Source organism: Enterobacter sp. E12 (assembly GCF_014596715.2).
Taxonomy (GTDB): domain Bacteria; phylum Pseudomonadota; class Gammaproteobacteria; order Enterobacterales; family Enterobacteriaceae; genus Enterobacter; species Enterobacter bugandensis.
On record NZ_CP115601.1, the window covers coordinates 572,795 to 1,034,167 of the forward strand.

At 56.0% G+C, this 461,373-nt stretch carries 415 protein-coding genes, 8 tRNA genes, 3 rRNA genes, 1 pseudogene, 1 riboswitch and 1 other annotated feature (2 of these 429 only partly in view); of the genes and pseudogenes, 235 read left to right on the top strand and 192 right to left on the bottom strand.

Features of this window, described 5'->3' with window-relative positions:
* The 4 genes in view from IB212_RS02765 to IB212_RS02780 are tightly spaced (at most 30 nt apart) and all read right to left on the bottom strand, a layout consistent with a single transcriptional unit that may run on beyond the window.
* Window positions 1-401 carry the 5' portion of an alpha/beta fold hydrolase gene (locus tag IB212_RS02765; protein ID WP_024909512.1) on the bottom strand. It extends 421 nt beyond the left edge of the window, so only the first 401 of its 822 coding nucleotides appear in the window; the start codon lies at window positions 399-401; its stop codon lies beyond the left edge, outside the window.
* Window positions 402-431: 30 nt separating this feature from the next.
* Window positions 432-2,051 carry an MFS transporter gene (locus IB212_RS02770; RefSeq protein WP_041911347.1) on the bottom strand — a complete coding sequence of 540 codons (1,620 nt, stop codon included), beginning with the start codon at window positions 2,049-2,051 and terminating at the stop codon, window positions 432-434.
* Entirely contained in the window at window positions 2,048-2,455 is a 408-nt protein-coding gene (locus IB212_RS02775; RefSeq protein WP_041911346.1) for a DoxX family protein, read from the bottom strand. Before IB212_RS02775 ends, IB212_RS02770 begins: the two co-directional genes overlap by 4 nt.
* Window positions 2,455-4,326 (bottom strand): amidohydrolase, encoded by a 1,872-nt coding sequence (locus tag IB212_RS02780; protein WP_041911345.1) that lies wholly within the window; start codon window positions 4,324-4,326, stop codon window positions 2,455-2,457. The genes IB212_RS02775 and IB212_RS02780 overlap by 1 nt, the downstream gene beginning before the upstream one ends.
* A 218-nt stretch (window positions 4,327-4,544) precedes the next feature.
* Between IB212_RS02780 and IB212_RS02785 the strand changes: the two genes are divergently transcribed.
* The 5 genes from IB212_RS02785 to IB212_RS02805 all read left to right on the top strand — a co-directional run bounded on the left by IB212_RS02785 (window position 4,545) and on the right by IB212_RS02805 (window position 11,767).
* Window positions 4,545-5,231: a hydrolase gene (locus IB212_RS02785; RefSeq protein WP_023331928.1), complete on the top strand. Its 687-nt coding sequence runs from the start codon at window positions 4,545-4,547 to the stop codon at window positions 5,229-5,231.
* A gap of 61 nt (window positions 5,232-5,292) precedes the next feature.
* Complete coding sequence (locus tag IB212_RS02790; protein WP_028015362.1) at window positions 5,293-5,514, top strand: DUF1427 family protein; 222 nt, start codon at window positions 5,293-5,295, stop codon at window positions 5,512-5,514.
* Complete coding sequence (locus tag IB212_RS02795) at window positions 5,511-5,774, top strand: XapX domain-containing protein (protein WP_041911344.1); 264 nt, start codon at window positions 5,511-5,513, stop codon at window positions 5,772-5,774. Before IB212_RS02790 ends, IB212_RS02795 begins: the two co-directional genes overlap by 4 nt.
* Before the next feature lie 20 nt (window positions 5,775-5,794).
* Window positions 5,795-6,175, top strand: coding sequence for a response regulator transcription factor (locus IB212_RS02800; protein ID WP_041911343.1), 381 nt, complete (start codon window positions 5,795-5,797; stop codon window positions 6,173-6,175).
* A 9-nt stretch (window positions 6,176-6,184) separates the two neighbouring features.
* Window positions 6,185-11,767: an AAA family ATPase gene (locus IB212_RS02805; RefSeq protein ID WP_041911342.1), complete on the top strand. Its 5,583-nt coding sequence runs from the start codon at window positions 6,185-6,187 to the stop codon at window positions 11,765-11,767.
* Between the two features lie 4 nt (window positions 11,768-11,771).
* Here IB212_RS02805 and IB212_RS02810 read toward each other — a convergent pair whose 3' ends face one another.
* Window positions 11,772-12,389 carry a response regulator transcription factor gene (locus tag IB212_RS02810; RefSeq protein ID WP_041911341.1) on the bottom strand — a complete coding sequence of 206 codons (618 nt, stop codon included), beginning with the start codon at window positions 12,387-12,389 and terminating at the stop codon, window positions 11,772-11,774.
* Between the two features lie 173 nt (window positions 12,390-12,562).
* Window positions 12,563-12,949: a VOC family protein gene (locus IB212_RS02815; protein WP_041911340.1), complete on the bottom strand. Its 387-nt coding sequence runs from the start codon at window positions 12,947-12,949 to the stop codon at window positions 12,563-12,565.
* 88 nt (window positions 12,950-13,037) lie between these two features.
* Between IB212_RS02815 and IB212_RS02820 the strand changes: the two genes are divergently transcribed.
* Window positions 13,038-13,640, top strand: coding sequence for an ATP-dependent Clp protease proteolytic subunit (locus IB212_RS02820; protein ID WP_041911339.1), 603 nt, complete (start codon window positions 13,038-13,040; stop codon window positions 13,638-13,640).
* A 135-nt stretch (window positions 13,641-13,775) separates the two neighbouring features.
* A complete protein-coding gene (locus IB212_RS02825) occupies window positions 13,776-14,897 on the top strand; it encodes a cupin domain-containing protein (protein WP_041911338.1) in 1,122 nt (373 codons plus the stop codon).
* A 38-nt stretch (window positions 14,898-14,935) separates the two neighbouring features.
* Here the strand turns inward: IB212_RS02825 and IB212_RS02830 are convergent, their stop codons facing one another.
* Window positions 14,936-15,124, bottom strand: coding sequence for a hypothetical protein (locus tag IB212_RS02830; RefSeq protein ID WP_028015370.1), 189 nt, complete (start codon window positions 15,122-15,124; stop codon window positions 14,936-14,938).
* Window positions 15,125-15,343: 219 nt separating this feature from the next.
* Between IB212_RS02830 and IB212_RS02835 the strand changes: the two genes are divergently transcribed.
* From IB212_RS02835 to foxA, 3 genes are all read left to right on the top strand, one after another.
* Complete coding sequence (locus IB212_RS02835; protein WP_003863067.1) at window positions 15,344-15,577, top strand: DUF2171 domain-containing protein; 234 nt, start codon at window positions 15,344-15,346, stop codon at window positions 15,575-15,577.
* Between the two features lie 135 nt (window positions 15,578-15,712).
* Window positions 15,713-16,669, top strand: a complete 957-nt coding sequence (locus tag IB212_RS02840; protein WP_041911337.1) for an AraC family transcriptional regulator — start codon at window positions 15,713-15,715, stop codon at window positions 16,667-16,669.
* 121 nt (window positions 16,670-16,790) lie between these two features.
* Complete coding sequence (gene foxA, locus IB212_RS02845) at window positions 16,791-18,899, top strand: ferrioxamine B receptor FoxA (RefSeq protein ID WP_155963362.1); 2,109 nt, start codon at window positions 16,791-16,793, stop codon at window positions 18,897-18,899.
* Window positions 18,900-18,977: 78 nt separating this feature from the next.
* Here the strand turns inward: foxA and IB212_RS02850 are convergent, their stop codons facing one another.
* Entirely contained in the window at window positions 18,978-20,393 is a 1,416-nt protein-coding gene (locus IB212_RS02850; protein ID WP_041911335.1) for a PLP-dependent aminotransferase family protein, read from the bottom strand.
* Between the two features lie 176 nt (window positions 20,394-20,569).
* Between IB212_RS02850 and IB212_RS02855 the strand changes: the two genes are divergently transcribed.
* The gene (locus tag IB212_RS02855) at window positions 20,570-20,731 is read left to right on the top strand and encodes a DUF1127 domain-containing protein (protein ID WP_048339171.1); all 162 of its coding nucleotides are present in this window, start codon (window positions 20,570-20,572) and stop codon (window positions 20,729-20,731) included.
* Between the two features lie 39 nt (window positions 20,732-20,770).
* Here the strand turns inward: IB212_RS02855 and IB212_RS02860 are convergent, their stop codons facing one another.
* Window positions 20,771-22,159: a PLP-dependent aminotransferase family protein gene (locus IB212_RS02860; RefSeq protein WP_041911334.1), complete on the bottom strand. Its 1,389-nt coding sequence runs from the start codon at window positions 22,157-22,159 to the stop codon at window positions 20,771-20,773.
* A 101-nt stretch (window positions 22,160-22,260) separates the two neighbouring features.
* Here IB212_RS02860 and IB212_RS02865 point away from each other — a divergent pair, with 101 nt between their 5' ends.
* Window positions 22,261-22,740, top strand: a complete 480-nt coding sequence (locus IB212_RS02865) for a carboxymuconolactone decarboxylase family protein (RefSeq protein WP_014882392.1) — start codon at window positions 22,261-22,263, stop codon at window positions 22,738-22,740.
* Here IB212_RS02865 and IB212_RS02870 read toward each other — a convergent pair.
* Window positions 22,727-23,629 carry a LysR family transcriptional regulator gene (locus IB212_RS02870; protein WP_041911333.1) on the bottom strand — a complete coding sequence of 301 codons (903 nt, stop codon included), beginning with the start codon at window positions 23,627-23,629 and terminating at the stop codon, window positions 22,727-22,729. The two genes, IB212_RS02865 and IB212_RS02870, sit on opposite strands and share 14 nt — an antisense overlap.
* A gap of 100 nt (window positions 23,630-23,729) precedes the next feature.
* Here IB212_RS02870 and IB212_RS02875 point away from each other — a divergent pair, with 100 nt between their 5' ends.
* The 7 genes from IB212_RS02875 (at window position 23,730) to IB212_RS02905 (ending at window position 29,349) form a co-directional block, all read left to right on the top strand.
* Window positions 23,730-25,142, top strand: a complete 1,413-nt coding sequence (locus IB212_RS02875) for an aldehyde dehydrogenase family protein (RefSeq protein ID WP_041911332.1) — start codon at window positions 23,730-23,732, stop codon at window positions 25,140-25,142.
* Window positions 25,143-25,217: 75 nt separating this feature from the next.
* Window positions 25,218-25,541, top strand: coding sequence for an antibiotic biosynthesis monooxygenase (locus tag IB212_RS02880; RefSeq protein ID WP_041911331.1), 324 nt, complete (start codon window positions 25,218-25,220; stop codon window positions 25,539-25,541).
* The gene (locus tag IB212_RS02885) at window positions 25,534-25,929 is read left to right on the top strand and encodes an amino acid-binding protein (protein WP_041911330.1); all 396 of its coding nucleotides are present in this window, start codon (window positions 25,534-25,536) and stop codon (window positions 25,927-25,929) included. The genes IB212_RS02880 and IB212_RS02885 overlap by 8 nt, the downstream gene beginning before the upstream one ends.
* Window positions 25,904-26,599 (top strand): helix-turn-helix transcriptional regulator, encoded by a 696-nt coding sequence (locus tag IB212_RS02890; RefSeq protein WP_041911329.1) that lies wholly within the window; start codon window positions 25,904-25,906, stop codon window positions 26,597-26,599. Before IB212_RS02885 ends, IB212_RS02890 begins: the two co-directional genes overlap by 26 nt.
* Before the next feature lie 149 nt (window positions 26,600-26,748).
* Window positions 26,749-27,219 carry a MarR family winged helix-turn-helix transcriptional regulator gene (locus IB212_RS02895; RefSeq protein WP_041911328.1) on the top strand — a complete coding sequence of 157 codons (471 nt, stop codon included), beginning with the start codon at window positions 26,749-26,751 and terminating at the stop codon, window positions 27,217-27,219.
* Window positions 27,216-28,283 (top strand): HlyD family secretion protein, encoded by a 1,068-nt coding sequence (locus IB212_RS02900; protein ID WP_155963361.1) that lies wholly within the window; start codon window positions 27,216-27,218, stop codon window positions 28,281-28,283. The genes IB212_RS02895 and IB212_RS02900 overlap by 4 nt, the downstream gene beginning before the upstream one ends.
* A complete protein-coding gene (locus IB212_RS02905) occupies window positions 28,273-29,349 on the top strand; it encodes a DUF2955 domain-containing protein (protein WP_041911326.1) in 1,077 nt (358 codons plus the stop codon). The genes IB212_RS02900 and IB212_RS02905 overlap by 11 nt, the downstream gene beginning before the upstream one ends.
* Here IB212_RS02905 and IB212_RS02910 read toward each other — a convergent pair.
* From IB212_RS02910 to IB212_RS02920, 3 genes are read right to left on the bottom strand one after another with little or no spacing between them, the layout of a single operon-like run.
* The gene (locus tag IB212_RS02910; protein WP_041911325.1) at window positions 29,346-30,617 is read right to left on the bottom strand and encodes a DUF445 domain-containing protein; all 1,272 of its coding nucleotides are present in this window, start codon (window positions 30,615-30,617) and stop codon (window positions 29,346-29,348) included. The two genes, IB212_RS02905 and IB212_RS02910, sit on opposite strands and share 4 nt — an antisense overlap.
* Window positions 30,618-30,620: 3 nt before the next feature.
* A complete protein-coding gene (locus tag IB212_RS02915) occupies window positions 30,621-31,274 on the bottom strand; it encodes a LysE family translocator (RefSeq protein WP_041911324.1) in 654 nt (217 codons plus the stop codon).
* Window positions 31,275-31,321: 47 nt separating this feature from the next.
* On the bottom strand, window positions 31,322-32,065 hold the full coding sequence (locus tag IB212_RS02920) for an AraC family transcriptional regulator (RefSeq protein WP_041911323.1): 744 nt from the start codon (window positions 32,063-32,065) through the stop codon (window positions 31,322-31,324).
* A gap of 151 nt (window positions 32,066-32,216) precedes the next feature.
* Here IB212_RS02920 and IB212_RS02925 point away from each other — a divergent pair, with 151 nt between their 5' ends.
* On the top strand, window positions 32,217-33,587 hold the full coding sequence (locus IB212_RS02925; protein ID WP_041911322.1) for an NAD-dependent succinate-semialdehyde dehydrogenase: 1,371 nt from the start codon (window positions 32,217-32,219) through the stop codon (window positions 33,585-33,587).
* Window positions 33,588-33,631: 44 nt separating this feature from the next.
* Here IB212_RS02925 and IB212_RS02930 read toward each other — a convergent pair whose 3' ends face one another.
* Both IB212_RS02930 and IB212_RS02935 read right to left on the bottom strand, forming a co-directional pair.
* On the bottom strand, window positions 33,632-33,952 hold the full coding sequence (locus tag IB212_RS02930; RefSeq protein ID WP_028015390.1) for a hypothetical protein: 321 nt from the start codon (window positions 33,950-33,952) through the stop codon (window positions 33,632-33,634).
* Window positions 33,952-34,497, bottom strand: coding sequence for a YfaZ family outer membrane protein (locus tag IB212_RS02935; RefSeq protein ID WP_028015391.1), 546 nt, complete (start codon window positions 34,495-34,497; stop codon window positions 33,952-33,954). The genes IB212_RS02930 and IB212_RS02935 overlap by 1 nt, the downstream gene beginning before the upstream one ends.
* Window positions 34,498-34,907: 410 nt before the next feature.
* Between IB212_RS02935 and IB212_RS02940 the strand changes: the two genes are divergently transcribed.
* A complete protein-coding gene (locus tag IB212_RS02940; protein ID WP_041911321.1) occupies window positions 34,908-36,266 on the top strand; it encodes an esterase-like activity of phytase family protein in 1,359 nt (452 codons plus the stop codon).
* Between the two features lie 53 nt (window positions 36,267-36,319).
* On the opposite strand, the gene yjiA is transcribed toward IB212_RS02940, so the two are convergent.
* From yjiA to hpaG, 14 genes are all read right to left on the bottom strand, one after another.
* Window positions 36,320-37,273: a GTPase gene (gene yjiA, locus IB212_RS02945; protein ID WP_041911320.1), complete on the bottom strand. Its 954-nt coding sequence runs from the start codon at window positions 37,271-37,273 to the stop codon at window positions 36,320-36,322.
* A gap of 10 nt (window positions 37,274-37,283) precedes the next feature.
* Window positions 37,284-37,487 carry a YbdD/YjiX family protein gene (locus IB212_RS02950; RefSeq protein WP_003856610.1) on the bottom strand — a complete coding sequence of 68 codons (204 nt, stop codon included), beginning with the start codon at window positions 37,485-37,487 and terminating at the stop codon, window positions 37,284-37,286.
* 54 nt (window positions 37,488-37,541) lie between these two features.
* The gene (locus tag IB212_RS02955; RefSeq protein ID WP_028015394.1) at window positions 37,542-39,695 is read right to left on the bottom strand and encodes a carbon starvation CstA family protein; all 2,154 of its coding nucleotides are present in this window, start codon (window positions 39,693-39,695) and stop codon (window positions 37,542-37,544) included.
* A 191-nt stretch (window positions 39,696-39,886) separates the two neighbouring features.
* The gene (locus tag IB212_RS02960; protein WP_041911319.1) at window positions 39,887-40,804 is read right to left on the bottom strand and encodes a YafY family protein; all 918 of its coding nucleotides are present in this window, start codon (window positions 40,802-40,804) and stop codon (window positions 39,887-39,889) included.
* Window positions 40,805-40,980: 176 nt separating this feature from the next.
* Window positions 40,981-41,493 (bottom strand): 4-hydroxyphenylacetate 3-monooxygenase reductase subunit, encoded by a 513-nt coding sequence (locus tag IB212_RS02965; protein WP_041911318.1) that lies wholly within the window; start codon window positions 41,491-41,493, stop codon window positions 40,981-40,983.
* A 17-nt stretch (window positions 41,494-41,510) separates the two neighbouring features.
* Window positions 41,511-43,073: a 4-hydroxyphenylacetate 3-monooxygenase, oxygenase component gene (gene hpaB, locus IB212_RS02970; RefSeq protein ID WP_028015397.1), complete on the bottom strand. Its 1,563-nt coding sequence runs from the start codon at window positions 43,071-43,073 to the stop codon at window positions 41,511-41,513.
* Window positions 43,074-43,268: 195 nt separating this feature from the next.
* A complete protein-coding gene (hpaA, locus tag IB212_RS02975; protein WP_041911317.1) occupies window positions 43,269-44,159 on the bottom strand; it encodes a 4-hydroxyphenylacetate catabolism regulatory protein HpaA in 891 nt (296 codons plus the stop codon).
* Window positions 44,131-45,474 carry a 4-hydroxyphenylacetate permease gene (gene hpaX / locus IB212_RS02980; protein ID WP_041911316.1) on the bottom strand — a complete coding sequence of 448 codons (1,344 nt, stop codon included), beginning with the start codon at window positions 45,472-45,474 and terminating at the stop codon, window positions 44,131-44,133. Before hpaX ends, hpaA begins: the two co-directional genes overlap by 29 nt.
* 21 nt (window positions 45,475-45,495) lie before the next feature.
* Window positions 45,496-46,290 carry a 4-hydroxy-2-oxoheptanedioate aldolase gene (hpaI, locus tag IB212_RS02985; RefSeq protein ID WP_041911315.1) on the bottom strand — a complete coding sequence of 265 codons (795 nt, stop codon included), beginning with the start codon at window positions 46,288-46,290 and terminating at the stop codon, window positions 45,496-45,498.
* A 10-nt stretch (window positions 46,291-46,300) separates the two neighbouring features.
* Window positions 46,301-47,104 carry a 2-oxo-hept-4-ene-1,7-dioate hydratase gene (gene hpaH / locus IB212_RS02990; RefSeq protein ID WP_041911314.1) on the bottom strand — a complete coding sequence of 268 codons (804 nt, stop codon included), beginning with the start codon at window positions 47,102-47,104 and terminating at the stop codon, window positions 46,301-46,303.
* Between the two features lie 8 nt (window positions 47,105-47,112).
* The gene (locus IB212_RS02995; RefSeq protein ID WP_041911313.1) at window positions 47,113-47,493 is read right to left on the bottom strand and encodes a 5-carboxymethyl-2-hydroxymuconate Delta-isomerase; all 381 of its coding nucleotides are present in this window, start codon (window positions 47,491-47,493) and stop codon (window positions 47,113-47,115) included.
* A 9-nt stretch (window positions 47,494-47,502) separates the two neighbouring features.
* Window positions 47,503-48,354: a 3,4-dihydroxyphenylacetate 2,3-dioxygenase gene (hpaD, locus tag IB212_RS03000; protein WP_041911312.1), complete on the bottom strand. Its 852-nt coding sequence runs from the start codon at window positions 48,352-48,354 to the stop codon at window positions 47,503-47,505.
* A gap of 2 nt (window positions 48,355-48,356) precedes the next feature.
* On the bottom strand, window positions 48,357-49,823 hold the full coding sequence (hpaE, locus tag IB212_RS03005; RefSeq protein WP_041911311.1) for a 5-carboxymethyl-2-hydroxymuconate semialdehyde dehydrogenase: 1,467 nt from the start codon (window positions 49,821-49,823) through the stop codon (window positions 48,357-48,359).
* On the bottom strand, window positions 49,820-51,097 hold the full coding sequence (gene hpaG / locus IB212_RS03010) for a 4-hydroxyphenylacetate degradation bifunctional isomerase/decarboxylase (RefSeq protein ID WP_041911310.1): 1,278 nt from the start codon (window positions 51,095-51,097) through the stop codon (window positions 49,820-49,822). The genes hpaE and hpaG overlap by 4 nt, the downstream gene beginning before the upstream one ends.
* A 271-nt stretch (window positions 51,098-51,368) precedes the next feature.
* On the opposite strand from hpaG, the gene hpaR reads away from it, so the two are divergent.
* Together hpaR and tsr are read left to right on the top strand one after the other, a co-directional pair.
* Window positions 51,369-51,809, top strand: coding sequence for a homoprotocatechuate degradation operon regulator HpaR (gene hpaR / locus IB212_RS03015; protein WP_023334396.1), 441 nt, complete (start codon window positions 51,369-51,371; stop codon window positions 51,807-51,809).
* Between the two features lie 83 nt (window positions 51,810-51,892).
* Window positions 51,893-53,557, top strand: a complete 1,665-nt coding sequence (tsr, locus tag IB212_RS03020) for a methyl-accepting chemotaxis protein (RefSeq protein ID WP_041912068.1) — start codon at window positions 51,893-51,895, stop codon at window positions 53,555-53,557.
* A gap of 92 nt (window positions 53,558-53,649) precedes the next feature.
* Here tsr and IB212_RS03025 read toward each other — a convergent pair whose 3' ends face one another.
* The 17 genes from IB212_RS03025 to IB212_RS03105 all read right to left on the bottom strand — a co-directional run bounded on the left by IB212_RS03025 (window position 53,650) and on the right by IB212_RS03105 (window position 68,462).
* Window positions 53,650-54,156: a GNAT family N-acetyltransferase gene (locus IB212_RS03025; RefSeq protein WP_041911309.1), complete on the bottom strand. Its 507-nt coding sequence runs from the start codon at window positions 54,154-54,156 to the stop codon at window positions 53,650-53,652.
* Between the two features lie 29 nt (window positions 54,157-54,185).
* Window positions 54,186-54,659 carry a hypothetical protein gene (locus tag IB212_RS03030; protein ID WP_041911308.1) on the bottom strand — a complete coding sequence of 158 codons (474 nt, stop codon included), beginning with the start codon at window positions 54,657-54,659 and terminating at the stop codon, window positions 54,186-54,188.
* A gap of 1 nt (window position 54,660) precedes the next feature.
* A complete protein-coding gene (locus IB212_RS03035) occupies window positions 54,661-55,401 on the bottom strand; it encodes a winged helix-turn-helix domain-containing protein (protein ID WP_041911307.1) in 741 nt (246 codons plus the stop codon).
* A gap of 123 nt (window positions 55,402-55,524) precedes the next feature.
* Complete coding sequence (locus IB212_RS03040; RefSeq protein ID WP_041911306.1) at window positions 55,525-56,481, bottom strand: spore coat U domain-containing protein; 957 nt, start codon at window positions 56,479-56,481, stop codon at window positions 55,525-55,527.
* Window positions 56,472-58,760 (bottom strand): fimbria/pilus outer membrane usher protein, encoded by a 2,289-nt coding sequence (locus tag IB212_RS03045; RefSeq protein WP_223239750.1) that lies wholly within the window; start codon window positions 58,758-58,760, stop codon window positions 56,472-56,474. Before IB212_RS03045 ends, IB212_RS03040 begins: the two co-directional genes overlap by 10 nt.
* Window positions 58,681-59,457, bottom strand: coding sequence for a molecular chaperone (locus IB212_RS03050; protein ID WP_041911304.1), 777 nt, complete (start codon window positions 59,455-59,457; stop codon window positions 58,681-58,683). Before IB212_RS03050 ends, IB212_RS03045 begins: the two co-directional genes overlap by 80 nt.
* A 2-nt stretch (window positions 59,458-59,459) precedes the next feature.
* Window positions 59,460-59,954: a spore coat protein U domain-containing protein gene (locus IB212_RS03055; RefSeq protein ID WP_028015413.1), complete on the bottom strand. Its 495-nt coding sequence runs from the start codon at window positions 59,952-59,954 to the stop codon at window positions 59,460-59,462.
* 178 nt (window positions 59,955-60,132) lie between these two features.
* Window positions 60,133-60,771 (bottom strand): EAL domain-containing protein, encoded by a 639-nt coding sequence (locus IB212_RS03060; protein ID WP_041911303.1) that lies wholly within the window; start codon window positions 60,769-60,771, stop codon window positions 60,133-60,135.
* 180 nt (window positions 60,772-60,951) lie between these two features.
* Window positions 60,952-63,243 (bottom strand): phosphatidylglycerol--membrane-oligosaccharide glycerophosphotransferase, encoded by a 2,292-nt coding sequence (gene opgB, locus IB212_RS03065; RefSeq protein ID WP_041912067.1) that lies wholly within the window; start codon window positions 63,241-63,243, stop codon window positions 60,952-60,954.
* A gap of 268 nt (window positions 63,244-63,511) precedes the next feature.
* On the bottom strand, window positions 63,512-63,994 hold the full coding sequence (locus IB212_RS03070) for a DUF2501 domain-containing protein (protein ID WP_041911302.1): 483 nt from the start codon (window positions 63,992-63,994) through the stop codon (window positions 63,512-63,514).
* A gap of 84 nt (window positions 63,995-64,078) precedes the next feature.
* Window positions 64,079-64,816, bottom strand: coding sequence for a DNA replication protein DnaC (gene dnaC, locus IB212_RS03075; protein ID WP_028015417.1), 738 nt, complete (start codon window positions 64,814-64,816; stop codon window positions 64,079-64,081).
* The gene (gene dnaT / locus IB212_RS03080; protein ID WP_028015418.1) at window positions 64,813-65,358 is read right to left on the bottom strand and encodes a primosomal protein DnaT; all 546 of its coding nucleotides are present in this window, start codon (window positions 65,356-65,358) and stop codon (window positions 64,813-64,815) included. Before dnaT ends, dnaC begins: the two co-directional genes overlap by 4 nt.
* Window positions 65,359-65,505: 147 nt before the next feature.
* A complete protein-coding gene (locus IB212_RS03085; protein WP_013095463.1) occupies window positions 65,506-65,934 on the bottom strand; it encodes an organic hydroperoxide resistance protein in 429 nt (142 codons plus the stop codon).
* A gap of 84 nt (window positions 65,935-66,018) precedes the next feature.
* Entirely contained in the window at window positions 66,019-66,471 is a 453-nt protein-coding gene (locus tag IB212_RS03090) for a MarR family winged helix-turn-helix transcriptional regulator (protein WP_041912066.1), read from the bottom strand.
* Window positions 66,472-66,512: 41 nt separating this feature from the next.
* A complete protein-coding gene (locus tag IB212_RS03095) occupies window positions 66,513-67,154 on the bottom strand; it encodes a TetR family transcriptional regulator (RefSeq protein WP_028015420.1) in 642 nt (213 codons plus the stop codon).
* A 67-nt stretch (window positions 67,155-67,221) separates the two neighbouring features.
* A complete protein-coding gene (locus IB212_RS03100) occupies window positions 67,222-67,695 on the bottom strand; it encodes a threonine/serine exporter (RefSeq protein WP_041911301.1) in 474 nt (157 codons plus the stop codon).
* Complete coding sequence (locus tag IB212_RS03105; protein ID WP_028015422.1) at window positions 67,686-68,462, bottom strand: threonine/serine exporter ThrE family protein; 777 nt, start codon at window positions 68,460-68,462, stop codon at window positions 67,686-67,688. Before IB212_RS03105 ends, IB212_RS03100 begins: the two co-directional genes overlap by 10 nt.
* 408 nt (window positions 68,463-68,870) lie before the next feature.
* On the opposite strand from IB212_RS03105, the gene IB212_RS03110 reads away from it, so the two are divergent.
* Complete coding sequence (locus tag IB212_RS03110; protein WP_188246123.1) at window positions 68,871-69,608, top strand: LuxR C-terminal-related transcriptional regulator; 738 nt, start codon at window positions 68,871-68,873, stop codon at window positions 69,606-69,608.
* On the top strand, window positions 69,605-70,240 hold the full coding sequence (gene bglJ / locus IB212_RS03115) for a DNA-binding transcriptional activator BglJ (RefSeq protein ID WP_041911299.1): 636 nt from the start codon (window positions 69,605-69,607) through the stop codon (window positions 70,238-70,240). The genes IB212_RS03110 and bglJ overlap by 4 nt, the downstream gene beginning before the upstream one ends.
* Window positions 70,241-70,280: 40 nt before the next feature.
* On the opposite strand, the gene IB212_RS03120 is transcribed toward bglJ, so the two are convergent.
* Window positions 70,281-70,739 (bottom strand): YbaK/EbsC family protein, encoded by a 459-nt coding sequence (locus IB212_RS03120; protein WP_023331967.1) that lies wholly within the window; start codon window positions 70,737-70,739, stop codon window positions 70,281-70,283.
* A 328-nt stretch (window positions 70,740-71,067) separates the two neighbouring features.
* Here IB212_RS03120 and IB212_RS03125 point away from each other — a divergent pair, with 328 nt between their 5' ends.
* Window positions 71,068-72,414 (top strand): PTS sugar transporter subunit IIC, encoded by a 1,347-nt coding sequence (locus IB212_RS03125; RefSeq protein ID WP_028015425.1) that lies wholly within the window; start codon window positions 71,068-71,070, stop codon window positions 72,412-72,414.
* A 96-nt stretch (window positions 72,415-72,510) separates the two neighbouring features.
* On the opposite strand, the gene fhuF is transcribed toward IB212_RS03125, so the two are convergent.
* Window positions 72,511-73,299 carry a siderophore-iron reductase FhuF gene (gene fhuF / locus IB212_RS03130; RefSeq protein WP_028015426.1) on the bottom strand — a complete coding sequence of 263 codons (789 nt, stop codon included), beginning with the start codon at window positions 73,297-73,299 and terminating at the stop codon, window positions 72,511-72,513.
* Between the two features lie 94 nt (window positions 73,300-73,393).
* The gene (locus IB212_RS03135) at window positions 73,394-74,458 is read right to left on the bottom strand and encodes a GGDEF domain-containing protein (protein ID WP_188246122.1); all 1,065 of its coding nucleotides are present in this window, start codon (window positions 74,456-74,458) and stop codon (window positions 73,394-73,396) included.
* A 216-nt stretch (window positions 74,459-74,674) separates the two neighbouring features.
* Between IB212_RS03135 and IB212_RS03140 the strand changes: the two genes are divergently transcribed.
* Entirely contained in the window at window positions 74,675-74,944 is a 270-nt protein-coding gene (locus IB212_RS03140; RefSeq protein ID WP_032644970.1) for a DUF1435 domain-containing protein, read from the top strand.
* A gap of 41 nt (window positions 74,945-74,985) precedes the next feature.
* On the opposite strand, the gene IB212_RS03145 is transcribed toward IB212_RS03140, so the two are convergent.
* The 4 genes from IB212_RS03145 to rsmC form a co-directional block, all read right to left on the bottom strand.
* Window positions 74,986-75,072, bottom strand: a tRNA-Leu gene (locus IB212_RS03145).
* Between the two features lie 33 nt (window positions 75,073-75,105).
* A tRNA-Leu gene (locus tag IB212_RS03150) sits at window positions 75,106-75,192 on the bottom strand.
* Between the two features lie 28 nt (window positions 75,193-75,220).
* A tRNA-Leu gene (locus IB212_RS03155) sits at window positions 75,221-75,307 on the bottom strand.
* Window positions 75,308-75,481: 174 nt separating this feature from the next.
* Window positions 75,482-76,510, bottom strand: a complete 1,029-nt coding sequence (rsmC, locus tag IB212_RS03160; protein ID WP_041911297.1) for a 16S rRNA (guanine(1207)-N(2))-methyltransferase RsmC — start codon at window positions 76,508-76,510, stop codon at window positions 75,482-75,484.
* Between the two features lie 102 nt (window positions 76,511-76,612).
* Here rsmC and IB212_RS03165 point away from each other — a divergent pair, with 102 nt between their 5' ends.
* The 8 genes from IB212_RS03165 (at window position 76,613) to IB212_RS03200 (ending at window position 82,975) form a co-directional block, all read left to right on the top strand.
* Complete coding sequence (locus tag IB212_RS03165) at window positions 76,613-77,026, top strand: DNA polymerase III subunit psi (RefSeq protein ID WP_041911296.1); 414 nt, start codon at window positions 76,613-76,615, stop codon at window positions 77,024-77,026.
* Complete coding sequence (gene rimI / locus IB212_RS03170) at window positions 76,995-77,438, top strand: ribosomal protein S18-alanine N-acetyltransferase (protein ID WP_028015431.1); 444 nt, start codon at window positions 76,995-76,997, stop codon at window positions 77,436-77,438. The genes IB212_RS03165 and rimI overlap by 32 nt, the downstream gene beginning before the upstream one ends.
* Window positions 77,439-77,457: 19 nt before the next feature.
* Entirely contained in the window at window positions 77,458-78,135 is a 678-nt protein-coding gene (gene yjjG, locus IB212_RS03175; RefSeq protein ID WP_041911295.1) for a pyrimidine 5'-nucleotidase, read from the top strand.
* A gap of 91 nt (window positions 78,136-78,226) precedes the next feature.
* On the top strand, window positions 78,227-79,816 hold the full coding sequence (prfC, locus tag IB212_RS03180; RefSeq protein ID WP_028015433.1) for a peptide chain release factor 3: 1,590 nt from the start codon (window positions 78,227-78,229) through the stop codon (window positions 79,814-79,816).
* Between the two features lie 300 nt (window positions 79,817-80,116).
* Window positions 80,117-80,734: a molecular chaperone OsmY gene (gene osmY / locus IB212_RS03185; protein WP_028015434.1), complete on the top strand. Its 618-nt coding sequence runs from the start codon at window positions 80,117-80,119 to the stop codon at window positions 80,732-80,734.
* Between the two features lie 127 nt (window positions 80,735-80,861).
* Window positions 80,862-81,023, top strand: a complete 162-nt coding sequence (locus IB212_RS03190) for a DUF1328 domain-containing protein (RefSeq protein ID WP_003856556.1) — start codon at window positions 80,862-80,864, stop codon at window positions 81,021-81,023.
* 120 nt (window positions 81,024-81,143) lie between these two features.
* Window positions 81,144-82,196, top strand: coding sequence for a patatin family protein (locus IB212_RS03195; protein WP_041911294.1), 1,053 nt, complete (start codon window positions 81,144-81,146; stop codon window positions 82,194-82,196).
* Window positions 82,193-82,975 carry a TatD family hydrolase gene (locus IB212_RS03200; protein ID WP_041911293.1) on the top strand — a complete coding sequence of 261 codons (783 nt, stop codon included), beginning with the start codon at window positions 82,193-82,195 and terminating at the stop codon, window positions 82,973-82,975. Before IB212_RS03195 ends, IB212_RS03200 begins: the two co-directional genes overlap by 4 nt.
* Here the strand turns inward: IB212_RS03200 and IB212_RS03205 are convergent.
* Both IB212_RS03205 and IB212_RS03210 read right to left on the bottom strand, forming a co-directional pair.
* The gene (locus IB212_RS03205) at window positions 82,970-83,830 is read right to left on the bottom strand and encodes a YjjW family glycine radical enzyme activase (protein ID WP_041911292.1); all 861 of its coding nucleotides are present in this window, start codon (window positions 83,828-83,830) and stop codon (window positions 82,970-82,972) included. The genes IB212_RS03200 and IB212_RS03205 overlap by 6 nt on opposite strands.
* Window positions 83,805-85,340, bottom strand: coding sequence for a YjjI family glycine radical enzyme (locus IB212_RS03210; RefSeq protein WP_188246121.1), 1,536 nt, complete (start codon window positions 85,338-85,340; stop codon window positions 83,805-83,807). Before IB212_RS03210 ends, IB212_RS03205 begins: the two co-directional genes overlap by 26 nt.
* Window positions 85,341-85,602: 262 nt before the next feature.
* On the opposite strand from IB212_RS03210, the gene deoC reads away from it, so the two are divergent.
* From deoC to IB212_RS03235, 5 genes are all read left to right on the top strand, one after another.
* Window positions 85,603-86,382 (top strand): deoxyribose-phosphate aldolase, encoded by a 780-nt coding sequence (gene deoC / locus IB212_RS03215; protein ID WP_032644972.1) that lies wholly within the window; start codon window positions 85,603-85,605, stop codon window positions 86,380-86,382.
* Window positions 86,383-86,485: 103 nt separating this feature from the next.
* Entirely contained in the window at window positions 86,486-87,808 is a 1,323-nt protein-coding gene (gene deoA, locus IB212_RS03220) for a thymidine phosphorylase (RefSeq protein ID WP_041911290.1), read from the top strand.
* A 53-nt stretch (window positions 87,809-87,861) separates the two neighbouring features.
* Entirely contained in the window at window positions 87,862-89,085 is a 1,224-nt protein-coding gene (gene deoB, locus IB212_RS03225) for a phosphopentomutase (RefSeq protein ID WP_188246120.1), read from the top strand.
* Window positions 89,086-89,173: 88 nt separating this feature from the next.
* Complete coding sequence (deoD, locus tag IB212_RS03230; RefSeq protein ID WP_003856538.1) at window positions 89,174-89,893, top strand: purine-nucleoside phosphorylase; 720 nt, start codon at window positions 89,174-89,176, stop codon at window positions 89,891-89,893.
* A gap of 107 nt (window positions 89,894-90,000) precedes the next feature.
* The gene (locus IB212_RS03235; protein ID WP_081753002.1) at window positions 90,001-91,155 is read left to right on the top strand and encodes an IS481 family transposase; all 1,155 of its coding nucleotides are present in this window, start codon (window positions 90,001-90,003) and stop codon (window positions 91,153-91,155) included.
* An 89-nt stretch (window positions 91,156-91,244) separates the two neighbouring features.
* Here IB212_RS03235 and lplA read toward each other — a convergent pair whose 3' ends face one another.
* Window positions 91,245-92,261: a lipoate--protein ligase LplA gene (lplA, locus tag IB212_RS03240; protein ID WP_188245750.1), complete on the bottom strand. Its 1,017-nt coding sequence runs from the start codon at window positions 92,259-92,261 to the stop codon at window positions 91,245-91,247.
* A 39-nt stretch (window positions 92,262-92,300) separates the two neighbouring features.
* A complete protein-coding gene (locus IB212_RS03245; RefSeq protein ID WP_188245749.1) occupies window positions 92,301-92,945 on the bottom strand; it encodes a YtjB family periplasmic protein in 645 nt (214 codons plus the stop codon).
* Window positions 92,946-93,062: 117 nt separating this feature from the next.
* On the opposite strand from IB212_RS03245, the gene serB reads away from it, so the two are divergent.
* Genes serB through nadR form a run of 3 tightly spaced genes read left to right on the top strand, consistent with a single transcriptional unit; the run spans window position 93,063 to window position 96,696 of the window.
* Window positions 93,063-94,031 (top strand): phosphoserine phosphatase, encoded by a 969-nt coding sequence (serB, locus tag IB212_RS03250; protein ID WP_028015444.1) that lies wholly within the window; start codon window positions 93,063-93,065, stop codon window positions 94,029-94,031.
* An 11-nt stretch (window positions 94,032-94,042) separates the two neighbouring features.
* Window positions 94,043-95,428 (top strand): DNA repair protein RadA, encoded by a 1,386-nt coding sequence (radA, locus tag IB212_RS03255; protein ID WP_003856523.1) that lies wholly within the window; start codon window positions 94,043-94,045, stop codon window positions 95,426-95,428.
* A 35-nt stretch (window positions 95,429-95,463) separates the two neighbouring features.
* Window positions 95,464-96,696, top strand: a complete 1,233-nt coding sequence (gene nadR, locus IB212_RS03260) for a multifunctional transcriptional regulator/nicotinamide-nucleotide adenylyltransferase/ribosylnicotinamide kinase NadR (protein ID WP_003856522.1) — start codon at window positions 95,464-95,466, stop codon at window positions 96,694-96,696.
* Between the two features lie 40 nt (window positions 96,697-96,736).
* Here nadR and IB212_RS03265 read toward each other — a convergent pair whose 3' ends face one another.
* A complete protein-coding gene (locus tag IB212_RS03265) occupies window positions 96,737-97,738 on the bottom strand; it encodes a zinc-binding alcohol dehydrogenase family protein (protein ID WP_041911285.1) in 1,002 nt (333 codons plus the stop codon).
* Between the two features lie 108 nt (window positions 97,739-97,846).
* Between IB212_RS03265 and IB212_RS03270 the strand changes: the two genes are divergently transcribed.
* Window positions 97,847-98,746 carry a LysR family transcriptional regulator gene (locus IB212_RS03270; RefSeq protein WP_041911284.1) on the top strand — a complete coding sequence of 300 codons (900 nt, stop codon included), beginning with the start codon at window positions 97,847-97,849 and terminating at the stop codon, window positions 98,744-98,746.
* A gap of 42 nt (window positions 98,747-98,788) precedes the next feature.
* Here IB212_RS03270 and ettA read toward each other — a convergent pair whose 3' ends face one another.
* The gene (gene ettA, locus IB212_RS03275) at window positions 98,789-100,456 is read right to left on the bottom strand and encodes an energy-dependent translational throttle protein EttA (protein WP_003856515.1); all 1,668 of its coding nucleotides are present in this window, start codon (window positions 100,454-100,456) and stop codon (window positions 98,789-98,791) included.
* Window positions 100,457-100,683: 227 nt separating this feature from the next.
* Between ettA and sltY the strand changes: the two genes are divergently transcribed.
* Entirely contained in the window at window positions 100,684-102,621 is a 1,938-nt protein-coding gene (gene sltY / locus IB212_RS03280) for a murein transglycosylase (protein ID WP_041911283.1), read from the top strand.
* 55 nt (window positions 102,622-102,676) lie between these two features.
* The gene (gene trpR / locus IB212_RS03285) at window positions 102,677-103,006 is read left to right on the top strand and encodes a trp operon repressor (protein ID WP_041911282.1); all 330 of its coding nucleotides are present in this window, start codon (window positions 102,677-102,679) and stop codon (window positions 103,004-103,006) included.
* Here the strand turns inward: trpR and yjjX are convergent.
* A complete protein-coding gene (gene yjjX, locus IB212_RS03290) occupies window positions 102,997-103,512 on the bottom strand; it encodes an inosine/xanthosine triphosphatase (protein ID WP_041911281.1) in 516 nt (171 codons plus the stop codon). The two genes, trpR and yjjX, sit on opposite strands and share 10 nt — an antisense overlap.
* Window positions 103,513-103,562: 50 nt before the next feature.
* Between yjjX and gpmB the strand changes: the two genes are divergently transcribed.
* Window positions 103,563-104,210 carry a 2,3-diphosphoglycerate-dependent phosphoglycerate mutase GpmB gene (gene gpmB, locus IB212_RS03295; protein WP_008502057.1) on the top strand — a complete coding sequence of 216 codons (648 nt, stop codon included), beginning with the start codon at window positions 103,563-103,565 and terminating at the stop codon, window positions 104,208-104,210.
* Here the strand turns inward: gpmB and robA are convergent.
* Window positions 104,207-105,076, bottom strand: a complete 870-nt coding sequence (robA, locus tag IB212_RS03300; RefSeq protein ID WP_028015450.1) for an MDR efflux pump AcrAB transcriptional activator RobA — start codon at window positions 105,074-105,076, stop codon at window positions 104,207-104,209. The genes gpmB and robA overlap by 4 nt on opposite strands.
* Before the next feature lie 211 nt (window positions 105,077-105,287).
* On the opposite strand from robA, the gene creA reads away from it, so the two are divergent.
* Genes creA through creD form a run of 4 tightly spaced genes read left to right on the top strand, consistent with a single transcriptional unit; the run spans window position 105,288 to window position 109,295 of the window.
* Window positions 105,288-105,758, top strand: a complete 471-nt coding sequence (creA, locus tag IB212_RS03305) for a protein CreA (RefSeq protein ID WP_014882476.1) — start codon at window positions 105,288-105,290, stop codon at window positions 105,756-105,758.
* A 14-nt stretch (window positions 105,759-105,772) separates the two neighbouring features.
* Window positions 105,773-106,462, top strand: a complete 690-nt coding sequence (creB, locus tag IB212_RS03310; RefSeq protein ID WP_041911280.1) for a two-component system response regulator CreB — start codon at window positions 105,773-105,775, stop codon at window positions 106,460-106,462.
* On the top strand, window positions 106,462-107,886 hold the full coding sequence (gene creC, locus IB212_RS03315; protein ID WP_041911279.1) for a two-component system sensor histidine kinase CreC: 1,425 nt from the start codon (window positions 106,462-106,464) through the stop codon (window positions 107,884-107,886). The genes creB and creC overlap by 1 nt, the downstream gene beginning before the upstream one ends.
* Window positions 107,887-107,942: 56 nt before the next feature.
* Complete coding sequence (gene creD / locus IB212_RS03320; protein ID WP_041911278.1) at window positions 107,943-109,295, top strand: cell envelope integrity protein CreD; 1,353 nt, start codon at window positions 107,943-107,945, stop codon at window positions 109,293-109,295.
* A 46-nt stretch (window positions 109,296-109,341) separates the two neighbouring features.
* On the opposite strand, the gene arcA is transcribed toward creD, so the two are convergent.
* Window positions 109,342-110,058 carry a two-component system response regulator ArcA gene (gene arcA, locus IB212_RS03325; protein ID WP_003856501.1) on the bottom strand — a complete coding sequence of 239 codons (717 nt, stop codon included), beginning with the start codon at window positions 110,056-110,058 and terminating at the stop codon, window positions 109,342-109,344.
* 95 nt (window positions 110,059-110,153) lie between these two features.
* On the opposite strand from arcA, the gene yjjY reads away from it, so the two are divergent.
* From yjjY to IB212_RS03360, 7 genes are all read left to right on the top strand, one after another.
* On the top strand, window positions 110,154-110,294 hold the full coding sequence (gene yjjY, locus IB212_RS03330; RefSeq protein WP_085928893.1) for a protein YjjY: 141 nt from the start codon (window positions 110,154-110,156) through the stop codon (window positions 110,292-110,294).
* A gap of 399 nt (window positions 110,295-110,693) precedes the next feature.
* Window positions 110,694-111,380: a tRNA/rRNA methyltransferase gene (locus IB212_RS03335; RefSeq protein ID WP_041911277.1), complete on the top strand. Its 687-nt coding sequence runs from the start codon at window positions 110,694-110,696 to the stop codon at window positions 111,378-111,380.
* Window positions 111,381-111,591: 211 nt separating this feature from the next.
* On the top strand, window positions 111,592-111,660 hold the full coding sequence (gene thrL / locus IB212_RS03340; RefSeq protein WP_015572623.1) for a thr operon leader peptide: 69 nt from the start codon (window positions 111,592-111,594) through the stop codon (window positions 111,658-111,660).
* Window positions 111,599-111,716: a sequence feature (Thr leader region), on the top strand. Its footprint overlaps the gene before it by 62 nt.
* A gap of 25 nt (window positions 111,717-111,741) precedes the next feature.
* Window positions 111,742-114,204 carry a bifunctional aspartate kinase/homoserine dehydrogenase I gene (gene thrA, locus IB212_RS03345; protein WP_041911276.1) on the top strand — a complete coding sequence of 821 codons (2,463 nt, stop codon included), beginning with the start codon at window positions 111,742-111,744 and terminating at the stop codon, window positions 114,202-114,204.
* Between the two features lies 1 nt (window position 114,205).
* Complete coding sequence (gene thrB / locus IB212_RS03350) at window positions 114,206-115,135, top strand: homoserine kinase (protein ID WP_041911275.1); 930 nt, start codon at window positions 114,206-114,208, stop codon at window positions 115,133-115,135.
* A 3-nt stretch (window positions 115,136-115,138) separates the two neighbouring features.
* Complete coding sequence (gene thrC, locus IB212_RS03355) at window positions 115,139-116,425, top strand: threonine synthase (RefSeq protein ID WP_041911274.1); 1,287 nt, start codon at window positions 115,139-115,141, stop codon at window positions 116,423-116,425.
* Between the two features lie 247 nt (window positions 116,426-116,672).
* Window positions 116,673-116,966: a DUF2502 domain-containing protein gene (locus IB212_RS03360; RefSeq protein ID WP_028015459.1), complete on the top strand. Its 294-nt coding sequence runs from the start codon at window positions 116,673-116,675 to the stop codon at window positions 116,964-116,966.
* A gap of 32 nt (window positions 116,967-116,998) precedes the next feature.
* On the opposite strand, the gene yaaA is transcribed toward IB212_RS03360, so the two are convergent.
* Together yaaA and IB212_RS03370 are read right to left on the bottom strand one after the other, a co-directional pair.
* Window positions 116,999-117,772, bottom strand: coding sequence for a peroxide stress protein YaaA (gene yaaA / locus IB212_RS03365; protein ID WP_028015460.1), 774 nt, complete (start codon window positions 117,770-117,772; stop codon window positions 116,999-117,001).
* 66 nt (window positions 117,773-117,838) lie between these two features.
* Window positions 117,839-119,269 carry a sodium:alanine symporter family protein gene (locus tag IB212_RS03370; RefSeq protein ID WP_041911272.1) on the bottom strand — a complete coding sequence of 477 codons (1,431 nt, stop codon included), beginning with the start codon at window positions 119,267-119,269 and terminating at the stop codon, window positions 117,839-117,841.
* A gap of 262 nt (window positions 119,270-119,531) precedes the next feature.
* On the opposite strand from IB212_RS03370, the gene tal reads away from it, so the two are divergent.
* From tal to IB212_RS03385, 3 genes are all read left to right on the top strand, one after another.
* Window positions 119,532-120,485 (top strand): transaldolase, encoded by a 954-nt coding sequence (tal, locus tag IB212_RS03375; protein ID WP_003856481.1) that lies wholly within the window; start codon window positions 119,532-119,534, stop codon window positions 120,483-120,485.
* A gap of 110 nt (window positions 120,486-120,595) precedes the next feature.
* Entirely contained in the window at window positions 120,596-121,183 is a 588-nt protein-coding gene (mog, locus tag IB212_RS03380) for a molybdopterin adenylyltransferase (RefSeq protein WP_041911271.1), read from the top strand.
* Window positions 121,184-121,305: 122 nt separating this feature from the next.
* Window positions 121,306-122,628 carry an MFS transporter gene (locus IB212_RS03385; RefSeq protein WP_041911270.1) on the top strand — a complete coding sequence of 441 codons (1,323 nt, stop codon included), beginning with the start codon at window positions 121,306-121,308 and terminating at the stop codon, window positions 122,626-122,628.
* Here IB212_RS03385 and satP read toward each other — a convergent pair.
* The gene (gene satP / locus IB212_RS03390) at window positions 122,605-123,171 is read right to left on the bottom strand and encodes an acetate uptake transporter (RefSeq protein WP_041911269.1); all 567 of its coding nucleotides are present in this window, start codon (window positions 123,169-123,171) and stop codon (window positions 122,605-122,607) included. The genes IB212_RS03385 and satP overlap by 24 nt on opposite strands.
* A 296-nt stretch (window positions 123,172-123,467) precedes the next feature.
* On the opposite strand from satP, the gene dnaK reads away from it, so the two are divergent.
* From dnaK to nhaR, 4 genes are all read left to right on the top strand, one after another.
* Window positions 123,468-125,381, top strand: a complete 1,914-nt coding sequence (gene dnaK / locus IB212_RS03395; RefSeq protein ID WP_028015465.1) for a molecular chaperone DnaK — start codon at window positions 123,468-123,470, stop codon at window positions 125,379-125,381.
* Between the two features lie 87 nt (window positions 125,382-125,468).
* A complete protein-coding gene (gene dnaJ / locus IB212_RS03400; protein ID WP_008502040.1) occupies window positions 125,469-126,614 on the top strand; it encodes a molecular chaperone DnaJ in 1,146 nt (381 codons plus the stop codon).
* Window positions 126,615-126,783: 169 nt separating this feature from the next.
* The gene (gene nhaA, locus IB212_RS03405; RefSeq protein ID WP_041911268.1) at window positions 126,784-127,959 is read left to right on the top strand and encodes a Na+/H+ antiporter NhaA; all 1,176 of its coding nucleotides are present in this window, start codon (window positions 126,784-126,786) and stop codon (window positions 127,957-127,959) included.
* A gap of 58 nt (window positions 127,960-128,017) precedes the next feature.
* Window positions 128,018-128,917, top strand: a complete 900-nt coding sequence (nhaR, locus tag IB212_RS03410; RefSeq protein WP_041911267.1) for a transcriptional activator NhaR — start codon at window positions 128,018-128,020, stop codon at window positions 128,915-128,917.
* A gap of 57 nt (window positions 128,918-128,974) precedes the next feature.
* Here the strand turns inward: nhaR and rpsT are convergent, their stop codons facing one another.
* Complete coding sequence (gene rpsT, locus IB212_RS03415; protein WP_003856458.1) at window positions 128,975-129,238, bottom strand: 30S ribosomal protein S20; 264 nt, start codon at window positions 129,236-129,238, stop codon at window positions 128,975-128,977.
* Between the two features lie 101 nt (window positions 129,239-129,339).
* Here rpsT and IB212_RS03420 point away from each other — a divergent pair.
* From IB212_RS03420 to IB212_RS03465, 10 genes and pseudogenes are all read left to right on the top strand, one after another.
* Window positions 129,340-129,558, top strand: a pseudogene (locus IB212_RS03420) (DUF2575 domain-containing protein).
* A 7-nt stretch (window positions 129,559-129,565) separates the two neighbouring features.
* Window positions 129,566-130,492, top strand: a complete 927-nt coding sequence (gene ribF / locus IB212_RS03425; RefSeq protein ID WP_028015468.1) for a bifunctional riboflavin kinase/FAD synthetase — start codon at window positions 129,566-129,568, stop codon at window positions 130,490-130,492.
* Window positions 130,493-130,537: 45 nt separating this feature from the next.
* Complete coding sequence (gene ileS / locus IB212_RS03430; protein WP_041911266.1) at window positions 130,538-133,354, top strand: isoleucine--tRNA ligase; 2,817 nt, start codon at window positions 130,538-130,540, stop codon at window positions 133,352-133,354.
* Window positions 133,354-133,854: a signal peptidase II gene (gene lspA / locus IB212_RS03435; protein WP_028015470.1), complete on the top strand. Its 501-nt coding sequence runs from the start codon at window positions 133,354-133,356 to the stop codon at window positions 133,852-133,854. Before ileS ends, lspA begins: the two co-directional genes overlap by 1 nt.
* 57 nt (window positions 133,855-133,911) lie before the next feature.
* Window positions 133,912-134,361: an FKBP-type peptidyl-prolyl cis-trans isomerase gene (gene fkpB / locus IB212_RS03440; protein ID WP_003856450.1), complete on the top strand. Its 450-nt coding sequence runs from the start codon at window positions 133,912-133,914 to the stop codon at window positions 134,359-134,361.
* Window position 134,362: 1 nt separating this feature from the next.
* Window positions 134,363-135,313 carry a 4-hydroxy-3-methylbut-2-enyl diphosphate reductase gene (gene ispH, locus IB212_RS03445; protein ID WP_028015471.1) on the top strand — a complete coding sequence of 317 codons (951 nt, stop codon included), beginning with the start codon at window positions 134,363-134,365 and terminating at the stop codon, window positions 135,311-135,313.
* Window positions 135,314-135,517: 204 nt separating this feature from the next.
* Entirely contained in the window at window positions 135,518-136,339 is an 822-nt protein-coding gene (gene dapB, locus IB212_RS03450) for a 4-hydroxy-tetrahydrodipicolinate reductase (RefSeq protein WP_041911265.1), read from the top strand.
* Window positions 136,340-136,793: 454 nt separating this feature from the next.
* Window positions 136,794-137,942: a glutamine-hydrolyzing carbamoyl-phosphate synthase small subunit gene (gene carA / locus IB212_RS03455; RefSeq protein ID WP_041911264.1), complete on the top strand. Its 1,149-nt coding sequence runs from the start codon at window positions 136,794-136,796 to the stop codon at window positions 137,940-137,942.
* Between the two features lie 18 nt (window positions 137,943-137,960).
* Window positions 137,961-141,185 carry a carbamoyl-phosphate synthase large subunit gene (gene carB / locus IB212_RS03460; protein ID WP_041911263.1) on the top strand — a complete coding sequence of 1,075 codons (3,225 nt, stop codon included), beginning with the start codon at window positions 137,961-137,963 and terminating at the stop codon, window positions 141,183-141,185.
* Window positions 141,186-141,365: 180 nt separating this feature from the next.
* Window positions 141,366-141,599 carry a YgdI/YgdR family lipoprotein gene (locus IB212_RS03465; protein WP_021240552.1) on the top strand — a complete coding sequence of 78 codons (234 nt, stop codon included), beginning with the start codon at window positions 141,366-141,368 and terminating at the stop codon, window positions 141,597-141,599.
* A 47-nt stretch (window positions 141,600-141,646) separates the two neighbouring features.
* Here IB212_RS03465 and IB212_RS03470 read toward each other — a convergent pair whose 3' ends face one another.
* Window positions 141,647-144,568 (bottom strand): autotransporter outer membrane beta-barrel domain-containing protein, encoded by a 2,922-nt coding sequence (locus IB212_RS03470; RefSeq protein ID WP_041911262.1) that lies wholly within the window; start codon window positions 144,566-144,568, stop codon window positions 141,647-141,649.
* A gap of 373 nt (window positions 144,569-144,941) precedes the next feature.
* On the opposite strand from IB212_RS03470, the gene kefF reads away from it, so the two are divergent.
* From kefF to folA, 3 genes are all read left to right on the top strand, one after another.
* Window positions 144,942-145,472 (top strand): glutathione-regulated potassium-efflux system oxidoreductase KefF, encoded by a 531-nt coding sequence (gene kefF / locus IB212_RS03475; RefSeq protein ID WP_041911261.1) that lies wholly within the window; start codon window positions 144,942-144,944, stop codon window positions 145,470-145,472.
* Window positions 145,465-147,330, top strand: a complete 1,866-nt coding sequence (gene kefC / locus IB212_RS03480) for a glutathione-regulated potassium-efflux system protein KefC (protein WP_048957864.1) — start codon at window positions 145,465-145,467, stop codon at window positions 147,328-147,330. The genes kefF and kefC overlap by 8 nt, the downstream gene beginning before the upstream one ends.
* 114 nt (window positions 147,331-147,444) lie before the next feature.
* Window positions 147,445-147,924, top strand: coding sequence for a type 3 dihydrofolate reductase (gene folA, locus IB212_RS03485; protein WP_006173915.1), 480 nt, complete (start codon window positions 147,445-147,447; stop codon window positions 147,922-147,924).
* Between the two features lie 35 nt (window positions 147,925-147,959).
* On the opposite strand, the gene apaH is transcribed toward folA, so the two are convergent.
* The 6 genes from apaH to lptD are packed head-to-tail and all read right to left on the bottom strand — an operon-like array spanning window position 147,960 to window position 154,689.
* On the bottom strand, window positions 147,960-148,808 hold the full coding sequence (gene apaH, locus IB212_RS03490) for a bis(5'-nucleosyl)-tetraphosphatase (symmetrical) ApaH (protein WP_028015478.1): 849 nt from the start codon (window positions 148,806-148,808) through the stop codon (window positions 147,960-147,962).
* A gap of 4 nt (window positions 148,809-148,812) precedes the next feature.
* Window positions 148,813-149,190 carry a Co2+/Mg2+ efflux protein ApaG gene (gene apaG / locus IB212_RS03495; RefSeq protein WP_014882505.1) on the bottom strand — a complete coding sequence of 126 codons (378 nt, stop codon included), beginning with the start codon at window positions 149,188-149,190 and terminating at the stop codon, window positions 148,813-148,815.
* A 3-nt stretch (window positions 149,191-149,193) separates the two neighbouring features.
* Window positions 149,194-150,015 (bottom strand): 16S rRNA (adenine(1518)-N(6)/adenine(1519)-N(6))-dimethyltransferase RsmA, encoded by an 822-nt coding sequence (gene rsmA, locus IB212_RS03500; RefSeq protein ID WP_028015479.1) that lies wholly within the window; start codon window positions 150,013-150,015, stop codon window positions 149,194-149,196.
* Window positions 150,012-150,998 (bottom strand): 4-hydroxythreonine-4-phosphate dehydrogenase PdxA, encoded by a 987-nt coding sequence (gene pdxA / locus IB212_RS03505; protein ID WP_188245748.1) that lies wholly within the window; start codon window positions 150,996-150,998, stop codon window positions 150,012-150,014. The genes rsmA and pdxA overlap by 4 nt, the downstream gene beginning before the upstream one ends.
* Complete coding sequence (surA, locus tag IB212_RS03510; RefSeq protein ID WP_028015481.1) at window positions 150,998-152,284, bottom strand: peptidylprolyl isomerase SurA; 1,287 nt, start codon at window positions 152,282-152,284, stop codon at window positions 150,998-151,000. The genes pdxA and surA overlap by 1 nt, the downstream gene beginning before the upstream one ends.
* 53 nt (window positions 152,285-152,337) lie before the next feature.
* Window positions 152,338-154,689, bottom strand: a complete 2,352-nt coding sequence (lptD, locus tag IB212_RS03515) for an LPS assembly protein LptD (protein ID WP_041911258.1) — start codon at window positions 154,687-154,689, stop codon at window positions 152,338-152,340.
* A gap of 239 nt (window positions 154,690-154,928) precedes the next feature.
* Between lptD and djlA the strand changes: the two genes are divergently transcribed.
* Entirely contained in the window at window positions 154,929-155,744 is an 816-nt protein-coding gene (gene djlA / locus IB212_RS03520; protein ID WP_028015483.1) for a co-chaperone DjlA, read from the top strand.
* 30 nt (window positions 155,745-155,774) lie between these two features.
* Here djlA and rluA read toward each other — a convergent pair whose 3' ends face one another.
* From rluA to araB, 6 genes are all read right to left on the bottom strand, one after another.
* On the bottom strand, window positions 155,775-156,434 hold the full coding sequence (rluA, locus tag IB212_RS03525; protein WP_041911257.1) for a bifunctional tRNA pseudouridine(32) synthase/23S rRNA pseudouridine(746) synthase RluA: 660 nt from the start codon (window positions 156,432-156,434) through the stop codon (window positions 155,775-155,777).
* Between the two features lie 12 nt (window positions 156,435-156,446).
* Complete coding sequence (rapA, locus tag IB212_RS03530; RefSeq protein ID WP_028015485.1) at window positions 156,447-159,353, bottom strand: RNA polymerase-associated protein RapA; 2,907 nt, start codon at window positions 159,351-159,353, stop codon at window positions 156,447-156,449.
* 128 nt (window positions 159,354-159,481) lie between these two features.
* Window positions 159,482-161,839 carry a DNA polymerase II gene (polB, locus tag IB212_RS03535; protein ID WP_041911256.1) on the bottom strand — a complete coding sequence of 786 codons (2,358 nt, stop codon included), beginning with the start codon at window positions 161,837-161,839 and terminating at the stop codon, window positions 159,482-159,484.
* 74 nt (window positions 161,840-161,913) lie between these two features.
* On the bottom strand, window positions 161,914-162,609 hold the full coding sequence (gene araD, locus IB212_RS03540; RefSeq protein ID WP_028015487.1) for an L-ribulose-5-phosphate 4-epimerase: 696 nt from the start codon (window positions 162,607-162,609) through the stop codon (window positions 161,914-161,916).
* Between the two features lie 47 nt (window positions 162,610-162,656).
* Entirely contained in the window at window positions 162,657-164,159 is a 1,503-nt protein-coding gene (gene araA / locus IB212_RS03545; RefSeq protein WP_041911255.1) for an L-arabinose isomerase, read from the bottom strand.
* A gap of 10 nt (window positions 164,160-164,169) precedes the next feature.
* Complete coding sequence (gene araB, locus IB212_RS03550; RefSeq protein ID WP_041911254.1) at window positions 164,170-165,879, bottom strand: ribulokinase; 1,710 nt, start codon at window positions 165,877-165,879, stop codon at window positions 164,170-164,172.
* 335 nt (window positions 165,880-166,214) lie between these two features.
* Here araB and araC point away from each other — a divergent pair, with 335 nt between their 5' ends.
* Complete coding sequence (araC, locus tag IB212_RS03555; protein ID WP_028015490.1) at window positions 166,215-167,060, top strand: arabinose operon transcriptional regulator AraC; 846 nt, start codon at window positions 166,215-166,217, stop codon at window positions 167,058-167,060.
* 118 nt (window positions 167,061-167,178) lie between these two features.
* Complete coding sequence (locus IB212_RS03560; RefSeq protein ID WP_028015491.1) at window positions 167,179-167,946, top strand: DedA family protein; 768 nt, start codon at window positions 167,179-167,181, stop codon at window positions 167,944-167,946.
* 43 nt (window positions 167,947-167,989) lie between these two features.
* Here the strand turns inward: IB212_RS03560 and thiQ are convergent, their stop codons facing one another.
* The 4 genes from thiQ to sgrR all read right to left on the bottom strand — a co-directional run bounded on the left by thiQ (window position 167,990) and on the right by sgrR (window position 173,068).
* The gene (gene thiQ, locus IB212_RS03565) at window positions 167,990-168,691 is read right to left on the bottom strand and encodes a thiamine ABC transporter ATP-binding protein ThiQ (RefSeq protein ID WP_041911253.1); all 702 of its coding nucleotides are present in this window, start codon (window positions 168,689-168,691) and stop codon (window positions 167,990-167,992) included.
* On the bottom strand, window positions 168,675-170,285 hold the full coding sequence (thiP, locus tag IB212_RS03570) for a thiamine/thiamine pyrophosphate ABC transporter permease ThiP (protein WP_041911252.1): 1,611 nt from the start codon (window positions 170,283-170,285) through the stop codon (window positions 168,675-168,677). The genes thiQ and thiP overlap by 17 nt, the downstream gene beginning before the upstream one ends.
* Window positions 170,261-171,244 carry a thiamine ABC transporter substrate binding subunit gene (thiB, locus tag IB212_RS03575; RefSeq protein WP_041911251.1) on the bottom strand — a complete coding sequence of 328 codons (984 nt, stop codon included), beginning with the start codon at window positions 171,242-171,244 and terminating at the stop codon, window positions 170,261-170,263. The genes thiP and thiB overlap by 25 nt, the downstream gene beginning before the upstream one ends.
* 31 nt (window positions 171,245-171,275) lie before the next feature.
* Window positions 171,276-171,376, bottom strand: a riboswitch (TPP riboswitch).
* A 36-nt stretch (window positions 171,377-171,412) separates the two neighbouring features.
* The gene (sgrR, locus tag IB212_RS03580; protein WP_041911250.1) at window positions 171,413-173,068 is read right to left on the bottom strand and encodes an HTH-type transcriptional regulator SgrR; all 1,656 of its coding nucleotides are present in this window, start codon (window positions 173,066-173,068) and stop codon (window positions 171,413-171,415) included.
* Window positions 173,069-173,156: 88 nt separating this feature from the next.
* Between sgrR and sgrT the strand changes: the two genes are divergently transcribed.
* The 3 genes from sgrT to IB212_RS03595 all read left to right on the top strand — a co-directional run bounded on the left by sgrT (window position 173,157) and on the right by IB212_RS03595 (window position 174,977).
* Window positions 173,157-173,309, top strand: a complete 153-nt coding sequence (sgrT, locus tag IB212_RS03585; RefSeq protein WP_045631150.1) for a glucose uptake inhibitor SgrT — start codon at window positions 173,157-173,159, stop codon at window positions 173,307-173,309.
* A gap of 120 nt (window positions 173,310-173,429) precedes the next feature.
* Window positions 173,430-174,608, top strand: coding sequence for a sugar efflux transporter (locus IB212_RS03590; RefSeq protein ID WP_028015496.1), 1,179 nt, complete (start codon window positions 173,430-173,432; stop codon window positions 174,606-174,608).
* 216 nt (window positions 174,609-174,824) lie between these two features.
* On the top strand, window positions 174,825-174,977 hold the full coding sequence (locus IB212_RS03595; protein WP_010427008.1) for a Hok/Gef family protein: 153 nt from the start codon (window positions 174,825-174,827) through the stop codon (window positions 174,975-174,977).
* 91 nt (window positions 174,978-175,068) lie between these two features.
* On the opposite strand, the gene leuD is transcribed toward IB212_RS03595, so the two are convergent.
* The 5 genes from leuD to leuL form a co-directional block, all read right to left on the bottom strand.
* Window positions 175,069-175,674, bottom strand: a complete 606-nt coding sequence (gene leuD, locus IB212_RS03600) for a 3-isopropylmalate dehydratase small subunit (RefSeq protein WP_028015497.1) — start codon at window positions 175,672-175,674, stop codon at window positions 175,069-175,071.
* A gap of 10 nt (window positions 175,675-175,684) precedes the next feature.
* Complete coding sequence (gene leuC, locus IB212_RS03605) at window positions 175,685-177,085, bottom strand: 3-isopropylmalate dehydratase large subunit (protein WP_028015498.1); 1,401 nt, start codon at window positions 177,083-177,085, stop codon at window positions 175,685-175,687.
* A gap of 2 nt (window positions 177,086-177,087) precedes the next feature.
* Window positions 177,088-178,179, bottom strand: coding sequence for a 3-isopropylmalate dehydrogenase (gene leuB / locus IB212_RS03610; RefSeq protein WP_014882533.1), 1,092 nt, complete (start codon window positions 178,177-178,179; stop codon window positions 177,088-177,090).
* Window positions 178,179-179,750 (bottom strand): 2-isopropylmalate synthase, encoded by a 1,572-nt coding sequence (gene leuA / locus IB212_RS03615; RefSeq protein ID WP_028015499.1) that lies wholly within the window; start codon window positions 179,748-179,750, stop codon window positions 178,179-178,181. Before leuA ends, leuB begins: the two co-directional genes overlap by 1 nt.
* Before the next feature lie 91 nt (window positions 179,751-179,841).
* The gene (leuL, locus tag IB212_RS03620) at window positions 179,842-179,928 is read right to left on the bottom strand and encodes a leu operon leader peptide (RefSeq protein WP_071993742.1); all 87 of its coding nucleotides are present in this window, start codon (window positions 179,926-179,928) and stop codon (window positions 179,842-179,844) included.
* A gap of 608 nt (window positions 179,929-180,536) precedes the next feature.
* On the opposite strand from leuL, the gene leuO reads away from it, so the two are divergent.
* The 23 genes from leuO to mutT all read left to right on the top strand — a co-directional run bounded on the left by leuO (window position 180,537) and on the right by mutT (window position 207,715).
* Window positions 180,537-181,481: a transcriptional regulator LeuO gene (gene leuO / locus IB212_RS03625; protein ID WP_041911249.1), complete on the top strand. Its 945-nt coding sequence runs from the start codon at window positions 180,537-180,539 to the stop codon at window positions 181,479-181,481.
* Window positions 181,482-181,861: 380 nt separating this feature from the next.
* A complete protein-coding gene (ilvI, locus tag IB212_RS03630; protein ID WP_041911248.1) occupies window positions 181,862-183,586 on the top strand; it encodes an acetolactate synthase 3 large subunit in 1,725 nt (574 codons plus the stop codon).
* Window position 183,587: 1 nt separating this feature from the next.
* On the top strand, window positions 183,588-184,079 hold the full coding sequence (gene ilvN, locus IB212_RS03635; protein ID WP_028015501.1) for an acetolactate synthase small subunit: 492 nt from the start codon (window positions 183,588-183,590) through the stop codon (window positions 184,077-184,079).
* Between the two features lie 179 nt (window positions 184,080-184,258).
* On the top strand, window positions 184,259-185,266 hold the full coding sequence (cra, locus tag IB212_RS03640) for a catabolite repressor/activator (protein WP_014168621.1): 1,008 nt from the start codon (window positions 184,259-184,261) through the stop codon (window positions 185,264-185,266).
* A gap of 599 nt (window positions 185,267-185,865) precedes the next feature.
* Complete coding sequence (mraZ, locus tag IB212_RS03645) at window positions 185,866-186,324, top strand: division/cell wall cluster transcriptional repressor MraZ (RefSeq protein ID WP_014882537.1); 459 nt, start codon at window positions 185,866-185,868, stop codon at window positions 186,322-186,324.
* 2 nt (window positions 186,325-186,326) lie between these two features.
* The gene (gene rsmH, locus IB212_RS03650) at window positions 186,327-187,268 is read left to right on the top strand and encodes a 16S rRNA (cytosine(1402)-N(4))-methyltransferase RsmH (RefSeq protein WP_028015503.1); all 942 of its coding nucleotides are present in this window, start codon (window positions 186,327-186,329) and stop codon (window positions 187,266-187,268) included.
* A complete protein-coding gene (gene ftsL / locus IB212_RS03655; RefSeq protein ID WP_006173860.1) occupies window positions 187,265-187,630 on the top strand; it encodes a cell division protein FtsL in 366 nt (121 codons plus the stop codon). The genes rsmH and ftsL overlap by 4 nt, the downstream gene beginning before the upstream one ends.
* Before the next feature lie 15 nt (window positions 187,631-187,645).
* Window positions 187,646-189,412: a peptidoglycan glycosyltransferase FtsI gene (locus IB212_RS03660; protein ID WP_028015504.1), complete on the top strand. Its 1,767-nt coding sequence runs from the start codon at window positions 187,646-187,648 to the stop codon at window positions 189,410-189,412.
* Window positions 189,399-190,886: a UDP-N-acetylmuramoyl-L-alanyl-D-glutamate--2,6-diaminopimelate ligase gene (gene murE / locus IB212_RS03665; RefSeq protein ID WP_051486152.1), complete on the top strand. Its 1,488-nt coding sequence runs from the start codon at window positions 189,399-189,401 to the stop codon at window positions 190,884-190,886. The genes IB212_RS03660 and murE overlap by 14 nt, the downstream gene beginning before the upstream one ends.
* On the top strand, window positions 190,883-192,241 hold the full coding sequence (gene murF / locus IB212_RS03670; protein WP_041911246.1) for a UDP-N-acetylmuramoyl-tripeptide--D-alanyl-D-alanine ligase: 1,359 nt from the start codon (window positions 190,883-190,885) through the stop codon (window positions 192,239-192,241). The genes murE and murF overlap by 4 nt, the downstream gene beginning before the upstream one ends.
* Complete coding sequence (gene mraY / locus IB212_RS03675) at window positions 192,235-193,317, top strand: phospho-N-acetylmuramoyl-pentapeptide-transferase (protein ID WP_008501985.1); 1,083 nt, start codon at window positions 192,235-192,237, stop codon at window positions 193,315-193,317. Before murF ends, mraY begins: the two co-directional genes overlap by 7 nt.
* Window positions 193,318-193,319: 2 nt before the next feature.
* Window positions 193,320-194,636, top strand: a complete 1,317-nt coding sequence (gene murD, locus IB212_RS03680) for a UDP-N-acetylmuramoyl-L-alanine--D-glutamate ligase (RefSeq protein ID WP_041911245.1) — start codon at window positions 193,320-193,322, stop codon at window positions 194,634-194,636.
* Window positions 194,636-195,880, top strand: coding sequence for a cell division protein FtsW (gene ftsW, locus IB212_RS03685; RefSeq protein WP_028015508.1), 1,245 nt, complete (start codon window positions 194,636-194,638; stop codon window positions 195,878-195,880). Before murD ends, ftsW begins: the two co-directional genes overlap by 1 nt.
* Complete coding sequence (murG, locus tag IB212_RS03690) at window positions 195,877-196,941, top strand: undecaprenyldiphospho-muramoylpentapeptide beta-N-acetylglucosaminyltransferase (RefSeq protein WP_028015509.1); 1,065 nt, start codon at window positions 195,877-195,879, stop codon at window positions 196,939-196,941. Before ftsW ends, murG begins: the two co-directional genes overlap by 4 nt.
* 56 nt (window positions 196,942-196,997) lie before the next feature.
* Window positions 196,998-198,473, top strand: a complete 1,476-nt coding sequence (gene murC, locus IB212_RS03695; RefSeq protein ID WP_028015510.1) for a UDP-N-acetylmuramate--L-alanine ligase — start codon at window positions 196,998-197,000, stop codon at window positions 198,471-198,473.
* Window positions 198,466-199,386, top strand: coding sequence for a D-alanine--D-alanine ligase (locus IB212_RS03700; RefSeq protein ID WP_041911244.1), 921 nt, complete (start codon window positions 198,466-198,468; stop codon window positions 199,384-199,386). Before murC ends, IB212_RS03700 begins: the two co-directional genes overlap by 8 nt.
* 1 nt (window position 199,387) lies before the next feature.
* Window positions 199,388-200,230, top strand: coding sequence for a cell division protein FtsQ (gene ftsQ / locus IB212_RS03705; protein WP_041911243.1), 843 nt, complete (start codon window positions 199,388-199,390; stop codon window positions 200,228-200,230).
* Window positions 200,227-201,483 (top strand): cell division protein FtsA, encoded by a 1,257-nt coding sequence (gene ftsA / locus IB212_RS03710; protein ID WP_006173845.1) that lies wholly within the window; start codon window positions 200,227-200,229, stop codon window positions 201,481-201,483. Before ftsQ ends, ftsA begins: the two co-directional genes overlap by 4 nt.
* Window positions 201,484-201,546: 63 nt before the next feature.
* Window positions 201,547-202,698 (top strand): cell division protein FtsZ, encoded by a 1,152-nt coding sequence (gene ftsZ, locus IB212_RS03715; RefSeq protein WP_008501978.1) that lies wholly within the window; start codon window positions 201,547-201,549, stop codon window positions 202,696-202,698.
* Between the two features lie 101 nt (window positions 202,699-202,799).
* The gene (gene lpxC, locus IB212_RS03720; RefSeq protein ID WP_006810110.1) at window positions 202,800-203,717 is read left to right on the top strand and encodes a UDP-3-O-acyl-N-acetylglucosamine deacetylase; all 918 of its coding nucleotides are present in this window, start codon (window positions 202,800-202,802) and stop codon (window positions 203,715-203,717) included.
* Window positions 203,718-203,997: 280 nt separating this feature from the next.
* Window positions 203,998-204,501 (top strand): secA translation cis-regulator SecM, encoded by a 504-nt coding sequence (secM, locus tag IB212_RS03725; RefSeq protein WP_041912065.1) that lies wholly within the window; start codon window positions 203,998-204,000, stop codon window positions 204,499-204,501.
* 58 nt (window positions 204,502-204,559) lie between these two features.
* Window positions 204,560-207,265: a preprotein translocase subunit SecA gene (secA, locus tag IB212_RS03730; protein ID WP_041911242.1), complete on the top strand. Its 2,706-nt coding sequence runs from the start codon at window positions 204,560-204,562 to the stop codon at window positions 207,263-207,265.
* A gap of 57 nt (window positions 207,266-207,322) precedes the next feature.
* The gene (gene mutT, locus IB212_RS03735; protein ID WP_028015515.1) at window positions 207,323-207,715 is read left to right on the top strand and encodes an 8-oxo-dGTP diphosphatase MutT; all 393 of its coding nucleotides are present in this window, start codon (window positions 207,323-207,325) and stop codon (window positions 207,713-207,715) included.
* Window positions 207,716-207,749: 34 nt separating this feature from the next.
* Here the strand turns inward: mutT and yacG are convergent, their stop codons facing one another.
* Genes yacG through coaE form a run of 3 tightly spaced genes read right to left on the bottom strand, consistent with a single transcriptional unit; the run spans window position 207,750 to window position 209,317 of the window.
* Window positions 207,750-207,944: a DNA gyrase inhibitor YacG gene (gene yacG / locus IB212_RS03740; protein WP_028015516.1), complete on the bottom strand. Its 195-nt coding sequence runs from the start codon at window positions 207,942-207,944 to the stop codon at window positions 207,750-207,752.
* Window positions 207,945-207,953: 9 nt separating this feature from the next.
* Window positions 207,954-208,697 carry a cell division protein ZapD gene (gene zapD, locus IB212_RS03745; RefSeq protein WP_028015517.1) on the bottom strand — a complete coding sequence of 248 codons (744 nt, stop codon included), beginning with the start codon at window positions 208,695-208,697 and terminating at the stop codon, window positions 207,954-207,956.
* Window positions 208,697-209,317: a dephospho-CoA kinase gene (gene coaE, locus IB212_RS03750; protein WP_041911241.1), complete on the bottom strand. Its 621-nt coding sequence runs from the start codon at window positions 209,315-209,317 to the stop codon at window positions 208,697-208,699. The genes zapD and coaE overlap by 1 nt, the downstream gene beginning before the upstream one ends.
* Before the next feature lie 228 nt (window positions 209,318-209,545).
* Here coaE and IB212_RS03755 point away from each other — a divergent pair, with 228 nt between their 5' ends.
* Window positions 209,546-210,589 (top strand): GMP reductase, encoded by a 1,044-nt coding sequence (locus IB212_RS03755; protein ID WP_028015519.1) that lies wholly within the window; start codon window positions 209,546-209,548, stop codon window positions 210,587-210,589.
* Between the two features lie 41 nt (window positions 210,590-210,630).
* Here the strand turns inward: IB212_RS03755 and hofC are convergent, their stop codons facing one another.
* The 4 genes from hofC to nadC all read right to left on the bottom strand — a co-directional run bounded on the left by hofC (window position 210,631) and on the right by nadC (window position 214,703).
* Complete coding sequence (gene hofC / locus IB212_RS03760) at window positions 210,631-211,815, bottom strand: protein transport protein HofC (protein ID WP_041911240.1); 1,185 nt, start codon at window positions 211,813-211,815, stop codon at window positions 210,631-210,633.
* Entirely contained in the window at window positions 211,805-213,187 is a 1,383-nt protein-coding gene (gspE, locus tag IB212_RS03765) for a type II secretion system protein GspE (RefSeq protein WP_041911239.1), read from the bottom strand. The genes hofC and gspE overlap by 11 nt, the downstream gene beginning before the upstream one ends.
* Before the next feature lie 10 nt (window positions 213,188-213,197).
* A complete protein-coding gene (gene ppdD / locus IB212_RS03770; RefSeq protein ID WP_041911238.1) occupies window positions 213,198-213,635 on the bottom strand; it encodes a prepilin peptidase-dependent pilin in 438 nt (145 codons plus the stop codon).
* Between the two features lie 174 nt (window positions 213,636-213,809).
* Entirely contained in the window at window positions 213,810-214,703 is an 894-nt protein-coding gene (gene nadC, locus IB212_RS03775; protein ID WP_041911237.1) for a carboxylating nicotinate-nucleotide diphosphorylase, read from the bottom strand.
* 87 nt (window positions 214,704-214,790) lie between these two features.
* Between nadC and ampD the strand changes: the two genes are divergently transcribed.
* Window positions 214,791-215,342 carry a 1,6-anhydro-N-acetylmuramyl-L-alanine amidase AmpD gene (gene ampD / locus IB212_RS03780; RefSeq protein WP_041911236.1) on the top strand — a complete coding sequence of 184 codons (552 nt, stop codon included), beginning with the start codon at window positions 214,791-214,793 and terminating at the stop codon, window positions 215,340-215,342.
* Window positions 215,343-215,351: 9 nt separating this feature from the next.
* A complete protein-coding gene (ampE, locus tag IB212_RS03785; RefSeq protein ID WP_041911235.1) occupies window positions 215,352-216,206 on the top strand; it encodes a beta-lactamase regulator AmpE in 855 nt (284 codons plus the stop codon).
* Window positions 216,207-216,224: 18 nt separating this feature from the next.
* Here the strand turns inward: ampE and IB212_RS03790 are convergent, their stop codons facing one another.
* The 4 genes from IB212_RS03790 to IB212_RS03805 all read right to left on the bottom strand — a co-directional run bounded on the left by IB212_RS03790 (window position 216,225) and on the right by IB212_RS03805 (window position 220,392).
* The gene (locus IB212_RS03790) at window positions 216,225-217,175 is read right to left on the bottom strand and encodes a family 43 glycosylhydrolase (RefSeq protein ID WP_041911234.1); all 951 of its coding nucleotides are present in this window, start codon (window positions 217,173-217,175) and stop codon (window positions 216,225-216,227) included.
* Window positions 217,176-217,185: 10 nt separating this feature from the next.
* Window positions 217,186-218,583: a glycoside-pentoside-hexuronide (GPH):cation symporter gene (locus tag IB212_RS03795; RefSeq protein WP_028015527.1), complete on the bottom strand. Its 1,398-nt coding sequence runs from the start codon at window positions 218,581-218,583 to the stop codon at window positions 217,186-217,188.
* A 164-nt stretch (window positions 218,584-218,747) separates the two neighbouring features.
* Complete coding sequence (gene aroP, locus IB212_RS03800; RefSeq protein WP_028015528.1) at window positions 218,748-220,118, bottom strand: aromatic amino acid transporter AroP; 1,371 nt, start codon at window positions 220,116-220,118, stop codon at window positions 218,748-218,750.
* A 46-nt stretch (window positions 220,119-220,164) separates the two neighbouring features.
* Complete coding sequence (locus IB212_RS03805) at window positions 220,165-220,392, bottom strand: hypothetical protein (protein WP_071993741.1); 228 nt, start codon at window positions 220,390-220,392, stop codon at window positions 220,165-220,167.
* Window positions 220,393-220,655: 263 nt separating this feature from the next.
* Between IB212_RS03805 and pdhR the strand changes: the two genes are divergently transcribed.
* The 4 genes from pdhR to lpdA all read left to right on the top strand — a co-directional run bounded on the left by pdhR (window position 220,656) and on the right by lpdA (window position 227,720).
* Window positions 220,656-221,420 carry a pyruvate dehydrogenase complex transcriptional repressor PdhR gene (gene pdhR, locus IB212_RS03810; protein WP_006173806.1) on the top strand — a complete coding sequence of 255 codons (765 nt, stop codon included), beginning with the start codon at window positions 220,656-220,658 and terminating at the stop codon, window positions 221,418-221,420.
* A 123-nt stretch (window positions 221,421-221,543) separates the two neighbouring features.
* Window positions 221,544-224,207 (top strand): pyruvate dehydrogenase (acetyl-transferring), homodimeric type, encoded by a 2,664-nt coding sequence (gene aceE, locus IB212_RS03815; protein ID WP_041911233.1) that lies wholly within the window; start codon window positions 221,544-221,546, stop codon window positions 224,205-224,207.
* Between the two features lie 14 nt (window positions 224,208-224,221).
* On the top strand, window positions 224,222-226,120 hold the full coding sequence (gene aceF, locus IB212_RS03820) for a pyruvate dehydrogenase complex dihydrolipoyllysine-residue acetyltransferase (protein ID WP_063438133.1): 1,899 nt from the start codon (window positions 224,222-224,224) through the stop codon (window positions 226,118-226,120).
* A 175-nt stretch (window positions 226,121-226,295) separates the two neighbouring features.
* On the top strand, window positions 226,296-227,720 hold the full coding sequence (gene lpdA, locus IB212_RS03825; protein WP_023332094.1) for a dihydrolipoyl dehydrogenase: 1,425 nt from the start codon (window positions 226,296-226,298) through the stop codon (window positions 227,718-227,720).
* Window positions 227,721-227,772: 52 nt separating this feature from the next.
* On the opposite strand, the gene IB212_RS03830 is transcribed toward lpdA, so the two are convergent.
* Window positions 227,773-228,564 (bottom strand): DUF2950 family protein, encoded by a 792-nt coding sequence (locus IB212_RS03830; protein ID WP_041911231.1) that lies wholly within the window; start codon window positions 228,562-228,564, stop codon window positions 227,773-227,775.
* A gap of 10 nt (window positions 228,565-228,574) precedes the next feature.
* Window positions 228,575-230,122 (bottom strand): DUF3300 domain-containing protein, encoded by a 1,548-nt coding sequence (locus tag IB212_RS03835; RefSeq protein ID WP_041911230.1) that lies wholly within the window; start codon window positions 230,120-230,122, stop codon window positions 228,575-228,577.
* Window positions 230,123-230,520: 398 nt separating this feature from the next.
* Here IB212_RS03835 and acnB point away from each other — a divergent pair, with 398 nt between their 5' ends.
* Both acnB and yacL read left to right on the top strand, forming a co-directional pair.
* Window positions 230,521-233,118: a bifunctional aconitate hydratase 2/2-methylisocitrate dehydratase gene (gene acnB, locus IB212_RS03840; RefSeq protein ID WP_051486150.1), complete on the top strand. Its 2,598-nt coding sequence runs from the start codon at window positions 230,521-230,523 to the stop codon at window positions 233,116-233,118.
* A 190-nt stretch (window positions 233,119-233,308) separates the two neighbouring features.
* Window positions 233,309-233,671, top strand: a complete 363-nt coding sequence (gene yacL, locus IB212_RS03845; protein ID WP_041911228.1) for a protein YacL — start codon at window positions 233,309-233,311, stop codon at window positions 233,669-233,671.
* 31 nt (window positions 233,672-233,702) lie between these two features.
* Here the strand turns inward: yacL and speD are convergent, their stop codons facing one another.
* The 3 genes from speD to IB212_RS03860 form a co-directional block, all read right to left on the bottom strand.
* Entirely contained in the window at window positions 233,703-234,497 is a 795-nt protein-coding gene (speD, locus tag IB212_RS03850) for an adenosylmethionine decarboxylase (protein ID WP_041911227.1), read from the bottom strand.
* Complete coding sequence (gene speE, locus IB212_RS03855) at window positions 234,498-235,367, bottom strand: polyamine aminopropyltransferase (RefSeq protein WP_028015536.1); 870 nt, start codon at window positions 235,365-235,367, stop codon at window positions 234,498-234,500.
* 115 nt (window positions 235,368-235,482) lie between these two features.
* Window positions 235,483-235,830: a YacC family pilotin-like protein gene (locus IB212_RS03860; protein ID WP_014882582.1), complete on the bottom strand. Its 348-nt coding sequence runs from the start codon at window positions 235,828-235,830 to the stop codon at window positions 235,483-235,485.
* Between the two features lie 145 nt (window positions 235,831-235,975).
* Here IB212_RS03860 and cueO point away from each other — a divergent pair, with 145 nt between their 5' ends.
* Window positions 235,976-237,535: a multicopper oxidase CueO gene (gene cueO, locus IB212_RS03865; RefSeq protein WP_041911226.1), complete on the top strand. Its 1,560-nt coding sequence runs from the start codon at window positions 235,976-235,978 to the stop codon at window positions 237,533-237,535.
* A gap of 74 nt (window positions 237,536-237,609) precedes the next feature.
* Here the strand turns inward: cueO and IB212_RS03870 are convergent, their stop codons facing one another.
* A complete protein-coding gene (locus IB212_RS03870; RefSeq protein WP_188245747.1) occupies window positions 237,610-240,000 on the bottom strand; it encodes a glucose/quinate/shikimate family membrane-bound PQQ-dependent dehydrogenase in 2,391 nt (796 codons plus the stop codon).
* 208 nt (window positions 240,001-240,208) lie between these two features.
* Between IB212_RS03870 and hpt the strand changes: the two genes are divergently transcribed.
* Complete coding sequence (gene hpt, locus IB212_RS03875; protein ID WP_008501948.1) at window positions 240,209-240,745, top strand: hypoxanthine phosphoribosyltransferase; 537 nt, start codon at window positions 240,209-240,211, stop codon at window positions 240,743-240,745.
* A gap of 91 nt (window positions 240,746-240,836) precedes the next feature.
* Here hpt and can read toward each other — a convergent pair whose 3' ends face one another.
* Window positions 240,837-241,499, bottom strand: a complete 663-nt coding sequence (can, locus tag IB212_RS03880) for a carbonate dehydratase (protein WP_008501947.1) — start codon at window positions 241,497-241,499, stop codon at window positions 240,837-240,839.
* A gap of 107 nt (window positions 241,500-241,606) precedes the next feature.
* Here can and IB212_RS03885 point away from each other — a divergent pair, with 107 nt between their 5' ends.
* From IB212_RS03885 to IB212_RS03900, 4 genes are all read left to right on the top strand, one after another.
* Window positions 241,607-242,533: an ABC transporter ATP-binding protein gene (locus tag IB212_RS03885; RefSeq protein WP_041911223.1), complete on the top strand. Its 927-nt coding sequence runs from the start codon at window positions 241,607-241,609 to the stop codon at window positions 242,531-242,533.
* On the top strand, window positions 242,530-243,300 hold the full coding sequence (locus tag IB212_RS03890; protein WP_008501945.1) for an ABC transporter permease: 771 nt from the start codon (window positions 242,530-242,532) through the stop codon (window positions 243,298-243,300). The genes IB212_RS03885 and IB212_RS03890 overlap by 4 nt, the downstream gene beginning before the upstream one ends.
* Window positions 243,301-243,405: 105 nt before the next feature.
* Window positions 243,406-243,846: a PTS sugar transporter subunit IIA gene (locus IB212_RS03895; protein WP_041911222.1), complete on the top strand. Its 441-nt coding sequence runs from the start codon at window positions 243,406-243,408 to the stop codon at window positions 243,844-243,846.
* Between the two features lie 63 nt (window positions 243,847-243,909).
* The gene (locus IB212_RS03900; RefSeq protein WP_047363486.1) at window positions 243,910-245,157 is read left to right on the top strand and encodes a polysaccharide deacetylase family protein; all 1,248 of its coding nucleotides are present in this window, start codon (window positions 243,910-243,912) and stop codon (window positions 245,155-245,157) included.
* Window position 245,158: 1 nt separating this feature from the next.
* Here the strand turns inward: IB212_RS03900 and IB212_RS03905 are convergent, their stop codons facing one another.
* The 16 genes from IB212_RS03905 to thpR form a co-directional block, all read right to left on the bottom strand.
* Window positions 245,159-246,277: a fimbrial protein gene (locus IB212_RS03905; protein WP_157844798.1), complete on the bottom strand. Its 1,119-nt coding sequence runs from the start codon at window positions 246,275-246,277 to the stop codon at window positions 245,159-245,161.
* Window positions 246,278-246,301: 24 nt separating this feature from the next.
* Window positions 246,302-246,802, bottom strand: a complete 501-nt coding sequence (locus IB212_RS03910) for a fimbrial-like protein (RefSeq protein ID WP_041911219.1) — start codon at window positions 246,800-246,802, stop codon at window positions 246,302-246,304.
* A 125-nt stretch (window positions 246,803-246,927) separates the two neighbouring features.
* Window positions 246,928-247,488, bottom strand: coding sequence for a fimbrial protein (locus IB212_RS03915; protein WP_045631169.1), 561 nt, complete (start codon window positions 247,486-247,488; stop codon window positions 246,928-246,930).
* 18 nt (window positions 247,489-247,506) lie between these two features.
* Complete coding sequence (locus tag IB212_RS03920) at window positions 247,507-248,070, bottom strand: fimbrial protein (RefSeq protein ID WP_041911218.1); 564 nt, start codon at window positions 248,068-248,070, stop codon at window positions 247,507-247,509.
* A 27-nt stretch (window positions 248,071-248,097) separates the two neighbouring features.
* The gene (locus IB212_RS03925; RefSeq protein WP_188245746.1) at window positions 248,098-250,704 is read right to left on the bottom strand and encodes an outer membrane usher protein; all 2,607 of its coding nucleotides are present in this window, start codon (window positions 250,702-250,704) and stop codon (window positions 248,098-248,100) included.
* A gap of 56 nt (window positions 250,705-250,760) precedes the next feature.
* Window positions 250,761-251,450 (bottom strand): fimbrial chaperone, encoded by a 690-nt coding sequence (locus tag IB212_RS03930; RefSeq protein WP_223239617.1) that lies wholly within the window; start codon window positions 251,448-251,450, stop codon window positions 250,761-250,763.
* 100 nt (window positions 251,451-251,550) lie between these two features.
* The gene (locus tag IB212_RS03935) at window positions 251,551-252,135 is read right to left on the bottom strand and encodes a fimbrial protein (protein ID WP_041911215.1); all 585 of its coding nucleotides are present in this window, start codon (window positions 252,133-252,135) and stop codon (window positions 251,551-251,553) included.
* A gap of 319 nt (window positions 252,136-252,454) precedes the next feature.
* On the bottom strand, window positions 252,455-252,835 hold the full coding sequence (gene panD, locus IB212_RS03940; RefSeq protein WP_003856284.1) for an aspartate 1-decarboxylase: 381 nt from the start codon (window positions 252,833-252,835) through the stop codon (window positions 252,455-252,457).
* A 33-nt stretch (window positions 252,836-252,868) separates the two neighbouring features.
* A complete protein-coding gene (gene panC, locus IB212_RS03945) occupies window positions 252,869-253,720 on the bottom strand; it encodes a pantoate--beta-alanine ligase (RefSeq protein WP_041911214.1) in 852 nt (283 codons plus the stop codon).
* An 11-nt stretch (window positions 253,721-253,731) separates the two neighbouring features.
* Window positions 253,732-254,523 carry a 3-methyl-2-oxobutanoate hydroxymethyltransferase gene (gene panB / locus IB212_RS03950; protein ID WP_041911213.1) on the bottom strand — a complete coding sequence of 264 codons (792 nt, stop codon included), beginning with the start codon at window positions 254,521-254,523 and terminating at the stop codon, window positions 253,732-253,734.
* Between the two features lie 123 nt (window positions 254,524-254,646).
* On the bottom strand, window positions 254,647-255,126 hold the full coding sequence (gene folK / locus IB212_RS03955) for a 2-amino-4-hydroxy-6-hydroxymethyldihydropteridine diphosphokinase (RefSeq protein WP_041911212.1): 480 nt from the start codon (window positions 255,124-255,126) through the stop codon (window positions 254,647-254,649).
* Window positions 255,123-256,520 (bottom strand): polynucleotide adenylyltransferase PcnB, encoded by a 1,398-nt coding sequence (gene pcnB, locus IB212_RS03960; protein ID WP_028015552.1) that lies wholly within the window; start codon window positions 256,518-256,520, stop codon window positions 255,123-255,125. The genes folK and pcnB overlap by 4 nt, the downstream gene beginning before the upstream one ends.
* 42 nt (window positions 256,521-256,562) lie before the next feature.
* Window positions 256,563-257,453, bottom strand: a complete 891-nt coding sequence (gene gluQRS / locus IB212_RS03965; RefSeq protein WP_041911211.1) for a tRNA glutamyl-Q(34) synthetase GluQRS — start codon at window positions 257,451-257,453, stop codon at window positions 256,563-256,565.
* A 59-nt stretch (window positions 257,454-257,512) separates the two neighbouring features.
* Window positions 257,513-257,968: an RNA polymerase-binding protein DksA gene (gene dksA / locus IB212_RS03970; protein ID WP_013095632.1), complete on the bottom strand. Its 456-nt coding sequence runs from the start codon at window positions 257,966-257,968 to the stop codon at window positions 257,513-257,515.
* A 176-nt stretch (window positions 257,969-258,144) separates the two neighbouring features.
* Window positions 258,145-258,849: a DNA/RNA nuclease SfsA gene (gene sfsA, locus IB212_RS03975; protein WP_041911210.1), complete on the bottom strand. Its 705-nt coding sequence runs from the start codon at window positions 258,847-258,849 to the stop codon at window positions 258,145-258,147.
* Window positions 258,839-259,393, bottom strand: coding sequence for an RNA 2',3'-cyclic phosphodiesterase (thpR, locus tag IB212_RS03980; RefSeq protein ID WP_041911209.1), 555 nt, complete (start codon window positions 259,391-259,393; stop codon window positions 258,839-258,841). Before thpR ends, sfsA begins: the two co-directional genes overlap by 11 nt.
* Window positions 259,394-259,466: 73 nt before the next feature.
* Between thpR and hrpB the strand changes: the two genes are divergently transcribed.
* From hrpB to fhuB, 10 genes are all read left to right on the top strand, one after another.
* Window positions 259,467-261,896, top strand: a complete 2,430-nt coding sequence (gene hrpB / locus IB212_RS03985; protein ID WP_041911208.1) for an ATP-dependent helicase HrpB — start codon at window positions 259,467-259,469, stop codon at window positions 261,894-261,896.
* 145 nt (window positions 261,897-262,041) lie between these two features.
* Window positions 262,042-264,567 (top strand): bifunctional glycosyl transferase/transpeptidase, encoded by a 2,526-nt coding sequence (gene mrcB, locus IB212_RS03990; protein ID WP_041911207.1) that lies wholly within the window; start codon window positions 262,042-262,044, stop codon window positions 264,565-264,567.
* Window positions 264,568-264,900: 333 nt separating this feature from the next.
* A complete protein-coding gene (locus IB212_RS03995) occupies window positions 264,901-265,473 on the top strand; it encodes a fimbrial protein (protein ID WP_041911206.1) in 573 nt (190 codons plus the stop codon).
* Window positions 265,474-265,516: 43 nt separating this feature from the next.
* Complete coding sequence (locus tag IB212_RS04000; RefSeq protein WP_041911205.1) at window positions 265,517-266,230, top strand: molecular chaperone; 714 nt, start codon at window positions 265,517-265,519, stop codon at window positions 266,228-266,230.
* Between the two features lie 19 nt (window positions 266,231-266,249).
* Window positions 266,250-268,727: a fimbria/pilus outer membrane usher protein gene (locus IB212_RS04005; RefSeq protein WP_188245745.1), complete on the top strand. Its 2,478-nt coding sequence runs from the start codon at window positions 266,250-266,252 to the stop codon at window positions 268,725-268,727.
* Window positions 268,728-268,862: 135 nt separating this feature from the next.
* Window positions 268,863-269,744, top strand: a complete 882-nt coding sequence (locus tag IB212_RS04010; RefSeq protein ID WP_045631192.1) for a fimbrial protein — start codon at window positions 268,863-268,865, stop codon at window positions 269,742-269,744.
* A 203-nt stretch (window positions 269,745-269,947) separates the two neighbouring features.
* Complete coding sequence (fhuA, locus tag IB212_RS04015) at window positions 269,948-272,203, top strand: ferrichrome porin FhuA (RefSeq protein WP_188245743.1); 2,256 nt, start codon at window positions 269,948-269,950, stop codon at window positions 272,201-272,203.
* Between the two features lie 50 nt (window positions 272,204-272,253).
* Window positions 272,254-273,051, top strand: a complete 798-nt coding sequence (fhuC, locus tag IB212_RS04020; protein ID WP_059354876.1) for a Fe3+-hydroxamate ABC transporter ATP-binding protein FhuC — start codon at window positions 272,254-272,256, stop codon at window positions 273,049-273,051.
* Window positions 273,051-273,941: a Fe(3+)-hydroxamate ABC transporter substrate-binding protein FhuD gene (gene fhuD / locus IB212_RS04025; protein ID WP_163332630.1), complete on the top strand. Its 891-nt coding sequence runs from the start codon at window positions 273,051-273,053 to the stop codon at window positions 273,939-273,941. The genes fhuC and fhuD overlap by 1 nt, the downstream gene beginning before the upstream one ends.
* Window positions 273,938-275,920, top strand: a complete 1,983-nt coding sequence (gene fhuB / locus IB212_RS04030; protein ID WP_163332629.1) for a Fe(3+)-hydroxamate ABC transporter permease FhuB — start codon at window positions 273,938-273,940, stop codon at window positions 275,918-275,920. The genes fhuD and fhuB overlap by 4 nt, the downstream gene beginning before the upstream one ends.
* Window positions 275,921-276,013: 93 nt before the next feature.
* Here the strand turns inward: fhuB and hemL are convergent, their stop codons facing one another.
* Window positions 276,014-277,294 (bottom strand): glutamate-1-semialdehyde 2,1-aminomutase, encoded by a 1,281-nt coding sequence (gene hemL, locus IB212_RS04035; RefSeq protein ID WP_041911201.1) that lies wholly within the window; start codon window positions 277,292-277,294, stop codon window positions 276,014-276,016.
* 177 nt (window positions 277,295-277,471) lie between these two features.
* Between hemL and clcA the strand changes: the two genes are divergently transcribed.
* On the top strand, window positions 277,472-278,872 hold the full coding sequence (clcA, locus tag IB212_RS04040; RefSeq protein ID WP_041911200.1) for a H(+)/Cl(-) exchange transporter ClcA: 1,401 nt from the start codon (window positions 277,472-277,474) through the stop codon (window positions 278,870-278,872).
* Between the two features lie 79 nt (window positions 278,873-278,951).
* Entirely contained in the window at window positions 278,952-279,296 is a 345-nt protein-coding gene (erpA, locus tag IB212_RS04045; RefSeq protein ID WP_008501923.1) for an iron-sulfur cluster insertion protein ErpA, read from the top strand.
* A 58-nt stretch (window positions 279,297-279,354) separates the two neighbouring features.
* On the opposite strand, the gene IB212_RS04050 is transcribed toward erpA, so the two are convergent.
* From IB212_RS04050 to mtnN, 3 genes are read right to left on the bottom strand one after another with little or no spacing between them, the layout of a single operon-like run.
* Window positions 279,355-279,978, bottom strand: coding sequence for a TRIC cation channel family protein (locus tag IB212_RS04050; protein WP_028015568.1), 624 nt, complete (start codon window positions 279,976-279,978; stop codon window positions 279,355-279,357).
* A 21-nt stretch (window positions 279,979-279,999) separates the two neighbouring features.
* Window positions 280,000-280,800, bottom strand: a complete 801-nt coding sequence (gene btuF, locus IB212_RS04055; protein ID WP_188245742.1) for a vitamin B12 ABC transporter substrate-binding protein BtuF — start codon at window positions 280,798-280,800, stop codon at window positions 280,000-280,002.
* Window positions 280,793-281,491 (bottom strand): 5'-methylthioadenosine/S-adenosylhomocysteine nucleosidase, encoded by a 699-nt coding sequence (mtnN, locus tag IB212_RS04060; RefSeq protein WP_028015570.1) that lies wholly within the window; start codon window positions 281,489-281,491, stop codon window positions 280,793-280,795. Before mtnN ends, btuF begins: the two co-directional genes overlap by 8 nt.
* Before the next feature lie 82 nt (window positions 281,492-281,573).
* Between mtnN and dgt the strand changes: the two genes are divergently transcribed.
* From dgt to cdaR, 3 genes are all read left to right on the top strand, one after another.
* Window positions 281,574-283,088, top strand: a complete 1,515-nt coding sequence (dgt, locus tag IB212_RS04065) for a dGTPase (protein ID WP_028015571.1) — start codon at window positions 281,574-281,576, stop codon at window positions 283,086-283,088.
* A gap of 131 nt (window positions 283,089-283,219) precedes the next feature.
* Window positions 283,220-284,656 (top strand): serine endoprotease DegP, encoded by a 1,437-nt coding sequence (degP, locus tag IB212_RS04070; RefSeq protein ID WP_028015572.1) that lies wholly within the window; start codon window positions 283,220-283,222, stop codon window positions 284,654-284,656.
* A 146-nt stretch (window positions 284,657-284,802) separates the two neighbouring features.
* Window positions 284,803-285,960 (top strand): DNA-binding transcriptional regulator CdaR, encoded by a 1,158-nt coding sequence (gene cdaR / locus IB212_RS04075; protein WP_032644978.1) that lies wholly within the window; start codon window positions 284,803-284,805, stop codon window positions 285,958-285,960.
* Window positions 285,961-286,052: 92 nt separating this feature from the next.
* Here cdaR and IB212_RS04080 read toward each other — a convergent pair whose 3' ends face one another.
* From IB212_RS04080 to IB212_RS04090, 3 genes are all read right to left on the bottom strand, one after another.
* Window positions 286,053-286,439, bottom strand: a complete 387-nt coding sequence (locus IB212_RS04080) for a DUF3461 family protein (RefSeq protein ID WP_014168696.1) — start codon at window positions 286,437-286,439, stop codon at window positions 286,053-286,055.
* 213 nt (window positions 286,440-286,652) lie between these two features.
* Window positions 286,653-288,335 carry a hypothetical protein gene (locus tag IB212_RS04085; RefSeq protein ID WP_188245741.1) on the bottom strand — a complete coding sequence of 561 codons (1,683 nt, stop codon included), beginning with the start codon at window positions 288,333-288,335 and terminating at the stop codon, window positions 286,653-286,655.
* Window positions 288,336-288,344: 9 nt separating this feature from the next.
* Window positions 288,345-288,881 (bottom strand): hypothetical protein, encoded by a 537-nt coding sequence (locus IB212_RS04090; RefSeq protein WP_047363662.1) that lies wholly within the window; start codon window positions 288,879-288,881, stop codon window positions 288,345-288,347.
* Between the two features lie 251 nt (window positions 288,882-289,132).
* Between IB212_RS04090 and IB212_RS04095 the strand changes: the two genes are divergently transcribed.
* Window positions 289,133-289,765: a DNA-binding protein gene (locus IB212_RS04095; protein WP_188245740.1), complete on the top strand. Its 633-nt coding sequence runs from the start codon at window positions 289,133-289,135 to the stop codon at window positions 289,763-289,765.
* Here the strand turns inward: IB212_RS04095 and dapD are convergent.
* The 3 genes from dapD to map all read right to left on the bottom strand — a co-directional run bounded on the left by dapD (window position 289,762) and on the right by map (window position 294,151).
* Entirely contained in the window at window positions 289,762-290,586 is an 825-nt protein-coding gene (dapD, locus tag IB212_RS04100; RefSeq protein WP_008501915.1) for a 2,3,4,5-tetrahydropyridine-2,6-dicarboxylate N-succinyltransferase, read from the bottom strand. The two genes, IB212_RS04095 and dapD, sit on opposite strands and share 4 nt — an antisense overlap.
* Before the next feature lie 32 nt (window positions 290,587-290,618).
* Window positions 290,619-293,294, bottom strand: coding sequence for a bifunctional uridylyltransferase/uridylyl-removing protein GlnD (gene glnD / locus IB212_RS04105; protein ID WP_051486222.1), 2,676 nt, complete (start codon window positions 293,292-293,294; stop codon window positions 290,619-290,621).
* 62 nt (window positions 293,295-293,356) lie between these two features.
* Window positions 293,357-294,151: a type I methionyl aminopeptidase gene (gene map / locus IB212_RS04110; protein ID WP_028015578.1), complete on the bottom strand. Its 795-nt coding sequence runs from the start codon at window positions 294,149-294,151 to the stop codon at window positions 293,357-293,359.
* A 322-nt stretch (window positions 294,152-294,473) separates the two neighbouring features.
* On the opposite strand from map, the gene rpsB reads away from it, so the two are divergent.
* From rpsB to tilS, 20 genes are all read left to right on the top strand, one after another.
* Window positions 294,474-295,199 (top strand): 30S ribosomal protein S2, encoded by a 726-nt coding sequence (gene rpsB, locus IB212_RS04115; RefSeq protein WP_003856207.1) that lies wholly within the window; start codon window positions 294,474-294,476, stop codon window positions 295,197-295,199.
* 117 nt (window positions 295,200-295,316) lie between these two features.
* Window positions 295,317-296,168 (top strand): translation elongation factor Ts, encoded by an 852-nt coding sequence (tsf, locus tag IB212_RS04120; RefSeq protein WP_028015579.1) that lies wholly within the window; start codon window positions 295,317-295,319, stop codon window positions 296,166-296,168.
* A 150-nt stretch (window positions 296,169-296,318) separates the two neighbouring features.
* A complete protein-coding gene (gene pyrH / locus IB212_RS04125) occupies window positions 296,319-297,044 on the top strand; it encodes a UMP kinase (protein WP_008501910.1) in 726 nt (241 codons plus the stop codon).
* Between the two features lie 167 nt (window positions 297,045-297,211).
* Window positions 297,212-297,769, top strand: coding sequence for a ribosome recycling factor (gene frr / locus IB212_RS04130; protein ID WP_003856180.1), 558 nt, complete (start codon window positions 297,212-297,214; stop codon window positions 297,767-297,769).
* A gap of 95 nt (window positions 297,770-297,864) precedes the next feature.
* Complete coding sequence (gene ispC / locus IB212_RS04135; RefSeq protein ID WP_041911195.1) at window positions 297,865-299,064, top strand: 1-deoxy-D-xylulose-5-phosphate reductoisomerase; 1,200 nt, start codon at window positions 297,865-297,867, stop codon at window positions 299,062-299,064.
* A gap of 185 nt (window positions 299,065-299,249) precedes the next feature.
* Window positions 299,250-300,008, top strand: a complete 759-nt coding sequence (ispU, locus tag IB212_RS04140) for a (2E,6E)-farnesyl-diphosphate-specific ditrans,polycis-undecaprenyl-diphosphate synthase (RefSeq protein ID WP_028015581.1) — start codon at window positions 299,250-299,252, stop codon at window positions 300,006-300,008.
* A 12-nt stretch (window positions 300,009-300,020) separates the two neighbouring features.
* Entirely contained in the window at window positions 300,021-300,878 is an 858-nt protein-coding gene (cdsA, locus tag IB212_RS04145; protein ID WP_041911193.1) for a phosphatidate cytidylyltransferase, read from the top strand.
* A gap of 11 nt (window positions 300,879-300,889) precedes the next feature.
* Window positions 300,890-302,242, top strand: coding sequence for a sigma E protease regulator RseP (gene rseP, locus IB212_RS04150; protein ID WP_041911192.1), 1,353 nt, complete (start codon window positions 300,890-300,892; stop codon window positions 302,240-302,242).
* Window positions 302,243-302,273: 31 nt separating this feature from the next.
* Complete coding sequence (gene bamA, locus IB212_RS04155; RefSeq protein WP_028015584.1) at window positions 302,274-304,691, top strand: outer membrane protein assembly factor BamA; 2,418 nt, start codon at window positions 302,274-302,276, stop codon at window positions 304,689-304,691.
* Between the two features lie 122 nt (window positions 304,692-304,813).
* The gene (skp, locus tag IB212_RS04160; protein WP_014882635.1) at window positions 304,814-305,308 is read left to right on the top strand and encodes a molecular chaperone Skp; all 495 of its coding nucleotides are present in this window, start codon (window positions 304,814-304,816) and stop codon (window positions 305,306-305,308) included.
* A gap of 3 nt (window positions 305,309-305,311) precedes the next feature.
* Window positions 305,312-306,337 carry a UDP-3-O-(3-hydroxymyristoyl)glucosamine N-acyltransferase gene (lpxD, locus tag IB212_RS04165; RefSeq protein ID WP_041911190.1) on the top strand — a complete coding sequence of 342 codons (1,026 nt, stop codon included), beginning with the start codon at window positions 305,312-305,314 and terminating at the stop codon, window positions 306,335-306,337.
* 102 nt (window positions 306,338-306,439) lie between these two features.
* Entirely contained in the window at window positions 306,440-306,895 is a 456-nt protein-coding gene (gene fabZ / locus IB212_RS04170) for a 3-hydroxyacyl-ACP dehydratase FabZ (RefSeq protein WP_010426706.1), read from the top strand.
* A 3-nt stretch (window positions 306,896-306,898) separates the two neighbouring features.
* Window positions 306,899-307,687: an acyl-ACP--UDP-N-acetylglucosamine O-acyltransferase gene (gene lpxA / locus IB212_RS04175; RefSeq protein ID WP_041911189.1), complete on the top strand. Its 789-nt coding sequence runs from the start codon at window positions 306,899-306,901 to the stop codon at window positions 307,685-307,687.
* Window positions 307,687-308,835, top strand: a complete 1,149-nt coding sequence (gene lpxB / locus IB212_RS04180; RefSeq protein WP_041911188.1) for a lipid-A-disaccharide synthase — start codon at window positions 307,687-307,689, stop codon at window positions 308,833-308,835. Before lpxA ends, lpxB begins: the two co-directional genes overlap by 1 nt.
* On the top strand, window positions 308,832-309,428 hold the full coding sequence (rnhB, locus tag IB212_RS04185) for a ribonuclease HII (protein ID WP_028015588.1): 597 nt from the start codon (window positions 308,832-308,834) through the stop codon (window positions 309,426-309,428). Before lpxB ends, rnhB begins: the two co-directional genes overlap by 4 nt.
* Window positions 309,429-309,466: 38 nt before the next feature.
* A complete protein-coding gene (dnaE, locus tag IB212_RS04190) occupies window positions 309,467-312,949 on the top strand; it encodes a DNA polymerase III subunit alpha (RefSeq protein ID WP_041911187.1) in 3,483 nt (1,160 codons plus the stop codon).
* Window positions 312,950-312,961: 12 nt separating this feature from the next.
* Entirely contained in the window at window positions 312,962-313,921 is a 960-nt protein-coding gene (gene accA, locus IB212_RS04195) for an acetyl-CoA carboxylase carboxyl transferase subunit alpha (protein ID WP_041911186.1), read from the top strand.
* Between the two features lie 100 nt (window positions 313,922-314,021).
* Window positions 314,022-316,154 carry a lysine decarboxylase LdcC gene (locus tag IB212_RS04200; protein ID WP_041911185.1) on the top strand — a complete coding sequence of 711 codons (2,133 nt, stop codon included), beginning with the start codon at window positions 314,022-314,024 and terminating at the stop codon, window positions 316,152-316,154.
* Between the two features lie 65 nt (window positions 316,155-316,219).
* Window positions 316,220-316,609, top strand: a complete 390-nt coding sequence (locus IB212_RS04205) for a VOC family protein (RefSeq protein ID WP_028015591.1) — start codon at window positions 316,220-316,222, stop codon at window positions 316,607-316,609.
* Window positions 316,610-316,667: 58 nt separating this feature from the next.
* The gene (gene tilS, locus IB212_RS04210; protein WP_188245739.1) at window positions 316,668-317,957 is read left to right on the top strand and encodes a tRNA lysidine(34) synthetase TilS; all 1,290 of its coding nucleotides are present in this window, start codon (window positions 316,668-316,670) and stop codon (window positions 317,955-317,957) included.
* A 28-nt stretch (window positions 317,958-317,985) separates the two neighbouring features.
* Here tilS and rof read toward each other — a convergent pair whose 3' ends face one another.
* Both rof and IB212_RS04220 read right to left on the bottom strand, forming a co-directional pair.
* Window positions 317,986-318,246 carry a Rho-binding antiterminator gene (rof, locus tag IB212_RS04215; protein ID WP_041911183.1) on the bottom strand — a complete coding sequence of 87 codons (261 nt, stop codon included), beginning with the start codon at window positions 318,244-318,246 and terminating at the stop codon, window positions 317,986-317,988.
* On the bottom strand, window positions 318,233-318,433 hold the full coding sequence (locus IB212_RS04220; RefSeq protein ID WP_008501889.1) for a YaeP family protein: 201 nt from the start codon (window positions 318,431-318,433) through the stop codon (window positions 318,233-318,235). Before IB212_RS04220 ends, rof begins: the two co-directional genes overlap by 14 nt.
* A 196-nt stretch (window positions 318,434-318,629) precedes the next feature.
* Here IB212_RS04220 and IB212_RS04225 point away from each other — a divergent pair, with 196 nt between their 5' ends.
* From IB212_RS04225 to nlpE, 3 genes are read left to right on the top strand one after another with little or no spacing between them, the layout of a single operon-like run.
* Complete coding sequence (locus IB212_RS04225) at window positions 318,630-319,175, top strand: YaeQ family protein (RefSeq protein ID WP_041911182.1); 546 nt, start codon at window positions 318,630-318,632, stop codon at window positions 319,173-319,175.
* Entirely contained in the window at window positions 319,172-319,594 is a 423-nt protein-coding gene (gene arfB / locus IB212_RS04230; protein WP_028015595.1) for an alternative ribosome rescue aminoacyl-tRNA hydrolase ArfB, read from the top strand. Before IB212_RS04225 ends, arfB begins: the two co-directional genes overlap by 4 nt.
* A 34-nt stretch (window positions 319,595-319,628) precedes the next feature.
* Window positions 319,629-320,327, top strand: coding sequence for an envelope stress response activation lipoprotein NlpE (nlpE, locus tag IB212_RS04235; protein WP_041911181.1), 699 nt, complete (start codon window positions 319,629-319,631; stop codon window positions 320,325-320,327).
* Window positions 320,328-320,374: 47 nt separating this feature from the next.
* Here the strand turns inward: nlpE and proS are convergent, their stop codons facing one another.
* The 6 genes from proS to metN all read right to left on the bottom strand — a co-directional run bounded on the left by proS (window position 320,375) and on the right by metN (window position 325,954).
* Window positions 320,375-322,093 carry a proline--tRNA ligase gene (gene proS, locus IB212_RS04240; RefSeq protein ID WP_041911180.1) on the bottom strand — a complete coding sequence of 573 codons (1,719 nt, stop codon included), beginning with the start codon at window positions 322,091-322,093 and terminating at the stop codon, window positions 320,375-320,377.
* Between the two features lie 112 nt (window positions 322,094-322,205).
* Window positions 322,206-322,913, bottom strand: coding sequence for a tRNA (N6-threonylcarbamoyladenosine(37)-N6)-methyltransferase TrmO (gene tsaA / locus IB212_RS04245; protein ID WP_041911179.1), 708 nt, complete (start codon window positions 322,911-322,913; stop codon window positions 322,206-322,208).
* On the bottom strand, window positions 322,910-323,314 hold the full coding sequence (gene rcsF / locus IB212_RS04250; RefSeq protein WP_008501883.1) for an Rcs stress response system protein RcsF: 405 nt from the start codon (window positions 323,312-323,314) through the stop codon (window positions 322,910-322,912). Before rcsF ends, tsaA begins: the two co-directional genes overlap by 4 nt.
* A gap of 106 nt (window positions 323,315-323,420) precedes the next feature.
* Complete coding sequence (gene metQ, locus IB212_RS04255) at window positions 323,421-324,236, bottom strand: methionine ABC transporter substrate-binding lipoprotein MetQ (RefSeq protein ID WP_014168729.1); 816 nt, start codon at window positions 324,234-324,236, stop codon at window positions 323,421-323,423.
* Window positions 324,237-324,276: 40 nt separating this feature from the next.
* Entirely contained in the window at window positions 324,277-324,930 is a 654-nt protein-coding gene (locus tag IB212_RS04260) for a methionine ABC transporter permease MetI (protein ID WP_003856130.1), read from the bottom strand.
* Complete coding sequence (metN, locus tag IB212_RS04265; RefSeq protein ID WP_028015600.1) at window positions 324,923-325,954, bottom strand: methionine ABC transporter ATP-binding protein MetN; 1,032 nt, start codon at window positions 325,952-325,954, stop codon at window positions 324,923-324,925. Before metN ends, IB212_RS04260 begins: the two co-directional genes overlap by 8 nt.
* Before the next feature lie 188 nt (window positions 325,955-326,142).
* On the opposite strand from metN, the gene gmhB reads away from it, so the two are divergent.
* From gmhB to dkgB, 8 genes are all read left to right on the top strand, one after another.
* The gene (gmhB, locus tag IB212_RS04270; RefSeq protein ID WP_028015601.1) at window positions 326,143-326,709 is read left to right on the top strand and encodes a D-glycero-beta-D-manno-heptose 1,7-bisphosphate 7-phosphatase; all 567 of its coding nucleotides are present in this window, start codon (window positions 326,143-326,145) and stop codon (window positions 326,707-326,709) included.
* A 368-nt stretch (window positions 326,710-327,077) separates the two neighbouring features.
* A 16S ribosomal RNA gene (locus IB212_RS04275) occupies window positions 327,078-328,617 on the top strand.
* Between the two features lie 70 nt (window positions 328,618-328,687).
* Window positions 328,688-328,764: transfer RNA gene (locus IB212_RS04280), tRNA-Ile, on the top strand.
* Window positions 328,765-328,802: 38 nt separating this feature from the next.
* Window positions 328,803-328,878, top strand: a tRNA-Ala gene (locus IB212_RS04285).
* Window positions 328,879-329,049: 171 nt separating this feature from the next.
* Window positions 329,050-331,953, top strand: a 23S ribosomal RNA gene (locus tag IB212_RS04290).
* A 66-nt stretch (window positions 331,954-332,019) separates the two neighbouring features.
* Window positions 332,020-332,135: ribosomal RNA gene (gene rrf / locus IB212_RS04295) — 5S ribosomal RNA — on the top strand.
* Together the 16S, 23S and 5S rRNA genes with 3 tRNA genes alongside form the textbook arrangement of a ribosomal RNA operon.
* A gap of 56 nt (window positions 332,136-332,191) precedes the next feature.
* Window positions 332,192-332,268: transfer RNA gene (locus tag IB212_RS04300), tRNA-Asp, on the top strand.
* A gap of 160 nt (window positions 332,269-332,428) precedes the next feature.
* Window positions 332,429-333,232, top strand: coding sequence for a 2,5-didehydrogluconate reductase DkgB (gene dkgB / locus IB212_RS04305; protein ID WP_188246079.1), 804 nt, complete (start codon window positions 332,429-332,431; stop codon window positions 333,230-333,232).
* Between the two features lie 28 nt (window positions 333,233-333,260).
* Here dkgB and yafC read toward each other — a convergent pair whose 3' ends face one another.
* The gene (yafC, locus tag IB212_RS04310; RefSeq protein WP_028015603.1) at window positions 333,261-334,166 is read right to left on the bottom strand and encodes a DNA-binding transcriptional regulator YafC; all 906 of its coding nucleotides are present in this window, start codon (window positions 334,164-334,166) and stop codon (window positions 333,261-333,263) included.
* 104 nt (window positions 334,167-334,270) lie between these two features.
* On the opposite strand from yafC, the gene IB212_RS04315 reads away from it, so the two are divergent.
* The 3 genes from IB212_RS04315 (at window position 334,271) to IB212_RS04325 (ending at window position 337,232) form a co-directional block, all read left to right on the top strand.
* Window positions 334,271-335,446 (top strand): MFS transporter, encoded by a 1,176-nt coding sequence (locus IB212_RS04315; protein WP_188246080.1) that lies wholly within the window; start codon window positions 334,271-334,273, stop codon window positions 335,444-335,446.
* A 136-nt stretch (window positions 335,447-335,582) separates the two neighbouring features.
* Window positions 335,583-336,383, top strand: coding sequence for an endonuclease/exonuclease/phosphatase family protein (locus IB212_RS04320; RefSeq protein WP_028015605.1), 801 nt, complete (start codon window positions 335,583-335,585; stop codon window positions 336,381-336,383).
* A 75-nt stretch (window positions 336,384-336,458) separates the two neighbouring features.
* Window positions 336,459-337,232 (top strand): class I SAM-dependent methyltransferase, encoded by a 774-nt coding sequence (locus IB212_RS04325; protein ID WP_188246081.1) that lies wholly within the window; start codon window positions 336,459-336,461, stop codon window positions 337,230-337,232.
* Window positions 337,233-337,284: 52 nt separating this feature from the next.
* On the opposite strand, the gene mltD is transcribed toward IB212_RS04325, so the two are convergent.
* A complete protein-coding gene (gene mltD, locus IB212_RS04330) occupies window positions 337,285-338,649 on the bottom strand; it encodes a murein transglycosylase D (RefSeq protein ID WP_041911175.1) in 1,365 nt (454 codons plus the stop codon).
* Window positions 338,650-338,717: 68 nt separating this feature from the next.
* On the bottom strand, window positions 338,718-339,476 hold the full coding sequence (gloB, locus tag IB212_RS04335) for a hydroxyacylglutathione hydrolase (protein WP_041911174.1): 759 nt from the start codon (window positions 339,474-339,476) through the stop codon (window positions 338,718-338,720).
* Between the two features lie 32 nt (window positions 339,477-339,508).
* Between gloB and IB212_RS04340 the strand changes: the two genes are divergently transcribed.
* Window positions 339,509-340,225: a class I SAM-dependent methyltransferase gene (locus tag IB212_RS04340; protein WP_188246082.1), complete on the top strand. Its 717-nt coding sequence runs from the start codon at window positions 339,509-339,511 to the stop codon at window positions 340,223-340,225.
* Here IB212_RS04340 and rnhA read toward each other — a convergent pair whose 3' ends face one another.
* On the bottom strand, window positions 340,226-340,693 hold the full coding sequence (gene rnhA, locus IB212_RS04345) for a ribonuclease HI (protein ID WP_028015610.1): 468 nt from the start codon (window positions 340,691-340,693) through the stop codon (window positions 340,226-340,228).
* A 64-nt stretch (window positions 340,694-340,757) separates the two neighbouring features.
* On the opposite strand from rnhA, the gene dnaQ reads away from it, so the two are divergent.
* Complete coding sequence (gene dnaQ / locus IB212_RS04350) at window positions 340,758-341,489, top strand: DNA polymerase III subunit epsilon (RefSeq protein ID WP_028015611.1); 732 nt, start codon at window positions 340,758-340,760, stop codon at window positions 341,487-341,489.
* Window positions 341,490-341,621: 132 nt separating this feature from the next.
* Window positions 341,622-341,698, top strand: a tRNA-Asp gene (locus IB212_RS04355).
* Window positions 341,699-341,735: 37 nt separating this feature from the next.
* On the opposite strand, the gene IB212_RS04360 is transcribed toward IB212_RS04355, so the two are convergent.
* Window positions 341,736-342,668 carry a DMT family transporter gene (locus IB212_RS04360; protein ID WP_041911172.1) on the bottom strand — a complete coding sequence of 311 codons (933 nt, stop codon included), beginning with the start codon at window positions 342,666-342,668 and terminating at the stop codon, window positions 341,736-341,738.
* A 101-nt stretch (window positions 342,669-342,769) separates the two neighbouring features.
* On the opposite strand from IB212_RS04360, the gene IB212_RS04365 reads away from it, so the two are divergent.
* Together IB212_RS04365 and IB212_RS04370 are read left to right on the top strand one after the other, a co-directional pair.
* Window positions 342,770-343,684 (top strand): LysR family transcriptional regulator, encoded by a 915-nt coding sequence (locus tag IB212_RS04365; RefSeq protein WP_041911171.1) that lies wholly within the window; start codon window positions 342,770-342,772, stop codon window positions 343,682-343,684.
* Between the two features lie 144 nt (window positions 343,685-343,828).
* Window positions 343,829-345,775: a TonB-dependent copper receptor gene (locus IB212_RS04370; RefSeq protein WP_188246083.1), complete on the top strand. Its 1,947-nt coding sequence runs from the start codon at window positions 343,829-343,831 to the stop codon at window positions 345,773-345,775.
* A gap of 78 nt (window positions 345,776-345,853) precedes the next feature.
* Here IB212_RS04370 and IB212_RS04375 read toward each other — a convergent pair whose 3' ends face one another.
* From IB212_RS04375 to IB212_RS04385, 3 genes are all read right to left on the bottom strand, one after another.
* Window positions 345,854-346,540 carry a response regulator transcription factor gene (locus tag IB212_RS04375; RefSeq protein WP_041911170.1) on the bottom strand — a complete coding sequence of 229 codons (687 nt, stop codon included), beginning with the start codon at window positions 346,538-346,540 and terminating at the stop codon, window positions 345,854-345,856.
* 84 nt (window positions 346,541-346,624) lie between these two features.
* Window positions 346,625-349,957: an ATP-binding protein gene (locus IB212_RS04380; protein ID WP_188246084.1), complete on the bottom strand. Its 3,333-nt coding sequence runs from the start codon at window positions 349,955-349,957 to the stop codon at window positions 346,625-346,627.
* A gap of 2 nt (window positions 349,958-349,959) precedes the next feature.
* Window positions 349,960-350,556 (bottom strand): response regulator transcription factor, encoded by a 597-nt coding sequence (locus IB212_RS04385; protein WP_041911168.1) that lies wholly within the window; start codon window positions 350,554-350,556, stop codon window positions 349,960-349,962.
* 536 nt (window positions 350,557-351,092) lie between these two features.
* Here IB212_RS04385 and IB212_RS04390 point away from each other — a divergent pair.
* The 4 genes from IB212_RS04390 (at window position 351,093) to IB212_RS04405 (ending at window position 354,623) form a co-directional block, all read left to right on the top strand.
* On the top strand, window positions 351,093-351,833 hold the full coding sequence (locus IB212_RS04390; RefSeq protein WP_188246085.1) for a helix-turn-helix domain-containing protein: 741 nt from the start codon (window positions 351,093-351,095) through the stop codon (window positions 351,831-351,833).
* Window positions 351,803-352,282 (top strand): hypothetical protein, encoded by a 480-nt coding sequence (locus IB212_RS04395; protein WP_126296587.1) that lies wholly within the window; start codon window positions 351,803-351,805, stop codon window positions 352,280-352,282. The genes IB212_RS04390 and IB212_RS04395 overlap by 31 nt, the downstream gene beginning before the upstream one ends.
* A gap of 148 nt (window positions 352,283-352,430) precedes the next feature.
* Window positions 352,431-354,032: a glycosyl hydrolase family 18 protein gene (locus tag IB212_RS04400; protein WP_051486145.1), complete on the top strand. Its 1,602-nt coding sequence runs from the start codon at window positions 352,431-352,433 to the stop codon at window positions 354,030-354,032.
* A 63-nt stretch (window positions 354,033-354,095) separates the two neighbouring features.
* Complete coding sequence (locus tag IB212_RS04405) at window positions 354,096-354,623, top strand: cytochrome b (RefSeq protein WP_041911166.1); 528 nt, start codon at window positions 354,096-354,098, stop codon at window positions 354,621-354,623.
* Here IB212_RS04405 and IB212_RS04410 read toward each other — a convergent pair.
* Complete coding sequence (locus IB212_RS04410) at window positions 354,586-355,782, bottom strand: hypothetical protein (protein WP_188246086.1); 1,197 nt, start codon at window positions 355,780-355,782, stop codon at window positions 354,586-354,588. The genes IB212_RS04405 and IB212_RS04410 overlap by 38 nt on opposite strands.
* A gap of 167 nt (window positions 355,783-355,949) precedes the next feature.
* Between IB212_RS04410 and IB212_RS04415 the strand changes: the two genes are divergently transcribed.
* Both IB212_RS04415 and IB212_RS04420 read left to right on the top strand, forming a co-directional pair.
* A complete protein-coding gene (locus IB212_RS04415) occupies window positions 355,950-356,168 on the top strand; it encodes an ANR family transcriptional regulator (protein WP_120247323.1) in 219 nt (72 codons plus the stop codon).
* 45 nt (window positions 356,169-356,213) lie between these two features.
* Window positions 356,214-356,963, top strand: a complete 750-nt coding sequence (locus IB212_RS04420) for an A24 family peptidase (protein ID WP_041911164.1) — start codon at window positions 356,214-356,216, stop codon at window positions 356,961-356,963.
* A 117-nt stretch (window positions 356,964-357,080) separates the two neighbouring features.
* On the opposite strand, the gene IB212_RS04425 is transcribed toward IB212_RS04420, so the two are convergent.
* The 3 genes from IB212_RS04425 to IB212_RS04435 form a co-directional block, all read right to left on the bottom strand.
* Window positions 357,081-358,847, bottom strand: a complete 1,767-nt coding sequence (locus IB212_RS04425) for a lytic polysaccharide monooxygenase (protein ID WP_126296588.1) — start codon at window positions 358,845-358,847, stop codon at window positions 357,081-357,083.
* 16 nt (window positions 358,848-358,863) lie between these two features.
* Window positions 358,864-359,301 (bottom strand): hypothetical protein, encoded by a 438-nt coding sequence (locus IB212_RS04430; protein ID WP_041911163.1) that lies wholly within the window; start codon window positions 359,299-359,301, stop codon window positions 358,864-358,866.
* Window positions 359,302-359,679: 378 nt separating this feature from the next.
* A complete protein-coding gene (locus IB212_RS04435) occupies window positions 359,680-361,638 on the bottom strand; it encodes a S8 family serine peptidase (protein ID WP_188246087.1) in 1,959 nt (652 codons plus the stop codon).
* Window positions 361,639-362,140: 502 nt separating this feature from the next.
* Here IB212_RS04435 and IB212_RS04440 point away from each other — a divergent pair.
* Complete coding sequence (locus IB212_RS04440) at window positions 362,141-369,154, top strand: inverse autotransporter beta domain-containing protein (protein ID WP_337282731.1); 7,014 nt, start codon at window positions 362,141-362,143, stop codon at window positions 369,152-369,154.
* A gap of 98 nt (window positions 369,155-369,252) precedes the next feature.
* Window positions 369,253-369,513 (top strand): hypothetical protein, encoded by a 261-nt coding sequence (locus IB212_RS04445; protein ID WP_041911160.1) that lies wholly within the window; start codon window positions 369,253-369,255, stop codon window positions 369,511-369,513.
* A 20-nt stretch (window positions 369,514-369,533) separates the two neighbouring features.
* On the opposite strand, the gene IB212_RS04450 is transcribed toward IB212_RS04445, so the two are convergent.
* Entirely contained in the window at window positions 369,534-369,719 is a 186-nt protein-coding gene (locus IB212_RS04450) for a hypothetical protein (RefSeq protein ID WP_045630703.1), read from the bottom strand.
* 69 nt (window positions 369,720-369,788) lie between these two features.
* Window positions 369,789-370,160 carry a hypothetical protein gene (locus IB212_RS04455; RefSeq protein WP_041911158.1) on the bottom strand — a complete coding sequence of 124 codons (372 nt, stop codon included), beginning with the start codon at window positions 370,158-370,160 and terminating at the stop codon, window positions 369,789-369,791.
* A gap of 270 nt (window positions 370,161-370,430) precedes the next feature.
* Here IB212_RS04455 and IB212_RS04460 point away from each other — a divergent pair, with 270 nt between their 5' ends.
* Complete coding sequence (locus IB212_RS04460; RefSeq protein ID WP_337282730.1) at window positions 370,431-371,345, top strand: hypothetical protein; 915 nt, start codon at window positions 370,431-370,433, stop codon at window positions 371,343-371,345.
* A gap of 80 nt (window positions 371,346-371,425) precedes the next feature.
* Here IB212_RS04460 and IB212_RS04465 read toward each other — a convergent pair whose 3' ends face one another.
* The 13 genes from IB212_RS04465 to gspG all read right to left on the bottom strand — a co-directional run bounded on the left by IB212_RS04465 (window position 371,426) and on the right by gspG (window position 382,171).
* Window positions 371,426-372,982, bottom strand: a complete 1,557-nt coding sequence (locus IB212_RS04465) for a hypothetical protein (RefSeq protein ID WP_041911156.1) — start codon at window positions 372,980-372,982, stop codon at window positions 371,426-371,428.
* A gap of 127 nt (window positions 372,983-373,109) precedes the next feature.
* A complete protein-coding gene (locus tag IB212_RS04470) occupies window positions 373,110-373,598 on the bottom strand; it encodes a type II secretion system protein (RefSeq protein ID WP_045259774.1) in 489 nt (162 codons plus the stop codon).
* On the bottom strand, window positions 373,585-373,947 hold the full coding sequence (locus IB212_RS04475) for a type II secretion system protein (protein WP_080339181.1): 363 nt from the start codon (window positions 373,945-373,947) through the stop codon (window positions 373,585-373,587). Before IB212_RS04475 ends, IB212_RS04470 begins: the two co-directional genes overlap by 14 nt.
* Window positions 373,934-374,410, bottom strand: a complete 477-nt coding sequence (locus IB212_RS04480) for a type II secretion system protein (RefSeq protein WP_028012053.1) — start codon at window positions 374,408-374,410, stop codon at window positions 373,934-373,936. The genes IB212_RS04475 and IB212_RS04480 overlap by 14 nt, the downstream gene beginning before the upstream one ends.
* The gene (locus IB212_RS04485; RefSeq protein WP_317616878.1) at window positions 374,410-376,203 is read right to left on the bottom strand and encodes a secretin N-terminal domain-containing protein; all 1,794 of its coding nucleotides are present in this window, start codon (window positions 376,201-376,203) and stop codon (window positions 374,410-374,412) included. The genes IB212_RS04480 and IB212_RS04485 overlap by 1 nt, the downstream gene beginning before the upstream one ends.
* Before the next feature lie 92 nt (window positions 376,204-376,295).
* The gene (locus tag IB212_RS04490) at window positions 376,296-376,808 is read right to left on the bottom strand and encodes a hypothetical protein (RefSeq protein ID WP_045630687.1); all 513 of its coding nucleotides are present in this window, start codon (window positions 376,806-376,808) and stop codon (window positions 376,296-376,298) included.
* Entirely contained in the window at window positions 376,805-377,323 is a 519-nt protein-coding gene (locus IB212_RS04495; RefSeq protein ID WP_060571896.1) for a hypothetical protein, read from the bottom strand. The genes IB212_RS04490 and IB212_RS04495 overlap by 4 nt, the downstream gene beginning before the upstream one ends.
* Window positions 377,307-377,822 (bottom strand): hypothetical protein, encoded by a 516-nt coding sequence (locus IB212_RS04500; RefSeq protein WP_047363890.1) that lies wholly within the window; start codon window positions 377,820-377,822, stop codon window positions 377,307-377,309. Before IB212_RS04500 ends, IB212_RS04495 begins: the two co-directional genes overlap by 17 nt.
* Window positions 377,800-378,516, bottom strand: coding sequence for a hypothetical protein (locus IB212_RS04505; RefSeq protein ID WP_045630684.1), 717 nt, complete (start codon window positions 378,514-378,516; stop codon window positions 377,800-377,802). The genes IB212_RS04500 and IB212_RS04505 overlap by 23 nt, the downstream gene beginning before the upstream one ends.
* Entirely contained in the window at window positions 378,500-380,119 is a 1,620-nt protein-coding gene (locus tag IB212_RS04510) for a GspE/PulE family protein (protein WP_188245846.1), read from the bottom strand. The genes IB212_RS04505 and IB212_RS04510 overlap by 17 nt, the downstream gene beginning before the upstream one ends.
* Entirely contained in the window at window positions 380,119-381,288 is a 1,170-nt protein-coding gene (locus tag IB212_RS04515) for a type II secretion system F family protein (RefSeq protein WP_045630683.1), read from the bottom strand. The genes IB212_RS04510 and IB212_RS04515 overlap by 1 nt, the downstream gene beginning before the upstream one ends.
* Complete coding sequence (locus tag IB212_RS04520) at window positions 381,285-381,749, bottom strand: lytic transglycosylase domain-containing protein (protein ID WP_188245847.1); 465 nt, start codon at window positions 381,747-381,749, stop codon at window positions 381,285-381,287. Before IB212_RS04520 ends, IB212_RS04515 begins: the two co-directional genes overlap by 4 nt.
* Window positions 381,750-381,751: 2 nt before the next feature.
* Window positions 381,752-382,171 (bottom strand): type II secretion system major pseudopilin GspG, encoded by a 420-nt coding sequence (gene gspG, locus IB212_RS04525; protein ID WP_045630682.1) that lies wholly within the window; start codon window positions 382,169-382,171, stop codon window positions 381,752-381,754.
* A gap of 316 nt (window positions 382,172-382,487) precedes the next feature.
* On the opposite strand from gspG, the gene IB212_RS04530 reads away from it, so the two are divergent.
* From IB212_RS04530 to IB212_RS04565, 8 genes are all read left to right on the top strand, one after another.
* Window positions 382,488-384,317 carry a glycosyl hydrolase family 18 protein gene (locus IB212_RS04530; protein WP_188245848.1) on the top strand — a complete coding sequence of 610 codons (1,830 nt, stop codon included), beginning with the start codon at window positions 382,488-382,490 and terminating at the stop codon, window positions 384,315-384,317.
* A 365-nt stretch (window positions 384,318-384,682) separates the two neighbouring features.
* Window positions 384,683-385,402 (top strand): FadR/GntR family transcriptional regulator, encoded by a 720-nt coding sequence (locus IB212_RS04535; protein ID WP_041911147.1) that lies wholly within the window; start codon window positions 384,683-384,685, stop codon window positions 385,400-385,402.
* Window positions 385,399-386,412 (top strand): ABC transporter ATP-binding protein, encoded by a 1,014-nt coding sequence (locus tag IB212_RS04540; protein ID WP_188245849.1) that lies wholly within the window; start codon window positions 385,399-385,401, stop codon window positions 386,410-386,412. Before IB212_RS04535 ends, IB212_RS04540 begins: the two co-directional genes overlap by 4 nt.
* The gene (locus tag IB212_RS04545; RefSeq protein WP_049137444.1) at window positions 386,409-387,491 is read left to right on the top strand and encodes an ABC transporter ATP-binding protein; all 1,083 of its coding nucleotides are present in this window, start codon (window positions 386,409-386,411) and stop codon (window positions 387,489-387,491) included. Before IB212_RS04540 ends, IB212_RS04545 begins: the two co-directional genes overlap by 4 nt.
* 2 nt (window positions 387,492-387,493) lie before the next feature.
* Window positions 387,494-389,008, top strand: a complete 1,515-nt coding sequence (locus IB212_RS04550; RefSeq protein WP_028012067.1) for an ABC transporter substrate-binding protein — start codon at window positions 387,494-387,496, stop codon at window positions 389,006-389,008.
* An 18-nt stretch (window positions 389,009-389,026) separates the two neighbouring features.
* Window positions 389,027-389,968, top strand: coding sequence for an ABC transporter permease (locus IB212_RS04555; protein ID WP_028012068.1), 942 nt, complete (start codon window positions 389,027-389,029; stop codon window positions 389,966-389,968).
* A 2-nt stretch (window positions 389,969-389,970) separates the two neighbouring features.
* Window positions 389,971-390,846 carry an ABC transporter permease gene (locus IB212_RS04560; protein ID WP_041911143.1) on the top strand — a complete coding sequence of 292 codons (876 nt, stop codon included), beginning with the start codon at window positions 389,971-389,973 and terminating at the stop codon, window positions 390,844-390,846.
* 9 nt (window positions 390,847-390,855) lie between these two features.
* Window positions 390,856-392,457, top strand: a complete 1,602-nt coding sequence (locus tag IB212_RS04565) for a gamma-glutamyltransferase family protein (RefSeq protein WP_188245856.1) — start codon at window positions 390,856-390,858, stop codon at window positions 392,455-392,457.
* Window positions 392,458-392,513: 56 nt separating this feature from the next.
* Here IB212_RS04565 and IB212_RS04570 read toward each other — a convergent pair whose 3' ends face one another.
* Window positions 392,514-393,284 (bottom strand): amidohydrolase, encoded by a 771-nt coding sequence (locus IB212_RS04570; protein WP_041911141.1) that lies wholly within the window; start codon window positions 393,282-393,284, stop codon window positions 392,514-392,516.
* A 108-nt stretch (window positions 393,285-393,392) separates the two neighbouring features.
* Window positions 393,393-395,837, bottom strand: a complete 2,445-nt coding sequence (gene fadE / locus IB212_RS04575) for an acyl-CoA dehydrogenase FadE (protein WP_028012072.1) — start codon at window positions 395,835-395,837, stop codon at window positions 393,393-393,395.
* A 239-nt stretch (window positions 395,838-396,076) separates the two neighbouring features.
* Between fadE and lpcA the strand changes: the two genes are divergently transcribed.
* Both lpcA and IB212_RS04585 read left to right on the top strand, forming a co-directional pair.
* Window positions 396,077-396,655: a D-sedoheptulose 7-phosphate isomerase gene (gene lpcA / locus IB212_RS04580; protein WP_003863232.1), complete on the top strand. Its 579-nt coding sequence runs from the start codon at window positions 396,077-396,079 to the stop codon at window positions 396,653-396,655.
* Window positions 396,656-396,703: 48 nt separating this feature from the next.
* The gene (locus IB212_RS04585; protein ID WP_028012073.1) at window positions 396,704-397,471 is read left to right on the top strand and encodes a class II glutamine amidotransferase; all 768 of its coding nucleotides are present in this window, start codon (window positions 396,704-396,706) and stop codon (window positions 397,469-397,471) included.
* Here the strand turns inward: IB212_RS04585 and dpaA are convergent.
* Window positions 397,442-398,182 carry a peptidoglycan meso-diaminopimelic acid protein amidase gene (dpaA, locus tag IB212_RS04590; RefSeq protein WP_041911140.1) on the bottom strand — a complete coding sequence of 247 codons (741 nt, stop codon included), beginning with the start codon at window positions 398,180-398,182 and terminating at the stop codon, window positions 397,442-397,444. The genes IB212_RS04585 and dpaA overlap by 30 nt on opposite strands.
* A 298-nt stretch (window positions 398,183-398,480) precedes the next feature.
* On the opposite strand from dpaA, the gene IB212_RS04595 reads away from it, so the two are divergent.
* The 7 genes from IB212_RS04595 to nqrM are packed head-to-tail and all read left to right on the top strand — an operon-like array spanning window position 398,481 to window position 404,520.
* Window positions 398,481-399,824 carry a Na(+)-translocating NADH-quinone reductase subunit A gene (locus IB212_RS04595; RefSeq protein ID WP_045630676.1) on the top strand — a complete coding sequence of 448 codons (1,344 nt, stop codon included), beginning with the start codon at window positions 398,481-398,483 and terminating at the stop codon, window positions 399,822-399,824.
* A 2-nt stretch (window positions 399,825-399,826) separates the two neighbouring features.
* Window positions 399,827-401,062 (top strand): NADH:ubiquinone reductase (Na(+)-transporting) subunit B, encoded by a 1,236-nt coding sequence (locus IB212_RS04600; protein ID WP_188245850.1) that lies wholly within the window; start codon window positions 399,827-399,829, stop codon window positions 401,060-401,062.
* Window positions 401,055-401,849: a Na(+)-translocating NADH-quinone reductase subunit C gene (locus IB212_RS04605; protein ID WP_041911137.1), complete on the top strand. Its 795-nt coding sequence runs from the start codon at window positions 401,055-401,057 to the stop codon at window positions 401,847-401,849. Before IB212_RS04600 ends, IB212_RS04605 begins: the two co-directional genes overlap by 8 nt.
* The gene (locus IB212_RS04610) at window positions 401,842-402,480 is read left to right on the top strand and encodes an NADH:ubiquinone reductase (Na(+)-transporting) subunit D (RefSeq protein ID WP_028012078.1); all 639 of its coding nucleotides are present in this window, start codon (window positions 401,842-401,844) and stop codon (window positions 402,478-402,480) included. The genes IB212_RS04605 and IB212_RS04610 overlap by 8 nt, the downstream gene beginning before the upstream one ends.
* A gap of 6 nt (window positions 402,481-402,486) precedes the next feature.
* A complete protein-coding gene (gene nqrE, locus IB212_RS04615) occupies window positions 402,487-403,083 on the top strand; it encodes an NADH:ubiquinone reductase (Na(+)-transporting) subunit E (protein ID WP_003863217.1) in 597 nt (198 codons plus the stop codon).
* A 10-nt stretch (window positions 403,084-403,093) separates the two neighbouring features.
* Window positions 403,094-404,317 (top strand): NADH:ubiquinone reductase (Na(+)-transporting) subunit F, encoded by a 1,224-nt coding sequence (nqrF, locus tag IB212_RS04620; protein ID WP_041911136.1) that lies wholly within the window; start codon window positions 403,094-403,096, stop codon window positions 404,315-404,317.
* A gap of 2 nt (window positions 404,318-404,319) precedes the next feature.
* Window positions 404,320-404,520, top strand: a complete 201-nt coding sequence (gene nqrM / locus IB212_RS04625) for a (Na+)-NQR maturation NqrM (RefSeq protein ID WP_041911135.1) — start codon at window positions 404,320-404,322, stop codon at window positions 404,518-404,520.
* 30 nt (window positions 404,521-404,550) lie between these two features.
* On the opposite strand, the gene IB212_RS04630 is transcribed toward nqrM, so the two are convergent.
* Entirely contained in the window at window positions 404,551-405,414 is an 864-nt protein-coding gene (locus IB212_RS04630) for a glycerophosphodiester phosphodiesterase family protein (RefSeq protein ID WP_188245851.1), read from the bottom strand.
* Between the two features lie 158 nt (window positions 405,415-405,572).
* On the opposite strand from IB212_RS04630, the gene dinB reads away from it, so the two are divergent.
* Window positions 405,573-406,631, top strand: a complete 1,059-nt coding sequence (gene dinB / locus IB212_RS04635; RefSeq protein ID WP_041911133.1) for a DNA polymerase IV — start codon at window positions 405,573-405,575, stop codon at window positions 406,629-406,631.
* 55 nt (window positions 406,632-406,686) lie between these two features.
* Here dinB and pepD read toward each other — a convergent pair whose 3' ends face one another.
* Window positions 406,687-408,144, bottom strand: coding sequence for a cytosol nonspecific dipeptidase (gene pepD, locus IB212_RS04640; RefSeq protein WP_041911132.1), 1,458 nt, complete (start codon window positions 408,142-408,144; stop codon window positions 406,687-406,689).
* Window positions 408,145-408,404: 260 nt separating this feature from the next.
* Here pepD and gpt point away from each other — a divergent pair, with 260 nt between their 5' ends.
* The 3 genes from gpt to crl all read left to right on the top strand — a co-directional run bounded on the left by gpt (window position 408,405) and on the right by crl (window position 410,671).
* Window positions 408,405-408,863: a xanthine phosphoribosyltransferase gene (gpt, locus tag IB212_RS04645; protein ID WP_003863205.1), complete on the top strand. Its 459-nt coding sequence runs from the start codon at window positions 408,405-408,407 to the stop codon at window positions 408,861-408,863.
* A gap of 104 nt (window positions 408,864-408,967) precedes the next feature.
* The gene (frsA, locus tag IB212_RS04650) at window positions 408,968-410,212 is read left to right on the top strand and encodes an esterase FrsA (protein WP_028012084.1); all 1,245 of its coding nucleotides are present in this window, start codon (window positions 408,968-408,970) and stop codon (window positions 410,210-410,212) included.
* A gap of 57 nt (window positions 410,213-410,269) precedes the next feature.
* Complete coding sequence (gene crl / locus IB212_RS04655; RefSeq protein WP_008500249.1) at window positions 410,270-410,671, top strand: sigma factor-binding protein Crl; 402 nt, start codon at window positions 410,270-410,272, stop codon at window positions 410,669-410,671.
* Window positions 410,672-410,782: 111 nt separating this feature from the next.
* Here the strand turns inward: crl and phoE are convergent, their stop codons facing one another.
* Window positions 410,783-411,835, bottom strand: coding sequence for a phosphoporin PhoE (phoE, locus tag IB212_RS04660; RefSeq protein ID WP_028012086.1), 1,053 nt, complete (start codon window positions 411,833-411,835; stop codon window positions 410,783-410,785).
* Window positions 411,836-412,140: 305 nt separating this feature from the next.
* Here phoE and proB point away from each other — a divergent pair, with 305 nt between their 5' ends.
* From proB to IB212_RS04680, 4 genes are all read left to right on the top strand, one after another.
* Entirely contained in the window at window positions 412,141-413,244 is a 1,104-nt protein-coding gene (gene proB / locus IB212_RS04665) for a glutamate 5-kinase (RefSeq protein WP_014882684.1), read from the top strand.
* An 11-nt stretch (window positions 413,245-413,255) separates the two neighbouring features.
* The gene (gene proA / locus IB212_RS04670; protein ID WP_041911131.1) at window positions 413,256-414,509 is read left to right on the top strand and encodes a glutamate-5-semialdehyde dehydrogenase; all 1,254 of its coding nucleotides are present in this window, start codon (window positions 413,256-413,258) and stop codon (window positions 414,507-414,509) included.
* A 111-nt stretch (window positions 414,510-414,620) separates the two neighbouring features.
* Window positions 414,621-414,693, top strand: a tRNA-Thr gene (locus tag IB212_RS04675).
* Window positions 414,694-415,333: 640 nt separating this feature from the next.
* Window positions 415,334-415,648 carry a hypothetical protein gene (locus tag IB212_RS04680; protein WP_041911130.1) on the top strand — a complete coding sequence of 105 codons (315 nt, stop codon included), beginning with the start codon at window positions 415,334-415,336 and terminating at the stop codon, window positions 415,646-415,648.
* Here the strand turns inward: IB212_RS04680 and IB212_RS04685 are convergent.
* The 10 genes from IB212_RS04685 to IB212_RS04730 form a co-directional block, all read right to left on the bottom strand.
* Window positions 415,645-416,451 (bottom strand): DUF4225 domain-containing protein, encoded by an 807-nt coding sequence (locus tag IB212_RS04685; RefSeq protein WP_041911129.1) that lies wholly within the window; start codon window positions 416,449-416,451, stop codon window positions 415,645-415,647. The genes IB212_RS04680 and IB212_RS04685 overlap by 4 nt on opposite strands.
* A gap of 896 nt (window positions 416,452-417,347) precedes the next feature.
* A complete protein-coding gene (locus IB212_RS04690; protein ID WP_041911128.1) occupies window positions 417,348-418,202 on the bottom strand; it encodes a GIY-YIG nuclease family protein in 855 nt (284 codons plus the stop codon).
* A 137-nt stretch (window positions 418,203-418,339) separates the two neighbouring features.
* Window positions 418,340-419,086: a cyclopropane-fatty-acyl-phospholipid synthase family protein gene (locus IB212_RS04695; RefSeq protein WP_041911127.1), complete on the bottom strand. Its 747-nt coding sequence runs from the start codon at window positions 419,084-419,086 to the stop codon at window positions 418,340-418,342.
* A gap of 10 nt (window positions 419,087-419,096) precedes the next feature.
* A complete protein-coding gene (locus tag IB212_RS04700) occupies window positions 419,097-419,354 on the bottom strand; it encodes a YjhX family toxin (RefSeq protein ID WP_188245852.1) in 258 nt (85 codons plus the stop codon).
* 239 nt (window positions 419,355-419,593) lie between these two features.
* On the bottom strand, window positions 419,594-421,531 hold the full coding sequence (locus IB212_RS04705; RefSeq protein ID WP_047367578.1) for a bifunctional diguanylate cyclase/phosphodiesterase: 1,938 nt from the start codon (window positions 421,529-421,531) through the stop codon (window positions 419,594-419,596).
* Window positions 421,532-421,548: 17 nt separating this feature from the next.
* Window positions 421,549-422,043, bottom strand: a complete 495-nt coding sequence (locus IB212_RS04710) for a molybdopterin-dependent oxidoreductase (protein WP_028012099.1) — start codon at window positions 422,041-422,043, stop codon at window positions 421,549-421,551.
* Between the two features lie 427 nt (window positions 422,044-422,470).
* Window positions 422,471-423,034 carry a cytochrome b gene (locus IB212_RS04715; RefSeq protein ID WP_041911125.1) on the bottom strand — a complete coding sequence of 188 codons (564 nt, stop codon included), beginning with the start codon at window positions 423,032-423,034 and terminating at the stop codon, window positions 422,471-422,473.
* Window positions 423,031-424,104 (bottom strand): catalase family peroxidase, encoded by a 1,074-nt coding sequence (locus IB212_RS04720; protein ID WP_041911124.1) that lies wholly within the window; start codon window positions 424,102-424,104, stop codon window positions 423,031-423,033. Before IB212_RS04720 ends, IB212_RS04715 begins: the two co-directional genes overlap by 4 nt.
* 309 nt (window positions 424,105-424,413) lie before the next feature.
* Window positions 424,414-426,198: a diguanylate cyclase gene (locus IB212_RS04725; protein ID WP_188245853.1), complete on the bottom strand. Its 1,785-nt coding sequence runs from the start codon at window positions 426,196-426,198 to the stop codon at window positions 424,414-424,416.
* Between the two features lie 119 nt (window positions 426,199-426,317).
* Complete coding sequence (locus IB212_RS04730; RefSeq protein WP_028012104.1) at window positions 426,318-427,427, bottom strand: AI-2E family transporter; 1,110 nt, start codon at window positions 427,425-427,427, stop codon at window positions 426,318-426,320.
* Between the two features lie 337 nt (window positions 427,428-427,764).
* On the opposite strand from IB212_RS04730, the gene mmuP reads away from it, so the two are divergent.
* The 6 genes from mmuP (at window position 427,765) to tauD (ending at window position 433,668) form a co-directional block, all read left to right on the top strand.
* Entirely contained in the window at window positions 427,765-429,165 is a 1,401-nt protein-coding gene (gene mmuP, locus IB212_RS04735) for an S-methylmethionine permease (protein WP_041911121.1), read from the top strand.
* A complete protein-coding gene (gene mmuM / locus IB212_RS04740) occupies window positions 429,152-430,084 on the top strand; it encodes a homocysteine S-methyltransferase (protein WP_041911120.1) in 933 nt (310 codons plus the stop codon). Before mmuP ends, mmuM begins: the two co-directional genes overlap by 14 nt.
* A 174-nt stretch (window positions 430,085-430,258) precedes the next feature.
* Window positions 430,259-431,221 (top strand): taurine ABC transporter substrate-binding protein, encoded by a 963-nt coding sequence (gene tauA, locus IB212_RS04745; RefSeq protein ID WP_041911119.1) that lies wholly within the window; start codon window positions 430,259-430,261, stop codon window positions 431,219-431,221.
* A 10-nt stretch (window positions 431,222-431,231) separates the two neighbouring features.
* Window positions 431,232-431,999, top strand: coding sequence for a taurine ABC transporter ATP-binding subunit (tauB, locus tag IB212_RS04750; protein ID WP_041911118.1), 768 nt, complete (start codon window positions 431,232-431,234; stop codon window positions 431,997-431,999).
* On the top strand, window positions 431,996-432,823 hold the full coding sequence (gene tauC / locus IB212_RS04755) for a taurine ABC transporter permease TauC (RefSeq protein WP_041911117.1): 828 nt from the start codon (window positions 431,996-431,998) through the stop codon (window positions 432,821-432,823). Before tauB ends, tauC begins: the two co-directional genes overlap by 4 nt.
* Complete coding sequence (tauD, locus tag IB212_RS04760) at window positions 432,820-433,668, top strand: taurine dioxygenase (protein ID WP_041911116.1); 849 nt, start codon at window positions 432,820-432,822, stop codon at window positions 433,666-433,668. Before tauC ends, tauD begins: the two co-directional genes overlap by 4 nt.
* Before the next feature lie 69 nt (window positions 433,669-433,737).
* On the opposite strand, the gene IB212_RS04765 is transcribed toward tauD, so the two are convergent.
* Window positions 433,738-435,438 carry a lysophospholipid acyltransferase family protein gene (locus IB212_RS04765; protein WP_041911115.1) on the bottom strand — a complete coding sequence of 567 codons (1,701 nt, stop codon included), beginning with the start codon at window positions 435,436-435,438 and terminating at the stop codon, window positions 433,738-433,740.
* Window positions 435,439-435,510: 72 nt separating this feature from the next.
* Window positions 435,511-436,485 carry a porphobilinogen synthase gene (gene hemB, locus IB212_RS04770; protein ID WP_041911114.1) on the bottom strand — a complete coding sequence of 325 codons (975 nt, stop codon included), beginning with the start codon at window positions 436,483-436,485 and terminating at the stop codon, window positions 435,511-435,513.
* Between the two features lie 453 nt (window positions 436,486-436,938).
* Here hemB and IB212_RS04775 point away from each other — a divergent pair, with 453 nt between their 5' ends.
* Together IB212_RS04775 and IB212_RS04780 are read left to right on the top strand one after the other, a co-directional pair.
* On the top strand, window positions 436,939-439,713 hold the full coding sequence (locus tag IB212_RS04775) for an autotransporter outer membrane beta-barrel domain-containing protein (RefSeq protein WP_041911113.1): 2,775 nt from the start codon (window positions 436,939-436,941) through the stop codon (window positions 439,711-439,713).
* A gap of 89 nt (window positions 439,714-439,802) precedes the next feature.
* Complete coding sequence (locus tag IB212_RS04780) at window positions 439,803-440,429, top strand: helix-turn-helix domain-containing protein (RefSeq protein WP_041911112.1); 627 nt, start codon at window positions 439,803-439,805, stop codon at window positions 440,427-440,429.
* A 2-nt stretch (window positions 440,430-440,431) separates the two neighbouring features.
* Here IB212_RS04780 and ampH read toward each other — a convergent pair whose 3' ends face one another.
* The gene (ampH, locus tag IB212_RS04785; RefSeq protein WP_041911111.1) at window positions 440,432-441,592 is read right to left on the bottom strand and encodes a D-alanyl-D-alanine-carboxypeptidase/endopeptidase AmpH; all 1,161 of its coding nucleotides are present in this window, start codon (window positions 441,590-441,592) and stop codon (window positions 440,432-440,434) included.
* A 204-nt stretch (window positions 441,593-441,796) separates the two neighbouring features.
* Between ampH and IB212_RS04790 the strand changes: the two genes are divergently transcribed.
* From IB212_RS04790 to IB212_RS04800, 3 genes are all read left to right on the top strand, one after another.
* A complete protein-coding gene (locus IB212_RS04790) occupies window positions 441,797-442,330 on the top strand; it encodes an isochorismatase family protein (protein ID WP_041911110.1) in 534 nt (177 codons plus the stop codon).
* A 114-nt stretch (window positions 442,331-442,444) separates the two neighbouring features.
* Window positions 442,445-443,665 carry a peptide antibiotic transporter SbmA gene (sbmA, locus tag IB212_RS04795; protein WP_028012117.1) on the top strand — a complete coding sequence of 407 codons (1,221 nt, stop codon included), beginning with the start codon at window positions 442,445-442,447 and terminating at the stop codon, window positions 443,663-443,665.
* Between the two features lie 14 nt (window positions 443,666-443,679).
* Entirely contained in the window at window positions 443,680-444,777 is a 1,098-nt protein-coding gene (locus IB212_RS04800; RefSeq protein WP_041911109.1) for a DUF1615 domain-containing protein, read from the top strand.
* On the opposite strand, the gene IB212_RS04805 is transcribed toward IB212_RS04800, so the two are convergent.
* Window positions 444,774-445,073: a DUF2755 family protein gene (locus IB212_RS04805; protein ID WP_014882725.1), complete on the bottom strand. Its 300-nt coding sequence runs from the start codon at window positions 445,071-445,073 to the stop codon at window positions 444,774-444,776. The two genes, IB212_RS04800 and IB212_RS04805, sit on opposite strands and share 4 nt — an antisense overlap.
* A gap of 249 nt (window positions 445,074-445,322) precedes the next feature.
* Here IB212_RS04805 and IB212_RS04810 point away from each other — a divergent pair, with 249 nt between their 5' ends.
* Window positions 445,323-445,553 (top strand): DUF2754 domain-containing protein, encoded by a 231-nt coding sequence (locus IB212_RS04810; RefSeq protein WP_028012119.1) that lies wholly within the window; start codon window positions 445,323-445,325, stop codon window positions 445,551-445,553.
* Here IB212_RS04810 and ddlA read toward each other — a convergent pair.
* Window positions 445,550-446,650, bottom strand: a complete 1,101-nt coding sequence (gene ddlA / locus IB212_RS04815; RefSeq protein ID WP_041911108.1) for a D-alanine--D-alanine ligase — start codon at window positions 446,648-446,650, stop codon at window positions 445,550-445,552. The two genes, IB212_RS04810 and ddlA, sit on opposite strands and share 4 nt — an antisense overlap.
* Window positions 446,651-446,753: 103 nt before the next feature.
* On the opposite strand from ddlA, the gene IB212_RS04820 reads away from it, so the two are divergent.
* From IB212_RS04820 to adrA, 5 genes are all read left to right on the top strand, one after another.
* Window positions 446,754-447,437: an extensin family protein gene (locus tag IB212_RS04820; protein ID WP_041911107.1), complete on the top strand. Its 684-nt coding sequence runs from the start codon at window positions 446,754-446,756 to the stop codon at window positions 447,435-447,437.
* 168 nt (window positions 447,438-447,605) lie between these two features.
* Window positions 447,606-448,820, top strand: a complete 1,215-nt coding sequence (locus IB212_RS04825) for a multidrug efflux MFS transporter (RefSeq protein ID WP_041911106.1) — start codon at window positions 447,606-447,608, stop codon at window positions 448,818-448,820.
* A gap of 210 nt (window positions 448,821-449,030) precedes the next feature.
* Window positions 449,031-449,291 carry an anti-adapter protein IraP gene (gene iraP / locus IB212_RS04830; RefSeq protein ID WP_028012123.1) on the top strand — a complete coding sequence of 87 codons (261 nt, stop codon included), beginning with the start codon at window positions 449,031-449,033 and terminating at the stop codon, window positions 449,289-449,291.
* Between the two features lie 275 nt (window positions 449,292-449,566).
* Window positions 449,567-449,887, top strand: a complete 321-nt coding sequence (gene psiF / locus IB212_RS04835) for a phosphate starvation-inducible protein PsiF (protein ID WP_041911105.1) — start codon at window positions 449,567-449,569, stop codon at window positions 449,885-449,887.
* A gap of 102 nt (window positions 449,888-449,989) precedes the next feature.
* Window positions 449,990-451,093: a diguanylate cyclase AdrA gene (gene adrA / locus IB212_RS04840; RefSeq protein WP_041911104.1), complete on the top strand. Its 1,104-nt coding sequence runs from the start codon at window positions 449,990-449,992 to the stop codon at window positions 451,091-451,093.
* Between the two features lie 14 nt (window positions 451,094-451,107).
* Here adrA and proC read toward each other — a convergent pair whose 3' ends face one another.
* Entirely contained in the window at window positions 451,108-451,917 is an 810-nt protein-coding gene (gene proC / locus IB212_RS04845; protein ID WP_041911103.1) for a pyrroline-5-carboxylate reductase, read from the bottom strand.
* A gap of 97 nt (window positions 451,918-452,014) precedes the next feature.
* Between proC and IB212_RS04850 the strand changes: the two genes are divergently transcribed.
* The 5 genes from IB212_RS04850 to ppnP all read left to right on the top strand — a co-directional run bounded on the left by IB212_RS04850 (window position 452,015) and on the right by ppnP (window position 454,652).
* Window positions 452,015-452,473, top strand: a complete 459-nt coding sequence (locus tag IB212_RS04850) for a YaiI/YqxD family protein (RefSeq protein WP_010428006.1) — start codon at window positions 452,015-452,017, stop codon at window positions 452,471-452,473.
* A gap of 144 nt (window positions 452,474-452,617) precedes the next feature.
* Entirely contained in the window at window positions 452,618-453,142 is a 525-nt protein-coding gene (gene aroL / locus IB212_RS04855; RefSeq protein WP_028012127.1) for a shikimate kinase AroL, read from the top strand.
* A 44-nt stretch (window positions 453,143-453,186) separates the two neighbouring features.
* On the top strand, window positions 453,187-453,378 hold the full coding sequence (gene yaiA, locus IB212_RS04860; RefSeq protein WP_003859135.1) for a protein YaiA: 192 nt from the start codon (window positions 453,187-453,189) through the stop codon (window positions 453,376-453,378).
* 237 nt (window positions 453,379-453,615) lie between these two features.
* Entirely contained in the window at window positions 453,616-454,293 is a 678-nt protein-coding gene (locus IB212_RS04865; protein ID WP_028012129.1) for an AroM family protein, read from the top strand.
* Window positions 454,294-454,364: 71 nt separating this feature from the next.
* Window positions 454,365-454,652: a pyrimidine/purine nucleoside phosphorylase gene (gene ppnP, locus IB212_RS04870; RefSeq protein ID WP_008503270.1), complete on the top strand. Its 288-nt coding sequence runs from the start codon at window positions 454,365-454,367 to the stop codon at window positions 454,650-454,652.
* Between the two features lie 46 nt (window positions 454,653-454,698).
* Here the strand turns inward: ppnP and rdgC are convergent, their stop codons facing one another.
* Window positions 454,699-455,613: a recombination-associated protein RdgC gene (gene rdgC / locus IB212_RS04875; RefSeq protein WP_014882739.1), complete on the bottom strand. Its 915-nt coding sequence runs from the start codon at window positions 455,611-455,613 to the stop codon at window positions 454,699-454,701.
* Between the two features lie 123 nt (window positions 455,614-455,736).
* Between rdgC and mak the strand changes: the two genes are divergently transcribed.
* Entirely contained in the window at window positions 455,737-456,642 is a 906-nt protein-coding gene (gene mak / locus IB212_RS04880; protein ID WP_041911102.1) for a fructokinase, read from the top strand.
* An 80-nt stretch (window positions 456,643-456,722) separates the two neighbouring features.
* On the opposite strand, the gene sbcC is transcribed toward mak, so the two are convergent.
* Both sbcC and sbcD read right to left on the bottom strand, forming a co-directional pair.
* On the bottom strand, window positions 456,723-459,854 hold the full coding sequence (sbcC, locus tag IB212_RS04885) for an exonuclease subunit SbcC (RefSeq protein ID WP_041911101.1): 3,132 nt from the start codon (window positions 459,852-459,854) through the stop codon (window positions 456,723-456,725).
* Entirely contained in the window at window positions 459,851-461,056 is a 1,206-nt protein-coding gene (sbcD, locus tag IB212_RS04890; RefSeq protein WP_041911100.1) for an exonuclease subunit SbcD, read from the bottom strand. Before sbcD ends, sbcC begins: the two co-directional genes overlap by 4 nt.
* A 187-nt stretch (window positions 461,057-461,243) precedes the next feature.
* Here sbcD and phoB point away from each other — a divergent pair, with 187 nt between their 5' ends.
* Window positions 461,244-461,373, top strand: the beginning of a protein-coding gene (gene phoB, locus IB212_RS04895; protein WP_008503265.1) for a phosphate response regulator transcription factor PhoB. It continues 560 nt past the right edge of the window; 130 of the gene's 690 nt are visible here — the first part of the coding sequence; it begins with the start codon at window positions 461,244-461,246; its stop codon lies beyond the right edge, outside the window.

The following is a 461,373-nucleotide window of genomic DNA, read 5'->3' on the forward strand; positions in this document are numbered from 1 at the left end:
TGCGGGAAGGTCTCAGATTTACCGAAGATCGGCGTGACCGCGCCCAGCAGCGCCAGACCGGCCACACGCGCGCTGCCGTAGTTGTTGATGTAGCGGGTCACGTCGCCGCCGCCCATGGAGAAGCCCACCAGCGTCACGTCCTGGAGGTCCAGGGTGGTGATCAGGTCGTTGATGTCGGACGCAAAGGTGTCGTAGTCGTAACCGTTCCACGGCTGATCCGAGCGGCCAAAGCCGCGACGGTCAAAGGCGATAGCGCGGAAGCCGCGCTCGGCCAGGTAGTTCAGCTGGCTGTCCCACATGTCGCCGTCCAGCGGCCAGCCGTGGCTGAAGAGAACCGGTTTGCCCGCGCCGCCTTCTTTGTAGTAAATCTGCGTGCCGTCTTTTGCCTTAAACGTTGCCATAGTGTGTTCCTGTGCAGGTGATGGTTAGGGTTATACCGGCGCGACCAGATAGCGAATTGCCGGTGATGTTGTGCCCTGATGAAAAGCCAGAACGCGGCTTTGCAGCAGGAGGTCATTCATGGTGTGGCGCTCCTGCTGGCGCAGATGCTCAATCCACGAGCCCATCAGGAAGGTCTCAATAAACAGACCGGGACGCTCAATATCCTCGTACACTGCCCAGCTCATCGCCCCGGCGCGGCGGCGCACCCGGCGCAGCTCGTGTACCGCCTCCAGGAAGGCCTTCGCGTTGTGCGGGTCGATGATGTACTCGTGCGAGACCAGCACCGGGCCGCGCTCGTTCGGCAGCTCGATCTCCACGCCGTCCAGCGGCTGGCCGCTCAGGTCGAGGTTTAAGTCAGGATCTTTCTCCAGCTTCCAGCGGAACACGGTGGCGTTCGCCAGCACCATCCCCAGCGTGGCGACCACCAGCGAGGTCGGCGTACCGAACTGGGAAGCGATCTGCCCCCAGATGGCGCTGCCCGTGGTCATCGAGCCAAAGAATACCGTCAGGTAGACCGCCAGCGCCCGGGCCTTCACCCAGCGGGCGGCGCTGCGCTGTGCGCCGAGGTTGAGGGTGGAGAGCACCGCAATCCACGCGAAGCCGGTGAAGAACTCAAACAGGTTCAGCAGCCAGACGTGGCGCACGAACGCCAGCGCCAGCATGGTGAGGGCAAAGACAAGGCTGGCGGCGACCATCAGGCGGTCGGCGTTCAGCCGCTGGCGCAGGCGCGGCAGCAGGATCGCCCCGGCAATGGCCCCCAGGCCAATGCACGCCAGCATTACGCCGTAGCCCGCCGGGCCTAAGCCCAGCTCGCGGCGCGCCACCAGCGGCAGTAACGCCCAGCCCGCGCTGCCGAAAACGAAGAAAGCCACCGTGCGCACCAGCACGTTGCGCAGCACCGGCGCGGCGTGCACGTAGCGAATCCCGGAGCGCACCGCAGAGAAGAAGTGCTCCGGCGGCAGACGCTGAATGGACGGGGCCGGACGCCAGCGCCACAGCACCCACGCCACGCCGACCACGGAAAGCGCGTTCAGGGCAAACACCATCCACGGCCCGGCGAGCGACAGCAGAAAACCGCCCAGCGCGGGGCCAATCGCCCGGCTAATGTTCACCCCGAGCGAGTTCAGCGCCACGGCGGCGCCCAGCTCCAGCTTGCTCACCAGATCGGGCACCACGGCCTGGAACGGCGGCGAGCTCATCGCCGCCCCCACGCTCAGCAGAAACGTCGCCACCAGCAGCACGGCGGGGGTGACGTGTCCGGTGAAGGAGAGCACCGTCAGCCCGGCGGCGGCGATGAACACCCATAATTGAGAGAAGAGCAGGTATTTACGTCGGTCAACGATGTCCGCCATCACCCCGGACGGCAGGGCGAAGAGGAACATCGGCAGGCTGCTGGCCGCCTGCACCAGCGCGATATCTAAAGGATCGGCGCTCAGGGTCAGCATGCTCCAGTTGATGCCGACGTCGCTCATCCATGAGCCGACGTTAGAGACCACCGTGGCGATCCACAGCATGCGGAACACCGGCTGGCTCAGTGGCTGCCAGGGCGAAACCGTCGGTGCGGGCGTCGTCTCGACGTGTGCGTCGCGAACGTCGTTAACCTGGGTCATGCGAACCTCTCCGTTGCCTTACGCTGCAGCCTCCACTGGCCCGGCCCGGTGAGGGCGAGAGTGGTGAAGATAATCAGCAGCAGCCAGCCAAACTGCCCTTCGGCAATCGACCAGTCCGGGTGCACCGCCAGCATCGCCACCAGCAGCACGGCGATAATCGGCAGGCACGCCAGGCGGGTGTACACGCCCGCAATGATAAAGAGCGGGCAAACCACCTCGGCGACAATCGCCGGGATCAGGCTCGCGTAAGGCCCGAAGCCGAACGGATCTTCAATGCGCGTCAGCTCTTCGCTGAAGTGCAGCACCTTCGGCAGGCCGTGCACGTAGAGCAACAGCAGGCTGCCGGTCAGGCGCAGGAAGAACAGCCCCAGGTCGATCCGGGGCGGCATAGTGGTGTTTTTCATCAGAATGCAAAGCAGCTGCAGCCCAGCGCCCCCCAGAAAGCGTTATCGTCGGACACCGGCATCGCTGACGTGCGGGCGAAATCATGCTGGTGGCTGTGAACCCCGCACGGGCCGCTGCAGTGGTGAGCCACACTCATACCCACGCGTGCGGCCTGCGGCGGCGCGCTGCGGTAGTGGCCCGGCACCTTCACCACCGGGGACCACTCGGGCAGAACCGGAATGGCAGGCGGAGCGAGCGGGCCAAAGGCGCCCGCGGCATAGACGATGTCGCCGTTCACCACCGTCAGGACGGACTCGATCCCCTTGATCTCCTCTTCCGGCACGCGGAAGTAGTCTTTGCTCAGCACGGCCAGATCCGCGAGCTGGCCGACCTTGATCTGCCCCTTCTGGTTCTGCTCGCTGGAGAACCACGCGCTGCCCTGGGTCCAGAGCATCAGGGCGGTGTCGCGATCCAGACGGGCGCCGTGGTCGTACATCTGCATCCCGCCGACGGTGCGGCCGGAGACCAGCCAGTAGAGCGCGGTCCACGGGTTGTAGCTCGCCACGCGGGTGGCGTCCGTACCTAAGCCCACCGGCACGCCGGTCTCGAGCATTTTCGCCACCGGCGGCGTGTGGCGGGTGGCTTCGATGCCATAGCGCTCGGCAAAGTACTCCCCCTGGAAGGCCATGCGGTGCTGGACGGCAATGCCGCCGCCGAGCGCTTTGATGCGGTCGATGTTGGCCTGGGTAACGGTTTCCGCATGGTCGAAGAACCAGTGCAGGCCGTTGAACGGAATGTCGCGGTTCACCTTCTCGAACACGTCCAGCATGCGGCTGATGGATTCGTTATAGGTGGCGTGCAGGCGGAACGGCCAGCGGTGCTCCACCAGATGGCGCACCACGCGCTCCAGCTCGTCCTCCATGCCCGGCGCGAGGTCCGGGCGCGGCTCGAGGAAGTCTTCAAAATCGGCGGCGGAGAAGACCAGCATCTCGCCCGCGCCGTTGTGGCGGAAGAAGTCGCTGCCCTGGCCCGGCGTGAGCATGTCGGTCCATTTTTCAAAGTCTTCCAGCTCGTGGCCCGGACGCTGGGTAAACAGGTTATAGGCGATGCGGATGGTCATCTGCTTTTTCTCGTGCAGCTCGGCAATCACCTCGTAATCTTCCGGGTAGTTCTGGAAGCCGCCGCCCGCGTCGATGGCGCTGGTCAGCCCAAGACGGTTCAGCTCGCGCATGAAATGACGCGTGGAGTTGACCTGCTGCTCCAGCGGCAGCTTCGGCCCTTTGGCCAGCGTGGCGTAGAGGATCATGGCGTTCGGACGGGCGATCAGCATCCCGGTCGGGTTGCCGTTGGCGTCGCGCTGGATCTCGCCGCCCGGCGGGTTCGGCGTCTCTTTGGTGTAGCCGACCACCTTCAGCGCGGCGCGGTTGAGCAGGGCGCGGTCGTACAGGTGCAGGATGAAGACCGGGGTGTCCGGCGCGGCGTCGTTAATCTCATCCAGCGTCGGCATGCGGCGCTCGGCAAACTGGAACTCGCTCCAGCCGCCCACCACGCGCACCCACTGGGGCGACGGCGTGCGCAGGGCCTGCTCTTTCAGCATCCGCAGGGCGTCGGCCAGGGACGGCACGCCTTCCCAGCGCAGCTCGAGGTTGTAGTTCAGCCCGCCGCGGATCAGGTGCAGGTGCGAGTCGTTCAGGCCGGGGATCGCGGTGTGGCCTTTCAAATCCACCACCTTAGTACCGTCGCAGTGGTGTTGCATCACCCCGGCGACGGTACCCACTTCCAGAAATTTCCCGTCGCGCACGGCAACGGCTTCCGCGACGGGGTTCTCGCGATCGACGGTGTGAAACTGGCCGTTAACCAGAATGAGATCGGCTTTACCGAGGGTATCCATAATAGCTCCAGACTGAGAGGGGAATGGTCAGGATTATGGGAACCGGTTTCGGCAAAGATCCAGTTATACAATAGGATAGGTATACCAAAGTATAACTATACCTAAGGTTAACTATACGAAGAGATAATTACGCCCAGGCGCGATAAACCGCAGGATGAGGGTGACTTTATCGCCGCGGCGCTCGCGGCGATTTCTACCCTTAACCACTGGAAAATGCTATGACCTCTTCAAAGCTCGAAGTGTTAACCCCTGCGAACTGTCAGATCATCTTTATCGATCACCAGCCACAGATGGCGTTTGGCGTGCAGTCAATTGACCGCCAGGTGCTGAAAAACAACACCGTGGCGCTGGCGAAAGCGGCCAAAGTGTTCAACATCCCGACCATCATCACCACCGTTGAGACCGAAAGCTTCTCCGGTAACACCTATCCGGAGCTGCTGGACGTCTTCCCGGGTCAGGACATTCTGGAGCGTACCTCCATGAACTCCTGGGACGACCAGAAGGTGCGCGACGCGCTGAAGGCTAACGGCAAGAAGAAGGTGGTGGTTGCCGGCCTGTGGACCGAAGTGTGCAACAACAGCTTTGCCCTGTGCGCGATGCTGGAAGGCGACTACGAAATTTATATGGTGGCGGACGCGTCCGGCGGCACCTCCAAGGAAGCCCACGACTTCGCGATGCAGCGCATGATCCAGGCAGGCGTGATCCCGGTGACCTGGCAGCAGGTGATGCTGGAGTGGCAGCGCGACTGGGCGCGTAAAGAGACCTACACCGCGGTGATGGATATCGTGCGCGAACACTCCGGCGCGTACGGCATGGGCGTGGATTACGCCTACACCATGGTGCACAAAGCACCGTCTCGCCAGAAGAGCGAGCACCGCACCTTAGCGCCGGTCCCGGCTCGCTAAGTTCCGCTGGCGGGCTGGTCCCTCATCCGGCTCGCCGCTGCCTTTTTCTCTGGAGTTCACAATGAGTACTGGGCTGATATCCCTTGCCGCAGGCGTGTTGATTGGCCTGATGTATGCCGTGCTGAAGGTGCGCTCCCCCGCGCCGCCCGCGCTGGCGCTGATTGGCCTGCTGGGGATGCTGGCGGGTGAACAGGCGACGCGCCATCTGTTATCCCGCGACGGCGCGCCGCCTCCTCAGGTAACGGTTCCGCAGGTGAAATCGCAGACGGGAGCGACGTCATGAGAGCATGGATAATTTCGCTGGTGTGCGGCGTGGTTGCTGGGGTAATTTACGCCCTGCTCGACGTTCATTCCCCGGCACCGCCGGTTGTCGCCCTGCTTGGCCTGTTTGGCATGCTGGTGGGTGAACAGCTCATCCCGGTGGGACGGCGTTTACTGAGTCGCGAACCGTTTACCCTCGCCTGGTTTCGTCACGAATGCGTACCGAAAATCAGCGGCACGGCGCCCCCTGCGCCCGCGAAGGACCCTCGCGACGTTAAATGACTGGTTAGAGGAAAAACAGCATGACGCTGCCGTGGCGCATTGCCATCATTGATGACGAACGTTCCGTCCGCAGCGGGTTGAGTAATCTCCTGGAGTCGGAAGGCTATTCAACCGACACCTTTGATTCGGCAGAGGTGTTTCTCAGCCATCCGCTTGCCCTGTCCGGCGCGGCGCTGGTGATCACCGATATCAAGCTCCGGGGCATGAGCGGCCTGGAGCTGTTTGACAAGCTGCGGCTGCTGGCCGTACCGCCTCCGCCCGTGCTCTTTATCTCCGGTCATGCTGATGAAAATATGCAGCGGTACGCTCTTAATCTGGGCGCCGCTGCTTTTTTGCGTAAGCCCATTAACATCGATATTCTGCTGGATCATATACAGCGGGAGCTGGCCCGCCGACAATAAGGATCGCGGATGAACGAACACGAGCAGCCTGCATTCTGGCCCGCCCAGGGAAATCTTCACCAGGGGCGGGTTTTTGTCCTTAAAGAGGATGTGATGTTTACCGTGCTGGCGCAGGAGGGCGGTATCGCCTGGATGCATGCGCGACATCCTCATTCAGGCGGCTCGTTCATCATTGCCACCGCGGTCAGCGACGAAGAGGAAGAGCGGGCCACCCGGCTGCTGAAAAACGAGTTTGCGCTGCGTGACGTGATGCAGGACAGCTGGGCCATTCGCGCCGTCGCGTCCACCCAGTACCGGGGACGCTTCGCGCTGGTGTACGCCCCGTTTGCCTTTGAGCTGCTGGCGCGGCGCGCGGGCAGGGCGATCTCGGGGATCGCGCGCTTTATCGAGCTGGCGATCCAGATCTGCGCGCCCCTGCGCCAGATGCATCTGCAAAACCTAATCCACGGCGATATCAAGCCCGGCAGCATTTTTATTCATCACGATGGCACCTGCCGTCTGGGCAGCTTTGGCCTCTCCTGCACGCTCTCCGATGCTTTCTCTCAGACCCGGCTTGCCGTTTCAGGCGGTACGCCCGCGTATATGTCGCCGGAGCACACCACCCGCACCCGGCGTCCCGTTGACGGCCGCAGCGATCTCTACAGCCTCGGCATGGTGCTGTATGAACTCCTGACCGGACGCCTGCCGTTTGAGCTGGGAGAGGACGATCAAACCAACTGGGCGCACTACCATATTGCCTCGGAGCCGCTGGCCCCGGACGAGATTCGCCCGGACGTGCCGGGGATGCTGTCGACCATCATCCTCAAGCTGCTGGAAAAGCACCCCGATAACCGCTACCAGACGGTCGACGGGCTGATTGCCGACCTCCGCCGCTGCCAGGCGACGCTGACCTGCGAGGGCGAGATCGTCGCCTTTACGCCCGGCCAGCAGGACCGCACTCCCGCGATCCATCTGGCGGACTCCCTGTTCGCGACGCATCCGCAGGCGAATGACGTCATTGCCGCGTTTGAGCGGGTGGGGCAGAACCGGGTGCCGGAGCTGGTAACGATCGCCGGGCCGTCAGGGATCGGCAAATCCTCAATTATCGCGACGGCGCTCAAAACGCTACAGCAGCGGACGGTGCTGCTGGCGGTGGGCAAAGTCGACCAGTTTTCGCCGTCGCTGCCCTACGGCGCATTAAGCTCCGCGTTCCGCACCCTGACGCTGCACCTGCTGGGGCTGCCGGCAGACGAGGTGGCGAAGTGGAAAATCCGCCTGTCTCGCGCCCTGGAGGGGTACGAGGCGCTGGCCGTCAGCCTGGTGCCCGAGCTGGGCCTGCTGCTCGAGAGCAAGCCGCGCTTCTCGGCGGATACGTTTTCCATTGATGCCCGGGCGCGCTTCAGCCATATGGTGCTGGCGCTGGTGAAAACCTTTGCCTCGCAGGGCTGCCCGCTGGTGCTGGTGCTCGACGATCTCCAGTGGAGCGACGCCGCCAGCCTGCAAACGCTCAACTACCTGCTGGTGAACTGCGGCGCGATCCCGCTGCTGGTGGTGGTCGCTCACCGCGATATCGATGCCTTGTCCGAACCCGCACTGCAACAGCTGCTGGCGAGCCTGCCGGAGGCGGCGCAGCACGCGAGCGCAATTGTCCCGCAGGCGCTTTCCGTGAAAGCGGTGGCGCGCTGGCTGGGGACGGTATTTCGCACCCGCAGCACGGCGACGACCGATCTCGCCACGCTGATCCATGAAAAGACCGGGGGCAACCCGCTCTTTGTACACGAGTTTTTCCGCCGCATCGTCGATGACGGGCTGGTGGTACACAACAAATATCAGGACAAGTGGCGCTACGATCTTCAGGCGATCCGCGCCCGGCATTACACCGAAAACGTCGTGACTCTGGTGCTGGAGCAGCTTGAAGAGCTGCCCGACGAGACGCGCCGCCTGCTGGGCAACCTTGCCTGTCTCGGCGGCACGGGTGAAATGGAGATGATCTGCCGCGTGGTTGGTATATCGATGGCGGAGATGCGCTACGCGCTGCATCCGGCGGTGATGGCCCAGCTCATCGTGCTGACGGAAAAGGCGTATTCCTTCACCCACGACCGGGTGCAGGAGGCGGCCTTTGCGCTGCTGGACCGGCATGAGAAAAGCCATATTCACCTGACGACCGCCAGCCTGCTGGCCGATGCCGCGCGTCAGGCGGCGGGGAACGAGCTGCTGTTCCGCGCCGTTCACCACGTCACGGCCGCGCTGGACAGCGTCCAGCCCGCGCCGCAGCGGCAGATGTTCCGCGAGCTGAGCCTGCTGGCCGCGCGACGCGCGAAGCGTTCGGGGGATTACCCATCGGCGCTCAGCTATATCCAGACCGCCCGAGCGCTGGGAAACGCCGGGACGGTGTCAGACTTTATGCTCGATATCGAAGAGGCGGGCTGCGAGTTTGCGCTCGGCCATCTGGAGCGGACCCGCGAGCTGTGCGATGCGATCCTTGGCTGCCCCGGCGGGCTGACCGAAAAAGCGCTGGCGGCCAACCTGCTGGTGGAAGTCTATATTCGCCAGTCAGATAGCCGTCTGGCGCTGGAGGCGGCGCTCTGCTGGCTGGGGATTTTTGGGATCCAGATCGGCCGCCACCCGGAAGACGCCGACTGCGACGAGGCCTGGGAACGCTTCTGCAACCGCGCGAATGATGCGCCGCAAAACCTGTTTGCCCCGCTCTCGCGGATGGATAACCCGGAAACCGAAGCGGTGATGAACCTGCTCTACAGCGCCAGCATTTGCGCCAGCTTCATCTGCCCGCGCCTGCACTTTTTACTGCTCTGCCGCATGATGCACCTGACCCTCGACCACGGCATTACCGGCGCCTCCACCACGGCGATGGCCTGGTTTGGCGTGCTGATGGGCCACCGCTACGCCGAGTATCGCCTCGGGTTCCAGTACGGCACCCTCGCCCGCGAGCTGGTGAGTCGCCACGGCTACGACGCGTTCGAAGCCAAAACCCTGCTGCCGCTCGACCAGCTCAGCGTCTGGACCCAGCCTTTGTCGTTTACCATCGAGTGCGCGAAGGCCTGCTTTACCTCGGCGGTGACCCACGGGGATATGACGATGGCCTGCTTTGCGGCCTGCCACCAGGTGATCAACTTCCTCTCGCGGGGCGATCACCTGGACGGGGTGCTGACCAGCATCGATCGCGGCCTGGCGTTTGTGCGAAAAACCCACTTCCAGGACGTGGAAACCATTTTGACGATCCAGCGCACCTTTGTTGCGTTTTTGCGCACGCCGGTCATCGGCACCTGGACCGCGTCGCAGGCGCTGCCCGAGGCGCTGCTGCCCGCGTCGCCGGAGCAGGCGCCGGAGCAGACCTCCACCATGCTTTTCTGGTACTGGCTCTACCGCGGCATGGCGCACTTTACCTGCGGCGAATATGCCGACGCGCAGGCGGATCTCGAGACGGCGGGGTGGTACGCGTGGTCTGCGCCGGGCCACATCCATCTGCTGGATTACCATCTTTACAGCGCGCTGGCGCTTTCCCGTCAGCTGACGCCGGAGACCTTCTCGGCGAATCATCGCCGCAGCATTCACGCCCACTACGACAAAATCGCCCTCTGGGCGCGCATCAATCCCGGCACGTTCGCGGATAAAGAGGCGCTGATCTACGCCGAAATCGTGCGTCTGGACGGGATGAACAGCATCGCGCTTGAGCAGTATGAGAAGGCGGTCCGGCTCTCCCGCGAGGGCGGCTTTAACCCCATTAACGCCCTGGCCCACGAGCTGGCTGGGCGCTTCGCGCTGGCCTGCGGCTACCCGACCGCCTCGGACGCGCACTTCCGCGGCGCAATTGCCGCCTGGGGGCGGGCGGGCGCGCAGGCCAAGGTGCGCCAGCTGGAGCAGGATTTCCCGCACCTGCTGGCCTCCGGGCAGGCCAGCGCCTATGACACGGTGGCGTTCGCCCAGAACGAGACGATCCGCGATCTGCAAAGCGTCATCAAAGCCTCCCGCGCGCTGTCGGAAGAGATCAATCTCGAGCGCTTGATCGAAAACCTGATGACCAGCCTGCTCGAACGCGCCGGGGCGCAGCGCGGCCTGCTGCTTCGCGTGAGCGATAGCCTCATCCCGGAGATCGAAGCCAGCGCCTGGACCAGCACCGAAGGCGTGCGGGTGCGGATCCTGAAAGACGTGCCGACGGCGACCGACATGCCCCTGTCGGTGCTCGCGGCGGTGATCCGCACCGGGCAGGAGATCCGCACCGGCAGGCCGGAGGAGTTTCACCCCTTCAGTCAGGACCCCTATCTGGTGACCTCGGGGGCGGCCGTCATGTGCGTCCCGATGTTCAAACAGGCGCGGCTGGTGGGCGTTCTGTACCTGGAAAACCGCCTGATGCCGGAAGTGTTTACCGCCGAGCACTCGCGCGTGGTCAGCCTGCTGGGCGCGCAGGCGGCGGTCTCCCTGGAGACAGCGCGGCTGTACGCCGAGCTGCTGGCGGAGAACATCCAGCGCCGCCGGGTGGAAAAAGAGCTGCGCGCCAGCCAGACCTCGCTGATGCTGGGCGAGCAGATCAGCCACACCGGCAGCTGGCGCTGGGAGCTGGAGCAGGATCTGATGTTTGTCTCGGAGGAGTATGCCCGCATCCTCGGCCTGCCCGAGCGGCAAAAGACGATCTCCATGGCGGAGTTTTTGACCTTCGTTCATGAGGACGATTACGCCCGCATCAGCGCCATCGTCACCCAGAGCGTGCGGGAAGGGCTCTCGATGCGCGCGGAGTTTCGGGTTAAGCGTACCGACGGCTCAACGCGCTATATCCTCGGGATTGGCGATCCGGTGGGCGTGGGCAGCGAGGTGAACGAGTATTACGGCATCATTACCGATATCACCAGCCAGCGCGCCGCGGAGGATGCCATGCGGGTGGCGCAGGCGGAACTGGCGCGGGTGTCGCGGGCCACCACCGTCGGACAGTTAACCTCCTCCATCGCCCACGAGATCAACCAGCCGCTGATGTCCATCGTCTCTAACGCCGGGGCGAGCCTGCGCTGGCTTAACCGCGAGCCTGCCCGGCTGGATAAAGTGCGGGAAGGGCTGGAGGAGATCGCGGCGGAAGGCGCGCGGGCGGGAGAGATCATTCGCAGCATTCAGTCCCTGACGCGCAAGCAGGAGCCCACCTTCGCGCGCATCGATCTGCACTATGTGATCCACCATATCATCACGCTTTCGCGCAGCGAGCTGGAGCAGCGACACATTAGCGTTGATTATCTGTTGAAGGCGCAGGACAGCTTTATCACTGGCGATAGCGTGCAGATCCAGCAGGTGCTGCTCAACCTGGTGATGAATGCGGTGGAGGCGATGGCCGAGGTGAAGGATCGCGCCTGTACCATCATCCTCAGCACCGCCAACGCGGAAGGGAAAGTGATCGTTGAGATCGCCGATACCGGGAGCGGCATTGAGCCCGGGCGGCTGGAGCAGATTTTTGACTCGTTCTACTCCACCAAGCCACAGGGGATGGGGATGGGGCTGACCATCAGCGCCAGCATCATCGAGCGCCACTGCGGGAAGCTGAGCGCGCGCCGCCGGGAGCCTTACGGCACGGTGTTCGCGTTTGCGCTGCCGCTGGCGGCGCAGGAAGGGTAAAAGGTTACTCCGCGGGCTGGCTTTTGGTCAGGCGCTCAACGGCCCTGACCAGCTCGGCAACCGAGCGCACCTGCATTTTCTCCATCACGCGGCGACGGTGCACTTTCACCGTGATCTCGCTGACGCCCAGCTCGGCGGCAATTTGCTTGTTCAGCATGCCGCTTATCGCCAGCGTGAGCACCTCGTGTTCGCGCGGCGTGAGGGAGAGATGGCGCTGCTTCAGGGCGTAGCGCTCTTTATTGCGCTCGGCATTGTTTTCCGCCAGCTGTAACGCGGACTCAATGGCGTCGATCAGCGCGTTTGATTCGACGGGCTTAGTGAGAAATTCGTACGCGCCGCCTTTAATGGCGCGCACCGACATCGGAATGGTGCCGTGGCCGGTGAGGAAAATAATCGGGATCTCTCGCCCGCTGTCCTTGAGGGCGTCCGCCACCTCAAAACCCGAAATGGCGGGCATTTGCATATCGAGGATCACGCACGACGGCAGGTCCTCAAAGCGGTATTGCAGAAACGCTTCTGCCGATGAAAAGCCGATAGCGTTCAGGCCTGCCGATTCCAGCAATCCGATCACGGACTGTCTGACTGCGTCATCGTCATCTACCACATATACAATGTGTTCCATTCACCGCCCCGGTGCTGATTTAAAAGAATGGAAACAGCCCAACGGTAACGTAAGAGACTGTTTATGCTGACTTTCATCTTAACACATTAAATATCATTATCATTTAACAATATGATAACCGTATGAAGTATAGCGAGCAGGGGCGGGGGCGGTGAAGGAATGAAACGCTGTTTTTATGCACCGACAAGCTCGATGCGGTTGCCGTCCGGGTCTGCGATCACCGCTTCATAAAAGCCGTCCCCGGTCATGCGCGGGGCGCTGAGCAGCGTGCCGTTGGCCTGCGCCCGCTCGGCCATGCTGTCCACTTTTGCCTTGCTGCCGACGTTAATGGCGATATGCGCCCAGCCGATAAACTCCGGGTGCGCCGGGGCGTCGGGCAGGTCCGGCAGCGTCATCAGCTCGAGGGTCGGCCCGTCATCCAGGGTAATAAAATGGGATTCAAACCCCGGACGGTTTTTGCTGACGTAGCGTTCGTTACTGCGGCCATTAAACACCGTTTCCCAGAACTGAACCTGGGCCTCAAGGCTGCGGGTCCAGAGTGCGACATGTGCAATATTCATAAGATCCCTCGTTATTTGTCTGTGAGGACTTTCACCGATAAAACAGGCTACACTCTGGTTTTGAGCGCGACAAGCTGAGGACATAACAATGCACTACACACTGAAAGAGAGCGACAAGGAAAAAGCGGAAGGGTCAAACGGCGCGGGCGCTCTACAGCAAAAACTGCTGGAGTCCCGTTCGATTGTCATCTCCGGTGAGATCAACCAGGAGCTGGCGCAGAAGGTCATTACCCAGATGATCCTGCTGCAAAGCGTCAGCAACGATCCGATCAAGCTGTACATCAACAGCCAGGGCGGCCACGTGGAAGCGGGTGACACCATTCACGACTTCATCAAGTTCATCCGTCCGGAAGTGCACGTCATCGGCACCGGCTGGGTGGCGAGCGCCGGGATCACCATCTTCCTGGCCGCGAAAAAAGAGCACCGCTACTCGCTGCCAAATACCCGCTTTATGATCCACCAGCCGCTGGGCGGCGTGCGCGGTCAGGCGACGGATATTGAGATCGAAGCGCGCGAGATCATCCGCATGCTGGATCGCGTGAACAAGCTGATCGCCGACGCCACCGGCCAGCCGCTGGAGAAAGTGAAAAAAGACACCGACCGCAACTTCTGGATGTCCCCGGCGGAAGCGCTGGACTACGGCATCGTGGGTAAACTGATTACCCATTATGACGAGCTGAACCTGGATTAAGTTTTACCGCCGTGTACGTGTCGGGTAGCGGCTTCGCCTTACCCGACCTACGCGCGCTCGTTTGACCCATGACAAGTTCCCCCTCTGCCTTCTTGCCTATAATCGCGCCTGTTTCCCCTCTCACTGGTGCTACCCATGGCGTATCAATTGAACCTGAACTGGCCGGAATTTCTTGAGAAATACTGGCAAAAACAACCCGTAGTGCTGAAAAATGCCTTCCCGAATTTTGTCGACCCGATTACCCCGGACGAGCTGGCAGGCCTGGCGATGGAGCCGGAAGTCGATAGCCGTCTGGTGAGCCACGCTAACGGCAAATGGCAGGCCAGCAATGGCCCGTTCGAGCACTTCGACGATCTGGGCGAAACCGGCTGGTCGCTGCTGGCGCAGGCGGTGAACCACTGGCATATGCCCGCCGCGGAGCTGGTGCGTCCGTTCCGCGTCCTGCCGGACTGGCGTCTGGACGATCTGATGATCTCCTTCTCCGTGCCGGGCGGCGGCGTGGGTCCACATATCGATCAGTACGACGTGTTTATCATTCAGGGGATGGGCAGCCGCCGCTGGCGCGTGGGCGACAAGCTGCCGATGCGTCAGTTCTGCCCGCACCCGGCGCTGCTGCATGTCGATCCGTTTGAGCCGATCATCGACGAAGATTTGGCCCCGGGCGATATCCTCTACATTCCGCCTGGATTCCCGCACGACGGCTTTACCCATGAAACGGCGCTCAACTACTCCGTTGGCTTCCGCGGGCCGAACGGTCGCGATCTGATCAGCAGCTTTGCCGACTATGCGCTGGAAAACGATCTGGTCGGCGAGCACTACAGCGATCCGGATCTGACCTGCCGCGAACACCCGGGCCGCGTGGAGCAGTACGAGCTCGATCGCATTCGTCAGATGATGATCGACATGATCAGCAAGCCGGATGATTTCACAAAATGGTTTGGCAGCTTCGTCTCCACGCCGCGCCACGAGCTGGATATCGCCGCCGCCGAGCCGCCGTATTCAGTGGAAGAGGTGCTCGACGCGCTGCAAGGGGGCGAAACGCTCTCTCGCCTGAGCGGGCTGCGCGTGCTGAACGTTAACGGCAGCTTCTTTATTAACAGCGAACAGCTGGAAACGGCGGATGTGAACGGGGCGGACGCGCTGTGCCGCTACACCGAGCTCGGCCAGGCCGAGCTGGGGGATGCGCTGAATAATCCGGCGTTTGTGGACGAGCTGACCGGTTTGATTAACCAGGGATACTGGTACTTCGACGAGTAATAGCCGGCGGCGTTTAGCCTGGCTAAACGCCGCTACGTTCAAACCAGCATATTACACGCCTTCCAGTAGTTCAAAAGCCGCTCGTCGTCGCGCTCTTTCTCCGCTTTGATTTTCATCGCCTGGGCGAGATTCTCTCGCGATAACTCATGGCCTTTTTGCACGATGTCCAGGACCGCTTCACCAAGAGCCAGCGAAATTTCTGCCCGATTATTATTGCGAATCGTCATAAATACCTCCTCGTTGGTTGCGATAATTTAATTATGAACGGGAAATAATCAGTCGGTAATAATTCATCTCATTCTTATTTTTTCCTTTCGGCGCTAAATAGACATAATATTCGATTCTGTCAATGATGTTTCAAAATGCTAATAAGCCTTTTAAGCCTGAATTTATGCGCTACAGTTAATTTCGTGCAACAGGCAAATAACCGAAACAGGAGAATAATTATGGTAGATAAAAGCGCAATTAAGGATCACACTCAGGTTGTCGCCAGCTGCGGAACGCACGTCGGGGTTGTGGACCATCTTGATGGTGAGCGCATCAAGCTTGCGAAGAGCGATCCGGAATCGGGCGGCAAACACCACTTTATTCCTCTCGGCTGGGTCGATAAGGTCGAAGATAATAAAGTTGTCCTGACCAAAAACCATAAAGAGGTTTTTGCTGAGTGGCAGGAAGCATAAATATATTTCTCGCAAGGAAATATATGACTTCGCTCCGGCTTCGTCCGGAGCGTAATAATGTCTGCGCCCGGTGATTGCTGCCATTGCAAAGGGATGGTACTGTTTTGCCTGCCCTTTCCCCGATGCAGGCCCCGAATGATGCTCCAGAGTGAAAATAGATCAGCGAAACGCATATTTTTTGTTGAAGATTTTCAGGTATTCGGCGAGCGCTACGGCATCGACTACCGTTTCCCCCAGCTAAAAGAGGCGCAGGTCAGCGGCAGCCCCGTGTTGCAGGGGAATGTTGAAGAGATGATGCTCTCGTCCGGCATTTCGCTGACCCATTCCGACGTACGTGTATTACAGCCCTATGAAACCACCTCCCGCCACAGCAGCCCGCTCTATATGCTGGTGGTGCTGGAAGGGTGCGTGACGCTCACGCTCAATGGTATCGATTATCCCGTCCACCCGGGCATGGCGTTCAGCTCTCGTCTGAGTGAAGATCAGGTAATGAGCGCGCGTCACGATGCCGACAGCACGCTGAAAACGCTCTCGTTTGGCGTGTATCCCCACGATGCCGGACGTGAAGCCCTGCTTGACTCATTGCTTCTGGAATGGCAAAGCCTGAATGCACCCGCGTTTGTCTGGCAGGTTCCCGAGTTTGTGATGTCAGGTATTCTGCATGCGCAGCGGCAGAGGGGACGCGTGCTCTCACGCAAGCTGGTGCTGGAGGGGCTGATGTACCAGCTGCTCGGCCACGGCCTCAGCCAGCGCCAGCAGCCTTGCCCAAGCCGCCCTGAGCATGCGCGTCTTGAACGCGTGCGGAGCCTGCTGGAACAGTCTCCTGAGCGGGATCATACTCTCGCGCAGCTGGCAGCCCTTGCCGCAATGAGCCCAAGCAGCCTGCGCAGCAAGTTCCGTCAGCGCTACGGCTGCACGCTCTTCGATTACCTCCGCGACTGTCGCCTTGCGCTGGCGCGTCGCTATCTGCTGGAAGGCCACAGCGTGCAGCAGGCGGCGTGGATGTGCGGGTATCAGCATGCCACCAACTTCGCCACCGCGTTTCGTCGTCATTACGGGATTTCACCGGGTGACGTGCGCAAACTCCGCTAACGTAATTTCGGCCATCGCGCGAACGTATCCCGTGCGGTTTAGCATTGCGCATACATAACCTGGCGGCGCGCATAGCTGTTTGCACCCTCAAAAAGGTAATAATTCTTATTAACAATAAGAAATATCTCTGGAGAGGGTTATGTTTGTTAAATCGCGTCTGGCACTGCTGGTGGGATGGGTTACCGGTAGCGTCGCTTTTCCTTTGCTGGCGCAGGATGCGCAAAAAACTGACACCGTGGTGGTGACCTCGCAGATGCAGTCTGCGGCCACCAAGCTTGAAACGCCGGATATTGAAACTCCGCAGTCGGTCTCTATCGTCACGCGCGAGCAGTTCGAAGAGCAGGGCGCAACCAGCGTGCGTCAGGCCGTGAGCTACACGCCGGGGGTCTACAGCAACCAGATTGGGGCGTCTAACCGCTTTGACTACATGGTGCTGCGCGGCTTCTCTGACGGCAGCCTGGACAACGTCTACCTGGACGGCCTGAAGATGATGGGCGACACCAACTCCCACAGCTCGCTGGTGGTTGACCCGTGGTTCCTGGACAGTATCGAAGTCGTGCGCGGTCCTGCCTCCGTGCTCTATGGCCGCTCATCGCCGGGCGGGATTGTGGCGCTTACCTCCCGTAAGCCGTCGTTCGATCCGGGCGGGGAGATCAAGCTCTTCGCCGGGAACAATAGCCAGCGTGGGGCGATGTTCGACGTCACCGGCCCGGTTGATGATAACGACCGCGTGGCGGTGCGCCTCAGCGGGATGACCCGCTATGCCGATTCCCAGTTCGATCCGCTGAAGGAAGAGCGTTACGCGCTGATGCCGAGCCTGACCTGGCGTATCACCGATAACACCCGTCTGGATCTGATGGCCTACCTGCACCGCGATCCGGAAGGTGGCAGCCACTCCGGCCTGCCGTATGAGGGCACGGTTGTGCCGCACAGCGGGAAGAAAATCTCCAACACGTTCTTTGAAGGTGAAGACGAATACGACAAGTACGATCGTCGGGAAAATATGGTCGGCTATAACCTTGAGCACCTGTTTGACAGCGGCTGGTCCGTGCGCCAGAAGCTGCGCTACCTGCACACCAAAGTGGAGCTGAACCAGGTGTATGCCGCAGGCTGGCTGAATGACACCGAGCTGAACCGCGGCTATTCCGGCTCTGACGAGAAGATGAACGCCATCACACTGGATAACCAGGTCGACGGCAGCTTCGACACCGGGGCGGTGAACCACCGCGTGCTGATCGGCATGGACTACCAGGACCGCACCAACAACGTGACCGGCTACTATGGCGGCTTCCCGCCGATTGACGCCTTCCACCCGGTTTACGGTGCGAAGCCGGACTACATCACCCAGTACAGCAGGGAAAAGCATAAGCTTCGCCAGACCGGTTACTACCTACAGGATCAGATGTCCATTGACCGCTGGCGCCTGACGCTCGGCGGGCGTTACGACCAGGTGAGCGTGTCGAACGTCGACAACTTTAACCACACCCGCAGCGATCTGGATAAAAACAACTTCAGCAGCCGCGCGGCGCTGCTGTATCTGTTTGATAACGGCGTTGCGCCGTACGTCAGCTACTCCACCGCCTTTACGCCGACCAGCTTTGCCGACGAGCAGGGCAATATCCTGGATCCGATGAAGGGCAAGCAGTGGGAAGCGGGCGTGAAGTATGAGCCAGAAGGGATGAACAGCCAGTTCAGCGCCTCGGTGTTCCGCATTAACCAGAAGAACATTGCCACTAAAGAGGAGCCGACCGATCCGTACCGTTCCATCGGTGAAATCGAATCCAAAGGCGTTGAGCTGGAGGCGATTGGTCAGCTGACCGACAGCCTGCGCATGCAGGCGGCGTATACCTACACGGATATTCGCTATAAGAAGAGCAGCCCGGAAGAGGAGGGCAAGCGCGCCGTCTATGCCCCGCGTAACATGGCCAGCGCCTGGCTGAGCTACGACGTCAAAACCGGCCCGCTGGACGGCCTGACCGTCGGCTCCGGCGTGCGCTATGTCAACGGGATCGCCAGCGATCGCCAGAACACCCATACGCTTCCATCGTACACGCTGGTGGACATGGTCGTGGGGTATGACCTGTCAAAAGTGGGGCTTACGGGCGTGAGTGCGCAGCTGAACGTCAATAACCTGACGGACAAAAGCTACGTTGCGGCGTGTAACTCGCTCTCTTACTGCTACTTCGGTGCAGAACGCAGCATTGTGGGCAGCGTTTCGTGGAAGTTCTGAGTCGTTGATTTTGCCGGGTGGCGGCTTCGCCTACCCGGCCTACTCTATTCCGTAGCGCCACCGGCGCTAAAAAACGTGCTACTCCTCCATCGCAATCACAATCGCCTCGCCCATCTTCTTCAACGCTTCGCGATGCTTATCCGTCGGCGGCAGCGCCACGTTGATCCGCAGGCAGTTGCGGTACTTCCCTGACGCGGAAAACAGCGACCCGGCCGCCGCCTGGATCTTCAGCCGACACAGCTGCTTGCTGACGCACACCATATCCACCTTCTCCGGCAGCTCAACCCACAGCAGGAAGCTTCCCTGCGGGCGCGTGACGCAAATCTCCGCTGGAAAATACTGCCGCACCCAGCAGGTGTAGGTTTCCATATTCTGCTGATAAATCTGGCGCATACGGCGCACGTGGCGATGGTAATGGCCGTCGCGAATAAACGCCGCCACCGCCATCTGGGTGCCCGGCACGTTAAACCCGCCCGCGGCGTATTTCATGTGCATCACCCGGTCGTAATAGCGTCCCGGCACAATCCAGCCGACGCGAAGGCCCGGCGCCACGGTTTTGGTAAACGAGCTGCAGAGGATCACGCGGCCATCAATGTCCATCGAGTGAATGGTGCGCGGGCGCGGGTACTCCGCCGCCAGCTCACCGTAGATATCATCCTCCACAATCACGATATCGTGCCGCTGGGCGAGGGCTAAAACCTGTTTTTTCCGCGCTTCCGGCATGATAAACCCGAGCGGGTTATTGCAGTTGGGCACCAGGATCACCGCCTTGATCGGCCACTGCTCCATTGCCAGCTCTAACGCCTCGATGCTGATCCCGGTTTCAGAGTCGGTGGGAATTTCAATCGCCTTGATGTCAAACCCGCGCAGCATCTGCATGGTGCCGTGAAAAGATGGCGATTCCACCGCCACGATGTCCCCCGGTTTGCACACCGACAGCAGGGCAATCGACAGCGCGCCGTGGCAGCCGTTGGTGATCACAATGTCGCTTGCCGAGACGGTCGAGCCGCCGTCCAGCATCAGGCGGGCGATCTGCTCGCGCAGCTCAAGGCGGCCGTCGAGCACGTCATAGCTCAGCATCTCGCTTGGGTTATGCTGCGCAAGGCGGCTCATCTCGCGCCACAGGGGCTTCAGGCTCGGCTGGTTAATGTCCGGCGAGCCGCCGCCAAAGGAGATCATCTCTTTGTCGGCGCGGGCGTCCAGCAGCATCATCACCTCATCCCACTGGGTGACGTCCACCGGGCGCTGTACCGGGCGCGTCATCGCCGGGACGGGCGGCTGGGCTTTTCGTTTCGAGACAAAATAGCCGGAGCGCGGCTGGGGGGTGATCAGCTGAAGGTTTTCGAGGATCTGGTAGGCCTGCTGTATGGTGCTGATGCTCACGCCGTGCTCCTGGCTCAGGGCGCGCACCGACGGCAGACGCTCGCCGCTGCGATACAGCCCTTGTTCAATGCGTTCTGCCAGAAGGTTGGCGAGGTGTTGATAGCGCGTCATGCTGTATCCTTTGTTTTCACCATACAGAGCATTAAACCAGTACAGATTGCCGCAAAAAACGGCATGCAGATACCGTTTTAGCGGATCTGTATGTTAAACAAAAGTTGTTTTTGCATCTGTATTGCGCAGGTCGATTTCCAGGATGATAACCCCACTGGCACAGTGAGGAGAGCATCATGGAATTCTACGAAAATCGTTCAAAACGTCCGTTTATTGTGTTTGTCTGGATCGCAAAAACGCTGGGTAACTGGTACCGCATCAACCGCACCCGCCGCATCCTGAGTCAGATGAGCGACGCGCAGCTGAAGGACGTAGGGTTATCCCGCAATGATATTTAAACCGTGGCCGGGTAAGGCGCAGCCGCCACCCGGCGTTTTTCACCTCAACAGCGCGAGCGTCTGCCGTTTCGGCCTTTCCAGCAGCTCCACCGCCTCCTGATACGACCGCACGTTGTTATAGCCCATTACCAGCCCGTAGCGTTTGCCCGACCCGCGATACCACTCCGAGAGCGCATTGACCTGCAGCCGCTGTTCCTGCCAGCAGCGCGCGACTTCCCGGTCACGGCTTCCTTTGGTGAGAAACGCCACGATATGCATCCCGCCGTCGTTTTGCTCGGTGAAAAACAGATCGCCATACACCTCGTGCAGGGCGGCAATCATCCAGTCGCGGCGGGTCTGGTACAGCGCGCGCATCTTTTTGAGATGGCGGAAAAAATGCCCTTCGTTGAGAAACGCGGTGAGGATCTTCTGCGTCAGCACCGGCTGGCCGCTGGTGGTGATATCCGCGCAGTCGGTAAAGGCCCCGACGGTGCTGGCGGGCATCACCACGTAGCCCATGCGCAGCGACGGCATGATGGTTTTACTGAAGGTGCCCATAAAGATCACCCGGTCGTGCTGGTCGAGGCTTTTCAGCGACGGCAGCACCTTGCGGGTGTAGTGAAACTCCCCGTCGTAATCGTCTTCGATAATCCACGCCTCGTTCTGGCTGGCCCAGTCGAGCAATTGCTGCTTGCGCGGCAGGGAGAGCGTCACCGCCAGCGGGCTCTGGTGCGAGGGGGTGACGATGGCAAAACGCGCATCACGATGGTGACGAAGCAGGTAGTCCGTATCAATGCCGCAGCGATCGACCGGCGCCGTATGCAGGCGCGGCACGATCCGCTTCAGCAACTGCTGACCCATAAAGTAGCCCGGATCTTCAAACACCACCTTGTCGCTGCGGCTGGCGAGGGTGTCAAGGATCAGCCGCAGGCTGCCGCTGTAGCCGCTGGTGATCAGCACCTGTTCGGCGGTGCAGGACAAGCCGCGTGAGATATTGAGATAGCTGGCGATGGCCTGCCGCAGCGGATACCAGCCCAGGACGGGCGGGTTGAGCATCTCCTCCTGACGCATGGCGCGCGTCGCCTGGCCCGCCAGCAGCAGCCATTTTTTATACGGGAAGCTGTCGAGGGCGGGGATGCCGGGGCGCAGAAAACCGGCCCGCTCGCGCTGGCTGATAAGCGAGGCCGGAAGCGTGCCGGTAGGCTGTTCTGCAGGGGCATTGTTATCCGGTAGCAGTAAATCCGGGTTGACCCGCGTGCCGCGCGCGCCCTGGCTCACCAGATACCCTTCACCCGTCAGAATGGCATACGCCGTTTCGACGGTTTTGCGCGCCACCTTCAGCTCTTCCGCCAGCACGCGGATGGCAGGCACCTTATCGCCCGGCTTCAGCACGCCGCGCGTGATGTTGTCGCGATAGCGGGTATAAATGTCGTGATAGCCCGGCTTCATGTCCTACCTCATTTCACGCTTTTTGTATCTTTTTACTATGTCATGAACGGCGTAGATTTGCCTCATCGCACGGCACATGCCGCACAAAAAGAGGAAAGACAATGAGCACTCGCGTTAACCACCATAAAGTTACACCTGCCCTCGCCAACGCGCTGTCTGCCCTGAGCATGGAGGTGGCAAAAACCTCCATCGACCCGGCGCTGAAGCACCTAATCGACATTCGCGTGTCGCAGCTGAACGGCTGTACGTTCTGTCTGGATATGCACTCTAAAGAGGCCAAAATCGCCGGGGAACGCGAGCTGCGCCTGTACCATCTGGCGGCCTGGCGCGAGTCCCCGCTGTTCAGCGCCCGCGAGAAAGCCGCGCTGGCCTTCACCGAAGCGCTGACCCAGATTGGCGTTCACGGGGTGAGCGACGCGCTGTACCGCAGCGTGGCGGAGCACTTCTCGGACGTGGAGATTTCAGAGCTGAACTTCGCCATCGTGGCGATCAACGCCTGGAACCGTCTTGGGATCACCTCCCGCATGGCGCCGGGCTCGCTGGACGCGGCTTACGGGCTGAATAAGGCTAACCTGGAATAATCCCGCGCTCGCGGATCATCGCCACCAGCGCCCGCAGTCCCGGCGGGACGTGGCGATGGCCGGGGTAATACAGGCGCAGCCCGGCAAAGGGCTGCGCCCAGTCGTTTAAAACGCTCACCAGCTCTCCATTCTCAAGCTCTTCCCGGATATACAGTTCCGGCAAAAATCCTACCCCTAATCCCGCCTTTACGGCGCGGATCGAGGCGAAAAGATCGGATGTCGCAAAGCGTGGCGGTACGGCAAGGGCGTACGTTTCCCCCCGACGCGCCAGCTCCCAGCGGTAGATCCCGCCGTGGGCCATGCGCATGCCGATCCCCTGATGTGAAAGCAGATCGTCCGGCGTCTGCGGAGTACCGTGACGGGCAAAATAGTCCGGCGTGGCGGTCACCAGCTGGCGGATCTCGCCGGTCAGCGGCACGGCGATCATGTCCTGCGGCACGGACTCCTCGAGGCGGATCCCCGCGTCGTAGCCTTCCGCGACGATGTCAATCATGCGCGCTTCGCTGACGGTTTCCACGCGCATCTTCGGGTAGCGGATCATAAAGTCGATCAGCAGCTGGTCCAGAAACAGGGTGCCGATATGGTTCGGCACGTTCAGACGCAGCGTGCCGGCGGGTTCCCCGGTGTCGCTGTGGATCTCCTCGCTGGCGAGGCGGATCTCCTGCAGCGCCGGGCCAACGCGCGCCACGTAGCGCTGTCCGGCGTCGGTGAGCGCCACGCTGCGGGTAGTGCGGTTAAAGAGGCGAGTATCCAGGCGGCTCTCCAGCCCGGCGATGGCGTTACTGACCGCCGTGGCGGACATGCCGAGCTCCTGCGCCGCGCCGCGAAAGCTGCCGCGCCGCACCACCGCCATAACCACTTCCAGCTCTGTCAGACCTGAACGATGCATAGATTATCCTGAAAATCGAAACAACCCTTGCAGCATAGCGTGGATTATCGCAACGGAGAAGCCGTGCCAGACTGTGCTCACACAGCCTGAGGAGGTTTATATGCACACTATCGAACAGATCTTTATTAACGGCGAATTTGTTACCCCGCACGGCACCGAACGGTTTGATTTATACAACCCGGCGACGGCGCAGGTCATCGGGCAGGTACGCCTGGCGGATGAGGTTGACGCAGCGCGCGCCGTTGCGGCGGCAAAAGCGGCGTTCCCCGCGTGGTCGCAGACGACAAAGCAGGAGCGCATTGCCGCGCTAAAACGTATGCACGCCGCCGTGGCCGCTCGTCACGACGAGCTGCTGGAAGCGGTCATCGAAGAGTACGGCGCGCCCGCCTCGCGCTCGGCGTGGATGGCCAGCTATCCGGCGGAGGTGATTGCTCAGGCGATTGAGGCGCTGGAGGCGTTTGAATTCGTCACCCACGCGGGCGCAGCCACGGTGCAGATGACGCCGCTTGGCGTGGCCGGACTGATTACGCCGTGGAACAGCGACGCAGGATTTATCTGCGGCAAGCTGGCGGCCGCGCTGGCCGCGGGCTGTACGGCGGTGATCAAGCCGAGCGAAATGAGCGCCCTGCAAACGCAGATTGTCACCGAAGCGCTGCGCGATGCGGCTCTGCCGCCGGGCGTGTTTAACATCGTCACCGGGCGGGGTGAGACGGTCGGTGACACAATCAGCCGCCATCCGGACGTGGCAAAAATCTCGTTTACCGGTTCGACGCATACCGGCAAGGCGATCCTGCGCAACGCGGCGGAAAGCTTTAAGCGCGTGACGCTGGAGTTAGGCGGGAAATCGCCGACGATCCTGCTGGATGACGTGGATCTGGCGCAGGCGATCCCGCTGGTGATTCAGGCCGGGTTTATGAACAGCGGGCAGGCGTGCGTGGCCGGAACGCGTATTCTGGTGCCTTACTCGCGTAAGGCGGAGATCGAAACCGCGCTGGCGCAGGCCGTGGCGACGGTGAACTCCGGCGACCCGCGCGATAAATCAACGGACGTCGGCCCGATGGTCAGCGCAAAGCAGTGGCAGCGGGTGCAGGGCTATATCCGCAAAGGTGTCGAAGAGGGGGCGCGCCTGCTGGCGGGCGGCGAGGGGCGGCCGGAAGGCACGCAGGACGGCTGGTTTGTGCGCCCGACGCTGTTTGCCGACGTGAACAACCAAATGACGATTGCCCGCGACGAGATTTTTGGCCCGGTGCTGTGCGTAATTCCCTATCGTGACGAGGCGGAGGCGATTGCCATTGCCAACGACACGGACTACGGCCTGAGCGCGGTGGTGCTGGGCGGTGCGGACCGCGCGCGCCGCGTGGCGCAGCAGATTGTTTCCGGTCGCGTACTGGTGAACACCCTGGCCCATGAACCGAAAGCGCCGTTCGGCGGGTTTAAGCACTCCGGCGTGGGGCGCGAGATGGGCGAGTGGGGGATCCGCGCGTTTATGGAGCCGAGGTCGGTTCTGGGCTAAAGCTTCGCTCTTTACCGAAGCATTGTGCTTTTCCATCCTGCATTCTCTCCTCAACATCACAGCGGAGAGACCATCATGATCGCAGTCCTTTTCGAAGCCAAAGCCGCGCCTGCCCATCAGGCGCGCTACCTCCAACTTGCCGCAGAGCTTAAGCCTTTGCTGGCCGACATCGACGGCTTTATCGATATCGAACGGTTCCAGAGCCTGACGACCGACGGCAAAATTCTTTCCCTTTCCTGGTGGCGGGATGAAGAGGCCGTCCGCCGCTGGAAGCAGAACGTCTTCCATCAGGCGGCGCAGGCCGAAGGGCGGGAGTCGATTTTCTCTTTCTACCGTATTCGCGTGGCGCAGCTGGTGCGGGAGTACAGTTCCGAAACGGGAGGGCGCGCGAATGTATGACGTTCACGTGATTTTCCGCGACGGGCCCGGCGAGCTGGCGCGCTTTGGACAGCTGTTGGGGCGCAACGGCGTAGGGCTTGAGGGGGGCGGCGTATTCGGTACCGATGCCCATTTCCTGGTGGAGGACGGGGAAAAAGCCCGCCGCGTGCTGGTGGAGGCCGGGTTTACCGTGCAGGCGGTGTGCAGGCCGGTTATCAGAAAACTCAGGCAGTCGCGTCCCGGCGAGCTGGGTGAAATTGCGGCGGCGCTGGCGGCACGCGGCGTGTCTGTTCTTACCCAGTACAGCGACCATGCGAATCACCTTATTCTGCTGACGGATGATGATAAGCTGGCCGCAGAGATCACCGAACCCTGGGCAGCACATGTTAAAGACAAGCTTACCGACTGATAACGGCGCGGCGCTGGAGCAGGCCATTGCGGCGGTGGCGGCGGCAATGGCCGATCCGTCGCGCGTGAAGATGCTGTGCGCGCTGATGGACGGGCGGGCGTGGACCGCCACCGAACTGAGCACCGCGGCAGACGTCGCCCCGTCGACCGCCAGCGGGCATCTCGCCCGGCTGGTGGAGGGAAAGTTGATTACCTGTCTGTCTCAGGGGCGGCACCGCTACTATCGTCTGGCGGGGCACGACGTGGCGGAGCTGATCGAACAGATGATGGGGCTCTCCTGGAGCCGCATTGCGCCGCCGGAAACCACCGCGCCGAAGGCCATGCGGGAGGCGCGCACCTGCTACGATCATCTGGCGGGCGCGGTGGCGGTAAAGATCTACGATTTCATGCAGGCGGAAGGCTGGCTGGAGGCAGACGGTTCAGCGCTCACGCTGTATGGCCGGGAGCAGTTTCTGAAGCTCGGCGTGTCGTTAAGCGCTCATCCGCGCCGCAAGGCCTGCTGCGCCTGTCTGGACTGGAGCGAGCGGCGGTTTCACCTCGGAGGCGAAGCTGGCGCGGCGCTGCTTATTCATCTGGAAAGCAAAGGGTGGATCCAGCGGGTGGCGGGGTACAGGGAGGTGGTGGTGACGGCTTCGGGAAAAAGTGCCGTCAGGAGGCATTTTAGCCGCTAAACTCCACTGCGGGCTGGTGCCCTCACCCCGACCCTCTCCCACAGGGAGAGGGAGACATCGTTTTCGCAATTCCTGCTCTTTCGTCTCGCGTTTCTTGATACTTACCCTGATAACTATTATCTTGACCGCGTGTGACGAGAGGTTTCCCCATGAGTGAAGAAGCGCTGTTTAGCCGCAGGCCGATGGGCATGCGGATGGCGATGATCGTGCGCCAGTGGCGTGCGGTGATCGATGATGCCATTCTCGATACCGGCTTAACCCAGTCGAGCTGGACGGTGATGATGCAGCTTCATCAGCTCGGGGATAACGTCTCAATGAGTGAGCTGGCGGAGGTGCAGGGTATTGAACTGCCGCCGCTGATGCGCACCCTGACACAGCTGGAAAAACAGGGTTACCTGCTGCGCACCACATCGCCTTATGACAAGCGCATCCGGCTTCTGACGCTGACGCCTGAGGGAAAAACCATTTTAAAAAGGCTCACTCAGGTGATTGAGACCTATCAGGCTCGCGTATCGCAACACATCGCGCCGGAGCATATCGAGATTTTCAGCGCCACGTTAAATCAAATCGCCTGCAATTTGCGGACAATCCGCGAAGAAGACAACAAGACCGAAAAATAATGACCCCTGAACAAAAGTTTGCCCGCTGGGTAAGGGTGAGTATTGCCTCTTTCCTGCTGATGTTTATCTATTTTGTCGTCGCGGATATCTGGATCCCGCTGACGCCGGACTCCACCGTCATGCGCGTGGTAACCCCGGTTTCTCCGCGCGTCTCCGGCTACGTGGCGGCGGTACATGTCCACAACAACAGCCAGGTGAAGAAAGGCGATCTGCTGTTTGAGCTCGACGACACGCCGTTTCGCAATAAAGTGGAAGCGGCGCAAATCGCGCTGGAGCAGGCGCGTCTCTCTAACGAACAGCTGGACGCGAAGATCGCCGCCGCGCAGGCCAGCCTGAAAACCGCGGTGCTGACCGCGCGTAACGACAAGGTGACCTTCGAACGCTATCAGAAGCTGAGCACGTTACAGAACGTCTCGCAGGCGGATCTGGATAAGGTCCGCACCGCCTGGCAGAGCAGCGAGCAGTCCGTCAGCACGATTCAGGCCAACATCCGGAACCTGCGCATCCAGCGCGGCGAGCGCGAAGAACACCGCAACGTGACGCTGCAAAAATACCGCAACGCGCTGGATGAAGCAGAGCTGAACCTCGGCTGGACAAAGGTCTACGCCCAGGCGGACGGCACGGTCAGTAACCTGCAGTTAAGCCCCGGTTTTTACGCCTCATCCGGCTCCGCCGCGCTGGCGCTGGTAAACAACCAGACCGATATCGTGGCCGATTTCCGTGAGAAGAGCCTGCGCCATACCCGTCAGGGCACCGATGCCGCAGTAGTGTTTGACGCCTTCCCGGGGCAGGTGTTCCGCGCCCACGTGGCCAGCAGCGACGCGGGGATCCTCGCAGGCCAGGAGGCGGTTAACGGCCAGCTCTCCCAGCCGGAGACCTCTAACCGCTGGGTACGAGACGCTCAGCGCATGCGCATTCACGTCACGCTGGATGAGCCGCTGCCGAAGCCGCTGCCAACCGGCGCGCGGGCGACCGTGCAGCTCTACAACAGCGAAGGGCCGTTTGCGCGCTTCTTCTCCGGAATGCAGATCCACCTGGTGAGCCTGCTTCACTATGTCTATTAATACGCTGGCGCGGGTCTTTACCCCGCACGGCAACATCGTCTACACGGCAAACGACTTTCGCCAGACCCTGCGCATCGTTTTTGCCGGGATGATTGCCCTGAGCATATCGAGCTTCTACAACACCAGCTACGGCGTGTTTTTCGTGGTCTATCCGATCATGCTCCTCTCGCTGGTGCCAGTGTTTAACCGCCACGTGGCGAAGCAGTTTATCTTCAGCGCATCGCTGAACTGCGTCGAAATGGTGATTATCATCGGCTATCTTTCCCAATGGCCGGTCATCATGACGCTGGTGGTATTTGCCCTTTACGTGATGCGTTTTCGCTTTATGAGCAAAGGGCCGCTGTTCCTGTTCGGCTCGATGGGCGTTGTGTGCCAGAGCGTGATGCTCAACTTTATGAGTTACCCCACCACCAACTGGCACACGCTGCTGTTTTCCAACATTGAAGCGAGCGTGATGGCGGTGTGCCTGAGCGCGCTGATGAACTACCTGCTGCCGGACGTGGAGCCCCGCAAGCCGCCGCCGCTGATTGAGAAAGACGACGCCCGCGTGCGCCACGAGTCGCTGCTCTCCGGCAGCGTCGCGACGATGATTTTCGTGGTGTTTCAGATTAGCGACTTAAGCGATTCGCTCTCGGCGCTAATGGCAGGGATTCTGATCCTGTTCCCTATGCACTATCGCGGCGCGGTGATGAGCTCCATCTGGCGCGTGGTCGGGGTAGTGCTGGGCTGCCTCTACATTCTGGTGGTGCAGCTTATCCTCTACGATCACAGCAGCCATATGCTGCTGATGATGCCGCTGATTGGCCTCGGCCTTGCGTTTGGCGCGCGGCTGCACGTGATGGAGAAAGTGGGCGCGGGCGTGGGGTTTTCCAGCATCACGACCATCGGCATTATGTTCGGGCAGAACATGCACCCGGACAGCGACCTGGTGTTCAGCGATCTCTATCGCATCACCTCCGTGACCTTTTCGCTGGTGGCGACGCTGACGATGGTCTTTCTGGTGCACCTGATCCTGAACCGCTTCGAGGCGACGCGCTACGTCATCGCGCCGCCTAAAGCGGATTAATGTCCCAGCACGGCAGGCAGCTGCGAGAGTAAAAACAGGATCAGGCCAATCGTCCCGCCCACCAGGGTGCCGTTGACGCGGATAAACTGCAGATCCTTGCCAATGTTCAGCTCAATCTGGCGGGACATGTCTTTGGCATCCCAGCTTTTCACCGTGTCGCTGATGTGGCGTGTCAGGAACGCGGCAAAATCCGGCGCGAGGCGGTGCGCGGCCTGCTCCAGATGCTCGTTCAGCGACGCCCGCAGGCTGGCGTCGTTTGTTAGCGTTTCGCCAAACCACAGCCCGGCGTTGGCGATGCGCTGCTTCACGCGCGAATCCTCGCTCTGCATATCCGCCTTCAGCCACTGGCGAAGGTCAGCCCACATCTCTCCCAGATAGCGGTTAAACGCCTCATCGTTTTTCAGGTAGTGCTTGATGTTATCGGCTTTGGCCGCCATGTCCGGATCGTTTTTCAGGTTGTCGATAAGCTTCAGCGTGGCGCGGTCAAACGCCTGGCGGATCTGGTGCGTACGGTCGTGGCTGATATCGTCCAGCAGCGTATTCACCGCGTTCGACACCATCTCCGCGCTTTGATCGCCCAGCCACTCCGTGGGGAGCACCATCGCCTTGCGGGGATGCTCGGTTTTGAGCCAGTGGACAATCTGATCGGCAATAAACTCCCGCGTGCTTTCCCGCTGAATCAGGGTAATCAGGCGGTTGATGATGGCGTCCAGCAGTACCTGATGGCGGTTGTTTTTGGTCATGCTCTCCAGCATGACGGCGCTGGTTTCGGTGAAATCGACCTTGTCGATAGCTTTATGCACCGCGCGTTTGAGCAGGCGCTGAATGCGCCCGTCATCGGTCAGCTCGAGAAAACCGCTCATCACCTGCATCAGATGCAGCCCGACGCGCTGGGCGTTGTCGAGCTTGCTGAACCAGGCGCCAATCATCTGCGCTGGCTCATAGCGGCGGATAAGCGCCACAAGTGACTGAGTATCAAGAAACTTCTCCTGCACGAACTGGCCGAGATTGTCGCCGATTCGGTCCTTATTGCGCGGGATAATCGCCGTATGGCGCGAAATAAACGGAATGGGAACCCGGCGGAACAGCGCGACGACGGCAAACCAGTCCGCCAGCGCGCCGACCATCGCCGCCTCGGCAATGGCTTTGACGCCGCGCACCCAAAAGGTCTGCGGCAGGAAGAGGGTGGTGACAAAGGCCGCGGCGGCAATCAGCAGCAGCGACAGCGCCAGCAGCTTGGCGCGTTTGAGTTCAGCGATTTTTTCCATGGGTTAAGGATAGAGGGAAGCGGGGGAAAAGTGCAAAAATCGCCACAGCACCCACCCGCCAAACCCCATCAGCACCACGCCCGCCGTGCGCTCAATCCACCACAGCGAACGGCTAAGCTTCTGTTGCACCGCCGATAGCCCCATCATCGACACCAGCGCCAGATCCCACGCCAGCACCACCATCACCATCCAGACGCCGCAGGTCGCCTGCTGAAGCAGCGTGACGTCCGGCCCGAGTAACGCCGTCATCAGCGCCAGGTAGAACAGCGCATTTTTTGGATTTAACAGCGCCGATCCCAGCCCCAGCAGGATCTGCTTGATCAGAGAAGGGCACCGCTGTCGGGTTTCTGCAAGCGTAAGCGCCTGCGGTTGGCTGCGCACCAGATGCGAGCCGATCCACAGCAGGTACAGCGCCCCGCATACCTCGATAAGCGTAAACAGCCACGTAAACTGGCGCAGCGCGCTCCAGCCGATAATCACCAGAACAATATAGAGCGCGTTACCCGCGGCGATGCCGACGCACAGCCCGGCGCTGCCGCGCAGTCGGTAGCGCGCCGCGTAGCCCACAAGCAGGAAAAAATCCGGACCCGGGCTCAACAGCGCAACAAAATGCGCCAGCACCAGAGCGAGAAAAGCGGAAGGGAATAACAGTTCCATAGCGACCTCAGTTAACCATCTGAGGACAGGCTACGGCGCTGCAGAACCTATTTATTGTCTGATATTGATCGGCCCGTGGCGTACTGGCGCGGCGTGGCGGCGGTATAGCTGACGAAGGTCTTATGAAAATGGCTCTGGTCGGCAAAGCCGCTCTGGTAGCCGACGTCGGCGATATCGTCCCCGGCACGTAGCCGCGCTTTGGCGAACTCCACGCGGGAGATGTTGAGGAAGCTGCCCGGCGTCAGGCCGGTGTCCTGCCGGAAGGTACGGATCAGCGTCTCCTTGCGCAGCGAGAAGCGTTGGGCAAGTTCGTCAAGCGAAGGCGGTGCGACCAGGTCGGCAAGAAACGCCTCCTGAACCTCCTGGCTGGTTGGCCGAAGCGCGTCTGCGTTATCCGCGCTGCGGGGCAGGGCAGAAAGCAGCGCCTCCACGGACGCTGGAGACATTGTCTTAACGACGTCCAGGTAATGGGCAAACAGGGCAGGGTTACGAATCACCTGTAGCGCCAGAGGAAGATCGGTGTCGATATAGAGCATATGGTAGCTGCGCGGCTGCCCGTCGACGGGGTTGCAGCTGTGCGGCACATAAGCCGGGATCGCAATGAGGTCCCCGGGATGAAGAATGTACTCTTGGTCATGGCACACGCAGCAGGTCTGGCCCTCAACAATCGCGCCGATGGAGAGCTGAGGGTGACTGTGGCGTTTGTACGCCTGCGTGCTTTGCCAAGTGCTGCGCAGCTCAAGGCCCCTGGCGCGGTGAAAAGTCTGGCGAACGTATCGGGTATCGGTCATGGAAACTCCTTCTGGACGTTTTTTATACCACGTCAGCGAACCGTCCGGCACTGCTTAACTCAGAACCTTCCGGATATACCCAACTTTACGTCCACAGCCAGTCATGTTGACTACCCTTAATACCCTAAGCGGTAAAACATGGAGATTCGATATGGCTTATCAGACAGTAAATCCTGCCACTAACCAGCTCATCAAAGAATACCCCTCACATACCGACGCGGATATCGAAGCGGCGCTGAAGGCGGCCGATGCGCTTTACCATTCGGAATGGGCGAAAGGCGACATCAGCCAGCGCCTGCCGGTGCTGCATAAGCTTGCCGACCTGATCGACGAGCGCGTGGAGGATCTGGCCAAAATCGCCAGCCAGGAGATGGGTAAGCTCATCGAACAGAGCCGCGGCGAGGTGAAGCTTTGCGCGCAGATCGCCCGCTACTACGCCGACAACGCGAAGCAGTTCCTCGCCCCGGTGAAGTACGACTCTGAACTTGGGGAAGCGTGGGTGGAGCATCACCCCATCGGCGTGCTGATGGCCGTCGAGCCGTGGAACTTCCCGTACTACCAGCTGATGCGCGTCCTGGCACCAAACCTGGCGGCGGGTAACCCCGTTATCGCCAAGCATGCCAGCATCGTGCCGCACTGCGCCGAGACCTTTGCGCATCTGGTGCGCGAGGCGGGCGCGCCGGAAGGGGCGTGGACGAACCTGTTTATCTCGTCCGAACAGGTGGCGAATATCATCGCAGACGATCGCGTGCAGGGCGCAGCGCTAACCGGCTCCGAAAAGGCGGGCAGCGTGGTGGCCGCGCAGGCGGCGAAGCACATTAAGAAATCGACCCTCGAACTGGGCGGTAACGACGTCTTCGTGGTGCTGGACGACGCGGACCTGGATAAAGCGGTTAAGATTGGCGTGAATGCGCGGCTCAACAACGCCGGGCAGGTCTGTACCGCGGCGAAGCGCTTTATCCTGCATGAAAAGATTGCGGATGCCTTCCTGAGCAAATTTACCGAGGCGTTTAAGCAGGTGAAGATTGGCGATCCGCTGGACGAGAGCACCACGCTGGGGCCGCTCTCTTCTAAAGATGCGCTGGAAACGCTGACCAAACAGGTTAACGAGGCGGTGAAAAACGGTGCCACGCTGCACTTTGGCGGCAAGCCGGTGCAGCGCGACGGGAGCTTCTTCGAACCGACGATCCTGACGAATATCTCCCGCGATAACCCGGCGTACTTCGAAGAGTTCTTCGGCCCGGTTGCGCAGATGTACGTGGTGAAAAACGACGACGAGGTGGTCGCGCTGGCGAACGACTCCCACTACGGCCTGGGCGGGGCGGTGTTCAGCCAGGACATCGAGCGCGCGAAGAAAATGGCGTCGCGGATCGAGACCGGGATGGTGTACATCAACTGGCTCACCGATACCGCGCCGGAGCTGCCGTTCGGCGGCGTGAAGCGTTCCGGCTACGGACGCGAGCTGTCGGATCTGGGGATCAAAGAGTTTGTGAACCAGAAGCTGGTGGTGGTGCGTAAGTAAGAGGTAATAAAAAAACCTGCCGGTTGGCAGGTTTTTTCAGTTGATTACTGTACTTCGATCTTGTCCCAGCCGCTTTTGAACATGCAGCTGTCGACTAACGTATCCCGGCGATATTCATTCGCGTCTTCAACCGTGTAGCTCGTGGAAATATCCTTTTTCTTGTTCTTTTTGTCCGTTTTTTCCGAGCTCGAACCGGTCACTACGTTATCCGGAGGCAGATCGATCAGGGCCTGCGCTTCGCATTCCGTGAGCTTTTTATTCATCTCAGCGTCGCTCACGCCCGGTTTTACCCATTTGTACTGGACGCAGCCGGTGAGCATCAGCGTGAGGCTCAGAACGCAAAGCGCGGTAATGCGGTGTTTCATCAGAAGCTAACTCCACCGCCGACATATGCGCCATCAATCAGGGTGTGGTTTGGACGACCATCTTTACCGTCAACGCTCACGTGGCGGTAGCCTACTTTCAGCGTAACCGGTTTGATTGGGGTCCAGCTTACGCCGCCGTTAGCTTCAACGTAGTTTTTCACGCTATTGTTCAGGCCTTCTGGTGCCGCATAGCCTTCGCCATAGACGTGGATGCTGTCGGTCAGCGCAACGTTTACGCCGCCGCCAATCGGGAAGGCCACGCCGTTATCGCCTTTTTTCGGGCCGATGTAGATGGCTTTTGCGCCCGCATTCAGCATCACCGGGCCCACTTCCAGGTTGTAGCCTGCACCCACGCCACCGGTCTGGGTACCGTCGTCGGTGTTTTTCAGCCAGTTACTTTCGAGATAAACACCGGATGAGGATTTGCCCATTTCCAGGTTGAGGTTGGTAAAGTTTTTACCTTGCTCAATGCTGCCGCCCATTGCCAGTGCGGAACCCGAGATGGCGGTCAGTGCAGAAAGAAGAAGAATGTTCAGTTTTTTCATGTTTCGTGCCTCATCATCAAATTAATCTGGGGGCACCTTAACAAGCGATGTTTATGACTGCAAATGTGATGCAAATCGACTTTTCATGCTGTAATTGTTAATTCTTTTATCTTTATTTGTAACGCTTAAGTTGGGTTGTCGGTGTGTCAACGCGCAAATTTGAGGTGTTGAGGAACAGTTTAATTTTTTGACTAAACGAAATCTGAACGAGGCAGGGATAGTGATTTGAGATGCATTAATTGCGCTTCTAATAATTTCCAATTCCATTTCTAAAATCACATAAAAAAACAAATTTTTACATTTTTATGGTCATTATTCGTTCAGATGTCCGGCCACGTTTCCTTTCCATGTCATTTTTCTGACACGTTTGTTCATTACGTTGTGGGCTTCACTTTCCGGATGCTAACAATATGAAAAGAAAAATCATTCCTGTGCTTATCGGCTGTACGCTCTCTTTCTCTGGCCTGGCGGCGCAGCCCACGGCTGAGCACTATGTTGTCAGCTTCCCTGACGGCTCACACGTGAAATACAGCGGCGCGTTTGCCGGTGCGTTTCCGAATGGACTCCCGGTAGGGATTGGCTCCGGCCTGCTGTTTACGGGCAAGCAGGGCGATGCTCTGACCTTCGCGACCGTGACCGATCGCGGTCCTAACGCCGATGCGCCCAAAATGGGTAAAAACGAAGCCAAAATTTTTGTCACGCCGGATTTCGCGCCGCTGCTGATGACCATCCGCGTTCAGAACGGCAAAGCGGAGGCAACGGATGCCCGCCCGCTGCATGATGATAAAGGCGAGATTAACGGCCTGCCGCTGCAAAGCGGCGTGATTGGAGCCACCAATGAGGTGGCGTTCAGCGATACCCTCAAAATTCTGAAGGGTGACAACCGCGGGCTGGACACGGAAGGCATCACCCCGGACGGCAAGGGCGGCTTCTGGCTGTGCGACGAGTATGGCCCGTTCCTGATTAACGTTGACAGCAAAGGGAAAATTCTGGCGATCTACGGGCCTCAGGCGGCGGAAGGGGAAAAATCCATCGCGGGCGGTCTGCCAAACGTTATCAAATGGCGCCAGCCGAACCGGGGCTTTGAAGGCCTGACCCGGATGCCGGACGGGCGGATTATCGCCGCCGTGCAAAGCACGCTGGATATCGACGGTAAGAGCAAAAAGCAGGCGCTGTTTACGCGTCTGGTCAGCTTCGACCCGGCGACCGGGAAAACGGCGATGTACGGCTACCCCATCGACAGCGCGGCCTACAGCAAAAACAGCGACGCCAAAATCGGCGACATCGTGGCGCTGGACGACCAGCACATCCTGCTGATTGAACAGGGTGAGGATAAAAATGACGCGATGCGTAACCTTATCTACAAGGTGGATCTCAGCAAGGCGAGCGACCTGACCGCTTTCGACAAGCCGGGCGAGTACCCGGAGTTTGATGATGAGAAAACCCTGGCACAGCGCGGCATTACCCTTGCTGCAAAAACGCAGGTCGTCGATCTGCGCGCGCTGGGCTGGAAGCAGGAGAAGGCCGAAGGGCTGGCGCTGATCGACGGCAAACGGCTTGCGGTGGCGAACGATAACGACTTTGGCGTGAAGGTGGCGATGCAGCATCCGGTCGAGGGCAAAAAGCTCAAGGACTATCGGGTTAACGAGGAAGGCAAGCTGACGCTGGATGATAAATCGGTGGAAACTACGCTCAGCGTGAAGCCGCTGAAGAAGCCGGAGTCAGAGAGCGAGCTGTGGATTGTGACGCTGCCGGAGGCGTTGAAATAAGTTTACCCCTCATCCTTCCCCTCTCCCCACAGGGAAGAGGGGAAGCAAGGTGGTTATTTCTTCAGACCCGCAAACGCTGCTCGGATTTCTTCTTCCGGCAGCTGTATACCAATAAACACCATCACGCTGTGCGGCGCTTCATCGCCCCACGGGCGGTCCCAGTCGGCGCTGTACAGGCGCTGTACGCCCTGAAACAGCAGGCGGTTCGGCTCGCCGTCGATCCACAGCATGCCTTTGTAGCGCAGCAGCTTGTCGGCAAACGACAGCAGCAGGTTCTCCATCACGCGGGAGACCTCGCTGATGTCCACCGGATAGTCCAGCTCCACCACAATCGACGCCACGTCGTTTTGCTTGTCTCCCATAAAGTGGAAGCGCGGTTTCGTGGTGACGTTCTCCTCCAGCATAAAGCCGTTGGTGTTAAACAGCTGGGATAGATCGATATCGCCATGCGTCACCGTATAAATCGGCGCGCGCGAGTTGATGCGCGTCAGGCGCTCGCGGAGTTTTTCGCTGTCGCCCGCCACGTCGGTTTTAGTGAGCAGAATGCGGTCGGCGTAGCCTACCTGAGACTGGGCAATGGTGAACTGGTTCATCTGCTCGTCGGCGTGGACCGCGTCTACCAGGGCAATCACCCCGTCCAGCAGGTAGCGCTGGCAAAGAATATCGTGCGAGAAAAAGGTCTGAATAATCGGGCCGGGGTCGGCCATGCCGGTGCACTCGATCACCAGGCGGTCGAAGTCAATTTCCCCGCGCTCGCGACTGTCGAGCAGGTCCAGCAGGGCGTCTTCCAGCTCGTTAGAGCGGGTGCAGCAGATGCAGCCGTTGGTCAGGGTTTTGATTTGCGTGGCGCGGTCTCCGATTAATTGATCGTCAACGGAGACTTCGCCAAATTCGTTTTCGATGACGGCGATTTTGAAGCCGTGCTGCTCGTTCAGGATGTGGCGCAGCAGGGTGGTTTTACCGGCGCCGAGGAAACCGGTCAGCAGGGTAACGGCAATCGGGGTCATGGTCTCTCCTTTAGCAGCAGCGAACGCCGCCTTCTCCACTTCCGCCGTAGCGCGCTTCCTGACGCTCGCGGAAGAATTCGGTGTAGGTCATATACGGCTTATCCGGATGGTTGGTCTTCATATGCTCAACGTAGTTGTCATAGTCCGGAATGCCAATCAGCATCTTCGCCGCCTGACCGAGGTATTTTTTTGCTTCGCCTAAGTTACCAAACATAGTCCATCCTGATAAGAACAAAGCCCCGCCGGAGCGGGGCTGAATACAACCAGATTAATGGTGTGAAGAGGTCTTCACGCCGCCTTCCGGCACCGGCACGTACGGGGTCTCTTTATCCGTACGGCCTTCGGTGTTGCGCACTTTCATCCAGGTTTTGATGCCGTAGAAGATAATGCTGTACACCACCACCAGGAACAGAATGCTCAGACCCGCGTTGGTGTAGTTGTTCACCACGATATGGTTCATGTTGGCAATCTGCTGTGCGGTCAGATCCGCGCCGCCTGCGGCAATCTTCTCTTTGTACTGGTTAGCCATGAAGAAGAAGCCTTCCAGCTGCGGGTTGGTGCTGAACAGCTTCAGGCCCAGCGCCCAGGTGGTGCAGAGCAGCAGCCACAGCGCAGGAACCACGGTCACCCAGATGTATTTGGTGCGCTTCATCTTCACGAGGACGACGGTACCGAGCACCAGGGCAACGGCTGCCAGCATCTGGTTAGAGATACCGAACAGTGGCCACAGGCTCTTCACGCCGCCCAGCGGGTCAACAACGCCCTGATATAGCAGGTAGCCCCACAGCCCTACGCACCCGGCAGTACCCAGAACACCCGCTACCAGAGAGTCGGTTTTCTTCAGGAACGGCACGAAGTTGCCCAGCAGATCCTGCAGCATGAAGCGGCCCGCACGGGTACCGGCATCCAGCGCGGTGAGGATGAACAGCGCTTCGAACAGAATACCGAAGTGGTACCAGAAGCCCATGTCCGCCCACGGCAGCACTTTGTGGAACACGTGTGCGATACCCACGGCCAGCGTCGGCGCGCCACCTGCGCGGTTCAGCACGGACGGTTCGCCAATGTCCTTCGCGGTCTGCATGATCTGCTCAGGCGAGATCACGAAGCCCCAGGAGCTGACGGTCGCCGCCGCGTGTGCGCTGGCCTCTTTCAGCTGTGCCATGATCAGCGCGGTATTTTCCCCGCCCATCTCATGCAGGTTTGGCATGGTGATGCCCAGACCCGCCGGTGGGGTGTTCATCGCGAAGTACAGGCCTGGCTCGATAATCGAGGCCGCAACCAGCGCCATGATCGCCACGAAGGACTCCATCAGCATCGCGCCGTAACCGATAAAGCGCGCGTCGGTTTCGTTAGCCATCAGCTTCGGCGTGGTGCCGGAGGCGATCAGCGCGTGGAAGCCAGACACGGCGCCGCAGGCGATGGTAATAAACAGGAACGGGAACAGGGCGCCTTTCCACAGCGGACCGGTGCCGTCAATGTACTGCGTCACCGCCGGCATTTTCAGCTCAGGGTTGATGATCACAATCCCGATCGCCAGCCCGACGATGACACCGATTTTCAGGAAGGTCGCCAGATAGTCGCGCGGAGCCAGAATCAGCCACACCGGCAGCAGGGCGGAAACGAACGCGTAACCGATCAGCGCGAAGGTGATGGTGGTGTCTTTAAAGGTCAGCGCCGGGCCCCAGTACGGGTCGTGCGCAATCACGCCGCCGAAGTAGATGGAGGCGACCAGAAGCACGATACCAATGACCGACACTTCACCCACGCGGCCAGGGCGCAGGAAGCGCATATAGATGCCCATGAACAGCGCAATCGGTACGGTAGAGCAGACGGTGAAGACGCCCCACGGACTTTCGGCCAGCGCCTTCACCACGATCAGCGCCAGCACCGCGAGGATGATGATCATGATCAGGAAGCAGCCGAAGAGGGCGATAGTGCCCGGCACGCGGCCCATCTCTTCTTTGATCATCTCACCCAGCGACGAGCCGTTACGACGCGAGGAGATAAACAGCACCATAAAGTCCTGCACCGCCCCCGCCAGCACCACGCCCGCCAGCAGCCAGAGCGTACCCGGCAGGTAGCCCATCTGGGCGGCCAGCACCGGGCCGACCAGCGGGCCAGCACCGGCGATAGCGGCAAAGTGGTGACCAAACAGCACGTAGCGGTTGGTTGGCACGTAGTTCAGACCGTCATTGTTAATGACCGCCGGGGTGGCGCGCGTCGGGTCGAGCTTCATGACCTTCTGCGCGATGTACAAGCTGTAGTAGCGATAGGCCACAAGGTAGACGGAGACCGACGCGACCACGATCCACAGGGCGCTGACGTGTTCGCCCCGGCGTAATGCGACAACCGCCAGACAGAAAGCACCGAGGATCCCGAGTAAGGCCCAGGGCACGTGCTTAAGTAGTTTTTTAGTATCCATAGTAAGACCTGGTTTTTTATGTAAAGAAAAAAGGGTCAGGGTTCGTTGTGAGGAGGTATTGATTAATGCTGGAGCGATCTTGCCAGATCCGCGCGCGCGTAAAGGACGATAAATGAGTGAGTGGTTGAAAGTGATGGGTGAGCGGTCAAAGGACGCGGCGAGTGGTTCAGGCTCGCCGCTGGTCGGGGAAATTATGTGATTGAGATCACGTGGTTTTCCGGGCTGCGCTCCATCGACAGGTAGCTTTCCAGCGTCTTGATGAGCTTCTCCTTCAGCCAGCTCGGCTCCAGGATCTGAATATTCGGCAGCCAGTAGAACAGCAGCGGCAGGATCTGGTTTTCGTGTGCCGCCTGGCAGCGCAGCGTGACGCCGCCGCGCCGCTCCTCCAGCAGCTCCTGTTCCGGCAGGAGATCGCGGCGCAGGAAGTAATGTGAAATATTATCCTTAATGAATATTTTCACGGTGAAAGTAGTTTCGGACACCCACGGGTCGAGGCTTTTTTCCAGCAGTTCCCGAACATTTTCATCAGGAGTAAAAAAGGTTTTTTGAACATCAAACCAGCTAATCTGGCTTAATGAAAAGGATTTCAACCGGCTATTTTCGGTAGCTTGTAAATACCATATATTTTTTTTGTTAATGAGTTTATAGGGATTAATCAGACGGGTTTTACCCTTATAAACGATCTGACAGACATTATGGTTCTTAATCGATTTCTCGATTTTCGCTAAATGGCGGCGGATATCACGCTGCACCGTGTGCTCTGCGTCATTACCGAGGATAAGAATATGGTTTTCGTCGACGCGCGCCTCCAGCTTTTGCCAGAAGTCCGTATTTCTTTCAGGGAAAAAGTTATCGGCATTCAGGAAGTTAGCCAGAGCATGATGTAATCCCTGCCCGCCGGGAGATTGGGCGGAATGGATCAGTCGATATAACCCGTTACCGGTATGTTCAACAATGGGCGAGAGCGCATTTAAATCCCGGTAGACGGTACGCTCGGTAATTTTAAATCTCTCCATTAGCGCACTGCGGTTTACCACCCCGTGTAAATGTAGCTCAAGGAGAATATCGACCAGACGTTCAGCCGAGCGGCTCCGCGTCGTTTTAGCCATAAGGTCTTCCTGTATATTGGGTATGCGCTGAACAATGCAAAAGCACTGACCGGAGATGTCAGTATTCAGGCACAGAAAATTTCTCTTATGGATATATAACGGCGTGATTTAGCGGAAACCTTAGGAATTTTTGTAGAAAGCGGCGCTGGCCCGAAAAAAGGCCAGCGCGAGGGGGATCACACGACGGCTTCCATCTCCATCATCACCGGGTGGAAACGGCGCTTAAAGTAGATCAGGCCGTGTCCCGCGTCACTCAGGATGATGTTTTTCACTTCGACAAGATAAACCAGATGCGTGCCGATGGTTTGCACCTGGGTAATCTCGCCTTCCAGGCTCGCCAGCGCGCCTTTCAGCACCGGCTGCCCCAGCGGGCCTTTCTGCCAGCAGGAGAGGGCAAAGCGCTCCTCCATTGCCATCCCGGTCATCCCGGCGAAGTGGCGGGCCATGATCTCCTGCTCGTGGTTCAGCACGTTGACGCACAGCCTGCCGTTGCCCTGAAAGACCGGGTTCATGGCGCTGTTGGCGTTAATGCAGACCATGACCGACGGCGGGGTATCCGTCACCGAGCAGACGGCGGTGGCGGTAATGCCGCAGCGTCCGGCATCGCCCTCGGTGGTGACCACATTGACCGCCGCCGACAGGCTGCTCATTGCGTCGCGAAAACGCAGGCGTTGTTCATCTGAATGCATTGTAACCTCCCGCTGCGCTATTTCAGCAGCTTGTCGAGCATGTTGATATCGCTGTTGTTGTGCAGGTGCGGCACGGTCCAGCCGTGCTGGTCGTACTCGGACATGCAGCGGTCGACCATTGCCATCATCTTGTCCATATTCCCGGAGCTTTGCGCCTGACGCAGGCATTGCAGGCGGATCTCATCCTGGCTTCCGGAGTAGTTGATTTCGTACAACTCGTGACGACCGCCAAATTCGCTGCCGATGGCGTCCCACATCAGTTTCAAAATCTTGATGCGTTCGACGTGATCCATTCCGTTGGAGCCGCGCACGTACTTCGCCAGATACTGGTCGATCTGCGGGTTGTTCAGGTCCCGCGCGCTGGACGGCAGATAAATCAGCCCGGAGGTCACGTTACGTTCGATGATGTTCTTGATCTTCGCGTAGGCCATCGGGGCCATCACGCGGTAGGTTTGCAGCGCCGCGTGGTCCGGCAGGTACGCGCCGTTCACCCACGGCGTGGCTTCGGAGCACATGGAGTCGCTCAGCGCCCAGAACATATTGCGCCAGGCCACTACTTCACCGAGATCCGCCTGCACGCCGCGGAACTCCAGGGTACCGGTGCACTCCAGGGATTTCTTCAGCAGGGCGGTGATGAAGTCGAGCTTCACCGCCAGACGTACGCAGGCCTGCAGCGGGTACATGCGGGCGAAGCCGCCCTCCATCGTCCAGCGACGGCAGCGGTCGAAATCGCGGTAGATCAGCACGTTTTCCCACGGGATCAGCACGTTATCCATCACCAGGATCGCGTCGTTCTCGTCGAAGCGGCTGGAGAGCGGGTAGTCGTACGGGGAGCCGGTTGCGCCTGCCACCATCTCATACGAGGCGCGGGAGATCAGCTTCACGCCTTCGGCATCCATCGGCGCGACGAACATCAGCGCGAAGTCCGGGTTTTCGCCCATCACCTGCGCGGAGCCAAAACCGATCATGTTGTAGTGGGTCAACGCCGAGTTGGTCGCCACCACCTTCGCGCCGCTGACGATAATCCCGGCGTCGGTCTCTTTCTCCAGCTTGATGTAGACGTCCTTCACCTCGTCCGCCGGCTTGTGGCGGTCGATCGGCGGGTTGACGATAGCGTGGTTAAAGTACAGGCCGGTTTCCTGAATGCGGGTGTACCAGTTGCGGGCGTTCTGCTCGAACTGACCGTAGAAGGCAGGGTTCGCTCCCAGCGCGCAGCCGAACGCCGCTTTGTAGTCCGGCGTGCGCCCCATCCAGCCGTAGCTCAGGCGCGACCACTCGGCGATGGCGTCGCGCTGCTGGCGCAGGTCGTCGGCGCTTTTCGCCACGCGGAAAAATTTGTGGGTGTAGCCGCCGCTGCCGGTGTCGGTGCCCCAGCACAGCGTGTCCTGCATGTCCGGCTTGTGCAGGGCGTCGTACATCTGGGCGATGGACGCCGCCGCATTGCGAAACGCCGGGTGGGTGGTGACGTCCTTAACGCGCTCGCCGTAGATATAAATCTCGCGTCCATCCTGCAGGCTTTTTAAATACTCTTCGCCGGTTAACGGACGTTTGGCATCAGCGCGGAAATCTTCAGGCTTCATAGGGACCTCGTATCGGAAGATGATTGTTAAATTTATGTTTTGTTTTTGTTGTTTAATTGAAGCGTGAGAGGGGCGGAACGTGAAGGGACGATTGGGACAACGGCGGGTACTTTTCGGGCGGGATTGGGATTTGTGATCTGTGCGGGTTTTTGGCGGGTGGCGCTGCGCTTACCCGCCCTACGAACCGCGATGCGCTCAGGAAACCGGTACTTTCTGCGCCCGATACGCGCTGGGCGAGCAGCCCGTCAGGCGATTGAAAAACCGGGCGAAATAGGCCGGATCTTTAAATCCCAGCTGCCAGGCAATCTCGCTGACCGCGCTGTCGGAAAAAAGCAACAGGCGCCTGGCCTCGCGCAGCTGACGGTCGAAGATCAGCCGTTTCGGCGAGCGGTTGGCGAAGCGGCGGCAGATGTCCGTCAGGCGGGATTCGGTCAGGTGCAGTTCGCTGGCGTATTCCGGCACCGTCCAGTGCTGGTGATAGTGGGTGTCGATCAGCTGGGTAAAGCGCTGGAACAGCTTCAGCTCGCCGCGCATCCCGCTGGCCGCGTGGTCGTCGAGCTTCGCGTTGCGCAGCAGCAGGGTAAATACCGCCTGCGCCAGCAGGACCAGCGTATGCTCACGGCCCGGCAGCTGCGCCGTGGATTCCCGGGCGATGAGCTGCCAGTAGTGCTTCAGCGCCGCCAGTTCGTCCGGCTTGTCGGCAAGCGACAGACAGATCCCCGGCAGGCCGAACGCTTCCCGCGTGCCGGGGTAGAGCACTTCTAACAGCGGCCAGATGAGATCCTCGCGCACCGTCAGAACGTGTCCGTCGCTGTCGGATTCGGTGATAAACGCGTGCGGCACCGACGGCGGCGTCAGCACAAACAGCGGCGCCTGCACCGAATAGCGGTGGTCGTCGAGCTGGAGCTCAATCTGCCCGGTGTCGAGAAAGTGCATCTGAAAGTAATGGTCGTGACGATGCGCCTGCATGTCGCGGCCAAAAAAGGCCGCCATGCGGGCGAACGACTGATAGTGCACGTCGTCGGTGCCCAGACTTTCGTCGTACTCCTTGCTGATATCAATGTTGGCGATAGGGCTCTGGCACATGATCGTTCCTCTGTTGAACCCGCTGCGTCATCGGGATGCGCGTCAGCACCAGCGCGCCGACCACCAGCAGACCCGCCACGAACCACAGCCCGGAGCTGAAGCTGCCGGTCGCGTCGCGCAGAATACCAATCAGCAATGGGCTGACGGCAGACCCGACGTTGCCGATGCCGTTGATCACCGCCAGCGCCACCGCGCGGGATTGCAGGCTAATAACCCGATCCGGGGTGGTCCAGAATATTGCCATGGCGGTAAACGATCCGGTTGAGGCCATGATGATGCCAAGCAGCTGGATCAGGCTGTGATCGGTCGCCGAGGCCAGCATCCATCCCGCCGCCGCAAACAGATACGGCAGGATGGTGTGCTTTTTTCGCTCTTTCAGCCTGTCGGAGCGGCGGCTCCACCAGATCATCCCGAGGATGGTGCAAAACTGCGGGATCGCCGCCAGCAGGCCAATCACGATATTGCTGCTGCCGGTGTTGAAGCTTTGCAGGATCTGCGGCGTCCAGATGTTGATCGCGCTCAGCGTATTGGTCAGACAGAAGTAGGCCAGCGTGTAGAGCAGCACGGCGGGCGTAAGCACCTCGCGCAGCGTCGAGCGCGGCGTGGCGGATTGGGCGATGGCGACCTCCTGCTCGCGGGCGATCATCGTTTTCAGCGCCTGCTTTTCGTCGTCGTCCAGCCAGGTGGCCTGGTCCGGCGTGTCGTTGAGGTAAAACCAGGTCACCACGCCGAGCACCACCGACGGCAACCCCTCCAGCAGAAACAGCCACTGCCAGCCCTTCAGGTTCCACAGCCCGTCCATCGCCAGAATGTACCCGGAGAGGATCGAGCCGAGCATCATGGTCACCGGCATGGCGATCATAAACAGCGCGTTGGCGCGGGCGCGGTGATAGGACGGGAACCACCAGGTGAGATAGACCAAAATCCCCGGCAGGAAACCGGCTTCCGCAATGCCCACCAGCATGCGCAGGACGTAAAGCGTTTCGGGGCTGGTGGCGAACATGGTGCAGGTGGAGGCGATGCCCCACACCACCATGATCCCGGCGATCCAGCGGCGTGCGCCGACCTTCGCCAGCATGATGTTGCTGGGGATCCCGCACAGCACGTAGGTGACGTAAAACAGCGTCGCGGCCAGGCCAAACATGGTCGACGTGAGGCCCAGATCTTTGCCCATCGTCAGCCCGGCAAAGCCGATGTTGATGCGATCGAGAAACGAGAAAACAAACAGGATAAAGAGAAACACGATCAAACGACGGAACAGCTTATTTATTGCGCGATGTTCTACAACTTTATTATGCAGGGTTGAGGTCGTCATGTTGCGCTCCACATCGTACGTTTAGTAGACGGATTTATTGTTATCAACTGCTGTGGTGACGTCGGTAAAGCGGGCCGCCAGCGCTTCGGCGCTGCGGGCGAGCAGGGTGGTATCCACACCGACCGCCACAAACAATGCGCCGAGGCCGAGATAGCGTTTCGCCAGCTGTTCATTCGCCATCAGGATGCCGGGCGCTTTGCCCGCGCTGAGGATCTGCGCGATCGCCTGCTCGATGGCGGCCTGCACCTCCGGGTGCTGCGGATTGCCGGCAAAGCCCATGTCGGCGCTCAGATCCGCCGGGCCGATAAACACGCCGTCGACGCCTTCCACGTCCAGGATCTGCGGCAGGTTTTTCAGCGCCTCGCGGGTTTCGATCTGCACCAGCACGCACATGGCGTCGTTAGCCTGATGCAGATAATCCGGGATGCGGTTCCAGCGCGACGCGCGCGCCAGGGCGCTGCCGACGCCGCGGATGCCCGCAGGCGGGTAGCGGGTGGCGCTTACCGCCAGCCGCGCCTCGTCAGCGTTTTGCACCATCGGCACCAGCAGGGTTTGCGCCCCCACGTCCAGCAGCTGCTTGATCTGCACCGGATCGTTCCACGACGGGCGCACCACCGGCTGGCTGGGATAGGGGGCGATAGCCTGGAGCTGGGTCAGGACGGTCTGCACGCTGTTCGGCGCGTGCTCGCCGTCGATCAGCAGCCAGTCAAAACCGGCCCCGGCCAGCAACTCAGCGCTGTAGCTGCTGGTCAGCCCCAGCCATAAACCGATTTGCGGGCGGCCCGCCTTCAGCGCCGCTTTGAATGCGTTTTGCATGGTCGCCTCCTTACACAAAGCGACAGCTGATGGAGCCCATGTTGCCGTAGTCAACATGGAAGGTGTCGCCTCTGCTGGCGGCAACCGGACGGGTAAACGAGCCGCCGAGGATGATTTGTCCGGGCTCAAGCTGCACGTCGTACGGCGCGAGCTTGTTCGCCAGCCACGCCACGCCGTTCGCCGGGTGGTTAAGCACGCCAGCGGCGACGCCGGTCTCTTCGATCACGCCGTTGCGGTAGAGCAGGGCGGAGATCCAACGCAGATCCAGCGCGTCGGGCTTAATCGGACGACCGCCGAGGATCACCCCGGCGTTGGCGGCGTTGTCGGAGATGGTGTCGAACACCTTGCGCGGGCGCTGGGTCTCCGGGTCAACGTTGTGGCAGCGGGCGTCGATCAGCTCCAGGGCGGGAATGACGTAATCCGTGGCGTTGTAGACGTCGAAGATCGTGCAGTTTGGGCCGCGCAGCGGTTTTGCCAGCACGAAGGCCAGCTCCACTTCGATACGCGGGACGATAAAGCGGTCGACGGGAATGTCGCTGCCGTCGTGGAAGAACATGTCGTCCAGCAGCGCGCCGTAGTCCGGCTCGCTAATCTGCGAGCTGGCCTGCATCGCCTTCGAGGTGAGGCCAATCTTGTGGCCTTTCAGCACGCGGCCTTCGGCAATTTTCAGGCTCACCCATTCGCGCTGTACGGCGTAGGCGTCTTCGATGGTGATCTCCGGGTAATCCAGCGAGATCGCGCGGATCTGCTCCCGGGACTGTTCCGCCTGATGCAGGCGGTGGGCGATCAGGGTATGGGTGTGTTTGTCCAGCATAAAAGACCTCAGCGAAAGAGCGCGTGCACGTTGTTTTGTTTGTAATTGAGCGTCGGATGCAGTTCGTCTATCTCCAACGACAGCGCCAGATATCGGCTTGCCATCAGCTCCGCGAAATGCGTTTTGATCAGCGCAAACAGCATCTCCCCCACGGCTTCCCGGCTCTCCAGGCTGCGCCCGGCGCCGATCTTCAGCGTCATATGCACAAAGGCGTAATCATGCTTACCGTCCGCCATCTGCCAGGTGTCCAGCCAGTGGGCGCGGCTGCGGATGCCGCCGAGCGGGAAGATCCCCGTGGCGGCCAGCGCCTCGTTCACTCTGGCGAACAGCCCCGGCAGGTCGGCCTGCGCGCGGATGTTGTCGGTACATTCAGCAATAAAGTGCGGCATAACGACTCCTTATGCGGGAAGCGGGAAAACGGCGTTGACCTGGCCGGTGCCGGAGCTGGCGAACAGCTCGGTGAGGAACTCAACCTTGCCGTCGTATTTATCCCAGCCCAGCATCCCCAGCAGCATCACCGTGTCGTGCATGTTGCCCTCGCCGTAGCAGTAGTCGGCGTACTCCGGCAGCATGCTGCAAAACTCTTTAAACTGGCCTTCGCGCCACAGCTTGACCACGCGCTCGTCCATCTGGCGATCAAACTCGCGGGTGTAGCTGTTCATCCCTTCCTCCGCGCGCTGGTCGTCGATAAAGCGGTGCGAGAGCGAGCCGCTGGCGAGCACCGCCACGGTGCCGTCGTACTTTTCGATGGCGCTGACGATGGCCTCGCCCAGCCTGCGGCTGTCGGCGAAGTCGTGAACCGTGCAGAACGCGGAGATTGAGATCACTTTGAAGTGCTTATCCGCGTTCATGTAGCGCATCGGCACCAGGGTGCCGTACTCCAGCTTGAGGCTCGGGATGTTGTGCGCCTTGGCACGCACGCCGAGCTTCACCGCTTCGTCGGCGATCAGCTGCCCGAGCTCCGGGTTGCCGTCGTAGTCGTAGGTCATGTCGCGGATAAAGTGCGGCAGCTCGTTGCTGGTGTAGACGCCCGAAAAATGATCCGCACAGTTGATGTGGTACGCGCTGTTCACCAGCCAGTGGGTGTCGAACACGATGATGGTGTCCACGCCCAGTTCACGGCAGCGCTTGCTGATCTCTTTATGCCCGTCGATGGCGGACTGGCGGCAGCCGTGGTTTTTCCCCGGCAGCTCGGAAAGGTACATCGACGGCACGTGGGTGATTTTTGCTGCTAACGCTAGCTTGCCCATTGTCAGATCCCCCATTTTGGAATCGGATGGTCGCCCATGGAGATGCAGACGTTCTTCATCTCCGCGAACACTTCAAAGCTGTACTCGCCGCCCTCGCGGCCGGTGCCGGAGGCCTTCACGCCGCCAAACGGCTGGCGCAGGTCGCGCACGTTCTGGGTGTTCACGAACACCATGCCCGCTTCAATGCTGCGCGCCAGGCGCAGCACCTTGCTGACGTCCTGGGTCCAGATGTATGACGCCAGGCCGTACTCCACGTCGTTCGCCAGGCGCAGGCCTTCCGCCTCGTCCTTAAACGGCAGCAGGCAGGCCACCGGCCCGAAGATCTCCTCCTGCGCCACGCGCATGCGGTTGTCGACGTCCGCCAGCACCGTCGGGCGCAGGAAGTTGCCGCCTTTCAGGTGTGCAGGCAGATCGACCGGTTTGTCCGGGCCGCCCGCCAGCAGGGTGGCGCCTTCCTCAATGCCGAGGCGGATATAGCCGGAGACTTTCTCCCAGTGCTGCTGGCTGATGAGCGCGCCAATCTGGGTGTTCGGATCGGTCGGATCGCCCACGCGCAGGCGATTGGCGCGTTCGGCGAAGCGCTTGACGAACTCCGGGTAAATGCTCTGCTGGATGAAGATGCGCGAGCCCGCTGTGCAGCGCTCGCCGTTGATGGAGAAGATGGTGAACAGCGCGGCGTCCAGCGCGCGCTCGATGTCCGCATCTTCAAAAATCAGCACCGGGGATTTGCCGCCCAGCTCCATGGAATATTTCTTCAGCCCGGCGTTTTTCATGATGTTGCGCCCGGTGGCGGTGCCGCCGGTGAAGGAGACGGCGCGCACGTCGTGGTGGCGCACCAGCGCGTCGCCTGCCGTCGCCCCGTAACCCTGCACCACGTTCAGCACGCCCGCCGGAATGCCCGCCTCCAGCGCCAGCTCGCCCAGTCGGTCGGCGGTCAGCGGCGAGAGTTCAGACATCTTCAGCACCGCGGTGTTGCCCAGCGCCAGGCACGGCGCGACCTTCCAGGTGGCGGTCATAAACGGCACGTTCCATGGAGACACCAGCGCGCAGACGCCCACCGGCTGCACCAGCGTGTAGTTGAGCATTTTGTCGTCGACCGGGTAGGTTTTGCCGTTCATCTGCTGGCACACCTCGGCGAAGAACTCGAAGTTGTGCGAGGCGCGCGGGATCAGCACATTTTTGGTCTGGTGGATCGGCAGGCCGGTGTCGGCGGTTTCCATGGCGGCGATCTCGGGCACGTTCTGGTCGATCAGATCCCCCAGGCGACGCATCAGGCGCGCGCGCTCCTTCATCGGCAGGTTGGCCCATTTCGGGAACGCCTCTTTAGCGGCGGCAACGGCCTGATGAATTTCCGCTTCACCGCCGGAGGCGACTTCCGCTAATACCTCGCCGGAGGCCGGATTAGTGGTATTGAAGTACTCGCTTCCGGCGACGTTTTTACCGTTGATCCAGTGGTTAATCTTTTTCATTTTGCAGTCTCCTCGCTGACAATCCGGTTCACCAGGCGGCCCACGCCTTCCACTTCCACCACCACTTCATCGCCCGGCACCACGTCGGACAGCCCCTTCGGCGTGCCGGTGGCGATCATGTCGCCCGGCTGTAGGGTCATAAAATCGCTCAGATACGCAATCAGGTAAGGAATGCTGAAAATGAGATCGGCGGTGGTGCCTTCCTGACGCAGTTCGCCGTTGACGAAGGTGCGCAGGGTTAAGTTATGCGGATCAGGAATGGCTTCTTTCGGCACGATGTTCGGGCTGATGGGGGTTAATCCGTCGCGGCTTTTGACCCGCAGGTTCGGGCGGTAGTAATTTTCCAGGTAGTCGCGAATGGCGTAGTCGTTGCAGACCGTGTAGCCCGCGACATACTCCATCGCCTCGGCTTCGCTCACCTTACGCGCGGTTTTACCGATGACCACCACCAGCTCCGCCTCGTAGTGCATGTATTCGATATTGTTCGGGCGCACCGAGGTCTGGTTGTCGCCATTGAAGGTGTTCGGCGCTTTGATAAACACCAGCGGCTCGGTGGGCGGCTTGAAGTCCAGCTCGCTGGCATGATCGGCGTAGTTAAGACCGAGGGCGAACAGCGTGGCGTGTTCAGGCGTGCGGTGGGAAAGGGCAACGTCGCGCTCGTTCACCACCGGGTTTTCCAGCGGTGGGAAACCTTCCGCCAGAATCCGCACGCGATCGCCCGGGCGGATCTCCACGCGGCTTTGCGGCGTACCGAGCAGGATCGCATCGCCGGGATTGAGGGTGGCGAATTCGCTCAGGGCGCTCAGCAGTTCGGCGGCGCTGCGCTGCAGATCGGCGGTGTTCCAGTGGTCCGCTTCGCGGCCGTTGATCTCGGTGATGATGGTCAGGTTGTCGACGTTATCAACGGCGGCCAGCTCGCCAAGCGGGCAAAAGCCGTCCCGGCATTTGGCCTTAATGGCCGGACGGTAGAAGCTCTCTTCCGGCAGGCTCACTTCGTTGGCCAGCGCGTATCCCGCGATGTAGGCCGCGGCGTCCTCTACGCGCACCCTGCTGGCGGTTTTACCCACAACCAGCGCCACCGTCGCGCCGCTTAACACCGTTTCCCCCTGCGGGAAAGGAATGGGCTCGCCCGCGCGAATCACCGTGTTGTGCGGTTTGATAAACCACACCGGCGTTTTTGGCGGCGTGTTGTAAGGGGCTTTTTCAAACGCCTCAGCCCAGGCTTCTTGCTGACTCTGGTGGTTCAGCGCGACGGCAAATACGGTACCTTTCATTCACCTACTCCTCACCCCGAAGGTCCGGGTTATGATTTCATTAATATGTTAATGATCTGGTTTTATGCTTTTGCTGTTTATTTCGCAATCAGAAGTGAAAAATTTGTGATATGAATAACAATAAATTTACATTATGGATTTTAATCCTATGTAAATCAGTTGATTAATAAAAACGAATGGTTTCTGTTAGACTTTCTGGCAGGAAACGTGTTGTTTATAAAAACATCTTTTATGAATCGTTTACTTGTTAATGATGTGAAGGGGAGAGGCTATGCATGATTCATTAACCATCGCGCTTTTGCAGGCGCGGGAAGCGGCGATGTCGTACTTCCGTCCGATTGTGAAGCGGCATAACCTCACCGAGCAGCAGTGGCGCATCGTGCGCGTGCTGGCTGAACATCCGTCGATGGATTTTCACGATCTGGCGTTTCGCACCTGTATTTTGCGCCCGAGCCTGACCGGCATTCTGACGCGCATGGAGCGCGACGGCCTGGTGCTGCGCTTAAAGCCGGTGAACGACCAGCGCAAGCTGTACGTGTCGCTGACCAAAGAGGGAAATGCGCTGTACGAGCACGCCCAGGCGCAGGTGGAAGAGGCGTATCAGCAGATTGAGGCGGAATACACGCCGGAGAAGATGAAGCAGCTGACGGCGCTGCTGGAAGAGTTTATTGAACTCGGAAACCGGCATAACGCAGCGCGGGAAGAAGAGTAAAAACCACAAATTCCAGGATGATTTTCGTAAAGTTTTCCCTTTCCAGGCCGAAAATTCTGTATCTGTCTGAGGAAAGAGAAAACATGTTAAACCGTATCAAGATTGTCACCAGCTTAATGCTGGTTTTAGCGATATTTGGCCTTTTACAACTCACATCCGGTGGTCTTTTCTTTAATGCTCTGAAGAATGACAAAGAGAATTTCACCGTCCTGCAAACCATTCGTCAGCAACAATCCACCCTTAACGGGAGCTGGGTTGCGCTGCTGCAAACCCGTAATACCCTGAACCGCGCGGGCATCCGCTACATGATGGATCAGAACAATATCGGCAGCGGCGCGACCGTTAACGATCTGATGCAGATTGCGTCTGCCTCGCTGAAACAGGCGGAAAAAAACTGGGCTGACTATGAAGCCCTGCCGCGCGACCCGCGTCAGAGCGACGCCGCTGCGCTGGAAATTAAACGTAACTACGATATCTACCACGGTGCGCTGGCTGAGCTGATTCAACTGCTGGGGGCGGGTAAAATCAACGCCTTCTTCGACCAGCCGACCCAGAGCTACCAGGATGGATTCGAGAAGCAGTACGTGAGCTACCTGCAGCAGAACGACAAGCTGTACCAGATGGCGGTTGAAGACAGCAACAGCTCTTACACTCAGGCTATCTGGGTGCTGATCAGCGTGCTGGTTGCCGTGCTGGTGGTGATTGTGGCCGTCTGGCTGGGTATCAAGCAGGCGCTGATCTCTCCGCTGACGCGTCTCATTGACAATATTCGCCACATCGCCAGCGGCGACCTGGTGAAGCGCATCGACGTGGAAGGCTCTAACGAGATGGGCGAACTGGCCGACTCGCTGCGTCATATGCAGGGCGAGCTGGTGCGTACCGTGGGCGACGTGCGTAACGGCGCGAACGCTATTTATAGCGGCGCGAGCGAAATCGCGATGGGCAATAACGACCTCTCTTCCCGTACTGAACAGCAGGCCGCTTCACTGGAAGAGACCGCTGCCAGCATGGAGCAGCTGACGGCGACCGTTAAGCAGAACGCCGAGAACGCCCGTCAGGCGAGCCACCTGGCGCTAAGCGCGTCTGAAACCGCGCAGAAGGGCGGCAAGGTGGTGGACAACGTGGTGCAAACCATGCGCGACATCGCGGGCAGTTCGCAGAAAATTGCCGATATCATCAGCGTGATCGACGGCATTGCCTTCCAGACCAACATCCTGGCGCTGAACGCGGCGGTAGAAGCGGCGCGTGCGGGCGAACAGGGCCGTGGATTTGCGGTGGTGGCAGGGGAAGTGCGTAACCTGGCCCAGCGCAGCGCTCAGGCAGCACGTGAGATCAAGAGCCTGATTGAAGACTCCGTGGGACGCGTGGAAGTGGGTTCAACGCTGGTGGAAAGCGCCGGTGAAACCATGGGTGAGATCGTGAACGCGGTGACCCGCGTGACCGATATCATGGGCGAGATTGCCTCTGCATCCGACGAGCAGAGCCGCGGTATCGACCAGGTGGGCCTGGCGGTGGCAGAGATGGACCGCGTGACCCAGCAGAACGCCTCGCTGGTAGAAGAGTCAGCCGCAGCGGCGGCGGCGCTGGAAGAGCAGGCGAGCCGTCTGACGCAGGCCGTGGCGGTGTTCCGCATTCAGCAGGAGCAGATGAAAGCGCGCGAGTTCGCTTCTGCGAAAACCGTTGCAGCACCGGCGATGGCGCGTAAAACGGTTACCGCTGATGCAGGTGATAACTGGGAAACCTTCTAACGCCGTGTGTTGTGCCGGGTGGCGGCTACGCCTTACCCGGCCCACTGTTCAGGGTTTTGTAGGCCCGGTAAGCGCAGCGCCACCGGGCGATATTACAGAGGCAGGCGCATGGCGCAGCGCGTTTCATACGCGAAACCGTGCGCTGTCTCTTCTTCCCTTTTCCGACGCAGTTCAGGCGTCAGCGTCGTCATTTTTTCAAACCCCAGCCGCGCATAGAACGGCGCATTCCACGGTACGCCCCTGAACGTCGTCAGCGTCAGCGCGGTCAGCCCCCTTTTACGGGCGCAATCTGCCACGCAGGCGATGAGCTGTCTGCCAATCCCTTTTCCCTGCCAGTCCAGATCAACCGAGAGTTCGACAATAAACAGTGATGACGGGTGGGCTTCGGCAAGGACAAACCCGACGGGCTGGTCGTTTGCCAGCGCCAGCCAGCTTAGCCCCCGTTCGGCATAGTCGAGATGCTGTTCAGCGGAAATGACCTCGCCATCGGCAAGCCAGGCGAGTTCCGGGATGTCGCGGAATCGCCCGGCCGCCGCGCGTTCAATGGCGGACAGGGCGGCAACGTCGCTGAGGGTGGTGGGGCGAATGCGAATAGTCATGGCGGCAAGTATAGCCTGACCCGTCGACATTATTCCGAGCAGATCAGCACCGGCGAATAAAAATTGCTGATCACCAGCGCGTCTTCCGGCGTGCGCTCTATCGTCAGAAGCCTTTTATTGCCCAGCGTCAGGCCGGCAACGTATTTTTCAAAGACCCCGGGCGGCATCGCGTCATGGCTAAAGCGCTCCACTTTTTGAATGACGATCTCATACAGTTCGTCCTCCACGTGACGCCATTTAAACATCTCCTGGCGAGAAACCTCCCAGCTGCGCGGGGCATTCACCACGTTGCCGTTAACCGTGATGTACCCCGTTTTGTCGGGGTGAAAGCGCATAATGACCTCACCGTCAAAGGTGAAATTGTGGCTGTCGCGCTCGTCGGTAAACGTCAGGTTTCCGTCGCAGGTTACCGACAGCGGAGGCGTGTGAAAATACCACGCCAGCGCGGTGCCCAGCAGCAGCAGGTTGAGGATCAGGATTAGCCAAACTTTTTTCTGTCTCATATCACCACTCGTAATAGTAAAGCGTACGACAGGCGCTGGCTTTACCCCGCGTGAGGGAGCATTGGGAGAGCACCAGCCGCCCTTCGTGGCCGTAGAAAAGCGTTCTCTGAATGTGCATGTAGAAAATCGAATTTTTCAGACACGGAAGGTGACCGTCCTTTTGAAGCGTTTGCGCGAGCGTAATCGCCTTCCCGTGAAACACGTCCGCCAGCGGCGTAAAGGTGTAAACCGGACAGGTGCCGATATGCGTCAGCAGATGGATCTCCCGCTGCGGGGCGTCTGGCTTGATGAGCACGATCCAGATGCTTAGCGCAACGACGACCAGCGTGAGCGCGCCGCAGAACAGCCATTCCGGGCGAACGCGCCATGCAGGTTTCACCGTTTTGGCGATCGGGGGGGCCTCCTCCAGCGGAGTGACGGTGACGTCTGCGCTGAGCATAAAGCCCGTTTTCGGTACGGTAACGATAAACAGCGCGTCGGGAAGCAGGGTCGCCAGCATCTTGCGCAGAATGCTGATGTACTGGTTTAAGGAGTTGTTAGACCCCTGGAGCCCTCGACGATCCCAGACTTCCTGGAGAAAGGTTTCCCGTTCGACCACGTTCCCATGATGCTGAACCAGCAGCCTCATGATGGTATTGGCCGTGCAGGTGAGGAGCTGCGCATCCTCATCCGGCGCATTGATAAGAGAAACAGAGCCGTCCTCGTCGTTATAGACGATGGCGTCAGCAAGCAGGTATTTCATAAATTGTTGTAATAAAAACAGAGATAATGAATGAAAAAAGGCTTACGCCCTCAAGGCTGCATTGCTGGCTATTTTAACGCCACTGTTACCGATAACATTGATCCAGACAGGTTTTTGGGTGATTTAATAAGTCAGCGTGATAATCACGTCATCAATAAACTCCCCGGTACCGGTTAGCGGCTGTGCCGGGACCTCGCCGTAAACGGTGTAGTTCTGGGTGCCGCCTGCAGGGTTGGTGACCTGCAGCGCATCGCCGCTGCTTTGATCTCCCCAGCGTTGCGTGGCCGCCTCATCCTGCCAGAGACCGTAGCGCAGGCAATGACCCTCGCTGTTGCAGAGCTGCCGCTGGTTACCGCTGGCATGGTTGCCTTTTCCCATGGCAAGGGTGAACGCGGTTCCGGCCGGACAGCGCGTGGTGAGGGTGGCGGAGGATCGCGTCGGGCTCAGGGTAGCGGTGCTGGTCAGCGTGCCGAAGTTAAGCGGCGTCACGCGCTCGATGTAGCACCCCTGGCTGATTTCGGCCTGCGCGCTGGTGCCGCCCTGCACCTGCTCCCCCTCTGCGGAACCGTCCGAGCAGTTTTGCAGCGCGTCCTGGCGCAGGGCGCTGTGCCAGGCGATGCGCAGATTCATGTTGTAGTTGTAATAGTGATAGGCCGGAAGCTGGCTTTGCCCTGGCGGAATGGTAGCGATAAGCGGAAAGGTACCGCTGACGTTGGCATTGCTTTCCGCGGCGAGGGTCTGCTGAATCAGGTTCCCGTTGCTGACAGGCCCCAACTCCTGAGAGCGCGCTGCGCCGTTAAGCAGGCGGAAGAGAAGGGTGTACTGTTTCCCCTCCTGATCTCCCTGGGAGATCATCTCAAAGGGCGGGGCGTCTACGCTGCTCAGGCAGACGTTAATATATTCCGTCCTGCCCTCATTGTCGGCCTGGCAGCTAAATTTGACCTCGGTGTTGACGGAGGTGGTATTGCCCGCCACGACGTTGCCAAAGTTAATGGCGGGCATGGAGGTTATCCAGCAGGCTGCCGCCATCGCCTTCACGGACAGGACGAGCAGCAATAATAACGGCGCTCTTAATGACACAGTTGTTCTCCGATATTCTGTATAGATGACGCGGTACGGGGCGCCGGAAGCGTGACCCGGCACTCTCCCTCACCGGTCTTCACCACCAGTTCGCCCGGCAGGGGCGGATCTTCAAGCCAGATAAAGCCGTCGCGTCCTACGATGGTGGCACCCTGCGGCGTTGACACGACGCTGCCCAGCGGGAGCGGCCTGCGGCGGCTGTCGACCAGCCGGGCCTGAACCGTGACGGCGTGATGGACGTTAAACTCGACTTTCACCGCGCTGCTGTTGCCCGGTCTGGCATGCATGTCGGTAACAGGGGCGATCACATCGGCGGGCAGATCGAGCGGGTTAATGCTGACTTTGCTGTTGTGGTAGCGCGGCAGGTCGGTCAGCAGGAGATAACCGTCTTCATCCGTTTCACCGGCCGGGCGGTTTTCCAGCATTACCGGTACGTGCCCAATGCCGTGCGTGGACACCAGCGCCATGCCCTGCTGGATGTAGCGCAGCGGGTACAGGCTGCCGTCCAGCAGCGTCAGGCTGCCTTCGGCGGAGGCGTACTGGTTGCCCTGGCTGGCACCTTGCTGCAGCCCAACGTGCCATTCGCCCGCTCGGCCCAGGTAGCCGACGTCCGCATATCTTTCACGTCGTTCGCCAAAGCCCTGGCCCAGCTCCCATGACCAGCCGCCGGCCTCATCGTCCGGCTGGTGGCGGTAATCCATGCGCGGCGTATCCCGGCTGACCTGAGCGGAGAGCGTGTCCTCGCGACCCAATGGGACGGAAAGCAGTAGCTGAACGTGGCTCGACGCGTCCGTAAACGAGCGGGTGTAGCTCAGCGTGGTGGAGATGTGTGCCGGCAGCGATACCGACCAGGAGGCGTTGAGGTAACGCTCTGTGCTGCCCTGAATGTTCTGCTGTACCCAGCCCGCGCCCACGGTACCGAAGTGGGGGATGGACTGGCTTACCCAAACGCTGTCGCTGCGTCTGACGGGCGCGGCACCGCTCATGCGGGCGTTGTCGGCGAAATCCGCCTCGGTACGGACGGTGCTGGCAGAAATGCTCGTTCCTCTGCCGTTCCACTGCCAGCCAAGGCCCCACTGAACGCCCTGCCCATAAGGGCTGTCGCTCACGGCAACGTGCTGGCTGACCACCCCCAAGGCGGGAGAGACCAGCCAGTCGGTGCCCATACCCACGTTGCGCAGCCTGCGCTGCTGTTCCGTATGCAGCGCCAGCGTCAGGCTATTATTCACCCCATAACGCCAGCCCGCGTCCAGCAGCGGCGAGGCGGCATAGTCGTCGGAGCGCAGGGCGTAGTTTTCGCGCATCCAGCCGATGTCCAGCGAACCGCTGCTGAACCCTTCCGCCAGCATGCCCGGCGCGCCGTAGAGATCGAGCTGTACGGTGCGACGCTGGCCGTTGATATCGGTAATGACTACCTCCGCCTGTCCGCTTCCGGTGAAGGAGGGCAGGGTATCCAGCAGAAAGTCTCCCGGCGTGACGCGCTGGCTGCTCTGCTTAAGGCCGTCGATATACAAATCGACCGTGGAAGGCAGCACGGCCGTGTCGCTGTAGCGGCTGCGCGGTTCGGTATTGAGCTGGGGATTGAGCTCAAAGTTACGTGCCCAGTGCAGCCCGCCAAAGCGCACCTGTCGGCTCCAGCCGGTGCCGGTGGTGACGCTGTCGCCCAGCGCCAGCGTGGTCAGCGAGTCGGTGTTGTCCCACTGCCAGCGGGTTTCGAGACGCGTATGGGTCGGTCGACCGGCGCTGTTTTCCTCCCCGATATGGCTTGAAAAACTGCTGCTGAACGTTCCGGGTAGCCCACCGGACGCGGTCAGCATGGTCTGGGCGTTAAGCTGGCGCTTCCCTTGCACGTCGCTGGCGTAGAGCGCATATCCGAGCGTATAGGCGTTAACGGGCTGCGCATCAGGATAGCGGTACATCGGCGTGGGCCTTGAGATGTTCAAATGCTGCTGGCCCTCGAGCGCGTCTGCCTCTGCGGTAATCGACACCTGCTGGGACAGCACGTCGAGATTGACGTTCAGGCCCGGCAGGGACGTCAGCTCAACCCACTCGGCGCGATCGTCCGGGGCGTGAAGCCCCAGCTTTTTCATGTCGCTGCGGCTTATCCATAGCGCATTATCCACCACCCGGCAGGCCCATAGCTCGCCTCGCGGGGCGTGGTTCACGGTAATGGCCAGCCATTGCACGGTGTCAGCGGGCTCAGTCCGGGCTGACAGCATGAGCGGTAGCCAAAACAGGAGCGCGAGAAGCGAGCGGGCGCAGGGGTATCTGGCTGGCATGATGGTCATCATTAAGATAGACGCGCAGCGAGCTGAGCGCGTGACGTGTGGGCTGCTTGAGCGATAAAAGGGCGGTTTGTCCCGGGAGCACATAGCCCGCCAGGCCTTTAATCGACCCGACAACCTTCCCATCGGCCGTCAGGGCCTCAAGGTGGCTCAGGCGGATGTGGCGGTTTCCGGCGTTAAAGCAGCGGAGAGTGGCCGGTATGTCTGCCTGCTCACAGCTCAGGGCATCGTGGCTGACGGGCGCGCTCTGGCTCCCGGCAATAAACACCGGAATCGAGTAGCGCAGCAGGAAGTGTACCGCGGAGGGGGGGGCGGCACGGGACGCGGCGTCCGGCAGTTCGTCAATAACCAGCCGGTAACTTTGCTCCTGCGCACGGATACCGGGCTGCATGACAATAATGCGCACCAGCTGCTGCTGGCCCGGCGCCAGTGAAGTCATCGCCGGGCTGGTGACCACCTCCCCGGTGGACACCAGCACATCTTTACCGTTTTTTTGCGTCCATTCGTATACCCGAATCTGCGCATTGATGGCCGCTTTCCCACTGTTTGTGAGATAGACCGCCGCTGCCCGCTGGTCGCTCTGCAGATCGAGCGTTACCGGGGCCACCTGAAGCGTGGCGGCCAGCGCGTAGCGCGACAGCAGCGCCAGCATCATGAGCCACAGAATGAAGCAGGGAAGGTAGCGACGCACGATCAGTACTCCAGTTTTAACGTGATATCGTCGCTGTAGTTCCCTGCCTGGGCGGTTGTCAGCGCCCCGGCGTCAATGACGCCATACAGCGTTTCTTCCTGTTCCGCACCGTTGCCGGTATCGTCCAGACCAGTCGTCTCGTTGATTTGCTTCTGTTTGCCTTCGTCAGCAAAGAGTTTCCACGCAATCTTCTGCGCCCCGGTTTCGCCGTTTTCCGGCTTCAGCCAGAAGGTGCCGCTTTCGCCGTCGGGGCTGGTGGCGGTGAGGGTGAACGGCGTGCCGTTGGTACAGACGATATCGACCTGCGTTTTGGCCAGGATTTCGCTCGACTCATCGGAGCCGTGACGCGAGAAGTTAAGGTCGTTGGCTTTGAGGGTGCAGGACTTTACGACCTCAAGTGATACATGCATCGTCGCGCTTGCGGTACTGTCTGCGGCGATCGCAGCAGCAGGAAGCAGGAGCGCGGAACAACATACAGCGGTGGGAATAATTTTCATGATCTTATTTCCTGACGTGAGTAACAGTGCAATTACAAAGCGAATGACTGAGCGTCCAGCAGGCAGCGTTTTTGATGGCATTCCGCCAGGGTATGGCAGCAAAAAGTGGGGCAAGGCCATAAGCAGGCGTTGCCGCGCAGAACGATGACCCGATCGCCAGCATTCAAAATGAAAGGGGTCATTTTCTCCCCCACAGATAGCCCTGGCCGTAATCGGCCGCGCTCGCGCAGGCCAGCGCGAAATCACCCGCGGTTTCGATGCCTTCGATCAGCACCTTGCTGGCGACGCGCTTGCACTCGCGGGTGAGATGCAGAAACTTCGCCTGCTCGGTCCGTCCGTTCCAGAAGGTATGTTTGTCAATTTTGATGCCGCAGAAGCGGATCTGGCTGGTCAGCAGGTCGGGAAGTAGGTCTTCGCAGACATCGTCTGCCCACACTTCTATCCCCCACTGATGAAGCGTCGCGATGCATTTCCTCAGCGCCTGGCTTTGCGTAACGTCGAGTTGGACCATCGTATGGAGATCGGTGATCTCGATAGCAAGTTTCTCCGGGCACGGGGTTTCTTCTTTTAGCCTGTCGAGGAAGTCCGTTTCCAGCAGTAAATCCGATGCTGCATTGAGGTAATACTTGTCGCCATCCTTGCAAAACATGGCGTGACGAAGCTGCGCAAAGAAGTGCGTTTTACGCTGCGTCGCCGACATCGAGCCAAAGTAATCTTCAAGATTGACGTTGGGCTTTGCCGTGGACAATACTTCCCAGGCAATCACATTTTCACTGCGCAGTGCCCGGATGGATTCGAACTTATAGCCGGTTAGCATGATAAACGTGCGTAACGCTCCGTGGTGATTTCAGGAGCTTGGAATTTTACGGATCTTGATTTTGGCGGGATATTTATAGATAAAAATGGCTGGTATAAAGTGTTTTAATCTAATTTATAAGGATATTATAGGATTATTTATTTTCATAAGCGCCCGGCAGAACGCCGGGCGAGACGCGTCTTAACCCGCTTTGCTGACGATTTTGATTTCGACCATGCCGATCCCGAGCTGGCGCGGTGAATGGCCGAGAATATTTCCTTCATTGGTGGACTGCGGGTCCGGCGGTACGATCACTAGGGTATTGCTGCGCGAAGGATTCTCAAAGTGCAGCGTGTGCGTGCTCACGTCGTTTCCAAGCGTTAACGTCTGCTCCCGATCTCCCACGCGAACGGGGACGGGCTTGTTGGCATTGGGTCCATAAGCCCTGGCCGTAATCACCAGATCAAATTGCTCCGGCAGCGGATGGGTGTACTCAATTTTCACCTCGTTGCCCAGCTGCGCGTTTGACCAGCGTCCCCACGACTCCGGACGGGAGATGCCGCTAAACTGCTTCACCTCTTCGGGCGCGCCGGCCACGTTAAAGATAAAGCTGTCCGCTTTATAGCGGATGTCGTTGTCGACGATTTTCAGCATGTCGATGTTGTGCTGATAGCGAGCCGTATCAATTACCGTATCTTTAAAGGCGGTTTTGCCTTTCCACTGGGCTTTGTCGACATGCTGCACGGTTTGCTCCCCGCCAAGCTGGCCCTGAGAGACGCACCAGTCCGTAGAGAGCGCCAGCGGCTGCGACCAGAGCTGACCCATTTTGTAACAACGGTCAATCCAGACGAAGTTATCGCGAGGGGCGAAATCGGCCAGCTGGAAGCGCAGCGGCGCGGAATACTCGCTTTCCGGCAGCGGTTCGACGCGACTATCCGACACGCGTACCAGCAGCGGCAGGCGGAAGTTGCTGCCCGAGAAGGCAATGGTGTTTTTATCCCGATCGACGGTGAAGTCTTTCATCTCTTTCGGGAAATTCCACAGGCGGATGATGTCGGGCTTCCAGGCGAGGATCTTTTCCTTCATGTTGAGGAACACTTCCGACAGGGATTGCCCCGACAGCGTGCTGCGCCCGAGGCCAATAAAGTTGTCGCCCCCCAGAATGTCCAGCACGGTTGCGCCGTTATCCATGGAGTTGCGTTTGGTGGCGATTAACTCCTGCTGCGGCTGGTCGCCGCGCAGCACGAAGAAAAGATTGCTGCGATCCTGCTTGCTGAGCTGGTCCCACGCGCTGTTTTTCATTGCCAGATGGTCAGACGATACGACGATGACGGTGTTTTTAAACCAGGGAGAGGCTTTGATTTTCTCGACCAGCGCGGCGATGTGCTCCTGGCTACAGGTCACGGCGCTGAAAGACTTGTTGTTTTTGCCGTCCACGTCATAGCTTTTTCGCTTACAGCTGCGCGAGACGAACCCGTCCGGATGGTGCGTATCTACCGTCAGCGCAAAGAGAGAAAAACGCTTCCCTGCACGGGAAAGTTCCTCGAATTTCTTCCAGGTTTCGTCCAGCACCGTATCGTCATAGAAGCCCCAGTCGTTGCGGTAGGTGGGATCGGCAACCGTCGTTTTTAACTCTTCTGAGCCATACAGGTGGTCAAAACCGTGGGATTTCAGGAACACATCTTTTCCGGCAAAGCGCAGGTTTGCTCCCTGCATAAAGTAGTTTTCATAGCCGGAGTTTTTCAGGATATCGCCCAGGCAAACATTCTGCGGGAAGAACGTCGACATCGAGGCGGAGGCGTTGCCTTCAAAAGGTGCGAACAGCGGGATACCGCACTGGGAGGCCACCATCCCGGCGATAGTGTAATCCGTGCCGGGTAACTGCATGGTGTGGCTGAAATCGAGACCTTCGTTTTTCAGCGCGCCCAGTTCCGGCGTGAGGTTCGGAAACGCATCGTTATCAAAGTAGGTGCGCTCCAGGCTTTCACCGTAGATGTAGACCAGATTGAGCTTCGGGTTGGCGATCGTTTTCGACGGCTCTTTATAGTAGGCCACGAAGTCCGGATCGCCGTCGCGCGACTGGGATTTTACAAGCTCGGTGATCTGATGAAACGCGGGGCTGGCGTCAACGGAGGCCAGCGCCAGGAAAAGCGCCAGCAGGCTGTAGCCATGATGGTGAGGAAGATGGCGACGGCGGCGCAGCACCCAGGCGAGCGCGCCGAAAATCGTCACCAGCGCCACGATCAGTCCCAGCCCCGGAAGGATGTATTTACCTACTCCCGCGCCCGTCAGGCTGTTCGTCAGGGTGTAGAGCACAGCATCGTTAATGCCGTCGCCGGTGAAGTAATCGCTGGCGTATAAGGTAATGTTTAAAACGATAAAAATGCCGAGCACCACCAGCGTGGCGATAAACCACCAGGTGTTACGGCCGGCTTTCCAGGCATAAACGCCGACGGAAGCCAGAAAAAGGATAAGAGAGATGAATTCTGACAACAGCATATCCTCATGACGCCAGGTGCTTCGCTGGCTAACTGTTTATTTTTGGTAAGACAATGTAATGGCGATGTCGTTTAGCTGCAATTTTAGTGTCACGAAAGTGTGCTGTTGTTAGGATTTGGTTTATAAAATCGTTTTTATGAGGATGGTCGCATCCTGACAAACGGACGCTGAGACGGTGGCAGGTAGGAAAAACGCTCGTTTAACGCCGCGATGCAAGCCTATCGCATTAAACGCGGCGTGTTGTGGCAGAAAATGGGGCGGATCAGGAGATGAAATTAACGCCTTGTTTCAGCACCAGATCGCAGGCTTTGGTTTTCACCTGTTTTGCCAGGGCGGAGTTGCCGAGGGTGCTCAGGTTAAGCTGTTGGCCGTTTTGCGCGTTAAGCAGGCCCTGAATGCCGTCCATATAGCTGGTATCCGCTTTTTGCTCCTGCGTGTCGAGACCCAGTTTACCCAGCACCTGGTTTTTCACGTTTTGCGCGTCGGTCACCGAGGCCAGCTTTTGCTTAGCGCAATATTCCAGAATCCCCGCCGCGTTGTTCATCGTGCCCGCGCTCAGGCTCTGGGAACTGTTGCTCAGCAGGCTGGAGAGAGAAGAGGCCGAGAGCCCGCCCTGGGCGCTGCTGCTCTCTTTGGTCAGCTCATTCGCTGCGCTTGACAGGGACTCCTGCCACGAAGCCGCTTGTGCTGCGCCGGTAATCAGCATCGCGCCTAAAAAGGTGCTGATAAGAATCTGTTTTTTCATAATGGCTTTCTCAAAAAGGTCCGTTTTGGGCCGGAAGGGGTTCCAGTATATACCTGCGCCCTGCTGGCGATTCCTGGAACTGTCTTAATACTCTTTGCCGGTGACGCGGCTGCGGTAACTGTCCCAGTCGAAAATGACATACAGACTGTTGCCCAGCTTCATGCGGTCCATGACGCGTTCACCCAGTAAGCGGGTCATCTCGTCAATGTTGTGGTTCGTCAGCATCCCGGTGGGACGTTTGGACGAAGAGCGGCGATCGACTATCTGGTTAATAATGACCTTTTCATAACGGGATTCGGTCTGAACGCCAATCTCGTCGATGACCAGTAGATCGACATTGCTCAGATCGTTAAGAAGCTGCTCTTCGCTGGTTTCACGGTTGCTGAAGGTGTCTTTCATGGCGGACATGATATCGGCCACGGTGATGATGAGGACCGATTTACCGCGCAGAAGCAGTTCGTTGCAGATGGCGGCCGCGAGGTGGTTTTTACCTGTGCCCGGCTTGCCGCTAAAAATGAAGCTGGCGATATTGCCGTCAAATTCATCCACGTACTGACGCGCGGCGGCGAGCGCGTTCATCTGCCCGCTGGTCTCAATTTTATAGTTATCAAACGAGCAGTTCTGATGCAGGGGACGAATACCGGAGCGGTTAAAGGTGCGCTGCATTTTCATCGCCCGGTTTTCGCGGGCGAGCGCGGCGGCACGAATTTTACCTTGCTCCTTTTGCCACGCCAGCAGCTCTTCACCCGTGGTGAAGGCGGGCTTCACGTTGGCTGGCATCATTTTTTGCAGACGTTTCATCAGGTCGCCGACGTTCTTCATTTCGCACCTCGGAATCCACTCGGGATCTGTTTATCCGGTTCTGAAAACGTGTTGATATCGCGCTTAGGCTGGCCATTGTTACTGGCGCGGGTAATTTGAAGATGACGCGCGAGCTTTTGCTGCCACTGAATGTGGGTGAACACTTTGCCTTCCGCCTGCCACCAGGCGATAAACGCGGCGAGTTCTTCCGCGGTGGCTGGCTGGGTTAACGCAATGCCCCACAATGCTGCTTGCCGCTGAAAATCTGCGTCAGGCTGCCAGCCCGCGTACAGGACAAATTTGCCCATCGGAACGGTTAGCGGGGTATTAACCGGTTCTTCAAAAAACTGGTTATCCAGCGTGACGTCGCTTGCCGGACGTGACATCTGCGCTTCGATCTCCAGAAGCTGCGCCAGACGTTCCGGCGTGATTGCGTAAAACGCCGGCGCGTTGTCGGCAAAAACCGCAACCGTGCCGCCTTCGGCGTGGGTCAACACACCGCGTGGGTCGCGCATAAAGGCATCAATGCCAGCAATGCTGGTGGTCAGGATTCTGGAGGACATAACGCTTACTCAACTGATTACTACGGGCGTGATATGGGCTTATGGTAGCACAGAGAGGGGAGGGGATGGAGGGGATTTCCCCGGTGGCGCTGCGCTTACCGGGGCTACAGTCGTAGGCCTGAAAAGCGCAGCGCCATCAGGCAGTTATCACGCGATGATATTCAGGGTCACGTCGATGTTGCCGCGGGTCGCGTTAGAGTACGGGCAAACGATATGCGCCGCATCGACCAGCTTTTTGGCTTCCGCAGGATCCATACCTTCAACGTGGATATTCAGTTTTGCTTCGATACCAAAACCGGTCGGCAGCGGGCCGATACCCACTTCGCCTTCAATAAACGCTTCTTTTGGCAGGGTAAATTTGTCGCGAGCCGCCACAAACTTCATCGCGCCCAGGAAGCAGGCAGAGTAACCCGCAGCAAACAGCTGCTCAGGGTTCGTGACTTCTCCACCCATACCGCCCATCTCTTTGGGCACGCCCAGTTTAACGTCCAGAACTCCATCGGAAGAGGTCGCGCGGCCGTCACGGCCCCCGGTTGCTTTTGCTTTGGCGGTATAAACAACTTTTTCTAAAGACATGGCAGGTTCCTCATCTTGCTTTAATGTGTGCTATTAAATAGCGTGCGATATATATGGGTAAATAATAACGCGTAAAGTATAGCCTTACGCGCGTTGAATCTGTTGTCGCAAAAGTTCCAACTGCTGCTTGAGCGCCAGCATGGTGTCGGTATCACACTGTGCGGCGCACCCCACCGCGTGTGGGATACCCAGTGCCTGCTGCTGAAGTTCACGTCCGGCTTTAGTCAGCGTGACGGCGACCTGACGTTCATCTTTACGCGAGCGGTGGCGGTTGATTAGCCCTGCGCTTTCCAGACGCTTCAGAAGCGGCGTCAGCGTTGCGGAGTCAAGGAACAGCCGTTCACCGATGTCCGACACCGTCACGTCATCCTGCTCCCACAGCACCAGCATCACCAGATATTGCGGGTAAGTCAGGTTTAGCGGCGCCAGCAGTTGCCGGTACAGCTTATTAAGCGCCAGATTTGCCGAATAGAGGGCAAAACAGAGCTGGTTATCCAGCAGGAGCGCAGCGGTCGTGTCGTTCGTTTTTGCGTTCATGAAATGAATATAGATTGTGCGCGATTTAATTGCAAGCAATTTTAGGGGCAGGTATAACGCAGCGCCACCTGAACGGCCATTTTACGGTAGTGCTGGCGCTGGGCCTGCTCGTCTGCACCCTCTTCAAACAGCAGGGTGAAGGTGTAGCTGTTGGCAACGTAGTGAAAGCTGAAGCTACTGATCAGACGATGAAGGTCGCGGGCGTCAACCGTCTGGCTGAAAAGCTGTTTTTCTTTGCCCCGGCGCAGGATGCCTTCCAGCAGGTCGAGCGCGCTGCGGTTGACCTGCCGCAGATAGTTTGACTGCTGCATAAAACGGCCGCGCTGCATGTTTTCCATGCAGATAATACGGATGTAATCCGGGTGGTCGGCATGATAGTCAAAGGTGGCTTCAACCAGATGGACCAGCGCTTCGACGGGAGGCATATCCGCCAGGCTAAGCGCCTTTTCACTGGCGCGAATTTGGGTGTAAACGTACTCCAGGACGAGCAGGTAGAGATTTTCTTTGTTTTTAAAATGGTAAACGACCATGCGTTTGGTAGTACCTGCTTTCTCCGCGATCTGCTCCATGCGGGCGCCGTTCAGTCCAAATTCGGCAAACAGCGCGATAGCGCTCTGAAAAATTTTCTCTTTCAGGCTCGATTCTTCACTGTGATCGGGGTGTTCGCTGCCAGAGTTAGCCACATCCTTTCCTTATTTTTACCAAACGGACCAGAAAGATTATCTCCACGGCAGCGAAATAACACAAATATCAAACGCGCGGGCGTTTGCGGTAGAGCCATAGCCCGGGTATCGACAGCCCGATAGAGAGCGCACCGACGATGGAGGACGCCTTAAGAAAGTTGCTAAGGAGAAGGATCATCTGCGGCTCGGTGTAGCCAAAATGGCTGATTTTCACCGCGGAAATCATCGCCGTATAGGCAGATATGCCGGGGAACATCGGGATAACGGCGGCGACGGTGAACACTTTCGGATGCGCCAGATACCAGCGCGACCACTGAATACCGATGCTGCCGACCAGCATAGAGGCGATAAACGTCGACCATTCGATGTTAAAGCCCGCCGTCATCATCACCATTCGCGAGCCGTGGCCAATTGCGCCCAGCAGCGCACACCACGGCAGAGCGCGTTGCGGAACGTTAAATACCATCGCAAAGCCGACGGCAGGAATGGCCGCCAGGGCCATGTCCTGTGCCAGCGCCAGCAGAAAATCTATCACGCCCATCCTCGTAACCCCCACAGCGTCATCGCCATCACCACGCCGATGCAGGTCGCCAGCGTCAGCAGGCTGGCGATAGCCCAGCGTGCCAGCCCGGTATTGATGTGCCCTTTAAACATGTCGGCAACGGCGTTAATCAGCGGGAAGCCCGGCACCAGCAGAAGCACGCTGGCGGCCATCGCAATCGTCGGGGTAGCGGCAAACTGCGGCAGGCGCAGCAGCAGGCCAGACACCGTAGTGGCAACAAACGCGGTAATGCAGAAGTTAATTTGCGGGTGCAACTGCCGGTGCGTCAGCAGCTGGCGCACGTACATGGCGATGCTGCTGGCGAAAAAGGTGACGATCGCGCCGTCCCAGCCGCCTTTATTGAGCTTACAAAAACAGGCGCATGACAGCCCCACCATGAGCACGACCAGCCAGCGTGGATAACGTAATGGCTTGATTTGGTTAAAACGTTTTTCAATCTCCTTGAGATCGAGAAGCTTATGCTCAGCCAGGATGACGATGTGCTGGACCTCGGTTACAACGTGCATATTAATGCCGCGGTCGTGATTTTTACGGGTGGACGTAAGACACTGCCCGTCTTTAATGGTGGTCAGCACAATGGCGTTGGACGAGATAGCGCTCTCAACGCTGTCCATCCCCAGCGCCAGCCCCAGCCGGGTTGAAAGCTCCTCGACCAGCGCGCTTTCCGCACCGTGCTGGAGCAGAAAAAGACCGCACTGAATACAGAGCCGCGTGATAGCACGCTGCGTTGACCGATCTGCCTGCATGTATTATCCCGAAGATAAGGTGAATAGTTGCCGGTTGGCCCGTAATGCCTACTTTTAGCACAAAGTGCAGTGGCTCTTGCTGTGGGTCAGATCAAGGTTTATGCAAACAGTTACCCCCCTCGTCACGACGACTTACAGGATTAATTTATTAATACGATGAATTATTAATTTGAAATAATAAAATATTTGTATTTAGAAATTCTAATTTTATTTTGTTGTTATTTTAATGTCTGCACAATTAAATTGATTTGCGCTTTGTGAGATATTAGCGCTGTTTTAGGCATTTCCTAAACTAAGAACATATCTCATCTTCTGCTTGTATTAATCTTTTTATACTCAGGGAAGAAAATATTTATACCCTGGTGCGTTTTACATGACGCACCGAAGGAAAATGGACACGGAGGGTCTATGTTGTCGTTGCTTGGTAAGCATGGCGTTGTCATTAGCCGGATACCCGTCATGCAGAATGGGTTAGGGGACGTGATGGCACGTCATTTCCCCGATTTTGAATTGACCTACTGCCGCTCACTGCAGGAGTTAACCCTGCTTCAGTTGCGCCGCGCAGATGTGATTATCGCCGACGTTTCAGGCGAATACAGGAACCCACGGGGTACGCTCGAAGAGTATTACCGCTTACTGAACCAGTACCGGGAAATCCACTGGATCTTTTTGGTCTCCCGGCCGTTTTACCCTATTGCCGTTGAGCTGCTTATGCGGCCGGAAAGCACGCTGCTTTCTGATATGGAACCTATCGAAGGTGTCGTTAACGCTATCCGGGCAGGGAGTGAACGCGCAGAACGGATAAGCCAGACGTTATTAACCCCAGAACCTGAGGAAAGTGAGGATGACGACGAACACTTTATTGCGCTCACGCACTCAGAACGTAAGGTGCTTCGCCTGTTAGGCAAAGGGTGGGGGATTAACCAAATCGCTACGTTGCTTAAAAAGAGCAATAAAACGATCAGTGCGCAGAAAAACAGTGCGATGCGAAGGCTGTCATTGCGGAGTAATGCCGATATGTACGCCTGGATCAACAGTACACAGGGAATGAGAGAGCTGAGTTTAATGTCAGCCTATGGAGAGTTCGAGGAATGGAAAAAACCGATTCAACAAGACATATCGCCATCATCGAAAATTGCTCGATGAGTGCGGTCGGGCTGCAGCATCTTTTTACGCAGCCTGAACTCAGCCAATATCAACTGCACCTGTTTAATGATTTTGATGGCTTTAAGAAAGCACTGCAACACGTGAATTTTTTCTCGCTGATCTATTCGCTTTCCGATGCGCGAGAAGAACGACGTAACTGCCTGGCGCATCTGCGGGATCTCGCGTTTACGCATAGCCATATTCAGCGCATTATCCTGGTCTCGGATGAGATGGAGGCGAGATTGATTAGCCATCTTTCGCCTTCACGTCTTCACGGTGTGGTCAGTAAATCGGTGACCCTTGAACACCTGCTGAAGGAGTTAGTGGTATTGTTGAGCGAAACGCTGCGCATTAATGACAATATGCTTAACCACTGGTACTGCAGTCAGAACCGGATGTTAAGCCCAACGGAAAGAGCAATTTTACGTTATATGTCATGCGGATATTCCATTCCCGAAATCGCGGCGCAGCTTGAACGCAATATCAAGACTATTCGCGCGCATAAGTTTAATGCGATGGTGAAGCTAGGGGTGAATTCTGACGTAGGATTGCTTGATGCAGCGGATATTCTTACCCATCTTCCGGTTAGAGAACCGCGAACTGTGGGGCTAAGCAAACCGACATTTTTGTAACCTGTACCTTTTGCGCGCCAGATATGCCCTGGCGCGTCATTCAGATGCACACATCAACCCACTTTGCTGAAGTCAGCTCTGCCATTCTGTCCGGAGAAATACGTACGGCACTATGGATAGCGCCAGCGGCGGGGAGCACTTCAGCGTATTGTTTTAAAGAGATATCGCAGTAAACCGCAAGTGGGTTTTCAAGCCCAAACGGGCAGACGCCACCAACGGGATGACCCGTCACGGTAACCACTTCATCACTGCTGAGCATGCGTGCTTTCGCGCCAAACGTGTCTTTCAGTTTTTTGTTATCCAGACGCGCATCACCCTTCGCCACCACCAGAATCACCTCATTTTTAACCTTCAACGATAGGGTTTTGGCGATTTGTCCCGGCTCTACACGGTGGGCGGCAGCAGCCAGCGCAACGGTAGCCGTACTCTGGCTAAGTTCTATTACCTCTATTTCCGGCGCGTTGTCGGCAAAAAACTGCTGTACGGACTGCAAACTCATTGTTTCCTCCTGACAAATATCCTGCGTAATCTGTCATAAGAATTTATGCTCTGTAAATATCTCTTAAGTAACAAATATCCAGGATGGCTGATTTCTGGATCCTCTTCACAATCACAGAAACCGGTTACAGTAACCGGTTGCAGAGCGTGATGCGTAGATTAATACTGAGTATGTAACGTCCCCTGTATCCAATAATAAGAGCCAATTATGAAACCATTTCGTCTGAGCAGTACCGCTGGTACGCAAGCCAGCAAGGTTGTGAAGCTGATTTATGGAACAACGTGCGGCGCGAGCGCGCCTGTAATAAACGTCTGACAGGAGATCAACCATGTCTGCCAACCATGCTGCGTTTAATCTGATATTCCGTTTCGTTGAAAATTACGTGAGCCCGATCGCCGGGCGGATCTCGTCCCAGCGTCATGTCATGGCTATCCGTGATGGGTTCATCTCCGCGATGCCGTTCATGATTGTGGGTTCATTTTTATTAGTGTTTGCTTACCCACCGTTTTCGCCTGATACCACCTGGGGTTTCGCACGCGCCTGGCTGGATATGGCGAAGCAGTTTGAAGGCCAGATCCTGACGCCGTTTGATATGACGATGGGCATTATGTCCATTTATATCTGCGCGGCCATCGCCTATAACCTTGGCAAACATTATGTCAAAACGCACCAGCTGGATCCGTTCATGTGCGCCATGCTGTCGCTGATGGCGTTTCTGCTGGTTGCCGCCCCGAAAACCAAAGGCACGCTTCCCGTCGACAGCCTGGGTGGAACGGGTATTTTTACCGCCATTCTGGTGGCAATTTACTGCGTTGAAATGATGCGTTTCCTGAAGGCGCATAACATCGGTATTCGCCTGCCGGACCAGGTGCCGCCGATGATCAAAAACTCCTTTGACCTGCTGATTCCGGTGCTGGTGGTGGTGTTAACGCTTTATCCGCTGAGCCTGGTGATTCAGTCTCAGTTTGACATGCTGATCCCGCAGGCAATTATGTCCATCTTCAAGCCTCTGGTTTCCGCGGCGGATTCGCTGCCCGCGATCCTGCTGGCGGTGTTGATTGGTCATCTGCTGTGGTTCGCCGGGATCCACGGAGCGGCTATTGTCTCCGGGATGCTGCAGATGTTCTGGCTGACTAACCTCGGAGCGAACCAGACCGCGCTGGCTGCCGGCCATCCTCTGCCACATATTTTTATGGAAGCCTTCTGGACGTTCTTCATCGTGATTGGCGGGTCGGGTGCGACGATGGGTCTGGTGATTTGCTATCTGCGCAGCCGTTCAGCGCATTTACGCTCTATTGGCCGATTGAGCGTGGTGCCCAGCTTCTTCAACATCAACGAACCCGTTATCTTCGGTACGCCGATCGTAATGAACCCGGTGTTCTTTATTCCGTTCCTGCTAGCCCCGATGGTTAACGCCGTGCTGGCCTGGGCGGCGATGACGTTTGATCTGATTGGTCGTGTTATTTCAGTGGTTCCCTGGACGGCACCGGCGCCGATAGGCGCAGCATGGGCCCTGGGCTGGGATTTCCGCGCGGCTATCCTGGTTGTGGTTCTGGCCTGCGTGTCGGCAATCATCTACTACCCGTTCTTCAAAGTGTACGAGAAGCAGCTGCTGGAGCAGGAAGCGGAAGAAGCACAGCGTAATGGGGAAGAGGACAATCAGCAGGTGGCTTAAAGACCTTGTGCCGGGTGGTGGCTGCGCCTTACCCGGCCTACGAGTCGAGGTTTTTGTAGGCCCGGTAAGCGAAGCGTCACCGGGCAATTCACTGCACTACTTCAGCGTGCAATCCCCGCACTGCTTAACGTCCGGCAGGCGATAGCGCTGGCAGCAGGTACGGCGTACCAGAAGCCCGTCACGGAGCACAACGGTACGGAATAACGGATTATCGCGACCATCGGAAAGCTGTTTGGCAAAGAAGCAGGACTGGCGCAGGGCCTCCACTTTCTCATCGCCAAGCAGCGGCTTCATTTCTGTTAAATACCAGTGAATTAAATACCCGGTATTACTCCAGATAAGCTTCCCGTTGATCTCGCCCGTTGCTTCAAGCGCCTCTACCACTGGGATCAGGGCCTGGATGACAAGCTGTTCCAGACGTTCCTGAGCAGAGAACTGCTCTGCGCCGCGATCTTCGTGCAGATCAATCCAGAAGCAGGCTGCTCGGCCAGTTTCGTGGAACTCGACGTGAAAATGATCCGGGGAGAGCGCCAGCATGCTCTTTTGGGTTAATACCGCCAGCATGAGTGGGGGAACCATCAGCCCGATATACCACTGTGCCCACAGGGAAAGCAGAGGTTTATTTTCCCGCGTTAGGGTCGGCTGATTGCGATAGATATGGTCGGAATAGGTTGCAAGCAGCGACTGCAGCGTAGAGGGCTGCTGCCACTCAGCGAGCGTCATGGCGTGGTGCGGGGGCGCTTCATCAAGCCTGATAAAGTCCAGCAGGTGGGCGCGCGTCTTAGCAATCTTGTCCCGTATGGCATCCGCAAGCGACGCATTCCCGCTGGTGAGGGGCGCTCGCCAGAGGAGTGGTTCAACGATGTGTGCGGTATGCGTAGCCATAGTTGAGATAGAAATCTAAATGATAATGATTGCCAATCCTAACTATTGCTCATACCAATGGCAAGACTTTTGTCCTGATTAACCGAAGACGCGCTTAAGCGGTTTGTAGTTCTTCACTCAGCAGAATGTTATTGCGACCTAAATGCTTTGCTTCATAGAGGGCTCTGTCCGCTCTCTCCAGAGCGCTTTCCACATCCTCGTTTTCGAAAATGGCAATACCGATGCTGATGGTGACATTGGTGGCGACGCTTTCGTTGAACAGATGGGGGATTTTCAAATCATAGACTTTCTGACGGATCCGCTCTGCCGTATGGCGGGCGTGTCCAAGTGAAATATTCGTCAGCAGCACCATGAACTCTTCCCCACCGAAACGCGCCACAATATCGCGCGAACGGACGGCATCACGAATTGCCGCAGAGACGCGCTTCAGCGCCTGGTCACCCATCATATGGCCATAATGGTCGTTATAGGCTTTGAAGTGGTCGATATCCATCAAAAGAACAAAATGTTCGCCGTTTTCTACCGCCGGCAGGTTCTCCAGACGGCTCTGCAGGCCGCGACGATTATAGAGCCCGGTTAGCGGGTCCATCATACTCAGATCGGTCAGAGTTTCCCGTTCTTCCAGCAGGCGAGAGAGCAGCTCCTGGGCGAAGCGATCGTTGCGCCGTTGCAAAATGTTATGAATAGCAATAGCCACCACAGGAAGTGCGAAAGAATAGGACATTCTTAGCCATATATCCTGGTCACTTAACCACAGGCAGACAATAAAGGCGGGGAGCGAGTGCAGCGTAAATGCTTTGATATTACTGGCGAAGGCCAGCGTTCCGATAAAAAGCACCGTGAGTAAAGCTATTATCAAATACATCGCCTGGTCATGGGTAATTAGCGAAAATTTCGAATCTATTTGCCAGGCCCACAAAATACCAAAGATTGCTGAAACGGCAGGAATATTTATCTTCCGCGCGCGCTTTTTCCAGTGCCAGACGAACAGGCCAGTACTGATCGCGAAAATAGCAATCAGAGGGGCAGAAAACACGCGTACAGAATAGAGCGGGTTTGTTACCGAGAACACGGCTGACGTTGCGTTCAGAAATAAAAATAAACGTAACGATAATTGATATTTTTTTTGAACCAAAGACCGCCAGGATTGTGATGTCATAGTCGTGCGTTTTTATTAAAACTTAATTAAAACAGATGAATAGGTGTGGTTTCGCACTTAATTATGCAAAAAACTCAAAGCGTAGTTATAAGAAAAACTTTATGTGTAGTTAACAGGTGAGCAATTTATCACCTTAGGAAATTTCTGTCATTCTACATAAGGGGAAAGGGCGATTTTTTTTGCTTCACTGCACTGACAAATGATAATTTTTATCATATGATATTGTTTATCATTATCGTTATGAAAGGGCGATGTATGTTGAACAGGGCGCTGGGAAGTGCATGGGGAGTATTGCTGCCGGGCGTAATCCTTGGCGGTTTGATGTTTGCCGATCTCTCCATCGAAAGCTGGAAGGCCATCATTGTGTCAGGGCTGCTGATGACGTCAGGCATGATCTGGCACAAGCACCTACGCCATTATGTGTTACTGCCATCATGCGTCGCATTAGTCAGCGCAATTCTGGTGATAATGATGAGTTTGAAATAACAGGGAAAATAAGAGGTATTACAGAAGGGAGATAAGATAATTGGTGCGAGGGGGGGGACTCGAACCCCCACATCCGTAAGGACACTAACACCTGAAGCTAGCGCGTCTACCAATTCCGCCACCTTCGCACAGTCATCTTACTATTTTTGATATCGCCTCGTTGGTGCGAGGGGGGGGACTCGAACCCCCACATCCGTAAGGACACTAACACCTGAAGCTAGCGCGTCTACCAATTCCGCCACCTTCGCCCAGTGCGAGCAATATCAACGTGATTTATGGTGCGAGGGGGGGGACTCGAACCCCCACATCCGTAAGGACACTAACACCTGAAGCTAGCGCGTCTACCAATTCCGCCACCTTCGCATACCATCGATACTGTAAAAGTATCGTAACCACGGAGGCGCATTCTAGATGTTTTCAGCTTTACGTCAACAGAAAAGTGCGCACCTTTTATTGATTGCTGCAAAAATGGACGGAATTGCGACGCCTGCTTGCCGGATGGCGCTGGCGCTTATCCGGCCTGCATTGTATGGCGAATTATTTCTTTGCCTGAAGCGTCATCACGGTGCGGTAGACCTTAAAGCGGCCCGTCTGGGCGATCACTTCGTGGAAGCCGAAGGTTTCGTCCAGCACTTTCGGGTACGCCAGGAAGGCGTTCGCCACGATGCGCAGCTCGCCGCCGCTGTTGAGGTGACGAGTCGCGCCACGGATCAGGGTTTGCGCAGCTTCGAGGCTGGTTTCCATCCCGTCGTGGAACGGCGGGTTAGAGATGATCATGTCAAAGCGGCCGGTGACGTCAGAGAAGACGTTGCTGGCAATCACGTCTCCTTCAATGCCGTTGGCCGCAAGCGTTGCGCGGCTTGCTTCAACCGCCGGGGCGCTCACGTCACACAGCGTTAAACGCACTTTTGGTGAATGGCTGGCAAGCACCGTTGAAAGCACGCCCGCGCCGCAGCCCACGTCCAGCACTTTGCCTTTGGTGTGCGGTGTCAGGGTGGAGAGCAGCAGCTTGCTGCCCGTATCCAGCGCGTCACGGCTGAAGACACCCGGCAGGGTTTTGATGGTCAGGCCGTCAAGCTGGTACTCGTCCCAGTATGCCTGCGCATCAAACGTTGTCTGTTTTTCCAGACGGCCATGATACAGACCGCAGCGGCGCGCGCTGTCGACTTTGGTCAGCGGCGCGTAGGCTTCCAGCATCTGCTCGGCGCTACGGACACCGCTGCGGTTTTCACCGACCACGAAAATATCGCAGCCAACCGGCAGCAGGGAGAGCAGGTTCATCAGCTGGAACTGGGCTTCCGGCTTGTTCTTCGGCCAGTAGTAGATCAGCGTATCGCAGTCGGCAATATCGCTCTGCTCCGCCACCAGGCTGAAGCGTGCGCGCTCGCCCATCTGGCGGCTCAGCACCTGCCAGTGGTGGTAGTATTGGGTGTGGGCACGGCTTTCAGCACAGTCAAAACGCGCGGGCAGGTCATCCTGCATATCTCCGGCAAACAGAATACGGCTTTCTTCGAAATCATCACTGTGACGCAGCAAGATTTCACTTGCCGGGGTAAATGCAGACATGAATTGTTCCTCAATAAACTCAGGCGGGGATTATAGTAGGTAGATGGCGCACTTTCGACACATTTGCTATATTTGCGCGCCTGAGAGACAGGAGTTATCCCTATGACATCCCGACGAGACTGGCAGTTGCAGCAGCTGGGCATCACCCAGTGGGCTTTGCGTCGCCCGACGGCGTTGCAGGGCGAAATCGCCATCTCCATCCCCGCGCACGTTCGGCTGGTGATGGTGGCGGAAGAACTGCCTGCCCTGAATGAGCCCCTGATCGGTGATGTCCTTCGCAGCCTGAAGCTGACGCCCGACCAGGTCTTACAGCTGACGCCGGAACGGGTTGCCATGCTTCCTCCTGATAGCCGCTGTAACAGCTGGCGCATCGGAGAGACAAACGACATCTCTCTTCAGGGGAGCCAAATCAGCTCACCAGCGCTGGACGAGCTGAAAGCCAATCCAAAGGCGCGCAGCGCGCTATGGCAACAAATCTGCGAATATGAACACGATTTCTTCCCTCACGACGCCTGACCTGACCGCAGCGTTCGCGATTGAAACACGCGCCCACGCCTTTCCGTGGAGCGAAAAAACGTTTGCCAGCAATCAGGGCGAGCGCTATCTGAACTACCGTCTGGACGTTGACGGCACCCTGGCCGCGTTTGCCATCACGCAGGTGGTTCTTGACGAGGCGACGCTGTTTAACATCGCCGTCGACCCGGCGTTTCAGCGCCGTGGGCTGGGCAGAGAACTGCTTGAGCATCTCATTCGTGAGCTCGAAACCCGCGACGTTTTCACCCTGTGGCTGGAGGTGCGCGCGTCGAATGTCGCCGCCATCGCGCTCTATGAAAGCTTAGGCTTTAACGAGGCGACAGTCCGACGTAACTACTACCCCACCGCAGAGGGACGTGAAGACGCCATTATCATGGCTCTGCCAATTGGATAACGAATATAAGGTTGTAACGATGAAATGGGACTGGATTTTCTTTGATGCCGACGAAACGCTGTTTACGTTTGACTCGTTCGGCGGCCTACAGCGGATGTTTCTCGACTATAGCGTGACCTTCACCGCCGAAGATTTTCAGGACTATCAGGCGGTCAACAAGCCGCTGTGGGTGGATTACCAGAACGGTGCCATCACTGCGTTACAACTTCAGCACCAGCGATTTGACGTCTGGGCGGAGCGCTTAAAGGTTAGTCCGGGCACGCTGAACGAGGCTTTCCTTAACGCCATGGCCGATATCTGTGCGCCCCTGCCGGGCGCGGTTTCCCTGCTGAATGCGTTGAAAGGCAAGGTGAAACTGGGGATCATCACCAACGGTTTTACCGCGCTGCAGCAAATCCGCCTTGAGCGCACCGGCCTGCGCGATCATTTTGACGCACTGGTGATCTCGGAAGAGGTCGGCGTGCCGAAACCGGATCCGCGAATTTTCGATTATGCGCTGGCGCAGGCCGGTAATCCCGACCGCGATCGCGTGCTGATGGTGGGTGATACCGCAGAGTCTGATATTCTTGGCGGTATGAAGTCAGGTTTGTCGACCGTCTGGCTGAATGCGCATGGCCGCGTGAAGCCTGAAGGCATCGAGCCAACCTGGACCGTCACGTCATTGACCGAACTGGAGCAACTCCTGTGTAAACAATGATTGCCTGCCCCCCGTTGATGGGTAAAATAGCCGCAATTTTGTATTCCATGATGCGTGGCGTGCTGCCGCGCTTATAAAAGAAGATTTAATTATGACGTTGTCTCCTTATCTGCAAGAGGTGGCCAAGCGCCGTACTTTTGCCATTATCTCGCACCCGGATGCCGGTAAAACGACCATCACCGAGAAGGTGTTGCTGTTCGGACAGGCGATCCAGACTGCGGGTACCGTTAAAGGCCGTGGCTCCAGCCAGCATGCAAAATCTGACTGGATGGAGATGGAAAAGCAGCGTGGTATTTCGATTACCACCTCCGTGATGCAGTTCCCGTATCACGACTGCCTGGTGAACCTGCTGGACACCCCGGGGCACGAAGACTTCTCCGAAGATACCTACCGTACCCTGACGGCGGTGGACTGCTGTCTGATGGTGATCGACGCCGCGAAGGGTGTAGAAGATCGTACCCGCAAGCTGATGGAAGTTACCCGTCTGCGCGATACGCCGATCCTCACCTTTATGAACAAACTCGACCGTGACATCCGTGACCCGATGGAGCTGATGGATGAAGTGGAAAACGAGCTGAAGATCGCCTGTGCGCCAATCACCTGGCCAATTGGCTGCGGTAAGCTGTTCAAAGGGGTTTATCACCTCTATAAAGACGAAACTTACCTGTATCAGACCGGTAAAGGCCACACCATTCAGGAAGTGCGCATTGTGAAAGGTCTGGACAACCCGGATCTCGATGCCGCCGTTGGCGAAGAGCTGGCCGCGCAGTTGCGCGACGAGCTGGAGCTGGTGAAGGGTGCGTCTCACGAGTTCGACAAAGAACTGTTCCTGAGCGGCGAAATTACCCCGGTCTTCTTCGGTACCGCGCTGGGTAACTTCGGCGTTGACCACATGCTTGACGGTCTGGTGGAGTGGGCACCTCAGCCGATGCCGCGTAAAACCGACACCCGCGAAGTGGAAGCGAAAGAAGAGAAGTTCACCGGCTTCGTCTTTAAAATTCAGGCCAACATGGACCCGAAACACCGCGACCGCGTGGCCTTCATGCGCGTGGTGTCCGGTAAGTATGAGAAGGGCATGAAGCTGCGCCAGGTGCGCATCGGTAAAGATGTCGTGATTTCCGACGCGCTGACCTTTATGGCGGGCGACCGTTCGCACGTTGAAGAGGCATATCCGGGCGACATCATCGGTCTGCACAACCACGGTACGATCCAGATCGGCGATACCTTCACCCAGGGCGAGATGATGAAGTTCACGGGTATTCCGAACTTCGCACCGGAGCTGTTCCGTCGCATTCGTCTGCGCGATCCGCTGAAGCAGAAACAGCTGCTGAAAGGCCTTGTTCAGCTCTCTGAAGAGGGTGCCGTCCAGGTGTTCCGTCCAATCGCCAACAACGATCTGATTGTCGGCGCGGTCGGTGTGCTGCAGTTCGACGTGGTGGTTGCGCGCCTGAAGAGCGAGTACAACGTGGAAGCGATTTACGAATCGGTCAACGTGGCGACAGCGCGCTGGGTTGAGTGTTCTGACGTGAAGAAATTCGAAGAATTTAAGCGTAAGAACGAAATTCAGCTGGCGCTCGATGGCGGCGACAACCTGACCTATATCGCGCCAACGATGGTCAACCTGAACCTGACGCAGGAACGTTATCCAGACGTTCAGTTCCGCAAAACGCGCGAACACTAATCCCCTCCCGGAGCACGGCAATCGCCGTGCTCTTCTTTTATTCCTGTCTTATTAGTCCCTTGCGGAATGTTCTTAATTCACCGCAAATTCACGCTATTCGCGCGTTTTTTACGCAATTCTGAAAGCGGCATTGTGAGAGTGATCTATATTTAACTCAGTGTTTAGCACCGGGCATGGATGAATTAACTGTTCAATGCATGTCGATTGGTTCTCCATTTCACCCGTGTGTTTATTCGCGATATATAAAACTACTAAGGAAGTATTTAGCCCGAATAACGGGTAAAACACAGGAATACATCGATGAATATGACAAGACTGAAGATTTCTAAAACTCTGCTGGCTGTAACACTGGGTAGCGTTCTGGTTAGCGGTTCCGCCCTGGCGGAAAGCAGCACCATGGATAAAGCACAGTCCACGGCCGACACCGCAGGGCAAAAAATCGATAGCTCTATGAATAAAGTCGGTAATTTCATGGACGACAGCTCTATCACAGCAAAAGTGAAAGCCGCACTGGTGGATGATGAAGCCATCAAGAGCACCGATATTTCCGTTAAGACCGACAAAAAGGTCGTTACCCTGAGTGGCTTTGTTGAAAGCCAGGCCCAGGCCGAACAGGCTGTGAAGGTGGCGAAGGGTGTCGAAGGTGTCGCATCCGTGAGCGATAAACTGCACGTTCGCGACGGTAAAAACGCCTCGGTGAAAGGTTATGCCGGTGATGCCGCTACTACCAGCGAAATCAAAGCTAAACTGTTAGCAGATGACATCGTGCCGTCTCGTAAGGTGAAAGTGGAAACCACCGATGGCGTGGTTCAGCTTTCCGGTACGGTTGATTCACAGGCGCAAAGTGAACGCGCCGAGTCAATTGCGAAAGCCATTGATGGTGTTAAAAGCGTTAAAAACGATCTGAAAACGAAGTAATTCTGGACCATTCGCCCGTAAGGTTTAACCCTGCGGGCGAAATAAGAACGACTCTGGAAAAACGCCGGTGAGTGACCTGAGCGCTCACGTTTAGCGGCCGACATTAACTATGGTAAAGGAGAAGCTTATGTTTCGTTGGGGCATTATATTTCTGGTTATCGCGTTAATTGCCGCCGCATTGGGCTTTGGTGGTCTGGCAGGTACAGCGGCATGGGCAGCTAAAATTGTCTTCGTCGTCGGTATTATTCTGTTCCTGGTCAGCCTGTTTACGGGTCGTAGACGTCCGTAGCAAACGCAATATTCCTTCAACAAAATAAAGCCAGTCACTGCGACTGGCTTTTTCTTATTTGCGTTACAGGTCGGGTGCGTTACTGTGGAGTGATAAAATAATCAAAAAAGGAAAGCAGAGGTGGGGCAACGAATTCCCGTTACGCTCGGCAATATTGCGCCGCTGACGTTAAAACCGTTTAGTGCGGGTCAACTCGCACTGGTCTGCGAGGGGGGAGGACAGCGCGGCATTTTCACCGCCGGCGTGCTGGATGAATTTATGCGCGCGCAGTTCAACCCGTTTGACCTCTACTTCGGCACGTCCGCCGGGGCGCAGAATCTCTCTGCCTATGTCTGTAACCAGCCCGGCTACGCGCGAAAAGTGATCATGCGCTTCACCACGGCGAAAGAATTTTTTAACCCGGTGCGCTTCGTGCGCGGCGGCAACCTGATCGATCTCGACTGGCTGCTGGAGTCGACCTCCAGCCAGATGCCGCTGGCCATGGATACCGCTGCCCGCCTGTTTGATAGCGGCAAAGAATTCTGGATGTGCGCCAGCCGGGGGGATGACTACTCGCCGGGCTATTTCTCACCGCAGAAGGAGAACTGGCTCGACATCATCCGCGCCTCCAGCGCTATTCCCGGTTTTTATCGTACCGGCGCGCTGCTGGATGGCATCAGCTATCTGGACGGCGGCATCAGCGACGCGGTGCCGGTGCAGGAAGCCGCGCGACGCGGGGCGAAAACTATCGTGGTGATCCGTACCGTTCCGTCGCAAATGTATTACACCCCCCAGTGGTTTAAGCGGATGGAGCGCTGGCTGGGCGACAGCAGCCTGCAGCCGCTGGTGAACATCGCGAAGCAGCATGAAACCACCTACGGCGCGATGCAGCGCTTTATTGAAAAACCCCCGGGCAAGCTGCGCATCTTTGAAATTTATCCGCCTAAGCCGCTGCTGAGCATGGCGTTGGGCAGCCGGTTGCCTGCGTTGCGTATGGATTACAAAACGGGGCGGCTGTGCGGGCGTTACTTCCTGGCGACCGTCGGGAAAATGCTGGCCGAGCAACCGCCTCTGCATCGGCATAAACGCATTATTACGCCACCTGCAATTGTCGCCAATGACGCCCTGACCATGCCGCTGTTGGACATTCCGCAGGCGAATGACGCTTTACTGGATAATGAGGATCTGGCGTGACGCACCGCTTTGTTGATACCCACTGCCACTTTGATTTCCCGCCGTTTACGGGGAATGAAGCGCTAAGCATTGCGAAAGCTGCCGAAGCCGGCGTGCAGGCCATCATTGTGCCGTCGGTTGAAGCGGCCTATTTTACCCGCGTGCTGGATCTTTCCGCGCGATACTCCGCGCTTTATGCCGCGCTCGGCCTGCATCCGATTGTGATTGAGCGCCATCGCGATGAGCATCTTGAAGAGCTGGATCGGGTGCTGCAACGTGCAGGAGAGAAACTTGTCGCCATCGGCGAGATCGGCCTCGATCTCTATCGCGAAGATCCGCAGTTTGAACGCCAGCAGACGATCCTCGACGCGCAGCTTCGGCTGGCAAAACGTCACGATCTGCCGGTGATCCTCCACTCCCGACGCACTCATGACAAACTGGCGATGCACCTGAAGCGCATCGACCTGCCGCGAAGAGGCGTAGTGCATGGTTTTTCCGGCAGCCTGCAGCAGGCGCAGCGTTTTATTGAACTGGGCTATAAAATTGGCGTCGGTGGCACCATCTCCTATCCGCGCGCCAGTAAAACCCGTGACGTAATGGCGCAGCTGCCTCTCTCTGCGCTGTTACTGGAAACGGATGCCCCCGATATGCCGCTGAATGGTTTTCAGGGGCAGCCGAATCGCCCGGAACAGGCGGCGCGGGTGTTTGACGCGCTGTGCGAACTGCGTCAGGAACCTGAAGAGGTCATTGCCAGCGCGCTGCTCGAAAATACCCGTTCGGTTTTTGGCATCACGCTATAGATAAAGCGCCGGACGAATCACCGTTATCTTCTGTTTTTCCAGCGCCCGCGCCAGCGGTTCAATATCCTCCTGCGTGGCGCTGCGCCATGACGCCGCCTCGCCGTAAACTCCGTGTGCATGAAACGCGTTAATACGCACCGGAACATTCCCCAGCCCGTGGATGAACGCGATCAACGGTTTGATATGTTCCAGATAATCACACTGTTCCGGGATGACCAGCAAGCGGAGCTCCGTCAAACGGTGACGGTCTGCCAGCCAGCGAATACTCTCCTTAATCTGCGGGTTCTCGCGTCCGGTCAGGAAGCGGTGATGTTCATTCCCCCACGCTTTGAGATCCAGCATTGCGCCATCCAGCACTGGCAGCAGTTTTTGCCAGCCGGTTTCGCTTAGCAGACCGTTGCTGTCTACCAGGCAGGTTAAATGATGTAGCTCAGGATCGGTTTTGATCGCGGTAAACAGGGCGATCAAAAACGGCAGTTGGGTTGTGGCTTCGCCGCCGCTCACGGTGATCCCTTCGATAAAGGGCGCGGATTTACGGACCTGAACGATGATCTCCTCGACGCTCAGGCGGTGCGCCATGGGCGTGGCCTGCTGCTGGCACAGGCGCAGGCAGGTGTCGCACTGCTGGCAGTGACTCTCCTGCCACCAGACGCGTCCGGCCTGAATGGTCAGCGCGTCGTGCGGGCAGTGGGGCACGCAGTCCCCGCAGTCGTTGCAGCGCCCGATGGTCCACGGGTTGTGGCAGGTTTTGCAGCGCAGGTTGCAGCCCTGCAGGAACAGCGCCAGGCGGCTGCCCGGCCCGTCCACGCAGGAGAAGGGGATGACCTGACTAACTAAAGCGCATCTGCTGTTCATGGCTTATCACGCGCGGCTGACGTTCCAGAATACGGGTATTGCGTGCGGCCTCTTCCCCCAGCCACGTGGTGTTCGTTCTTGAACCCGCTTCCCGGTATTTCTCCAGATCCGACAAGCGAACCATATAGCCGGTCACGCGTACCAGATCGTTACCGGCCACATTCGCGGTGAACTCACGCATACCGGCCCTGAACGCCCCCAGGCAAAGCTGAACCACCGCCTGCGGATTGCGTTTTACCGTCTCATCCAGCGTTAAAATATCGCTGATCCCGGAATGATAGTGTTTATGGTGCGGCGCTACGGCCAGCAGATGATTGACAGGATCCGGCTCGTCACCGTACGGCAGACGCGCCCCCGGCGTGGTGCCCGAATCGGAGCTGATGCCTGACTGGGCGTGCAGCATCGCGCGATGCTTCCAGCCGTGCTTCACCGGCGTATTTTCAACAAACGCCGCAAGCTGTTCGCTGATGCGATAACCCAGCGCGTTGGCCTGCTCGTCTTTCCCGTAACGCCCCGCCATGCCTGCTTTCTCACACAGTACGTTCACCGCTTCGGCAAGACCGTACATGCCAAACATCGGCACAAACCGATCGGCATCAATCAGCCCCTCTTTTACCAGGAAGCTATTCTCAAAGAAGCCGGATTGCCCGTACAGAAAATCGCAGCGCGCATCGATGATGGCGATTTGCCGCTGGCAGTAGTGCGGTAGCGTGCGGGTGAAGAAGTCGTCAATGGATGTGCTGTGTTCGGCGATTGCCTTGAGGTTAAGGCGCACCAGGGTGCTGCCACCGCCCGCCAGCGGCAGAGAGTTGTAACAGCTCACCACGCCAAAACGGCCTTTTGTGAAAATTTTATCATTCACCGGACCGTTTGAAATATGCGGTTTGCTGCATTCACAAATGTTTTTTGCCACCTCAAGCAGTAAATCGTCTGGGGTGAACTCAGGATCGTAGATAAAGGTCAGATTGGGCGCAACCTGCTTCAGTTCAGCATCTGCACGCAGAATGGCACGGGTGACAGGGCCGTCGGCGGGCCCGATGTTGACGTGCATAAACGCATCGGGCAGCGTTCTGTCGAGATAGCGCCAGAAACGTTTTATTCGGCTATCGATTTCTTCTTGTGTTAGAATTATAACATACGGATTCAGTAGCGCATCAAGCTGCCCCAGATAGACCGGCATTGATGTGACGGAAGGAACATGGTGATAGAGAATAGTTAAGAGAGAGAGGGCGTCATCAAGATCTCTCGCGCCTTCCAGCTCCAGCCATTCCGAACCGTTAGCCAGGAATTTTTCATAATCCGGCAGCACGTAACGCGGTTTGTAGGGGGCATGACCTTCGTACATGTCGCAGATAAACCCCTCGTCCAGCGCGGCGCGGGCGGCCGGAGATAGCGTCGGGTAGGGCAGGTAATTTTCCGCTTCCAGCGCCAGAAAATGACGTTTTTGCTCCGGGGTTAACAGCGGGCTTGTCACAATGTGCTGGCAACGTTGTTGCAGGGCGTCGGGCATGTTCACTTCCTTGAATGTTCTGCGGATGATGAACGGATTGTAGGAAGCCAGCCTGCCGGCGCTTTTGATCCAACAAGGGGTATCGCTGCTTTAGTCAGCAACTTGCACGCTAAAGTTTGAAGAAGATCTCATTACAGTAATGCAAATTTGTACGCAGTTTTCATTAACTGTGATGAATGTCGAAGTGTGGATGCGGGTGAATGTTAGAATACTCACAGACCCGCAAGGTAAAATTTATACGGCACTGCCGTTGGAGAATGTTATGACCGATTTAACTGCAAGCAGCCTGCGCGCGTTGAAGCTGATGGACCTGACCACCCTGAACGATGACGACACCAATGAAAAAGTCATCGCCCTGTGCCATCAGGCAAAAACGCCAGTGGGTAACACCGCCGCCGTCTGTATCTACCCGCGCTTTATCCCGATTGCCCGCAAAACACTGAAAGAGCAGGGCACGCCGGACGTGCGCATTGCAACCGTGACTAACTTCCCGCACGGCAATGACGACATTGAGATTGCGCTGGCGGAAACCCGCGCGGCAATTGCCTACGGCGCGGACGAAGTTGACGTGGTGTTCCCGTACCGCGCGCTGATTGCCGGCAACGAGCAGGTCGGTTTTGACCTGGTGAAAGCCTGTAAAGACGCGTGTGCGGCGGCAAACGTGCTGCTCAAAGTGATCATCGAAACCGGTGAGCTGAAAGAAGAGGCGCTGATTCGTAAGGCGTCAGAAATCTCCATCAAAGCCGGTGCGGATTTCATCAAAACCTCTACCGGTAAAGTGCCGGTCAATGCGACCCCGGAAAGCGCGCGCATCATGATGGAAGTTATCCGCGATATGGGCGTATCCAAAACCGTGGGCTTCAAACCTGCGGGCGGCGTACGTACCGCGGAAGACGCGCAGCAGTTCCTGGCGATTGCCGACGAACTGTTTGGCGCTGAGTGGGCTGACTCCCGCCACTACCGCTTCGGCGCGTCCAGCCTGCTGGCAAGCCTGCTGAAGGCGCTGGGTCACGGCGACGGTAAGAGCGCAAGCAGCTACTGATTGCCAGACAATGCCGGATGACGCTTCGCTTATCCGGCCTACAGGATCGCAGGGCGGGTAAGTGTACCCGCCGCCATTCACCCGATTCCGCATGGGGGTTACCGTGTTTCTCGCACAAGAAATTATTCGTAAAAAACGTGATGGTCTTGCTTTAAGCGACGAAGAAATTCGCTTCTTCATCAACGGCATTCGTGACAACACCGTCTCAGAAGGGCAGATTGCTGCCCTGGCGATGACCATTTTCTTCCACGATATGTCGATGCCTGAGCGCGTGTCGCTGACCATGGCGATGCGAGATTCAGGAACCGTTCTGGACTGGAAAAGCCTCAACCTCAACGGCCCGATTGTGGACAAACACTCCACCGGCGGCGTGGGTGATGTGACTTCGCTGATGCTCGGCCCTATGGTGGCAGCCTGCGGCGGTTATGTTCCCATGATCTCCGGGCGCGGCCTGGGCCACACCGGCGGTACGCTCGACAAACTGGAAGCCATTCCGGGCTTCGATATCTTCCCGGATGACAATCGCTTCCGCGATATTATTAAAGACGTTGGCGTGGCGATTATCGGCCAGACCAGCTCTCTTGCTCCGGCAGACAAGCGTTTTTACGCGACGCGTGATATTACCGCCACCGTAGACTCCATCCCGCTGATCACCGCCTCTATCCTCGCCAAAAAACTGGCGGAAGGGCTGGACGCGCTGGTGATGGACGTGAAGGTGGGCAGCGGCGCGTTTATGCCGACCTATGAACTCTCTGCTCAGCTTGCCGAAGCGATCGTTGGCGTCTCCAACGGCGCGGGCGTGCGCACCACCGCGCTGCTGACCGACATGAACCAGGTGCTGGCCTCCAGCGCCGGTAACGCGGTTGAAGTCCGCGAAGCCGTGCAGTTCCTCACAGGTGAATACCGTAACCCGCGCCTGTTCGATGTCACCATGGCGCTGTGCGTTGAGATGCTCATCTCCGGCAAGCTGGCCAAAGACGACGCGGAAGCCCGCGCGAAGCTTCAGGCGGTGCTGGACAACGGCAAAGCGGCGGAGATCTTTGGCCGCATGGTGGCGGCGCAGAAAGGCCCGACCGATTTCGTCGAAAACTACGCGAAATACCTGCCGACCGCGATGCTCAGCAAAGCTGTTTATGCGGATGGCGAAGGTTTTGTCTCCGCCATGGACACCCGCGCGCTTGGCATGGCTGTTGTATCTATGGGTGGCGGTCGTCGTCAGGCATCGGACACCATTGATTACAGCGTCGGCTTTACCGATATGGCCCGTCTGGGCGACAGCGTCGACGGCCAACGTCCGCTGGCGGTGATCCACGCGAAAGACGAAGCCAGCTGGCAGGACGCGGCGAAAGCGGTGAAAGCGGCAATATCTCTTGACGATAAAGCACCGGAAACCACACCGACGGTCTATCGTCGTATCACTGAATAGCGGTATACTGATCTGATCGCATTTTTATGAAGCACTAAGTACGGAGAACAATTATGAAACGTGCATTTATTATGGTGCTGGACTCATTCGGCATCGGCGCAACCGAAGATGCAGAACGTTTTGGTGACGTGGGTTCCGATACCATGGGTCACATCGCGGAAGCCTGTGCAAAAGGCGAAGCGGACAACGGTCGTAAAGGCCCTCTGACTCTACCTAACCTGACCCGCCTCGGGCTGGTAAAAGCACATGAAGGCTCTACCGGTAAAATCGCAGCCGGTATGGACGGCAGCGCGGAAGTGGTGGGCGCCTACGCCTGGGCGCACGAGCTCTCTTCCGGGAAAGATACCCCGTCCGGTCACTGGGAAATCGCCGGCGTGCCGGTGCTGTTTGACTGGGGCTACTTCTCCGATCACGAGAACAGCTTCCCGCAGGAGCTGCTCGATAAGCTGGTGAAGCGTGCCAACCTGCCGGGCTACCTCGGTAACTGCCACTCTTCCGGCACCGTGATTCTGGATCAGCTCGGCGAAGAGCACATGAAAACCGGCAAGCCGATTTTCTACACCTCTGCTGACTCCGTGTTCCAGATTGCCTGCCACGAAGAGACGTTTGGCCTGGATAAACTCTACGAACTGTGCGAAATCGCCCGTGAAGAGCTGACCGAAGGCGGCTACAACATTGGCCGCGTTATCGCACGTCCGTTTATCGGCGACAAAGCGGGTAACTTCCAGCGTACCGGTAACCGTCATGACCTGGCCGTTGAGCCACCGGCGCCAACCGTGCTGCAGAAGCTGGTTGACGAGAAGGGCGGTCACGTGGTGTCCGTGGGCAAAATAGCGGATATCTACGCCAACTGCGGTATCACCAAAAAAGTGAAAGCGACCGGTCTGGATGCGCTGTTCGATGCCACTATCAAAGAGATGAAAGAAGCAGGCGATAAGACCATTGTCTTCACCAACTTCGTGGACTTCGACTCCTCCTGGGGCCACCGTCGCGATGTAGCCGGTTATGCTGCGGGCCTGGAGCTGTTTGACCGCCGTCTGCCGGAGCTGATGGAGCTGGTGGGGGAAGATGACATTCTGATCCTGACCGCAGACCACGGCTGTGACCCAACCTGGACCGGTACCGACCACACCCGTGAGCATATTCCGGTACTGGTGTACGGCCCGAAAGTGAAGCCGGGCTCGCTCGGTCACCGTGAAACCTTCGCGGACATCGGCCAGACCATTGCGAAATACTTTGGTACGTCTGACATGGAATATGGCAAGGCCATGTTCTAAACGGATTGGGTGCGGCCTGATGCCCTCACCCCGGCCCTCTCCCACAGGGAGAGGGTGAAAAGAATAAACAATGTAAAAGGAACTGAAGATGGCAACTCCTCACATTAATGCAGAAATGGGTGATTTCGCTGACGTCGTATTGATGCCGGGCGACCCGCTGCGCGCGAAGCACATTGCTGAAACCTTCCTGGAAGACGTGCGTGAAGTGAACAACGTTCGCGGCATGCTGGGCTTCACCGGTACCTATAAAGGCCGCAAAATCTCCGTTATGGGCCACGGTATGGGTATCCCATCCTGCTCTATCTACACCAAAGAGCTGATCACCGATTTCGGCGTGAAAAAAATCATCCGCGTTGGCTCCTGCGGCGCGGTGCGTATGGACGTTAAGCTGCGTGACGTGGTGATCGGCATGGGCGCGTGCACCGACTCTAAAGTCAACCGCATCCGCTTTAAAGATCATGACTTTGCGGCAATCGCTGACTTTGACATGGTGCGTAACGCGGTTGACGCGGCAAAAGCGCTGGGCGTTGACGCACGCGTGGGCAACCTGTTCTCCGCCGATCTGTTCTACTCGCCAGAAGGCGACATGTTCGACGTGATGGAAAAATACGGCATCCTGGGCGTGGAAATGGAAGCGGCCGGTATCTACGGCGTAGCGGCTGAGTTTGGTGCGAAAGCGCTGACCATCTGCACCGTGTCTGACCATATCCGTACCCACGAGCAGACGACCGCTGCCGAGCGTCAGACGACCTTCAATGACATGATCAAAATCGCGCTGGAATCCGTTCTGCTGGGCGATAAAGAGTAATTCTGTCTCTTCCCTCCCTCTCCCTGTGGGTGTACAGTCCGGGGACATAGTGAACACTTGTTCGGGGACATGGTAGACACTTACAACTAAGGCATAAGAACCCGTCTATGGAGTCGCTTATGCCCTGGGATGCGAGAGATACCATGTCATTACGTACCGAGTTTGTTTTGTTCGCCTCGCAGGACGGGGCGAACATCCGTTCCCTCTGCCGTCGCTTCGGCATTTCACCTGCCACCGGCTACAAGTGGCTTCGTCGCTGGATGGAGGAAGGTGCCTCCGGCCTTCAGGACCGCCCGCGCATACCGCACCATTCCCCGAACCGCTCATCTGACGACATCACCGCCCTGCTGCGCATGGCCCATGAGCGCCATGAACGCTGGGGCGCACGCAAGATTAAGCGCTGGCTCGAAGACCAGGGGCACCGTATGCCCGCCTTCAGCACTGTCCATAGCCTGATGGCCCGTCACGGCCTGCTGCCGGGCGCAACACCGGGCATTCCCGCCACGGGACGGTTCGAACACGACGCGCCGAACCGGCTCTGGCAGATGGATTTTAAGGGCCACTTTCCCTTTGGCGGTGGCCGCTGCCATCCGCTCACCCTGCTGGACGACCACTCCCGTTTTTCCCTGTGCCTGGCGCACTGTACCGATGAACGGCGCGAGACCGTGCAGCAGCAGCTGGTCAGCGTGTTTGAACGCTACGGCCTGCCGGACCGGATGACGATGGACAACGGCTCACCGTGGGGAGACACCACCGGCACCTGGACGGCGCTGGAGCTGTGGCTGATGCGCCACGGTATCCGGGTGGGGCACTCCCGGCCTTATCATCCGCAGACGCAGGGCAAGCTGGAGCGTTTTCACCGCAGCCTGAAGTCGGAAGTGCTGCAGGGAAAATGGTTCGCGGACAGCGGTGAGCTGCAGCGCGCCTTCGACCACTGGCGCACGGTGTACAACCTTGAACGCCCGCACGAGGCGCTGGATATGGCGGTACCGGCCTCGCGGTATCAGCCGTCTGCCCGGCAGTACAGCGGCAGCGTAACGCCACCTGAATACGATGAAGGGGTGAAGGTCAGGAAAGTGGATGTCAGCGGAAAGCTGAGCATACAGGGTGTCAGTCTGAGCGCAGGCAAGGCGTTCAGGGGAGAACGGGTCGGGCTGAGGGAGACACAGGATGACGGCTGCTATGAAGTGTGGTGGTACAGCACGAAAGTGGGGGTGATCGACCTGAAGAAAAAGTCGATCACCATGGGTAAAGGATGTTAAAAAGTGTTCACCATGTCCCCGAACACCTGTCTACCATGTCCCCGGACTGTACAGTGGGAGAGGGCCGGGGTGAGGGCACCAAACCGCACTTAGCGCACGGCCTGTGCAATCCACGCCGACAGCTCCCGCAGCTCTTTTTCCTGCTCCGGAAAATCCCCTGTCAGCGCGTCGCACTCCTGCTGCAGCATATCCGCCCGATACAAACAGCCCTGCAAACGAGCCGCCAGCGCCTCTAACGGTGCCGGGTTCAGGCTATCGGTAAACACCTGCGTGCGGGTGATATGGCCTTTCTCCACGTCAAAATGCAGCTCCACGCCGCCCCAGGTAAAACGCTCATCCAGCAGATGGGAAAACGCAGGCGCCTGACCAAAGTTCCACTCCCAGCTGCTCTGGCGGGCGAAGGTTTCCGCGAAGTTGGGCAGGTCCGGAGTTTTGTCAGGCGAGATCACCTCCGCTTCCACGCGCTCGCCGTAATGTTCAAAGAACGCGTCACGGATCGCATCGCAAATCTGCCCGTGCGTAATCCCCGGCAGCAGTTCAACCAGATTCGCTACGCGCCCACGCACAGAGGTAATCCCTTTAGCCTGGAGCTTTTTCTTATCAGGATTCAGGTAGTTAGCCAGACGGCTCAGGTCAGCGTTCAGCAGCAAGGTGCCGTGGTGGAAGCCACGATCCATCGTTTCGCGGTAGGCGGAGCCGGAGACCTTCCGGTCGCCCTCGGGGGTTTTCACGACCAGATCGTTACGCCCGGACGCTTCAGCCGTCACGCCGAGTGAATTGAGCGCGTTGAGGACGATGGACGTTGAGATAGTTTTGTCGTATTCCGGTTTACCCGCCATAAAGGTAAAGCAGGTATTGCCCAGATCGTGAAACACCGCGCCGCCGCCGCTGCTGCGGCGCGCCAGGCGGACGTTGTCCTCTTCCATGCGTCGCGTGTTGCACTCTTTCCACGGGTTTTGCGCGCGGCCAATAACTACCGTGTCGGCATTGCGCCAGAGAAACAGCACGCGCTGGGTGGCGGGCATCTGGCGGAAGATGCACTCTTCCACCGCGAGATTAAACCAGGGATCGTAAGAGTCAGAGATAAGCAGGCGTAACGTCGTCATGGCAAAGTTCCTTTTCTGAGTCATTCGCCTACTTTATCACTATTCTTTCTTCTCGCTCTCTTCGTCTTCGGGAACCGACCTGCTGGCGGTCAGCAGGAACGGCGACTGCTGCCAGCGGGTACGCTTGCCCTGAAGCAACGTGCGCGCCAGCACGACGCCAATCGCCAGCGAGAGTAACAGCATCAGGCGCAGAATATTGGTGGTGTTATCGACCTGTTTGGCTTCGGTCGGCAGGGTGTGGGTGTCGAGCGTCAGGCGCAGATAGCCCAGCGGACCATTCTTGCCCTGAATGGGTTCGACGATCTGCTGGTTAAAGTAGCCCCCGGCTTTTTTGCCGTCCAGCGCCAGCCTGTCGCGCACATTAACGTGCTCACCCGCGCGGGCAATCAGGTCGCCTTTTTCATCGTACACGCCCGCATCCAGAATGCGGCTGTTTTCCGTGAGCTGACGCAAGACCTGGCCTATCCGCTTATCGTCCGGCGTTTCATTGCGCATCAGGGGCGCAACGTTGAGCGTCACCTGACGCGCCAGGGTACGGGCCAGCTCTTCAAACTGCGGGTTGCGCTGCCGCTGATGATTCTGGCTAAACCACGATGCCCCTTGCATCAATGCGACTAACAGTGCGAGACAGATCAGGACAATCACGGCGCGATGAAGCCGGAATTTCAGTTTTGCGCGAGCCATATTCCACCTGCTGAAAATTTAGGGCTTAATGTTGCCAGAAGTGATGGTTACAGGGTAGCCTCATGCGTTATTTTCCCTCTGGAACCTTCCGGCGCGAACAAAATTACAGGAGCTTTAATGCCGAACATTACCTGGTGTGACCTGCCAACGGATGTCTCTTTATGGCCAGGATTGCCGCTCTCGTTAAGTGGCGATGAGGTGATGCCTCTGGATTACCACGCTGGCCGTAGCGGCTGGCTCCTCTATGGACGCGGTCTGGATAAGCAACGCCTGACCCAGTATCAAACCAAACTGGGCGCGGCGATGGTCATTGTTGCCGCCTGGTGCGTGGAAGATTACCAGGTCATTCGCCTCGCGGGTTCCCTGACGCAGCGCGCCACGCGTCTGGCGCATGACGCCGGGCTGGACGTAGCGCCTCTCGGCAAAATTCCGCACCTGAAAACGCCGGGTCTGCTGGTGATGGACATGGACTCCACCGCTATTCAGATCGAATGTATTGACGAGATTGCTAAACTGGCAGGCAGCGGCGAGCTGGTGGCGGAAGTCACCGAGCGTGCGATGCGCGGCGAGCTGGACTTCACCGCCAGCCTGCGCCAGCGCGTGGCGACCCTGAAAGGGGCCGATGCTAACATCCTGCGCCAGGTGCGCGACGTGCTGCCGCTGATGCCGGGGCTGACGCAGCTGGTGCTGAAGCTCCAGTCCCTCGGCTGGAAAGTGGCGATCGCCTCCGGTGGCTTTACCTTCTTTGCGGATTATCTACGCGAGAAACTGCATCTGACCACGGTGGTCGCTAACGAGCTGGAAATCATGGACGGCAAGCTGACCGGCCAGGTGATCGGCGATATCGTGGATGCCCAGTACAAAGCCAATACCCTGACGCGCCTGGCAGAAAAGTATGAGATTCCGGTTGAGCAGACCGTCGGCATTGGTGACGGCGCGAACGATCTGCCAATGATCAAAGTAGCTGGCCTGGGCATTGCCTACCATGCCAAACCAAAAGTGAATGAAAAGACGGAAGTCACTATCCGTCACGCTGACCTGATGGGAGTGTTCTGCATTCTCTCCGGCAGCCTTAATCAGAAATAACGAGGTAAACCGTGGCGAAAGCTCCAAAACGCGCATTTGTCTGTAATGAATGTGGTGCGGATTATCCGCGCTGGCAGGGGCAATGCAGCGCCTGTCATGCCTGGAACACCATCACCGAAGTGCGTGGTGTGGCGGCTTCGCCGAGCGTGGCCCGCAATGAGCGCCTGAGCGGCTATGCGGGCAATGCAGGCGTGTCGAAGGTGCAAAAGCTTTCTGATATCAGCCTGGAAGCGCTGCCGCGCTTTTCCACCGGCTTCAAAGAGTTTGACCGCGTGCTCGGCGGCGGCGTGGTGCCGGGCAGCGCGATTCTGATCGGCGGTAACCCGGGGGCGGGGAAATCGACCCTGCTGCTGCAAACGCTCTGCAAGCTCGCAGAACAGATGAAAACCCTGTACGTGACGGGTGAAGAGTCACTCCAGCAGGTGGCGATGCGCGCGCACCGCCTGGGCCTGCCGACCGGCAATCTGAACATGCTGTCGGAAACCAGCATCGAGCAGATCTGCATGATCGCCGAAGAAGAGCAGCCGAAGCTGATGGTGATCGACTCCATCCAGGTGATGCACATGGCGGACATTCAGTCCTCGCCGGGCAGCGTCGCGCAGGTGCGTGAAACCGCGGCCTACCTGACGCGCTTTGCCAAAACGCGCGGCGTGGCGATCGTGATGGTCGGCCACGTTACCAAAGACGGCTCGCTGGCCGGGCCGAAGGTGCTTGAGCACTGTATCGACTGCTCGGTGATGCTCGACGGCGACGCGGACTCCCGCTTCCGCACCCTGCGCAGCCATAAAAACCGCTTTGGGGCGGTGAACGAACTGGGCGTGTTTGCCATGACCGAGCAGGGGCTGCGCGAAGTCAGCAACCCGTCGGCCATCTTCCTGAGCCGGGGAGATGAGATCACCTCCGGCAGTTCGGTAATGGTGCTGTGGGAAGGGACGCGCCCGCTGTTGGTTGAAATTCAGGCGCTGGTGGATCACTCGATGATGGGTAACCCGCGACGCGTGGCGGTCGGTCTGGAGCAGAACCGCCTGGCGATCCTGCTGGCGGTGCTGCACCGTCACGGCGGGCTGCAGATGGCGGATCAGGATGTGTTCGTCAACGTGGTTGGCGGGGTGAAAGTCACTGAGACCAGCGCAGACCTGGCGCTGCTGCTGGCGATGGTCTCCAGCCTGCGCGACAGACCGCTGCCGCAGGATCTGGTCGTCTTCGGTGAAGTAGGGCTGGCTGGGGAAATCCGTCCGGTGCCGAGCGGCCAGGAGCGTATCTCCGAGGCGGCAAAACACGGCTTCCGTCGGGCGATCGTTCCGGCCGCCAACGTACCGAAAAAAATCCCGGAAGGGATGCAGGTCTTTGGCGTTAAGAAACTCGCAGATGCGTTAAATGTCTTTGACGACTTATAATTACGTATTCGATTTTGCAGGAGGCACCGTAATTTATGTCATCATTTGACTACATCAAGACCGCGATCCGCCAGAAGGGCTGCACGCTGCAGCAGGTGGCGGACGCCAGCGGCATGACCAAAGGCTACCTGAGCCAGTTGCTGAACGCCAAAATCAAAAGCCCCAGCGCGCAGAAGCTTGAAGCGCTGCACCGCTTTCTGGGGCTGGAGTTCCCGCGAATGCAAAAGAACATCGGCGTGGTGTTCGGCAAGTTTTATCCGCTGCATACCGGGCATATCTATCTGATCCAGCGCGCCTGTAGCCAGGTGGACGAGCTGCACATCATCATGGGCTACGACGAAACGCGCGATCGCCAGCTCTTTGAAGACAGCGCCATGTCGCAGCAGCCCACCGTACCGGACCGCCTGCGCTGGCTGCTTCAGACCTTTAAGTACCAGAAAAACATTCGCATTCATGCCTTTAATGAAGAGGGCATGGAGCCGTATCCGCACGGCTGGGACGTGTGGAGCAACGGCATCAAAGCGTTTATGGAAGAGAAGGGCATTGCGCCTAACTGGATCTACACCTCTGAAGAGTCCGACGCGCCGCAGTTCCGCGAGCATCTGGGCATCGAGACGGTGCTGATCGACCCGAAACGCACCTTTATGAACATCAGCGGGGCGCAGATCCGCGAGAACCCGTTCCGCTACTGGGATTATATTCCGACCGAAGTGAAGCCGTTCTTCGTGCGTACGGTGGCTATTCTGGGCGGCGAGTCGAGCGGTAAATCAACGCTGGTCAACAAGCTGGCGAACATCTTCAACACCACCAGCGCGTGGGAGTATGGACGCGATTACGTCTTCTCGCACCTCGGCGGCGACGAGATGGCGTTGCAGTATTCCGACTACGATAAAATCGCGCTCGGGCACGCCCAGTACATTGATTTCGCGGTGAAATACGCTAACAAAGTGGCGTTTATTGATACCGATTTCGTCACCACGCAGGCGTTCTGTAAAAAGTACGAGGGGCGCGAGCACCCGTTCGTGCAGGCGCTGATTGACGAATACCGCTTTGACCTGGTGATCCTGCTGGAAAACAACACCCCGTGGGTGGCCGACGGCATGCGCAGCCTCGGCAGCTCGGTGGACAGGCGCGAGTTCCAGACCATGCTGGTTGAGATGCTTAACGAGAACAACGTTGAGTTTGTGCATGTGGAAGAGTCGGATTATGACACCCGCTTCCTGCGCTGCGTCGAGCTGGTGAAGGAGATGATGGGGGAGCAGGGGTAATAACTTCCCCCTCGCCCTTTTAGGGTGAGGGGGGAATACCTCAGAACTCAACCACCACCTTCCCGCGCATATGCCCCTCCAGCACCTTACGGTGCGCTTCGGTAATGCTTTCTACGCTCAGCCCGTGCAGCGTTTCGCTGAGCGAGCTTTCCACCACGCCGTTATCCACCAGCTTCGCCACCTCATTTAAGATCTCACCCTGACGCGCCATATCAGCGGTCTGGTACATGCTGCGGGTGTACATAAACTCCCAGTGCAGGGCGGCGGATTTGGACTTCAGCTTGTCCTGGTTCAGCGGATGTTCATTCTCAACGATGGAACAAATATGCCCCTGCGGCGCAATCAGTTCACTGACCGCATCCCAATGCCCGTCGGTGTCGTTGAGGATGAAAATATAATCCACGAAGGTAAGTCCCTGCTTCGCCAGCTCGCCTTTTAGATCGCGGTAGTTGACCACTACGTCAGCACCGCGATCGCGGCACCATTGGGCGGAATCTTCTCGTGAAGCGGTTGCGATAATCTTCACCTTGCTGTTGTGCTTCGCAAACGGGATCGCCAGCGATCCCACGCCGCCTGCGCCGCCGATGATCAGCAGGGTTTTGTCCGCTTCGGCGTCCTGAATATTCAGCCGTTCAAACAGACCTTCCCACGCGGTGAGCGCAGTTAAGGGTAGCGCAGCGGCTGCCGCCCAGCCGAGGCTGGCAGGCTTGTGGCCGACAATGCGCGCATCTATCAGCTGATGAGTGGTATTGCTGCCCGGGCGGGTGATGTCGCCCGCGTACCACACCTCATCACCTGGTTTGAAGCCGGTGACGCCAGCTCCAGCGGCGTTGACGACCCCGCTGGCATCCCACCCCAGAATTCGTGGCTCGTTCAGCCCATTTTTGGCGATGCCTGCATGCACTTTGGTATCAACCGGGTTAATAGATACGGCTTTCACCTCTACCAGCAGATCGTGTTCGCCAGGCGTCGGCATTGGCGGTGTGATTTCAATGAAGGTGGACGGATTTTCTGGGTTAACGGCAATGGCTTTCACTGACATGGTGTGCTCCTCAATGGAATGCGTTTTGTTGAGGCTAGTCTATTAAGTGGCCAGCCGCATGATAAGATGGACAATCATGAACTCAGCGTTCGTACAGGGTGAACAATCATGTTTAAACAGCTTCAGGATATGGCGCTGTTTGCGCTGGTGGCGGAGATGGGCAGTTTTACCGCGGCGGCGCAGAAAGCTGAGCTGCCGAAATCCAGCGTCAGCCAGCGAATCAGCCAGCTGGAGCAGCAGGTGGGGATCCGTCTGCTTAACCGCACCACGCGCAGGATCAGCCTGACGTTCGCTGGCGAGCACTATCTGGTGCACTGTCGCGAGATGCTGGCGGCCAGCGAGCGGGCGGAGTACGCCATTCAGCGCCTGCGTGAAAACCCCAGCGGCCGTCTGCGTATTACCTGCCCGGCGGGGATTGGCGCGACCCTGCTGGCGCATATGAATGCCGAGTTTCAGCTTCGCTATCCTGACGTGTCGCTCGATGTATCGATCTCTGACGACGTGGTGGACCTGGTCGAGTCCGGTTTTGACGTGGCGCTGCGCACCGGCAAGCCGCAGGACTCCTCTCTGATAGGCAGAATGATCGGGCACTGCCCGCGCTACATGCTGGCCTCGCCGGACTACCTGGCACGCCGCGAGCCGTTAATCCATCCCCGACAGCTGGTGGAGCACCGCTGTATTACGCACCGGGCGTGGTCGGAGTGGCTGCTGCGAAGCGAGAGCGAGGATTACCGCTACCTGCCGGACAACGGCCACATGACCGATAATCTGGTGTACGCCCGCGAATGCGCGATTGCCGGGGCGGGGATCACGCTGCTACCCGCATTTCTGCTGGAAGATAAGATCGAAAAGAGGACGTTGGTTCAGGTGCTGCCGGAATGGCGCGTTGAAGGTAACGATCTCTGGCTGGCCTATCCGAGCCGGAAGCTGAATTCGCCCGCGCTGATGAGCTATATCGAGTTTGCGATGCAGTTTGACGAGGTGAAGCGGTATTACGTGGATAAATAAAAAAGCCGGGTAAGGCGAAGCCGCCACCCGGCAGTCGGGCACTTATTTCGCAATACGCTTGTACTTAATACGCTTCGGCTCCAGCGCGTCTGCGCCCAGCGTGCGTTTTTTGTACTCTTCGTATTCGGTGAAGTTACCTTCGAAGAACTCCACTTTACCTTCGTCCTGGTAGTCCAGGATGTGGGTCGCGATACGGTCCAGGAACCAGCGGTCGTGCGAGATAACCATGGCGCAGCCCGGGAACTCCAGCAGGGCGTTTTCCAGTGCGCGCAGGGTTTCGATATCCAGGTCGTTGGTCGGTTCATCGAGCAACAGAACGTTACCGCCCACCTGCAGCAGCTTCGCCAGGTGCAGACGTCCGCGCTCACCGCCTGACAGCTCGCCCACGCGTTTGCCCTGGTCGGTGCCCTTAAAGTTAAAGCGGCCAACGTAGGCGCGGCTTGGCATCTCGGTGTTGCCGATACGCATGATATCCAGACCGCCGGAGACTTCTTCCCACACGGTTTTGCTGTTATCCATCGCGTCACGGAACTGGTCTACGGAGGCCAGCTTCACGGTTTCACCCAGGGTGATTGAGCCGCTGTCTGGCTGTTCCTGACCGGACATCATACGGAACAGGGTCGATTTACCCGCGCCGTTCGGACCGATGATGCCAACGATAGCGCCTTTCGGTACGGAGAAGGTCAGATCGTCGATCAGCACGCGGTCACCGTAGGACTTACGCAGGTTGGTCACTTCAACCACTTTATCCCCCAGACGTGCTCCAGGTGGAATAAACAGTTCGTTGGTTTCGTTACGTTTCTGGTATTCGGTGTTGTTAAGCTCTTCAAAGCGTGCCAGACGGGCTTTGCCCTTAGACTGACGGCCTTTCGCGCCCTGACGAACCCACTCCAGCTCTTTCTCGATAGACTTGCGACGGGCCGCTTCCTGAGACGCTTCCTGCGCCAGACGCTGATCTTTCTGCTCCAGCCAGGAAGAGTAGTTGCCTTCCCACGGAATACCTTCACCGCGGTCCAGCTCCAGGATCCAGCCGGCGACGTTGTCGAGGAAGTAACGGTCGTGGGTAATTGCTACAACGGTGCCTTCGAAGTCGTGCAGGAAGCGCTCCAGCCACGCCACGGATTCCGCATCCAGGTGGTTGGTCGGTTCGTCGAGCAGCAGCATGTCTGGTTTTTCCAGCAGCAGGCGGCACAGCGCCACGCGGCGGCGTTCACCACCGGATAGATTCGCGATTTTCGCATCCCAGTCCGGCAGACGCAGGGCATCGGCCGCGCGCTCCAGCTGCACGTTCAGGTTGTGACCGTCGTGCGCCTGGATGATCTCTTCATATTTGCCCTGCTGAGCGGCCAGCTTGTCGAAGTCCGCATCCGGCTCGGCGTATTTGGCATACACTTCATCCAGACCTTTCAGCGCGTTAACCACTTCGGATACCGCTTCTTCAACGGATTCACGTACGGTATGTTCCGGGTTCAGCTGAGGTTCCTGCGGCAGGTAGCCGATCTTGATGCCTGGCTGCGGACGGGCTTCACCTTCGATGTCTGTATCGATGCCGGCCATGATGCGCAGCAGGGTGGACTTACCGGCACCGTTGAGACCCAGCACACCAATTTTTGCGCCCGGGAAGAAGCTCAGCGAGATATTTTTAAGAATATGACGTTTCGGCGGGACAACTTTGCCGACACGATGCATGGTATAAACGAATTGAGCCACGTGGACTTCGCCTCTTTTATCGTAAATGAGAAGGAATTTCAGCCTCGAAGTGTAGCCTTTTTCACGCCCTAATCCCAGCCAGGAACGTCGGGAGTGTTAAAACGCGCAAGAAAGGTAAAAAAGTGTCCATGACGTGGCGCGTTGCTGGATGCCTGGTTAGCATAAGTTGTTGTGACTTTGACGTGGCAAGACGCTGCAATTGACGAAAAAACAATGAGGAAGAGCTTGTGGAAAAAGCCAAACGGGTGGTCTGGCGTCTGCTGGCTGCCAGCGTATGCGTAATGGCGGTAAGCCAGGCGGTGCATGCCGATTCACTGGATGAACAACGTAACCGCTATGCCCAGATTAAACAGGCGTGGGACAACAAGCAGATGGATACCGTGCAGGCGCTGATGCCGACGCTGAAGGATTATCCGCTGTATCCGTATCTGGAGTATCGCCAGATTACCGACGATCTGATGAACCAGCCGACCGTCACCGTGAATAATTTCATTCAGGCGAACCCGACCCTGCCGCCTGCCCGAAATCTCCAGTCTCGTTTTGTGAATGAGCTGGCGCGGCGTGAAGACTGGCGAGGCCTGCTGGCGTTTAGCCCTGACAAGCCGAATACCACCGAAGCGCAGTGTAATTACTACTATGCGAAATGGGCGACCGGGCAGCAGGAAGATGCCTGGGCCGGGGCGAAAGATCTGTGGCTGACCGGCAAAAGCCAGCCGAACGCCTGTGATTCCCTGTTCGGCGCATGGCGCGCTTCCGGCAAGCAGGATCCGCTGGCCTACCTTGAGCGCATCCGCCTGGCGATGAAAGCCGGCAACACGCGTCTGGTAACCGCGCTGGCAGGGCAGATGCCGTCCGATTACCAGACGATCTCCTCGGCGGTTATCGCGCTGGCAAACGATCCGAACAGCGTCCTGACCTTTGCCCGCAGCACGGGCTCGACCGATTTTACCCGCCAGATGGCGGCGGTGGCTTTTGCCAGCGTGGCGCGTGACGATGTCGAAAACGCGCGGCTGATGATCCCGCAGCTGGTACAGGCGCAGCAGCTGAATGAAGATCAAACCCAGGAGCTGCGCGACATCGTGGCCTGGCGACTGATGGGCACGGACGTGACCGACGAACAGGCGCGCTGGCGTGACGATGCGATCATGCGCTCAAACTCGACCTCGCTTGTCGAGCGCCGCGTGCGCATGGCGCTGGGCACCGGCGACCGCCGTGGCCTCAACACCTGGCTCGCGCGTTTGCCAATGGAAGCCAAAGAGAAAGACGAATGGCGCTACTGGCAGGCGGATCTGCTGATGGAGCGCGGTCGTGAAGACGAAGCCAAAGAGATTCTTCACTCGCTGATGCAGCAGCGCGGGTTCTACCCGATGGCGGCGGCGCAACGGCTGGGCGAGGAGTACACGCTCAGGATAGACAAAGCGCCCGCTAACGCGAACCCCGCTCTGACGCAGGGGCCAGAGATGGCGCGCGTGCGCGAGCTGATGTACTGGAACATGGATAACACCGCGCGCAGCGAGTGGGCCAACCTGGTGACCAGCCGCACCACGGATGAAAAAGCGCAGCTTGCCCGCTATGCGTTTGATAATCGCTGGTGGGATCTGAGCGTGCAGGCGACAATTTCAGGCAAGCTGTGGGACCATCTCGAAGAGCGTTTCCCGCTGGCGTATAAAGATCTGTTTGACCGCTACACCAGCGGCAAAGATATCCCGCAAAGCTACGCCATGGCGATTGCCCGTCAGGAGAGCGCATGGAACCCGAAAGTTCGTTCACCGGTGGGTGCCAGCGGGCTGATGCAAATTATGCCGGGGACGGCGACGCATACGGTGAAGATGTTCAACATTCCAGGTTACAGCAGCCCGTCACAGCTTCTCGATCCGGATACCAACATCAACATCGGCACCAGCTATTTGCAGTATGTCTATCAGCAGTTTGGCAATAACCGCATCTTCGCGTCGGCGGCGTATAACGCCGGTCCGGGCCGCGTGCGCACCTGGCTTGGCAACAGTGCAGGACGCATTGACGCAGTGGCGTTCGTGGAGAGCATTCCGTTCTCGGAAACGCGCGGCTACGTGAAGAACGTGCTGGCCTATGACGCCTACTATCGCTACTTCATGGGGCAGAAAGATACCCTGATGAGCGATGCCGAGTGGCAGAGACGTTACTGATCGGCATGGGTTGTGTTATGCTGTACTCGCTAAAGAGTACAAGAGGCAGCATAACATGACCCAGCATTCCCCGTATTCCTCGGCAATGGCCGAACAGCGTCACCAGGAGTGGCTTCGTTTTGTGGAGCTGCTTCGCCAGTCTTACGAGCAGGATTTGCACCTACCCCTCATGCAGCTGATGCTTACGCCGGACGAGCGTGAGGCGCTGGGCACGCGCGTGCGGATTATTGAAGAGCTATTGCGCGGTGAGATGAGCCAGCGCGAGCTGAAAAACGAGCTGGGCGCGGGCATCGCGACGATCACCCGTGGATCGAACAGCCTGAAGTCTGCGCCGGTTGAGCTGCGCCATTGGCTCGAGTCAGTCTTATTGAGCGATCAACGATAAATGGCGTTATGAAACGGGCTCAGCGCCAGGATCACCGCCTGATGGTAAACCCCTGAACGCGTGAGCTTACCCGCCGTAAAGACGCCAATCGCCCCTTCTTTACGCCCAATCTCATCAATGCCGGTGTACTGTGACATCACCGGCCCGAGCGCTTCACCTGCACGGACTTTTTCCAGAATGATCTCCGGCAGCGGCAGGGTGGCTGAGCGCGCTTCGCCGCGCTGCTCACGGCTTTCAATCACCACCCAGCTAAAGGTTGCGCCTTCGTCGATGCCTGCTTCAATGGCGACCCAGAAGTCAGCCTTCGGGGCCGCGGCTTTTGCATTTGCCACGCGATTTCGTGCGCCAGCGCGCGTTTCCTCGCTGCCAAACGGCTGTTCAGGTACGCCACTCTCGACGCCGATGGCCTCAATATGGCAGGATCCTTCGCCGAAAATCTCTTCAAAAGCCTTTAGAATTGCCTGAATTTTGGCAGGATTGGTGGTAGCAGAGACAACATGGTGCATAATTAAGCTCGATTCAAAAAAAACTCATCGCAGTATAACGGAAAAAAAGCATGTTACAGGTATACCTTGTTCGCCACGGTGAAACGCAGTGGAACGCCGAGCGACGTATTCAAGGCCAGTCAGACAGTCCGCTCACCGAGAAGGGTGTGCAGCAAGCGTGGCAGGTGGCGGAACGCGCCAGAACGCTGGGCATTACCCACGTTATTACCAGCGATTTAGGTCGCACACAGCAGACGGCGCGCATCATTGCCGACGCCTGCGGCTGCGATGTGATGCTTGAGCCGCGCCTGCGCGAGCTGGATATGGGCGTGCTGGAAAAGCGCCATATTGATACGCTGACGGAAACGGAAGAGGGCTGGCGCCGCACGCTGGTGAACGGTACCGAAGATGGTCGTATTCCTGAAGGGGAATCCATGCAGGAGCTGAGCGTGCGTATGCATGCCGCGCTGGCGGAATGCCTCAAGCTTCCGGCAGGCAGCCGTCCGCTGCTGGTGAGTCACGGTATCGCGCTCGGCTGCCTGGTGAGCACCATTCTGGGGTTACCGGCTTACGCTGAGCGTCGGTTACGCCTGCGTAACTGCTCCATTTCCCGGATTGATTATCAGGAAAGCGCGTGGCTGGCGTCGGGCTGGGTCGTGGAGATGGCAGGGGACATTTCGCATCTCGATGCCCCTGCGCTTGATGAACTGCAGCGTTAACGACGGACAGGAATCAAGAATTCCATACGCAGATTGATTGGGCCTTCTTCCGGTTTGGCATCCTGCGCCGGGTAGTAGCGCTCGATATCCTGACCTTTACGGCGATTCAGATTCAGCATTGGCATGCACGTTCCGTAAACGGTCAGGATAAACTCCTGGACGCCCGTACCCAGTCCTTCATACGAGAACATCACGTACTCGCCGCCTTCCAGCACGACCGGCTTCGAACCCTGAATGTAGCCATTCGCCAGCTCCGGCGTCAGCGCGGTGGTGTAAAACACCTCCTGCTCGTCGTCTTTTTCCTGGCTTGGGTGCGTTTCGTTGAGGCCATACAGGATCGGCGGAATGGCCGGCGCATGGCTCAGGAAATCGCGCCAGAACTGGACGCGCATCTGATGGCGGAACTCAGAAATCTGCTCCAGAGAGCACGAGTAGCTCTGGGTTGTACCGATCAGATGGGTTTCCGGCAGAGTGACCATTTCGTATTTCGGCATCGCGAACTCGCCCAGACGCAGCGGCGGACGCATACCAAACGAGCTCCAGTCAGGCGAGCGGCGATAGAGCGCTGGCGTCAACGAGAACTGTTTTTTAAAGGCGCGGGTGAAGGTCTGCTGCGAATCAAAACGGTACTGCAGGGCAATATCCAGAATTGGCCGCGCGGTCAGGCGCAAAGCCACCGCAGATTTCGATAAACGACGTGCGCGAATATAGGCACCGATAGCATGACCGGTGACATCCTTGAACATCCTTTGCAGATGCCACTTGGAATAGCCCGCTTTAGCCGCCACATTATCCAGTGACAAAGGCTGGTCGAGATGACCTTCCAGCCAGGTGAGCAGGTCGCGAATAATTCCAGCCTGATCCATATACTATCCTCATCCTTAAAACAGCAGGTGCCTGATAACAGGTTAGCGGATAATAGCATTTTTTGATGTTTTAGCATTCAGTGTTTTTTTTGCGCATTAATGCCTTTTCTCTCTCATTTTGGGTGAATATATTCTAATCCTGTGATCTTGCTACATTTTTGACTAACGTGTTGAATAATCGCTCAATGCAATTTTAAAGAATGGTAACAATATGAAATACAAGACTTTGCTTCTTACTGCCCTGTTGCTGGTAGCGGGCCGTGCGGCGCAGGCGGAACAGATTGGTTCTGTCGATACCGTGTTCAAAATGTTCGGTCCGGACCACAAAATTGTGGTGGAGGCGTTTGACGATCCGGACGTGAAAAACGTCACCTGCTACGTCAGCCGCGCGAAGACGGGCGGTATTAAAGGCGGCCTGGGGCTGGCGGAAGACACTTCCGATGCGGCAATCTCCTGTCAGCAGGTGGGACCGGTTGAGCTGAGCGATAAAATCAAAAACGGCAAAGCGCAGGGCGATGTGGTGTTCCAGAAACGGACCTCACTGGTGTTTAAAAAGCTGCAGGTGGTTCGTTTCTATGATGCAAAACGCAACACCCTGGCCTACCTGGCGTATTCCGATAAAGTGGTGGAAGGGTCACCGAAAAACGCCATTAGTGCGGTGCCGATTATGCCGTGGCATTAATTCAGGGATGAACCATGCAACGACCTGTAGTCTGGCTGGTTGAAGACGAAACCAGTATCGCCGATACGCTTATCTACATGCTTCAGCAGGAAGGATTTGCAGTAAAAGCGTTTGAGCGCGGTTTACCGGTGCTGGAGGCGGCGCGCCAGCAGGCTCCGGCGCTCGCCATTCTTGACGTCGGGCTGCCGGACATCAGCGGCTTTGAGCTCTGCCGCCAGCTTCTGGCGCAGCATCCGTCACTGCCCGTGCTGTTTCTGACGGCACGCAGTGACGAAGTGGATAAACTCCTCGGCCTGGAAATGGGCGCAGACGACTACGTCGCCAAGCCTTTCTCCCCGCGTGAGGTGTGCGCCCGGGTAAGGACCATTTTACGGCGGATGCAAAAATGCGTCGCGCCAGCGGAGACGGTGCGTATCGGACAGTTTGAGTTGAACGAAGCTGCCGCCCGAATTAGCTGGTGCGGTGAAGCATTACCGCTCACGCGCTATGAGTTTTTGCTGCTTAAAACGTTACTACAGGCTCCGGGACGGGTTTTCTCTCGGCAACAGTTAATGGACAAGGTGTGGGGCGAAGACGGCGACAGTTACGATCGTACCGTGGACACTCACATCAAGACCCTGCGCGCCAAGCTGCGGGCAGTGAATGAGGAACTGTCACCCATCAGCACCCATCGCGGTATGGGCTATAGCCTGGGGCTTTATTAATGCGCATCGGAATGCGTTTGCTGCTGGGGTACTTCCTGATCGTCGCCATCGCCGCATGGTTTGTGCTGTCGATCTTTGTTCAGGAAGTGAAGCCCGGCGTGCGCAGGGCAACCGAGGGCACGTTGATCGATACCGCGACCTTGCTCGCCGAAGTTGGGCGTGAGGATCTTCTTTCGGGCAATGCGCAGCAGGGCAGACTGGCGCAGGCCTTTTTACAGCTCCATCAGCGGCCTTTCCGCGCCAATATCGGCGGCATTCATAAGGTGCGCAACGAGTATCACGTCTACATGACCGATGCGCAGGGCCGCGTCGTGTTTGATTCTGCCGGCCTGGCCGTGGGGCAAGATTACTCTCGCTGGAACGATGTCTGGCTGACGCTTCGCGGCCAATACGGCGCGCGCAGTACCCAGAGCCATCCCGACGATCCGGAGAGCACGGTGATGTATGTTGCCGCACCGGTTGTGGAGCAGGGCAAGATTATCGGCGTGCTGTCGGTCGGGAAACCTAACAGTGCGATGGCGCCGGTTATCCAACGCAGCGAGAGGCGGATTCTGTGGGCTGGCGGGGCGCTGCTTGGCATTGCTTTACTGATCGGTTTTCTCGTCGCCTGGTGGATCAATCGTTCCATCAGTACGTTATCGCGCTATGCCGACTCGGTGACCACTGATACGCCTCTCCCGCTGCCTAATCCAGGCAGTAGCGAACTGCACAAGCTGGCTCAGGCGCTGGAAAATATGCGTATTCGCCTTGAGGGGAAAAACTACATTGAACATTATGTCCATGCGCTGACCCACGAGCTGAAAAGCCCAATAGCCGCCATACGCGGCGCGGCAGAAATTCTCACCGAGCAGCCGCCGCCGCAGGTGGCCGCGCGGTTTATCGATAATATTCTGGTGCAAAACGCGCGTATGCAGTCGCTGGTTGAAAAACTGCTGACTCAGGCGCGGCTTGAAAATCGGGTCGAGATTACGCCCCAGGCCGTCCGCGTCGACCTGCTGTTTACACGGCTTGCCGACGCGCGTTCGGCGCTATTGGCGGCAAAAAAGATTGCGCTGACCCTCCAGCCCGCTTCGCTTCTTGTTGAAGGCGATCCCGACCTGCTCGAACAGGCGCTCGGTAATTTACTGGATAATGCTATCGATTTTACCCCACAGGGCGGTGCCATTGAACTGGCGGCCCAGGAAGAGCAGGGGCAGATACGGCTGATCGTCACCGACAGCGGAAGCGGGATCCCGGATTATGCGCTGGAGCGTATTTTTGAGCGCTTTTATTCCCTGCCGCGCGAGAACGGGTTGAAAAGTAGCGGACTCGGGCTGGCGTTTGTTCAGGAGGTGGCGCGTCTGCACCACGGAGAGATTACATTGCGTAATCGTGATGAAGGTGGCGTGATAGCCACGCTGACACTTCACCGTCCCTTCACATAACTTCAAACTGGCCCCACACAGCCTGGTTACGCTCTCCACATCACAAAGGAGACGTAATGATGAAATCCCCCCTGTTCTGGAAAGTAAGCACCCTGCTGGGGTGCATCCTGCTGTTGTTAGTCCCACTGTTTATGGTGAGTAACCTCATTTCAGAGCGTGAAAGCTACCGCAACGATGTCGAAAATACGCTTCGCCAGAGCACCAGCGGGCCGCAAAAATTGGTCGGCCCGCTGATTGCGATCCCGGTAACCGAGGTTTTTTATAAGTTAGAGGATGAGAAAAAAGTCGAGTACAAGAAAAGCTATATGCATTTTATCCTGCCGGAGTCTCTGCGCGTTGAGGGTAACCAGCGCGTTGAGTCGCGAAATATTGGCATCTATGACGGACAGATCTGGAATACCGACCTCAACATAAAAGCCCGATTCAACACGGAAAAAATGACGCAGCTGAAAGGGGAGTCGATGACCCTGGGGCAGCCGTTTATCGTTGTTGGCGTGGGCGATGCTCGAGGCATTGGCACGGTGAAAGTCTCTAGTATCAACGGCGAGACGCTAAGTGTGGAGCCGGGTACAGGCGTGTATGGCGCGCTTTCCGGTATCCATATCCCGCTGACTGACAAAGCGCTGGAATTAAAAACGTTTGCTATGGATATTTCGCTGAATCTGACGGGAACAGGAAGTTTCGCCGTGGTACCTGTAGGACGTAGCAGTGAAATGGCGCTGAACAGCAACTGGCCGCATCCTGGCTTTATGGGTAATTATCTGCCGGTGAAGCATAAAATTGGTGACGCCGGTTTTCAGGCGAACTGGCAGAGCAGCTGGTTTGCGAACAATCTTGAGAGCTGGTTCAACGGAAGTGAGTCGCCGTCATGGGAGTCGATCCCCGCCTTCAGCGTTACGGTAGCCACGCCCGCCGATCAGTATCAGCTGACTGACCGGGCGATCAAGTACGCCATTTTGCTGATTGCGCTGACGTTTATGGCCTTCTTTGTTTTCGAGACCTTAACCGGGCTGCGCCTGCATCCGATGCAGTATCTGCTGGTGGGGCTGTCGCTGGTGTTGTTCTATCTGGTGCTGTTGGCGCTATCAGAACATGTCGGGTTTACCCCAGCCTGGGTAGTTGCAAGCTTGGTTGGTGCGGCGATGAACGGAATGTACCTGCAGGCCGTGCTGAAAAGCTGGAAGCGCAGCGGACTGTTTGTGCTGGCCTTGCTGGGGCTGGACGTGGTGATGTGGTTCCTGCTGCGCTCGGAGGATAGTGCACTGCTGTTGGGGTCTGCGGTTCTCGCGCTGGCGCTGTTCGCCGTCATGTACCTGACTCGTCATTTCGACTGGTATTCGCTTTCACAGCCGAAGCGACCTGCGCCGCCCGCAGAGCCTGATAACGACACAATGCGGATCTGGAAATAAAAAAAAACGGCGCAAATGCGCCGTTTTTCATGCGTTAACTCCGGGATTATTCCTGCAGATCACCGCAGAAACGGTACCCTTCGCCGTGGATGGTGGCGATGATTTCCGGCGTATCAGGCGTCGATTCGAAATGCTTACGAATACGACGGATGGTCACGTCTACGGTACGGTCATGAGGCTTCAGCTCACGACCGGTCATTTTCTTCAGCAGTTCTGCACGGGACTGAATTTTGCCCGGATTTTCGCAGAAGTGCAGCATCGCGCGGAATTCGCTGCGCGGCAGCTTATACTGCTCACCGTTCGGGCTGATCAGCGAACGGCTATTGATATCAAGTTCCCAGCCGTTGAATTTGTAGCTGTCGACGCTACGACGCTCTTCGCTGACCGTGCCCAGGTTCATGGTGCGGGACAGCAGGTTGCGTGCACGAATGGTTAACTCGCGAGGGTTGAACGGTTTGGTGATGTAGTCATCCGCACCGATCTCCAGGCCAAGAATTTTATCAACTTCGTTATCACGGCCCGTCAGGAACATTAACGCGACGTTCGCCTGTTCACGCAGTTCGCGCGCCAGCAGAAGACCGTTTTTGCCCGGCAGGTTGATATCCATGATCACCAGGTTGATATCATTTTCAGAAAGGATCTGATGCATCTCTGCGCCATCGGTCGCTTCAAAGACATCGTAGCCTTCTGCTTCGAAAATGCTCTTTAACGTGTTGCGTGTTACCAACTCGTCTTCAACGATAAGAATGTGCGGGGTCTGCATGTTTGCTACCTAAATTGCCAACTAAATCGAAACAGGAAGTACAAAAGTCCCTGACCTGCCTGATACATGTCGCAAATTAACATGATCGGCTTAACGTGACTAAAGTACGTAATTGCGTTCTTGATGCACTTTCCATCAACGTCAACAACATCATTAGCTTGGTCTTGGGTACTTTCCCTTTGGACCCGACAGTGTCAAAAACGGCTGTCATCCTAACCATTTTAACAGCAACATAACAGGCTAAGTGACACCAGACACCCAATAAAACTACGCTTCGTTGACATATATCAAGTTCAATTGTAGCACGTTAACAGTTTGATGAAATCATCGTAGCCGAATGCTAGCCTTTGTCACAATTTTTCAATAAACCAACTAGTTGCGGAGATTGATTTATAAACAAAGCGAATCCAATCAGAACAGGGTATTCACGTTGCCATTATCATTATAAAACATAGGGATAATAGGCTTCTGTTAACATTCTAACTGATTGTTCAGACACAAAATAGTTTAGCGTCTTTAATTTGTTATGAAACGCTATTTCGGTGATTTGTGTTGCAAATTTGTAAATTCGTGCTGCGTAATATGTTGAAGTGCATCACACTTTTCTCCGCTAACTGATTAAAAAGAGAGCATAAATGCATCTGTCGATTGTACTGGTCGCTCCAGCCAGAGCCGAAAATATAGGCGCTGCGGCGCGTGCCATGAAGACCATGGGTTTTACCGATTTACGAATTGTGGACAGCACTGCGCACCTGGAGCCTGCCGCCCGCTGGGTGGCGCACGGTTCGGGGGATATTCTCGATAATATAACGACTTACGCTACGCTTGCCGACGCGCTGCATGACATTTCATTTACCGTTGCCACCACAGCACGCAGCCGGACGAAGTTCCACTACTACGCCACGCCTGCTGAACTGGTGCCCATGCTGGAAGAGAAAAGCCAGTGGCTTGAGAAAGCCGCGCTGGTATTTGGTCGTGAAGATTCCGGGCTCACCAACGAAGAGCTTGAGCTGGCGGACGTTCTCACCGGTGCGCCGATGGTAGCCGATTATCCTTCCCTGAATTTAGGCCAGGCGGTAATGGTCTATTGCTATCAATTAGCTTCCCTAATGCAAATCCCTCAACCCCAGACAGAAGCCGCCAATGAAAATCAGCTGGCCGCGCTTCGTGCTCGCGTAGAGCGTCTTTTATCGAGCCTTGGCGTTGCGGACGATCAAAAAATGGCCGACTGGCTACAGCAGCGCCTTGGACGTCTTGAGCAGCGGGACACCGCCATGTTGCACCGTTTGCTGCACGATATTGAAAAAAAATTGGCCGAGTAAAATGCTGTCATAAGTTTTTACTATGGCGAAATAGTCTGTCGTGGAGGGTTGCGGCTGGGGGATTCGGATGAAAATAAAACGTCACGCAGCGTGACGTGAACGTCCGCGGAATTGTGATCAAATTAAAAATTCATTGACTTAAGGTGCCCGATCCTTTAACCCTAAAAGAATACAGCACAGACAGATAATAATGACAGAGTACACAACATCCATGAAACGCATCAGCATCACCACCATTACCACAACCATCATCATTACCACAGGTAACGATGCGGGCTGACGCGTACAGGAAAAACAGAAAAAAGCCCGCACCTGAACAGTGCGGGCTTTTTTTTTCGGCTAAAGGAAACGAGGTAGAACCATGCGAGTGTTGAAGTTCGGCGGTACATCAGTGGCAAATGCAGAACGTTTTCTGCGTGTTGCCGATATCCTGGAGAGCAACGCCAGGCAGGGGCAGGTTGCGACCGTGCTCTCTGCCCCGGCAAAAATCACAAACCATCTGGTGGCGATGATTGAAAAGACCATCGGTGGCCAGGATGCACTCCCGAACATCAGCGATGCTGAGCGTATCTTCGCCGAGCTGCTGCAGGGGCTGGCAGAGGCACAGCCTGGTTTCCCGCTCGCGCAGCTGAAGTCCTTCGTTGAGCAGGAGTTTGCTCAGATCAAACATGTGCTGCACGGCATCAGCCTGCTGGGCCAGTGCCCGGACAGCGTCAACGCGGCGCTGATCTGCCGGGGCGAAAAACTCTCCATCGCCATCATGGCGGGCGTGCTGGAAGCGCGCGGCCACAACGTTACCGTGATCAATCCGGTTGAGAAATTGCTGGCAGCGGGCCACTACCTCGAATCTACCGTTGATATTGCCGAATCAACCCGCCGTATTGCCGCGAGCAAAATCCCCTCTGACCATATGATCCTGATGGCGGGCTTTACCGCAGGAAATGAGAAGGGTGAACTGGTAGTGCTGGGCCGTAACGGCTCCGACTACTCTGCCGCCGTGCTGGCCGCCTGTTTACGCGCAGACTGCTGTGAGATCTGGACTGACGTCGACGGCGTCTATACCTGCGATCCACGCCAGGTGCCGGACGCCAGGCTGCTGAAGTCGATGTCCTACCAGGAAGCGATGGAGCTTTCCTACTTCGGCGCCAAAGTGCTTCACCCGCGTACCATCTCCCCCATTGCCCAGTTCCAGATCCCATGCCTGATTAAAAACACCGGTAACCCGCAGGCGCCAGGCACGTTGATTGGTGCCAGCAGCGATGAAGATGGTCTGCCGGTGAAAGGCATTTCCAACCTGAATAATATGGCAATGTTCAGCGTCTCCGGTCCGGGGATGAAGGGGATGGTCGGCATGGCGGCGCGCGTTTTTGCGGCCATGTCACGCAACGGTATCTCGGTGGTGCTGATCACCCAGTCCTCTTCCGAGTACAGCATCAGCTTCTGCGTGCCTCAGGTCGACTGTCTGCGCGCCCGCCGCGCGCTGGAAGAAGAGTTCTATCTGGAGTTGAAAGAGGAACTGCTGGAGCCGCTCTCCATTCAGGAGCGCCTGGCGGTGATTTCCGTGGTTGGCGACGGTATGCGCACGCTGCGCGGTATCTCCGCCAAATTCTTTGCCGCGCTGGCGCGAGCCAATATCAACATCGTGGCGATTGCCCAGGGCTCGTCCGAGCGTTCAATCTCCGTGGTGGTGGATAACGATGACGCCACTACCGGCGTGCGCGTGGTTCACCAGATGCTGTTCAACACCGATCAGGTTATCGAGCTATTCCTGATTGGCGTGGGCGGCGTCGGCGGTGCGCTGCTGGAGCAGGTGAAGCGCCAGCAGGAGTGGCTCAAGAAAAAGCACATCGATCTGCGCGTCTGCGGAATTGCGAACTCGAAAGCGCTGCTTACTAACGTTCACGGTCTGAACCTGGAGAACTGGCAGGCGGAGCTGGAAGAAGCGAAAGAGCCGTTCAACCTGGGGCGCCTGATCCGTCTGGTGAAAGAGTATCACCTGCTTAACCCGGTTATCGTTGACTGTACCTCGAACCAGGCGGTGGCCGACCAGCACGCCGACTTCCTGCGCGAAGGCTTCCACGTGGTGACGCCGAACAAAAAGGCCAACACCTCGTCGATGGATTACTATCACCAGCTGCGCCTGGCGGCGAGCAAGTCGCGCCGCAAGTTCCTGTACGACACCAATGTCGGTGCCGGCCTGCCGGTCATCGAGAACCTGCAGAACCTGCTTAACGCGGGCGACGAATTGCAGCGTTTCTCCGGCATCCTCTCCGGCTCCCTGTCGTTTATCTTCGGCAAGCTGGATGAAGGGATGAGCCTGTCGGAAGCCACCCGTGCCGCGCGCGAGCTGGGCTACACCGAGCCAGATCCGCGCGACGATCTCTCCGGGATGGACGTGGCGCGCAAGCTGCTGATCCTGGTGCGCGAAACGGGCCGCGAGCTGGAGCTTTCGGATATCGTGATTGAACCGGTGCTGCCAGCCGAGTTTGACACCAGCGGCGATGTCAGCACCTTTATGGCGAATTTACCTCAGCTTGACGATGCCTTTGCCTCACGCGTTGCGAAAGCCCGTGATGAAGGTAAGGTATTGCGCTATGTTGGCAACATTGAAGAGGACGGCGTATGCCGGGTGAAGATTGCCGAAGTGGATGGTAACGACCCGCTGTACAAAGTCAAAAACGGCGAAAACGCCCTCGCGTTTTACAGCCACTATTATCAGCCATTGCCGCTGGTGCTTCGCGGCTATGGCGCAGGGAATGATGTAACGGCGGCGGGCGTGTTTGCCGACCTGCTGCGTACCCTGTCATGGAAGTTAGGAGTTTAAGATGGTTAAAGTATATGCCCCGGCTTCCAGCGCCAATATGAGCGTCGGATTTGACGTGCTGGGTGCGGCGGTGACGCCGGTGGACGGTTCGCTGCTGGGCGATACGGTAACGGTTGAGGCGGCAGAAAGCTTCAGCCTGAATAACGTCGGCCGTTTCGCCAGTAAGCTGCCGCCTGAACCACGCGAGAATATCGTTTATCAGTGCTGGGAGCGCTTCTGTCAGGAGATCGGCAAAAACGTGCCGGTCGCCATGACGCTGGAAAAAAGCATGCCGATTGGCTCGGGCCTGGGCTCCAGCGCCTGCTCGGTTGTCGCCGCGCTGGTGGCGATGAACGAGCACTGCGGCAAGCCGCTGAACAATAGCCGTCTGCTGGCGCTGATGGGCGAGCTGGAAGGACGCATCTCCGGCAGTATTCATTACGATAACGTGGCGCCGTGCTTCCTCGGCGGCATGCAGCTGATGATTGAAGAAAATGGCATCATCAGCCAGCAGGTGCCAGGGTTTGATGAATGGCTGTGGGTGCTGGCGTATCCGGGCATCAAGGTCTCTACCGCGGAAGCGCGTGCCATCCTGCCGGCGCAGTATCGTCGCCAGGACTGTATCGCCCACGGGCGTCACCTGGCGGGCTTTATTCACGCCTGCTACACCCGCCAGCCGCAGCTGGCGGCGAAGCTGATGAAAGACGTCATTGCCGAGCCGTACCGTACGAAGCTGCTGCCCGGCTTTAACGAGGCGCGACAGGCTTCAATGGATATCGGCGCGCAGGCGTGCGGCATCTCCGGCTCCGGCCCGACGCTGTTCGCCCTGTGCGATAAGCCAGACACCGCGCAGCGCGTGGCGGACTGGCTCTCTAAACACTACCTGCAAAATCAGGAAGGCTTTGTTCATATTTGCCGTCTGGACACGGCTGGCGCACGAGTACTGGGATAACAAATGAAACTCTACAACCTTAAAGATCATAACGAGCAGGTCAGCTTCGCGCAGGCGGTGACTCAGGGGCTGGGCAAAAATCAGGGGCTGTTTTTCCCGCACGACCTGCCGGAATTTCAGCTGACCGAAATCGATGAGCTGCTGAAGCAGGACTTTGTCACCCGCAGCACCAAAATTCTGTCTGCGTTTATTGGCGATGAAATCCCGCAGGCGCTGCTGGAAGAGCGCGTGCGCGCGGCGTTTGCTTTCCCGGCTCCGGTTAAGCAGGTGGAGCCTGACGTCGGTTGTCTGGAGCTGTTCCACGGCCCGACCCTGGCGTTTAAAGACTTCGGCGGCCGCTTTATGGCGCAGATGCTGACCCACATCAGCGGCGACAAGCCGGTGACCATCCTGACCGCGACCTCCGGTGATACCGGTGCGGCGGTGGCTCACGCGTTCTACGGCCTGAAAAACGTCCGCGTGGTGATCCTCTATCCGAAAGGCAAGATCAGCCCGTTGCAGGAAAAACTGTTCTGCACCCTCGGCGGCAACATTGAAACCGTGGCGATCGACGGCGATTTCGATGCCTGCCAGGCGCTGGTCAAGCAGGCGTTCGATGATGAAGAGCTGAAGGCCGCGCTGGGGCTGAACTCGGCGAACTCCATCAACATCAGCCGCCTGCTGGCGCAGATCTGCTACTACTTCGAAGCGGTGGCTCAGCTGCCGCAGGAAGCGCGCAATCAGCTGGTAGTTTCGGTACCAAGCGGCAACTTCGGCGACCTGACGGCGGGGCTGCTGGCGAAATCTCTCGGTCTGCCGGTGAAACGCTTTATCGCTGCCACCAACGCCAACGATACCGTGCCGCGCTTCCTGAAAGACGGCAAATGGGCGCCTAACGCCACGCAGGCGACGCTCTCCAATGCCATGGACGTGTCGCAGCCGAACAACTGGCCGCGCGTGGAAGAGCTGTTCCGCCGCAAGGTGTGGCGTCTGGGTGACCTGGGCTACGCTGCGGTGACGGACGAAACTACCAAAGCCACCATGCGCGAGCTGAAGGCTGTGGGCTACACCTCTGAGCCGCACGCGGCAATTGCTTACCGCGCGCTGCGCGACCAGCTTAACCCGGGTGAATATGGTCTGTTCCTGGGCACCGCGCATCCGGCGAAGTTCAAAGAGAGCGTGGAAGATATTCTGGGCGAAACGCTGCCGCTGCCAAAAGAGCTGGCCGAGCGCGCCGACCTGCCGCTGCTGTCTCATGAGCTGCCGGCGGATTTCGCGGCACTGCGGAATCTGATGATGACGCGCGCGTGATTTTGTTGCCCGGTGGCGCTACGCCTTACCGGGCCTACAACGACGAGATGACCGTAGGCCGGGTAAGCGCAGCGCTCCCCGGCTTTTTTATGAAGAAATTAAGGAGAAAAATTGCAGGAAAAAAGCAGAAATTTCCAATAAATGCGGTCACTTAGCGTTTAGGATTGCAGAGAATAACATCCACCGTTCCCCTCGCGTACTCTCCTTACATCGGCCCACGTTGGGCAAGAAGAATAAGGAGTCACCTGTGTCTACACTAAAACCTGCACTCATCGCGCTTTCTCTGGTGCTGGTCGCCCCCATGGCGGTACAGGCATCTGAAATTACTCTCGTACCTGCGGTAAAACTGCAGATTGGCGATCGGGACAATAGCGGGCATTACTGGGATGGCGGCCGCTGGCGCGACCACGACTGGTGGAAGGCGCATTATGACTGGCGCGATAACCACTGGCGTCCGCATGACGAGCATCGCGATCGTGATGACCGACACGACCATCATCACGACGACCACCGTCCGGGCCCGGACTGGAAGCACCATTAACGCAAAACCCCGCCAGATGGCGGGGTTTAGTTTTACTGCTCGTGGCGCTTAAATACCAGCTCACCTTTCCCTGACGACGCTTCGTCAAAGAAATAGCCGTCGGTGTTGAATCCCGTTAACTGCTCCGGCTTCGTCAGGCGGTTTTGAATGATGTAGCGGCTCATCAGGCCACGCGCTTTTTTCGCATAGAAGCTGATGACCTTGAACTTGCCGTTCTTCTCATCAAGGAAGACCGGCTTAACGATCTCCGCGTTCAGCTTTTTCGGCTTCACCGACTTGTAGTACTCATCGGATGCCAGGTTAACCACCACGTTATCACCCTGAGCATGCAGCGCCGCGTTCAGCTTGTCGGTGATGATGTCGCCCCAGAAATGGTAAAGGTCTTTGCCTTTGGCGTTTTCCAGGCGAATCCCCATCTCCAGACGATATGGCTGCATCAGATCCAGCGGGCGCAGTACGCCATACAGGCCCGACAGCATGCGCAGATGCTGCTGGGCAAAATCAAAGTCGGCTTCGCTAAAATCTTCCGCCTGCAGGCCGGTGTAAACATCGCCCTTAAACGCCAGGATCGCCTGGCGCGCGTTGGCGGGGGTGAAATCCGGGTGCCACTCGTGGAACCGGGTCGCGTTCAGGTCTGCCAGCTTGTCGCTGATGCTCATCAGCGAGGCGATTTGCGGCGCAGAGAGCTTGCGCGCTTCGCGGATCAGCTGTTGCGAATAGTCCAGCAGTTCTGGCTGGGTATAACGCTCGGTGGCGAGCGGGCTCTGGTAGTCGAGCGTTTTTGCAGGTGAAATCAGAATCAGCATATCCAGTCCTTGCAGGAAATTTAGAGCGACTTTAACAAAAAATCGCCCTGAATTGATCGATAGCTGTTATCGCCGGGGCAAATCATCCCAGGTGCCGGGGGCAAGCTGTGACTGAATTTCGGGATAGCGTGCGGCATCAAATACCGGGGGAACGCCCAGCTTGCGCTGGCGAAGATAATCCCTGGCAATAAGGTTCACTACGGGCGAGAGCAGCAGGATCGCCGTCAGGTTAGTGATTGCCATTAGCGCCATAATGACATCCGCCAGCTGCCAGACCAGCGGCATATTCAGAAGGGAGCCCGCGATCACCATCAGTACTACGCCCAGGCGAAGCAGGAGGATGGCAGGACGAGAGTCATATTTCAGGAAGATAAGGTTATTTTCGGCGTACAGGTAATTCACCACAATCGAACTGAAGGCGAACAGCATCAGAATGAGCGAGACAAATCCCGAACCCCAGCCGCCGGTCAGGTTCACCAGCGCCTGCTGGAGAAGCTGTATTCCGTCGATATCCGAGTCATGCGCCACAGGACCGGCCAGCAGGAGGATCATGGCGCTGGCGGAACAGATAATAACGGTATCCATAAACACGCCTATCATCTGCACGATACCCTGCGCTGCCGGGTGCGGCGGCCAGGAAGAGGCGGCCGCGGCGGCGTTGGGAGTGGAGCCCATCCCGGCTTCATTGGAGAACATGCCTCGCTGAAAACCTGCCATCAGCGCCTGGCTCAGGGTGTAACCCAGCGCGCCTGACGCTACCTCACGCCAGCCAAAGGCGCTTTTAAAGATGGTCGCAATCACGCCCGGAACCTGGTCGGCATGCAGCGCAGCGACGACCAGGCTCGCGGCAACCCAGAGCAGCGCCATGATGGGAACCAGCCACTGCATCAGGCGGGCAACGCCTTTCAGGCCGGCAGAAATGGTGAGCAAAACAAAGAGGGCTAAACCGATGCCGGTGATCCACTCCGGGCAGGAGAAGGTATAGCGCAGGGCATGGGCGACGGAGTTTGACTGCACGGTATTAAAAATAAGACCGTACGCGAGCAGTAAAAAAAGCGAGAACAGAACGCCCATCCAGCGCATTCCTAAGCCACGCGCCATATACCAGGCCGGACCGCCGCGAAACTGCCCGTTTCTGTCTTTCTCTTTGTAGAGCTGCGCCAGCGAACTTTCGGCAAAAGAGGTAGCCATTCCGAGAAGCGCCGTGACCCACATCCAGAACACCGCGCCTGGCCCACCGGCGCTGATGGCCAGCGCAACGCCCGCCAGGTTTCCGCTACCGAGGCGGGCAGCCAGGCTGGTACACAGCGACTGAAACGACGTTAATCCGCCCGGCTGGGGCGTGACGCTGTTTTTCAGACTTCTGCCAAACTTGCGAATATAGCGAAACTGGATAAACCCACTGCGTAGCGTAAACCAGATACCTGCTCCCAGAAGCAGGTAGATCATTATCGAACCCCAGAGGACTTCGTTAATAAAGAAAAGGAAATCAGGCATTAACGTCCCTCTTGTTGATGCCAACGTGAATATGTAAGCGCTACCACTGATTGGGCATGCTGTTGCTTAGCAGCCTGTTAATATTTTGAGTTTATCATACTCTGCCTAAGCGCACTGTCTGCGGTTGCGCTACCCCTCCGTCGTGTTATCATCAGGGCAGACCGGTTACATCCCCCTAACAAGTAAACCTGTCATTTTTCCGCTGCAGGCATGCTGTCGGTAGCGTGAATTATCCAGGGCACGTTAAAAGAGAAACACTATCATGACGGATAAATTGACCTCCCTTCGTCAGTTCACCACTGTCGTAGCTGACACCGGAGATATCGCGGCAATGAAGCTGTACCAGCCGCAGGATGCCACAACTAACCCTTCTCTGATCCTTAACGCCGCACAGATCCCTGAGTATCGCAAACTGATTGACGAGGCTGTGACCTGGGCGAAAGCACAGAGCAATGACCGTGCGCAGCAGGTTGTGGATGCTACCGATAAACTGGCAGTGAACATCGGTCTGGAAATCCTGAAGCTGGTTCCGGGCCGTATCTCTACCGAAGTGGATGCACGTCTCTCCTACGACACCGAAGCGTCAATCGCGAAAGCAAAACGCCTGATCAAACTGTACAACGACGCGGGCATCAGCAACGACCGTATCCTGATCAAACTGGCGTCGACCTGGCAGGGCATTCGCGCTGCCGAGCAGCTGGAAAAAGAAGGCATCAACTGTAACCTGACCCTGCTGTTCTCCTTCGCGCAGGCGCGTGCATGTGCGGAAGCAGGCGTGTACCTGATTTCTCCGTTCGTGGGCCGTATTCTGGACTGGTACAAAGCCAACACCGACAAGAAAGAGTACGCGGCGTCTGAAGATCCAGGCGTGATTTCCGTGACTGAAATCTACGAATACTACAAACAGCATGGCTATGAGACCGTGGTTATGGGTGCAAGCTTCCGTAACGTGGGCGAAATCATTGAGCTGGCTGGCTGTGACCGTCTGACCATCGCCCCTGCGCTGCTGAAAGAGCTGGCAGAAAGCGAAGGTGCTATCGAGCGTAAGCTGTCTTACACCGGCGAAGTGAAGGCGCGCCCGGAGCGCATCACCGAATCCGAGTTCCTGTGGCAGCACAACCAGGATCCAATGGCTGTAGACAAACTGGCGGACGGTATCCGTAAGTTTGCTATCGACCAGGAAAAACTGGAAAAAATGATCGGCGACCTGCTGTAATCATTCTGCGTGACCGGGCTCCCGGTCACGCGTCTTCTTCTGTCCTCTGTCTGAATTTTCCCTCTGCGTGTATCATTCCCTTTAATCAGTACTTTTTGAATGGAATGGATATGAATACCTTACGCATCGGCTTAGTGTCGATTTCTGACCGCGCCTCCAGCGGCGTTTACCAGGATAAAGGCATCCCTGCTCTGGAAGAGTGGCTGGCAAGCGCGCTGACCACCCCGTTTGAGATCCAGACTCGCCTTATCCCCGACGAACAGCCGATCATTGAGCAGACCCTGTGTGAGCTGGTGGATGAGATGAGCTGTCACCTTGTGCTCACCACGGGTGGAACCGGCCCCGCGCGTCGTGATGTGACGCCGGACGCGACGCTGGCTATCGCCGACCGTGAAATGCCGGGCTTCGGCGAACAGATGCGCCAGATCAGTCTACACTTTGTCCCGACGGCAATCCTTTCCCGCCAGGTGGGGGTGATCCGCAAACAGGCGCTGATACTGAACCTGCCGGGGCAGCCAAAGTCGATCAAAGAGACGCTGGAAGGATTAAAAGCCGAGGACGGTAGCGTCATCGTGCACGGCATATTTGCAAGTGTACCGTATTGTATACAGCTGCTTGACGGGCCGTACGTGGAAACTGACGACAAAGTGGTAGCAGCATTTCGTCCTAAAAGCGCACGCCGCGAGACAATCTCCTGAAATTTACTAAAATGTGACATTAGCGCCAGCTGCAGTAGCGTGTAAATGGATTTACGATATAGTAATTTTTTCTTTACGATTGCTGTAAAAAATAATCCACAACACATGCACAATGGTTCGCTATGTCACATAACACCCGACCTCTGAATCGACAGGACTACAAAACGCTTACGCTCGCCGCCTTAGGTGGCGCGCTGGAGTTTTACGACTTCATCATCTTTGTCTTCTTCGCCGCCGTGGTGGGGGCGCTCTTCTTCCCGGCGGATATTCCGGAATGGCTGCGTCAGGTGCAAACCTTCGGCATCTTTGCTGCCGGGTATCTGGCACGTCCGCTGGGCGGCATCGTCATGGCCCACTTTGGCGATCTTGTCGGGCGTAAGAAGATGTTTACCCTGAGCATCCTGCTGATGGCGGTGCCGACGCTGGCGATCGGCCTGCTGCCCACCTATGCCTCCATGGGCATTCTCGCCCCGCTATTGCTGCTGCTGATGCGCATTCTTCAGGGCGCGGCCATCGGCGGGGAAGTGCCGGGGGCCTGGGTGTTTGTGGCGGAGCACGTTCCTGCCCGCCGCATCGGGATCGCCTGCGGAACGTTAACGGCGGGGCTGACAGTCGGGATCCTGTTGGGGTCGGTGGTGGCGACGATAGTCAACACCAGCATGACGCAGCAGGCCGTGCACGACTGGGGCTGGCGTATTCCGTTCCTGCTGGGCGGGGCGTTTGGCCTGGTGGCAATGTACCTGCGCCGCTGGCTGCAGGAGACGCCGATTTTCCTCGAAATGCAGCAGCGTAAAGCGCTGGCGCAGGAGTTGCCGGTCAAAGCCGTTGTGGTGCGCCATAAAAAAGCGGTGGTGGTGTCGATGCTGCTCACCTGGCTGCTGTCGGCGGGCATCGTGGTGGTGATTTTGATGTCGCCGGTGTGGCTGCAGAAACAGTACGGTTTCGCCCCAGCCGTGACCTTACAGGCAAACAGTATTGCGACAATTATGCTCTGCTTTGGCTGTCTGGCCGCCGGGCTGGCGGCGGATCGTTTCGGTGCCAGCCTGACCTTTATTGTCGGCAGCCTGCTGCTGGCCGCGTCGAGCTGGGGGTTTTACCATCTTGCGGGCAGCCATCCTGAACAGCTGTTCCTGCTGTACGGCGTGGTCGGACTGTGCGTGGGCGTCGTGGGGGCTGTGCCTTACGTCATGGTGCGCGCCTTCCCGCCGGAGGTTCGCTTCACCGGGATATCGTTCTCTTATAACGTCGCGTATGCCATTTTCGGCGGGCTGACGCCGATAGTGGTCACGGTGATGATGGGGGTGTCGCCGATGGCGCCTGCCTGGTATGTACTCGCGCTCTCGCTGATGGGGCTGGGATTAGGGGTTTGGCTTCGTCAGGCGGGGGAATATCGTGCCCGCGAGGCGGGCACGACAGAGGGATCAGTGTTTTTCACCAATAGGTAAAATGGTGCGGTCAAACTGTTCGTTCAGCACTTCACCCATTGCCAGGTAGATAGCGCTTGCGCCGCACACCAGGCCAATCCAGCCTGCTACGTGAACGATGCCTTCGTTATCCGCCAGGTGGCCAATCGCCAGCAGGGCGAACAGCACGGTGAGGCTCAGGAAGACGAACTGCAGCGCGCGGTTGCCTTTCAGGGTGCCGAAGAACATGAACAGGGTAAAGACGCCCCACAGGCCCAGATAGACGCCCAGGAAGTGGGCGTTTGCCGCATCTGCCAGGCCCATTTTAGGCATCAGCAGGATGGCGACCAGGGTCAGCCAGAACGAGCCGTAAGAGGTGAAGGCAGTTAAGCCGAAGGTGTTGCCTTTCTTATATTCCAGCAGGCCCGCGAAGATTTGCGCGATACCGCCGTAAAAAATGCCCATCGCCAGGATTACGCCGTCCATCGGGAACATCCCGATGTTGTGCAGGTTCAGCAGAATGGTGGTCATGCCAAAACCCATCAGGCCCAGCGGAGCCGGATTAGCCAACTTAGTGTTGCCCATAAGTCCTCAAAAAAATCATCATTAAAATGGTGAAATGGTTTAACCCGCGTCAATACTCCCTGACGGGGCGCGGCATCATAATGGGCGGCATCGACGCCGTCTATGATCTCATCAGGGTGAAATTAAAATTTTTTTTATGCTTGCCCCTTGATGGATGCCGTCGCGACCCCATCTTGTAGTCAACCGCAGTGTGTGGACCTGAAAAAAATCAAATCTGGGCAGTTGAAAAAGCACGTTCTGCCCTTATTACAGGTACACAACCACATGTTGACTGAATTTTTAGTGGAGACGTTTAGATGGGTAAAATTATTGGTATCGACCTGGGGACTACCAACTCTTGTGTAGCGATTATGGACGGCACTACTGCACGCGTGCTGGAGAACGCCGAGGGCGATCGCACCACGCCTTCTATCATTGCTTATACCCAGGATGGTGAAACTCTGGTTGGTCAGCCGGCTAAACGTCAGGCAGTGACAAACCCGCAAAACACCCTGTTTGCGATCAAACGCCTGATTGGCCGCCGCTTCCAGGACGAAGAAGTTCAGCGTGACGTTTCTATCATGCCTTACAAAATCATCGCAGCAGATAACGGCGATGCGTGGCTTGATGTGAAAGGCACCAAAACGGCACCACCGCAGATCTCTGCTGAAGTGCTGAAAAAAATGAAGAAAACCGCTGAAGATTACCTGGGTGAGCCGGTAACTGAAGCTGTTATCACCGTTCCTGCTTACTTCAACGATGCTCAGCGTCAGGCAACCAAAGATGCTGGCCGTATCGCAGGTCTGGAAGTAAAACGTATCATCAACGAACCAACCGCGGCTGCACTGGCTTACGGTCTGGATAAAGAAGTCGGCAACCGTACTATCGCGGTTTACGACCTGGGTGGTGGTACCTTCGATATCTCTATTATCGAAATCGACGAAGTTGACGGCGAAAAAACCTTCGAAGTTCTGGCAACCAACGGTGATACCCACCTGGGTGGTGAAGACTTCGATACCCGTCTGATCAACTACCTCGTTGACGAGTTCAAGAAAGATCAGGGCATTGACCTGCGTAACGACCCGCTGGCGATGCAGCGCCTGAAAGAAGCCGCTGAGAAAGCGAAGATCGAACTGTCTTCTGCTCAGCAGACCGACGTGAACCTGCCGTACATCACCGCAGACGCGACCGGTCCTAAACACATGAACATCAAAGTGACCCGTGCGAAACTGGAAAGCCTGGTAGAAGACCTGGTGAACCGTTCTATCGAGCCGCTGAAAGTTGCACTGCAGGATGCTGGCCTGTCCGTATCTGACATCCAGGACGTTATCCTGGTGGGTGGTCAGACCCGTATGCCAATGGTTCAGAAGAAAGTGGCTGAATTCTTTGGTAAAGAGCCACGTAAAGACGTGAACCCGGACGAAGCGGTAGCTATCGGTGCGGCGGTTCAGGGTGGTGTATTGACTGGTGAAGTGAAAGACGTACTGCTGCTGGACGTTACCCCGCTGTCTCTGGGTATCGAAACCATGGGCGGTGTGATGACTGCGCTCATCAACAAAAACACCACCATCCCAACCAAGCACAGCCAGGTGTTCTCTACCGCTGAAGACAACCAGTCTGCGGTAACCATCCATGTGCTGCAGGGTGAGCGTAAGCGTGCGTCTGATAACAAGTCTCTGGGTCAGTTTAACCTGGACGGCATCAACCCGGCACCGCGCGGCATGCCGCAAATCGAAGTTACCTTCGACATCGATGCTGACGGTATCCTGCACGTGTCTGCGAAAGACAAAAACAGCGGTAAAGAGCAGAAGATCACCATCAAGGCATCTTCTGGCCTGAATGAAGCGGAAATCGAAAAAATGGTTCGCGATGCCGAAGCTAACGCGGAATCCGACCGTAAGTTCGAAGAGCTGGTTCAGACCCGTAACCAGGGTGACCATCTGCTGCACAGCACCCGTAAGCAGGTTGAAGAAGCGGGCGATAAACTGCCAGCGGAAGACAAAACTGCTATCGAAGCTGCACTGACCGCGCTTGAAACGTCTCTGAAAGGCGAAGACAAAGCGGATATCGAAGCGAAGATGCAGGAGCTGGCACAGGCTTCCCAGAAGCTGATGGAAATCGCTCAGCAGCAGCATGCACAGCAGCAGGCAGGCGCTGACGCTTCTGCGAACAACGCGAAAGACGACGACGTTGTCGACGCTGAGTTCGAAGAAGTTAAAGACAAAAAATAATCGCCCTGATGCAGGGTAATTAATCGGCACGGGCGTAGGAGAACTCTCCACGCCCGTGCTCGCATGTTAAGGGGCTTAAAAAAACCAATGGCAAAGCAAGACTATTACGAGATTTTAGGCGTTCCGAAAACTGCGGAAGAGCGTGAAATCAAAAAGGCGTATAAGCGCCTGGCCATGAAATTCCACCCGGACCGTAACCAGGGTGACAAAGAGGCTGAAGCAAAATTTAAAGAGATCAAAGAAGCCTACGAAGTCCTGACCGATGCACAAAAACGTGCGGCCTATGACCAATACGGCCACGCGGCCTTTGAACAGGGCGGCATGGGCGGCGGTGGATTCGGTGGCGGCGGCTTTGGCGGCGGTGCGGATTTCAGCGACATCTTTGGCGACGTGTTCGGCGATATCTTCGGCGGCGGTCGTGGTCGTCAGCGCGCAGCGCGCGGCGCGGACCTGCGCTACAACATGGATCTCACTCTTGAAGAGGCCGTTCGTGGCGTCACGAAAGAGATCCGTATCCCGACGCTGGAAGAGTGTGACGTTTGCCACGGCAGCGGCGCGAAAGCGGGTACCCAGCCACAGACCTGTCCAACCTGTCATGGCTCCGGCCAGGTACAGATGCGCCAGGGCTTCTTCGCGGTACAGCAGGCCTGTCCGCACTGTCACGGTCGCGGTACGCTGATTAAAGATCCGTGCACCAAGTGTCACGGCCACGGTCGCGTTGAGAAAACCAAAACCCTGTCCGTTAAGATCCCGGCTGGCGTTGATACGGGCGACCGCATCCGTCTGGCGGGTGAGGGCGAAGCAGGCGAGCACGGCGCGCCGGCAGGCGATCTGTACGTTCAGGTTCAGGTGAAGCAGCACGCCATCTTCGAGCGTGAAGGCAATAACCTGTACTGTGAAGTGCCGATCAACTTTGCGATGGCGGCTCTCGGCGGTGAAATCGAAGTGCCGACGCTGGACGGTCGCGTCAATCTAAAAATCCCTGGTGAAACCCAGACCGGCAAGCTGTTCCGCATGCGCGGCAAAGGCGTGAAATCCGTTCGCGGTGGTGCGCAGGGCGACCTGCTGTGCCGCGTCGTCGTGGAAACGCCGGTTGGCCTGAACGACAAGCAGAAACAGCTGTTGAAAGAGCTTCAGGAGAGCTTTGGCGGCCCAACGGGTGAGAAAAACAGCCCGCGCTCCAAAAGCTTCTTTGATGGCGTCAAAAAATTCTTCGATGATTTGACCCGCTAATTCGTTAGCTGTGTCTAACTTCAAAAAGCCCGGAAGCGATTCCGGGCTTTTTTTTGCAGTTATAGATCGGTAAAACTGAGTCTATACCCAATATTAATCTGTTTTTGCCGAGCTATTTGGCTTGGTATTATGGTTTTATCGAGGTATCTTTGTAAAAGAGAGAATATAAATGAAATTACTACACCGTTTCTTTAGCAGTGAGGCGTCCGGTGGTGTGATCCTGATTATTGCCGCGGCCGCCGCGATGGTGCTGGCTAACCTGGGTATGACCCGCGATCTCTATCACGCATTTCTGGAAACGCCCGTCGAGCTGAAGGTCGGAGCGCTGGAAATTAACAAGAACATGCTGCTGTGGATCAACGATGCGCTAATGGCGGTGTTCTTCCTGCTCGTTGGTCTTGAGGTTAAGCGCGAGCTGGTGCTAGGTTCGCTAGCCAGCCGCCAGCGCGCGGCGTTCCCGGTTATTGCCGCGCTCGGTGGGATGGTCGTTCCAGCGCTGCTCTTTCTCGCATTTACCTGGCAGGATCCTGTCGCGCGTGACGGCTGGGCGATCCCGGCCGCAACGGATATCGCCTTTGCGCTCGGTGTCTTAGCTCTGCTCGGCAGCCGCGTGCCGGTTGCGCTGAAAATCTTTCTGATGGCGCTGGCGATCATTGATGACCTGGGCGCCATTGTGATTATCGCGCTGTTCTACACCAGCGATCTGTCGATCCTGTCCCTGAGCGTGGCCGCCGGGGCGATTGCGGTGTTGGCGGTGCTGAACATCTTCAACGTTCGCCGCATCGGTATCTATATCCTGGTGGGGATGGTGCTGTGGACGGCGGTGCTGAAATCCGGCGTGCACGCCACGCTGGCCGGCGTGATTGTGGGCTTCTTCGTGCCGCTTAAGCCGCAGGACGGTAAGTCACCCGCTAAACAGCTGGAACACGTGCTGCACCCGTGGGTCGCCTTTATGATCCTGCCGCTGTTTGCGTTTGCCAACGCGGGCGTTTCCCTGCAGGGGGTCACGCTGGACGGGCTGACGTCTGTCCTGCCGCTGGGGATTATTGCCGGGCTGTTTATCGGTAAGCCGCTGGGGATCAGCCTCTTCTGCTGGCTGGCGCTGAAGATGAAGCTGGCATCGTTGCCGAACGGTACAACCTTTAGTCAGATCATGGCCGTCGGCATACTGTGCGGTATTGGATTCACCATGTCGATCTTTATCTCGACGCTGGCGTTTGGTGCAAACGCGCCAGAGCTCATCGTCTGGGCGAAACTCGGCATTCTCATTGGGTCATTACTGGCGGCAGTGATTGGGTATACTTTGTTGAAGGTGAAGTTGTCCGGACAGGCCGTCCAGGCATAACGGAACACCGGGAGAAGGTCACTCTTCTCCCGATACACACTCAGGGAGCGAAGACGCGATGCCTCATTTGAATTACAACCATCTTTACTACTTCTGGCACGTTTACAAACAGGGCTCGGTCGTGGGGGCTGCAGAGGCGCTTTACCTGACGCCGCAAACCATCACCGGGCAAATCAAAGCCCTTGAAGAACGGCTGCAGGGTAAGCTCTTCAAGCGCAAGGGCCGTGGGATTGAGCCGAGCGAGCTGGGGGAACTGGTTTTCCGCTATGCGGACAAAATGTTCACCCTGAGCCAGGAGATGCTGGATATCGTCAACTACCGCAAAGAGTCGAACCTGCTCTTTGATGTGGGGGTGGCGGATGCACTGTCCAAACGGCTGGTAAGCGGCGTGCTGGATGCCGCCGTGGTAGAGGATGAACAAATCCATCTGCGCTGCTTTGAATCCACCCACGAGATGCTGCTGGAGCAGCTGAGCCAGCACAAGCTGGACATGATTATCTCGGATTGCCCCATCGACTCCACGCAGCAGGAGGGGCTGTTCTCTGTGAAAATTGGCGAATGCGGCGTGAGCTTCTGGTGCATCAATCCACCGCCGGAGAAACCTTTCCCGGCCTGTCTGGAAGAGCGTCGCCTGCTGGTGCCGGGCAGGCGTTCCATGCTCGGACGCAAGCTGCTGAACTGGTTTAATTCGCAGGGGTTGAACGTGGAGATCCTCGGCGAGTTCGACGATGCGGCGTTGATGAAAGCCTTTGGCGAAGCGTATAATGCGATCTTCGTGGCGCCAACGCTCTACGCGCACGATCTCTATTCAGACGATAAGATTACGGAGATTGGCAGAGTAGATAACGTGATGGAGGAGTACCACGCCATATTCGCCGAAAGGATGATTCAACACCCGGCGGTGCAGCGAATCTGCAACCGTGACTACTCGGCGCTGTTTACGCCACCGGCATTCTGAAGACATAAAAAAACCCGCGTTAAGCGGGTTCTTTAAACAAGCAACAACAAGTAGCGATTAAGCCAGTTTGTTGATCTGCGCGGTCAGGTTTGCTTTATGACGCGCTGCTTTGTTTTTGTGGATCAGACCTTTAGCAGCCTGACGATCCACGATTGGTTGCATTTCGTTAAATGCGTTCTGCGCTGCAGCTTTGTCGCCAGCTTCGATTGCTGCGTATACTTTCTTGATGAAAGTACGCATCATAGAGCGACGGCTTGCGTTGTGCTTACGAGCCTTTTCAGACTGAACGGCACGTTTCTTAGCTGATTTGATATTAGCCAAGTCCAACTCCCAAATATGTTCTATGTGGACAATTCAAAGGCCGAGGAATATGCCCTCTTTGCCTTCTTTTGTCAATGGATTTGTGCAAATAAGCGCCGTTAATTAGCGACGCTACGTTACGTAGTGATGGCGCAGGATTCTACCAGCTTGTCTTTCGTGAATACAGCCTTTCGGCGTAAAAATCGCAGTTCACGGGCAGATTTTTTCGCTGTGAAAGGTCAGCCTGATGAAATCATTACGGCTTTCTGTTTTGCGCGAACAATCGCCGGTTAACCTTAACCGCTGTACAAGGTATACTTTGGCGATTTTCACTGTTTTGAGCCAGACATGAAGCTGATACGCGGCATACATAATCTCAGCAGAGCGCCACACGGGTGCGTGCTGACCATTGGTAATTTCGACGGCGTGCATCGTGGTCATCAGGCGCTGTTGCAGGGATTGCGTAAAGAAGGGGAGGCCCGTGGCCTGCCGGTTGTGGTGATGATTTTCGAGCCACAGCCGCTGGAGCTGTTCGCGGGCGATAAATCTCCCGCTCGGCTAACTCGCCTGCGCGAAAAGTTGCGCTACCTGGCGGAGTCCGGCGTGGACTACGTATTGTGTGTGCGTTTCGATCGCCGCTTTGCCGCACTGACAGCACAAAATTTTGTCAGCGACCTGCTGGTTAAGCGTCTTGGCGTTCAGTTTCTCGCCGTAGGGGATGATTTCCGCTTTGGCGCTGGTCGTCAGGGCGATTTCTTGCTATTACAGAAGGCTGGTCTGGAGTACGGTTTTGACGTCACCAGCGCGATGACCTTCTGTGAAGGCGGCGTGCGCGTCAGCAGCACGGCGGTGCGGCAGGCGCTGGCTAATGATGAACTGGAGACGGCAGAAAATTTGCTGGGCCATCCGTTCACCATCTCTGGCCGCGTGGTTCATGGCGATGCGCTGGGCCGCACGATTGGTTTCCCGACGGCGAATATACCGCTGCGTCGTCAGGTTTCCCCGGTTAAAGGGGTCTATGCGGTGGAAGTGGCAGGACTGGGCGATAAGTCGTTTTACGGCGTTGCCAACATTGGCACGCGTCCTACCGTTGCCGGTGTGCGTCAACAGCTAGAAGTGCACCTGCTGGACGTTGTAATGGACCTTTATGGTCGCCATATAGATGTAATACTGCGTAAAAAAATACGCAACGAGCAGCGATTTGCTTCGCTGGATGAACTTAAGGCGCAAATCGCGCGAGATGAATTAACGGCCCGCGAGTTTTTTGGGCTTTAGAACCGGCTTAACTGCCTACGTGATAAATACGGAACCGAGAATCTGATGAGTGACTATAAATCAACCCTGAATTTGCCGGAAACAGGGTTCCCGATGCGCGGCGATCTCGCCAAGCGTGAACCGGGAATGCTGGCGCGTTGGACCGATGATGACCTGTACGGCATCATTCGTGCAGCCAAAAAAGGCAAAAAAACCTTCATTCTGCATGATGGCCCTCCATATGCGAATGGCAGCATTCATATTGGTCACTCAGTAAACAAGATTCTGAAAGATATTATCGTGAAGTCCAAAGGACTCGCGGGATTTGACTCGCCTTACGTGCCGGGCTGGGACTGCCACGGTTTGCCGATCGAGCTGAAAGTGGAGCAAGAGTTTGGCAAGCCAGGTGAGAAGTTCACCGCTGCAGAGTTCCGCGCGAAGTGCCGCGAATACGCGGCCACCCAGGTTGAAGGCCAGCGTGCTGACTTTATCCGTCTGGGCGTGCTGGGCGACTGGTCGCACCCGTACCTGACCATGGACTTCAGAACCGAAGCCAACATCATCCGTGCGCTGGGCAAAATCATCGGTAACGGCCACCTGCATAAAGGCGCAAAGCCTGTGCACTGGTGCGTGGACTGCCGTTCTGCGCTGGCAGAAGCGGAAGTGGAATATTACGACAAAACTTCACCTTCTATCGACGTGGCCTTCGAAGCGGTCGATCAGGATGCCATTAAAGGTAAATTCGGTCTGCCTGGCGTTAGCGGCCCGATCTCTCTGGTGATCTGGACCACTACCCCGTGGACGCTGCCAGCCAACCGTGCAATCTCTCTTTCCGGCGAGTTCGAATATGCGCTGGTGCAGATTGATGGCCGCGCGGTTATCCTGGCGAAAGATCTGGTTGAAAGCGTGCTGAAACGCGCGAATATCACCGACTACACCGTGCTGGGCACCGTAAAAGGCGACGCGCTGGAGCTGATGCGCTTCAAACACCCGTTCCTGGACTTCGACGTTCCGGCGATCCTGGGCGACCACGTCACGCTGGACGCGGGTACCGGTGCGGTACATACCGCCGGTGGCCACGGTCCTGACGACTACAACATCAGCCTGAAATACGGCCTGGAAATTGCCAACCCGGTAGGCCCGGACGGTTCTTACCTGCCTGGCACCTACCCGGCGCTGGATGGTATCAACGTCTTCAAAGCCAACGACATCATCGTTGACATGCTGCGCACCAGCGGCGCGCTGCTGCACGTTGAGAAAATGCAGCACAGCTATCCGTGCTGCTGGCGCCACAAGACGCCGATCATCTTCCGTGCGACCCCGCAGTGGTTCGTCAGCATGGATCAGAAAGGCCTGCGCGAGCAGTCTCTGAAAGAGATCAAAGGCGTGCAGTGGATCCCGGACTGGGGCCAGGCGCGTATCGAATCCATGGTGGCTAACCGTCCTGACTGGTGTATATCTCGTCAGCGTACCTGGGGCGTGCCGATGTCGCTGTTCGTGCATAAAGAGACGCATGAGCTGCACCCGAACACCCTGGAACTGATGGAAGAAGTGGCGAAGCGCGTCGAAGTTGACGGCATTCAGGCGTGGTGGGATCTCGACGCCCGTGACATCCTGGGCGCGGACGCGGACAACTATGAGAAAGTGCCAGACACCCTGGACGTGTGGTTCGACTCCGGGTCGACTCACGCCTCCGTAGTTGACGTGCGTCCGGAGTTTGCCGGTCACGCTGCCGACATGTATCTGGAAGGTTCCGACCAACACCGCGGCTGGTTCATGTCATCCCTGATGATCTCCACCGCGATGAAAGGTAAAGCGCCTTACCGTCAGGTACTGACCCACGGCTTCACCGTGGATGGTCAGGGCCGTAAGATGTCCAAGTCCATCGGCAACACCGTTTCGCCGCAGGACGTGATGAACAAGCTGGGCGCGGACATCCTGCGTCTGTGGGTGGCGTCGACCGACTACACCGGCGAAATGGCGGTGTCTGACGAGATCCTGAAGCGTGCTGCCGACAGCTATCGTCGTATCCGTAACACCGCGCGCTTCCTGCTGGCGAACCTGAACGGGTTCGATCCAGTGAAAGACATGGTGAAACCGGAAGAGATGGTCGTGCTGGACCGCTGGGCGGTAGGCTGCGCGAAAGCGGCGCAGGAAGATATCCTGAAAGCCTATGAGTCTTACGACTTCCACGAAGTGGTGCAGCGCCTGATGCGCTTCTGCTCCATCGAGATGGGCTCGTTCTACCTCGACATCATCAAAGATCGCCAGTACACCGCGAAGGCGGACAGCGTGGCTCGCCGTAGCTGCCAGTCCGCGCTGTTCCACATCGCAGAAGCGCTGGTGCGCTGGATGGCGCCGATCATGTCCTTCACCGCGGATGAAATCTGGGGTTATCTGCCGGGCGACCGTGAGAAGTATGTCTTCACCGGCGAGTGGTATGAAGGTCTGTTCGATCTCTCCAGCACCGAAGCAATGAACGATGCCTTCTGGGACGAGCTGCTGAAAGTGCGTGGCGAAGTGAACAAAGTGATCGAGCAGGCGCGTGCGGATAAAAAAGTCGGTGGCTCTCTGGAAGCGGCAGTGATCCTGTACGCCGAACCGGAGCTGGCGGCGAAGCTGACCGCGCTGGGCGATGAATTACGATTTGTCCTGTTGACCTCCGGTGCAAAAGTTGCGGATTATGCCGAGGCTTATGCTGATGCTCAGCAGAGCGAGTTGCTCAAAGGCCTGAAAGTCGCACTGAGCAAAGCCGAAGGTGAGAAGTGCCCGCGCTGCTGGCATTACACTACCGATATCGGCCAGGTGGCGGAACACGCAGACATCTGCGGACGCTGTGTAAGCAACGTCGCCGGTGACGGCGAAAAACGTAAGTTTGCCTGATGAGTAAAACTCTCTGTTCAACAGGACTGCGCTGGCTGTGGCTGGTTGTGGTGGTGCTGATTATCGATCTGGGCAGCAAGTTCCTGATCCTCCAGAATTTCGCTCTGGGGGAGACGGTTTCGCTGTTCCCGTCGCTTAACCTGCACTATGCGCGCAACTACGGCGCGGCGTTTAGCTTCCTTGCCGACAGCGGTGGCTGGCAGCGCTGGTTCTTCGCGGGTATCGCTCTCGGTATCTGCGTGGTACTGGCTGTGCTGATGTACCGCTCGAAGGCCACGCAAAAGCTGAATAACATCGCCTACGCGCTGATCATTGGCGGCGCGCTGGGCAACCTGTTTGACCGCCTGTGGCACGGCTTTGTGGTCGATATGATCGACTTCTACGTCGGCGACTGGCACTTCGCGACCTTTAACCTGGCCGACACCGCCATCTGCATCGGTGCGGCGTTAATCGTGCTGGAAGGCTTCTTGCCTAAACCCGCAGCGAAAGAGCAGGCGTAATTGTCAATGCCGGGTGATGCGCTGCGCCACCCGGCACAACATTAAAGAGCAATGTGTATGTCTAAATCCGTACAGAGCAACAGCGCGGTTCTCGTTCACTTCACGCTGAAGCTGGATGACGGCTCCACGGCTGAATCCACCCGCAATAACGGCAAACCTGCCCTGTTTCGTCTCGGCGATACCTCCCTGTCTGAAGGTCTTGAGCAGCAGCTCCTGGGCCTGAAAGAGGGTGAGAAAAAAGCGTTCTCGCTGGAGCCGGATGCCGCGTTTGGCGTGCCAAGCCCGGACCTGATTCAGTATTTCTCGCGCCGCGAGTTTATGGACGCGGGCGAACCGGAAATCGGGGCGATTATGCTCTTTACCGCTATGGACGGCAGCGAAATGCCTGGCGTGATCCGCGAGATTAACGGCGACTCTATCACCGTTGACTTCAACCATCCGCTTGCCGGGCGTACCGTTCATTTTGATGTTGAAGTGCTGGAGATTGATCCGGCACTGGAGGCCTGAAATGCAGATCCTGTTGGCTAACCCGCGCGGCTTCTGCGCCGGTGTAGACCGCGCTATCAGCATTGTTGAAAACGCGCTGGAGATTTACGGCGCGCCGATTTACGTGCGTCACGAAGTGGTGCATAACCGCTACGTGGTCGACAGCCTGCGCGAGCGCGGTGCTATTTTCATCGAGCAGATCAGCGAAGTGCCGGACGGTGCGATCCTGATCTTCTCTGCGCACGGCGTCTCTCAGGCGGTCCGTAACGAAGCGAAAAGCCGCGATCTGACCGTATTCGATGCCACCTGTCCATTAGTGACAAAAGTGCATATGGAAGTGGCGCGCGCCAGCCGTCGCGGTGAAGAGTCGATTCTGATTGGCCACGCCGGTCACCCGGAAGTTGAAGGCACCATGGGCCAGTACAGCAACCCGGAAGGGGGAATGTACCTGGTGGAGTCACCGGAAGATGTACTGACGCTGAACGTGAAAAACGAAGCGCGTCTGTCGTTTATGACCCAGACCACGCTCTCCGTAGACGACACCTCTGACGTGATTGACGCCCTGCGCCAGCGCTTCCCGAAAATCGTCGGGCCGCGTAAGGATGATATCTGCTACGCCACCACTAACCGTCAGGAAGCGGTGCGCGCGCTGGCTGAACAGGCGGACGTGGTGCTGGTTGTCGGCTCTAAAAACTCCTCTAACTCCAACCGTCTGGCCGAACTGGCGCAGCGTATGGGGAAAGCGGCGTTTTTAATCGACGACGCGACGGACATCCAGGAAGCGTGGGTGAAAAATGCGGCCTGCGTTGGCGTTACCGCAGGCGCTTCCGCGCCGGATATCCTGGTGCAGAACGTGATTGCTCGTCTGCAGGAGCTGGGCGGGGGCGAAGCGGTGCCGCTGGAAGGACGCGAAGAGAATATCGTCTTCGAAGTGCCGAAAGAGCTGCGTATCGACGCCCGCGAAGTGGAATAATTTCTTTTCTGATGAAAGGCCAGCACCTCCTGTGCTGGCCTTTTTTTGCTCCGGACTTTATCGTTACGACAAAATCATGTCTTTTACTGATATCTGAGTCGGTTTCACGTTAAATTCTAATTATTGGTGTTTTCAGTTGGCAGCCTTTACGAAGGCTGGTTAATCTGAAAACGGTTTACATCATTTTAACGTAAGAGAATAACTATGCATGATGCACAGATCCGTGTCGCCATTGCGGGCGCGGGTGGACGTATGGGTCGCCAGCTGATTCAGGCGGCAATACAAATGGATGGCGTGGCACTCGGCGCGGCGCTGGAGCGTGAAGGTTCATCCCTGCTGGGATCCGATGCGGGTGAACTGGCCGGCGCGGGCAAGACAGGTGTTACCGTTCAGAGCAGCCTTGATGCGGTCAAAGATGACTTTGACGTGTTCATCGACTTTACCCGTCCCGAAGGCACCCTGACTCACCTGGCGTTTTGCCGCCAGCACGGTAAAGGGATGGTGATTGGCACCACCGGCTTCGATGATGCGGGTAAACAGGCCATTCAGGATGCAGCCACCGACATTGCGATTGTCTTTGCCGCGAACTTTAGCGTAGGCGTTAACGTCATGCTGAAGCTGCTGGAAAAAGCGGCGAAGGTGATGGGCGACCACACCGACATTGAGATTATTGAAGCGCACCACCGCCATAAAGTTGATGCTCCATCAGGCACGGCGCTGGCGATGGGCGAAGCGATTGCTTATGCAATGGATAAAGATTTAAAAGACATCGCAGTCTATTCCCGTGAAGGGCATACCGGAGAACGCGTGCCGGGCACCATTGGTTTCGCAACCGTCCGGGCGGGCGATATCGTCGGCGAACACACGGCGATGTTCGCCGATATTGGCGAACGTGTTGAGATTACACACAAAGCGTCAAGCCGCATGACGTTCGCCAATGGCGCAGTACGCTCCGCATTGTGGCTGAAATCGAAAGAAAAGGGTCTTTTTGATATGCGAGATGTGCTGGATCTCAACAATTTGTAAGCTTTATTACCCATCGTGATGTGGTTATTGCAGTCGTAATGTATTGATTGCATAGGGCAATAATTTATTGCCCTCTTATTTTATTTGTTTTAGATGGATTTTGATTGTTAATCGTCATAAATCTGATTTTTATGCAATTATTATGTGAATTGAATGTAAATTTTGACCATTTGGTCCACTTTTTGTCGCTCTCGTCTCTTAATTTCCATAAAACCTACCGCGCAAGCGTTTTCCAGGATGATTTACCTGATCTTTTTGCCCGTTAAATCCCATTCAAGCTGCCAGTCCTGCAAAAGAATAAACAAAATATCCGTTTTAAGTTGACTTTTACCCACCAAATCTCCAGAATGCCGCCGTTTGCCAAAAATCCGCTGGCAACACATTTGCATTGATCTATGACATAGTCATGAATTAATATGCAAATAAAGTGAGTGAATATTCTCTGGAGGGTGTTTTGATTAAGTCAGCGCTATTGGTTCTGGAAGACGGAACCCAGTTTATCGGTCGGGCCATAGGGGCAACGGGTTCGGCGGTTGGGGAAGTCGTTTTCAATACTTCAATGACCGGTTATCAAGAAATCCTCACTGATCCTTCCTATTCTCGCCAAATCGTTACTCTTACTTATCCTCATATCGGCAATGTCGGCACCAATGCGGCTGACGAAGAATCCTCTCAGGTACATGCGCAAGGCCTGGTCATTCGCGACCTGCCGCTGATTGCCAGCAACTTCCGCAACACTGAAGACCTCTCTTCTTACCTGAAGCGCCATAACATCGTGGCGATTGCCGATATCGATACCCGTAAGTTAACGCGTCTGCTGCGCGAGAAGGGGGCACAAAACGGCTGCATCATCGCAGGGGATAACCTCGATGCGACGCTGGCGCTGGAAAAAGCGAAAGCCTTCCCGGGCCTGAACGGCATGGACCTGGCGAAAGAAGTGACTACCGCCGAAGCCTATAGCTGGACGCAGGGGAGCTGGACGCTGGAAGGCGACCTGCCGGAAGCGAAAAAAGAGAACGAACTGCCGTTCCACGTGGTGGCCTATGATTTTGGTGCCAAGCGCAACATCCTGCGCATGCTGGTTGACCGCGGCTGCCGCCTGACGGTGGTACCGGCGAAAACCTCCGCTGAAGAGGTGCTTAAGATGAACCCGGACGGCATCTTCCTCTCTAACGGCCCAGGCGACCCGGCACCGTGCGATTACGCTATCGACGCCATCAAGTCCTTCCTGGAAACCGACATCCCGGTATTCGGCATCTGCCTCGGCCATCAGCTGCTGGCGCTGGCGAGCGGTGCGAACACCGTCAAGATGAAGTTCGGCCACCACGGTGGTAACCACCCGGTGAAAGACATTGATAACAATACGGTGATGATTACCGCGCAGAACCACGGTTTCGCCGTCGATGAAGCCTCTATGCCGGCTAACCTGCGCGTGACGCACAAATCACTGTTCGATGGCACCCTGCAGGGTATCCACCGTACTGATAAGCCAGCGTTCAGCTTCCAGGGCCACCCGGAAGCCAGCCCGGGCCCGCACGACGCCGCGCCGCTGTTCGATCACTTCATCGAACTTATCGAGCAATACCGTAAGACCGCTAAATAATCAGGAGCCGAGAAGACCATGCCAAAACGTACAGACATAAAAAGCATCCTGATCCTTGGCGCTGGCCCGATCGTCATCGGCCAGGCCTGCGAATTCGACTACTCCGGCGCGCAGGCGTGTAAAGCGCTGCGCGAAGAGGGTTACCGCGTTATCCTGGTTAACTCTAACCCGGCGACCATCATGACCGACCCGGAAATGGCGGATGCCACCTACATCGAGCCGATTCACTGGGAAGTGGTGCGTAAAATCATCGAAAAAGAGCGCCCGGACGCGGTGCTGCCAACCATGGGCGGCCAGACGGCGCTGAACTGCGCGCTGGAGCTGGAGCGTCAGGGCGTGCTGGCTGAATTTGGCGTCACCATGATTGGTGCGACCGCCGATGCGATTGATAAAGCAGAAGACCGTCGCCGCTTTGACGTGGCGATGAAGAAAATCGGCCTCGACACCGCGCGCTCCGGTATTGCGCATAACATGGAAGAGGCGCTGGCCGTTGCGGCTGAAGTGGGCTATCCGTGCATCATCCGTCCATCGTTCACCATGGGCGGCACCGGTGGCGGTATCGCCTACAACCGCGAAGAGTTCGAAGAGATTTGCGAGCGCGGTCTGGATCTCTCCCCAACCAAAGAGCTGCTGATTGATGAATCGCTGATTGGCTGGAAAGAGTACGAGATGGAAGTGGTGCGTGATAAAAACGACAACTGCATCATCGTCTGCTCCATCGAAAACTTCGATGCGATGGGTATCCACACCGGCGACTCCATCACCGTTGCGCCAGCCCAGACGCTGACCGACAAAGAGTATCAAATCATGCGTAACGCCTCGATGGCGGTACTGCGTGAAATCGGCGTGGAAACCGGCGGCTCTAACGTGCAGTTCTCCGTTAACCCGAAAACCGGCCGTCTGATTGTTATCGAAATGAACCCGCGCGTGTCCCGCTCCTCCGCGCTGGCCTCCAAAGCCACCGGCTTCCCGATTGCGAAAGTGGCGGCGAAGCTGGCAGTGGGTTACACCCTCGACGAGCTGATGAACGACATCACCGGTGGCCGCACGCCTGCGTCCTTCGAGCCGTCCATCGACTACGTTGTGACTAAAATTCCTCGCTTTAACTTCGAGAAATTCGCGGGCGCAAACGACCGTCTGACGACCCAGATGAAATCTGTGGGTGAAGTGATGGCGATTGGCCGCACGCAGCAGGAATCCCTGCAAAAAGCGCTGCGCGGTCTGGAAGTGGGCGCCACCGGCTTTGACCCGAAAGTGAGCCTGGACGACCCGGAAGCGCTGACCAAAATCCGCCGCGAGCTGAAAGACGCGGGCGCAGAGCGTATCTGGTACATCGCCGATGCCTTCCGCGCGGGCCTGTCCGTCGACGGCGTATTTAACCTGACCAACATCGACCGCTGGTTCCTGGTGCAGATTGAAGAGCTGGTGCGTCTGGAAGAGAAAGTGGCGGAGTTGGGTATCAACGGCCTGGATGCAGACTTCCTGCGCATGCTGAAGCGTAAAGGCTTCGCCGATGCGCGTCTGGCTAAACTGGCGGGCGTGCGCGAAGCGGAAATCCGCAAGCTGCGCGACCAGTATGACCTGCACCCGGTTTACAAGCGCGTGGACACCTGTGCAGCAGAGTTCTCGACCGATACCGCGTACATGTACTCCACCTATGAAGACGAGTGCGAAGCGAACCCGTCCGTCGACCGCGACAAGATTATGGTGCTGGGCGGCGGTCCAAACCGTATCGGCCAGGGCATCGAGTTCGACTACTGCTGCGTACACGCCTCGCTGGCGCTGCGCGAAGACGGGTACGAGACCATCATGGTCAACTGTAACCCGGAAACCGTTTCTACCGACTACGACACCTCCGATCGCCTCTACTTCGAGCCGGTTACCCTGGAAGACGTGCTGGAAATCGTGCGCATCGAGAAGCCAAAAGGCGTTATCGTGCAGTACGGCGGTCAGACCCCGCTGAAGCTGGCGCGCGCGCTGGAAGCGGCAGGCGTACCGGTTATCGGTACCAGCCCGGACGCGATTGACCGCGCGGAAGATCGTGAGCGTTTCCAGCAGGCGGTTGACCGTCTGAAGCTGAAGCAGCCGGCGAACGCCACGGTGACCGCCATTGAAATGGCCGTTGAGAAGGCGAAAGAGATTGGTTACCCGCTGGTGGTGCGCCCTTCCTACGTCCTGGGCGGCCGCGCGATGGAAATCGTCTACGACGAAGCCGACCTGCGTCGCTACTTCCAGACGGCGGTGAGCGTTTCCAACGATGCGCCAGTGCTGCTTGACCGCTTCCTCGACGACGCGGTTGAGGTGGACGTGGATGCCATCTGCGATGGCGAAATGGTGCTGATTGGCGGCATCATGGAGCACATCGAGCAGGCTGGCGTGCACTCCGGCGACTCCGCCTGTTCTCTGCCGGCCTACACGCTGAGCCAGGAAATTCAGGACGTGATGCGCCAGCAGGTGCAGAAGCTGGCCTTTGAGCTGCAGGTTCGCGGCCTGATGAACGTCCAGTTCGCGGTGAAAGACAACGAAGTTTATCTGATTGAAGTCAACCCGCGTGCGGCGCGTACCGTACCGTTCGTCTCTAAAGCGACCGGTATTCCGCTGGCGAAAGTGGCGGCGCGCGTGATGGCTGGCCAGACGCTGGCTCAGCAGGGCGTAACCAAAGAGATCATCCCGCCGTATTACTCGGTGAAAGAGGTGGTGCTGCCGTTCAACAAATTCCCGGGCGTTGACCCGCTGTTAGGGCCAGAGATGCGCTCGACCGGGGAAGTAATGGGCGTGGGCCGCACCTTCGCAGAAGCGTTTGCCAAGGCGCAGCTGGGCAGCAGCTCTACCATGAGAAAATCGGGCCGTGCGCTGCTCTCCGTTCGCGAAGGCGATAAAGAGCGCGTGGTTGACCTGGCCGCCAAGCTGCTGAAACAGGGCTTCGAGCTGGACGCAACCCACGGTACGGCGATTGTGCTGGGTGAAGCGGGCATCAACCCGCGTCTGGTGAACAAGGTTCATGAAGGTCGTCCGCACATTCAGGATCGTATCAAGAATGGCGAATATACCTACATCATCAACACCACCGCAGGACGCCAGGCGATTGAAGACTCCAAGCTGATTCGCCGCAGCGCGCTGCAATACAAAGTGCACTACGACACCACCCTGAACGGCGGTTTCGCAACAGCCATGGCGCTGAACGCGGATGCCACCGAGAAGGTGATTTCGGTTCAGGAAATGCACGCGCAGATTAGCAAGTAATCTGCGTAGGCCCGGCGGCGGTAGCGCCGCCGGGCAAATGGCGGGTGGCGCTTCGCTTACCCGCCCTCCTTTTTTCTTTATCCATCTTCAGAACCTTCTGGTTTTTCATCCGCATTCAGTGAGTTAGCCTAAAATTATTAGGTCGATAACGAAATTCAACTGAGAGCAGGGGAAAACACCATGCAAAATAAATTACTGATCGCCACCCTTCTTGCCGCCACTGCAACGTTTACCGTCGCGGGCTGTTCCTCTAACCAGGCAGTGAAAACCACCGATGGCAAAACCATTGTCACCGACGGGAAACCACAGGTCGATGATGATACCGGTCTGGTGTCGTATAAAAATGCGGAAACGGGTCAGACCGAGCAGATCAACCGCGATCAGGTTAAATCAATGGGCGAACTGGATAACTAATAAAAAAGCCGTGGCGTTTGCCACGGCTTTTAGTCTTTCAGGAACGATTACCAGCGGTGGTTCAGCAGGATATGACCACCATAAGCAGCATAGCTGTTTTCACCCCACTCGGCGCTGGCGCGCAGGGAGAGCGTGGTGGTGTCGTTCAGGTTACCGGTGACGCCTAGCTCTAACTGACCGCGATCTTCCGGCGTATCGTTGCTGACGGTCTCGCCGTTAAATGCCAGATCGTTTTGACCCGCACCTTTCAGCCAGTTCACGGCAACGTACGGCTGCCAGGCTTTAACATCTTTCTGCTGGAAGTAGCTTGATTTGACGCCCAGACGACCAAACAGACCGTCGTTGTCCAGCGTTGTCACCCGCACGCCGTCGCGATCGGTATGGTTTTCCTGATCCAGATAGCTGTAGATAACCTGCGCCTGCGGTTCGATTTTCCAGGTGCGCTCATTTTCTGAATCAATCACCCATGCATGGCCCACTTCGACGGATGCCGCGAAGCCCTCACTGTCGTAGTCTTCATCATTACGGTTGCTGGTCACTTTATTGTTGTACCAGCTGTAGGCGGCCCAGGTATCAACGTAGCTGCCCAGGCGCAGCTTCTGATCTTCCTGCCAGGTTGCATACAGGCCGACGTTAAAGCCGTCCACTTTGCCTTGCGCATCACGCACGTTGTGTTTTGCATCAGAGTGAGTTTTCGCCTGACCGGCCCCGAACATGCCGCCCGCACGCAGAATACCGTTGTCCATAGGCTTGCTCATAAAGTCGCTGCCTACCTGAAGCACGGTGGTGGTGGTGTCATAGCTGACTTTGTCGCCGCCTGCATTGTTTTCATGGTAGCGACCTTTGACGTACATCCAGGTGTTGAGGTCTTCTTCATTACGGAAGGTGATCTGATCGCGATCGTCACGCTTGTGCAGGAACATGCTCTGCGCGGCAAGGTAGTTGCCTAAGTAAGCGCCAACCTCCGGAGCCATGACTTCAGGACCGCTGTTGCTGCCGTTGTCGGTGTTACCGCCGTTGTCGGTGTTACCGCCGTTGTCGGTGTTATCACCGTTGTCGGTGTTACCGCCGTTGTCAGTGTTACCGCCGTTGTCGGTGTTGCCGCCGTTGTCGGTGTTGCCGCCGTTGTCGGTGTTATCACCGTTGTCGGTGTTATCGCCATCATCGGTATTATCAGACGGTTCATCGGAAGGCGTGGCCTTTGACTCCAGGTACCAGTTGCCGTTGCTGTGCTGATAGAGATTATATTCCCACGCACCGGCAACCACCGGTTTGGCAAGGGTCAACTGGGCTTCGGAGCTGCCGCCGACACTGACAATTTCCATCCCGTTAATGGTTTGCGCGCCTGCGCCGCCAATGTTGGTAATGCTGACGCCGGACTGACCGAAGCTGCTACCCGTAATGGTGAGGTGGTCAGTGGGTGAGTTATCTTCACCCAGGGTGCTGTTCATCACAATCTGGCTACCGTAAGAGCCGGTGTAGTCGCCATCAATCGTAAAATTGTTGCCAACGCTATTATCAGCCGCACTGAGTAACAGTGTGCCGCCGTTAGTCACGTTGCCGTTGATGGTATCGACGCCGGAAGCGCTGAGCGTGGCGTTACCCTGAACTGCATTCCATGCCGCCAGCGTACCGCCGCTAAGAATCGCGATGTTGTTGTTCACTTCGCCTGCGGTGGCAAAGGTCGCGCCGTTTTCAACGGTAACGGTGGCGTTACTGCCCTTAACGCCGAGCGTTGCCCCGGAAGATACCAGCGTAGTACCGCAGTGCAGTACCGTATCCCCGGTATAGCTATTTTTGCCCGTCAGGGTCAGCGTATTGGAATCCACTTTTTCGACGTTACCGCTACCGGTCATGTTGGTGGCGAAAGTGAAATCGCTTCCCTGATTAAAAATAACGGTACCGTTGTTGGTGAGCCCACCGCTGAGGGTCGCGGTTTTTTCGCCATCGCCCAGTTGCAGCGAGGCATTTTTGGCCACCCGTGTATTACCGGTATTCGAAACCGCGCCTGACAGGGTTAACGCGCCCGTGTCTATCAGCAAAGAATCGCCAGAGCCAATAATGTCGAGATCGCCCGACAGCGCCCAATTTTCGCCCATCATTTTTATACTGGCAAAACCGTCGCCTTCGTTCAGACCGACAAAGTTACTGTCTTCCGTACCGGTGCCGATCAGGGTGAGAGTGTTTCCCGTGGAATTGGTGGAAATAACGTCACCGATAAGAGTGGAACCCGTATCAAGCACCAGCGTGTTATTTTTATTGCTGGCAAACATAACAGCGGCTGTATCACCACTAATCGTTCCGCTATTTGTGATATCTACTTTTGCAGTATCTTTTACATTAATGCCAATCTGGGTTCCCTGCACGGTACCACTGTTAAATATCTTTGTATTGCCAGTACCTAGTGTGATAGCGTCATCGCTTGTACCGATAATTGTACCACTGTTATTAATACCAATGCCGGTCTGAGAGTTCAGACCTGTTTTTCCTTTTATCATTCCAGTGCTGGAGTTAGTAATATTTACTGCGGAGGAGTTTTCACTGATAAAAATGCCATTTTCCGCACCTATGATATTTCCATTATTCTTGAATTCACCGAGTAATGACTGAATATTTACAGCATTCGCGGTGGTGGAAGAAATGTTTGCACCGATGTCGTTATTAATAACAACACTTTGCGCACCAGTATTTATATTCAGGCCAGTTTCCCTACCGGAAATATTCCCTTCGTTTGTGACATTGTTGACAGTAAACCCAGTGACTGACACTGCCGCTTCACTATCTGCGGAAGATATCGTCACGTCTTTATTAATAACATATTCAGCATCGGATGAGAAATCTTGAGGAACAGAAGTTGATTGGTCAATCGTTGCAGAAAACGCAACCGCAGGAGTGCATATCAACAAGGCAGGAAATATCTTTCCCAGCGTTTTGGTTGTATTATTTAATTTGAAGAATTTGTTGCTCATGTACACATCCATTTGAGAGAGAAGGAACATCAGATAACGTGCGAAAATGTATATTGGCCGTCTTAAAGACGTAAGCTCAAAACAAAAAGCATAAAATTATTATTTTTTCAATGGGTTATGTACAGGTTGATTTGTTAAATAATGATTTAAGTCTCTCTAAAAAGATCTACTAATAATATGAGTAGGCATAACTATTTTGTGGGGTGAATTTATCGCGCGCATGGTTCTTCTTGTTTTGCGCCACTGTTGCAGCTAAAGCGGGGGCGGTTGTCAATGCTTGCATTTTACTTTGAAGCGTAAGACAGCCCCTTTAAGTCGGGAGAGGAACTGTCTACACTCATTGCTACAAGAAAAGTAAAAGACAGGCATATTCATGGTTCTGATAATTTATGCGCACCCTTATCCGCAGCACTCGCATGCGAATAAGCGGATGCTTGAGCAGGCAAGGACGCTCGAAAACGTCGAGATACGTTCCCTCTATCAACTCTATCCCGATTTCAACATCGATATTGCCGCCGAACAGGAGGCGCTTTCTCGTGCCGATCTGATCGTCTGGCAGCATCCGATGCAGTGGTACAGCACGCCTCCGCTGCTGAAATTGTGGATCGATAAAGTTCTCTCCCACGGTTGGGCATACGGACACAACGGCAAGGCGCTTCAGGGAAAAAGCCTGATGTGGGCTGTTACCACCGGCGGAGGGCAAAGCCACTTTGAGATCGGCGATTTCCCCGGATTTGATGTGCTGGCGCAGCCGCTCCAGGCAACAGCCCTTTACTGTGGCCTGAACTGGCTCCCGCCTTTTGCGATGCATTGCACCTTTGTTTGCGACGATGAAACGCTGCAGGCGCAGGCTCGACATTATAAACAACGCTTGCTTGAGTGGCAGGAGACGCATCATGGATAGCCATACGCTGATACAGGCGCTGATTTATCTCGGCGCGGCGGCGCTGATTGTGCCGGTGGCGGTACGTCTGGGGCTGGGGTCGGTTCTCGGCTACCTGATTGCGGGCTGCGTCATTGGGCCCTGGGGCTTTCGACTGGTAACGGATGCGGAGGCGATCCTCCATTTCGCTGAAATTGGCGTTGTGCTGATGCTCTTTGTGATTGGTCTGGAGCTCGATCCGCAGCGCCTGTGGAAGCTTCGCGCCTCGGTGTTTGGTGGCGGCGCGCTGCAGATGGTGGCCTGCGGCCTGCTGCTCGGTGGGTTCTGCATCCTGTTGGGCATGGACTGGAAAGTGGCGGAGCTTATCGGCATGACGCTGGCGCTCTCCTCGACGGCCATCGCCATGCAGGCAATGAACGAGCGAAATCTGACGGTCTCCCAGATGGGACGCAGCGCGTTCTCGGTGCTGCTGTTCCAGGATATCGCCGCTATTCCGCTGGTGGCGATGATCCCGCTGCTGGCGGCAAGCGGCTCGTCCACGACGCTGGGGGCGTTTGCGCTGTCGGCATTAAAAGTTGTGGGGGCGCTGGCGCTGGTGGTCCTGCTTGGCCGCTACGTGACCCGCCCGTTACTGCGGTTTGTTGCCCGCTCGGGCCTTCGCGAAGTGTTCAGCGCCGTGGCGCTGTTCCTGGTGTTTGGCTTTGGTTTGCTGCTGGAGGAAGCCGGGCTGTCGATGGCGATGGGGGCGTTCCTCGCAGGCGTTCTGCTGGCGAGCTCTGAATATCGTCACGCGCTGGAAAGCGATATCGAGCCGTTCAAAGGGCTGCTGCTGGGGCTGTTTTTCATCGGCGTGGGGATGTCTGTCGACTTCGGCACGCTGGTCACGCACCCGCTGCGGATCGTCATCCTGCTCGTCGGTTTCCTGATCATTAAAATGGCGATGCTGTGGCTGATTGCGCGTCCATTGAAGGTGCCGAACAAGCAGCGCCGCTGGTTTGCCGTACTGCTGGGTCAGGGGAGCGAATTTGCATTCGTGGTCTTTGGTGCCGCGCAGATGGCAAACGTGCTCGATCCCGAGTGGGCGAAAGCGCTGACGCTGGCGGTCGCGCTGTCGATGGCGGCAACGCCTGTTCTACTGGTGGTGCTGACGCGTCTGGAAAAATCAGGCAGCGAGCAGGAGCGCGAAGCCGACGAGATCGATGAGGAGCAGCCGCGCGTCATCATCGCCGGATTTGGTCGCTACGGGCAGATCGTCGGGCGTTTACTGCTGTCAAGCGGGGTGAAAATGGTGATTCTCGATCACGATCCTGACCATGTCGATACCCTGCGTAAATTTGATATGAAGGTGTTTTACGGCGATGCGACTCGCGTCGATCTGCTGGAATCCGCCGGGGCGGCAAAAGCCGAGGTATTGATTAACGCCATTGACGATCCTGAGACCAGCATGCAGATGGTGGAGCTGGTAAAAGAGCATTTTCCGGGGCTGACCATTATCTCCCGCGCGCGCGATGTGGATCATTACATCCGGCTGCGTCAGGCGGGCGTAGAGGCGCCGGAACGTGAAACGTTCGAAGGCGCGCTGAAGTCTGGCCGCCTGGCGCTGGAGAATCTGGGGCTCGGCGCGTATGAAGCCCGCGAACGTGCGGACCTGTTCCGGCGCTTTAACACCGGGATGGTGGAAGAGATGGCGGCGATGGCGGGAAGTTCGGCCACGGAGCGTGCGGCGGTGTTTAAACGCACCAGCGCAATGCTGACAGAAATCATTAACGAGGATCGCAATCACCTGTCGCTGATCCAACGTCATGGCTGGCAGGGCACGGAAGAGGGCAAGCATACCGGCGATCCGGCTGACGAGCCCGAGAGTAAACCTTCCGCGTGAAGTGGAGTTGCCAGCAATAATAAAAAATTTCTGTATCTTTACTCTGCCGCCAGTCGACGAAAGATTAAGCTTTCCGTATAGTGGCGGCAATTTTTTGCATCCGGGAAATTTTCAATGATCAGTCTGATTGCAGCGCTGGCGGTGGACCGCGTTATCGGTATGGAAAATGCCATGCCGTGGAACCTGCCTGCCGATCTCGCATGGTTTAAACGTACTACGTTAAACAAGCCGGTAGTGATGGGCCGCCTGACCTGGGAGTCGATTGGTCGTCCATTGCCGGGCCGTAAGAATATCGTTATCAGTAGCCAGCCGGGCACTGACGATCGCGTCGAATGGGTTAAGTCCGTTGATGAAGCAATTGCCGCCTGCGGTGACGCCGAAGAGATCATGGTGATCGGCGGCGGCCGCGTGTATGAGCAGTTCCTGCCAAAAGCGCAGAAGCTGTATCTGACCCACATTGATGCGGAAGTGGAAGGGGACACCCATTTCCCGGATTACGATCCGGACGAGTGGGAATCGGTATTCAGCGAGTTCCACGACGCGGATGCACAGAACTCCCACAGCTACTGCTTCGAGATTCTGGAACGTCGTTAAGTGATGTCCCTCTCCCGCCCGGGAGAGGGAATGATTCAGGAGGCAACGGCCTCACTTTCCCCTAAGTCCAGCTGTCGGTTGGACGGCTGAACAAAGTAAGTTTTATCTTCCCAGCGTAAGCAGGTCAACTCTCCGCCCCAGCAGCATCCGGTATCCAGACCGTAGATCCCGTCCGGCGTGCCTTTTCCTTCCAGCGCAGCCCAGTGGCCAAAGACGACGTTGTACTCGCTTGTCACGGGTCCAGGAATGGCAAACCACGGTTTGAGCGGGGCAGGCGCGCTTTCCGGCGTCTCTTTGGAATACATGTCCAGCTGCCCGTTCGGGAAGCAGAAACGCATGCGCGTAAAAGCGTTGGTAATAAAACGCAGGCGGGCCAGACCGCTGAGATCCTCGCTCCAGTGATTCGGCATATCGCCGTACATGGCATCAAGGAAGAAGGGGTACGAGTCGCTCGCCAGCACCGCCTCAACGTCACGCGCGCAGGTTTTAGCCGTCTCAAGATCCCATTGCGGGGTGATCCCGGCATGAGCCATAACCAGCTTTTTCTCCTCATCGACCTGCAGTAAAGGCTGGCGGCGCAGCCAGTTAATCAGTTCGTCCGCGTCTGGCGCATCCAGCAGGGGAGAGAGGCGATCTTTAGGTTTGTTGCGGCTGATCCCGGCAAATACGGCCAACAGGTGAAGATCGTGATTGCCCAGCACCATGCGCACGCTGTCGCCCAGAGATTTGACGAAACGTAAAACCTCAAGCGAGCCAGGGCCACGCGCGACTAAATCGCCCGTCAGCCAGAGCGTGTCCTGTCCTGGCGTAAAGTCGACCTGTTTTAACAATGCGATCAGTTCATCGTAGCAACCGTGAACGTCGCCAATCAGATATGTAGACATTAGATTAATGAATGAGTGTGGTTACGGCGAGACGGAACACAGGAATAGCAACGCGGAACACATTGCCATCGACGTCGACCATTTCATAATGGCCTTGCATGGTACCCAGCGGCGTTTCAATTACCGCGCCGCTGGTGTACTGATACTCTTCGCCAGGGGCGATGTGGGGCTGTTCACCGACCACACCTTCACCCTGAACTTCAATTTCGCGGCCATTGCCGTTGGTGATAAGCCAGTAGCGCCCGCGCAGCTGCACGGGCATCCGCCCCAGATTGCGAATGGTCACGGTGTAAGCAAAGACAAAACGCTCTTCATCCGGCGAGGATTGCGATTCAACATAGACGCTTTGTACATGGACACATACGCGGGGCGAATCAATCATGGCTTAACTCTCCTTCGGCGGCGCATTTTCGCTGATGTAATTAGCCAGCTTGCAGTACTGCTCTACGGAAATGTTTTCCGCACGCATTGCCGGGTCGATCCCCAGCTCTGCTAACACCTCAACGGTAAACGAATTGCTCAGACTGTTACGGATCGTTTTACGGCGCTGGTTAAAGGCTTCCGTGGTGATGCGGCTCAGTACACGCAGATCTTTAACCGGATACGGTTTCGTTTTGTGCGGCACAAGGCGCACAACCGCAGAATCTACTTTCGGTGGCGGCGTGAACGCTGATGGCGGTACTTCGAGTACCGGGATCACGTTGCAGTAATATTGTGCCATCACGCTTAAACGACCATACGCTTTACTGTTCGGCCCTGCAACCAGACGGTTAACAACCTCTTTTTGCAACATGAAGTGCATGTCGGCAATGGCATCAGTATAGCTAAAGAGGTGGAACATTAGCGGCGTGGAGATGTTATACGGCAGGTTGCCGAACACGCGCAGCGGCTGACCCATTTTTTCCGACAGTTCGCCAAAGTTCATGGTCATGGCATCCTGCTGATAGATGGTCAGCTTTGGTCCGAGGAACGGGTGCGTTTGCAGGCGTGCGGCCAGGTCGCGGTCCAGTTCGATAACGGTCAGCTCGTCGAGGCGTTCGCCTACCGGCTCGGTCAGTGCGGCAAGGCCCGGGCCGATTTCGACCATAGCCTGACCCTTCTGCGGATTAATAGCAGAGACGATGCTGTCGATCACGAACTGATCGTTGAGAAAGTTTTGCCCGAAGCGTTTACGGGCTAAGTGGCCCTGATGGACTCGATTAGTCATTGAGTATTAACAATCATTTTGATGGCGAGATTAAGCGCCGTAATAAAACTGCCGACATCCGCTTTCCCCTGGCCTGCCAGATCCAGCGCAGTGCCGTGGTCAACGGACGTTCGAATAAAGGGTAAACCGAGGGTGATATTCACCCCGCGGCCAAAACCCTGATATTTTAGCACGGGCAGACCCTGATCGTGGTACATCGCGAGGACGGCGTCGGCATTATCCAGGTATTTTGGCTGGAAAAGGGTGTCCGCAGGCAGCGGCCCGCTGAGATTCATCCCTTTGGCGCGCATTTCTTCAAGCACCGGAATAATGGTGTCGATCTCTTCGGTGCCCATGTGCCCGCCTTCGCCGGCGTGCGGATTGAGGCCGCAGACCAGCACATGCGGCTGCGGGATCCCGAATTTTGTCTGCAGATCGTGATGCAGGATCCCGATGATCTCCCGCAGCAGTTCCGGGGTGATGGCATCAGGAATGGCCTTGATCGGTAGATGGGTGGTCACGAGAGCAACGCGCATCGCTTCCGTCGCCAGCATCATCACCACTTTCGGGCTGTGCGAGCGCTCTTCGAAGAACTCCGTATGCCCGGTAAAAGGGATGCCCGCTTCGTTGATGACGCCCTTATGCACGGGGCCGGTAATCAGAGCGGCAAATTCGCCCTTCAGGCAACCGTCGCAGGCGCGGGCAAGGGTTTCCACGACGTAGTGGCCATTTTCCGTGCTGAGCTGGCCTGGAACAACGGGAGTACGAAGGGGAACAGAAAGAAGAGTGAGCGTACCGGCCAGCTGTGGTGCGGGCTGTTGGCCTTCAACGTAGGGGATGAGCGTTAAGGGCAGACCGAGCAGATTCGCCCGGTCTTGTAACAGTGTTGCATCCGCGCAGACAACCAATTCTACTGGCCAGCTGCGCTGGGCGAGCTGGACAACGAGGTCAGGCCCAATCCCGGCGGGTTCGCCGGGAGTGATAACAACACGATGCTGTTTCATTAGTTGCTCAGGACTTTCACGTAAGCACTGGCGCGCTGTTCCTGCATCCAGGTTGCCGCTTCTTCGGAGAACTTACGGTTAAACAGCATACGGTAGGCTCTGTCTTTCTGCGCCGCATCCGTTTTGTCCACGTTGCGGGTGTCCATCAGCTCGATCAGATGCCAGCCAAATGAAGAGTGAACCGGGGCACTGATCTGGCCTTTATTCAGCTTCATCAGCGCATCGCGGAAGGCAGGATCGTAAATGTCCGCAGCCGCCCAGCCCAGATCGCCGCCCTGGTTCGCAGAGCCAGGATCCTGAGAGAACTCTTTCGCTGCATTGGCAAACGACGTTTTACCGCTCTTAATATCTGCGGCAATTTGCTCCAGCTTCGCACGCGCCTGATCGTCAGTCATGATCGGTGACGGCTTCAGCAGAATGTGGCGAGCGTGAACTTCAGTCACGGAGATATTCTGGCTCTGACCGCGCAGATCGTTCACTTTCAGAATGTGGAAGCCCACCCCTGAACGGATTGGACCGACGATATCGCCTTTCTTCGCCGTGCTCAGCGCCTGAGCAAAGATAGATGGCAGCTCCTGGATACGTCCCCAGCCCATCTGGCCGCCTTTCAGGGCCTGTTGGTCAGCAGAGTAGGTGATAGCCAGCTTGCCAAAGTCGCCGCCGTTACGCGCCTGATCGACAATTGAACGTGCCTGACTTTCTGCTTCAGCAGCCTGATCTGACGTTGGGTTCTCTGGCAGTGGGATCAGAATGTGGCTCAGGTTCAGCTCTGTGCTCGCATCGTTCTGGTTGCCCACCTGTTTTGCCAGCGCATCCACTTCCTGAGGCAGGATGGTAACGCGGCGACGGACTTCATTATTACGCACTTCCGAGATCAGCATCTCTTTACGGATCTGGTTACGGTAGGTAGCGTAGCTGATGCCGTCATAGGCCAGACGGCTGCGCATCTGGTCCGGCGACATGTTGTTCTGCTTTGCAATGTTAGCGATAGCCTGATCGAGCTGCTCGTCGGTCACCTTCACGCCCATTTTCTGACCCATCTGCAGGATAATCTGATCCATGATCAGACGCTCCAGGATCTGGTGGCGCAGCGTGGCGTCATCCGGAAGTTGCTGACCCGCTTCGCCCGAATTGAGCTTCACGGATTTCATCAGACCATCAACGTCACTTTCGAGCACGACGCCGTTGTTAACAACAGCGGCGACCTTATCAACAACCTGGGGGGCCGCGAAGCTGGTATTCGCAACCATAGCGACACCAAGCAGCAGCGTTTTCCAGTTCTTCATACTTTTTCCATTTCAATTAACCGCAAAGCGGATTACGTTGTAAATCAAGCACATTACAAAGAACTACTGTACGGCAGAATGTTCGAACGCAGCATCTGATGCGTGCCCAGGCCGTAGTTGGAGCTCAGGCCGCGCAGTTCGACATTAAAGCCAATCACGTTATCGTATTTGCTCTGATTGTTTACAGTGTTCCAGCCGTTAAGCTTACGCTCGTAACCGACGCGCAGCGCGTAACAGCAGGAGTTATATTGCAGACCAACCATCTGGTCCGCTGGCTTATTCGCGTTGGTGTCAAAGTAGTAAGCGCCTACGATTGACCAGCGGTCGGCGATAGGCCAGCTTGCTGCACCACCAACCTGCGAGATGCCGTCTTTATACTGTTCTGCGCCTGCATAAGAAGGCAATGTTGCCTGAATATATTCCGGGCTGGCATAACGATACGTCAACTGTACCATGCGGTCTTCATCGCGACGGTACTCAATAGCGGCACTGCTTGTGGCGATATTATCGAGGCGAGTGTCATATTGCACACCACCACGCAGGCCCCAACGGTCAGTCATGCGCCAGTACGTGTCTCCCGCCCAAACCAGCGAGCCCGTTTTGTTGTCCTTCTCCCAGTTAATGTTGTCATCACCGGTACGTGACTCGGTGAAATAGTAGATTTGACCAACAGAAACGTTAAAACGTTCAACGGCGGCATCATCATAAACGCGTGTTGTGACGCCGGTCGTTAACTGGTTAGCGGAGGCGATACGGTCCAGACCGCCGTAAGTACGGTCACGGAACAGGCCGCTATAGTCAGACTGCAGTAAAGACGAGTCGTAGTTCTGAATCTTGCTCTGATCGCGATATGGCACGTACAAATACTGCATACGCGGCTCAAGCGTCTGGGTATAACCATCCGCCAGCAGGCCCATATCACGCTCGAAGATCAGCTTCCCGTCCATTTTGAACTGCGGGAGCGTTCGGTTAACCGACTCTTCCAGATGCGCATTGTTCGTGGTGTTGTAATTATCAACATTTTTTTGCTGATAGTGCGTCGCCATCAGCTTGGCTTCGGTATTCAGGCTTGCCCAGTTGTTAGACCACGGCAGATTGATCGTCGGCTCCAGGTGAACACGCGTAGCTTCCGGCATGTCCGAATCCGTGTTCACGAAATGTACCGCCTGAGCGTAAACCCGGGTGTCGAATGGACCTACATTATTCTGATACCAGTTAACGTCCAGCTGCGGCTCTGCACCATAGGTAGGCGTGGACTGGTCAGAGAATACCTGGAACTGTTTGGTTGAGACGGTTGCATCAAAGTTCTGCACCGCATAGCCTACGCTGAACTTCTGCGTGGCATAGCCATCCGTGCTCGAACCGTATTTAGACGAGAAGTCGTTAAAATAAGATGAGTCGCTAACTTTGGTATAGTCAACGTTAAAGCGCCACACCTGATCCATCACTCCGGCATGCTGCCAGTAGAATAGCCAGCGGTGTTTATCGCCTTCTGTAGGATGCTCATCCTGGAAGACCTTATCCGACGGCAGATAATCCAGCTCCATCAGGCCAGCACCGGCCTGAGTCAGATAGCGGAACTCGTTTTCCCACATGATGTTGCCACGCTTGTGGATATAGTGCGGCGTGATCGTGGCGTCCATGTTGGGCGCGATGTTCCAGTAATACGGCAGGTAGAACTCAAAGTAGTTCGTGGTGCTGTATTTGGCATTCGGGATCAGGAAGCCCGAGCGACGCTTGTCACCCACGGGAAGCTGGAGATAAGGGCTGTAGAATACCGGCACCGGACCCAGCTTAAAGCGTGCGTTCCAGATCTCTGCGACCTGCTCTTCACGGTCATGGATAACTTCGCTCCCGACCACGCTCCAGGTATTTGAACCCGGCAGACATGATGTAAAGGAGCCATTCTCCAGAATCGTATAGCGGTTTTCACCGCGCTGTTTCATCAGGTCCGCTTTACCGCGTCCCTGGCGACCCACCATCTGGTAATCACCTTCCCAGACGTTAGTATCTTTGGTATTCAGGTTTGACCAGGCTTTCGGACCTTTCAGGATGACCTGATTGTCGTCATAGTGCACATTACCCAGCGCATCCACCGTTCGTACCGGCTCGACCGCGCCTTCCGGCTGCTTCTGGTGCAACTGCACTTCATCAGCCTGCAGGCGGCTATTGCCCTGGTTAATATCCACATTGCCCGTAAACGTGGCATTGTCAGGATAAGTACCTTTGGAGCTATCGGCAGTAATGGTTACCGGCAAGCTATTTGTATCGCCCTCCACCAGTGGGCGATTATAACTTGGGACGCCAAGCATACACTGCGAGGCGAGATCGGCCGCCAGCCCCTGTTGACTGTACAGGGCGGAGCCAATCATTGTGGCCAGGAGGGTGGGGATACGTTTTTTCATACGTTATATTTTATTGTTCCGTCATCAGTGGCTACGGCTTACAAACGCTCAGAGACTATCTTACTCATCAGCGCAGTACCAGCGTTAATCCTGCCCGTTTGCGCGCCAGAGTGTTAGGCTCGCTATCGAATGACGAGTATGATAAAGCAAATTATAGGCGATGTCCTTCAATTGACCGTGGCTTGAACACTGTGATGATGACGTTGCGTCGGCAGGGAATATGACTATCCGGGGAGTATATGCAGTATTGGGGTAAAATAATCGGCGTTGCGTTCGCCATCATCATGGGTGCCGGGTTCTGGGGAATTGTGCTTGGGCTTATCATTGGCCATATGTTTGATAAGGCACGCAGCCGCAAAATGGCCTGGTTTGCCAATCAGCGCGAGCGCCAGTCGCTCTTTTTCTCCACCACTTTTGAGGTCATGGGGCACTTAACCAAATCCAAAGGCCGCGTGACCGAAGCGGATATTCAGATTGCCAGCGTTTTTATGGATCGCATGAACCTGCATGGTGAGTCCCGCCTGGCGGCGCAGAATGCGTTTCGCATCGGTAAATCGGATAACTATCCGCTGCGTGAAAAGATGCGCCAGTTCCGCAGCATCTGCTTCGGACGTTTTGATTTAATTCGGATGTTTCTGGAAATCCAAATCCAGGCGGCGTTTGCCGACGGCTCGCTTCACCCCAATGAACGCGATGTCCTGTACGTTATTGCGGAAGAACTGGGTATCTCCCGTATGCAGTTTGACCAGTTCCTGCGCATGATGCAGGGCGGCGCCCAGTTTGGCGGCGGCTATCACCAGCAGTCTTCCGGCGGTGCATGGCAGCAGGCGCAGCGTGGCCCGACGCTGGAAGATGCCTGCAACGTGCTTGGCGTGAAGCCCACGGACGATCAAACCACGATTAAACGTGCCTACCGTAAGCTGATGAGCGAGCATCATCCTGACAAGCTGGTGGCGAAAGGTTTACCGCCGGAAATGATGGAGATGGCGAAGCAAAAAGCTCAGGAAATCCAGAAGGCGTACGAGCTCATTAAAGAGAAGAAAGGTTTCAAATAAGAAAAAGCCCGACAATGTCGGGCTTTTTTTTCAGAAGTCCACCGGGGCTTTAAACGTCATCGCGTTACCGAAAGTAGGGTGGGTGATGGTGAGCGTCTGCGCATGGAGCTGCAGGCGTGGCGCTAACGCCAGGGCCTCTGGCGGGGCGTAGAAGCGGTCACCCAGAATCGGGTGACCCAGCGCAAGCATATGCACGCGCAGCTGGTGTGAACGTCCGGTAATCGGCTTAAGCAGGACGCGCGCGGTGTTATCCGGCGCGTACTCCAGCACTTTATATTCGGTTTGCGCAGCCTTGCCGGTTTCATAACACACCTTCTGCTTTGGCCTGTTCGGCCAGTCGCAAATCAGCGGTAAATCCACCAGCCCTTCCGCCTGCGCCGGGTGGCCCCAGACGCGGGCAACATACTGCTTCTTCGGCTCGCGCTCGCGGAACTGACGCTTCAGTTCGCGCTCCGCCGCTTTATTCAGCGCCACCACAATCACGCCGCTGGTGGCCATGTCCAGGCGATGGACGGACTCGGCCTGCGGATAATCGCGCTGAATGCGCGTCATCACGCTGTCCTTGTGCTCATCCAGACGGCCCGGCACGGACAACAGGCCGCTCGGCTTGTTGACCACCATAATGTGTTCATCCTGATACAGAATGACCAGCCAGGGATCCTGCGGCGGATTATACGGCTCCATCACCATCTTGCGCTCCGTTTACTGATGCGTCACAACGATAAGACGCAGGGCGTCCAGACGCCATCCCGCCTGATTCAGGCTTTCCAGCACCTGCTGACGGTTGCTTTCAATTGCCGCCAGTTCGTCGTCGCGGATGTTCGGATTGACCGCTTTTAACGCTTCCAGACGGGACAGCTCGGCAGACAGTTTCTCGTCGGCTTCATTGCGCGCGGCGTCAATCAGGTCTCGGGCCGCTTTTTCAATCTGGATTTCGCCCTGTTGGAGAATGGCGTGCACGTCCTGCTGCACCGCGTTCACCAGCTTGCTGCCGGTATGGCGGTTCACCGCGCTCAGCTGGCGGTTGAAGCTTTCGAACTCCACCTGTCCTGCCAGGTTCGTACCGTTTTTATCCAGCAGCAAACGCACCGGCGTTGGCGGCAGGAAGCGGTTGAGCTGAAGCTGTTTCGGCGCCTGCGCTTCCACAACATAGATCAGCTCCAGCAGCAGCGTGCCTACGGGCAGCGCCTTGTTTTTCAACAGGGAGATGGTGCTGCTGCCGGTATCACCGGAGAGGATCAGATCCAGCCCGTTGCGGATCAGCGGGTGTTCCCAGGTGATGAACTGAGCATCTTCGCGGGATAGCGCCACGTCACGCTCGAAGGTGATGGTACAGCCATCTTCCGGCAGGCCTGGGAAATCGGGCACCAGCATGTGGTCTGACGGGGTTAACACGATCAGGTTCTCGCCACGATCGTCCTGGTTAATCCCGACAATGTCGAACAGGTTCATGGAGAAGCCGATCAGGCTGGTGTCGTCATCTTGTTCTTCAATGCTCTCGGCAAGCGCCTGCGCTTTTTCGCCACCGTTGGAGTGGATCTCCAGCAGGCGGTCGCGCCCCTGTTCAAGCTGCGCCTTCAGCGCTTCATGTTTCTCGCGGCAGGATTTAATCAGATCGTCAAAACCGTCGGTATTTTCCGGCGCGGCCAGGTAACCGATCAGATCGCCATGCACCTGGTCATAAATGGTGCGGCCCGTTGGGCAGGTATGCTCAAACGCATCCAGACCTTCGTGGAACCAGCGCACCAGTACCGACTGAGCGGTTTTTTCCAGGTACGGCACGTGGATCTGAATATCATGCGCCTGGCCGATACGATCCAGACGGCCGATACGCTGCTCCAGCAGATCCGGGTTGAACGGCAGATCGAACATCACCAGATTGCTGGCGAACTGGAAGTTACGCCCTTCAGAACCGATTTCGGAGCACAGCATCACCTGCGCGCCGCTGTCCTCTTCACTGAACCACGCCGCCGCGCGGTCGCGCTCGACGATGGACATGCCTTCGTGGAACACGGCGGCACGAATGCCTTCGCGCTCGCGCAGAACCTGTTCCAGCTGCAGCGCGGTGGCGGCTTTGGCGCAGATCACCAGCACTTTCTGGGAGCGGTGCGCGGTCAGGTAGCCCATCAGCCACTCCACGCGCGGGTCGAAGTTCCACCAGGTGCCGGTATCACCTTCAAATTCCTGATAAATCTGCTCCGGGTAGAGCATGTCACGCGCGCGCTCTTCCTGGGTTTTGCGCGCCCCCATAATGCCGGAGACTTTAATCGCCGTCTGATACTGCGTCGGCAGCGGGAGCTTGATGGTGTGCAGTTCGCGTTTAGGGAACCCTTTCACGCCGTTACGGGTGTTGCGGAACAGTACGCGGCTGGTGCCGTGACGGTCCATCAGCATGTCGATCAGCTCTTTACGCGCGGATCCCGCATTCTCGCTGTCGCTGTTCGCAGCCTGCAGCAGCGGTTCGATATCCTGCTCGCCAATCAGATCGCTCAGAGTGTTAAGTTCATCGTTTGAGAGACGTTTACCAGCCAGCAGCAGCGCGACGGCATCCGCAACCGGACGGTAGTTGTTCTGCTCTTCCACGAACTGAGCGAAGTCGTGGAAACGGTTTGGATCGAGCAGGCGCAGACGGGCGAAGTGACTCTCCAGACCGAGCTGCTCCGGCGTTGCGGTCAGCAGCAGGACGCCGGGCACGCGCTCGGCAAGCTGTTCAATCGCCATATATTCGCGGCTTGGGGCATCTTCGCTCCACACCAGGTGGTGTGCTTCGTCGACGACCATCAGGTCCCATTCGGCATCGCACAGATGCTCAAGACGCTGCTTGCTGCGGCGCACGAAATCCAGCGAGCAGATTACCAGCTGTTCGGTTTCAAACGGGTTGTCCGCGTCGTGCTGCGCTTCGGCATAGCGCTCGTCGTCGAACAGGGAGAAGCGCAGGTTAAAGCGGCGCAGCATCTCCACCAGCCACTGGTGCTGGAGGGTTTCAGGCACGACAATCAGCACGCGCTCGGCAGCGCCAGAGAGCAATTGCTGGTGCAGGATCATGCCCGCTTCGATGGTTTTGCCCAGGCCCACTTCGTCGGCAAGCAGCACGCGGGGCGCATGGCGACGGCCCACGTCATGGGCGATATTCAGCTGGTGGGGGATCAGGCTGGTGCGCTGACCGCGCAGGCCACTCCACGGCATGCGGTACTGTTCGCTCTGGAACTTACGCGCGCGGTAGCGCAGGGAGAAGCGATCCATACGGTCGATTTGCCCGGCAAACAGGCGGTCCTGCGGCTTGCTGAACACCAGTTTGCTGTCGAGCAGCACTTCACGCAGGATGACGTTCGTCTCTTCGGTATCAAGACGCGTTCCGATGTAGGCGAGCAGTCCATTCTCTTCTTTTACGTCTTCAACCTTTAGCTGCCAGCCTTCGTGGCTGGTCACGGTGTCGCCCGGATTGAACATTACGCGGGTCACAGGGGAGTCATTGCGGGCGTACAGGCGGTTTTCACCGGTAGCAGGGAAGAGGAGGGTAACCATGCGCGCATCGACGGCAACGACGGTTCCTAATCCAAGTTCGCTTTCTGTATCGCTGATCCAGCGTTGACCAAGTGTAAAAGGCATAGTTGTTCGGCTCTAATCTTTAATTGCAGGCAATAGTTCGACCCCCGTCAAAAAAGACGGTCATCGAAAAATGGGTCCGGGAATGGAAAGGGCGCTATGGTACTGGATGGCAGCCATTTCGTCACGCGTCAAAATAGGCCAAGTTGCCCTGTCACAAGTGTAGCAAAATCGTCGTCGATGAACGGTAAAATTCCCTCCGCAACCGGCTGAAGCTGGCGGGTCAGGTAGTGATCGTAATCGAGAGGCGACTGCTGGTAATCAACGGGCTCCGGCCCGTTCGTTGTCCAGACATATTTTATCGTCCCCCGGTTCTGATACTGCGGCGCGCGGCCCCGGCGTACATTCTCTTCGTCCGCCAGACGCGCGGCGCGCACGTGGGGCGGGACGTTGCGCTGGTACTCCGCCAGCGGGCGGCGCAGGCGCTTGCGATACACCAGCTGGTCATCCAGCTCGCCGGCCATCAGGCTGGCGATGGTTTCGCGGATGTAGTCCTGATAGGGCTCGTTGCGGAAGATCCGAAGATAGAGCGTCTTCTGGAACTGCTGGGCCAGCGGCGTCCAGTCAGTGCGCACCGTCTCCAGGCCTTTAAAGACCATTCTCTGCTTTTCACCCTCCTGGATCAGCCCGGCGTAGCGCTTCTTGCTGCCCTGGTCGGTTCCGCGGATGGTGGGCATTAAAAAACGGGCAAAATGGGTTTCAAATTCCAGTTCTAATGCGCTGGTTAACCGCTCTTTTTGCAAATGTTCCTGCCACCAGTCGTTTACGAAGGCCACCAGTTCTTTGCCGATTCGTGAGGCGTCGTCTTCAGAATGTGCGCCCTTAAGCCACACAAAGGTTGAATCCGTGTCGCCGTAGATAACGTCATAGCCCCGGGATTCAATCAGCGCTTTGGTCTGACGCATGATGTCGTGTCCGCGCATGGTGATGGACGACGCCAGACGCGGATCGAAGAAGCGGCAGGCGCTGGTACCCAGCACGCCGTAGAAAGCGTTCATAATAATTTTCAGGGCCTGCGAGAGCGGCTTGTTGCCATGACGTTTCGCCTCGTCGCGGCCGTGCCAGATGTTCCCCACAATCTCCGGCAGACAGTGTTTTTCGCGCGAGAAGCGTGCTCCGAGAAAACCTTCGGTGCTGTGCGCGTCGTCTGGCTGCGCCATCCCCTCCACCAGCCCCACCGGGTCAATAAGGAAAGTGCGGATAATTGACGGGTAGAGGCTTTTGTAGTCCAGCACCAGAACCGAGTCATACAGCCCGGGCCGTGAGTCCATCACGTAGCCGCCAGGGCTGGCCTGCGGCGGCACGTCCCCGAGGTTGGGCGCAACATAGCCCGCACGGTGCATTCGTGGGAAATAGAGGTGGCTAAAGGCGGCTACCGAGCCGCCGTGCCTGTCAGCCGCGAGGCCATTTACCGTCGCGCGCTCCAGCAGGAACGGCATGATCTCGGTTTTGTGGAATATCTGCGTCACCAGCTCGCAGTCTTTCAGGTTATAGGTGGCGAGCGCCGGTTTGTCTTCGTTGAAGCGCCGGTCAATCTCGTCCATGCGGTCCCACGGATTGTCGATGGATTTGCCTTCACCGAGCAATTCCTGCGCTACCGCTTCCAGAGAGAAGGAGGAGAAATTCCAGAACGCGGATTTCAGCGCCTCGATGCCGTCGATAATCAGGCGGCCGTTGGCCTGCGCAAAGAACACGCCGTTCTTAAAGCCGTGCTCGCGCCACTCCAGCTCCGTATTTCCGCGCCCGAGCATCAGTGGGATGCGATACCGCTCTGCGTGTTTTTGCAGTACGCGCAGGTCAAACTGCACCACGTTCCAGCCGATCAGCACGTCCGGGTCGTGCTCGGCAAACCACTGGTTAAGCTTCTCCAGCAGCTGCGGTCGGCTGTTGACGTACTCAAGCTGAAAATCGAGCGCGGACGCATCGCCGTTCGGCGGCCCGAGCATATAGACAACCCGCTGCCCGCAGCCTTCCAGGCCGATGCAGTATAGCTCGCCGTGACGGGTGGTTTCGATATCCAGGGAAACCCACTTTAGCGGGGGGCGATAATGCGGATTAGGCTTCAGGCGAGCGTTGATAAGGGTGCCGTTTTGCTCAGCGCCGTCAACCCAGACGGGGGCGGTAATAAACCGCTCCATCAGAAAGCGTTCCGGCGGACGAATGTCCGCTTCGTAGAGCGTCACGCCCGCTTCGCGTAGTAATTTTTCGTAGCGCATCAGTTGGCGATGGGCGCGGCAGTATAGGCCATACACCGGCTGACGATGGAAATCTTTTAGCTCAAGAGGAGTGAGGCGCCAGCCGTTCTCATCGAGCAGCAGTTGTTTTACCTTCTCGACGTAATGTTCAGGGATAAACGCCACGGATTCCTGAGGAGGAAGCGTAACGTGCAGCGGGCCGTTATCTGTCGCCAGCCAAAACGCAACCTCGGTGCCCTGAGGGGTATCCCGCCAGTGTCGGGTCAGTAAAAAGCCTTCTTGCGCCTGTGCCACGCCGCCATCCCATAAAACAAAACCAGGCCTGATTATAGCCTGGTTGAATGTTTTATGCTGGGGATATATACAGTTTATTGTCCGTAATAGGCCTTCGCGCCGTGCTTGCGCAGGTAGTGTTTATCCAGCAGGGTTTGCTGCATATCCGGCAACTGCGGTGCCAGCTGGCGGCAGAAGATCCCCATGTAGGCGATTTCCTCCAGCACTATCGCGTTATGCACCGCGTCTTGCGCGTTTTTACCCCAGGCAAACGGGCCGTGGGAATGCACCAGTACGCCGGGCATTTGCGCCGCGTCGATCCCCTGTTTTTCAAAGGTTTCGACGATCACGTTCCCGGTTTCCCATTCGTACTCACCGTTAATCTCCGCATCGGTCATCAGACGCGTGCAGGGAATGGTGCCGTAAAAGTAGTCCGCGTGGGTGGTGCCGGTGGCCGGAATGGACTGGCCCGCCTGCGCCCAGATGGTCGCGTGACGCGAATGGGTATGCACGATGCCGCCGATAGTCGGGAAGGACTGATACAGCAGACGGTGGGTGGGCGTATCGGACGACGGTTTTTTGTTACCTTCCACCACTTCACCCGTTTCGATGCTGACCACGACCATATCCTCTGCGGTCATCACCGTGTAATCCACGCCCGAAGGCTTGATCACGAATACCCCTTTTTCCCGGTCAACGGCGCTGACGTTGCCCCAGGTCAGGGTCACCAGGTTATGTTTTGGCAGCGCCAGGTTGGCTTCAAGTACCTGACGTTTGAGATCTTCTAACATCGTTGTCTCCCTGCCCGGCGAGCGCAGCGCCACCGGGCATTACGTACTTAGCGTTTTGAACCGTAATAGACTTCGTTCCAGCGCAGCGCGTCTTTAAAGGCTGGCAGACGGGTGTCGTTATCAATCACGGTCAGCTCGATATCGTGCAGCTCGGCAAACTGGCGCATATCGTTCAGGTCCAGCGCGTGGCTGAAGACGGTGTGGTGCGCGCCACCCGCCAGGATCCACGCCTCTGACGCGGTTGGCAGGTCCGGCTGCGCTTTCCACAAGGCATTGGCAACCGGCAGCTTCGGCAGAGAGTGCGGGGTTTCAACCGCATCGACGCAGTTCACCAGCAGGCGGAAACGGTCGCCGAGGTCGATCAGGCTGGCGTTGATGGCCGGACCGGTACGGGTGTTGAAGATCAGACGGGCCGGATCCGCTTTGCCGCCGATGCCGAGGTACTGCACGTCAAGGATCGGTTTCTCTTCAACCGCGATGGAGGGACACACTTCCAGCATGTGCGAACCGAGCACCAGATCGTTGCCGTTCTCGAAGTGGTAGGTGTAGTCCTCCATAAAGGAGGTGCCGCCCTGCAGACCGGTCGACATCACCTTCATGATGCGAAGCAGAGCGGCAGTTTTCCAGTCGCCTTCACCCGCAAAGCCGTAGCCCTGCTGCATCAGACGTTGTACGGCCAGACCCGGCAGCTGTTTCAGGCCGTGCAGGTCTTCAAATGTAGTGGTAAAGGCGTGGAAGCCGCCCTGTTCCAGAAAACGCTTCATGCCCAGCTCAATGCGCGCTGCATCCAGCACGTTCTGGCGCTTGTCGCCGTTGATTTGCGCCGCAGGCGTCAGGCGGTAGCTGCTTTCGTACTCGTCCACCAGCGCGCTCACGTCGCCGTCGCTGATTTCATTCACCACCTGCACCAGGTCGCCCACCGCCCAGGTATTCACGGAGAAGCCGAACTTGATCTGCGCCGCGACTTTATCGCCGTCGGTCACCGCCACTTCACGCATGTTGTCACCGAAACGCACCACTTTCAGGTGGCGGGTATCCTGCTTAGAGACCGCCTGACGCATCCAGGAGCCGATACGCTGTTGCGCCTTGCCGTCCTGCCAGTGGCCGGTGACCACAGCGTGCTGCTGGCGCATGCGCGCGCCGATGAAGCCGAACTCGCGGCCGCCGTGCGCGGTCTGGTTCAGGTTCATGAAGTCCATGTCGATGCTGTCCCACGGCAGGGAGGCATTGAACTGAGTGTGGAACTGCAGCAGCGGTTTGTTGAGGATTGCCAGGCCGTTGATCCACATTTTGGCCGGTGAGAAGGTGTGCAGCCACACGACCAGGCCGGCGCATTTGTCGTCGTAGTTGGCGTCACGGCAGATATTGGTGATTTCGTCCGGCGTCGTACCCAGCGGCTTCAGCACCAGTTTGCACGGCAGTTTGGCTTCCGCGTTAAGCGCGTTAACCACGTGCTCCGCGTGTTTCGTTACCTGCTGCAGCGCTTCCGGTCCGTACAGATGCTGGCTGCCAATCACAAACCACACTTCATAATTATTAAAAATGGTCATCATCGTGTCCTTAATGGGTCAGGGTTGCCGTAGTGTCCGCGGTGCTTTTGGCCGGGGCGGCGACAGGGAGATAGTGAAGCTCGGCGCTTTTTGCCCATTGCTGGTAGCGCTGATAAAGCTGTTCAAAGCGTTGTGCCTGCTGGACACGCGGCTGGAGCGTGTTTTCGACGGCGCTTGCCATGTGCTGCTGCGCGGTCGGGATATCCGCATGAACGCCTGCGGCCACGGCAGCGAAAATCGCGGCGCCCAGCGCGCAGCACTGATCGGAGGCCACAATCTGCAGCGGACGGTTCAGCACGTCGCAGCAGGCCTGCATAATCACCGGGTTTTTACGGGCGATACCGCCCAGCGCCATCACGTTGTTCACGTCGATGCCCTGTTCGGTGAAGCACTCCATAATGGCGCGCGCGCCGAACGCGGTGGCGGCAATAAGACCGCCGAACAGCGCCGGGGCATCGGTCGCCAGGTTGAGATCGGTAATCACCCCTTTCAGGCGCTGGTTGGCAAACGGCGTGCGGCGACCGTTAAACCAGTCCAGCACCACCGGCAGGTGGTCGAGAGACGGATTTTTTGCCCAGGCTTCGGTGAGCTGCGGCAGAAGCTGTTTTTTGCTCGCGGTAATCTGCGTTTTCAGCTCAGGATGCGCGGCAGCCAGCCGATCCAGCGGCCAGCCCAGCACGCGGCCAAACCAGGCGTAGATATCGCCAAACGCGGACTGACCGGCTTCGAGGCCGATAAAGTCCGGCACCACGCTGCCGTCCACCTGGCCGCAGATGCCTTTTACCGCGCGGTCGCCGACGCTGGCTTTATCTGCCGTCAGGATGTCGCAGGTGGAGGTGCCGATCACTTTCACCAGCGTGTTAGGCTGCGCACCCGCGCCCACGGCACCCATGTGGCAGTCGAACGCGCCGCCGGAAATGGTCACGCTTTGTGGCAGGCCGAGACGCGTCGCCCACTCTTCGCAGAGCGTGCCGACCGGAATATCGGCGGTAAAGGTGTCGGTAAAGAGCGGGTATTTCAGGTTTTTGTTGATAATCGGGTCAAGTTCATCGAAGAACGCTGCCGGAGGAAGACCGCCCCAGCCTTCATGCCACAGGGATTTATGCCCGGCGCTGCAGCGGCCGCGGCGGATATCCTGCGGGCGAGTGGTGCCGGAGAGCAGGGCGGGAACCCAGTCGCACAGCTCAATCCAGGATGCCGCGGCCTGGGCGACCGAAGCGTCCGCGCGGGTAACGTGCAGGATTTTGGCCCAGAACCATTCGCTGGAGTAGATGCCGCCGATGTAGCGCGAGTAGTCGGTTTTTCCCGGCTGATGGCATAAGCGGGTGATGGCTTCCGCCTCTTCCACGGCGGTATGGTCTTTCCAAAGCACGAACATGGCGTTCGGGTTGTCGGCAAACTCCGGGCGCAGCGCCAGCACGCGGCCTTCAGCGTCCACCGGGGCTGGCGTTGAACCGGTGCTGTCGACGCCAATCCCCACGACGTCGGCCCGCTGGGCGTCAGTCAGTTCAGCCAGCACGGTTTTGATCGCCGCTTCCATCGATTCAATGTAATCGCGCGGGTGGTGACGGAACTGGTTGTTTGGCGCATTGCAGTAGCGCCCCTCTTGCCAGCGCGGATACCACTCAACGCTGGTTGCTATCTCCTGGCCAGTCGTACAGTCCACTGCCAGCGCGCGAACCGAGTCGCTGCCAAAATCGAGGCCAATTGCAATTGCCATGGTGTTGCTCCATCCGAAACAGGTATGGAAGAACATTAGAGACTGGGGATAAAAATCGTCAGGCAGGATCCGCTAATCTTATGGACTAAATTGCTGTTACGACGGAAAGTGTGACGCCGTGCAAATATTCAATGTGGACATTTCTGCCGCACTTATAGACACTTTTGTTACTGCTTCTCTGCCCGTGTCGGCAGAAAAATCAGGGGAAAAGGCTGAAACATGGCGGACGTAAAAGAGGCGTGATGCTTTTTGGATCTTTTCGCAGGCCATTTTTATACTGCTTTTAACGATATGGACAAATGGTTTCCTTCAGGACCCTTGGGAGAACTGAATCTATGGCCGAACCGCAAAACGATCCCCTGCTGCCGGGATACTCATTTAACGCCCATCTGGTGGCGGGGCTGACGCCAATTGAGGCCGAGGGGTATCTCGATTTTTACGTCGATCGACCGCTCGGCATGAAAGGGTATATTCTGAACCTGACCGTACGCGGGGAAGGGGTGATCAAAAACGGCGATCGGCAGTTTGTTTGCCGCCCGGGCGATATGCTGCTGTTCCCGCCGGGGGAGATCCACCACTACGGGCGTCACCCGGACGCCAAAGAGTGGTATCACCAGTGGGTCTATTTCCGCCCGCGCGCCTACTGGCAGGAGTGGCTCTCATGGCCGGCTATTTTCGCGCAAACCGGTTTTTATCGTCCGGATGAGGCGCATCTGGCGCAGTTTCGTGAACTGTTCGCACAAATTATTGAGGCGGGGCAGGCGGGCGGGCGCTATGCCGAACTGCTGGCGATCAACCTGCTTGAGCAGGTGCTGCTGCGCCGCATGGAGGCGATCAACGAGTCGCTTAACCCGCCGCTGGATAACCGCGTCCGCGACGCCTGCCAGTACATCAGCGACCATCTGGCCGACAGCCAGTTTGATATCGCCAGCGTTGCCCAGCACGTCTGTCTTTCGCCGTCCCGCCTGTCACACTTGTTCCGCCAGCAGCTTGGCGTGAGCGTGCTGAGCTGGCGTGAGGATCAGCGCATCAGCCAGGCAAAGCTATTGCTCAGCACCACCCGGATGCCTATCGCGACCGTCGGACGCAACGTGGGCTTTGAAGATCAGCTCTATTTCTCTCGCGTGTTTAAGAAGTGCACCGGCGCCAGTCCCAGTGAATTCCGCGCGGGATGTGAATAAACGGTAAACATTCAGGTGAACTTCAGGAGCATCCTGTAAACTATTCAGACAATTGATGCCTTGACGCGGTGCGGGGCGCTAAGCAGAATCGCTGATTCGTTTTCTGACCGGAATAGTTATGCAGGCATTGCTGGAACACTTTATTACCCAGTCCGTTATGTACTCGCTCATCGCTGTGGCGCTGGTGGCGTTTCTGGAATCGCTGGCGCTGGTTGGGCTGATCCTGCCCGGCACCGTGATGATGGCGGGGCTTGGGGCGCTTATTGGCAGCGGTGAGGTCAATTTCTGGCAGGCGTGGCTGGCCGGGATTATCGGCTGCCTGCTGGGGGACTGGATCTCCTTCTGGCTGGGCTGGCGCTTTAAGAAGCCGCTGCACCGCTGGTCGTTCATGAAAAAGAACAAAGCGCTGCTGGATAAAACCGAACATGCGCTACACCAGCACAGCATGTTCACCATTCTGGTAGGCCGCTTTGTCGGGCCAACGCGTCCGCTGGTGCCGATGGTGGCGGGGATGCTGGATCTGCCCGTCGCAAAATTCGTGGTGCCGAACATTATCGGCTGCGTATTCTGGCCGCCGTTTTACTTCCTGCCGGGGATCCTCGCGGGTGCGGCCATTGATATCCCTGACGGTATGCAAAGCGGTGAGTTCAAGTGGCTGCTGCTGGGAACGGCGGTACTGCTGTGGCTGGCGGCCTGGCTCTGCTGGCGGCTATGGCGCAGCGCGAAAGCCAGCGTCGATCGCCTGACGCACTATCTCCCGCGCACGCGCCTGCTCTGGCTGGCCCCGCTGACGCTGGGCGTGGCGGTGGTGGCGCTGGTTGCGCTGATTCGTCACCCGCTGATGCCGGTGTACGGCGAGATCCTGTTGAAGGTGGTGAGCCGTTAAGGTGTTTTCCCTCTCCCCGTGGGAGAGGGCCAGGGTGAGGGCGTCAGACCGCACGAATGCCCAACAATGAAGACGCCCCCGTGTTACCACTCAGAAGTTCTTCTGTTTCTCCATCCCACAAAATCCGTCCCTCCGCGATCACTACCGATCGCGGTGCAATGCGTGCGGCATCTTCAATGCTGTGCGAAACCATCAGCATCGTGATCTGCTGGCGCTGGCAAACCTCTTCCACCAGCGAGAGCATCTCCTGGCGCAGGGCCGGGTCGAGTGCCGAGAAGGGTTCGTCGAGCAGCAGCAGCGGCTGCTCGCGCACCAGACAACGTGCCAGCGCCACGCGCTGACGCTGGCCGCCGGAAAGCTCACCGGGCAGTCTTGAAATCAACGCGGACAGGCCCATTTGTTCGGCAATCACCTCCAGCTTCTGACGCTGCGCAGCATTGAGTTTTAACCCCGGATCGATTCCCAGCGCGATGTTCTGCCACACCGTAAGGTGATTAAACAGATTGTTTTCCTGAAACAGCATCGACACCGGGCGCTTAGCCGGCGGAGCGTAGGTATACTCGCCATTATCAATGACTATCGACCCGCTGACAGGCTGCAAAAAACCGGCAATCAAATTGAGCAGGGTACTTTTACCGGCCCCGCTTGGGCCAAGCACCGCAATTCGCTCTCCCTGACGAACGGAGAGGGTAAAACGCATCGGCAGATGCTGGTAAAGCCAGGTTACATCAGTCAGTTTTAACATCACGCCCCGGGAGTTGTTCGATAACGGTAAATAACGCAAAGCACAGCACCAGCAGTAAAAGTGCCGTGACCGCGCCGTCCTGGCTGCGATAGGAGCCAATTTGCTGATAAAGCCAGAAAGGCAGCGTGCGGAAATCCTCGTTGCCAAAGAGGGCCACCACGCCAAAATCCCCAATCGACAGCACGCAGGCGAAGGCCATCGCCTGGGCGAGCGGCCGCTTCAGGGCGCGTAGTTCGACCACTTTCAGCCGCCGCCAGCCCATAATGCCAAGGGAGTGGCACAGGGCGCTGTACCGGCTGTTAACATCCCGCATCGGGTTTTCCAGCACCTTCAGCGCGTACGGTATGGCCATTAAGGCGTTGGTAAAAATGACGATGCCGTCGGCGCTTTCCGGCAGGCCGATGGTGCTGTTAAACAGTAAAAAGAAGCCGGTCGCCAGCACAATGCCCGGCATCGCCAGGATCAGCATGCCCGTCAGTTCCAGCGCGTGTCCGGCTTTACGGGCATGTCGCGCGTACAGCTCGCGGCTGCTCCAGAGCAGCATCATGGTGAGCGTCACGCACACTAGCCCGGCTGCCAGCGCGATACGCAATGAGGTCCATGTGGCTTGCCACAGGACCGGCTGTTGAAGTACCGATACCACATTCCGGTTGAGGCCATCGGCGATCACGGCCAGCAGCGGCGGCAGCAGAAGCAGGAGCGCCAGCGCAATCAGCATCACGTCCGAGATGCGGCTGTGCAGGCTGTCCTGCGGATCGCGCCAGCCAGAAAGATTATTGCTTCCTGCGGGGATCGCTTTGCTCAGCCGCTGGCTGAGTAACACCAGCGCCAGGCAGCACACCATTTGTACGATCGCCAGCAACGCGGCGCGGCCCGGATCGTAGTCGTAACTTAATGCCTGATAGATCGCCAGCTCAATGGTGGTGGCCTGCGGGCCGCCGCCGAGAGAAAGCACGGTCGCAAAGCTGGCGAAACAGAGCATAAAGATCAGCGCGGCCACCGGGGCAATTTGGCGTCGCAGCCACGGCCATTCGACAAAGCGGAAGAATGACCATCCGCGCATGCCGAGCTGGGCCGCAATTTGGCGCTGCTCGCCGGGTATGTTCTCCAGCGCCTGCAAAAAGAGGCGCGTCGCCATCGGCATATTGAAGAAAATGTGTGCCAGCAGGATGCCCTTCAGCCCGTAGGGAGAGAAGGTCCATTCCAGGCCTAAAGACGCGAAGAGGGAGGCCAGCCAGCCCTGGCGACCGTATACGCTCAGGATGCCAAAGACGGCCACCAGCACGGGCAGGATCAGCGTCATGGCGCACAGGCGCAGCAGGGCTAGCCTGCCGGGGAAACGTCTGCGATAGAGGGCGCGCGCAAGGAAAATGGCCGGGATGACTGACAGCAGCGCGGAAAGAAACGCCTGCAAGAAGGAGAAACGGATAACGTGCCAGAGATAGCTATCGTGCCAGAGCGCGAGCAGATCGCTCTCTGGCGCGTTAAACCACAGCGCCAGAAACGCTCCCAGACTGACGACCACCATCAGTATGGCGGCAATCAGTCCGGGAACTAACCAGCCGGGGATCAGCGGCTGACGGCGCGTTGCCATTCGCTTATCCATGCGGCACGCTGAGCGGCAACCTGCTGCGGCGTAAATTCCAGCGCGGTCTGCGGTTTGTTCAGCTGCTCAAAGCCTGCTGGCAGCGTCGCGTCGGTAACCGGGTACATCCAGTTGCCCGTCGGAATGGCGTTCTGGAATGCCGGGGAGACCATAAATTTCAGGAACTTCTCGGCCAGTTCCGGCTGTTTGCTGGCGGCGGTGCGGGCAGCCACTTCAACCTGCAGGTAGTGACCTTCAGAGAAATTCGCAGCCGCGTAGTTATCTTTCTTCTCGGCAATAATATGATAGGCCGGAGAGGTGGTGTAGCTCAGCACCAGATCGCTTTCGCCTTTAAGGAACAGGCCGTAGGCTTCGCTCCAGCCTTTAGTGACCGTAACGGTTTTCGCAGCCAGCTTTTGCCACGCCTCCGGCGTTTTGTCTCCGTAGACTTTCTGCATCCACATCAGCAGACCCAGGCCCGGCGTGCTGGTCCGCGGATCTTCATAAATCACGCGCCACTTCTGGTCGCTTTCCACCAACTCTTTCAGGCTCTTCGGCGGGTTTTTCAGCTTGTTTTTATCGTAGACGAAAGCAAAGTAGCCGTAGTCGAACGGCACAAAGGTGTCGTTTTTCCAGCCGCCCGGCACGTTAACGGCCTCTGCCGCGACGCCGCTTTTAGCAAAGAGTTTGGTTTGCGAGGCGGCCTCCAGCAGGTTGTTATCCAGTCCGAGCACCACGTCGGCCTTGCTGTTTTTCCCTTCCATGCGCAGGCGGTTGAGCAGCGAAACGCCATCTTCCAGCGCCACGAACTTCAGCTCGCAGTTGCAGTCCGCTTCAAAGGCTTTTTTGACGACCGGGCCAGGGCCCCAGTCGGCGGAGAAGGAGTCGTAGGTGTAGACCGTCAGAACAGGCTTAGCAAAAACAGGCAGCGCAACCAGCGCCAGCAGAGGAAGAACGTTTTTTAACACTTTGCACCTCAGGGTTGAGTGGCAAAGGATTTTGAGAAACAGCCTCAAATCCCTTCGCCGGCGTTATCCGGATCAGGTTCGACGGGTATTATCTCAGCGCACATCTGTGATGCAGCACCCCGTTGAGAACGGCGCTATTGTAATGATTTGGTGAATATTACGAAAGCGTTATGGCTCCGGCGGCGCAAACCAGGCGGATTTAAAATCAAACCAGCCCAGGGTGTTCATCCGCAGGCCGCGCATGCTGCGCTGCCCCTGGATCAGCAGCCAGTGGTGGATCAACGGTACGATCGTCTGCCCGGCCAGCAGCTCCTGGCACCACGCGGCCAGATCCATCTCTCCTGCCCGCCACTTCGCGGCGTCCTGCTGCCAGTCCCGGCTGATGCAGTGCTGAATGAGGGGCACTTCATACAGGTGCGAAAAGAGCGAGAAATCCAGCGGCAGCGTGAAGTTCGCGCTGTTGAGCCAGATATCGCTGACGACATCCCCGCGGTGCCATTCATCATAATCGACTTCCTGTATCGCCAGCGTCACGCCTTCGGCCGCGAGCAGCTTGCTCATGATCCTCGCGATAAACCGGTGCTCAATGTGATCGCGATAGTAGCTGAGGGTGATGGTCTCCAGCCCGGCGGGTTTTTCACTGCGCACCGGCTGTGCATGGTGCCAGCGCGGAAGCAGGCCATAGGCAGGGAACCACCAGGTCTGGTAGTGTTCTTCAGCGTGATAAATCAGGTTAGCCGGGGCCAGAATGTGGCTGATCCACTTGCGGACATCGTGATTCGCCCCGCGATGGCTGCGGCTGTCAAAAAGAAGATAGTAGCAGCCCTCCTCCAGGCGACTCTCGAACGCCTTTTCGCTGGTTGTGGGCCCCTCCAGGGTGAGGCCTGCGCTCAGCTCTTCGTTGAGATCCGGTAACACCCAGACGTTCACTTCGTCGATCAGCGCCCGATAGCCAAAATAGTCATCAAAGGCTCGGATCTTCAGCTGATTGCTGTTATTGCGCGTAACGGAGTAGGGGCCTGTACCGATCGGCTGGCTGGAAAAATTGTTCAGGGATCGCCACTCGGCAGGCAGGATCATCGAGGGCACGTAGCCCAGAAGCCACGGCAGCCAGTTGTCTGGCTGGGACAGCTCAATATCCAGCGTCCAGGCCGTTGGGGAGTGGATCCGCGTGATATGCGAATAGAGCGGCACCGTGCGGGCGCGCTCTAAAGAGGCGATAACGTCACGCATCTCCAGCTCGCGGCCATGGTGGAAGTGAATGCCCGGGCGTAAAAAGAAACGCCAGTGCAGGGGGGAAAGCTGCTGCCAGTGGTGGGCGATATCCGCTTCCAGTTCCCCGTTTTCCTCATTTATTTTCGTCAAGCCGCTGAATATCTGCCGTGCCATATGAGTTTCTGAGCGACGCAGCGCCGTACCGGGCAGCAGATTTTTCATTGGGCGGTAGTAAAGCACCCGCAGAATGTGGCGGCCCTGGCGAAAGCTGCGTCCCAGGTGCGAGACCAGCATCTGGCGCACGGCGGCCTTGTCGCCCACCAGCTGGACCAGCTGATCGATGCGGTCCTGCTCCAGCAGATCCTCCGCCCGCTGCTGCTGCAGCGCCAGGCCGGTATACAGGAAGGTCAAGCGTGAGCGCTTGCCGCGTCCCGCCTCGGCCTCCCAGCTTAGCCAGCCCTGCTGCTGCATGGTGTTGAGTAACGTGCGCATATGGCGGCGAGAGCAGTTGAGGAGTTCTGCCAGCTCGTTAAGCGTGGTCTCCTGCGATTGACCCTCGCAGCACTGCCACAGGCGAATGAATTGTTGTTGCAGTCGACCGGATGGCATAAAAGGGGAACTCCTGACAAAAAATCAGCAATTTATTAATCCCTATATTAAGCCAATAATGCTTCCTGATGAAGTGAGGAGGTAAATTATGAAGAGGTCTACCGCACGTCAGTTTTATCAGCAGTACTTTTCAGCGACAAAGGGAGTGTCCTGGCTGGCCCGCCAGTGTGCAGAGCAACGGCTGAGAATCCTGGAAGATCTGATGCAGTGGGACGTTACGAAACCGACCTCTTCTCGCTAACTCGCCTCGATCATGTGTGACTGAGTATTGGTGTTTATCACCCGCCAGCAAAATGTTTTTGCTGGCTTTTTTCGTTTATTCTTTCACCCAATTTCGATTCGCTTTCACAAGGACTTGCGCATGCTGTGGTTGATGACGATGGGGCGCCGCCTGAATGGCGTGTACGCTGCTTTTATGCTGGTGGCCTTCATGATGGGCGTGGCCGGTGCGCTACAGGCACCGACGCTGAGCCTGTTTCTCAGCCGCGAGGTGGGGGCGCAGCCGTTTTGGGTGGGCCTGTTTTATACCGTTAACGCAATTGCCGGGATCCTCGTTAGCCTGGGTCTGGCGAAACGATCCGACAGCCAGGGCGATCGCCGCAGGCTGATCCTCTTTTGCTGCGCCATGGCCGTGGGCAACGCGCTGCTTTTTGCCTTTAACCGTCATTACCTGACGCTCATCACCTGCGGCGTGCTGCTGGCCTCTCTGGCGAACACCGCCATGCCGCAGCTGTTCGCGCTGGCCCGTGAATACGCCGACAGCTCGGCGCGAGAGGTGGTGATGTTCAGCTCGGTGATGCGCGCACAGCTCTCGCTGGCGTGGGTCATCGGCCCGCCGCTGGCCTTCATGCTGGCGCTGAACTATGGCTTTACGGTCATGTTTTCTATCGCGGCAGGCATTTTTATTATCAGTCTGGCTCTGATTGCCTTTGCGCTGCCGTCTGTCGCCCGGGTTGAGCAGACGACGGATAAGCCCATCACTCAGGTGAGCGGCTGGCAGGATAAAAACGTGCGGATGCTGTTTATCGCCTCCACGCTCATGTGGACCTGCAACACCATGTACATTATTGATATGCCGCTGTGGATCAGCAGCGATCTAGGCCTACCGGACAAGCTTGCGGGGATCTTAATGGGGACCGCCGCCGGGCTGGAAATTCCGGCGATGATTCTGGCGGGGTATTACGTTAAGCGCTTCGGAAAGCGTCGGATGATGATCGTTGCCGTGGCGGCTGGGGTGCTGTTCTACGCGGGGCTGCTCCTTTTCCATTCGCGTGAAGCGTTGCTGGCGCTGCAGCTGTTTAATGCCGTGTTTATTGGCATCGTTGCCGGGATCGGCATGCTCTGGTTCCAGGATCTCATGCCCGGCCGCGCCGGCTCTGCGACAACGCTTTTTACCAACAGTATTTCGACGGGCGTTATTTTGGCGGGAGTGATTCAGGGCGCGCTGGCGCAAAGTTATGGTCATGCCTCGGTTTACTGGATGATTGCGGCGATTTCGGTGGTAACGCTTGGGCTGACCTGCCGGGTCAAGGATGTTTGATTCTGGAAGGCGGCTTCACGAAATGAAACGATTTTCTGACAGATACAGAGAAGGCGCATAGAGTGCGTGACGGGTGCTTGAGGCTGTTTGCCTCAGGCTTTCGCAAGAGGCAAACAGTGGAGAGTCCCACATCAAAAAACTGATGGGGAGACCAACTTCACAACCAACATTGCGAGGTTAGTCTCTTCATTGCCGAAAAGCAATAAGGAGGCTGGAATGCCAAAACGTACTCTGCTGTTAGGTTTGTTTCTGATCTGTACGACGCTATTGATCTTCACCTGGATGGTGCGTGATTCGCTGTGTGAGTTGCACTTCAGACAGGAGAAAACAGAGCTGGCGGCAGTGTTGGCTTACGAAGCGAAACGTTAGCGGTATTGGCGGGGAAGTGTCCCCGCCTCTCCAGAGTGGTTGAGCCTCAACGCACCCTTATCAATGGCCCGCGCCCTGCGGGCCATTGCCTTTAGCCCATAAATGCAGGCTGTTTTTTCTCGTACGCTGAGATGGCGTCCTCGTGCTGGAGCGTCAGACCAATGCTGTCCAGACCGTTCAACATGCAGTGGCGACGGAAGGCATCAATGCTGAAGCTGTAGGTCTTATCCCCGGCTTTCACCACTTCCGCTTCCAGATCCACCTCAAACGCCATCCCCGGATTTGCCTTAACCAGCGCGAACAGTTCATCGACCTGCTCGTCGCTCAGCGTCACCGGCAGCAACTGGTTGTTGAAGCTGTTGCCGTAGAAGATATCCGCGAAGCTCGGGGCGATAACCACCTTAAAGCCGTAGTCGGTCAGCGCCCAGGGCGCATGCTCACGCGAGGAGCCGCAGCCGAAGTTTTCCCGCGCCAGAAGAATGGATGCACCTTTGTATTCCGGGAAGTTCAGGACGAACTCCGGGTTTGGCACTTCGCCTTTGTCGTCCAGAAAACGCCAGTCGTTGAACAGGTGTGCGCCAAAACCGGTGCGGGTTACTTTCTGCAAAAACTGCTTCGGAATGATCGCGTCCGTATCGACGTTAGCGGCGTCCAGCGGGACAACACGGCCCGTATGTTGGGTAAATTTCTCTGCCATGATTGTCTCCTTATTTCAGGCTGCGAATGTCGGCGAAATGGCCGGTGACTGCCGCAGCGGCGGCCATTGCCGGGCTGACCAGGTGGGTGCGTCCACCCCGGCCCTGACGGCCTTCAAAGTTACGGTTGCTGGTGGAGGCGCAGCGCTCGCCCGGATTCAGGCGGTCGTTGTTCATCGCCAGACACATGGAGCAGCCCGGCAGGCGCCATTCGAAGCCTGCTTCGATAAAGATCTTATCCAGTCCTTCCGCTTCCGCCTGGGCTTTCACCGGACCGGAGCCTGGAACCACCAGCGCCTGCACGCCCGGCGCCACTTTGCGACCTTTGGCAATCTCTGCCGCCGCGCGTAAATCCTCGATACGGGAGTTGGTGCAGGAGCCGATAAACACCTTATCAATGTTCACGTCGGTCAGCGGTACGCCGGGTTTCAGCCCCATATAGGCCAGCGCTTTTTCCGCGCTGGCGCGTTCGACCGGATCGGCGAAGGAAGCCGGGTCAGGAATGCTGTCGTTGACGGAGATGACCTGGCCAGGATTGGTACCCCAGGTGACTTGCGGCGCAATCTCTTCTGCCTGCAGCGTGACAACGGTATCAAAGGTGGCACCGTCGTCAGTTTTCAGGGTTTTCCAATACGCGACCGCGTCGTCAAAATCCTGACCTTTCGGCGCGTGCAGACGGCCTTTCACATAGTTGAAGGTGGTTTCGTCCGGTGCGACCAGGCCTGCTTTAGCACCCATCTCAATCGCCATGTTGCAAAGGGTCATACGGCCTTCCATGCTCAGCGCCTGAATGGCTTCACCGCAGAACTCCACCACGTGACCGGTACCGCCTGCGCTGCCGGTTTTGCCGATAATCGCCAGCACGATATCTTTCGCAGTGATACCCGGCGCGGCTTTGCCCTTCACCTCAATCTTCATGGTTTTGGCGCGGCCCTGTTTCAGAGTTTGCGTCGCCAGAACGTGCTCAACTTCCGATGTGCCGATTCCGAACGCCAGCGCACCAAACGCGCCGTGGGTCGCGGTATGGGAGTCGCCGCAGACGATGGTCATGCCCGGCAGCGTAATACCCTGCTCAGGTCCCATCACGTGGACGATGCCCTGATACGGGTGGTTCAGATCGTACAGCTCCACGCCAAATTCGTTGCAGTTCTTGATCAGCTCCTGCATCTGGATGCGCGCCATCTCGCCGGAAGCATTGATGTCTTTGGTCTGGGTGGAGACGTTGTGATCCATCGTGGCAAAGGTTTTACCCGGCTGGCGCACCGGACGCTTGTGCGCGCGCAGGCCGTCGAAGGCCTGTGGAGAGGTCACTTCGTGCACCAGGTGGCGGTCAATGTACAGCAGCGGGGTTTCGTTTGGCGCCTCGTAGACAACGTGCGCATCAAACAATTTTTCATATAACGTCTTGGCCATGATTACACCCCTTCAGCGACATAGCGGGCAATGATGTCGCCCATTTCATCAGTACTGACTGCTGCCGTGCCGCGCGCTAAGTCACCGGTACGGACGCCTTCTTCTAACGCCCGGTTAATGGCGTTTTCAATTGCGGTTGCTGCGTCGCCTGCATCGAGGCTGTAGCGCAGCAGCAGGGCCAGGGAGAGGATCTGCGCAATCGGGTTCGCAATGTTCTTGCCTGCGATATCCGGCGCGGAACCGCCCGCCGGTTCGTACAGGCCAAAGCCTTCTTCATTCAGGCTGGCGGATGGCAGCATGCCCATAGAGCCGGTGATCATCGCGCACTCGTCAGACAAAATATCGCCGAACAGGTTGGAGCAGAGCAGCACGTCAAACTGGGACGGATCCTTAATCAGCTGCATGGTCGCGTTGTCGATGTACATATGCGACAGCTCAACGTCCGGGTACTGCTTAGCGACTTCACTGACGATCTCGCGCCACAAAATGGACGACTGCAGCACGTTCGCTTTATCAATAGAGGTCACCTTATGGCGGCGCTTGCGTGCAGATTCAAAGGCGATATGGGCGATACGTTCAATTTCGAAACGGTGGTACACCTCGGTATCAAACGCTTTCTCGTGCTGACCGCTGCCTTCGCGACCTTTTGGCTGACCGAAGTAGATCCCGCCCGTCAGCTCACGCACGCACAGGATGTCGAAACCGTTGGCCGCGATATCCGCGCGCAGCGGACAAAACTCTTCCAGCCCCTGATACAGCTTAGCCGGACGCAGGTTACTGAACAGCTTAAAATGTTTACGCAGCGGCAGGAGCGCGCCGCGCTCTGGCTGCTCTGCCGGCGGCAGGTGTTCCCATTTTGGACCACCGACGGAGCCAAACAGCACGGCATCGGCATTTTCGCAGCCTTCAACGGTGGCTTTCGGCAATGGCGTTCCGTGATTATCAATCGCAATACCGCCCACGTCGTAGTGGCTGGTGGTAATTTTCATCGCAAAACGCGAGCGAACGGCTTCCAGTACTTTCAGCGCCTGTGCCATCACTTCCGGACCAATACCGTCACCCGGCAACACAGCAATATGGTAGTTCTTCGACATTACACGGTTTCCTTGTTGTTCTCTTTATTCTGAGCTTTGCGTTGCAACTCTTTTTCGACTTCAGCGGCGCGCCAGATGTTGTTCAGGACGTGCACCATCGCTTTCGCGGAGGATTCGACAATATCCGTCGCCAGGCCCACACCGTGGAAACGGCGGCCATTATAGTTGACGACGATATCCACCTGACCCAGCGCGTCTTTACCGTGCCCTTTCGCCGTCAGGTCGTATTTCACCAGCTCTACGTCGTACTCGGTAACGCGGTTGATCGCCTGATAGATGGCATCCACAGGGCCGTTACCGTTGGCGGCTTCCGCTTTGATTTCATCACCGCAGGCCAGCTTGACCGAGGCGGTAGCGATGTCGCTGGAGCCGGATTGCACGTTGAAGTAGTCCAGACGGAAGTGCTCTGGCTCTTCCTGCTGTTTGTTGATGAAGGCCAGCGCTTCCAGGTCGTAATCGAATACCTGGCCTTTCTTGTCGGCCAGCTTCAGGAACGCGTCGTACAGCTGATCCATGTTGTAATCGCTGTCCTGATAGCCCATCTCTTCCATCCGGTGTTTCACTGCCGCACGACCGGAACGGGAGGTCAGGTTCAGCTGAACCTGGTTCAGGCCGATGGATTCCGGAGTCATGATTTCGTAGTTTTCACGGTTTTTCAGCACGCCGTCCTGGTGAATACCGGAGGAGTGGGCGAACGCGCCGGTTCCAACAATCGCCTTGTTAGCCGGGATCGGCATGTTGCAAATCTGGCTGACGGTCTGGCTGGTGCGCCAGATTTCGTTGTGATTGATGCGGGTGTGCACGTTCATGATGTCTTTGCGCACCTTGATCGCCATGATCACTTCTTCCAGTGAACAGTTGCCCGCGCGTTCACCGATGCCGTTCATTGCACCTTCTACCTGACGTGCACCGGCGTGCACCGCAGCGATGGCATTGCCTACGGCCAGGCCCAAATCATCATGGGTATGTACGGAGATGATTGCTTTATCAATGTTAGGTACGCGCTCATACAGGCCGGTAATGATGTTGGAGAACTCAAACGGCATGGTATAGCCGACGGTGTCCGGGATGTTGATGGTTTTAGCGCCCGCGTTGATGGCGGCTTCGACTACGCGCGCCAGGTCTTCAATCGGCGTACGGCCCGCATCTTCACAGGAGAATTCAACGTCATCGGTGTAGTTGCGTGCGCGCTTAACCATGTATACCGCGCGCTCAATGACCTCATCCAGCGTGCTGCGCAACTTGGTTGCGATGTGCATTGGTGAGGTTGCAATAAAGGTATGAATACGGAAGGCTTCGGCCACCTTCAGCGACTCAGCCGCAACGTCGATGTCTTTCTCTACGCAGCGCGCCAGACCGCACACGCGGCTGTTTTTAATGGTGCGGGCGATAGTCTGTACGGATTCAAAATCACCCGGAGAGGAGACGGGGAAACCGACCTCCATCACGTCGACGCCCATACGCTCGAGAGCCAGCGCAATCTGCAGTTTCTCTTTTACACTCAGGCTTGCCTGTAATGCCTGTTCACCGTCACGTAAAGTAGTATCGAAAATAATGACTTGCTGGCTCATGGGTTAGGTCCTTGTCAGTCTTAGGGCGCCTTGCTACGAGCATAAAAAAACCCGCGCAGTGGCGCGGGTTTTTAGTCTTACTGGTGACGATTCAACGCTGAATTTCGCCCGCCAGTCTACCGCGCACAGTGGATGCGTTTAGTAGTAGTAGACCGATGAAACGAATGGTGCGTGTCATGAATCGTGCTCCGTTGAATTCAATATGCTTTTAGTGGTACTGGATACAGCTGTGCATGTCAACCCCTGATGGTAAAAACGGCCCCAGAAGGCTAAACAGAGAGGGTGTGTTGTTTAGCTTATTGTGCTGGGTTTTTGATTTTTAACTTCACTAATTGTCTATTTTTGGACTTAAAAAACATTTGCAGAAACGAATAAACATAACGGGTATTTTTCAGGTGACCCAGTCCTCACAAATGCTTTCTCTTTAAACCGTTTTACTATCATCGAGTTATCTTTTTTGAGAGAACTTTTTCTCCCTTCAAATAGAATCATTGATAACAGATTGTTAACTTAATTCTGCTCAATGTCGATAACAGTTTAATTATACTTAAGTCATCCTTAACTGGATGGTTATTGTATATTGATTTGGTTTATGGTTTCATTCAAACACTAAAGTTAAGCATATCCTTTGTGCCGTTTTGCATTATAGCATTATTAGATAATCTTTATATATTCCGATTTTTAAACAATTTTCTTTCGCTGGTCGTATCTGCATGGTAAATCATATTTTTCGAAATTATTACAGTGCGTTGGCGAAGGGAGTGTAGCGTGACAGTGGAGTCAGAAGTGCCAGAAAATAATATTAAACAACCACAGATTACTGATGGAATTAAACCACAGTTACGCACGGTGGATCTTAATCTACTGACGGTGTTTGATGCTGTCATGCAGGAGCAGAATATCACGCGTGCGGCACAAGCCCTGGGGATGTCACAGCCTGCCGTAAGTAATGCCGTTGCCAGGCTTAAGGTTATGTTCAACGACGAATTGTTTGTTCGTTATGGAAGAGGGATCCAGCCTACAGCGCGGGCTTTCCAGCTTTTCGGCTCCATCCGCCAGGCGCTGCAGCTGGTGCAAAATGAGCTGCCGGGCTCGGGCTTTGAACCCTTAAGCAGTGAGCGAGTATTCCATCTCTGCGTCTGCAGTCCATTAGATAATTATCTGACATCAATTATTTATAATAAAGTTGAAGAGATCGCACCTAATATTAATCTCGTCTTTAAATCGTCCTTAAATCAAAACACCGAACACCAGTTACGTTACCAGGAAATCGAATTCGTCCTGGGTTATGAAGAATTCCGCCGTCCTGAATTTTCCTGTGTACCGCTGTTTAAAGATGAAATGGTGCTGGTTGCCAGCAAAAAACATCCACGACTGAATGCGCCGTTACGTGAAAGTGACGTTTATAGCGAACAGCATGCCGTTGTTGCGCTCGACAGATATGCCTCCTTTAGCCTGCCCTGGTACGACACTGCGGAGAAACAGGCGAGCGTGGCTTATCAGGGGATGGCCATGGTCAGCGTATTAAACGTCGTTTCCCAGACGCAGCTGGTGGCAATTGCCCCACGCTGGCTGGCAGAAGAGTTCTCTGGCGCGTTAAATCTGCAAATTTTGCCTCTGCCGCTCAAGCTAAATAGCCGCACCTGCTATCTCTCCTGGCATGAAGCTGCTGGACGGGATAAAGGACATCAGTGGATGGAAGAGCTACTTATTAGCATCTGCCGTCGGTAATCAAGTCAGGATAAATTGCATCTTTGCATGTGATTTATCCTGGTTTTGTTTCTTTTATTAATATTTTGTTCTGTTGCGTATTTTATCAGGTGGCTGCCAGGCCCGTAAAAATAGATGATTTTCTATATCGCCGCGCTTTTCAGCGATGATTTATCATCTCATCCCCTAATTTCAGATGAATTAACCATATCCTCTGACAATGTCTGTTTTTTCTGCTTTCACGGCCACTTCTCTCTCCTGGTTTGCGAATTGCCTGCCTCATAACGAGCGGTTAAGGTAAGTATCACTCTGCAAAATAGAAGACGGGTTCATCCCGATCGCAAGACGGTGCGGAAATGAATTCGGCGGTCCGTCTATAACAAAATGCCTGGAGGCAAAGCATGGAGATGTTGTCTGGCGCGGAAATGGTCGTCCGGTCGCTGATCGATCAGGGCGTAAAGCAAGTGTTCGGCTATCCTGGCGGCGCGGTCCTCGATATTTATGACGCATTGCATACGGTAGGGGGTATTGACCATGTGCTGGTACGCCATGAGCAGGCGGCGGTACATATGGCCGATGGCCTGGCGCGTGCGACGGGTGAAGTGGGCGTGGTCCTGGTCACGTCGGGGCCCGGTGCGACAAACGCCATTACCGGCATTGCGACCGCGTACATGGACTCTATTCCGCTGGTGATCCTTTCCGGACAGGTCGCGACATCACTGATTGGCTATGATGCGTTTCAGGAGTGCGACATGGTCGGGATTTCGCGTCCCGTCGTGAAGCACAGCTTCCTGGTCAAGCAAACCGAAGACATTCCTGGCATTCTGAAGAAGGCGTTCTGGCTGGCGGCAAGCGGGCGCCCGGGGCCGGTGGTGGTCGATCTCCCTAAAGATATCCTGAACCCGGCAAACAAGCTGCCTTATGTCTGGCCGGAATCGGTGAGCATGCGCTCTTACAACCCAACAACGCAGGGTCACAAAGGTCAGATCAAACGCGCGCTGCAAACGCTGCTGGCCGCTAAAAAACCGGTGGTCTATGTCGGTGGCGGGGCCGTCAATTCAGCGTGTGAGGCACAGCTTCGTGAACTGGTTGAAAAGCTCAATCTTCCTGTTGCGTCATCGCTGATGGGACTCGGAGCGTTTCCCGCCACCCACCGTCAGGCGCTCGGCATGTTGGGTATGCACGGTACCTATGAAGCCAACATGACGATGCATCATTCTGACGTCATCTTTGCCGTCGGCGTGCGTTTTGACGATCGTACGACCAACAACCTGGCGAAGTATTGCCCGAACGCCACCGTGCTGCACATTGATATCGATCCGACGTCAATTTCAAAAACGGTGTCGGCTGATGTACCTATCGTCGGCGACGCGCGACAGGTCCTTGAACAAATTCTGGATCTGCTGGCGCTGGAAAACACAGCGCAACCGCTGGATGAAATCCGTGACTGGTGGCAGCAAATTGAGCAATGGCGCGCGCGGCAGTGTCTGAAATATGACACCCAAAGCGAGCATATTAAGCCGCAGGCGGTCATCGAAACGGTATGGCGACTGACGAAAGGCGACGCGTATGTGACCTCTGACGTGGGCCAGCATCAAATGTTTGCCGCCCTCTATTATCCGTTTGATAAACCGCGTCACTGGATCAACTCGGGAGGTTTAGGCACGATGGGCTTTGGCCTGCCTGCCGCGCTGGGCGTGAAGCTGGCGCTGCCAAATGAAACCGTCGTCTGCGTGACCGGAGACGGCAGTATTCAGATGAACATTCAGGAACTTTCCACCGCGCTGCAATATGAGCTGCCGGTACTGGTGCTCAACCTTAATAACGGCTATCTCGGTATGGTGAAGCAGTGGCAGGATATGATCTACTCGGGCCGCCACTCTCAGTCATATATGAAATCGCTGCCGGATTTTGTTCGTCTTGCTGAAGCTTACGGCCATATAGGGATGCGGGTGACCGATCCAGCTGAGCTGGAAACGAAGCTCGCCGAAGCGCTTGAGCACGTTAAAAACAACCGCCTCGTCTTTATGGATGTCATTGTTGATGGAACCGAGCACGTTTATCCGATGCATATTCGCGGCGGCGGTATGGACGAGATGTGGTTAAGCAAAACGGAGAGAACCTGATATGCGCCGGATATTATCGGTATTACTGGAAAACGAGTCTGGCGCACTGTCGCGCGTCATTGGGCTTTTTGCGCAGCGTGGCTATAACATTGAAAGCCTGACCGTGGCGCCAACGGACGATCCGACGCTGTCGCGTATGACGATTCAGACCGTTGGCGATGCCAAGGTAATTGAGCAGATCGAGAAACAGCTGCATAAGCTGGTCGATGTGCTGCGCGTAAGCGAGCTGGGGCAGGGCGCTTACGTTGAGCGTGAGGTCATGCTGGTAAAAATACAGGCCAGCGGTTACGGGCGCGAAGAGGTCAAACGCAATGCGGATATCTTCCGCGGGCAGATCATCGACGTCACGCCTTCTCTTTATACGGTTCAACTGGTCGGAACCAGTGACAAGCTGGACGCTTTCCTGGCAGCCGTGCGGGATGTAGCAAAAATTGTTGAGGTGGCGAGATCGGGGATCGTTGGTCTGTCACGCGGCGAGAAAATCATGCGGTAGTTGTTAAAAAGGTTCGCCTCTTTCAGCCCGGTCACCAAAGCCGGGCTTTTTTTTGCGTAATCAGCCGACAACGCAGATAAAAGCGGTTGCCGCGAAGGCTTTTCTGCGTTTAGATGTTAAAAGATTTAACCATAACCTTGACAGGGCCATGGACTCTTTTCTTTTTTTAAGGGGCAATTGTGAAACTGGATGAAATCGCCCGGCTAGCCGGCGTGTCACGAACAACGGCCAGCTATGTGATTAACGGCAAAGCAAAGCAGTACCGCGTCAGCGATAAGACCGTTGAAAAAGTTATGGCGGTGGTTCGTGAGCATAACTACCATCCGAATGCTGTCGCTGCCGGCCTGCGTGCCGGGCGCACCCGCTCTATTGGTCTGGTGATCCCGGATCTGGAAAACACCAGCTATACCCGTATCGCCAACTATCTCGAACGTCAGGCCCGCCAGCGCGGTTACCAGTTGCTGATAGCCTGTTCTGAAGACCAGCCCGATAACGAGATGCGCTGCATTGAACATCTGCTCCAGCGTCAGGTCGATGCCATCATCGTCTCGACCTCCTTACCGCCGGAGCATCCGTTTTACCAGCGCTGGGCGAACGATCCGTTCCCCATCGTGGCGCTGGACCGCGCGCTCGATCGTGAGCATTTCACAAGCGTAGTGGGTGCCGATCAGGATGACGCGGAAATGCTGGCCGCTGAGCTGAGAACCTTCCCCGCTGAAACGGTGCTGTATCTTGGCGCGCTGCCCGAGCTTTCCGTAAGCTTCCTGCGTGAGCAAGGGTTCAGAACCGCCTGGAAAGACGATCCGCGTGAAGTCCACTATCTCTATGCCAACAGCTATGAACGCGAAGCCGCTGCGCAGCTGTTCGAAAAATGGCTGGAGACGCACCCGATGCCCCAGGCGCTGTTCACCACGTCATTTGCCCTTCTGCAGGGGGTAATGGATGTCACCTTGCGTCGTGAAGGCAAGCTTCCCTCTGACCTGGCGATCGCCACGTTTGGGGATAACGAGCTTCTCGATTTCCTTCAGTGCCCGGTGCTGGCGGTGGCCCAGCGTCACCGAGATGTAGCGGAACGCGTCCTGGAGATTGTTCTGGCGAGCCTGGATGAGCCGCGCAAACCGAAGCCGGGTCTGACGCGTATCAAACGTAATCTCTATCATCGCGGAATTTTGAGCCGCCATAAATGAAATGACGGGGCGGCGAAAAACCGCCCCTTTTTACTGGAATAATTCGCCGAGTTAATTCCCGCAGTGAAATTAGGATAATTCTTGAGAGTTCCTAATCTACTATTTTTCTTAATTCATTTTGCCGTTTTAAATGGTCCTTAAAGAATCATGAAGCGATTTTTAAACGCCTCTCTTTGTATTACTTTGTTACAAACCCTCTTCGGTCGATGAATATTCAGACGTTTTTCCTTCCCCTCGACCGGCCAGCAACGCAACCGCCGCTTCCACCGACCGATTGAGTGAATCTGGCGCTGTTATCCCCTGACAATCTGTCATAAAATGCTGCCCGCGTCGCAAACTGACACTTTATATTTATCTGCGATGATATTGAGTGAGCCTTAACGCTAATGTGCATATTCGGTTTTTTTCTTACAAATATTCATAACGTTAATTTGCCTCGCCAGTTGTGCAGTTATTAACCAGGACTGTTTATCTCTGTAAATAGAGGGCTTTCGGGTCTCTACAGGGAGAGTCCTGGCTTGACAAGCTTTTCCCTCGCTCCGTAAACTCCTTTAGGTGGGAATTTGTGGGTTAAAGTGGTGAGGAGGGGTGAGACTGGCATGTTCCGTGGAGCTACGTTAGTCAATCTCGACAGCAAAGGGCGTTTATCGGTCCCAACCCGATACCGCGACCAGCTGATTGAGAATGCTTCGGGTCAAATGGTTTGCACCATTGACATCAACTCCCCCTGCCTGCTGCTTTACCCCTTACCTGAATGGGAAATCATTGAGCAAAAGCTGTCGCGACTGTCGAGCATGAACCCGCAAGAGCGCCGCGTGCAGCGGCTGTTATTGGGACATGCCAGTGAGTGTCAGATGGATAGCGCCGGGCGATTACTGATTGCGCCCGTGCTGCGGCAACATGCCGGTCTGACCAAAGAAGTGATGCTGGTCGGGCAGTTCAACAAGTTTGAACTGTGGGACGAAACGACCTGGTATCAACAGGTCAAGGAAGATATCGACGCTGAGCAGTCTGATTCCGCAACTTTATCGGAACGGCTGCAGGACTTGTCTCTATAAATATGATGGAAAATTATAAACATAAAACGGTGTTACTGGACGAGGCCGTGAACGGCCTGAATATTCGTCCGGATGGCATCTACATTGATGGCACGTTTGGTCGCGGTGGTCACTCGCGTTTGATCCTCTCCCAGCTTGGAGAGGAAGGGCGACTGCTGGCAATCGATCGCGATCCGCAGGCGATTGCCGTGGCACAGACCATCAATGACCCACGCTTTTCCATCGTGCATGGACCTTTTTCTGCGCTCGCTGATTACGTGGCCGAGCGCGATCTCACGGGCAAGATCGACGGGATTCTTCTCGATCTTGGCGTATCTTCACCCCAGCTTGATGATGCAGAACGCGGCTTCTCCTTTATGCGCGACGGTCCGCTGGACATGCGTATGGACCCGACGCGCGGCCAGTCTGCCGCCGAATGGCTGCAGACCGCTGACGAAGCAGATATTGCCTGGGTGATCAAAACCTTCGGCGAAGAACGTTTTGGCAAGCGCATTGCGCGCGCCATCGTTGAGCGCAACCGCGTTGAGCCAATGACCCGCACCAAAGAGCTGGCGGAAGTGATTGCGGCGGCGACGCCGGTGAAGGATAAGCACAAACATCCCGCGACCCGTACCTTCCAGGCGGTTCGCATCTGGGTAAACAGTGAACTGGAGGAAATAGAGCTGGCGCTAAAAAGCTCGCTCGACGTGCTGGCCCCGGGTGGGCGGTTATCCATCATCAGCTTCCATTCGCTGGAAGACCGCATTGTAAAACGCTTCATGCGTGAACAAAGCCGCGGTCCTCAGGTTCCAGCGGGGCTGCCGATGACGGAAGAACAACTCAGGAAGCTGGGGGGCCGTCAGTTGCGAGCATTAGGCAAGTTGATGCCGGGCGAAGAAGAGGTGGCAGAGAATCCACGTGCCCGTAGTTCAGTGCTGCGAGTTGCAGAGAGGACGAACGCATGATCGGCAGAGTGACAGAAACCCTAAGCAAAGTTAAGGGATCGTTAGGAAGCAACGAGCGCCATGCCTTGCCTGGCGTGATCGGCGACGATCTTTTGCGATTCGGGAAACTGCCACTCTGCCTGTTCATTTGCATCATTGTTACGGCAGTTACGGTGGTGACCACAGCTCACCATACACGTTTATTGACTGCGCAACGCGAGCAGCTGGTGCTGGAACGCGATGCGCTGGATATTGAATGGCGAAATCTGATCCTTGAAGAAAACGCGCTCGGCGATCACAGCCGGGTTGAACGGATCGCAACGGAAAAGCTGCAACTGCAGCATGTTGATCCTTCCCAGGAAAATATCGTAGTACAAAAATAAGGGAACACGCGACGCATGAAAGCAGCGGCAAAAACGCTTAAACCAAAACGTCAGGAAGAACAGGCCAACTTCATCAGTTGGCGTTTTGCGTTGCTTTGCGGCTGCATTTTACTGGCGCTGGGTTTCCTGCTGGGACGCGTGGCGTGGTTGCAAATCATCGCCCCTGACATGCTGGTACGCCAGGGAGATATGCGCTCCCTTCGCGTTCAGGAAGTGTCGACTTCTCGCGGAATGATCACTGACCGTTCAGGTCGCCCGCTGGCGGTGAGCGTGCCGGTGAAAGCGATTTGGGCCGACCCGAAAGAGCTGCACGACGCTGGTGGCATCACGCTTGATAACCGCTGGAAAGCGCTTTCAGATGCGCTCAAAATGCCACTGGATCAGCTAGCCTCCCGCGTCAACGCGAACCCGAAAGGGCGTTTTATCTATCTGGCGCGCCAGGTTAACCCTGACATGGCGGACTACATTCGAAAACTGAAGCTGCCGGGCATTCATCTGCGCGAAGAATCCCGTCGTTACTATCCGTCCGGCGAAGTAACCGCTCACCTCATCGGCTTCACCAACGTCGACAGCCAGGGGATTGAAGGCGTTGAAAAAAGCTTCGATAAGTGGCTCACCGGCCAGCCTGGCGAGCGAATTGTGCGTAAGGACCGCTACGGGCGCGTCATTGAAGATATCTCCTCTACAGACAGCCAGGCGGCGCACAACCTGGCTCTGAGTATTGACGAGCGCCTGCAGGCGCTGGTCTACCGCGAGCTGAACAACGCCGTGGCGTTTAACAAGGCAGAATCCGGCAGCGCCGTGCTGGTGGATGTCAGCACCGGAGAAGTGCTGGCTATGGCCAACAGTCCTTCCTACAACCCGAACAACTTTACCGGCACCGCAAAAGATGCAATGCGTAACCGGGCGATTACCGACGTGTTCGAACCCGGCTCCACGGTGAAGCCGATGGTGGTGATGACGGCGCTTCAGCGCGGTATCGTCAATGAAAACACGGTCCTGAACACGATCCCTTACCGTATTAACGGCCACGAGATTAAAGACGTGGCGCGCTACAGCGAATTGACCCTGACCGGGGTGTTACAGAAGTCGAGTAACGTCGGTGTTTCAAAGCTGGCGTTAGCGATGCCGTCCTCAGCGTTAGTAGAGACTTACTCACGTTTTGGACTTGGAAAGGCGACCAATTTGGGGTTGGTCGGAGAACGCAGTGGCTTATATCCTCAAAAACAACGGTGGTCTGACATAGAGAGGGCCACCTTCTCTTTCGGCTACGGGCTAATGGTAACCCCGTTACAGTTAGCGCGAGTCTACGCAACGATTGGCAGCTACGGCGTCTATCGCCCGCTGTCCATCACCAAAGTTGATCCACCGGTTCCGGGCGAGCGTATCTTCCCGGAATCCATCGTTCGTACCGTTGTGCACATGATGGAAAGCGTGGCGCTGCCGGGCGGCGGCGGCGTGAAGGCGGCCATCAAAGGCTATCGCATCGCCATTAAAACCGGTACGGCGAAAAAGGTGGGGCCAGACGGCCGCTACATCAACAAATACATTGCCTATACCGCAGGCGTTGCGCCTGCTAGCAATCCGCGTTTTGCGCTGGTGGTCGTGATTAACGATCCACAGGCGGGTAAATACTACGGCGGCGCCGTTTCCGCGCCTGTGTTTGGCGCCATCATGGGTGGCGTGTTACGCACCATGAACGTTGAACCAGATGCGCTGGCGACGGGCGAAAAAAGTGAATTTGTAATTAATCAAGGCGAGGGTACAGGTGGCAGATCGTAATTTGCGCGACCTTCTCGCTCCGTGGGTGCCAAATGCACCGGAGCGAGCACTGCGAGAGATGGTACTGGACAGCCGCGTGGCTGCTTCTGGCGATCTTTTTGTGGCGGTGGTTGGTCATCAGGCGGACGGGCGTCGTTATATCCCGCAGGCGATTGCGCAAGGTGTGGCTGCCATTATTGCTGAGGCTAAAGACGAGTCAACCGACGGTGAGATCCGTGAAATGCACGGGGTGCCGGTTATCTATCTCAGCCAGTTGAATGAGCGTCTCTCTGCACTGGCAGGACGTTTTTATCACGAACCTTCTGACCAGCTGCGTCTGGTTGGCGTGACGGGCACGAACGGAAAAACCACCACCACGCAGCTGATGGCGCAGTGGGCTCAGTTGCTGGGTGAAACCGGCGCGGTGATGGGGACCGTGGGTAACGGCCTGCTGGGCAAAGTGAGCCCGACGGAAAACACCACCGGTTCTGCGGTTGACGTACAGCACGTGCTTGCCGGTCTGGCAGGGCAGGGGGCAACCTTTGCCGCGATGGAAGTTTCTTCGCACGGCCTGGTACAGCATCGCGTCGCGGCACTGAAGTTTGCTGCTTCAGTGTTCACCAACCTGAGCCGCGATCACCTTGATTATCATGGTGATATGGAACACTACGAAGCCGCCAAATGGCTGCTGTTCTCTACTCACCATTATGGCCAGGCCATCATCAACGCCGACGACGAAGTGGGCCGCCGCTGGCTTGCGAAGCTGCCAGACGCGGTAGCGGTGTCGATGGAAGACCATATCAATCCGAACTGCCACGGCCGCTGGCTGAAGGCCGTAGACGTTAACTATCACGACAGTGGCGCGACGATCCGCTTTGCCTCTTCCTGGGGGGACGGTGAAATCGAAAGCCGCCTGATGGGGGCGTTCAACGTCAGCAACCTGCTGCTGGCGCTGGCAACGCTGCTGGCGCTGGGTTATCCGATGGCGGAACTGCTGAAAACGTCAGCGCGTCTCCAGCCGGTTTGCGGCCGTATGGAAGTGTTTAGCGCGCCGGGAAAACCGACCGTGGTTGTCGATTATGCCCACACGCCGGATGCGCTGGAAAAAGCGCTGGAAGCGGCACGCCTGCACTGCACCGGTAAACTCTGGTGCGTCTTCGGCTGCGGTGGCGATCGCGACAAAGGTAAACGTCCCCTGATGGGCGCCATTGCGGAGCAGTTCGCGGACATTCCTGTGGTCACCGATGACAATCCGCGTACCGAAGAGCCGCGCGCCATCATCAACGACATTCTGGCGGGTATGCTGGACGCCGGTCGCGCCCGTGTGGTGGAAGGCCGCGCGGAAGCCGTGACAAACACCATCATGCAGGCAAAAGAAAATGATGTCGTTCTGCTGGCCGGTAAAGGCCATGAAGACTATCAGATTGTTGGCAATCGTCGTCTGGACTACTCCGACCGCGTAACGGCAGCGCGTCTGCTGGGAGTCGTCGCATGATTAGCATCACCTTAAGCCAGGCCGCTGCGGTACTGCACGGCGAGCTGCTGGGCCAGGATCTGACCATTGACGCGGTCACCACCGACACCCGCAAAGTGACCGCGGGCTGTCTGTTTGTGGCGCTGAAAGGCGAACGTTTTGACGCGCATGATTTTGCCGGACAGGCCAAAGAAAACGGCGCTGGCGCGCTGCTGGTCAGCCGCAGGCTGGATATCGATTTACCGCAGATTGTGGTGAACGATACGCGTCTCGCGTTCGGTGAACTGGCCGCCTGGGTTCGTCATCAGGTGCCTGCTCGCGTTGTCGCGCTGACCGGGTCATCGGGCAAAACGTCAGTGAAAGAGATGACGGCGGCCATCCTCAGCCAGTGCGGTAATACGCTTTATACCGCAGGCAACCTCAATAATGACATCGGCGTGCCGATGACATTACTTCGCCTGACCAAAGAGCATGAGTTTGCGGTGATCGAGTTAGGGGCAAACCACCAGGGCGAAATCGCCTGGACCGTGAGCCTGACTCGCCCGGAAGCGGCGCTGGTGAATAACCTCGCGGCAGCGCATCTGGAAGGCTTTGGCTCGCTGGAAGGCGTGGCGAAAGCGAAAGGCGAAATCTACACCGGTCTGCCTGCTGACGGCATTGCCATTCTCAATGCCGACAACAACGACTGGCTGAACTGGCAGAGCATCATTGGCTCGCGTAAAACCTGGCGCTTCTCGCCGAACGCGGCCAACAGTGACTTTACCGCGACCAATATCCATGTGACGTCGCACGGTACGGAATTCACGCTTGCTACCCCAACGGGTGACGTAGACGTGCTGTTACCGCTGCCGGGACGCCATAACATCGCCAATGCGCTGGCGGCAGCGGCCTTGTCGACGGCGGTGGGAGCGTCACACGAGGCGATTAAAACCGGGCTGGCGAATTTGAAAGCCGTGCCGGGACGCCTGTACCCGATCCCGCTTGCAGAAAACAAATTGCTGCTTGATGACTCCTACAACGCGAACGTCGGCTCAATGACGGCGGCGGTGCAGGTGCTATCTGAAATGCCGGGCTACCGCGTCATGGTGGTTGGCGACATGGCGGAGCTGGGCGATGAAAGCGAAGCCTGTCATACCCAGGTGGGTGAAGCGGCGAAAGCGGCGGGGCTGGACTGCGTGCTGAGCGCAGGAAAACTGAGCCAGGCGATTAGCCATGCCAGCGGCGTTGGCGAACATTTTGCCGACAAAGCCGCGTTGATTGAGCGCCTTAAGGCATTAATTACAGAAAAACAAATTGTGACAGTGTTAGTGAAAGGTTCACGTAGTGCCGCCATGGAAGAGGTTGTGCACGCATTACAGGAGAACGGGACATGTTAGTTTGGCTGGCCGAACATTTGGTCAAATATTATTCAGGCTTTAACGTCTTTTCGTATCTGACGTTTCGCGCCATCGTCAGCCTGCTGACTGCGCTGTTCATCTCGTTGTGGATGGGCCCGCGCATGATTGCCCGTCTGCAAAAACTCTCTTTCGGCCAGGTCGTACGTAACGACGGTCCGGAGTCGCACTTCAGCAAGCGCGGTACGCCGACGATGGGCGGGATCATGATCCTGACCGCGATCGTCGTTTCCGTACTGCTGTGGGCCTATCCGTCTAACCCGTACGTCTGGTGCGTGCTGACCGTACTGGTGGGCTACGGCATTATCGGGTTTGTGGATGATTACCGTAAAGTCGTCCGCAAAGACACGAAGGGCCTGATTGCCCGCTGGAAGTATTTCTGGATGTCAGTGATTGCGCTGGGCGTTGCCTTCGCGCTGTATCTGGCAGGAAAAGATACGCCCGCCACCGAGCTGGTGGTGCCGTTCTTTAAAGACGTGATGCCGCAGCTGGGGCTGTTCTACATCCTGCTGGCCTACTTTGTGATTGTTGGTACCGGTAACGCCGTTAACCTGACCGATGGCCTGGATGGTCTGGCGATTATGCCAACCGTCTTCGTGGCGGCTGGTTTTGCGCTGGTGGCGTGGGCGACCGGTAACATGAACTTTGCGAACTACCTGCACATTCCTTATCTGCGTCACGCGGGTGAGCTGGTGATCGTCTGTACGGCGATAGTCGGCGCGGGGCTGGGCTTCCTCTGGTTCAACACCTATCCGGCGCAGGTCTTTATGGGTGACGTCGGTTCTCTGGCGCTGGGCGGTGCGCTCGGCATTATCGCCGTGCTGCTGCGTCAGGAGTTCCTGCTGGTGATCATGGGCGGCGTGTTTGTGGTTGAAACCCTGTCGGTGATTTTGCAGGTCGGCTCCTTCAAGCTGCGCGGTCAGCGCATCTTCCGTATGGCGCCGATCCACCACCACTATGAACTGAAAGGCTGGCCGGAGCCGCGCGTGATTGTGCGCTTCTGGATTATTTCGCTGATGCTGGTGCTGATTGGCCTGGCAACGCTGAAGGTACGTTAATCATGGCAGATTACCAGGGTAAAAAAGTCGTTATCATCGGGTTAGGCCTCACTGGCCTCTCCTGCGTGGACTTTTTCCTTGCGCGCGGCGTGACGCCGCGCGTGATGGATACGCGTGTCTCTCCGCCGGGTCTGGACAAGCTGCCGGAACAGGTTGAACGCCACCTTGGTGGTCTGAATGATGACTGGCTGCTGGCAGCCGATCTGATTGTCGCCAGCCCAGGTATCGCGCTGGCGCACCCTTCACTGAGGGCTGCTGCGGATGCGGGCGTTGAGATTGTCGGCGATATCGAGCTGTTCTGCCGCGAAGCGCAGGCGCCGGTTATCGCGATCACCGGTTCTAACGGCAAAAGCACCGTCACTACCCTGGTGGGTGAAATGGCGAAAGCGGCAGGCATGAACGTAGGGGTAGGCGGCAATATCGGTCTGCCCGCGCTGATGCTGCTGGACAAAGGCTGCGAGCTGTACGTTCTGGAACTTTCCAGCTTCCAGCTTGAAACCACCTCCAGCCTGCATGCGGCGGCGGCAACGATCCTCAACGTGACGGAAGATCATATGGATCGGTACCCATTTGGTCTGCAGCAGTATCGCGCGGCCAAGCTGCGTGTTTACGAAAATGCCAAAGTCTGCGTGGTTAACGCCGACGACGCGCTGACCATGCCGGTGCGCGGCGCGGACGAGCGCTGCATCAGCTTTGGTATCACCATGGGTGATTATCATCTGAACCGCCAGCTGGGCGAAACCTGGCTGCGCGTGAAAGGTGAAAAAGTGCTGAACGTGAAGGAGATGAAGCTTTCCGGCCAGCACAACTATACCAATGCCCTGGCGGCGCTGGCGCTGGCAGATGCCGTAGGGCTGCCGCGCTCTTCCAGCCTGAAAGCGTTGACCACATTTTCCGGCCTGGCACACCGTTTCCAGCTGGCGCTGGAGCATAACGGCGTGCGCTGGATTAACGACTCCAAAGCGACCAACGTGGGAAGCACAGAGGCCGCGCTGAACGGTCTGCACGTTGACGGCACCCTGCATCTTCTGTTGGGTGGCGACGGCAAATCTGCTGATTTCTCCTCCCTGAAACAGTACCTCACCGGCGATAACATCCGCCTGTACTGCTTTGGCCGTGACGGCAGCGAGCTGGCTGAACTACGCCCGGAAGTTGCTGAGCAAACTGAAACGATGGAACAGGCGATGCGCCTGATTGCCCCGCGCGTGCAGCCTGGCGACATGGTTCTGCTCTCCCCGGCGTGCGCCAGCCTCGATCAGTTTAAAAATTTCGAACAGCGTGGCGATGTCTTTACCCGCCTTGCGAAGGAGTTAGGCTGATGCGTTTATCTCTCCCTCGCCTGAAAATGCCGCGCCTGCCAGGATTTGGAATTCTGGTGTGGCTGTTTGCGGCGCTGAAAGGCTGGGTGATGGCTTCACGGGATAAAGATTCCGATAGCCTGATTATGTACGACCGCACCCTGTTCTGGCTGACGCTGGGGCTGGCGGCGATCGGCTTTATCATGGTGACGTCGGCCTCTATGCCCGTTGGACAGCGTCTGGCGAACGATCCCTTCCTGTTCGCCAAGCGTGACGGGCTGTACATCATTCTGGCGTTCTGCCTGGCGCTGGTAACGCTTCGTCTGCCGATGGCGTTCTGGCAGCGCCACAGTACCGCGATGCTGATCGCCTCCATTATCATGCTGCTGATCGTGCTGGTTGTCGGGAGCTCCGTTAACGGGGCATCACGCTGGATCGCCTTCGGTCCGCTGCGTATTCAGCCTGCGGAGTTCACCAAGCTTTCGTTATTCTGCTACCTGGCAAACTACCTGGTGCGAAAAGTCGATGAGGTGCGTAACAACCTTCGCGGCTTCTTAAAGCCGATGGGCGTCATTCTGGTGCTGGCGATCCTGCTGCTGGCGCAGCCTGACCTCGGGACCGTTGTCGTACTGTTTGTCACCACGCTGGCGATGCTGTTCCTGGCAGGGGCCAAGCTGTGGCAGTTCATCGCCATCATCGGGATGGGGATTTCAGCAGTGGTGCTGCTGATCCTCGCCGAGCCTTACCGTATCCGCCGCGTGACCTCGTTCTGGAACCCATGGGAAGATCCGTTCGGTAGCGGTTACCAGCTGACGCAGTCGCTGATGGCGTTTGGCCGCGGTGAAGTCTGGGGGCAAGGTCTGGGCAACTCGGTACAGAAACTGGAGTATTTACCGGAGGCGCACACCGACTTCATCTTCTCCATTATTGGGGAAGAACTGGGTTATATCGGTGTGGTATTAGCGCTTTTAATGGTATTCTTCGTCGCTTTCCGCGCCATGTCGATTGGCCGAAAAGCGCTGGAGATCGATCACCGCTTCTCAGGCTTCTTAGCCTGCTCAATTGGTATCTGGTTTAGCTTCCAGGCGCTGGTTAACGTCGGGGCCGCAGCGGGTATGCTGCCGACCAAAGGTCTGACGTTGCCGCTGATCAGCTATGGTGGTTCGAGCCTGTTGATCATGTCGACGGCCATTATGTTTTTGTTACGCATAGATTATGAGACGCGTCTGGAGAAAGCCCAGGCGTTTACACGAGGTTCACGATGAATCAACCGAAGCGGTTAATGGTGATGGCAGGCGGTACCGGTGGACACGTGTTCCCGGGGCTGGCGGTTGCGCACCATTTAATGGAGCAGGGCTGGCAGGTACGCTGGCTGGGAACCGCAGACCGCATGGAAGCCGACCTGGTACCGAAGCACGGTATTGAGATCGACTTTATTCGTATTTCCGGCCTGCGAGGCAAAGGCCTCAAGGCCATGCTGCTGGCGCCGGTGCGTATTTTTAACGCCTGGCGTCAGGCGCGCACCATCATGAAGCGCTTTAAGCCCGATGTGGTGCTGGGTATGGGCGGTTATGTTTCTGGTCCCGGCGGGCTGGCCGCGTGGTCGTTAGGCATTCCCGTTGTTCTGCACGAGCAGAACGGTATTGCCGGTCTGACCAACAAGTGGCTGGCGAAAATCGCCACCAAAGTGATGCAGGCGTTTCCCGGCGCGTTTCCGAAAGCGGACGTGGTGGGTAACCCGGTGCGCGTCGACGTGCTGGCGCTGCCTCTACCGGATGCCCGCCTGGCGGGACGTGAAGGCCCGGTTCGTGTTTTGGTCGTTGGTGGTTCTCAGGGTGCGCGCATTCTGAATCAGACAATGCCGCAGGTGGCGGCAAAGCTGGGTGATGCCGTGACTATCTGGCACCAAAGCGGTAAAGGCGCTCAGCAGACCGTTGAGCAGGCGTACGCTGATGAAGGCCAGCCGCAGCATAAAGTGACGGAATTTATTGACGATATGGCCGCAGCCTATGCCTGGGCCGATGTCGTGGTCTGCCGCTCTGGCGCGCTGACGGTGAGCGAAATCGCCGCCGCCGGCTTGCCAGCGCTGTTCGTGCCGTTCCAGCACAAAGACCGACAGCAGTACTGGAACGCGCTGCCGCTTGAGAAAGCCGGCGCGGCGAAAATTTTTGAGCAGCCACACTTTACCGCCGATGCGGTCGCCACCACCCTGGCGGGCTGGAACAGAGACGCACTGCTGGAGATGGCGCAGCGCGCGCGCGCTGCCGCTATCCCGGATGCGACAGAACGGGTGGCAAAAGAAGTGAGCCTGGCAGCCCAGGCTTAACCCTCGCAGCGCGTGTTGCGCTGCACGAATTTTAAGTAGTCGATGGCGTTTAGAGAATGAATACACAACAACTGGCAAAACTGCGTTCAATCGTGCCCGAGATGCGTCGCGTCCGGCACATTCACTTTGTTGGCATCGGTGGTGCCGGCATGGGCGGTATTGCCGAAGTGTTAGCTAACGAAGGCTATCAGATCAGCGGGTCTGACCTGGCGCCAAACCCTGTCACGCAGCAGCTGGCGTCGCTTGGGGCGACTATCTATTTCAACCATCGCCCGGAAAACGTGCGCGATGCAAGCGTGGTGGTGGTATCGAGCGCCATCTCCTCTGACAATCCGGAAATCGTTGCCGCGCACGAAGCGCGCATTCCGGTGATCCGCCGCGCAGAAATGCTGGCGGAACTGATGCGGTTCCGTCACGGCATTGCGATTGCCGGTACCCACGGTAAAACCACGACCACGGCGATGGTTTCCAGCATTTATGCGGAAGCGGGTCTCGATCCGACGTTTGTCAACGGCGGTCTGGTGAAAGCCGCAGGCGTCCATGCGCGTCTGGGCCACAGCCGTTATCTGATTGCGGAAGCGGATGAGAGCGACGCGTCGTTCCTGCACCTGCAGCCGATGGTGGCGATTGTCACCAATATCGAAGCTGACCATATGGATACCTACCAGGGCGACTTCGAAAACTTAAAGCAGACCTTCATCAACTTCCTGCACAACCTGCCGTTTTATGGCCGCGCGGTGATGTGCGTGGACGACCCGGTGATCCGCGAGCTGCTGCCGCGTGTAGGTCGTCAAATCACCACCTACGGCTTCAGCGAAGACGCTGACGTCCGCGTGGAAGAGTACAAACAGATTGGTGCGCAGGGGCATTTCACTCTGGCGCGTCAGGACAAAGAGCTGCTGCACGTCACGCTGAATGCGCCAGGGCGCCATAACGCGCTCAACGCCGCAGCGGCAGTGGCTGTTGCGACGGAAGAAGGCATTGATGATGAGGCGATCCTGCGCGCGCTGGAAAGCTTCCAGGGGACGGGGCGTCGCTTCGACTTCCTCGGCGAGTTCCCGCTGGATGCGGTGAATGGTAAGCCAGGTACCGCGATGCTGGTGGACGACTACGGTCACCATCCGACGGAAGTGGACGCGACCATCAAAGCCGCACGCGCGGGCTGGCCGGAGAAGAATCTGGTGATGATCTTCCAGCCGCACCGCTTCACGCGTACCCGCGATCTGTATGACGATTTCGCCAGCGTGCTGTCACAGGTAGATACCCTGCTGATGCTGGATGTTTACGCCGCCGGCGAAACGCCAATTCCAGGCGCAGACAGCCGTTCCCTGTGTCGTACCATCCGCGGGCGCGGTAAAGTTGACCCTATTCTGGTTTCTGACCCGGCACAGGTGGCGGAAATTCTGGCACCGGTCCTGACCGGTAACGATCTCATCCTGATTCAGGGTGCGGGAAATATCGGCAAGATCGCCCGTACCTTAGCTGAAATCAAACTGAAGCCGCAAACCCAGGAGGATGAGCATCATGGCTGATAAGATTGCAGTCCTCTCTGGCGGCAACTCCGCCGAGCGCGAGGTTTCTCTGAATTCCGGCGCTGCCGTGCTGGCGGGCCTGCGTGAAGGCGGCGTAAACGCACATATTGTCGATCCAAAAGAGGTCGACGTGACGCAATTAAAAGCGATGGGCTTCGATAAGGTCTTTATCGCGTTACATGGTCGTGGCGGTGAAGACGGAACCCTGCAAGGGCTTCTGGAGCTGATCGGCCTGCCTTACACCGGCAGCGGCGTGATGGCATCCGCCATCTCTATGGATAAACTGCGCAGTAAGTTACTCTGGCAGGGAGCGGGTTTACCCGTTGCGCCGTGGGTGGCGCTGACGCGCGGCGAATTTGAATTGGGCCTGTCGGACAGCGTTAATACACGCATTGCGGCACTGGGCTTACCGGTTATTGTAAAGCCGAGCAGGGAAGGGTCGAGCGTCGGGATGTCAAAGGTCGATAAAGCTGAAGATTTAACATCTGCTTTAGCGCTGGCATTTCAACACGATGAAGAAGTTCTGATTGAAAAATGGCTCAGCGGGCCGGAATTTACCGTCGCGATGCTTGGAGAAGAAATTTTACCGTCAATTCGCATCCAACCCGCCGGAGTCTTCTATGATTATGAGGCGAAGTATCTCTCTGATGAGACGCAATATTTCTGCCCTTGTGGTCTTGAAGCAGAGCGCGAAGCCGAATTACAGTCCCTGGTGCTTAAAGCCTGGAATGTTTTGGGCTGCAGCGGCTGGGGGCGCATTGATGTGATGCAGGACAATGACGGGCAGTTTTATCTGCTGGAAGCCAATACCTCACCGGGAATGACCAGCCACAGCCTTGTGCCGATGGCGGCGCGTCAGGCGGGAATGAGCTTCTCGCAGTTAGTCGTACGTATTCTGGACCAGGCGGGCTGATATGTCTCAGGCTGCATTGAACACGCGCAACCGCGATGAAGAGGAAGAATATACGTCTTCACGCCGGAGTAATGGAACGCGTCTTGCAGGGATTATTTTCCTGCTCGGGGTGCTGTGCACCGTGTTTATCAGCGGCTGGATGGTGCTGGGCTGGATGGAAGACGCACAGCGGTTGCCGCTGTCAAAGCTGGTGGTGACCGGCGAGCGTCACTACACGCGTAACGATGATATTCGCCAGTCTATTCTGGCGCTGGGATCGCCCGGCACCTTTATGACGCAGGACGTCAATATTATCCAGAGCCAGATTGAACGTCTGCCATGGATAAAACAGGCGAGTGTCAGAAAACAATGGCCTGATGAATTGAAGATTCATCTGGTTGAATATGTGCCCATTGCGCGTTGGAATGATCAGCACATGGTTGACGTAGATGGAAATTCCTTCAGCGTCCCGAGCGATCGTGTCAACAAGCAAAATTTACCGATGTTGTATGGCCCTGAAGGCAGCGAAAACGAAGTATTGCAGGGTTTTCGTGAAATGGGGCAGGTGCTGGCGAAGGACAGGTTTACGTTAAAAGATGCTGCGATGACGGCGCGCCGCTCCTGGCAGCTGACGTTGACAAACGGCATTAAGCTCAACCTGGGACGCGGCGACACAATGAAACGTCTTGCGCGTTTTGTAGAACTTTACCCGGTTTTACAACAGCAGGCGCAGGCGGACGGCAAACGGATAAGCTACGTTGATTTGCGCTATGACTCAGGCGCAGCAGTCGGTTGGGAGCCGGCTCCGGTCGAGGAACCTAATCAGCAACAGAATCAGGCACAGGTACAGGCAGAACAACAATGATCAAGGCGACGGACAGAAAACTGGTAGTTGGACTGGAGATTGGCACCGCGAAGGTTGCCGCTTTAGTAGGGGAAGTTCTGCCCGACGGTATGGTCAATATCATTGGCGTGGGCAGTTGCCCGTCCCGTGGTATGGATAAAGGTGGGGTAAACGACCTTGAGTCGGTGGTGAAATGCGTACAGCGCGCCATCGACCAGGCTGAATTAATGGCAGATTGCCAGATTTCTTCTGTCTATCTGGCCCTTTCTGGCAAGCACATTAGCTGCCAGAACGAAATCGGTATGGTGCCGATTTCTGAAGAAGAAGTGACGCAGGAAGACGTTGAAAACGTTGTGCATACGGCGAAGTCCGTGCGCGTTCGCGATGAGCATCGCGTGCTGCACGTGATCCCGCAGGAATATGCGATTGACTACCAGGAAGGGATCAAGAACCCGGTTGGTCTGTCTGGCGTGCGTATGCAGGCAAAAGTGCACCTGATCACATGTCACAACGATATGGCGAAGAACATCGTAAAAGCCGTTGAACGTTGTGGCCTGAAAGTTGACCAACTTATTTTCGCCGGTCTGGCGGCAAGTTATTCCGTGCTGACCGAAGACGAACGTGAACTGGGTGTCTGTGTGGTCGATATCGGTGGTGGTACAATGGACATGGCCGTGTATACCGGCGGTGCGCTGCGCCACACCAAAGTGATCCCTTACGCAGGGAACGTTGTGACCAGCGATATTGCTTACGCTTTTGGTACGCCACCGAGCGATGCAGAAGCGATTAAAGTACGCCACGGCTGTGCGCTGGGGTCTATCGTTGGTAAAGATGAGAGCGTTGAGGTGCCGAGCGTGGGCGGCCGTCCGCCGCGTAGCCTGCAGCGCCAGACGTTGGCAGAGGTAATTGAGCCGCGCTATACCGAGCTGCTCAACCTGGTCAACGAAGAGATTTTACAGCTTCAGGAACAGCTTCGTCAGCAGGGTGTTAAGCATCATCTTGCGGCGGGGATTGTATTAACCGGCGGTGCAGCGCAAATTGAAGGTCTTGCGGCCTGCGCTCAGCGCGTGTTCCATACGCAGGTGCGTATTGGTGCGCCGCTGAATATTACCGGTTTAACGGATTATGCTCAGGAGCCGTACTATTCAACGGCTGTGGGCCTGCTCCACTACGGGAAGGAATCTCATCTCAGTGGTGAAGCAGAAGTGGAAAAACGCGTCTCAGTGGGGTCGTGGGTCAAACGACTGAACAACTGGCTGCGAAAAGAGTTTTAATTTTTTAAAGAGACCGGAGAGAATTAGCGGTCTCGGGCGACAGGCACAACGGAGAGAGAAATTATGTTTGAACCTATGGAACTGACCAACGACGCGGTGATTAAAGTCATCGGCGTCGGTGGCGGCGGCGGTAACGCCGTAGAGCATATGGTGCGTGAACGCATTGAAGGTGTTGAATTCTTCGCAGTTAACACCGATGCGCAGGCACTGCGTAAAACGGCAGTTGGCCAGACTATCCAGATCGGCGGTGGCATCACCAAAGGGCTGGGCGCTGGGGCTAACCCGGAAGTCGGTCGCAACGCGGCTGAAGAAGATCGTGAAGCCCTGCGTGCTGCACTGGAAGGTGCGGACATGGTCTTCATCGCAGCAGGCATGGGCGGCGGTACCGGTACCGGTGCAGCACCTGTTGTCGCTGAAGTAGCTAAAGATTTAGGTATCCTGACCGTTGCTGTCGTGACCAAGCCTTTCAACTTCGAAGGCAAAAAGCGTATGGCCTTCGCGGAACAGGGTATCACCGAGCTGTCCAAGCATGTGGACTCGCTGATCACCATCCCGAACGACAAACTGCTGAAAGTTCTGGGTCGTGGTATCTCCCTGCTTGACGCCTTCGGCGCAGCAAACGACGTGCTGAAAGGCGCTGTCCAGGGTATCGCAGAACTGATTACCCGTCCTGGCCTGATGAACGTTGACTTTGCAGACGTTCGCACCGTGATGTCCGAAATGGGCTACGCGATGATGGGCTCTGGCGTGGCGAGCGGCGAAGACCGTGCGGAAGAAGCGGCTGAAATGGCTATCTCTTCTCCACTGCTGGAAGATATCGATCTGTCCGGTGCGCGCGGCGTGCTGGTCAACATTACCGCTGGCTTTGACCTGCGTCTGGATGAGTTCGAAACCGTCGGTAATACCATCCGCGCGTTCGCCTCTGACAACGCGACCGTGGTAATTGGTACTTCCCTTGACCCGGAAATGAACGACGAGCTGCGTGTTACCGTTGTTGCGACCGGTATCGGTATGGACAAGCGTCCTGAGATCACCCTCGTGACCAACAAGCAGACTCAGCAACCGGTAATGGATCGTTATCAGCAGCACGGTATGTCTCCTCTGACTCAGGAGCAAAAACCGGCCGCGAAAGTGGTGAACGACCCAACGCCGCAAACTGCAAAAGAGCCAGATTATCTGGACATCCCGGCGTTCCTGCGTAAGCAAGCTGACTAAGAATTGGCTGGAATTTGGGGATTTGCGCTCTTTGTGCTAAACTGGCCCACCGTTAGTGATATACACTCTCGGTTGGATAGTTAATTTGGCGAGATTATACGATGATCAAACAAAGGACACTTAAACGTATCGTTCAGGCGACGGGTGTCGGTTTACATACCGGCAAGAAAGTCACACTGACGTTACGCCCTGCGCCGGCCAATACCGGGGTCATCTATCGTCGCACCGACTTGAATCCACCGGTAGATTTTCCGGCCGATGCCAAATCTGTGCGTGATACAATGCTCTGTACTTGTCTGGTGAACGAGCATGACGTGCGGATTTCTACCGTAGAGCACCTGAACGCCGCCCTGGCGGGGCTGGGTATCGACAACATTATTGTTGAAGTCGATGCGCCAGAAATCCCGATTATGGATGGTAGTGCTGCGCCGTTCGTTTATCTGTTGCTGGATGCCGGCATCGAAGAGCTGAACTGTGCGAAGAAATTTGTTCGCATCAAAGAGACCGTTCGCGTCGAAGATGGCGACAAGTGGGCTGAATTCAAACCGTACAATGGTTTCTCGCTGGACTTTACCATCGACTTTAACCATCCGGCGATTGACTCCAGCACTCAGCGCTACGCGATGAACTTCTCTGCTGATGCGTTTATGCGCCAGATCAGCCGCGCTCGTACGTTTGGCTTCATGCGTGATATCGAATATCTGCAGTCCCGCGGCCTGTGCCTGGGCGGCAGCTTCGATTGTGCCATCGTTGTTGACGATTATCGCGTACTGAACGAAGACGGCCTGCGTTTTGAAGATGAATTCGTTCGTCACAAAATGCTGGATGCGATCGGCGACCTGTTCATGTGTGGTCACAACATCATTGGTGCATTTACCGCGTTCAAATCCGGTCATGCACTGAACAACAAATTGTTGCAGGCCGTCCTGGCAAAACAGGAAGCTTGGGAATATGTGACCTTTGAAGACGAAGCGGAACTGCCGCTGGCGTTCAAAGCACCGACTATGGTCCTGGCGTAACGGTTAACGCCGTTTCGTAAGAAAAGCGACTGGTTCACCTGGTACTCTCTCCGACCAGGGAAGCCAGTCGTTTTTATTTCTGCCCTTCTTTGATTTGCCCCTCTACTCCCTGGCCATTGTCGGGTGCCGAATAACGGTGTGTTCGCTGCATTATTGACCGTTTTTACCTGCTGCAAGGTGTCATTCCTGCTGCTGCGTATTGGCTTTAGTGGTAATATCTGGGCGCTAAAAAAGAATAATTGAACTCAGCCTGCACTGGCGGGCGAATGTGGTGGAGCAAGTGAGCGGAATACTGACGCGCTGGCGACAATTTGGCAGACGTTACTTCTGGCCGCATCTCTTATTAGGGATGGTCGCGGCAAGTTTCGGCTTGCCTGCGCTCAGCAACAGTGCGGAAGCGGCGACGCCAGCACGTTCCACGACAACTAAACACGATCTCTCGACGCGGGTTAACTTTACTAATCTCGCGTGGCTTGAAGCCAGCCGTCGTCCTAATTTCTCCGTTGATTACTGGCAGCAGCACGCCATCCGCACGGTTATTCGTCATCTGTCGTTCGCGATGGCGCCGCAGACGATGCCTGTTGCTGAAGAGTCGCTGCCGGTTCAGGCTCAGCATCTTGCCCTGCTCGATACGCTTAATGCGCTTCTGACGCAGGATAACCAGCCGCCCGTGACCGTGAGTCAGACGGCGCAAACCTCGTTTGTTCCTCCTGTATCATTCTCCGTTTCGACATGGATTAGCCAGGTTCACGGCATCCGTGCCGGGCCTCAACGCCTCAGCTAAATTAACCTTTTTCAATACCTTAATTTATCTGCCCGTCTGGGGCGTTTGAGAATTTATTATGCTAATCAAATTATTAACCAAAGTTTTTGGTAGTCGTAACGATCGTACTCTGCGCCGTATGCGCAAAGCTGTAAACGTCATCAACGGTATGGAACCGGCGATGGAGAAGCTCTCTGATGATGAGCTGAAGGCGAAAACCGCGGAGTTCCGTGCACGCCTGGAAAAAGGCGAAACCTTAGAGAGCCTGATCCCGGAAGCTTTCGCCGTGGTGCGCGAAGCGAGCAAACGCGTGTTCGGCATGCGTCACTTCGACGTTCAATTGCTGGGCGGTATGGTGCTTAACGAACGCTGCATCGCGGAAATGCGTACCGGTGAAGGTAAAACCCTGACCGCAACGCTGCCGGCTTACCTGAATGCACTGACCGGTAAGGGCGTTCACGTCGTTACCGTCAACGACTATCTGGCCCAGCGTGATGCCGAAAACAACCGTCCGCTGTTCGAATTCCTCGGCATGACCGTCGGCATCAACATGTCCGGATTGCCGGCACCCGCCAAGCGCGAAGCCTACAACGCGGACATCACCTACGGCACCAACAACGAATACGGCTTCGACTACCTGCGTGACAACATGGCGTTCAGCCCGGAAGAGCGCGTCCAGCGTAAGCTGCACTATGCGCTGGTGGATGAGGTTGACTCCATTCTGATCGATGAAGCGCGTACCCCGCTGATCATCTCCGGCCCGGCCGAAGACAGTTCTGACATGTACCGTAAAGTCGACAAAATCATTCCACACCTGCTGCGTCAGGAGAAAGAAGACTCCGATACCTTCCAGGGTGAAGGCCACTTCTCCGTAGATGAAAAAGCGCGCCAGGTGAACCTGACCGAACGCGGTCTGGTGAAAATCGAAGAGCTGCTGGTGGCTGAAGGCATTATGGAAGAGGGCGAGTCCCTGTATTCCCCGAGCAACATCATGCTGATGCACCACGTGACCGCCGCGCTGCGCGCCCACGCGCTGTTCACCCGCGACGTTGACTACATCGTGAAAGACGGTGAAGTCATCATTGTCGATGAACACACCGGCCGTACCATGCAGGGTCGTCGCTGGTCCGATGGCCTGCACCAGGCGGTGGAAGCGAAAGAAGGCGTGGACATTCAAAACGAAAACCAGACGCTGGCCTCAATCACCTTCCAGAACTACTTCCGTCTGTATGAGAAACTGGCGGGGATGACCGGTACCGCAGATACCGAAGCGTTTGAATTCAGCTCCATCTACAAGCTGGATACCGTGGTGGTGCCAACCAACCGTCCGATGATCCGTAAGGATATGCCGGACCTGGTGTACATGACCGAAGCGGAAAAAATTCAGGCGATCATCGAAGATATTCGCGACCGTACTGCCAATGGTCAGCCGGTTCTGGTGGGGACCATCTCCATCGAGAAATCCGAGGTGGTTTCCAATGAGCTGACCAAAGCAGGCATCAAGCACAACGTTCTGAACGCCAAGTTCCACGCTAAAGAAGCGGACATTGTTGCTCAGGCGGGCTATCCGGCAGCCGTGACCATCGCCACCAACATGGCGGGTCGTGGTACCGATATTATGCTCGGCGGTAGCTGGCAGGCTGAAGTCGCTGAGCTGGAAAACCCAACGCCAGAGCAGATCGAGCAGATCAAAGCCGACTGGCAGGTGCGTCACGACGCGGTGCTGGCATCCGGTGGTCTGCACATCATCGGTACCGAGCGTCACGAATCTCGTCGTATCGACAACCAGCTGCGCGGCCGTGCGGGCCGTCAGGGTGATGCCGGTTCTTCCCGCTTCTACCTGTCTATGGAAGATGCGCTGATGCGTATTTTCGCCTCCGACCGCGTGTCCGGCATGATGCGTAAGCTGGGCATGAAGCCTGGTGAAGCCATTGAGCACCCATGGGTGACTAAAGCGATCGCTAACGCCCAGCGTAAAGTTGAAAGCCGCAACTTCGATATTCGTAAGCAGCTGCTGGAATATGATGACGTGGCCAACGATCAGCGTCGCGCGATCTACACCCAGCGTAACGAACTGCTGGACGTGTCCGACGTGAGCGAAACCATCAACAGCATCCGCGAAGATGTGTTCAAAGCCACCATCGACGCGCATATTCCACCGCAGTCTCTGGAAGAGATGTGGGACGTTGAAGGCCTGCAGGAACGTCTGAAAAACGACTTCGATCTCGATCTGCCAATCAAAGAGTGGCTGGACAAAGAGCCTGAGCTGCATGAAGAGACCCTGCGCGAACGTATCTTTGAAACCGCGCTGGAGGTTTATAAGCGTAAGGAAGAAGTGGTTGGCGCTGAGATGATGCGTCACTTCGAGAAAGGGGTGATGCTGCAAACGCTGGACTCCCTGTGGAAAGAGCACCTGGCGGCGATGGACTACCTGCGTCAGGGTATCCACCTGCGCGGCTATGCGCAGAAAGATCCGAAGCAGGAGTACAAGCGTGAATCCTTCTCCATGTTTGCCTCTATGCTGGAGTCACTGAAGTACGAAGTGATCAGCACCCTGAGCAAGGTTCAGGTGCGCATGCCGGAAGAAGTGGAAGCGATGGAGCAGCAGCGCCGTGAAGAAGCTGAGCGTCTGGCGCAGATGCAGCAGCTGAGCCACCAGACTGACGAAAGCGAAGCCGCAGCAGCGATCGCCGCGCAGACCGGCGATCGTAAAGTCGGTCGTAACGATCCGTGCCCGTGTGGTTCCGGTAAAAAATACAAGGCGTGCCACGGCCGCCTGAGCTAAGAACATAACTAACTGAAAAGGCGCAGATATCTGCGCCTTTTTTATGGAAGTGACGCTATGAAAATACTGCAAATTGCCGTCGGGATCATTCGCAACCCGCAAAACCAAATCTTCATCACCCAGCGCGCTGCTGACGCCCATATGGCGAACAAGTGGGAGTTTCCTGGCGGGAAAATCGAATCAGGAGAAACCCCGGAAGAGGCGCTGGTGCGTGAGCTGCAGGAAGAGGTGGGGATTACCCCGCTTGGCGCCACGCTGTTCGATAAGCTGGAGTATCAGTTTCCCGACAGGCACATCACGCTGTGGTTCTGGCTGGTGGAAAGCTGGGAAGGTGAACCCTGGGGAAAAGAGGGACAGCCGGGTAACTGGGTGGAACTTCAGGTCAGTGATGCCGACAAATTCCCGCCAGCCAATGAGCCTGTGATCCGCCGCTTAGCGACAAACATGTAGGCCTGCCGAACGAATCGCCAGCAGGCTTTGAACGTTACTGCTGGCTTTCGCTCCAGTCATCGCTATCCGAGAGGTCGCCTTCGCTCGGAATTCGTTTCTCTTCCGCCGCCCATTCGCCCAGATCAATGAGCTGACAGCGCTTGCAGCAGAACGGGCGAAACGGACTCACTTCTCCCCAGACGACAGTTTTCCCACAGGTTGGGCAGTTTACGGTGGTGACGTCAGACATTGGCACTCCTTAACAACAGGCCAGTTCAAAATCGAGGCGTTCCGGCACGGTGCCATTTTCACTGTCCAGCGGCATAAAGCGGATCGCGAAACGGCTTTTATGCCCGGAAATTTGCGGATAAAGCTGCTCGCCAAGAGACAAATTTAGACGCAGAAGATCGGCGTCGTCGCCGTTGTCCTGATAAAAACCGTTGAGACTGGTTTGCTTGCGGAACGGGGCAGAGTTACGCACAAGATCGAGGATCAGCGATAGCGTCTGATTCATCGGCTCCAGGCTACCCAGCCAGCTGTTTACCTGGCGATCGCGCTGTTCCTGCGGCATATGCAGCCACATATGCAGCGTTGGCAGATCAAAGCTACAGCAACCGCCCGGTATGCTCAGGCGCTGGCGCACCAGCGCTATCAAACGGTCTTCTCGTAAATATTGCCCAACGCGCGGCGCGGCCATCAGCGTCGTGCTGCTATTTTTCAACTGCTGGCGTAAGGCGTCAATTCGACTTTGATCCACGCCCGGTACTTCGGCCCAGGCCTGTAATTTACGCTGCTGGCGCTCCAGCTCTTTCAACAGCTCCGTGCGGACATCGCCACGTTCAATCACATCCAGCAGATCGCCTACGTTGCGAAAGAAGTGCAACGCCGTGGCATGATCGTTAACAGGCAGATGTTGTGAAAGCTGTTGGATGAGAAATTCAATGCGCAGCCAGGTACGCATTTTTTCATTAAGCGGGTGCTCAAAAAGGATGTGAGTCGACATTATGGTTTTTCCTGTGCAACGGCCTGCGCGGCGAAGGTTAGATACTGCTCGTGCAGGCGGGCAACATCCGATGCAATGGCATCTGGTGCGCCGTTATTATCAATAACATCATCCGCAACGGCAAGGCGCTGAGCGCGAGTGGCCTGAGCGGCAAGAATTTGTTCAGCATGTTCACGCGAGACGTGGTCGCGCGTCATGGTTCGCTGGATTTGCGTCTCGGGTGTGACATCAATCACCAATACCCGATTGGCTTTCTTATACAGCTGATTTTCTACCAGGAGCGGAACCACCCACAGGACATAGGGCGAGCGGGCTGCGGCTATCTGACGCTGAGTTTCCTGGTGGATAATGGGGTGGAGCAGGGCATTAAGCCAGGCTTTTTCCGCAGAATCGGAAAAAATATATTCGCGAAGCTGACGGCGGTTCAGTGTGCCATCGGCATTGATGATTGCCTGGCCGAAATGGTCGGCGATGGCCTTTAGCGCGGGTGTATTGGGCTCTACCACCTGACGGGCAATAATATCAGCATCAATAATCGCGATGCCGAGACGAGAAAACGCGTCCGCAACGGTACTTTTGCCACTACCGATGCCGCCGGTTACTGCGACGATATACCCCATTAAATCAAATCCTGGGAATTATTCATTATGGAAATCAGTTGCTTAAAAAACAAACGTGCGACAGTAATTGTTTGATTCTCTTTACCGGCTTTTTACCAGGTAAATTTATAGGATTGTAGCGTAAAAAAAGAGAATTTCGCAGTCTTGCGGAGCAGGTATTAGTGCGTATGATAGCGTCACTGGAGTTGTGCTTTTAACATATTTGCCTCTAACCCCAGGAATCCGCACATGCGTATCGAAGAAGATCTGAAGTTAGGTTTCAAAGACGTTCTTATCCGCCCTAAACGCTCTACACTGAAAAGTCGCTCAGACGTTGAACTCGAACGTCAATTCACCTTTAAACACTCCGGTCAGACGTGGTCTGGCGTGCCAATCATTGCTGCCAACATGGATACAGTCGGTACCTTTGAGATGGCAACGGCGCTGGCTCAGTTCGATATTCTTACTGCAGTCCACAAGCACTACACTCCTGAAGAGTGGAATGCGTTTGTTGCGTCCGCCTCTGCTGACGTGGTGAAGCACGTGATGGTTTCCACCGGTACTTCCGATGCCGATTTCGAGAAAACCAAACAGATCCTGAATGCCAACCCGGCGCTTAGCTTCGTTTGTATTGATGTGGCGAACGGTTACTCCGAGCACTTCGTGCAGTTCGTCAGCAAGGCGCGCGAAGCCTGGCCGACCAAAACTATCATTGCGGGCAACGTGGTGACCGGTGAAATGTGTGAAGAGCTGATCCTTTCCGGTGCCGACATCGTGAAAGTGGGCATTGGCCCGGGCTCCGTATGCACCACGCGCGTGAAAACCGGTGTGGGTTATCCGCAGCTTTCCGCGGTCATTGAATGTGCCGACGCGGCGCACGGCCTGGGCGGCCAGATCATCAGCGACGGCGGTTGCACTATGCCGGGCGATGTCGCAAAGGCCTTTGGCGGCGGCGCGGACTTCGTGATGCTCGGCGGTATGCTGGCAGGCCACGAAGAGAGCGGCGGCACCGTGGTGGAAGAGAACGGCGAGAAGTTCATGCTGTTCTACGGTATGAGCTCTGAATCCGCTATGACCCGTCACGTCGGTGGCGTGGCTAAATACCGTGCGGCAGAAGGCAAAACCGTGAAGCTGCCTCTGCGCGGCCCGGTTGAAAACACCGCGCGCGACATCCTGGGCGGCCTGCGCTCAGCCTGTACCTACGTGGGGGCATCCCGCCTGAAAGAGCTGACGAAACGCACAACGTTTATTCGCGTTCAGGAGCAGGAAAACCGCGTTTTCAATAGCCTGTAATGGCTTTCGCTGGCGCATGCTCGTGCGCCAGCGCTGCTGCACTACCCCGCGCTCATCGCATCACCCAGATGGAAAATCGGCAGATACATTGCCACCACCAGCGTGCCGATGATAACCCCCGTAACAACCAGGAGCAGTGGCTCCAGAAGCGCCGCCAGGTTGTCTGCCCGTTGAAAGGTCTGTTCCGTGTGATGGCGAGCAAGGTTTGCCAGCATGACGTCCAGCGAACCTGACATCTCACCGGTTCGTAAAAGCTGAATACAGAGCGGGGTAAACATTGCCGCCTTCTGAAAAGATGACCAGACGGGGAGACCTTTTTCAATGTTCTCGCGTATGCTGCGGAGTATTCCCTGCCAGTACCGGCTTTCAACAGTCTCTTCTGCACTTTCAAGCCCCTGTAAGAATGCAATGCCCGCCTGCTGCGTGAGCGACAGCACGGTGAAGATCTGCCCCAGTTTTTGCCCTTTCGCCAGCGCGCCCATTACGGGAAAACTCAGCAGAATACGCTGCCAGCGAGGATGGTGTCGCAGAGGCCAGGCTGCGGTTACGGGAACAAGCAGCATCGCGAACAGCGCAAGGGCATATGACTGCATAAACGCGGCTATCCCCATAACAATTCGCGTCAGCGCCGGAAGCGGGGTATTAAAGGTTTTGTAGATCGCGGCAAATTCGGGCAAAACCAGGGTGACCATTGCCAGCACGACGAGCACGGCCAGCGTCAGGACGATCGCCGGGTAGCGCAGCGCTTTTTTCACCTTCGCGCTGAGCTGCTGCTGCGCTTTTTGCTGCTCTGCAAGCTCTCGGCAGCACGCTTCAAGCTTCCCCGTTAGCTCTCCGGTTTTCACCATTGAGATATGCAGTGGGCTAAAGACTGCTGGCCACCGTTTGAGCGCCTCAGAAAAAGGACAGCCTTCACTGAGTTCATCGGCAACGTTTTGCAGTAGCCCCCGCCACGGTTCTACTGGATGTTGGTCTGCCAGCATTTGCAGACTATGCGCGAGCGTCAGCCCGGCCTGCAGGAGCGTTGCGAGCTGACGAAACATCTCGTAGCAGTGATGTGGACGCCAGCGGTGCCTTTGAGCGCATCGGGTCAGGGCCAGAGGATGGAGGTCGTTACGCATCAGCCTGGTGAAGGCTGCGTTGCGGTCGGTGGCCCAGAGAACCCCGTTTCGGGGTTCTCCTTCAGCGGAGATTGCTCGCCAGCGCCAGAGTTGATTAGCAGCCATCGGGCATACCCAGAACACGCACTAACTCTTCAAGCGTGGTCATCCCTTGTTCAACGGCCATGCAGCCGTGTTCAAACAGCGAGATGAGTCCAGCCTGTCGGGCGCTGGCTTCAATCACCTCGGTGCCTGCCCCGCTGGCAATAGCCTGGCGCAGGGGATTATCGATCGCAAGTACTTCAAAAATGGCCACGCGCCCGTAAAAACCATGATAACAACGATCGCAGCCTGCAGGCTGCCAGCGAGGAAGTTGCCGCGGCCAAATCGAGCGCGGCAGGTCCGTATGCTCGCCTGTTTTCTGTCGGCAGTGCGGGCAAAGGCGCCGAACCAGCCGCTGGGCAATTACCATCGAGAGCGCGGAAGAGATCATCCAGCGCGCCACGCCCATCTGCTCCAGACGAATGAGGGTTTCCGTCGTCGAGTTGGTGTGCAGCGTCGACAATACAAGATGCCCGGTCTGCGCGGCTTTAATGGCAATTTCTGCCGTTTCACCATCGCGAATTTCCCCGACCATAATGATGTCCGGATCCTGACGGAGCAGCGCTCTCAGTACGTTCTGGAATGTTAAGCCCGCGCGGGGATTAACCTGCGTCTGATTTAACCCCGCAAGCGGGATCTCGATGGGATCCTCCACGCTGCAGATGTTGACGTCAGGGGTGTTACGCGCCTGCAGCGCGCTGTAGAGCGTTACGGTTTTGCCGCTGCCCGTCGGGCCGGTGACCAGAATTAGCCCCTGAGGCTGGTGGAGTACCTCATTAAAACAGGCCAGCTGTTTAGCGCTCATGCCAAGCGCGTTCGGTTCCAGCGCCTGCTGAACCTGATGTAGCAAACGCAGCACAATTTTCTCACCGCCGTTGCAGGGAAGCGTGGCGATACGAAACGAGACCGGCTCGTTTGTCAGCTCAATCGTAAACTGACCGTCCTGAGGTAAGCGCCGTTCCGCAATATCCAGATTACCCAGCACTTTTAACCGGGCGCTGAGCATCGTCGCCAGCGCGGCGGAAAGGGGAGGCTGCGGATAAAGTACCCCGTCGATACGTAAGCGGATCTGGCACGCGTGCTCCATTGGTTCGATATGGATGTCAGACGCGCGCTGGTTTACTGCCTGCTGCAGCGTATGGTTGAGGATGTCCACCGCGGAGTGGGGTTGCGAAACGACGGGCAGATGCGATTGCGCGGTTAACTGCCGGTGCTTTTCCATGCGTTCAGCGCTCCAGCATTCGATATCAATCCGCTTCTGGGTCGCGAAGCGCAGGGCCTCCATCAGTTCAGGCGCGGGGGTTCCCACGACGGCGATGCTAATCATGTCGCTGTCGCTGGTGAGCAGCAGGGCATGGTGGCGAAGACAAAGCGCCACGAGTTGATCGGTGTTCATTATCCGCTCCTTAGTTAGTGTCGAAGCGGAAGACGTCTTCGCAGGCCTGCTTAAGCGCGCTGTCAGCACTGATATTGCAGTCACGCGTCCAGCCCGTCATACCGTTGCCGTTGCTCCACTGCGGCGTCATGGTTACCGTCAGCCCGTTCAGGCTCTCCTGGCCTGTTAAGGTCACGATCCCTTTTGCCACGCTCATTCCTGAAACGTAACGCGTCGTGGCAGGAGAGGGAATGCCGTTACTGCCGGCATCGCAGCTTTCCACGCCGCCGCGATCGAGCGCGCAAAGCTCAATGGCAGTGCGATAGGGAACGAAAGTTTGCAGCATATCGGTGAGAGCTGCTTTATGCAGGTAGTTCTGATAGGCGGGAACGCCGATGGCGCTCAGAATCGCAATGATGCCAATGACCACCATCAGCTCAATGAGTGTGAATCCTTGTTGTCTGTCCATATCTGCTCCTTATGCAAAGTGGCGCTAGTTTGTCAGCGGGACAGGGCAGAAACGAGGGGCAAAAAAGAGAACGAGAAAGGAGCTTCAGAGAATTCATTCCGTGTTGCAGAGAAGGACAATGGATTTGCGAGCGAGGCTGAAATCCCCCTCTCCGGGCAGAGAGGGGAGCGTGCGTTATTTGAAGCGCATTGAGAGATCGAGGGCGCGAACGTGCTTGGTCAGCGCGCCAACGGAGATGTAATCCACGCCGGTTTCGGCGAACTCACGGATCGTCTCGAAATTGACGTTTCCGGACACTTCAAGCTGGGCCCGGCCGTTGGTCAGTTTCACCGCCTCGCGCATCTGCTCCGTCTCGAAGTTATCGAGCATGATGATATCGGCCCCGGCCTTGATCGCCTGCTCCAGCTCTTCCAGGCTTTCAACTTCCACCTCAACCGGCACATCCGGATGCAGCCAGAAGGCCTTTTCCACCGCCTGACGCACGGAGCCAGAAGCAATAATGTGGTTCTCTTTAATCAGGAAAGCATCGGATAAGCCCAGACGATGGTTTGCGCCGCCGCCGCAGAGCACCGCGTACTTCAGCGCCGTGCGCAGGCCCGGCAGCGTTTTGCGGGTATCAAGCAGCTGGGTACGGGTGCCGGCCAGCAGGTCAACGTAGCGGCGCACTTCACTGGCGACGCCAGAGAGCGTTTGGACAAAATTGAGCGCGGTACGCTCGCCGGTCAGTAATACGCGGGAAGGACCGTCCAGCTCGAACAGCGGCTGATTGGCGGTCACTGCATCACCATCATCAACGTGCCATGTCACCTGTACATCGTCACCCGCCAGCTGAGTAAAGACCTCTTCAACCCAACGCTTGCCGCAGAAAACGCCCTCCTCACGGGTGATAATGACCGCGTGCGAGCGTGTCTCTTTTGGCAACAATTGTGCGGTAATATCTTTATCGGCGTTAACGTCACCCCCCAGGTCTTCTTTCAACGCATGGGCGACGCTTGCCGGAATATCCATATTAATACGTTCCAGAAGCGCTTCACGTCGGTGGTCGGGGTTGTAGCGGCGAGGCGGCATGATAAAACTCCAAATTGGTAACGAATCATAATATTGAAACATGCTACTCTGAACCGAGTCATTGCACCATACAGAAGGAGTTCCAGCATGTTGTTAGAAAACGGATGGCTGGTGGATGCGCGGCATGTGCCCTCGCCGCACCACGACTGCCGCCCGGAGGATGAAAAGCCCACACTGCTGGTGGTTCATAATATTAGCCTCCCGCCGGGTGAGTTTGGCGGCCCGTGGATCGATGCGTTATTCACGGGAACGATAGATCCCAATGCTCATCCCTTCTTCGCTGAGATTGCGCATCTGCGCGTGTCGGCTCACTGCCTGATTCGCCGTGATGGTGAGGTGGTTCAGTATGTTCCTTTTGATAAGCGCGCCTGGCATGCCGGGGTATCGATGTATCACGGGCGCGAACGGTGCAACGATTTCTCGATTGGGATCGAGCTGGAAGGCACGGACAGTACCCCCTACACCGATGCCCAGTATCAGCAGCTGGTTGCTATTACCCACACGCTTATCGGACTCTACCCGGCAATCGCCGACAATATTACCGGGCACAGCGATATCGCTCCGGCGAGAAAAACCGATCCCGGCCCGGCATTTGACTGGTCGCGGTTTCGCGCCATGCTTGCCGCGTCGTCAGAATAAGGAGATACCATGACGTTGTTTACCATGCTGCTGGTTATCATCGCTGAACGCCTGTTCAAGCTCGGCGAGCACTGGCAACTGGATCACCGGCTGGAGGTGTTATTCCGCCGCATCAAGCACTTTTCCATGCTGCGCACGCTGCTGATGATGGCGGGCGTCATGCTGATTACCTTCCTGCTGCTGCGCTCGCTGTACGGACTCTTTTTCAACGTGCCGCTGCTGGTGGTGTGGATCCTGCTCGGCGTGCTGTGCATTGGTGCGGGCAAGGTGCGTTTGCACTATCACGCCTACCTGAAAGCCGCCTCCCGTGACGATGCCCACGCGCGCGGCGCGATGGCGAGCGAGCTGACGATGATCCACGGCGTGCCGCCGGACTGCGACGAGCGCGAGTTCCTGCGCGAGCTGCAAAACGCGCTGCTGTGGATTAACTTCCGCTACTACCTTGCTCCGCTGTTCTGGTTTGTGGTGGGCGGCCCGTGGGGGCCGGTACTGCTGATGGGCTATTCGTTCCTGCGCGCCTGGCAGACCTGGCTTGCCCGTTATCTGACGCCGCATGAGCGTTTGCTGTCCGGCATTGATGCCATCCTGCACGTGCTCGACTGGCTCCCGGTGCGTCTGGTGGGCGTGGTGTACGCCTTAATTGGCCACGGTGAAAAAGCGCTGCCCGCATGGTTCGCTTCTCTTGGGGACCGCCATACGTCCCAGTACCAGGTGTTGACGCGCCTGGCGCAGTTCTCGCTGGCGCGCGAACCGCATACCGACAAGATCGAAACGCCAAAAGCCGCCGTCTCCATGGCGAAGAAAACCTCGTTTGTGGTGGTGGTGATTGTGGCGCTGCTGACGATTTACGGCACGCTGGTGTAACCCAGCGCGCCGCAGACGCTATAACGTATCCGCAGGCGGGATGCCGAAATCAGGCATCCCGTTTTCGTCCCAGCGGACAAGCTTCAGGCGAGTATGACGGTTCGGATCGTAAAGCGGATCGCCTTCAATTTCGGTGTAATTTCTTGCGTGGTACACCAATACATCTTCCCCTTCCGGCGTTTGCGTAAAGCTGTTGTGGCCAGGCCCGTACTGGCGGTTCTCGTAGCTGGTGACGAAAACCGGGCGAGGGGATTTGTGCCAGTTTGCCGGGTTTTGCGGATCGGCGTTCAGGTCTATCCACAGTAACCCCATGCAGTAGTTCTCATCGGTGGCGCTGGCGGAGTAGCTGATAAACAGCTTATCGCTGTGAACCAGCACCGCCGGACCTTCGTTGACCCAGAAACCACGGCATTCCCAGTCGTATTCTGGCTTGCTGAGCATCACCGGCTCGCCTTTCAGCGTCCACGGGTTCTCCATTTCACACAGATAGAGGTTAGAGTTGCCGGAAATATCCGGGGCTTTTTGCGCCCACAGGTACCAGCGTTTGCCCTGATGAACAAAGGTGGTGGCGTCCAGGGCGAAGGTGTCGAACGGGGTGTTGATTTGCCCTTTCTCGATCCAGGTACCGCTGAGCGGATCGCGGTCCGCACACTCAATCGCAAACATGCGGTGCTGGAACATCCCGAGTGCGTCGAGCGCCTGGGTGTGCGTCGCGGCAAAATAGATGTACCACTTTCCATCAATGTGGTGCAGTTCCGGTGCCCAAATCAGCTGGCTCATCGGGCCGGTCTCGGGTTTGCGCCAGACCACTACCTCTTCAGCGCCTCGTAGTCCTTCCAGCGAGTCCGCGCGGCGGATCGCCAGCCTGTCGTACTGCGGCACGGAGGCAATAAAATAGTACTGTCCCTCATGGCGTAAAATGTACGGGTCGGCGCGTTGTTCGATAAATGGGTTTGGCCAGTTATGCATGCGGCTTTCCTTATTTAGTCTCAGCGGCTTTGAGTTCCTGATAGTCGTTCAGTTCGCGGTAGTTGGTGCGACGCTTTTCCAGATCGGCTTGGATCTGCTTCATGGTTTCGCGGTCCACCTTCAGCAGACGTACCACCCCAGCGGTAATTAAGTATCCAATGCCCGGAATGACGGTAAAGAGCAGCACGATCCCGTTGATGGCGTCCGCGCTTTGCGCTTTTGCGCCCGCGTCATAACCGTACCAGGAGAGCAGGAAGCCGACCATCGCCCCGGCAATCGCCAGGCCCAGTTTCAGGAAGAAGATGTTACCCGAGAAGCTGATCCCGGTGATGCGCTTCCCGGTTTTCCATTCGCCGTAGTCGTCCACGTCGGCCATCAGCGACCAGTGCAGCGGAGACGGGATCTGGTGCAGGATGTTCAGCAGGACGTAGAGCACCACGATGGTGACGGTCGCTTTCGGGTCGAAGAAATAAAAGGCGCAGGAGAAAATCGCCAGCACGATATTGGTCCAGAAGAAGACCTTCAGCTTACACCAGCGGTCGGTCAGCACTTTCGCCAGCACGCTGCCAAGCATCATGCCGACAACGCCCAGGCTGATAAACAGCGTGGCGAAGTGTGTGCTCTGGCCCATCACCCAGGTGACGTAATACATGGTCGCCGCCATGCGGATAAAGCCCGGGCAGACGTTGCACAGCGTCAGCAGCAGAATGCGCACCCACTGATCGTTTTTCCACACGTCTTTCAGGTCGTTTTTCAGCTCGTCGTTGGTCTGCACTGCCGGACGCACGCGCTCGCGCACGGTGGCGAAGCAGAACAGGAACATACAGGTACCAATCAGCGCCAGGACGGTCATTGCCATCTGGTAGCCTTTGGCTTTGTTATCCCCGCCAAACCAGTCGGCCATCGGCAGCAGCGTTAAGGAGAGCAGCAGCGTGGCGATGCCGACCAGCACGAAGCGATACGACTGGCAGGCCACGCGCTCTTTTGGATCGTTGGTGATCACTCCACCTAACGAGCAGTAAGGGATGTTGATGGCCGTATAGGTTAACGAGAGCAGGAAGTAGGTGACAAACGCATAGATAACTTTGCTGTTATAGCTCCACTCCGGGGTGGTGAACATCAGAATGCTGAACAGCGCGTAGGGGAACGCAATCCACAGCAGCCATGGACGAAACCGGCCATATTTACTGCGGGTACGGTCGGCAATCGCCCCCATGATCGGGTCCGTTACGGCGTCAATCACGCGGACAGACAGCAGCAGCACGCCGACCAGCGCAGGCGCCAGGCCAAAAATATCCGTATAGAAATAGTTAACAAACAGCATGATGGCGCCGAAGATGATGTTGCATCCCGCGTCGCCCATCCCATAGCCGATCTTTTCTTTTACTGACAGTTTGTTGTTATCCATCGACAGCTCTCCGGTTTACGGTATGGGGAGAATTATTCGCTGGCAAAGGAATATATGCGTTGCAGTATCAGGGCGGTGATATGGATAAATGTGCTGTTGGCGTGAAAGTGTGAAGAAGGTAACAACGCGCGGCATCCGCAAAAGCAGGTGCCGCGGCGAGAGGTTTAGTGCGCCTTCATGGCATTACGGCTTTTCTGGCTGAAGAGATAGCCAACGCCAAGGATCGCAATCCAGACCGGGATCAGGTAGACGGAAATCGCCATGCCCGGCGTGATCAGCATGATCACCAGCACGGCCGCCATAAACAGCAGGCAAATCCAGTTACCCAGCGGATAGAGCAGGGCAGGGAAGCGCGTGGTAACGCCCTGCTGCTGTTTCGCGCGGCGGAACTTCATGTGCGCCAGGCTGATCATCGCCCAGTTGATAACCAGAGCGGAGACTACCAGCGCCATCAGCAGGCCAAACGCCGATTCCGGTGCCATGTAGTTAATCAGCACGCACAGCGCGGTCACGATGGCTGAAACAATGATGGTATTCACCGGCACGCCGCGTTTATCCACGTTGAGCAGCATCTTCGGCGCGTTGCCCTGCTGGGCCAGGCCGAACAGCATACGGCTGTTGCAGTATACGCAGCTGTTGTAAACGGAGAGCGCTGCGGTCAGCACCACGATGTTCAGGGCGTTGGCGACAAAGGTGTCGCCCAGCTCGTGGAAGATGAGAACAAACGGGCTGGTGTCAGCGGTCACGCGCGTCCACGGCAGCAGGGAGAGCAGCACTGCCAGTGAGCCCACATAGAAGATCAGAATACGGTAGATAACCTGATTTGTGGCTTTCGGAATGCTTTGCTCCGGGTTATCGGCTTCGGCGGCGGTAATACCCACCAGCTCCAGGCCGCCGAAGGAGAACATGATGATCGCCATCATCATCACCAGACCGGTCATGCCGTGAGGCAGGAAGCCGCCCTGTTCCCAGAGGTTACGCACGGTAGCCTGCGGGCCGCCGTTGCCGCTGAACAGCAGCCAGCCACCGAAGATGATCATCGCCACAACGGCAATGACTTTGATAATGGCAAACCAGAACTCCATCTCGCCGAATACTTTTACGTTGGTCAGGTTAATGGCGTTGATAATCACGAAGAAGGCTGCAGCAGACGCCCAGGTGGGGATCTCGGGGTACCAGAACTGGATGTACTTCCCGACGGCGGTCAGCTCGGCCATAGCAACCAGAACGTACAGCACCCAGTAGTTCCAGCCGGAGGCGAAGCCCGCAAAGCTGCCCCAGTATTTATAGGCAAAGTGGCTGAACGAGCCTGCGACCGGCTCTTCAACGACCATTTCGCCAAGCTGGCGCATGATCAGAAAAGCAATGAAACCCGCAATCGCGTAACCCAAAATAATACCCGGACCGGCTGACTGGATAACGGATGCGCTGCCCAGAAACAGGCCGGTACCAATCGCACCGCCCAGTGCGATGAGCTGTATATGGCGGTTTTTAAGTCCGCGCTTTAGCTGATCGCCGTGCTGTTGAGCTTCCATTTGAAACCTCGTGTGTGGTTGTTATGTTCACGCTGTGCGTGTGTAATTATGAAAGTCCATATTCTGTATTTATTTCTTTACGGTTAAACAAACCGAAAAAAGCGGAGATGACTTCCGTACGCGCCAGAATAGTGGTAAGCGCCTGCGAATGCACCTGCTTTATGAAGGGATGCTGACGACTTGAATAAAAAGAAAGCATTTGTAAATCGGCCCGCTTATTCTTCCTAACCCAACCTATAGAATAGAAATGCTTCTTAAGTGGGCGAATTTTCATTATTTGCCATGTTGAATCGCTTCAGATTGCAAAACCCCTCGTTTCATTATGGTTAAAACTCCCTCTTTGGGAGTAATCAACTCATTTGTGCAAAGTTACATTTCTGAAACGTTATTTCTGTAAGGTTGTTAAAATGTGCAGGGTTTACTGATTTCAATCAAAACCAATATGGACAGAAGGTGAATACTTTGTTACTTTAGCGATACGAACTAGAAATTGGTAAGACCAATTGACTCCGGGCAAAAAGGCGTAAGACAGGGAATATGGCCTACAGCAAAATTCGCCAACCAAAACTATCTGATGTGATTGAGCAGCAGCTGGAGTTTTTAATCCTCGAAGGGACTCTGCGCCCGGGTGAGAAACTTCCGCCAGAACGCGAGCTGGCAAAACAGTTCGACGTTTCACGTCCCTCTCTGCGTGAGGCGATTCAACGCCTCGAAGCAAAGGGCTTGCTGCTTCGTCGCCAGGGCGGCGGAACCTTTGTGCAAAACAGCCTGTGGCAGAGCTTCAGCGATCCGCTGGTAGAACTTCTCTCTGACCACCCAGAATCCCAGTTTGACCTGCTTGAGACCCGTCACGCGCTTGAAGGTATTGCGGCCTATTACGCCGCCCTTCGCAGCACTGATGAAGATCGCGTGCGTATCCGCGAACTGCATCAGGCCATTGAACGGGCACAGCAGTCCGGCGATTTAGACGCCGAGTCCAGCGCCGTTGTCCAGTATCAAATCGCCGTCACCGAAGCGGCACACAACGTGGTGCTCCTCCATCTGCTACGCTGCATGGAGCCGATGCTGGCCCAGAACGTTCGTCAGAATTTTGAATTGTTGTATGCCCGTCGGGAGATGCTCCCGCTGGTAAGCAACCATCGCACCCGAGTATTCGAGGCGATAATGGCCGGGGAGCCGGAGCAGGCGCGCGAAGCGTCGCACCGTCACCTGGCTTTCATTGAGGAAATCTTGCTGGACCGCAGCCGTGAACAATCGCGTCGCGAACGTTCATTACGCCGCATACAGCAACGAAAGGATTAAGCGCCAGGTACTTTTAGAGCGCGGCAACTAAACGCAGAACCTGTCTTATTGTGTTCTTGCCCAAGAGCACAATGGGACAGGTTCCAGACAAATCAACGTATTAGATAGATAAGGAATACCCCCATGTCAGAACGTCTCCAAAATGACGTGGATCCGATCGAAACTCGCGACTGGCTACAGGCGATCGAATCGGTCATCCGTGAAGAAGGTGTTGAGCGCGCTCAGTATCTGATTGATCAGCTGCTTTCTGAAGCCCGCAAAGGCGGCGTGAAGGTTGCTTCAGGTGCAGGGGCTAGCAACTACGTAAACACGATTGCCGTAGAAGACGAACCGGAATACCCGGGCAATCTGGATCTGGAACGTCGTATCCGTTCTGCAATCCGCTGGAACGCCATCATGACCGTTCTGCGCGCATCCAAGAAAGACCTGGAACTGGGTGGCCACATGGCGTCCTTCCAGTCTTCTGCGACCATTTACGAAGTGTGCTTCAACCACTTCTTCCGTGCAGCGAACGAGAAAGACGGCGGCGATCTGGTGTACTTCCAGGGCCACATCTCTCCGGGCATCTATGCACGTGCATTCCTGGAAGGTCGTCTGACTGAAGAGCAGATGAACAACTTCCGTCAGGAAGTTCACGGTAAAGGTCTGTCTTCTTACCCGCACCCTAAACTGATGCCTGAATTCTGGCAGTTCCCGACCGTATCAATGGGTCTGGGCCCAATCGGTGCTATCTACCAGGCGAAATTCCTGAAGTATCTGGAACACCGTGGTCTGAAAGACACTTCTGAACAGACCGTATACGCCTTCCTGGGCGACGGAGAAATGGATGAGCCAGAATCTAAAGGTGCGATCACCATCGCGACCCGTGAGAAGCTGGACAACCTGTGCTTCATCATCAACTGTAACCTGCAGCGTCTGGATGGTCCGGTAACCGGTAACGGCAAGATCATCAACGAACTGGAAGGCATCTTCGCAGGTGCTGGCTGGAACGTGATCAAAGTCATGTGGGGTTCCCGTTGGGACGAACTGCTGCGTAAAGACACCAGCGGTAAACTGATCCAGCTGATGAACGAAACCGTTGACGGTGACTACCAGACCTTCAAATCCAAAGACGGTGCCTACGTGCGTGAGCACTTCTTCGGCAAATATCCAGAAACCGCAGCCCTGGTTGCAGACTGGACTGATGAGCAGATCTGGGCCCTGAACCGCGGTGGTCACGATCCGAAGAAAATCTACGCTGCACTGAAAAAAGCGCGTGAAACCAAAGGTAAAGCGACTGTAATCCTGGCCCACACCATCAAAGGTTACGGCATGGGTGATACCGCAGAAGGTAAAAACATCGCTCACCAGGTTAAGAAAATGAACATGGACGGCGTGCGCTATATCCGCGACCGTTTCAACGTTCCAGTGACCGATGAGCAGGTAGAAAACCTGTCTTACATCACCTTCCCGGAAGGCTCTGAAGAGCACAAGTACCTGCACGAACGTCGTCAGGCGCTGAAAGGCTACCTGCCAGCTCGTCAGCCTAACTTCACCGAGAAGCTGGAACTGCCAGCGCTGGAAGACTTCTCTCAGCTGCTGGAAGAGCAGAACAAAGAGATCTCTACCACTATCGCTTTCGTTCGTGCCCTGAACGTGATGCTGAAGAACAAGTCGATCAAAGATCGCCTGGTGCCAATCATCGCCGACGAAGCGCGTACTTTCGGTATGGAAGGTCTGTTCCGTCAGATCGGTATCTACAGCCCGAACGGCCAGCAGTACACCCCGCAGGACCGTGAGCAGGTTGCATACTACAAAGAAGACGAGAAAGGTCAGATCCTTCAGGAAGGTATCAACGAGCTGGGCGCAGGTGCATCCTGGCTGGCTGCTGCGACTTCATACAGCACCAACAACCTGCCGATGATTCCGTTCTACATTTACTACTCCATGTTCGGGTTCCAGCGTATCGGTGACCTGTGCTGGCAGGCAGGCGACCAGCAGGCTCGCGGCTTCCTGATCGGTGGTACTTCCGGTCGTACGACCCTGAACGGTGAAGGTCTGCAGCACGAAGATGGCCACAGCCACATTCAGTCTCTGACTATCCCTAACTGTATCTCTTACGACCCGTCCTACGCGTACGAAGTTGCTGTCATTATGCATGACGGCCTGCAGCGCATGTACGGTGAAGCGCAAGAGAACATTTACTACTACATCACCACCCTGAACGAAAACTACCACATGCCGGCAATGCCAGCAGGTGCCGAGGAAGGTATCCGTAAAGGTATCTACAAACTCGAAACCATCGAAGGTAGCAAAGGTAAAGTTCAGCTGCTGGGCTCCGGTTCTATCCTGCGTCACGTTCGTGAAGCAGCGCAGATCCTGGCGAAAGATTACGGTGTGGGTTCCGATGTGTACTCTGTGACCTCCTTCACTGAACTGGCGCGTGATGGCCAGGATTGTGAGCGCTGGAACATGCTGCACCCAATGGAAACCCCACGCGTTCCGTACATCGCTCAGGTGATGAACGACGCGCCAGCGGTGGCGTCCACTGACTATATGAAACTGTTCGCTGAGCAGGTTCGTACTTACGTTCCAGCTGATGATTATCGCGTTCTGGGTACTGACGGCTTCGGTCGTTCTGACAGCCGCGAAAACCTGCGTCACCACTTCGAAGTTGATGCTTCTTACGTGGTTGTAGCAGCACTGGGCGAACTGGCTAAACGTGGCGAAATCGATAAGAAAGTGGTTGCGGACGCAATTACCAAATTCAACATCGATGCAGAAAAAGTTAACCCGCGTCTGGCGTAAGAGGTAAAAGAATAATGGCTATCGAAATCAATGTACCGGACATCGGGGCTGATGAAGTTGAAATCACCGAGATCCTGGTCAAAGTGGGCGACAAAGTTGAAGCTGAACAGTCGCTGATCACCGTAGAAGGCGACAAAGCCTCTATGGAAGTCCCGTCTCCTCAGGCTGGCATCGTTAAAGAGATCAAAGTCTCTGTTGGCGATAAAACCGAGACTGGCAAACTGATCATGATTTTCGATTCCGCCGACGGTGCAGCAGCTGCTGCACCTGCGCAGGAAGAGAAGAAAGAAGCCGCTCCGGCCGCCGCTGCTCCAGCAGCTGCCGCGGCAGCGAAAGAAGTGAACGTGCCTGACATCGGCGGTGACGAAGTTGAAGTCACTGAAATCCTGGTGAAAGTGGGCGATACCGTTGCGGCCGAGCAGTCACTGATCACCGTAGAAGGCGACAAAGCCTCTATGGAAGTACCAGCGCCATTCGCCGGTACCGTTAAAGAGATCAAGATCAACACCGGCGATAAAGTGTCTACCGGGTCGCTTATCATGGTCTTCGAAGTGGCGGGTGCTGCACCTGCTGCCGCGCCTGCACAGGCCGCTGCTCCGGCTCCGGCCGCTGCACCAGCCGCTGCTGGCGGTGCGAAAGACGTTAACGTACCGGACATCGGCGGTGACGAAGTTGAAGTCACCGAAGTGATGGTAAAAGTGGGCGACAAAGTTGCCGCTGAACAGTCACTGATCACCGTTGAAGGCGACAAGGCTTCCATGGAAGTGCCTGCGCCGTTCGCCGGTACCGTTAAAGAGATCAAAATCAGCACTGGCGACAAAGTGTCTACCGGCTCCCTGATCATGGTCTTCGAAGTGGAAGGCGCTGCGCCTGCCGCAGCTCCGGCTGCCGCGGCTGCTCCAGCACCGGCTGCTGCACCGGCTCAGGCTGCTAAACCAGCCGCTGCCCCTGCTGCAAAAGCAGAAAAATCAGAGTTCGCTGAAAACGACGCTTACGTCCACGCGACTCCGCTGATTCGTCGCCTGGCGCGCGAATTCGGCGTGAACCTGGCGAAAGTGAAAGGGACCGGCCGTAAGGGTCGTATCCTGCGCGAAGACGTTCAGGCTTACGTGAAAGACGCGGTGAAACGCGCCGAAGCTGCACCTGCGGCAGCCGCTGGCGGTGGTATCCCGGGCATGCTGCCATGGCCGAAAGTGGACTTCAGCAAGTTCGGCGAAATTGAAGAAGTGGAACTGGGCCGCATCCAGAAAATCTCTGGTGCTAACCTGAGCCGTAACTGGGTAATGATCCCGCACGTTACGCACTTCGACAAAACCGATATCACCGATCTGGAAGCGTTCCGTAAACAGCAGAACGCCGAAGCTGAGAAGCGTAAACTGGACGTGAAATTCACCCCAGTGGTCTTCATCATGAAAGCGGTTGCTGCGGCTCTGGAGCAGATGCCACGCTTCAACAGCTCCCTGTCCGAAGACGGTCAGAAGCTGACGCTGAAGAAATACATCAACATCGGTGTTGCGGTTGATACGCCAAATGGTCTGGTTGTTCCGGTCTTCAAAGACGTGAACAAGAAGAGCATCACTGAGCTGTCCCGTGAACTGACCACCATCTCCAAAAAAGCGCGTGATGGTAAGCTGACTGCCGGCGAAATGCAGGGCGGCTGCTTCACTATCTCCAGCATCGGCGGCCTGGGTACTACCCACTTCGCGCCGATTGTGAACGCGCCGGAAGTGGCTATCCTCGGTGTGTCCAAGTCCGCGATGGAGCCGGTGTGGAATGGCAAAGAGTTCGTGCCGCGTCTGATGATGCCAATCTCTCTGTCCTTCGACCACCGCGTGATCGACGGGGCTGATGGTGCGCGTTTCATCACCATCATCAACAACATGCTGAGCGACATTCGCCGCCTGGTGATGTAATCGAAAAGCCGGCCAGTCGGCCGGCTTTTTTCTGATAATCTCATGGTGTTTATGAGGTTATTGGTGAAAGCGACAATTCGTGAGCCGTTTGTTGTTTCAAAATTGTTAACAATTTTGTAAACTGCGGGCGGATAGAACGACCCGGTGGACGACGGGTATAAACTAAGAGGTCATGATGAGCACAGAAATCAAAACTCAGGTCGTAGTACTTGGGGCAGGCCCGGCAGGTTACTCCGCAGCATTTCGTGCAGCGGATTTAGGTCTGGAAACCGTCATCGTAGAGCGTTACAGCACCCTCGGCGGTGTTTGTCTGAACGTCGGCTGTATCCCTTCTAAAGCGCTGCTGCACGTAGCGAAAGTTATCGAAGAAGCCAAAGCGCTGGCTGAACACGGTATCGTCTTCGGCGAGCCAAAAACCGATATCGACAAAATCCGTACCTGGAAAGAGAAAGTTATCACTCAGCTGACCGGCGGTCTGGCGGGTATGGCGAAAGGCCGTAAGGTCAAAGTGGTTAACGGTCTGGGTAAATTCACCGGTGCGAACACCCTGGAAGTGGAAGGCGAAAACGGCAAAACCGTTATCAACTTCGACAACGCGATCATCGCGGCAGGCTCTCGCCCAATCGAACTGCCATTCATTCCACATGAAGATCCACGCGTGTGGGATTCCACTGATGCCCTGGAGCTGAAAACCGTTCCTAAGCGTCTGCTGGTTATGGGCGGCGGTATCATCGGTCTGGAAATGGGTACCGTGTACCATGCGCTGGGTTCAGACATTGACGTGGTTGAAATGTTCGACCAGGTTATCCCGGCTGCTGACAAAGACATCGTTAAAGTCTTCACCAAGCGCATCAGCAAGAAGTTTAACCTGATGCTGGAAACCAAAGTGACTGCCGTTGAAGCGAAAGAAGACGGTATTTACGTTTCCATGGAAGGCAAAAAAGCCCCATCCGAACCACAGCGTTACGACGCCGTGCTGGTGGCTATCGGTCGTGTACCGAACGGTAAAAACCTCGACGCGGGCAAAGCTGGCGTGGAAGTGGACGACCGTGGCTTCATCCGCGTTGACAAACAGCTGCGCACCAACGTGCCGCACATCTTTGCTATCGGCGACATCGTCGGTCAGCCAATGCTGGCGCACAAAGGCGTTCACGAAGGTCACGTTGCCGCTGAAGTTATCGCCGGCATGAAGCACTACTTCGATCCGAAAGTGATCCCATCTATCGCGTACACCGAGCCAGAAGTTGCATGGGTCGGTCTGACCGAGAAAGAAGCGAAAGAGAAAGGCATCAGCTACGAAACCGCCACCTTCCCGTGGGCTGCTTCTGGCCGTGCTATCGCTTCCGACTGCGCAGACGGTATGACCAAGCTGATCTTCGACAAAGAGACTCACCGCGTCATCGGTGGTGCGATTGTCGGTACCAACGGCGGCGAGCTGCTGGGTGAAATCGGTCTGGCTATCGAAATGGGCTGTGACGCGGAAGACATCGCGCTGACCATCCACGCGCACCCGACTCTGCACGAGTCCGTGGGTCTGGCGGCAGAAGTGTTTGAAGGTAGCATTACGGACCTGCCAAACGCGAAAGCGAAGAAAAAATAAGTTTCTTCAGATGAAAAAAGCGGCCTGAGGCCGCTTTTTTTATGCGCGGCGTTCAGGGGACTACAGGCTGCCAGGAGTTATCAGGTGCGTATGAGGCCAGCGCCCGGGCCTTCTGCTCCGAATCGCTGCCGAGATCGGACTGGTACACCTTGTCGTCCTGGTTTATCACAAAGCTCATGACGCCTGTCTGACCATAGCTGACAGGCCACGCCACCATCGCGAAACCGTGATTATCTGGCAGGATGCGGAAGCGATAGCCATGGTAACCCGCGCCTGGCTCTTTAGGGCTAAATGCCGGGCCAAGCGGGCTTGGCGCTTCGCCGGGCGAGACGGGCCAGTACAGACCGTCCTTTTTCCCCTCAGAACTGACAATCTTCTGCGCGTATTTCTGATTCATCGCAAAATAGCTCTGCTGAGCGGCCACGTATGCATGCAGGGCTTCGATGGCGGCAAGTTCGTTGCGCCCAATTTCGCGGGTCAGGATCTCCTCGGCGCCTTCTTTGATGTCAAACTGCCAGCCGGAGGCGGTTTTGATCACCGGAATGGGAAGTTGCCAGCCGCTGTCTCCGACAACCAGATGCGCTTTATCGCCTTCGACAATGGTGTTATGACGGACTTTCCAGTCGCGCAGAAAGCGATCGACTGCGTCAGGATCAACGCCTTCAGATGGCAGAAAATCGCGCCAGTTTTCGCCGAGCAGGTTGTTCATCGCGCTTTCGTTTTGCTCGCGGATGGCGCTTTCCAGCGCATTGGTAGCCTGTTCTGGTGAGCTGAAGGATTGCTGCGCCATGACGGTCGCCGAGACCATGAACAACACCATTCCACTGAGTAATTTACGTTTCATGTCGGCTCCCTTAGCGATGACGGAATTCACGGTGTTCAGCACGTCCAGCCGCTGCCGGGCGTAGCTGCTGCTGACGAGAGGCGAGGTGTCTGCTTTGCGCCCCACGCTGCTGCTGCGCCTGCCAGTTGGCGGAACGGCTGTCGTTGCCGCTCAGTGCATTGGCCCGGAGCTGACTGTTTCGCTGCTGGAAGGGACGTTGCTGAGAGGGCTGAACCCGTTTCTCTTGTCTCTGCGCGGTGGTCTGGCGGTTTTCTCGCTGCTGCGTGGTGGCCCGCTTCGCCGTCTGCGGTTTGGTGTCATAGCCACGGTAGTTATTGCGCTGAGAAATCTGTTTCAGCTGTTCACTTGAGGCCTGTCGCTGCGCCGCTTTCGTGCCCGGGCGAGCAGTCTGTGGGAAGGTTTTACCTGTCGATTTCTCCATCTGGCTCAGCGCCGCCTGACGCTGGCTATCGCGATTAACCGGTTGTTGCGTTGCACTAAGCCCCGTGGCCGTGTTGGTGGAGTGGAAACGCGTGTTGAGCTGGTTTGTCGGGTAGGGGACACCTTCCCGATAGGCCGGGTTGTGCTGCCAGATACGGTTGGCGTCCGTCAGGCGTTGTCCGCTGATTTTATTGAAGTTCTCAACGTTAATATTGATGTTGTTATCACCGTTGCGGTTGTAGCCGCCGTGATTATCCCAGTCACCGTCATGGTGGTGGTCCCAGTCATCGTCGTCATCCCAGTCGATATTGCTGAAAATGGCATAGGTTGTGGCAACGCCCATGCTGAAGCCTAAGCCGTTGACGAAGCTGTTGCCAAACTGCTCTCCGGGCGTGGGCGGGAGATAGGTGGGAGGATAGGCGGTGTTGGGCCAGGTCCCGTAAACCGTATTGGGGTTATAGATGGGGACATAAACGACCTGCGGATCGGCAGATTCAATTTTGATCACCGTTGGGGCGGGCGCAGACGTGGTTGTTGTCGTTGCCTCGGTGGCGCTGGTTTTCGCTGGTGCTGGCTTTGTCACGGTGGTGACCGTCTGCTGAGGCGTAGATTGTAAAGCACCGGTCTTCTGTGCCAGCGTGCGCAGGCGTTGAACGGAATCCATCACGTCTTTCGGCTGCGCGAGAAACGCATCGCCCAGATTTTGTACCCACGGCGGGTTTTCACCCATCAGCGACATGAGCTGAGGAAACGCGACCAGCGATTTTACGCTCGGATCCCAGGGCTGGCTGGCAACGGCCTGAATGGCGGCGTCCCCTTCCATTTTAGGGTTGTCTTTTGACCACTGAGCCGCCTGAATCACGTTGGCCGGGTAAGTCGAGGCCATCAGGATTTGTGACAGCAGGGCGTCAGGGTAGAGCGCAATGGGGGCAACCCACTGATCGATTTGCGCGGCAGTGTAGGTCGGCGCGACCACAGGGGCGGGCTGGGCTACGGCAGGCGCCGCCGGTTGTTGAGCGACGGGGGCTGGCGCAACGGGTTCCGTTGCACGACTTTTGACAAACAAGACGCCTGAGGCGGCAAGCAGCCCGGCACTGCACAGAAGGATGAGCAGATGTGGCTTAAAGGGCAACTTCATAAAATGACTCCAACGAGACAGGCGCTGTGCCGTGAGGCGTTACGGTTGGCGTGAGTATTATTCACCCGTCTTTTACTGTTTTGACTTTTATTGGGAAGCGTCCGGTACGTCCGGATAAAGAATGTGAGTATTTATTACACAAATATATCTGATGAAGAAAAAACTGAAGCGTCACGGTGCAGAAGAACCGCAAAATGATGCCCTAAATCCCCGCTACACCATGCTTAACGATTCAGCAAACTTTTTAATGTTGCTTTTTTGTAAACGGATTAACACTGTGCAGAAATCCTGCTATGCTGCCCGACGCGGTATCGGGCATTTACCCTACAAACTGCTGTCTCACAGGAGCGTGAAGAGAACGCCCGCCGCATATGACAATGAGAGCGAGGAGAACCGTCGTGCTAGAAGAATACCGTAAGCACGTAGCAGAACGTGCCGCCGAGGGAATTGTACCCAAACCTTTAGATGCAACCCAAATGGCCGCGCTCGTCGAGCTGCTGAAGAACCCGCCTAAGGGCGAAGAAGAATTCCTGTTAGATCTGTTGATCAACCGCGTACCGCCTGGCGTAGATGAAGCTGCCTACGTAAAAGCCGGATTCCTTGCTGCTATCGCCAAAGGCGAAGCCACCTCCCCACTGGTTACTCCTGAAAAAGCCATTGAACTGCTCGGCACCATGCAGGGTGGTTACAACATTCATCCGCTGATTGACGCGCTGGATAACGACACGCTGGCACCGATTGCCGCTAAAGCGCTCTCTTCCACGCTGCTGATGTTCGATAACTTCTACGATGTAGAAGAAAAAGCCAAAGCGGGCAACGTCTATGCGAAGCAGGTGATGCAGTCCTGGGCCGATGCCGAATGGTTCCTGAACCGCCCTGCGCTGGCGGAAAAAATTACCGTGACCGTCTTTAAGGTGACCGGTGAAACCAACACCGATGACCTGTCTCCGGCTCCGGACGCGTGGTCTCGTCCAGATATCCCGCTGCACGCCCTGGCGATGCTGAAAAACGCCCGTGAAGGCATTGAGCCGGATCAGCCGGGCGTGGTTGGCCCGATCAAACAGATCGAAGCGCTGCAGAAGAAAGGTTTCCCGCTGGCCTACGTCGGTGACGTTGTGGGTACCGGCTCTTCCCGTAAGTCCGCCACCAACTCCGTACTGTGGTTCATGGGCGACGACATTCCGCACGTTCCGAACAAGCGCGGCGGCGGCCTGTGCCTCGGTGGCAAAATTGCGCCAATCTTCTTCAACACCATGGAAGATGCGGGCGCGCTGCCAATTGAAGTAGATGTGAGCAACCTGAACATGGGCGACGTGATTGACGTCTACCCGTATAAAGGCGAAGTGCGCAACCACGAAACCAACGAGCTGCTGGCAAGCTTCGAACTGAAAACCGACGTGCTGATTGACGAAGTGCGTGCCGGTGGCCGTATTCCGCTGATCATCGGGCGCGGCCTGACCACCAAAGCGCGTGAAGCGCTGGGTCTGCCGCACTCCGACGTTTTCCGTCACGCGAAAGACGTGGCAGAAAGCAACCGCGGCTTCTCGCTGGCACAGAAAATGGTGGGTCGTGCCTGCGGCGTCGCCGGTATTCGTCCTGGCGCATACTGCGAGCCGAAGATGACCTCCGTGGGCTCTCAGGACACCACTGGCCCAATGACCCGTGACGAACTGAAAGACCTGGCGTGCCTGGGCTTCTCTTCTGACCTGGTGATGCAGTCCTTCTGCCACACGGCGGCCTATCCGAAGCCGGTTGACGTGACCACGCACCACACGCTGCCAGACTTCATCATGAACCGCGGCGGCGTGTCACTGCGTCCGGGTGACGGCGTCATCCACTCCTGGCTGAACCGTATGCTGCTGCCGGATACCGTGGGTACCGGCGGTGACTCCCATACCCGTTTCCCAATCGGTATCTCCTTCCCGGCGGGCTCCGGCCTGGTGGCGTTTGCTGCAGCGACCGGCGTAATGCCGCTGGACATGCCTGAATCCGTGCTGGTGCGCTTCAAGGGCAAAATGCAGCCGGGCATCACTCTGCGCGACCTGGTTCACGCGATCCCGCTGTATGCCATCAAACAGGGCCTGCTGACCGTTGAGAAGAAAGGCAAGAAAAACATCTTCTCTGGCCGTATCCTGGAAATTGAAGGTCTGCCGGATCTGAAAGTTGAGCAGGCATTTGAGCTGACCGATGCATCCGCCGAGCGTTCTGCGGCTGGCTGTACCATCAAGCTGAACAAAGAGCCGATCATTGAGTATCTGACTTCCAACATCGTGCTGCTGAAGTGGATGATTGCGGAAGGCTACGGCGATCGTCGTACGCTGGAGCGTCGTATTCAGGGCATGGAGAAATGGCTGGCGGATCCGCAGCTGCTTGAAGCCGATGCTGACGCAGAGTACGCGGCGGTGATCGACATCGATCTGGCGGATATTAAAGAGCCAATCCTCTGTGCGCCGAACGATCCGGACGATGCGCGTCTGCTCTCTGACGTGCAGGGCGATAAGATCGACGAAGTGTTCATCGGCTCCTGCATGACCAACATCGGCCACTTCCGCGCCGCCGGTAAGCTGCTGGATACCCACAAAGGCCAGCTGCCGACCCGCCTGTGGGTGGCACCGCCAACCCGTATGGACGCGGCTCAGTTGACCGAAGAGGGTTACTACAGCGTGTTCGGTAAGAGCGGGGCGCGTATCGAAATCCCTGGCTGCTCCCTGTGTATGGGTAACCAGGCGCGCGTGGCCGACGGTGCGACGGTGGTTTCCACCTCTACCCGTAACTTCCCGAACCGTTTAGGTACTGGTGCGAACGTCTACCTGGCCTCTGCGGAGCTGGCGGCGGTTGCGGCGCTGATTGGCAAACTGCCAACGCCGGAAGAGTACCAGACCTTTGTGGCGCAGGTGGATAAGACGGCGGTGGATACCTATCGCTATCTGAACTTCGACCAGCTCTCTCAGTACACCGAGAAGGCTGACGGGGTTATCTTCCAGACGGCAGTATAAACAGCAAAACCGTCTCTACGAGACGGTTTTTAGTGTTTGCACCCTCTCCCGTGGGAGAGGGACGGGGTGAGGGCATCAGGCCGCAGGGCCTTGCTCTCACCTTTTTATTTTCATTCCTCCCACCTCTCCCGCTTTTTTTCTTTCCCTCTGCTGCGATAATTACCCTAATGGCTTTGCAGAGGAAAACGCTATGGATTACGAATTTTTGCGCGACATCACTGGCGTGGTGAAAGTGCGCATGTCGATGGGGCACGAAGCCGTTGGACACTGGTTTAACGAAGAGGTGAAAGAAAATCTCGCCCTTCTTGATGAAGTCGAACAGGCGGCAAATACGGTGAAAGGCAGTGAGCGCTCCTGGCAACGTGCCGGGCATGAGTACACCCTGTGGATGGATGGCGAAGAGGTGATGGTGCGCGCCAACCAGCTTGAGTTTTCAGGGGATGAGATGGAAGAGGGGATGAGCTACTACGACGAAGAGAGCCTGTCGCTGTGCGGCGTGGAAGACTTCCTGCAGGTAGTGAATGCCTATCGTGAGTTCATGAAACAGAAGTAACTCCCCGAAGCGTCCCTGCTCCGGGCAACACTTACACGGCCGGAATATTGCGGCCGTAGTAGATTTCGCGCATTTCTTTCCAGAGCAGGTCGGTGATGACCTTGCGCTCTTCTTCACTTAAATCTTCCGGTTTCGTGTGGAACATGTAGTGCTTAAGGTCGAACTCCTTAAGCATCATCTTGGTATGGAAGATGTTTTCCTGGTACACGTTCACGTCCATCATGTCATACAGCGATTTCATATCCTCAGACATAAAGTTCTGAATGGAGTTGATCTCGTGGTCGATGAAGTGCTTCATGCCGTTGATATCACGGGTAAAACCGCGCACGCGATAATCAATCGTGACGATGTCCGATTCCAGCTGGTGGATTAAATAGTTCAGCGCGTTCAGCGGGGAAATCACGCCGCAGGTCGACACTTCAATATCCGCGCGGAACGTGCACAGCCCGCCTTCCGGGTGGCTTTCCGGGTAGGTGTGAACGCAGATATGGCTTTTGTCGAGGTGGGCGACGACCACTTCCGGCAGCGGACCCGGGTGTTCAGTTTTGTCGATAAGCTTCGGGTCGACCGGCTCTTCGCTGACCAGAATGGTGACGCTGGCACCCTGGGGCTCATAATCCTGTCGGGCGATGTTCAGAATATTGGCACCGATGATCGAGCAGGTTTCTGACAGGATCTCGGTCAGACGGTTGGCGTTGTAGAGTTCATCGATATAGGCGATGTAACCATCGCGTTCTTCCGCTGTTTTGGCATAGCAGATATCGTAAATACAAAAACTCAGGCTTTTGGTCAGGTTGTTAAAGCCATGTAGTTTAAGCTTTTTCAATTAGCTCACCCCCTTAGTGGATAATGCGTCTTGCAGGTACTGCGGCAGAGCAAACGCTGCGGTATGAATAGCCGGATTGTAGTAGCGGCACGTGAGCCCGGCCTGATGGAAGCGGGCCTGGATAATTTCGGTAGAGAGATGACGCAGCACGTCGTTGTCCGTTGCCCATGCAAAGGTCATGATCCCGCCGTAATAGGTTGGAATCGCCGCCTGATAGAAGCTGACGTCACCGAAATAGGTGCTGAGCTTGCGATGGCTGTCGAGGGCTTCATCCTGCTGCAGGAAGCAGACGCCATTTTGTGCGACGAAGATACCGCCAGGGTTCAGGCAGCGCTTGCAGCCTTCGTAGAACGAGGAGGTAAACAGCGACGCGCCAGGGCCGATGGGGTCGGTACAGTCAGAGATAATCACGTCGAAGGTCTGCGTGGTCTGGTTAACAAAGTTAACGCCGTCGTCGATAACCAGATTAAAGCGCGGATCGTCATAGCTGCCGGCATTATGGTTGGGCAGGTACTGGCGGCAGAAAGAGACCACGCCCGCATCGATCTCAACCATGGTGATGGTTTCAATGGAACGATGACGTGAAACCTCGCGCAGCATTGCGCCGTCGCCGCCGCCGATAATCAGAACATGCTTCGCGTGTCCGTGGGCCAGCAGCGGAACGTGGGTCATCATCTCATGATAGATAAACTCGTCGCGCTCGGTCGTTTGCACGACGCCATCCAGGGCCATCACGCGGCCAAAGGCGGCGTTTTCGAAGATGATCAGATCCTGGTGATCCGTTTTCTCATGATAGAGCACGTTATCAACGGCAAAGTACTGACCAAACTGGTCATGCAGTGTTTCATGCCACAACGTGTGGTCGGCCATACGCGGACTCCTCCTTTGTTAACATCCGTAACGCTCACAAAAAATGAGCGAAACATGATAGCTAACTATAACCGTGGTTGCACGGGTATAGGTTGAACAGGGGGCGTCGGGAGGGTTATTTCACGTAGGCGAGCAGGCTGAGCGAATCGCGGGCCAGCGCTTTGCATTTTTTAGCCGTGGGAATGCCAATACCGCTCAAGTCACGGTAGCTGTCTTCACCGAGCGCCTTCATGTCAAAGCTGTCGTAATTGCTGAGATCCCACTGGTTCTGCTGGGCGAAAAAGACCAGCGCGCGGCGAATTTGCCCGTTGGGTAAATTCTGGTAGCCACAATCATTTTTCAGGAATACAAAAACCGCCGTTAAATCGGCCATATCTTCCGCTTCATTTTCACTGAGCGCATAGCTGTTCGCACACATTGCCATCAGGCTTCCGAACAAAATTGTCCTGAAAAACGTCTTCATTGCTTCTACCACTTCTTCACGGAAAATTAACGTTAGCACACTTGATGCCAGTGCGACGATCTTTATTATTGCCGCGTTACTTGACCTTCCGGTAAGGGGAGGGTTTATGCTCAAAAGATCGCCTGCTGGAAATAAGGAAATGAACATGCAACGTCGTGATTTTTTAAAATATTCCGCTGTGCTGGGGGTTGCCAGCGCATTACCACTCTGGAGCCGCGCGGTTTTTGCGGCTGAAAGGCCTGCCTTACCCATTCCTGACTTACTGACCGCAGACGCCCGTAGCCGTATTCAACTCGTTGTTCAGGCCGGTAAAACCTCCTTCGGCGGGCACAGCGCTACTACCTGGGGCTACAACGGCAATCTGCTCGGCCCGGCACTTCAGTTACGCAAAGGGAAAGCGGTGACGGTGGATATCCACAATACGCTTGCCGAGGAGACCACGCTGCACTGGCACGGGCTGGAAGTTCCGGGCGAAGTGGATGGTGGTCCCCAGGGCGTTATCAAGCCTGGGGGTAAACGCAGCGTAACCTTTACCCCTGACCAGCGGGCGGCAACCTGCTGGTTCCACCCGCATCAGCATGGCAAAACGGGCCATCAGGTGGCAATGGGGCTGGCCGGACTGGTGTTGATTGAGGATGACGAAAGCCGTCTCCTGTGCCTGCCAAAACAGTGGGGTATCGACGATGTGCCGGTGATTGTGCAGGACAAAAAATTCAGCGCGGACGGGCAGATTGACTACCAGCTGGACGTGATGAGCGCGGCGGTCGGCTGGTTTGGCGATACGCTGCTGGCCAACGGTGCGATCTATCCGCAGCACGCCGCCCCGAAAGGCTGGCTGCGCCTGCGCTTGCTTAACGGCTGTAACGCCCGCTCGTTGAACTTCGCCACCAGCGATAAGCGCCCGCTTTACGTGGTGGCAAGCGATGGCGGCCTGCTGCCAGAACCGGTAAAAGTAAGCGAGCTGCCGATGCTGATGGGCGAACGCTTCGAAGTGCTGGTGGACATCAGCGACGGCAAGCCGTTTGACCTGGTAACGCTGCCTGTCAGCCAGATGGGGATGGCAGTGGCGCCGTTTGATAAACCGCATCCGGTGCTGCGCATTCAGCCGCTAAAGGTCACGGCCTCCGGTACGCTGCCGGACACCTTAGCCACGCTGCCAGCTCTCCCGTCGCTGGATGGGCTCACGCAGCGTAAGCTTCAGCTCTCCATGGACCCGATGCTCGACATGATGGGCATGCAGGCGCTGATGAAAAAGTATGGCAATCAGGCCATGGCGGGAATGCACCACGGCCAGATGATGGGCCACATGAATATGGATCACGGCAAAATGGGCGGTATGGATCACGGCGGTCACGGGTTCGATTTCCACAACGCCAACAAGATCAACGGCAAAGCGTTCGATATGAACACGCCGATGTTTGCCGCCACGAAGGGGCAGTTTGAGCGCTGGGTGGTTTCAGGGGAAGGGGACATGATGCTGCACCCGTTCCATATCCACGGCACGCAGTTCCGTATTCTGTCTGAGAACGGTAAAGCGCCGGAAGCGCATCGAGCAGGCTGGAAAGATACGGTGAGAGTGGAGGGCGGCGTCAGCGAGGTGCTGGTGAAGTTCGACCACGAAGCGCCTGAAGAGTTTGCCTATATGGCGCACTGTCATCTGCTGGAGCATGAAGATACGGGGATGATGCTCGGTTTTACCGTATAAAAAAAGCCGGGTGGCGGCTTCGCCTTACCCGGCCTGGATTGCTAAATACGGCAACTTTCGTTGCCGTTTTGCTTTTATTTGCCTTCGTCCGGCAGTGCATACGCGACAATATAGTCGCCCATCTTCGTACCAAACGAACCGTGACCACCCGCAGAAATGACAACGTACTGCTTGCCATTCACTTCATAGGTCATCGGCGTTGCCTGTCCACCGGCCGGCAGACGGCCTTGCCACAGTTTTTCACCGTTGGTCATGTTGTACGCGCGCAGGTAGTTATCTGCGGTTGCCGCGATGAACAGCACGTTACCGGCTGTGGAGATTGGACCACCCAGCATTGGCATACCCATATTGAACGGCACCGGAACCGGCATCGGGAACGGCATGCTGTCCTGCGGGGTACCAATACGTTTTTTCCAGACGATCTGGTTGGTTTTCAGATCCAGACCGGAGATGTAACCCCAGGCAGGCTGTTTACACGGCAGACCAAACGGAGACAGGAACGGGTTCAGGGTAACGCCAAACGGTACGCCATACTGCGGCTGGATACCGGCTTCGGTCCCGCTGCCTTTCGCGTCTTTCGGCTGCTCCATCGGGTTACCCGGACCGCGTGGGATCAGACGGGAAACGAACGGCAGCGCCATTGGGTTGGCAATCGCCACCTGACGGTTAGGGTCGACGGAAATACCGCCCCACTCAAACATTCCCAGGTTGCCCGGGAAGACCAGCGTACCCTGCTCAGACGGCGGCGTGAAGATGCCTTCATAGCGCAGCTGATGGAACATCACGCGACACACCAGCTGGTCAAACATGGTGGCACCCCACATGTCTGCACCGCTGAGGTCTTTCTTCGGACGGAAGCTCAGGTCAGAGAACGGCTGGGTTTTGCTGACGTAGTCGCCTTTGGCCGCACCCTGCGGAACCGGTTTTTCCGGGGCAGGCACAACCAGCTTACCGTTGCTGCGATCCAGCACGAAGATGTTGCCGGTTTTAGCCGGAGCGTAAATGACCGGCACGGTTTTGCCGTTAACGGTAATGTCCGCCAGCGTCGGCTGGGACGGCATATCCATATCCCACAGATCGTGGTGAACGGTCTGGTAGCTCCAGGCCAGCTTACCGGTAGTCGCGTTCAGCGCCACGATAGCGCTCGCATAACGTTCCTGCTCCGGCGTGCGGTTACCGCCCCAGATATCTGGCGTGGTCACGCCCATCGGCAGGTAGACCAGGTCCAGCTTCGCGTCATACGCCGCTGGCGCCCAGGAGTTTGGCGAGTTAAAGGTAAAGGTGTGCTCGTCAGACGGGATCGCGTTCGGATCTTTCGCACCCGGGTCGAAGGCCCACAGCAGTTTACCGGTGTTCACGTCGAAACCACGGATAACGCCGGAGGTTTCGCGGGTGGAGAAGTTATCCGTTACCGAACCGGCAATCACGATGGTTTTATCGGTGATGATTGGCGGTGAGGTTGGCTCATACAGACCCGGCGTGGTGTCCGGCATGTTGGTCTGAAGATTCAGGATACCTTTGTTGGCGAAGGTTTCACACAGCTTGCCCGTTTCGGCATTGATGGCGAACAGACGACCATCGTTCACCGGCAGCATGATGCGGCGAGGACAGTCGGCAATGACTTCCGGGCTCGCATTATCCGGGCGCGCTTCGTGATAAGAGACGCCACGACAGGTCACGTGCTGGAACGACGGGTTGGAGTTCAGCTGCGGATCGAAGTGCCATTTCTCTTTACCGGTGGCCGCGTCGAGCGCGAACAGACGCTGGTGCGCCGTACACAGATAAAGCATATCGCCGACTTTAATTGGCGTCACTTCGTTGGTCAGTTCACCGGGATCGTTCGGCATCTTCAGGTCGCCGGTACGGAATACCCAGGCTTCTTTCAGGTTCTTAACGTTGTCCGCGTTGATCTGCTTCAGCGGAGAGTAGCGCTGACCTTCCTGGTTGCGGCCATAGGCAGGCCAGTCGCCGTCAGCAACCTGAGAGATCGCCGCCGCAGGCGTCGATTCTGCGTTCAGCGTACCGTTGATCTCCTGCGGGTCGTTGAAGCCAGCCCAGGTCAGGATACCGCCGCTGATTAACAGCGCTACCACCAGCGCCGTGACCGCACCGCTGGACGGCACAATCAGGCGACGCCAGACGAACGGCAGGATCAGCCAGATGCCGAAGAAGACCAGGATGTCACTGCGCGGCGTCAGCGCCCAGAAGTCGAAGCCGACTTCCCAGACGCCCCAGATCATGGTGGCAAGAAGGAGTGCGGCATACAGCCACAGTGCAGATTGTTTTCTACGCCAGAGCAGGACGGTTACGCCAAGCATAACCAGGCCCGCAATCGGGTAGTACCAGGAGCCGCCGATCGCGACCAGCCAGACGCCACCGATTAACAGGTACAGGCCGCAGAAGGCGGCGAATAACGCTGTTAGTGTCACCAGTAGACGCGGCTGTTTAGAGTTTGTTTCAGCCATAGAAAGTGTACTCGTCAGTTTTTGTTAATAATTTGCTAGCAACTAATTATAGGTATTAACAAGTGTGATCGGAATCACAATATTTGCTTTTTATAACTCATACGCCAGGGTTATCCATTTGCTGATATAATGGCTGGCTTGCGTATCAGTGCTGGATATTAACTCATCCGTATTGAGAGATTTTCATTAAAATCATTTGGTTAGTAATATGAAACATACTGTTGAAGTGATGATCCCGGAAGCCGAGATCAAAGCGCGTATCGCCGAACTGGGTCGTCAAATCACCGAACATTACAAGGACAGCGGCAGCGAAATGGTGCTGGTCGGTCTGTTGCGTGGCTCTTTCATGTTCATGGCAGACCTGTGCCGTGAGGTGCATGTGCCCCATGAGGTCGATTTTATGACCGCCTCCAGCTACGGCAGCGGCATGTCCACCACCCGTGATGTGAAAATCCTGAAAGATCTGGATGAAGATATTCGTGGCAAAGATGTGTTGATCGTTGAGGACATCATTGACTCCGGCAACACCCTGTCAAAAGTGCGCGAGATCCTGAGCCTGCGTGAGCCAAAATCGCTGGCGATTTGCACCCTGCTGGATAAGCCTGACCGCCGTGAAGTGCAGGTGCCGGTGGAGTTTGTTGGTTTCTCTATCCCGGACGAGTTCGTCGTCGGTTACGGTATTGACTACGCGCAGCGTTATCGTCATCTGCCATACGTTGGGAAAGTGGTATTGCTGGACGAGTAATTGCGGTTTGTTGCCCGGTGGCGCTGCGCTTACCGGGCCTACGAATGGTTACATGTAGGCCGGGTAAGGCGCAGCCGCCACCCGGCTTTGTTTATTTATGGTTTACGTGCTTAAGCTGAAGGTTGGCAATGCCTGAACGGTAACGCTGCTCCAGCGTTTCGCGGTTGGTGGCGGTCACTTCCAGGTTGCGCAGCAGACCATCATGAATACCGTACGCCCAGCCGTGGATCGAGACCTTCTGCCCGCGCTTCCACGCCGATTGCATGATCGTTGAGTGGCCAAGGTTATACACCTGCTCCATCACGTTGAGTTCGCACAGGGTATCCATGCGGCGCTCCTGCGGCATTTCGCCCAGCAGTGAGCTATGTTTGAACCAGATATCGCGAATGTGGAGCAGCCAGTTATCAATGAGCCCCAGCTCCGTGTTTTCAACCGCCGCCTGCACGCCGCCGCAGCCGTAGTGGCCGCAGATGATGATGTGCTCGACTTGCAGAACGTCAACGGCATACTGAACCACGGAAAGGCAGTTGAGATCGGTATGAATCACCAGGTTGGCAACGTTGCGGTGAACAAACAGTTCGCCGGGCTCGAGGCCGGTCAGGCGCTCGGCAGGTACGCGGCTGTCTGAACAGCCAATCCAGAGAAAGCGCGGGTTCTGGGCTTGTGCGAGTTTTCCAAAAAATCCGGGGTCTTCCTCCACCAGCATTTTTGACCATAGTGCATTATTGCTGATGAGTGTATCTATGTTGTTCATGGAGGTTAGCGACCTGTAACCGAGTAATTGCGTTGCGCTACTATAGGGTAACCCGACTTTTAATGAAACCACACAACGTGTGTCAGAACTGAAGGTAAGTTAATTTCATGGCAATTGCACTGGAGCTTGAGCAGCTTAAAAAAACCTATCCGGGCGGCGTTCAGGCGCTGCGCGGAATAGATCTAAAAGTAGAGGCCGGGGATTTTTACGCGCTTCTGGGGCCGAACGGGGCGGGGAAATCCACCACCATCGGGATCATCAGCTCGCTGGTGAATAAAACGTCCGGACGGGTGAGCGTCTTTGGTTACGACCTGCAAAAAGATGTGGTAAACGCCAAGCGCCAGCTGGGGCTGGTACCGCAGGAGTTCAACTTCAACCCGTTTGAGACGGTGCAGCAGATTGTCGTTAACCAGGCGGGTTATTACGGCGTTGAGCGTAAAGAGGCGCTTGAGCGTAGCGAAAAGTACCTGAAACAGCTCGATCTGTGGGAAAAGCGTAACGAACGTGCGCGGATGTTGTCCGGGGGGATGAAGCGCCGCCTGATGATTGCCCGCGCGCTGATGCACGAGCCGAAGCTGCTAATCCTTGATGAACCCACCGCAGGCGTGGATATCGAACTGCGTCGTTCTATGTGGGGTTTCCTGAAGGATCTGAATGACAAAGGCACCACCATCATCCTGACCACCCACTACCTTGAAGAAGCAGAGATGCTGTGCCGCAACATCGGCATCATTCAGCACGGCGAGCTGGTGGAAAACACCTCGATGAAGAATCTGCTCTCCAAGCTGAAATCCGAAACCTTTATTCTGGATCTGGCGGCGAAAAGCGCCCTGCCGAAGCTGGAAGGGTATCAGTATCGCCTGGTCGATACCTCGACGCTGGAAGTAGAGGTGCTGCGCGAGCAGGGCATTAACAGCGTGTTCTCCCAGCTGAGCGCGCAGGGTATTCAGGTTTTAAGTATGCGTAACAAAGCGAACCGACTGGAAGAGCTGTTTGTCTCTCTGGTGCAGGATAAACAAGGAGACAAGGCATGACGCATCTTTACTGGGTCGCGCTGAAAAGTATCTGGGCGAAAGAGATTAACCGTTTTATGCGCATCTGGGTGCAAACCCTGGTGCCGCCAGTCATCACGATGACGCTCTATTTCATCATCTTCGGTAACCTGATTGGCTCCCGGATTGGTGAGATGCACGGCTTTACTTATATGCAGTTTATCGTGCCGGGGCTGATCATGATGGCGGTGATCACCAACGCCTATGCCAACGTGGCGTCGTCGTTCTTCAGCGCCAAGTTCCAGCGCAATATTGAGGAGTTGCTGGTGGCACCGGTGCCAACGCATGTGATCATTGCCGGTTACGTCGGTGGCGGCGTGGCGCGCGGTCTGTGTGTTGGGATCCTGGTGACGGCCATTTCGCTGTTCTTTGTGCCGTTCCAGGTGCACTCATGGCTTTTCGTGGCTCTGACCCTGCTCCTGACGGCGATCCTCTTCTCGCTGGCCGGTCTGCTGAACGCCGTGTTTGCCAAAACGTTTGACGACATCAGCCTGATCCCGACCTTCGTGCTGACGCCGCTGACCTATCTCGGCGGGGTGTTCTACTCCCTGACGCTGCTGCCGCCGTTCTGGCAGGCGCTGTCGCACCTGAACCCGATCGTCTACATGATCAGCGGTTTCCGCTTTGGCTTCCTCGGCATCACCGATGTGCCGCTGTTTACCACGGTGGCGGTGCTGGTAGTGTTCATCATCGTCTTCTACCTGCTGTGCTGGTATCTGATCCAGCGCGGACGTGGGCTGCGTAGCTAACCTTCTGCCCGGTGACGTTCTGGTTGCCGGGCACTTTCTTTGACAGTTATCACCGTAAACTAACCTTCACCTGGATAAACTACTCGCCTGCTAAGGAGAGACGATATGCTGGGATGGGTTATCACCTGCCACGATGAACACGCGCAGGATATGCTGGATAAGCTTGAAGCTAAATTTGGTCCGCTGGCGCAATGCCGTGCGGTGAATTACTGGCGCGGTTTAAGCACCAACATGCTGAGCCGCATGATGTGCGATGCGCTGCATGAAACCGACACGGGCGATGGCGTGATCTTTCTGACCGATAAGTCCGGCGCGGCGCCTTATCGTTCCGCCGCGCTGTTAAGCCACAAACACGAAAACTGCGAAGTTATTTCCGGCATCAGCTATGCGCTGCTGGAAGCGATGTACCCGCTGCGTGAGACGCTGAGCAGCGCCGAATTTCGCAATACCCTCGTTAATATGCAGGTTCCGGGCTTAAGTAGCCTGTGGCATCAGCAGCAGAAAAACCCGCCTTTCGTCCTGCTTCACGATCTGTATAAGCATTAAACGTTGGTATTGATGTCGCATTTGTTACAATGGCGACTGATTTCCCGTATCGATTTATATCCCATGCTCATGCGCGTTGTTTTCCTGCTGTTACTGCTGATATCCGGCGGCGCATCTGCCAGTCTGATCAGTCAGCAAGGGCTTCCCGCCCGATATATGCAAACCACTGAAGATGCTGCCATTTGGGCTCAGGTAGGTAACGACGTGGTGAACGTCGGCAATATCCGCGCCGGGCAGATCTTAGCCGTTGTTCCCACTGCCGCCGATTATTACGAATTTCGCTTCGGCTTCGGAACCGGATTTATTGATAAAGGACATCTGGATGAGGTGCAGGGAAAACAGCGCGTTGAAGACAGCCTGGGCGATCTGAACAAGCCGCTCAGTAACCAGAACCTGATTACCTGGAAAGATACGCCGGTCTTTAACGCCCCCAGCAGCGGCAGCGCGCCTTTTGGCACGCTAAGCGCCAACCTCCGCTATCCGATCCTGACTAAACTGAAAGATCGCCTGAACCAGACCTGGTATCAGATCCGTATTGGTAACCGCCTGGCATGGATCAGCAGCCTGGATGCGCAGGAAGATAACGGGCTTCCGGTCCTCACCTACCATCATATTTTGCGTGATGAAGAAAACACGCGCTTTCGACATACCTCAACGACCACCAGCGTAAGGGCGTTCAATAACCAGATGGCCTGGCTGCGCGACCAGGGCTACACCACGCTGACGATGTATCAGCTGGAAGGGTATGTGCGTAATAAAATGAACCTGCCCGCTAAGGCGGTGGTGATCACCTTTGATGATGGCCTGAAATCGGTCAGCCGCTATGCGTACCCTGTTCTGAAAGAATATGGCTTCAACGCCACGGCGTTTATCATTTCGTCACGTATCAAAGGCCATGCGCAGAAGTGGGATCCTAAATCACTGCAGTTTATGAGCGTCCAGGAGATCAAGAGTATCCAGGATGTCTTTGACATTCAGTCTCACACCCACTTTCTGCATCGCGTGGATGGGTATAAACACCCCATATTATTGAGCCGCAGCTATCATGTGATCCTGTTTGATTTTGAGCGCTCCCGCCGCGCGCTGGCGCAGTTCAACCCGCGGGTGCTTTATCTGTCGTATCCTTTTGGTGGCTATGACAATAAAGCGATAAAAGCGGCAAACGACGCCGGTTTCCATCTGGCGGTGACCACGGTGAAAGGGAAGGTGAAGCCGGGGGATAATCCGTTCTTACTGAAACGCCTGTATATATTAAGAACGGATTCGCTGGAGACGATGTCGCGGCTGATCAGCAATCAGCCGCAGGGGTAGCTTAATAGTAGGAGAGGTTGATGGTCGCGACGGCTTTAAATTCGCCTGCTTTCATCGGTTTACCGTCTTTTACGAGCTGGGCGGAAAAGTCCATCATGCCGAAATCGGACCCTGGCGCTGTCGCAGTGGTATAACGCGTAAAAGCAAGCCCGTTAGGCGGTAACGGCGTTGAGTTGTAAGCGTAAAGCTGAACCCCCACTCCTTCGGCGCCTCCCGTCAGCGTGTTCCCCAGCAATTCATTCTGTGAACCCGTGGTTTTGTTTGCCTGGAGTTTTACATCCACCGCCCAGACGTTATCGCATCCCAAAATTTGCACCCGGAAATTGGTGGTGCGGGGCGATACGTTAAAGTCAGACATCATGTATTCGCCCAGATCGATGTTATTGCCTTTATCCAGCTGCGCGGTCTGGCAGGTCGACGTCACGATGGGAACCTGGAAGGTTGTGGGTGTGACCATAAATGTCCAGGGTTGGTTATTACTGTCAGTAGGTGTGCCAATCGCCATCTGCCCCAGCGGAAACGATGCCGCGGGCGTAATGTAGCGATTATTATTCCGATTGCCGTTAGCATAGAGGAACTCTCGGGCGTCCTGCCAGATTGTCACTTTAGCTTTCCAGGTTTGATTGTCCCAGTAGTAATCAGGGCCGGGACTAACCAGTGTCGACCAACCGCTAGGTTCCATATTCCCATCACCAAAATAGCCCCCGCCTGCGCTGGAGAATATTTTCACTGAAAATACAACGCCTTCAATATTGGTGGAATAATAGTTACCCATACCGCCGTCAACCTGAGGGCCGCGACCATGAAGGTAGGTATAGTCGTTGGGATCTTTTTCCTTTAACTGCTGTCCATCATTCCCTGCGAATGTACATTTTGATGTTAGCGTCGGGCTAAGGTTGAGTTCGAACGTGGCCAGTTCTCGCATGTTACTCACGCCATCCCAGGCGGCCCAGCGGATGCCCTGTGGATAGCTGCCGTTTACGAGGGTGGTTGTACCGCCCCCACCGTCGGAAAATTTACACTCCTTTGCCCATGCTTGCCCTTGTAAACTTAGCCAGCCTACAAGCGCCATTTTTATAAACGAGAGAAAAGACCAACGTCCTGTCATGTTTCTGAACATTCTCATCCTGTTTCCTGTTCTGATTTATTCATATGTGGCGTTGACCAGCACGCGACTGGTCACTTTTCCGGCGCTGACCGGGCCGAAATTCTGCAAGCGGGCGTAGAAATCATATTCTGTCGCCCATACAGTTTTTGCATTCAATACAACGCTTGAACTGCCATCGGTATTAAGCACGTTGGTATTCAGGTCGGTTGAAAAAATAACCACGCCGGTATTGGCCGCGCCGCCTTCATCAACGGATGTTTCATTAATAAAGATCTGTCGACTATCGGCTGGCCACGTTTTGCTTTGCGGCTGAAAACTGAATTTCAGCCTGTTAACCTGGGTTCCCTCACCTGGGCAACTGTCGACCTTAACCGTAAACGCCGTACCGGAAGCCGCATCGCTCGGCTGCAGACGCGTACTGCCGTCCGCGTTGTAGAACCAGTTTTTGCCTACAATAGGCAGGTGGATCTTGCCATCGCCAGGAATGGAAACCTGACAGGTGTTTTCAACAATATTGGCGTTAAGCGTAACGTCCATGCCTGCCTCTGCGGACAGGCAGGGGGCAGACCAGTGCCAGCTTATAAGCCCGGCCAGAAGCGTATATCTGCCGAAAACTCGTTTTCTATAGGGATGCGACATGACTGCTCTGCCCTTGCTCAGTATTACTGGTAAGTCACAACAAACGTCACCGGCGCGCTGACGTCGCCCGTGGTGACATCGGCGATCGTTTTACCGCTAGCGATAACGATACGCGCGGCCATATCAACATTTGCCGTTGCGCCACTGATGGTAACGTTCTGCACGGGCGTGGTGTTACAGCTCAACAGCGTTCCTGTTCCGGCTGTACCTTTCCACACTTCAAAGCCAGTTTCGTGTCCACCAGCAAAAGAGTCACCCGTTAACGCTGCGCCGGAACAGCTGCCTCCCGTTCCCTTGGTGGCCTGTACGGTTGCAGATTTCACCCCAGCGCAGCCGCTAAAGGCGATTTTAAAAGGTTCACTGCGCGTCTGGGCAACCAGATCGGATTTGAAGACGTCACCAAATGCCAGGGTGCTGATTGGCTGGCCTCCGGCATTCTGGATTTGTGCGGTACAGGTGCCCGCTTCAATGGTGGAGGTGAATGTCGCCTGCACGCTGCTTGTGCCGGTAATGGCATGTGATGCCGCACTAAACAGACCCGCAGAGACAGCCAGTGCAATCAGGGGGAAAGATTTTTTAATCATCGTCGCGTTTCCTTCCGCTTATTGGTATTCGAAGTTGAATGTGGCTATAGCACTGAAGCTGCCGGTTGTCGCCAGGCCGGATTTGGTTTCCACAAGACGGGCAACCAGAGGAACTTCTTTGCTGTTAATTTCAGCCGTGGTCCAGACTAAGCGTTTCGCATCGTCAGTTGAGTTAATGGTAAATGGCGCTGTAGGTGCTGACGCGCGTGCGATGGAGACCCCCATATAATCAGCTGGTCCGGCTGTAGCACCATTTAAGATGGCCGTATCAAGGTATCCTGATTTCGAGCCTGAAATTGTCGTCTTCAGTGCTGCAAGGCTCGACGGACAGTCAGTAATTTTTAACTTAAACGCGGTGCTGGCGCCGTCTGTTTTATTGATAATGTCCGACAGGGCCGTTTTACCTGCCGCACCGATCGGAATCGTATTATTTTTTCCGTCGCCGGTACCACCCTCGATGGCCATATCACAGGTGGTTTCACGCAGAGTTGCGGTAAAAGTCACATCCAGATTGGTGGACGTTGCCATTGCCTGCGAACTGAGTGCCGCGAAAAGCAACGCGCTTAGGCTTGTTTTCTTCATTAAAATTAACTCCTTGTTAAAAAACGATTACATCTGACAGGTCTGGTTATCCAGCATGGTTGTCAGACCCACCTTCCTGGCTGAAGGGGTGAGGGTATAGGTCACGGTGCACGCGCTTTCTACATCACTGCCCCAGACAATACGCAGATGACCGCTATTTTCCGCACCGCGTACATAAGCCTGCCCGGCCTGGCCTACAGAGCCGACGGATTGCCCCTGTTCATTCAGAACGTCAGCGCCCAGCGGAATAAAGCCGTTATCAGAGCGGTGCAAATCAAGCAGCAGCGAGCGGCTTTGGTCGGTTTCGAAATCCACGCGCACAATCGCACCGCTGCGCGGTACAGCGATTGAGCTGGTGCTCTTCACCTCCACATCAGATTCCAGCTTAGAAATATCAATGCCAATGGTGTTTTCACGGTAAGCCGACAGATACGGCATGATCGCGTAGCCTGAGCTGCCGATGACGCCATCGCCAATGGAAAGCTGCGCGCCCTTCGCGCCCGGCGCGCTGACCAGCGCCAGAGTATCGGTATCACCGATGCTGCCCGAGGAGAGCGTGATGCCACCGGAATGCAGCACCATGCCGCCGCTGTAGCTCAGGGAGTACTGCTGGCTACTGTCGTCGGTGGCGGAGGCCGATATACTGAGCGGCCCATACGCGCTGCTGTAGCTGCCGTAGCCGCCAATCTGGTTAAGATCGCTGCTGTCACCCTGGCTGGAACTGGTGTTAACGCTATAGCTAAAGCGGTAATCGTCTGTGTTCCCGTTCGCGCTGGCATTGAGGGTCGAGTTGTTTTTGAAATCCGAGTTGACGCTCATGTTCACGCTGGAGAAACCGCCCGGCTTCTTACCGCGGCCCAGCAGGTTTTCCAGAGGAATGCTGATGTTCAGATAGACGCTGTCATCTTTATCGCCATACTCGTTGTAGCTGCGCTGGAGCGATACGCTGTAGCTGCCCAACCAGAATGCGTTGTTGTAGCCGATTGAGTATTGGGACGTTGAGTCCGATTCTGACCAGTAGTCCTGCCAGCTTCCGGTCATATACAGCGAACCATAATCCGTTTTTCCTGACGACAACGGCTGGCTTACGTTGATCTGCACCTGATTTTTCATTCGCTGGAAATGGTTATACACATCGCTGTCCGAATGATCCGGATTACGGCCTCTGTCACGATATTTAATGCTTTCCGTCAGCGATGCCGCATCATTGAGGGTCAGGTAGTCTTCCGTTGAGAAGCGATACGCTGCCACGTTGAAGGAGGTGTTGGTCTCTTCCAGCCGTTTGCTCCAGGAGAGACGGTAACTTTGCCCCGTCAGATTGCCGATGCCGTCGATGTCTGCATCTGAATGCGTTACGTCCAGCGCAAAGGCACCTACGCCTGTGCTCACGGCTATACCGAGCAGCCCGGAGTAATAGCCCGTATCCATATACTGGAAGCCAGCATAGCCGGTGAAAATGTTGCTGAGGCCGTAATAACCCGTGGCATAGCCCAGACGCGGCTTATCGCGCAGTCCGTTGTCATTCAGCTCACCCACGCCAATGTCCCAGCGGCTGTATCCGGGGCGAAGCATCTGGCTGACCGAAGAGTAGGGGACGGAAAAGGTGCGCACGCTGCCGTCAGACTCCTCAATGGTGACAACCAAATCGCTACCGTAGCCCGTCGTACTGAGGTCGTTAATTTCAAACGCACCTGGCGGGACCGTCGATTCATAGATCTTGTTTCCGCTTTGAGAAATTGTGACCTTCGCATTACTTTTAGCGACGCCACGAATAACGGGCGCATAGGTTGAAATCCCCCCGGGCAACATGCGATCGTCGTTATACATGCGCACGCCACGCAGGTTGATTGAGTTGAAGGTGTCGCCGCGGGTATAGGAATCACCCAGCAAGAGTTGAGCGCGTAATGGCGTAATGTCGCGTTGCAGGTAGATATCCTGGCTGGCGTAGTCGGTACCCTCTGCGTCATCCCAGTTCAGCGTGCCGCGTGAGCGTAAACGCCAGGGGCCCATGTTGATACCGTACTTTAACCCTGCATAAGCGGTGTCGCGCCCACCGTCTGTACTGTCCGAATGCCATGCGTTGAGGTCGTAGGAGAGCATACCTGCAGTAATACCGTCTTCCCAAAGAGAAGGATCAACATAGCCACCAGGGTGTCGCTCGATATAAATTTGCGGCATGCTAAGGGTTAATTCCTGTGAGCCGGAGTTATAATCCCACGACGCACCCGGGAAGGCCTTGTTGATATCAATGCAGAGCGTTTCATCGCTCTCCTCAGGCTTTTTGTTGGCTATCGCATTTTGCAGGGCATCCGCTTTAATGCCCATCTGCATCAATACTTTTGGCGTGAAGCAGGGGGCAGCACGCACCGTACCATTATCTTTAAAGGTAAAGTCTGTCAGCGCTTTTTTTTGCCCATTCAAAATCAGCTGAGTTTTAAATGTGCCGGGTACGATAGGGTTTCCGCGTGAAAAACGACTCACGTCGATACTGTTTCCTGTATTAAAGAGGAACTGATCGTTGAATTCGACCTCTTCATTACCCGACGATGGCGTAGCAACTTCTTCAGCCGCGAAAGATGCAGACTGAAATGCTGTGCATATGGCAATACAAAGAATTGAGCGGCGAAATAACATTGCTATCACTAATCCATTAGCTGCTAATATTTATGGGCAAACTTTTAATATTTTTTCTAATTAACCGGGACGTCGTGTTTCTCTGCGCCTCCGAAATCATTAATCGAGGTATAGGTTAATTTCGTAATACGTGCCGAATCGCCTGGTTTAAGGCTGAAGGACTGGCTGGTAAAGGGCGCAACCACGTGCGGCTCTATTTCGATGTTCTTCCCGCCGACGGTCGTTTCGATTTTGGCGACGGAGACGTAGAATGGAGAATCATTTTTAGCCACCAGCTCATTTGCCTGCTGGGACCATTTCAATTGTGCTGCGGCTATTGCCGGGTCGCCCTTTAGGCCGTCCGGACGGAAGAACATTTTAATACGTGTGCGAAACGCTAGTTGCAGCATGTTTTGATTTTCTTCAGAAGCTTTTGCTTTAGGCGGTACTTCCAGCACGTTGAACCAGTACAACGTCTCTCTGTCTGTTGGCAACGGCTGGCCAAGCCAGGTAATACGTACCGTCTGTCCTTTGGCAGGATCGACACGTGAGACCGGTGGCGTGACGATAAACGGCAGTTTGAGTTCTTGAGGGTTCGTTGTGTCGCGGCCATCATCGAGCCAGGTTTGTACCAATAATGGCTTATTGCCGCGGTTTTCCATTTTCACGGTGACGTCTTTAGCGGATGCCGGGTAAATGACTCGTGTGCCTGAAATGACAATGTCGGCATAAGCTGCGTGGGAAACGGTCACAGCGGCACAAACCATGAGTGCAGTAATACAGGTATTAAAAGGGCGCATAATATTCATCCATTAAATAAGAAATGCGCCCACCTCATCCGTGAGCGCATGAAATAACAATCAATTGTTATTCGTAGGTCATGGTAAAGGTCACGTTGCTGCTGACTTTACCGGCGCTGACTGGATTGGTGGTGGCGACCCAGTTTGCTGCAGGGACATAAGCAACGCGGTAAGCCAGAGTACCCGTGCCTGCGGTAAGAGTGGCTTTCTGGGTGTTATTGCTCGGCTGACCCACTTTGATGCGGTCGGTGCTGGTTGAGCTGTTGTTGTACAGCGCAAGAGCGACGTTATTGGCATGGCCCGCTACGGTTGGGTCAGCTTTCAGCGTACCGTTAGACAGTTCAGCGAACTGCTGAGAGGTAAAGGTGGCAGACGCTTTGGTCAGGGATTCCGGGCATTTGCTCAGGTGCAGTTCGAACTCTTTTGAACCTACGCCTGCATCAACAGTGGTTCCTTCTACATCGGCTTTTTTGACCACTGGCAGAGTTAGCGTTACGTTGTTGGCATCAACACCGTTATTAGAGGTAATAACGCAGGTGGTATCGGTTACTGCGCCATCGAATGTAATCAGGCCAACGTCAGAAGCCATTGCAGAAACAGAACCCAGTGCTAATACAGCGACACTTGTAGCCAGAATTGTTTTCTTGAACATATTTTAAATATCCATTTATTAAAAAGTATCATTCATGATGTTTATGGTTAACGCATAAAACTGGCTCAATATATTATTGTTTCATGGTGGTTTTAAATAAGTTTTGCTATAAAATGAATGAAGTAAATTTAAAGATGTTTGTTTTGACGAGGGAATCAAAGGGTTGTGTTTAATTGTTAGTGCTTTCTATATTGGCAGGGGGGGTATTTTGAATGCAATATGGATTTTAATGTGTGAGGTCTGGCTCACTATTAAAATAAATATTTTTGGGGCGGTGTTTATTATTCAGGGCTGTGATAATACCACAGCCCTTTAAAAATCAGGCAACCTGAACTGGAATCGCCTTCGCGGTGCGTTTCATCTCGTTGTCGCCTTCGAAATAAGCGACTTTGGGCTGCCAGCGGCGCGCTTCTTCATCAGACATCATGACGAAGCTGGCGATAATAACGATATCGCCGACGTCCGCGCAGTGTGCCGCCGCGCCGTTGACGGAGATAATTTTAGACCCGCGCTCGGCGGCAATCGCGTAGGTGGAAAAACGCTTGCCGTTATTCACATTCCAGATATCAATGGCTTCATTTTCGAGAATACCCGCCGCGTCGAGAAAATCCTGGTCAATGGCGCAGGAACCTTCATAGTGCAGGTCGGCCTGGGTGACTTTCACTCGGTGAAGCTTACCTTGCAGCATTTTGCGAATCATTACGTATACCTATAATTATCAAGGGTGAAAGAACTACGCCAGCTCAACCACTTTATTATCGATAAGGCGTGCCTGGCCGAGCCATGCCGCCACCAGAATCACCGCGCGTTTGCTGGTTTCCGTCAGCTCAAGCAGGGTATCAGCATCGCGGATTTGAATATCATCAGCGCGGAAGCCTTTGTCGTTAAGCGCCTGCTCTGCAAGGGCGACGATCTCTTCTGCGGCCAACTCTTTCGCCAGCAGCTGTTCTGCCATGGTGTTCATCACCTTGCTTAAGCCCGGCGCGATTTTACGCTGATCGGCGGTCAGGTAACCGTTGCGTGAGCTGAGCGCCAGGCCATCTTTGGCTCGTACGATCGGCACGCCGACGATTTCGATATCGTAACCCATATCGGCAACCATCTTGCGGATCAGCGCCAGCTGCTGGAAATCTTTTTCACCGAAACAGGCGATATCCGGCTGCACCAGGTTGAACAGCTTGCTGACGATGGTGGAAACGCCGCGGAAATGGCCCGGACGGCTTGCACCTTCCAGCATGGTCGAAATCCCCGGGACATCCACATAGGTCGCCTCTTCCGTACCCTGCGGGTACACATCGGCAGGTGCCGGAGAGAACACGATATCCGCATGACGTTTTTTAAGCTTTTCGCAATCTTCCTGAAGAGTGCGCGGATAGCGTGCCAGATCGTCGGCGCGGTCAAACTGCATGGGGTTCACGAAGATACTGACCACCACGATATCTGCTCGCGCACGGGCTTCGTCGACGAGCTTCATGTGGCCGTCATGCAGGTTGCCCATGGTCGGGACCAGTGCGATACGTTTACCTTCCTGACGCGCGCGGCGGATATGCTGGCGCAGCAGCGGCAGGGTTTCAATGATTAGCACAACGAGACTCCTTAATGGAAACTGTGTTCTTCACCCGGGTAAACACCGGATTCAACGTCGGCAATATACTGCCTGACCGCAGCGCGCATGTCGCCCGCTTCAGTGAGGAAATTTTTGGCAAATTTCGGGATATGCCCGCCAGTAATACCAAAGGCGTCGTGCATCACCAGAATCTGACCGTCGGTCACGTTGCCTGCACCAATACCAATCACCGGAATGGAGAGTGCGTCGGTGATGCGTTTCGCCAGCTCAACCGGCACGCACTCCAGCACCAGCAGCTGGGCGCCTGCGGCTTCCAGCGCCAGGGCATCCTCAAACAGCGTCTGCGCTGCGTCGCCGCGGCCCTGCACCTTATACCCGCCAAAGATGTTGACGGACTGCGGGGTCAGGCCCAAATGACCACACACCGGCACGGCGCGTTCGGTGAGCATTTTCACCGTCTCCACCAGCCAGGCGCCGCCTTCAATTTTGACCATGTTAGCGCCAGCGCGCATCACTGCCGCCGCGTTTTCAAATGCCTGCTCTGGCGTGGCATAAGCCATAAACGGCAGGTCGGAAAGCAGAAGGCAGCTTGGCGCACCGCGGCGTACCGCACGGGTGTGATATGCAATATCTTCAACCGTGACCGGCAGGGTGGAATCATGTCCTTGTACCGTCATCCCTAACGAATCTCCGACCAGCATGACGTTGATACCCTCTTCGGCAAACAGTTTGGCGAAGCTGTAGTCATACGCGGTGATGGTGGCGAAGCGTTTTTTTTCCTGTTTGCATTTCTGCAGTAAGGAGATGGTGGTTGGTTTCATACTGTTTCCTGATAGCCCAAAAGCGAATCTTTGCGCATTCTAACAGTAACATTCGAGGGAACAATGATTTTAGGTAACCGATTAGCCACAAAATATTAATGGTTAATCGATAAGGGAAGAGTGTTACCAGCGGGCAGGTTTTTCCGCTTTGAGGCTGTCCAGAATGGACTTGAGTGGGATGTCATCCGGAAAGATGAGATCGGGGGCAACTTCAAAGAGCGGCCAGAGCATAAACCCGCGATTTTTCATGTCGTAATGCGGAACGGTGAGGCGTTCGGTGTTTATGACCTCATCTCCAAACAGCATAATGTCGAGGTCCAGCGTGCGCGGTCCCCAGCGCTCGGCTTTGCGTACGCGCCCCTGCTGCAGTTCGATGCGCTGGGTGTTGTCCAGCAGCGTTTCGGCATCAAGGGTAGTTTCCAGCACCACGGCGGCGTTCAGATAATCAGGCTGATCCTGCGGGCCTAGCGGCGGCGTGCGGTAAAAGGAGGAGACCGCCACGATACGGCTTTGCGGGATCTCACCCAGCGCCTGTACGGCAGCATTCACCTGCTCCAGTGGAGAGGCTAAATTGCTGCCGATGGCGATATACGCGAGGGTCATGCTGTCCCTTCACGACGCGGTGCGCGTTTGCGCGGACGACGATGACGGCGACGCGGGGCAGGTTCTTCATCCAGCCCGGTCAGCATATCTTTCTGCTCCGGCGGGGCGGAAACCTGGAATTCGGCCCACCACTGCGCCAGGCGCTGCAGCTCCTGATTGCGTTCAGTTTCCGCACGCAGCGACAGCAGGTCGAAGGCGGCGCGGAACTTTGGATGCTCCATCAGCTTCCAGGCACGTTTGCCCTGACGGCGGGACATGCGCAGCTGAAGCTGCCAGATGTCGCGCACCAGCGTGGTAATACGTTTTGGGATAGCCAGCGTGCGGCACCCTTCGTCCAATACATCGTTCGCGGCCAGCGCGAAGGCATCGTAATAGGCGAGGCCGCTCTCCTGGGTGATTCTTTGAGCCGTTTCCAGCAGCGGGTACCAGAACATTGCCGCAAACAGGAATGCCGGGTTCACGCGCATATCGTTATGGATGCGGGTGTCGGTATTTTTCAGCACCTGCGCAATCATCCGCTCCATTGGGCTGTCACCGTTTTCGGTGAAGTAACGGGTAATGGTCGGGAACAGCGGCTGGAACAGGTTGTATTCGCGCAGCAGATTGTAGGTTTCGAACCCGTAGCCGGCCTGCAGCAGCTTCAGCGCCTCTTCAAACAGGCGGGCAGGCGGCACGTCGTTAATCAGCGTCGCCAGACGCGGGATCGGCTCTGCGGTTTCCGGGCTGATGCGCATGTTCAGCTTGGCGGCAAAACGCACGGCGCGCAGCATGCGCACCGGATCTTCGCGATAGCGCGTTTCCGGCGTGCCGATCAGGCGGATCAGACCCTCTTTCAGGTCCTGCATGCCGCCGACGTAATCACGCACGGTGAAATCCGCCACGCTGTAATAAAGGCTGTTGATGGTGAAGTCGCGACGCTGGGCATCTTCTTCGATAGAGCCGAAGATATTGTCGCGCAGCAGCATACCGTTCTGGCCGCGCTGTGACGTGGTGCGGTCGGATGCACCCGCTTCGTGGTGGCCGCGGAAGGTCGCCACTTCGATGATTTCCGGCCCAAACATCACGTGAGCCAGACGGAAACGGCGGCCAACGAGACGGCAGTTGCGGAATAATTTACGCACCTGCTCGGGCGTGGCGCTGGTCGTCACGTCGAAATCTTTCGGTTTTTTGCCCAGCAGTAAATCACGCACCCCACCGCCAACGAGATAGGCCTCGTAGCCCGCTTTATTCAGACGATAGAGTACTTTGAGGGCATTTTCACTGATATCTTTGCGGGAAATATTGTGCTGCTCACGCGGAATAACCGACATGTGTGGCTGTGCAATAGCGTCGTTCGCCATGCTCTCTTCGCGGCTTAGCACTTTACGGCAAAAATTAGCGACTCGGGTAAAAATGGTACACCTCGTAGTGTGTTTTGTTATGAAAAAAGCGGCTAATCATAGCTCAGCGCAACGCATTTGAGAATGCTGGATTTTTGGCACTGCCGCGAGCGTCCAGTTGGCAATGGCTATTTTCAGCAATTCGTCAATGCGCAGATCCTGCCATTCGTTGGTTACATTCTGGTTGAGAAATCGCAGCGCGTCGATCAAAACAGGACGCGGATCGCCGTCTGGCAGGGCCGGGGCGTGGTTCTGCTTGGAGAGCTTAACGCCCTGCGCATTGACCGCCAGCGGCAGATGAATGTAATCCGGCGCCGTCCAGCCAAACTGATGATAAAGCGAGATTTGCCGTACGGTCGGTTCGACCAGGTCCGCCCCGCGCACAATTTCCGTCACGCCCTGGAAATGATCGTCGACGACCACCGCCAGGTTATACGCAAACAGACCATCACGACGGTGAATAATAAAATCTTCACATGCCAGACGTTCATCCGCCCTAATCTCACCGGAGAGCCGATCGTGGAAGCGAGTGATGGGCGCGCGCTGTAGCAAGCGTACGGCGGCATTTTCCGGGGGAAGATTCAGCGTGCGGCAGTGGCCGTCATACACACCTCCCACGCTCTGGATACGCGCGCGGGTGCAGGTGCAGTTATAGGAGAGCCCCTGAGCGCTGAGCCAGGCCAGACGTTCCCGATAAGCCTCATGTCGTTGTGACTGCCACAGAACGTCGCCGTCCCAGTGAAGACCGTAATGTTCCAGCTGACGCAGAATGGTGTCTGCAGCACCGGGAACTTCACGCGGAGGGTCAATATCTTCGATGCGGACGAGCCATTTACCCTGACTGGCGCGAGCCTGCAGGTAGCTGCCAAGCGCGGCAATTAATGAGCCGAAGTGTAATTCACCGGAAGGAGATGGCGCAAAGCGCCCAATATAGTGTGATTCAGACATATCAACAGTAACAAGGCGGGAGAGACTCCCGCCTTTGAAGTGTATAAACAGCGCTGGCGTTAGCCGGCCATCTGTTTTTCGCGGATTTCGGCCAGCGTTTTACAGTCGATGCACAGATCGGCGGTTGGACGCGCTTCCAGGCGACGAATACCGATTTCAACACCGCAGGATTCGCAGTAGCCAAAATCTTCGTCTTCGACTTTTTTCAGCGTTTTCTCGATCTTTTTGATCAGCTTGCGTTCGCGGTCACGGTTACGCAGTTCGAGGCTGAACTCTTCTTCCTGAGCGGCACGGTCTACCGGATCCGGGAAGTTAGCAGCTTCATCCTGCATATGCGAAACGGTGCGATCCACTTCATCCCTGAGTTGATTACGCCATGCTTCAAGAATACGCTTGAAGTGCGACAGCTGGGCTTCGTTCATATACTCTTCGCCCGGCTTCTCTTGATACGGCTCCACCCCAGCGATGGCGAGAATACTCAGGGACGATGTTTTACGGTTTTGCCCTTCTTGCATGTTGCTTCTCCTTAACACGCACTATCGATCCCCGTGTTGGGGGAAAAATCAGGTCGCTATAAATAGCAGATGCTTTTCCGTATGGCAATTATCTAAACGTAACACTTGACAAGCCTGTGAGGAAAAGCGTATTTGCGCACGCGGCCAGAACACTTATTCATCAATCGTCTAATCCCTTATAAGACAATGGGAAGAGACGATCTCAGAGTCATATTATCGGCAGAAAGTTCCGCTTTATAAGCTAAAACCTCTACCCCCTGCTTTTGTGCCTCATTCAACAGTTGTGCGTATTTAGGATCGATATGGCGGGCAGGGGAAAAACGTTCAATCGCTGTATGCAACACCGCAAACAGCAATACGGCGCGTTTGCCCGCCGCCGCAACACTCATTAGCTCTCGCAGATGCTTCTGCCCGCGTAGCGTTACCGCATCCGGAAAGAAGCCGTTTTCCTGTTCCGCTAACGTCACTGATTTTACTTCAATATAGCACTCAGGACGGCCTTCCGCCTGTAACATGAAGTCAATTCTGCTGCCTTCATCGCCGTATTTCACTTCTGTTTTATGCGTACCGTAACCCACTAGTTCGGGAATGGCGCCATTCGTCAGCGCTTCCTTAACCAGCTGATTTGCACGCAGAGTATTAACACAAATAAACGCCCCGTTTTGCGTTTCGGTTATTTCCCAGGTATGGGGATATTTGCGTTTAGTATTTTCTGAAGTGGAATACCAGACCGTGTCACCCGGTGCGGCGCAACCGGTCATGGCGCCGGTGTTGGGGCAGTGCAGGGTGAGCTCTTCGCCTTCCGGCGTCACCACGTCGGCGAGGAAGCGTTTGTAGCGTTGGATCAGCGTGGCGGACTGGAGTGCAGGACTAAACTTCATCGGAATTCCTTGTGGTGTCGCCCAACGTCCAGCGCTGTAGCGGCCTGTAGCGGGTGCGTCCCCGTGCAAAGACGGATTCATAAAGCGCGAATTCATTAACCGGAAAAGCCCAGTGAAAACCCGGCGGCGGAATGGCAACAGCCTGACCGGCATCGCGCAGCAGCGTGACGTGCGGATGAAACGGCTGCGGGCTCTGGTAACAGCCGCTGCGCGCTGCCTGCGCGCGCAACATATTGGCGAGCTGTAACAACCCGCGCGGCGGCTGGCACGTACCCAGCCAGACCACGCGCGAACGCAGCCACTGACCCGCATCGTCAAGGTGCAGCGTAAACGCCGGCTGGACAATACGCCCGGCCATGGCGGCTAATGCCCGCTGTTTTTCGGCGCTCACGTCACCCAAAAAGGCCAGCGTCAGGTGCAGGTTTGCCGCCGCAACGGGCCGGCCCGCTTCCGGTGGAAAATGTTCCGCGCGCCAGCGAACGATTTGCCGCTGTAGGGTGGTGGGCAATTCAATGGCAAAAAACAGCCGTTTCGACTCAGACATACGGGGGACTCGGTAATGATATGCGCCGATGCTACAATGTACGCCGACTAATGTTAACCCTCTGGAGCTGTTAGTGTCCTCATTGCCGGTCGCCGTCGTTCTTCCTGAGCTTCTCGCTGCCTTACAACATGCCCCGCAGGTTTTGCTTAACGCGCCTACGGGGGCGGGTAAATCTACCTGGCTGCCGCTGCAGATCCTTAAAGAGGGGAAGATTGCCGGGAAAATTATCCTGCTGGAGCCGCGCAGGTTGGCCGCGCGCAACGTGGCGCAGCGCCTGGCGGAACTGCTGAATGAAAAACCGGGCGAAACGGTAGGCTACCGGATGCGCGCCGAAACCTGCGTCGGCCCGTCCACGCGGCTTGAGGTGGTCACCGAGGGCATTCTTACCCGCATGCTGCAAAACGACCCGGAGTTGAACGGCGTCGGGCTGGTGATCCTGGATGAATTCCACGAGCGCAGCCTGCAGGCCGATCTGGCCCTCGCGCTGTTGCTCGACGTTCAGCAGGGGCTGCGCGACGATCTGCGGCTGCTGATTATGTCGGCGACGCTGGATAACGAGCGGCTACGACAGACATTACCCGATGCGCCGGTCATCAGCTCAGAAGGACGGGCATTTCCTGTTGAGCGTCGCTATCAGCCGCTTCCTGCCCATCAGCGCTTTGACGAAGCGGTAGCTATTGCCACTGCTGACCTGCTTCGCCAGGCGCCCGGCTCGCTGCTGCTTTTTTTGCCCGGCGTGGGGGAGATTCAGCGCGTGCAGGAGCGGCTGGCCTCCAGGGTGGGCAGTGACGTACTGCTTTGCCCGCTCTATGGCGCCCTGTCGTTGACCGAGCAGCGTAAAGCCATCCTTCCCGCCCCGGCGGGGCAGCGTAAAGTCGTGCTGGCAACCAACATTGCCGAAACCAGTTTGACCATCGAAGGCATTCGCCTGGTGGTGGATAGCGCGCAGGAGAGGGTGGCGAGCTTTGATCCGCGCACCGGGCTGACTAAACTGCTGACACAACGCATCAGTCAGGCGTCAATGGTGCAGCGCGCGGGCCGTGCGGGGCGTCTTGAGCCGGGTATTTGCCTGCATTTGACCAGCGCGGAGCAGGCTGAACGCGCGGCACAGCAAAGCACGCCGGAGATTTTACAAAGCGATCTCTCCGGGCTGGTGATGGATCTCCTGCTTTGGGGCTGCCCGGATCCTGAACAGCTCACCTGGCTTAATCCACCGCCTGTCGTGAATCTCGCCGCCGCGCGCAGCCTGCTCACCCAGCTTGGCGCGCTGGAAGGTGAACGTCTGACGGCGCGCGGTCAGAAAATGGCGGCGCTGGGCAACGATCCGCGTCTGGCGGCGATGCTGGTGGCCGCGCAGGGCGAAGATGAAATTGCCACAGCGGCGAAACTGGCGGCTATTCTTGAGGAGCCGCCGCGCGGAGGCAGCAGCGATCTGGGGCAGGCGTTTTCGCGCAATCAGGGAAACTGGCAGCAGCGGGCGCAGCAGCTGTGCAAACGCCTGAACTGCCGGGGCGGTTCACCTGACGGCGATAAGATTGCCTCCCTTCTGGCGCTGGCCTTCCCGGACAGGATTGCGCGCCGCCGCGGGCTGGATGGACGCTACCAGCTGGCAAACGGCATGGGGGCGATGCTGGACAGCGATGATGCCCTGACGCGACATGAATGGCTGATCGCGCCGCTCTTGCTCCAGGGCAGCCACTCCCCGGACGCGCGCATCCTGCAGGCGGTTGCCGTCGATATTGACGCCCTGACGCGTACCTGCCCGCAGCTGCTCCAGCAATCGGACATCGTGGAATGGGATGACGCTCAGGGGACGCTAAAGGCGTTTCGGCGTAGTCAGATTGGCAAACTGATCCTCGGGACGAAACCGCTGGCGAAGCCGTCGGAAGAAGAGTTACACCAGGCAATGCTGAACGGCATTCGGGAAAAGGGCCTTAACGTTCTGAACTGGACGCCGGAAGCTGAACAGTATCGCATTCGTCTGCACTGCGCCGCGAAGTGGCTACCGGAATACGGCTGGCCCGCGGTGGATGATGAGACGCTGCTCGCGACGCTTGAGCAGTGGCTGCTGCCGCAAATGAGCGGCGTGCACTCTCTGCGCGCCCTTAAGGCGCTTGATGTTAAGACCGCGTTACAGAATTTACTGGACTGGTCATTACGTCAACGTCTGGATAGTGAGCTTCCTGGGCATTACACTGTGCCCACCGGGAGCCGGCTTGCCATTCGTTATCATGAGGATAATCCTCCGGCGCTGGCGGTTCGGATGCAGGAGATGTTTGGTGAGGCAACCACGCCGTCTATTGCGGAAGGGCGGGTGCCGTTGGTGCTTGAGCTGCTCTCGCCTGCGCATCGTCCGTTGCAGATCACCCGCGATCTGGGAGCGTTCTGGGCGGGAAGCTACCGTGAAGTGCAGAAAGAGATGAAAGGGCGCTACCCCAAACACGTATGGCCGGACGATCCGGCGAATACGGCGCCGACGCGGCGGACGAAGAAATATTCGTAGTGGGGAAAGTGCGGCCTGATGCCCTCACCCCGGCCCTCTCCCACGGAGAGAGGGAGAAAACCAATTTTGAGAGATTTCTTCTTTCACAGGCCTGTGAAAGAAAAGAAAATCTGGCCTTTGCGCCTGAAAGTTGCGGAGAAAAAGCATGGCGGGGAATGACCGCGAGCCAATAGGACGTAAGGGAAAACCCGCGCGTCCGGCGAAAGAAAAGGTAAGCCGTCGTCGCCTCAGAGATGAGGAGTATGACGATGACTATGAAGACGATTATGAGGATGAAGAACCCATGCCGCGTAAAGGAAAAGGCAAAGGGCGTAAGCCTCGTGGGAAGCGCGGCTGGTTCTGGCTGCTGCTGAAGCTGTTCATTGTTTTTGTTGTGCTGATCGCGATTTACGGTGTTTATCTGGATCAGAAGATTCGCAGCCGTATCGACGGGAAAGTCTGGCAATTGCCGGCGGCAGTGTATGGTCGCATGGTGAACCTTGAGCCGGACATGTCCATCAGCAAGAACGAGATGGTGAAACTGCTGCAAGCTACGCAGTATCGTCAGGTCACGAAAATGACCCGCCCGGGCGAATTTACCGTCCAGGCGAAGAGCATTGAGATGATCCGCCGCCCGTTCGACTTCCCGGACAGCAAAGAGGGGCAGGTGCGCGCGCGTCTGACTTTTGACGGCGATCGGCTGGAAACCATTGAGAACATGGACAATAACCGCCAGTTCGGTTTCTTCCGTCTTGATCCGCGTCTGATCACCATGCTCTCGTCCGCCAATGGCGAACAGCGCCTGTTCGTGGCGCGTAACGGCTTCCCGGATCTGCTGGTGGATACCCTGCTGGCAACCGAAGACCGCCATTTCTACGAGCACGACGGTATCAGTCTCTACTCCATCGGCCGTGCGGTGCTGGCGAACCTGACTGCGGGCCGTACCGTGCAGGGAGCGAGTACGCTTACCCAGCAGCTGGTGAAGAACCTGTTCCTCTCCAGCGAGCGTTCTTACTGGCGTAAAGCCAACGAAGCGTACATGGCCGTGCTGATGGATGCGCGCTACAGCAAGGATCGTATCCTTGAGCTGTACATGAACGAGGTGTACCTCGGCCAGAGCGGCGATAACGAGATCCGCGGCTTCCCGCTGGCGAGCCTGTACTACTTTGGCCGTCCGGTAGAAGAGCTCAGCCTTGACCAGCAGGCGCTGCTGGTGGGCATGGTGAAAGGGGCGTCCATTTATAACCCGTGGCGCAACCCGAAACTGGCGCTGGAGCGTCGTAACCTGGTACTGCGTCTGCTGCAACAGCAGCAGGTGATTGACCAGGAATTATACGACATGCTTAGCGCACGTCCGCTGGGCGTGCAGCCGCGCGGTGGGGTGATCTCTCCGCAGCCTGCTTTCATGCAGATGGTGCGCCAGGAGCTGCAAAGCAAGCTCGGTGATAAGGTCAAAGATCTCTCCGGCGTGAAGATCTTCACAACCTTTGACTCGGTAGCCCAGGACGCGGCAGAAAAAGCGGCTGTTGAAGGCATTCCGGCGCTGAAGAAACAGCGCAAGCTGAGCGATCTGGAAACCGCGATGGTGGTGGTTGACCGTAACACCGGCGAAGTGCGCGCGATGGTGGGCGGCGCAGAGCCGCAGTATGCGGGCTACAACCGCGCGATGCAGGCGCGTCGTTCGATTGGCTCTCTGGCTAAACCGGCGACCTATCTCACCGCGCTGAGCCAGCCGAATTTGTATCGCCTGAACACCTGGATCGCCGATGCGCCAATCTCCCTGCGTCAGCCTAACGGCCAGGTCTGGTCACCGCAGAACGATGATAAACAGTTCAGCGGCCAGGTGATGCTGGTGGATGCGTTAACCCGCTCCATGAACGTACCTACGGTTAACCTCGGTATGGCGCTGGGCCTGCCGGCCATTGTCGATACCTGGCAGAAGCTGGGCGTACCGAAAGATCAACTGCACCCTGTTCCGGCGATGATTCTGGGGGCGCTTAACCTGACGCCGATCGAAGTGGCGCAGGCGTTCCAGACCATTGCCAGCGGGGGTAACCGCGCACCGCTCTCTGCCCTGCGTTCGGTGATTGCCGAAGATGGCTCCGTGCTGTATCAGAGCTTCCCGCAGGCTGAACGTGCCGTTCCTGCGCAGGCGGCCTACATGACACTGTGGACGATGCAGCAGGTTGTGCAGCGCGGTACCGGTCGTCAGCTGGGGGCGAAGTATCCTGGTCTGCATCTGGCGGGTAAAACCGGGACCACCAACAACAACGTCGATACCTGGTTTGCCGGTATTGATGGCCGTGAAGTGGTGATCACCTGGGTAGGCCGTGACAACAACCAGCCGACCAAACTTTACGGGGCGAGCGGGGCGATGTCGATTTACCAGCGCTACCTGGCGAACCAGTCACCTGTGCCGCTGAACCTGGTCGCGCCGGAAGATATCGTCGATATGGGCGTGGATGGTTCCGGGAACTTTATCTGCGGCGGCGGGATGCGAACCCTCCCGGTCTGGACGACCAACCCGGACTCACTGTGCCAGCAGAGCCAGCCTGAACAGCCAACGGGCAACCCGTTCGATCAATCTTCTCAGCCGCAGCAGCCGCAGCAACAACCGGCCCAGCAGCAGAACGAGAATAAAGACAGTGATGGCGTGGCCGGCTGGATCAAGGATATGTTTGGTGGGAATTAATTAATTCCCTGAATAAAAAGCCGCTTTAATATAAAGCGGCTTTTTTGTTTTTTACATTCTGCAATTTTTAAAAAAATTAAATATCAAATTTAGAATTTTTAAGTTCTCATTTTTTTCATCTAAAACATGCATTTGAAATCTTCTACATGTTGCGTAACTTTATCCTCTCTGGACACAATGAAGAATAATCTGATGTAATCGCCATAAGAAATTCACTGGCTCAAAGGATATTCCTATTTAGTCAGTCATGTGTAACATGCTGGATAACATTTCGACTCAAAATATTTGTAGTGCGAATGGATGCCACAATTGTCAAATATAAGGATATTTTTCATGCACAAAAAAATTGTCGCTACATTTTTAGCCGGAAGCGTTATGGCCGCGCTGTCTCTGCCTGTATTTGCATCAAACGATTCCGGTACGGTGAACTTCGCCGGAAAAATTGTTGCCGATACCTGTGAAATTAACGTTGATGGCACAGGGACTAACGCTTCCACCGTCACTTTCGCAGATACCTATCCTTCGGATTTTGGCGCTGACGGTACGGTTGGCACCTCAAAAGCCTTTAAGATTGAAGTGAAAAAATGTGACCCGCTGGTCGCTAAACTGAACCTCAAGTTCAGTGGCACGACCACAGATGCAGCCTATAAGCGCCTCCAGAACGATCTTAGTGGCGCAGGTAATGCCACCAACGTAGGGATCATCGTCAGCAATGAGAACGGCGCGAAAGGCGATGTGGTTTTCGATGGCTCAGTACCGGATGCGGGTACGGATGTGAATAACGACGCGACCGGGGCAACGGCTTCTGTCTTTAACTACACCGCGAAAGTGATTCAGGTGGGTGATACCGCGCCAACCGCGGGCCATTACTCCTCCTCTGCAACATTCGAGGTTGTCTATCGCTAAGCAATGACGGGCAGCCTGAACGGCTGCCTTTTTGGAACATTGTATGAAGACTTTATTTAAATTGTTATGTGGTTGTTTAATTATTTCCTGCTGTTCAGTACAGGCAAGTGTTGTTCTCGGTGGTACGCGAATTATTTATCCATCGAATAAATCAGAAGTTCAGATAGCACTTAAAAATAAAGATCCGCATACACGTTATCTGGTGCAAAGCTGGGTCAGTTACCCCAATGATGCGAAAGCGCCGTTTATTATTACTCCCCCTGTTTACAAATTGCAGGAAAATCGTCAAACCCTTTTGCACGTTATTTTTACCGGCGATAAAAAAAGCCTGCCCGCAGACCGGGAATCTCTGTTTCTGGCAAACGTTAAATCCGTATCGGCACTCTCGCCGGAGCTGAAAGAGAAAAACACGCTGCAATTTGCGATGAAAACGCGCCTGAAGCTTTTCTGGCGTCCGGCTCAGCTGAAGGAAAGCGATGCCCTGGAAGCCTACGCAAAAATCACATTCCAGCGTCAGGGCGACACGCTAATTGCAAACAACCCGACCCCGTTTTACGTCTCGTTTGGCGAGCTTGCCGTTGGTGGGAAAAGTGTTCCGGTGAAAGAGACCAAAACCACGCCAGGCGCCATTTCAATGATGGTGGCTCCGTTCAGCGAGCAGCGTTTCGCGTTACCGAATTCAGCAAAGGGCGCGGTGACCTGGACGGCAATCAATGATTTCGGTGGGCAAACCCCACAGCGCAAGCAGGCTCTTTAAATCATCATGTTGGTATTTTATGTCGTCACCTCTGCTTCACAAACAGGTACTGTACGGGATCGCGCTGACGCTGCTCGCCGCGATCCAGCCTGCCTGTGCTGATGACGAATTTAACCTGCGGATCCTTGAGCTGGATACGCCCCTCGAAAATACCTTTACATTAAAAAACTTCATTAACGATAACGGGCTACTTGCCGGAAGCTACCTTACGACTGTTATGTGGGATCGGAACGTTGTGGATAAACGTCCCATCGCTTTCGTGCTGTCTGACGATAAACAGCGCCTGCTGCCGGAGCTGACGAAAGCGGATCTGCGCGATTACGGCGTGAAAGTCGACACGATCCCGGACTTAAAAGATCTGGATGACGGCGCTTACGTCCGCGATATCTCCCATTTCATTGAAAATGCCCGTTACGAATACAATCAGGATGACCAGACCCTGAAGCTGGTCATCCCGCAGGCGTACCGCGACCATGCTGCCGCTGGCGCGATACATCCAAAATTCTGGGATGACGGCGCGCCTGCCGCCTGGACAAGCTATCAACTCAGCGGTTCTCAGCAGCACTACAGTTCGGGCAAAACCTCTTCGACCTGGCTTGGCCTGGAGTCGGGGATTAACCTTGGGGCGTGGCGGCTGCGGAATAACAGCACCTGGAGCGACGCTTCTGGCTGGGAGGGCATTGCCAGCACGTTACAACGCGACATCAAAACGCTGAAAAGCCAGCTTGAGATTGGTCAGACATATACCAATGGTGAACTTTTTGACAGCGTCCAGATGACCGGCGTGAAGCTGGAAACGGATACTTCTATGCTGCCTGTTAGTCAGCAGGGCTTTGCCCCCGTCGTGCGCGGTATTGCCAATAGCGATGCGAAAGTCACTATCAAGCAAAACGGCTACACCATCTATCAGACAAACGTCTCACCGGGGCCGTTCGAGATCCGCGATTTAAGCCAGGTAACATCCGGAGCCGATCTGGAAGTGACCGTCGAAGAGGCGGACGGCAGCGAGCATAGCTTCATCCAGGCCAGCGCGTCGGTGCCGGTGTTACAGCGGGAAGGCGACTTTAAGTATTCGCTGGCCGCAGGGCGCTATCGCGGTAATGAAGGTGAAGACGAACCCACCTTTGCGCAAGGCACAGCCATCTATGGTCTGCCTTACGGCGTCACGGCGTATACCGGCGCGCTGGGTTCATCACTGTATCACGCGCTGCTGCTGGGGCTCGGTGCCGATCTGGGGCATTTCGGCTCCGCCTCTGTCGACCTCACGGCCGCTCGTACCGCGTTTGATGACGGGCGCGACGATGCCAGCGGTTTATCCTGGCGGGCGCAGTATTCAAAAGATATTCCCGACACGGATACCACCATCACGCTTGCCAGCTATCGCTACTCCACATCGGGGTTCTATACCTTTCAGGAAGCTATCGATCAGCGTGACAGCGAAATCGATGACGGCATTTATACCTACCGCAGAACTAATAACCGCCGTAGCCGCATGCAGCTCAACCTTTCCCAGCGGGTTTCTGACTGGGGCTCGGCCTATCTCAACGGGTATCAGCAGGATTACTGGGATATGGACGGTCATGAGCGTAGCGTCACCGCGGGGTTGAGCTCCAGCTGGCGCAATATCACCTGGTCGATAAGCTACAACCTGACTCGCACGCCGGACGCTGATACCGACCGGCAAATGGCGTTGACGGTCAACATTCCGTTATCAACGTGGCTGCCTGATTCATGGGCAACCTACAGCGCCAACACCGCCAGCGGCGGGTTTGTCTCGCACCAGGTCGGGCTCGGCGGTACCGCGCTTGAGGACAATAAGCTGAGCTATAACCTCCAGCAGACCTATGCCAACCAGGATACGGGCTACGGCGGCAGCCTGTCAGGACGTTATCGCGGATCTTCCGGTGAGGTGGGAATGGGCTACAGCTATGGTGGCGACAATCGACAATGGAACTACAACGCGCAGGGCTCAATCGTTGCCCACGAGCATGGTGTAACGCTGGGACAACCCGTCCGCGACGCATTCGCCATTGTGCACATTAAGGATGGCGATAACGTCAAAGTGCAAAACGGACGCGGCATCTCTACGGACCGTTTTGGTAACGCCATTGTTCCCTCCCTGAGCGCCTATCGGCACAACATCGTCACGGTCAATACCCAGGATCGGGAAGATATTGATATCGACGCGGCAACGCTGGATCTCGTGCCGACAAAAGGCGCTGCGCTGAGCGCAACCTTCGATGCGCGCGTTGGACGACGCGCGCTGGTGACGCTGCGTTACGCGGGTAAGCCCGTGCCGTTTGGTGCCGTGGTGGCGCTGGATAACACCACGGCCATCGTCGGGGATGACGGCGAGGTTTACCTCACCGGGCTGTCCGGCAAAACAACGTTTAGCGTGCAGTGGGGAGAAGAGCGCGATCGGCAGTGCCAGGGGACGCTGGACATTTCCACGCAGAGCCCGACAGGGATCGTGAAAGCCACGGTCAACTGCTATTAACAGAGGTATTTCATGCATCTATGTCGTTCGGTCAACACTTTTCTTTTACCCGTTCTGCTCGTGCTGACGGGGGCCTTTTTCCATACAGCCAGAGCAGACTGCACCTTTAACGGCAGTTCTGATGTGGATGCCGTGGTGACGTTTCAACTTCCTCCGGTGATCGTTGTTGCGCCCGACACGCCCGTCGGCACCGTCATTTATGACGCCAGCGTTGAGAGTAAAGCGGTGACGGTGGACTGTAGCGGTGATGCGCAAGTACGGCGAGGGTATCTGTACCTCACGGATACCGATGCACGAGAAGATGTCATGCCCGGGGTTTATCAGACTAATGTGCCGGGTATTGGCATCCGCGCGGCTGCGTCGAGCGAACGCTTTCCCGGTTACAATGAAGAGGATATTGTCCGGCCTATCCACTATCTGGGTTCGATACATGGTTATTCGCAGAGCACATCGACGTTTCGCGCCGCTGCACAGCTGGTCGTGACGGGCGATATCCAGGAGGGGGATTTGGATACGTCGCGATTAACGTCAATGGATATCCTGGGCAACGCGGCGATCGGTGAAATGCGCTTTTCTCCTGCCAGCGTCCACATTACGACCAATACCTGTAATCTGGTCGACCGGAACATCTATGTGCCGCTAAGAACGGTCAATACGCAGGATTTTACCGGCCAATATTCCGACGTACTCACTGACGGTAGCTTTAAGATTGAAATCACCGACTGCGCGGCAGGGACGAAGGTTGATTATCAGTTCACGAGCGCGGGCTCGACGGGCGTAACGAACGGCAATATTTTGGGCATCGCTAGCGGAGACTCTGCCGCCGAGGGCGTTGGCATTCAGATCCTCGACCAGAATAATACCGTGCTGCAGTTTGATCGGAACTACACGGCGATAACCAGCACGCAGGACAAGGTTCCTGTCGAAATTCCCCTCAAGGCGCGCTACGTCAAAACGGGAGAGGTTAAAGCGGGCAAAGTCGACTCCGTCGCCACGTTCGAGGTGTTTTACCGTTAATTCTCTCTGCCCGTTTCGGCGGGCTTAAGCGATCATTTCGCTAACCTCATTAACCCTCTCTTTTCATCTGGTTAATTCTTAAACCCTTAAATCTTGTAGGGCCGCTTACTGCTTGCTATGCAACCAGCGTTTCGCATATTATTCTGCGGTCATAATAATAATTCTCGTTTACGTTATCATTCACTTTTCCATCAGAGATAAACATGGCGCTTTCCAATACTGCTCAGCCAATTAACACGTCGCTGCGTAAAGTCGCGGTTGTCGTAGCCATAGCGGTTGCCGGCATGTCTGCATTTGCTAACGCTGCCGAAACCCCGAAAAAAGAAGATACTATTACCGTTACCGCTGCACCTGCTGCACAGGAAAGTGCCTGGGGACCTGCTGCGACTATCGCCGCTCGCCAATCTGCGACCGGTACCAAAACAGACACCCCAATTCAAAAGGTTCCACAGTCTATTTCTGTGGTAACTGCCGAAGAGATGGCGCTGCATCAGCCACGTTCCGTTAAAGAAGCTCTGAGCTATACCCCGGGCGTTGCAGTAGGCACCCGTGGTGCTTCCAATACTTACGACTACCTGGTTATTCGCGGTTTCGCCGCCGACGGCCAGAGCCAGAATAACTACCTCGACGGCATGAAGCTGCAGGGCAACTTCTACAACGACGCGGTGATTGACCCGTATATGCTGGAGCGCGCTGAAATCATGCGCGGTCCGGTTTCCGTTCTGTACGGTAAAAGCAGCCCGGGCGGCCTGCTGAACATGGTAAGTAAGCGCCCAACAACCGAGCCGTTGAAAGAGATCCAGTTTAAAGTGGGTACGGACAGCCTGTTCCAGACCGGCTTTGACTTTAGCGATGCGATCGACGATGACGGCGTCTATTCATACCGTCTGACGGGCGTTGCACGCTCGAACAATTCGCAGCAGGAAGATAAGGGCGAGCAGCGTTATGCCATCGCGCCATCCTTCTCCTGGCGTCCGGATGATAAAACCACCTTCACGTTCCTCTCCTACTTCCAGAACGAGCCTGAAACGGGCTACTACGGCTGGCTGCCAAAAGAGGGGACGGTTGACCCGCTGCCAAACGGCGATCGTCTGCCGACTAACTTCAATGAAGGCGCAAAGAACAACACCTATTCCCGTAACCAGAAAATGGTGGGATACAGCTTCGACCATGAATTCAACGATACTTTCACCGTACGTCAGAATCTGCGCTTTGCCCAGAACAAAACCTCGCAAAACAGCGTTTACGGCTACGGCATGTGTTCCGATCCGCTCTATTCGAGTAATCCGGCATCCAGCCCTTGCGCGAGCATTCCTCAGTCACAATGGGGGCATACGCTGACTCGCCAGTATGTGATCGATGACGAGAAGCTGCAAAACTTCACCGTTGATACGCAGCTTCAGAGCAAGTTCGCGACGGGGGCTCTCGACCATACCCTGCTGACAGGCGTTGATTTCATGCGCATGCGTAATGACATTAACTCCTGGTTCGGCTACGCCGGCTCCGTTGCGCCATCCGATATTTACGATCTCGATCGTGGCGATTTCGATTTCGGTTCACACCCTGGACCGTCTGGTGCTTACCAGGTGCTGAACAAGCAGAAGCAGACCGGCGTTTACGCTCAGGATCAGATCGAATGGGATAAAGTGCTGGTGACACTGGGCGGCCGTTACGATTGGGCCGATCAGGAGTCCTACAACCGCGTATTAAATACCACCGCCAAGCGTGATGATACTCAGTTCACCTGGCGTGGCGGCGTTAACTACCTGTTCGACAACGGGGTAACTCCTTATTTCAGCTACAGCGAATCCTTTGAACCGGCTTCCCTGACCGACGCTCAAGGTAAACCATTCTCACCGTCTAAAGGCAAACAGTACGAAGCGGGCGTGAAATACGTGCCTAACGATCGTCCGATCGTGATCACCGGTGCAGTGTATCAGCTGACCAAAACCAACAACCTGATGGCTGACCCGGCGGGCTCACCCTTCTCCGTTGAGGGTGGTGAGATCCGTGCCCGTGGCGTAGAGCTGGAAGCGAAAGCGGCGCTCTCTGCCAGCGTGAACGTTGTCGGTTCTTATACCTATACCGATGCTGAGTACACCACCGACACCAACTACAAAGGCAACACGCCGGCGCAGGTACCAAAACATATGGCATCCCTGTGGGGTGATTACACGATGTTTGACGGCCCACTGTCTGGCCTGACGCTGGGTACCGGTGTGCGTTATACCGGCTCCAGCAAAGGTGACCCGGCGAATAGCTTCACTGTTGGAAGCTATACACTGGTTGATGCACTGGTCAGATACGATCTGGCGCGTGTAGGCATGGCCGGATCAAACGTCGCGCTTCACGTGAACAACCTGTTCGATCGTGAGTACGTTGCCAGCTGCTTCAACACCTACGGTTGCTTCTGGGGTGCTGAACGCCAGGTTGTCGCCACCGCGACCTTCCGCTTCTAACCTCTTTATGGGCACGGTTCGCCGTGCCCTTTTTATTTAAGTTGGCTGACATGCAGGATAATAAAACGCAATCCGACACCACCTTTACGCTCAATAATCTCTCCTTTCGCGTACCCGGGCGCACCCTGCTGCATCCGCTCTCTCTGACGTTTCCTGCCGGTAAAGTGACGGGCCTAATTGGCCACAACGGTTCCGGTAAATCCACGCTGCTCAAGATGCTGGGACGCCACCAGCCACCTTCTGAAGGGGATATTCTGCTGGACGATCGGCCGCTGGAGGGCTGGAGCAGTAAAGCCTTTGCCCGCAAGGTGGCCTACTTGCCGCAGCAGCTGCCGCAGGCGGAAGGGATGACGGTGCGTGAGCTGGTAGCGATTGGCCGCTATCCGTGGCACGGGGCGCTTGGCCGCTTCGGCGTCGCCGACCGGGAGAAAGTAGAAGAGGCGATTGCGCTGGTAGGGCTAAAACCGCTGGCGCATCGCCTGGTGGATAGTCTGTCCGGCGGTGAACGTCAGCGGGCGTGGATTGCGATGCTGGTGGCGCAGGACAGCCGCTGCCTGCTGCTGGATGAACCGACCTCGGCGCTGGATATCGCCCATCAGGTCGACGTGCTGGCGCTGGTGCATCGCTTAAGCCAGCAGCGCGGCCTGACGGTGATCGCTGTCCTGCACGATATCAACATGGCGGCGCGCTACTGTGACTACCTCGTCGCGCTGCGCGGCGGTGAAATGATCGCTCAGGGCACGCCATCTGAGCTGATGCGCAGCGAAACGCTGGAACAGATTTATGGTATTCCGATGGGTATTCTGCCTCACCCGGCCGGGGCTGCACCGGTGAGCTTTGTCTACTGATGCTGGATTCAACATACATTAGCCGCCGTCGCCTGCTGACGGCCATGGCGCTCTCGCCGCTGCTGTTGAAGATGGCCCCGGCCCGCGCCGCCGCTATCGATCCGCACCGCATCGTGGCGCTGGAGTGGTTACCCGTCGAGCTGATGATGGCCCTGGGTATCACGCCCTACGGCGTGGCCGACATTCCCAACTACACCCTGTGGGTGAATGAGCCAAAACTGCCGGACTCGGTCATCGACATCGGTCTGCGCACGGAGCCAAACCTTGAGCTTCTCACGCAGATGAAACCGTCTTATTTATTCTGGTCTGCGGGGTATGGCCCGTCGGAAGAGATCATGGCGAAGATTGCGCCGGGACGAGGCTTTTCCTTTAGCGACGGTAAAAAGCCGCTGTCCATGGCAAAAAATTCTATCCACGAGATGGCCCAGTTCCTCAACCGGGAAGCGGAAGCAAAACAGCATCTCGATGAGTTTGACGCGCTGATTGAGTCTCTTAAGCCGCGTTTTGCCCGCCGTGGCGATCGGCCTTTGCTGATGGTGACGCTGCTCGATGCCCGCCATATGCTGGTCTTTGGAAAGAACTGCCTGTTCCAGGAAGTGCTCGACAACTTCGGCATTCGCAACGCCTGGGAAGGCGAGATGACGTTCTGGGGAAGCACCGCCGTGGGCATCGACCGCCTGGCGGCGTTTCGCGACGTCGACGTGCTGTGCTTTGACCACGGCAACGAGCGTGAAATGCAAACCCTGATGGCGACCCCGCTCTGGCAGGCGATGCCGTTCGTGCGCGAGCAGCGCTTCCTGCGCGCCCCTGCGGTATGGTTTTACGGCGCGACGCTGTCGGCAATGCACTTTGCCCGCGTGCTGGACAACGTGATGGGGGGCAAAGCATGAGTACGCGTATTGCCCGTTTCCCGGCGCTGCTGCTGGGGCTGATTTTTCTGGCGGCGCTGGCGCTAACCGGGTTCAACCTCTCCACGGCACTGCCGCGCGAGCAGTGGGCGGCCGCGTTTGCCGCCCCGGATATCGACAATATTCAGCAGATGTTGTTTCACTACAGCCTGCTGCCGCGTCTTAGCATCTCCCTGCTGGTCGGGGCGGGGCTGGGGCTGGTGGGCGTGCTGTTCCAGCAGGTGCTGCGTAACCCGCTGGCGGAGCCAACCACGCTGGGCGTGGCGACGGGTGCACAGCTGGGGATCACTATCACCACCCTCTGGACCCTGCCGGGGGCATTAACCACGCAGTTTGCCGCGCTGGCAGGTGCCTGCGTCGTGGGCGCGCTGGTCTTTGGCGTGGCCTGGGGAAAACGTCTCTCGCCGGTCACGCTGATCCTCGCCGGGCTGGTCGTCAGCCTCTACTGCGGCGCGATCAACCAGCTGCTGGTGCTGTTTCACCACGACCAGCTGCAAAGCATGTTTATGTGGAGCACCGGCACGCTCACCCAGACCGACTGGAGTATCGTCCAGCGCCTGTGGCCACAATTGTTTGGCGGCGTGGTGCTCACGCTGCTGCTGCTGCGCCCGCTGACGCTGATGGGGCTGGATGATGGCGTGGCGCGCAACCTGGGGCTGGCGCTGTCGCTGGCTCGTCTGGCGGCGCTCACGCTGGCGATTGTGCTGAGCGCTCTGCTGGTTAACGCGGTTGGCATCATCGGGTTTATCGGCCTCTTTGCGCCGCTGCTGGCGAAAATGCTCGGGGCGCGTCGCCTTCTGGCACGTCTGCTGCTGGCGCCGCTGATCGGGGCGTTGATCCTCTGGCTTTCCGATCAGATCATTATCTGGCTGGCGCGCGTCTGGATGGAAGTGTCTACCGGGTCGGCAACGGCGCTTATTGGGGCGCCGCTGCTGCTGTGGCTGCTCCCGCGTCTGCGCAGCATCAGCGCCCCAGCGATGGACGCGGGCGATAAGGTCTACGCTGAACGTCAGTCGGTGCTGTGGTTCAGCCTTGCCGGTCTGGCGGTGTTGCTTATCGCCTCGTTTGCCGCCCTCGCGTTTGGGCGCGATGCCGCAGGCTGGCACTGGGCAACGGGTGACTTACTCAACGAACTGCTGCAGTGGCGCTGGCCGCGTATTCTCTCCGCGCTGATTGCCGGGGTGATGTTGGCGGTGGCGGGCTGTATTATTCAGCGTCTGACCGGTAACCCGATGGCAAGCCCTGAAGTGCTGGGGATCAGCTCCGGCGCAGCCTTTGGCGTGGTGCTGATGCTCTTCCTGGTGCCGGGCAATGCTTTTGGCTGGCTGATGCCTGCCGGGAGTATCGGTGCGGCGGCCACGTTGATGATTATTCTGGTTGCCTCTGGCCGCGGCGGATTTTCTCCGCACCGCATGCTGCTGGCCGGTATGGCGCTCAGCACCGCCTTTACTATGTTGCTGATGATGCTGCAGGCGAGCGGCGATCCGCGCATGGCGAAGATCCTGACCTGGATTTCCGGCTCAACGTACAACGCCACCGCCAGCCAGGTTGCCTGGTCAGGAAGCGTTATGATCGTGCTGCTGGCGATGGTACCGCTGTGCCGTCGCTGGATGACCATTCTGCCGCTGGGGGGCGAAACCGCGCGTGCGGTTGGCTTAGCGCTGACGCCAACGCGCGTCGCGCTTCTTCTGCTGGCGGCGTGTCTGACGGCAACCGCCACCATGACCATCGGTCCACTAAGCTTTGTAGGGTTGATGGCGCCGCATATCGCCAGAATGATGGGTTTCCGACGGACGATGCCACATATTGTGATGTCGGCCCTGACGGGCGGGGTCATTCTGGTGTTTGCCGACTGGTGTGGAAGGATGGTGCTGTTCCCGTATCAGATCCCGGCGGGCCTGCTGTCGACCTTTATCGGTGCGCCTTACTTTATCTATCTGTTGAGAAAGCAGAGTCGGTAATAAAAGCAAACGGCAATCTTTAGATTGCCGTTTTAGTGTTTGCTCCCTCTCCCTGTGGGAGAGGGTTGGGGTGAGGGCATCAAGCCGCACATCTTAAAGCTTCGCAAACACCTTACGCGCCGCGTCGATGGTGTTATTGATATCTTCTTCGCTGTGCGCCACGGACATAAAGCCCGCTTCGAACGCGGACGGTGCCAGGTACACGCCTTCTTCCAGCATCAGGTGGAAGAAGCGCTTGAAGCGTTCAACGTCGCACTTCACAACGTCCTGATAGCGGGTCACGGTTTTCGCATCGGTGAAGAAAATCCCGAACATGCCGCCCACGTGGTTAACAACCAGCGGAATTCCCGCTTCTTCTGCGGCTTCCAGCAGACCGTTTGCCAGCTGCGTGGTACGGTCCGTCAGGGTTTCATGAATACCCGGCTGCGCCACTTCGGTCAGACAGGCGAAGCCTGCAGCCATGGCAATTGGGTTACCGGATAGCGTGCCCGCCTGGTAAACCGGGCCGGTTGGCGCCAGGGCTTCCATCACGTCCTTACGACCGCCGAAAGCACCGACCGGCATGCCGCCGCCGATGATTTTGCCGAGGCAGGTCAGGTCCGGCTCAACTTCATAATAAGACTGGGCGCCCGCCAGTGCCACGCGGAAGCCGGTCATCACTTCATCGATGATCAGCAGCGCGCCGAACTCATCGCACAGCGCGCGCAGGCCCGGCAGGAAGTCAGGCTGCGGAGGGATGCAGTTCATGTTGCCCGCAACCGGTTCAACGATAATGCAGGCGATCTCCTGCGGATACTGCTCGAACGCCGCGCGAACGGTGTTCAGATCGTTGTAGGTGCAGGTCAGGGTGTGCTTCGCGAAATCAGCAGGTACGCCAGGCGAGTTTGGCTGGCCGAGGGTCAGCGCGCCGGAGCCCGCTTTCACCAGCAGGCAGTCCGCATGGCCGTGGTAGCAGCCTTCGAATTTGATGATTTTGTCGCGACCGGTAAAGCCGCGCGCCAGACGGATGGCACTCATGGTGGCTTCGGTACCGGAGTTCACCATACGCACCATGTCCATGGTCGGCACCAGTTCGGTAACCAGCTCCGCCATTTTCACTTCCATCTCGGTCGGCGCACCGAAGCTCAGGCCGCGCTGCGCGGCTTCGATGACCGCGTTACGAATGGCAGGATGGTTATGTCCGAGAACCATCGGCCCCCAGGAACCGACGTAATCGATATAGGCTTTGCCATCGACATCATACAGATACGCGCCGTCAGCACGTTCAATAAACAGCGGCGTGCCGCCCACGCCGGTAAAGGCGCGTACTGGCGAGTTCACGCCACCGGGGATTAGCTCGCGGGCTGCACTGTAGAGGTTTTCAGACTTGCTCATGGCGTCGTTCCTGGTTCGTATAAAATGATTAAGCACACTATTCTAAGTGATCCGCAGAAGGTTATGAAATTTTTAGCCTGTTAATGCTTTAAGATTTGTTAAGTATTTTTCAGGCGTCGCAGGGAAGGTCTCTGGTAAAATCTTCGCGGCTTTTTGTATGACGAATAAGAACAGGACATGAAATCAGATTCCCCGTCTTTCGAAGAACAACAGTTTACGCGCGCCCAGCACCGAATCAGCATTCGGCGGCTGCTCAATCGCGATAAAACGCCGCTGGCGATCCTGCTGGCCGCTGCCGTGGTGGGTACCCTTGCAGGGCTGGTTGGCGTGGCGTTTGAAAAAGCGGTTAATGCCGTACTCAACTGGCGAGTCGGTACCGTAGCCGGTTTTGCCGATCGCGAATGGCTGGTCTGGGTAGCGGCATTCGGCCTGTCTGCGCTGTTTGCCATGGTGGGGTATTTTCTGGTGCGTAAATTTGCCCCGGAGGCGGGCGGGTCTGGCATCCCGGAAATTGAAGGCGCGCTGGAGGAGCTGCGCCCGGTGCGCTGGTGGCGGGTGATCCCGGTTAAGTTTATTGGCGGCATGGGGACGCTGGGCGCAGGGATGGTGCTCGGCCGGGAAGGGCCAACGGTGCAGCTTGGGGGGAACGTCGGCCGCATGGTGGGCGATCTGTTCCGCATGCGCAGCGCCGAGGCGCGCCATACGCTGCTGGCCACCGGTGCAGCGGCGGGGCTTTCTGCGGCGTTTAACGCGCCGCTGGCCGGTATTTTGTTCATCATCGAAGAGATGCGCGCGCAGTTCCGCTACAACCTGATCTCCATTAAAGCGGTGTTCACCGGCGTCATTATGTCGAGCATCGTCTTTCGCATCTTTAATGGCGAAGGGGCGGTGATTGAAGTCGGTAAACTGACCAACGCACCGGTTAACACCCTGTGGCTGTACCTGATCCTCGGCATGATTTTTGGTGTGGTGGGCCCGCTGTTTAACACCTTTATCTTACGCGCTCAGGATATGTTCCAGCGCGTTCACGGCGGCAATACCACGAAATGGGTGCTGATGGGCGGCCTGCTGGGCGGCATTTGTGGCGTGCTCGGCTTTATCGAACCGAATGCCGCGGGCGGCGGTTTCGGGCTGATTCCCATTGCCGCAGCCGGGAATTTCAGCGTGGGTTTGCTGCTGTTTATGTTTTTCTCCAGGGTCATTACGACGGTACTGTGCTTCTCCTCCGGCGCGCCCGGCGGGATTTTTGCCCCGATGCTGGCGCTGGGAACGCTGCTCGGCACCGCGTTTGGTATGGCGGCTGAGGCAGGTTTCCCCGCTTACCACCTGGACGCCGGCACCTTTGCAGTGGCCGGAATGGGGGCGCTGCTGGCCGCCTCCCTGCGCGCGCCGTTAACCGGCATCGTGCTGGTGCTGGAGATGACGGATAATTACCAGCTCATTTTGCCAATGATCATTACTTGTCTCGGCGCGACACTATTAGCCCAATTCCTGGGTGGAAAACCGCTATACTCCACCATCCTCGCGCGTACCCTGGCAAAACAAGAGGCGGAGCGGGCCGCCACGCAGAATACTTGAATGAATTACCAGGGTATTAGATAATGACGAAAAGAATTGGGTGAATTTTACCCAATAGCAGTATTCATGGGAGCATAAGATGAGTGATGACGTAGCTGTGCCGCTGGAGTTTACCGAAGCAGCAGCCAACAAAGTGAAAACCCTGATTGCCGACGAAGACAATCCGGATCTGAAACTGCGTGTCTATATTACCGGTGGCGGCTGCAGCGGCTTCCAGTACGGTTTTACCTTTGACGATCAGGTGAACGACGGTGATATGACCATCGAGAAGCAAGGCGTCGCGCTGGTAGTTGACCCGATGAGCCTGCAGTATCTGGTGGGCGGTTCGGTGGATTACACCGAAGGTCTGGAAGGTTCGCGTTTTGTGGTAACCAACCCGAACGCAACAAGCACCTGCGGGTGTGGTTCTTCGTTCAGCATTTAAGCCTGAATGCGGATTGTAGGCCCGGTAAGCGAAGCGCCACCGGGCTTATAAACGACGCCTATCTTGAAGTTTCATCCAGCGCAAACGTCGGCAGCTTCAGGTGCCAGCGTATCGCCGCTAAACGTATCACCAGCGTCACGACCATCCCCAGCATCGCGGCGTTTTCCAGCGGAAGTGCAAACGTGTAGTATGCGGTCGCGTGGACAATGCCGCCCGCAATACAGGCCGTTGCGTAAATTTCAGTACGCAGGATCATCGGCACCTCACGCGCCAGAATGTCGCGAATGATACCGCCGCCCACGCCGGTTAATACCCCCATGCAGATCGCCACCATTGGCCCTGTTCCGGCATTGAAGGCTTTATTCACCCCGATCCCCACAAACACGGCCAGACCGACGGCATCCAGTACCGGCAATATCCATTTGGGTAATCGGCGGGGCTGGCGAACCAGCACAATGGTCAACAGACAGGTCACCATCGCCACGACCAGGTCTGTAGGATCTTTCACCCAAAACACCGGGCCATTTGCCAGCGCCATATCGCGGATTGTCCCGCCGCCAACGGCGGTCACCACGCCAAGCACCAGCACGCCAAACGGATCCATGCGTAGTTTTCCGGCGAGCAGGACGCCGGAGATAGCAAAAACGGCTGTACCAAGAATATCCAGCCAATAAACGAGCATCGTTAAATCCTCGAACGTATGTTAATGACCCTCTGCCAGGGCGGCACAGAGCTGTTTTGCGGCGAGGATAATACGCGGGCTGGCGCGTTCAAACCAGTCACCGTTGAGTGGGATCACCGGAATTTTTAGCTGGCTCTGCCAGAATTGTTTAATTTTAGGAATCTCGCTCGCATTTCCGACCACGACGATGGCCTGTGGCTGGCGCGCCAGAACCTGCTCACGGCTCACCTGAGGCCACGGTACCCGGCTGGCAGCAAAGATATTTTCACCGCCGCACACTTCCAGCACCTGGTTCTGAATCGAGCCTTTTCCGGTGGTAAACAGCGGCTGGCTGCCGAACTGCAGGAAGATGCCCTTTTTAACAGGCGTATCGTATTGGGCTTTCAGCGCGGCATAGTCGCTGAGCATCTGGTTCGCCGCTCTCTCGGCTTTTTGAGGCGCAGGGCTATAAGGGGCCAGGGCGCGCAGAGCCTGAGCGACCTGCTCAATACTTACCGCGTCAACCCACATGACCTTGATGCCAAGCGAGGTGAGCTGGTTAACCTGCCGCTCGGCGTTACCGCCGCGCCAGGCCAGCACGAGATCCGGCTTAAGCGCCACAATGCGCTCAAGATTCATCCCTTGCCAGGTTGCCACTTGCTCAATGCCGGCCGCCTGTGGGGGGTAATCTGAAAAGCTGCTGACGCCAACGGGGGTGATCCCGGCGGCAAACGCCAGTTCGGTATTAGCGGGAGAAAGGGTAATCACACGCGGCGCGGCGAACAGCCACGCCGGTGCAAGCAGCAGCAGGGCGGCCAGCGCCCTGATAGACCGTTTAGCCACGCGCCAGGTTCTGCACCAGGCGTTCCACCATCACGGTGGACTGTTTTGCCGCAACGGCCAGGAACTCGTCGAAGCTGATGTGAGACTGCTGGTCTGCCACGTCAGAGATGGCGCGAACCACCACGAACGGTACGCTGAAATTGTGGCAAACGTGCGCAATCGCGGTCGCTTCCATCTCTACGGCAACCGCCTGCGGGAAGTTATGACGGATTTTCGCCAGACCGACGGAGCCATTGATGAACGCATCACCGCTGACAATCAGGCCGCGTACCGCGTTGAGATTGAGTTCAGCAATGCAGGCTTCAGCCGCCGCTATCAGTTTATCGTCAGCTTTAAACCCTGCCGGGCAGCCCGGAAGCTGGCCATACTCGTAGCCGAACGCGGTGACGTCAGCATCGTGGTAACGCGCTTCGTCGGAGACAACGATATCACCCACTTTCAGCGTCGGTGCCAGACCGCCTGCTGAGCCCGTGTTAATGATGACGTCCGGCTTGCAGCGCTCAAGCAGCAGGGTCGCACCCAGCGCAGCAGCCACTTTACCGATGCCTGATTTCAGCAGAGCCACCTCAACACCGTTCAGCTGTCCGGTGTAGATCTCACAACCCCCGAGAGAGAGGGTCTGACGGTTCTCAATTTTGTCACGCAGGAGCGTAACTTCTTCTTCCATTGCACCAATAATGCCGATTTTCATAGATTTACTCGCGATGTGCCTTGTTAAGAGGCATAGTCTATCATGCGGTTAAGGGGAAACGCATTCTCACGCGGGGGAGCACATGTCACCAATCGATTTTCGTACCAAAATTAACTGGCACCGACGTTTCCGTTCGCCGCAGGGCGAAAAGAGCGAACATGAGATCCTGCGTATCTTCGAAAGCGATCGCGGCAGGATTATTAACTCGCCCGCCATCCGGCGTCTGCAGCAAAAGACCCAGGTATTCCCGCTGGAGCGTAACGCCGCGGTGCGCACGCGCTTAACCCACTCCATGGAAGTGCAGCAGGTCGGGCGTTATATTGCCAAAGAGATTTTAAGCCGCCTCAAAGAGCAGCGTTTACTGGAAACCTATGGCCTGGATGAGCTGACGGGGCCCTTCGAGAGCATCGTTGAGATGGCCTGCCTGATGCATGACATCGGCAACCCGCCTTTTGGCCATTTTGGCGAGGCGGCTATTAATGACTGGTTTAAACAACGGCTTTATCCGTCGGATGCGGCAAGTCAGCCACTCAGCGATGACCGCTGCATCGTGCGCGATTTACGCCTGCGTGAAGGCGAAGAAGGGCTGAACGATCTGCGCCGCAAAGTGCGCCAGGATCTCTGTCACTTTGAGGGCAACGCGCAGGGGATCCGGCTGGTGCACTCCCTGATGCGCATGAACCTGACCTGGGCGCAGGTTGGCTGCATTTTGAAATATACGCGTCCCGCGTGGTGGATGGGGGAGACGCCCGCATCCCATAGCTATTTAATGAAAAAACCGGGCTATTACCTTTCCGAAGAGGCATATATAGAACGGCTGCGTAAAGAACTTTCCCTGACGCCAAACGGCCGATTCCCATTGACGTGGATTATGGAAGCCGCCGACGATATTTCCTATTGCGTGGCTGACCTGGAAGATGCCGTTGAGAAAAGAATATTCAGCGTCGAGGAGCTTTATCAGCATCTTTATGCGGCATGGGGAACCCATGAAAAAGGATCGCTGTTTGCGCAGGTTGTCGAAAATGCCTGGGAAAAATCGCGCTCAAATACGTTGAGCCGCAGTACGGAAGATCAGTTCTTTATGTATTTGCGGGTCAATACATTAAATAAACTGGTGCCGTATGCCGCCTCGCGCTTTATTGATAATTTGCCGCAAATCTTTAGCGGGGAATTCAATCACGCGCTGCTGGAAGATGACAGCAGTTTCAGCCAACTCCTTGAGCTTTATAAACATGTGGCGATGCGGCATGTGTTCAGCCATCCTGATGTCGAGCAGCTGGAACTGCAGGGATACCGTGTAATCAGTGGATTACTGGAAATTTATTCCCCGTTGCTTCAGCTCTCCGTCGAGGAGTTTAGCGAGCTGGTGGAAAAAGAACGCGTGCGGCGAATTCCTATCGAATCCCGGCTTTATCAGAAACTTTCTACCCGCCATCGGCTGGCGTATGTCGAAGCGATGGGTAAGCTGGATCGCCACGCTCTGGAATGGCCGGTGATGGAATATTATTATCGCTGCCGTCTAATCCAGGACTATATCAGCGGCATGACCGATTTGTATGCCTGGGATGAATACCGCAAGCTCATGGCCGTGGAATAATTCCGGAGTTTTGTAAAGAAGGCCAATAAATTTTTACCTTTTCCATAAACTTATGGCCGGAACTAAGCGGTATAAAATGAATCTGAGTTACACAGCAATTTTGCGTTACCTGTAAATCGAGATTGAGAAACATGAAAAAAACCACATTAGCAATGAGTGCACTGGCTCTGAGTTTAGGTTTAGCGCTGTCTCCTCTGACTGCTACTGCAGCCGAGACCGCGTCGTCGGCAGCAACCGCGCAGCAGATGCCAAGCCTGGCACCGATGCTCGAAAAAGTGATGCCATCGGTGGTGAGTATTAACGTTGAGGGCAGCACGACCGTCAATACGCCGCGCATGCCGCGTAACTTCCAGCAGTTCTTCGGTGACAATTCACCGTTCTGCCAGGACGGTTCGCCATTCCAGAGTTCTCCGTTCTGTCAGGGCGGTGGCGCAGGGGATGACGGCCAGGGCGGCGGCCAGCAACAGAAATTCATGGCGCTTGGTTCCGGTGTGATTATTGATGCCGCAAAAGGCTACGTGGTCACCAACAACCACGTTGTGGATAACGCCAGCACCATTAAAGTTCAGCTGAGCGATGGTCGTAAATTCGATGCTAAAGTGGTGGGTAAAGATCCGCGCTCCGACATCGCGCTGATCCAGATTCAGGATCCGAAGAACCTGACGGCGATTAAAATTGCCGACTCCGATGCGCTGCGCGTGGGCGATTACACCGTCGCTATCGGTAACCCGTTCGGTCTGGGTGAAACCGTGACCTCCGGTATTGTCTCTGCGCTGGGCCGTAGCGGCCTGAATGCGGAAAACTATGAAAACTTCATCCAGACGGATGCGGCCATTAACCGCGGTAACTCCGGCGGTGCGCTGGTGAACCTGAACGGCGAGCTGATCGGTATCAACACCGCTATTCTGGCACCGGACGGCGGCAACATCGGGATCGGCTTTGCTATCCCGAGCAACATGGTGAAAAACCTGACTGCTCAGATGGTGCAGTACGGCCAGGTGAAACGCGGTGAGCTGGGTATTATGGGCACCGAGCTGAACTCCGAGCTGGCGAAAGCGATGAAGGTGGATGCGCAGCGCGGTGCGTTCGTCAGCCAGGTTATGCCGAACTCCTCTGCAGCGAAGGCGGGCATTAAAGCGGGTGATGTAATCACCTCTCTGAACGGTAAACCGATCAGTAGCTTTGCCGCCCTGCGTGCGGAAGTGGGCTCGATGCCAATTGGCAGCAAAGTGACCCTTGGCCTGCTGCGTGACGGCAAACCGGTTAACGTAAGCCTGGAGCTGCAGCAGAGCAGCCAGAATCAGGTGGACTCCAGCACCATCTTCAGCGGAATTGAAGGCGCAGAGATGAGTAACAAGGGCCAGGACAAAGGCGTGGTGGTGAACAACGTGAAAGCAAATTCACCTGCTGCCCGTATCGGCCTGAAAAAAGGCGATGTGATCATGGGGGCTAACCAGCAACCGGTGAAAAACATCGCTGAACTGCGCAAAATTCTCGACAGCAAACCGTCCGTGCTGGCGCTGAATATCCAGCGCGGTGACACCTCAATTTACCTGCTGATGCAGTAATTCTCTTAAGCCCCTGTACGCAGGGGCTTTCTCGTTTCTGTGACGCCTACCGCAACTCCATACTTCCCCCTCTCACTTTGTGCATTCGCACAATGCAGTCGCTGCTGAACTTCCCTATGCTTGAGCTCTGCTCACAGGAGGGTTACATGGCTGGCTGGCATCTTGATACCAAAATGGCGCAGGATATCGTGGCGCGCACCATGCGCATCATTGATACCAATATCAACGTAATGGATGCCCGCGGGCGCATTATTGGCAGCGGCGATCGCGAGCGTATTGGGGAATTGCACGAAGGAGCCCTGCTGGTGCTCTCTCAGGGCCGCGTGGTTGATATCGATGATGCGGTAGCAAAACACCTGCACGGCGTGCGTCAGGGTATCAACCTGCCGCTGCGTCTGGAAGGGGAAATTGTTGGCGTCATTGGCCTGACGGGCGAACCGGAATCTCTGCGTAAATACGGCGAGCTGGTCTGCATGACGGCGGAAATGATGCTGGAGCAGTCGCGCCTGATGCATCTGCTTGCCCAGGACAGCCGCTTACGTGAAGAGCTGGTGATGAACCTGATTCAGGCGGAAGAACATACGCCTGCACTCAGCGAATGGGCGCAGCGTCTGGGGATCGATCTGAACCAGCCGCGCGTGGTGGCGGTGATTGAGGTCGATAGCGGACAGCTTGGCGTAGACAGCGCGATGGCCGAGCTGCAGCAGCTGCAAAATGCGCTGGCGACGCCGGAGCGCGACAACCTGGTGGCGATCGTCTCGCTGACGGAAATGGTGGTACTCAAACCCGCGCTCAATGCGTTTGGCCGCTGGGATGCTGAGGACCATCGTCGTCGCGTGGAACTGCTGATTTCCCGTATGCAGGAGAACGGCCAGTTGCGTTTTCGCGTTGCCCTGGGCAATTACTTTACCGGGCCGGGAAGCATCGCCCGGTCCTGGCGTACCGCGCGCACCACCATGATGGTGGGCAAGCAGCGGATGCCGGAGAGCCGCAGTTATTTCTATCAGGATCTGATGCTGCCGGTGCTGCTCGACAGCCTGCGCGGCGGCTGGCAGGCCAATGAGCTGGCCCGGCCATTAGCGCGCCTGAAGGCGATGGACAACAATGGGTTGCTGCGCCGGACGCTGCAGGCGTGGTTTCGCCATAACGTGCAACCGCTGGCGACCTCAAAAGCGCTGTTTATTCACCGCAATACGCTTGAGTACCGGCTAAACCGGATCTCGGAGCTGACGGGGCTGGATTTGGGAAACTTTGACGACAGGCTGCTGCTCTATGTCGCGTTGCAGCTGGACGAACAGAGATGACTGAGTGCGGTCTGGTGCCCTCACCCCATCCCTCTCCCACGCGGAGAGGGCGCAAACACTAAAAACGGCAATCAGGGATTGCCGTTTTTCTTTTATTTCCGCGTTAATTTCTCAAGATCCGCTTCAATCTCGCTGATCTTGTTGGTGACTACGCTTTCAAGGTGACGCAGATCGTCGAGGATCTTACGTTTGAGATCGACTTCAGTGCGATCGCGCTGGCAAATCTGATCGAGTTCATCGATCACATAGCGCAGGTTAGGGCTGATTTCCTGCACCTCTTTGTACCCTTGTCCTACGCCGTCAGCGACGACGGTCTTACGCTGGCGTGGATATTTAAACTTCACGCTCTTGGCGAAAAACTCTCCTTTATCCTTGTGAAAATAGATTTTTAAAATGTCGTTGTTGGCTTCCTGGCGAAGGCTGTAACGATCGATTTCATCAGGATTGGTAATGCCCAGACTTTTCAGATTATCGTACATAGCGGTACCCTTATCTCAACATAACCTTTGAATAATTAACGAAAAAATTCCTTTTTGCCACCCTCATATACAAAAAAAGCGGGGTCGATCCTGATTACATTTCACTGAAATTACCGGGCAGGGAAGGTGCATTGCCCCCACTCGTTTATTGTTGTTTTTAACGACTACGTCAAGTGGAAATCAATTTAATACCAAAACCTGACGATCTGAGCGCTAGCGCAGTAAGGTGATGGAGGCCAGCATTTCGCTTTCCGAGGTGTTAATTTCCTGTTCCAACAGTTCGTCGATCCGCTGTTTTTTGATTGCCTGATTGACGCCGAACAGATCGAGCTTATCCAGCAGGAACATCACCAGCGCCGTAATCACGGCGGTCAGGACTGATGAGAGTAAAATGGGGAGCGGTCCTGGTAGACCAAGGCCGCTGAGCCATGACTCAAGGCCAATAGCCGCAAAGACGGAAAGAGAACCTGCTACAAGCTTAAGAATGGCATCGCCTTTTTGGGCCATACTGCTGTGTTTATCCCTGAGGATCGGTACCGTCTGCATCAGGACCTTAAAGCCTTCTTTTACCATCCGCATGATGTTTTTGAACACGCCAACGAAGCAGTTAACAATCCCTTCCAGCAGCATCGACACGAAATTTTTAATAAAGCCGACGGCAACATCTTTTAATAAAACGACAGCGTTTTTGAGAATGTGATCTTTCATGCGACCAAGACGAATCGACAGAGCCTGCGAAAAATCGCTCGCACCTACGCCAGCTTCAATACCGTGCGTTAAACAGCTGCGCAGCTCATAGTAAAGAGGCTTGATAATGAAGAGAATGAGATCGCCCAGCGACTGATGACCTGATGCCTGGGCCGCATCTTTCGCCAGAACTTTTTGGACGTCGCGATCCTTGCGGATATTATCAAATACGGTTTCATTGGTTTTGGTATCCATCGTTTGCTGCGCGATGTCCATTTTCTCGACCATCACCTGCCGCGTTTTGATTTCCTCTTCTGTCAGCGGATGCGCGACATCTTTTTTCCCTTTTTTGACAACTACAAAGCCCTGATCGATCTCCTGCTGGAGTTCTTCGCGGGTTTTAGCGAACTTACCGGTTTTCTCGCCACGGTTGTTTTGCATGGTGGTAACAGCATAATTTTCGTCAATATTGAGAATATTTTTGATGTCATCAAGCTTCAGAGCCTTGTTGCTTTTGAGGTTGTTGCATACTTCGGCGCAGGAGACGACATGATCGACTTCGGCAGCCTGCTTCTGCTCTCCCTCGCTTTTCGCATGTTTTTTGTACTGGTAGATCGTGCCGTTACCATATTCATCCTCAGCGCGCAGATTACCGGAGAAATGGTTCTCTTTACGGGCCTTCATTTTTGCACCATCGCGCATGTTCAGAGAGTCGTTGTTGCGCGTCATTTCGCCGCCGTTAAACGACGATTGTTCAGAAAAACGGTCAATGTTTTGACGCTCGTTCAAGTGCTCGCTGTAGCTATCCAGCATAAAGGCATTTCTTTCGGGCGCTTCGTAACTGAACGCCCGGCACTCCTGGTACAGGCGGGACGGGGTAACACCTTGTCGGGTGCCGATATTGCAGGCGCGCATTGTGCCGTCGAGCAGGCTGAGAAACACGGGTTCGAGGATATTGTCGATTGCGCTGCCCGTTGAGATTACGTTCAGGCGGGCCATAACGTCGTCGTTGCTGACCGCCAGGTTGGCCCCCATGATCGCTTCGCGGTAAATGCTGCCTGTATCGCACCCCTTTATAAATGCAGCATCGACTTCTCCGGTCAGATGAGCTTCGATGGCGGACGCCGTCGCCACGGATTTTAGCGCAGGGGCATTCCGCACCTGTTGCAGCTTTTTCATTCTGGCGAGATGTGCATTAAGATTTGTCATCCGTCGTCCTCAGGCCGCAACCAGTAAGTTCCAGGAGGCCATAAAATCACTTTCGCTTTGTGTTCTTAGCTCATCCTGACTTGCCATCATGCCAACAATGAGGCTAAACCTCTCCAGGCTTTTCGCATCGTTAAGCTGATATTCATTTATAAGTGACCAAACCGTTGGCAGATTGGGCGGTGTTTCGACCATCTCGACGATCTTCTGCTGAACGGCTTGAGGTAACTTTTCCCGCGGAACAAGACCAGACACTGCATCATCCAGCAGGGCAATATTTTCCGCTGGGGTCTTGCCATTAGCCTTGATGCAGCATGTCCCCAGCGCATACGCCGCGAGGATAAAGTCATCCCGTTTACTGATATCGCGCATCTTGTCCGCCAGTTCAGTCTGGAGTTTTTTGATCTTTTCGGCGTATTCAGCTTTTGCGATCTGCTGCCCTTCAGCAATCCCTTCGTCTTTGCCGTTATTTTTTCCCCATAAATACGTCCCGGCCAGAGTGACCAGACCTGCGATCCCCGCACCAATTATTTTGCCGTAATGACTCATTGCACGATTCCCGTTTATTGCCCGCAAGGCCAGATTATTTTTTGCTGTTCACGAATAATATCGTTAATCCTGTTTTTCAACAAACCTATGTTTTAAAAGAAAAAATTTGCATTAGGTAACGAGGCGAACTTGCTTGTAAAGAGATTCATCATTGTTACTTCAGGTGAGAAAAGGCGAGCGAGACGGGTATTCAAAAGCGGGGAAATGAGGCAAAGTTATCGCACGAAAGCGTAGCCCGCGGGGATAATGACATGTCAGGACGCATTGATTATCAGATCGAAAAATACAGCTTTGGCGCCGCAGATGAGAGCCCAAGGCTCACGCACCAGTGGGCAGAAGTTGCCGCAGAGTGCCGCCAGCTAAAGGCGGGTGCGGAAGAGCGTTTACGTATTGCCTTAGTGAACGTGGATTATGTCACCAGCTTCGAACTGCCGTTCCGACTGGTGCTGACCCGCGCCCCTCAGCTTATCGCCGGGCTGCGCGATGAGTTTCAGCTAAGCCAGAAGAACGTCATCTTTAACGGCAAGCGCCTTGGCTGCGTCTACAGCCTGAAAGCCGATCTCAATGCAATTCCTGAGGCTTTTCAGTACCGCATGAGCACCCGCATTCGGCGGATCGATCCCACCGGGCTTACTGCAGAGCCCTTCCGGCAGATCGCCAAAGAGGTAAAAGCGCCGCGTGAGCGACTGAAGCTGGCGCTGGAGTCGGGTCTGGCTGTGACGGCTCTCGACGGGCTTTTCTGGCTGGGGAGCCAGCGTATGGCGGCGGATATCGCAGGGTTGAGAAAAAAGGGAATGGCAATCGCGACTGCGGAAACGGACGTTTATGATGATTATACCGGGACGCACAGGCGCGTCCCGGTTTATCAACGCGTCGGGGATTAGTCGATGGTGCGCAGCAGTTCGTTGATGCCCACTTTACCGCGGGTTTTCGCATCCACTTTCTTCACGATAACGGCACAGTACAGGCTGTATTTACCGTCTTTTGACGGCAGGTTACCGGAAACGACCACTGAGCCCGCCGGAACGCGACCGTAGTGCACTTCACCGGTTTCGCGATCGTAAATGCGGGTGCTCTGGCCGATGTAAACGCCCATGGAGATCACGGAGCCTTCTTCCACGATCACGCCTTCAACCACTTCTGAACGCGCGCCGATGAAGCAGTTGTCTTCGATGATGGTCGGGTTAGCCTGCAGTGGCTCCAGAACGCCACCGATGCCGACGCCGCCGGACAGGTGAACGTTTTTACCGATCTGCGCGCAGGAACCGACGGTTGCCCAGGTATCGACCATGGTGCCTTCGTCAACGTACGCACCGATGTTCACATAGGATGGCATCAGCACGGTATTACGTGCGATGAATGCGCCCTGACGTACTGCCGCTGGTGGTACCACGCGGAAGCCTTCTTTCTGGAAACGCGCTTCGTCGTAATCCGCGAATTTCATTGGCACTTTATCGAAGTAGCGGCTTTCTGCTCCGTCGATAACCTGGTTATCGTTGATGCGGAAAGAGAGCAGCACGGCCTTCTTCAGCCATTGATGAGTGACCCACTGACCGTCGATTTTTTCTGCCACGCGCAGGGCGCCGGAATCCAGCAGGGAAATAACCTGGTTTACCGCTTCACGGGTCACGGTATCCACATTTGCCGGGGTGATCTCGGCGCGACGCTCAAAAGCGGACTCAATAACGTTCTGTAACTGCTGCATTGTTTACTCTTTCCATTTCACTAAAAAACACGTCACCCTTTATCGTTTGGATTGAGGGCTGCTGTCAACCGTTGTTGCACTTCAAGCTGCAGGTCATTATTAAGGGCACGCCGGTCTGCGGTGGCGATTATAAATAAATCTTCTACTCGCTCGCCAATGGTTGTAATTCGGGCCCCATGGAGCGAAATTCCCAGATCGGCAAAAACCTGGCCGACCCGGGCGAGCAGCCCTGGCTGGTCGAGCGCGATCAGCTCCAGGAACGATTTACGGTCGGTGTGGGTCGGCAGGAAGTTGACCTCGGTATCGACAGTAAAATGACGCAGTTTCGCCGGCTGACGGCGCGGCTGCGGTGGCTGCCAGCTGCGCTGCGTGATCGCCTGCTCCAGACCGAAGCGTATCCCTTCATGCCTGTCCGAGGACAGCGGGCTGCCGTCCGGCTCCAGCACAATAAAGGTATCCATCGCCATGCCGTCGCGGGTGGTAAAAATCTGCGCGTCGTGAACGCTCAGGTTACGCCTGTCCAGCTCGGCGCAGACGGCAGCAAACAGATAAGGCCGGTCCGGGCTCCAGATGAATATCTCCGTTCCGCCGCGCGTGGCCTGCGGGCTCAGCAGGATCATCGGTTGAGACAGATCGTGCTTCAGCAGGTGCCGCGCGTGCCAGGCAAGCTGGTTTGCGCTGTGGCGCACAAAATAGTTGGCACGGCAGCGGGCCCAAATCTGATGCAGCGCTTCTTCATCAATGTTATCCATCCGCAGCAGCGCCAGCGCCTGCAGCTGGTGATGACGCACGCGCTCGCGCATGTCCGGGGTGTTTTGCATCCCGCGTCGCAGCTGTTTTTCGGTGGCGAAGTACAGCTCGCGCAGCAGGCTCTGCTTCCAGCTGTTCCACAGGGTCTCGTTAGTGGCGCAAATATCGGCCACCGTCAGGCAGACCAGATAGCGCAGACGGTTTTCCGTTTGAACTTCTTCGGCGAACTGCTTAATAACCTCAGGGTCCTGAATATCGCGACGCTGGGCTGTGACCGACATCAGCAGGTGATGGCGCACCAGCCAGGCGACCAGCTGCGTTTCGCGCGAGTTGAGACCGTGCAGTTCGGCAAATTTCAGCACGTCCTGCGCGCCCAGCACCGAGTGATCGCCGCCGCGGCCCTTGGCGATGTCGTGGAACAGGGCGGCAATCAGGATCAGTTCCGGATGGGTCAGGCGCGGCCACAGCTCCACGCACAGCGGGTGGCGGGAGCGCGTCTCTTCTTTGGCAAAGCTTTCCAGCTTGAGCATCACGCGGATGGTGTGTTCATCCACCGTGTAGGCGTGGAACAGATCGAACTGCATCTGCCCAACGATGTGCGACCACTGCGGCATATAGGCCCACAGCACGCTGTGGCGGTGCATCGGCAGCAGCCCGCGGCTGACGGCACCCGGATGGCGGAGCATGCTCAGGAACAGTGAGCGCGCTTCCGGGATGTAACACAAAGGCTGCGTCAGATGGCGGCGCGCGTGGCGCAGATGGCGCAGGGTGGTGGAGTAGATCCCGGTGATGGTGCTGTTGCGCACCATGGTGTAGAACATCCGCAGGATCGCTTCCGGCTCGCGGATAAACAGCGTTTCGTCGCGCAGATCGATAAGCGTGCCGCGCAGCTGGAATTCATCGTCAATCGGGCGCGGCTTTTCGTCGGCAGTCAGGGCCAGAATGGCCTCGTCGAACAGCTGCAACAGCATCTGGTTCAGCTCGGTAACCCGGCGGGTGACGCGGAAGAAATCCTTCATCATCTGCTCAACCGGCTCGTTGCCTTCGCCCTGATAGTTCAGCCGCTGCGCTACGCTGAGCTGACGGTCAAACAGCAGGCGGTTATCGTAGCGGGTAACTTCCAGATGCAGGGCAAAACGGATGCGCCACAGCAGGTGCAGACACTCGTTCAGCTCGTTACGCTCGGCCTCGGTCAGGAAGCCAAAGCCGACCATCTCGTCCATCGAGGTGGCGCCAAAGTGACGACGGGCGACCCACTGTAACGTGTGAATGTCGCGCAGGCCGCCGGGGCTGCTTTTAATATCAGGTTCAAGATTATAGCTGGTGCCGTGGTAGCGCTGGTGGCGCTGGTTTTGCTCCTCGACCTTGGCGGCGAAGAATTTCTCAGATGGCCAGAAGCCGTCGCTGAAAATATGCTTTTGCAGCTCCAGAAACAGCGCGACGTCGCCAATCAGCAGGCGGGTTTCAATCAGGTTGGTGGCGACGGTCAGGTCCGATAGCCCCTCCAGCAGGCACTCTTCCAGGGTGCGCACGCTGTGGCCGACTTCAAGCTTGACGTCCCACAGCAGAGTCAGCAGCTCGCCTATTTTCTGCGCCTGTTCGTCCGGCAGCTTTTTGCGGCTCAGGATCAGCAGGTCGATATCGGAAAGCGGATGCAGCTCCCCGCGGCCATAGCCCCCGACGGCAACCAGCGCGACGTCGCTCACCTGCCCGAAACCGTAGTCGATCCACAGACGCTGCAGGAGCTGGTCGATAAATTCGGTGCGCGCTTCGATGAGCTGCTCGGCAGAGACGCCCGCGTCGAACGCGCTGCCCAGCCAGCGGTGGAAAACATCCATATGGGCTTTTATGTGCGCGCAGGTCAGCTCGTGCGGCGGCCAGACGCCCGGGTTATCGGGCTGGTCGGGGAGGGTGGGAAGTGCTGTGTTAGCATACTGTTCGGGTAATAGATTACTCATCGTGCGCCACCCATAAGAAAAAGCTATCGCCATTAAAAAAGCCGGCATTTGCCGGCTTCTTATCACTCAATGTTCGTCAGTATCGCCGGGATGGTGTCATCCTTGCGCAACGTCATAATTTCGCAGCCGTTGTCCGTTACCACAATAGTATGCTCGTACTGGGCAGACAAGCTTCTGTCTTTGGTTTTCACCGTCCAGCCGTCTTTCATGGTGCGAATGCGGTAGTCACCGGCGTTGACCATCGGTTCGATGGTGAAGGTCATCCCTTTTTGCAGCACCACGCCGCCGTCATCGGCATCATAGTGCAGAACCTGCGGCTCTTCATGGAAGACGCGGCCAATGCCGTGACCGCAGTATTCGCGCACCACGGAGAAACCTTCCGCTTCCACGAATTTCTGAATTGCGGCACCGAGGGTGCGCAGGCGGATGCCCGGCTTAACCATTTTTAGCGCCAGGTACAGGCTCTCTTGCGTCACTTTGCACAGACGCTCGCCCAGAATCGTTGGTTTGCCAACGATGAACATCTTCGAGGTGTCACCGTGGTACTCGTCTTTAATGACGGTCACGTCGATGTTGACGATATCGCCATCTTTCAGCAGTTTTTCGTCGTCCGGAATACCGTGGCAAACCACTTCATTAATAGAGATGCAGACGGATTTCGGGAAGCCGTGGTAGCCGAGACAGGCGGAAACCGCGTGCTGCTCGTTAACGATATAGTCATTACAGATGCGATCCAGTTCGCCGGTGCTGACGCCCGGCTTCACGAACGGCTCGATCATTTCCAGCACTTCCGCGGCCAGACGACCGGCGACGCGCATCTTTTCAATTTCTTCAGGTGTCTTAATAGAGATAGCCATGTAATCTGTCCATCGGTGTCGATTTTTTCGACAATACTAGTCTAAGTGTCGTCAATGGTATCAGTCAGGCACGCCCCGTGCCAAATTGAGAATCATTAACAGCACACTCCGCCAACAACTGTTGGTTTCTGGTCGTGTTTTGTGGTATAAAGCGCGCCGGACTTCCGATCCATCTCAGATACACAGGCTGGACGGAAGCGACAAATCTCACTTTGTGTAACAACACACACGTATCGGCACATATTCCGGGGTGCCCTTCGGGGTCGGTAATATGGGATACGTGGAGGCATAACCCCAACTTTCAATATAGAGGTTTTAAAACATGGCAACTGTTTCCATGCGCGACATGCTCAAGGCTGGTGTTCACTTTGGTCACCAGACCCGTTACTGGAACCCGAAAATGAAGCCTTTCATCTTCGGCGCGCGTAACAAAGTTCACATCATCAACCTTGAGAAAACTGTACCAATGTTCAACGAAGCCCTGGCTGAGCTGAACAAGATCTCTTCCCGTAAAGGTAAGATTCTGTTCGTTGGTACTAAGCGCGCTGCAAGCGAAGCTGTGAAAGATGCTGCTAACAGCTGCGACCAGTTCTTCGTGAACCATCGCTGGTTGGGCGGCATGCTGACCAACTGGAAAACTGTTCGTCAGTCCATCAAGCGCCTGAAAGATCTGGAAACCCAGTCTCAGGACGGTACTTTCGACAAGCTGACTAAGAAAGAAGCGCTGATGCGCACTCGTGAACTGGACAAGCTGGAAAACAGCCTGGGCGGTATCAAAGATATGGGCGGCCTGCCAGACGCGCTGTTCGTAATCGATGCAGACCACGAGCACATCGCTATCAAAGAAGCTAACAACCTGGGTATCCCGGTATTCGCTATCGTTGATACTAACTCCGATCCGGACGGTGTTGACTTCGTTATCCCGGGTAACGACGACGCAATCCGTGCTGTTAGCCTGTACCTGAGCGCTGTAGCTGCTACCGTTCGTGAAGGCCGTTCCCAGGATCTGGCTTCTCAGGCGGAAGAAAGCTTCGTAGAAGCTGAATAATAAGGTTTTACCCCTTATTAGTACCGTGTATGAATAGGGGCCCATTATCGGCCCCTTTTTTCAATTTACACTGTTTGGCCTCCGGCCGGGCAGTTCACATCTCCCGAGGATTTAAGAATGGCTGAAATTACCGCATCCCTGGTAAAAGAGCTGCGCGAGCGTACTGGCGCAGGCATGATGGATTGCAAAAAAGCGCTGACTGAAGCGAACGGCGACATCGAGCTGGCAATCGAAAACATGCGTAAATCCGGTGCGATCAAAGCAGCTAAGAAAGCAGGCAACGTTGCTGCTGACGGCGTGATCATCACTAAAATCGACGGCACCTACGGCATCATTCTGGAAGTTAACTGCCAGACTGACTTCGTTGCTAAAGATGGCGGTTTCCAGGCATTTGCGAACAAAGTTCTGGACGCAGCTGTTGCTGGCAAAATCACTGACGTTGAAGTTCTGAAAGCACAGTTCGAAGAAGAACGTGTTGCGCTGGTTGCTAAAATCGGTGAGAACATCAACATCCGTCGCGTATCTTCCCTGGAAGGCGAAGTACTGGGTTCTTACCAGCACGGCGCACGTATCGGTGTTCTGGTTGCGGCTAAAGGCGCTGACGAAGAGCTGGTTAAACAGCTGGCAATGCACATCGCTGCAAGCAAACCAGAATTCGTTAAGCCAGAAGACGTGTCTGCTGAAGTGGTAGAAAAAGAGTACCAGGTTCAGCTGGACATCGCGATGCAGTCTGGTAAGCCAAAAGAAATCGCAGAGAAAATGGTTGAAGGCCGCATGAAGAAATTCACCGGCGAAGTTTCTCTGACTGGCCAGCCTTTCGTTATGGATCCAAGCAAGTCTGTTGCTCAGCTGCTGAAAGAGCACAACGCTGACGTAACTGGCTTCATCCGCTTCGAAGTGGGCGAAGGCATCGAGAAAGTTGAGACTGACTTCGCAGCAGAAGTTGCTGCAATGTCCAAGCAGTCTTAATGATTGAAAAGGAGCCGCCTGAGGGCGGCTTCTTTTTGTCACCCGTCACAGGAAATCAGACAGGCTCCAGTATCGCCGTGCTGATTTGCGGCATATTATGTCGCCAGAATTAACTCCCATCTTAATCGTTGACAGTCTCAGGAAAGAAACATGGCTACCAATGCAAAACCCGTGTACAAACGCATTCTGCTTAAGCTGAGTGGCGAAGCGCTGCAGGGATCGGAAGGCTTCGGTATTGACGCAAGCATCCTTGATCGCATGGCACAGGAAATCAAAGAACTGGTCGAACTGGGTATCCAGGTTGGCGTGGTCATTGGCGGTGGCAACCTTTTCCGTGGTGCTGGTCTGGCGAAAGCGGGGATGAACCGCGTTGTGGGCGACCACATGGGTATGCTGGCAACCGTGATGAATGGCCTGGCAATGCGTGATGCGCTCCATCGCGCCTACGTGAATGCCCGCCTGATGTCCGCGATTCCCCTGAATGGCGTATGCGATAATTACAGCTGGGCAGAGGCCATCAGCCTGCTGCGCAACAACCGCGTGGTGATCCTCTCCGCCGGTACGGGTAACCCGTTCTTTACCACCGATTCCGCTGCCTGCCTGCGCGGTATCGAAATTGAAGCCGACGTGGTGCTGAAAGCGACCAAAGTAGACGGCGTGTTTACTGCCGACCCGGCAAAAGATCCTTCTGCGACCATGTACGATCAGCTGAGCTACAGCGAAGTGCTGGATAAAGAGCTGAAAGTGATGGATCTTGCCGCCTTCACGCTGGCTCGCGACCACAAACTGCCGATCCGTGTCTTCAACATGAACAAGCCTGGCGCACTGCGTCGCGTGGTCATGGGCGAAAAAGAAGGCACTTTGATCACGGAATAATTTCCGTCGACGATAAATACAGGTAAGATTCCGCTTTACTTTGTAGTGGTATCTTACCTGGACGCGCCTTTGGCGTTGTCATGAATTAAACGCGACTATACTTAGCACACCTGTAGCGCTGTGCTGGCGGATAGTCTGCCTGAGACAAGTTTTCAAGGATTCGTAACGTGATTAACGACATCAGAAAAGATGCTGAAGTACGCATGGACAAATGCGTAGAAGCGTTCAAAAACCAAATCAGCAAAATCCGTACTGGCCGTGCTTCCCCAAGCCTGCTGGATGGCATCATCGTAGAATACTACGGTACGCCAACGCCTCTGCGCCAGCTGGCGAGCGTGACGGTTGAAGATACCCGTACGCTGAAAATCAACGTCTTCGATCGCTCTATGAGCCCGGCCGTTGAGAAAGCGATCATGGCGTCTGACCTGGGTCTGAACCCAAGCTCAGCGGGTGCTGACATCCGCGTTCCGCTGCCTCCGCTGACTGAAGAGCGTCGTAAAGATCTCATCAAAGTGGTTCGCGGTGAAGCTGAGCAGGGTCGTGTTTCCGTGCGTAACGTGCGTCGCGATGCGAACGATAAAGTGAAAGCACTGCTGAAAGAAAAAGAGATCAGCGAAGATGACGATCGTCGTTCTCAGGACGACATTCAGAAAATGACCGACGCTGCCATCAAGAAAATTGATGCGGCGCTGGCAGAAAAAGAAGCGGAACTGATGCAGTTCTGATTTCTGTCGTACACTGATAAACGCCGTTCAGAGGGACTTCGGGTCTTGCTGGCGGCGTTTTGCTTTTATCTGGTCTAACTTTTTTCGGGCATCTCATGAAGCATTTAACACTCCTTGGCTCAACCGGCTCCATCGGTTGCAGTACTCTCGACGTCGTCCGCCATAATCCTGAACTTTACACCGTGACAGCGCTGGTGGCCGGTAAGAATGTGCAGCGTATGGTCGAGCAGTGCCTGGAGTTTATGCCCCGCTATGCGGTGATGGATGACGAAGAGAGCGCGCGCCTGCTAAAAGCCCAACTGCGTGAGAAGGGCAGCCGAACCGAGGTGCTGAGTGGCCAGCAGGCGGCCTGCGAGATGGCGGCGCTGGATGAGGTTGACCAGGTTATGGCGGCCATTGTCGGCGCAGCCGGGCTGCTGCCGACACTTGCTGCGATCGATGCCGGTAAAGACGTTTTGCTCGCCAATAAAGAGTCGCTTGTTACCTGCGGCCGCCTGTTTATGGACGCGGTAAAACAGCGCGGGGCGCGCCTTTTGCCGGTTGACAGCGAGCACAACGCCATTTTTCAGAGTTTACCGCAACCTTTTCAACAGAACCTGGGGTACGCTGACCTGGAGCAGAATGGCGTTGTGTCGATTCTGCTTACCGGGTCTGGTGGCCCGTTCCGTGAAACGCCACTGTCTGAACTGCGCGCAATGACGCCGGATCAGGCGTGCCGTCATCCGAACTGGTCAATGGGGCGTAAAATCTCCGTGGATTCTGCCACCATGATGAACAAAGGTCTGGAATACATTGAAGCGCGCTGGCTGTTTAATGCGTCGGCGAAACAGATGGAAGTACTGATCCACCCGCAGTCGGTGATTCACTCGATGGTGCGCTATCAGGATGGCAGCGTGCTGGCACAGCTCGGCGAGCCGGATATGCGTACGCCTATTGCCCATTCAATGGCATGGCCGAACCGGGTGAAATCCGGCGTGAAGCCGCTTGATTTCTGTAAGCTCAGTTCTCTGACGTTCAGTGAACCAGACTACGATCGTTATCCTTGTCTGAAGCTTGCAATGAACGCCTTTGACCAGGGGCAGGCGGCGACGACGGCACTGAATGCAGCCAATGAAATTACCGTTGACGCATTTCTGAATCAGCAGATCCGTTTTACCGATATCGCGTCCTTAAATTTATCGGTACTGGAAATGATGGATTTGCGCGAGCCACAAAGCGTGGAAGAGGTACTGGCGGTGGATACAGCTGCTCGTGATATTGCGCGTAAACAGGTGACACGTCTCGCAAGCTGGTGATAAAGCAAGCACTAGTGGTCGTGCTATTTGTTAGCGTTGTGCTTCAGTGATATAGTCTGCGCCACCTGATCGCAGGAATTTGACTTTATGTGGTCAGGTAAGCCGTGGTTTGACACGGCTTTTTTATGTACAGGCTTAAGTATTCCTGAGTACCGTTAAATCCTTTCAGGGACAAAAAACGCGTTATGTTGTCTGCGAATCAACCAATAAGCGAAAACTTGCCAGCTCATGGCTGCCGTCATGTAGCAATCATTATGGATGGCAACGGGCGCTGGGCGAAAAGACAAGGGAAAATACGAGCCTTTGGGCATAAAGCGGGAGCGAAATCTGTTCGCCGCGCCGTCTCTTTTGCCGCCAATAACGGCATTGATGCGTTAACGCTCTATGCTTTTAGCAGTGAAAACTGGAATCGACCTCCGCAGGAAGTGACTGCGTTGATGGAATTGTTCGTGTGGGCGCTAGACAGCGAAGTAAAAAGCCTGCACCGCCACAACGTTCGCCTGCGCATCATTGGCGATACCAGTCGTTTTAACTCACGTTTGCAGGAGCGGATTCGTAAAGCAGAAGCGCTGACGGAAAATAATACCGGTCTGACGCTCAACGTTGCGGCGAATTACGGTGGACGCTGGGATATTATCCAGGGCGTTCGGCATCTGGCCGAACAGGTTCAGGAAGGGCTGTTGAGACCCGACCAGATTGATGAAGAGGCGCTGAGCAAGCAAATCTGCATGAATGAACTGGCACCTGTGGATTTGGTAATTAGGACAGGGGGGGAACATCGCATAAGTAACTTTCTGATATGGCAAATTGCCTATGCTGAACTTTACTTTACAGATGTTCTCTGGCCCGATTTTGATGAACAAGACTTTGAAGGTGCGCTGCATGCCTTTGCCAATCGAGAGCGTCGTTTCGGCGGCACCGAGCCAGGTGGCGACAAAGCCTGATGGGGGTAGCTTTTGCTGAAGTATCGCCTGATTTCCGCTTTTGTTTTAATACCCATTGTCATTGCGGCGCTGTTTTTGCTGCCCCCGGTGGGATTCGCCATTGTCACGCTGGTAGTGTGCATGCTTGCCGCGTGGGAATGGGGACAGTTTAGCGGCTTTACCTCGCGCAGCCAGCGAGTATGGCTTGCGGTACTCTGTGGCTTTATCCTGGCCATAATGCTGTTTACGTTGCCTGAATATCACCATGATATTCATCAACCGCTGGTTGCCGGCTCCTTGTGGATGTCGTTGGCCTGGTGGGTTGTTGCGCTGTTACTGGTGCTTTTTTATCCAGGTTCGGCCGCAATCTGGCGTCATTCAAAGGTGCTGCGACTGATTTTTGGTTTGCTCACCATTGTTCCGTTTTTCTGGGGCATGGTCGCGCTGCGCGCCTGGCACTATGACGAAAATCACTACAGCGGTGCGATCTGGCTGCTTTATGTGATGATTCTCGTCTGGGGGGCTGACTCCGGGGCTTATATGTTTGGTAAACTATTTGGCAAACATAAGCTGGCACCAAAAGTTTCGCCGGGAAAAACCTGGCAAGGCTTCATCGGCGGCTTGTTTACGGCAGCGATCATCTCCTGGGGCTATGGCGTCTGGGCAGATCTGGCCGTGGCACCGTCAATACTGCTGGTGTGCTCGATTTTTGCTGCACTTGCCTCAGTGCTCGGTGATTTAACCGAAAGTATGTTTAAGCGTGAAGCAGGGATTAAGGACAGCGGACATCTTATTCCAGGGCATGGCGGTATACTGGATCGCATTGACAGCCTGACAGCGGCTGTTCCAGTATTTGCTTGCCTGCTTTTACTGGTATTCGGGACGATTTAACGGAAGGTTTTATGCTGAGCATTCTCTGGAATCTGGCGGCGTTCATTGTTGCACTGGGTGTACTGATTACCGTGCATGAATTTGGCCATTTCTGGGTTGCTCGCCGTTGTGGTGTGCGGGTAGAGCGATTCTCCATTGGTTTTGGCAAATCACTCTGGACGCGCACCGATCGTCACGGCACGGAATTTGTCATCGCCCTTATCCCGCTTGGCGGCTACGTCAAAATGCTCGACGAACGTGTTGAGCCTGTCGCTCCCGAACTGCGACACAGTGCGTTTAACAACAAAACCGTTGGACAACGCGCCGCTATCATCGCTGCCGGACCGGTAGCCAACTTCATCTTTGCGATTTTCGCTTACTGGCTGGTGTTTATCATCGGCGTCCCAGGCGTGCGTCCGGTAGTGGGGGATATTGCCCCTGACTCCATCGCGGCGAGTGCGCAAATTACCTCCGGGATGGAACTTAAAGCGATTGATGGCATCGAAACCCCTGATTGGGATGCCGTGCGACTGCAGCTGGTAGCCAAAATTGGCGATCCGCAGACAACCATCAGCGTATCGCCGTTTGGGTCAGACGCGCGTCAGGACAAAGTACTGGATTTACGCCACTGGCGTTTCGAGCCAGACAAAGAGGATCCCGTCGCTGCGCTGGGCATTCGTCCCCGCGGCGCGCAGATTGAGCCGGTATTAGCCGAAGTACAGGCAAATTCGGCGGCGAGCAAAGCGGGTTTGCAAGCTGGCGACAGGATCGTTAAAGTCGATGGTCAACCATTAACAGAGTGGATGACCTTTGTTACTCTGGTGCGCGATAATCCGGGGACGTCCCTCGCGCTGGAAGTTGAAAGGCAAGGCAGTCCGCTTTCGCTGACGCTGATCCCGGATACGAAGTCGGTCGGCAAAAAGGCAGAAGGGTTTGCAGGCGTTGTGCCAAAAGTGATCCCGCTGCCAGATGAGTACAAGACAATACGCCAGTATGGGCCGTTCAGCGCCATTCTTGAAGCCACGGATAAAACATGGCAACTGATGAAGCTGACGGTCAACATGTTGGGGAAATTGATAACCGGTGATGTGAAACTGAACAACCTCAGTGGGCCAATCTCGATTGCTCAGGGGGCTGGGATGTCAGCGGAGTTCGGGGTGATTTACTATCTCATGTTCCTCGCGCTTATTAGCGTGAACCTTGGGATTATCAACCTGTTCCCGCTTCCCGTTTTAGACGGGGGTCATCTGCTGTTTTTAGCGATTGAAAAGCTAAAAGGCGGGCCGGTATCCGAGCGAGTTCAAGACTTTAGTTATCGCATTGGCTCGATTTTGCTGGTGCTGTTAATGGGGCTTGCACTTTTCAATGATTTCTCTCGGTTGTAAGAGAGTTAGTTAGGAAGAACGCATAATAACGATGGCGATGAAAAAGTTGCTCATAGCGTCGCTGCTGTTTAGCAGCGCCACCGTATACGGTGCTGACGGGTTCGTAGTGAAAGATATTCATTTCGAAGGCCTTCAGCGTGTCGCCGTTGGTGCGGCCCTCCTCAGTATGCCTGTGCGCCCCGGCGATACGGTTAATGATGAAGATATCAGTAACACCATCCGTGCTCTGTTTGCCACCGGCAACTTCGAGGACGTCCGCGTCCTGCGCGATGGTGATACGCTGCTGGTACAGGTAAAAGAACGTCCAACGATCGCCAGTATCACTTTCTCCGGCAACAAGTCGGTGAAAGATGACATGCTCAAGCAAAACCTTGAAGCATCGGGTGTTCGTGTGGGTGAATCTCTGGACCGCACAACCCTTTCAGACATTGAAAAAGGTCTGGAAGACTTCTACTACAGCGTCGGTAAATACAGCGCCAGCGTGAAAGCGGTTGTCACTCCGCTCCCGCGTAACCGTGTTGACCTGAAGCTGGTCTTCCAGGAAGGTGTTTCTGCGAAGATCCAGCAGATCAACATCGTGGGTAACCACGCGTTCAGCACCGACGAACTGATCTCGACCTTCCAGCTGCGCGATGAAGTGCCGTGGTGGAACGTGGTTGGCGATCGTAAATACCAGAAACAGAAGCTGGCGGGCGACCTTGAAACCCTGCGCAGCTACTATCTGGATCGCGGTTATGCCCGTTTCAACATCGACTCGACTCAGGTCAGTCTGACTCCGGACAAGAAAGGTATCTACATTACGGTTAACATCACTGAAGGCGATCAGTACAAGCTTTCTGGTGTTGAAGTGAGTGGTAACCTGGCGGGGCATTCTGCTGAGATCGAATCGCTGACCAAAATTCAGCCGGGCGATCTGTACAGCGGATCCAAAGTCACCAAAATGGAAGACAGCATTAAGAAGCTGCTCGGCCGCTATGGTTATGCCTATCCGCGCGTACAAACTCAGCCGGAAATCAACGATGCGGATAAAACCGTTAAGCTGCACGTTAACGTTGATGCGGGTAACCGTTTCTACGTGCGTAAGATCCGCTTCGTCGGTAATGACACCTCTAAAGACTCCGTTCTGCGTCGTGAAATGCGTCAGATGGAAGGGGCGTGGCTGGGCAGCGACCTGGTCGACCAGGGTAAAGAGCGTCTGAACCGTCTGGGCTATTTTGAAACCGTAGATACTGAAACTCAGCGTGTACCGGGCAGCCCGGATCAGGTTGATGTCGTTTATAAAGTGAAAGAGCGTAACACTGGTAGCTTTAACTTCGGCGTGGGCTACGGCACGGAAAGCGGCGTGAGTTTCCAGGTAGGCGTCCAGCAGGATAACTGGCTGGGTACGGGTTACTCTGTTGGTATTAACGGTACCAAAAACGACTACCAGACCTACTCTGAGTTCTCCGTTACCAACCCATACTTCACCGTTGACGGTGTGAGCCTGGGCGGTCGTATCTTCTATAACGACTTTAAAGCGGATGATGCAGATCTGTCTTCCTACACCAACAAAAGTTACGGTGTGGACGGAACGCTTGGCTTCCCGGTTAACGAATACAACACCCTGCGAGCGGGCTTAGGTTACGTGCATAACGACCTGTCCAACATGCAGCCGCAGGTGGCGATGTGGCGTTATCTGGATTCCATCGGCCAGTCGGCGAGTACCTCCAGCGATGACAACGGTTTTGCTGCAGATGACTTCACCTTCAACTATGGCTGGACCTACAACCGTCTTGACCGCGGTTTCTTCCCAACGGAAGGCTCTCGCGTCAACCTGAACGGTAAGGTGACCATTCCTGGTTCCGATAACGAGTTCTACAAGGTGACGCTGGATACCGCGTCCTACTTCCCGATTGATGACGATCACAAGTGGGTGGTGCTGGGTCGTACCCGTTGGGGCTATGGTGACGGTATCGGCAGTAAAGAGTTGCCGTTCTATGAGAACTTCTACGCGGGTGGTTCAAGCACCGTGCGTGGCTTCCAGTCTAACAACATTGGTCCGAAAGCGGTTTATTACGGCGGTAATGATGAAGATAACTGCGCAAGCCGTGATCCAAAACAAGTATGTAGCTCTGATGATGCGGTAGGCGGTAACGCCATGGCCGTGGCCAGCCTGGAGTTCATCACCCCAACGCCATTTATCAGTGATAAATACGCGAACTCCGTACGTACGTCCTTCTTCTGGGATGCGGGTACGGTGTGGGATACCAACTGGGAGAATACTGCCCAGATGCGCGCGGCTGGCGTTCCAGACTATAGCGATCCGGGCAATATTCGCATGTCTGCCGGTATCGCATTACAATGGATGTCACCGCTGGGGCCGTTGGTCTTCTCCTACGCCCAGCCGTTTAAGAAATACGATGGAGACAAAGCGGAGCAATTCCAGTTTAACATTGGTAAAACCTGGTAATAATCCGCTGCAATGGAATGCGTTGGCAGTGTAGCGCTGACAACCGGCGATCGGTAAAACGGTCGCCTTGCCACGCAAAGAACGGTACCTTCTGGTGCCAATGGGATGGTAAGGAGTTAATTGTGAAAAAGTGGTTATTAGCTGCAGGTCTCGGTTTAGCGATGGCAACTTCTGCTCAGGCAGCAGACAAAATCGCAATCGTCAACATGGGTAATTTGTTCCAGCAAGTCGCTCAGAAAACAGGTGTTTCTGCGACTCTGGAAAACGAATTCAAAGGCCGTGCGAGCGAACTGCAGCGTATGGAAGGCGATCTTCAGTCCAAAATGCAGCGTCTGCAGCGTGATGGTTCTACCATGAAAGCAAGCGATCGCAGCAAACTGGAAAAAGACGTTATGGCTCAGCGCCAGACCTTCTCCCAGAAAGCGCAGGCTTTCGAGCAGGATCGTCAGCGTCGTTCTAACGAAGAGCGTGGCAAGCTGGTGACTCGCATTCAGACTGCTGTTAAAGCAGTTGCTGCCGATCAGAGCATCGATCTGGTTGTTGATGCGAACGCCGTTGCTTTCAACAGTAGCGATGTTAAAGACATCACCGCTGATGTTCTGAAACAGGTTAAATAAGTAATGCCTTCAATTCGACTGGCTGATTTAGCTCAGCAGTTGGATGCAGAATTACACGGTGATGGCGATATCGTCATCACCGCTGTTGCGTCCATGCAATCTGCTAAAGCTGGCACGATTACCTTCATGGTAAGCCCTAAGTACCGTGAACAACTGGCTCAATGCCAGGCGTCAGCTGTTGTTCTGACGCAGGACGATCTTCCTTTTGCCACTGGAAGCGCGCTGGTAGTGAAAAATCCCTACCTGACGTATGCACGCATGGCTCAAATTCTTGATACCACGCCGCAGCCGGCGCAGAACATTGCTGCCAGTGCAGCGATTGATCCGACGGCTAAGCTGGGTAACAACGTGGCCGTTGGCGCGAATGCGGTTATTGAATCTGGCGTTGAGCTGGGCGATAACGTCGTCATTGGCCCTGGATGCTTCGTTGGGAAAAATACGAAAATCGGCGCTGGCACCCGTTTATGGGCCAATGTGTCCGTTTATCATGAAGTTGAAATCGGCGAAAATTGCCTCGTCCAGTCCAGTACCGTGATTGGTTCTGATGGCTTTGGTTACGCGAACGATCGCGGTAACTGGGTTAAGATCCCGCAGCTTGGTCGCGTTATTATTGGCGATCGCGTGGAGATCGGGGCCTGTACCACGATCGATCGTGGTGCACTCGACGACACTATCATTGGCAATGGTGTTATCATCGATAACCAGTGCCAGATTGCGCATAACGTTGTGATTGGCGACAATACCGCGGTTGCGGGGGGCGTCATCATGGCGGGCAGCCTGAAAATTGGTCGTTACTGCATGATTGGCGGCGCGAGCGTGATTAATGGCCATATGGAAATATGCGACAAGGTGACGGTGACGGGTATGGGTATGGTAATGCGTCCTATCACTGAACCTGGCGTCTATTCCTCTGGTATTCCGCTGCAACCCAACAAGGTATGGCGTAAAACAGCAGCTCTGGTGATGAACATTGATGATATGAGCAAGCGACTCAAGTCTCTTGAGCGTAAGATCGATCAACAAGACTAAACGTCACCCGTTTAACGCTATCTTTCCCGGCCTGTCGGCTTTCTAATAAACCGGCAGGCCGTGTTATTATTGTTATCAGTACATTTTGACAGGAAGAGTATTTTGACTACTGACACTCATACTCTGCATATTGAAGAGATTTTAGAACTTCTGCCGCACCGCTACCCGTTTTTGCTGGTAGACCGTGTGCTGGATTTTGAAGAAGGTCGTTTTCTGCGCGCAGTGAAAAATGTTTCCGTGAACGAGCCGTTCTTCCAGGGACACTTCCCGGGTAAGCCTATCTTCCCGGGTGTGTTGATTCTGGAAGCGATGGCTCAGGCTACCGGTATTCTGGCGTTTAAAAGCGTCGGTAAGCTGGAGCCGGGTGAACTGTATTACTTCGCAGGTATTGATGAAGCACGCTTCAAGCGTCCTGTCGTGCCTGGTGATCAGATGATCATGGAAGTCACTTTTGAAAAAACGCGTCGTGGCCTGACTCGCTTCAAAGGCGTAGCGCTGGTTGACGGCAAAGTTGTTTGCGAAGCGACGATGATGTGTGCTCGTAGCCGGGAGTCCTGATACGTGATTGATAAATCCGCCTTTATTCATCCTACCGCTATTGTGGAAACCGGTGCCATTATTGGCGCAAACGTCCACATTGGCCCGTTCTGTATTGTTGGACCCCATGTCGAAATTGGTGAGGGTACAGTACTGAAATCTCACGTTGTCGTGAATGGTCACACGACCATTGGCTGCAATAACGAGATCTATCAGTTCGCTTCCATCGGCGAAGTTAACCAGGATCTGAAATATGCTGGTGAGTCGACCCGTCTGGAAATTGGCGATCGTAACCGTATTCGCGAAAGCGTCACCATTCATCGTGGAACAGTGCAGGGTGGTGGGTTGACGAAGGTGGGCAGCGACAACCTGTTCATGGTGAATGCGCACATTGCGCACGACTGTGCCGTGGGCGATCGCTGTATTCTTGCCAACAACGCAACGCTGGCAGGACACGTATCGGTTGATGACTTCGCAATTATTGGCGGCATGACCGCAGTCCATCAGTTCTGCATCATTGGTGCACACGTGATGGTCGGCGGATGCTCCGGTGTGGCGCAGGACGTCCCGCCGTATGTGATTGCGCAGGGCAACCATGCCACGCCGTTTGGCGTGAACATCGAAGGCCTCAAGCGTCGTGGCTTTAGCCGCGAAGCGATTACTGCTATCCGCAACGCGTACAAACTGCTGTACCGTAGCGGTAAAACGCTGGAAGAGGCGAAGCCGGAAATTGCCGAGCTGGCGAATAAGCATCCTGAAGTGAACGCGTTCATGGAGTTCTTTGACCGTTCCACGAGGGGTCTGATTCGTTAATGGTCGACAGTCGTCCGCTTACGATAGCCCTGGTCGCCGGAGAAACCTCCGGCGATATTCTTGGTGCAGGTCTCATCCGGGCGCTTAAGGCGCGCGTACCCAATGCTCGCTTTGTTGGCGTGGCTGGCCCGCTGATGCAGGCCGAAGGCTGTGAAGCCTGGTATGAAATGGAAGAGCTGGCCGTGATGGGCATCGTCGAGGTGCTGGGGCGCCTGCGACGCCTGCTGCATATTCGTGCCGATCTCACCCGCCGCTTTACCGAACTCAAGCCCGATGTGTTTGTCGGTATCGATGCACCTGATTTCAACATTACCCTCGAAGGTAATCTGAAAAAGCAGGGCATCAAAACCATTCACTATGTCAGTCCGTCCGTCTGGGCGTGGCGACAGAAACGCGTTTTCAAAATCGGACGGTCCACCAATCTGGTGCTGGCTTTCCTGCCTTTCGAAAAAGCGTTTTACGACAGATTTAATGTTCCGTGCCGTTTTATCGGTCATACCATGGCGGATGCGATGCCGCTGGATCCGGATAAAAACGCGGCGCGAGACGTGCTGGGTATCCCGCATGATGTGCACTGTCTGGCGTTGCTGCCGGGCAGCCGTGGCGCAGAGGTCGAGATGCTGAGCGCTGATTTCCTGAAGACCGCGCAGATTCTTCGCCAGACCTGGCCCGATCTTGAAGTGGTTGTGCCGCTGGTGAATGCTAAACGCCGCGAGCAGTTCGAGCGTATCAAAGCCGACGTTGCCCCGGATCTTCACGTTCGTCTTCTCGACGGGAAAGGGCGGGAAGCCATGTATGCAAGCGATGCCGCACTGCTGGCTTCCGGCACGGCAGCGCTGGAGTGTATGCTGGCGAAATGCCCGATGGTGGTCGGTTATCGCATGAAGCCGTTTACCTTCTGGCTGGCAAAACGTCTGGTGAAAACGGATTATGTCTCCCTGCCAAACCTGCTTGCCGGGCGCGAGCTGGTGAAAGAACTGTTGCAGGATGAGTGCCAGCCGCAGGCGCTTGCGGATGCCCTGCTGCCGCTGCTGGCCAACGGCAAGACCAGCCACCAGATGCACGATACTTTCCGTGAACTGCATCAGCAGATCCGCTGTAATGCTGATGAGCAGGCGGCTGATGCAGTGCTGGAGTTAGCAAAATGATGGAATTTACTTATCCCCACACGCACCTCGTTGCCGGAGTGGATGAAGTCGGGCGCGGCCCGTTGGTCGGTGCCGTGGTGACCGCGGCGGTGATCCTCGATCCAACGCGCCCGATTATGGGTCTGAACGACTCAAAAAAACTCAGTGAGAAACGCCGCCTGGCGCTGTTCGATGAAATTAAAGAGAAGGCGCTGGCGTGGAGCGTCGGGCGCGCAGAGCCGAATGAAATCGACGATCTGAATATTCTGCACGCCACGATGCTGGCAATGCAGCGAGCCGTTGCTGGCCTGAAGGTTGTGCCTGAATATGTGCTGATCGACGGTAACCGTTGCCCGGCGCTGCCGATGCCTTCGATGGCCGTCGTTAAAGGCGACAGCCGCGTCGCAGAGATCAGTGCAGCGTCTATTATTGCCAAAGTGACGCGCGACGCCGAAATGGCCGCGCTGGACCTCACTTATCCCGCGTATGGTTTCGCCCAGCATAAGGGATATCCAACGGCTTTCCATCTGGAAAAGCTGGCTGAACATGGCGCAACTGAACATCATCGGCGCAGCTTTGGCCCGGTGAAGCGCGCGCTGGGACTGGTGTCCTGAATCAAGACGCAAGCAATTAAGTAACGCGGGATCTGAAGATGGCTGAACCACGTTTCGTACACCTGCGGGTGCATAGCGACTACTCCATGATCGATGGGCTGGCAAAGACCGGGCCGCTGGTAAAAAAGGCGGCCTCGCTTGGCATGCCTGCGCTGGCGATCACCGATTTTACCAACCTGTGCGGCCTGGTTAAGTTCTACGGGACGGCGCATGGCGCGGGGATGAAGCCTATCGTCGGTGCGGATTTCCATGTGCAGAGCGATCTCATCGGCGATGAACTGACGCAAATCTCCGTGTTGGCTATGAACAATACGGGTTACCAAAACCTCACTCTGCTTATCTCAAAAGCCTATCAGCGCGGTTATGGGGCGCTGGGTCCGTGGATTGACAGGGAATGGCTGGCTGAGCTGAACGAAGGGCTGCTGCTGATCTCCGGCGGCCGCATGGGCGATGTCGGTAAATCCCTGCTGCGCGGTAACAGCGCGCTGGTGGATCAGTGCGTCTCGTTCTATGAAGAGTACTTCCCGAATCGTTACTATCTGGAGCTGATTCGCACCGGCCGCCAGGATGAAGAGAACTATCTGCACGCTGCTGTCGCGCTGGCAGAAGAGCGCGGCTTGCCCGTGGTAGCAACGAATGACGTGCGTTTCCTGGAGTCCGGCGATTTTGATGCGCATGAAATTCGCGTCGCTATCCACGATGGCTTCACCCTCGACGATCCAAAGCGTCCGCGGAACTACTCATCGCAGCAGTATATGCGCAGCGAAGAGGAGATGTGCGAGCTCTTCTCCGACATTCCGGAAGCGCTGGAAAACAGCGTAGAGATTGCCAAGCGCTGTAACGTGACCGTGCGCCTCGGCGAATACTTCCTGCCGCAGTTCCCGACCGGGGACATGACCACGGAAGATTTCCTGGTCATGAAATCGAAAGAAGGTCTGGAAGAGCGTCTCGAATTCCTGTTCCCGGATGAAGAAGAGCGTAAAAAACGTCGTCCGGAGTATGACGAACGCCTGGATATTGAACTCCAGGTGATTAACCAGATGGGCTTCCCGGGCTACTTCCTCATTGTAATGGAGTTTATCCAGTGGTCGAAGGATAACGGCGTGCCGGTAGGTCCGGGCCGTGGCTCGGGTGCGGGCTCACTGGTGGCGTATGCGCTGAAAATCACCGACCTCGATCCGCTGGAGTTTGACCTGCTGTTCGAACGTTTCCTTAACCCGGAACGTGTCTCCATGCCCGACTTCGACGTCGACTTCTGCATGGAAAAACGCGACCAGGTGATTGAGCACGTGGCCGATATGTACGGCCGTGACGCGGTTTCGCAGATCATTACCTTCGGTACCATGGCGGCGAAAGCGGTTATTCGCGACGTGGGCCGCGTGCTGGGCCACCCGTACGGTTTTGTCGATCGTATTTCAAAGCTGGTGCCGCCCGATCCGGGCATGACGCTGGCAAAAGCCTTTGAAGCTGAACCTCAGCTGCCGGAAATCTACGAAGCTGATGAAGAGGTAAAAGCGCTGATCGACATGGCGCGTAAGCTTGAAGGCGTGACGCGTAACGCCGGTAAGCATGCGGGGGGCGTGGTTATCGCCCCGACCAAAATCACCGACTTTGCGCCGCTCTACTGCGACGAAGCGGGCCAGCACCCGGTCACCCAGTTCGATAAAAACGACGTGGAATACGCCGGGCTGGTGAAGTTCGACTTCCTCGGCCTGCGTACGCTGACCATCATCAACTGGGCGCTGGAGATGATCAACGCCCGCCGCGAGAAGAACGGCGAGCCGCCGCTGGATATCGCGGCCATCCCGCTGGATGACAAGAAAAGTTTCGACATGCTGCAGCGCTCGGAGACGACAGCCGTCTTCCAGCTTGAATCCCGCGGCATGAAAGATCTGATTAAGCGCCTGCAGCCCGACTGCTTCGAAGATATGATCGCGCTGGTGGCCCTGTTCCGTCCGGGTCCGCTGCAGTCAGGGATGGTGGATAACTTTATCGACCGTAAACACGGGCGCGAAGAGATTTCCTACCCGGACGTGCAGTGGCAGCATGAAAGCCTGAAACCGGTGCTGGAGCCGACCTACGGCATCATCCTGTATCAGGAACAGGTCATGCAGATCGCCCAGGTGCTTTCCGGCTATACCCTTGGCGGCGCGGACATGCTGCGTCGTGCGATGGGTAAGAAAAAGCCGGAAGAGATGGCCAAGCAGCGCTCCATCTTTGAAGATGGGGCGAAGAAAAACGGCGTCGATGGCGAACTGGCGATGAAAATCTTCGACCTGGTGGAGAAATTCGCCGGGTACGGATTTAACAAATCTCACTCCGCCGCCTATGCTTTGGTTTCGTATCAAACGCTGTGGCTCAAGGCCCACTATCCCGCTGAGTTTATGGCGGCGGTAATGACCGCCGATATGGACAACACTGAGAAGGTGGTTGGCCTGGTGGACGAGTGCTGGCGCATGGGGCTGAAGATCCTGCCGCCGGATATTAACTCGGGTCTGTACCATTTCCACGTTAACGATGACGGGGAGATCGTCTACGGGATCGGCGCGATCAAAGGCGTGGGTGAGGGGCCGATCGAGGCGATCATCGAAGCGCGTAATAACGGTGGCTACTTCCGTGAGCTGTTCGATCTGTGCGCCCGTACCGATACCAAAAAACTGAACCGCCGCGTGCTGGAAAAACTGATCATGTCCGGCGCGTTTGACAGGCTGGGGCCACACCGTGCCGCGCTGATGAACTCGCTCGGCGATGCGTTGAAGGCGGCCGATCAGCATGCAAAAGCGGAAGCCATTGGCCAGGCGGATATGTTCGGCGTGCTGGCGGAAGAGCCAGAGCAGATCGAGCAGTCCTATTCCAACTGCCAGCCGTGGCCAGAACAGGTAGTACTGGATGGAGAGCGGGAAACGTTAGGTCTGTACCTGACGGGGCACCCGATCAACCAGTATCTTAAAGAAATTGAGCGCTATGTCGGCGGCCACAGGCTTAAAGACATGCATCCGACAGAACGTGGTAAAATCACCACGGCTGCGGGGCTCGTGATTGCTGCAAGGGTAATGGTCACCAAGCGCGGCAATCGTATCGGCATCTGTACGTTAGATGACCGTTCCGGGCGTCTGGAGGTGATGCTGTTCACCGACGCGCTGGATAAATACCAGCAATTGCTGGAAAAAGACCGCATACTTATCGTCAGCGGACAGGTCAGCTTTGATGACTTCAGCGGGGGGCTTAAAATGACCGCCCGCGAAGTGATGGACATTGACGAAGCCCGGGAAAAATATGCTCGCGGGCTTGCTATCTCGCTGACGGACAGGCAAATTGATGACCAGCTTTTAAACCGACTCCGTCAGTCTCTGGAACCCCACCGCTCGGGGACCATTCCAGTACATCTCTACTATCAGAGGGCGGATGCACGTGCGCGGTTGCGCTTTGGTGCAACGTGGCGTGTCTCTCCGAGCGATCGTTTACTGAACGATCTCCGTGGCCTCATTGGTTCGGAGCAGGTGGAACTGGAGTTTGACTAATACAGGAATACTATGAGTCTGAATTTCCTTGATTTCGAACAGCCGATTGCTGAGCTGGAAGCGAAAATCGATTCTCTGACAGCGGTAAGCCGTCAGGATGAAAAACTGGATATTAACATCGACGAAGAAGTGCATCGTCTGCGCGAAAAAAGCGTAGAGCTGACGCGCAAAATCTTTGCCGATCTCGGCGCATGGCAGATCGCGCAGCTGGCGCGTCATCCACAGCGTCCGTACACCCTGGATTATGTCCGCCTGGCGTTTGACGAATTTGACGAACTGGCAGGCGACCGCGCATACGCTGACGATAAAGCTATCGTCGGCGGTATCGCGCGTCTGGATGGACGTCCGGTGATGATCATTGGTCACCAGAAAGGCCGTGAAACCAAAGAGAAGATCCGTCGTAACTTCGGTATGCCAGCACCAGAAGGCTACCGTAAGGCCCTGCGTCTGATGGAGATGGCTGAGCGTTTCAGTATGCCAATCATCACCTTCATCGACACGCCGGGTGCATACCCAGGCGTAGGCGCGGAAGAGCGCGGCCAGTCTGAAGCTATCGCACGCAACCTGCGCGAGATGTCTCGCCTGAAGGTTCCGGTCATCTGTACCGTTATCGGTGAGGGTGGTTCCGGCGGCGCGCTGGCGATTGGCGTGGGCGATAAAGTGAATATGCTGCAGTACAGCACCTATTCCGTTATCTCCCCGGAAGGCTGTGCGTCCATTCTGTGGAAAAGCGCCGACAAAGCGCCGCTGGCTGCTGAAGCGATGGGCATCATTGCGCCGCGTCTGAAAGAGCTGAAGCTGATCGACACCGTTATCCCGGAGCCTCTGGGCGGCGCGCATCGTAAGCCGGAAGTGATGGCTGCTTCCCTGAAAGCACAGCTGCTGGCCGACCTGACCGATCTGGACGTCCTGAGCAAAGAAGACCTGCTTAACCGTCGTTACCAGCGTCTGATGACCTACGGTTACGCGTAAGCTTCACAATTATCTGAAAAGCCGCACATTGTTGCGGCTTTTTTTATACCTGCCGTTTACCTTAACTATGCTTATCTGATGTTTTTCAAGGAGGTAAACCATGAACATCATCGCCATCATGGGGCCACACGGCGTCTTTTATAAAGACGAGCCCATCAAGGAGCTGGAGCAAGCTCTTAAAGCACGCGGATATCAGCTGATCTGGCCGCAAAACAGCGCCGATCTGCTGAAATTCATCGAACATAATCCGCGCATCTGTGGCGTGATATTCGACTGGGACGAATACGACATGGAGCTGTGCAGCGAGATCAACAGGTTGAATGAATACCTTCCGCTCTACGCCTTTATCAACACACACTCGACCATGGACGTCAGCGCGCACGATATGCGCATGGCGCTGTGGTTCTTCGAATACTCGCTCGGCGTGGCCGAGGACATTGCGACCCGCATTCAGCAGTACACCGGTGAATACCTGGATAACATCACGCCGCCGTTTACGCGCGCGCTGTTCACCTATGTGAAAGAGGGGAAATACACCTTCTGTACGCCGGGACACATGGCCGGAACGGCCTATCAAAAAAGCCCGGTGGGGTGCCTGTTCTATGATTTCTTCGGCGGCAACACCCTGAAAGCAGACGTGTCGATTTCAGTGACAGAACTGGGTTCTCTGCTGGATCACACCGGCCCACATCTTGAAGCTGAAGAGTATATCGCCCGCACCTTTGGCGCCGAGCAGAGCTATATGGTGACCAACGGCACCTCGACCTCGAACAAAATCGTCGGGATGTACGCCGCGCCAACCGGAAGCACGTTGCTGATTGACCGTAACTGCCATAAATCGTTGGCGCACCTGCTGATGATGAGCGACGTCGTCCCGATCTGGCTGTCACCCACGCGTAACGCGCTCGGTATCCTCGGCGGCATTCCGCGCCGGGAGTTCACGCACCAGGCCATCGAAAGTAAGGTTGCGGCGATCCCCGACGCAAGCTGGCCTGTCCATGCGGTAATCACCAACTCCACTTATGACGGTCTGCTGTATAACACGAACTGGATCAAAAAGACTTTGGACGTGCCGTCGATCCACTTCGATTCCGCGTGGGTGCCGTACACCAATTTCCACCCGATTTACGCGGGTAAAAGCGGCATGAGCGGCGAGCGCGTGCCGGGCAAGGTCTTTTTCGAAACGCAGTCGACGCACAAAATGCTGGCCGCGTTTTCGCAGGCTTCGTTAATCCATATTAAAGGCGAGTACGATGAGGATACGTTTAACGAAGCCTTTATGATGCACACCACCACCTCACCGAGCTATCCGCTGGTGGCCTCTATCGAGACGGCGGCGGCGATGCTGCGCGGCAATCCGGGTAAACGCCTGATTAACCGCTCGGTGGAACGGGCGCTGCATTTCCGTAAAGAGGTCCAGCGGCTGAAGGATGAGGCCGACGGCTGGTTCTTCGATATCTGGCAGCCGGAAGAGATCGACGAGGCGGAGTGCTGGCCCGTCGCGCCGGGAGAGAGCTGGCACGGCTTCCGGGATGCCGATGCAGACCACATGTTTCTCGATCCCGTGAAGGTGACGATCCTGACGCCGGGCATGGACGAACAGGGCGTGATGGGCGAGGAGGGGATCCCTGCTGCACTGGTAGCGAAGTTCCTTGACGAGCGCGGTGTGGTGGTGGAAAAAACCGGTCCTTACAATCTGCTGTTCCTGTTCAGCATCGGGATCGATAAAACACGGGCGATGGGTTTGCTCCGCGGGCTGATGGAGTTCAAGCGCGCCTATGATCTCAACCTGCGGGTGAAGAACATGCTGCCGGATCTCTACGCGGAAGATCCTGACTTTTACCGCAACATGCGCATTCAGGATCTGGCCCAGGGGATCCACCGGCTGATCCGCCAGCACGATCTGCCGCGCCTGATGCTCCAGGCGTTTGACGTCCTGCCTGACATGAAGCTGACGCCGCACAAAGCCTGGCAGCGGCAGGTGAAAGGCGAAGTCGAAACCGTTGAGCTGGAAAATCTGGTCGGGCGGGTATCGGCCAACATGATCCTGCCGTATCCGCCGGGCGTGCCGCTGCTGATGCCGGGTGAGATGATCACCGAGGAGAGCCGGGCGGTGCTCGATTTTCTGCTGATGCTCTGTTCGGTAGGACGTCACTATCCAGGCTTTGAAACGGATATCCACGGCGCGAAACGCGATGAAAACGGCGTGTACTGGGTGCGAGTCCTAAAATAAAGGTGACCGCTTGCCAGGTGTGGGTTTTCGGTTGTAACGTTCAGGCATCATAAAAAGGAGAAGCTATGCTGGGTTTAAAAGCGGTTCACCATATTGCGATCATCGCCACCGATTATGCGAAAAGTAAGGCCTTCTACTGCGACATTCTTGGTTTTACGCTCATGAGCGAGGCCTACCGCGAGGAGCGTGACTCCTGGAAGGGCGATCTCGCGCTAAACGGGCAGTATGTGATTGAGCTGTTCTCTTTTCCTTTCCCGCCTTCGCGTCCGTCCCGTCCGGAAGCCTGCGGACTGCGTCATCTGGCTTTCAGCGTTGATGACCTTGATAGCGCAGTAAAACACCTGGAAGCGCACGGCGTGACGTGCGAGGCGATTCGCGTCGATCCGTTTACCGATAAGCGTTTCACCTTTTTCAACGATCCGGACGGCCTGCCGCTGGAGCTTTACCAGCAGTAATGTTTGTCCTGTGTGATAATGCCCGCTCAGTTCGGGCATTTTTTATGTGTAATTTCCTATGACCTTACCCGCTATCGCACAAGCCGTTTCACCGTACCGCCAGCTGCTGGTGGGGTTTAGCGGTGGCCTGGATTCCACCGTGTTGCTACATCGCCTTAAGCTCTGGCGCGACCGGGACACTGGCGTCCAGCTTCGGGCTATACATATCCACCACGGACTAAGCCGTCATGCAGAGGATTGGGTGGCGCACTGTGAAGCCTTGTGTGAGGCGTGGGCTATCCCGCTCATCGTTGAGCGCGTCACGCTTGCTGATGAAGGATTGGGTATTGAGGCGCAGGCGCGTAAAGCCCGCTATACCGCTTTTGCAGGCGTATTGCTGCCCGGCGAAGCGCTGGTCACTGCGCAGCATCTGGACGATCAGTGCGAAACTTTTTTGCTGGCGCTTAAGCGTGGCAGCGGACCCGCGGGGCTTTCCGCCATGCCGGCACGTTCTGATTTTGCCGGAACGCAATTATTGCGTCCGTTGCTTGGCGAGACACGCGCGTCGCTGGAAGCCTGGGCGCGGGAACATCAGCTGAGCTGGATCGAAGATGAGAGCAACCAGGACGATAGCTACGATCGTAACTTCCTGCGTCTGCGCGTCCTCCCGCTTTTAAGCGAGCGCTGGCCGCATTTCGCCGACGCGACGGCAAGAAGCGCCATGCTGTGTGCCGAACAGGAAAGCCTGCTGGATGAGTTACTCAGCGAGGAGCTGTCTGACCTCATTTCAGAAGACGGAGCGCTGGCAATTGCGCCTCTGGAGGCGATAAGCCCGGCGCGTCGGGCCGCGCTGTTACGTCGCTGGCTCGCCACTCATCATGCTGCGATGCCGTCGCGGGCAATGCTGAGCCGTATCTGGGACGAAGTCGCGCAGGCGCGGGAAGATGCTTCCCCCTGCGTACACCTCAGCGGATATGAGGTCAGACGCTATAAAGGCAAACTCTGGTGGGTAAAATACTCCCCCTCGCTGACCGATGTGGTGCTTCACTGGACCTCACCAGAGGCACCGCTGATATTGCCCCGTGACGCGGGGAGTGTCTCTCTGATGCCGACTGGGCATGTGCGTCTGCCAAAGCCCGGAGAACCCGTCAGCGTGCGCTTTAAGGCTGGCGGCTTGCTGCATATCGTCGGACGCAACGGGGGACGGAAGCTGAAAAAGATATGGCAGGAGTACAACGTGCCGCCGTGGCTACGCGACACCACGCCGCTGCTGTTCTACGGTGAAACGCTGATTGCTGCTGCAGGGGTTTTCATCACGGAAGAGGGGTGGACAGAAGAGGGGGCCAGCTTCGAGTGGCGGAAAGCGTAACGGGCAGCCCGGCTGCCCGTTAGTGTCATCAGGATTCGCTCACCACTACGGTGCCGATTTGCGGGTGGCTGAAGCTGGCTATTTTGTCCAGACGCAGCTCGCGCGTCGCACCGGCATCTTCCACGATCAGGTATTCCACATTCTTGCGTGAAAGCAGATCGCTGGCCTTCGCCTTCAACACTTCGCCATCTTTTAGCTCCAGCGTCAGTATTAAATGATGCTGGCAGGCGAGTTCGAGGTTGTCATAGTCATCACAATTGATGGGTTGATAAGTATCATTCATCGACATAATCGCTCACCAGTAAATTCGCCGCAGCATACGCTGCTTTTTCCCTGACCGACTCTGAAAGGCTCTCATCAGAGGCCACTTCATTAAGCACTTTCAATACACAGCCCAACGCATCCGGGACATACCCCAGATCTCCGCTGGCGATTTCCGCATACCGTTTGCGAATTAACTCACAATAATTATTCACATCCCCTCCCGCCAGCGCACTGACTTACTGTGAGATATCATTAAGCCTACGAAGATAAACTCGGTTTAGCAAGGTGACTATACCATACTCATTTAAGCAATATCAGCGCCTTGATAGCGGTGTATTTATTACTCGGTAACAGCCTTTTGCCTCCGTTTTCGCTACAATGTGCGGCTGATTCGAATGGAGTTCTCTCATGGCGCTGAAAGCGACAATTTATAAAGCAGTGATCAACGTGGCCGATCTTGATCGCAACCAGTTTCTGGACGCATCGCTTACGCTGGCACGCCACCCCTCCGAAACACAGGAGCGTATGATGCTGCGCCTGCTGGCGTGGATTAAGTATGCTGATGAACGTCTGCAGTTTACCCGTGGGTTAAGTGCGGAAGACGAGCCTGAAGCCTGGCTGCGCAACGACCATCTGGGGATCGATTTATGGATTGAACTCGGTCTGCCGGACGAGCGCAGGATTAAGAAGGCGTGTACTCAGTCTGCGGAAGTGGCGTTATTCGCCTATAACCAGCGCGCGGCGGAGATTTGGTGGCAGCAAAATAAGAATAAATGCGCGCAGTTTAAAAATCTCGTCGTCTGGTATCTGGATGATGAACAGCTGGCGCAGCTGAGCGAGTTCGCCAGCCGGACGATGGCGCTGCAGGCAACGATCCAGGACGGAGCCATCTGGCTTTCTGACTCTCAGAATAATCTGGAAATTCATCTGACAGCCTGGCAGCCTGCGTCATGATCGTCTTGTCCCGAAGCGTCAGCATCCCTGATAGCGAGCTGGAGATCGCCGCCATCCGTGCTCAGGGCGCGGGCGGACAGCACGTCAACAAGGCGTCGACGGCTATCCATTTGCGTTTTGACATTCGGGCATCAAGCCTGCCAGAGTATTATAAAGAAAGCCTGCTTGCCGCCAGCCATCATCTGATCACCAGCGATGGCGTGATTGTGATCAAAGCCCAGGAGTATCGCAGCCAGGAATTAAACCGGGAGGCGGCGCTAGCCAGGCTGGTGGCGGTCATCAAAGAGTTAACGGCAGTACAAAAAAGCCGCCGGGCAACACGGCCAACCCGCGCATCGAAAGAGCGTCGGCTGTCCTCGAAAGCCCAAAAATCCACAGTGAAAGCATTGCGCGGTAAAGTTCGTCGCCCGATGGAGTGACGAAAGGGAACACAATTTTCATAAGGAATTCATTGTGAAAAAAGCATTATTTTCAGCGCTGGCAGTGAGTACATTGTTTGCGCTTTTCGGGTGTAACAACCGTTCTGAAACGCAGGTTTTGCAGCCAGCGCAGAATGAAGAGTTAAAGCCAATGCAGCAGAGCTGGCGCGGCGTATTGCCTTGCGCGGACTGCGAAGGCATTGAAACGTCACTGTTCCTGCAAAAAGACGGTACCTGGGTGATGAACCAACGCTACCAGGGCGCGAAAGAACCCTCTTCATTTGCCACCTACGGGACATGGGCGCGTACGGCGGAGAAGCTGGTCCTGACAGATACCACCGGTGACAAAACCTGGTTCCGCCCTAAAGGTGAGAACATGGAAATGCTCGACCGGGAAGGCAATCCGATTGAATCCCAGCTCAACTACACGCTGACGCCGGTGAAAGCGTCGCTGCCAGCCACGCCAATGGCGATGCGGGGGATGTATTTCTATATGGCGGATGCGGCGATCTTTACTGACTGCGCTACCGGTAAGAAAGTCAGCGTGGCAAACAATGCGCAGCTTGAACGTGATTACGCCGTGGCGCGCGGCAATGACAGCAAGCCGGTATTGCTGACGGTTGACGGCCACTTTACGCTGGAGCCAAACCCGGATAGCGGGGAGATGGTGAAAACGCTGGTGGCAGATAAAGACGCGAAGTTTGCCGCGGGTAAAGACTGTAACAGTAAATAATTTGACGTTGAGCCATTAAAAAACCCCGCCAGAGCGGGGTTTTTTGTTTAGCCTTTGACGGCTTTCACCAGGTAATCAAGAATATCGCCGGTCTTGATCATCTGTTTTTCGCCGCTGCGACGGTATTTGTATTCAATCTCATCGCTGTCGAGGTTACGGTCGCCGATGACGACGGTGTGCGGGATACCGATCAGTTCCATATCGGCAAACATCACGCCCGGACGCTCTTTACGGTCATCCATCAGCACTTCGATACCCTGAGCGCGCAGCTCGGCATACAGCTTCTCGGCCAGCTCCTGCACGCGGTAAGACTTGTGCATGTTCATTGGCAGAATGGCCACCTGGAACGGCGCGATATTGTCCGGCCAGACGATGCCGCGCTCGTCGTAGTTCTGCTCGATGGCCGCAGCCACCACGCGCGTTACCCCGATACCGTAGCAGCCCATGGTCAGGATCTGGTTACGGCCATCTTCACCCTGAACGGCGGCGTTCAGCGCACGAGAGTATTTATCACCCAGCTGGAAGATGTGGCCCACTTCGATACCGCGCTTGATCATCAGCGTACCCTGGCCGTCCGGGCTTGGGTCGCCTGCAACCACGTTACGGATGTCTGCCACTTCTGGCGTCGCTACGTCGCGATCCCAGTTGATGCCGAAGTAATGTTTACCGTCGATGTTAGCACCCGCGGAGAAGTCGCTCATTGCAGCAACCGTGCGGTCAATAACGACAGGAACCGGCATATTCACCGGACCGAGAGAGCCTGGGCCGGCATTCACGACGGCGCGGATTTCCGCTTCCGTGGCGAACGTCAGCGGGCTGGCGACCTGCGGCAGCTTTTCGGCTTTCACTTCGTTCAGTTCATGATCGCCACGCACCAGCAGGGCAACCAGCGGGTAAGCGCTGCCTTCGGTGGATTTCACCAGCAGCGTTTTCACGGTTTTTTCGACTGGCAGACTGAACTGCTCGACCAGCTCGGCGATGGTTTTCGCATTTGGCGTATCAACCAGCGTCATCTCTTGCGTTGCCGCGCCGCGAGGTTCTTTTGGTGCCAGCGCTTCTGCAAATTCGATGTTCGCCGCGTAGTCTGAAGAGTCAGAGAAGATCACATCGTCTTCACCGCTCTGCGCCAGAACCTGGAACTCATGGGACGCGCTACCGCCGATGGAGCCGGTATCAGCCTGCACAGCGCGGAAATCCAGACCCATGCGGGAGAAGATTTTGCTGTAAGCCTCGTACATTTTGTCGTAGGTCTCTTGCAGCGATTCCTGTGACGTATGGAAAGAGTAGGCATCTTTCATCAGGAATTCGCGAGAGCGCATCACGCCGAAACGTGGGCGCACTTCGTCACGGAACTTGGTCTGGATCTGGAAGAAGTTCAGCGGCAGCTGTTTGTAAGAGCTCAGCTCATTACGAATCAGATCGGTAATGACTTCTTCATGCGTTGGACCGAGAACGAATGGACGCTCGCCGCGATCGACGAAGCGCAGCAGTTCTGGGCCATATTGCTCCCAACGACCGCTCTCCTGCCACAGGTCAGCGGGCTGAACCACGGGCATGGACACCTCGATAGCACCGGCGTTGTTCATCTCTTCACGCACGATGTTTTCGACTTTTTTCAGGACGCGCACGCCGGTCGGCAGCCAGGTGTATAACCCGGAGGCCAGCTTGCGGATCATCCCGGCGCGCAGCATCAGCTGATGGCTGATCACTTCGGCGTCGGCAGGTGTCTCCTTCAGAGTGGAGAGCAGATATTGGCTAGTACGCATGTTGTTACGGTTCCATTTCGACGATTGGAACAGGCTGAAACGCCAGCCTGACACAAAAAAAGTGGTTTAGTTTACCAGTGTGGCAAAGATGCCAAAAGAGAGGAGAACAAAATTACCTGGGTTCAAGGGCAAACACTTCGAAACCTGCCCCAGTGACGCGCCAGCGCACGTTAAAATCCAGCAGCCAGACGGCGTACGTCTTTCCTGCTTCCTCTTCTTTACGGTAGGCCGGACGGGGGTCCTGTGCCAGAACTTCAGTGATGAAATGCCGTAAGCGAGGATAGCGTTTCTCCAGCTGACTCAGCTGTAAGGCTATCTCAGGCGTAAACGAGACTGGCATATCCGCCTGCGGTGCGTCCTGAGCGTAGCTTGCACGCGCATTCGGGAGGGATTCGGCGAAAGGCAAATAGGGTTTAATGTCGATAACCGGCGTGCCGTCAACCAGGTCCAGGCTGCCCAGCTCAAGGATGACCTGATCCTTCTGGCAACGTATGCCTTTCAGTTCAACCAGCGACATCCCGATCGGATTGGGGCGGAAGGTCGAACGAGTCGCAAACACGCCCATTCTCGCATTTCCGCCCAGGCGCGGGGGACGCACGGTGGGACGCCAGCCGCCTTCCATTGTCTGGTGAAAAACAAATACCACCCATAAGTGACTGAAAGACTCGAGCCCGCGTACCGCATCGGCCTGGTTATAAGGTGCCTGAAGATGAAGCTCGCCGCTGCCGCTGGTGACCAGACCGGGCTGGCGGGGCACGGCGAACTTCTCTTTATACGGAGAGTGGATAACGCCTATTTGCTCAAACTGAAATGCACTCATTTCGCCGTAATGTTCAGCGCAGAACCGATGCAAACCGCCTGACGGTAGCAGCCCGGCGTGCCGCTGGTGACTTCGCAGCTGTGCAGCAGCACCGCGTTAGCTTTCATTTTTGCGGCGTTAATCTGCATGCGTTTACGCGCAGTCGGGATATTCGGTGGAGAGTCCTGATTGGTTGCCTGACAGGATTCACCGCTCACTTCACCCAGTTCACGGAACGGTTTGCCGACCAGTTCGTCAGCCTTGGTGATAATGCGAACCGGCGCAGGGCGAACCACTTTCGGTTTTGCAGGCTCTGTTTTTGGCGGGGTTGCCGTGCTTTGAACGGGTTCAACAGGAGATCTGCTTAGCATAGAACAGCCGCTCAGCATGAGTGCTAAAAGACAGATCGGTAAAGCACGCATAATAATTCCTCAATGGATAATCAAAACGTCAGATATTGAATCAGGTGACTGCACAAATGACAAGACGGGCATAAGCCCGTCCTGATGATATTACACTGAGGTGAGATTACCAGCCTTTAACAGCGCCGCCGTTAAACACTTTGTTGGCTTCCTGGTAAACTTCGTCTGACTGATAGGCCTGGACGAACTTCTTCACGTTTTCCGCGTCTTTGTTATCTTCGCGAGTCACGATCAGGTTAACGTACGGAGAGTCTTTATCTTCAACGAAGATACCGTCTTTCGCTGGCGTCAGGCCAATCTGGCTGGCGTAAGTGGTGTTGATAACGGCCAGGGCAATCTGCGCATCGTCCAGAGAACGCGGCAGCTGCGGTGCTTCCAGTTCAACAATTTTCAGATTTTTCGGGTTCTCGGTGACATCCAGAACGGTTGGCAGCAGGCCAACGCCGTCTTTCAGTTTGATCAGGCCCACTTTCTGCAGCAGCAGCAGGGAGCGTCCGAGGTTGGTTGGATCGTTAGGCACGGCTACCTGAGAACCCGGCTGCAGTTCGTCCAGCGATTTAATTTTCTTGGAGTAGCCTGCAATCGGGTAGACGAAGGTGTTACCCACGCCAACCAGCTTATAGCCGCGATCTTTGATCTGCTGATCCAGGTATGGCTTATGCTGGAAGGCGTTGGCGTCGATATCGCCTTTGCTCAGCGCTTCGTTCGGCAGAACGTAATCGTTGAAGGTTACGAGCTCAACGTCCAGCCCGTATTTTTCTTTCGCCACTTTCTGAGCAACTTCAGCAACCTGCTGTTCTGCACCTACGATAACGCCCACTTTAATATGGTTTGGATCTTTTTCGTCCTGACCGCAACCCACCAGTGCCAGAGATCCAATCAGCGCGCCTACTGCTGCAAAGGTCTTTAATTTAAACGCCATGTTTTATCCTTAACTCATCGAGTTTGTGTTGTGTGTAACGTTATTTGTGCGTAACAGCCCGGACGATGCGATCGCCAGAGAACTGGATTAAGTAAACCAGAACAACCAGCAATACCAGAACGGTATTCATCACGGTAGCGTTATATCCAATATAGCCGTACTGATAACCAATCTGCCCTAAACCGCCAGCGCCAACTGCACCGCCCATCGCGGAATACCCTACCAGAGTAATAAGCGTAATCGTTGCCGCGTTCACCAGGCCCGGCAGTGCTTCAGGCAGCAGAACCTTGCGGACGATCTGCATAGGTGTTGCCCCCATTGCACGAGAAGCTTCAATCAAACCGGTTGGGATCTCCAGCAGGGCGTTCTCCACCATACGGGCGATAAACGGCGCAGCGCCTACGGTCAGCGGAACGATAGCCGCCTGCAGACCAATCGATGTGCCGACGATCACGCGGGTAAACGGAATCATCCACACCAGCAGAATAATAAACGGGATGGAACGGAAGATATTCACCAGCGCGGAGAGCGTACGGTAGAGCTTCGCGTTCTCAATGATTTGACCCGGACGCGTCACGTACAGCAGTACGCCTACCGGCAGGCCAATCACAAAACCAAAGAAACCCGATACAAAGGTCATTGCCAGCGTTTCCCAAACGCCGCGAACCAGTAGCCACATCATCGGCTCAGACATAACCCAGTACCTCTACTTTTACATGATGTTCTTGCAGCCAGGCGATTGCGGCCTGGGTTTCTTCTTGAGTGCCGTGCATTTCCGTCAGCATGATGCCGAACTTCACGCCACCGGCGTAATCCATCTGCGCGCTAATAATGTTGTTGTTCACGTTAAAGCGACGCGCGGTTTCGGAAAGCAGAGGGGCATCAACGGACTGACCGGTGAATTCCATACGCAACATCGGGACGCTGTCCGCCGTTGCCTCGGTTTTCAAACGCTCCAGATAATCTTCTGGAATATCCAGATGCAGCGTGGACTGAATAAACTGCTGCGCCAGCGGCGTTTTCGGATGGGAAAATACTTCGCTTACCGTGTCCTGCTCGATCAGTTCACCGTTGCTAATGACCGCCACGCAGTCGCAGATGCGTTTCACCACGTCCATCTCGTGCGTAATAAGGAGGATCGTCAGGCCCAGGCGACGGTTAATGTCCTTCAGCAGTTCCAGAATAGAACGCGTGGTGGCCGGATCCAGTGCGCTGGTAGCTTCGTCGCACAGGAGTACTTTTGGGTTGCTGGCCAGCGCGCGGGCAATAGCAACACGCTGCTTCTGCCCACCGGACAGATTTGCCGGGTAGCTATCATGCTTATCACCCAGACCCACGAGGTCGAGCAGTTCGGTAACGCGACGCTTCACTTCTTCTTTCGGCGTGTTATCCAGCTCCAGCGGTAAGGCGACGTTGCCGAACACCGTGCGGGAAGCCAGCAGGTTAAAGTGCTGGAAGATCATGCCAATTTGACGGCGCGCTTTGGTGAGTTCTTTTTCTGAAAGGGCGGTAAGTTCCTGACCGCCAACTTCTACGCTGCCCTGGGTTGGGCGCTCAAGCAGGTTAACACAACGGATCAGCGTGCTTTTACCCGCACCCGATGCGCCAATGACGCCATAAATTTGACCAGCAGGAACATGCAGGCTGACGTTGTTCAGCGCCTGAATGGTTCGGTTCCCCTGCTGGAACACTTTGGTGATATTGGAAAGTTTAATCATTAGATTATTTTTATCGTATGTAAGTTAGCCGTGGCATTTTCTTCTGCCAGATACGGGTGATGACCGTAAACAAAACGGATGTTAAGGCATCCAGACGTCTAAATCAATCCAACTCTGTACGATGAGCACTTTATTGCGCTGCGATTCATGAGATACTAGCTCAACAGGCCTTTTTCAGGAGCAAACCGGTGGCAAAATCAGTACCCGCAATTTTTCTCGACCGTGATGGCACGATTAATGTGGATCACGGTTATGTGCATGAGATCGATGAATTCGAATTTATCGACGGCGTTATAGAGGCAATGCGCCAGCTAAAAGAGATGGGCTATGCGCTGGTGGTCGTAACGAACCAGTCCGGCATCGCGCGCGGTAAGTTCACCGAAGCGCAGTTTGAGACGCTGACGGAGTGGATGGACTGGTCGCTGGCCGATCGCGGGGTCGATCTTGATGGCATTTACTACTGCCCGCACCACCCGCAGGGAACGGTAGAAGAGTATCGTCAGACCTGCGACTGCCGTAAACCGCATCCGGGCATGTTTAACTCTGCGCAGGAGTTCTTGCACATTGATATGGCTGCTTCTTATATGGTGGGCGATAAGCTGGAAGATATGCAGGCGGCCGCAGCGGCGGGAGTGGGTACCAAAATATTAGTGCGTACCGGTAAGCCCGTAACACCAGAAGCAGAAAGTGCAGCGGATTGGGTGATTAATAGTCTGGCAGAGCTTCCAAAAGAGATAAAAAAGCATCAGAAATAGCCTTTTTGGCGAAAAGGTGAGCGGTCGAAATAAAAATGCATATTTCCGCTTGTCATTCCTCGGCAGCTCCCTATAATGCGCCTCCATCGACACGGCGGATGTGAATCACTTCACAGTTAACCCGGTCGGCTGAAGAGAAAAAATCCTGAAATAACGGGTTGACTCTGAAAGAGGAAAGCGTAATATACGCCACCTCGCAACGGTGAGCGAAAGCCGCGTTGCACTGCTCTTTAACAATTTATCAGACAATCTGTGTGGGCACTCAAAGTGACATGGATTCTTAATGTCTTCGGACAATAAATGAATACCAAGTCTCTGAGTGAACATGCGTAATTCATTACGAAGTTTAATTCACGAGCATCAAACTTAAATTGAAGAGTTTGATCATGGCTCAGATTGAACGCTGGCGGCAGGCCTAACACATGCAAGTCGAACGGTAGCACAGAGAGCTTGCTCTCGGGTGACGAGTGGCGGACGGGTGAGTAATGTCTGGGAAACTGCCTGATGGAGGGGGATAACTACTGGAAACGGTAGCTAATACCGCATAACGTCGCAAGACCAAAGAGGGGGACCTTCGGGCCTCTTGCCATCAGATGTGCCCAGATGGGATTAGCTAGTAGGTGGGGTAACGGCTCACCTAGGCGACGATCCCTAGCTGGTCTGAGAGGATGACCAGCCACACTGGAACTGAGACACGGTCCAGACTCCTACGGGAGGCAGCAGTGGGGAATATTGCACAATGGGCGCAAGCCTGATGCAGCCATGCCGCGTGTATGAAGAAGGCCTTCGGGTTGTAAAGTACTTTCAGCGGGGAGGAAGGCGATAAGGTTAATAACCTTGTCGATTGACGTTACCCGCAGAAGAAGCACCGGCTAACTCCGTGCCAGCAGCCGCGGTAATACGGAGGGTGCAAGCGTTAATCGGAATTACTGGGCGTAAAGCGCACGCAGGCGGTCTGTCAAGTCGGATGTGAAATCCCCGGGCTCAACCTGGGAACTGCATTCGAAACTGGCAGGCTAGAGTCTTGTAGAGGGGGGTAGAATTCCAGGTGTAGCGGTGAAATGCGTAGAGATCTGGAGGAATACCGGTGGCGAAGGCGGCCCCCTGGACAAAGACTGACGCTCAGGTGCGAAAGCGTGGGGAGCAAACAGGATTAGATACCCTGGTAGTCCACGCCGTAAACGATGTCGACTTGGAGGTTGTGCCCTTGAGGCGTGGCTTCCGGAGCTAACGCGTTAAGTCGACCGCCTGGGGAGTACGGCCGCAAGGTTAAAACTCAAATGAATTGACGGGGGCCCGCACAAGCGGTGGAGCATGTGGTTTAATTCGATGCAACGCGAAGAACCTTACCTACTCTTGACATCCAGAGAACTTAGCAGAGATGCTTTGGTGCCTTCGGGAACTCTGAGACAGGTGCTGCATGGCTGTCGTCAGCTCGTGTTGTGAAATGTTGGGTTAAGTCCCGCAACGAGCGCAACCCTTATCCTTTGTTGCCAGCGGTTAGGCCGGGAACTCAAAGGAGACTGCCAGTGATAAACTGGAGGAAGGTGGGGATGACGTCAAGTCATCATGGCCCTTACGAGTAGGGCTACACACGTGCTACAATGGCGCATACAAAGAGAAGCGACCTCGCGAGAGCAAGCGGACCTCATAAAGTGCGTCGTAGTCCGGATTGGAGTCTGCAACTCGACTCCATGAAGTCGGAATCGCTAGTAATCGTGGATCAGAATGCCACGGTGAATACGTTCCCGGGCCTTGTACACACCGCCCGTCACACCATGGGAGTGGGTTGCAAAAGAAGTAGGTAGCTTAACCTTCGGGAGGGCGCTTACCACTTTGTGATTCATGACTGGGGTGAAGTCGTAACAAGGTAACCGTAGGGGAACCTGCGGTTGGATCACCTCCTTACCTTAAAGAACCTGCCTTTGCAGTGCTCACACAGATTGTCTGATGAAAAACAGCAGTAAAAAACCTCTACAGGCTTGTAGCTCAGGTGGTTAGAGCGCACCCCTGATAAGGGTGAGGTCGGTGGTTCAAGTCCACTCAGGCCTACCAAATTTGCGAAGCAAATTTGAAGAGGTTGGCAAAACGATGGGGCTATAGCTCAGCTGGGAGAGCGCCTGCTTTGCACGCAGGAGGTCTGCGGTTCGATCCCGCATAGCTCCACCATCTTTTACTGCGAACACAAGAAAACTTCAGAGTGAACCTGAAAAGGTGCACTGCGAAGTTTTGCTCTTTAAAAATCTGGATCAAGCTGAAAATTGAAACGACACATCTTTAATGGTGTGTTCGAGTCTCTCAAATTTTCGCAATCAGAAGTGAAACATCTTCGGGTTGTGAGGTTAAGCGACTAAGCGTACACGGTGGATGCCCTGGCAGTCAGAGGCGATGAAGGACGTGCTAATCTGCGAAAAGCGACGGCGAGGTGATATGAACCTTTGACCCGTCGATGTCCGAATGGGGAAACCCAGTGTGATTCGTCACACTATCGTTAACTGAATACATAGGTTAACGAGGCGAACCGGGGGAACTGAAACATCTAAGTACCCCGAGGAAAAGAAATCAACCGAGATTCCCCCAGTAGCGGCGAGCGAACGGGGAGCAGCCCGGAGTCTGAATCAGCTTGTGTGTTAGTGGAAGCGTCTGGAAAGTCGCACGGTACAGGGTGACAGTCCCGTACACGAAAATGCACAGGTTGTGAACTCGAAGAGTAGGGCGGGACACGTGGTATCCTGTCTGAATATGGGGGGACCATCCTCCAAGGCTAAATACTCCTGACTGACCGATAGTGAACCAGTACCGTGAGGGAAAGGCGAAAAGAACCCCGGCGAGGGGAGTGAAAAAGAACCTGAAACCGTGTACGTACAAGCAGTGGGAGCACCTTCGTGGTGTGACTGCGTACCTTTTGTATAATGGGTCAGCGACTTATATTCTGTAGCAAGGTTAACCGTATAGGGGAGCCGCAGGGAAACCGAGTCTTAACTGGGCGTTAAGTTGCAGGGTATAGACCCGAAACCCGGTGATCTAGCCATGGGCAGGTTGAAGGTTGGGTAACACTAACTGGAGGACCGAACCGACTAATGTTGAAAAATTAGCGGATGACCTGTGGCTGGGGGTGAAAGGCCAATCAAACCGGGAGATAGCTGGTTCTCCCCGAAAGCTATTTAGGTAGCGCCTCGTGAACTCATCTTCGGGGGTAGAGCACTGTTTCGGCTAGGGGGCCATCCCGGCTTACCAACCCGATGCAAACTACGAATACCGAAGAATGTTATCACGGGAGACACACGGCGGGTGCTAACGTCCGTCGTGAAGAGGGAAACAACCCAGACCGCCAGCTAAGGTCCCAAAGTCATGGTTAAGTGGGAAACGATGTGGGAAGGCACAGACAGCCAGGATGTTGGCTTAGAAGCAGCCATCATTTAAAGAAAGCGTAATAGCTCACTGGTCGAGTCGGCCTGCGCGGAAGATGTAACGGGGCTAAACCATGCACCGAAGCTGCGGCAGCGACACTATGTGTTGTTGGGTAGGGGAGCGTTCTGTAAGCCGTTGAAGGTGTGCTGTGAGGCATGCTGGAGGTATCAGAAGTGCGAATGCTGACATAAGTAACGATAAAGCGGGTGAAAAGCCCGCTCGCCGGAAGACCAAGGGTTCCTGTCCAACGTTAATCGGGGCAGGGTGAGTCGACCCCTAAGGCGAGGCCGAAAGGCGTAGTCGATGGGAAACAGGTTAATATTCCTGTACTTGGTGTTACTGCGAAGGGGGGACGGAGAAGGCTATGTCAGCCGGGCGACGGTTGTCCCGGTTTAAGCGTGTAGGTGTGTGTTCCAGGCAAATCCGGTTCACTTTAACACTGAGGCGTGATGACGAGGCACTACGGTGCTGAAGTGATAAATGCCCTGCTTCCAGGAAAAGCCTCTAAGCATCAGGTAACACGAAATCGTACCCCAAACCGACACAGGTGGTCAGGTAGAGAATACCAAGGCGCTTGAGAGAACTCGGGTGAAGGAACTAGGCAAAATGGTGCCGTAACTTCGGGAGAAGGCACGCTGATATGTAGGTGAAGTCCCTGCGGACGGAGCTGAAATCAGTCGAAGATACCAGCTGGCTGCAACTGTTTATTAAAAACACAGCACTGTGCAAACACGAAAGTGGACGTATACGGTGTGACGCCTGCCCGGTGCCGGAAGGTTAATTGATGGGGTTAGCGGCAACGCGAAGCTCTTGATCGAAGCCCCGGTAAACGGCGGCCGTAACTATAACGGTCCTAAGGTAGCGAAATTCCTTGTCGGGTAAGTTCCGACCTGCACGAATGGCGTAATGATGGCCAGGCTGTCTCCACCCGAGACTCAGTGAAATTGAACTCGCTGTGAAGATGCAGTGTACCCGCGGCAAGACGGAAAGACCCCGTGAACCTTTACTATAGCTTGACACTGAACACTGGTCCTTGATGTGTAGGATAGGTGGGAGGCTTTGAAGCGTGGACGCCAGTCTGCGTGGAGCCGTCCTTGAAATACCACCCTTTAATGGCTGGTGTTCTAACGTGGACCCGTGATCCGGGTTGCGGACAGTGTCTGGTGGGTAGTTTGACTGGGGCGGTCTCCTCCCAAAGAGTAACGGAGGAGCACGAAGGTTAGCTAATCCTGGTCGGACATCAGGAGGTTAGTGCAATGGCATAAGCTAGCTTGACTGCGAGAGTGACGGCTCGAGCAGGTGCGAAAGCAGGTCATAGTGATCCGGTGGTTCTGAATGGAAGGGCCATCGCTCAACGGATAAAAGGTACTCCGGGGATAACAGGCTGATACCGCCCAAGAGTTCATATCGACGGCGGTGTTTGGCACCTCGATGTCGGCTCATCACATCCTGGGGCTGAAGTAGGTCCCAAGGGTATGGCTGTTCGCCATTTAAAGTGGTACGCGAGCTGGGTTTAGAACGTCGTGAGACAGTTCGGTCCCTATCTGCCGTGGGCGCTGGAGAATTGAGGGGGGCTGCTCCTAGTACGAGAGGACCGGAGTGGACGCATCACTGGTGTTCGGGTTGTCATGCCAATGGCACTGCCCGGTAGCTAAATGCGGAAGAGATAAGTGCTGAAAGCATCTAAGCACGAAACTTGCCCCGAGATGAGTTCTCCCTGAGACTATAAGTCTCCTGAAGGAACGTTGAAGACGACGACGTTGATAGGCCGGGTGTGTAAGCGCAGCGATGCGTTGAGCTAACCGGTACTAATGAACCGTGAGGCTTAACCTTACAACGCCGAAGGTGTTTTGGCGGTGAGAGACGATTTTCAGCCTGATACAGATTAAACAGAATTTGCCTGGCGGCTTTAGCGCGGTGGTCCCACCTGACCCCATGCCGAACTCAGAAGTGAAACGCCGTAGCGCCGATGGTAGTGTGGGGTCTCCCCATGTGAGAGTAGGGAACTGCCAGGCATCAAATTAAGTAGTAAGCCGGTGCATAAATCCGGTGGTTACAAGCAGTCTTCGGTGGAGCGGTAGTTCAGTCGGTTAGAATACCTGCCTGTCACGCAGGGGGTCGCGGGTTCGAGTCCCGTCCGTTCCGCCACTTATTAAAAGCCCTGAGTTAACGCTCAGGGCTTTTTTCATATCTGACGATTAATTATTGCGAAATTAGCAAAAATCCTCTGCGTTTTACGATCTTTTTCTCTATAACACCACCAGCGATAATCGTCCTCAGTTAACGAACATAACGATTGAGGAATATTATGACTCTCCCTGCATTTGGTCTGGGCACTTTCCGCCTGAAAGACGACGTAGTTATCGCATCAGTTAAAACCGCTCTTGAACTTGGCTATCGCGCAATTGATACGGCACAGATCTATGAAAACGAAGCTGCCGTTGGACAGGCTCTTGAAGAGAGCGGTGTACCGCGTAATGAACTGTTCATCACCACCAAAATCTGGATCGAAAACCTCAGCAAAGACAAGCTCATTCCAAGCCTGAAAGAGAGCCTGAAGAAACTGCGTACCGACTATGTCGATCTGACGCTGATCCACTGGCCGTCACCGAACGATGCCGTTTCTGTGGAAGAGTTCATGCAGGCGCTGTTGGAAGCGAAAAAGCAGGGCCTGACCCGTGAAATTGGTATTTCCAACTTCACCATCCCGCTGATGGAAAAGGCGATTGCCGCTGTTGGCGCTGAGAATATTGCGACCAACCAGATTGAGCTGTCTCCATACCTGCAAAACAGCAAAGTCGTAGATTGGGCAAAGCAGCACGGTATCCATATTACCTCTTACATGACGCTGGCCTACGGTAAGGCTCTGAAGGACGAGGTAATTATCCGTATCGCTGAGAAGCATAACGCCACTGCTGCGCAGGTTATTCTGGCATGGGCAATGGGTGAAGGCTATGCCGTGATCCCATCATCAACCAAGCGCGAAAACCTGGCCAGCAACCTGCTAGCGCTGGATCTTCATCTGGATGACGATGATAAAAAAGCGATCGCAGCACTGGAGTGCAACGACCGCCTGGTGAGCCCGGAAGGTTTAGCCCCTGACTGGGATTAATAAGACCCTCCCTCTGTAACCCGAACCCTCACACAGCTCCTCCGGGAGCTGTTTTTATATGCTCGCTCAGGAAGTCGATAAAGGCGCGTATGCGCGTGCTTACCGCTCTGTCGCTGTAATACACCGCGCTGAAAGGCATCTCGACCGGCAAACGTTTATCGGCCATTAGCTCTACCAGTTCACCCCGCGCTATCTCTTTATCAATCATATAGTCTGACAAGCAGGCGATCCCATTCCCTTCCAGGCAAAGCTGCTTCAGCGTTTCTCCGCTGTTAGACGATAACCCGCAGGTAATTTCATGAAGCTGGCCATCATGACAGGCAACAGGCCAGGTGTTCAGCGACACCGGCTCCGTAAAGCCCAGGCACAGATGCTGCTTCAGTTCTTCAACCGTCTCCGGTTTACCATGTTCAGCAATATACTGTGGCGACGCGATAATTTTACGGTAGCTGGCAAACAGCGGGCGGGCCCGCAGGCTGGAATCTGTCAGGGTTCCCGCCCGAATAGCCACATCTACTTTCCGCTCGATGAGGTTAATAAACGTCTCGGACGAGACCAGAGAGAGCGTCATCTCCGGATAGCGTTCACGGAAAGGTTTGATTAACGGCATCAGAAAATGAAGCACAACCGGCGTGGCAGCATCAATGCGCAGCAACCCGCGCGGCGTGCTGCGGGTTTCCATAATCTCCGTCTCCGCTGCGGCCATCTCCTGCAGCACCGACTGCACGCGGCGGAAATAACGTTCCCCTTCTTCCGTCAGGCTGAGCTGCCGCGTCGTTCGGTTGAGCAGACTCACCCCAAGCTTCATCTCCAGCTTTTTCACCGAACGGCTAATGGCCGAGTTAGCCTGTCCCAGCTGCTCGGCTGCGCGGCTAAAGCTGCCGCTCTCGACGACGGCGACAAAGATTGTCAGCTCTTCAGAAGTTGCTTTCATTGTTGCACCACCTGCAAAATTCTATTGATATTTTGACCATTTTTGTTATTTAAGCACTGGCGCATACTGCCTGTCATCTTAATCCTGATGATACGGAGTATTTTATGCCACTGGCGCTACTTGCCCTGACGATCAGTGCCTTTGCAATTGGCACGACCGAATTTGTTATCGTGGGACTGGTTCCTACCATCGCTAACCAGCTTGCCATCTCGCTGCCCTCAGCCGGGTTGCTGGTGTCCATCTACGCCCTGGGCGTTGCCGTCGGCGCGCCGGTGCTGACGGCCCTGACCGGACGTTTTCCGCGTAAACAGCTGTTAGTCGCGCTGATGGTGCTGTTTACCGCCGGGAACGTTCTGGCCTGGCAGGCACCGGACTACACCACGCTGGTGATTGCCCGCCTGCTGACCGGTCTGGCACACGGCGTGTTCTTCTCGATTGGTTCCACCATTGCAACCAGCCTGGTCCCCAAAGAGAAAGCGGCTTCAGCGATCGCGATCATGTTCGGTGGGTTGACCGTCGCACTGGTCACAGGCGTACCGTTGGGAACGTTTATCGGACAGCATTTCGGCTGGCGTGAAACGTTTCTGGCCGTCTCCTTACTGGGCGTTATCGCTCTGGTGACTAGCCTGCTGCTGGTACCATCGAATATTCCAGGCCGGGCGAGCGCCAGCCTGCGCGATCAGCTGAAAGTGCTTACCCATCCGCGTTTGCTTATCATCTATGCGGTTACGGCTCTGGGCTATGGCGGCGTATTCACTGCCTTCACCTTCCTGGCACCGATGATGCAGGACCTGGCGGGCTTCTCCCCGAATGACGTGAGCTGGATTTTGCTGGGATACGGTATTTCTGTGGCCATTGGCAATATCTGGGGCGGTAAGCTTGCGGATAAGCATGGTGCGGTACCGGCGCTGAAATTTATCTTCGCCGCCCTGGTGGTTCTGCTGATGATTTTCCAGTTCACGGCTTCAATGCAATACGCCGCGCTGGTCACGGTACTGGTGATGGGGATCTTCGCCTTCGGTAATGTGCCAGGGCTTCAGGTTTACGTTGTCCAGAAAGCCGAGCTCTATACGCCGAATGCGGTGGATGTGGCATCCGGTCTGAATATTGCCGCTTTTAATATTGGTATCGCGCTGGGCTCCATTATTGGCGGACAAACCGTCGAACACTTCGGATTAACCCAGACCCCATGGATTGGCGCGGTGATTGTCCTGGTCGCCTTCCTGCTGATTGGCCTGAGTGGACGCTTCGATAAGCCAGCCCGCGTAGCGCTGGGATAACATCAGTAAGTGCTTGCTTACAAAACTGGAAAGCGGTTTCTCAGAAATTGCGTTGAAAGTGTGACCTAAAGTCCCTATAACATTAGAACCAGTCCGTTTTCAGGGCTGGTTCATGTTACAGGGGCTGTTTCCAAAAGTGCGAAAAAATACCTATGCCATGCGTTATGTTGCCGGAATGCCCGCGGAGAGGATCTTACCTCCGGGGTCGTTTGCGAGCATAAGCCAGGCATTACCCGCCGGCACACCGTTAAGCAGCGATGATAAAATTCGGGTTCTGGTCTGGAATATCTTCAAGCAGCAGCGCGCGGAGTGGTTATCGGTACTCAAAAATTTTGGAAAAGATGCCCACCTGGTTCTGCTCCAGGAGGCGCAAACTACCCCTGAACTGGTACGGTTTGCCACCACGAATTACCTTGCCGCCGACCAGGTGCCGGCCTTTGTTCTGCCTCAACATCCCTCAGGCGTGATGACGCTATCAGCAGCGCATCCGGTATATTGTTGTCCATTGCGCGAAAGAGAGCCAATTCTGCGTCTGGCGAAATCAGCGCTGGTGACGGTCTATCCGCTGCCGGATACTCGTATGCTGATGGTCGTCAATATCCACGCGGTAAACTTTAGCCTCGGCGTGGATGTGTATAGTAAGCAGTTACTTCCTATTGGCGATCAGATTGCGCATCACAGCGGGCCCATCATCATGGCAGGCGATTTTAATGCCTGGAGCCGTCCGCGCATGAATGCGCTGTATCGCTTTGCGCGCGAAATGTCGCTGCGTGAAGTTCGCTTCAGTGATGACCAGCGTAAAAAAGCTTTTGGTCGTCCTCTCGACTTTGTCTTCTATCGCGGTTTGAGCGTGCACGACGCCTCTGTACTGGTGACGCGCGCTTCGGATCACAATCCTCTACTCGTTGAATTCAGTCCCGGCAAACCTGATAAATAATGGTGTGTCAGGTCTGCCGTGGGGCAGGCCGCGCGGGTGCTGCCCTTTTATTTTTAACCAACAAAGGACAGTACGATGACAACAACACACTCCCATCATGACAACGTAGAAAAACAGTTTGGTTCTCAGGCAAGTGCTTATCTGAGCAGCGCCGTGCATGCTTCAGGTCGCGATCTGGTGCGTCTCGGTGAACGTCTGGCGGCATTCCCGCAGGCGCACGTGCTGGACCTGGGATGTGGGGCAGGGCACGCCAGCTTTACGGCTGCGCAGCAGGTAGCCCACGTTACCGCATATGATTTATCGAGCCAGATGCTGGACGTCGTTGCTGAGGCGGCGAAAGCGAAAGGGCTGAACAATATTGATACGCGGCAGGGCTATGCGGAGTCTTTACCGTTTGATGACGCGTCGTTTGATGTCGCGATCAGCCGGTATTCCGCACACCACTGGCATGACGTCGGCCAGGCATTGCGCGAAGTCAGACGTGTTCTGAAGCCGGGTGGCACCTTCATCATTATGGACGTGATGTCTCCCGGACATCCGGTGCGTAATATCTGGCTGCAGACGGTCGAAGCGCTGCGCGACACCTCGCACGTTCAAAACTACGCCAGCGGGGAGTGGTTAACGTTTATCACTGAAGCCGGGCTGATTGCGCGCTCGTTAATAACAGACCGTTTACCGCTGGAGTTCAGCTCCTGGATAGCCCGTATGCGTACCCCGGAGGCGTTAAGCCAGGCGATTAGGCTTTACCAGGAGAGTGCGTCCGCAGAGGTGAAGGCGTACTTTGAACTGCAGGCGGATGGCTCATTTACGAGCGATACCATCATGGCTGAAGCGCAAAAAGCGCGATAAACAAAAAAGGCACCGAGGGGAATCGGTGCCTTTTTATCTTTCGATCGTGTTATCAGGAGTCTGGCGTGGCGCTGTTCTTCACAAACAGCGTCAGCTGGTCGCCCGGTTTCAGATTGTCAGTATCATTATTCCAGCGCATCACATCTTTGATGTTCACGCCGTGTCGTTTTGCGATACTGGACAGTGAATCGCCTTTGCGCACGCGATAGGTGATGCTATCGCTGTTGCTGGCGAGACGCTGTGCGCTGTTACCTGCTCCCACCGTCAGTGTCTGACCCACCTTCAGCCCAGAGCTGCGCAGATTATTCCACTGCTGCAGATCTTTCGCCGTCACGCCAAGACGTGAGGCAATGCCTGAAAGGGTATCCCCTGAACGCACCTTATAGCTGCGGCTGCTAACGGATGAAGCATCGGCGATCAGCGTTGACTGAACGGCGGCAATTTCACCCGATGCTAAAGACTCACGTAACTGCGCCGCATGTTTCTGCGGAACCATCACATACTGCGGGCCGCTTGCCCCCAGCGTCGAGCCTTTAACGCCTGCATTAAAGGTTTTCAATTTACTTACCGACATACCCGTCATATCAGCAACTTGTTGAATATCAACAGGATTGCTGAGGCGCACGCGCGCCAGTGCACGACTTTCGTCTGGTGTTGGCAGTTGTACACCGTAACGCTTGCTGTTCTTGAGAATATCGCTCAAGGCCAGCATTTTCGGTACGTAAATCTTCGTTTCCTGTGGCAGTGAGAGCGACCAAAAATCGGTGGATTTACCCCGTGCTTTATTCGCTTTCATTGCCTTCAGTACACGACCTTCGCCACTGTTATACGCTGCGACCGTTAACAGCCAGTCGCCGTCAAACATCTTGTTCAGACGTTGCATCATGTCGAGAGCGGCTGTCGTTGAAGCGACAACATCGCGACGCGCATCATAGTTGCGGGTCTGTTTCAGACCATAGTTTCGCCCGGTGCTCGGAATGATCTGCCAAATGCCTGCGGCATTGGCGCCAGACGTCGCGTGTGGGTCAAAAGCGCTCTCCACTATGGGTAGGAGTACCAGCTCCATAGGCATGTTACGTTTTTTAACTTGCCCGGCTATCCAGTACATATACGGCTCTGCCCGTAACGTTACATCGTGGAGATAGCTCTTATTTCTTAAATACTTCTGTTTCTGTTCGCGAATCCGGCTGTTTTCCGGAATTCCCATCTTTAGCTCGTCGCCAATAGAGGTCCACAAGTCTTGCTCCTGCGCGAAAGATGTCCCATCGTCCATCCAGCGCGCCGAACTTGTAAACTTCCCTGCTTCCCCTTGACCAGCTGCAGAAAGGCTCTGTGCGTGCTGTTGTACGTTGCTGCCGTTCTGCGACTGGCAACCTACAAGCAGGACAGAGGCGAGTAATATCGCTTTTGCCTTCATGTGTGTGTCAATAGTTGCTTAAAAGACGAGCGATGATAACGGCGAAATTTTGAAAAGGCAACCCGCATTTATCTGAAGTTATCTTTCTTTGACCTTAACCATGCAAATCGCTGTTCAGGTTGTTGCAAATTTGTTTCTTGGTTAATTTTATTAATTAAATCAATATCATCTGTTCGTAAAAATAAATTAATCTGGCGCTCATTTTTCAGAATTACGGGCAGTGTATTTTGGTTTTTTGCACGTAACTCCTTCACTTTGTGATAATAATCCTGAATCGCCCGATCCTCAGGTAAGAGGCTTGCAGCAAACTTCATATTTCCTAATGTATACTCATGGGCGCAACAAATAAGGGTGTCATCCGGTAACGCACTAATCTTTTGTAAAGACTGATACATCTGTTCAGGAGTGCCTTCAAACAGTCTTCCGCAGCCGCCAGAGAACAAGGTGTCGCCACAAAAAAGATAAGGTTTGCTGTAGAAACACAGATGTCCCAAAGTGTGACCCGGTGTAGCAAATACGGAAAACTCCCACTCGTGGATGAGGATATTTTCGCCTTCTTCGACTACTTGCGTCGTTCCCTTATTTTGTGTCTCAGCCGGTCCGTACACCACAAGATGCGGAAATTGGGCGCGTAGTTCCTGCACGCCGCCAGTATGATCGTTATGATGATGCGTCAACAGAATGGCGTCAGGCTGCCAGCCGTTATCATTTATGGCGCGCAGTACAGGGGCGGATTCGCCGGGATCGACAATGACGCATCGACGCTCGTCATCGACCAAAACCCAGATGTAATTGTCCTCAAAAGCGGGAATACTGATAAGATTCATACATTACCTCTTATAGCGTGGCGGGTGTTTTGATGAAACCGGCAAGGATACCTCAGTCTGTCGCAGCACCGGAACGTTGGGCGGAATTGCCCTGGGGTGAATACTATCGCGAGGCACTAGAGCAGCAGCTGAAGCCCTGGCTCGCGAAAATGTATGGCTTTCACCTGCTTAAGATTGGCAATCTCAGCGCGGAAATCAATACCGAAAGCTGCGCTATCTCACATCAGGTTAACGTCTCTCTCGGCGGATCGCCGGTTCAGGTGAAGGCAGACCCGTTGCATCTGCCATTTGCAGAGAAATCCGTTGATGCATGCCTTCTTGCACACGCGTTGCCCTGGTGCAGCGATCCTCACCGTATGCTGCGTGAAGCCGATCGCGTTCTGATTGATGACGGCTGGCTGATCCTCAGCGGATTCAATCCGCTGAGCCTGATGGGGCTGCGCAAGCTGGTGCCCGTGCTGCGCCGAACGCCACCCTATAACAGCCGGATGTTCACCATGATGCGCCAGCTCGACTGGCTTTCACTGCTGAACTTTGAAGTGCTCGGCTACGGCGGTTTTCAGGTACTGCCGTGGGCGCGGAAGGGGGGAGTGTTGTTAAGCACGCATTTGCCCGCCTTAGGCTGCATGCAGTTTATCGTCGCGCGTAAGCGAACCATCCCCCTTACGCTTAACCCGATGAAGCAGAGCAAATCGAAAACGCCTATCCGGCAGACCGTTGGCGCAACGCGGCAGTACAGAAAGCCCTGATCAGGATTCAGGCTGGTAGCCTGCATCCTCATGGGCCGGGTTTAAAGCCGCCGCGCGCGCCAGTTCGTCGCAGCGTTCGTTCTCAGGGTGACCAGCATGCCCTTTTACCCATTCCCATTTTATTTGGTGCTGACCTAATGCCGCATCCAGCCGCTTCCAGAGATCGACATTTTTAACCGGCTTTTTATCCGCAGTTTTCCAGCCGCGTTTTTTCCAGTTGTGGATCCACTGGGTGATACCCTGGCGCACGTACTGGCTGTCGGTACTGAGCACCACGTCGCAGTGTTCTTTTAAGGCTTCCAGCGCCACAATGGCCGCCATCAACTCCATACGGTTGTTGGTGGTCAGGAAATAGCCTTCGCTAAAAGTTTTTTCATGCTGGCGATAGCGCATAATTGCGCCGTAGCCGCCGGGCCCTGGGTTGCCGAGACAAGATCCATCGGTGAAAATTTCTACCTGTTTACGCATCTCTGGTAGACTTCCTGTATTTGAAACGTTCAGTTAAACGATAAGTCTGACATAAATGACCGCTATGAGCACTGCAATTACTCGCCAGATTGTCCTCGATACCGAAACCACCGGTATGAACCAGATCGGCGCGCACTACGAAGGGCATAAGATCATTGAGATCGGTGCCGTTGAAGTGGTGAACCGTCGTCTCACGGGGAACAACTTCCACGTGTATCTCAAACCCGATCGGCTGGTGGATCCAGAGGCGTTCGGCGTTCACGGTATTGCCGATGAGTTCTTGCTGGATAAACCGACCTTTGGTGAGGTGGCAGACGAGTTTCTGGAATACATCAAAGGCGCCGAACTCATCATCCATAACGCCTCGTTCGATATCGGCTTTATGGACTATGAGTTTAGTAAGCTCCATCGCGATATTCCGAAAACAAACACCTTTTGCAAAGTGACCGATAGCCTGGCGCTGGCGAGGAAGATGTTTCCCGGCAAGCGTAACAGCCTCGATGCGCTCTGTTCACGTTACGAAATAGACAACACCAAGCGAACGCTGCACGGGGCATTGCTCGATGCCCAGATCCTGGCCGACGTCTATCTGGCAATGACCGGCGGACAGACGTCGATGAAGTTCAGCATGGAAAATGAGTCACAGCAGACGCAGGGCGAAGCGGGCATTCAGCGCGTCGTCCGTCAGGCAAGCCGCTTGCGGGTTGTTTTAGCCAGTGATGAAGAGCTACTTAACCATGAATCCCGTCTCGACCTTGTGCAGAAGAAGGGCGGAAGCTGTATGTGGCGCGCCTGAAAAAACGCCACAATGCCTGTAAAATCATCGGTTGGGTGAATTTTGCAGCAAACGATTCAAAACGTGAGAAAAAGCGTTGACGAGATCGGAGGCACACCGTAATATGCGCCTCGTTCCCCAAGCGGGAACAGTGGAGCGGTAGTTCAGTCGGTTAGAATACCTGCCTGTCACGCAGGGGGTCGCGGGTTCGAGTCCCGTCCGTTCCGCCACTATTCAGGCCCACGTTATTTATAACGTGGGCCTTTTTCATATCTGTACTTTTTCGTCTGCGCGTTCGATCTTCGCGACTTTCCTTTGCGAGGCGCGAGAGCAGAGGGCAATGCCAAACAGAATCAGTACCGTGCTGACCAGATGATACGAATGCAACGTAACGTGCAGGAACATCACGCTGAACAGACCGCCGCTCAGCGGAATAAGGTGGGAATAAATCTCCCCGCGGGTTGCACCGATAGCCGCAATGCCTTTATTCCACAGCAGGTAAGAGAGCCAGGAAGGAAAGACCACCAGGTACATCAGCCCGCTTAAAAAGCCCGGTGCGGTATAGGCCGTCCAGTCAGGTAAGCCGGTCTTTATCAACGATATCGCCAGTACCGGTAACAACACCAGGGCACCGAGGACCGCGCTCACGGCCACAAAGGCATTCCCTCCGACGCTTTTCGGCTTCATCCGCAAGAAAGCACAATAAACGGCCCAGCTGGCGGCAGAGCCCATGGTCCAGATATCGCCGCGATTCAGATTTTTAAGCGTATCCAGATGCAGCAGATCGCCCTGCATGACCAGCCAGACGACGCCCAATGAACTGAGAACAACGCCAGCAATATTCTGTACTGATATTTTCTCTTTAAAGACCAGCTTGTTTATCAATAAAACCAGGGCAGGCGTTGTAGATAAATAAATAGCTGCATTAAGAGATGAAGTATATTGCAGGCCGATATACAGCGTGAGTGGGAACATAACCTGTCCGCACAGCGCAAGAAATATGATCGTACCTTTCGCCTTTTTCATCATCGGCCACTGGGCGCGAATCTGTCTGATATAAAGCATCGATAAAAGAAGAGCCGTAATTATCCAGCGTGCGGCGGATAATATAATCGGGTCTGCATGCGCCACCAGTAAATGACCGACGACATAATTACCCCCCCAAAAACAGGCCGCGAGACTAAGTAAAAAATAGGGCATAAAGGCTCCTGATAATAAACATTTTGTCTGCCTTTAGAGTACTGCCGGTGCAGAATTAAATGCTAATATAATATTTTCATCTCACGGTATTGGCTGAAACTATGAAGTTTACTCTCAGGCAACTTGAGTTCTACATTGCGTTAGCGGAAACATTACAAATTTCCAAAGCGGCCAGCCGTTGTCATATATCGCAATCTTCCATGACGGTCTCTATGCGCAACCTGGAGGAGGCGGTGAATGCCCCTCTCTTTATCCGTCATGCAAAAGGGATCCAGTTAACTCCCGTCGGCGAGCGATTTCTCAATCATGCCCGCAAGATCCTCCACGATAGCCGCGCGGCGGTGGAGGATCTCCATCAGCAGCCTGAGGCGATTAACGGCGTCGTGCGCATCGGCATTGCCGAAACCCTTTCCGCTTATCTGCTGCCCAATCTCTGGGGCGATATCGCGCAGCGTTTTCCGCTGCTGGAGACGGCATTTCATGAGGCGCCCGCATCGCAGCTGCTTCAGGCTTTGCGTCAGGGAGATCTCGATTTTTGTCTTTTGCTGACCTCCAATATCAGCCACGATAGTACGCTTGAGGTCGAAACGTGGATCCGTTCGCCGCGCCGGTTATGGACCGCCATCGGCCATCCTCTTCTCAGCGTGCCGGAGCTTCGGTTAAAGGATGTGGAAAAGGCGCCATTTCTGTTGCTGGTGACGGACGATTATCCCGATGTGATATCCGACTACTGGCAAAGCAGGGGCTGTCATCCTGACATTCATTTTCGCACCAACTCCTTTGAGGCGATTCGAAGTCTGGTCGCGCAGGGAAAGGGGGTGACGATTTTATCCGATCTGGTCTATCGCCCGTGGGCGCTCGGCGGTCAGCGCGTGATCCGGCGCACCATTGACGACTGCATTACCTATATGGATGTGGGCATCGTCAAAAACGTCGGGCAGCCGCTTTCGCCGGCCTGTTTGCGGTTGATGGATTTTTTACGACAGCAAACGGCACGCCTGGGCGAAGCGCGCTGAACTGCGTCCCTGAGATTTCCGTTATCCGCCAGATATTTCCTGATTTCCCTGAGGGCCTTCTTGCCCGCAGGTCGTGTATTCCGCTGCTGGGGATGAAGACAATAAGCGCCTTGCTTATTTTCTTTACCGAAACGGAATTGTGCTATGTCTGGTATCACCGCGAGCGGTATTCGTTCCCTGCTCGCCTCCCGTCCACTCTTGTTGGTTCTCTGCTGTGCCACCGCTTGGCCGGCATACGCTGAAGAGTCGATGACCGTTGAGGGGTATTATCGCGATCCCGCGTCATTTATCGCTCCGGCTCATACTCCAGCACAACAATTGCCTGCCAGCGACGGTGCGGGCGCGCTAAAAAACATCCCGGGTTTTTCCGTGCTGCGCAGCGGCGGGAGTAACGGCGATCCGGTGTTGCGCGGAATGTTCGGCTCCCGGCTGACGTTGCTTGCTGACGGCGTCAGCACTCAGGGGGGCTGCGGCTCGCGCATGGATACCCCAACGGCCTATATCACTCCGCAAAGTTACGACACGATAACCGTCATCAAAGGCCCACAAAGCGTGCTCTGGGGGCCAATGGGGTCCGCCGGAACATTGCTTTTTGAACGCCAGCCGGACTATTTCAGCGTACCTGAGCTAAAAGGCAGCGCTGAGCTGCTGCGGGGCGCGAACGGACGCGCGGATCAAAACCTTAATCTCGCGTTTGGCGACCCGCGCGGCTACGTCCGCCTGGACGGTAATCATTCGGAGGCGGATGACTACCGGGATGGTCATGGCAACCGCGTGCCGGGCCTGTGGCGCAGATGGAACAGCGGCGTCACGGTTGGGCTCACGCCTGATGAGGATACGCTGGCGGAGCTAAGCGTGGGAGCCAGCGACGGTAAAGCCCGCTATGCGGGTCGGATGATGGATGGTAGCCGTTTTGCCCGTAAAAGCGCGGCGCTAAAACTGGAGAAATATCACCTGAGCGAGCACGTCAGCAAACTTAGCTGGCAGCTCTATGCCAATGATACTGACCACATCATGGATAACTACAGCCTGCGTCAGCCCGTTGGACCGAAGCGTAAGTCTGAAGTTGGCGGCGTGGTGATGGGCAGCCGCCTTGCCGGCGTGTGGGAAGATGAAACCACCACGCTTACCGCCGGCGCGGACGTAATGCGTAAAAGTCACCGTAAAAAAAGCGCAGGATCGTGGCGTGACGATGCCCGTTTTACCCAGGCGGGTCTGTTTAGCGAATGGCGCCAGTCCGTCACGGCGGACGATACGGTCATCGTGGGTGCGAGGCTGGATAGCATTCGTGCGGACGATCGGCGCAGCGCGCAAAATAGCTCCCGGCACGACCTCCTGCCCGGCGCATTCACGCGCTATGAGTATCGCGTACCTGACGCACCCGTCATGCTTTATAGCGGCATCGGTTATACCGAACGTTTTCCTGATTACTGGGAGCTATTTTCCGGCAAGGCTGGAGAACAAAGCTTTCGTCAGCTGAAAACAGAAAAGACCCTGCAATGGGATAGCGGCGTGCAGTTACACGGCGACAAGGTTAGCGCCTGGGCATCGGCCTATGTCGGGCGAACTACCGATTACATTTTGTTTGATTATAGCCGCACGCCGTCGCAGGCCAGCAACATCAATGCCGCCGTAATGGGCGCGGAGACGGGCGCAAGCTGGAGCCTGACGCCCAACTGGGCACTGACGGGAAGCCTGAGCTACGCCTGGGGCGAGAATCGTAGCGATAAACAGCCGCTGCCGCAGATGCCGCCGCTCGAAGGGCGGCTGGCGCTGGACTATACCGGGCAACAGTGGCGCACCGGATTACTCTGGCGTGTGGTTGCGCCGCAGCATCGCGTGGCGCAAAACAAAGGTAACGTCACCGGCCAGGATCTCGGCCCGAGCGCGGGGTTTGGTGTGCTTTCGTGGAGCGCGGGCTACACATTTAACGACCATTTTGAGTCCCGCGTGGGTATTGAGAATCTGTTCAATAAATACTACAGCGAGCACCTCAACCTGGCGGGCGTCAGCCAGTTCGGATACGCCGCCAATCAGCAAATCCCTGAACCGGGGCGCGTCTGGTGGCTGGCTATGACATACCATTTCTGATCCTGAGCGTCATTGCTGAGAGCGACCGTTGAGGCGTACGTTTGCCTCTACCGCCTGTTTACAGGCGGTTTTTTTATGTCATATAGCAATATCGAACATTTGCGTTTTCGCCAGCAGGCAATAGAGCTGACAGTCGCTGTTTACCCCCAGTTTTTCCATCGCGCGCAGTTTATGGGCGCTGACGGTTTTATTACTCAAATGCAGCTGTCTGGCGATCTCTGTCAGACTCATCCCTTTGCAGAGCATACGCAACACATCAATTTCACGGGGCGAGAGCTCTTGCTCCGTTTGTGCGCCGGTCTGGAACAGGGAATGCATCAGCTCGCGCTCAATATAAACTTCCCCATTGATCACTGACGTCAGCGTTCTGCTCAGGGTTTTCTCACAGGTGTCCCGACTAATATAGGCTTTGGCGCCTGCCTCCAGCGACATGCGGATAAGCTGCGTGTTTTTGTAGGGCGAAAGCACAATGATTTTAAGCTGCGGATATTTACGGCTGAGCCATTTAATCAGCAATACGCCGTCCATTCCGTTGAGCGGGTTAACGGTTTGGCTGGTGGCAAGAGAAAAGCCAAGGAACAGAATGTCGACAGGCTGTTGGGATAGCAGTGAAAGCAGCTCAGATGGCGTTGCGGTATCGCCCTGAATGCAAAACTCCGGGCGGGGTGAGCCGTCGCTGAAAAGAGAGGGCATATTGGTGATCATGGATAAGACGCCACGACGGATAATGGTGTGCTCATCGGCAATAGCGATACGGACTTTCATGGTTTCTCCTTCGAAAATGTGGGCGACGGTAGGGATAACGCCGCCGGATGACCAGAAAGATACAGATCCTATGCAGAGCATTCTTTAGTACTTGTCAGATAATTCCTTCAGTGCGGTATCGAGTTGCTGCAGATTCGCTTCCATGCGCGCGCAGAAACGCGATGTCAGCGCAGGCAGGGCTTCAGCCGTTATGACCCCTGCCGCCAGCATCTCCGGCAACACTTCAATCGCCTGACAGGTGCGGGTGGCGTTGCGCATGGCAAAGAGGCTCCAGGAGGCCTTCAGACGATGCGCGAGCTGGCTTAGCGTTTGCGGTGACGGGGTGTTTTCCCGTAGCTGTCGAATATCAAGGGTAATGGCTTCGCGCATTTGCTGGCGCATCAGGGTCATGATCTCCGGTTGACCGTTGGCCAGACGCCGGAGTTCGCTGAGGTCAGGCCCCTGATTGCGCAGGCTGTATTGCTGCGCCAGCGCCTGATGCAGGGCATTGAGGGAGAGCGGTTTTCGCAATAACGCGTCCATTCCGGCATGTTTTGCCCGATCGTCCTCACTCTGCAGCGCGCTGGCGGTGTAACCGAGAATCGCGGCCGGCGCGGTGATGCTGCCGGCAATATCGCGCAGGAGTATTAACGATGTAAGTTGATAGCCGTCCATGAGGGCCATCTGGCAGTCGGTTATCAGGATATCCACCGGCTCGTTTTCCAGGCGCGCAAGGGCTTCGCCAGCGCTGGCGCAAGGAATAACCTCCTGACCCAGCTCCTGCAGCTGGAGCGCTAACACCGTCAGGTTTGCCGGAAAATCGTCAACGATCATAATGCGATGCGGTGGCAGCGGGGTTATTACAGGTGTCTCATCGGCCGTTGCCGCCGGGCTGGCGACATGAAGCGGTATGCTCACCGTCACCTGCGTACCGCTCCCCGCTTCGCTGGCTATCGTCAGCACGCCTCCCATCAGCTCGACTAACTGGTAACAGATCGCCAGCCCCAGCCCGCTGCTTTGCGGCGTGCTGCTGTCAGTCTGAAACCACGGCTGGCCGAGGTGTGGAAGGGCATCGGCCGGGATACCGATGCCAGTGTCGCGAATCAACAGCTGCAAATGTTCACCGTTGAGCTCGGCGTGAAAAACAATTTCTCCCTGCGGCGTATATTTAATGGCGTTGCCCAACAGATTGGCGATGATCTGATTCAGCCGTGCTTTATCGAACAGGAACCAGCCGTCGTGCGGCACGTTCAACTCGCTGCGCCAGTGGAGACCTTTAGCGTTGGCGCTGCTGGCAAAAATCTCCGCGCTGGCGTTAAGCGTCTGCCACAGGGGCCAGGCCTGTGGCTCCAGCCTTAACTCGCCTGCTTCAATCCGCGACAAATCCAGTACGCCGCCAATCACGTCGCGCAATGACCCGGCTGCCTGCCAGGCGATGTTGAGGGACTCGCTTTTGTCGCGCTCCATCTCAAGCAGGCCCAGCATGGCGTTGAGCGGGGTACGAATGTCATGGCTCATGCGGGCGAGGAAGTTCGATTTTTCAGTGCTGGCCTGCTCCGCCTGCGCCAGCGCCTGATTGAGCGCAGCGGTCAGCGCGGCTTTTTCAGTGATATCGATCCAGCCTCCGACCACGCCCTGAGGCCGCCCCCGCGTATCGGTATAGCGGCAAAGCCACCAGTAAAGGGTGGAATTGTTCTGTGTGGTTTCACCCGTTAACGGCGACGCGGCATGGAGCAGCGAGAGGCGATGCGGCAACGTAAACTGTTGGGCAAGCTCGCCTAAAGGCAGGCTGGAAAAGGAGGCGCCCTCTTCGGGCAGTGCCGTGAGTAACGGTGAGTGAATAAAGGAGTCGTTATAGCGCGTCAGCCGCCCGGTCGGATCGCAGACAAACAGCGGCACCGGGACATTGTTCATCAGAGTTTGCCAGAGTGAGAGCGCGTTGTGCAGCTCTGCCGTGTCCCGCTCGCGCTGGCGTCGCTGGCTCTGCGCGGCGCTAAAGGTCAGCAGGGCGACGAATGCTGCGCAAATCGCCACCACGGCGAGCATGACCAGCCATAGCGATTGCACCGGGGCGGTGGGTGTCGTCTGTACGGCCTGCGACAGGTTAAGGCTCGCGTAGATATCAGCCTGCGTTACGGACGCTATGACCGCATTCACCCTTTTGGCATCCGCCGGGTCAGAAATATTTGGTACAAACCATAGAGGCACTTCCGGCAGCGCCAGCGGCGTCAGCGACAGATTGCTGGCGTTATGCTGGCGCAGCAGGTGATGGAGTATAAACGCATCGCCCGCAAGCCCGTCCGCGCCTCCGGCTTTGAGCAATTCAAAACCCTGATCGAGCGAGTTAACCAGCACCAGGTTATCCGCAGGTAATGCCTGACGCAGTAACGTGACGAGCGGAGAGATGCGTATGACGGCAATCCGCTTATGCTGTAATGCGGACAAGGAGCCGGAAAGCGGGTTGCTGTCCTCACTGAGCAGGGCCCAGCTCAGTGAGTCAAACGTGATGGCACTCTTTGACGGTGGCGTCGCGCTGGCGACTATGCGCAACGTGTTCTCCGCATACTGAAGCGGGGGCGCATCAAGGTTGAAGGTCAGGCTATACAGATTGGACGGAAACAGATTGAGCAGCAGATCGCGCCATACCCCCTGAATATGCCCGTCAGGCGTGAGTGTGACCATTGGCGGCGAAATAGCGGGAAGCAAAACGTGCAGCGTGATTTTGGGCGCATTTTCCTTCACGGGGGAATGGCGGGCGTCAAAGACGCTGCCGTCCGGCAAAAGCCACTTTTGTTCCAGCCATTCAGCGTCTTCCGGGTTAAGGGTGTGAATACGCTCGTTGAAGATTTCCAGCGTGTTTGCCTGCTCAGGCAGAGCCCAGGCACGAAAATGTAGCGGGGGAGTATCGTCCAGCGGCGTCAGGGTCAGCGTGGTGGCGGGGGAGTGGGTCAGCCAGTTACGTAAAACAAACTCCGGGGCGATGAATTCCCGCGCTTTCCCTGCTGCCAGCTGCCTGACGTTTTCTCCCGGTGAGGCTGAACCCGTCGCAGAGCAGCGGGCCGCGACCTCTGACGGTAATTCCGGAAAGCACAGTGTACCGCCGCGTCCCTCTTTTATGCTCAGGGACGCCAGCGGGAAAGCGAACATTGGCTCGCTGGCGACCAGATCGGCTGCAGGACGCCTTGCGGCAATTAACACATCGATGCGCTTTCGCTTCAACGCATCCAGCGCCGTTGCCGGGTCGCTAAAACGCTGGACGTCCGGCAGCGTCGTATTGCTAAACAATATGCTGAGTTCATCATCCAGAATTCCCGGCGGCCGATCGATAGCGAGAAAAGGCGGCGCGGCGCTCAGCAGGCCCACGCGCAGCGCGCCAGCCGCCGCGTGCCCGCTTATCAGCATGAGGATAAATAATGTCGCCAGCCAGCCTCTGCGCATGCTCAGCTAACCAGCCCCAGACTTTGCGCGCACTGAAGCAGCTCGAAATCATTCCTGGCGTTGAGTTTGCTCATGGCACTCTTTTTTTGCGTACTGATGGTCTGCTTCGTCCGGTTAAGCTGGGCGCTGATCTGGTTCACGGTGAAACCGCGCACCAGCAGGCGCAGCACTTCTGTTTCCCGTTCGGTCAACTGTGCCTGAGGCTTCACCGGTTCGATTTGCCCCCGCAGGGTGCTGCGCAGCGTCTGCAGCAGATTGTTGGACAAACTGGCTTTGTTGAGAACGGCATGCACCCCGCTGCGCCGCAGCGAGTCCAGAAGCTCAGGATTGGTGATCATGGTGACCACCACAATCATGCTCTGCGGATAATGGCGAATCAGCGAGCGGATCATGGTTAATCCGTCCGGGCTGCGCGTGCCGGGCATACTCAGGTCGGTGATGATGATATCGACAGGCTCGCTCGCCAGTTTATTCATGAGTTCATCAGCACTGAGCGCTTCGTGAACGACCCGATAAAGGTCCGGGCGCGTCTGCAGCAATGTGCGCAAGCCTAATAAATAGACAGGGTGGTCGTCGGCAATCAGAACTGTTTTTAGCATGACATCCGATCCGGCAAGGAAAAGACAGGTGTTCACCGCACATCTTAGCGAATGGCGCTTTAGCATCACTCTTACAGTGTAGAGCAGAGTGAGGTGAAAAAGAGTAGCTAAAAAGTGGTGGGCTGTATAGTTGCTGGGGGGCATCAGCCGATCCTGATGGAAAACCGAAAGGTAAAGTAACGACGTTTTCACATTCTATGATAGAGATTTTTTCCGGAGCAGCTGAATGGTTTGTTATTTATCGCGAAATAGCGGCATGGAGGACGATATTTCTCAGGTACGGAAAGGAATTCCTTATTGTTCAGGTTGAATATCAGGTATTACTCAGGCGTTACTCAGAATAAACTTTCTGAACTCATGAATTGGTTGTGGAAAAATCAGGACGGGAAATAGCGCAAAGAGCGAAGGTACTATCATTTATAAGGATATGTTGTTAATTTGTGCCTGAATTAGATAACAGACATGTAACTGTTAATCCCTGCGCTTTTTCGTCATAACAATGTAAACGCTGTAATTTTATTATCCAGGACCTACCCGTGAATAACGAAGAAATCTCTCTTTCAGCGTCAGTAACGTTCGTACCGGAAAAATCATCTCTGGCAACCGTGGATCATGGTGATATACATCTGACGCCCAACGAGCGTCGTTTGCTGGAGTTGATCCTCAGCGGCAAATGTAAAAAAGAGACCATATTTGAAGAGATCTGGCTTAACCAGGGCATGATTGTTAGCGAATCCAGCTATCACCAGCTTATAAAAATGCTCCGCCGCAAGCTGCAAAATGCCGGACTGCCGGGCTCGATCATTAAAACCATTCCCCGTTATGGTGTAGTACTGGCACCCTGCGAAACGCAGGACAGTGAGGTCGCTTGCCCGCCGCCAGAAGAGCCTGATAACGCGTCTTGTCCCACTCCCGTCGATTGCCCGTCGTTGCCTGCTATCACGGCGGAGTCAATGAAAACTCCCTCACGTCAATACGGGACTCTGCTGGCGGCGCTGTGCAGCTTGTTGATTACCCTTCCAACGCTGGTGGTGGTCTGCACGGCGGACACGCCGCAGGCGTTTCAGGAAAATCTCTACGTAGATGGCGTCATGTTTCATCTCTCTTCGCTGCGCAGTGTCGATCGGCAGGCTCTGGCGAGAAAGCGGCATGCCCTGCCGGCGGGCATCAATAACGTGTACATCGCGTCGAACGGTCCAAAAGTGTTCGTTGCGCAATGTGAAGGCGAACTATCTCAGGAGGGAAAATGCGGTTACGAATACTATTCGTCATATTGATGGTTTGCATCAGCGTTTCGCTGGGTGGCGCGCTGGCTTACCTGACCAGCAACTACCTGGAGAGCAGAAAAGTGCCCGCCGAGCCCTGCAGCAGCGTCATACGTAATGGCAAATTTATTGATGAAAGCCTGCAGCATTACCAGTTTAATGGTGTGATCACCTGGTGGCCTAAACTCCACAGGCTAACGCTATTTGGTGTAAAAACCGATGAGGCCGGTAACCGGGTATTCAACCGAACCCTGCAGTTAAAATCGGTGACACAGAAGGGAAACGTCATCAATGGCCGGGTGGCAGAATTAAAAATTGCCGTTGGCGATCAGCTGCCGGAGAAGACCTTTCTGATAAGTGAAGATGGTCAGTATATTAACCTGTTATTCAAGCCGATTAATAAAGATAGCTGGCTGATGAAAATTAATGATAACTGGGTAGCAATGTGTGAGTATAAATAATCTCACGATAATTTTATTATAAGACATATCCAGGCTGACGAGTTTTAAATCTGCTGCTGCAGTGAGCTGTTCTCCTGTTTTCAGGAAGATGAATATCCTATCTTGCGGGACAGGATTTCATTATTAAACCTGGAGCAGGATATCTCCCATGTTAAAGAAAAATAAAATATCTCTGAGCGCTATCGCCGCGGGGCTGGCGTTAAGCGGAATGCTGGTCAGCACGTTTAGCCATGCGGCCGCAACCGACGCCGCCTCACAGATGCCGGATATCAGTCAGAAAAAAATTCTCGTAGGTTATTGGCACAACTGGGGAATTAACCCGGAAGAGATAGACAAAGCGCGCGGCTATCAGGGAGGCTTACCTTCTGATATGTCGCTGCGTGAAGTCCCGAGAGGCTACAACGTCGTCAACGTCTCCTTCATGAAAGTCATGGATGGGCAGAGCGGGAATATTCCCACCTTCAAACCCTACAACGCGAGCGATGAGGAGTTCCGCGCTCAGGTTGCAGAGCTGAACGAGCAGGGGCGCGCGGTGTTGATTTCACTGGGCGGCGCTGACGCGCACATTGCACTGAACAAAGACCAGACTGAAGCGCTTGCGGCGGAGATTATTCGCCTGACCGATCGCTATGGTTTTGATGGTCTTGATATCGACCTGGAGCAGACGGCCATTACCGCGGCTGACAACAGTACGGTGATCCCGGCGGCGCTGAAAATGGTGCGCGACCATTATCAGCAGCAGGGCAAACACTTCATCATCAGCATGGCGCCAGAGTTTCCCTATCTCCAGGCCGATCGCGGGGTGAACTACAAAGCCTACCTGCAAAATCTTGAGGGCGTGTATGACTTTATCGCTCCACAGTATTACAACCAGGCGGGCGACGGCGTGAATATGATGACGCAGGAGGAGAAGGACGAAGTCGGTGAATGGTGGCTGCCGCAGGAATGGGGGAAGGGCTATAGCGACCGTCAAAAAGAGCTTTTCCTTTACTATCTCACCGACAGCCTGGCAAACGGGACGCGCGGTTATGTGAAGATCCCGGCGAACAAGCTGGTGATTGGTCTTCCGGCCAACCCGGATGCGGCAGGAACCGGCTATGTGCGAGACGCGCAGAGTGTCTTTAACGCACTTTCGCGACTGGAAGAGAAAAATGAAGCGGTAAAAGGGCTCATGACCTGGTCAGTGAACTGGGACAATGGCAACACTAAAAATGGTCAACATTACGGCTATGAATTTCTGAACCGCTACCAGAGCATCCTTGACGGAAGTCTGCCGGATGGGGGCGACGAAACAGATACTCAGGCGCCAACACAGGTGCAGGGCGTGCAGGCCACGCTGAAGGGGCAGGATGTTTCGCTCAGCTGGCTGCCAGCTAAGGATAATACTGGCGTGGCGGGGTATGCCATCTGGCGCGGTCTGGAAAAGATCGGTGATACCCATGAACTCAACTTTACTGACACCCAAACCCAGCCTGGCATGAGCTATCGCTATACGGTCATCGCCTATGATGCAGCCAACAACTTCGCTACGCCGAGCCAGCCGGTCAATGTTACCGTGCCCGATAATGACGATGGCGGAGGCGAAGAGGGCGGCCAGGGCGGCGACGTTACCCCATTCACGCCGGGCAAACTCTATGCCGTAGGGGATAAAGTGCTCTATGAGGGCAACGTTTACCGCTGTCAGATTGGCCATACAGGTGCCAGCCATTGGTCGCCGGATCGGGCCCGCAACTTGTGGGTAGCTGAATAACCTATTTCTTAAACAGCATGGCTTCGCAGGGAGCCGTGCTGTTTGTTTTACAGGACAACGACTATGCAAACTTCTCTGGTTATTGCCAAACGTTACGATCGGTTTTCTCGCCTTCTGCACTGGGTGGTCGCAGCCGTCATTATCTACGCGATGTGCATGGGCTATATTCTGCACGCGCTGGAAGGAACCCGCTGGTTTACCTTCTTCTCCGTGCTGAATATGTCGCTGGGTACCATCGCCACACCTGTCATGATGGTGCGCTTCGTCTGGCGTTTCTTCCGCCCTTCGGTGCCCTATCCGGCAACGGTAGCCGGACGTAAAAAACAGCTGGTGGTATTTATTCATGAGCTGTTTTATCTGACCATTATGGTGGTGCTGGTTAGCGGTTTTCTGATGCTGCAAAAAGACTACAACCTGTTTGGTCTGGTGCCGGTTTCCCGCCCGATTGCCATCGCCGAAGTGAATGCGTTTTTCTTCCAGGTGCATCGCTACAGCTGCATTTTGCTGGGTGTGATTCTGCTTGGGCATGTCGCGGCGGTGTTGAAATACACCTTTAGCGGGCAGCGGGAGATTCTGCAGCGGATGCTGTGAGAAAGAGGCTCACTCCCCCCATCAGATGCGCGGTGTTGCCGATCCTGTGAAACATCACCATCCCGCGCATCTGCCTTCCGTGCAGCGTTTGCAGAACAACTTCCCGGGCAAAGCTGCTTTCACGTTGCTGTGAGTACCAGGCGCGAAAACCGGGCAGGAACGGCGTATCGCAGTGTGCGTCCAGTAGCGTCAGGGTGCTCAGCGTCTTTTCCTCATCAGGGAACAGCGCTTCCGTACTGCCTTGCCAGTGGATCTCCTCCTCTGGCATCGAGAGGCGAAACACGACGCAAGAACCCGTCTGCGACAGGCGAATAATGATGGCACTGGTGCTGGCCGCGAGCGCCTGTTGCTGTTGGATCCAGCGGCGGTACTGATATAAACAGTTGGCAAAAATCGCCGAAAATACCAGGTACCACTGCGCCTGCCAGATTGCGGGGATGAGATCGGGCGTTAGCGTGTAAAAAATCCCTTCCCGCTGCTGGGTCGCCAGCACCACAATCAGGTATTGAATGAGCAGCAGAGCGCCAACGCCGCGTCCGGAGAGCGCAAACACGCTCAGTAAAACCACCGTCGTTTGCACCAGCAGCAGGTTTAGCCCCTGCCAGAGCGGTGGCAGGAAAAAGTACCCCGTCATCAGCACCAGGGTATTCGCGGCAAGGAGCAGAGCTTCCCGCCCGTTAAACCGCGGGTGCGACGGCATTTTGCTCTCACGCAGCAGCGGCAGAATGGCGAGAATGCCGGTTAATGCCGCCAGCACCCAGGAAAAAAAATGCAGAGGCGCAATCGGATACCCTGAGAGTAACAGCGCCAGATTAAGCAGCAGGCTGCCGCAAAAAATGCTGAAGATTAACTGTAGGGGGTAGATCAGTTCACCAATAATCGGCCTGCGCGCAAAACGCAGCGCAGGCAGTTGCGCATTCAGACGAAAGACGGCGACGCACAGTGGAAATATCGCGACGTCGAAGAGGGCGAACAGGCACGCCAGCGTCAGCGGGCGGCCTATCCAGACGCCAGCAAACACATGCAGCAAGCCCGCGGTAGCCAGCCACAGCGGCCACTCTCGCGGGGCCGTCAGCCATAACGCGGCGAAAAGCAGCGGCGCCGGGAGCCAGAGCGTGGTGGAGAGGCTCCAGCTATCCCGCGTATGAAAGCTCAGCAATGCCAGCAGGATATAGAGACCCGAAAAGGCCAGCCAGCGGATAATATTGGTAATCAGCGTTGTTCTCCCACTGAGGCATTCAGCGTTATTCAGGTATTTATCATTTTAAGCTCAATTATTTTATCGTCGCTATTGATACGCTGGGATTTTTTCTAAAGGGCTTAACGATGGACTGGCAAAGCGACAAACGCGATCCTGCTACCCTGTGGTTTTCACTTTCTTCACGAGCGGCAGAACATGAACAGGGAAAAGAGTGGCATATCGCGGCATTATTGTGGAAAGAAGCGGCACAATATGCAAAAGCGCATCTGAATATTGAATGGGCGAACTTGCGCGGAGACTTTTGTACTTTACGTGCAAACAGGCTGCCTAAATATAACGAGTAGTCTCTGCTATTATCGGAGATTGCATGTCCCTCAGAGTGTGGAACCATGGTTGAGAGTGTAATACTCGTTTTTAGCGTTTTTCTGGGCGCCATTATCGGCAGTTTTTGCAATGTCATCATTTATCGGCTCCCCTTGATTCTCCACGGTGAAGCACTCTCTTTATCGTGGCCTGCTTCCCACTGCCCACGCTGTAAACACCCCATTAAATTTCGCCACAATGTTCCTCTGATGGGCTGGCTGCTGCTGCGCGGGCGCTGCGCCAGCTGTGGTCAGGCGATATCGTGGCGCTATCCGCTGGTTGAAGGGCTTATGGCGCTGCTGTACGGAGTGATTATCTGGCAGCAGGGCATCACGCCGCAGAGCCTGTTCGACCTGCTGGCGGTGACGTTTTTGCTGCCGCTGCTGTTTATTGACCTGCGCACCATGCTCCTGCCCGACCGTCTGACGCTCCCGCTGCTAGTGATGTCGCTAGCGTTTGCCGTCAGCGGCTATAGCCGGGTGGAGCCAACGCAGGCATTAATCGCCGCTCTGCTGGGATTTGGCGTGCCCTGGACGCTCTCTTTGCTGTTCCGTTTATTGCGCGGCCATGAAGGGATGGGGATGGGGGATATGAAACTGCTGGCGGCGATCGGGGCGTGGCTTGGCCCGCTGGCGCTGCTGGATGTTTTTGTTGCCTCGACCCTGCTGGCGCTGATCACGGCGCTGATTCTGTTGCGGATCAAGCCCGGTCAACCGTTTCCCTTCGGACCGTATCCGATTATTGCCGCGATAGGGTGGGTGATCTTATACCGATAAAAAAGCGCCGGAACGAAGGGGCGATTTCCGGCGCAAAAATGATAACGAAAGTGTAGGCAGGGAATGATAATGTGAGGCGCGGGTCAGTGAAGACCCGGCCAGAGTTAACTTACAGTATTATTTGCACTCTTTAGGCATGTTGGCAGCACCTTCTTTCTTCCAGACGCCCCACTCGCCATCGGAACCAGGCTTAACGCCTCGGGTTTCCCAGCTGTTCAGCCAGATGTTGCCCTCATAGCTCACTTTTTCACAAGGTGTCTTGTAAGTCTTGCTGTGATCCCAGGCTTTTACATCGGTTTGCGCCGGGCGCAGCTTGATCACCTTCGTTGCCGTGGAGACTTTACCGGTATCAGGTGCCGTCACTTTCACCTGCAGCGTCACGTCCACATTGTCGGTATACGGATGTTTACCCATGAGGTTGGTGCTGAAGTTATTTGGTGACGAGATCTGAATCTTATCGGCGTGATTCAGTGCGGACCATTCAATTTTTGCCCCTTTTAACGAGTCATTATTTTTGGACACGACGGCGGCAGCAATAACGTCACTGCCAACGATGGTGTCCTGGTTGTTGCCCGTATTGATCTGCACATCAGAAGCCTGCTGCGCTTCCTTCACGGTCACGGTGATATCGTCGGTGCTGGTTTTGCCATTTTTGGCCGTCACCGTCAGGCGATAGGTCACTTTACCGATTTTGCCGGGTTTAATCAGCGCACGGGCTTTTGCCGCGTGGACGGTTGAAACCCATTCGCCACCGTTAGCAACCTGCAACGCACCAATGTCCTGCCCTGAAACGATAGTCCATTGGTATTTTTCAGCATTGACGCTTGCGGAACCGTTAAGGTCATAACCACGTGATTCACTGTTGCTGTAAACGGTGAAGTCACTGCCTGCCTTCGCCTCCGGTGCCGTGCTATCCGCTTCAGCTTTGGCATTCAGGGTGACGGTTTTTGAATCACTCACGTTTTTATCATTGGTGACGGTCAGCTTCACGTTGACGGTAAAATCGCTCTCAGGTTTAGCCTTCAGGCGAATGCTGGCTTTAGCACTGGTGCTGTTTTCCAGAATGACCTTATCGGCATTGCTGGTGACGGCCCAGCTGTACTTCAGCTCTTTCCCCGTTGAGGCGCTACCGTCCAGCGACAGCGTGCTGGTTGACAGGTTATGACTGGATGGCGTGACGTTGGCCACCGGTTTGGTAATGACTTCACCGCCAAAATCGACGTCAATCATCTGATAAAATGCGTTATCGGTATCGCGCACGCGCCAGACGGCATAAATTTTCTGCTTACCTTCACGCTCCGGTACGTCGCAGGTGTGGGTTTCGAAGCCTGTCGGGAGAGAAATATCGGCCGACGGGTTGCCTGGCGCATAGGTATAAACCTTATGGCAGAATGGCTTATCTTCAAACATCGCCCTGGTCAGGCGCGAATCCGCACCCGGAACAGACTGCCAGTCCGGCTTAGTGATGTAGTAGGTAAAATAGGTGGTGCGGTGCTTAGCCGGTAAATGCCATTTAAACTGGTGCGGACCCGCAGACATAGGGTTGTTGTAGGTATTCTGCTTTTCGTCATCAAGCTTGCTGAAGGCGGGAGTTGCCGTTGAACCACCGCTTGCCAGTTTTCCATCCGGCGGGAACTGGAACAGCTGTTCGTTGGCGATCGGGGTTGGGCTCATATCGTTGCCAGCCGGGAGCTTCGGCGCTTCCACGGCGTCAGCAGGCCAGACGTTACTATGCTCACCTTTATCGTTCATCGGCGGGAAATGAATCACCGAACGGGATTTTGGTTCAAAAACATAGCCATGCGCCAGTGCGCCCGTGGAATACATACCAATCAATGCCACGGCTAACGCCGACGTAATATTATTCATCTTGAGTAGTTTCAAAATAATCTTCCCTGAATTAATTGAAGGACACTTCTACGTGACTGAGAGGGTTGTTCTGTTTGGCATACACCTTATTTGGCTCTGACTCATCAGGTGTAATCTCGCCGTTGCTGTGCCTGAAACCGGCACGCAGTTCAGGGTGCTGCTGATTGATAGCCTGGGCGAGGGCGTAGGACCAGTGGGCCTCTTCGCCAGCAAGAATGGTGACGCGCGTTTCCAGATTTGGCAGTTCGGTTCCGTCGTTAAAGAAGCGTGCACGAATCGTTTGCCCTTCAACGACCTTCACTTTCTCACCGTTGACGGCGCGTTCCAGCGTGCCTAGTTCTTTCATGCAGTTCTGGTGACCCTGTTCGCAGTTTGCCGATGGCGAGGTCGTGGCGGCGTTAGCTGAAACGCTGACGCCCGCCCCTGCCAGTAAAGCGGCAAGGACAAAAGCAGATCCTGTTAATTTCATAAGTTCCCTTATTTATTACTGAACAATAACGAAAAGTTAATCTCACCTGCGGCGCAGGTAAAAAGGCGTTATTACCGTGTGATAACAGGGACAAATAGTAACGGGAGGAGACAACCGGCTTGAATAAGAGACTTCTCTGAGCAATTAAGAGTCGGGGAGTTTCGGCAGAGAAGAGCGACCGTTCGTGCTGTAAAGAGGGCGGAGCGCGACAGAGTATGAAATAGTACTGCCAATTTCAGTCCTTGACGCATATTAATAAAATCTGAGCGAGTACGGAGTTTACGAAATGACGTTTTTACGGTTGTCCTGAGTGTTGAATTAATAAAATAAAGCCTGGCTTATATCCAGGCTTTACTATTATGTTAACCAAAAGGGTTTTTAAGGGCAGCTATTATTAGCTGCATCCGACGTTCGCCATGCCCCCCACTCACCGCCGCTTCCTGGCTCTTCTTGTCCTGCGTTGACATACCACTGATTCAGCCAGATTTTGCCGTTATGCGATACGCGGGTACATTTCACCGGGTAGGCGATCCGCGGGTTATACGCTTCTGCGCTGTCATCAGGAATATCAGGTAACTGTGGTTTTTTCACCGTTACGGTGATCTTCTCAGCGCTCACGCTTCCGTCTTTGCCCGTGACGGTTAACCAGTAGGTTGCTTCTCCGTCTGTATTGGCGGGAATGAGTGCCCGGGCGGTAGGCCCTGAAACTTCACGTACCCAGCCTCCGGCATGTTTCTCCTGTAGCCAGAATGTGCCAGTACTGTTTTTGTCGATAGTCCATTTCCAGGAGACGGCATTCTTGCTGGCGCTCCCGTCTAACTGATACGCACGGGAAGAATCGGTCGTGCCGGTAACGGTAAAGCTTTCTCCCGGCACTGCCTTTACTTCCTCCTGTTCTTCCTCTTTGAGTTCCAGAATCCTGGCTACCGCTTTTGCCATATTGGGGTGAGTACCTACTTTCGCTGAATCCCCCGCAGCTAAAGGTGTACCGGTTTCCTGGAGAATGGAGCGCATCTGTTGAGGCGTGACGGTGATATTGTGCGCTTTTGCAATGGCCGACAGGCTGGCGACCACGCCTGCGATAATCGGGTTCGCGGAGGACGTGCCGGAGAAACTTGAGGTGTATTCCGCATTTTTTATGCTATGCAAACCGCCGTAACCCGTAGTAACCACATCCCAGCAGCCCCAGCTGGCGCTGGTCACACGTGAGCCATAGGTGCTGAAAGAGGCTTTTTTGCCATTGTTTGCACAAAACGCGCCCGCAATGATCGCGCCGGAATCCCGCTTTTTAACGTCAAATTTTCCATTAAATCCTGCATGATCGAGGTTGATATTGCCATTGCCTGCCGCCTGAATCACGTGCACGCCCTTATCCGTCAGCGCTTTTATCACGTCATAATAGGCTGGAGCGTTTTCCTGGGGGACATAGCAAGAGGAGGTGCAACCTGTCACATCTCCTCCGCCGGTCTGCATACCAATTTGCACCACATCTCCTGCCTGGAGTCTGGGGATCATATTGTAGAGATTATTGGCCTGCCATTTGACGTATCCCATACGGGCGTTCCACGTCAGACCTTTGATGCCCGCATTGATATCTTTCGCCGCCATAATCCCGACGGAGCTGGTGTCGTGATCTTCGCCTGGCGTATAGCGCTTATCACCTTCATGGAAATCGATCGGCGGCAAATTCACATGGCTGGTATTCCATGCGTTGTTTTCCATTGAGACCAGCGAAATGCCGCTACCATCGTGCCCTGAATACTGACTTACGCTGTCGCGATTAACGCCACCCATATAGTAGCCGGGCCGTTTTTCATCTGGCGATTTGGTGTAATCCTGCAATCCACGAAAATCCGGGACGGTGGCCTGGCTGGTACTGTTCAGGGCATAGCTCAGCCCGGAATAGGGCGGCAGGTCGGGAACAGTGACCCCCTTTTCCAGCGATACCGGCATAGATTCCGGGTAAGCCAGCTCAATATCTTGTCGCGCCGCCAGTTCATTAATTACGTCATTGATATATGCCGCGTCATGTTGCTTATCGGCTGGCAGGGCTATACGTAAATAACGGTTAAAGCCGTAGCGTTCATTAAGCGCATCCATCTCGCTTAATTCACTGCTGCGTAAATGATTTGCCGTAAATAACGGACTCACGGCGAGGGTACTGTCGCGTAATGAAAAGGGTGAAGACTTATTAAGCGTTGTACCGGGTTTTAATTTCACGATAACGGAGAGATACGAAGTGCCTTCCCAGGCTTGCTCGTGCGCGACGGAATTTTGCGCAAAAGCGGGGGCACTCAAAAGTGCACAAATAAGCAGGGCCAGTCCAGTTTTATTCATGTCAACGATCTTCCTTATTAAATGACATCCAGAGTATTGCTGGGATCATCCTGCCATTAGGGGAAAACCTGCATAAGAAGAAGGTCAGCAATAAAATTGCGAGGTGTCTGTTCCATGTTAAGAATTACCTGCTCCGGAAAATATACGGCTGAAATTGGGCTGAGAAATTTATGAAGCAGGCTGAAAGAGTTGTTAAACATCAATGCCTAAGTATTGAATTTAATGAGGGGCGGAAAATCTCATGAACATCTCCTGAGTGCTGTATGGAGTTTAGGAATTATCTGGATCTTAATATCGCTAACCAGGGAGTTTAATTAATAAGGGATGCGTCACAATGCCCAGTGTTTCGTACTGTTCTTTACGTCAAAAATTATCCGTGTGGATAATCCTTTTACATTATTTATTTTCCATCTTTTTGCTCACTGTTCCCCCCGTCGCGCGGGCGCAAACTGAAACTCACGCAACCATTGAAAGCGAAAGCAATCAGCCCCTGCGGGATAAAATGGCCGGCATGTGGGGAAGCGCCCAACAAAACGGCGCGGGTGATGCCCTGCGCGGTGCGGCAAATAGCGAGGTGAATGCCGCGTTAACCCAGGAAGTGGAAGCGTGGTTAAACAATATCGGCGGGAAAGCTCGCGTTACGGCAGATGTCGGTATTGGCGGGAGCGATAGCCGTGATTTCGGGCTGGACTATCTGTGGCCGGTTAAAATCTGGCAACACGACATTCTGTTCACTCAGATGAGCGCACACCGCTGGAACGAGCGCGATATCCTTAACGTTGGCCTGGGCTGGCGGCATACCTTTAACCCGCATCTGATGGCGGGTGGAAACCTCTTCTTCGATCAGGATGTCACGCGCCACCATAACAGAATGGGGGCAGGCGCCGAGCTGTGGAGCGATGGGATTCGTGCGTCCGCGAACTACTACCTGCCCCTGAGCGGCTGGCGTCATTCTGACGACAGCATGTTTAATGACGATCCCGACCGCTATGAACTGTATGAACGTGCCGCCCGCGGCTGGGATCTCAATCTGGAGACGGCCCTTTCACAGCACGTCGCGCTTAAATTGGGCTGGTTCCAGTGGTATGGCGACAAAGTGGACGTTAACGGCAGCCGCAGCGAAGCCAGCCACAATCCCCACGGGCTTAACCTCGGGCTTAAGTGGCAACCTGTGCCGCTGGTAGGGGTCAGCGCGGAGCAGAGCATGATTAGCGGGCAGCGGGATAACTTCTCTGTGGGTCTGAATTTCCACTGGGAGTTTGGCCGAAAACTTTCCGAGATGCTGGCAAGTGAAAATGCGGCGGCTTTGCCATCGCTCATGCAGTCCCGCACGGAGTTCGTTACCCGTAATAACAACATCGTTCTCGCCTATAAGCAGGAAGAAAAAGACAGACGTCTTTATTTCAGCCCGACGGAAAAAACCACGCAGGCTGGCGTACCTTTGCTGCACGCGGTGAAAGGTGGGCAGGGGGGCGTCATTCGCTACACCTCCTCCAGCACGGCGATCGCGACCGTGGAGCCGGGCAGCGGTCTGGTGAACCCAACGCATCGGGGCGATGTCACCATCACAGCGACGGAAACGTCACCTGTCGATCCGGAGCATGTATTAAGTTCCGCCAGCTATCACCTGACCGTGACGCCGGGCGATTTTGCCCCTTCCGTCGAGGGCGTTGCCATTAAGGGGGACATGTCCCCGGGCCAGATCCTGGAGGGGAGTTATCTCTATAAAAGCAATGAAGGGGAGGATGAAGATCCCGAGCAAACCCGGATGCGTTGGTATGACGCAGATTCAGGCGAACTGCTCAAGGAAGGGAGTGCTACGTATGAGGTGCAAACGCGTGATATGGCCCGAAGCGTGGTCTTTGAAGTCACACCGTTCAACAAAAAAGGGATACCAGGGGAGAGCGGAACGGCGAAAATTACCGGGAGCGCAACGATAACCACCCTGCGTATCGATCATCTGCTTTCACCCGGTGAGATCCGCCGTGACGGCAGCGTGAAGTTCTTCGAAGAGAGTCACGGTGCGTTGCTGGTGTTAGCCGAGGTGAAAGACGGTCAGGGTTCCCCTCTGACCGATCAGATGGTGTACTGGCAGAGCAGGAACTCGCTTGGCTCGTTGTCGCAAAACAGCGTACGCACCGATGAGCACGGTCAAGCGCTGGTAAAAATAGAAAACATCATGGCGGATGGTGAAGATGAAATTACGGCCTCGCTGATCCCGCCAGGCGGGATCCAGACCCAGAGCACCGCCAGTGATAACAATGTTCAGCAGGAGAAGATGGCGCTGGTGGTCGATTTTGCCCACCCGCTTGCCATCCGCTTCGTGGCCTCTCCCGAGCGCGCAGAAGTTGCCACGGAAAAGACGTTCACTATTGAAGTTACCGATCAGGATGGTAAGCCTCTGACGGTTGAGAAGAACGTCACATGGAGCAGTAACGGTGAAACCCTGAGCGGCAAAACGGATAGCGAGGGAAGAGCATCCATCGCACTTATCGCGCCGCAAAAAGCAGCAGAGAAGTGGGTGGTGAACGCCACGGTAGATACCGTGAGTAGCCCGTCAGCGCCCGTAAGCCTTGAGCCAGGGTCGGTGGCAAAAGTGGTGCTGGACGTCCCGGAAAACGTGGTCGCAGGCAGTGAGGATAAAGCCGTTAGCGCACAGCTGTATGACCGGTTTGATAACGCGGTTATCAGCCGTAAGCAGGCCATCACCTGGCGGATAGAAGGGAGTCAGTTCCGGGAAGCGCCTACCGGAGACAGCGATGAGCACGGTATTGTCAGTGCAACCGTCGTAGTACCTGAAAAAGCGCCATCGCAGGTGAAAGTCTCCGCCGGTGATGAGCAGAAGATCGTCAATGTGACTGTCGGGAAGGTGAATCATGTTGAGCTTAAAGGTACCCCTGATACGCTGAATGCCAATGGGAGCAGCACTTCGACGCTGACCGCCATCGCGCTGGATGAGCACAACAATAGCGTACCGGACGCACCCGTAACGTGGTCGTTAATCACGCAGCAGTTTGGCGCGCTGAGCAACGCGATCGAAAAAACCGATGCAGAAGGCAAAGCGACGGCCACGTTTACGACCGCATCCGCGGGAGGCAATGCGCAAATAGAGGTCGATATTGGCGGCAAAAAACAAGCGACGCAACTGACGCTCAATGGTTACCCGATTATCCGCAGCATCACGCTGAACAAAACCGCCGGGCTGAAGGTGGGCGATACGGTAAGCGTGGAAAAGGTGGACGTGGAGCAGAACGGCGGCGGCGAGGTGACGCTGAGCTACCAGTGGCACCGTGACGGTGGCGCGATCGATGCCGCCACGTCAGACAGTTATCACCTGACGGAGCAGGATACGGGGGCGACTCTCTTTGTGGTGGTGACCGCGACCAACGATGCTAAAAATGAAGGCGATAAGGCGTCGTTGAAAACGGAGCCGGTGGTCGGGAAGGCGTCAGATGTTACGGTAACCGCCAGCGCGGACAGCGTGGATGCGAACGGGCTCAACACCATTACCTATACCGCCACGGCGAAGGATCGCTTCGGCCGTGCGGTGGTGGGCGAGGCGATTGTCTGGGACATCGACAAGCCGGAGCTGGTGAGCCGGGGAGAGGCCAGCGCCGTCACCGGTACAGAAGGCACGGGAACGATGATCGTTACCGCGAAAAATACCGGCGGAAACATCACGGTGAGCGCCACGGTCAACGGCAAGAAGGGCGAGTCCGGCGTGGCGCTGCAGGGGATTCCGACGATCAAAAGCATCACGCTGAACCAAACCGCCGGGCTGAAGGTGGGTGACACGGTAAGCGTTGAGAAGGTGGACGTGGAACAGAACGGCGGCGGTGAGGTGAAGCTGAGCTACCAGTGGCACCGTGACGGTGGCGCGATCGACGGCGCCACGTCGGACAGTTATCACCTGACAGAGCAGGACACAGGGGCAACGCTGTTTGTCGCGGTAACCGCTACCAACGCGGCCAAAAATGAGGGCTATAAGGCGTCGTCAAAAACGGAGCCGGTCACCGGGAAAGCGTCAGCCGTGACGGTCACTGCCAGTGCGGCCAGCGTGGAAGCTAACGGGCTGAACACCATTACCTACACCGCCACGGTGAAGGACCGCTTTGGCCGTGCGGTAGTGGGCGAGGCGATTGTCTGGGATATCGACAAACCGGAGCTGGTGGCCCAGGGGGATACCAGCACCATCACCGGAACCGGAGGCGTGGGGATAATGACCGTCACCACGAAAAATACCGGTGGAACCATCACGGTGAGCGCCACGGTCAACGGCAAAAAAGGCGAATCCGGCGTGGAGATTTACGGCGCGCCGTTGGTGACAGACCTGCATATCTCCGGCACGCCGAAGGTGGGGCAGACCCTGAGTGCGGAATACACCTTCTCGGCAAACGGGAGCGGTGCGGATGCGTCCACCTACCAGTGGCAGTGGAAGGACGGAGAGACATGGAAGAATGCGGCAGCCGCTGGCAATACGGCACGAACGTTCACGCTGCCGGACAGCTATGCGGGCTACAGCGTGCGGGTGGTGGTGACGCCGAAGGGCAGCAGTCACCCGTCGCTGACCGGAACGCTCCAGGAGAGCCAGGCGGTGACGGCTTACGGCACGCCAGCGGTGGAGGATGTGCGTACATCCGGCACGCCGGAGGTGGGACAGACCCTAAGGGCGGAATACACCTTCAAGGCGAACGGAACCGGTGCGGATGCTTCAACCTATATCTGGGCGAGGTATGAGAAAACCAGCTGGATGCCGATCGAGGGGGCCAACGGCCGGGAATACACCCTCCAGGCGGGAGACGCGGGTTACAGCATTAAAGTAACGATAGTACCGGAGGGCAGCAGTCAGCCGTCGCTGGTCGGGGCGGTGCAGCACAGCCCGGCATTAGATGTTTACGGTGCGCCATCGGTGACAGATCTGCACATTTCCGGCACGCCGGAGGTGGGGCAGACCCTGAGGGCGGAATATACCTTCACGGCGAACGGAAGCGGTGCCGATGCCACAACCTATATCTGGGCGAGATATGAGAAAACCAGCTGGATGCCGATCGAGGGGGCCAACGGCCGGGAATACACCCTTCAGGCGGGAGACGCGGGTTACAGCATTAAGGCGGTGGTGACGCCGACGGGCAGCAGCCAGCCAGCACTAGCCGGAGCGGTACAGAGCAGCCCGTCGGTAGACGCTTATGGGGCGCCGTCGGTAACCAATCTTCACATCTCCGGCACGCCGAGGGTGGGGCAGACCCTGAATGCGGAATACACCTTAACGGCAAACGGGAGCGGTGCGGATGCGTCCACCTACCAGTGGCAGTGGAAGGACGGTGAGACCTGGAAGAATGCGGCCGCCGCTGGCAATACGGCACGCACGTTCACGTTGCCGGACAGCTATGCGGGCTACAGCGTGCGGGTGGTGGTGACGCCGAAGGGCAGCAGTCACCCGGCTCTGGCCGGAGTGGCGCAGGAAAGTTCAGCGGTCGAGGTATATGGCGCGCCGGCGGTGTCGGGCCTGAAGATTTCCGGCACGCCGAAGGTAGGGCAGACCCTGAGGGCGGAATACACCTTCAAGGCGAACGGAACCGGTGCGGATGCTTCAACCTATATCTGGGCGAGGTATGAGAGAACCAGCTGGATGCCGATCGAAGGAGCCACCGGCCGGGAATATACCCTCCAGGCCGGAGATGCGGGTTACAGCATTAAGGCGGTGGTGACGCCGACGGGCAGCAGCCAGCCAGCACTGGCCGGAGCGGTACAGAGCAGCCCATCGGTAGACGCTTATGGGGCGCCGTCGGTAACCAATCTGCACATCTCCGGCACGCCGAGGGTAGGGCAGATCCTGAGGGCAGAATACACCTTCACGTCAAATGGAAGCGGTACGGATAAATCCACCTTTATCTGGGGGAGGTATGAGAAAACCAGCTGGATGCCGATTGAGGGGGCCACGGGTCGGGAATACACCCTCCGGGCCGAGGATGCGGGTTACAGCATTAAAGTGACGGTAATTCCGGAGGGCAGCAGCCAGCCTCAGCTGCAGGGCGATACACAGCACAGCCCGGCGGTGGATGCCTATGGTGCGCCGTCAATAACCAATCTGCATATCTCCGGCACGCCGAAGGTGGGGCAGACCCTGAGTGCGGAATACACCTTCACGGCAAACGGTTCCGGGACGGACGCCTCCAGCTTCCAGTGGCAATGGCAGGATGGTGCAACATGGAAGAATGCTGCAGGCGGCACGGCAAGAACGTTTACGCTTCCAGACAGCTATGCGGGCTACAGCGTGCGGGTGGTGGTAACGCCGAAAGGCAGCAGCCAGCCGTCGCTGACCGGGGCGGTACAGGATAGTCCGACGATGGCAGCCTATGGTGCGCCGTCAATAACCAATCTGCATATCTCCGGCACGCCGAAGGTGGGGCAGACCCTGAGTGCGGAATACACCTTCACGGCAAACGGGTCCGGGACGGACGCCTCCAGCTTCCAGTGGCAATGGCAGGATGGTGCAACATGGAAGAATGCTGCAGGCGGCACGGCAAGAACGTTTACGCTGCCGGACAGCTATGCGGGCTACAGCGTGCGGGTGGTGGTAACGCCGAAAGGCAGCAGCCAGCCGTCGCTGACCGGTGTGGTACAGGATAGTCCGACGATGGCAGCCTATGACGCGCCGTCGGTAACGGGCCTGAGGATCTCCGGCACGCCGAAGGTGGGGCAGACCCTGAGGGCGGAATACACCTTCACGGCAAACGGGGCCGGTACGGACATCTCCAGCTTCCAGTGGCAGTGGCAGGATGGTGCAGCATGGAAGAATGCCGCAGGCGGCACGGCAAGCACGTTTACGCTGCCGGACAGCTATGCGGGTTACAACGTGCGGGTAATGGTAACGCCGAAGGGCAGCAGCCAGCCGTCGCTGACCGGTGCGGTACAGAACAGCCCGGCGGTAGCGGTGTATGGTATGCCGTCTGTGACGGGGCTAAGGATCTCCGGCACGCCGGAGGTGGGGCAGACCCTGAGGGCGGAATATACCTTCACGGCAAACGGGGCCGGTACGGACGTCTCCAGCTTCCAGTGGCAGTGGAAGGATGGCCAGACGTGGAGGAATGTCGCAGGCGGCACGGCAAAAACGTTCACGCTGCCGGACAGCTATGCGGGTTATGACGTGCGGGTGGCCGTGACGCCTAAAGGTTCAGGGCAGCCGTTATCTGGCACTGAGGCCTTTAGTGGTGCTGTTACCATAAGATCTAAGCCTGCGCCTTTCGTTACAAACCTGGGTTACAGCGGCAGTACCGGAGCCTGTAACAGAATAACGGCAACCTACACCTACAACGCTAATGGCGGTGCATCTGAAGGCAACACGATATTTCAGTGGAAGTGGGGAAGCACCGTCGTTTCCAACATAAAAAGCGTTACTTTAGGCTATTGGGGGGAAGTCACGCTTTATGTGACGCCAGTTAATAAGGACGGTATCAGAGGAAAGACGGAATCAAAAACGTTTAAAAATACGGGCTTAAGTAGCTGTGATTGGTAAACACGTTAATTCATTCTGAGGTGTTTTTGTAAACAAGGGGGCATAAGCCCCCTGAACTCTACCTGTCGAATATTTTACAAAGTGCAGGGCTAAAATTCATGAATAATGTCTATCCTGAAAAGCAAGCATCAATACTCATTGGCGATGCCGCCACGCAATTATCCTTGCAGGGGATTAATATTGATCATGTTTCGCTTAGTTATTATCTGGGTAAAAAACTTGAGTATGCCCGGAGTATTAATGATTGCTTGTACGCTGAAGTCATATGTATTGCGCTATCAATGTTGAAGGAAAACGCTAAGTCATCCGGGCAGTGCTGCTGTAAATATAAGGAATGGATTGAGATATCACTTGATTAAGGGATGGACTTATTACGTTTTCAGATCTGCCTTTTACTGTCTCGGGCGATTTTCACTTCTTCAGCAAAATCCAGTGCTTCTTTGTAATCAAAGCTACGCGTTTTGGCATTATGCCTGCCCGGTAACGGTGCCGGTATTTTCACCCCGAACAGCTCACCCGTCGTCATGAGCGCATACACTAATTCAGCCTCGGTGACATCGGCCATTTTCGCCAAAACATTCGTCCTGATACAAAAACTTAACTTCACGTCTAGTCCTCCGTTTGCAAAAGATTTTCAGTCATGTTGCCTTCTGTAAAAATCGATAACGCTGTCGAGATTGGGTCGCATAAAGTTCATGGCATCAATGGTTTCGCACCAGCCCGACAGGGATTCATTTGCTTTTACATACCATGCGTGCTGCTCGCTTCGGGTGTGATGACCCGTGATCAAAACAAGCATGTCGGGTTTAATTCTTCTGATGAACTCCAGATACTTCACCAGATGCGTCTTCGTGCCAAACGTGTCAGCATCGATAATGCACAGTATTTTATCTCTGGCGATAAAATAAAATCGCGCTATTTCTTCAAGCCCTTTTTCGAATAAAAAAGAGTTTGTTCGCACGCAAACCCGAATTTTTTCATGAGTCTGTTTAATTGATGGTTCCATCTTATGTCTCGCTCATCAGGGTAAAATATATGAGATGGCTATTAAGCCTACTATTCCAGCCTGAATAGTGGCAAGGCATTATATTCATTCCTCAGAGTAAAATAAGACGGATCTGGTCTTCTGATTAATAAGAATCTACTCTGTATCTATGAGTTAAAAATAAATAAACGATGATTTTATCTGGCGGTATGTTTTACGGCCTGACGCATTAAGATATGGTCACTGTTGCGTAAGCTTATTGTTTTTATTTTTCTCAAAGAGGACATTTTCATGACAAAGACCGTCGTAGCATTAGCCATACTTAGCGCTTTTTCAACGGCATCAGTATGTGCCAGTGATTATGCGCGTATGATTAATATTGAAAACCCTGACCATCTGAAAATCAGGGTTCAGAATGCTATTTATGAAGAGGGTTACGATAGCGATTTTATTCCTCATGTCTGGTTTGGTAACGAAGATAACGGCGTGATGAATATCATTGTCGATAATGGTGCGGTGCAGAACGAATCTATTGAAAACGGCCTTAACTGCAACTATGCCATGATTGTCAGTAAAGACAACGGCGTCAACTTACAGGCAAACGGGAAAAACTGTCGTTATAAGAAAAAGAGTTACCGTTCCATTAACTCTCCGGTGATCACCATTATTAATGATTCATCTTTAACGCTTCGGCCCTATTTTTCCGTTAACGGGAATGATTTTTTTGCTGCCGCCGGCGCGATCATCCCCAACGGGATCCGCATGTTCACCGGGGACAGTGGCGACTGGAAAAAACAGGGCGTTCGCTATGGGGATAACCTGAAAGTGAAGTTTAGCTACACGCTGGCAGAGTCGGGTTCGCAAAAAGAGGTCGTCTGCCCGTCTCTTGACACCTTAACGGAAAACCGACTTTATCGCCTTCAGGGCGGTGAGCAAAATGCGCTCTGCGTCCTTGAGAGTAATGAGATTCACATTAAAAACGATCGTATTGTTGCCGGATGGAACAAACCTCTGACCAAAGCAGAGCTGCTGCAACGGATCGAAGCCACCGCCGCAGACGATGACGTCATCATAGATATGCCAGATGACAAATACATGGCGCTCTTTACCCAGCCGGATGAATATAAAATCCCGCTGAAAGCAGGGGACGCAAAGGCGACAATCACATTAGTGGTTATCAAAGGGACCATTCCCATCGCGCAGTAAAAATCGGCAATACATTAGCGAAAAGCTAACAAGCCGTCAGGCAACATCTCAAGGAGCATGTTGCCTGACGCGCCAGAGTTTTAGGGAATAGCGGTCATCACCCATTGTGGCCGATATTTTTGCTCTCCACCTTTGATATCACACCAGGCAATAAGCGGGTCGGCAACGGTACCTGTTTTTTCATAAAGTAACATTGTACTGCTCTCAGGATTGGGTTCGGATGCTTTAACCCCTGCAGGCAGCCACCATTTGCAGGCAAACTGGGAAACATCGGGCGTGGAGCCCGGCTCTGGAATGACCTGTGCCACATTAACGCTCGCATAGCCTTTCAATGATTTCTGGGCGGCAGCCACCCGATCGTTAACGATAAAAGACGTATCGGGGATCGCGCCATCAGGAAAGAATTCTTTAATTTTCGGCCAGATCCGGGCAATCGGCATTGCCTGATTATAACCATTCACCAGCTCACCGCTGGTACTGAGCGCCAGAACGCGCTGCGTGTCGTTATCGATCAGCGGCGCACCTACGCCCGGCTTCATGGGGTTGTTTTTATTACTCATATCGTTGTTGTATGTGCTACAACGATGCCGGAATTGACCCGCTTCGCGGTCATATAGCTCAATAGCACAGTGGGTGCCATCTGACTTATTCACTGCAGCATACAAACGCGCATTATCTTTTTTAAACTGCGCCTGCGGCAGATAAAATTCGGTTTTTTGAGTGGCAATGTCGTTAGCCTTCGTCTCATCTCTTGGATCAATCCCTAAATAACCCAGTGATTTGACGAAATCTTCTTGCGCTTTATCGCCCGAAAAATCTAACGACAATAAGCGATATTTACCGTCTCTGCTGGATGACTTGCCAAAGGCTTTCACTTTGGCCGTTTTCTTTATCTGATAACTGGTGCAATCGTTCGGATTAACCTCAACCTCCTGAACAAACCAGACCTCTGTGGTTCTTACCTTTTTATCTTCTTTTAAAGGGAAACTGCTTAATACCAGCAGATCGCCATCAACCCCTTTTTCGCCGATGCGCCATCCGGTATTGTAATGCGGTTTTTCCCGGTCATAGGTATCGCGGATCACCGCGACGGGTTTTGTATAGTTATAGATAAAAGGTGACTCTTTAAAGCAGGAGTGCGGGGGCGGGTTTTTGTCACCCGGGATGATATTAAACAATGACACATCCTGAAGCTTTGCCTCGCCCCTGACCTGGAAGGCAATTTCGGCCTGTCGGGAAGAGGGAAGTGCAGAGCCATCGGCAGATAACAACCGTACCGTTACGCTATCACCAAAGATGGATAATGCATCGAAACTGACATGGTGATCATCCGAGCCGCTCAGGATTTTCTCAGCCGCATAGCGGTAAACTTCGTTGTTATTTTTACCCGCAATTTCCACTATCGCCTCGGCGGGCAGGTTAGCATACGAGATATGAACATCAAGCAGCGCCGCATCTTCTATAACAATCGTCTCCTGCGTTTTATTTTGATTCAGATAATGATCAACTTCCTCCAGTGGAATAGCCGTTACGTGATTTTTTGCCTTAATTGCCAGCTCACCAGCAAATACAGGGCTTATGTTTTGAGACACAGCAGCCAGCGAGATGAAAAAATAAGCCAGTCTTTTTTTTTGCATATACGCACTCTCCAGTTTGTGTATTTCTGCACTTCCAGAGTGGCGATCAATAACATGCCCGCCATGGCCCCGCTGGTAAGAAAAAGACATATTTTTATGATATTGCGGCTAATACCTTATTATTCCATTAGCGACCACAAGCCGCAGGCAGCGGGGCCTGCGGATCGCTCTCTACCTGAAATTTCCAGTCGTAATACGTTTTCGCTTTAGCAAACTGTTTTGGATCGTGACGAAAGCCGACTTTTTTCCGTGGCGTACCTTTTCCGAGACTGCGCACGCCAATCCAGCGCCCCTGAGGATCGAGGATCATCCCCCAGTTTTTACTCCCGGTTAGCGGGTCGGCGTAGTGCTGGCGCAGGTGATAAAGCGGTTTTCGCCCGCGTTTATCAATAAGCAGCTGTTCGAAACGCACGGGAAAACAGCCATCACCGTTGCCGCGGTAGGCCTGTATCGCCGCGCGGATTTGATCGCCGCGAAATAAAAGCTCAGCCTCCTGTTGCGCCTGATAACGCATCTGCACCTCATCGCGGCTTTTCAGCAGCGACAACGCCAGCGTGGAGAGCGCAATCAGCAGCAGCAGATAGGTAAAACCTCCCTGTTGTTTAATCGAACGCATCGCGATGATCCTGCCCGGGTTTAGGTGGCGTCTCGACGTCAATAATTTGCCCTTCGTCATCGGTCTTCGCCTCCCAGATATCGCGGCGGTTGGTGATGGGATCCAGCGGCATCTGGCGCAGATAACCGGCCTCGATCAGATCCTCCAGGCTGTATGGCCCCGCCAGGCGATCGCGGCGGTAGTGATCGATCGCGCTGCGCAGCGCATGCAGATTATGCTCGCGCACCACCTCTTTGGCTCTGTCCGCGTGCTGGAAAAAACGTGGAGCGACCAGGGTCATCAATGTCGCGATGATCGCCATCACCACCAGCAGCTCGATGAGCGTAAAACCTTTTTCACCATTGCGCATAGGGCACTCCATTCAGACCGCTGGCCGTACTGGTACTACTGACATCAAACACGTCTTTCCCGCCGCCGCTGAAATCGCCAGGTGGCTGCGTGGATGCGCGTAACCGCCAGGTCTCTTCATCATTTTTTCCCTCGCAATCGCACATCGGATCGCGCGGTATATGGCGCAGGAAGTAGATCATCGCGCCAGTGGGCGATGTCTTATCCCGGACGCCTTCCACCAGGCTTTTTAGTGTCGGCGGATATCCCGATTCGCTGGTTTTTTTCTCAATGATGCCGTCCACGCTTGCCTGGTGATAACGGTCAATGGCATCGCGTAGCGTGCGCAGCGACTCACGTAGCTGCGTCTCCTGCTGCCGCTGATGGTAGTTACGCATCAGCGGCGCAGCGGCAGCGGCAAGCGTGGCGAGTAGCGCCAGCGTGACGATCATCTCAATCAAGGTAAAACCGCGCTGGCGCTGCATTACGATGCTCCGTTTTCCGTTTCTGACTCATCGAGGATCGGTGGCGGCAGCGTGGCCGCCCGGTCAGGGAAATGGGCCGGCGGCGCAAGCGCCGGTGCGGTAAACCCACTCCCCGGCTCTTCGCGCTGCAGGTCGCGCAGTTGAATGCTGTCGCCCGTTAAATCGTCGCTGCCCATCTCAATGGTACTGACGTGGCTTCCCGGTAAATCGAGGTTGCGCTCAATAGTCGGCGTAATTAACAGCACCACCTCCGTGCGCTCTTTGTTGTCGGAATTGCTGCTAAACAGGCGGCCCAGCCCCGGGATGTCACTTAATAACGGCGTTCCTTTTTGGGTCGTGGTTTCATCCTGCTTGATCAGCCCTGCCAGCATCTGGGTCTCGCCGTTCATACTGCTGAGCGTGGTATTGGCTTCGCGTTTCGTGGTGCGGTAATACTTTGCTCCGTTCTCACCGGGTTCTTCGGCGCCCAGGGCACTGAGCGTGAACTTCACCTCCATTGAGATATTGTCATCCATACTGACTTCCGGGGTGACTTCCAGCTTCAGGCCGACGTCCTGATAATCCACTTTCTGTTGCGAAATCCCGTCATTGACGGTTGTGGTCAGTACCGGGATCGTTTGACCAATATCAACCAGCGCTTTTTTATTGTTTTTCACCCGGATCCGCGGGTTGGCCAGCACTCTGGCGTTGCTCAACACTTTTTTCATGTCAATGGTCATATTGTCGATATCGACCATGATATTTTTGGCGCTCAGGTCGCCCAGCGGGATCCCGCTTCCCTTTAAATCACCTTCTTTACTTTTCGCAAAACCCGCACTGATGGTTTGCGGCAGCTTCACGCCAAGCGCTTCGAGATCGTTGGTATTTACTTCCAGCACTTCAACGGCCAGCGTGACCTCCGCTTCAGGCCGGTCGAGCGTCACTAACAGGCGCTCCGCTTTTTCCACGTTCTCTTTTGGCCCGCGCAGGGTGACGGAGTTGGTTCGCTCATCAACGTGCACATCCTTCAGCTTGACCATATTGCGCAGGGCGACGTTGACCTCTTTTGCTTTCGCATAACCCAGGAAGATGGTTTTGACGACCACGTCGCGATAGATCTTCTCTTTTTGCGCGGTAGCGGGGTAGATCAGCAACGTATTGCTGTTCAGCACCTTCTTCCGCAGGTTATTCGACAACAGCAGCACGTTGATAGCATCTTCCGCAGTGGTGCGTTTGGCTATCAGGCTGCCGGTAGTGCTGGAGGAAATATCTTTGTCAAAAATGATATTGACCCCGGTCATCTGGCTGATGGTGTTAAAGATGGCCATCAGGCTGTGCTCGCGAAAATTAAGCGCTATCGTTTTTTGCAGTTCCCGGTTCAGACGCTGCTCCGGCTGGTTGATCCGCGACACCTCACGCATCAGGTGATCGCGCAGCGCGCGCGCCTGGGGCCAGTTGGGATCTTCTTCCAGCACCTGCTGGATTTTGTGCAGCGCGCGTGCCGGGTCGCGGGTGCTGTTCGCTACCGCCTCCTTATACAATGCGTCCAGCGCTCTACGGGCATCGAGCTTGCGTAAGCCCTGCAGGGCGCGCAGGTTGCCGGGCTCATAGGTAAGCGCATCGCGCCACATTTGCGTCGCCAGGGTGTAATTGTTCTGACGCACCGCGAGATCGGCGTTTTTCAGATAGTCATTTACCAACTTTTTGCTGATGTCAGCCTGCTCGGCGCGAAGCGCAATATCCTGTGGGCTGGCGATGCGCTGTTGATCTATCTCCTTAAGCCGCTTAACCAGCACCTGCGGCGAGGCGGTCACGGATCCCGGGACCGGAGGCGCCGCACGTTGTGCACAGCCGCTCAGTAGCGCGCATGACAACAAAAAAGTGAGAGCAATTGTTTTTTTCATGATTAATGTGTCGGTTCCGATTGCAGCTCATCCAGTTCCAGCCGCTGCTGGCTATGGGTGGGCTGCCATTCAAACAGGAGGTGGTCGTTCGCCACCGCTTTTAAAATCCAGTTGTTGACCGGCGAACTGCCGATCCAGATCCTGCCGTCCGCCCTGCAGCGCTCGCAGACCGGCCAGGTCTCTTTGCCATCCGTCAGCACAACGATCCTTTGACGGTTTTCCCACCAGGCACCGAGGAGCTGAAGCGGTAGCGGCGGTGCGGTTGGTGTCGCCTCTTCAGGCCGATCGTTTTCCGGCGGCTGTTCTGCTGCGTCTTGCGCCCTGCTATGTGGCGTTGAAAAGAGATCGATGCGCGTTGCGTGAGCCGTCTCCGGCTTTGCTGGCGCGGGGCGCGGGCGTGAGACCGGCTGCGCCTCGAGCGGCGCTTGCGATATCTCGTCATCGGCAAACTGGCTCCAGAAAACAGCACCGGCGGTCAGCACCAGCGCCAGCTGTAAATAGCGCGGCAGTTTCATGGCGACTCCTTCAACAGGCGAAGCTGCACGGTGGCGCTGAGCTGGCTTTCCGATGGCCCGGCGCGCCGCAGGCTTAGCTGCTCAATGCGTAACGGCAAAGTGCGGCTTAGCGTTTCCAGGGCGTCCATCAGTGGCAGATATTCACCGCGCAGCGGAATATCCAGCCGTAGCGCGGTTTTGCCGTCGTCGTTTTCCAGCTGATAGCGGCTGGCGTCGACCTTCATCCCTCGGCTCCTTAACTGCTCAAAAATGAGCCTGACCTGCTGATATTCTCCGAGGCTGATGCGGCTTTGCAGTTCCGGCTGCTGTTTATCCAGCGGCAGCGCGGTTTGTAGCTGCGCCTGGATCCGGGCAAGGTTCTCCTGCAAATGGATGGTGTGCGGCCGCACGCCGCCAAGCCATAACAGCAGCAGTCCTGCGGGCAGCCCGGCGAGCACGAGCGGAACCGTTCCGATGCGCCCGGCAAATAATGCCGCCTGCCAGCGCAGCACGGCAGGTTTATTCTGAAGCCGCATGGTGCGCCTCCGTCGTCACCTTGACGTCGAGTACCGCGTTAATCGGCCAGGCAGGATCGCCCTGCGCCGACTGGCGATGGTTCTCAAGCACCACATGCGCCGGCAACTGCTGTAGCCGCTCGCTAAAGGCGAGCAGGGCGTCAAGATTGCCTGCATTCACCGTAAGCCGCGCATCGCCTTTACTGGCAATGACGTCAATGCTCAGGAGCGCAATATCAGGCGTCAGTACGCTGCCGATGTTGTCCAGCAGCTTGATGGCAGGCGGGACGGCCTGCAGTTGCTGAGCCTGGCGCAACCGGCGCTGCTCCGCTTCACGCAACTGGCGCAGCACCTGCTGCCGTTGGGCGAGCTGCTGCTGTACCTGCGACGTCTCCAGCTCAAGGCGCTGGTGCTCAAACAGGCCATACATCACGGCACCGGTGAGCGGTAAGCAGAGGAGTCCGGTTAACAGCAGCGTGCGTGCGGCCCACGGGGAACTACGCGTAAACAGCGGCGTCATGAGGACTCTCCTGTAGCGCGACTTCCTGGTGATGCTCACCGTCGGTATGAATGACGTAGCCAGGACAGTCCTGCATTCCGCTTAGCCGGGCGATAACCCGCAGCTGGGCGTCCATCTCCTGCTGTGGCAGGGTGAGTGTCCAGACGTCGCGCCAGCTGTGGTGCTGACGGCTGGCAATCCGGCTATGGTGGGGGCTCATCGCCACAAACAGGCCGTTTTCCGGCAGTGCGGCGGCGAAGTGGCTAAACAGCTTTTGAAACGGCGTGACAACACCGCGAAAACGCAGCCGCTCCCGACGCGCCAGCGCGACAAGCAGGTGCCAGCAAGGTTGTTTCAGGCACGCGGCCAGCGCTGACTGCTGCCAGTTAAGGGTCTCGAAGCGCACCTGCCAGTCGACGGGCGGACTCGCGCGAAGAACCGCCTGCTGTCGGGCGAGCTGGAGCAGTTCCTGCGGTGTGGTCACGCCGTCATGCCAGGGCTGAATTAAAAACGTCAGATCGTCGGTATCGAGGTGGAACTCCACCGCGTCACGCCACGGTAAGACGGAAGGGCGCAGGCGCAGCAGCGTTTCGAGCGCGGCTTCAAGAGGCTCATCTGGCCGGCGTTCATGGGTGGCGAGAACCACGTTGTTGCGGCGCAACCGCACGGCATGAGGCCAGATATCGCACTGCCAGGTGTTAGTGAGTGATAACACGGTTCACCTCCTCCCAGGTGGTTTTGCCTTCGACCACGGCGCGCAGCGCGATGGTCGAGAGCGGAACAAAACCGTCATTCAGCGCCACTTCCTTTAGCTTGCGCCGGGGCGATCGCGCCAGCATTGCCTCTTTCATCGCATCGCTGAAATGCAGCACTTCCGCCAGCGCCAGCCTGCCGCGAAAACCGCTGTCGCGGCAGGTATCGCAGCCTCGCCCTCGACGCCAGCGGGGCGTGAGCTGCTGCAGCGGTCCGGATTGCCACGCCGCGAGAAGGTCATTTGTGGGCGTGGTGTCATCAATACAGTCCGGGCAAATCTGGCGCACCAGCCGTTGCGCCACGACGCCGTTAAGGGCGGTGATCAGGCTGGCGGGCTCTACCTGCATATATAAAAAACGTTCCAGTACGCTAAAGACGTCATTGGCGTGAACCGAGGAGAGCACCACGTGGCCGGTGAGCGCCGCCTGCACGGCAATGCCGGCGGTTTCACCGTCGCGGATCTCACCCACCAGGATGATGTCCGGGTCGTGACGCAAAATGGCGCGCAAGCCGCGGGCGAAGGTGAGCCCTTTTTTATCGTTGACTGGAATTTGCAGCACGCTGTTGAGCTGGTACTCCACGGGATCTTCAATGGTGATAATTTTGCATTCACCGCTGTTGAGTTCGCTGAGTGCTGAATAGAGAGTGGTGGATTTCCCGCTCCCCGTTGGCCCGGTGACGAGCACCATACCGTGGGGCAGATGGGTTAACTGGCGAATCGCGCCCAGCGTGTGCTCATCAAAGCCGAGCGTCTCCAGGCGCAGGTTTTGATCGTGAGATTTATCCAGCACGCGCAGTACGGCGTCCTCGCCATAGACGCCCGGCATGATGGACACGCGAAAATCGACGGGACGCTGGAGAATCAACGCCTTAAAGCGCCCGTCCTGAGGCGTGCGTCGTTCGGAAATGTCCATGCAGCTTAATACTTTGAGACGGGAGATCACCTGTTCCGCCTGCTGAAGTCCGGCGCAGTGGCGAATGCTGTGCAGAACGCCATCGATGCGGTACTTCACCATCAACCCATCCGCGACGGCACAAAGATGAATATCGCTGGCGCGGCTCTGCAGGGCATCAAACAGCGTGGCGTTAACCAGCTTAATGACGGCGTGGGGTTCACTGGCGATGGCTGCTGGGGTGATCTCCAGCCACCGGGCCTCTTTATTCTCTTCACTCTGCTGCTGCTCCAGCTGGTCGAGCGTGCGCTGCTGTTTTGCCAGTTCATCAAGGCGGGCATTAAGCTGAGAGAGCGGGGCGAGCGCGGGGAGCGCATTCACGTTATAGGCCCACTGGCGCAGCGCCAGTGAAAACGGATCGCCCAGCGCAACGTGGAGCTGACCGTTCACGCGCAGCGGCAATGCCCGCTGGCTGAGCGATTCGGTCAACGGTACGGCTTCGAAATCCTCTTCGCTGTCGGCGAGCTGTGTGGGTGAGAGCGGCGTGAGCCCCAGGGAACCGGCGGCTTCTTCTAACGCGCCGGGGAAACTGTCCAGCAGTTCCGCCAGCGCCTGACAGCGCTGCTCGTCTGGCAGGTCGAAAAGGGGTTCTACAGACGGTGAGTGAGACATTATTGCAATCCTCCTGCCAGTTCAAAAATGGGCATGTACAGTAAAAACACGACGAGCCCAACGATGCCGCCAACGACCATCATCAGAATCGGTTCAAAAATTTTGCTAAAGGTTTCAATCGCGCGTTCCAGCGATTCGTCATAAAAAGCGGCGATCCGCTCGCACATGGCAGGCAGTTCGCCGCTGCGTTCGCCGACCTGCAGCAGGCGGCTGGCGACAGGGGTCGTCATCCGTTGCGCTTCCAGCATGCGGGAGAGCGACTCGCCGGCGGCGACGTCGCGGATAACCTGTTCAACCTGCTGACGATGCGTGGCGGGCAGGATCTCCCGGCTCAGCATTAACGCATCTGGCGCGGGAAGGCCGCCCTGTAACAGCAGGCCCAGCGTGCGGTAAAAACGCACCAGCACAGAAAGCTGATGCTGCTGGCGTAAGGCGGGAATGCGCAGCAACAAACCGAGCGCGCGCTGGCGCAGGCGCGGGCTACGTACCGCCATCACGATGCCTGCGACCGCTGCCGCGCAACCGGCCAGCAGCAGCGAGCCATGGGTTTGCGTCAGGCGTCCCCACCAGAGGATAAGCTGTGCGCTGGCGGACGGGTTCTTCATCCCGTCAAACACCACTGAAAAACGCGGAATAATAAAGCCGAGCAGAAAGAACAGAATTATCCCGCCGGCGGCAATGACAATCGTCGGATAGAGCAGGGTTGATTTAATCCGCTTGCGCAGAATTTCCATTCTTGATTCGTAAAACTGAAAACGCTTTAGCGCCTCGGGTAAGTGTCCGGTTTGCTCAGAAGAGGCAACGGTGTTAATCAGCAGAGGCGGAAACAGTGCTGGTAGCGCCATCATCGCCTGGGAGAGTTGCGCTCCTTCGTAGAGCTTTTTAACCAGCGTATCCAGAACCAGCGAGGTGCCACCGTCGCGGCTGCTTTCGCGCAGCGCTTCGACGGCCTCGACCACGACCAGCCCGGCTTCCAGCAGAGCGATAAGCTCCTGCAAGAACAGATTCAGTGGAAAGCGTTTCTCCTTGCGGGCGGGGCGTTCCTGTACCTGCAAAACGATGCCGCCGCCGGCAATAATGCGGGCGCTGGCATCATCAGGCGACGCGGCAAGTACGGTCTGATTGACGCGTTTCCCCCCCTGGAGGATGGTGACGGTATATGGTTTCATTTTGTCGACAGTATATGGCTCTGCCTTTTAAGGCGGGCATAATGCGGAGCCACTTTTTTTATGTATTGTTGACGAAGCGCGCGGCGCTGGGGGGTATTTGCCGTTCCGGCGTTATACGCCCCCACCGCGTCCCAGGTATAACCAAAGCGCTGGATTTGACCTGCCAGGATCCAGGCGCCGGTCATGACACTTTGGCAAGGGTCGGTAAGCAGATCTTTTTGACTAATACGAAATTTACGCAGCGCATCGAAGTGAATGCTATTGATCTGCATCAGACCGACATCCATTGAGCCATCACGATTTTTGTTGATGGCCCGGGTATTACCGTTGGATTCCACTATCGCTATCGCCTGTAATAGCTCTGGCTCAATGCCGTAACGTTCTCCCGCCAGCTGCCAGCAATCGGCCCGGCAGGAAAATACGCTGAAGATAAACAGCGAATATATGGACAGGCGCAGCATAGTCAGAACCCGTAAGTGACAGGCTTACCGTCTTTACCGCCGGAGGTTATTTCGACTTCATTAATGGCGTCTTTTGTCCGGGCGGGGTTATGCCACTGGTACGGATTGCCCCAGGGGTCTAACGGCACATGCTGGCTAAGATAAGGGCCATTCCAGTTTTGCGCGTTGGAAGGCTTTTCAGTCAGCGCTTTCAGACCTTGTGTTTCAGTTGGATAACTGCCGGTGTCGAGGCGATATTGCCCGAGTGCCTCAGCAAGCGAGCGCATCTGGCGCATGGCGGTTTTCTCCTTAGCCGAGTCGACATTTGAGAAGACTTTTGGCCCGACAAATCCTGCCAGCAGCGCAATAATCATCAGCACGACCAGCAGTTCAAGCAGGGTGAAACCACCCTGTTTTCGCATCACGTTTGTTGCATATTTCATTGAGAGAGTTCCTGGTTGGATAATAGTTGTGATTAATTCCTGAATTTTCCCTGATAAAAGAGCGGGAACACAGGTATGCCATCTTTTTTAATTGGTGAAGATGGGAAAATTAAATAAAGAAGCGTCTTACAGGATGCGAGAATTCTCCCGCGCTGTCGTTGAAGTATTTATTATAAATGCGAGAGATATTTCTTATTTAATGCGGAGGGTTTCCTGATTCACCACTCTATTATCCCCAACGATCTCGGCGCTAAAAAAAAAGACAATTTGCGAGGTAATCCACAGGACTATCATCACAAAGCAATAAGGAACTTTGATGAAAAAACTTACATTATCTCTGTTAATTGGTAGCGCACTAATGGCGCAGTCGGCTTTCGCGGCGCAGGCACCGCGAGCGGTCACCTATCTGACCTCCTGGGGCGTTCCGGTCGAGTCCGTTGAGGATATGAAAGAGGTGAAAGCGGATACGTTCCTGCTTTCATTTGGTGGCTGGGATGCAAGCGGTAAGCTGTCCAGTTCCGATAATATTGTTGCAGTACCACAATATGATCCCTGGTACATTAATGCGCCAGCCTATGTCGTGTGGAGTCAGCTGAAGCTGGCGCACCCGGAGAAAAAAATGATGCTGGCGCTCGGCGGCGAGACGTATTCCGCGATGTGGTCTTATCTGAATAACGCGCAAACGCGAGAAACGCTGGCGCAGAATCTGGTGAATCTGCTGAATACCAACTTCCCGGTATATAAAAAGAACCTGAAACCGGAAGAGATGGTTGGCGAATGCCTGAGCGCCGACTGGCAAGGCAAATGTAATATGGCGAACTACCAGAAGGCGGGTACCGTTCAGCTTGACGGCATCGATTTTGACTTTGAAAAGCCCGATCGCGTCACGCCAGAGGAAAACGAAAACCTGCTGGATCTGGCTGAACGGGTTCGTAGCAAGCTCAATGCGTCCGGCAGCAAAAAGCTGCTGAGCCTGACCACCTATCACGTTGGTGCTGACCCGGAGAACTGCCGCAACAGCGCGGTAACCGAGAATTGTTCCTTCGTTGAGGCGGCTCGCTCTTCACACCATGGCGAAGTTCTGCCGCTGCTGACGCAGGGGAAAAACGTTTTCGATTTCTTCAACGTCATGGCCTATGACGCCGGCCCACGCTTTAAGTATGACGTGGCGATGGCTAACTACGCCCGGGCAGTGGGTGATAAGAGCAAAATCGTTCTCGGTCAGACCATCAACTCCCAGTGGGGGCCAGAAGGTCGCTTTGTTGAAAACCGACAGAACAACGTAAACCGTGCGGGCTGGCAGGCGGAAAACGGCTATGGTGGGTTCTTTATCTGGACGTTGGGTTCAAACGATCAGCAGCTGTCCATCTCGCAGCAGGTTGACTATTTCAATGAAATGAAAGAGCGCGCGGACCTGATGTCGCCTGAACGCCCGCAGGACACCGTCGCGCCAACTGCGCCAGCAGGACTGAAGGTGCTGAACAATGGCTTGACTATCACCCTTGCCTGGCAGCCCTCCACCGATGACCGTGGCGTAGTGGGATATGACATCTACCGTAATGACATCAAAATCGGGTCTTCAACGGACACCCAGTGGACCGATAATGCGGTTGAGACCGGCGGTGTGGTGTACCACTACAGCGTGAAAGCACGTGATGCAGCGAACAATATCTCTGAAAGCAGCAACGTGGTTAAGGTAGAAACCGTACAGGTCGAAGAGGGACGTCCTGACGCGCCAGGCGGCCTGGCCCTGGTTTCTTCGACGGAAAACAGCCTGACGGTGAAATGGAATGCGGTAGACAACGCGGTGAAATACCACGTACTACGCGATGGGGCGGAGTTACTCACCGTAAGCGGAACGCAGATCTTCGACAGCGGCCTGCGCGCGGGAACAACCTACAGCTACCAGGTGATCGCCGAAAATGCCAAAGGTCATCAGTCTCTCGCCAGTACACCGCTTAAAGCCACGACGAAAGAGGGGTCTGTGACGCCTGAGCCGGAAAGCGAGTGGAAAGTCGGTACGCGCTATAAGACTGGAGAAATTGTCACGTATAACGGCACACAGTATCGCTGCGTGCAAGGGCATACGTCTCAGTCCGACTGGGCGCCGACTGCGGCTGCGACGCTTTGGCAGCCTGTTCCTTAATCTTTCGCGGCCCTCGCAAGGGGGCCATTTTCAGGCGTAAGCGCGCCTTATTTATTACTTTTTGTTAACTTATTGTTATCATTTATAGTGCAAAAAATTAACAATGGCACTATTGTAGTGCAATATTTGCACTGTTTTTGTGCGTTTCATGTTCTTTTCCGGCCTTTATCGTCTCAGGATGCTGCTTGCATCTGTAACAATACGTTGCTGTAACCCCTTCATTTACTACCGCTTTTTTAAATCTCTTTTGAACCATTAGAAAATTGGTTCGTTTATTGCTTAATCATTAGCACGGTAAGTAGCACGCCATATCAATAACTTATCGTTCATAAAAAGAAAATAACGATGATAGTGAGCGAACCAATATGGAAAAACCGTCACGGTTTCTGGCCAATTCCAGCACCGCGCTTGAGCAACTGCGCGGGCTAATCAACCAGCATGAGTCAACACCAGGCACTCCGCTGCCCACGGAACGTGAGCTATCGGAAACACTCGGCGTAGGACGACGCGAAGTGCGTCGCGCGCTGGACGTGCTGGAAGAAGAAGGGCGGATCTGGCGTAAACAGGGCAAAGGCACCTTTATTGGTCCGGCTGCCCCTGTTGAACCGCTGGCCCTTCAGGGATTGGTTCAGCAGACCAATCTGCTGGAAGTGATGGAAGCTCGTATACAGATCGAACCCGGCTTAGCCCGGCTTGCGGCACTGCGTGCCACCAGGGAAAACCTCGCGCTCATGCAGCGCATGCTGGAACGCATCGACAAGGTCAGCCCGGATGACCGCGATCTCAATGAACTCTGGGATAGCGCCTTTCACCGCGCCATTGCCGAGGCGGCGGACAATCGCCTGATGCTCGGCCTGTTTGACGCCATTGACGCCGTGCGGCGCGAACCCGGCTGGCAGCATCTGCGTGAATTAGCCCGCACGCCCGAACGTGTCGACAGCTACAACGACCACCATCACAAGATCATGTCCGCGATTATCCATCGCCAGCCTAATGAAGCAGCGGCCGCCATGCGCGAACACCTGCTCAGCCTGCAAAACGCCCTGATTCAGGCGATCCACCTTGAGGACGATTTCACGCTATGACGACGATCCCGTTTAAGGACTCCACGCCTGTACTCCGGCTGAATAATCTCAACGTTAAGTTTTCCGGCTCGCCGGTCAGCGTCCTGGACGGCATTTCCCTGACGGTCAAAGCGGGCGAAACGCTGGCGCTGGTGGGGGAGTCCGGCTGCGGGAAAAGTATCACCTCACTGGCGCTGATGGGTTTACTGCCCGCCAGCGCGCAGATTGTCAGCGGCGAGATGCAGTTTCGCCGCCACGACCTGCGCAAGCTCTCCCAGCGGGAGTATGCCGACCTGCGCGGCAGCGAGCTGGCGATGATTTTCCAGGAACCGATGACCTCGCTTAATCCGGCCTTCACGTTAGGCGATCAGCTCAGTGAAGCGGTCATGCGTCACCAGAACGTTACGCGCCCGGAGGCGATGAAGGTCGCGCTGCAGATCCTTGAAAAGGTGCAGATCCCGGCGGCAGAGATGCGCCTCAAGGCGTATCCGCACCAGCTTTCCGGCGGCATGCGCCAGCGCGTGATGATTGCCATGGCCCTGATCAACCACCCTAAACTGCTGATTGCCGACGAACCCACCACCGCGCTTGATGTCACCATCCAGGCGCAAATCCTCGCCTTGCTCAACAACTTAAAAGAAGAAACCGGCACGGCGGTGCTGATGATCACCCACGATTTAGGCGTGGTGGCTGAAGTGGCCCAGCAGGTGGCGGTAATGTACGCCGGGCAGGTGGTGGAGCAGGGGAGCGTTGAGGCAATATTCGCTGACCCGCAGCACCCGTACACCATCGGCCTGATGGGCTCGATCCCTTCGCTGGGCGCACGCAAAGGCCAGCTCTCCACCATTCCCGGAACGGTCCCGCTGCCGGAATCCATGCCGCAAGGCTGCCGTTTCGCGACGCGCTGCCCGTTTGCGCAGTCGCGCTGTCATGATGAAAAACCGCAGCTCACCACGCTCGGCGCGGGCCATCAGGTCGCCTGCTTCCGCGTGCCGCTCGAACACCACATTGCCCTGGGAGAGACCGCATGACCACGCCCATTCTTGAAGCCCGGGACCTCAGCAAGCTTTTCCCCGGTCCGAAAAAACTCTTTTCCCCGGCCCGGTTTGTCACGGCGGTCGATCGCGTTTCGCTTGCCGTGATGCCGGGCGAAACGCTGGCGATTGTCGGCGAGTCCGGCTCCGGGAAATCCACCCTTGGCCGTCTGCTGCTGCGTCTGCTGGCCGCCAGCGAAGGACGCGTGTTTTATCAGGGGGAGGAGATTACCCACGCCACAGGCGCACGTCTGAACCAGCTCCGGCGCGAACTGCAGATTATTTTTCAGGATCCTTTTGCCTCGCTGAATCCGCGCATGACGGTGGAGCAGATCGTCGGTGAGCCGCTGTGGCTGCACCAGAACATGAAGAAAGCGGACCGTCAGTACCGCGTCGCGGAGCTGCTCAAGACCGTTGGCCTGCCTGCCGCCTGGGCTGGGCGCTATCCGCACGAGTTTTCCGGCGGGCAGCGCCAGCGTATCGGCATTGCGCGCGCGCTGGCTTCCGGACCAAAGCTGCTGCTGGGCGACGAGCCGGTTTCCGCGCTGGATGTGTCGGTGCAGGCGCAGGTGGTTAATCTGCTGGAGAGCCTGAAGCACCAGTTGGGGCTGACGATGGTGATCGTCGCCCACGGTCTGGCGGTGATCCGCCACATGAGCGACCGCGTGGCGGTGATGTATCTTGGGCAGATCGTTGAGCTTGCCACCGTCGACGAGATCTTTGACGCACCGCTGCACCCTTACACCCAGGCGCTGATCGCCTCGGCGCCGCAGATGCAGCCGGGCGTTGAGCGCGACGCGCCGCTGCTGCAGGGGGATCTGCCGAACCCGGCTAACCCGCCGTCGGGCTGTCGCTTCCACACCCGCTGCCCGTACGTCACCGACGAATGCCGCCAGGTCGAGCCGATTAATCAGGTGCTCGACGGCGGGCGTCAGGTTGCCTGCCACCGCTGGCAGGAAATTAACCGCGATCGCAGCGTTATCCAGATCGCACCGCCATCCGCAGCCTTTCTGCGCCGCCGCGCGCTGTTTGAACACGCGGCCACTCACTCCTCCCTTCCTTCAAGGAACTCATGATAATGACAATGCGTAATTCTCTTTTGACCGTACTGGGAAGTGTTATGTTGCTTGGCGCGGCGCTGCCCGCCCATTCTGAAAGCGTGCTGCGAATCGGCCTGGGAGCAGACCCGGACATGCTCGACCCGCACCTGGCGCGCACCTACTATGGCCGCTTCGTGTTTGCCTCCCTGTGCGACAGGTTGGTGGACGTCGACGAGCATCTGAAGGTCGTGCCAGGTCTCGCGAAATCGTGGGCCTGGAGCGCCGACGGCAAAACGCTGACCATGGATCTGCGCGAAGGCGTGACCTTCCATGACGGAGAGAAATTCGATGCCGCCGCCGCGAAATACAACCTCGACCGCGCCCTGACCCTCAAAGGCTCCCTGCGGAAAAGCGAGATCTCCTCCGTGGAATCGGTAGAGGTCACCGGCCCGATGCAGATAGCGCTGCACCTTAAAACGCCGGACGCCGCGCTGCTGATGCAGCTTACCGACCGCGCGGGCGCGATGATGGCGCCCGAGGCCGCGAAAAAGCCTGACTTTGCCGCCCATCCTGTCTGTTCCGGCCCGTACAAGTTCGACAGCCGCGTGTCGCAGGACCGCATCGTTCTGACCCGCTTCGACAACTACTGGAACAAAGGCGCCTACCACTTCGACAAAATTATCTATCTGCCGATCCCGGATGCCTCCGTGCGCCTCGCGAACCTGCGCGCGGGCGATCTGGATCTGACCGAAGGCATCGCCGCCAGCGACGTCAAAACCGTCGAAGCCGACAGCAAGCTGGCGCTGGCGAAGGTCACCGGCCTGGGCTATCAGGGGATCACCTTCAATATTAACAACGGCAAGGTCCCGGCGAACGATCCGTTCAAAGATGCCCGCGTGCGCGAGGCGTTTTCTCAGGCCATCGACCGCGATGCGTTAAACCAGGTGGTCTTCGAAGGGCTGTATACGCCAGCCAACCAGGCGTTTTCGACGGTGAGCCCGTATCACGTGAATCTGCCGGTTCCGCCGCGCGACGTTGATAAAGCCAAAGCACTGCTCAAAGCGGCAGGCGTCACCGCGCCGCTGACCGTCAACCTGCTGGTGCCGAACAACCCAACCTCGCAGCAGGTGGGTCAGGTATTGCAGGCGATGGTCGCCGAGGCCGGCTTCACGCTGAACCTGCAGATGACCGAATTTGCCACGCTGCTGGATCGCCAGCAGAGCGGTGATTATCAGCTGAGCTTCTCCGGCTGGTCGGGTCGCCCGGATCCGGACGGCAGCATCTACGGCTTTATCCACAGCAATGGCACGCTTAACGATGGCCGTTACAGCAACGCGCAGGTCGATGAGTGGCTGACGCAGGCGCGCCAGAGCACCGACCAGGCCGCCCGCCAGCCGCTGTATGACAAGGTGGTGAAGCAGCTGCAAACCGATATGCCGATTGCCTACCTCTACTTCGAGCCGCGCATTTTTGGCCTGAACAAGCGCGTGCAGGGCTTTAAGCCTTACCCGGACGGCATCGTGCGTCTGGCGGGTTTGACGCTGGCGAAATAAACGTCCTGAGGAGAACCCATGCTGGAACTGATTTGCAAACGTCTGCTGCTGGCCGTCCCGACGCTGTTGCTGGTGAGCATGATGGTGTTCGGGCTGCAAAAGCTGCTGCCCGGCGACCCGCTGATTGCGATGGCCGGTGAGGAACGCGATCCGGCGGTGATCGCCCAGCTGCGCGCGGAGCTGAACCTGGATGCACCGATCCCGGTTCAGTATTTCCACTGGCTGACGCGGGCGCTGCAGGGCGATCTGGGCGTCTCCTTGCGCACGCACGAGCCGGTGACCGAGCTTATCGCCAGCAAGCTGCCGGTTACGCTGGAGCTGTCGCTGCTGGCGATGATTATTGCGCTGGTGTTTGGCATCAGCATGGGGATCCTTGCGGCGGTGAACAAAAACAGCTGGGTCGATCACGGGGCGAACTTCGTGGCGATCTCAGGGATCTCTATTCCCCACTTCTGGCTGGGGATCCTGCTGATTCTGGTCTTCTCGGTGAACCTGCAGTGGCTGCCCGCGTCCGGCTACGTGCCGTTCAGTGAAGATCCGCTTCAGAACCTGCGCACGCTGCTGCTGCCCGCGTCCGTGCTTGGAACCGGGCTGGCGGCGACGCTGATGCGCCATACCCGCGCGTCGATGATTGCGGTGCTGAAAGCGGATTATATCCGCACAGCGCGGGCGAAAGGGCTGCTGCCGAAGGCGGTCATTCTAAAGCACGCGTTTCGCAACGCGCTGGTACCGGTGATCACCCTCACCACGCTGCTGTTCGGCGAGCTGCTGGGCGGCGCGGTGCTGACCGAGCAGGTGTTCACCATTCCGGGCTTTGGCAAGATGATCGTCGACTCGGTGTTCAACCGTGACTACGCGGTGGTGCAGGGCGTGGTGCTGATCGTGGCGATCGGCTTCCTGCTGCTCAACCTGCTGGCCGACGTGCTTTACGTCCTTATCAACCCGAAAATGCGAGGTTAACGATGGCGGAACTGACGACGCAAACCGTAGCCCCCGCGCTGCCGCGCGCGCAGAACCGGGTGCTGAAGAAATTCCTCGGCAATAAAAGCGCGGTGATTGGCGCGCTTGTGGTGGGTTTCTTTGTGCTGGTGGCGCTGCTGGCGCCGTGGATCGCCCCGTTTGACCCGGTTAAAGCCAACTTCCTCGCGGTGCGCAAAGCGCCGTCAGCGATGTACTGGTTCGGCACCGACGAGCTGGGGCGCGACATTTTGTCCCGCATTATCTGGGGAGCGCGAACCTCGCTGATGGCGGGCTGTATGTCGGTGGTTATCGCGGTGGTCATCGGCGTGCCGCTGGGGCTGGTGGCGGGCTACTTCCAGAAGATGTGGGACGGCGTCATCTCGCGCTTTATCGAGGCGCTGCTGGCCTGTCCGTTCCTGATCATGGCGATCGCGCTGGGGGCATTTTTAGGCCCGAGCCTGACCAACGCGATGATCGCCATCGGTCTTTCGGCGATGCCGATCTTCGCCCGCCTGACGCGCGGGCAGGTGATCGCCATTCGCAACGAAGAGTACATCGACGGCGCGCGGGCGATTGGCCTGCCGGATCGCTGGATCATCATCAAATACGTTCTGCCAAACGTGATGTCGCCGATCCTGGTTCAGGCCACGCTGGCCATTGCCTCGGCGATTATTGCCGAAGCCAGCCTGTCGTTTTTAGGGCTGGGGCAGCAGCCGCCCAATCCGTCCTGGGGGTCCATGCTCAATACCGCGAAAGGTTTCCTTGAGCAGGCGCCGTGGATGTCCGTTTTCCCCGGCGTGGCGATTTTCCTTGCCGTGCAGGGCTTTAATTTACTTGGCGACGGGCTGCGCGATGCGCTCGATCCGCGCCACGACTAAGGAGTCATGATGACCAAAGCGCTTGATTTTACATCCGGTTACGCTTCACGCCGCCCGCCGATGATGGGCCACAACGCCGTTGCCACTTCGCAGCCGCTGGCGGCGCAGGCGGGAATGAAAATGCTGCAGCTGGGTGGCAACGCCGTCGATGCGGCCATTGCCACCGCCATGGCGCTGACCGTTGTTGAGCCGACCGGCAACGGCATCGGCAGCGACGCCTTTGCCATCGTCTGGGACGGTGAAAAACTTCACGGCCTGAACGCGTCCGGGCGCTCGCCGGCCAGCTGGCATGCGGATCTGTTTGCCGGTAAAAGCGCAGTGCCGGAAATCGGCTGGGACGCGGTGACGGTGCCGGGTGCGGTGTCGGGCTGGGTGGCCCTGGCAGAACGCTTCGGCACGCTACCGCTGACCACGCTGGCGCAGCCTGCGATTGACTACGCGCGCAACGGCTTCCCGGTCTCGCCGCTGATTGGTCATCTCTGGCAGCGCGGCTATAACAAGCTGAAAGATCAGCCGGGCTTTAGCGCCTGCTTCGCGCCGGAAGGCCGCGCCCCGCGCGTGGGGGAGATCTTCCGTAATCCAGCGCAGGCTCATTCGCTGGAGCTGATTGCCAAAACCAACGGTGAAGCCTTTTACCGTGGTGAGCTGGCGCAGAAAATCGCCGCCTTCGCCCAGGAGCATGGCGCGCACCTGTCAGCGGAAGATCTGGCAAACCATCGCGTGGACTGGGTTGACCTGCTGTCGCGCGACTTCGCGGGCGGCTCGGTACAGGAGCTGCCGCCAAACGGGCAGGGGATCGCCACGCTGATTGCGCTCGGTATTCTGGAGCAGTGCGGCATTGAGAAACATCATCCGGACTCCGTGCAGTCTCTGCACTTATCCATTGAAGCCATGAAGCTGGCGCTGGCGGATCTCGACCGCTACGTGGCGGATGAAGAACATATGGAGTTCGCAGCAAAAGAGCTGCTGAGCGACCACTATCTGAAGTCGCGTGCGGCGCTTATCGATCGCGATAACGCCTCTGACTTTGTGTACGGTTCACCGACGCAGAGCGGCACGGTCTACATCAGCACCGCGGACGCCAGCGGGATGATGGTTTCGTTTATCCAGTCCAACTTTATGGGCTTCGGTTCAGGCATTGTGGTGCCGGATACCGGAATCAGCCTGCAAAACCGCGGCTGCGGCTTTGTGCTCGATCCCAAACACCCGAACGCGCTGGCGGGCAGCAAGCGTCCTTTCCACACCATCATTCCGGGCTTTGCGATGGACGGCAACGGCCAGCCGCTGATGTCCTTCGGCGTGATGGGCGGCCCGATGCAGGCGCAGGGGCATATGCAGATGGCGCTGCGCATCATGCTGCACGGGCAAAACCCGCAGGCGGCCATCGACGCGCCGCGCTGGCGCGTGGTGCAGGGCAGGGAGGTGATTGTTGAATCGACGTTCGATCGCAACACCATTGCCGCGCTGCGCGAGCGCGGGCATCAGATCGTGATGGAAGATCCGCTCCAGGATTACAACTTCGGCGGTGCGCAGGTGATCTATCGTATGCCGGAAGGGCACTACGTGGCCGCGACGGAGAGCCGCAAGGACGGGCAGGCGTTAGTGAGTTAAAAGAAGCGAGCAACATTGGTAGGCCGGGTAAGGCGTAGCCGCCACCCGGCATTTTTTCACCCAATGCTAAACGGATCCGCATCCTGCCACGCCGGGAACTTCTCCCGATACTCCTTCAGCGCCGTCAACGACAGCTCCGCATCAATGCGCGTCGCCTGATGCGGTTCGGCGGTGGCAATAATCTCGCCCTGCGGATTCACCACCCGGCTGTCGCCGCGATAGTGGTGGCCGTTGCCGTCCGTCCCCACGCGGTTACAGCCCACCACGTACGCCTGGTTTTCAATCGCGCGAGCCACCAGCAGCGCCTGCCAGTGCAGCGAGCGCGGCGCGGGCCAGTTGGCGACGTACAGCGCCAGGTCGTAATCGTTGCGGTTGCGCGACCATACCGGGAAGCGCAGGTCGTAGCAGACCAGCGGCAGGATGCGCCAGCCGCGCCACTCGAACACCACGCGTTCGTTACCGGCTTCATAATGATGATGTTCATCGGCCATGCGGAACAGGTGGCGTTTATCGTAAAAATGCACCTTTCCTTCCGGCTCAACCAGCAGGAAGCGGTTCACCGGGCCGCGTTCCGTCTGCAGTGCGGCGCTCCCGGCGATCAGCGCGTTGGTTTGCTGCGCTTTGGCATGCATCCAGGCGACCACCTCTTCCTGGGGCATCGACTGTTTCGCCGCTTCCATCGCAAAGCCGGTGGTAAACATCTCCGGCAGGACAATCACATCTCGCCCGGTAATCTCTTCCAGTTGACGATCAAAGTGGCGCAGGTTGGCAGGGCCATCCATCCACACTAAAGGCTGCTGCAAAATCGAAATCTTCAAACCAGGCACGATACAGACTCCTCAAACGACCCCTTTTTGACACTGTAGCACGTCATTACGAGAAAATGTGGCAATAAAAAACCCCGCACCGGGCGGGGTTTGTCAGAGCGAAGCGGGTTATGCCGCTTCAGGTTTGCGGTGCTTCTCCGGCAGCTTTACCGGCTGCGTCGCCAGCTCTTCCGGTTCGAAATCATCCACGTTAATACTGCGCAGACGGCTCTCTTCGGCTTTCACCAGCAGCGCAGCTTCGTCGTTATTGATAATGCCACCGGCCAGCGCCTGTTTCGCCAGTTCGTCCAGACGGGTAAACGGCAGGTTTTTACCCAGCTGTTTGCAGATTTTCTGGTGAATCGGGTCGGCGGCCATCACGTCCAGCAGCGCCTCTTCCAGCAGGCCCACCGGGTTATGCGGCGTTGGTGCCAGATACTGACCGCGGCCAATGCGGGAGCGGGTGGCGCTCGGAACCTGCAGGATCTTCGCCACTTTGTGGTCCAGCTTGTCGGACGGCGCCAGATGATGACGACCGGTCGGGAAGATCACCACGCGCAGAGCGCCAGCCACGAAGCGGTTCGGGAAGTTCGCCAGCAGGTCGTCAATCGCCTGTTCCGCCTGATACATCGCATCCTGCACGCCCCAGTGCACCAGCGGCAGATCCGCTTCCTGACGGCCTTCGTCGTCGTAGCGTTTCAGCACCGCAGAGGCCAGGAAGATCTGGCTCAGCACGTCGCCCAGACGGGCGGAGATACGCTCGCGACGCTTCAGGCTACCGCCCAGCACCGCCATGGAAACATCAGACAGCAGAGCCAGGTTGGCGCTCAGACGGTTCAGATGCTGGTAGTAACGTTTGGTCGCATCGCCGGTTGGCGTCGCGCTGGTCAGGCCGCGCGTCAGGCCCAGCCAGAAGCTCCGCACCTTGTTGCTGCCCACGTGACCGATATGTTTGAACAGCAGTTTGTCGAAGGCGTCCACGTCGTTATTCTGCGCAGCGGCCATCTCTTCCAGCACGTACGGATGGCAGCGAATCGCCCCCTGGCCGAAGATCATCATGCTGCGGGTCAGGATGTTGGCCCCTTCCACAGTGATGGCAATCGGTGCGCCCTGATAGCCGCGCGCCAGGAAGTTGCCTTCGCCGAGCATAATACCTTTACCGCCCGCGATATCCATCGCGTCAATAATCGACTGCTGCGCGCGATGGGTACAGTGGTACTTCACAATCGCGGACAGCACGGCCGGTTTTTCGCCCAGCATGATGCCGTAGGTAATCAGGGATGCAGCGGCGTCCATTACGTAAGCGTTGCCCGCGATGCGCGCCAGCGGCTCTTCGATACCTTCCATCTTGCCGATGGAGATTTTGAACTGACGGCGAATGTGGGCATAAGCGCCAATTCCCATCGCGACGGACTTCAGGCCGCCGGTTGAGTTCGACGGCAGGGTAATACCGCGACCCACCGACAGACATTCCACCAGCATGCGCCAGCCCTGACCGGCCATTTTCGGGCCGCCGATGATGTAGTCAATCGGCACGAAGATATCCTGGCCGCGGGTCGGACCGTTCTGGAACGGCACGTTCAGCGGGAAGTGACGACGGCCAATTTCCACACCCGGCGTCGAGGTTGGGATCAGCGCACAGGTAATGCCCAGATCTTCTTCACCGCCCAGCAGTTTTTCCGGGTCGGAGAGCTTAAAGGCCAGGCCCAGCACGGTGGCGATAGGCGCCAGGGTGATATAGCGTTTGTTCCAGGTCAGGCGCATGCCCAGCACCTGCTGGCCCTGCCACTCGCCCATACAGACCACGCCGGTATCCGGGATTGCGCCTGCATCGGAGCCTGCTTCCGGGCTGGTCAGCGCGAAGCACGGGATTTCCTGACCGCGCGCCAGTCGCGGCAGATAGTGATCTTTCTGCTCTTCCGTACCGTAGTGCTGCAGCAGTTCGCCCGGGCCTAAGGAGTTCGGTACGCCGACGGTAATCGCCAGGATCCCGGAAACGCCCGCCAGCTTTTGCAGCACGCGAGCCTGCGCGTAAGCGGAGAACTCAAGACCGCCGTACTCTTTCTTAATGATCATCGCGAAGAAGCGATGCTCTTTCAGGTACGCCCACAGCTCCGGCGGCAGGTCGGCCATTTCGTGGGTAATAGCAAAGTCGTTCGCCATGCGGCACGCTTCTTCCACCGGGCCGTCAATAAAGGCCTGTTCTTCGGCGGTCAGGCGCGGCTGCGGATAGTTGTGCAGCTTTTTCCAGTCCGGGTTGCCCTGGAACAGGTCGCCTTCCCACCAGGTGGTGCCCGCATCAATCGCTTCTTTCTCGGTGCGCGACATCGGCGGCATCACTTTGCGGAAGCCTTTAAATACCGGCGCGGAGATCATCGACTTACGCATCGGGGCCAGGTTAAACGGCAGCAGAATGATGGCAAGAGGGACCAAAATCCAGATATTCCAGAGACCTGCGACGCCAAGCGCAGCCGTCCAGGCCAGAAGAATCAGGCTGCTCAGGAATAAACTGACGCGGTGATAGAACAACACACCGAGCAGTACAACGGTTGCGAGAATGCTCAAAATCATCATAAAGAAAAGCTCCCTTGCTTGTAGGAGGTCTGACCACTTGTGATGATATGGTTGTAGTTGATGTGAATTCCTTTAGCAATGTGTTTACAAAATAATTACAACCTGGTTCACATTGTTCGCGTTTTCGTCGGCACAAAAAATCAAAACGCCGGATGATTCGCATGGCTTTAGCTTCTCGCTTTTCCCGCTATCCGGTACACTCCACTGTGTTATTTCATCAATACTGAAGGATTATCCTCATGTACCAGGATCTTATTCGTAACGAACTGAACGAAGCGGCGGAAACGCTGGCGAACTTTCTGAAAGATGATGCCAATATTCACGCTATTCAGCGCGCGGCGGTCCTGCTGGCCGACAGTTTTAAGGCCGGTGGCAAAGTGCTCTCCTGCGGTAACGGCGGTTCCCACTGTGACGCCATGCACTTCGCCGAAGAGCTGACCGGACGCTATCGCGAAAACCGTCCGGGCTACCCGGCGATTGCGATTTCCGACGTGAGCCACATCTCCTGCGTAGGCAACGACTTCGGTTACGACCACATCTTTTCCCGCTACGTTGAGGCAGTAGGCCGTGAAGGCGACGTGCTGCTGGGTATCTCTACCTCCGGTAACTCCGCCAACGTGATCAAAGCGATCGCCGCCGCACGCGAAAAAGGGATGAAGGTCATCACCCTGACCGGGAAAGATGGCGGTAAGATGGACGGTACGGCGGATATCGAAATTCGCGTTCCGCACTTCGGCTATGCTGATCGCGTTCAGGAAATTCACATCAAAGTGATCCACATCCTGATCCAGCTGATCGAAAAAGAGATGGTTAAGTAAGACTTCGCTGGGGGGCACCGGTGCCCCCCGCTGTTGTGGAGGTGATGTATGTGCGAACTGCTCGGGATGAGCGCCAATGTGCCAACCGATATCTGCTTTAGCTTCACCGGGCTGGTTCAGCGCGGTGGGGGAACCGGGCCGCATAAAGACGGCTGGGGCATCACCTTCTACGAAGGCAAAGGGTGTCGCACGTTCAAAGATCCACAGCCCAGTTTTAACTCACCGATTGCCAAACTGGTGCAGGACTATCCCATTAAATCCTGTTCGGTGATCGCGCATATTCGCCAGGCAAACCGCGGCGAAGTTGCGCTGGAAAATACCCATCCCTTTACCCGCGAGCTGTGGGGCCGTAACTGGACCTACGCGCACAACGGGCAGCTTACGGGCTATAAATCTCTGGAAACGGGCAACTTCCGCCCGGTGGGCGAAACGGACAGCGAGAAGGCCTTCTGCTGGCTGCTGCATAAGCTGACGGAACGATATCCGCGCACGCCCGGCAATATGGCCGCCGTATTTAAATACATCGCGACGCTGGCAGCCGAATTGCGTGAAAAAGGCGTGTTTAACATGCTGTTGTCTGACGGACGCTACGTGATGGCGTTCTGCTCGACGAATCTCTTCTGGATCACGCGCCGTGCGCCGTTTGGCGTTGCTACGCTGCTCGATCAGGATGTGGAGATAGATTTTCAGAAAGAGACCACACCGAACGATGTGGTCACCGTTATTGCAACGCAGCCGCTGACGGGCAACGAAACCTGGCAAAAGATTATGCCAGGCGAGTGGGTGCTATTTTGTCTCGGGGACCGTGTAATTTGACGCCAGCTGCGGGTGGACGACTTCGTGGCTCAGCGGTTTGCTGACCACGTAACGGCCATCGACGATAGAGACTACCGGCGGCTTGTGGGTCTGCTCAAAGTAGTCATAACCCGGCTTCAGCTGTTTCCAGAAATCGGCGTAGTAAGAGTACTTATGGCGCGCCATATTGGCATCGGTCATGCGGAACGGATAGATGCTGACCTGAACGTTAGGCTGCCCAAAGACCAGTGCGCCGGTTACGAACTGGAAAATCTCATCAATGCCGGAGTCGGTCATCGCGTAGCAGCCGACAGACACGCAGGCACCGTGGATCATCAGGTATTTCCCTTCATAACCGTGAGCACGGTCATAGGCGTTCGGGAAACCGATGTTGATGGCTTTATAGAAGCGGCTATCCGGCTTTAACTGGTTACGCTGAACGTTGTAAAAACCTTCCGGGCTTTTGAAATCGCCCTGACGCTGTTTCGGGCCCAGCCCGCCGGAATAGTTACAAATTTTGTAGCTATCAAGCAGCTGATATGTTTCGCCCATTTTTACAAACAGATCGAGCGTGCGCTCTTCCTTGAAGATTTGAATATAAACCGGGGATCCCATTAACTGCTGTTTATATTCTTTGCTGATCGGCGTGGTGGAGCTGTTGCTGCTGAGCAGCCCGGCAAACGACATGCACGGAATCAGAAGCATCGCAATGAACAATGCGATTTTACGCATACTACAAATTCCTTGATAAAACCTGGACTAACTTGCCAGGACGGCAAAAGAGACCCGAAATCAGATTATTCTGTTAGGTGCGCTCACATTAGCACCGCTATAGATTTTCGCAAGAGCCGGGCGGTGAGTTTACAAATTAGTTTTACTTTATAAACCATCAAAAATGCGCTGGCTCCAGGAACTTTGCGTAATAGCTCGCATTTTGGCGCGCCCGACGGTGGATCCCCTGCCCGAGAGAAGGGGAAAATGTTACACTTTGCGCCCACTGGATTGTTGTTTATGGAAACCTGCTAACCACATGTTTAAAATAAAAAAAGGACTTAATTTGCCGATTGCAGGCGTGCCTGAGCAGCACGTCTCGTGTGGCGCAAGCGTCCGTCATGTCGCAATTTTAGGTGACGATTATCTGGGCATGCGTCCTTCAATGCTGGTGCAGGAGGGCGATCGCGTGATCAAAGGGCAAGCGCTCTTTGAAGACAAAAAAAATCCCGGCGTCATGTTCACGGCCCCCGCCAGCGGCACCGTGGTAGCGATCAACCGCGGCGAGCGTCGCGTGCTGCAGTCGGTGGTAATTCGCATTGAAGGCGATGAACAGCGTGAGTTTGCTCGTTATGATGCGGCAGACCTCGCGACGCTTAGCCGCGAAGATGTGCAGGCTCAGCTGCTCGCATCCGGCCTGTGGACGGCGCTGCGTACGCGTCCTTTCAGCAAATCCCCCGTTCCTGATACCGCCCCGGCTGCCATTTTCGTGACGGCCATCGACACCAACCCGCTCAGCGCAGACCCGCAGCCCATTATCCTGGCGCAGCGTAAAGCCTTTGATGCCGGGCTGACCGTTCTGACTCGCCTGACGCCCGGAAAAGTGCACGTTTGCCAGGCCAGCGGCGGCAAGCTTGGCGGCCATCCGCAGGGGCAGGTTACGTTTAATGAATTTTCCGGCCCGCATCCGGCGGGTCTGGTCGGGACCCATATCCACTTCCTTGAGCCGGTAAGCCTTAAAAAACAGGTTTGGCACCTTAATTATCAGGATGTCATTGCCATCGGTAAACTCTTTACTACGGGTGAACTCTGCGCTGAACGGATTATCGCTATCGGCGGGCCGCAGGCCGCAAACCCGCGTCTGGTTAAGACGCTTCTGGGAGCAGACATTAATGAACTGCTGGCAGGGGAACAGAAAGAGGGTGAAAACCGCCTCATTTCCGGTTCGGTACTCAGCGGCCGCCGCGCTGTCAATGCGCACGCGTACCTGGGACGTTTCCATCTTCAGGTGAGCGTCGTTCTTGAAGGGCGTGAGAAAGAGCTGTTCGGCTGGGTTCTGCCTGGCGCAGAAAAATACTCCGTCACCCGCACCACGCTTGGCCACTTTCTGCGTCATAAGCTCTTTAACTTCTCTACCAGCACAAACGGCGGCGAGCGCGCGATGGTTCCGATTGGCAACTACGAACGAGTAATGCCGCTGGATATTCTGCCTACCGTGCTGCTGCGCGATCTTCTGGCAGGCGATACCGACGGCGCGCAGGCGCTCGGTTGCCTGGAACTGGATGAAGAAGATCTGGCGCTCTGTACCTATGTGTGTCCGGGTAAATACGAATATGGACCCGTATTGCGCGAGGTGTTAACCCGCATTGAGCAGGAAGGATAACCATGGGCTTAAAACACCTCTTCGAAAAAATTGAGCCGCATTTTACCGAGGGTAAACTGAAGAAGTACTACCCGCTGTATGAAGCGACGACGACTATTTTCTACACTCCGGGTCTGGTGACGAAAGGTGCAGCGCACGTTCGCGATGCCATCGACCTGAAACGCATGATGATCCTGGTGTGGTTTGCGGTTTTCCCGGCCATGTTCTGGGGCATGTACAACGTTGGTCTGCAAACCATTCCGGCGCTGCATCATATGTACGACGCTCAGCAGCTGACGCAGGTGATCCAGTCTGACTGGCACTATCGTCTGGCGCAGTCACTGGGCGTCAGCTTTGCGGCTGATGCAGGCTGGGTCAGCATGATGACGCTGGGGGCCGTCTTCTTCCTGCCGATCTACATGACCGTCTTTATCGTGGGCGGCTTCTGGGAAGTGCTGTTCGCCATCATCCGCAAACACGAGATCAACGAAGGCTTCTTTGTTACCTCCATTCTGTTTGCGCTGATTGTTCCGCCGACTCTGCCGCTCTGGCAGGCGGCGATGGGGATCAGCTTTGGCGTGGTGATTGCCAAAGAGATTTTCGGCGGCACCGGTCGTAACTTCCTCAACCCGGCGCTGGCGGGGCGTGCGTTCCTGTTCTTTGCTTACCCGGCGCAGATTTCGGGCGACCTGGTGTGGACGGCTGCGGACGGTTTCTCCGGCGCGACGCCGCTTTCTCAGTGGGCGGCAGGTGGCGGCGAAACGCTGGTCAACAATGCTACCGGCCAGCCCGTAACCTGGTTCGACGCGTTTCTTGGCAACATTCCGGGCTCCATTGGCGAAGTATCTACCCTGATGATTTTGATCGGCGGGGCCATCATCCTCTTTGGCCGCGTGGCCTCCTGGCGCATCGTCGCGGGCGTTATGCTCGGCATGGTGCTTACCGCCACGCTGTTCAACCTCATTGGTTCAGACACGAACCCGATGTTCTCCATGCCGTGGTACTGGCACCTGGTGCTGGGAGGCTTTGCGTTTGGCATGATGTTCATGGCAACCGATCCCGTCTCGGCCTCCTTTACCGACAGGGGGAAATGGTGTTACGGCGCGCTCATTGGCGTGATGTGTGTACTGATTCGCGTGGTCAACCCGGCCTATCCGGAAGGGATGATGTTGGCCATTCTGTTTGCCAACCTGTTTGCGCCGCTGTTCGATTACCTGGTCGTGCGCGCCAACATTAAGCGGAGGAAGGCGCGTGGCTGAGGTTAAAAATAACGACAGCATCAGCAAAACGCTGCTGGTGGTTTTGGTACTGTGTCTGGTCTGTTCCATCGTGGTTGCCGGTTCCGCCGTAGGGTTGAAACCGCTACAGCAGGAACAGCGCGCGCTGGATAAACAGCGCAACATCCTGGCCGTGGCCGGGCTGATGCAGGAAGGCATGACGAAGGACGACGTCGCGGCCGTGTTTGCTGAACGCATTACCGCACGGCTGGTGGATTTAAAAACCGGCGAGCTGATGGATAAAGACCCGGCGAAATATAACCAGGCGCTGGCATTAAAGGATCCACAGATGAGCACCGTGCTTGACGCCTCGCAGGATCCGGCTGGCATTAAGCGCCGCAGCAATGTGGCGGAGATTTACCTCGTTCGTGACGAGCAGAAGCGCATACAGGAAATCGTGTTGCCCATCTACGGCAACGGCTTATGGTCAATGATGTATGCGTTTGTGGCACTGGATACCGATGGCCGCACGGTCAAAGGTATTACTTATTACGATCAGGGCGAAACGCCGGGGCTGGGTGGCGAAGTGGAAAATCCTAACTGGCGTGCGCAGTTTATCGGTAAAAAAGTGCTCAATGATAACGGTCAACCTGCGCTGAAGGTGGTGAAAGGAGGCGCGCGTCCTGGGGATGAATTCGCCGTTGACGGTCTTTCCGGCGCCACACTCACCTCTAACGGGGTGCAGCACAGTTTTGATTTCTGGATGGGTGAACTGGGCTTTGGTCCCTTCCTGAAGAACGTACGTGAAGGAGCGCTGAACAATGGCTGATACGGGTGAACTGAAAGAAGTTAAAAAGGTGCTGATTGGCCCACTTTTAGCCAATAACCCGATAACCCTGCAGGTGCTGGGTGTGTGCTCGGCTCTGGCGGTAACGACCAAGCTGGAAACGGCGGTGGTGATGACGCTGGCGGTAACGCTGGTGACGGCGTTTTCCAGCATGTTTATCTCGATGATCCGCCACCACATCCCCAACAGCGTGAGGATCATCGTGCAGATGGCGATCATCGCCTCGCTGGTGATCGTGGTCGATCAGCTGCTGCGCGCTTTCGCCTACGAAACCTCGAAGCAGCTTTCGGTGTTTGTCGGCCTGATTATCACCAACTGCATCGTGATGGGGCGCGCTGAAGCCTACGCCATGAAAATGCCGCCGCTGGCGAGCTTTATGGACGGTATCGGCAACGGCCTGGGCTACGGCGTGATCCTCCTGACGGTCGGTTTCCTGCGCGAGCTGATTGGCAGCGGCAAGCTGTTTGGCGTTCAGGTGCTGGATACGGTACAGAACGGCGGCTGGTATCTGCCGAACGGCCTGTTCCTGCTGGCCCCAAGCGCATTTTTCATTATCGGTTTGCTGATCTGGCTGATTCGTACGCTGAAGCCTGAGCAGCAGGAAAAGGAGTAACCGACAATGGCTCATTACCTGAGTTTATTTGTGCGCGCGGTGTTTGTTGAAAACATGGCGCTCGCCTTCTTCCTGGGCATGTGTACGTTCCTTGCCGTCTCTAAAAAGGTCTCGACGGCATTTGGCCTGGGCGTGGCGGTCACCGTTGTGCTGGGGCTTTCGGTTCCGATTAACAACCTGGTGTTCAACTTCGTGCTGCGGGACGGCGCGCTGGTGGAAGGCGTCGATCTTAGCTTCCTGAACTTCATCACCTTCATCGGGGTGATTGCGGCGCTGGTACAAATCCTGGAGATGATCCTCGATAAGTATTTCCCGTCGCTGTACAACGCGCTGGGGATCTTCCTGCCGCTGATCGCGGTGAACTGCGCCATCTTCGGTGGCGTCTCGTTTATGGTTCAGCGCGATTACAACTTCAGTGAATCGGTGGTGTACGGCTTCGGTTCCGGTATCGGCTGGATGCTGGCGATTGTCACTATGGCGGGGATCCGTGAAAAAATGAAATATGCCAACGTGCCTGCGGGGCTGCGTGGCTTAGGGATCACCTTTATCACCACCGGCCTGATGGCGTTGGGCTTTATGTCCTTCTCCGGTGTGCAGCTATAAGGGTTAACAGATGGAAATTATTCTTGGCGTGGTGATGTTCACGCTGATAGTACTGGTGCTGTCAGGACTGATTCTGGCGGCGCGCGCAAAGCTGGTTAATTCCGGGGATGTGATCATTGATATCAATGACGATCCGCAGAACCAGATCCGCACTCCGGCAGGGGACAAGCTGCTTAATACGCTCTCGGGCAACGGGATTTTTGTCTCGTCAGCCTGCGGTGGAGGCGGCTCATGCGGGCAGTGCCGTGTGACGGTGAAAGAGGGGGGCGGTGATATTCTGCCTACTGAACTGTCGCATATCACGAAGCGTGAAGCGAAAGAGGGTTGCCGTCTGGCGTGTCAGGTCGCGGTGCGCCAGAACATGAAGATTGAGCTGCCGGAAGAGATCTTCGGCGTGAAAAAATGGGAGTGCGAGGTTATCTCGAACGATAACAAAGCCACGTTCATTAAAGAGCTTAAGCTGCGTGTCCCTGAAGGGGAGAGCGTCCCGTTCCGTGCAGGTGGGTATATCCAGATTGAGTGTCCGGCGTACACCGTGGCGTATGCGGACTTCGACGTGCCCGATGAGTACCGGGCCGACTGGGATAAATTTAATCTCTTCCGCTTTGTTTCCGAGGTAAAAGAGCCCGCGCTGCGCGCCTATTCCATGGCTAACTACCCGGAAGAGAAGGGCATTATCATGCTCAACGTGCGTATCGCCACGCCGCCGCCAAACGTGCCTGACGCGCCGCCGGGCGTGATGTCGTCGTATATCTGGTCCCTTAAGCCAGGCGACAAGGTGACGATCTCCGGTCCGTTCGGCGAGTTTTTTGCTAAAGATACCGACGCGGAAATGGTCTTTATCGGCGGCGGTGCGGGTATGGCCCCTATGCGCTCGCACATCTTTGACCAGCTCAAGCGTCTCGGCAGCAAGCGTAAAATCAGCTTCTGGTACGGTGCGCGCTCGCTGCGCGAAATGTTCTACGACGATGAATTTGAACAGCTGGCGCGTGAGAATCCGAACTTTACCTTCCACGTGGCGCTCTCCGATCCGCAGCCGGAAGATAACTGGACGGGCTATACGGGCTTCATTCACAACGTGCTGTATGAAAACTACCTCAAACAGCACCCGGCTCCGGAAGACTGCGAGTTCTATATGTGTGGTCCGCCAATGATGAACGCCGCCGTGATCAAGATGCTCAAAGATCTCGGCGTGGAAGATGAAAACATCCTCCTTGATGATTTCGGAGGCTGATTATGTTGACCTTTCTGGCAACCTTTGCGGTATTTTTGCTGGTGGTGTTCGGTATGTCTTTAGGCTGGATCATCAAGCGTAAAAGCATTCAGGGCAGCTGTGGAGGTATCTCTTCCATCGGAATGGAAAAGGTGTGCGACTGCCCCGAACCGTGCGATGCGCGTAAAAAGCGCATGGCACGGGACCAGCAGAGGATCATCTAGGAAAAGGCCGCTTCGTGCGGCCTTTATCATTTATTTTGCCCAGCTTTTGGCTTTGGCTGGTGAGTCTACAAGAACCCCTTCGGCACCCAGTGTTTTCGCCTTCTGGTAATCCTCTTCAGAGTTCACGCCGATAAAAATCAGATGGGCATTGCCCTGAGAGCGGAAGCAGTCAACGGCCTCTTTGTCCCACGTTAATGTTGCAGGAGAGACACCTTCGCCTAAGGTGAATTTCTCGACCACTTCTACTTTTCGGTTTAACTCAAGCCCATACCAGTAATCGTCCATTTTTTGTGAAGGAGGCAGACATTCATGGCTCAACGAAATCGTGGCCAGACGCGTTCGGGTTTCGCTGCGCGTGACAAAGCGGGGGATTTCGACAGGCAATGCTTCCATATAGCGATCTTCGGTTGAATAAACGCGAACGCGATTCAGGCTGTTGGTCTCTTTCAATACGTTAAGCAGCGCGTTGCCCATGGTCGCCGGATCGGCATCCGGAGATTTGATGTCAATGAAAAAACGCGTATCTGGCCAGGCGCTCAGCACCGACTTCAGCGTCGGTATCGGGGAATTAAGCAGGCTTTCCGGCAGGCCCTTATCTTTCCACTTCACGCTGGCATCCGCTTTTGCCAGTTCTTCAGCGGTATACTGTGACACCTTTCCCTGCAGATTGGTTAACGCTTTCAGATCGGCAGGTCGATAGAGAACCGGTACGCCATCCCGACTGAGCTGCACGGTTATCCAGACGATATCTGTTTTGTTTTCGAGGGCGAGCTTAATGGCTGGCAGGGTATTTTCAGGTGCATCCGCAGTCCCGCCCCGGTGGGCAACGATCGCAGGGCTAGCAGATGCAGCACTCGCCAGAAACAGTAACGAAATCGAGAGAATTTTCTTCATGAATAATTACGCTCCATTGATTTTCTAAATGTATGTATATAAAGGTTTTATTACGAATGTTTGTAACACGTTTATATGACAACCGTGAGTAAGGAAAATAGCTGACGCATTTTTTGCCTTTTGTTATACTGTATATAAATACATGTGTGGTATGACCGATGCGCAAAATAATCCATGTCGATATGGACTGCTTTTTTGCCGCAGTGGAGATGCGTGACAACCCGGCGCTGCGGGATATTCCCATCGCCATTGGCGGCAGCCGCGTTCAGCGCGGTGTGATCAGCACCGCCAACTATCCTGCACGCAAATTTGGCGTGCGCAGCGCCATGCCGACGGCGATGGCGCTGAAACTGTGTCCGCACCTTACTCTTTTGCCCGGGCGCTTTGACGCCTATAAAGAAGCCTCAAACCATATACGCGAAATCTTCTCCCGCTACACCTCACTGATTGAACCGCTTTCGCTGGACGAAGCCTATCTGGACGTCACCGACAGCCTGCACTGTCACGGCTCCGCTACCCTGATGGCGCAGGAGATCCGCCAGACCATTTTCAACGAGTTGAATCTCACCGCGTCGGCAGGCGTCGCGCCGGTAAAATTTCTCGCCAAAATTGCTTCCGATTTAAATAAACCCAACGGTCAGTACGTCATCACCCCTGAAGAGGTCCCGGCGTTTTTAAAAACGCTGCCGCTTGGCAAAATCCCCGGCGTAGGCAAAGTCTCCGCCGCGAAGCTGGAAAGTATGGGGTTACGCACCTGCGAAGACGTGCAGCGAAGCGACCTGGCTATGCTGCTCAAGCGCTTTGGGAAGTTTGGCCGCGTGCTGTGGGAGCGCAGTCAGGGCATTGACGATCGTGATGTAAACAACGAACGGCTTCGTAAATCGGTCGGGGTTGAGCGCACGCTGAGCGAAGACATCCATGACTGGTCGGAATGCGAAACCATTATTACGGAACAGCTCTATCCGGAGCTGGAACGACGCCTGATCAAAGTAAAGCCTGATTTACTGATTGCCCGACAGGGCATCAAGCTGAAATTTAACGACTTTCAGCAGACGACGCAGGAGCACGTCTGGCCGCGCCTGAACAAAGAAGATCTTATCGCAACGGCGAAAAAGGCGTGGGAAGAACGACGAGGCGGACGAGGGGTGAGGCTGGTGGGACTGCACGTCACGCTGCTGGATCCGCAGCTGGAGCGTCAGCTGGTTTTGGGATTGTAGATTACACTCATCGTAGGCCCGGCAAGCGTAGCGCCGCCGGGCAACAGACGACAAATTACTTTGCAGGGATCGCCTTCAGCAGTTCCGTCAACAGCGTCCAGTAATGGCCGACGCTTTCAATATGAACCTGCTCATCCGGCGAGTGTGGACCGGTAATGGTTGGCCCGATGGAAACCATGTCCATGTCCGGATACGGCTTCTTAAACAGACCACATTCCAGACCCGCGTGGATCACCTGGATGTTCGGGGTGCTGTTGAACAGACGCTGATAAGTTTCACGCACCAGCGCCATCACCGGAGAGCTTGCATCCGGCTGCCAGCCAGGGTAGCTGCCTTTGGCGGAGGTTTTCGCGCCCGCCAGCGCACCCAGAGATTCCAGCATGCTTACTACATACTCTTTACCGCTGTCGATCAGGGAGCGGATCAGGCAGATAATTTCCGCGCTGTCGTCGCTCATGGTCACCACGCCCACGTTCAGAGAGGTTTCCACCACGCCTTTCGCCACGTCAGAATTGCGAATCACGCCGTTTGGCGTCGCGTTCAGCAGCTGAACGAAGCTGTCGCGAGACTGCGCGGTCAGGGCGGCTTTATCCGTAGACACGGATTCCAGCACCACGGTCAGGTTCTTCTCTTTCGCCGACAGTTCGTTTTTCAGGATATCCAGGTAGACGCTGGAGAGTTTTTTCAGCTCGTCCGCTTTCGCCGCTGACACCGCCACGGTGGCAAAGGCTTCGCGTGGGATCGCGTTGCGCAGGGTGCCGCCGTTGAAGTCCACCAGACGCAGGTCCAGCTCGGCCGCGTGGCCCGCCAGGAAGCGTGCCAGCAGTTTGTTGGCGTTGCCGAGACCCAGATGAATGTCGCCGCCAGAGTGGCCGCCTTTCAGCCCTTTCAGCGTCAGCTTGAAGGTCTGGAAGCCAGCAGGGATCGCTTCGCGTGACAGCGGCAGGGTAGAGATGAAATCAATCCCGCCCGCGCAGCCCATGTAGATCTCACCTTCTTCTTCGGAGTCGGTGTTGATCAGGATATCTGCCTGCAGCCAGTTCGCCTGCAGACCGAACGCGCCGTCCATGCCCGCTTCTTCGGTCATGGTCAGCAGCACTTCCAGCGGACCGTGTTCAACGCTGTCGTCAGCCAGCACCGCCAGCGCAGAGGCCATACCGATGCCGTTGTCCGCGCCCAGGGTGGTACCGCGCGCTTTTACCCAGTCGCCGTCGATGTACGGCTGGATTGGGTCTTTAGTGAAGTCGTGAACGGTGTCGTTGTTTTTCTGTGGCACCATGTCCAGGTGCGCCTGCAGTACAACCGGTTTACGGTTTTCCATGCCTGCGGTAGCCGGTTTGCGGATCAGAATGTTGCCAACCTGGTCGCGCTCTGCGTGCAGACCTTTTTCCTTCGCCCAACCCATAATATGTTCGGCAAGCTGTTCTTCATGGTAGGAAGGGTGTGGAATGGAGCAAATTTTGGCAAAAATATCCCACAGCGGCTGCGGAGATAATTGAGACAGTTCAGACACGATAAGTCTCCTTGTCGAGGCGCTGCAAACAGGGTTGCAGGCCACAGGGTTAGCAGGTTAATAGTTACCACAAGACAGGCTTGCGAGATGCAACTGAGAATACCACTTTCTCTGCTGGCTGGTAGCATAAAGCATGTAAAAACTCAGGCAGGGAGCGCTAAACACTGGTTTTTAGTGCGCCAGATCTCTATAATCTCGCGCAACCTATTTCCCCCTCGAACACTTTTTAAGCCGTATAAAAACAGGCTGGGACACTTCACATGAGCGAAAAATACGTCGTCACCTGGGACATGTTGCAGATTCACGCACGCAAACTGGCTGCGCGTCTGATGCCTTCCGAACAGTGGAAAGGCATTATTGCCGTCAGCCGTGGCGGTCTGGTACCGGGGGCGCTGCTGGCACGTGAGCTGGGTATTCGTCATGTCGATACCGTCTGCATCTCCAGCTATGACCATGATAACCAGCGTGAGCTGAAAGTGCTGAAACGCGCTGAAGGCGACGGTGAAGGCTTCATCGTTATCGACGATCTGGTGGATACCGGCGGTACTGCGGTCGCTATTCGCGAAATGTATCCAAAAGCGCACTTCGTGACGATCTTTGCGAAGCCTGCTGGCCGTCCGCTGGTCGACGATTACGTGATTGATATCCCACAGGATACCTGGATTGAACAGCCGTGGGATATGGGCGTGGTCTTCGTACCGCCTATTTCTGGCCGTTAATTTCAGTACGTAACTTTACACGCCCGGCTATGCCGGGCGTTGTTCTTTTTATCCCGCCACGCGTTACAATGGGCACTATATGACGTATCCATGGAGGCAACGCAATGACGCAGGCAAATCTCACCGAGACGCTTTTCAAACCCCGTTTCAAACACCCTGAAACGTCGACGCTGGTCCGTCGGTTTAATCCGGGAACCATGCCTGCCGTCCAGTCTGCGTTAGACGGTAAAAACGTGCCCCACTGGTATCGCATGATTAACCGCCTGATGTGGATCTGGCGCGGTATCGATCCCCGTGAAATCCTCGACGTGCAGGCGCGTATCGTAATGAGCGAGTCGGAGCGTACCGACAGCGAGCTCTACGACACGGTGGTGGGCTACCGGGGCGGGAACTGGATCTACGAATGGTCTAAACAGGCGATGCTCTGGCAGCAAAAAGCCAGCCAGGAAGAGGATGCCACGCGAAGCGGCAAGCACTGGCTGCATGCGGCCAACCTCTACGCCATCGCCGCCTATCCGCATTTGAAAGGGGATGAGCTGGCCGAGCAGGCTCAGGCGCTGGCGAATCGTGCCTATGAGGAAGCTGCTCAACGTCTGCCGGGTCAGATGCGCGAGCTTGAGTTCGCCGTTCCGGGCGGTGCGCCCGTCACCGGGTTCCTGCACATGCCTGAAGGCGACGGCCCGTTCCCGACCGTGCTAATGTGCGGCGGGCTGGATTCCCTGCAAATCGACTATTACAGCCTGTATGAGCGCTACTTCGCACCAAAAGGGATCGCGATGCTGACGCTCGATATGCCTTCTATTGGATTCTCATCGAAGTGGAAGTTAACGCAGGATTCGAGCCTGCTGCACCAGCATGCGCTTAAAGCGCTGGAAAATGTTCCGTGGGTTGACCACACCCGCGTCGCGGCGTTCGGCTTCCGTTTTGGTGCCAACGTTGCGGTGCGTCTGGCTTACCTTGAATCTTCACGTCTGAAGGCCGTCGCCTGCCTGGGCCCGGTGGTTCACGCCCTGCTCAGCGATCCTGCCCGTCAGGGCAGCGTGCCGGAGATGTATCTGGACGTCCTTGCCAGTCGCCTTGGCATGCATGATGCCTCAGACGAAGCGCTGCGCGTTGAGCTCAATCGCTACTCGTTAAAAACGCAAGGGTTGCTGGGACGCCGCTGCCCGACGCCGATGCTGTCCGGTTTCTGGAAAAACGATCCGTTCAGCCCGGAGGAAGAGTCACGCTTAATCACTTCGTCATCTGCGGATGGCAAATTGCTTGAGGTGCCGTTCAGCCCGGTGTATCAGAATTTTGACAAAGCCTTGAAAGAGATCACGCGCTGGATCGCCCAGAGAGTGTGTTAATAGATTGCTAAATTTCGCTGGTTTGGTAAAACAGTGGCTTCACAAAAGGAGATCGCAATGACGTTACCGAGTGGACACCCGAAAAGTAGGCTGATTAAGAAATTTATGGCTCTCGGCCCGTATATTCGAGAAGAGCAGTGTGAAGAGAATCGCTTTTTTTTCGACTGCCTGGCTGTTTGCGTCAACGTGAAGCCTGCACCCGAAAAACGTGAATTCTGGGGCTGGTGGATGGAAATGGAAGCAGAGGAGAAACGTTTTACGTATAGCTACCAGTTTGGCCTGTTTAACAAAGACGGCAACTGGCAGGCCACGACCATCAAAGATCAGGAAGTGATCGATCGCCTGGAATACACCCTGAAAGAGTTCCACGACAAAGCGAGCGCGCTGCTGGCCACCCTGGACCTTAAGTTCGAGCCTGCGGATGACTTTTCCAGCGAAGCGGTGAAGCTGACCGCGTAATGGTTTCTCCCTCTTCCTGTGAAAGAGGGCCGGGGGGAGGGCAGCAGACCGCATTTATCCTGGGCAAAAAAATCCCGGCTTGTATGCCGGGATTTTCTTATCTGGATAATCTTAGAACTGATATGTCACACCCAGCGCAACGATATCATCGCTGCTCACGCCCAGCTTATTATCGTCGTCAATCTGGTTGATTTTATAATCAACAAACGCGGACATGTTTTTGTTGAAGTAATACGTGGCGCCCACGTCAATATATTTCACGATATCTTCGTCGCCAATGCCTTCGATATCCTTGCCTTTGGACTGTACATAACCCACGGATGGGCGCAGACCAAAGTCAAACTGATATTGTGCAACCACTTCGAAGTTTTGCGCTTTATTTGCAAAACCACCGGAGATAGGGGCCATATTGCGGGTTTCAGAATAAATAGTGGCCAGGTAAATATCGTTCGCGTCGTATTTCAGACCGGTTGCCCAGCCCTCGGCTTTTTTACCTTCACCGCGCGCCTGCAGGTTCTGCGCGTTGGTGCGATCGGAGCTGGCATAAGCACCAATGACGGAGAAATCGCTGCCGCCGAAGTCATAGGCCAGAGACGTACCAAAGCCGTCACCGTTCTGCTTTTTCACGTCGCGGTTTTCGTTTTTGCCCTGGTACTGCAGGGTCATATCAAGACCGTCTACCATGCCAAAGAAGTCGGTATTGCGGTAGGTGGCCAGTCCGGAGGCACGTTTCGTCATGAAGTTGTCGGTCTGTGCCAGGCCGTCACCGCCGAACTCAGGGAACATATCGGTGTATGCCGCGACGTCATAAAGCGCGCCCAGGTTACGACCATAATCCAGTGAACCAAAGTCTTTCAGTTTAATACCGGCGAATGCCAGACGAGTTTTCTGCGAGGAGTCACTCTCCGCTTTGTTACCGGCGAATTCAGCTTCCCAACGGCCATAGCCCGTCAGCTGATCGTTAATCTGGGTTTCGCCTTTAAAACCGAAACGAACGTAAGTCTGGTCACCATCTTTGGTGTCATCATCACTGATATAGTGCATAGCTTTCACTTTGCCGTACACGTCCAGTTTATTACCGTTTTTATTATAAACTTCTGCTGCGTGAACAGATGCGGAAGCCACCACGCCCATAACCACTAATGCCAGAGTGCTCTTTTTCATTTTCGATCCTGTCTTATAAACGCGCTTTAAAAATTCGCTGGACGGTAAGCTGATGCTTTAGTCCCGTGAAAAAACAGGAAGGGTTTTATCGTTCTGGAATGAAACTTTTATGACAAACTAAGAATAATTTTAAAAAACTGTGATTTATTATTACGGTAATAAATTTGTCAAATTCTGCCGCTACGCTTCCTGATCCCGCGCAACAAAGTGCCTGGTGATGCACTAAGGCAGTTGGCAACCGGGCTGACTCCTGTTAAAACGTTCGTTCGACATTACTTTCCCTTATCGTTGAACGGCAGAGAATCATGAGTGACAGCCAGACGCTGGTGGTAAAACTCGGTACCAGTGTGTTAACAGGCGGATCGCGCCGCCTAAATCGCGCCCACATTGTTGAGCTTGTACGTCAATGCGCTCAGCTGCATGCCGCAGGGCACCGTATTGTGATTGTGACCTCCGGGGCGATTGCCGCCGGGCGTGAACACCTGGGTTATCCCGAACTCCCCGCGACGATCGCCTCTAAACAGCTGCTGGCCGCCGTGGGACAAAGCCGACTCATTCAACTCTGGGAACAGCTGTTCTCTATCTACGGTATTCACGTCGGGCAGATGCTGCTGACACGTGCGGATATGGAAGACCGGGAGCGCTTCCTGAATGCCCGCGATACCCTGCGCGCGCTGCTGGACAACAATATTGTTCCCGTTATCAACGAAAACGATGCCGTTGCCACCGCTGAAATAAAAGTGGGCGATAACGATAACCTCTCTGCGCTGGCCGCCATCCTGGCCGGTGCCGATAAACTCCTGCTTCTGACCGATCAGCAGGGGCTGTTCACCGCCGACCCGCGCTCCAACCCGGAAGCCGAGCTGATTACCGATGTTCATGGTATCGACGATGCGCTGCGCGCCATCGCCGGTGACAGCGTGTCCGGCCTCGGAACGGGCGGGATGGGGACCAAGCTGCAGGCCGCCGACGTGGCGTGCCGCGCCGGTATCGACACCATCATTGCCGCGGGCAGCCGCCCTGGCGTGATTGGCGACGTGATGGAAGGCATTTCCGTTGGCACCCGCTTCCACGCCCAGGAATCCCCGCTGGAGAACCGCAAGCGCTGGATCTTTGGCGCGCCGCCTGCCGGTGAACTCACCGTTGATGAAGGGGCAACCGCGGCGATTCTGGAACGAGGGAGTTCATTGCTTCCTAAAGGAATTAAAAGCGTGACAGGCAACTTCTCCCGTGGTGAAGTGATCCGCATCCGTAACCTTGAAGGTCGCGACATCGCGCATGGCGTAAGCCGCTATAACAGCGATGCCCTGCGCCGCATTGCGGGCCACCACTCGCAGCAGATCGACGCTATTCTGGGCTATGAATATGGCCCGGTTGCCGTGCATCGCGATGACATGATTATTCGTTAAGGAGCCAGAACATGCTGGAACAAATGGGCGCAGCCGCGAAGGCCGCCTCTTACAAACTGGCGCTCCTTTCCAGCCGCGAGAAAAACCGCGTGCTGGAAAAAATCGCTGATTATCTGGAAGCACAGTCTCAGGACATTTTGCTTGCCAACGAGCAGGATCTGCTGGAAGCGCGTCGAAACGGCCTGAGCGAAGCGATGCTCGACCGCCTGGCGCTGAACCCGGCGCGTCTTAAAAGTATCGCCGACGATGTCCGTCAGGTTTGTAACCTGGCCGACCCGGTAGGACAGGTGATTGACGGTGGGCTGCTCGACAGCGGTTTGCGTCTGGAGCGTCGCCGCGTGCCGCTCGGCGTCATCGGCGTGATTTATGAAGCCCGTCCAAACGTGACGGTTGACGTCGCTTCCCTGTGCCTGAAAACCGGTAATGCCGCCATTCTGCGCGGTGGGAAAGAGACCTGGCGCACCAACGCCGCGACGGTGAAAGTCATCCAGCAGGCGCTGGAAGAGTGCGGTTTGCCGGCGGGGGCCGTGCAGGCGATTGAGAGCCCTGACCGCGCGCTGGTCAACGAGATGCTGCGCATGGACAAATACATCGACATGCTGATCCCACGCGGTGGCGCGGGCCTGCACAAGCTGTGCCGTGAGCAGTCGACCATTCCGGTCATCACGGGCGGCATCGGCGTATGCCATATCGTGGTAGACGACAGCGCCGAAATTGACCCAGCGCTGAAGATTATCGTCAACGCCAAAACCCAGCGTCCAAGCACCTGTAACACCGTGGAAACGCTGCTGGTGCACCAGGGGATTGCGAGTACTTTCCTGCCAGCCCTGAGCAAACAGATGGCGGAGAGCGGGGTGACGCTGCACGCTGATACCAATGCCCTCGCGCTGCTCCAGGGTGGCCCGGCTAGTGTGGTTCCCGTAAAAGCGGAGCAGTACGACGACGAGTTCCTGTCGCTGGATCTGAACGTGAAGGTGGTTGCGGATCTCGACGACGCTATTGCGCACATTCGTGAACACGGCACGCAGCATTCTGACGCGATCCTGACGCGTACGCTGCGCAATGCCGATCGCTTTGTGAATGAAGTGGATTCCTCTGCGGTATATGTGAACGCCTCCACCCGTTTCACGGACGGCGGCCAGTTCGGACTTGGCGCAGAAGTGGCGGTCAGCACGCAGAAACTGCACGCGCGCGGTCCGATGGGCCTTGAAGCGCTGACCACCTATAAGTGGATCGGCTTCGGTGACGATACGATTCGTGCGTAAATAGTTACGGGTGATGCAAAAATAGCCGTTTGATTCAAAAGGGCATTGACGCATCACCCGGTTAGATCTAACCTTTTGCCCCGTGGTTACACTCGTAACCGGCCTCTCAGGGCCGATATAGCTCAGTTGGTAGAGCAGCGCATTCGTAATGCGAAGGTCGTAGGTTCGACTCCTATTATCGGCACTCACACAACAAAATCCTTTAAAAACAATGAATTAAGACGATTGTCGCTCTCAAGGTACAGTCTTTTTTTAAGGGATTCTATGACCAACAGTTGCCGCTATGGTTAACAGTGGCTATTCAGGGAAGTTAGCACGTAGCGGCCTGTAGTTGTATAGCTCGAACAGGTACAAAGCGTGAACAGTCCCCACGAACCGCTATCAACTCGAAGCTGATGACGCTGCCAACGTCTCTAAAACCTCCCGAAACAGATTGATCACACGCATTTAAGCCCGATGTGTGGCCGTATGAGCCACGTAAACAGGTGAATAGTGGTAAACGTACCTGCACACGACATGCAGGCTCTGCCAGCGCTTCGCTCACGCTCCGAAAGGTACACGAGCACCCTGATAAGGTGTGATCCCTCTGACAATCTGATTTGGTCACTGGTGACTTTCGCAAAGCGAAACCAACCAGGTTGGCCTGATGAAGTCGCTACGCTCCGCTTGTTGCTTGTACCACTAACGGGGCTTTATGGATGCTATTGTCTGAAATCTGACACATTGCACAAACAACATGTGGATTGCTGTAAAGTTCATCAGTATGATTGCTTGCACAATCAGCGATTGGGAAAACACTTCTGGAAGATAAGGGACGAGACGGTATGAAAGTGACTGATGAGGCTTTGTTACGTTCAGGGTTTACACCATCGGATTTGCAGAAGATAAAAAACAACGTTGAAAGCTACGGCGGAACCTTGGGGGAAGCGATTCAGGATCTGGCTAATCGATTCAGGGTTGTTTTATGGATAACATCGGCATGTCTGATGGTTTTTATCATTTTAGTGTTGTTTTCTGCGAAAGAAACCGTCGTGGGTGGTGGTATATCAATTCTGATCGCAATAGTCATCGTTGCATTTATTCAGCCGCCAGTCCTTTCTTACAAATCCTGGCGGTTCTGGAGAAAATTCAGAGGTTAATGGTTCGATGTGTCAGTAGAAAGCAGGTCAAATATTACTTTGGCCTTAAGTCCATAACCTACTATTTTCATTGTTAATTTTGGGCGGCTCATCGTATCGACCTTGCGATAGAAATCACGGGGCATCCATTTAAATAGCCTCCATGCTTCGGGTCTTCTGGCTAATCCAAAGATGCTATATACATTTGCAGTTAACGTAATAGCGTTATAAATCGCAAGTCCTGTTTCAGGCTTGAAACCCATAAACTGGGCCGCTTCCATAGTGCCATCAGCCACAAATCCCTCTGTTTTATATTGTTTTCCATATATACCGGGAATGATTTCTTTTGACAGACCGTTAATGCCATCTGTTACAAGGATAGCCCCTGCCAGCATACCTAAAGGTGTCATCGTTGCGACCATCAACGCACCGCCAGCAATTGCCATTCCAGAAACCACAATGTGAATAGCTGAAATCACGTATCCGACGATTTTATTATTTTCCTTAACAAACTCAACCTTCGCGTAAAGCTGTGCGGACTTGGTTTTTAACAGACGCTCTTGTTCAAGCAGATTATCTGTTTCAGCACGAATATTTTTGATGCATGCAATGCATTCTTCATCGGTTTTAGCTCGTCGTGCTGTTTCAAATTCTTTATCTACAACCTGTTTTATCTCTTCGACAAACTTGATACGTGTTATCCCATCTTGCAAATAGAATGCTGATAGCCGATTTGCAGTTTCGACGAGTTTCCGGGCTTCCAGATTTACCATGGTATCTGACCATGTTCTGTTCCAGCCCCTGTTGAGCAGCGCAATATCCATTAAAGACTCCTTCCCAAAATGTGTCTGGTCATTTTACGTGCAATAAGGTCGAAGATAACAGGAAATACTTTCACAACACGCCCCCGTGGGTGTCCCGTTGCTTTATCCTTCCAGTTTACATTCTCCTGTTCAAATATCCCCGGCTCTGTTGGTGATCTGCTAGACCGTCAGCCCAGGCCCTCGGTGAAAAGCGTTTTTCTTCGCCAAAAATCGCTACGTGATGCCTTCAGCGACACGCCTCACTGCAACAAGCAGTGCAGTTACACAATGCTGCTTTGGGCTGACGCAAGGGAGATAACTTGATGTTTTGAAGTGCATCTGTTTAATAATTGTACAGTCATTTAACATATTGTATCTTATAAGTACTTGGCTTTTTTGGTCAGGTATTGCTTTTCGGCGCGTTGGCGTGAAGCGGGGTATACAACAGCGATTTGATCAACAGAAGGATAGCATTCGGGAGGATTTGAGGTGAGTTTACTTGTTCAAGGATTTTGGATGAGTTTGTCTGGTCACCCCACAACTTCAGGTTTCAGGCCTTTGATTCTGCCAGAGCATTAAACGCCATAAAAGCATACTTTTCTATTCACCAGCAGATACAAAGCCACTACGGCGACGTTACCACAACGGGTAGAAGGTCTACCCTCACCTGGCGAAATTCTCCCGTCCTGGCGGTCATAGATGCGTATCTTTTTCCACACCAGCGCATGCAGTCCCATCAATCCCTTCTACGCTTCACCAGAAGCCCTCAGCGGCGATTTCTAGCATCAGATATAACTGGCGTACCGATAATCCATGACTTCCCACAGCGCGATACAGGATTCACAAGAGGGCATCTGTCTTGATGACAGTACGTCGTCTTGCCCTTGAATAGCATTAAGTGTCGCCGCATAAGCAACTTAATCCTCGTCATCATTCTGTAATACCCTACGCAGGATTCGGCTCGATTCCAGTATCGGCAGATCTTCCATTAATAACGCCGATCGCGATGGCAATTTATTAAACAAGCGCTCTGTTTGCGAGGCGAGATAGGCCACCAGAGGATGTGCGTCAGGGTCGCCTGAAATCAACTCCACGTTGTATTGCGTGACCGTGCCTTCACCAAAGACCCCCGAGCAGTAGTTGGTCCCTCCCAAGTATCTGAAGTCTTCAATAAAAAAGCTGAACATGCGCATTATTTTGTGAGCATCGCGTTGGTCAGTACGGTTGTCTGCTATCCGAAACAGTATGGTATTACCTTCAATGTCATATTGATAACGAAGGCGGTGCTGCTTAAATAGCAAGATAAGCAGTAAACGATTTATCCTGCTGAACTGTTCCGTCACCCTGACAACGTTGTTAATCATAGTATCTGACCGCTTTTTCATTTTCGCGTGGCGATGCGCCGCGCTTTTGCCGGGCCGAAGCTGTGGCTTTTCGATTCCCTGAAGGAGCTGAGCATCAATGACCCCATGCTCAATGACGTAATGAATATGCTTAATGGCGGGCTCCAGCGCTTCAATGGAAAACAGCTCGGTATAGCCGTCGCCGGCATCAATGCCCGTTTGATATTTGGCCAAAAGAAAATGCAGCATTTTTTCCAGCTTAAAGACCTCGGACTGCGGTAACGCAATGCGGTAAGAATGGGCATAATCCACATCGCCCCAGACACGTTTTAGCGACTGAATTCGGTTATAGATATTATTGGCTTTACCCACTTTCATCATCTTTTTGGCCGGGAAAAGCAATAAATAGAGAAAAGAAGGGGTGTCCATAAAGCGCCTGTGAATGCGGTAACGAAAAAAGCAATGATAGAAGTTTTTTCATGCCAGGCGTAGCGCAGCGTTCACAATGCTGAGCGCTTCATGCTTAAGGCCGGTATAGCCCCTTCAGGCTATACCGCCACTCCCTCCTATCGTGCAATTAACGCAAATACGCCCCAGCCAATATATTCCCTTGTGTAAGCCACATGGCGCTTAGGCGCTGCCGTCAGCTCCGTGCGCACCTCCTGTGCAAAATCATCGTCGGGGTTTTGATCCAGCCAGCGGCGCAGGGTCATCCATTTCGCGGCTTCGTATCTGTCCCAGCCTTCCTGATCTGCCAGCACCATTTCAACCAGGTCATAGCCCTGGCGATCGAAAGACGCGACAAGGTCGGGCAGGGTGAGAAAGTCTGCGGTGGACGAGACGCCGCAAGCCCGAGCCGTCTCCTCCGTTGCGGGAACCTGTCGCCAGTAAGGTTCACCGATGAGCATGATTCCCCCGGGCTTAAGGCTTTGTGCCAGCAGATCCATCGTCCCGGCAACGCCGCCCGCAATCCATGTGGCGCCAACACAGGCCGCCACGTCGCATTGTTCATCAGCCACGTAGCCTGCCGCGTCGTTATGCACAAAATGGACGCGTTCGCTGACGCCGAGCGCTTCTGCGCGCCGCGTTGCCTGCGCGGTAAAGAGCGGGCTCATGTCGATGCCGGTACCGGTAATCCCGTGATCGCGTGCCCAGGTGCAAAGCATCTCTCCCGAACCGCTGCCGAGATCGAGAAGGCGCGCGCCTGGCTTCATGCGTAACACGCGCCCGAGCGTGGCGTACTTTTCTGGCGTGAAGGGGTTATGAATACGGTGTTCGCTTTCGCTAACAGTAAATATGCGTGGGATATCCATCATCCTCTCCTTAACGATTATCAGGCTGGGCACGGACGTTGTTCAGCCCGGTAGTATTGATACGGTAGGGCTGACCGTTAACGGGTTTGATCAGCTTTTTGGTTTTGAGCTTTTTGAAGACGGCGAGCGTGCAGTCGCTGAGCAATAGCCCTTCGCGGCTGTAGCATTCAACGGCAGTGACGCGGCCGGACGTATCGCGGACGTGCACAATACGGCCACCTTTGGCGAGAACGTGTAAGGTACGCTGTTCCTGACGGGATAAATTCATACTGGAAAACCTGTTTAATCATCATGTGCAAAACGTGCAAACACACAGCGGTGTCCGCATTCGATTTCGGCGCATTGATAATCAGTCCGGCCTGAAAAGGTCGGGGAGCTGATTATCGTATGATTACATTCTCCAGCATCAAAGCCTCGGATTGAGTTGAAAGGTATTTACGGGGTGAATGATAACACCCGGTCATTGTATGTGTATACCCAGGGGTGAAAAGTGTGATCCCGGTAAGATCACACTGTACCGTTTTTTATATTTTTATCGATTTCAGCCTGTGGCTTTCCGAACAGATAGCCCTGCACGAGATCGCAGCCCAGCGCCTGAAGCCGTTCAAGCTGCGCTTCGGTTTCCACACCTTCTGCAATGACCCGCATATTGAGGCTCTTCGCCATGCCGGTTATCAGTTTAACGATATTAAGCGCATCGTCTTGGGTGGATATCGGATTCACAAAGGATTTATCAATTTTAATTTTATCAAAATTGAGTTCACTCAGCCTCGAGAGCGAAGAATAACCCGTTCCGAAATCATCAATGGAGATTTTTACCCCCAGCGATCTGAGTTTTTTGAGAATAGTAAGCGGCGTGTTGCTGTCACTGAAGAGCGATGACTCCGTAACTTCCAGCTCAAGGCGGCTGGCCGGCAAGCCTGTCTCTTTCAGGATGGACTGAACCATTGCAGTAAATGATTTAGTCCCCAGCTGAACAGGTGAGACGTTTACCGAGATTCTGGCCGGAACCGCCCAGGAAGCGGCCTCCCGGCAGGCAAGTTCAAGCACATTTTTGCCAATCTCATTGATCATCCCTGTTTTTTCAGCAACAGAAATAAAGTAATCAGGCGACAAAATCCCCTTTACCGGGTGTATCCAGCGAATAAGCGCTTCATAGCCGTAAATTTCATTGCTGAATGAATCGACAATAGGCTGGTAATAAACAACGAATTCATGGTTGCTGATCGCGAGAGCCATATCATGCTCAAGGGTTCTGCTTTCCTGCAGCTTCTGCAGCATCCACTGACGGAAGACTTTTATCTGCTGTGAGCCCTCTTTTTTGGCTTCGTAGAGGGCCAGATCGGCAAATTTATAGAGATAATCAGAGCGCCGCTCATTATCAGATAAAACGATACCTACACAGGTGGCAATTTTTATCAGCTGGTTATTGATCGTATAGGGCAGACTGATGTGAGCGCTGATCTCTTTGGCGCGCGAAACCGCCGCGTTCTCGGTCAGGCCGCTGGAGAGAAGTGCAAATTCGTCACCGCCCAGGCGGTAAAACGTATCCGTCGCGTTACTCATTGAGGTAAGCCGTCGGGATACCTGATTCAACAGTAAATCGCCGGCGTCATGGCCATAGGTATCGTTGACCTCTTTGAACCGGTCTAGATCAAATAACATCACCGTGACAGGGGTATGGTTTTTATCTGCCTGAAGGGTAATTTTATTGAGATCGTCCCAGAAGAATAGACGGTTTTTCATGCCGGTAAGGGAGTCATGATACACATCATATTCCAGCTTCGAATTCTGTATTTGCAGCGTTTCTTTTGACCGCTGAAGTTCGTCAGCGAGGGTTTTAACCTGCATGTGGGCTTTAAGAATATTTTTATTCTGATAGATCATTAAGAACCCCAGAATAAAGCTTAATATCACCAGAAGTAACGAAAGTACGGAGTAAATATAATATAGGATCTGTATTTTATGGTTGGATTCATTAATTGTGTTAATATCTTTGGTTAATGCGCTTGAAGACAGTTGACTGAGCGGCGCGTCGAGCAGGTGCATATTTGCCAGGTACTTTTTTAATTCTTCATGGCTCATTTTTTCCAGGTTACTGTCCAGATACGCCAGTATTTCTTTCAGGCGTGCAGCGATCTCTTGATGCGTTTTATCGCTCTCAATATAGCGGCCTAAGTCTCCCCCGTTCAGTAACTCGCCCTGGCTGAGCATAATTTCGAGACGCATGCGGGCCTGGTCTATCGTAACGTCATCGGTATCGGTTGCGTATAGACCAAGCCATGATTCAAATCGGTAGTACTCTGATACCAGTTGAGCCACGGACCAGGACTCAGTGTAGTGAGTCAGTTTTTGCAGCTCTTGCTGACGATCGTAAACAAGAAATGCAATATATCCCGTCGTGATAAAAAGAGAAAAAATGATACCAACCAGTATCCTGTTCATTATGTTCTCCTGAACTGCTATTCAATCTTCATTTTGCTAACCTGCCATGCTGAACGCGAGTAATAAATTTGATTATTCAACTCAGGAAGACTGTCATAAGGGTATACAATGAATGATGGGCCTTTATCGCGGATACGCATATATTCGCCATTAATCTTTAAGGCAAGAATAGCGTTATATTTCTTAAAATCGCTGAGAGGAATAGCGGTAGCGTAATCATTAAGGGCAATAACATTAACGACGGAACCCTTTGCTCCAACATAATCCATGAGTTTGTTCATTGGAACACCCTCAAACTTCGTCCTGCCCGTATACCAGGGAGATGTCGTCTCGAAACTCACCATCCCGAGTTTTTCAAGGCTTGCGAGATCAAACACTGCTTTTCCATCTTCGTTAGTATTTTCTATATTCCCGTAAATCGTCAAAATGGGTTTTCCGGCGGGTTTCGGCAGTTCACCCGCCCAGGCTAAACTCTGAACCAGACAGCACACCAGCATTAGGATTAATCGCATTATGGCCTCCACTTTTGCACAGAAGTATATGAATTATAATTTAGTTATCCTACTAGTTTATGTATTTTGTTGAGACGCTACCGTTTTTGGATATGCGTTGCAGGAAACTGCTTTAAAATCATCGAGTTGAAGTGGTTTGGTGTGAGCGGGTTTGACAGCATTGGGAGTGCTTCTTTTTTTAAGTACGCGACCATTATGTGAATAAAGTCGCTTTCGGCTAAAAAACGATCGTTTTTTATTGACGCGCACGAGGCATCGCCCGGGCAGCGTTGCTAACCATAACGTCGGATGCCCCAGACTGCAGGTTACCGGGACAACGACGCCTGGTTATTTTTCGCCAATTTATATGTCGCGCTAATTGTGCCGTTTAATTATCACACTCCGGCGATTTTTTATTCGAGAACGGATAAAAAGGCCATTTTTTTATTTAATTTTTCTGGTTGCCGCTTTTCGTCATGCTGGCAAAAACGCTATCCCGGTAGATCCAGGCATGTACTAATGCAGCAGAAATATGTAATAGCACCACGGCAAAAAGGAGTTTTGCCAGAAGGCTATGCGCATCGTGGCACCAGGCGAAAAGGGTTGGGCTTACTGGCAAAATCGGTGGGAGATTAAATCCCTCGAACATGACGACGGGCAAGCCTGCTGCCGACAGCTGCGCCCAGCCCAAAAATGGCATTGCCAGCATGAGCGCATACAGCAGCCAGTGCGACGCTTTAGCCGCAAGCACTTGCCAGAAGGGTAAATCAGCAGGCAGCCGGGGCGTCTTGCTACGAAGTCGGTTCACCAAACGGAGCAGCGCCAGCAGTAATATGGCAATCCCCAGAGGGCGATGCAGGTCGATAAGCGCAATCCGGTGATGAAGCGTCGTCATCATTGCGGTACCAATAAACAGCATGGCAAGAATCATCGCCGCCATTAGCCAGTGTAGTCCTCTTGCCAGGGCGTTGAAATGCTGCGGCGCTTTTCCATGTTCTTGATTCGGGTTCATTTTACCTCCTGCTTTTCAACAGCTTCGGTGGCTTTGCCGTAACCAATTTCCCGTTCCCGGCGACTAAAGGAGTGTGAATACGCGGCAGAACGCGCGTTTAACACCGGATCGTCAGACACGTTCACACCCGAAGGAACCGTCGAGGGGTCGAAGTTAACGTCGCGGCACGGACCGTCAGCCTGGGCTTCGACGCGCGCCACTTCCAGCGTACCGGCCACGATCTGCCTGCGATCGTTAGGCCACGGCCGGGAAGGGTCATCCACCGGATCGCCCGGCTGGGCGAGTTGCAGAACAAAATCCCAGTAGAGAGGCTTCTGAGCAAGCCTCTGGCTGACGCCCTCGAACATGATGTTGCGATCGGCCTTCTGGCGCTGCTCCTCGCTCAGCGACACAAAAGGATCGTGCGGGCGCATCATCCAGCGTACCGCCTGGCGATTTCCGAGACCGTCCACGAGGTAAAAGGCGTTAATGCTGTAGAACGTTGCGCCGGCAAAGCTCCCGGGGGCGGGCTTTTGTGCCGCCCATTTGAGGTATTTCTCTGCTTCCGGATAGGCTTTTAAGAATGCCGCGAGGCGCTGTGGATCCGGCTTGCCGGTGGCCGGGTCTGGCGCGGTTGCCTGGTGCAGCGCCAGAAATCCTTCAGGGTCCCGGGTCGCAAAGAAGGGTTCGTTGTTCATTGCCATACGCCACTGCTGGTTATCGTCTGTTCTGAACATCAGGGCCATGCTCAGGGTTTTCGTTGAGCTATCCGCCGCGTGGGGGTCGCCAGTGCCGATGGAAAACCGTCCGACAACAGGGGTATGCTGCTGGGAAAAAAGGCGCGCGGTTGACAAAGACGTTGCTGAACCGGTTGGAATGAAGTTTCCCGTAAAACACATTCCTTTGCCGTGTGCCCGGCGAAATCCGGGAGGAAACGGCGTTGGTGTTTCCGAGACTAATGCCTGACTGGTGGTGCGAGAACCGATCCAACCCGCCGTCCACGCAAATGCGGATGCTATCGCGCCCACGATCGCCGCGATGATGGCCAGCGCTCCCCAGGATTTTTTGGATCGTAAATCCACATTAGACATAGACGTTTTTCCAGTGTGAAAGAATAATACCTGTCACGCGCACGAACATCGGCGAGCCACGCATCAATACAGGGATAAAGTTGAGGCGATTATTTTTTTATAATCGCGGTAATATGCCAGAGGATATTTTTATGATGAGGCGATTATAGACGCGCTAAAGAATAATAGACTGAAAAGCCACTATTTTTATAACGTGCGTTTTACGCTCTGAAAAGAGTATATAAGGTAAACTTTATTAAAAAAGAATATCACGAAAAGTTTATAATTTTTGATGCCAGATATTTTCGCGTTCGCCACCCGGCGGGCGGTCTAGCCCGCCTCCAGCATCCCAAAACTCACAATTCGCGAGCGTCCCAGCTCTTTCGCCCGGTACAGTGCCACGTCCGCGGCACGCAGCAGGTTGTCACTTTGAGCATGCTCTGGATAGCTGGCGATACCAATTGACACATCCACCGGCCCAATCTCGGTCAGCCCGTAGCGAAGCGATAGCGCATGCACGCCGTTGTAAATCTTCTGCGCGCAGGCGTGCGCTTCTGCTTCTCCGGCCCCGGGAAGCAGAACCAGAAACTCCTCGCCCCCGTAGCGGAATGCCAGCCCGCCGTCGTGCGCGGCCCGCTGAACAATCGTCGCCACGTTTTTGATTACCTGATCGCCAGCCTCGTGACCAAAGCGGTCGTTAATGCTCTTGAAGTGATCGATGTCGATCATCATGCAGCTTAACGGCTCGCCGTTGCGCATGGCCTGCGTCATTTGCGTGTGCAGGGTGTCTTCCAGATGATGACGATTACGCAGGCCGGTAAGCGGGTCAAACAAGGCTTTTTCCAGCAGCGCGTCGCGCAGGCGCTGATTCGCCAGCGCCAGTCCGAGCGCCTCGGCCATCAGTTCCAGATACGCGCGTGCGGGAGCATTTTCCGGGGTGATGTTCTGGAACGAGAGCAACCCAATGGCCTCGCCCTGGGCGATAAGCGGTACGCACAGCGCGCTTTCCGCCTGTGATTCCGGGAGATGATAGCAGGCGACATCCGGTTCACCGTTAACCGGCGGATGGCTCTGACCGCGACGCACGGCCCAGCACGCATCGGGATGGAACGTGGCCTCATCATCTGCCGGTGAAAGCCACTGGGCGACGCAGCGCATTTGCCACGGATCGCGGTCAAAAACGTAGAGCCGGCCCGCTATCCCCGGCGCGATATTGGGCGCAAACAGCTCCGCCACGTTGATCACATCGTCAAAGTTTTCACACCCCTGCAGCCGCTGCGTCATGCGCGCCAGCAGCTCGCGGATGGCCCAGTCGGCGTCGCGCTCTTTTTCCAGACGCTGGCGCGCAAGGCCGTTTTCACGAAAGATGCGGATGGCCTGGGCCATATCGCCAATCTCATCAATCTGGTTAAAGTTGGGCGTTTCAACCGCGAAGTCCTGAGAGGCCAGACGGTGAACCACGTCGCTCAGGCGTACCACCGGGCGCAGCACGCGGCGTTTTAATATAAAGCCGAGCACAAACAAGAACAGCAGGGCGGTCAGGCCAACCATCACTTCAGAAGCCGTGCGCAGCGCTTTCGATTTTTTCGTCGCCTCCCGCACGGTGGCAATGACACGTTTGTCGAGTATCTGGCGAAAGCGATCGATTTGGGTTTGTGCGCGCTCAAGCTCCTGCTCGTAGGGCATGCCATAGAGCAGGGCAACGGCCTGCGCATCTTCACCCCGGGCCACGCTCGTCAGTGCCGCCTGCTGCTCATCCTGCAGTGCATCAATGATTTTTAAACCATCATGCAGCAGGGCCAGCTCGTCATCTGAAGCGCCGGTGTCCTGCAGTTTCTCCAGCTTCAGCTCGATGCTCTTCAGTTTTTGCTCTGACGCATTGTACTCATCCAGGATTTGCGGATTTTTTTTGATGACATACAGGCGCGCTAAATCGGACTGTATCCAGGCGTCGGTTTCAATATTTTCTGTAAGCTCATCAAAACGCTGGCGTTGTTCAATGGCCTGACGTTCGGCGTTGTCAGCACCGGAGGCCATCAGCATGATAATGCCGGAGGCGATAGTCAGGCAGACCGTGGCACCGTAGGCCCAGTTGGTTATTGTCGCGATTCGCACCTGGAGATCCTTTTACCGCATAAAGAGGATGGCGTTCTTCAAATTATAGAAAACGTATGATTTAAGGCGAAAAAAAAGGCGGCACAGCGCCGCCTGATGTGGTCGTTATCGTCACGTCCCTACAAATCTGGAGAGTTTTTTCCCTCTTCGATGAACTCGGCGTCCAGCTCTTCGGCATTGCCCGCGTGATCGCGGCCGGAGAAGAGGTTCCAGCAGGCGATAAACAGCGCGGCGATGAGCGGCCCAATCACAAAGCCGTTAATGCCGTATAGCTCCATGCCGCCGAGGGTGGAGATCAGAATCAGGTAGTCCGGCATTTTGGTGTCTTTCCCCACCAGCAGCGGGCGCAGGATATTGTCCACCAGCCCGACAATAATCACGAAGAAGCCAACAATAAACAGCCCCTGCCAGAGCTGGTGCGTGGCGAACAGGTAAATGGCGGCTGGCACCCAGACAATCGCCGAGCCGACGGCGGGGACCAGCGAGAGGAACGCCATCAGCGCGCCCCAGAGCACGCTGCCGTCGATGCCCACGATGGCAAACGCGATCCCGCCGAGCGTGCCCTGAACGACGGCCACCACCGCCGTCCCTTTCACCGTCGCCCGGGAGACGCCGACGAACTTGGCGAACAGGTGCTGTTTAACAAAATCAGACAGCGGCAGGGAGTCGAGGATCTGGCGTACCAGATACGGTCCATCCTTCAGCAGGAAGAACAGCAGATAAAGCATGATGCCGAAGCTAATCGCAAAGCCAAACGTGCCTTTGCCGATCAGGAACGCGCTGCCTGCCAGATACTGCCCGCCCTGCAGCGCAACGTCGGAGAGTTTTTTCTGGATCTGCGCCGCGTTGGTCAGGTTGTGATCCGCCAGGAAGCCGCTGGCCCAGTCCGGCAAGTGGTTGAAGATGCTCGCCACTACCTCCGGGAATTGGGTGTTGTTCTCCTGAAGCTTCGTGTAAACCACGTTCAGCTCGATGGCGAGCGAGGAGAGGATCACCATCAGCGGGATAAAGACGATCAGGCAGATAATGCCAATCGTCAGCAGCGAGGCCAGCCCGTTGCGATCCCCCAGCGCGGCGCGCAATTTGTTTTTTACCGGGTTGAAAATGACGGTCAGAATAGCGGCCCACAGTATCGCGGAGAAGTAGGGCGACAGCACGTCGAAGAAGGCCCAGGTCACAAGGGCGAGAATGAAAATAAAGAAACCTTTGGTCAGTCCGTTAAAGCGCATCAGTCAGTCCTGGTTACTAAGAAACTGTGACGACTATAGAACCGATTGCGAGAATTACCAACCCGGCGGTCAGTTCAGCAATATCGCAGTATGAATTTGCCCTTCTCGGATAGCACTTTCGACTGACCGAAGATCGCACGCTCCCGCACCATGCTGTTAGTATCTGCTTGCGGAGGTGCTTATGGCCTGGCGTCCCATTCTTTATGTGATCCTCACAACCCACCCCAGACTCAGCGCGCGGCGTGCCCGTTTACGTCTGGTCATCTAGCTTTTTATTAACAATCGCGGTATAACACCTTCTTTGGATGTTTAGATGTCCATACGTATAGAAGGTAATATGCAAACACAACAAGAAAATGGACAGCTTAAGCGCACCATGAAAACACGCCACCTGATTATGCTCTCGCTGGGCGGCGTGATTGGGACAGGGTTATTCTTCAATACCGGATACATCATTTCCACCACCGGTGCGGCGGGCACGCTGCTGGCGTACCTGATCGGCGCGCTGGTGGTCTGGCTGGTGATGCAGTGTCTGGGCGAGCTCTCCGTGGCGATGCCGGAAACCGGCGCGTTCCACGTCTATGCCGCCCGCTATCTCGGCCCGGCGACGGGCTATACCGTGGCGTGGCTCTACTGGCTCACCTGGACGGTGGCGCTCGGCTCGAGCTTTACCGCCGCCGGGTTTTGCATGCAGTACTGGTTCCCGCAGGTGCCCGTCTGGGCGTGGTGCGTGGTCTTTTGCGTGGTGATATTCGGCCTTAACGTCATCTCCACGCGCTTCTTTGCCGAAGGGGAATTCTGGTTCTCGCTGGTGAAGGTCATCACCATCATCGCCTTTATCATCCTCGGCGGGGCGGCGGTCTTTGGTTTCATCCCGATGCAGGACGGTTCACCCGCGCCGGGCTTAAGCAACCTCACCGCCGAGGGCTGGTTCCCGCACGGCGGCCTGCCGATCCTGATGACCATGGTGGCGGTGAATTTTGCCTTCTCCGGGACCGAGCTTATCGGCATCGCGGCGGGTGAAACGGAAAATCCGCACAAGGTCATTCCGGTTGCGATCCGCACCACCATCGCGCGGCTGATCATCTTCTTTATCGGCACCGTGTTTGTGCTGGCGGCGCTGATCCCGATGCAGCAGGCGGGCGTGGAAAAAAGCCCGTTCGTGCTGGTGTTTGAAAAGGTCGGTATTCCCTACGCGGCGGATATTTTTAACTTCGTGATCCTGACGGCGATCCTCTCGGCGGCGAACTCCGGGCTGTACGCCTCCGGGCGCATGCTGTGGTCGCTCTCGAATGAGAAAACGCTCCCGCGCTGCTTTGCCCGCGTGAACAAAAACGGCGTGCCGCTGACGGCGCTCTCGGTTTCCATGCTCGGCGGCGTGCTGGCGCTGTTCTCAAGCGTGGTGGCCCCGGACACGGTGTTTGTCGCACTCTCGGCCATTTCTGGCTTTGCGGTGGTGGCGGTGTGGATCAGCATCTGCGCGTCGCACTTCGTTTTCCGTCGCCGTCATCTGCAGTCCGGCCAACCGCTCTCTGCGCTGCAGTACCGCGCGCCGTGGTATCCGCTGGTGCCGGTGCTCGGTTTTATCCTCTGCGTGGTGGCCTGCGTCGGCCTGTGGTTTGACCCCAGCCAGCGCATTGCCCTTTATTGCGGGCTTCCGTTCGTCGCCCTGTGTTATGGTGCCTACTACCTGACCCGAAATATGACATCGCAGGAGCCTGAACATGTCGCAGAATAATCCGCTTACCGCCATCCTTGAAAAACAGCCGTTTGTAGTGCTGGATGGCGCAATGGCAACGGAGCTGGAAGCGCGCGGCTGTAACCTTGCTGACAGCCTCTGGTCGGCCAAAGTGCTGGTGGAAAACCCGGATCTTATCCGTGAAGTGCATCTTGATTACTACCGCGCGGGCGCGCAGATGGCGATCACCGCCAGCTACCAGGCCACGCCTGCGGGCTTTGCGGCACGCGGTCTGGATGAGGCGCAGTCCCGCGCGCTGATTGGCAAAAGCGTGGAGCTGGCGCGTAAGGCGCGCGAAGCGTACCTGGCCGAAAACCCGCACGCGGGTACGCTGCTGGTAGCGGGCTCCGTTGGGCCGTACGGCGCGTATCTGGCGGATGGCTCAGAGTATCGCGGCGACTACGTGCGCAGTGCAGAAGAATTCACAGAATTCCATCGCCCACGCGTGGAAGCGCTGCTGGACGCGGGTGCAGACCTGCTGGCCTGCGAAACGCTGCCGTCGTTCACGGAAATAAAGGCGCTGGCCGCGTTGCTGACGGCGTATCCCCGCGCGCGGGCGTGGTTCTCCTTCACCCTGCGCGACAGCGAGCACCTGAGCGACGGCACGCCGCTGCGGGAGGTGGTTTCTTCTCTGGAGGACTATCCGCAGGTCGTCGCGCTGGGCATCAACTGTATCGCGCTGGAAAACACCACGGCGGCGCTGAAGCAGTTGCAAAGCCTGACGCCGCTGCCGCTGGTGGTCTACCCGAACTCGGGCGAGCATTATGATGCGGTAACCAAAACCTGGCACCACCACGGCGAAGCGTGCGAGACGCTGGCGGGGTATCTGCCGCAGTGGCTGGCTGCGGGAGCGAAGTTAATTGGCGGATGCTGTCGCACCACGCCGAAGGATATTGCAGAGCTGAACGCGCAGCGCTGAGTTTGTGCCGGGTAAGGCGCAAGCGCCACCCGGCACAAACCAACCGCACAAAATCAACTATCCTTTCCCGCTTTTTTTCTAAAAACGAATCGTCATTAGCGATTCTTTTTTATTCCTTTATCAAAATTCCCGCGCCGGAAATACTGCCCTCATAACAACAGGGGAGCAGGCACTATGGCAATTTCATCGCGAATCACACTTCTCGGCGCGCTGGCGCTGTGGGCATTTCAGGCGCAGGCGGTGGACGTTACCGTCGCGTATCAAACCTCGGCTGAGCCGGCGAAGGTTGCGCAGGCGGACAATACCTTTGCGAAGGAGAGCGGCGCGAAAGTCGACTGGCGCAAGTTCGACAGCGGTGCGTCCGTCGTGCGTGCGTTAGCTTCCGGCGACGTGCAGATTGGCAATATCGGCTCCAGCCCGCTGGCGGTCGCGGCCAGCCAGCATGTACCGATTGAGGTGTTCCTCCTCGCCTCGCAGCTTGGTAATTCCGAAGCGCTGGTGGTGAAGAAAAACATCACCAAACCGGAAGACCTGATCGGCAAACGCATCGCCGTGCCGTTTATCTCCACCACCCACTACAGCCTGCTGGCGGCGCTCAAACACTGGGGCATCAAGCCGGGGCAGGTGCAAATCATCAATCTTCAGCCGCCGGCGATTATCGCCGCCTGGCAGCGCGGGGATATTGACGGGGCCTACGTGTGGGCACCGGCAGTAAACGAGCTGGAAAAAGACGGCACCGTGCTGACCGACTCCGAAAAAGTGGGCCAGTGGGGCGCGCCAACCCTCGACGTGTGGGTGGTGCGTAAAGACTTCGCCGAGAAACATCCTGAGGTAGTCAAAGCCTTCGCGAAAAGCGCGATTGACGCCCAGCAGCCGTACATCAGCAACCCGGATGAGTGGCTGAAGCAGCCCGCCAATCTGAAAAAACTCTCCCGCCTGAGCGGCGTGCCGGAAGCGGACGTGCCGGGGCTGGTGAAGGGCAATACCTATCTGACCCCCGCGCAGCAGGTGCAGCAGCTAAACGGGCCGGTGAGCAAAGCGATTGTAGATACCGCAACCTTCCTGAAAGAGCAGGGCAAAGTGCCTGCGGTCGCGGCGGATTACAGTCAGTACGTCACCGACCGCTTTGTGAAATAAGGAGTCCGCCATGCTGAACATTACGAACCTGTATGCCGATTACGGTGGTAAACCCGCGCTGGAGGACATCAACCTGACGCTGGGCAGCGGTGAACTACTGGTGGTGCTCGGCCCGTCCGGCTGCGGAAAAACCACGCTGCTGAATCTGATCGCCGGGTTTGTACCGTATCAGCACGGCACCATTCAGCTGGAAGGCAAAAAGGTGGATGGCCCTGGCGCCGAGCGCGGCGTGGTCTTTCAGAACGAAGGATTGCTTCCGTGGCGCAACGTGCAGGAGAACGTAGCGTTTGGGCTACAGCTTGCGGGTGTGAACCGTGAACAGCGGCTGGCAACCGCGCGGGCGATGCTGAAAAAAGTGGGGCTGGAAGGGGCGGAAAAACGCTTTATCTGGCAGCTTTCCGGCGGCCAGCGACAGCGTGTCGGGATCGCCCGCGCGCTGGCGGCGAATCCGCAGCTGTTGCTGCTGGACGAGCCGTTCGGGGCGCTGGACGCCTTTACCCGCGAGCAGATGCAAACCCTGCTGCTGCGCCTGTGGCATGAGACGGGCAAGCAGGTGCTGTTAATTACCCACGATATCGAAGAGGCGGTGTTTATGGCGACCGAGCTGGTGCTGCTCTCGCCGGGGCCGGGGCGCGTGCTGGAGCGGCTGCCGCTTGAATTTGCCCGTCGCTACGTCGCGGGAGAGCCGGTGCGCAGCATCAAATCCGAACCGCGGTTTATTGAGCAGCGTGAATACGTCTTAAGCCGCGTGTTCGAACAGCGGGAGGCGTTCTCATGAGCATCGTCTTCAGTGAAAAAACGCGCCGCACGCGTCTGGCGCTGCGCTGGCCTTTCTCACGTCAAATTACTCTGAGCGTCGGTACGCTGCTGGTGCTGCTGGCTGCGTGGTGGGCGGTTGCGGCCCAGCAGTGGGTCAGCCCGCTGTTTCTGCCGCCGCCGGGACAGGTGCTGGCGAAACTCATCTCCATCGCCGGGCCGCAGGGCTTTATGGACGCTACGCTCTGGCAGCATCTCGGCGCAAGCCTGACGCGCATTCTGGTGGCGCTGCTGGCGGCGGTGGTTATCGGTATCCCGGTCGGGATCGCGATGGGCCTAAGCCCGACGGTGCGCGGCATCCTTGACCCGCTGATTGAGCTTTACCGCCCGGTGCCGCCGCTGGCCTATTTGCCGCTGATGGTGATCTGGTTCGGTATCGGCGAAACGTCGAAAATTCTGCTGATTTATCTGGCGATTTTCGCGCCGGTTGCCATGTCGGCGCTGGCGGGCGTGAAGAGTGCCCAGCAGGTGCGCATTCGTGCGGCGCAGTCGCTGGGGGCCAGCCGTACGCAGGTGCTGCTGTTCGTGATTCTACCCGGCGCGCTGCCGGAGATTTTAACCGGGCTGCGCATTGGCCTCGGCGTGGGCTGGTCCACGCTGGTGGCGGCAGAGCTGATCGCCGCCACGCGAGGATTAGGGTTTATGGTTCAGTCGGCGGGAGAGTTCCTGGCGACTGACGTGGTGCTGGCAGGGATCGCGGTGATTGCCGCGATCGCCTTCGGGTTAGAACTGGGGCTGCGCGCGCTACAGCGCCGCCTGACGCCCTGGCATGGAGAAATACAATGAGTGAACGACTGACCATCACCCCGCTGGGGCCGTATATTGGCGCGCAGGTGTCGGGCCTGGATGTGTCCCGCCCGCTGAGCGATAACCAGTTTGAGCAGCTGTACCACGCGGTGCTGCGCCATCAGGTGGTGTTCCTGCGCGAGCAGGCGATCACCCCGCAGCAGCAGCGCGCGCTGGCGTTGCGTTTTGGCGACCTGCATATTCACCCGGTCTATCCGCATGCGGAAGGGGTGGAGGAGATTATCGTTCTGGATACCCACAACGATAACCCGCCGGACAACGACAACTGGCACACGGACGTCACCTTTATCGAGACGCCGCCCGCCGGGGCAATTCTGGCAGCAAAATTACTGCCAGAGACCGGCGGCGATACGCTGTGGGCGAGCGGGATTGCGGCGTTTGAGGCGCTCTCTGCGCCGTTCCGGACGCTGCTGAGCGGCCTGCGGGCGGAGCACGACTTCAAAAAATCGTTCCCGGAATACAAGTACCGTAAAAGCGAAGAGGAGCATCAGCGCTGGCTGGAGGCGGTGGCGAAGCATCCGCCGCTGCTGCACCCGGTGGTGCGCACCCATCCGGTCACGGGCAAGCAGGCGCTGTTCGTGAACGAAGGATTCACGACGCGCATTGTGGACGTGACGGAAAAAGAGAGCGACGCGCTGTTAGGTTTCCTGTTCGCACATATCACTAAACCGGAGTTTCAGGTGCGCTGGCGCTGGCAGGAGAACGACCTGGCGATCTGGGATAACCGCGTGACGCAGCACTACGCCAACGCGGACTATCTGCCGCAGCGCCGGATTATGCAGCGGGCGACGATTTTGGGGGATAAGCCGTTTTACCGCCCCTGATCCTGTAGTACCCGTAGGCCGGGTAAGCGCAGCGCTACCCGGCGAAAACGGTGCACAATTGCCGGCCAATTAAAGGTGCGCCTCAATATACCGCTGATAGCGGTTCGCCTTCAGGTAGCACAAATCCACCAGCACCAGACCGTCTACGCAATTGTTGAACGCCGGGTCGCTGCCAAAATCAATAAACTGCACGCCGCCGGGCTCGCATAGCTCGGAATACTGTTTATACAGCGGCGGTATGCCGCAGCCCAGATTGCCGAGCAGGGATTTCAGCTTCGTCAAATCGTCCACGTAATCCACGCCGCCAAACTGTGCCAGCACGTCCGGTAAGGATGCCGGATACGGCTGACGTGACGCGGCTAGCGGATGCGTCGCCGGGAACCACAGGCGGTAAAAGGCGACCAGCAGATCCCGTGCCGCAGGCGGTAAGCCGCCGGAGATGGAGACGGGGCCAAACAGGTAGCGATAATGTGGGTAACGCGCCAGGTAAGCCCCGATGCCGGACCATAAATAGTCCAGACCACGACGCCCCCAGTAGCGCGGCTGAATAAAGCTGCGCCCGAGCTCAATGCCGTGCTCAAGCACGTCCTGCATTTTGTCGTCGTAGTGGAACAGGCTGTAGCTGTACAGACCTTCAACGCCGCGTTTTTCGATCTGCATGGCCGTCGGCATAAAGCGATACGCGCCGACGATCTCCAGATCCTCTTCATCCCAGAGGATCAGGTGCAGATAATCGTCATCGTAGCTGTCGGTGTCCCGGCGTTTACCGCTCCCTTCCTCCACCGCGCGAAACGCAATCTCGCGCAGGCGGCCCAGCTCGCGCAGAAGAGGTGCCTCTTCCTGCCCGTTGCGCTGCCACAGGTAGATGGTTTTACCGTCACTGGTTTTACCCAGACACTCCGCCTGCGCCAGCTCGCGTTTCAGGGTGGCCCGGTCTTCCGGCCGAGCAATGGCGCACTGGGTTTTGAAGACGCCAGGCAATCCCTTGCCAAGACGCATCACGTGCTGACGGCACTGCTCGGCCATCTCACGTGACGAAAGAGTGGCGCTATGCCAGTGATGCCAGGCGATTTGCTGGCCGATTTTAATCGGCAGCTGGCTGTGGCGGCGGCGGAACATCTGCTGCATTAGCAGCAGCATCGACAATGTCGGCGACACCAGCGTGCTGACATAAAAGAGCAGGCTGTTATGCGCCTGAATATGCACCGGCAGCAGCGGGGCGCGCAGCTTGCTGGCGAGTTTGATAAAGCCGGAGTGCCATTTTTTATCGCGAATGCCTTTGCGCGTGGGGCGTGAAACTTCACCCGCCGGGAAGAAGATCAGCACGCCCGCGTTTTGCAGATGCTGCTCCATCTGAACCAGAGACGATTTCGCCGTCCTGCCGCCCATATTGTCCACCGGAATAAACAGCGAACTGAGAGGCTCAAGGTGGGTCAGCATCCGGTTGGTCACGACTTTAACGTCGCGCCGCACGCGGGAGACGGCGTACATCAGCGCCAACCCGTCCAGCGTGCCTGTCGGGTGGTTGGCAATAATAACCAGTGGGCCATGTTCGGGGATTTGTTCGAGATCGCGGGCGGAAACGGTGCAGAGAATATCAAGGTGCTCCAGAACTTGCTCCACCATATCCAGTCCTTTCAGGTGGCGGTGAGCGGCGGCAAACAGCTGGAATTCTTCTTCGTAAAACAGCCTTTTTAACAGACTTTTTTGCCAGGGTGCAGGCCTCGCCTGAGGCCAAAGATCGTCGAGAACGCTATCGAGGCTAAACATGATTACTCCTCCTGCCGTCTTGCGAAGACAGTAGAAGGAGCAGATGTCGGTTGTATTGCAGTTTGGTGAAGATTAGCGGAGGATTTTTTTCTCGGCCAGATCCAGCGCGAAGTAGCTGAAGATCAGATCCGCGCCCGCGCGTTTGATCGCGCCCAGACTTTCGAGGATCACTTTCTCTTCGTCGATGGCACCGGCCAGCGCGGCGAATTTGATCATCGCGTATTCACCGCTCACCTGGTATGCCCCCAGCGGCAGTTCGGTGCGCTCGCGGATGTCGCGCAGAATATCGAGATAGGCGCCAGCAGGTTTCACCATCAGACAGTCTGCGCCCTGGGCTTCATCAAGCAGGGATTCACGAATCGCTTCCCGGCGGTTCAGCGGGTTCATCTGGTAGGTCTTACGATCGCCCTTCAGCGCCGTACCCGCTGCTTCACGGAACGGACCGTAGAAGTAGGAGGCAAACTTGGTGGAGTAGGACATGATGGCGGTGTCGGTAAAGCCTGCCGCATCCAGCGCCTGACGGATAGCCTGAACCTGTCCGTCCATCGCCGCAGAGGGCGCGATGAAGTCCGCACCCGCAGCGGCAGCCACGACCGCCTGCTTGCCGAGGTTCAGCAGGGTGGCATCGTTGTCCACGCCGTGATCGCACAGCACGCCGCAGTGCCCGTGGGAGGTGTATTCGCAGAAGCAGGTGTCGGACATGACCACCATTTCTGGCACGGTATCTTTGCAGATGCGGGACATGCGGGCCACAAGGCCATCTTCTTTCCATGCATCGCTGCCGGTGGCGTCGGTATGGTGGGAGATGCCGAAGGTCATCACCGAGCGGATCCCCGCGTTGGCAATGCGTTCAATCTCGCGGGCCAGATGCTTCTCAGGAATGCGCATCACGCCCGGCATAGCTTCGATGGCTTTGTAGTCATCAATCTCTTCTTCAACAAAAATCGGCAACACCAGATCGTTTAAGCTCAGTGTTGTCTCTTCAAACATAGCGCGCAGTGCGGGTGACTTACGCAGGCGGCGGGGACGTGCAATTAAATCGGTCATGGTATGCCTGATGTTTGTGGAACAAAGAAGACTAGTGTACATGAAAGTGAAGAGGGGTGTTTTACGAAATTGGGCATTTTGTTTTTGCGAAATGCGGCAGGTTAGATTCTCTGTCATTAATATATAATGCAGGTCAGTATAACGCTGAGAGGGGAATGAGATATTCATTTTATTTCTATATTGAAATGAATACATAATTTAAAGTGATTCATTATTTTTAATTATATGATGTCATCATTGATGTGGTTGTGTATTAACTTTCTGTTTTTATAATATTTATTTTATAGCGCCTCATGCTTTTTGGGGCTGGATGTGTTATTTGTCTGTATACGGACTTAATGGAAACATTCATTGAACCTTTTCGAAATGAAACTGCATAATTCCCTCCGCAATTAAACATTGCAAATTCATTGATGGACAAACATGCTTACGTCCCTGAGGAGGGATGACCCAATGCAAACATGGAAAAAGAAACTGGTTGTATCTCAACTTGCATTAGCTTGTACGCTGGCTATCGCTTCTCAGGCTAATGCGAAAGATATTTCCGGTACGACATATAATACTTTTGGATATGATAATACCGCATCTACGCCGTGGTATTATGGCTACGCAGATTGGGATTACTCGGATGCCACCCATGATGGTGACATTTATCCGGTCATCAATAAATCAACCGTAAACGGTGTTATTTCGACTTACTATCTGGATGATGGGGTCAATGGCCGTGCAAACGCGTTGAGTATTTCTAACAGCACCATTAACGGCATGATCACGTCAGAGTGTATGACCACGACGTGTGCAGATGGCGTGGATACTGACGGCACCAGTCATACCCAGTACGATCGATTTAGCCTGACCGTTGATAACTCCACCATCAACGATGCCTACGAGCATTACGCGTATGATGTCGTCAATGGCGAGAATACTGAAACGCATTATCTGGACACCTATGGTCTGGGTAACGCAATTACCCTGGACGTTGAATCTGATATCGTTATTCAGAACAACTCCCACGTCGCGGGTATCACGCTGACGCAGGGTTATCAGGAACTGGATAACACACCATACGACGGCGTTGAAGGCGTTGCTAACAGCGGCAATGTCTTTACCGATACGCTGGTGGTGAAAGACTCCGTGCTGACCTCTGGTGCGTACAGCGATCTGGGCACCAACGGGTTCTACGGTCAAACGGCGAAGCCGAGCGACTACGGTGAAACCAACGCCTCGGTTGCGGATGATGCGGCGCTGATCGTTGCGGCCGGCGCGTCTGATAACGCCATGCAGACCACCGCTACCTTCGATCACTCTACCGTAACGGGTGACATTCTTTTCTCCAGCACCTTTGATAACAACTTCTACGAGAATGGCGATCCGGCAACGGATACCACTGAAGATGGTGTCTATAACCCAACCACCAACGGCTGGGACGGTACCGATACACTGGATGTTACGCTGACCAACGGCAGCAAGTGGGTCGGTGCAGCGCAGTCCAGCGTTGAAGCTATCGGCACTGCGCAGATGTATGGCCAGGGCTACAGCAACGTTGACTGGCACGCTCTGTCCCCGAACAGCATCTGGCCTGATTCTACCTTCGACAGCAACGGTCACGTTGCTGGTGAAGAGGTGTACCAAAGCGGCCTGTTCAATGTGGCGCTGGATAACGGTTCCGAGTGGGATACCCGCAAGGTCTCCAACATTGATGCGCTGACGGTGAACAACCAGTCTCAGGTCAATGTTGAAAACTCCGGCCTGCTGGCGGATTCAATCACCCTGACCAATGCTTCAACCATGAATATTGGCGACAGCGGAGCCGTGGCAACCGACAGCCTGTATCTGGACAGCTATAGCCGTGCGGCACTGACTGAAGAGACAGCAGAGCTGTATGCCAACACCATTACCGTAGACAACGGTGCCGAGCTGGCGCTGGGTCTGGGTCAGGTTGATACGCACAATATGGTACTGACCGATGGCGGCGTGCTCAACGTTGCCAGCCGCGATTATGTGCTGAACAGTGATCTGAACAACGCACGCTATATCACTAACGATCGCTACAACGCGGAGTATGACTACGGTGTTGTCGCGCTGAACTCCGACGGCCATCTGGCGGTGAACGGTGACGTTGCCGGTAACTACAAGGTGCGCATCGACGATGCAACCGGCGCTGGTTCAGTTGCCGACTACAAAAACAAAGAGATCATTCGCGTCTACGACAATAACGCAGATACCGCAGCCAGCTTTACTGCTGCAAACAAAGCTGATTTAGGTGCTTACACCTATCAGGCGCAGCAGGAGGGTGACACCGTTGTTCTCCAGCAGAAAGAGCTGACTGACTACGCCAACATGGCGCTGAGCATTCCTTCTGCCAACACCAATATCTGGAATCTCCAGCAGGATACCGTGGGTACGCGTCTGACCAACAGCCGTCATGGCCTGGCAGACAACGGCGGAGCGTGGGTGAGCTATTTCGGCGGCAATTTTGACGCGGATAACGGCACCGTCAGCTACGATCAGGACGTAAGCGGCATTATGGTTGGTCTGGACACGCAGATTGACGGTAATAATGCGAAGTGGATCGTCGGTGGTGCAGCTGGTTTTGCGAAAGGCGATATCAGCGATCGTACGGGTCAGGTCGATCAGGACAGCCAGACTGCGATGATCTACGCGTCTGCGACGTTTGCGAACAACGTCTTCCTCGACAGCTCACTGAACTACACCCGCTTTAACAATGACCTCTCTGCAACCATGAGCAACGGTCAGTATGTTGACGGTGACACCACCTCTGACGCTGTTGGCTTCGGGATGAAGCTGGGCTATGACTGGAAACCAAACCTCTCAGGCTATATCACCCCTTATGCGGCGATTTCCGGTCTGTTCCAGTCAGGCGACGACTACCAGCTGAGCAACGACATGCGTATCGATGGTCAGTCTTACGACAGCATGCGTTATGAACTTGGCCTGGATGCGGGTTATACCTTCAACTACGGCGGCGAACAGGCGCTGACCCCGTACTTCAAGCTGGCTTACGTCTATGACGATGCTGACAATAATGCTGATATCAACTCTGACAGCATTGATAACGGCGTCGAAGGCTCTGCGGTTCGCGTTGGGCTGGGCACCCAGTTCAGCTTCACCAAAAACTTCAGTGCTTACACCGATGCGACTTATCTGGGCGGCGGCGACGTTGACCAGAACTGGGGAGCAAACCTGGGTGTGAAATATACCTGGTAAATAGAAAGCGCGGGGGATATTTTCCCCCGCTTTTTTATATGGTTTAAAAATAATAAAGAACCGACAGATACAGATGCTCTGAGGTATGCATGAACGTTAATGCGAAACCACTTTCTGAATTAAGCCGGCTCGCAAAATGTCTGGAAGTCGCCGGTACCCCCTTTAAGATCGAACCACAGCAATTAATAACAACCGGTAATAATGATGATGAGCCATTTACTTTTGTAATACACTCTGGTCTTACTGCTATCCATCGTAAATCTGATGAACTTCTGATGGGCATTGCGCAGGCACCTTTTATCTATGGTTTGAATGCATGGATAAATGATAGTTATCTGGAATATTCCATGATGACACACACAACCTGTTCTGGATTTTATTTACCGGTCTCTGCCACGCGTCAACTTATTCAGCAAAATCATCTCTGGCAGGATGCTTTCTGCTGGGTGTCATGGATTAACCATATTCTGGGCAAGCGTGACCTGCAGCTGGTGGGAAATAACTCTTATAGTCAGATCCGGGCGATGTTGATCAATATGGCCGAGTGGGATGACTCGCTGCGCTCAAAAATTGGCGTTATGAATCATATTCAGCGTAGCACACGTATTTCACGTTCGGTCGTTGCAGAAGTCCTGGCTGCGCTGCGTCAGGGGAACTACATCAATATGAGCCGGGGCAAGCTGGTCAGCATCAACCGCTTGCCCACGGAATATTAAGATCAGTTAGACGCAGTAAGCACCTGGGCTTTATTGGCGCTCAGTTCGGCCACCAGGTTATTGATGCCGTCACTCATATTAACGAAGCGCGTGTTCGGAGAACGGGTGACTACCACAAACGCGCCCACGTTGGACTGCGGAATCATTGCCATGTAGGTAATGAATCCACCACCGCCGCCGGTTTTCTGAATGATGCCCGGACGGCCATTTTTCGGCGCCATATAGACCCAGCCCAGGCCGAGCGCATCGGCTTTACCCGGCACGTCCATCCCGATGACGCGATGCAGCTGAGTACGCTGATAGATAAGGGTCTGCATACGATCGGCCTGGCTGCTGCGGGAGTAAAAATCCGAAGAAAGGAACTGCTGCATCCAGCGCATCATGTCGCCAGGGGTGGAATAGACCCCGCCGCTGCCCACGGCCGCCAGCGTGTTGTTACAGGGGCTTGCGCCTTTCTCTGCCACCATCAGGCGTTTGCACTGGTCCGGGGAAGGGGTAAAGGTGGTGTCTTTCATGCCCAGCGGACGCGTGATCTGCTCTTCAAACAGCTGCGGGTAAGGTTTGCCCGCCGCCGTTGAAAGCGCATCCGCCAGCAGATCGAACGCCAGGTTCGAGTAAGAGGCCTGCGAGCCCGGGGCGGATTTCAGCGTGGCGGTGCTCAGGTAGTTCCAGCGCTGTTGGCGCGTTGGCCAGACAAAAACGTCGCGGTGCGCCGCGCCGCCCGGCTGCTCGCGCGGCAGAGCGCTGGTGTGCGTCGCGAGGTTCACCAGGCGAATTGGCGTGCCCTGATACGTCGGCACGCGGGCACCCGGCGGGGCGTATTTGCTGAGCGGATCGTCGAGCTTTACCACGCCCTGGTCGAGCAACTTCACCAGCATTTCGCTGGTCATCAGCTTGGTTAAGGACGCGACGCGCACAACGGAATCCAGCTGCGGACGAACGTTATTACCTGGACGCGTTTCACCAAAGCTGCGGAAAACGCGCTGGTTGCCGTCGATGACCACCATTGCCATTCCTGTCGCGCCGCTGCCGTAATAGATAAGGTTCGCGTAGCGATCGGCAATATCGGAAGCCAAAACGGGCGCCGTCAGCGGCTGGGCTGCCTGGGCGGTGGAGAAGCTCACCGCACACAGCGCGGCAAAAGAGAGCAGACAACGTTTCAACGAAAAGCATCCATGAAGTGAATGAGGAAAGTAATGGGTATTTATACTACTAATCGGCACCGTGCAATGCCCCGAATAGCATAACCATAGCGAGAAAAACGTAACCATGGGTAAATATGAAGAATTTCCCTGCGAGTGCTCTCCCATTTTGTGACATCGGGCTTATGATAGGCACCAGTGTTACTCAATCTTGCGGAGAACGGTATGTCTGAAAAGCGTGTGGTAATGGTGGTTGATATGCAGAACGGGGTGTTTGAAACCCCGCGTCATCAGCGCGAGACGTGTGTCTCTCTGATCAACCAGCTTACGCAGGCTGCCGACACGGTGATTTTTATTCAGCATGCCGAGGCCGGGGGGCTGGAAGAGGGAAGTGACGGGTTTGCGTTGCTGCCTGAACTCCATCAACCTGCTGGCGCGCTGTACGTGACTAAAACCGCCTGCGATGCCTTCTATAACACCGGGCTTGAGGCGCTGTTACGCGAGCAGGGCATTCGCGAGTTTGTCATCTGCGGCTGCGCCACCGATTACTGCGTTGACGCCACGGTCAAGAATGGCGTCAGCCGGGGTTACCACATTACCGTGGCGGAAGATGCCCACACCACCGCCAACCGCCCGGCTGCCGAAGCACAGATCCTGATTCACCACCACAACGACGTCTGGCGAAACTTCATTGCGCCAGCGAACCCTGTCGCGGTGAAACGCACCGAAACAATTCTCGAAAACTGGAAAGCGAACTAATAATCAACCCACGGGTCTGACCTTTTTGCCCGAGCCGGGGTCCGGCTCGGGCAAGGTATTCGTGTGGTAATGTGTTGAGCACAGCAACAACCATAACAACAAGAAGGAAGTATCATGTTTAAGTCTTTTTTCCCAAAGCCGGGGCCTTTTTTCCTGTCGGCATTTATTTGGGCACTGATCGCAGTCGTGTTCTGGCTGGCGGGCGGCGGTGCATGGCTGACACGCATCGTGGGGGCGACAGGCGAGGTGCCGATTAGCGCGGCGCGCTTCTGGTCGTTCAGCTATCTGCTGTTTTATGCCTATTACGCGCTGTGCGTCGGGCTGTTTGCGCTGTTCTGGTTTAATTATTCCCCTCATCGCTGGCAGACGTGGTCCATTCTCGGAACGTCGCTGATTATTTTTGTCACCTGGTTTCTGGTCGAAGTGAGCGTAGCCATTAACGCGTGGTATGCCCCGTTCTACGATCTCATCCAGAAAGCGCTGAGCGCCCCTAACAGGGTGCCAATTGGCGAGCTTTATAATCAGTTAAAAATTTTTATGGGCATTGCGATGATCGCTGTCACCGTGGCGGTGCTGAATAATTTCTTCGTCAGCCATTACGTCTTCCGCTGGCGTACGGCGATGAACGAATTCTACATGACCCACTGGGAGCGTCTGCGCCATATTGAAGGTGCTGCTCAGCGTGTTCAGGAAGACACCATGCGTTTTGCGTCAACGCTTGAGGATATGGGCGTCAGCCTGCTTAATGCCATCCTGAAACTGTTTGCGTTCTTACCGATTCTGGTCGCGCTTTCTCCGCATATTTCAGCATTGCCGATTGTCGGACATTTACCGTACGGCCTGCTCATCCCGGCGCTGATTTGGTCGCTTATGGGCACTGGCCTGCTTGCCGTCGTCGGGATTAAGCTGCCGGGCTTAGAGTTTAAGAATCAGCGTGTTGAAGCGGCCTATCGTAAAGAGCTGGTCTACGGAGAGGACGACCCAACGCGCGCTGCGCCCCCGACGATAAAAGAGCTGTTCCGCAACGTCCGTTTCAACTATTTCCGGCTCTATTTCCACTACATGTATTTCAATATTGCCCGTATTTTCTATCTGCAGGTCGATACTGTTTTTGGACTATTCCTGTTGTTCCCGTCTATTGTTGCGGGAACAATCACGCTGGGCTTACTGACCCAGATTACCAACGTGTTCGATCAGGTCAGAAACTCGTTCCAGTATCTGATCAACTCCTGGACCACGCTGGTGGAGCTGATGTCCATCTACAAACGTCTGCGCAGCTTTGAACATGAGCTGGACGATCGGGACCTGCAGGAAGTCACCAACACATTTAGCTAATACAGGGAGTTGCTATGTCTTTTGCCGTACCGCGTGCGTTACCGCTGTCCTTGCTGGCTGCCCTCGTTCTGGCGGGCTGTGCCGAAAAAGGGGCCGCTCCGCTTAAAAAGGGCGAGAAGCCCGTGGATGTCGCAAGCGTTGTGCGGCAAAAAATGCCCGCCAGCGTGAAGGATCGCAATGCGTGGGCGGATGCGCTGGCAAAAACCTTTGAAAGCCAGAAGATTGCCCCAACCGAGGATAATATCTGCTCGGTGCTGGCGGTGGCGCAGCAGGAGTCGATGTACCAGTCAGACCCGGTGGTGCCGGGTCTCAACAAAATTGCCTGGAAAGAGATCGACCGCCGCGCGGAATCGATGCATATCCCGGTATTCCTCGTGCATACCGCGCTGAAAATCACTTCGCCAAACGGCAAAAGCTACAGCGAGCGGCTGGACACGGTGAAAACCGAAAAACAGCTCAGCGCCATCTTTGATGATTTCATTAACATGGTGCCGATGGGGCAGAAACTGTTTGGCTCACTGAACCCGGTTCACACCGGCGGCCCGATGCAGGTGAGCATTGCGTTTGCCGAGAAGCATACCGACGGCTATCCGTGGGAAATTGACGGTACGGTGCGTCAGGAGGTCTTCTCCCTGCGCGGCGGGCTGTGGTTCGGCACGTATCATCTGCTGAACTATCCGGCGAACTACAGCGAGCCCTTGTACCGCTTTGCAGACTTTAACGCGGGCTGGTATGCCAGCCGTAACGCGGCGTTTCAGAGCGCGGTTAGCCGCGCAAGCGGCGTTAAGCTGGCGCTGGACGGCGATCTTATCGCCTACGGCAGCAGCGAGGCGGGAAGCACCGAGCGGGCGATCCGGAAATTATCGACAACGCTTGATATGAGCAACAGCGATATTCGCCGTCAGCTTGAGAAAGGCGACAGCCTGGCATTTGAGAAAACGGATCTCTACAAGAAAGTGTTTGCGCTTGCCGATAAGAAGAGTGGGAAAACGTTGCCGAGGGCAATTCTGCCGGGGATTCAGCTGGAAAGCCCGAAGATCACGCGTAACCTGACCACCGCATGGTTCGCAAAACGCGTGGACGATCGCCGGGCTCGCTGTATGGGGCTTTAATGGCGACGACGAAAGCGCAGGACGAGCGCGACAACGCCTAAAATCATACACCCCGCGAGGAAGGGAACGAGGCCAAACAGCGTGCTCACGCCAAACCCGATTTCAACCCGCGGGCGTCCATTATCCTGCACCTGCATCAGGTGTTCATAAACGCCCGGCGCGTGCACCAGCATATTAAGCAGCTGGGAGCCAGCCCAGAAGCAGAACAGGACAAACAGGGCATACGCGATATTACCCGCCGTGGAGGTTTTTGGTTTGCCGCCAAAAATCGGTTTCGACAATGTAAAGTCAGCCATGTTGACCTCCCGAAATATCACTCTGTTTTAATACGCGTCTTACGGGGTGAGTTTGACAGGTCATCGCATTTGTCAATATCAGAATCGTGGTAATTTTCGCTCAGGATTTCTCCTGGATTGTTGATTTCTGCAGCATGTCACAATTTGTTAACTTAAATGAAACTGCACCGCATTTCAGAATTTCCGCATCTGCCACAGACCTGGCGGTGAAACTGTGAGAGGATGTCTTTTTTTCCTGCCGGAGTTGTTATGAAGCTCACGTCCAAACTTCGCCGTGACTGGCACTACTACGCCTTTGCTATCGGGCTGATCTTTATTCTTAACGGCGTCGTGGGGCTGTTGGGATTTGAAGCGAAAGGCTGGCAAACCTATGCCGTGGGCCTGGTGACCTGGGTAATCAGTTTCTGGCTGGCAGGGCTGATAATCCGCCGCCGTCCGGAAGAGACGACAGCGGAGGAGACGGCTAAGGGTGCCGATTAGCCGTTAACGGAACTTTTCAGGGCGCTGTCGGCGGCATGACGCTCCAGCGCCAGCTCGATCAGGCGGGTGATCAGCTCAGAGTAGCCAAGCCCGCTGGCCTGCCACAGTTTAGGATACATGCTGATATTGGTGAAACCCGGCAGCGTGTTGATTTCATTGATCACCACCTCGTTCTCCGGCGTCAGGAACACGTCCACGCGCGCCATGCCGCTGCAGCCGAGCGTTTGATAGGCCTGAATGGCGATCGCCCGGATCTTATCGTTAATGGCCGGATCGATATCCGCAGGAACAACAACCTGGGCGCCTTTATCATCAATGTATTTGGTGTCGTACGAGTAGAAGTCGCTGTTTAATACCACTTCACCGCAGGTGCTGGCCTGTGGGAAATCGTTGCCCAGCACCGCGCACTCAATTTCGCGGCCTTTGATCCCCTGCTCAACCACCACTTTATGGTCGAACTCGAATGCCAGACGGACGGCTTGCGTGAACTCTGCTTCGGTGGTGACTTTGCTGACTCCCACGGAGGAGCCCTGGTTGGCTGGCTTCACAAACAGCGGCAGACCCAGTTCAGCGCTAATTTGCACGAAGCTGTGCTTGTCGCGGTTGGCGCGGGTGAGCGTCACGAACGGCGCGATATTCAGCCCGGCATCGCGCAGCAGGCGTTTGGTGACGTCTTTGTCCATGCAGGCGGCGGAGCCCAGCACGTCCGAGCCCACGAACGGCAGGTTGGCCATGCGTAACATTCCCTGCAGGGAACCGTCTTCGCCGAGGGTGCCGTGCACGATGGGGAAGACCACGTCGATCTGGGCGAGAGCCTGCGCGTTGCCTGCGTCGATGAGCTGACCTTTCACGACGCCGGGTACGGTGGCGACGCTAATTTCCGAAGGATTAAGGGCGATGTGTGCCGGATCGTTGGCATTCAGCAGATACTGGCTGGCATCGTTAACATGCCACTGGCCCTGTTTATCAATGCCCAACAGCACCACGTCGAAACGGCTTTTATCGATCGCATCGACGATATTTTTAGCCGATTGCAATGAAACCTCGTGCTCCGCTGATTTTCCCCCAAAGACAATACCTACGCGCTGCTTTGCCATCTCACTCTCTTCCAGTCTGACGAAAAGCCAATAACATACCACGATGCCCTGCGGGTTTCGCGGCCTTCTGCCATAATGTTTTGGGGAACAGTGAGGGGGGAGAGTGAAAGGAAAAACGCTGCTGACCATTTTCATCCTTGGGGCAATCGCAACGGCGGGCTATCGCTGGCTGCCGTCTTACTACAACCCTTTCACGCCGCTGAACCTGGACGACCCGCCTGGCCGTATTACCCAATATAAGCTGCGACGCTTAACGCCCGAAGCCTGCGCGAGTCTGTTAGCGCAGGCTAATCAAAAAAACCTAATCCGCACCCAGGCGGTCGCTGACAGCGGCGGGGAATGCCCGCTGAACAACGTCGTGCGCGTGCGTAACTTTGGCCCGGTGAGCCTGAACGGCAGTTTTCTTGCCAGCTGTCCGCTGGCGCTCAGCTCAGCCCTGTTTGTCAGCCAGCAGGCCCGGCCCCTGACTAAACGCTTTACCGGCAGTGAACTGACGCGCATTGAGCACCTCGGCAGCTTTGCCTGCCGCAATATCTACCACCGGCCCGATGCCCGGCGCAGCGAGCATGCCACGGCAGAGGCGCTGGATATCGCCGCTTTTCGGCTGGCGAACGGAGAGCGCGTTACGGTACTTAACGGCTGGAAATCGGCAAAAACGCAGCCCTGGCTGAAGGCTCTGCTGGCGGCAAGCTGCGGTTACTACGGAAACGGTCTTGGGCCGGAATATAACGCGGCGCACGCCAGCCATTTTCATCTGGGAATGCGCGGCTTTGGTCTCTGCCGCTGAAGCATAATCTTCCGCCAGAAAATGGATGAATTGTGACTTATTTCACAAATATGATGACTGGGAAGATAAAACACCAAAGTCAGCGAGGCCGCATCTCTGGTGCGACGTTAAGGCGCGTAACTTGCTAATCTGACGGCGAATTCGCCTAAAAATGAAGACTATTTCTGTATGGAATCCTGGAAAGTTAATCTCATCTCGGTCTGGTTCGGCTGCTTCTTCACCGGGCTTGCCATCAGCCAGATCCTGCCGTTCCTGCCGCTGTACGTGTCACAGCTGGGGGTCAGCTCCCACGAAGCGCTGTCCATGTGGTCCGGGCTGACGTTCAGCGTCACGTTTCTGGTCTCCGCCATTGTGTCACCGATGTGGGGCAGCCTGGCGGATCGGAAAGGGCGCAAGCTGATGCTGCTGCGCGCCTCCCTCGGGATGGCGATTGCTATTCTGCTCCAGGCCTTCGCCACCAACGTCTGGCAGCTGTTTTTCCTGCGGGCGGTGATGGGGCTGACGTCCGGGTATATTCCCAACGCCATGGCGCTGGTTGCCTCTCAGGTGCCGCGCGAGCGCAGCGGCTGGGCGCTGAGTACGCTCTCCACCGCCCAGATCAGCGGCGTTATCGGCGGCCCGCTGCTGGGAGGCTTTTTGGCTGACCATGTCGGTCTGCGCGCGGTATTCATCATCACCGCAATCCTGCTGGTGATCAGCTTTCTGGTTACGCTCTTTCTTATCAAAGAGGGGGGCCGCCCCGTTATCAGTAAATCTGAGCGCCTGAGCGGCAAGGCCGTCTTCGCCTCGCTGCCATACCCGGGACTCGTAATTAGCCTGTTTGTCACCACCATGGTGATCCAGCTCTGCAACGGTTCGGTCGGCCCGATTCTGGCGCTGTTTATCAAGTCGATGGAGCCGGACAGCAACAATATCGCCTTTCTCAGCGGCATGATTGCCGCCGTGCCGGGCGTCTCCGCGCTGATCTCTGCCCCGCGTCTGGGAAAACTGGGCGACAGGATCGGCACGGCGCGCATCCTGATGGCGACGCTGATTTTTGCGGTGGTGCTCTTTTTCGCCATGTCGTTTGTTACCTCTCCGCTTCAGCTGGGCGTGCTGCGGTTTTTACTCGGCTTTGCGGATGGCGCTATGTTGCCCGCCGTACAGACATTGCTGGTCAAATATTCCAGCGACCAGGTCACGGGGCGTATTTTTGGCTATAACCAGTCGTTTATGTATTTAGGCAACGTCGCCGGTCCGCTTATTGGTGCGTCCGTATCTGCAATGGCGGGTTTTCGCTGGGTATTTGCCGCGACGGCGATTGTCGTTTTAATCAATATTATCCAGCTGGCTATTGCCCTGCGTCGCCGCAGACAAATAGCGGAAGCGAAATCAGCGAAATAACCTTTTCGCAGATGTATTATATATTCTTATGGTAGCCGCATTTTTATATAACAAAATGCGGCGTTTTTTTATAGGAAAACGTTTCGCTGAAAAGATCGCTGCGCTAATTTGGCGGCAATGTCACTTTTGCATAAGATAATACTTTTCTCCGCTTTGCATATTTCATTCCTGGTGTTAATTTCAGAGGAAATCCCATAAGGAAATAGCACGATGAAAAATCTCATTGCTGAGTTGCTGGTTAAGCTTGCACAAAAGGAAGAGGAGTCGAAAGAGCTGGTCGCCCAGGTCGAAGCGCTGGAAATAGTTGTCACCGCGCTGCTGCGGCAGATGGCAACATCGGATCAGCAGGCGTTAATTGAAAGCATTGAAGGAGCGCTGGATAAGGCGCGGCCCGATACGCAGGTTCCGCCAGAGGATGCCGAGTTGCTGCAGCAATACGTAAAGAAGCTGTTGAGGCATCCGCGCAGTTAAGCCGTTACTGACATGTCATAGGATTGTCATGCAGGATGCCTGGAGTCGCTCTGTTTTATTTTTGTATTTGTACATGAAGAAAATAAATTGAAACAGAGCGCGCTTTTTAGCGCGTTACATTCCCTGTTAATTACCCCTGCCAGTTATGCTGATACCGTCAATTTCTGCGCGCTGGAACTGAAATGATAAATTCCCGGCCGAAATCACATCTGCCGGGTGGTTTTTTTCCTGTCACGAACCAGACTTACAGGGAATGTTCACAAAAGGATGGTGCAATGAAAACAACATTACTGGTTACTCTGCTCTCCGGCCTGTTCCTGATCTCCTCGGCGAACGCGGAAGAAAAAACATTAACGCCGCAACAGCAACGCATGACCACCTGTAATCAACAGGCGACGTCCCAGAGTCTGAAGGGGGATGCACGTAAAACCTACATGAGCGACTGCCTGAAAAACGGCGCCGCGAAACCCGGCGAAAAAAGCCTGACGCCGCAGCAGCAAAAAATGCGCGAGTGTAATGCGAAAGCAACCGAACAGTCCCTCAAGGGCGACGATCGCAGCAAGTTCATGAGTGCCTGCCTGAAGAAAAAAGTGTAGTTCTAACGGGTGAGCGGCTCCGGCGGCTCACCCGAAATTTCATACTTTCCCCGCAGATCCCCTCTCTATAATTTGGGAAAATGTTTCAGAATATTCCCAAAAATGATGAATGATGACATTTATTACTACAAAAAGCGCATTCGGGAAGAGTGGAGTTTAACCCTTTCTCAGGATGACCCTCACCGTACCGGCATCCAGTTTGCCAGGCGAGCCCGGCTGGCGCGCGTTGTCGGGCTGGCGGCGATGTTTGTCCCGGTGGCGGAAATTCTGGTCAGCCATTTTTTACCCGGCGGCTGGTGGTTGTTGCTGGTGGGGTGGGCATTCATCTGGCCGCACTTTGCCTGGCAGTTATCCTGCCGCGCCGCTTCACCTCATCAGCAGGAAATTTTTAACCTCAAGATGGATGCCGTTATCGCCGGGGTCTGGATCGGCGTGATGGGGATGTATGTATTACCCACAGCGGCGCTGGTGATGATGGTGGGGATGAATATGATGGGCTCTGGCGGCTGCCGCCTTTTTATCGCGGGGATCGTGCTCACCCTGCTTACTGCGCTGCTTACGTTACCGCTTGCTGGCAGATCGCAGCCCTTTAATCCCGGGGCGCTGGAGTGGGGCTTAACGCTTCCTGTCCTTATGCTTTATCCCATGCTGTTTGCCTGGCTTAGCCATCGAACGGCCGTCAGGCTGGCGGAACATAAGCGGCGGCTGGAAATGATGAGCACCCGTGACGGTATGACCGGGGTCTTTAACCGCCGACATTGGGAAATGCTGCTGCGCAATGAATTTGAGCACTGTCGCCGGAGCCACTGCACCGCCACGATATTGCTGATTGATATCGACCACTTTAAAAACATCAACGATACCTGGGGGCACGACGCAGGCGACAAGGCCATCGTGGCCATTACCCGCCAGCTTCAGATGTCGGTACGGTCAGGCGATGCGATAGGCCGGTTTGGCGGGGATGAGTTCGCGGTGATTATGTCCCAGACGGCCGCTGAAAGCGCCATCGCCGTCATGTCGCGGGTTCACGCGCGGCTGGAAACGCTGTCGTTACCCTGCGCGCCGAAGGAGCCTCTGCGCATCAGCGTGGGCGTGGCCCCCTGGGGGCCGCAGTTTGTGCACTATCGGGAATGGCTGAAGGCGGCAGATGTGGCGCTGTATAAGGCGAAAAATGCCGGGCGCGGCCGCACCGAAGTGGCCGCCTGACGCCCGGCCAGACATCAGGATTTACTCAGCTTCTCTGATTTTTCCATGCATTTTGCCATCGCTTCGATAACCGCAGAACGGAACCCGCGTTCTTCCAGCACCCGCACCGCTTCGATGGTGGTACCGGCCGGGGAGCAGACCATATCCTTCAGTTCACCCGGGTGTTTACCGGTCTCCAGCACCATTTTGGCGGAGCCCATCACAGCCTGCGCGGCGAATTTATACGCCTGCGCGCGCGGCATACCGCCAAGCACGGCGGCGTCCGCCATCGCTTCTAAAAACATGAAAACGTACGCGGGGGCTGAACCACTCACGCCGACCACTGGATGGATCATGGATTCTGCAATCACTTCCGCCTCGCCGAAGCAGCGGAAAATGTTTAGCACGTCCGCCACCTCTTCTGAAGTCACCAGCGCGTTAGGGGTGACGGAGGTCATACCGGCGTTGACCAGTGAGGGGGTATTCGGCATCGCGCGGACGATTTTACGATCGTGGCCCAGCGCGCGCGCCAGCTGATCGAGCGTCACGCCTGCGGCAATCGACACGACCAGCGTCTCTTTATTCAGGCTGGAGGTGATGTCGCTTAACACTTTGATCATGATGTTCGGCTTAACGGCACCAAAGACGATATCGGCAACCTGGGCCACCTCCTGCGCGCTTTCGGCGGCGTTGATCCCGTATTGATCGCGCAACGCGGCGACGTTATCCGGTGACGGCGTATAAACCCAAATCTGACCCGGCAGAACCTGCCCGCTGGCGATCAGGCCGCCCAGGATGGCTTTGCCCATGTTACCGCAGCCGATAAACCCGATTTTCTTGTCCATCATGATTCTCCGTCATTATGCGTTGTTTTCTCTGATTGATAGCTTAACAACGAAATGCAGGCGACAATAGTCGGCAGAGTCATTATGGGGAGACAACATGGCGATTTGGGTTGATGCGGACGCGTGTCCGAATGTGATTAAAGAGATTTTATTCCGCGCCGCCGAGCGCGTTCAGATGCCGCTGACGCTGGTAGCGAACCAGAATATTCGCGTCCCGCCTTCGCGGTTCATTCGCTCCCTCCGCGTGCCGGCCGGGTTCGACGTGGCAGATAATGAAATTGTTCGTCTGTGCAGCGCGGAAGATCTGGTCATCACCGCCGATATTCCGCTGGCGGCGGAAGTGCTGGAGAAAGGGGCGGCGGCGCTCAATCCTCGCGGCGAGCGTTATTCGCCTTCAACCATCCGGGAAAAACTCACTATGCGTGATTTTATGGATACGATGCGGGCCAGCGGCGTGCAGACCGGTGGACCGGACAGCCTGTCCCAGCGCGATCGCCAGCAGTTTGCTGCCGAACTGGATAAATGGCTGCTGGAAGTGAAGCGCCGTACGGCGTAATGATAATTATTGTCAATATGTGGTACAGTGTGGCCTCCACAGGGTTGTCATCCCGTACCGCTTTGCAGTAAAGTATTCGACACATCTTCTGCAATTATTTCTTTACACTCTTCAGCCATTCGGCATCAAGGGGAACACCTGGCTATGACCCAACCCATCTTTTTAGTTGGCCCCCGCGGCTGTGGGAAAACCACCGTTGGCGTGGAACTGGCACGCGCATGTCATCGTCAGTTTGTTGATACCGACCACTGGCTGCAGACCGAGGCCGGCAAAACCATCGCAGACATCGTGGAGCAAGAGGGATGGGAAAGCTTTCGCGCCCGCGAAACGGCCGCGCTGAAAGCGGTCACCACGCCGTCAGCCGTCATTGCGACGGGAGGCGGTATTGTTCTGGCCGAATGTAATCGTCACTTTATGCGCGAAAAAGGCATTGTGATCTATCTCTGCGCGCCGGTGGCGGCTCTGGTAGGGCGACTTGAAGCATTTCCTGAAGAGGGACAACGCCCGGCGCTGACGTCACGACCGCTCAGCGAAGAGGTGAGCGAAGTGCTGGCCGAGCGTGATGCCCTCTACCGTGAAGCGGCACACCATGTCGTGGATGCCTCTGCGGCCCCGGAAGATGTGGTAATTCAGATTATTACCGCCCTGCGTCTGGCGTGTGCCAGCTAACCGCCGTCTATACTGATAGCTCAGACATAAAAAAAGGATGAGCTATGCCAACCAGACCTCCCTATCCGCGCGAAGCACGTATTGTTACCGTTGAAAAAGGCAATGGCGACCAGACCGTCACCTGGTACCAGCTGCGTGCCGATCACCCCAAACCGGACTCGCTGATCAGTGAACATGAGACTGAACAGGAAGCGCTGGATGCCAAACGGCGCTACGAAGATCCCGAAAAGTCGTGAATGTTTTCCTAAACGCTCCAATACCGTGCCTGAATCACACTTTTTACTCATCGTAAATGTTAAGCAGGAGTTAATATTTAATTATTACAGGTAGCTCCGTTACCGGCAGGCGATCTTTACATTTCAGGGCAGAGATCGCCTGCTACGCTTGGTGCTGTTTTGTTGAAAAAACGAACTGTACAGCGTAGAGAGCCTGTACCTGTGTATACGTATTTGTAGTGATGGAAGGCGAAGAAGATGAAGGCAACGTTGGCGATCCTCACCATTGGTGTGGTCCCTGTAAGCGAAGTGTTACCGCTCTTAACCGAGCATGTATCTGAACAACAGATCACGCATCTCAGCCTGCTGGGTAAGATGAGCCGGGAAGAGGTCATGGAAGACTACGCTGTAGAGGCGGGGGAGGATCCCCTGGCGACGTTATTAAGCGACGGTAAACTGGCGCATGTTTCTCGGCAGAAAATAGAGCGTTCGCTGCAGGCAGTAATAGAAGTACTCGATAATCAGCAATATGACGTAATTTTGCTGATGAGCACCGCCCCCATTAAGGGGCTCATCGCGCGCAATGCGATTTTGCTTGAGCCGATGCGCATTATTCCTCCGCTGGTAGCCTCCATTGTTGACGGGCATCAGGTGGGGGTCATTGTGCCCATCGAGGAGCTTATGGACAACCAGGAAGCAAAGTGGCACGTGCTCGAAAAAACGCCCCTGTATGCGCTGGCAAACCCCTTCTGGGACAGCGAGGCTAAACTCATTGCTGCCGGGAAGGAGCTGCTGGAGAGAGGGGCGGATGTATTGATTCTGGACTGTCTTGGTTTTCACCAGCATCACCGGGATTTACTGCAAAAGGCGCTGGACGTGCCGGTGCTGTTATCCAACGTTCTAATGGCTCGCCTGGCCTCAGAACTTCTGACGTAATGATTTTGCGTGACAGGTGATGAGCATGGCCCCTATAGTGAATTTTTATCTCTGAATATAAGGGCCAGTTCATGCTTCAAAGTAACGAATACTTTTCCGGTAAAGTGAAATCCATCGGTTTTACCAGCAGCAGCACTGGCCGCGCCAGTGTGGGCGTTATGGCTGAAGGGGAATACACCTTTGGCACGGCGGAAGCGGAAGAGATGACGGTGGTCAGCGGCGCGCTGAACGTCTTACTGCCGGGTGAAACGGAATGGAAAGTTTACGCTGCCGGACAAGTTTTCAACGTCCCTGGCCACAGCGAATTTCATTTGCAGGTCGCTGAACCGACCTCTTATCTGTGCCGCTACCTGAAATAATCGTCTTTCCTCTCCCCTTTGGGGAGAGGATCAGGGTGAGGGGAAATTATCTCTGCGCTTCGCCGCCGAGACCTTCCACCAGATTCTGAATTAACGCGGCCAGTTCGCCGGTCATCAGGATAAAGTCCGCGTCAAAGCGCTGGGCGTAATCTTCCCGGTCGATATCTTCGTTTTGATCGCGCAGCTCGTCGCAGAACTTCAGACGCTTCACGGAACCGTCGTCGCACATCACGAACTGAATGCGCTGCTGCCAGTCGAGCGCCAGTTTGGTGACCACTTTGCCCGCTTCAATGTGTACGGCGATCTCGTCGCTCACCAGATCCTGCTTTTTCGCGCGGATCACGCCGCCATCTTCCAGCAGGGCTTTCAGCTCGGCTTCGTCCAGGATCTGGAAACCTTGCGCCGCGGTACCGCTGCGGACCCACTCGGTCAGGGTCAGCTCAATCGGGGTTTCCAGCGCCAGCGGTACGACCGGTAAAGAGCCGATGCTTTTACGCAGCAGGGCCAGCGTATCTTCCGCTTTTTTGGCGCTGGCGCAGTCCACCATGATCAGCCCGTTAACGGTATCGATCCACATCATCGTCTGGCTGAAGCGGCTGAAGGCGCGCGGCAGCAGAGAGTGCAGCACTTCATCTTTCAGCGAATCTTTTTCGGTTTTTTTCAGCTTGCGGCCCTGCTCGGCTTCCAGCTTGAAAATTTTTGCTTCAAGCGCCTGCTTAACCACCGGCGTGGGCAGAATTTTCTCTTCTTTGCGGGCGCAGACGATGATTTGACCCGTGCTGCTGGCGTGGGTCAGTGCATCGCTTTGTGAACCCATTGGCGGAACCCAACCGGTTTTCGCCATATCCTGGCTACCGCAAGGGGAAAAGCTATAAGCGGCTAACTGTTTTTCCATCTCTTCTGCGCGCAGCGAAACGTCGCGGCTGAGACGGTAAACCATCAAATTTTTGAACCACAGCATGATAATTTCCACGGCCTTGTCGTTAAATCAGCGGGCATGATAACGAATTGTCGCATCGCTTGCATTGCTAATCGGGAAGCGTGCTTCTACTCTGTTGATAATCAAAATAATGAGGAGAGTCTTGTGCGTATTGGGATTGATTTGGGCGGCACCAAAACAGAAGTCATCGCATTAAGCGAGCAGGGGGAACAGCTGTTCCGCCACCGTCTGCCGACGCCGCGCGATGATTATCACCAGACGATCGAGACGATTGCCCGGCTGGTTGATATGGCCGAGCAGGCGACGGGCGAGAGGGGCACGGTCGGGATGGGAATCCCCGGCTCCATTTCGCCTTATACGGGTGTGGTGAAAAACGCCAACTCTACCTGGCTCAACGGTCAGCCGTTTGATAAGGATTTGAGCCAGCGTCTGAACCGGGAAGTGCGCCTGGCGAATGACGCTAACTGCCTGGCGGTCTCAGAGGCCGTTGATGGTGCAGCCGCAGGAGCGCAGACCGTGTTTGCGGTGATTATCGGTACCGGCTGCGGCGCGGGCGTGGCCTTTGGCGGACGTTCACATATCGGCGGCAACGGCACGGCGGGTGAGTGGGGGCACAACCCGCTGCCGTGGATGGATGAAGATGAACTCAAATACCGCGCCGAGGTGCCGTGCTACTGCGGCAAGCAGGGCTGTATCGAGACCTTTATCTCCGGCACCGGTTTTGCGACCGACTACCACCGCCTGAGCGGCCAGCCCCTCAAGGGGAACGAGATTATGCGTTTGGTGGAAGAACAGGATCCGGTGGCCGAACTGGCGCTCAGCCGCTACGAAATGCGTCTGGCGAAATCGCTGGCGCACGTAGTGAACATTCTCGATCCGGACGTGATTGTGCTCGGCGGTGGCATGAGCAACGTTGACCGGCTGTACGCCACGGTACCAAATCTGGTGAAACAGTGGGTCTTCGGCGGCGAGTGCGAAACCCCGATCCGCAAAGCCGTCCACGGCGACTCCAGCGGCGTGCGCGGCGCGGCGTGGTTATGGCCGCAATAAACGCAAAACGGCAACTTGCGTTGCCGTTTTTGATGTTTAGAGGGCCAGGGAGAGGGCACCAGACCGAATCGACCCAACACTCACCCCACCGCAAACTCCCTGTCCAGCCTGCTATACCCCAGTCCGTTGATCTTCTTCACCTTGATCTGCACCGGAATGCGCTCTTTCATCGCCTCGACGTGGCTAATCACCCCGATGGTTTTCCCGGTGGCGTTCAGCGCGTCGAGCGCATCCAGCGCGGTATCCAGCGTTTCACTGTCGAGCGTGCCGAATCCCTCATCCAGGAACAGGGAATCAATCCGCGTTTTGTGACTGACCAGGTCAGAAAGCGCTAACGCCAGCGCAAGGCTGACCAGGAAGCTCTCGCCGCCGGAGAGCGTGCGCGTATCACGCACCGCATCGGCCTGCCAGGTGTCGACCACTTCCAGCTCCAGCGCCTCGCTGGCCTTACGCTGTAGGAGATAACGGCCGTGCAGGCGGTTAAGCTGCTGGTTTGCGAGCCAGACCAGATTATCCAGCGTCAGCCCCTGAGCGAACTTGCGGAATTTGTCGCCGGAGCTGGAGCCGATCAGCGCGTTGAGATAGCCCCAGTCGTCGGCCTGGCGCGCGGCCTCTTCAATTTGCAGCATTAACGCCTGCTGATGCTGGCGGTTATCGCTGTCCTGCTTAAGCTGCTGGCGGATCTCGCCCTGATGCGTGGTGTTCTCACGAAGCCGTTGCGCCAGCTGCTGCAGCTGGCTTTGCAGGGTAGACGCATCCGCGTCAAGTTCTTCCGGGCGCAGCGCAAGGTGCGCCTGCAGCTGCTGATTAGCCTGGCCGGAAAGGGCCGCGGCCTGCTGTATCTGGTTTTCCAGCGACTGTTTCAACTGTTCGAGGCGGCGAATAGTATCGTCATCCAGCAGCGCGGCAAGGAACGCGTCCCGATCGGCAAAACAGCTTGCGGAGAGCGCCGCGGTGAACTGCGTCTGCGATTGCTGCAGGCGCTCGCGCTCCAGCGCCTCCTGCTGCTGCAGGGCGGCGAGCTGGCTTTGCAGCGACACGCATTCATTGTGGATGTCGCGCCAGTCATCAGGAATGGCCGGTTCAGCCTCTTCACCGTGTGTTGCCGGAAGCGTGTCGAGCAGCGGCTTCAGCGCGCTCACGCGTTCCTGAAGCACGCCGTGCTGCGTTTGCTTCTCCTGCCAGTGGGCAAATTCCGCTTCGCGGACGTGCAGCCAGTCGGCTTCATTGCCCTCTTCGGGAACGCTAAGCGAGAGCGCGAGCAGAGTATGTTCCAGCGCCTGGCGCGTTGCCGTGCGCTGCTGCTGATACTGGCGTTCCTGCGCTTCCTGCTCGTTCAGCTGGTTTTGCAGGTTCAGACGCTGGCTGAGCTGGTAAAGCTGGCGCTCGTAGTGTTCCTGCTCGTTCATCCATGGCGCGATATCCTCCTGAATATTCAATGCGATATTCAAAGACGCGCACGCCTCCAGCCACGCTTTAGTGAGTGCTTGCTCTTCCTGAGAAAGCGTCTGCGCTTCGTCTGTCTCACGCTGGATCTGTTGAGCCAGAGCATTAACCTGTCCCAGCACCAGCAGGCCTTCCTCCTTAAGCGCGGCGACCTCTTTTTCGAGTACATCACGGCGACGCTGGTTATCCGTCAGCTCAAGCGACCGGTAGGTCTCCACGGCAGGATGCTCGTGGGAGCCGCACAGCGGGCAGGGTTTGCCTGCCTCAAGCCGTGAGCGATAGCTTTCCAGATTTTTAATCGTCGCTTCACGTTCGCAAAGGGCTTTCAGGTCCAGATAGTGCTGGTGTTTCTCTTTGTACTGCTGGCGGCGCAGCGCCAGGGTTTCATTGAGCTTGCTCTGCTCCGCCTGGGCTTTCTGCACGCTTTCACCATTCTGGCTCAGGCGCTTTTGCAGCGGCTGATAGCGGGCATGCAGCGACGTCAGCTGCTGGCGCAGCGTGCGGGACCGGGACTGCTGCTCCATGGCCGCGCAGACCTCATCCGCCGTCAGCGTCAGCGTATTTTCCGGCATCTCAGCCAGCTTCTGACGTAGCTCAGTCATCCGCGCAGCAAGCGCGACGAGCTGACTTTTGTCACGGTTTAGCTGTGAGAACTGGGCGCGCCAGCCGGCAATTTCCTGGCCCAGCAGGCGATAACGCTCATTCTCCGCCAGCCACTGTCCCAGCGCCGTCAGTTCGGCCTGTAGCCGCTCATGGGTACGCAGGGCGGTATTGCGGATCCGCGCGCGCAGTGCAGTTTTGGTCTGTAAGCGAGTATTTACTTCGTTAATTCGCTGCTGGGTTTGCGTCAGACGTGCGGTTTGCTCCTGCTGATGCTCCCAGAGCGGACGAAGCTGGGCGGCGGGCTGGGCAAGCTGGAGTTTTGCCAGTTCCGGCGCCGCGTTCGCCTGCGCCTGTTGCGCCTGCTGCTGCAGGGCGGTAACGCGCTGCTGCTCCCGCACGAGCTCGTCATGACGCGTAATCCATTGAAAATGTTTCTGTTGGTTTTGCTGCTGTTCCAGCAGGGTTTTCTCTTCGTCAGTAAGTGCCTGCAAACTTTGCTGCAACTGCTGCTGTTGTTCTTCACTGAGCAGCACGACGCCCGCCGCCTGCGCCTCGCACTTTTCAAGCTCGCTGCGGGCGGCTTTGTGTTTCTCAAACACCATGGCGGAAATCTGACCGTAGATTTCGGTGCCGGTGAGTTCTTCCAGCAGTTCTGCGCGGTCGGCAGGTTTGGCATTCAGGAAGGCGGCAAATTGCCCCTGCGAGAGCAGCATTGAGCGGGTAAAACGGCCGTAGTCCAGCCCGGTGAGCGCCGCGGTTTGCTCCAGTTTATCCGACACCTTATCGGCCAGAATCTTGCCATCCTCGCAGCGGGCCAGCTCCACGCGCGGTGCCTGCAAATTCCCGTCCGGCTGGTTGCGCGCCCGGTTCTGGCTCCAGAATGCGCGATAGGCAACGCCTTTCACCTCAAACTCCACTTCCGCCAGGCACTCGGCGGTATCGCGCGTCATCAGATCGTTTTGCGCCTGAGAGACCTTATTCAGGCGCGGGGTTTCGTGGTAGAGCGCCAGGCAGATGGCATCGAGCAGGGTGGTTTTACCTGCGCCGGTTGCGCCAGTGATGGCAAACAGGCCGTTGCTGGCAAAAGGCTCCGTGGTGAAGTCAATTTTCCACTCGCCCTTGAGGGAGTTGAGATTTTTCAGGCGCAGGCTCAGAATTTTCATGCGTTTTCTTCCTCGTCATTGAGGGCGTGCAGAGTATGGCTGAACAGCTCGTTGAGCCTGACGCGCCTCGCATCATCGAGCTCTTCCTGCGACAGTCGGCGCTCGAATACCTCTTCTACGCGCAATTCGCTAAGCGTTTCGCGCTGGGCGCCGAGCAGAATTTTCTCGCGCTGCTCGCGGCTGCGGCGCACCAGCAGCACCTCAACCGGCAACTCTTCGGTCAGCGCCTGAATTTTCCGCTGCATATCGTGCAGGTAGTCATCTGTGGTGATTTCAATATCCAGCCAGACGGGCGGGTTAAGCTCAGCGCCGCGCCACTGCTCAAGCTGGGCGGTGATGGCAGCCAGATCGCCCTTCAGCACCGCCAGCGGCTGGGTGACCGGCACTTCCAGCGTCTCGACGGCGCTGAGTTTGCCCTCATCAAAGCTCACCAGATGCACGGATTTGGCTTTTCCGGTTTCATCGAAGCTGAGCGAAATAGGGGAGCCACAGTAGCGGATATGCTCGCAGCCGCCGATGACCTGGGCGCGGTGAATGTGCCCGAGCGCGATGTAGTCCGCGGGCGGGAAGTTTTGCGCCGGAAAGGCGTCCAGCGTACCGATATAGATCTCGCGGACCGCGTCACTTTTGCTGGCCCCGACGGTGGTGAGGTGCCCGGTGGCAATGACCGGAATGGCCTGTTCACCGCGCAGGGCACAGGCTTCCGCGTGCTGCTGGTGATAGTAGTCGGTGATGGCCTGCAATAAATGCCGCTGCTTTTCCGCGCCCGACAGTCCCGCCTGGCTTTGCACGATGTCGCGCGGACGTAAAAAGGGAATCGGACACAGTACCGCGCCCGGCGACCCGTCGCGTTTTTTCAGGATCTGCGGGGCGTGCCCTGCGCTGGCGACGACGGTGGTATTGAGAAACGCCAGGATGTCGCGGGATTCGTTAAGCGTCGCGACGGAATCATGGTTGCCGGCGACAATCACCAGATGACAGCCGGTTTGCTGCAGATTCACCACGAAGCGGTTGTACAGCTCACGCGCATAGCTCGGCGGCGAGCCGGTATCAAAAATATCTCCCGCCACGATAATCGCGTCCACCTCATGCGTCCGGGCCGTTTCCAGCAGCCAGTTCAGGAACGCTTCATGTTCAGCCGCACGGCTTTTGCTGTAAAAATTTTGACCCAGATGCCAGTCCGAGGTGTGAAGTATGCGCATAGCTGATCCGTGGCAAAAAAGAGAAAGCAGGATTATAAACGTTCAGAGAAGGGAAAATAACCGCTGTAATAAAACAACAGTTTGCCATTTATAGTGGTACTGTTTTTCATAAATCTGTCATAAATCTGACGCATAATGGCGCCGCATTACAAACTTGTAACTTAAATAAGATAAGACAGGGCAAAGTATGGCGAGACGTATTCTGGTCGTAGAAGATGAAGCTCCAATTCGTGAAATGGTGTGCTTCGTGCTCGAACAAAATGGCTTCCAGCCGGTTGAAGCGGAAGATTATGACAGCGCGGTGAACCAGCTGAATG

What these genes read in the sequence shown, in the direction of transcription:
- IB212_RS02770 (WP_041911347.1), bottom strand. Translation starts at nt 2,051, where the DNA reads ATGACCCAGGTTAACGACGTTCGCGACGCACACGTCGAGACGACGCCC.
- IB212_RS02775 (WP_041911346.1), bottom strand. Translation starts at nt 2,455, where the DNA reads ATGAAAAACACCACTATGCCGCCCCGGATCGACCTGGGGCTGTTCTTC.
- IB212_RS02780 (WP_041911345.1), bottom strand. Translation starts at nt 4,326, where the DNA reads ATGGATACCCTCGGTAAAGCCGATCTCATTCTGGTTAACGGCCAGTTT.
- IB212_RS02785 (WP_023331928.1), top strand. Translation starts at nt 4,545, where the DNA reads ATGACCTCTTCAAAGCTCGAAGTGTTAACCCCTGCGAACTGTCAGATC.
- IB212_RS02790 (WP_028015362.1), top strand. Translation starts at nt 5,293, where the DNA reads ATGAGTACTGGGCTGATATCCCTTGCCGCAGGCGTGTTGATTGGCCTG.
- IB212_RS02795 (WP_041911344.1), top strand. Translation starts at nt 5,511, where the DNA reads ATGAGAGCATGGATAATTTCGCTGGTGTGCGGCGTGGTTGCTGGGGTA.
- IB212_RS02800 (WP_041911343.1), top strand. Translation starts at nt 5,795, where the DNA reads ATGACGCTGCCGTGGCGCATTGCCATCATTGATGACGAACGTTCCGTC.
- IB212_RS02805 (WP_041911342.1), top strand. Translation starts at nt 6,185, where the DNA reads ATGAACGAACACGAGCAGCCTGCATTCTGGCCCGCCCAGGGAAATCTT.
- IB212_RS02810 (WP_041911341.1), bottom strand. Translation starts at nt 12,389, where the DNA reads ATGGAACACATTGTATATGTGGTAGATGACGATGACGCAGTCAGACAG.
- IB212_RS02815 (WP_041911340.1), bottom strand. Translation starts at nt 12,949, where the DNA reads ATGAATATTGCACATGTCGCACTCTGGACCCGCAGCCTTGAGGCCCAG.
- IB212_RS02820 (WP_041911339.1), top strand. Translation starts at nt 13,038, where the DNA reads ATGCACTACACACTGAAAGAGAGCGACAAGGAAAAAGCGGAAGGGTCA.
- IB212_RS02825 (WP_041911338.1), top strand. Translation starts at nt 13,776, where the DNA reads ATGGCGTATCAATTGAACCTGAACTGGCCGGAATTTCTTGAGAAATAC.
- IB212_RS02830 (WP_028015370.1), bottom strand. Translation starts at nt 15,124, where the DNA reads ATGACGATTCGCAATAATAATCGGGCAGAAATTTCGCTGGCTCTTGGT.
- IB212_RS02835 (WP_003863067.1), top strand. Translation starts at nt 15,344, where the DNA reads ATGGTAGATAAAAGCGCAATTAAGGATCACACTCAGGTTGTCGCCAGC.
- IB212_RS02840 (WP_041911337.1), top strand. Translation starts at nt 15,713, where the DNA reads ATGATGCTCCAGAGTGAAAATAGATCAGCGAAACGCATATTTTTTGTT.
- IB212_RS02850 (WP_041911335.1), bottom strand. Translation starts at nt 20,393, where the DNA reads ATGACGCGCTATCAACACCTCGCCAACCTTCTGGCAGAACGCATTGAA.
- IB212_RS02855 (WP_048339171.1), top strand. Translation starts at nt 20,570, where the DNA reads ATGGAATTCTACGAAAATCGTTCAAAACGTCCGTTTATTGTGTTTGTC.
- IB212_RS02860 (WP_041911334.1), bottom strand. Translation starts at nt 22,159, where the DNA reads ATGAAGCCGGGCTATCACGACATTTATACCCGCTATCGCGACAACATC.
- IB212_RS02865 (WP_014882392.1), top strand. Translation starts at nt 22,261, where the DNA reads ATGAGCACTCGCGTTAACCACCATAAAGTTACACCTGCCCTCGCCAAC.
- IB212_RS02870 (WP_041911333.1), bottom strand. Translation starts at nt 23,629, where the DNA reads ATGCATCGTTCAGGTCTGACAGAGCTGGAAGTGGTTATGGCGGTGGTG.
- IB212_RS02875 (WP_041911332.1), top strand. Translation starts at nt 23,730, where the DNA reads ATGCACACTATCGAACAGATCTTTATTAACGGCGAATTTGTTACCCCG.
- IB212_RS02880 (WP_041911331.1), top strand. Translation starts at nt 25,218, where the DNA reads ATGATCGCAGTCCTTTTCGAAGCCAAAGCCGCGCCTGCCCATCAGGCG.
- IB212_RS02885 (WP_041911330.1), top strand. Translation starts at nt 25,534, where the DNA reads ATGTATGACGTTCACGTGATTTTCCGCGACGGGCCCGGCGAGCTGGCG.
- IB212_RS02890 (WP_041911329.1), top strand. Translation starts at nt 25,904, where the DNA reads ATGTTAAAGACAAGCTTACCGACTGATAACGGCGCGGCGCTGGAGCAG.
- IB212_RS02895 (WP_041911328.1), top strand. Translation starts at nt 26,749, where the DNA reads ATGAGTGAAGAAGCGCTGTTTAGCCGCAGGCCGATGGGCATGCGGATG.
- IB212_RS02905 (WP_041911326.1), top strand. Translation starts at nt 28,273, where the DNA reads ATGTCTATTAATACGCTGGCGCGGGTCTTTACCCCGCACGGCAACATC.
- IB212_RS02910 (WP_041911325.1), bottom strand. Translation starts at nt 30,617, where the DNA reads ATGGAAAAAATCGCTGAACTCAAACGCGCCAAGCTGCTGGCGCTGTCG.
- IB212_RS02915 (WP_041911324.1), bottom strand. Translation starts at nt 31,274, where the DNA reads ATGGAACTGTTATTCCCTTCCGCTTTTCTCGCTCTGGTGCTGGCGCAT.
- IB212_RS02920 (WP_041911323.1), bottom strand. Translation starts at nt 32,065, where the DNA reads ATGACCGATACCCGATACGTTCGCCAGACTTTTCACCGCGCCAGGGGC.
- IB212_RS02925 (WP_041911322.1), top strand. Translation starts at nt 32,217, where the DNA reads ATGGCTTATCAGACAGTAAATCCTGCCACTAACCAGCTCATCAAAGAA.
- IB212_RS02930 (WP_028015390.1), bottom strand. Translation starts at nt 33,952, where the DNA reads ATGAAACACCGCATTACCGCGCTTTGCGTTCTGAGCCTCACGCTGATG.
- IB212_RS02935 (WP_028015391.1), bottom strand. Translation starts at nt 34,497, where the DNA reads ATGAAAAAACTGAACATTCTTCTTCTTTCTGCACTGACCGCCATCTCG.
- IB212_RS02940 (WP_041911321.1), top strand. Translation starts at nt 34,908, where the DNA reads ATGAAAAGAAAAATCATTCCTGTGCTTATCGGCTGTACGCTCTCTTTC.
- yjiA (WP_041911320.1), bottom strand. Translation starts at nt 37,273, where the DNA reads ATGACCCCGATTGCCGTTACCCTGCTGACCGGTTTCCTCGGCGCCGGT.
- IB212_RS02950 (WP_003856610.1), bottom strand. Translation starts at nt 37,487, where the DNA reads ATGTTTGGTAACTTAGGCGAAGCAAAAAAATACCTCGGTCAGGCGGCG.
- IB212_RS02955 (WP_028015394.1), bottom strand. Translation starts at nt 39,695, where the DNA reads ATGGATACTAAAAAACTACTTAAGCACGTGCCCTGGGCCTTACTCGGG.
- IB212_RS02960 (WP_041911319.1), bottom strand. Translation starts at nt 40,804, where the DNA reads ATGGCTAAAACGACGCGGAGCCGCTCGGCTGAACGTCTGGTCGATATT.
- IB212_RS02965 (WP_041911318.1), bottom strand. Translation starts at nt 41,493, where the DNA reads ATGCATTCAGATGAACAACGCCTGCGTTTTCGCGACGCAATGAGCAGC.
- hpaB (WP_028015397.1), bottom strand. Translation starts at nt 43,073, where the DNA reads ATGAAGCCTGAAGATTTCCGCGCTGATGCCAAACGTCCGTTAACCGGC.
- hpaA (WP_041911317.1), bottom strand. Translation starts at nt 44,159, where the DNA reads ATGTGCCAGAGCCCTATCGCCAACATTGATATCAGCAAGGAGTACGAC.
- hpaX (WP_041911316.1), bottom strand. Translation starts at nt 45,474, where the DNA reads ATGACGACCTCAACCCTGCATAATAAAGTTGTAGAACATCGCGCAATA.
- hpaI (WP_041911315.1), bottom strand. Translation starts at nt 46,290, where the DNA reads ATGCAAAACGCATTCAAAGCGGCGCTGAAGGCGGGCCGCCCGCAAATC.
- hpaH (WP_041911314.1), bottom strand. Translation starts at nt 47,104, where the DNA reads ATGCTGGACAAACACACCCATACCCTGATCGCCCACCGCCTGCATCAG.
- IB212_RS02995 (WP_041911313.1), bottom strand. Translation starts at nt 47,493, where the DNA reads ATGCCGCACTTTATTGCTGAATGTACCGACAACATCCGCGCGCAGGCC.
- hpaD (WP_041911312.1), bottom strand. Translation starts at nt 48,354, where the DNA reads ATGGGCAAGCTAGCGTTAGCAGCAAAAATCACCCACGTGCCGTCGATG.
- hpaE (WP_041911311.1), bottom strand. Translation starts at nt 49,823, where the DNA reads ATGAAAAAGATTAACCACTGGATCAACGGTAAAAACGTCGCCGGAAGC.
- hpaG (WP_041911310.1), bottom strand. Translation starts at nt 51,097, where the DNA reads ATGAAAGGTACCGTATTTGCCGTCGCGCTGAACCACCAGAGTCAGCAA.
- hpaR (WP_023334396.1), top strand. Translation starts at nt 51,369, where the DNA reads ATGCATGATTCATTAACCATCGCGCTTTTGCAGGCGCGGGAAGCGGCG.
- tsr (WP_041912068.1), top strand. Translation starts at nt 51,893, where the DNA reads ATGTTAAACCGTATCAAGATTGTCACCAGCTTAATGCTGGTTTTAGCG.
- IB212_RS03025 (WP_041911309.1), bottom strand. Translation starts at nt 54,156, where the DNA reads ATGACTATTCGCATTCGCCCCACCACCCTCAGCGACGTTGCCGCCCTG.
- IB212_RS03030 (WP_041911308.1), bottom strand. Translation starts at nt 54,659, where the DNA reads ATGAGACAGAAAAAAGTTTGGCTAATCCTGATCCTCAACCTGCTGCTG.
- IB212_RS03035 (WP_041911307.1), bottom strand. Translation starts at nt 55,401, where the DNA reads ATGAAATACCTGCTTGCTGACGCCATCGTCTATAACGACGAGGACGGC.
- IB212_RS03045 (WP_223239750.1), bottom strand. Translation starts at nt 58,760, where the DNA reads ATGCCAGCCAGATACCCCTGCGCCCGCTCGCTTCTCGCGCTCCTGTTT.
- IB212_RS03055 (WP_028015413.1), bottom strand. Translation starts at nt 59,954, where the DNA reads ATGAAAATTATTCCCACCGCTGTATGTTGTTCCGCGCTCCTGCTTCCT.
- IB212_RS03060 (WP_041911303.1), bottom strand. Translation starts at nt 60,771, where the DNA reads ATGCTAACCGGCTATAAGTTCGAATCCATCCGGGCACTGCGCAGTGAA.
- IB212_RS03070 (WP_041911302.1), bottom strand. Translation starts at nt 63,994, where the DNA reads ATGAAAAAACAGATTCTTATCAGCACCTTTTTAGGCGCGATGCTGATT.
- dnaC (WP_028015417.1), bottom strand. Translation starts at nt 64,816, where the DNA reads ATGAAGAACGTCGGCGACCTGATGAAACGTCTGCAAAAAATGATGCCA.
- dnaT (WP_028015418.1), bottom strand. Translation starts at nt 65,358, where the DNA reads ATGTCCTCCAGAATCCTGACCACCAGCATTGCTGGCATTGATGCCTTT.
- IB212_RS03085 (WP_013095463.1), bottom strand. Translation starts at nt 65,934, where the DNA reads ATGTCTTTAGAAAAAGTTGTTTATACCGCCAAAGCAAAAGCAACCGGG.
- IB212_RS03090 (WP_041912066.1), bottom strand. Translation starts at nt 66,471, where the DNA reads ATGAACGCAAAAACGAACGACACGACCGCTGCGCTCCTGCTGGATAAC.
- IB212_RS03100 (WP_041911301.1), bottom strand. Translation starts at nt 67,695, where the DNA reads ATGGGCGTGATAGATTTTCTGCTGGCGCTGGCACAGGACATGGCCCTG.
- IB212_RS03105 (WP_028015422.1), bottom strand. Translation starts at nt 68,462, where the DNA reads ATGCAGGCAGATCGGTCAACGCAGCGTGCTATCACGCGGCTCTGTATT.
- IB212_RS03110 (WP_188246123.1), top strand. Translation starts at nt 68,871, where the DNA reads ATGTTGTCGTTGCTTGGTAAGCATGGCGTTGTCATTAGCCGGATACCC.
- bglJ (WP_041911299.1), top strand. Translation starts at nt 69,605, where the DNA reads ATGAGTGCGGTCGGGCTGCAGCATCTTTTTACGCAGCCTGAACTCAGC.
- IB212_RS03120 (WP_023331967.1), bottom strand. Translation starts at nt 70,739, where the DNA reads ATGAGTTTGCAGTCCGTACAGCAGTTTTTTGCCGACAACGCGCCGGAA.
- IB212_RS03125 (WP_028015425.1), top strand. Translation starts at nt 71,068, where the DNA reads ATGTCTGCCAACCATGCTGCGTTTAATCTGATATTCCGTTTCGTTGAA.
- fhuF (WP_028015426.1), bottom strand. Translation starts at nt 73,299, where the DNA reads ATGGCTACGCATACCGCACACATCGTTGAACCACTCCTCTGGCGAGCG.
- IB212_RS03135 (WP_188246122.1), bottom strand. Translation starts at nt 74,458, where the DNA reads ATGACATCACAATCCTGGCGGTCTTTGGTTCAAAAAAAATATCAATTA.
- IB212_RS03140 (WP_032644970.1), top strand. Translation starts at nt 74,675, where the DNA reads ATGATATTGTTTATCATTATCGTTATGAAAGGGCGATGTATGTTGAAC.
- rsmC (WP_041911297.1), bottom strand. Translation starts at nt 76,510, where the DNA reads ATGTCTGCATTTACCCCGGCAAGTGAAATCTTGCTGCGTCACAGTGAT.
- IB212_RS03165 (WP_041911296.1), top strand. Translation starts at nt 76,613, where the DNA reads ATGACATCCCGACGAGACTGGCAGTTGCAGCAGCTGGGCATCACCCAG.
- rimI (WP_028015431.1), top strand. Translation starts at nt 76,995, where the DNA reads ATGAACACGATTTCTTCCCTCACGACGCCTGACCTGACCGCAGCGTTC.
- yjjG (WP_041911295.1), top strand. Translation starts at nt 77,458, where the DNA reads ATGAAATGGGACTGGATTTTCTTTGATGCCGACGAAACGCTGTTTACG.
- prfC (WP_028015433.1), top strand. Translation starts at nt 78,227, where the DNA reads ATGACGTTGTCTCCTTATCTGCAAGAGGTGGCCAAGCGCCGTACTTTT.
- osmY (WP_028015434.1), top strand. Translation starts at nt 80,117, where the DNA reads ATGAATATGACAAGACTGAAGATTTCTAAAACTCTGCTGGCTGTAACA.
- IB212_RS03190 (WP_003856556.1), top strand. Translation starts at nt 80,862, where the DNA reads ATGTTTCGTTGGGGCATTATATTTCTGGTTATCGCGTTAATTGCCGCC.
- IB212_RS03205 (WP_041911292.1), bottom strand. Translation starts at nt 83,830, where the DNA reads ATGAACAGCAGATGCGCTTTAGTTAGTCAGGTCATCCCCTTCTCCTGC.
- IB212_RS03210 (WP_188246121.1), bottom strand. Translation starts at nt 85,340, where the DNA reads ATGCCCGACGCCCTGCAACAACGTTGCCAGCACATTGTGACAAGCCCG.
- deoC (WP_032644972.1), top strand. Translation starts at nt 85,603, where the DNA reads ATGACCGATTTAACTGCAAGCAGCCTGCGCGCGTTGAAGCTGATGGAC.
- deoB (WP_188246120.1), top strand. Translation starts at nt 87,862, where the DNA reads ATGAAACGTGCATTTATTATGGTGCTGGACTCATTCGGCATCGGCGCA.
- deoD (WP_003856538.1), top strand. Translation starts at nt 89,174, where the DNA reads ATGGCAACTCCTCACATTAATGCAGAAATGGGTGATTTCGCTGACGTC.
- IB212_RS03235 (WP_081753002.1), top strand. Translation starts at nt 90,001, where the DNA reads ATGGAGTCGCTTATGCCCTGGGATGCGAGAGATACCATGTCATTACGT.
- lplA (WP_188245750.1), bottom strand. Translation starts at nt 92,261, where the DNA reads ATGACGACGTTACGCCTGCTTATCTCTGACTCTTACGATCCCTGGTTT.
- IB212_RS03245 (WP_188245749.1), bottom strand. Translation starts at nt 92,945, where the DNA reads ATGGCTCGCGCAAAACTGAAATTCCGGCTTCATCGCGCCGTGATTGTC.
- serB (WP_028015444.1), top strand. Translation starts at nt 93,063, where the DNA reads ATGCCGAACATTACCTGGTGTGACCTGCCAACGGATGTCTCTTTATGG.
- nadR (WP_003856522.1), top strand. Translation starts at nt 95,464, where the DNA reads ATGTCATCATTTGACTACATCAAGACCGCGATCCGCCAGAAGGGCTGC.
- IB212_RS03265 (WP_041911285.1), bottom strand. Translation starts at nt 97,738, where the DNA reads ATGTCAGTGAAAGCCATTGCCGTTAACCCAGAAAATCCGTCCACCTTC.
- IB212_RS03270 (WP_041911284.1), top strand. Translation starts at nt 97,847, where the DNA reads ATGTTTAAACAGCTTCAGGATATGGCGCTGTTTGCGCTGGTGGCGGAG.
- trpR (WP_041911282.1), top strand. Translation starts at nt 102,677, where the DNA reads ATGACCCAGCATTCCCCGTATTCCTCGGCAATGGCCGAACAGCGTCAC.
- yjjX (WP_041911281.1), bottom strand. Translation starts at nt 103,512, where the DNA reads ATGCACCATGTTGTCTCTGCTACCACCAATCCTGCCAAAATTCAGGCA.
- gpmB (WP_008502057.1), top strand. Translation starts at nt 103,563, where the DNA reads ATGTTACAGGTATACCTTGTTCGCCACGGTGAAACGCAGTGGAACGCC.
- robA (WP_028015450.1), bottom strand. Translation starts at nt 105,076, where the DNA reads ATGGATCAGGCTGGAATTATTCGCGACCTGCTCACCTGGCTGGAAGGT.
- creA (WP_014882476.1), top strand. Translation starts at nt 105,288, where the DNA reads ATGAAATACAAGACTTTGCTTCTTACTGCCCTGTTGCTGGTAGCGGGC.
- creB (WP_041911280.1), top strand. Translation starts at nt 105,773, where the DNA reads ATGCAACGACCTGTAGTCTGGCTGGTTGAAGACGAAACCAGTATCGCC.
- creC (WP_041911279.1), top strand. Translation starts at nt 106,462, where the DNA reads ATGCGCATCGGAATGCGTTTGCTGCTGGGGTACTTCCTGATCGTCGCC.
- creD (WP_041911278.1), top strand. Translation starts at nt 107,943, where the DNA reads ATGATGAAATCCCCCCTGTTCTGGAAAGTAAGCACCCTGCTGGGGTGC.
- arcA (WP_003856501.1), bottom strand. Translation starts at nt 110,058, where the DNA reads ATGCAGACCCCGCACATTCTTATCGTTGAAGACGAGTTGGTAACACGC.
- IB212_RS03335 (WP_041911277.1), top strand. Translation starts at nt 110,694, where the DNA reads ATGCATCTGTCGATTGTACTGGTCGCTCCAGCCAGAGCCGAAAATATA.
- thrA (WP_041911276.1), top strand. Translation starts at nt 111,742, where the DNA reads ATGCGAGTGTTGAAGTTCGGCGGTACATCAGTGGCAAATGCAGAACGT.
- thrB (WP_041911275.1), top strand. Translation starts at nt 114,206, where the DNA reads ATGGTTAAAGTATATGCCCCGGCTTCCAGCGCCAATATGAGCGTCGGA.
- thrC (WP_041911274.1), top strand. Translation starts at nt 115,139, where the DNA reads ATGAAACTCTACAACCTTAAAGATCATAACGAGCAGGTCAGCTTCGCG.
- yaaA (WP_028015460.1), bottom strand. Translation starts at nt 117,772, where the DNA reads ATGCTGATTCTGATTTCACCTGCAAAAACGCTCGACTACCAGAGCCCG.
- IB212_RS03370 (WP_041911272.1), bottom strand. Translation starts at nt 119,269, where the DNA reads ATGCCTGATTTCCTTTTCTTTATTAACGAAGTCCTCTGGGGTTCGATA.
- tal (WP_003856481.1), top strand. Translation starts at nt 119,532, where the DNA reads ATGACGGATAAATTGACCTCCCTTCGTCAGTTCACCACTGTCGTAGCT.
- mog (WP_041911271.1), top strand. Translation starts at nt 120,596, where the DNA reads ATGAATACCTTACGCATCGGCTTAGTGTCGATTTCTGACCGCGCCTCC.
- IB212_RS03385 (WP_041911270.1), top strand. Translation starts at nt 121,306, where the DNA reads ATGTCACATAACACCCGACCTCTGAATCGACAGGACTACAAAACGCTT.
- satP (WP_041911269.1), bottom strand. Translation starts at nt 123,171, where the DNA reads ATGGGCAACACTAAGTTGGCTAATCCGGCTCCGCTGGGCCTGATGGGT.
- dnaK (WP_028015465.1), top strand. Translation starts at nt 123,468, where the DNA reads ATGGGTAAAATTATTGGTATCGACCTGGGGACTACCAACTCTTGTGTA.
- dnaJ (WP_008502040.1), top strand. Translation starts at nt 125,469, where the DNA reads ATGGCAAAGCAAGACTATTACGAGATTTTAGGCGTTCCGAAAACTGCG.
- nhaA (WP_041911268.1), top strand. Translation starts at nt 126,784, where the DNA reads ATGAAATTACTACACCGTTTCTTTAGCAGTGAGGCGTCCGGTGGTGTG.
- nhaR (WP_041911267.1), top strand. Translation starts at nt 128,018, where the DNA reads ATGCCTCATTTGAATTACAACCATCTTTACTACTTCTGGCACGTTTAC.
- ribF (WP_028015468.1), top strand. Translation starts at nt 129,566, where the DNA reads ATGAAGCTGATACGCGGCATACATAATCTCAGCAGAGCGCCACACGGG.
- ileS (WP_041911266.1), top strand. Translation starts at nt 130,538, where the DNA reads ATGAGTGACTATAAATCAACCCTGAATTTGCCGGAAACAGGGTTCCCG.
- lspA (WP_028015470.1), top strand. Translation starts at nt 133,354, where the DNA reads ATGAGTAAAACTCTCTGTTCAACAGGACTGCGCTGGCTGTGGCTGGTT.
- fkpB (WP_003856450.1), top strand. Translation starts at nt 133,912, where the DNA reads ATGTCTAAATCCGTACAGAGCAACAGCGCGGTTCTCGTTCACTTCACG.
- ispH (WP_028015471.1), top strand. Translation starts at nt 134,363, where the DNA reads ATGCAGATCCTGTTGGCTAACCCGCGCGGCTTCTGCGCCGGTGTAGAC.
- dapB (WP_041911265.1), top strand. Translation starts at nt 135,518, where the DNA reads ATGCATGATGCACAGATCCGTGTCGCCATTGCGGGCGCGGGTGGACGT.
- carB (WP_041911263.1), top strand. Translation starts at nt 137,961, where the DNA reads ATGCCAAAACGTACAGACATAAAAAGCATCCTGATCCTTGGCGCTGGC.
- IB212_RS03465 (WP_021240552.1), top strand. Translation starts at nt 141,366, where the DNA reads ATGCAAAATAAATTACTGATCGCCACCCTTCTTGCCGCCACTGCAACG.
- IB212_RS03470 (WP_041911262.1), bottom strand. Translation starts at nt 144,568, where the DNA reads ATGAGCAACAAATTCTTCAAATTAAATAATACAACCAAAACGCTGGGA.
- kefF (WP_041911261.1), top strand. Translation starts at nt 144,942, where the DNA reads ATGGTTCTGATAATTTATGCGCACCCTTATCCGCAGCACTCGCATGCG.
- kefC (WP_048957864.1), top strand. Translation starts at nt 145,465, where the DNA reads ATGGATAGCCATACGCTGATACAGGCGCTGATTTATCTCGGCGCGGCG.
- folA (WP_006173915.1), top strand. Translation starts at nt 147,445, where the DNA reads ATGATCAGTCTGATTGCAGCGCTGGCGGTGGACCGCGTTATCGGTATG.
- apaH (WP_028015478.1), bottom strand. Translation starts at nt 148,808, where the DNA reads ATGTCTACATATCTGATTGGCGACGTTCACGGTTGCTACGATGAACTG.
- apaG (WP_014882505.1), bottom strand. Translation starts at nt 149,190, where the DNA reads ATGATTGATTCGCCCCGCGTATGTGTCCATGTACAAAGCGTCTATGTT.
- rsmA (WP_028015479.1), bottom strand. Translation starts at nt 150,015, where the DNA reads ATGACTAATCGAGTCCATCAGGGCCACTTAGCCCGTAAACGCTTCGGG.
- pdxA (WP_188245748.1), bottom strand. Translation starts at nt 150,998, where the DNA reads ATGAAACAGCATCGTGTTGTTATCACTCCCGGCGAACCCGCCGGGATT.
- surA (WP_028015481.1), bottom strand. Translation starts at nt 152,284, where the DNA reads ATGAAGAACTGGAAAACGCTGCTGCTTGGTGTCGCTATGGTTGCGAAT.
- lptD (WP_041911258.1), bottom strand. Translation starts at nt 154,689, where the DNA reads ATGAAAAAACGTATCCCCACCCTCCTGGCCACAATGATTGGCTCCGCC.
- djlA (WP_028015483.1), top strand. Translation starts at nt 154,929, where the DNA reads ATGCAGTATTGGGGTAAAATAATCGGCGTTGCGTTCGCCATCATCATG.
- rluA (WP_041911257.1), bottom strand. Translation starts at nt 156,434, where the DNA reads ATGGTGATGGAGCCGTATAATCCGCCGCAGGATCCCTGGCTGGTCATT.
- rapA (WP_028015485.1), bottom strand. Translation starts at nt 159,353, where the DNA reads ATGCCTTTTACACTTGGTCAACGCTGGATCAGCGATACAGAAAGCGAA.
- araD (WP_028015487.1), bottom strand. Translation starts at nt 162,609, where the DNA reads ATGTTAGAAGATCTCAAACGTCAGGTACTTGAAGCCAACCTGGCGCTG.
- araA (WP_041911255.1), bottom strand. Translation starts at nt 164,159, where the DNA reads ATGACCATTTTTAATAATTATGAAGTGTGGTTTGTGATTGGCAGCCAG.
- araB (WP_041911254.1), bottom strand. Translation starts at nt 165,879, where the DNA reads ATGGCAATTGCAATTGGCCTCGATTTTGGCAGCGACTCGGTTCGCGCG.
- araC (WP_028015490.1), top strand. Translation starts at nt 166,215, where the DNA reads ATGGCCGAACCGCAAAACGATCCCCTGCTGCCGGGATACTCATTTAAC.
- IB212_RS03560 (WP_028015491.1), top strand. Translation starts at nt 167,179, where the DNA reads ATGCAGGCATTGCTGGAACACTTTATTACCCAGTCCGTTATGTACTCG.
- thiQ (WP_041911253.1), bottom strand. Translation starts at nt 168,691, where the DNA reads ATGTTAAAACTGACTGATGTAACCTGGCTTTACCAGCATCTGCCGATG.
- thiP (WP_041911252.1), bottom strand. Translation starts at nt 170,285, where the DNA reads ATGGCAACGCGCCGTCAGCCGCTGATCCCCGGCTGGTTAGTTCCCGGA.
- sgrR (WP_041911250.1), bottom strand. Translation starts at nt 173,068, where the DNA reads ATGCCATCCGGTCGACTGCAACAACAATTCATTCGCCTGTGGCAGTGC.
- sgrT (WP_045631150.1), top strand. Translation starts at nt 173,157, where the DNA reads ATGAAGAGGTCTACCGCACGTCAGTTTTATCAGCAGTACTTTTCAGCG.
- IB212_RS03590 (WP_028015496.1), top strand. Translation starts at nt 173,430, where the DNA reads ATGCTGTGGTTGATGACGATGGGGCGCCGCCTGAATGGCGTGTACGCT.
- IB212_RS03595 (WP_010427008.1), top strand. Translation starts at nt 174,825, where the DNA reads ATGCCAAAACGTACTCTGCTGTTAGGTTTGTTTCTGATCTGTACGACG.
- leuD (WP_028015497.1), bottom strand. Translation starts at nt 175,674, where the DNA reads ATGGCAGAGAAATTTACCCAACATACGGGCCGTGTTGTCCCGCTGGAC.
- leuC (WP_028015498.1), bottom strand. Translation starts at nt 177,085, where the DNA reads ATGGCCAAGACGTTATATGAAAAATTGTTTGATGCGCACGTTGTCTAC.
- leuB (WP_014882533.1), bottom strand. Translation starts at nt 178,179, where the DNA reads ATGTCGAAGAACTACCATATTGCTGTGTTGCCGGGTGACGGTATTGGT.
- leuA (WP_028015499.1), bottom strand. Translation starts at nt 179,750, where the DNA reads ATGAGCCAGCAAGTCATTATTTTCGATACTACTTTACGTGACGGTGAA.
- leuL (WP_071993742.1), bottom strand. Translation starts at nt 179,928, where the DNA reads ATGACACGCACCATTCGTTTCATCGGTCTACTACTACTAAACGCATCC.
- ilvI (WP_041911248.1), top strand. Translation starts at nt 181,862, where the DNA reads ATGGAGATGTTGTCTGGCGCGGAAATGGTCGTCCGGTCGCTGATCGAT.
- ilvN (WP_028015501.1), top strand. Translation starts at nt 183,588, where the DNA reads ATGCGCCGGATATTATCGGTATTACTGGAAAACGAGTCTGGCGCACTG.
- mraZ (WP_014882537.1), top strand. Translation starts at nt 185,866, where the DNA reads ATGTTCCGTGGAGCTACGTTAGTCAATCTCGACAGCAAAGGGCGTTTA.
- rsmH (WP_028015503.1), top strand. Translation starts at nt 186,327, where the DNA reads ATGATGGAAAATTATAAACATAAAACGGTGTTACTGGACGAGGCCGTG.
- ftsL (WP_006173860.1), top strand. Translation starts at nt 187,265, where the DNA reads ATGATCGGCAGAGTGACAGAAACCCTAAGCAAAGTTAAGGGATCGTTA.
- IB212_RS03660 (WP_028015504.1), top strand. Translation starts at nt 187,646, where the DNA reads ATGAAAGCAGCGGCAAAAACGCTTAAACCAAAACGTCAGGAAGAACAG.
- murF (WP_041911246.1), top strand. Translation starts at nt 190,883, where the DNA reads ATGATTAGCATCACCTTAAGCCAGGCCGCTGCGGTACTGCACGGCGAG.
- mraY (WP_008501985.1), top strand. Translation starts at nt 192,235, where the DNA reads ATGTTAGTTTGGCTGGCCGAACATTTGGTCAAATATTATTCAGGCTTT.
- murD (WP_041911245.1), top strand. Translation starts at nt 193,320, where the DNA reads ATGGCAGATTACCAGGGTAAAAAAGTCGTTATCATCGGGTTAGGCCTC.
- ftsW (WP_028015508.1), top strand. Translation starts at nt 194,636, where the DNA reads ATGCGTTTATCTCTCCCTCGCCTGAAAATGCCGCGCCTGCCAGGATTT.
- murG (WP_028015509.1), top strand. Translation starts at nt 195,877, where the DNA reads ATGAATCAACCGAAGCGGTTAATGGTGATGGCAGGCGGTACCGGTGGA.
- murC (WP_028015510.1), top strand. Translation starts at nt 196,998, where the DNA reads ATGAATACACAACAACTGGCAAAACTGCGTTCAATCGTGCCCGAGATG.
- IB212_RS03700 (WP_041911244.1), top strand. Translation starts at nt 198,466, where the DNA reads ATGGCTGATAAGATTGCAGTCCTCTCTGGCGGCAACTCCGCCGAGCGC.
- ftsQ (WP_041911243.1), top strand. Translation starts at nt 199,388, where the DNA reads ATGTCTCAGGCTGCATTGAACACGCGCAACCGCGATGAAGAGGAAGAA.
- ftsA (WP_006173845.1), top strand. Translation starts at nt 200,227, where the DNA reads ATGATCAAGGCGACGGACAGAAAACTGGTAGTTGGACTGGAGATTGGC.
- ftsZ (WP_008501978.1), top strand. Translation starts at nt 201,547, where the DNA reads ATGTTTGAACCTATGGAACTGACCAACGACGCGGTGATTAAAGTCATC.
- lpxC (WP_006810110.1), top strand. Translation starts at nt 202,800, where the DNA reads ATGATCAAACAAAGGACACTTAAACGTATCGTTCAGGCGACGGGTGTC.
- secA (WP_041911242.1), top strand. Translation starts at nt 204,560, where the DNA reads ATGCTAATCAAATTATTAACCAAAGTTTTTGGTAGTCGTAACGATCGT.
- mutT (WP_028015515.1), top strand. Translation starts at nt 207,323, where the DNA reads ATGAAAATACTGCAAATTGCCGTCGGGATCATTCGCAACCCGCAAAAC.
- yacG (WP_028015516.1), bottom strand. Translation starts at nt 207,944, where the DNA reads ATGTCTGACGTCACCACCGTAAACTGCCCAACCTGTGGGAAAACTGTC.
- zapD (WP_028015517.1), bottom strand. Translation starts at nt 208,697, where the DNA reads ATGTCGACTCACATCCTTTTTGAGCACCCGCTTAATGAAAAAATGCGT.
- coaE (WP_041911241.1), bottom strand. Translation starts at nt 209,317, where the DNA reads ATGGGGTATATCGTCGCAGTAACCGGCGGCATCGGTAGTGGCAAAAGT.
- IB212_RS03755 (WP_028015519.1), top strand. Translation starts at nt 209,546, where the DNA reads ATGCGTATCGAAGAAGATCTGAAGTTAGGTTTCAAAGACGTTCTTATC.
- hofC (WP_041911240.1), bottom strand. Translation starts at nt 211,815, where the DNA reads ATGGCTGCTAATCAACTCTGGCGCTGGCGAGCAATCTCCGCTGAAGGA.
- gspE (WP_041911239.1), bottom strand. Translation starts at nt 213,187, where the DNA reads ATGAACACCGATCAACTCGTGGCGCTTTGTCTTCGCCACCATGCCCTG.
- ppdD (WP_041911238.1), bottom strand. Translation starts at nt 213,635, where the DNA reads ATGGACAGACAACAAGGATTCACACTCATTGAGCTGATGGTGGTCATT.
- nadC (WP_041911237.1), bottom strand. Translation starts at nt 214,703, where the DNA reads ATGCCGCCTCGCCGCTACAACCCCGACCACCGACGTGAAGCGCTTCTG.
- ampD (WP_041911236.1), top strand. Translation starts at nt 214,791, where the DNA reads ATGTTGTTAGAAAACGGATGGCTGGTGGATGCGCGGCATGTGCCCTCG.
- ampE (WP_041911235.1), top strand. Translation starts at nt 215,352, where the DNA reads ATGACGTTGTTTACCATGCTGCTGGTTATCATCGCTGAACGCCTGTTC.
- IB212_RS03790 (WP_041911234.1), bottom strand. Translation starts at nt 217,175, where the DNA reads ATGCATAACTGGCCAAACCCATTTATCGAACAACGCGCCGACCCGTAC.
- IB212_RS03795 (WP_028015527.1), bottom strand. Translation starts at nt 218,583, where the DNA reads ATGGATAACAACAAACTGTCAGTAAAAGAAAAGATCGGCTATGGGATG.
- aroP (WP_028015528.1), bottom strand. Translation starts at nt 220,118, where the DNA reads ATGGAAGCTCAACAGCACGGCGATCAGCTAAAGCGCGGACTTAAAAAC.
- IB212_RS03805 (WP_071993741.1), bottom strand. Translation starts at nt 220,392, where the DNA reads ATGAAAATTCGCCCACTTAAGAAGCATTTCTATTCTATAGGTTGGGTT.
- pdhR (WP_006173806.1), top strand. Translation starts at nt 220,656, where the DNA reads ATGGCCTACAGCAAAATTCGCCAACCAAAACTATCTGATGTGATTGAG.
- aceE (WP_041911233.1), top strand. Translation starts at nt 221,544, where the DNA reads ATGTCAGAACGTCTCCAAAATGACGTGGATCCGATCGAAACTCGCGAC.
- aceF (WP_063438133.1), top strand. Translation starts at nt 224,222, where the DNA reads ATGGCTATCGAAATCAATGTACCGGACATCGGGGCTGATGAAGTTGAA.
- lpdA (WP_023332094.1), top strand. Translation starts at nt 226,296, where the DNA reads ATGAGCACAGAAATCAAAACTCAGGTCGTAGTACTTGGGGCAGGCCCG.
- IB212_RS03830 (WP_041911231.1), bottom strand. Translation starts at nt 228,564, where the DNA reads ATGAAACGTAAATTACTCAGTGGAATGGTGTTGTTCATGGTCTCGGCG.
- IB212_RS03835 (WP_041911230.1), bottom strand. Translation starts at nt 230,122, where the DNA reads ATGAAGTTGCCCTTTAAGCCACATCTGCTCATCCTTCTGTGCAGTGCC.
- yacL (WP_041911228.1), top strand. Translation starts at nt 233,309, where the DNA reads ATGGATTACGAATTTTTGCGCGACATCACTGGCGTGGTGAAAGTGCGC.
- speE (WP_028015536.1), bottom strand. Translation starts at nt 235,367, where the DNA reads ATGGCCGACCACACGTTGTGGCATGAAACACTGCATGACCAGTTTGGT.
- IB212_RS03860 (WP_014882582.1), bottom strand. Translation starts at nt 235,830, where the DNA reads ATGAAGACGTTTTTCAGGACAATTTTGTTCGGAAGCCTGATGGCAATG.
- cueO (WP_041911226.1), top strand. Translation starts at nt 235,976, where the DNA reads ATGCAACGTCGTGATTTTTTAAAATATTCCGCTGTGCTGGGGGTTGCC.
- IB212_RS03870 (WP_188245747.1), bottom strand. Translation starts at nt 240,000, where the DNA reads ATGGCTGAAACAAACTCTAAACAGCCGCGTCTACTGGTGACACTAACA.
- hpt (WP_008501948.1), top strand. Translation starts at nt 240,209, where the DNA reads ATGAAACATACTGTTGAAGTGATGATCCCGGAAGCCGAGATCAAAGCG.
- can (WP_008501947.1), bottom strand. Translation starts at nt 241,499, where the DNA reads ATGAACAACATAGATACACTCATCAGCAATAATGCACTATGGTCAAAA.
- IB212_RS03885 (WP_041911223.1), top strand. Translation starts at nt 241,607, where the DNA reads ATGGCAATTGCACTGGAGCTTGAGCAGCTTAAAAAAACCTATCCGGGC.
- IB212_RS03890 (WP_008501945.1), top strand. Translation starts at nt 242,530, where the DNA reads ATGACGCATCTTTACTGGGTCGCGCTGAAAAGTATCTGGGCGAAAGAG.
- IB212_RS03895 (WP_041911222.1), top strand. Translation starts at nt 243,406, where the DNA reads ATGCTGGGATGGGTTATCACCTGCCACGATGAACACGCGCAGGATATG.
- IB212_RS03900 (WP_047363486.1), top strand. Translation starts at nt 243,910, where the DNA reads ATGCTCATGCGCGTTGTTTTCCTGCTGTTACTGCTGATATCCGGCGGC.
- IB212_RS03905 (WP_157844798.1), bottom strand. Translation starts at nt 246,277, where the DNA reads ATGTTCAGAAACATGACAGGACGTTGGTCTTTTCTCTCGTTTATAAAA.
- IB212_RS03910 (WP_041911219.1), bottom strand. Translation starts at nt 246,802, where the DNA reads ATGGACGTTACGCTTAACGCCAATATTGTTGAAAACACCTGTCAGGTT.
- IB212_RS03915 (WP_045631169.1), bottom strand. Translation starts at nt 247,488, where the DNA reads ATGATTAAAAAATCTTTCCCCCTGATTGCACTGGCTGTCTCTGCGGGT.
- IB212_RS03920 (WP_041911218.1), bottom strand. Translation starts at nt 248,070, where the DNA reads ATGAAGAAAACAAGCCTAAGCGCGTTGCTTTTCGCGGCACTCAGTTCG.
- IB212_RS03925 (WP_188245746.1), bottom strand. Translation starts at nt 250,704, where the DNA reads ATGTTATTTCGCCGCTCAATTCTTTGTATTGCCATATGCACAGCATTT.
- IB212_RS03930 (WP_223239617.1), bottom strand. Translation starts at nt 251,450, where the DNA reads ATGGTTTGTGCCGCTGTGACCGTTTCCCACGCAGCTTATGCCGACATT.
- IB212_RS03935 (WP_041911215.1), bottom strand. Translation starts at nt 252,135, where the DNA reads ATGTTCAAGAAAACAATTCTGGCTACAAGTGTCGCTGTATTAGCACTG.
- panD (WP_003856284.1), bottom strand. Translation starts at nt 252,835, where the DNA reads ATGATTCGCAAAATGCTGCAAGGTAAGCTTCACCGAGTGAAAGTCACC.
- panB (WP_041911213.1), bottom strand. Translation starts at nt 254,523, where the DNA reads ATGAAACCAACCACCATCTCCTTACTGCAGAAATGCAAACAGGAAAAA.
- folK (WP_041911212.1), bottom strand. Translation starts at nt 255,126, where the DNA reads ATGACCCTCGCGTATATCGCCATCGGCAGCAATTTAGCCTCTCCACTG.
- gluQRS (WP_041911211.1), bottom strand. Translation starts at nt 257,453, where the DNA reads ATGTCTGAATCACACTATATTGGGCGCTTTGCGCCATCTCCTTCCGGT.
- dksA (WP_013095632.1), bottom strand. Translation starts at nt 257,968, where the DNA reads ATGCAAGAAGGGCAAAACCGTAAAACATCGTCCCTGAGTATTCTCGCC.
- sfsA (WP_041911210.1), bottom strand. Translation starts at nt 258,849, where the DNA reads ATGAAGTTTAGTCCTGCACTCCAGTCCGCCACGCTGATCCAACGCTAC.
- thpR (WP_041911209.1), bottom strand. Translation starts at nt 259,393, where the DNA reads ATGTCTGAGTCGAAACGGCTGTTTTTTGCCATTGAATTGCCCACCACC.
- mrcB (WP_041911207.1), top strand. Translation starts at nt 262,042, where the DNA reads ATGGCGGGGAATGACCGCGAGCCAATAGGACGTAAGGGAAAACCCGCG.
- IB212_RS03995 (WP_041911206.1), top strand. Translation starts at nt 264,901, where the DNA reads ATGCACAAAAAAATTGTCGCTACATTTTTAGCCGGAAGCGTTATGGCC.
- IB212_RS04000 (WP_041911205.1), top strand. Translation starts at nt 265,517, where the DNA reads ATGAAGACTTTATTTAAATTGTTATGTGGTTGTTTAATTATTTCCTGC.
- IB212_RS04005 (WP_188245745.1), top strand. Translation starts at nt 266,250, where the DNA reads ATGTCGTCACCTCTGCTTCACAAACAGGTACTGTACGGGATCGCGCTG.
- fhuA (WP_188245743.1), top strand. Translation starts at nt 269,948, where the DNA reads ATGGCGCTTTCCAATACTGCTCAGCCAATTAACACGTCGCTGCGTAAA.
- fhuC (WP_059354876.1), top strand. Translation starts at nt 272,254, where the DNA reads ATGCAGGATAATAAAACGCAATCCGACACCACCTTTACGCTCAATAAT.
- fhuD (WP_163332630.1), top strand. Translation starts at nt 273,051, where the DNA reads ATGCTGGATTCAACATACATTAGCCGCCGTCGCCTGCTGACGGCCATG.
- fhuB (WP_163332629.1), top strand. Translation starts at nt 273,938, where the DNA reads ATGAGTACGCGTATTGCCCGTTTCCCGGCGCTGCTGCTGGGGCTGATT.
- hemL (WP_041911201.1), bottom strand. Translation starts at nt 277,294, where the DNA reads ATGAGCAAGTCTGAAAACCTCTACAGTGCAGCCCGCGAGCTAATCCCC.
- clcA (WP_041911200.1), top strand. Translation starts at nt 277,472, where the DNA reads ATGAAATCAGATTCCCCGTCTTTCGAAGAACAACAGTTTACGCGCGCC.
- erpA (WP_008501923.1), top strand. Translation starts at nt 278,952, where the DNA reads ATGAGTGATGACGTAGCTGTGCCGCTGGAGTTTACCGAAGCAGCAGCC.
- IB212_RS04050 (WP_028015568.1), bottom strand. Translation starts at nt 279,978, where the DNA reads ATGCTCGTTTATTGGCTGGATATTCTTGGTACAGCCGTTTTTGCTATC.
- mtnN (WP_028015570.1), bottom strand. Translation starts at nt 281,491, where the DNA reads ATGAAAATCGGCATTATTGGTGCAATGGAAGAAGAAGTTACGCTCCTG.
- dgt (WP_028015571.1), top strand. Translation starts at nt 281,574, where the DNA reads ATGTCACCAATCGATTTTCGTACCAAAATTAACTGGCACCGACGTTTC.
- degP (WP_028015572.1), top strand. Translation starts at nt 283,220, where the DNA reads ATGAAAAAAACCACATTAGCAATGAGTGCACTGGCTCTGAGTTTAGGT.
- cdaR (WP_032644978.1), top strand. Translation starts at nt 284,803, where the DNA reads ATGGCTGGCTGGCATCTTGATACCAAAATGGCGCAGGATATCGTGGCG.
- IB212_RS04080 (WP_014168696.1), bottom strand. Translation starts at nt 286,439, where the DNA reads ATGTACGATAATCTGAAAAGTCTGGGCATTACCAATCCTGATGAAATC.
- IB212_RS04085 (WP_188245741.1), bottom strand. Translation starts at nt 288,335, where the DNA reads ATGACAAATCTTAATGCACATCTCGCCAGAATGAAAAAGCTGCAACAG.
- IB212_RS04090 (WP_047363662.1), bottom strand. Translation starts at nt 288,881, where the DNA reads ATGAGTCATTACGGCAAAATAATTGGTGCGGGGATCGCAGGTCTGGTC.
- IB212_RS04095 (WP_188245740.1), top strand. Translation starts at nt 289,133, where the DNA reads ATGTCAGGACGCATTGATTATCAGATCGAAAAATACAGCTTTGGCGCC.
- dapD (WP_008501915.1), bottom strand. Translation starts at nt 290,586, where the DNA reads ATGCAGCAGTTACAGAACGTTATTGAGTCCGCTTTTGAGCGTCGCGCC.
- glnD (WP_051486222.1), bottom strand. Translation starts at nt 293,294, where the DNA reads ATGAGTAATCTATTACCCGAACAGTATGCTAACACAGCACTTCCCACC.
- map (WP_028015578.1), bottom strand. Translation starts at nt 294,151, where the DNA reads ATGGCTATCTCTATTAAGACACCTGAAGAAATTGAAAAGATGCGCGTC.
- rpsB (WP_003856207.1), top strand. Translation starts at nt 294,474, where the DNA reads ATGGCAACTGTTTCCATGCGCGACATGCTCAAGGCTGGTGTTCACTTT.
- tsf (WP_028015579.1), top strand. Translation starts at nt 295,317, where the DNA reads ATGGCTGAAATTACCGCATCCCTGGTAAAAGAGCTGCGCGAGCGTACT.
- pyrH (WP_008501910.1), top strand. Translation starts at nt 296,319, where the DNA reads ATGGCTACCAATGCAAAACCCGTGTACAAACGCATTCTGCTTAAGCTG.
- ispC (WP_041911195.1), top strand. Translation starts at nt 297,865, where the DNA reads ATGAAGCATTTAACACTCCTTGGCTCAACCGGCTCCATCGGTTGCAGT.
- ispU (WP_028015581.1), top strand. Translation starts at nt 299,250, where the DNA reads ATGTTGTCTGCGAATCAACCAATAAGCGAAAACTTGCCAGCTCATGGC.
- rseP (WP_041911192.1), top strand. Translation starts at nt 300,890, where the DNA reads ATGCTGAGCATTCTCTGGAATCTGGCGGCGTTCATTGTTGCACTGGGT.
- bamA (WP_028015584.1), top strand. Translation starts at nt 302,274, where the DNA reads ATGGCGATGAAAAAGTTGCTCATAGCGTCGCTGCTGTTTAGCAGCGCC.
- lpxD (WP_041911190.1), top strand. Translation starts at nt 305,312, where the DNA reads ATGCCTTCAATTCGACTGGCTGATTTAGCTCAGCAGTTGGATGCAGAA.
- lpxB (WP_041911188.1), top strand. Translation starts at nt 307,687, where the DNA reads ATGGTCGACAGTCGTCCGCTTACGATAGCCCTGGTCGCCGGAGAAACC.
- rnhB (WP_028015588.1), top strand. Translation starts at nt 308,832, where the DNA reads ATGATGGAATTTACTTATCCCCACACGCACCTCGTTGCCGGAGTGGAT.
- dnaE (WP_041911187.1), top strand. Translation starts at nt 309,467, where the DNA reads ATGGCTGAACCACGTTTCGTACACCTGCGGGTGCATAGCGACTACTCC.
- accA (WP_041911186.1), top strand. Translation starts at nt 312,962, where the DNA reads ATGAGTCTGAATTTCCTTGATTTCGAACAGCCGATTGCTGAGCTGGAA.
- IB212_RS04200 (WP_041911185.1), top strand. Translation starts at nt 314,022, where the DNA reads ATGAACATCATCGCCATCATGGGGCCACACGGCGTCTTTTATAAAGAC.
- IB212_RS04205 (WP_028015591.1), top strand. Translation starts at nt 316,220, where the DNA reads ATGCTGGGTTTAAAAGCGGTTCACCATATTGCGATCATCGCCACCGAT.
- tilS (WP_188245739.1), top strand. Translation starts at nt 316,668, where the DNA reads ATGACCTTACCCGCTATCGCACAAGCCGTTTCACCGTACCGCCAGCTG.
- rof (WP_041911183.1), bottom strand. Translation starts at nt 318,246, where the DNA reads ATGTCGATGAATGATACTTATCAACCCATCAATTGTGATGACTATGAC.
- IB212_RS04225 (WP_041911182.1), top strand. Translation starts at nt 318,630, where the DNA reads ATGGCGCTGAAAGCGACAATTTATAAAGCAGTGATCAACGTGGCCGAT.
- arfB (WP_028015595.1), top strand. Translation starts at nt 319,172, where the DNA reads ATGATCGTCTTGTCCCGAAGCGTCAGCATCCCTGATAGCGAGCTGGAG.
- proS (WP_041911180.1), bottom strand. Translation starts at nt 322,093, where the DNA reads ATGCGTACTAGCCAATATCTGCTCTCCACTCTGAAGGAGACACCTGCC.
- tsaA (WP_041911179.1), bottom strand. Translation starts at nt 322,913, where the DNA reads ATGAGTGCATTTCAGTTTGAGCAAATAGGCGTTATCCACTCTCCGTAT.
- rcsF (WP_008501883.1), bottom strand. Translation starts at nt 323,314, where the DNA reads ATGCGTGCTTTACCGATCTGTCTTTTAGCACTCATGCTGAGCGGCTGT.
- metQ (WP_014168729.1), bottom strand. Translation starts at nt 324,236, where the DNA reads ATGGCGTTTAAATTAAAGACCTTTGCAGCAGTAGGCGCGCTGATTGGA.
- IB212_RS04260 (WP_003856130.1), bottom strand. Translation starts at nt 324,930, where the DNA reads ATGTCTGAGCCGATGATGTGGCTACTGGTTCGCGGCGTTTGGGAAACG.
- metN (WP_028015600.1), bottom strand. Translation starts at nt 325,954, where the DNA reads ATGATTAAACTTTCCAATATCACCAAAGTGTTCCAGCAGGGGAACCGA.
- dkgB (WP_188246079.1), top strand. Translation starts at nt 332,429, where the DNA reads ATGACTCTCCCTGCATTTGGTCTGGGCACTTTCCGCCTGAAAGACGAC.
- yafC (WP_028015603.1), bottom strand. Translation starts at nt 334,166, where the DNA reads ATGAAAGCAACTTCTGAAGAGCTGACAATCTTTGTCGCCGTCGTCGAG.
- IB212_RS04315 (WP_188246080.1), top strand. Translation starts at nt 334,271, where the DNA reads ATGCCACTGGCGCTACTTGCCCTGACGATCAGTGCCTTTGCAATTGGC.
- IB212_RS04325 (WP_188246081.1), top strand. Translation starts at nt 336,459, where the DNA reads ATGACAACAACACACTCCCATCATGACAACGTAGAAAAACAGTTTGGT.
- mltD (WP_041911175.1), bottom strand. Translation starts at nt 338,649, where the DNA reads ATGAAGGCAAAAGCGATATTACTCGCCTCTGTCCTGCTTGTAGGTTGC.
- gloB (WP_041911174.1), bottom strand. Translation starts at nt 339,476, where the DNA reads ATGAATCTTATCAGTATTCCCGCTTTTGAGGACAATTACATCTGGGTT.
- IB212_RS04340 (WP_188246082.1), top strand. Translation starts at nt 339,509, where the DNA reads ATGAAACCGGCAAGGATACCTCAGTCTGTCGCAGCACCGGAACGTTGG.
- rnhA (WP_028015610.1), bottom strand. Translation starts at nt 340,693, where the DNA reads ATGCGTAAACAGGTAGAAATTTTCACCGATGGATCTTGTCTCGGCAAC.
- dnaQ (WP_028015611.1), top strand. Translation starts at nt 340,758, where the DNA reads ATGAGCACTGCAATTACTCGCCAGATTGTCCTCGATACCGAAACCACC.
- IB212_RS04360 (WP_041911172.1), bottom strand. Translation starts at nt 342,668, where the DNA reads ATGCCCTATTTTTTACTTAGTCTCGCGGCCTGTTTTTGGGGGGGTAAT.
- IB212_RS04365 (WP_041911171.1), top strand. Translation starts at nt 342,770, where the DNA reads ATGAAGTTTACTCTCAGGCAACTTGAGTTCTACATTGCGTTAGCGGAA.
- IB212_RS04370 (WP_188246083.1), top strand. Translation starts at nt 343,829, where the DNA reads ATGTCTGGTATCACCGCGAGCGGTATTCGTTCCCTGCTCGCCTCCCGT.
- IB212_RS04375 (WP_041911170.1), bottom strand. Translation starts at nt 346,540, where the DNA reads ATGAAAGTCCGTATCGCTATTGCCGATGAGCACACCATTATCCGTCGT.
- IB212_RS04380 (WP_188246084.1), bottom strand. Translation starts at nt 349,957, where the DNA reads ATGCGCAGAGGCTGGCTGGCGACATTATTTATCCTCATGCTGATAAGC.
- IB212_RS04385 (WP_041911168.1), bottom strand. Translation starts at nt 350,556, where the DNA reads ATGCTAAAAACAGTTCTGATTGCCGACGACCACCCTGTCTATTTATTA.
- IB212_RS04395 (WP_126296587.1), top strand. Translation starts at nt 351,803, where the DNA reads ATGCGGTTACGAATACTATTCGTCATATTGATGGTTTGCATCAGCGTT.
- IB212_RS04400 (WP_051486145.1), top strand. Translation starts at nt 352,431, where the DNA reads ATGTTAAAGAAAAATAAAATATCTCTGAGCGCTATCGCCGCGGGGCTG.
- IB212_RS04405 (WP_041911166.1), top strand. Translation starts at nt 354,096, where the DNA reads ATGCAAACTTCTCTGGTTATTGCCAAACGTTACGATCGGTTTTCTCGC.
- IB212_RS04415 (WP_120247323.1), top strand. Translation starts at nt 355,950, where the DNA reads ATGGACTGGCAAAGCGACAAACGCGATCCTGCTACCCTGTGGTTTTCA.
- IB212_RS04420 (WP_041911164.1), top strand. Translation starts at nt 356,214, where the DNA reads ATGGTTGAGAGTGTAATACTCGTTTTTAGCGTTTTTCTGGGCGCCATT.
- IB212_RS04430 (WP_041911163.1), bottom strand. Translation starts at nt 359,301, where the DNA reads ATGAAATTAACAGGATCTGCTTTTGTCCTTGCCGCTTTACTGGCAGGG.
- IB212_RS04435 (WP_188246087.1), bottom strand. Translation starts at nt 361,638, where the DNA reads ATGAATAAAACTGGACTGGCCCTGCTTATTTGTGCACTTTTGAGTGCC.
- IB212_RS04440 (WP_337282731.1), top strand. Translation starts at nt 362,141, where the DNA reads ATGGCCGGCATGTGGGGAAGCGCCCAACAAAACGGCGCGGGTGATGCC.
- IB212_RS04445 (WP_041911160.1), top strand. Translation starts at nt 369,253, where the DNA reads ATGAATAATGTCTATCCTGAAAAGCAAGCATCAATACTCATTGGCGAT.
- IB212_RS04450 (WP_045630703.1), bottom strand. Translation starts at nt 369,719, where the DNA reads ATGGCCGATGTCACCGAGGCTGAATTAGTGTATGCGCTCATGACGACG.
- IB212_RS04455 (WP_041911158.1), bottom strand. Translation starts at nt 370,160, where the DNA reads ATGGAACCATCAATTAAACAGACTCATGAAAAAATTCGGGTTTGCGTG.
- IB212_RS04460 (WP_337282730.1), top strand. Translation starts at nt 370,431, where the DNA reads ATGACAAAGACCGTCGTAGCATTAGCCATACTTAGCGCTTTTTCAACG.
- IB212_RS04465 (WP_041911156.1), bottom strand. Translation starts at nt 372,982, where the DNA reads ATGCAAAAAAAAAGACTGGCTTATTTTTTCATCTCGCTGGCTGCTGTG.
- IB212_RS04470 (WP_045259774.1), bottom strand. Translation starts at nt 373,598, where the DNA reads ATGCGTTCGATTAAACAACAGGGAGGTTTTACCTATCTGCTGCTGCTG.
- IB212_RS04475 (WP_080339181.1), bottom strand. Translation starts at nt 373,947, where the DNA reads ATGCGCAATGGTGAAAAAGGTTTTACGCTCATCGAGCTGCTGGTGGTG.
- IB212_RS04480 (WP_028012053.1), bottom strand. Translation starts at nt 374,410, where the DNA reads ATGCAGCGCCAGCGCGGTTTTACCTTGATTGAGATGATCGTCACGCTG.
- IB212_RS04490 (WP_045630687.1), bottom strand. Translation starts at nt 376,808, where the DNA reads ATGAAACTGCCGCGCTATTTACAGCTGGCGCTGGTGCTGACCGCCGGT.
- IB212_RS04495 (WP_060571896.1), bottom strand. Translation starts at nt 377,323, where the DNA reads ATGCGGCTTCAGAATAAACCTGCCGTGCTGCGCTGGCAGGCGGCATTA.
- IB212_RS04500 (WP_047363890.1), bottom strand. Translation starts at nt 377,822, where the DNA reads ATGACGCCGCTGTTTACGCGTAGTTCCCCGTGGGCCGCACGCACGCTG.
- IB212_RS04510 (WP_188245846.1), bottom strand. Translation starts at nt 380,119, where the DNA reads ATGTCTCACTCACCGTCTGTAGAACCCCTTTTCGACCTGCCAGACGAG.
- IB212_RS04515 (WP_045630683.1), bottom strand. Translation starts at nt 381,288, where the DNA reads ATGAAACCATATACCGTCACCATCCTCCAGGGGGGGAAACGCGTCAAT.
- IB212_RS04520 (WP_188245847.1), bottom strand. Translation starts at nt 381,749, where the DNA reads ATGCTGCGCCTGTCCATATATTCGCTGTTTATCTTCAGCGTATTTTCC.
- gspG (WP_045630682.1), bottom strand. Translation starts at nt 382,171, where the DNA reads ATGAAATATGCAACAAACGTGATGCGAAAACAGGGTGGTTTCACCCTG.
- IB212_RS04530 (WP_188245848.1), top strand. Translation starts at nt 382,488, where the DNA reads ATGAAAAAACTTACATTATCTCTGTTAATTGGTAGCGCACTAATGGCG.
- IB212_RS04535 (WP_041911147.1), top strand. Translation starts at nt 384,683, where the DNA reads ATGGAAAAACCGTCACGGTTTCTGGCCAATTCCAGCACCGCGCTTGAG.
- IB212_RS04540 (WP_188245849.1), top strand. Translation starts at nt 385,399, where the DNA reads ATGACGACGATCCCGTTTAAGGACTCCACGCCTGTACTCCGGCTGAAT.
- IB212_RS04545 (WP_049137444.1), top strand. Translation starts at nt 386,409, where the DNA reads ATGACCACGCCCATTCTTGAAGCCCGGGACCTCAGCAAGCTTTTCCCC.
- IB212_RS04550 (WP_028012067.1), top strand. Translation starts at nt 387,494, where the DNA reads ATGACAATGCGTAATTCTCTTTTGACCGTACTGGGAAGTGTTATGTTG.
- IB212_RS04555 (WP_028012068.1), top strand. Translation starts at nt 389,027, where the DNA reads ATGCTGGAACTGATTTGCAAACGTCTGCTGCTGGCCGTCCCGACGCTG.
- IB212_RS04560 (WP_041911143.1), top strand. Translation starts at nt 389,971, where the DNA reads ATGGCGGAACTGACGACGCAAACCGTAGCCCCCGCGCTGCCGCGCGCG.
- IB212_RS04565 (WP_188245856.1), top strand. Translation starts at nt 390,856, where the DNA reads ATGACCAAAGCGCTTGATTTTACATCCGGTTACGCTTCACGCCGCCCG.
- fadE (WP_028012072.1), bottom strand. Translation starts at nt 395,837, where the DNA reads ATGATGATTTTGAGCATTCTCGCAACCGTTGTACTGCTCGGTGTGTTG.
- lpcA (WP_003863232.1), top strand. Translation starts at nt 396,077, where the DNA reads ATGTACCAGGATCTTATTCGTAACGAACTGAACGAAGCGGCGGAAACG.
- IB212_RS04585 (WP_028012073.1), top strand. Translation starts at nt 396,704, where the DNA reads ATGTGCGAACTGCTCGGGATGAGCGCCAATGTGCCAACCGATATCTGC.
- dpaA (WP_041911140.1), bottom strand. Translation starts at nt 398,182, where the DNA reads ATGCGTAAAATCGCATTGTTCATTGCGATGCTTCTGATTCCGTGCATG.
- IB212_RS04595 (WP_045630676.1), top strand. Translation starts at nt 398,481, where the DNA reads ATGTTTAAAATAAAAAAAGGACTTAATTTGCCGATTGCAGGCGTGCCT.
- IB212_RS04600 (WP_188245850.1), top strand. Translation starts at nt 399,827, where the DNA reads ATGGGCTTAAAACACCTCTTCGAAAAAATTGAGCCGCATTTTACCGAG.
- IB212_RS04610 (WP_028012078.1), top strand. Translation starts at nt 401,842, where the DNA reads ATGGCTGATACGGGTGAACTGAAAGAAGTTAAAAAGGTGCTGATTGGC.
- nqrE (WP_003863217.1), top strand. Translation starts at nt 402,487, where the DNA reads ATGGCTCATTACCTGAGTTTATTTGTGCGCGCGGTGTTTGTTGAAAAC.
- nqrF (WP_041911136.1), top strand. Translation starts at nt 403,094, where the DNA reads ATGGAAATTATTCTTGGCGTGGTGATGTTCACGCTGATAGTACTGGTG.
- nqrM (WP_041911135.1), top strand. Translation starts at nt 404,320, where the DNA reads ATGTTGACCTTTCTGGCAACCTTTGCGGTATTTTTGCTGGTGGTGTTC.
- IB212_RS04630 (WP_188245851.1), bottom strand. Translation starts at nt 405,414, where the DNA reads ATGAAGAAAATTCTCTCGATTTCGTTACTGTTTCTGGCGAGTGCTGCA.
- dinB (WP_041911133.1), top strand. Translation starts at nt 405,573, where the DNA reads ATGCGCAAAATAATCCATGTCGATATGGACTGCTTTTTTGCCGCAGTG.
- gpt (WP_003863205.1), top strand. Translation starts at nt 408,405, where the DNA reads ATGAGCGAAAAATACGTCGTCACCTGGGACATGTTGCAGATTCACGCA.
- frsA (WP_028012084.1), top strand. Translation starts at nt 408,968, where the DNA reads ATGACGCAGGCAAATCTCACCGAGACGCTTTTCAAACCCCGTTTCAAA.
- crl (WP_008500249.1), top strand. Translation starts at nt 410,270, where the DNA reads ATGACGTTACCGAGTGGACACCCGAAAAGTAGGCTGATTAAGAAATTT.
- phoE (WP_028012086.1), bottom strand. Translation starts at nt 411,835, where the DNA reads ATGAAAAAGAGCACTCTGGCATTAGTGGTTATGGGCGTGGTGGCTTCC.
- proB (WP_014882684.1), top strand. Translation starts at nt 412,141, where the DNA reads ATGAGTGACAGCCAGACGCTGGTGGTAAAACTCGGTACCAGTGTGTTA.
- proA (WP_041911131.1), top strand. Translation starts at nt 413,256, where the DNA reads ATGCTGGAACAAATGGGCGCAGCCGCGAAGGCCGCCTCTTACAAACTG.
- IB212_RS04680 (WP_041911130.1), top strand. Translation starts at nt 415,334, where the DNA reads ATGAAAGTGACTGATGAGGCTTTGTTACGTTCAGGGTTTACACCATCG.
- IB212_RS04685 (WP_041911129.1), bottom strand. Translation starts at nt 416,451, where the DNA reads ATGGATATTGCGCTGCTCAACAGGGGCTGGAACAGAACATGGTCAGAT.
- IB212_RS04690 (WP_041911128.1), bottom strand. Translation starts at nt 418,202, where the DNA reads ATGGACACCCCTTCTTTTCTCTATTTATTGCTTTTCCCGGCCAAAAAG.
- IB212_RS04695 (WP_041911127.1), bottom strand. Translation starts at nt 419,086, where the DNA reads ATGGATATCCCACGCATATTTACTGTTAGCGAAAGCGAACACCGTATT.
- IB212_RS04700 (WP_188245852.1), bottom strand. Translation starts at nt 419,354, where the DNA reads ATGAATTTATCCCGTCAGGAACAGCGTACCTTACACGTTCTCGCCAAA.
- IB212_RS04705 (WP_047367578.1), bottom strand. Translation starts at nt 421,531, where the DNA reads ATGAACAGGATACTGGTTGGTATCATTTTTTCTCTTTTTATCACGACG.
- IB212_RS04710 (WP_028012099.1), bottom strand. Translation starts at nt 422,043, where the DNA reads ATGCGATTAATCCTAATGCTGGTGTGCTGTCTGGTTCAGAGTTTAGCC.
- IB212_RS04715 (WP_041911125.1), bottom strand. Translation starts at nt 423,034, where the DNA reads ATGAACCCGAATCAAGAACATGGAAAAGCGCCGCAGCATTTCAACGCC.
- IB212_RS04720 (WP_041911124.1), bottom strand. Translation starts at nt 424,104, where the DNA reads ATGTCTAATGTGGATTTACGATCCAAAAAATCCTGGGGAGCGCTGGCC.
- IB212_RS04730 (WP_028012104.1), bottom strand. Translation starts at nt 427,427, where the DNA reads ATGCGCTTTAACGGACTGACCAAAGGTTTCTTTATTTTCATTCTCGCC.
- mmuP (WP_041911121.1), top strand. Translation starts at nt 427,765, where the DNA reads ATGCAAACACAACAAGAAAATGGACAGCTTAAGCGCACCATGAAAACA.
- mmuM (WP_041911120.1), top strand. Translation starts at nt 429,152, where the DNA reads ATGTCGCAGAATAATCCGCTTACCGCCATCCTTGAAAAACAGCCGTTT.
- tauA (WP_041911119.1), top strand. Translation starts at nt 430,259, where the DNA reads ATGGCAATTTCATCGCGAATCACACTTCTCGGCGCGCTGGCGCTGTGG.
- tauB (WP_041911118.1), top strand. Translation starts at nt 431,232, where the DNA reads ATGCTGAACATTACGAACCTGTATGCCGATTACGGTGGTAAACCCGCG.
- tauC (WP_041911117.1), top strand. Translation starts at nt 431,996, where the DNA reads ATGAGCATCGTCTTCAGTGAAAAAACGCGCCGCACGCGTCTGGCGCTG.
- tauD (WP_041911116.1), top strand. Translation starts at nt 432,820, where the DNA reads ATGAGTGAACGACTGACCATCACCCCGCTGGGGCCGTATATTGGCGCG.
- IB212_RS04765 (WP_041911115.1), bottom strand. Translation starts at nt 435,438, where the DNA reads ATGTTTAGCCTCGATAGCGTTCTCGACGATCTTTGGCCTCAGGCGAGG.
- hemB (WP_041911114.1), bottom strand. Translation starts at nt 436,485, where the DNA reads ATGACCGATTTAATTGCACGTCCCCGCCGCCTGCGTAAGTCACCCGCA.
- IB212_RS04775 (WP_041911113.1), top strand. Translation starts at nt 436,939, where the DNA reads ATGCAAACATGGAAAAAGAAACTGGTTGTATCTCAACTTGCATTAGCT.
- IB212_RS04780 (WP_041911112.1), top strand. Translation starts at nt 439,803, where the DNA reads ATGAACGTTAATGCGAAACCACTTTCTGAATTAAGCCGGCTCGCAAAA.
- IB212_RS04790 (WP_041911110.1), top strand. Translation starts at nt 441,797, where the DNA reads ATGTCTGAAAAGCGTGTGGTAATGGTGGTTGATATGCAGAACGGGGTG.
- sbmA (WP_028012117.1), top strand. Translation starts at nt 442,445, where the DNA reads ATGTTTAAGTCTTTTTTCCCAAAGCCGGGGCCTTTTTTCCTGTCGGCA.
- IB212_RS04800 (WP_041911109.1), top strand. Translation starts at nt 443,680, where the DNA reads ATGTCTTTTGCCGTACCGCGTGCGTTACCGCTGTCCTTGCTGGCTGCC.
- IB212_RS04805 (WP_014882725.1), bottom strand. Translation starts at nt 445,073, where the DNA reads ATGGCTGACTTTACATTGTCGAAACCGATTTTTGGCGGCAAACCAAAA.
- IB212_RS04810 (WP_028012119.1), top strand. Translation starts at nt 445,323, where the DNA reads ATGAAGCTCACGTCCAAACTTCGCCGTGACTGGCACTACTACGCCTTT.
- ddlA (WP_041911108.1), bottom strand. Translation starts at nt 446,650, where the DNA reads ATGGCAAAGCAGCGCGTAGGTATTGTCTTTGGGGGAAAATCAGCGGAG.
- IB212_RS04825 (WP_041911106.1), top strand. Translation starts at nt 447,606, where the DNA reads ATGGAATCCTGGAAAGTTAATCTCATCTCGGTCTGGTTCGGCTGCTTC.
- iraP (WP_028012123.1), top strand. Translation starts at nt 449,031, where the DNA reads ATGAAAAATCTCATTGCTGAGTTGCTGGTTAAGCTTGCACAAAAGGAA.
- psiF (WP_041911105.1), top strand. Translation starts at nt 449,567, where the DNA reads ATGAAAACAACATTACTGGTTACTCTGCTCTCCGGCCTGTTCCTGATC.
- adrA (WP_041911104.1), top strand. Translation starts at nt 449,990, where the DNA reads ATGATGAATGATGACATTTATTACTACAAAAAGCGCATTCGGGAAGAG.
- proC (WP_041911103.1), bottom strand. Translation starts at nt 451,917, where the DNA reads ATGGACAAGAAAATCGGGTTTATCGGCTGCGGTAACATGGGCAAAGCC.
- IB212_RS04850 (WP_010428006.1), top strand. Translation starts at nt 452,015, where the DNA reads ATGGCGATTTGGGTTGATGCGGACGCGTGTCCGAATGTGATTAAAGAG.
- aroL (WP_028012127.1), top strand. Translation starts at nt 452,618, where the DNA reads ATGACCCAACCCATCTTTTTAGTTGGCCCCCGCGGCTGTGGGAAAACC.
- yaiA (WP_003859135.1), top strand. Translation starts at nt 453,187, where the DNA reads ATGCCAACCAGACCTCCCTATCCGCGCGAAGCACGTATTGTTACCGTT.
- IB212_RS04865 (WP_028012129.1), top strand. Translation starts at nt 453,616, where the DNA reads ATGAAGGCAACGTTGGCGATCCTCACCATTGGTGTGGTCCCTGTAAGC.
- ppnP (WP_008503270.1), top strand. Translation starts at nt 454,365, where the DNA reads ATGCTTCAAAGTAACGAATACTTTTCCGGTAAAGTGAAATCCATCGGT.
- rdgC (WP_014882739.1), bottom strand. Translation starts at nt 455,613, where the DNA reads ATGCTGTGGTTCAAAAATTTGATGGTTTACCGTCTCAGCCGCGACGTT.
- sbcC (WP_041911101.1), bottom strand. Translation starts at nt 459,854, where the DNA reads ATGAAAATTCTGAGCCTGCGCCTGAAAAATCTCAACTCCCTCAAGGGC.
- sbcD (WP_041911100.1), bottom strand. Translation starts at nt 461,056, where the DNA reads ATGCGCATACTTCACACCTCGGACTGGCATCTGGGTCAAAATTTTTAC.